The sequence below is a fragment of the Sorangium sp. So ce117 genome (assembly GCF_051524395.1).
Classification (GTDB): domain Bacteria; phylum Myxococcota_A; class Polyangia; order Polyangiales; family Polyangiaceae; genus Sorangium; species Sorangium cellulosum_B.
Map to the genome: position 1 here is coordinate 7,647,933 of NZ_CP150309.1, position 461,373 is coordinate 8,109,305.

Sequence of the window (461,373 nt, forward strand, 5' to 3'; positions counted from 1 at the left end):
CCGTGACCAGGGCGATCAGATCCTCGGAGGCGCGCTCGGCCTCGTCGCGGCGACCCGCGCTCGCGAGCTGGAACGACAGCATGATCAGGGCAGGGACGCGCGCGTCGTAGTCTCCCGACGCCGCGGCGCGCTCGGCGCACGCGGTGAGCTCCGCGATGGCCTCCTCGGTCCTCCCCCGCCGCCACGAGGTGCGGGCCTCGGCGACCCGGAGGCGCAGCGCGAGCTCGGGAGAGCCCTGCGCGCGCGCGTGCGTGTCGACCAGCGGCCGCGCCTCCTCCACCCGGCGCGCCGAGGCCTCGAACTCGAAGGCCCAGTCGAGCACGGTCGCGTCCTCGAGCAGGAGGCCCGCCCTCGCCTGCGCGTCGCCGAGCGCCTCGGCCAGCGCGAGCGCGTCGCCGAAATCGCTGCGCGCCTCCCGGACGCGGCACATCCGGTACCGGCTCCTGCCGCGGCCCGCGAGCGCGCGCGCGCGCCGGGGCGCGTCGCCCTGCTCGGCGATCTGGAGCGCGGCGTCGTAGCGCCGGTCCGCCTCGACGGCGTCGTGCCGCGCGGACGCGAGATCGCCGAGCGCGAGGTAGGCGTCGGCCGCCTCGGCGCGCTCGCCGCACACGGCCGCGTGGCGCGCGAGCGCGCGGAGGCCCCCGGTCGAGCCGGCCACCACCTGCGCCCGCCAGTACGCGAGGGCGCTCCGGTGGATCGCGGCGCGGTGCGCCGGGTCGAGCATCCCGTAGACCGCCTCCTGGAGGACCGCGTTCTGGAACGCGTGCCGGTCGTCCACGCCGCCGCCGCGGCCCTCCCCGTCGCGCAGCAGGATCCGCCGCTCGACCAGGGCCGCGAGCCCGAAGCCCGCGTCGACCATCGCTCCGGCGCCGCCCGCGCGCTCCAGGCCGTCCAGCACCGCCTCGAGCTCGGCGCGATCGAACGACACGCCGAGCGCCGAGCAGACCCGGGCGCACGTCGCGAGCTCCGGCGGCAGATCGTCGAGCCTCTGCGCCGCGAGCCATTGCCACGCCGGCGCGGGCGGCAGCGCCTCGACCTCCGCGGTCGCCACGTACGAGCCGCCGCCGGCGCGCCGGCGCACGACGCCCGCCCGCTTGAGCGACCGGACGAGCTGCCGCAGGCAATCCGGGTTGCCGCCCGCCCAGTCGGCCAGCCGGCGGAGGATCTCCGCAGGCGGGTACTCGGCCGGCAAGAGCAGGCGGGAGGCGAGATCCATCGCCGCCTCCTCGGCGAGGGGCGCGAGCGTCACGCGGGTGTGGCGCTGGTTGCGCTGGCCCCAGCTGGGACGGGCCTGCTCGAAGCGAGGGCGCGCGGTCACGACCACCCAGAGGGGGGTGCCCTCGCCGTCGAGCGTTGCGTACTCGAGCGCGTCGAGCAGCACGTCGTCCGCCTGGTCGGCGTCGTCGAGGATCACGGCGAGCGGGCCGCGGCGCGCCCCGCGGCGGAGCGCCTCGGCGAGCGCCAGCATCAGGCCGTTGCGGGCCTCCCCGGACAGGCGCCCCCCGCGGGGCCCGGCCCAGCCGAGCGCCGCGGCGACGGCCTCCCACGTCGCGCCGCCGAGCGTCTCGCCGAGCCGCTCCACGCAGAACCGCCGCGGGTCTCCGGGGCTCTCCCTCGGCGCGTCGAGCGCGACGCAGAGGAGCGCGCGCACGGCCTGCGCGGCGCCGCCGTGGATGGGGTGGAGCGCGCGCGCGGCCACAACGCGCACGTCCGGGACCGGCAGGCCGGCGATGCTGGCCGCCTCGGCCGCGAGGCGCGTCTTGCCCAGACCGGCGTCGCCGATGAGCGTGAACAGGCCGGGGCACGTCCCGTCGAAGGCGTCGGTCGCGCTGGCCGCGAGCGCCGAGAGCACGTCGTCGCGGCCGAGCAGCGCAGGCTCGCGCAGGCTCTCCGGGTCGCCCGGCGGCGTGGGGGCGAGCTCGTCGTCGGGCAGCGCGCGCTCGAACTCCTCGGTCATCGCGAGCCCGCCCCAGGGCTCGGCCGGCAACCACGCCTCGGGGCGCTCGACCGGCGCCCCGTAGGCGGCGTGCAGCCCGCCGGCGATCCTGCGCAGGCGCACGCTGGCGAGGTGCAGCGCCACGCGCACGCCGCCGCTCAGCGCGAGATCGCGCGCCGCGGCCAGCGCTGCGCGGGCCGGATCGTCGACGTCCCGCGCGGAGAACACGGCGAGGCAACGCTGCCCCCGCTGCCGCGCGACGAACCCCCGGCGGCCGCCGATCGCCGCGATCACCGGCCCGGCGCCGCCCTCCGCGAAGAGCAGCGCGACCGGCTGCCGCCCCTCGGCGACGGCCGCCGCGGCGCCGTCGTCCTGCCGCTGCGATCGCGGCGCGGACGGAGGCGGGATCGAGTCGGCGCGAGGCCGCGCGCGCAGGGCGTGCAGGGTGAGCCGGAGCGCGGCGGCGCTGTCCGGGCGGCGGCTCGGGTCCTTGGCGAGGCAGGCGAGCGTCAGCGCCTCCAGCCCCTCGGGGACGTCCACGAAATCGCTCGGGCGCGGCGGGCGCAGCGCCAGGTGGCCGTGCTCGACGGCCGTCTCGCCGCCGACGAACGGCGGGCGCAGGGTGATCAGCTCGAACAGGATCACGCCGAACGCATAGATGTCCGCGCGCCCGTCGATCCGCGCGGCGTCGCCCCGGAGCTGCTCCGGAGCCATGTACTCCGGCGTCCCCACGATGTCGCCGGCGCGCGTCACGCCGGCGGACAACGCCTGCGGCTCGCCGCCTTCGGCGAGCCGCGCCAGACCGAAATCGAGCAGCACCGAGCGCCCGCTCGAGCCGAGGAGGAAGAGGTTCTCCGGCTTGAGATCGCGATGGATGACGCCGCGCGCGTGCGCCGCCTCGATCACGGCGAGGATCGCGTCCGCGCGCCCGGCGGCGAGCTCCGGATCGAGCGGCGCGCGCAGCGCCGCCAGCTCCTCGGCGAGGGTCTGGCCGAAGAGCCTCTCCATCACGAGATAGGGCCGCCCCCCGGGGAGCTCGCCGCAGGCGACGAGCCGCGGAGCGTGCGGCACGCCGACGCGCTCGAGCAGCGCGGCCTCCCGCCGGAACCGCTCGCGCAGGTTCCACGCCGCGTGCCTCCCCACCTTGATGGCGACCGGCGATCCATCGCAATCCTGCTGCGCGGCCCAGACGTCGGAGAAGCCGCCGTGACCGAGAGGACCGAGCAGCGAGAAGCCCTCGATCATGGGCGCCGCGCGCTCCGCGGTGTCACGCTCACCGGGCGGCGGGATAAAGCCATCTCTGACACACGGAGCGCCAGCGGCGAGCCGCCCGTGACATACGGAGCAACGGTGCATGATTCGGGTTGCTTGCCGGCAGCCGGGATCGCATTCGATACCGGCCTACGCGTACTGTACTGCGCGGGCTCAGCAGTTGTCATCGAGGAAGTAAGCGGCTGTCGCATATCCCATGAAGAACCCTGGCCAGAACGAGGAGCCGTTCCCCGCCGCGCCGCCCGCCGACGCCCCCGCGACGGGCGAGCCGCCGATCGTCACGTCACGGACATGGAAACAACACACGCCCGACACACGCGATCGCGAGGGCGCAGATCCTGGCGCTCCGCGCGCCGCGGCGCTGCGGGCAGGCGACTACCTCCTCGACGGCGTCATCGCCGAGGGTGGGTTCGGCGTCGTCCACCGCGCGGTGCACGCGACGAGCAGGGCGCCGGCGGCGGTCAAGATCATGCACGCCGACCTGATCTCGCGCGCTGACGTGGTGCTCCGCTTCCAGCGCGAGGTGGACGCGATCGGGCGGATCCGGCACCCGAGCGTCGTGGAGATCCTCGATGTCGGGCGGCTCGACGACGGGCGGCCCTACTATGTGATGGAGCTCCTTCAGGGCAAGAGCCTCGAGCAGCACCTGTTCGCGCGCGGCCGGCTCCCGGCGGACGAGGCGCTCGCGATCCTCGATCCGCTCTGCAGCGCGCTCGCCGCGGTCCACGCGCTCGGGATCATCCACCGCGACGTGAAGCCCTCGAACGTGATCCTGTGCGAGCGCGGCGGGGAGCTCAGGGTGGTGCTGCTCGACTTCGGCATCGCGAAGCTGCTCGGCGCGACGGATCTCTCGCTCACGTCGTCACGGCACATCGTGGGGACCCCGGCGTTCATGTCGCCCGAGCAGCTCCTCAACCGGCCTGTCGACATGCGGACCGACGTCTACGCGCTCGGCGCGCTGCTCTACACGATGATCGCGGGATCGATGCCGTTCCTGGCGACCACGTACCCGGTGCTGCGCCACCTGCACCTGCACCAGGCGCCGCCCCGCCCGAGCCTGCACGCGCCGGTCGACCCGGCGTTCGACGATATCGTCGTGCGGGCCATGAGCAAGGATCCCGCCGGCCGCCACCCGGACGTCGCGGCGTTCCTGGGCGACGTGCGGGCCGCGACGGCGCGGATCGCGCGGACCGGCGCGGTGGAGGCGGGGCACATCCGGCGCCTCGCCATCGGGCTGCTCGTCGAGGTCCTCGCCGAGAGCCGCGCGCTCGAGGCCCCCACCGACGCCTTCCTGGCCGAGTTCGAGGCCGTGGCCCCGGACGCCGTGGCCGCGCTCGCGCCCTCGGGGTTCTCGCCGCTCGCGCTCACGAGCACCAGCGTGCTGCTCGCGGCGCCCTTTCGGCGCGGCGAGCCCGGCACCGAAGAGGCGCGCCACCGCGCGATCGCGGCCGCCGTCGCGCTGCACACGCGGCTCGCCGGGCCGGGCCAGCGCGATCTCAGGATCAACGTCCGCTTCTGCCTCCACGCCGGCGACGTGGTGCTCACCGAGGACGGCGCCCTGGTGGGCGGGAACCTCCTCGAGCTCTCCTCGTGCCTCCCGGAGACGGCGGAGCCTGGCGTGTACGCGTCACCGGCGATGCTCGATGGCGTCGCCTTCTTGTCCCACCGGGTCTCGGGGGCCGCCGGCGCCACGATCCCGATGCGCCGCGTGTTCGTGCGGCCGCCGGGCCGCGCCGCGGCGCCCGCGTAGCGCCCCGGCGCTCGCGATCGCCGCGAGCGCCGGGCGCAGGATGGGTCAGCGGGCGGGCTTGACGAACTTGAGGGTCATGCGGTCGCTCTCGCCGATCGCCGCGTAGCGCGCGCGGTCCTTGTCGCCGAGCCGGAAGTTCGGCGGCAAGGTCCAGACCCCTTCCGGGTAGTCTTTCGTGTCCTTCGGATTCGCGTTGACCTCGGACTTGCCGCCGAGCTTGAAGCCCGCCGACTCGACCTTCTGGATCACCCACGCTTCCGGGAGGTATCCCTGCTTCGCGCTCTCATCGGGGTTGGCGTCGGGCTTCGCCCGGTGCGCCACGATACCGAAGACGCCGCCCGGCTTGAGCGCCTTGAACGCCTCGGCGACGTAGGCGTCGAACTTGCCGTTCCGGTGCCAGCCGTGCGCCTCGCGAATGGCGATGACGAGATCGGCCTTGCCCTCGATCCCGAGCTTCGGGTTGTCGCGATCGATCACGACGACATCGACCTTGCCGAACAGCTCGGGCGACTTCTCGATCAGGCGCTTCACGCGCTTGCCGTAAAGCGTGTTGCGCGAGTCCGCGGGGCCGTTCGGATCGAACGACGTGATGATGAGCTTACCCTTCTTCGCGAGCACCGGCGCGAGCAGCTCGGTGTACCAGCCCTCGCCGGCCCCGAGCTCGATGACCGTGCTCGTCTGCTTGAGGCCGAAGAACTCGAGGTTCTCGACCGGGTGCCTGGCGGCGTCGCGCTCGGCGTTGCCTGGGGCGCGGTGCTTCCCCTTGAGCGCCGCCCGCAGCGCGGCGCCCGCGCTCGGGGTATTGGCCGCGATGAGCGCCTTGATCTCGGCCTTGAGCGCGTCGTCGAACCGCGCCGCCTCCGTGTCGGCCTTGGCCTCCATGGCCTTCGTGTCCTCGGCGAGCTTGGCGAGCTCCGCCTGCTTCTTCTCGGCTTCCGGGTCCGCCTTGGGCGTCGCCGCCTCGGGCTGCGCAGCCGGCGCGGCGGCCGGCGGCGTCTGCGCGGGCGCCGGCGGCGGGGGCGGCGGGGCGCTCTCGACGGGCGGCGGGCTCCCCGCGCAGGCGGAGAGCGCGCCAGCGAGGACGAACAGCAAGGTCCTTGAAGTGATGTGCATGCGCTGCTGCGTAGACCGGAGGGAGGACGGCTGCAAGACGTGGCGAGACGATGCGAAACGATGCGAAACGACGCGAGACACCGCGAAACCACAGGGAAAACAGGCGAGGTTCCGCGTTGACCGGGCGGCGGGGCCAGGGTAGCGTACGCGGTCCCGGGGGGGTGCTCGCACACTCACGCAGGTGGCCGATGCCGCTCAAGGTTCATAACACGCTCACGAGGAAGAAGGAGCCTTTCGTCTCCGCCAGGCCGAAGGTCGTGCGCATCTACACGTGCGGTCTCACGGTCTACGCCCCGATGCACATCGGCCATGCGCGCACCTACTGCTTCTGGGACGTCTTCCGCCGCTACCTCGAGTACCGCGGCTATCATGTGCTGAGCATCATCAACTACACGGACATCGACGATCGCATCATGCAGCGCGCGAGCGAGCGCGAGGGCGCCGTCGACGTCGCCGAGCGGAACATCGCGGCGTTCCGGCGCGACTGCCGCAAGCTCCACATCAAGGACTACGCCGTCTATACGCGCGCCACCGACTTCGTCGACGAGCAGGTCGACATGGCGAAGCGCCTGATCGAGAAGGGCCACGCCTACACGGTGAACGGCGAGGTCTTCTACGAGGTCGGCACGTGGGCGTCCTACGGTGAGCTCTCGGGGCGCAAGGTCGACGAGCAGGAGGTCGGGGCGAGCGGCCGCGTCGAGGAGGACTTCGCTCGGAAGAGGCACCCGGCGGACTTCAGCCTCTGGAAGCCGACAGGCGCGGGCCAGCCGAGCTGGCGCACCGGCGAGGAGGGGTGGCCGACCGGGCGCCCCGGCTGGCACATCGAGTGCTCGGCGATGAGCACGGCGCTCCTGGGCGACCATTTCGACGTCCACGGGGGCGGCATCGACAACATGTTCCCTCACCACGAGAACGAGATCGCGCAGAGCGAGCCGCTCTGCGGGCGGCCCTGGGTGCGCTACTGGCTGCACCCGGAGCACCTCGATCTCAAGGACATGAAGATGTCGAAGAGCCTCGGGAACGTCATCTCCATCGAGGAGCTCCTGTCGAGGCACGGGCACGACGAGGCGCGGTGGTTCTTCGTGACGCAGCATTACCGTTGCAAGCTCCCGTTCGGCTGGGAGCTGCTGCAGCAATCCGCTCAGGGCTATGCGCGCATCAAGAAGCTCGCGACGGTCCTCGCCGAGAAGCTGAGCGGCGCGACGGAGGCTCCCCTCGCCCCGGGCGCGTACGCATCGCAGCGACCCGAGGAAGAGCGATTCCCGAGGATGCGCCACCACTACGTTCACGGCCAGTTCGGTGAGCTCACCGAGCGGTTCATCGCGCGCTTCATCGAGGCGATGGACGACGATCTGAACACGCCGAACGCCGTGGCTGCATTTTTCGATTACGTGAGCGCGCTCTATTCGGCGGGGATCGAGCAGTGTGAGGATCGCCCCTCGATGCTCGCGGTCTACCGGGCCATCGTGCGTCACCTCGCGGTGTTCGGGGTGGAGATCGCCGAGCCGGCGCTCTATCCGGAGCTCATCCCGGACTACGCGCTCGCCCCTGCCGAGGGCGCGGCTGGGCGCGGGGGTGACGCCGCGATCGACCGGCTGATCGCGATGCGCCAGGAGGCCCGGAAGGCGAAGGACTTCGCCAAGGCGGACGCCATCCGCAACCTGCTGACCGAGGCAGGTGTCGTGCTCGAAGACACCCCCCGCGGTCCCCGCTGGTCTTCCTCCTGAGGAGCTCTCCCGCTTCGGATACGGGCCCATCTCGACGTTTTCGGTGCTCGGCGTACCAGAGTACGCCTCCGCGCCGAAAACGCCGATCTGGGCCCGTCTCCTGTGCGGGAGAGCTCCGCTAACGGGTGTATCAGAGGTCGGAGAAAGAGCGGAGAGGATCGCGCGGCGGAAACCTGCCGGGAGCGGCGCGGCGGAGGGCGTGGGCTGGAGACGGCTGCGGCCCGGGATTCGGACACGGGAGCTGCGGCGGCGCCAAAGGGCGGCGCGCTCCAGCCGTCACAACACGGGATGTCCGCGGCCCGCCTCCTTATAGGTCACGGTCCGCCTCCTTATAGATAGGTCACGGTCCGCCTCATAGGCCGCGGCCACCTCCTTATAGAGAGATGTCGGCATAGCGCGACGGCGGCGCGGCGCGATGCATTGGGGCGGCTGCGCGAGGCGTGGAGGAGGCGGCGCGGCGCGGCATATAGAAGCGGCGCAATGGATGACCGCGAGAGGGCGGAGCTGCGTCGGGACGAAGTGCGACGGGCGTGCGGCAGCGAGAAGGAACCTTGTTGTCCCCCTTTGCCGCGCGCCGCCGCGCACCATTCGGACGCGTCGGAAGCGTGCTAGTTTGATCTCGAGCACCCGCCTGGGGTCGCAAAATGGGTGTGCCAGATGTGCCAGTGTCGGAGTCCGCCGACACGCCCAGGCTCGCTGGGTTCGACGCAACAAGGCGAAAATCACGATCTGGGGCCGGGCATATCAATTGCCAATCGGGTGCTTCGCACCAGCGCCCAAACCCGGACAGCCCGGTCGGGTCAGACAGACGCCTGTTCGCGTCGCCGGCCGCAGCTCGAGCTGCGGCCGGACGGCGCTCGTGCAGTCAACTCTTACCCAACGAGAACGCAGATGCGGAACCTCTCCTTCGGCTTCGCCCATCCTCTCTCAATCAAAACCAGCTCGGCCGCGATCCTCGCCCTGCTCGCCTCGGGCGCCGCGTGCGGAAGCTATGACGTCGATGAAGGTTCACTCAACGATGCAGAACTAGCGCTCGAAGCGGTGGCCAGCGGGTCGAGCGCCGTCAGCGGCACCGTCTCCGGCGTCGGCACCGGCGTCGGCGCGACGGGGACCGGCGGCTTCGGCAGCAGCGCGGTCGCCACCTCCACCACCGGCGTCGGCGGCGGCAGCGGCACCGGCGGCTTCGGCAGCAGCGTGGTCGCCAGCTCCACCGGCGTCGGCGGCTCCACCAGCAGCTCGGTCACCGGCGTCGGCGGCGGCGCCGGCGTCGGCGGCGGCGACCCTGCCACCACCGGCGTCGGCGGCTCCACCAGCAGCTCGGTCACCGGCGTCGGCGGCGGCGTCGGCGTCGGCGGCGGCGACCCCGGCGATCCGCCCCCGGGGGGGCCGCCGGCCGTCGGCTTCTGGCAGCTCGACGACTGCAACGCCGCGACAACGGCGCTGTTCGACTCGTCGGGCAACGGCAACACGGCCACCCGCTCGGCCAACGCGGCGTGCGCTCAGGGTATCAGCGGCCTCGGCGTCGCCTTCAACAAGGACAACGACAAGATCCTTGTCGACGACGACGCCAGCTTCACGTTCGGACAGAACCTCGCCGTCGCCGCGTGGGTCAAGCCGACCGCGGTGTCAGGGTCGACGCCGCGGACCATCGTGCAGGAGAAGGGCGGCGGAGAGACGAGCTTCTCGCTCGACATCCGGAACAGCCAGGCGCGGTTCACCGTGACCTTGACCAACGGGCGGACGGTCACCTCCCGCGCCCCCATCCAGGCCAACGTGTGGACCCACGTCGCGGGGATCTACGACGGCACATTCGTGCGGCTCTTCCTGAACGGCCAGCAGGTCGGCCAGATCAGCGCGGCAGGCACGCTCCACGACATCGACGCGCCCATCCGCATCGGCAACAACGTGCAGAAGGAGCGCTTCACCGGCGTGCTCGACGAGGTCTGGCTCTCCGCCTCACCGACGACCGCCTTCGAGATCGCCCAGCTCTCCTGCCTCAGGCGCCCCACGACGGCCGTCGTCACGCCGGAGAGCAGCGGCCTGGTCGCCCCGAACACCCCGGTGGCGTACCAGATCGCCGTCACCAACAACGATGTCGGCTCGTGCCCGGGCCGCGACTACTTCCTCGACATCTTCAGCCCCTCGGGGGGCATCGACGTCTCCGCCGATCCCTCGTTCTTCCCCGGCGTCCTGCCCGGGAGCACGGCGACGTTCCCCGTCACCGTCACCGGCACCGAGGACGCGGATCCCGGCGCCCACGTGATCCCCTTCTCCGTGATCGACTTCAACTCGCCCGAGTTCATCGTCGCCTCCGGGGCGCTCGACTTCGAGCTGGCCGAGCCGACGGGGTGCTTCGTCCGGACGAGCCGGGAGATCTTCGTGAAGGACCTCAGCGTGGTCGAGGATCCCGTCCGCACGACGTTCAATGGACCGCCGGGCGATCCCCGCACGGGCGCATGGACGTTCGCGCGCCTGATGGAGGACATGGCGCCCACGCCCGCCGACGCGCCGGCGATGGTCGAGGAGCTCTTCAGCACCTGGCTGACCGATCAGACCGTGAACGGCTTCACCGTGCCGGCGCGCACGGCGATTCAGCAGGTCGTGCTCGACGAGTGGCCGAGGAGCCCTGACGGGTCGCTCGACCTGCAGCAGGCGCCGCTCTTGCTGCTCGGCATCGTCAACAGGATCGACGTGCGCAACCTCGCCGAAGGCAACGCGGGCGAAGGGAGGTTCGTGTTCGGCGTCGTCAGCCAGGGCTTCCCGCAGCAGTTCACCGTGATCCTGGAGTACAAGCTCCCCGCGTCGACCGAGGCCGACGTGCTCGACTGGGCGAACGACTGGCACGCCCTCGGCAGCATGCCCTTCCCCTCCGAGGCGTACAACGCGGCGCTCCAGGACATCACCACGCGGTTCGCAGGCCGGAACGCCGCGCCCGGCAAGCCGAACGGGAGCTCGCTCGGGCAGCTCCGCACGAACGAGATCGCGCTCGCGGGGCCGTGGGAGCTGCGCGAGTTCGTCCTCTCGCCCGACACGGGCTTCCTGCGGCCGGAGACCGTCAAGCTGACGCCGGATCTCGGCTTCGACGGATCGCCCACGCTCGCCGACTTCGTGAACCAGAACGAGGCGTCGATCATCGCGGAGCAGCACACGGTGCCCGACACGTTCCAGGGGAGCCCGTTCCTCGGCGGCTCGTCGTTCAACAACCTCACGGCCTGGACCGCTCCTGGCATCCTCAACAACGAGGCGCGGCACAAGTTCTCGCTCAACACCTGCAATGGGTGCCACGGCGCGCAGGAGACCGGGACGGGGTTCCTGCACGTGAACCCGAGATCGCCCGGGAACGAGGCGTCGCTGTCGGGTTTCATGACGGGGATCACCGTCAGTGACCCGGTGAGCGGTGAGCCGCGCACCTTGAACGATCTGAGGCGCCGGAACCAGGATCTGACGGCGCTGGTCTGCGAGCCTGCCCCGACCTTCGCGGCGCTCAGGGCCGCGCCGAGCGGCGGTGCGGCGGCCGGCGCGGCCGCGAGCCGATCGGCGTTCATCCGCCGCGGCATCGGGCGCGTCCACTGATCCGGTAGCGCCCCGGCGGCGAGATGCGGCGGGCGCGGCGGGCGCGGCTGGCGAGCCGCGCCCGCCCGGCCTCCCGAGCAGGTCCCGAGGAGGACGCGCCGTCCCTTCAGCTATCGAGGCCCGCGCAGGAGAGCCGCGTCCCGGCCGGGAGCTCCAGCCCGAATCGCTCTCTCAGGACGTCGAGGAGCGCGTCGTCGCGCACCGAGACGCGCTCGACGCCGTCCACCCGCCACAACCCCAGCTCGCGGTTGCGCAGCGTCACCCGGCCTTCCGGCGACGGGAGCGCCACGATGAGGTTGTTCACGAACAGCGAGCTCGGGTGCGTGGACGTGTAATGGTTCGCCACCTCGTAGTCGATCGGGAGGTGCTCCTCGAGCGTGAACGCATAGATGTCCTGCCACGCCTCTCCCGCCCTGGAGGCGAGCACCCATGACGAGCCCTCCCGGCGCAGGCCGATCACGTCGAGCGCCCGCGCATGCCCCTCGCCCTCGACGAGCGGGAGCGGCTGCAAGAGCCCCGGACCGCCGAAGCCGACGTCCGCGATGAAAGGCCCCTCGGGCAGCTCGACAAGCGACAGCATGTGAGATCGAGGGCCCGTGTCGCTGCGCTGGAACCGCACCCGCGCGATGAGCGTCGTGAGCTTGAACCCGAGCCGGCGCAGCACCGCGGAGAACATCGTGTTGTGCTCGAAGCAATAGCCGCCGCGGCGCGCCATGACGAGCTTCGCCTGGACGCTGGCCAGGTCGAGGCGGATCGGTCGGCCGAGCAGGACGTCGAGGTTCTCGAAAGGGATGGAGTAGACGTGCGCCGCGTGAAGCGCGTCGAGGACCTCCCGCGTGGCGGCGAGCGCGCCGCGGTAGCCGATGCGGGCGAGATAAGCGTCGAGGTCGAGCGATGCGCTGTCCTGTGTGGAAGGTTGCATTGGATCGGTGCGGCGAGGATACGCGGCCCCTCGCTCGACCGTCAACGCACCGGTCAGCACGTTGACGGCGGTCGAGCGCGTCTCCGCGGCTCGACTCCGCGTCACGCCCCCTGCGCGTCGGGGAAGAGCTTCTGGAAGCTGTCCTTGTCGATCGCCTTCTCCAGCGCCGCCTGGACCGAGATGGTGTCCTTCTTGACGAGCCGCTCCAGCGCCATGTCCATCGTCTGCATGCCGGCGGAGCGGCCCGCCTGCATCAGGTTCGTGATCTGGAACGTCTTGCCCTCGCGGATCATCGCGGAGAGCGCGCTCGATCCGACGAGGATCTCGTGCGCGGCGACGCGGCCCGTGCCGTCCTTCGTGCGGAGCAGCTGCTGGGCGATGATCGCGGCGAGGCTCTCGGCGAGCATGCCGCGGACCTGGAGCTGCTCGTCGGCGGGAAACGCGTTGATGATACGGTCGATCGTCGCGGCGGCGCTGTTCGTGTGGACGGTGCCGAAGACGAGGACACCGAAGCTCGCGAGCTGCAAGGCGAGCTTCATGGTCTCGTTGGTCCGGAGCTCGCCGATCAGGATCACGTCGGCGTCCTCGCGCCCGGCGCTGCGGATCGCGCTCGCGAAGCTGCCCGCGTCGGGGCCGACCTCGCGGTGCGTGATCTGCGCCTTGATGGGGCTGTGCACGAACTCGACCGGATCCTCGATCGTGAGGACATGGCACGCGCGCGAGCGGTTGATGTGATCGATCATCGCCGCGAGCGTCGTGGACTTGCCGGAGCCGGTCGGCCCCGTGATCAAGATGAGGCCGCTCGTCCGCTCGGACAGCCGGCGGGCGATCTCGGGGCATCCGAGATCGTCGAGCGAGAGGATCTTGCTCGGGATGGTGCGGAAGACGGCCGCGAGCCCGGTGGTCTTGTAGAAGTAGTTCGCGCGGAAACGGGCCTTGTCCGCGTAGGAATAGGCGAAGTCGAGATCGAGCTCGTCGGCGATCCGCCGCGTCTCCTCGGGGGTCGTGATCTCGAAGAGGAGCGCCTCCATCTCGGCCGTGTCGAGGGGCGTGTCGCGCAGGGCGATGAGCTCGCCTCGGGCGCGCACGAGCGGCGGATAGCCGATGCCGAGGTGCAGATCGCTGCCCTTCCTGGAGAGCAGCTCGTCGAAGAGGCGATCGATCCGGGCCACGTTACGCTCCCTTCTTCCCGAAGAGCGCGCCCGCGCGCTCGAAGAGGCCCTTGCCCGCCTCCATGGGCGCGGACCTGGACGCGTCGGGCGCGGGGGCGGGCGGCCGCCTGTCCGGCGTGAGCATGGGCTGCCGCCTGCCGGCGAGGACAGCCTCGAGCTCGTCGGGGGCCTCCGCCACCTTGAGCGCGGCCTCGAGCGTGGTCTTGCCGGCGCGGACGAGCTCGGCCAGCGAGTCGTCCAGGCGGATGATCCCGAGGCCCTTCCCCCGCTGCTGGAGGCTCGGTATCTGGAACGTCTTGGAGTCGCGGATCAGGTTCCAGAGCGGGACGGAGCCGGGCAGGACCTCGGCGGCGGCGACCATGCGCTTGCCGCCCTCGCTCGGCAGGAGCCGCTGGCTGACGATGAGCCGGAGGCCGCCCGCGAGGGTGACGCGCACCTGCTGCTGATCGCCGGGCGGGAAGAGATCGATCAGCCGATCGATGGTCTTCGCCGCGCTCGGGGTGTTCATGGTGCCGAGGACGAGGTGGCCAGTCTCGCTCGCGGCCAGCGCCATGCGGACCGTCGCCGTGTCCCTGAGCTCGCCGACGACGATGACGTCGGGGTCCTCGCGCAGCGAGGCCTTGAGGGCGTTCTCGAAGGAGCGGGTGTGCGTGCCGACCTCGCGCTGGCTGATCATCGCCTTGCCGCGCGCATGGACGAACTCGACGGGATCCTCGACCGTGATGATGTGATGGCTGGTCTCGCGGTTCAGGATGTCGACGATCGCGGTGAGCGTCGTGGTCTTGCCGTGGCCCGTCGGCCCGGTGATCACGATGAGGCCCTGGTGGTGGCGGGTGGCGAGCCCGATGGCGTCGGGCAGGCCGAGCGACGCGAGGGTCGGGATGGTGCGCGCTATCAGCCGGAACGAGCCCTTGTACCCCTGCCGGTGGCGCGAGATGTTCACCCGGAAGCGGCCGAGCGCGCCGAGCTCCATGGCGAAATCGCAGGAGCCCTCGACCTCGAGCACCTGCGAGAGGCGCGGCGGGACGCGCGGCAAGAGGAGGGACTCGACGGCCACCGGGTCGAGCGGCTCGCCGTGCGGCATCAGCTCGCCAGCCACGCGCAGGAGCGGCGGGCGGCCGGCGACGAGGTGCAGATCGCTCGCGCCCTGATCGCGCGCCATGGCGAGCAGCCCGTCGAGCGCTGCCGCCGGCATCTCGGTGGAGGAGGACCGCGCGCGCCCGCCCGCTGCGGCCACGCGCGCGGCGGCGCGGGGCTCCGGGGACGGCGATGACGGGCGGGCGGCCGGCGCGGCGCGCTCGGCGGCCGGCGCGTCGTCGGCGCGCGCCTCGAAGCGGGCCACCGAGGGCCGGCTGGCGCGGGGCTCTGCAGGCGGCGGCGGAGAGCGGAGGTCGAGCGCGACCTCCGAGGAGCTCGTGCGCTTCGCGTCCTGCTCACGCGGCGGTGGGCGCTGCCCCTCCTCCGGCGCGAGGTGCTCCCGCATGGAGAGCTGCTGCGAGGGGCGCGCGGGAGGCGCGGCGGCCGAGGTCCCCGACGCGGCGGACGACTGCATCCGCGTCATGCGGGCGTGCACGAGGTCGCCCTGGCGCGCGGCGACGACGGAGATGGCGCCGATGCCCTCGATGCGGATGTGCCACTGCGACGGCTTCGCGCCGAGGGCCTCGATGTGGCGGCCGCCGCCGAGCGCGCTGAGGAGCATGAGGATGTCCTCCGTGGAGAGGGCGCCGGGATCGACGGCCTGGAAGGCGCCCGAGACCTTGACGCTGGGCATGCGCCCGGTGGCCACGGCGAACTCTGTCACCTCGGGGCGGTTCAGTTGCGAGAGCCAGGATCGAAGGGCGTTCATCGTCGTCGCTCGTCTCCGCAAGCCGACTCTATCAACGATGAGGCGCCGCGTTTCAAAATGTGGTGCAACGGCGGCGACATTCAGCCGCGGCGACCCGCGCCGGGCGGCCCCTGCGCCGACTCTCTCCCACTGTCCCCGCTCGCGGCGACCGCGCGGTCCTCTCGGAGCGGTGCGACCCGGCTCACGCCCGCGGCGTGCTCCGCCGCGACGCGGCGCCGGGCTACTGGATCGCGAGCTTGAGCCGAGCGCCCTTCACGAAGTGGCCAGGCGTCTTGCCCTTCTCGCCGGGAGGCGCCTGCTGCTCCGAGTCGATGGTGAGCTGCATGTTGCCGGTCGACTCGATCTTCTTCATGGTCACCCTGGCGATCTCGACCCATTTCGTGGATCTCGGTCCGCCGGGGTCCTCGACCTTGCGGAAGAGCACCGCCTTGGTCCCCGCGGCGACCGGCTTCTCGGTCGTGGAGACGAGCGGCAGAAGGGTCGCGACCTTCCCCGCGCGCGAGACCAGCCTCCCGTAGACCTCCACGGAGAAGGTGTCCCACTCGCTCGCGCCGGGGGCCGAGGCGGGCTCTGCCTTAGGCGCGCTCTCCGCGCCGGCAGCCGCCGCCGGCGGAGCCTGCCGCGGCGTGGGGGGGTGCTCTGCCGAGGCCGCGATCGGCGTGGCGGAGAGGAGCGCGGCCGCGCCCGCGGCGACGAGCGATCGCGAGCACCTGGAGAGCCAATCACCAACCGTCTTCATGCACCACGCTCCTTCGCTACTTCGACGTGATCCCACGACCCGCGCGAACTACGCAGGCTCGCGAACACCGCAGTTACAAAACTTCTCATCGTGACGCAAACTGACACCTTCCGCAACTCATTTCTCGATCTCGACGTCGTCTGCTCTCCGGTCGGTCATGGGCCGTTCGTCACACGCTCAGTCACATTCACATCCGTCATCATCGCGCATCATCGCGGGTGACCCGGCGCGGCCCGCATCACCGGCGCCAGGCTGCGCTCTCTCCCACGTCTCTCCCGCGCGCCGCGCAGCTTCACCTGCATCGTCGGGCGGCTCGTCAGCTTCTCTCCGCCCTGAGCGCTTGGGCGCGCCTCGCTCAGATTCCGGTGCTGGCCGCCTCGGCGAGGCCGACCGGGCTCCGGCTGCGCGGCGCACGAGGAGTGCGGCGCGGCTCGCCCGAGCTCACCTGGTCATCTGGCTTGCCTGTCGTTCTGGCTCGCCCGTCGTTCCGGCTGCCTGGTCGCCCGGCGTGACCGCCTGCCTGGGCTCTCCGGCTCGCCTCGCTGGTTCTCCGACAGGTCCATCAGCGCGCTTCGCGCGGCGCGCTCTCGAAGAGCGAAACACCCGCGCGAGCGACAGGCTGGCTCGGTCCAAGCCCGCCGTGCCTCATTCTCACCCGTCCGACGAAACCAGCTGCGCACAGCGACGCGATCTCTCCCTCTCCAACCTCGCTCCGGGAACCTTCCCGGTGCCATCCAACACCGCCGACCCGAAAATCGATGTCGGAGTAAGAGTCGCGTTCCAACCAAGATATCATGTCTTCGTCAAAGCAGAGCAGAAATTTTCGGACGCAGTTGATTCTGGTGCGCCCGCGTGCGTGCGTGTGTGACGCGTGCCGGCGCAGCGCGTACGCCCGGGCGTCCGAGCGTCCGAGCGTGATGCGTGCCGCGGCAGGTGTGCGCCGATCTGTCCATGCGTGCCGGCGCAGGCATGCGCCGGCGGGACCTGCCGCTGTAGGATGGCCGCGGAGGAACAGAGCCCATGCCCACGGTCGCCGATCACTACGACAAGCTCCTCGCCGAGCACTATTCAAGGATGTTCGGGGATCACGACGCCAAGGTCGCCGATCAGCGGGCGCTGTTCGAGCGCCTCGGCCTGCACGCGGGCTCGTCCGACGGTATGTCCGGCGGCTCTCCCGAGGCCATCGACCTCGGGTGCGGCTCCGGCTTTCAGTCCATCGCACTGGCGCAGCTCGGGTTCAGGGTGACGGCCGTGGACACCTCGGACAGGCTGCTCGCCGAGCTCGAGGCGCGCCGCGGGCCGCTCGCCGTCGAGATCGTGAGAGGGGATCTCCTTGACGCGCTGGAGCGCTCGGACACCCCCTGCGCGCTCGCCGTGTGCATGGGCGACACGCTCCCCCACCTCGGCAGCAAGTCGGACGTGGAGCGGATGTTCGCCGGCTGCGCCCGGAGACTCGCGCCCGGCGGCCATCTCGCGCTCACGTTCCGCGACCTCACCCGCGAGCTCGAAGGCGCCGACCGGTTCATCCCAGTCCACGACTCCGCGGATGTGATCATGACCTGTTTCCTCGAGTACGAACCCGAGACCGTCAAGGTGCACGACCTCGTTCACACGCGCGGCCGAGAGGACGGCCGGTGGACGCTGTCAGCGAGCTTCTATCGCAAGCTGCGCCTCTCCCCCGATTGGGTCTGCGACAGGCTCGACGCGGCAGGACTCCGCGTCATCCATCGCGAGATCGCGCGCGGCCTCGTCACCCTCGTCGCGCGCTCCTGAGCTGACGTGGGCCGGGATACGAACACCCATTCAAATACCTCCTATGGAGGTTGATGGCGCGGGCGACGCGGCGCTAACTTGATATGGGAGGATCAGACCCATGTCCGAGAGAGCGAGTCAGACAGGCACGAACGACGCGGGGCAAGCTGCGGTCGTCAACCGGCCGTCGCGGGATGAGGTCCAGGACCTGCGGCGAGAACGAGACGAGGCGCGCCAGCTCCTGGCCACGCTGGTCGTGGCGCTCAAGCGCGCGACGTTCCGGCACGGCAGCTACATCGACGGGCTGGGCGCCGCGATGGTCGCCGTGGATCGGTGGTCCAAGCCACGAGGCCGATGATCGAAGGGTCGGCCCCGGGCTGCGGTGACGCCCGGAGTCGCGGCCCATGCCCGAGAGACCTTCTGCGCGCCGCCTTGGCCGCTCGAACGACGTCGCCGCCCGTGGACGCAGCGCGCGGCGGTGGACGCAGCGGGCGCGGCGGTACCCAGGCGCCGGCCCCGCCTGCCGGCTAGGCGCGAAGGCCGGAACGGAGTAGGTTCCCGGCATGGCCGGATACCGCAGTCGTACATCCACCCAGGGGCGCAACATGGCAGGGGCGCGCGCGTTGTGGCGCGCCACCGGCATGAAGGACGCGGACTTCGAGAAGCCGATCGTCGCCATCGCCAACAGCTTCACGCAGTTCGTTCCGGGGCACGTCCACCTCCACGACGTCGGGCAGCGGGCGAAGAAGGTCATCGACGCCGCGGGCGGGTGGGGCGTCGAGTTCAACACCATCGCCATCGACGACGGCATCGCGATGGGCCACGCCGGCATGCTGTACTCGCTGCCGAGCCGGGAGCTCATCGCCGACAGCGTCGAGTACATGGTGAACGCGCACTGCGCCGACGCGCTCTTGTGCATCTCGAACTGCGACAAGATCACGCCCGGCATGCTCCTCGCCGCCATGCGGCTCAACATCCCGACCGTCTTCGTGTCGGGCGGCCCGATGGAGGCGGGCAAGCTCGTCGGGACCCACGACCGCGACGGCAAGCCGCTCATCCGGAAGCTCGACCTCATCGATCCGATGATCGCCGCGAGCGACGACAAGGTGACCGACGCGGATCTCGCCGCGATGGAGCGGTCCGCGTGCCCGACCTGCGGCTCGTGCTCCGGCATGTTCACGGCCAACAGCATGAACTGCCTCAACGAGGCGCTCGGCCTCGCGCTGCCCGGCAACGGCACGCTGCTGGCGACGCACGCGGCGCGCTGGGATCTCTTCGAGGCGGCGGCGAAGCGCGTCGTCGCGCTCGCGCAGCGGCACTACGTGGACGGCGACGCCTCGGTGCTGCCGCGGAGCATCGCGACGTTCGAGGCGTTCGAGAACGCGATGGCGCTCGACATCGCGATGGGCGGCTCGACGAACACGGTGCTCCACATCCTGGCGGTCGCCCGCGAGGCGCAGGTGGACTTCAAGATGGCGGACATCGACCGGATGTCGCGCAAGGTGCCCAACATCTGCAAGGTCGCGCCGTCGTCGCATCACCACGTCGAGGACGTGCACCGCGCGGGCGGCGTGCTGACGATCCTCGGCGAGCTCGACCGCGCGGGGCTCATCCACCGGCAGGCGGGCACGGTCCACGCGGGCACGCTGGGCGAGGCCATCGACGAGAACGACATCCGCCGCCCCACGGCGACGGCCGCCGCGAAGAAGCGCTCGCTCGCCGCGCCGGGCGGCGTGCCGACCACGGTCGCGTTCTCGCAAGACAAGTACTTCGCCGACACCGACGATGACGCCCAGAAGGGCTGCATCCGCGACGTCGACAACGCGTACAGCCGCGAAGGCGGGCTCGCCGTGCTCTACGGCAACATCGCGGTGGACGGCTGCATCGTGAAGACCGCCGGCGTCGATCCCGAGATCTGGAAGTTCGAGGGGCCCGCGCGGGTGTTCCAGTCGCAGGAGGCGGCGTGCGACGCGATCTGGGACAACCAGATCCGCTCGGGCGACGTTGTCGTGATCGTCTACGAGGGGCCGAAGGGCGGCCCCGGCATGCAGGAGATGCTCTATCCGACGTCGTTCCTGAAGGGGAAGGGCCTCGGGAAGGCGTGCGCCCTCATCACCGACGGCCGGTTCAGCGGCGGGACCTCGGGCCTGAGCATCGGGCACGTCTCGCCCGAGGCGGCCGAAGGCGGGACCATCGGGCTCATCGAGGAGGGCGACCGCATCCGGATCGACATCCCCGCCCGGACGATCGATGTCCTCGTCAGCGAGGCGGAGCTCGATCGCCGCCGCCGCGCCGCCGAGGCGCGCGGAGCCGATGCGTTCAGGCCGAACCGCGACCGGAAGGTCTCCCCTGCCCTGCGGGCTTACGCGCTGATGGCCACGAGCGCCGCCAACGGCGCAGTCCGCGACGTCGGCCAGATCGAGCCGAGCCGGCGCGCCGGGGACGGCGCGACCGCGACCGCCCCCGCGCAGCGCAAGTAACGGAGCTCCAGCCGCCGAGCCGCGCAGGCGAGGCGCGGACGAGGCCACAGCGCACGCAGCGCGGCGGCCGCCGTCGCTGGAACGGGTGGCCACCGCCCCGGCCACCCGGAGCGTTGCTGCGCCCGGCGCAGGTCGGGCGCAGCAACGCTCCGGGCCGGTACGGCATCCACCACGACGGGGGTGCGCCCGGTCGCGTATGATGCCGTACATGAGAAAATTGGCGCTCATCGTGGCCACCTCTCTCGTCTCGGGTTGCAGCCCGAAGGTGCGTGATTTCGCCGGTGACCACGACGTGGGGAGCGGTGGAAGCGGGGCAGGCGGCAGCAGCAGCGCCACCGCCAGCAGCAGTGACGCGACCACCGGCAGCGGCGTCAGCAGCAGCAGCGGCGCTAGCAGCAGCAGCGGCGCCAGCAGCAGCAGCGGCGCCAGCAGCAGCAGCGGCGGTGTGACGGATGGTTGCGTCGACCCGGTGGAGGACTGCCCGCCAGCGCAGAGCGCCTGCATGGAAGCGGTGTGCGGCGAGGGTGAGTGTGCGGAGCGGCCGAGGCCGGCGCGGACCCCCTGCGGGGCAGACGGCAGCGCGGAGTGTGATGGAACCGGGGACTGCGTGACGTGCGCGGGCGGCGTGCAGTGCGAGTGCGGGGAGCCGGGTTGCCCGAACACGTGCGGATCGACGGACGTGATGGTCATGCTTCCGAGCTGCGCGGGGGGCAGGCCGGGCGCCGGGGACAGCTGCGGGCCGGGCGACGCGAGCTGCTGCGGCAACAGGATGGTCCCCTGTGGCACTTTCCTGAGGGGCTACGACGGGACGCCGAGCACAGACGACGCGTTCCCCGCGGCCGTCAGCGACTTCCGCCTGGACAAGTACGAGATCACGGTGGGGCGATTCCGGGCGTTCGTGGATGCCGGGCAGGGCGTGCAGGAGAGGCCGCCGGCCATCGGGGCTGGCCGGCACCCCCACGTCAGCGGCAGCGGGTGGATCGCGGGGTGGAACACGCGGCTCGCGCCGAACACCGCGGCGCTCCGGGCGGCGCTGCAGTGCAACGGCGATCGCCTCTGGACGTGGACCGACGCCCCCGGGTCGAACGAGGAGCTGCCGATCAATTGCATCACCTGGTTCGAGGCGTTCGCGTTCTGCGCGTGGGACGGCGGCCGGCTGCCCTCCGAGGCGGAGTGGAACTATGCAGCTGCCGGTGGCGACGAGCATCGACCTTACCCCTGGGGCTCCGGGATCGACGGCGATCGCGCCTCCTACAACTGCACCGGGGATGGAAGCGCCGCCGGGGTTTGCGCGCTGAGCGACATCCTGCCGGTCGGGTCGAAGCCGCGTGGCGACGGGCGATGGGGGCACTCGGATCTGGCAGGGAATCTCTGGGAGTGGACGATGGACTGGTGGCGGGATGCGCTCCCCACGCCGTGCATCGACTGCGTGCATCGCGTGGACGGCGATCGCGACGCGACGCGGGTCACCCGCGGCGGGAGCTACCGCGCGCCGGCGACGGACGTGCGCGCAGGCAACCGCGACTTCAGTTATCCCATCGACCGCGTCAACAACATCGGCGCCCGCTGCGCACGCGGCATGTAGCTGAGGTGGGCGGAAACCGCTGTGGATCGGACGTCGCGGGACATCACGGGGCGTCGCGGGACACAGCGGGACGTCGCGGGACACAGCGGGACGTCGCGGGACACAGCGGGACGTCGCGGGACGTCGCGGGACGTCGCTGGACGTCCACGAGACCGGATTCGACGCCGGGCGTGGTGTGCGATGTCGACGCTGAGGCGCGGCGTGCTAGAGCGCGCGATCGTGGCGTCATCGCGGGGCCAGGCTCAAGGGCAGCAGATCACCGTCGTGGGCGCAGGGGTGATCGGGTTGACCACGGCGGTCGTCCTCCAGCGCGACGGCCACCGGGTGCAGGTGATCGCAGCGGCGCGCGGCGAGCGAACGACGTCCGCGGTCGCGGCGGCGCTGTGGCATCCCTTCCTGGCGAACCCGCCCGAGCGCGTCAACGCGTGGTCCTCGAGGAGCCTCGATGAACTCACGCGCATCGCGAACAAACACCCGGAGGCGGGCGTGGATCTCCTGACCGCCCGCGAGGCGGCGGACGACACGCGCGCGCCGTGGTGGGCTCCGAGCGCCCCGGACCTCGCGATCGAGCCTGGACCCCACCCGCTGGGCGCGCCGTACAGCCTGCGATTCACGGCGCCGCGCATCGAGCCATCGTTACACCTGCCCTGGCTGGAGGCGCAGCTCGACTGTCCAGTGCGCACCGAGAACGTGCGATCGCTCGCCGAGGTCGAGGGCGACTGCATCGTGAATTGCACCGGGCTCGGAGCGCGCGCGCTCACCGGCGACGGCGAGCTCATCGGCGTCTACGGCCAGGTGGCGATCGTCGAACCAGGCGAGATCCCCCCAGATGTCGCACTGGGTGATGAAAGGGACGAATCGGCGCTCGTTTATGTCATCCCAAGGCGTCGCGAGATCGTGATTGGCGGTTGTTTCATCCCGTCGCCCGATGATCGCCCTTTGACGCCTGATCCCGAGCTTGCTGACGCAATGCTCCAGCGGGTGCGCGCGGCCGGGCTCAAGCCGGGCCGCTTGCTCGGCTCACGCGCCGGGCTGCGCCCTTATCGGAGCACCGTGCGGGTCGAGCGTGAAGGCCGTGTGATCCACAACTACGGCCACGGCGGTTCCGGATACACGCTGGCATGGGGTTGTGCCCACGAGGTGAGCGCAATGCTACGGGACGGCAGCGCGTCGACATACGGCCATGTCTAGCGGAATGTGTCGAGCGCACTGTTTTGACGCATGCCATGTGGTCAGCGTCAGCGCGGCGCTCCGGGCCTGTTCCTCGAACAACGGCAGCGGCGCCAACGCAACGCCAACGCCGCTACGGGCCAACGCAAGCAGATGCAGGCGGACGACGTCATCGTAAACCGACGCAACGGTCGCAACGGTCGCAACGGTCGCAACGGTCGCAACGGTCGCAACGGTCGCAACGGTCGTAAGCGTCGTAACCGACGCAACCGTCGCAAACCGAAACAAACGACGCTGCTTCTGGAATCCAGCCAACCAGAAAGCCAAACGCAACGCTCCGAAAGTCCCGTTGTGCTCCTGTTGCTAGGCTGCTAGATTGAATTCGTGCTCGTCTGCGAGCGTCTCCCGCCTTCTCTCGCAGTGGGACCGCCCATGGCGCTCCTCTGTTCATCCGAGGGAATGGACGTGGACGGCCTCGCCCTGGAGGTCGCTAACCCCTGACGACCTGTCGGTGCCATCCCTGGAACGCGGTCCCGAGCGGTCGAACGTTCGTTTGCGCTTGATCCGGTGTCCACCGTTCGCTGTCACCAACGTGAAGATCCGAAGCTTCCCCCGGGAGTTTTGAGCGCCATGAACAACGACGAGAATCGACTCAGTCGTCCATCGGGGCGGCCAGCCGTCTGGAATTTCACGAGGAACAACGACGAGAAGTGCCCGAGCCGCCCCTCGGGCAGGCCGTCGGGGCGGCCCTCTGGCAGGCCGTCAGGGCGGCCCTCGGGCAGGCCGTCGGGGAGACCTTCCGGGCGACCGGCCCTCTGGAGCGTCCTCCCGCTCGACAGCGGCTTGCTGCAGACCCGGACGATCGAGTGGCCGACGGTGGCGCTCTTCGCGGGGTCGTGCGCCCTCTGGGCGACGGCCGTCACCGCGGGCATCGCGGGCTGGGTGTCGACCGTTCCGGCGGTGCTCGCAGCGGCGGTCGCCGCGTATGCCGCCTTCACGCCGATGCACGAGGCCTCGCATCGGTCTCTGGCGCGCTCCGCGCTGCTGAACGGCGTGATCGGGCGGCTGTCCGGGCTGCTGCTCGTGGCGCCGTTCCTGGCGGTGCGTCACTTCCACCTCGAGCATCACAAACACACGAACGAGGCGGACCGGGATCCCGACTACTGGAGTGGGCGCGGCCCGTGGTACCTCCTGCCGCTCCGCTGGGCGACACAGGATCTCCACTACTACTATCTATTTTTGCGCTCCTACCACGCGCAGAAGCGCGCGGAGCGGATCGAGACGGTCGCGTCGCTCGCGGCCATGCTCGCGCTCGTGGTGCTGGCCTTCGGGCTCGGCGTTGGTCAGCTCGCGCTCCTCTACTGGATCTTGCCGGCGCGGCTGGCGATCTTCTTCCTCGCGTTCGCCTTCGACTACCTGCCTCACTTCCCCCACGAGATCACGGCGACGCAGAACCGGTACAGCGCGACGCGCGCGGTCGACAGCGCGCTGTTCAACGTGCTGCTCTTCGGGCAGACGTATCACCTGATCCACCACCTCTACCCGGCCGTGCCGTTCTTCCGCTACCGGACCGTGTGGAAGCACCAGCGCGAGGAGCTCCTGAAGCTCCGCTCGGAGAGCATCCCCCCGCCGCGGGCGTCGTTGCCCCTGATCACGGCGGGCAGCCTCGCCGCGCCGCGGGCGCCCACGATCCAGACGGTTCACCCCACGCAGGGCGCGGCCGAGCTCGACGCCATCTGATCCGCGCCGCGCCCGCGCCACGGCGGTATCCGCCCACCTCAGCTACATGCCAAGCAGAGCGGCGGTCTCCCGCACAGGAGACGGGCCCAGATCGGCGTTTTCGGCGCGCAAGCGCACTCCCGTGCGCTGAGCACCGAAAACGTCGAGGTGGGCCCGTATCCGAAGCGGGTGACCGCCGCTCTAGAGGCGTGCGCGGCGGCGGGCGCGGAGCGCTCGCGGTGGGAGCAGGACCTCCCGGAAGAGCAGCGCCTCCGCCACGGCGCGGCGGTCCAGCGCGACGCTGGACGCGTCGAGGCGCGACCCGAACGCGTCGGGCCGTCGCTCGGCCGTGCCGAGCGCCGGGATCGCGGCGCGCGCCTTGATGAGGATCGACAGCGACTGCGCGGGCGCCTGATGCGCCGCCAGGACAGCGCCCGCGAGGAGCGCCCGGGCGTCGAGGACGGCGGGGACCCGGCCGGCGAGCAGCGCGTCGCGCGCGCGCGACGCCTCCTGGCGCTCGTGCGGGCCGTAGTCGAGCCCGCTGATGTCCTGCAGACCGAAGCCGGACAGGGCGGTGAGCGGGCCGGCATAGAGGCGCTCCACGATCCACGCGGCCATGGCGGCGAAGGGCGCCAGCGGGACGGGGCGAAAGGCGCCCCTCACGGGCAAGAGCAGGTCATCGAGGCTCACCTCGGCGTGGCGGCGCGCCCACGCCTCCCGCAGGGCGCGCGCGTCCTCGTTGAGCCCGCCCCGCTCGAGGACCATGCACCCGATGAGCACGCGCAGGTGCGGCGGAGGGTGCTCGTCATAACGCGCGCCGGTCACGTCCGTCTGGACGGCGATGGACGCGTACGGCTCGTCCTCCCGGAAGAACAGCTCGCTCATCGTGAGCACGTAGGCGGGGCCGAACATGAGCGTGCCGAAGACGTCACAGAAGATCTCCTCGAACCACACGCCGAACACCCGCCTGAGCGCGGGAGCCCCGATGCGATCGCCATCCGGCGCGAGCGGGCGCACCTGCTCGCCCCCCAGGCCGAGCTCGCGGCGCAGGGCCGGCTCGAGGCCGTCGACCGAGGCCAGGAAATCGTGGCCTATCTCGTGCGCGAGCGCCGGCCAGCGCAGCGGGGTCGAGAAGAAGTCGACAGGGAGGAAGATGGGCGCGATCGACGTCGGGATGAAGCCCGTCCAGATCGCGAGATCGAAATCCGTGAGCTGCGTGGCCGGCGCTCCGCTCCGGAGCGGCAGCCCCTCCGCCCGCGCGAACGCGATCACGGGGGCGTAGCAGGCGTCGGCGAGGGCGTCCGCGTCGCCGAGATCGGGCAGGAGCGACGGGTCGCGGCGCTGCCGCACGAGCGCCGCGATCTCGCCCACGACGAGCTCGATGCTGTCCGCCGCGGCCTCCGCCTCGCGCGCCGCGAGGCCCGCGTCGACGGCGGCGCGCAGGCGCCCGATCTCGTGCGGGACGGCCCCGAGGAGCACGTCCGTGAAGCGCCGGTTCGCCCGTTCGTGACGCACCACCTCGCCGAGCGCCGCGGCGCTCTGCTCGAGCTCGGCGAGCCGCAGGAGCACCACGCGCAGCCGGTCGGCGTCGGGCGCGCGCGGGGCGCCGAACGGCATCCCCGCCCACGGTGCAGCGCTCCCCGGCGCGACATCGACGGGCCCCGTATCGCTCCCCGGTGCGACGTCGACGAGCGCTGGTTCGCTCCGCGGGGCGTCTTCGCCGCCGGGCCGCGCCGCGGCACGCGCAGCGCGCTCGGCGCGCCTGGCTTGCAGGCTCCCGTACAGGCTCGCGAGCTTGACGATCGCCCAGATCACTCCGATGAGGACGCCGACGTATTTCTCGAGGTCGATGTCACGCATGGCGCCCGCCCAGCGTCGTCGGGGCGCGGCTCTGTGGCCGCGCGGCTCTCTGGCCGCGCAGAGCGCGGCGATAGCGCCCGGGGCGGGCCGAGCACCTCGGCCAGGACGAAGCGCCGCACGAGCGCGTCGCGGCGGCCGAGCCACGCGAGGAGCGGGCTCGGTGGGTCGCGCGGCGGCACCTCACGACTCCCCGGCGGGATCGGGCTTGCCCCCCGTGGTGCCGGCGATGCCCTGGCGCATCTCGGTGTCGGCGATGACGTTGCGCATGTTGTAGTAGTCCATGACGCCGAGCTTGCCCGTGCGGAGCGCCTCCGCGACGGCGAGCGGGATCGTCGACTCGGCCTCGACGAGCTTCGCCCGCATCTCCTGCGTCTTGGCCTTCATCTCCTGCTCCTGCGCGACCGCCAGCGCGCGGCGCGACTCCGCCCTGGCCTGCGCCACCTGCTTGTCCGCCTCGGCCTGCTCCGTCTGGAGCTTCGCGCCGATGTTGGAGCCGACGTCGACGTCGGCGATGTCGATGGAGAGGATCTCGAACGCCGTCCCCGCGTCGAGGCCCTTCTTGAGCACGTTCTTCGAGATGGTATCCGGGTTCTCGAGGACGTGTTTGTAGTCGTCGGCCGAGCCGATGGTCGAGACGACGCCCTCGCCGACGCGGGCCAGCACCGTCTGCTCGCCCGCGCCGCCGACGAGGCGCTCGATGTTGGCGCGCACGGTCACGCGCGCGATCGCGAGGAGCTGGATACCGTCCTTGGCCACGGCCGAGACCTTCGGGGTCTCGATGACGCGCGGGTTCACCGACATCGCCACCGCCTCGAGCACGTTGCGGCCGGCGAGATCGATCGCGGCCGCGCGCGAGAAATCGAGCTCCATCCCCGCCTTGCCGGCCGAGATGAGCGCGTTGACGACCGCCTCCACCCTGCCGCGGGCCAGGTAGTGGGCCTCGAGCATGTCGACGGACACCCCCTCGAGCCCCGCCTTCACGGCGCTGATCCGCGCGTTGACGATCTGGTCGGGCGGCACCCGGCGCAGGCGCATCGCGATGAGCGTGAGCATCGAGACCCCGGCGCCCGACGCCTGCGCGGCGACCCACAGCCGGAGCGGCACCATGTACAGCGTCGCGACGATGGCGACGAGCACGAGCCCGCCGATCACGATGACCGAGATGATCTCCATATCCCTCTCCACCCGTCCCTGTCCGTGAAGGGCCGCCTCTCGCGCGCTCTCTAGGGCTCGCGCGGCTCGACGACGACCCGATTCCCCTCCACGCTCGCGACCCGCACAGGCGTGCCAGCCTCCACGTAGAGGCCGTCGGTCACGACATCGACCGCGCGATCCTCGATCTCGACCGTGCCGGCGGGGCGGAGCGGCGTGAGCGCCCTGCCCTCCTTGCCGGCAAGCGCGGCGAGCCGCGCGTCCGGGCCACGCCCGCTCCGCTGGGTCTCCAGCAGCACCATCTTGCGGCCCACCGGCGTCCTCGGGACAGCCCAGAACAGGAGCCCCGTCACGCAGACGCCGGCGCCCAGGGCGAGCAGGCCGTAGCCGATCCCGAGGGCCGCCCATGCGAGCGCGACCGCGCCGAGCACGGCGGCGCCGCCGAGGAGCCCGACGAGGCCGACGCCGGGGATGACCAGCACCTCGATGGCGAGCAGCACGAGCCCCACCACGAGCAGCGCGACGACGAGCAGCGCGGGCGTCACGCTCCGCGCTCCTCGTCCGCGCCGCGCGCGGCCGCCCTCACGATGACCCGGCCCCCCTCCGCGCGGATCACCCGCACGCGGGCGCCGGCCTCGACGTAGCCGAGCTCCGAGAGCGCCTCCACGCGGCGGCCGTCGAGCGCGACCTTGCCCGAGGGGCGCAGATCGGTCGCGGCCGTGCCGAGCCGGTCCACGAGCGACGCGGGCGCCGCGGAGCCCTCGGGAGGTCCTCCGACGGCGACGCCGCGGATCGCCGCGTCGAGAACGAACCGCCGCCCGAAGCGCGTCCTCGGCGCGATGCGGGCGGCGCCCACGGCGAGCGCCGCCGTCGCCGCGAGCGAGCCGCACACCGAGGCGAGGGCGCGCGGCAGCCAACCGGCGTGCCAGGCGACGTCGACCGGCACGCGCTCGAGATCGAGGAGCGAAAGGAGGAGGGCGCTCGCCACGCACGCGGCGCCCGCGACCCCAGGGACGATGTGCCCCGGGACCAAGATCTCCACCGCGATGAGGATCGCGCCGACGGCGAAGAGCGCGAGCTCCTCCCAGCCGGCGAGCTTCACGACGTGGTGCCCGAAGAAGAACAGCGCGAGGCACGAGAGCCCTACGGCGAGCGAGATGCCGTGGCCCGGCGCATAGAGCTCGAGGAGGATACCGAGCATCCCGAGGGTCATGAGGACCCCGGAGAGCGTGGGATCCGAGAGGAAGCGCGCGAGCTCCTCGGCGAAGCTGGGGCGCGGGCGGATGATCTCCGCGGGCTGGGGGCGGCCCAGGGCGCCGAAGAGATCTGCCTCGCTGCCGGCCTGCACCTCGGCGACGCCCCACGCGAGCGCCTGCGCGCCGTCCAGCGTGAGCAGCTTCCCCTTCTCGTCGAGGCCGGGGACCTCCACGTCGGCGTCGACCATGGCCTCGGCGATGTCGCCGCGCCGCCCCTTGGCCTCCGCGGTCGCGCGCATCTCCTTCCGCATGTAGGACACGACCTTCTCGGCGACTGGCTTCATCTCGCCGCCCTCGCCGATCTGCACGGGCGTCGCCGCGCCGAGGGTGGCGCCGGGGGCGACCGCGATGACATCGCAGGCGAGCGAGATGAGCGCTCCGGCCGAGATCGCGCGCGGGTTGACCCAGCACACCGTGCGGACACGCGCCCGGAGCAGCGCGTCCCGGATGGCGAGCGCGGCGTCGATGCGGCCGCCGAGCGTGCTGATGTCGAGCACGAGGAGGTCGCCCTCCCCCTGGGCGGCGACGACGCGCTCCAGGAAGGGCGAGAGGCCGAGATCGATCGTCCCGGAGATCGCGACCACGGTGACCTTGCCCGCGCCGGGGATCGGCGGGAGCGGCCGCGGGCCCGGCGGCGCGGGGGCCCCGGCCGCGCCGCCCGGGCCCGCGGCGGGCGCCGCCGCCTCGCCGCGGGCGGGGAGGCACAGCGCCATCGTCGCGAGGAGCGCGAGCAGCGGGGTCGCGCGCCGCGCCCACCTCGCGGCCTGTTCCAGCAGGCGCCACAAACCAGTCAAGCCCCGCTCCCTGCTATGGCGGCTCGGCTCGCGCCGCGCGCCATGCTCCCTGAGGTTCACGCCGAAGAACGCCGGGACAAGGGTAGCGCATGGCGGCGCTCCACGACACCCCCCTGCTCAGGCTGCTCCGCCGCTGCCCGCCATGAACCTCGCCACCGCGTCCGCGAACTCGGCTGGTCGCTCCACGATCCAGTCGTGGCTTCCCTTCGAGGAGACGACAAGGGTCGAGTCGGGGATCGAGCGTTGGATGGCGAGGGCCGAGCCGATCGGCACCGTGAGATCGCGCGCGCCCCAGGCGAGCAGCGTCCTCACGCGCACGCGCGCCGCGTGGCCGCTCAGATCTGCGGTCGCGGCGATCCGCAGGAGGCTCAGCGCGCTCCGCGCGTGGAAGAGCAGGTTGTGGAGGAGAGCAGGCGCCCCCCGCGCGACGAAGCGAGGCGCCAGCAGCGCCTCGGCCGCGCGGGCGAGGACGAGCGAAAGCACCGAGCCCGGCGGGTCGAATCCGATGGAATCGACGAGCACGACCCCGGTGAGCCGCTCGGGGTGCAGCGCCGCGACGATCAGCGCCACGGCGCCAGACAGCGAGTGGCCGATCAGCGTGACGCGCTCGAGGCGCAACACCCGCAAGGCCTCGGCGACGCAGCGCGCATACCGCTCCAGGGTCCACGGCGCGCGCAGCCGCGAGGCGCGGCCCGAGCCGGGCAGCTCCAGGACGAGCACCCGCGCGCGGCGCGCCATCGCCTCGACCGCTGGCTGGTAGGTCGCGCCGTCGATCAGCATGCTGGGCAGAAGCACCGCGGGCTTGCCGGTGCCCGTCTCGGTCACATAAAGGATCTCGTCTCCGACCCGGATCTCACGCCCACGGCCTTCCGCCCGAGCCCCCCGCCTCGCCGCGGGGCCCGCGCAGACGGGCAGGATCTTCTCTCCTCGACCCGACCGGGGGACATACGAGCCGGCGACAAGGAGCGAGCGTCCGGCGCAGGATCCCGTCGTTCCGCTTCGTCGAACGCGCTTTCCCATGATCGGCGAGCCGTTGCCGGACGCGTGCCAGCGCGGGCTGGTTCGCCGCGGATTCGCCGCGGGGATCGCATGAAAACCTGGAAGGCCGTTGAGCCTGTCGCGCGCCGCGCTAAGCTCGTCGATACAGGCTTCGAGACGTGAATCTCCAGGCTGATTGAGGGCCAGCAGGCATGTCGCCGCGGGCCGAGAGCCGGACGGCGCCTGCTCGGACAACCAGCTCTTCTGGAATGACAGAGGCGATATGTTGAGGTTCCGCTCCACGTCCGGAGATCGGAAGATGGCCGAGCTCAGCGTCTCGGCGCTCTCCGTATCCGCTGCGATGTCCGTCCTCTCCCAGGGTGCATGGGGGACGGACGCGCCGCCCGCTGCGGAGGTCCAGTGGGCCTATGCGCTCGTCGCTGCGCTCGGGTATCTGCCAGCCGCGATCGAGATCGCCGCAGCCTCGCTGCGGCGGACGGGAATGTCGGTCGAGGCGTATTTGCGGAGGAACGCGGCGCAGCTGGATCCGGGGGGACCCGAGGGGGAGATCGTGGGTCAGGTGCTCGGCGACGCGCTGGAGTCGCTCGGCGAGGAGGCGCGCCGGGTGGTGCATGCGCTCGCCGTGCTGCCCGCGGCGGGCGTTCCGCTGGAGGTGGTCGCCGCCGCGGCGGGGAAGCCGGCGCCCTCCGCTGCGCGGCCGCTCCAGCTGCTCGTGCATGGGCGGGTGGTGTCGCTCGAGCAGGGCCCGCAGACCTTCACGATGACGCCCCCCGTGCGCGCCGCGGCCCGCGAGGACGCGGCGGCCGACGCGAGGCGCTGGGACGCGCTCCACCGGGGCTCGGCGGACGCGATGCAGGCGCTGCTCTTCTGGACGGCCGCGGCCGAGGGGCGGCCGGCGGCGGCGTCGCGCAGGCGCGTCGCCTGCGAGCTCTTCGCGGCCCTCGACCTCGCGCCGTTCCGGGACGGCGAGCGCGGCGCCGAGGTGCTGGCGCGGGCGCTCGTCGACGCCTGCACGGTGGTCGATCTCGGGCTCCCGGCCGAGCTCCAGCAGCGCTTGCTCGACGAGGCGGCGCGGCTCTCGGGCGACGCGCTCCCCGAGCTGCGCGAGCGCGCGCTCGCGGCGCTCGAGGGCGCGCGCCGCGCCGAGCTCGCGAGCAAGCGGCGCGGCACCTTCGGGACGCTCCGCGCGACGCCGGCCGCTCGCGAGCGCGGCCGCCCGGGTCACCGCGACGTGCTCCGCAAGGCGGTGCGCGCGAACGTGCAGCGCGCGGCGGCGCGGAGCTCGCCGCCGGCCGACGACGAGATCTTCTGTAACGCAAAGGAGCTGCTCGCGCGCGGCAACCGGCGCCTCGCCGAGGGCGCGCTCGAGGCCGCCGTGGCGGACTACGGCGAAGCGCTCGCCGGGTTCGAGGCGGCCATGCACGGGCGTGGCCAGGCGACGGCGCTCCTGCTCCGCGGCGACGTGCACCGGCGGCAGGGGGACATCGCGGCCGCCTCACGCGATCATGAGCGGGCGCTGTCGCTGTTCAGGGCGGCGTCCGACCGCGCCGGAGAGGCGATGGGGTTGCTCGCGCGCGGCAACCTCCGGCTCGACCAGGACGAACTGGCGGGGGCGGCGAGCGACTACGGGAGCGCGCTCACGCTCCTCAGGGCTTGCCGCGATCGCCTGGGCGAGGCCAACGTGCTGAAGGCGCAGGGCGATCTGTGTTTCAGGGAGGGGGACCTCGCGGGCGCCGCGCGCGCCTACGACCGCGCGCTCTACATCCTCGAGGGCGTGGAGGAGCGCGTCCTCAGCCAGCTGCGCTCGCCCCCGCCGAGCAGCCGCGATGAGCGTCGCGGGGCGAGCTCACGCGCCCGCGCCGCGCGCGAGGTGCTCGCGCAGCCCGATCTCCTCCGGGCGCTCGGGTGCGAGCAGACCCATGCGCGCACGTGGCAGGCCCGCGGCGACCTGCGCCTGCGAGAGCGGCAGACGGCGCTCGCGGCGCGCGACTATGGCAATGCGATCCTGCTGTACCGGGACAGCGGAGATCGCCGCGGCGAGGCCGCCGCGCTCAAGGCCCGCGGCGACCTGCGCCGCCAGCGGGGCGCGCTCCCGGGCGCGCAGCGCGACTACGAGGATGCGCTGCGGCTCTTCGAGGAGCTCGGGGACAGCGCGGGGCAGGCCGCGGTGCTCCACGCGCGCGCCGATCTGCGCTGCGAGCGGGGCGACACCGCCGGGGCGGCGCTCGATTATTCGAGGTCGCTCGCCCTGTTCGACGCGACGGGCGATCCCGCTGCGCATCCAAACGCCAAGGGCGCCGTCACGGGCGTCGCCCACCGCGAGGACCCACCGCGCCGCGCCGCGGCGGCTGCCCCGCGGTGAGTCGGCCAATGAATCCCGTCAATTTCTGCGAGCGCTGCGCGAAGCAACGAGCCACCTGGAGGCCTGTTTCTCGTACGCGTGGCGCTGAATCCGTGGGTCACGAGCCGGCGTGAGCGACTCATGGAGCATCCGGGCTAGCTCCCTCGCTGCCGCTCGAGCCGCTCCCGCATCATGTTGGGGATGCTCCCTGCTGCCTCGATCGCCCTCGCGAGCGCCGCGCTCGCCTCCGCGTGACAGCCTCGCCGAGACAGCGCGCGCGCCCGCGCCTCGATGACCTCGATCCGCTCCTGCCCCGCGGAGAACCGGGCAGACCGCGCCTCCAGCTCGTCCCACTCCTCGGCGCTCGCCTCCCGCGTCGCCAGGTCGATCATCGACCAGTGCACCTCTTCCGCGGGGGCCATCGCCGTGTCCTCGCGCCCCGCCGCGGCGGCCTTCGCCTGCTGAGCCCGGATCGCCTCGATGATCTCGCGCGCAGTGCTCTCCTCGCCGCGGTAGAGGAGCAGCCTCGCCAGGAGAAGACGCACCACCGGCCGCGCCTCCTCCCCGCGCTGCTGACGCTCCAGCGACACGGTCCGCTCCACGTGGGGCATGGCCGCGTCCAGGGCGCCCATCAGGTAAAGGGACTCGCCCAGGTTGAACTCGCTCACGAGCTCCAGCATCCCGAGGCCCAGCTGGCGCGAGATCGTGAGCAGACGGCAGAGGTCCGCGATCATCCCCGCGCTGTCCCCCTGGCAGGCTCTGAGCAGCGCCCGGCCGTTGATCGCCGGCCCGAGGTGCAGGAGATCGCCGCGCTCCTCGCACATTCGGATCGCCCGATTCAGCACCGCGCCTGCCTCGTCCAGCTTTCCTAGCCCCGGGTAGATGGTGCCCAGGAGGAGCAGCGACACCACGAGCGTCTCGTAGCCCTCGTCGCCCAGCCCCTCTGCCTGGGCCGCCGCGCGCTCGAACTGCTGCACCGACTCTTCCTCCCGGCTCTCACGCTTCAGCGAACGCGCCACCCCCATCGAGAGCCGTGCCGCCAGCGCGGGCGGCAGATCGCCCCGCGCGAGCCCCCTCGCCTCCTCCACGCGCTGCTTCGATCGGACGTAGTCGTCCATCCAGTCGAGCGCCGTGGCCTCGTCGAGCAGGAGCTCGATCTGCTCTATGACGTCGCCCTCCAGAGTCGCCATCGCGCGCGCGCGATCGAGATCGCCAAGCGCGTCGTGGTAGCGGCCCAGCCGGTAGCGCATCAGCCCCCGGCCCCGGTACGCCGTCCTCCGCCGTACCCCAGGCGCCTCGACAGGCTGCGCGAGCGCCCGGCTGTAGTAGAGCTCCGCCTCCACGTAGGCGTGCCGCGTCCGCGCCCGCTCGGCGAGCTCCAGGTAGGCCTCCTCCGCGACCGTCGCGAGCCCCGCCTCCGCCGCGTGGTGCGCGATCCTGAGCCGCCGCTGCTCCCGACCCTCGTGGGCCGCCTCGCGGTGGTGCTCGTACGCCGCCAGGTGGATCCGCCGCCGCTCGGCCGCAGCGACGTCCTGCGCGACCGCCTCCCGCACCAGCGCATGGCGGAAGCGCAGCCGGTCCTTCCGATCGCCGACCAGCACGCCCACCTTCAGCAACCGCTCGGTCCCGACGCGCGCATCGAGCGGGAAGGCCGCGCCGTCGCCGCGGAGATCCAGCTGGCGCAGCACGCCCGCGATCTCGTCGATCGACACCTCCGCGCCAAGCAGCGAGACGAGCCGCGCGTGCGCCCCGAGCGCCGGCCCGAGCGCCGCGATCTCCGCCTGCGCCAGCGGGTCGAGCGACGGCAGCACAGGGAGGCGATCGAGCTCGTCGGTCGCCAGGTACCACGCGTCGCCCCGCCGGTGCCGGCGCAGGATCCCCTCGCGCTTGAGCCCGTGCACGAGCTCCACGAGCAAGAGCGGCACCCGCTGCGAGCGCTCGAGCAGGCGATCGATCGCCGGCTCCGGCACGTCCCGCGCGGGCAGGAGCAGCCGCCGGCACAGCGCCCGCGCGCTCTCATCGTCCAGCGGCTCGAGCCGCAGGGCCTCGTGTCGCGCGGCGCGCTCGCCCCAGGAGGGGTGCGCCTCGGCGAACGCCGGGCGCCCCATCGCGCAGATCCACAGCGGCGTGGCCTCGTCCGCGAGCGCCGCGTACTCGAGCGCAGCGAGCGCCGCGTCATGAGCGAAGTGCGCGTCGTCGAGGAGGATGATCACGGGCGACGCGGACGCGCACTGGCGCAGGCACTCGCCCGCCGCCCGCACGCGCGCCGAGCGAAGCGCGCCGGGCGCGGCCCGGAGCGCCTCGAGCTCTGGAAAGATGTCGACGCCCGTCTGCTCGTCCACCCATCCGAGCGCCATCGCCAGCCCCAAGCGGAGCTCCTCGCCGAGCACGGCACCGAGCGACTCCGGGAGCGCCCCGCGGACGCCGCTCTCCGGTGGCTGCTCCGGCACGCAGAGCGCCTTGCGCACGAGCTCGTGGAGCGTCTCGTCCGAGGCGCCGCTCGTGGGCTCCTGCCCGCGCAGCTCGATGATCCGGGCGTGCGGCAGCCGCTCCCGGAGCTGCTTGCCGAGCTCGACGAAGAGGCGGCTCTTCCCGTGGCCGGGCCCGCCCGTCACCGAGACGACCGTGGGCTTCTTCATGCAGAGCGCCTCCTCGGCGCTCTGCGTGAGCTGCTCGAGGAGGTCGCGACGGCCGACGAACCCGCCGGGGCGCGTCGCGTCCCGCGACTGATCCTCGAGGCCCGGCGGGAGCTCGTCGCCCACTGCGGCGTGCGACGGCTCGGGGAGCGCGGCCGACGCCTCGGGCGTAAGGAAAGGCCCCAGCGGCCCGGCGGCGGACGGCCACCGCTCGGCGCGCGAGAAGAGCGGGCTCAGGAACCGCCGCGTCCCGTCCGGGCGCGCCTGGCTCGACACAGGCGCGAGATCGATGAGGACCCGCGTGCACACCCCGCGTCGCAGGAGCTCGTCGGCCGCCCGCTGCGCGCGGCGCGCGGGGCTCGCCGTCCCCTCCTGGCCGAAGACGGCCACGTAACGAGCGCCGGAGGCGTGCGCGAGCTCGCCGCCGAGCGCCAGGAGCCTGCGCTGCACCGCGATGCGATCGGCCGCGCTCTCGAAGAACAGGAGCCCCATCACGCGGCGCTCGATGCCGGCCACGGAGCGCGACCCCTCCGGCGCGCTCGCCGCGACCTCGTCCCGGAGCGCGCGCTCCAGCGCCACGCGGAGCTCGCTCGCGCTCGCGAACCGCTCGCTCCGTTCCTTGGCGAGGCAGCGGTGCACCACCTCCTCGACCGCCCGCGGCACGGCCGCGCTGGCCGACAGGCGCGGCGGCCTGCGGCTCCGATGGTCCTCCAGCACCGCCGCGCGCGGCCCCCAGAACGGGGGCCGGCCCGCGAAGAGCTCGTACAGGATGACGCCCATCGCGTAGATGTCGGCGCGCGCGTCGAGATCGGGCCACCCGGCCGACTGCTCCGGCGCCATGTACTCGGCCGTCCCCACGGCGAGGTCCTCGTCCTGCCCGTCGTAGCGCCACCCCACGACGCGGGCGATGCCGAGGTCGATGAGCGTCGCCTTCGCCTCATCGACGAGGATGTTCTCGGGCTTGAGGTCGCAGTGCACGTAGCCGCGCGCGTGCACGGCCTCGAGGGTCGCGAGCGTCGCGAGCCCGAGCCGGGCGGCCTCCTCGAGCTGCGGCGCGGGGCGCGCCGCGAGGCGGGAGGCGAGCGTGGGCGCGGCGATGCGCTCGATCACCACGTAGGGCGAGCCGTCGTCCAGCGCCCCCCATGCGTGCACGCCCGGCACGTGGGGGGCGCCGATGGCCGAGAGCGCCTCGACCTCACCCCGGAGGCGCTGGGCGGCGCCGCGGCGATCGGCGCGCGCGAGCTTGATGGCCACGCGCGCGCCGCCGCCCTCCGGCTCGGCCTCGAAGACGAGGCCGAAGCCGCCCTGCCCCAGCGTCCTGCGGGTCCAGTAGCCGGGGAAACGAGGCAAAGCGACGGGTACGACCTCCGTGATCTCCGGAGGGATCGACGACTGGCCAGACGGCGTCCTAGCGGACTGCGCGCACTCGGGGCACGCGCCCTGGTTCCGCCGCCCGCAGGCCGGACAGCGCCCCGCTTCCCGGGTCGCCCGTTCCGGCTCCGCATCTCGCAGGGCTTCCGAGCCCATTCACGCTCCTAGGGGCCGGCCGGCAAGAACGTGGTAACCACCTGGTCCGTGCGCACATAAGGGTTGACCGGATAGTTCGTGACACACCCCCTGAAGTAGCCAGCCGTGGCGTCCGTCCCGTTGCACATGGCGTTGCATGAGCCCCAGATGACCAGAGAGCCACACTGCTGCCAAGTGACCTCGCCGGTCGTCGGGTTGGTCTCGACGTGGCCGGCCGCGCAATCGCGCTGCACTTGGCGCGCCCGAACGTAGCCCACCGAATCGTAGCAGGCCCCCACATAGGGCGTCGGGGCGAACAGGTTGCCCCAGAACGCGCCCTCTCGCACCGGATAGGCCGCGCGCTCCGCCGCAGTCGACGCCATCTCGTTGTTGCGCAGGGAGATGTTCACCGAAACGCCGTACCAGTTTACCCGCGCGGCGAGGCAGGCCGAGATCTGATGCTGGACATATGTATCGTTGCCGATGGGGCTGCTCGCCCACCAGTGCGCGTAGCCGAGGTCGCCGCGGTACACCTCCGAGTGGGCGACCCCGCTGCTGTCGGTCCATGAAAACGAGAACGTCTGGTCGGCGCGCAGCGAACAGCTCACGATGTAGCGCAGGAGATCCCTCGACAGGGCGCCGCTCGATCCCGGATCCTTGATGGCCGCAAGCGCGCTCGGAGCCATCGAGCTCGGACTCAGCCTTTTCGAGGTCAGCCAGCTTGGGCTCAGCCCGCTTGGGCTCAGCCCGTTCGGGTGCAGCGCGTTCGGGTGCAGCGCGTTCAGGAGGACGCCGTTCGTGGAAATGAGCTCGCTCTCGGCTTCCCCGACGAGCTCCTCCGCCTGCTCGTCGATCTCGGCGCCGATGCAGGCAGCGGTAAGCAGAGGTAATGCGAAGACCGCGACACTTCGTGCACAGCAAAGAACCATGACGGTCCCCCTTTTCATCGCCGCGATTTGGCGTTTAAGGTCGAGTAGCCGCAAAGTTTAAGTTACCATTTCGAAATGCTTCTGCATAGCGCTTTAGTAAAGGATGCGTTCGATCGGGAGAGCGCGCTGACGGCAGGGCTGTAACGCGCCGCGATGGACGGCGCGGAGGGGCAGATGAGCGACGACGAGGACGAGACCAGGCCGTTTTCGGATTTCGAGAGGTCGGCCGCGCGCAGCGAGTTCCCGCCGGGCACCCTGGCGGGCGAGTACATCCTCGAAGGATTCATCGCGCGTGGCGGCTGCGGCGTGGTCTACGGGGCGAGGCACGCCCAATCGGGCAGACCCGCCGCGGTCAAGGTGCTGAGCGAGGCGGTGGCCCACTCTCGCCGCGTGGTCGATCGGTTCGCACGCGAGATCGACGTGCTGCGGTCGATCTCCCACCCCAACATCGTGGAAATCTATGCAGTAGGTGAGCTGAACAACTATCAGCCATTCTATGTCATGGAGCGCCTCGAGGGCCAGACGCTCGACGCACTGATCCGGTCCCAGACGCGGCTCACGCCGCGCGAGACCCTGGAACTGATGGAGCCTGTGTGCGCAGCGCTAGCAGCCGCGCACACAGCGGGCATCGTTCACAGGGATGTGAAAGCGAGCAACATCTTCATCTGCTCGAGCCCGCCACGTGCCGTCAAGCTGCTCGATTTCGGAATCGCAAAGATGATGGCGCCCGAGGAGGGGTCGACATGGCTCACCACCGCCGGACGTATGCCCGGGACACCATCCATCATGGCCCCAGAGCAGATCCTCGGCGGTCCTATCGATGCGCGGGTGGACGTCTATGCGCTAGGCGTCCTCCTTCATCGCATGCTGGTGGGCCGGTTGCCGTTCCACACACACGACATGGACGAGATGGTGCGGAAGCACCTGGAGGAACAGCCGCTGCCCCCGAGCCTGCGGGTCCCGCTGCCCATCGAGCTCGACGCGGTGGTGCTGAGGTGCATGGAGAAGCGGCGGGAGCGGCGCTTTGGCTCGGTCGAGGAGCTGATGCGCGCGCTCAGGGACGCCATCGGCGGGCCCGCGTCGGGCATGCCGAGCGGGCCCGACCCGACGCACCCCGCGGTGGCGGTCTACCTGGAGGTCCGGACCCGCGGCGACGCCGGCGAGCTCGACGACGCGCTGACCTTCGACATCGGTCGGGTGCTCGACATCGCCGAGTCGCAGCTCTCGCGCGCAGGCTTCATCCTCGCGTCGATCACCGGCAACGAGGTGCTCGGCGTTCGCCTCCTCCCGGCAAACGCAGCCGAGGCGCTACGGGAGCGGCGCGCGGCGATCGAGCTCGCGACCGCCGTGCATCGGGCGCTGGCCCAGCGACCGGAAGCGGACCCGCGCGTGCACGTCAACGTGTGCGTGCACGCGGACGACGTGCAGGCCCGCCTCTCGCCGCAGCCCGAGATCACCGGGGGCGCGCTCATGTGCGCGGGGCACTGGGCTCCGGCCGACGACGTGCAGGGGGTGTTCGCGACGCCGAGCGCGAACGCGGGCCTGCTGGACGACGAGCCGACCCCCACACGCCGCGCGTAGCCACGAGCCGCACCGAAAGAGAGCGCCCTCGATCGCGGGCGCGTCAGCGCGGCGATCGAGGGCAAGTGATCCAGCGTGCGAACGTCGACAGCCCGCGGGTGCCGGTGCTGACGTTCGCCGCGGGCGCGGTCGACACGAGGCCGCCGACAGCCACGAGGGCGCAGGCGGCGAGCAGCTGGGCGCTCGCCTCGGCGTGGCCGGCGACGCAGAGCAGCAGCGTCGAGAGGATCGGCGCGCCGTAGGACAGCACCCCGAGCTGCGGCACGTCGCCGTGCTTCGTCGCGTGATCCCACGCGAAGAACGCGACCCCCACGGGGCCCAGCCCGAGCGCGAGCAGGCCGAGCGCCTCTCCGGCCGTCGGCACGACCGTGCGCTCGAACGCGAGGTGCCCGGCCAGGCCCAGGGCGGCCGTCGCGGCGCAGGAGCCTGCGATGGCGTCGGCAGGGACCTCGGCGAAGCGGCGCTGGAGCACCGAGTACGTCGACCAGAGGAGCGCGCAGCCGAGCGCGGCCAGGTAACCGGGCGTGTGTGTGGCGCTCAGGCGGACGGCGTCCCCGCCGGCGACGAGCGTCCAGACGCCCGCGAGCCCGAGCAGCGCCCCGACCACGTGCCTGCGGCGCAGGCGACCGCCGGGGAGCGCCGCCGAGAGCAGGACGATGAGCAGCGGCCACAGGTACGAGATGACGCTGACCTGCACGGGCGGCGCGGCGGAGAGCGCATAGAAATAGAGGGCGTGATAACCGAACAGGCCGCCCACGCCGAGGATCCAGCTGCCGAGCGGCTGGCGCAGCGCGCCGAGGCCGCCCCCGCCGCGCCGGGCGAGCCGCGCCGCGCCGAGGAGCGCCGCGACAGCGAAGGTCGACGAGAGCACCTGGAGCGGCGGCAACCTGCGCACCGAGGTCGAGAGCAGGGCGAGGCTGCCCCAGAGCCCGATCGCCGCGACGCCCGCCAGGGTGGCGGCTCGCCGCGAGGGGCGCGCCGCTGGCGTCGCTGCCATCGCTGCGTCCGACAGGGCGGCGCCGTGGGTCGTGTCCGACATGGCGCCGAGCATGGCGCGCCGGCCGGCCGCCGTCTTGGCTCAGGCTCCGCCGTCCTGTGCCGGGACTCCGGGCTCGCGCCCCAGCGACATTCGCCCGCGCCCGGGCTCGCTGCGCCTGGGCTGCGCGCCCGCGGCCCGGCTACGCTCGCCCGCGCCGCGGCTCGCCCCGACGCTCGGCCCGGACCGCGCGACGCAGGGCCGCCGGGGTCACGCCGCGGCGGCGCCGAAGGCTGCGGGTCAGGCAGCTCTGGTCGGCGTAGCCGCAGCGGATCGCGATCTCCGCGATCCCGAGCTCGGTGCGGGACAGCAGGTCGGTCGCGCGCGCGAGGCGCAGATCCGCGATGCGCTCCTGCACCGTCGTCCCGAGGACCGTGCGGAACAGATGGTGGAGGTGCCCCGGGCTCAGCTCCGCCCGGGCAGCCACGTCGGCGACGGTGAGCGGCTCGTGCGCGTGGTCCTCGAGGAAGCGCAGCGCGCGGCGCAGCTTCTCCGGGGCGCGCGTCAGGCCGAGCGCGCCGAGCGCGCCGCGCGCCCCGCGCTCGGCCAGCGTGAGCACGAGCAGCCCCGCCCACTGCCGGCGCAGCGCGACCGAGCCGCCCCGGTCGAGCTCGTCCGCCGCGGTCCGGACCAGGTGCGCAGCAGCGGCGTCGAGGGCGATCGACCCGCCGGCGATCCGCTCGAACCACGGCGCGGCGCCGAGAGCTTCCGCGGAGGCGGGCGGCACATCGATGACGAGGAAGCGATTCCGGTCCGGCGCCGCGAAAGCGTGGCGGGTGTCGCACGGGACGAGAGCCCCCGAGAGGCCGGATGCCATGAGCTCTCGACCGTCCATCGAGAGGGCTAACGCGCCTTCCAGAGGCAAGACCAGCTGGTGGTGCGCGTGGCGGTGCGCGACCACCTCGGCCGAGTATCGCCGGACGTCGAGCTCGACCTCATCCATGGCGCGCCATGATCTCACGCGCGGCGCGCGCGCGCCATGGGCCCTCGGACTCCCCACCGCGCCAGCGCTCCCGCCGGCGCGGCGCGCCGGACGTAGCGCGCGCGGGACGCAGCGCGCGCGGGACGCAGCGCGCGCGGGACGCAGCGCGCGCCGCGGGGCGGAGCTCACCGGCAGGGCGGGCCGTACAGGGCCGCGGCGCCGCGCGCGTCGTGCTCCGTCAGGTCGAGGTCGCCCCAGTTCGTGCCGTTGCACCACGGATAGTGCATCACCGAGCCCGCGTCGTACGGCGTCAGGGCGCGCCAGCCGTCGTCCTCGAAGCAGGCGCCCGCCTCGGGCCGCGTGTGCTCGTGCCGGAACCCGAGCGCGTGGCCGAGCTCGTGCCGCAGGACGCCCGTGAGCGTCCAGAGATCGAGCGGGCCGAGGGCGGCCGAGTCGATGAGGAGATTGCGCGCGCGGCGCGAGCTGTCAGGGAAGAACGCGCGCGCGTAGTACGGCTGCCCCTCGACCGGGCGCACGTCGAAGACGACCCTCTTGTTGCGCGCATCACACGCGCCGTCCTGGTCCGCCCTGTGAACGAAGCGGACGTCCGCAACCTCCCCCCACGCCGCGGCGGCGCTCTCCATCGCGGAGACCACCGCGCCATGGTCGTCACCGAACGCCTCGCTCACGCAGTAGCTGAGGTTCCGCTTCTCCCTGTCGCTCCACCGGACGTCCCTTCCGCGGCTCTGGTCGACGATGAGCGCTCCGCGCTGGACGTGGCGCTCATAGAACCCCTCGAGCCCGTCGAGGCCCTCGACGGGAATGTCGCCATCGACGATGTAGATGCCGCTCTCCGGCTCACGATAGGTGCGAGCCTCGAACTCGTCGAAGCTCACCTCCGTATCACCGACCTGCTCGGAGATCTCCTCTCCCGCAGGCGCGCCGGCGGCGCACCCGGCCGACGCGAGCGACAGGACGAGGAGGCCGAGCGTGCCATGGAGGAGACCACGAGATTCCGTAGACAGATGACTCATCATACAAGTACCTCTCGTTCATGCCTTTCCCTCTCGGGTCAGGCGAGGGCGCGCAGCGCCGCAGTGAGCTCCGCCGGACGGCGCCACGGGACCTCCACGGCGGGTCGGACCGACTCGACTGCTGGTACTGACGCGGATGGCGTCCGGTTTCGGTGTCCGATATTGGCAAGCGACGTGCCGCATGCGCGATGGCGTGACTTCGCGGTCCAGAGGTCAAGCGCGGAGCGATGGAGTCCACACCTGCGCAGCGGGTGCTTGCGCACCTGTGCAAGGACTTGCGTATCGAGATCGAAGCAGCGCGCCCCGCCGGGACCGGATCGAGGCGGTGGATCGATGGGGCTTCGTCCCGCCGTCGTGCTGGTTCCATCGCGCGAGCAGCGTCGAGCGTCGTGATCGTGCGCCGCGCGCGGCCGGAGCGGCGTACGGCGCGACGGCCTTCAATCGGGGGCTTGACGGCACGGCGCGAACAGAAAATCGTGGCATCCCCTCGACCAGGCCATGGAACGTACCGGCGCGCGATTCCCGTGGGCTCATTGGGCCTATGGAGTGACGGTCTTCACGCTGACGCTCCTCGCGGCGGTGCCCTTCTGGCTGACCGACCTCCTGCCGATGATGGATTACCCACCGTTCCTTACGTTCGTCCGAGCGTTCCAGGACCACGGGGATCCCGCCTCGCCCTTTCACGGCACCTACACGACAGGATGGCCCATCGCGCCGCTCGTCCTGCCGATCTTCCTCGCGCGGGCGATCGCGGCCGTGAGCTCCATCGAGATCGCGGGCAAGGTCCTCCTCACCGCGTACACCGTCGCCCTGCCCGCCGCCTCGATGCTCCTCCTCCGCGTGCTCCGGCGGGATCGCTGGTGCGTGCTGCTCGTCTTCCCCCTCGTGCACTCGTACTGGGTGAGCGGCGGCTTCTTCGCGTTCGCGACGGCCCCTCCGCTCGTCGTGCTGGGCCTGGCCGTCGCCGTGCGATGGCTCGATCGCCCGACCCCGCGCCTCGGCGTCGGCCTCGCCGCGATCGCTGTCGCCCTGCTCCTGTGGCACGCGCTCGCGCTGGCCCAGCTCCTCCTCGACGTCGCGCTGCTCTGGGCGCTCTGGCGGGCGCCGGGGCCGCGGGAGCGATGGCGGGCGCTGCTCCCGCTCACGCCGTCGCTCGCCCTGTTCGCCGTCTGGGTGGGCAGGTCGGTGCTCACGAGGCCCTCCGGCGCCCCGGTCCCCGGCCCTGTCGCGGCGTGGCCGCCCTTCTTCGAGAACGCAGCGCAGCTCCCCGAGCTCGTCGGGGTCCTCCTCCCGATCTCGGTCGGCTACGTGCTCCTCTTCGCGCTGCTCGTCGTCGCCGGCGCCACCGCTGAGCCCGCCGCGCCCCACGCGTCGCCCGAGTCCCCGACCGCCCGGTACCGGGTCCCGAACGCGTTCGCCGTGCTCGCGCTCGCCAGCGTGGTCTGTCACCTGGTCCTCCCCTCGTATTGCCTCGGGGTCGAGGGGATCAACAACCGGCACCCCTGGATGGCCGCGCTGCTCTTCACCTTCGCCTGGAGCCTGCCGGCGCGCCCCGCGCCGAGAGCGGGCCTCCTCGCCTCGATGGCGATCGGCGGCGGCGCCCTGCTCCTCCACCTCTGCGGGCGCTTCGCCGACTTCCATCGAGAGACGGTCGGCGCCTCCCGGCTCATCGACAGGCTCTCTCACGGCCAAACGCTGCTGGCGCCCCTCGACGCGTGGGGGGCGACGGAGGCGTTCCCCGTCAAGCCGCTCCGCGCAATCCAGGAGATCGCCACGGTGCGCCACGGCGGCCTGCCGAACAGCTCCTATGCAGGCTACGGGATGAACTTCATTCAGTACGTGGGCGGCAAGAACCCGATGCCAGGGCTCGGCCCGAGCTGGCTCCGCCACCCGGAGCTCACGAGGTTCGACTACGTGCTGCTGCGCTCGCCCTCGCCCGCGCTGCTCGCCCACGAGCGGCTCGAGCTCGCCGCGCGCGACGGTCAGTGGGCGCTCTTCTCCGTGCGACGCTGACGCGGCGCAGGGCGGGGCGCGTTTCGCTGGACGAGCGGCCGCGGCTCGCCAATCCTTGAGCGCATGAAGCTGACCAGCATCGCCGCAGAGACCGTGCAGATCGCGAGTCGCGGCGAGTACATCGCGCCCTCGGGCGCGACCGTTCGCATCCGCGACCGCGTGCTCGCCGCGGTGAAGGGCACCGTGCTTTACCGGCCCGGATCACTCGACGCCTGGGAGCCGAAGGAGCGCCTCGACGCCCCGGCGGCGATCGAGGTCACCGGCGAGACCACGGGGGCGGCGGGGCGGCGGCTCATCGAGCAGGAGGGCCAGGCCCGCGTCATGGCCCTCAACTTCGCTTCCGCCAAGAACCCCGGGGGCGGGTTCCTGCGCGGGGCCAAGGCCCAGGAGGAGGACCTCGCCAGGTGCTCGGCGCTGTACGCGTCGCTCGTCGAGCAGCGCGAGTACTACGACCAGAACCGCGCCTGCGGGAGCTTTCTCTATACCGACCACATCATCTACTCGCCGGACGTGCCGTTCTTCCGCGACGAGCAGCACGCCCTGCTGGACCGGCCGTTCGCGCTGTCGATCATCACGGCGCCGGCGCCGAACGCCGGCGAGGCGTTCCAGCGCGACGACGCCACGGACCAGGAGATCCGGGCCGCCCTGGAGCGCCGCGCGGACATGGTGCTCGCCGCGGCGGGCGCGCACGGGCACCGGTGCCTTGTCCTCGGGGCGTGGGGGTGCGGCGTCTTCCGCAACGATCCGCGCGAGGTCGCCGACGTCTTCGCCCGGTGCCTCGAGCGCCCGCGCTTCCGCGGCGCGTTCTCGCGCGTGGTGTTCGCGGTGTACGACCGGGGCGCCGATCGGCCGAACTACCGGGCCTTCCAGGAGCGGTTCGCGCAGGCGTAGGCGCGCACTGCCGCCGGCGCCTCCGATCCCGCGCGCGCCGTCATGGCCCCGCGCGGATCACACGGTGGGATCCCCACCCCGGAGCTGCGTGGACGTCGCGCTCCCCGCCTACCTCCACCGCTACAATCGAGGACTGACCCCTTCCACCGGGTCCGTTTCGAATTGTCGGGTCGCGATCGAAGAGCGAGAGTCATGGCTCCGACGTGAGGACGATCGACGACAGGCTCGCCGCGCTCCTCGCCGCGGCCGTCTTCTCCGCGTCACCCCTGCTCCTCTGCGGGTGCGCATCGCCCGCGCCCGCGCCGCGGGCCGTCGCGCAGGGGGCCGCGGCGCCGCTCGACCAGCGCTTCGCCAGCGAGCCCGCGCCGACGCCGCGCTTCCCCGATCCGGAGCGCGGGCGGAAGCTCCGCGCGGCGGCGGCCGACGTGCAGGCGCTCGCGCGGCGCGCCGCGGAGAGGGAGCGCTTGCCGGCGCTCGCGCTCGGCGTCGTCATCGACGAGGAGCTCGCGATCCAGGCGGTGCTCGGCGTGCGGGACGCCGCGGCGGGCGGAGCGGTCGACGAGCACACGCGCTTCCGCGTCGGCTCCGTCACCAAGCCGCTGACCGCGGCGGCGATACTGCGGCTCCGGGACGAAGGGCGGCTGTCGATCGACGCCCCGGCGGCGCGCTACCTGCCGGCGCTCACCGGCGTCGTCTACCCGACGCGCGACGCGCGGCAGATCACCGTCCGCGACCTGCTCACGCACAGCTCCGGCCTGCCGCGGCTCGGCGTGTTTCCCCCCGCGTCGACGTCGCGCGACGTCACCGAGCGGGAGATCCTGGCCACGCTCGACGGCTTCGGGCTCGAGAGCGCGCCGGGCACCGCGACGTCCTACTCGAACCTCGGCTATTCGCTCCTCGGGCTGGTCGTCGCGCGCGCCGCCGGCGTGCCGTACCGGCGCTACATGAGCGACGCGGTGCTCGGGCCGCTCGGCATGCGCGACGCCGCCTGGGACCCGTCGCAGGTGCCGCCCGACGCGCTCGCCTCGCCCCACGCGCGCGGCGTCGACGGCGGCGCCGTGGCGCCGATCCAGCCCTGGCGGCTCGGGGCCTCCGAGGCGACCGCGGGGCTCTACGCGAGCCTCGCCGACATGGGTCGCTTCGTCGGGTTCGAGCTCGCCGCCTGGCCCGCGCGCGACGCGCCCGAGACGGGGGCCCTGCGGCGGAGCACGGTGCGCGAGTCGCACCTGATGGCGCGCAACGGCTCGGCGTTCCCGACCGCCGGCGGCGACGACGGCCCCGGGCTGGGCTGGCACGTGCGCGAGGACTGCGACCTCGGCCACATGGTCTTCCACAACGGCCTGATCGACGGCTTCTCCGCGTCGGTGATGATCCTCCCGCAGCGGGGCGTCGGCGTCGTCGCGCTCGCCAACGTCGCCGGCGCCGATCTCGAGTCGCTCAACGCGGACGTGCTCGGCCGGCTCGCGGCGACCGGCGCCATGGCGGCGCGCGTCGTCCCGCCCTCCCCGCCCGTGCGCCGCGCCGCCCAGGCCGTCGCCTCGATCATCGGCCGCGCGCGCACGGGGGCGCTCGATCGCAGGCTCAGGCCCGGCTGGTTCCCGGAGGCTCACCTCGCCTCCCTGCGAAAGGCGCTGCGCGACGCCGGCGCGCGGGTGGGGGCGTGCGCGCTCGACGGCTCCGCCGTCGTGGAGAGCGCCACGGCGGCGCGCTTCGGCCTGCGCTGCGAGCGCGGCGCGCTCTCGCTGGCCGTGCGTGTCGACACCTCGCCGGACGCGCGGATCACGTCGCTCAGCGTGGAGGAGCAGACGGGGGCTATCGCCCGGGAAGCCCCCGCCCCGAGCGACCGCCCAGCCCGCTGCCGCTGAGCGATCTGCAGCCCGGTGGGTTCGCCACTCCTGCTAGTGTAACCGCGCCCATCGTCCCGGGCGTCGAACCGTCCCCCTCACCTCGCGGAGACCCGCTTGAAGCACAACGACGTGGTGGTTTTGATCCTCGGCGGAGGCGTAGGAAGCCGCCTCTACCCGCTCACCAAGCTGCGCTCGAAGCCAGCCGTCCCGACCGGCGGCAAGTACCGGCTGGTCGACATCCCGATCAGCAACTGCCTCAACTCGGGCTTCAACCGCATCCACATCCTCACGCAGTTCAACTCGGTCTCGCTCCACAACCACATCACGCAGACGTACCGATTCGACGTCTTCTCCGCCGGCGCGGTGCAGATCCTCGCGGCCGAGCAGACGCCGACCCACAGCGACTGGTACCAGGGCACCGCCGACGCCGTCCGCAAGCAGCTCGTCGAGGTGAAATCGCCGAACCCGCGGGACGTCATGATCCTCTCGGGCGATCACCTCTACCGCATGGACTACGAGCCCTTCCTCGAGCACCACCGCGAGACCCGGGCCGACGTCACGCTCGCCGTCCGCCCCGTCCCGACGGCCGAGGTGTCGCGCCTCGGCATCGTGGACACCGACGACACCGGGCGAGTGGTCAAGTTCGTCGAGAAGCCGAAGGACATGAAGCTGCTCGACAACGTGCGGCAGCTGCCCGATCCGGCGAACCCGTGGCTCGCCTCGATGGGCGTCTACATCTTCAGCGCGAAGGCGCTCTACGAGATGCTCGAGCACGACAACGCCTCCGACTTCGGCAGCCACATCCTCCCCCGGGCGCTCGACACCCACCGGATGATGACCTACACGTTCGACGGGTACTGGGAGGACATCGGCACGATCCGCAGCTACTACGAGGCCAGCCTCGCGCTCACCGACTCCGATCCTCCGTTCTCGTTCTACGACCCGCAGCGGCCGATCTACACGCGCCCGCAGTTCTTCCCCCCGGCCCACGTCACCGCCGGCTCGGTCCTCGACCAGGTGCTCCTCGCCGAGGGGAGCCGGATCATCGAGTCGAAGATCTCCCGGTCGGTCGTCGGGCAGCTCTCCTCCATCGGGCCCCACGTCTCCATGTCGAACACGGTCATGATGGGCGCGGACTACGAGTCGCTGTTCCAGGCCCACGGCCCCGAGAGCACGAGGGGTCTGCCGCCCATCGGCATCGGCCGGGGGTGCACGATCGACGGCGCGATCATCGACAAGAACGCGCGCATCGGCGACGGGGTGGTGATCCGCAACATCCCCGACCGGCCGGACACCGACGCCCCGTACTACGCGGCCCGGGAGGGCATCGTGGTCGTCCCGAAGAACGCCGTCGTCCCGCCGGGCACGGTCATCTGAGCGCGGGCCGCGCCCCGGCCGCCGAGGGGACGGCGGCTGGCGCGCGGGCGGAAGGGGCGCGCGGCGAGGCTAGGCCAGGCAAGGTAGCTAGGCAGAACGCCGCCGCGGCGCCCGGCCACTCGCCCCTCGTCGGCTGGGCCCCGGTCTGGTAAAGAGCGCCCTTATGCGAATCTGCATCCTCGGCGCCACGGGCCTTGTTGGCCGCGAAACCATCACCCTCATCGCGCGGGCCTGGCCCGGCGCGACGCTCGCCCTGTTCGCGAGCCGGGACCAGGAGCTCACCCTCGACGGCAAGTCGTACGAGGTGCTCAGTGCGTCGCGCCTCGAGGCGCAGGACGCCCCCCGCGGAGACCTCGCGTTCGTGGCCCTGGATGACGATCACAGCAAGCGGTACGTCCCGCGGCTCGTGGAGCTCGGGTACCGCGTGATCGACAAGAGCAACACGTACCGCGCCGACCCGAAGGTGCCGCTCGTCGTCGCCGGGGTGAACTCGAGCATCGTCGACGACTCGGTCCGGCTCGTGGCCAACCCGAACTGCACGACCATCCCGCTGATGCTCGCGCTCTCGCCCCTGCGCCGGGAGTTCGGGCTGAGCGCGGTCACGGTGAGCACGTACCAGGCGGTCAGCGGCGCCGGCATCGCCGCCCTGGACTCGTTCCTCGCGGACGCGCGCGACGGCTTCCAGGCCCTCGATCGCCTGGGCGTGCCGTTCAAGCCGTCGGGCTACGCCGGCAACACCGTCCCGCACAACGGCGGCACCGACGAGAGCGGCTTCTCCTCGGAAGAGCGGAAGCTCATCTTCGAGAGCCGCAAGATCCTGAGCATGCCGGAGCTCGGCGTCTCCGCGCAGTGCTGCCGGGTCGGCGTCGCGGTCGGCCACTACGAGAACGCGTGGGTCACGTTCGATCGCCCGGTAGATCTCGAGCGGGTCGCGGGCATCCTGAGCGATCCGGCGAAGTCGCCCTTCGTGAAGCACCTCCCCGGCGCCGCCGGCGAGGGCCTGAGCGCGCTCCACTGCGTGCAGGACCGAGACCTCGCGCTGGTCGGGCGGATCCGCCCCGATCACCGGGACCGCGACCGGAAGAGCGTGTGCCTGACCGTTGTCGGGGACAACCTTCGGCTCGGCGCGGCCACCAACGCGGTCCGCGCCGCGACGCGCTGGTTCCCGAGCGCCGATCGCGACCTGCAGGCCCCCTGACGGCAGACGATGCAACCCACCCAGCCCCTCATGATCCTCGTCGCCGGGCCCTATCGCTCCGGCACGGGGGATGATCCGGTCCTGATCGCGGCCAACGTTCACGCGATGAACGACATGGCCGTGCGCCTCTTCCGGGCGGGCCACCTCCCGGTCCTCGGCGAATGGTTCGCGCTGCCGCTCATCGAGCACGCCGGGTCGCGGCAGATCGGCGACGAGATCTTCAACGAGATCTTCCATCCCGTCGCCCGCCGGCTCGTCGCGCGCTGCGACGCTTGCCTGCGGATCGGCGGCCCCTCCAAGGGAGCCGACGAGATGGTCGAGCTGTCCCGCTCCATGGGCAAGCAGGTCTTCTTCAGCTTCGACGAAGTGCCGGGCTGCGGTTAGCCGCGGCGCCGCACGAGAGGCACGTGAGAGGCGCACGAGACGCCGCGGCGGCGCGGTCGCTTCAGAGCTCGGGCCCCGGCCAGCCTGCGCCGACAGGGAGCGCCTGCACGTCGGGGAACAGCATGTAAATACGCTTTCCATCCCACGTCTGCCGGTGGGGCGGCGAGGGCGCGGCCGCGGCGACGCTCGCGCGCACCGCGCGACCGAGCGCGGCTGGGCCGTCGAGCGCCTGGCTGAGCGCGGCGAGCGCCTGCGCGAGCTCGGGGAGCGAGTCGTCGCCCGACGTGCCCCGCGCGACGAGGGCGTCGACCTCGCGGCTGCGCACGCCGAAGTCCGACGGCAGCGGGTGCGCGGGCGGCGCCGTGACCGCGGCGTGGAGGAACTGGCGCTTCGCGACGCCGCCGGCCTCGCCGAAGCCCGCGACGAGCTCGAAGAGCGCCGACGCGACGCCGACGGCCGGATCGAGGCCATTGGGGTTATGGATCTGGGAGCCCCTGATCCCCAGGTCGTCGAGGTACTCGAACCCCGAATCGCTCAGCGCGGCCGATCGCTCCGTCTCCGGCAGGGGCGGCGCGACCCGCACCTCGCCGCTCTCGAAGACGATGACGCGGGCGTACGTGAAGCCCGCGTGCGGCACAGCGAGGCGCACGCGCGCGAGCTGCGCCGCGACCTCCACCGCCGCGCCGACCTCGAAGCGCGAGCCCGGAAGGTGGCCAGCGATGCCCGCCAGCGTCATCCCCGCCGCGTCGGGCCAGGGGCACACGGCGACGTGCCGCGGGAGGGCCTCCGTCTCGCCCGGCGCGCACACGCGCTCCAGCCCGAACGAGGCGGGGGCGAGGAGCGGCGGCCGCTGGCCCTCCATGCGCCGCAGATCGCCGAACAGCCAGGCGCGGTTCTCCCCGTGGTGCTCGGGCGCGAGCATCCGCGCGCCGACGAGCAGCGCGACGGTGCCCCCGGCGCGCGCGAGCCATGCCTCGGGCACGGAGAGGTGCTCGTACAGGAAGGCCTCGACGATGAGCTGCCACTCGCGGGGCGGCTCGGGAGGCAGGGGAGCGGCGGTACGGTACATGGCGGGTGCGGGGCTTCGAAGAGCAGCGCGCTCGGCCCCGGATGCACACACGAGACGGGGGAGCTCGTGAAGTAGCGTATCCAAGCCGGGAGCGCCGCGGAACACGGCAGCGGGCCGCTGCCGCCGATCGGCGAGCGCGCTGCCCGATCCGCCCTGACCGCGCGGCGCTCGGGTCGCCAGGGTCGAACGGAGCGCGGCCGCCTGGCGGGCGGCCATGAGAAGAGGATCGAGGGCGTGGCGCCCGCGACATCGACGGAGACGAAACGCGACGTCGGGTGGAGAGCGAGAAGAGAAGATTCACAGGGAGACGGGGAGGCGGGGAGGCGAGAGATGGGGATCGGTCGTGCGAGCCATCCGGCTCGCCGACGGCTTCGGGCGGCATCGCGGCGGGGCAGCTGGGGAAGCCTCGAGCCTCGATGCGGCGACGTGCAGCGCTGCAATCGTGCGCTCGCACGCGAACGACTCGTCGCCGGTCGAGAGCGGTGATTGGTCTTGCCCCTACGTCGACACCCTCCTGGCGACGGCAGTCCTGTCAACGCCCGACGCTGCCCCTCAGGGGCCAGGCGCCGGGCCCCGAGCGCGAGCGCGGATCAGGGGACGCCAATGTCTCTTTCACCGTTCGGAGCTTGGAATGAAGACTCGATTGCGCACCATCTCGACGATACCCGCGACGCTCATCGGATTGCTCATGGCAGCGGCCTGCGGCTCGGACGCCGGCGGCGACCCGGAGAGCAGCGGCGGCGGCTCGGCGACGGGGGGCTCGCCCGAAAGCGGCAGCTCAGCGACGGGGGGCTCGCCCGCGAGCGGTGGCCCTGGCGCGGGCGGCGGCGTCGCGAGCGGCGGGACGTCGGGCGCCGGCGCGGCTGGCTCGGGAGGCTCCGCCGCCACGAGCAGCACCGGCAGCGGAGGCGCGGACTCCGGCGCGGCGAGCACCGGCGGAAACGGCGCCGGAGGCGCGGGCTCCAGCGCGGCCGGCACAGGCGGGAGCGGCGCCGGAGGGGCGGGGACGGGCGGCAGCGGAGGTGGTGACGCGGCGTATCCGTGCGACGGAGACACGAGCGGCTACAACGCCGTGGTGACCCGATCCGGATCCGACTGGATCGCGCAGAACGGCGCTCGCAACGTCTACAGCGGCGGCGACATGCGGGCCGCGATGCAGGCGGCGCTCGACAGCTTGAGCTCCGGCCGCACCAGCAAGCAGAGCGTCCTGGTCCAGGGCTCCGGGACCGTGGCCGCGAGCTCGAGGCTGAACGTGCCCAGCTACACCGTGCTCAACGTCTGCGGCACGATCGAGGTCACCGGCAGCGGCTCCGGCGACAACGCGCCCATCTACGCGCGCGGCCGGACCGACATCGAGATCCCGAACGTCACGATCAGCGGCACCCCGCTCTACGCCATGTTCTTCCGCGACGTCGAGAACCTGCGCCTCGGTCATGTCGAGCTGCGCGTCTCGAGCGGCCTCGGCGTCCGCATCGACAACCATGGACGCTCCGACCGCGCCAACAAGGTGAAGAACATCGAGATCGACCATGTCTACGCCGAGGGGACCAGCTCTCACGGCGTCGAGACCTACGGCGTCGACGACATCCGCATCGGCACCGTCATCGCGCGCGACACCGGGGAATGCGGCCTCCTCCTGAACGACACGACCAACGCCGAGGTCGGGACGGTCGACGCCGTGAACGCGGGCGCGGGCACCGGCTACGCGGCGTTCCGGCTCGCCAACCGCGCGGGGCGCATCGGCAGCGGCTACCCCACCAACATCCACGTCGGCCAGGTCATCGCCCGCGGGGGCGGGCGCGGGATCTTCTGCGTGTCCGAGAGCGGGGGCGTCACGATCGACCGGATCGATCTCGCCGACACCGGCAACAACGCGATCCTGCTCGAGAACTGCCACAACGTGAACATCGCCGCCGAGTCCGGGACCATCGACGGCGGCGGCGACATCCGCCTGGCCGCACGCACCGAGTTCGCGAACTCCTCGGACATCACGATCCAGAACCTCACGATCACGGACACGGCCGTCAACGAGAACCCCTGCGCCGAGAACAGCACCTTCCGCAATCTCACCCTGGTGAACGCGCGCGACAACAGCTGCGATTAGAGCGGCATGGTGCAGAGGTGGGCTGGAGTCACAAAAGAGAACCGCCCGCGGGTCAAGGCCCGCGGGCGGTCTTCTTCGTCAGTGGCTCGGCCTACTTGAGGCGGGCCAGCATGTCGACCTTCTCCTTGTCGAGCTCCGTCCAGGTGCCCCAGCCCGACTTGTCGGCGTCGGTGTACTTGTGGCCGTAGATACCACCCGTATCACCCGACTCGGGGTTGATGGACCAGTAGGTGAAGTCCGTCATCTTCTTCTTGATGAGGTAGTCCACGTACATGTTCTGCCACTCCCAGTCGTAGCGCTTGCCGGCAGGCAGGTGCGCCCACTGCTGGGCGAGCGGCGGATCCATCTCGTTCTTCGGCCAGTCCTTCACGCCGCCGAACTCGCCGGTGAGCACGCAGAACCCGTCGTCGTGCAGGTACCCGAAGTGCTCGTCCCACTGCTTCTCCATCAACGCGACAGCCGCCGCGTTGCTCCGCTCGACGATCAGCCCGCACTTGGCCGCGGCGGCCGCCTCGTCCTCGAGCCCGACGCACTCGGGCTTGGACTGATCGACGTGCTGCTTCTGAACGAAAACGGCAGGCCCGTAGGTGTGGGGCGAGAAGCAGAGCCGATTCCTGGGGATCTGGATCGGGTAGGCCTTCTGGCCGTACAGGTTCTCACCCCAGTTCGGGTTGAGCTCGAGATCGCCGTGGGGCTCCGGCTCCAGCGTCAGGCCGGTGGCGCCCGCGGGCTGGTGGCTGCCGGACACGCCCTGGACGACCGCGATCATGTCGTCATTCTCCTCGGCGATGACGTCGTAGCACGCCTTGGCCATGTCCGCCCACTCGGGCCAGCTGTACTTCCACGGCTCGTTGAAGCAATCGATTCCGAGGATGTTGTTGATCCCGAGCTTCTTGGGCAGCTGCGCAATCGTACGGATGTCCGCGAGCCACTTGTCGTAGTTGTAGGCGTCCTCGCCCTCTTTGCAGTTGTAGTCGTCCGCCTTGTAATCGTAGTTCTCGCGGTTGCTGTCCACGTAGGGCGGGGCATCGTCGAGCCGGCCCTTGCGCCACCCGATGTGGTTCGAGCAGGAGTGGATGCCGATGAGGACGAACAGCTTGTTCTCGTTGGCCTTGACGAGGAAGTCCTCGAGCGCCTCGAGGGCGTTGGCGTACGGGTAGACCTCCTCGTCGTTGTTCCTGATCCGGGGCGTCATGGTGCTGTAGTTGCCGTCCGGGTGGTTGGCGACCAGGGTCTGCGGCGCGATGGGGAGCCGGATCGTGTTGAACTTGAGGTTCGAGCTCGTGAGCTCCTTCATCGTCTGCACGATGGTGCGCGGGGCGTTGTTATCCGCCCACCACATCGACCCGATGAAGAGCTCCATGGCGCCGGGACGCTCGAGATCGTCCTGTCCCTCGAGCCCGAACCAGTTGCCGCCGCGAACCTGGAACTCGGTGCCGCCGTCCGTCAGGCGGCCGTTCTCGCGCTTGACGCGGAACCTGCCGTTCGGCGAGTCGTCGGTGTCCGGCGTGGGGTTCGCGTCCGGGTTGCCGCTGCCGCTGCCGCTCGGGATCCCAGCGCCGGCACCGCTGGTGGTGTCGCTGCTGCCCGTCGAGCTGCCAGCGCCGCTGCCGTTGCTCGTCGGGGTGCCCGCGCCGACGCCGCTGCTCGTCGGGGTGCCCGCGCCGACGCCGCTGCTCGTCGGGGTGCCCGCGCCGACGCCAGTGCCGTTGCTCGCTCCGCCGGAGCCCGCCAGCCCACCGGTCGCCGCGGTCGAGCCGTCACCGCCGCAGGCGATGCCCACCAGACCGAGGGCGGCGAAGGAACACAAGAAGATATGGCTTCTTCGGATTCTCATAGGTTCGTTCTTTCGTTAAGCACAAATTCAGAGCACGGCGCACTGCTTCGAGCGACAATCCCCAAGGCTCGTCCGTAAGACAATCTCAGCCAGATCAACGGTTGGTCGCGCTCTACAGTCGACCCTGCGCAGAATTCGCAATCAAGCAACACCGACGGGTTGCCAACCGGGCTCGCATGTTACCCGCCACCAAACAGAGGGTCAAGACGAGACGCACCCCCCGATGCCGGGACCAAGTATCGATATGGCGGTGTTTTTCCCGCGACGGTGGATCGCAGGAGGCGCTCTCCTCCAACGGGATCCTGCAGGAACGCTGCACGAGGGGACGACCTCCACGAGACGCTTGACTTTCAAATTGCACTTGAATTGCTGAACCATCTGGGCGCCCTGCAGTCCCGCAGGGCGCGCAGCGTCATTCGATAGGTGCACAGCGTCATTCGATAGGTGCACAGCGTCATTCGATAGGTGCACAGCGTCATCCATCCTGCGCGCAGCGTCAAACTCGACGAAAGAGGGCATCGCCAGAGCTCGTCAATGGGAAAGACACGCTGAAAGGCCGCGACTCGCCACGATGCCTGTCACAGGGGCACGCAGCGCGTCGACGCGTCGACGCGCTGCTCCGGCCTTCATCGATCCTGACGGCGACGGGTGTGTGCCGGCAGCCGAGCTGCCAACGCTACTCCCCTCCTCTCCCGCGGCCCTCGCCCTCCCCTCCCGGTCTCCGCCAGCGCTCCGGCAGGCGCACGAGGAGCAGCGCGAGCCCCGGCAGAAGCACCATCCCTGCGAGCAGCAGCAGGGACGACGTGAGCCGCGCGGCCGAGGCGCCCACCGCGGCATAGGTCGCCGAGATGCCCAGGTTGGCCAGGGCCGTCACCGTGACGAACGCGCGCCAGGGCATGCGGCCCGCGCCCGCGAAGACGAGAGACGCCTCCGCGAGCACAGGGACGCCGCGGAAGAGGAGCAGGAACCAGCGGCCGTGCCGCTCGGCGGCCCGCGTCAGGCGCGCGAGCTCCGCCTCGCCCACCATCCGCTGCAAGGCCGGCGCGCCCGCGCGCGCGCCGACCAGATAACCCAGCCCCGAGCCCACCATCATGCCCGCCCAGGAGACCGCCGTCCCGCGCCAGAAGCCGAGCAGCCCGCCCGCCGCCGTGCTCACCAGGCTCGATGGCACCGGCAGGACGATATCGCCAGCGAGCAATCCGCCGAGGACGAGCGCCGTCGCAATGGGCGACGGCGGCGCCGCGAGCAGCCTTCGCGCCGCGGCCTCGAGGCTGTCGGCGAAGAGGAAGAACGGCACGAGGATGACCAGGAGGAGCAGGCCAGAGAAGCCGGCCCACCCGGGCCAGGAGCGCCGGGAGCGCGCGGTCGCGCCGGGGAGGCGTGCGCTCCCCGGAGGACGGGTCGAGTCAGACGATCGCGACATGCAGCGCTCCAGGTCCGGTGACGGGCCGGCCGCCCTGCGAGGAGGAGCGAGCCGGCCGGCCCGCGAGTATACGTCCCTCACGCGGTCCGCCCTCGGGGGAAAGAGACGCTGGTTCAGGATTTGTCCACGCACAGGGGGAGTCGGCCTGTGCGTGGACCAATTATCCAACAGCCCTGGAGGCCGCGGCGCGCGCAGGAAGGGCTCGAATTCAGGGCACCCGCGTGGGAGACTGTCGCCAATTCACGCATCCCGAGAGGTCCCGGGCAACCGGAAGGAGCAGGTCATGCGTCCTCGATCTTCGTGGTTTGGTTCAACCATTTTCATCACGAGCTGCGCCGCCCTGGTGGCGAGCTGCTCTGCGAGCGCAGGCCGCCCTTCCGGAGGCGGTGGCCCCGGCGGCGGCGGGGACAATCCCACCACCACCACCGGCGGCGATCTCGGCGACGGCGACACCACGGGGAGCGGATCGGACATCGGCGACAGCGACAGCGCGTTCCGTTGCGGCGACGGGGGCCTGACCAACGACGAGGCGTGCGACGACGGAAACGCCGTGGGGGATGACGGCTGTGCGGCGGATTGCCGCTCGGTCGAGCTCGGCTGGTCGTGCCCGCTGCCCGGGGTCGCTTGCACGCGTATCGCCCGCTGCGGTGACGGCGCCGTGGTGTTCCCGGAGCTCTGCGACGACGGCAACACCGAGACGGCCGACGGCTGCTCGCCGACCTGCAAGGTGGAGGTCGGCTTCAAGTGCAGCGGCAGCCCGAGCGCCTGCACGCCGACGACCTGCGGCGACAAGACGCAAGAGGGCGCGGAGAGCTGCGAAGACGGCAACACGATGCCCTTCGACGGCTGCTCCTCGAGCTGCCAGGCCGAGCCCGATTGCTCCGCGGGCTCCTGCGCGTCCAGCTGCGGCGATGGCCTCGTGCTCGGCGAGGAGTGCGACGATGGCAACAACATCGACGGCGACGGCTGCTCCGCGACGTGCACGGAGGAGCCGGGATACACGTGCGCCGTCCCCCAGCCCTCGGGATCGATGGCCGTGCCTGTCGTCTTCCGCGACTTCAAGGCGGCCCACCCCGACTTCGAGCCGAAAGGTCCTGCCAACAGCAGGCCGATCTTCAACATGGTCGGGCCCCGGCTCGACGCCGAGAAGAAGCCGACGTACATGACCGCCGCCAACAGCCTGGTCACGAGCGCAGACAGCTTCGCCCAGTGGTACCACGACGTGCCCGGCACCAACAGCACCACGGTCACCACCCTCACGCTCTGGGACACCGGCGACGGCCGCTTCGTGAACCGCTGGGGCGAGGACGGCGAGCAGTGGACCCTGCTGTCCCAGGAGGCCGAGCACTATTGCGGCAACGTGGGCAACGAGGTGAACGACGAGGAGTGCACCTCGTCGGCCCAGGCCACCCCGGATTGCGGCGACATCCACAGCGAGGAGTTCCACAGCTGCGAGGTGCGCGGCGGGGTCTACTGGGCGAGGTATGTCGAGGAGACCTACGACGGGAACCCGCTGTTCTTCCCGGTCGACGACGATCCGTTCACCCCGGCGGCCGAGCGCGTCGCGGCCGACATCTTCCCGAGCTACGGCGGCGGCGACTGGCTGAAGGAGCAGGGCAGCCCGAAGCACAACTTCCATTTCACGAGCGAGATCCGCTACTGGTTCCAGTACAACGCGGGCGAGCAGTACGAGCTCGACTTCACCGGCGACGACGATGTGTGGGTGTTCATCAACGATCGCCTCGCGGTCGACGTCGGCGGCATCCACAGCGCCGTCAACGGGCGCCTCGTCATCGGCGCCAACGGGGCCGGCAGGGTCACCTACGCCACGGAGGAGAACGACAACATCCCGGCGCGGAACATCGACCTCGGCCTGACGGACGGCGGCGTCTACCAGATCGCCGTGTTCCACGCCGAGCGCCAGACGGCGGCGTCGACGTTCAAGCTCACGCTGCAGGGCTTCGCGACGGCGCGCAGCGAGTGCAAGCCCGTCTGCGGCGACAGCGTCGTCAGCCTGGGCGAGGAGTGCGACGACGGCGTGAACGACGGCGGCTACGGCGAGTGCGCGCAGGACTGCAAGCTCGGCGAGTACTGCGGCGATGGCGTCGTCCAGGCCGTCGAGGAGTGCGACGACGGCAACAACCGCGACGGGGACGCCTGCGGCAGCGGCTGCCGCAACCTCATTCCGCGCTGACCCGACGGAGGGTCGCCGCCCGATGCGATCGTCGCCGGAAGCTGCCCGCGCGCTCCCGGCGACGATCGCCGCGAACCCCGCTCAGAAGCAGATCCCGAACTCCGGGTAGCCAATCTCGACGCAGGTCCCGCCGCTGGCACACGGCGCGCCGAAGCTGCTCCCCGGACAGAGCTCGATGCACGTGAAGGTGAGGCCCTCCCCGGTCAGGTCGCCGCACGCGGCGTTGGAGACACACCCCTCGACGCCTCCACAGGTGCCTCCTACGGGGATGGTGCCTCCCGGGAGGCAGGCCGGAACCCCTCCCACCAGCGCTCCTGGGGCACACCACTCGCTGCCGCCACAGCCGGCGCCGAACGGCGTGCACGCGCCGCCACCGCCGACCTCGGTCACCTCGATGGAAATGTCCAGCTGCCCATCCCCGATGGTGATGATCGTGCCGTCCGTCTGGAATTGATAGACCAGCGGCGTGACGGCCCCATCGTAAATGGAGAATGAGACGGTGGGAGGGGTGAGCAGCGCCGCCTGCACGGGCACAAACGTGCCCCCGTCATCGCGCTGCAAGACCCAGCCCTGCTCCAGGGTGCTCGCGTAATCGCCGGTGGGCAATGCCGCGCTGAGCACCGTCTCGCCCGGATCATCCGAGGTGCCGAGGTACGTGACGATCGGCCCCTCGATCCTGAAGATCGCGTTGCTCAGCCGGTACACGTGCCCGTTGGTCTGCGCCACCAGGGCGATGCTCGCGCGGCCGGTGGACTCCGCTTCTTCCGTGCCGTCCGGATCGACGGCGCACGCCGGGAGCAGCGGCGCCGCCGCGAGGAACATCGCCGCGAACCCGACGTTGACAAGCGCTGATCGACTCATGCTGGACCTCCTCCAAGCGAAAAGACGGGCGAGCATAACGCGCGTCGATACGCTCGCGGCGCGCGGAGCAAGAATCCGATCGCCGGGACGAAGCCATTCGATCGGCGGTGGGGATGGCTCGCTCCTGCGGTGAGCGGCGCGCGCGGGCCCGCCGGCTCAGGCCACGCACGCCGAGAGATCGCTCGCCGCGCGCTCCGGGGCTCCCGGGTGCGCCGGCACCAGCACCCGCACGGGGCGCGGCGCGCGCGGGGCGACCCCCGCACCGGGTGAGAGCGTGAGGCACAGCTCTCCGCCCGTCGGCCTCGCCCGGAGCGCGAGGTGCACGGCGCCGCGGCGCGCAGCCCGGATGGCGCTCACCAGCACGCGGAAGAGCCCGCGCGCCAGGGTGTCGTGGTCCGCCTGGACCACCACGGGCTCGAGCTCCTCGATGCTGGTCGTGACGTTGAAGACAGCTGACTCGACCTCCAGCAGCTCCGCGAGATCGCGGATCAGCGCGTCGAGCGCCACCGGGCGCGGCGCCGCCGCCTCGCCCAGCGCGAGCGCCCGCCACAGCGCAGCGGAGCGCTGGAAGCGGCGCAGCACGCTGGCGGCGAGATGGAGCAGATCGCGCGTCTGGGCGAGGACGCTCCCGGCGAGCTGATCCGCGGCGAGATCGATCCTGAGCCGCGCGGCGGCCCGCGCCTGGAGGATGTCCTGGAGCAACCGCCGCAGGTCCTCCATGGGCACGTCCCGCGCAGTGAGCAGACGTTCCATGTCCCGCTCGAGCCGCATGGCGAGGAGATCCATCTCGATGGCGCGCGCGGCGCAGAGCAGAATTTCGCTGAGACGCCAGCCAATCTCGGGTCTCCTGACCGAGAGGCTGAGCACGCCGATGACCGCCCCATCGCCGTCCCGGAGCGGGAGCCCATGGCACGTGAAGGCCTGGAATCCCTGAATGAAATGCTCCGGCCCCACGAGCTCCGTATAGCCATCTTCGGCGAGCGCCGTACCGACGCCGTTCGCGCCACAGACGCTCTCATCAAGCAACGCGCCGGCACCGGGCACCCGCTCGGGGCCGTGGATCGTCTGCTCGTCACCGCGGACATCCAGGAGAACCGCCCGCGTGTCTCCCACCATGACCGCATGGCGCTCGTCGCCCGAGGCCTGGCTGAGCGCGTGAAGGTAGGGCTCGGAAGCGAGGATGAGGTCCTGGTGCCGCTCGCGCAGGCGCTCGGTGTCGAGCGCGCTCAGGAACTCGGCCTTGGGGCGGCGCGGATCGGCCCCTCCCCCGTGAGAGCGCACCCAGGCGCGGTGCACGTGAGGACGCAGCTGCTCCGCCTCCAGGGCGCCGATCGAGCGGTAGAGGCGCCCCGCCTCGAGAGCTGATTCCAGCCACGCTGCCATGAGCCCACCCCTCGTCCGAGCGCGCGGTTGCGTCCGCCATCGTCCGCGATTCTGCTCCGGGATCTTGCACAGTTCGTACCCTCGACACCCCTCCTCGAGGAGCGGGCCGCGAGGAAGTGAGCTATTTCAACTCTCCATTCTCCCAAGGAAGAGCGCGGACCGTATGCAGGCACCTACCGTCCTGATCGTCGATCATGACGAGGCCCAACGAGAGGAGATCCGCCGCACGCTCGAGGCCGCTGGGCTGCGGGTCGAGCTCGCAGCGACGGTCGCGGAGAGCCTGCGAAGAGCCCATCGGCCGCCGGACCTGGTGCTCATCGGCGTCGATCTGCCGGACGGCGAGCGGTGCGAGCTCTGCCAGCGCCTCCAGGCGGCGCTGGGCGCGGCGGCCACGCCGGTGCTGCACGCCAGTCGGCCGAGCGCGGCCGTCGGTCAGCCATCGACCTCGAGCTCGACGCTCGGTTCGACGTGCGGTTCCGCGTACGGTTCCGCGTACGATTGCTGTCGTGCCGGCTCGCGCGCATGGCCGGCCGAGAGCCGGCTCCTGATGACGGCCGTCCGCGCTCTGCTCGAGGCGCGCGCGGCGAACGTCGCGCGCGCCTCGAGCGACGAACGGTTCCGCGCGGCCTTCGACCAGGCGGCGGTGGGGATGGCCCACGTCTCCCTCGACGACCGCTTGCTCCGCGTGAACCCGAAGCTCTGTGAGCTGCTCGGATACACCGTCGAGGAGCTGATGGCGCTCCGCGCCCAGGATCTCCGGCACCCGGACCACGCGGAGGGAGCGCTCCGGCACGTCCATGCGCTGGGCGATGGGAAGATCCCCTCTTCCACCACCGAGGAGCGCTGCGTGCGGCGGGACGGGTCGATGCTCTGGGTCGCGGTCACGCGCTCGCTCGCCCGCGATCGCGCGGGGGCGCCGCTGTACGTCGTCGAGGTCGTGAACGAGATCGAGCGCCGCAAGCGGGCCGAGGAGGCCCGGGAGCGGGCGCTCGCCTGCGAGCGCGTCGCGCGCGTCCGGGTCGAGCTGGCGGAGGCGCGCGTCGCGCGCCTCCAGACGTTCACGTCCGAGCTCTCGCGCGCGGTGACGCCCGCACAGGTGGCCGAGGTGGTCCTCTCGCTCGGGCTCGCCGCGCTCTACGCCGACGCGGGGTACGTCGCGCTGCTCGCGGAGGACGACGTGATCGAGGTCCTCCGCGCGCCCGGCTACCCCGAGGACGTCGTCGCGCGCCTGCGCCGCATTCCGATGTCCGCGCGCATGGCTGTCGTCGACTGCATCCGCACGGGCCAGCTGCTGATCTTCGAGTCGCTCGCGGCGTATCAGGCTGCCTATCCCGACACGCCGGCAGGCGACTGGGCCAAGACCCTGATCTGCGTCCCCATGACGCTGGGCGACGTGACCATCGGGGTGCTCGGGGTCACGTACCGCGACACCTGCCGGATCAGCGAGGACGACCGGCGCTTCATGACGACGCTCGCCCTGCAATGCGCGCAGGCCCTGGAGCGCGCGCGCCTCTACGAGGCCGAGCAGCGGGCGCGGCGGCTCCGCGAGGAGGCGCTGGCCATCGCGGCGCACGACCTCCGGAACCCGCTGTCGTCGATCATCCTGGCCGCGTCCCTGCTCGAGCGATCGGCCGCGGCGGACGCGGCGGGGCAGCCGATCCGCAACCGGGCGCGGCAGATCAAGCGCGCCGCGGAGCGCGCCGTCGAGATGCTCGGCGAGCTGCTCGACGCCGCGATCATCGAGGCGAAGGGCCTGAAGCTGGACATCCAGCCGTGCGAGGTGGGCTCGCTCGTGCGCGAGGTCACCGAGATGCTCGCGCCGCTCGCCGAGCAGAAGCGGATCCAGCTCCACACCCTCCTTCCCGGGAGCGGCCTGGAGCTCAGCTGCGACCGTGGCCGCATGCTCCAGGTGCTGTCGAACCTCGTGGGCAACGCCCTGAAGTTCACCGCCGAGGGACGGGAGATCACGATCGGCGCGGAGCGCCAGGGGCCCCATGTCTGCCTGTCCGTCAGCGACACGGGCACGGGGATCCGGCCGGAAGACATCCCGCGCCTGTTCGATCGCTACTGGCAAGGGCGGGCGGCGCGCTGCGCGGGCGCGGGGCTCGGGCTGTACATCGTCAAGGGCATCGTCGAGGCGCACGGGGGGCAGATCTCGGTCGATAGCGAGCTCGGCGCGGGGACGACGTTCTCCTGCACGATCCCCGTCACGCGCTGAACCCAGGAGACCAACCCGCCCCTCGCCGCATGCCCGGTGGGTTGCACGACTCCAGCAAACTGGAGCCAGCTCCACTTTACGAGCCGACGCCCCTGCGCTCGGCGCGCGGCCGTCACTGCGCCACGCCGACGGACTCGACGGATGAGGTCAGCTCGTTGTCCGCCGCGGATCGCCCGCCGAGGACGATCACCTCGCCGCCGCCAGGACAGATCAGGGGGCTGAAATACCTCGTGAACTCCAGGGCTCCCGCGGGCTCCCAGCCGTCGCCCGCCGCGTTGAGCCGGAAGAGGCCGTCGGCGATGTTGATGTAGAGGTCCTGTTCGTCGTTGCACGCCGTCGCGCCGAAGCCCGCAATCGGGATCTCCGAGGGGAGCGCCGGGCCCGGCGACCAGGCCTCGGTCTTCGTGTCGAACCGGTAGACCTCGCCCGAGAACGCCATCCCCTCGCCGACGCCGCCGAGCGCGTAGATCGTGTCACCGCGCCTCGCGACGCCCAGCGAGCGGAGCGTGAACGGCGCCTCGGGCAGGGGGACCCACGCCGCGTCGGGCGTCGAGAGGTCGAGCACGACGCCCCGGGTCAGCAGCTCGCCGGGGCCCGCGAGCGTCCAGCCCCCCACGACGTACAGCCGGTCGCCCACCACCACGGCCCCGTGCCCGGAGCGCCCCTCGGGCAGGTCCGGCATGGCCTGCCACGTCCCTTCGCGCGGATCGTAGCGCTGGACCGTCGCCACCGAGGTGAGGACCTCCGGCTCGTCGATGGCGCTGTCCACGCGGAGGCCGCCGATACGGTAGATGAAGCCGCCGTGGGCCACGAGCGCGATGCTCTCCAGGTGCTCCACGGCCCCGAGGTCCTCCCAGGCGCCGCCTTGCGCGAGGGAGAGCCGCCGGAACCCGGTCGACTGGTGCTCGGCCGCAAAGCCTCCTCCGCGGTTCCCCCCGTAGGTATAGATCGTGTCGTCGGCGAGGGCGGCGCCGAAGGAGCTGACGGCCTCCGGCAGGTCGGGATAGCGGCGCGGGGGCTGAGCCCGCGGCAGATCGAGCTCCCGGGCCTCCCCCGTGGGGACCGTGGGGAGCGTGCGGAACACGGAGGGCGTCGGGACCGGTCGCAGCTCCTCGTCGTGGCCATCGCCGCAACCCAGGACTGCCAGAGCGCTCGCCGCGGCGAGCATGCACCGTGTGAACCACAGCGAACCGTTCCTGTGAGACATCGTGACGGATCTCCTTTTCAGTGAAGCCATCGAGCGCCGGCGGCCTCCTCCTCAATCGATCGCGGCGCCATGAGCGATCCAGCGGCGAACGATGTCTTTCTCGTCGGCCGAGAGCGGCTTCAGCGTCGGCGGCATCGCGAGGCCACACCCCTCGTCGCACGAGACGAGCCCGCATTCGAGCGTTCCATCGATCTTGTGCATGACGTAACTGTGCTCCGGGTCCCCCGGCGCCACGCGCTTCATCGCGGAGGCCTCTCCGGAGTCGACGTTCACGTTCTGCTCGCGGATGGCGGCGAGCTCCTCCGCGCTGACCTGCGCCGGCGGCGTGCCCGCGGTCGGTCCCAGGTAGGGCCGCGTCGGGTCGCCGCGCGTGTCGGCATGACAGGCGGCGCCGGTCGCGCAGGAGCGTTGCAGGAGCGGCAGCACCTCCGTCCGGAACTCCACGGGGCGCCCGGCGTCGAAGCGCGTGTAGTCGTGGCAACGCGCGTCGCCCTGGCCCGCGCTCCCGGCGCCGCCGTTGCCGCCGTTGCCGCCGGCGCCGCCGTTGCCGCCGGCGCCGCCATCACGCGTACGGTCGTGGCCCCCGCGCTCCCCGCCGCCGCACGCGGCTGCCGCAAGCGCCAGCAGGAAGACGGGGACGAGCCGGCAACGGCTCGACGGCGCGCCCGGCACACGCAGCGAGCTGCGCTCGGTGGGAGGGAGGTTCAGGAGCTGCATGAGGTGCGCAGCAATCTAGTTCAAGCGCGCGCTGTTTATAGGTCTCGATGCCGGCGCCGGCGCCCCTGTCGCGCCCCTGCGGTGATGCTGTCCGTCGAGAAGATGCAAGTCCCCTGCGTCTCCACGCTGCTCCGACCACGCCGTGGAATTCGCCGCTCGGCCGCGCTCGCCGAGGCGGGAACCTCGGGCCCGCCCGGGTTGTCGATCGCCCTGCCCCACCGCTGGCAGGCCCGCGCTCAGGCTCGGCCCGCCGCGCAACGACCGGAGATCCCCCGTGCCTAGAGCCCTCCTCCGCAGCCGCGCTGCGCTCGCCGCGATCACCGCCCTCGTCCCTGCCCTCCTCAGCTGCGCGGACAGCCCCTCGCCGCCCGCCACCCCCGCCTCGCTCTCGCGCGGGCCCGGGCCTGCCGCGCCGCGCCCCCTGCCCGCCGCGCCGGCCGTCGCCGTCGCGGCGCGCCGCGCCGAGGCCGCGCCGTTCCGGCTCACCGCCGCGGACGGCACCGGGCTGCGCCTCGTCGCGCTCACCGGCCGCGCGGTGATCGAGGCGCCGCTCGCGCTCGCCGAGCTGCACCTCACCTTCGAGAACCCGGAGGATCGCGTGCTCGAGGGCACCTTCAGCGTGACGCTGCCGCCCGGCGCGAGCGTCGGGCGCCTCGCCATGAAGATCGACGACCGGTGGCAGGAGGGCGAGGTCGTCGAGCGCCAGCGCGCGCGCGAGGCGTACGAGGATTTCCTCCACCGCAAGCAGGACCCTGCGCTGCTCGAGCAGGCGGCGGGCAACGAGGTGAGCGCGCGGGTCTTCCCCATCCCGGCGCGCGGCGTGAAGCACATCGTCCTGTCGTACTCCCAGGAGCTCCGCGCGGACGCGCCCTTCGCCGTCCCCTTGCGCGGCCTGCCCACGGTGAGCCGCCTCGACATCGAGGCCACCGTCGCCGGCGCCGCGGCGCCCGTCCACGCGCTGCGCCGGAACGACGCCGCGCCCGAGGCCGATTTCGTGGTGGATCCCGCGCGGCTCACGTCGATCGAGGCGCGCGGCGGCCTGCGCAGCGGCGAGCTCGTGCTCGCCCGCGTAAACGCTCCGGTGGACGCGCGGCCCGATCCGCTCGCCTCCGCGGTGATCCTCGTGGACACGAGCGCCTCACGCGCGCTCGGGCTCGAGGAGCAGCTCGGCGTGCTCGCGGCCCTCGCGCGGGCGGTCGCCCAGGCAGGCGGCCCGGGCGCGCCGCTCACCGTCGCCTGCTACGACCAGGCCGTCACCCCCGTCTTCGACGGCGCGGCCGCGGCGTTCGGCGAGGTGGAGCTCGCGCGCATCCGCGAGCGGCAGGCGCTCGGCGCCTCGGATCTCGGGCGCGCGCTCCGCTGGGCCGGCGAACGCGCGCGGGCCCGCGGCCAGCGGCGCGTGGTGCTGCTCTCCGACGGCATCGCCACGGCGGGTGAGGTCGCGACGGGCGCGCTGCGCGGCGCCGCGGCGGCGCTGCGGGGCGCGGGGATCGAGCGGCTCGACGCGGTCGCGCTCGGCGGCCTCCGCGACGAGGCCGCGCTGCGGCAGCTCGTCGCGGCGGGCCTGCCCCGCGACGGGGCCGTGGTCGACGGCGCGCGCGGCGCCGCCGAGATCGAGCGGCGCCTCGGCTCGGCCACGCGCTCGGGGATCGCCGTGAACATCGAGGGCGCGCGCTGGGTCTGGCCCCGCACCCTGAACGGCGTGCAGCCCGGCGACGAGGCGCTCGTCTACGCCGAGGTGCCGGCCGAGCTGCCCGTCCGGCTCACGGTCGACGGCCGCACCACGGCGCCCGACCTCCGCGGCGTGGAGCGCCCGCTGCTCGAGCGCTCCTGGGCCCGGGCGAAGATCGACGGCCTCCTCGCCCGAGAGGGCGAAGGTGGCAATCAGGACGCGATCCGCAAGCAGATCATCGATCTCTCGATCGCGCACCGGGTACTGAGCCCGTACACCGCGCTGCTCGTGCTGGAGACCGATCACGACTACGCGCGCTTCGACATCGCCCGGCGAGGGCTCTCCGACATCCTGACCGTGGAGGGCGGCCGCGTCGCCGTGCAGAGGCGCTCGCGGCCGCAGGGCGGGAAGCCGTCGGCCCCCGCGCCGGCTACCAGTCCGGTCGCCGGCGGTTCGCCTGGCAAGCGCGCCGAGGTTTCCGCTGAGCAGAGCTCCGACGTTTCCCCTGGCGGGAGCGCCGCCCTGCGCGCTCCGCCCGCGCCGCCGGCGCCTCCTGCGGGCGCGGACAACCGAGACGCCTTCGGCGCGGACGGGCGCGCGCTGTCGGTCGTCAGCGGGGGCGCCGGCGGGCTCGGGCTGTCGGGCGTCGGCGAGGGCGGCGGCGGCCGCGGCGAGGGCATCGGCCTCGGCAATATCGGCACCCTTGGCCACGGCAGCGCGGCCGGGGCGGCGGCGCCCGCGCCGAGCGCCGTGTCGGTCGCCACGGGCACCGGCCAGGGCTTCGGCAGCGGCCACGGCCGCCTCGCTGGCAGCCACCGGACCAGGGCGCCGATGGTCCGCATGGGCGCCACCCAGGTGAGCGGCCGCCTCCCGCCGGAGGTGATCCAGCGCATCGTCCGCCAGAACTTCGGCCGCTTCCGCCTCTGCTACGAGAGCGGGCTCCTGCGCGACGAGAGCTTGCAAGGCCGCGTCACCCTGCGCTTCACCATCGACCCGCGCGGCGCGCTCATCAACGCGCGCGACGGCGGCTCCGATCTGCCCGACAGGGCCGTTGTCTCTTGCGTGATCCGCGCCTTACGCGACCTCACCTTCCCCGCGCCCGAGGGCGGCAGCGTCGACGTGGTGTACCCGGTCCTGTTCTCGCCGCCCCCGAGCGGCGCGCCCGCGCCGGCCGCCCCCGATGTCCCCGACGCCCCCGATGCCCCCGACGACGCCGCGCCCCCGAAATCGGAGCCGTATGCCGGCCGCTTCAAGCAGATCCACGACACCCTCGCCCGGGGCGACGCGCCGGCCGCCGTGCGCGACGCCCGGGCCTGGCGCGCGGAGGCCCCCGGCGACGTGCTCGCCCTCGTCGCGCTCGGCGAGGCGCTCGAGGCGGCGGGAGACACGCCGGGCGCCGCCCGCGCGTACGGATCGCTCATCGATCTGTTCCCGGCGCGCGCGGACCTCCGCCGCTTCGCCGGCGCGCGCCTCGAGCGGCTCGCGGGCGGCGCCGGCCTCGAGCTGGCGGTCGACACGTACGAGAAGGCGCGGGAGCAGCGCCCCGACCACCCCGCGAGCCACCGCTTGCTCGCGTTCGCCCGTCTCAAGCGGGGCGAGCACGCCGCCGCCTTCGACGCGCTCGCGGCGGGCATCGCGCGGCGCTACCCGCCGGGGCGCTTCGCCGGCGTGGAGAGCATCCTGCGCGAGGATCTCGGCCTGGTCGCCGCGGCGTGGCTCAAGGTGGAGCCCGCGCGCCGGGCGGCCATCCTGGCCCGGCTCGCGAAGGCCGGCGCCGCGCTCGAGAGCGCGCCGTCGCTCCGCTTCGTGCTGAACTGGGAGACCGACGCCAACGACGTCGACTTCCATATCCGGGACGACCGCGGCGGCCATGCCTATTACGGCGACCCGGCGCTGCCAGGCGGCGGGCGCCTCTACGCCGACGTGACCACCGGCTACGGGCCCGAGTGTTTCACCATCCGCGCGCCCCGGGAGCAACGGGCCAGCCGGTACACCCTGCAGGCGCACTACTACGCGCGCGGCCCGATGGGCTACGGCATGGGCAAGCTGCAGATCGTCGACCACGACGGCAAGGGCGGTCTGACCTTCGACGAGCGCCCCTTCGTGGTCATGACCGACGGCGCCTTCGTGGAGCTCGGCGCCGTCACGCGCTGACGCGACGCTAGACCCTCTCCCAGCGCCCGCTCTCGACGGAACGGAAGAGCGCGTCGATGACCCGCATGTTGCCCACCGCGACCTCGATCGAGTTCTCGACCGGGCTGCCCGTCCGGATGGCGCGCGAGAACGCCTCGCTCTGCAGGTGGTACTGGTCGACGGCGGGGAACGATGTGACCCTGGCCGAGCTGCAGTTCAGCGTCGAGCCGTCATCGAGGAAGACCTTGCACGGCTCGTCGGCGGGGGCGTTGAACGGGATCTCGATCTCGAGGCGGCCCTTGCTACCGAGCGCGTTCACGCGCTGGTAGGCCACCGCCTGCGTGCTGCACGTGAACGTCAGGTGCGCGCCGCCGTAGTCGACGAGGCCCGAGGTCACGCGATCGGTGCCGAACTCGGGATCGCGCTCGACGAGCGCGATCGCCCGCACGGGCTCGCGTCCGAACAGGAAGCGCGACGTGTTCACCGCGTAGCAGCCGATGTCGTAGAGCGCGCCGCCCCCGACTTCCTGCTTGTTGCGGATGTTGGTGGCGTCGCGGTTGAAATACGAGAACGCCGCCTGGACGCTGACCAGATCGCCGATCTGGCCGCCTCGCACCCAGTCCCTGGCCTGCTGCCACTGCGGGTGGTTGCGGATCATGAACGCTTCGGCGATCCGCTTGCCCGTCTCGCGCTGGACGTCGACAAGCGCCTCCGCGTCCCTGGCGCTGAGCGCGATCGGCTTCTCGCACAGGACGTGCTTGCCGGCGCGGGCGGCGCGCGCCGTCCACGTCACGTGCAGGTGGTTGGGCAGCGGGTTGTAGACGGCCTCGATCTCCGGATCCTCGAGCAGCTCATCGTAGCTGCCGTACGCCTTCGGGATCCCGAGCGACCGCGCGGCGTCGCGCGCCTTGCCGATGTCGCGCGACGCCAGCGCCGTGAGCTGGGTCAGCGGCCCGCGCTTCATGCCGGGCAGGCTGACCGTCAACGCGAAGTTGCTCGCCCCGAGGACGCCCCAGCGCACGGGGGTGAGGGATTCGTCGGACGTCGGACCTTGGGCAGCTGTGGACATGGGCACCTCGCTGCTCGCGAAACTAACGGTCGACGGCGCGCCTGTAAACGCTCGACGTGACGATGGCCTCATGTCCGCGCTCGACGCGCTCGCGGCCTGCGTCATCGGAGGCGCCTCGACGCCAGGCGGCATCTGGACCGCCGGCGGCATCCTCACCGGAGCGCTCCTCGCCGCCAATGACGTACCCGACATCGACCAGGGGCGGAACAGGCGGCGGAACAGAGCACGCCATCGAAGTCCCCCTCACGCTCCAGACGTCTGTCCGTCGGACGTCACGCCACTACTTCGCCCCGCTCACTCGACACCTTCAGTAAACTCTGCCATTATTACCAGAATTGCAGCCTTTCAGTGGGGGACTGATATGGCTCGAAATACCGTGGTAGGTCTGATACCGGTCATCGTCCTGGCCGGAACCGGATGCGGCGGGGACGGAGTGTGGCTGGAAGAGCCCTTGGGCGAAGCGCAGAGCGCGCTGGAGGCCGGCAATGCGCTCAATCCCAACGCGCTCAACCCCAACGCGCTGAACCCCAACGCGCTCAATCCCAACGCGCTGGCAATCGGCGCCTTGAGCCTCATCACCCTTGGCTCGCAGGCGCTGACCGCGATCCTCGACCCCGGGCCGAACGGCGCCCTCTCACGCGAGCACCTGAGGTACGCCGTCGAATGCGCCCTCGAAAGCTCGCAATCATTCCGCTTCGGGTGGATCGACGCCTCTGGCGTCTATCACGACGAGATCTACACAGGCGTGCTCGGACTCGCGCGGAGCTGGGCGTGGCTCCCGCTGGACGGTGACGGGCAGCGCTGGGTCTCGGCGTGCCTCGCGGCGCGCACCAACTACTACAGGATACCCGTCGTGATCTCTTCGCGTGGACCCACCAAGGCGATCAACAAACAAAACTCGCCGGAGCTGTCCACGTTCACGAGGGAGGAGGGCGCGTTCTGGGGCAACATCTACGGGAGCTCGCCGGCGCTCTACGCCTGCCATGTTCCAGAGAACGACGCGAGCTCACGCGCGGCGCTCCGCGACTGCGCCGCCGGGCACATCGACGAGGCGACTGGCGCCATCCAACCGTGCGGGGCGATCCGACTCCTGGGCCCGTGTGACAGCTATTGCGACCCCATCGCCCCCAAGAACGGCATCTATCACCCTTCCTGCTTCACGGATCCGGCGAGCCGCTCGACCACCATGAGCTTGCAGCCGATCACGGTGTTCCTCGAATGAGAGGGAGGCGTCGAGCCTAGTATTCGCGGCAGTCGCCTGGCGCCTCCAGCGTGCCGAAGCTGTAGGGCCGCGCCTGCTTGACCAGCAGCCGGCGCTCCGGGCCGATCAGCTTCCATTCGATCTGCATCGCGTACAGCCGGTTCTCCCCCTTCGGGTCCACCAGCGGCCGGTAATGAGCGTGGACGGACTCGAGCACGCACCCGAGCCGCTGGACCTCGGGGAACGACAGCACGTCGCGCCCGCGCGACAGGCTCGAGCGCGTGTGGTACTCCGCCTTGATCGTGCGAGGCGGCGGCGTGTACACGATCTCGTCGCTGGTCACGCCGGGCGCGGGGTTGGTGACCGAGGCCTCCCCGATCTGCGCGTTGATGTAGTACTGGCTGTCGCGGGTGGCGTCGAGCGCGTTGCGGCTGATCGCCACGCCCTGCGCGCGCTCCGATTGCCAGGCCTGGTGCACAAGCACGGCCATGGCCGCGCGCGCCTGCTCGACGTGGCCGAACTCGCGCTCATCGTAAGCGCGCGTGTTCCACAGGCTCGCCCAGACGGTGCGCAGCGCGTCCTCGATGGAGCTCGACTCGGCGTCCAGCTCGCCGCTCGTCGACGTGTGCAGACCCGCGCCGTTGAAGGTCGCGAGATCCTCGGTGTTGCTGCTGCTGCGCAGGCGCACGCGGTCGCCGCCGAAGCGCTGCTCGATAGCGCCCGTGACCTCGCTCAAGATCGCGCGGTCCACCGGGTGCGCCAGCATCCGCGCCCGCACCTCGGCCAGGCCCTCGGCGTGCGCGTGCGGATCGGCGCGGAACTCGGGATCTTGCTCGAGCTCGGCCAGGAGCTCCGCCGCGCCGCTCGCCTCGAAATGGTCCATGTAGTGCGAGAACGGGATCGCGAACGCGGCGGGCGGCACGTACAGCGGCAGCAGGTCGAGCGGGCAATACTGCCCCACGCCGCTCACCCGGTACAGCTCGGCCATACCTGCCGCCTTGGAGCCGATGCTGTCCCCCATGGCATAGCCCGCGGCGTCGAGCGGCACGACCCCGCGCACCGAGACGTCGAGCGCCGGCGAGAGCCGCTCGCCCGTCGGCTTGCGCTTCTCCCAGTAAGCGTCCGCCTCCTGCGCGGTGGCCTCGCGGATGTCGAAGTCCGACGCGCGCACCTCGAGCCGCACCAGCTTGCCGAACAGGGCCTTGAGGCGCGCGTCGTCGCGCGCGCCGCGCAGGGCCATGTTCGGCGTGCCCCGGCCGCGCGCCAGCACGTTCACGTGCGCGAGCGGCGTCTGGAAGGCCTCGGTGATGAGGCCGCCCATGAACGCTGTCTCGTTCGGCACGTCGTCGGTCACCACGATCACGTTCGGCCCGAGCTCGGCCGTCTCGAGATCGCGCGCCGGGACGAACGTCAGCGTGCCAAAGCCCTCGGCCGGGTTGAGCGACTGGTACGTGAGCCCCTTGTACGGCGCGTTCGGCCCCACGATGGGCGCGGTCCCCTCGATCTTCCGCAGCTCGATGATCTGGCGCCCCTCGGTGGGCCGTATCGCCCACGCCTCCGGGTCGGGCACCGCCTTCATCGCCGCGAAGAACGCGCGCCGCATCTGCTCGCCGACGATCTGGTCGCCGGGCGAGAACTCGACGGTCTTGGCTCCGTTGGTGTGCTCGACAAGCGTGCCGAGGAGGTAGCGACGGCCCTCGGATCGGAAGTACTCGGTCTGGCTGAACAACCCCCAGCCGACGTTGAACTCCGCGGCTTGCTCGGGATCGCAGCGATCGAGGTGGGGCTCCTTCCGGATCTGCTCGCGGACAAAGGTGTAGTGGAGCGCCCACTTTCGCGTGCTCAGGAGGTGCACCGTGTCGTTCGCGGCCATGTCGACGACGAACTTGACGCCGAGCTCACCGACCGCGGTGCCGCCCTCGGCCAGCTCGGCGAAGTCCGCGGCCGTCTCCAGCCGGTGCGTGCGCCCGCTCGCGAGCTCACGCCCGGGGAGCTGGGCGCAGCCCTCGTTCGCGGCGCCGGGGCTCGCCGCCCCGCAGAAGCGCGGCGCCCCGGTGGCGTCGGGCACGCGGGCCAGCGACGCGCCCTCGGGCCAGGCCATGAAGTCGATGCGATCGCTCGGCTCCGGGCTGTCCTCGCGCCACAGCGTCGCCACGCCCTCGAACTCGGGCGAGGCCTCGATCTCGGCCGTGTCGCTCGCGCCCACCGGGACGCTCACCCGCTCCCCGGGCGCGAGCGTGACGGACGGCTCGGGCCACGCGAGCAGCACGCCCGCGTCGGCGCCGGGCGGCGCTTGCCCCGGAGAGAGCGCCGCGAGGCGCAGCGCGAAGCCGTCGAGCGCGACGGGCGCGCCGCTCGCGTTCAGCACCTCGACGAACCCCGCGGGCCGCAGCGAGAGCTCGGAGATGACCAGCGGCCCGGCGATGGCCGGGAACGGCTCGGGCCACTGGAAAGGCGCGAAGCGGATGCTGTCGTCGAGGTTCGGCGGATCCGGCGGACCGCAGGTCTCGCCGTTCTCTCGCTCGGGCGTGGCATAGCGGCAGATCGACGGCTCGCCCGTGCCGTCGGGCAAGCGCGCGTAGCTCTCGGACCGCGGCAGCTCCGGCACATTCAGGAGGTCGGCGAGCTGGCACGACGACGACCACAGCGCCACGCGCGCGCCCGAATTCGAGAGCTTGAACGGCAGGTGCAGCGGGCCCTGCTCCGGCGTGTCGTCGGCCCAGAACAGCGCCGTTCGCCCCGGCCCGAGCGTCAGCTTCGGCAGCCGTGTCGCCTTGCCGGACTTGTCGCTCAGCGCGTACTCCCCGAGATCGAGCGGGCGCTGGCCGATGTTCATCAGCTCGATGAAATCGTCCGTCTCGCCGACCTCGTCGACCCAGGCGCCGTCGTTGCCGGTCATCACCTCGTTGATGCGAAGATCGCCGCTCAGCGCGGGCGAGGCGGCCACGGGAAGCTCGAAGTCGCACACCGTCGGCTTCGGTGGGTGCTCCTCCGTCGGGAGCTGGGTCTCGCCCGAGCAGCCGACGCCAAGGGCGAGCGACAAGAGGGCCGCACCCACGCGCGGCTGGGACAAAGGGTGAACGCGATCGCTGGGTGAGCGCTCCATCATGCATGCTCCCGTCGTTCCTGCACCGTCATGCCCGCTCCGCCAGCACGCGGCGTGCCGCACGCACCGGCGCCTGGCGCGGCGCAAAAAGCTCGTGGAATCCAGTCCTTCGGCCGCACGCGTGGCTCGCCGTGCGCCGGGCTGTGCCAGCGCCTGCGCCGTCACCGCCAGGGGGCCGCGCCGGCGGATGCGGTCAACTGCCCATTCGGCCGGCGCGCGACTTGGATGCTGGCTTCAGCTCTTGTAGCCTCGCGCGCATGCGTGAAAGCGTGCATGGACGAGTTGCTTTGATCGCTCTCCTTACCTGCGCCCTGGCCGCCTGTTCCGAGTCGCCGGCCGGCGAGGGCGGCGCAGGCGGCGGTGGCGCGGGTCCAGCCGGCAGCGGCGGCTCCGGCGGCGCCGCGGAGGCCAGCTCGAGCGCGGCCGAAGCCGCGACCTCCAGCGCCGCGACGGGCGCCGGGCCCGGAGGAGGAGGAGGCGGCGGCGGCGGCGGAGAGCCCGAGGGCGAGTGCGGGAGCGTCTCGGAGGTGCCGCCCGAGCTGGGGTTCGACCCTTTCTACAAGAAGTACGTCGACGCCGCGGGGATTCCCGTCATCAGCTCCGAGAAGGTGCCTGACGCGGCGCTGCTGCGCACCTGCTCGGTGATCGTCCGCATGCTCGGCCACCGCGACGACGTGCGTCTGGCGATGATCGAGAACCACACGCGCGTCGCCGTGATGGCGGAGACGGAGGTGACAACCGACATCCCCGAGCACAGCGACCTGTACGAGGCGTTCCCGGGGACGGACTGGGACACGCGGGCCCGCGGCCTCGGCGCGACCCCCGCCCGGCCCGCGAGCTCCTGCGCCGAGGAGAACGTCCTGTGTTATCCGAGCGATCCGTACCTCGGCGAGGACATCCTTGTGCACGAGTTCTCGCACGCCATCGCGATCATGGGCATCGCCTTCGTCGAGCCGGCGTTCAACGGGGAGCTCGAGGACGTCTTCGATACCGCGCTCCAGGCGGGGAAATGGGAGGACACCTACGCGGCGACGAACAAGGACGAATACTGGGCCGAGGGGGTCCAGTCCTGGTTCGACGCCAACACCGAGGCGATCCCGGCGAACGGGATCCACAACGAGATCGACACGCGGGCCGAGCTGCGCGACTACGATCGCCCGCTCCACGACCTCATCGCCAGGTACTTCGCCGACGACGCGTGGCGGCCGAGCTGCCCTTAGTTCCGCCCTCCAGGATTCCTGGCCATGGAGCCGGAGAGAGAGTTTGCAGAGAGGCCCGGTGTCGCGCTCGACCGCGGGCCGCCTCGCGTCGCTACGCCGCCAGCGCCTCGGTCAGCGCCCAGAGCCGCTCCTGCGCGGCCTCGTCGAGCGCCTCCGCCGCCGCCGGCTTGATGCGGCTCTTCTCGAAGTACTCCCCCGTCACCCCGGCCAGCTCCGGCGCCGTGGCCACGTGCAGCGAACACTCGGCCCCTTGCTCGGCCGTGAGCAGGAACAGGCTGGAGAGCTTCATCAGGAGCTTTGGATAATCGCGCATCAGGTCAGTGCCGACCACCCCCGGATGGACGGCGTTGACCGTGACGCCGGTGCCCTCGATCCGCCGGGCCAGCGCCTTGGTGAAGAGCACGTTCGCGAGCTTCGACTGGCTGTACGCCGCGGTCGTGCCGTACTTCCGCCGCTCGAACTGCAGGTCCTCCCAGTCCATCCGGCCGCGGTAGTGCAGCTTCGAGGACAGGACCACGACCCGCGACGGCGCGCTCTTCTTCAGGAGCGGGAGGAGGTCCTGCGTGAGCAGCCACGTCCCCACGTGGTTCACCCCGAACGTCGCCTCGATGCCGTCCTCGGTCGTGCCGCGCGCGCTCCGCCATACCCCGGCGTTGTTCACAAGCACGTCCAGGCGCTCGTGCGCGGCGCGGAAGCGCTCGCCGAAGGCGCGGATGCTCGCCTTGCTCCCGAGATCCAGCGCGATCACCTCCACGTCCTTGCGGCCGGTGGAGCGCGCGATGTCGTCGCGCGCCGCCTCCCCTCTGCCGGTGTCGCGGCACGCCAGCACCACCTTCGCGCCGCGCTGAGCGAGGCCGCGGGCCGTCTCCTTGCCAATGCCCGTGTTGCCGCCGGTGACGATGCAGACCTTCCCGTTCATGGAGCTCCTGTCTCAGGTTCCAGCGGTGAGCGCAAGCCCGGCGCGCGCGGCATGGAAACAGAAGGAACAGACGTCACGGAAGCGGAGGCGGAGGCGGAGGCGCCCCCCCGCCTCGTGACGGCGCAAAGCCCCTATCCCGCGAAACTCCAGCGAGAATCGCGACCCCCTTGACGTGGACGCGCCCCCAGCTTCTCCTGATTCTCTATGCTCAGCCTAAGAGTATCTCGGGTGCGACGGGCGTGCTTCGTGTTCGGCATGCTGGCGATGACCGTGGGGTGCGGGAGCAGCGGACCCCCTGACGATCCCGAGCGGATAGGGGCCGCGACCGGGGCGCTCACGGGCAACGAACCGGACCTCGTGATCTCGAGCGCGAGCGCGCCGCCCAGCGTCCTGCCGGGTGGCTATTTCACGACGTGGGTCACTGTGTGCAACCAGGGCAACTCGGCGAGCTACAGCACCCAGGTCGAGGTGAGCCTCTCGGACGACGACATCATCACACCGTCGGATCCCATCACCGGCTATGCGCCGCTGGGGTATCTCGACGCGGGGCAATGCGTCGAGCTCGGCGTCCAGACCGCCGCGGCCGTGCCCGATGGCGCGTACACGCTCGGTGTCGTGGTGGACTCGTTCGAGCAGGTGATCGAGCTGTCGGAGACCAACAACACGGCGGTCGGAGGCGAGATCGGCATCGGCTTCGGCCCGGATCTCATCGTCTCGGCCGTGAGCGGCCCTCCGAGCGCGCTCCCCGGCGGCGGCTTCGAGGTCCAGGCCACGGTGTGCAACCAGGGCACGACGCCGAGCCAGAGCGCGCTCGTGGATGTGCTCCTCTCGCCGGACGCCGCGATCGAGCCGTCGGATCACCTCCTCGGCGGCGCCCCGGTTCCCTGGTTGAACCCTGGCCAGTGCGCGTCGGTGACCGTGCCCGCCAGCGCCAGTGTCCCGGAAGGTGCCTATCACCTCGGCGCGATCGCGCACGAGAACGGCTGGAACCCGGAGCTCACCACGTCCAACAACGCGCGGGCGGGCGGGCTGCTCGGCGTCGGCTACCGGGCGGACCTCGTCGTCTCGGCGGTGAGCGGGCCGCCGAGCCAGGTGCCCGGCGCCTGGTTCGACGCATCGATCACCGTCTGCAACCAGGGCACGCAGACGAGCTACGGGACCGATGTCGACCTCCTGCTCTCGCCCGATGACGAGATCACGCCCGCCGACTTCCCGATCGGCCACGGCTATGTGCCGAACCTGAGCCCAGGACAGTGCTTCTCCACGACGATCCCTGCGAACACGTACGTGCCCGACGGCGCGTACACGCTCGGCGCGATCGTGGACGCCCCGGGCTGGGTCGTCGAGCTCATCGAGACGAACAACGCCGCGGCGGGCGGCGCGATCGGCGTCGGCCACCAGCCGGACCTCATCGTGTCCTCGGTGAGCGGGCCGCCGAGCGCGACGTCCGGCGGCTCCCTCGACGCCTCGATCACCGTCTGCAACCAGGGCACGCAGGCGAGTTATGGCAGCAATGTGGAGCTGTACCTCTCCTCGGACGCGATCATCACAGCGGCCGACGTGCCCGTCGGCGGCGACATGGTGCCGTACCTCGATCCTGGGCAGTGCACAACGCGAACGCTCCACGTGGGCGCTTACGCGCCCGACGGCGCGTACCACCTCGGCGCGATCGTCGATCGGTACGGCGGGGTTCCCGAGCTCATCGAGAGCAACAACACCGCAGCTGGCTCCGTGGTCGGCATCGGCTACCGGCCGGATCTCATCGTCTCCTCGGTGAGCGCCCCGCCGAGCGCTCTTCCGGGCAGCGGCTTCGGCGCCACCGTCACCGTCTGCAACCAGGGCACGACCCCGAGCTACAGCGCCGCCCTGGAGCTGCGGCTGTCACCCGACGACAACATCACGGAGACCGACCCGCCCGCCGGCGGCGCCCAGGCGCCGTACCTGGATCCGGGGCAATGCGCCGCCGTGACCATCTCTGCGAACGCTTACGTGCCAGACGGCGTCTATCACCTCGGCGCGATCGTCGATCTGTTCAACTGGCAAGAAGAGCTGAACGAGGCCAACAACGCCGCGTCGGGCGGGCTGCTCGGCGTGGGCCATCGGCCAGATCTCATCGTCTCCGCCGTGAGCGGGCCGCCGACCCTCGTGCCCGGCAGTGGATTCAGCGCCTCCGTCACCGTCTGCAACCAGGGCACGCAGCCAAGCGACGGCAGCGACGTCGCCGTGGTGCTCTCGTCCGATCAGGCGATCACGCCGTTCGACGCGCCCGCCGGGGGCGGCTATGTGCCCGGTCTGAGCCCCGGGCAGTGCGCCTCCGTCGCCGTGCCCGCGAACGCCTACGTGCCCGACGGCGCCTATCACCTCGGCGCCGTCGTGGACCCGGGCGGCTCGCTCCTCGAGCTCATCGAGACCAACAACGCGGCGGCGGGCAGCCTGATCGGCGTCGGCCATGGCCCCGACCTCATCGTCTCCGCCGTGAGCGGGCCGCCGAGCGTGCTCCCCGGCGGCGGCTTCGACGCGTCGGTCACCGTCTGCAATCAGGGCACGCAGACGAGCTACGGCACCCACGTGGAGCTGCGCCTCTCCGCGGATGCGACGCTCACGAGCGCCGACCTCCTCGCCGGCGGGGGTCCTGTGCCGTTCCTGGATCCGGGCCAGTGCGCGACGGTGGCCTTCCCGGCGAGCGCTTATGTGCCCGAGGGTGCCTACCACCTCGGCGCGATCGTTGACCCGCAGGGCGGGGTCCCCGAGCTCATCGAGACCAACAACGCGGGCTCAGGCGCTCTGATCGGCATCGGCTACGGGCCTGACTTCACCGTCGCTTCCGTGAGCGGCCCGCCCAGCGTCCTGCCAGGCAGCGGCTTCGGCGCAGAGATCACCGTCTGCAACCAGGGCACGACCCCGGGCTCCAGCATGGTGGAGCTGCGCCTGTCCGCCGACGCCACGATCACGGAGGCCGACGCGTTCGCGGGCGGCGCGCCGACGCCTTACCTGGATCCCGGCCAGTGCGCGGCCGTGACGATCTCCGCCAGCGTCTATGTGGCCGACGGCGCCTATCACCTCGGCGGGATCGTCGATCCGTACGGCTGGCAGCCCGAGTTGATCGAGACCAACAACGCGACGCCGGGTGATCTGATCGGCGTCGGCCACTGGCCCGACCTCGTCGTCTCGGCCGTGAGCGGGCCGTCGAGCGTGACGCCCGGCAGCAGCTTCAACGCCGCCGTCACCGTCTGCAATCAGGGCACGACCCAGAGCTACGGCGCCGACGTCGAGCTGCTGCTGTCGAGCGACGGGACGATCACGCCCTCGGACATCCACGCCGGGAGCGGCTATGTCCCCGGGCTGAACCCCGGGCAATGCGCCTCCGTCGTCGTGCCCGCGAGCGCCTACGTGCCCGACGGCGCACATCACCTCGGCGCGATCGTGGACCCGAGCGGCGCGATCGCCGAGCTCATCGAGACCAACAACGCCGCGGCGGGCAGCGTGATCGGCGTCGGTTACGCGCCGGATCTCGTCGTCTCCGCCGTGAGCGGGCCGCCGAGCACAATCCCTGGCGGAAGCTTCGACGCGTCGGTCACGGTCTGCAACCAGGGCACACAGACGAGCTACGGCACCCAGGTGGAGCTGCTGCTCTCCGCGGACGCGACCCTCACGATGGCCGACTCCCCTGCTGGCAACGGTCCGGTGCCGTACCTGGATCCGGGCCAGTGCACAACCGTGACCTTCCCGGCGAGCGCGTACGTGCCTGACGGCGCCTATCACCTGGGCGCGATCGTCGACCGGGACAACTGGGTTCCCGAGCTCATCGAGACGAACAACGCCGATGTGAGCGCCGTGATCGGCGTCGGCAACTGGCCCGACCTCATCGTCTCCGCGGTCAGCGGCTCGCCCAGCGCCATGCCGGGGAGCGGATTCGACGCCTCCGTCACCGTCTGCAACCAGGGCACGCAGCCGAGCTACGGCACCGACGTGGAGCTCTACCTGTCCGCCGACGCCGCGATCACGGAAGACGACACACCCGCTGGCGGCGGCGCGGTCCCCTTCCTGGCGCCCGGGCAGTGCACCTCCGTGCTCGTCTTCGCGAGCGCCTATGTTCCCGAGGGCGCGTATCACCTCGGGGCGATCGTCGATGTGCACGACTGGCACGAAGAGCTGATCGAGTCCAACAACGCCGCCTCGGGCGACGTCATCGGCGTGGGCTTCCAGCCCGACCTCGTCGTCTCGGCGGTCAGCGGACCGCCCAGCGCTCCGCCGGCCAGCGGCTTCGACGCTTCCGTCACCGTCTGCAACCAGGGCACGTCCCCGAGCTACGGGGTCGACGTCGAGCTGTTCCTGTCGAGCGACGACGCGATCTCGCCTGCGGACATCCACGCGGGTAACAGCTATGTACCCGGCCTGAGCCCTGGACAGTGCACCTCCGTGCTCGTCCCCGCGAGCGCCCATGGGACCGATGGCGCCTACCACCTCGGGGCGATCGTGGACCCGAGCGAATCGCTCGACGAGCTCATCGAGAGCAACAACGCTGTGGCGGGCAGCGTGCTCGGCGTCGGCTTCGGGCCGGATTTCATCGTCTCCGCCGTGAGCGGGCCGCCGAGCCTCGCCCCGGGTGACAGCTTCAACGCCGAGGTCACCGTCTGCAATCAGGGCACGCAGGCAGGCTACGGCGGCGACGTGGAGCTGCGCCTCTCCTTGGACGCGACCATCACGACGGCCGACTTCCTGGCCGGCAACGGGCCGGTGCCGCACCTGGCGCCAGGCCAGTGCGCCACCGTGACCTTCCCGGCGAGCGCGTCGTACGTGCCCTGGGGCGCCTATCACCTCGGCGCGATCGTCGATCCGTACGGCTGGACTCCCGAGCTCATCGAGACCAACAACGCCGCGGCGGGCAGCGTGCTCGGCGTCGGCTATGGACCGGACCTCATCGTCTCGGCGGTGGAGGCGCCGCCCAGCGCCGTCCCGGGCAGCAGCTTCAGCGCCGAGGTTACCGTCTGCAACCAGGGCACGCAGCCGAGCTACGGTAGCGAGGTGGAGCTGCGCATGGCGGCCGGCGACCAGGAGGCCGACACAGGTTTCTTCTCCGGAAGCGCGCCGGTGCCGTACCTGGATCGTGGCCAGTGCACGGTCGTGACCATCCCCGCCTACCTGGCGGCGCCCGACGGCGCCTATCACCTCGGCGCCGTGGTGGACCCCTACGGCTGGATGCAGGAGCTCATCGAGACCAACAACACCAACGCAAGCGGCGTGTTCGGCGTCGGCTATCGGCCGGATCTCATTGCGTCCGTGAGCGGTCCATCGACCGCCGCGCCGGGCAGCGGCTTCGACGCCACCGTCACCGTGTGCAACCAGGGCACGACCCCGAGCGGCGGTACGAGCGTCGATGTGCTGCTGTCGTCCGACAGGACGGTCACGCCCTCCGATATCCATGTCGGCAACAGCTGGGTCCCCGGGCTGAGCCCTGGCCAGTGCGAAAGCATCACCGTGGCGGCCGGCGCCTATGCTCCTGACGGCGCCTACCACCTCGGCGCGATCGTGGACATGAACGGCCCGGTCCAGGAGCTCATCGAGACCAACAACTTCGCCGCCGGCGAGCTGATGGCCATCGGCTACGGCCCCGATCTCGTTGTCTCGGCGGTGAGCGGCCCGCCGAGCGCCACGCAGGGCAGCCTCTTCGACGCCTCGATCACCGTGTGCAACGAGGGGACGGCCCCGAGCTACGGCACCATGGTGGAGGTCCGGCTGTCGGCCGACGCGACGATCACGATGGCCGACTTCCTCGCCGGAGGCGCCTGGGTGCCGAGCCTCGGCGTAGGCCAGTGCGAGAGCCTCCTCGTCCCCGCTGACACCTACGTCCCCGTGGACACCTACACGCTCGGAGCCATCGTGGACGCCTACGGCGGGGTCCACGAGCTCCTCGAGGGCAACAACGCCACGGCGGGCGGCCAGCTCGTCGTCAGCTTCTGATCAGCGCTCGCCAACCCCCGCGCGCCCCGCTAGCCTCGCCGCATGCCCCTCGATCCGCAGCGCCTCGCCCGTGTTCGCGCCCATTTCCTGGCGGCTGCCGCGCTCGTCACCGGGTGCGGCGGGAGCTCCGCGCCCGACCACACGATCAACGAACGGGCTCCCATCGACCACGTCCCGCCGACGCCGACCGCGGCGCCCACCGAGTCCTCGTCCTCCGCGACCCCGCCGGAAGCGCCGCAGGCCGATCCGAGCGCCGACCCGTCGAAGGCGGCGATGAGCGTGAACACGCCACCGACTGCGACGCCGACGGCGCCCCCTGCGTCGTCCTCCGCGACCGTGGATCGTCCTCCGCCCGGCAAACCCCAACCCCCGCCCACGTCGCCGGTGCACCTCAACACGCCGGCGCGCACGAAGCCGTGACGCGAGCGCCATCCCCCGCCGCCCCCCTCGCTCGGCGGCGGCCGCGCCCTATCCCCTCATGAACACCGCGTTCCCTCTCGGCACGACCGAGCGGCTCTTCGCGACGCTCCACCGCCGCTTCCTCGATCACCATTACCCCGCGCCCCCGTGGGACCGGCTCGACCCGGCGGCGCTCCCGCCGGCCGACGTCGAGATCGCCCGCCAGGCGTGGGCCGCGCGAGCGGTCGCCGAATACCGCTCCATGATCGTCTTCGGCGAGCTCATCGCCCGCTTCGCCGAGCTGCGCTTGCCCCTGGAGGTCACGACCGCGGCCTCGCGCCTCCTCCAGGACGAAGCGCGCCACACCGAGCTGTGCGCGCGCGCGGCCGACGCGCTCGGCGGCAACCACGGAGCGACGCTCGCCCCCTCGGATCTCCAGCTCCCGCGGAACGGCCTCCCGGCCCATCTCTTCGTCGCCCGGTGGACCGCATCGATGTTCTGCGTGGGAGAATCCGCGTCCGTCGGCATCCTCGACGTCCTCCAGCAGCACACAACCGATCCTTGCCTTCAGGTGGTCGTTGGCACCCTCCTGCGGGACGAGATCCTCCACGACCGCTTCGGCTGGGCGCTCGCGCGCCTCGTCTTTCCGCGCCTCACCGAGGACGAGCGCGACTGGCTCGCCGCCGATCTGGCGTTCTCGCTCGCGCACTACGACCGCATCCACGCCGGCGCCTCGCGCGCCGACGGCGAGCCGTTGCCCGAGGCGCCTCCGCCCACCGGCCCGAACCTCGGGATCCCCTCGCGCCCGGCCGCGGCGCGCGCCTTCTACGACCGGATCGACCGCGTGATCCTCCCCTCGCTCGCCGCGCTGGGCGTGCCGGCGTACGAGGCATGGGCGCTGCGCCTCGAAGTCCCGGCCCAGGCCGAGAATCGCTGAGACGGCGCTCGCCAGCTCAAGCGCGAAACACCCGTGAGACGGGTTCGCCGATCAGCGCCGTGAGGAGCCGCTCCCCCTCAGGCCACGGCCCATGAACCGGACGGGACGGCGGGCAACGTCGTCGGCGTCACGGCTTCGGTCGAGCCGGGGTGTCGAGGTGCGTCGGCGGAGCCGGGGTGTTGAGGTGCGTCGGCCGGCCCGGGGTCGGTACGTTGGGCGAAGGCCGACGCGCGGTCGCGGAGGACGACGCCGCAGGGGGCGTCGGCAGCGTCGGCGCTGGCATGTTCACGTCCATCGCCGCCTTGCCCGGCCCGTCGTCCGTACGGCCCGCCGGGGGCTCCTGGGGAGTCGCTGTGGGCTCCGGCGGGGTCGCAGCGGAGGACGCCGCGGGCGCTGTCGCGGTGGGCGTCGGCGGGGCGTCGTCCAGGGAAGGGGGTTCGTTGATCGTGTGGTCCGGCGCGGAGCTCGCGCCGCACCCGGCGGTGACGAGCGCCGCAGCCGCCAGGAAATGAGCGCGAACACGGGCGAGGCGCTGCGGGTCGAGGGACATCCGGCGAGAGTAACGAGGCGCGCCGGGGGTTGGCAACTCGGCCTCTCGCACCGCGGGCGGCTCCTTTCCCGAGCCCCGTGCTCGCGAACGGAGCCTCCTCTCGTCAAGCGCGAAACACCCGTGAGACGGGCTCGCCTATCAGCGCCGCGAGGAGGCGCTCGCCCTCGGGCCAGGGCCCGAAGCCGGCGTCGACGTTGATGTGCCCACACGGCCCCCCATGGATGAGCTGGCTCCCCCAGGCGCGCGCGAAGGCCTCGGCGCGCTCCGGGGTGCAATACGGGTCGTTCGCGCTCGCGACGACCATCGAGGGGAACGGCAGCCTGACGCCGGGCAACGGGTGGAACGTCGACGCGTCAGGCGGGTAGCTCGACGATTCGGTGTCGGCCGGCGCGACGAGCAGCGCGGCGCGCACGGGTCGCGCGCCCAGCGCCGCCCAGTGGACGACCGTGCTCACGCCGCAGCTGTGCGCAACCAGCACCGGGGGCTCGGCGCTGGCGGCGACCGCCCGGTCGAGCGCCTCGACCCACGCGCGTCGGTCCGGGTGATCCCAGTCGGGCATCTCCACGCGGCGCGCGAAGGAGAGCTTCTGCTCCCAGAGCGTCTGCCAGTGGCGAGGGCCGGAGCCGCTGTAGCCAGGGACGATGAGAAGCGAAAGCATCGTGACAAGACCTCCCCGCGAACGAGGAGGGTACAGAGGAAGCGGGTGAAAATCACGTCGTCACCCCCCGCTGACCCCGGAGCCACGTCGACCCCCTCCGACGCGCGCCGTGATGGGGCCGAGGTAGCCCGGGCGCGCCGGATTCATTCGATTTACACGACCTGTGGCAGACGCTGTGCGCTCCTCTCTTCATCCTCGTGGCTCGCAAGGCGCAGTCACCGCCGAGACCACACCACCCGCTGGTGGCAATGCGGCGATGCGGCGATGCGGCGATGCGGCGATGCGGCGATGAAAATGCCCTGCTACTCCCGCATGGGACTTCCATGTCCCTCGATTCCTGTGTAAATATGCCAGATGCTGTCGGCGCTGAATGTCGAATCGCCGCCGGCAGGATTCTCTTGGCTGCAAACAACGTGTGACCTTACCGTGAAAGGTATTTCAATGAATCAAGGATCGTCTTCGAGACGTCTGTCCAGGAGCCGCGTCGGGAGCTCCCTGTCTGTGTTTCTCTGCGTGCCCGTGGTGGCGCTCGCGCTCGCCGGTTGCGGCGGCACGGAGCCCTCCTCTTCCTCCGAGGGTGACGAGTCCACACCGAACGGGGACGAGATCATGAGCTGGGAGGAGTTCCAGGCGAACGTTTACCGCGACCCGCAGCGCGGGGTCTACGTCATCGACGATGAGCAGGGGCTCAACGACGCGGAGCTGCGTGTCGTCTACGAGCGCTATGTCAAGACCGGGGCGCTGGTCGTGAAGCCGCTCGGACGGCGCTGATCACGCCCCGCAGGGATACGATCGATAGCTGGCTTTGAGCGTCCCACCGGATGCCTCACGCCGCGCCAGCCAGCGACAGGGCGAGCCAGTCGTCGAAGCGCGTCGGCATGACGCGCGCTCCATCGCCCGGGGTGAGCGACCGATCGTCGATCCGGAGACCAAAATAGGGCGCCTCCGCGTCGGCGATCACCTCGCGGCGGTCCTTCTTGGCGCTCAGGTACTTGCCGACGAACTCGGCGAGCGGGCGCCTCTCGGGGCCGGCCACCTCGAGCATACCGTTTACGGGCGGCCCGAGCGTGACGTCGGCCAGGGCCTCGGCGACGTCCTCGGACGCGATCGGCTGCAGCTGCGCCGACGAGAGGCGGACCCGCTCAGCGTCCGCGCTGGAGCGCGCGATGCCGTCCATGAACTCGAAGAACTGCGTGGCCCGCAGGAGGGTGTAGGGGATCCCGGAGGCCTCGATCAGCGCCTCCTGCGCCATCTTCGCGCGAAAATAGCCGCTGCCGAGCATTCGATCGGTGCCGACCACCGAGAGCGCCACATGGTGTTTGACGCCCGCGGCGGCCTCGGCGGCGAGCAGGTTGCGGCCCGAGGTCTCGAAGAAGTCGAGGACCGCCTTGTCCTCGAACGACGGCGAGTTCGCCACGTCGACAACGACCTCGGCTCCTGCGAGCGCTCCGGCGAGCCCCTCGCCCGTGAGGCTGTTGACGCCCGTGGAGGGCGACGCCGCGACGACCTCATGGCCCTGCTGGCGGAGCCTGCGTACGAGCTTCGTCCCGATCAGGCCGGTTCCACCGATAACCACGATCTTCATGTCTTTCTCCCTTGTCCGTCACGCGAGCGACCGGCGCCTTGCTCCTGTGACCCCGCGCTCGCCCTCGATGACGAAGCGGGTCTAGCTCGTGTGACATGGGGCGAAGGAAAAATGACAGCCGCGCTGCCTCGCCTGGAGATCCCGCGCGACGACCCCGATCAGAACGGCGTGTCGCCTTCGTCCGGAACGATGATCGACTTCAGCGCCCCGTCCTGGCAATCGGCCTGCAGGCGGAAGCCCTTCTCGGCCTCGGACAGGTCGAACCGGTGGGTGACGATGGACTCGACGTCCACCGCCCCCTCGGCGACCAGGCGGATCGCCCGCGGGTACACGTGCCCCATGCGCCGGGAGAACTTGACCTTCAGCCCCTTGCGGCGGCACAGCGCCGCCGGCAGCGCGTAGCGGTCGCCGTCGGGGATGCCCGCCAGCAGGATCCGACCGCCGATGCGCGCGGCCTCGGCCGCGTGGTGGAAGCCCTCGGGCGAGTTCGTCGCCTCGAGCACGAGGTCGACGCCCCGGCCGCCCGTCCACTCCGCGACGGCCGCGAAGCTCGGCGCCACGTCGTGCGCGCCCAGCCGGCGCGCGGCCTCGGCCCGGTACGCGACGGGGTCGACCGCGAAGACGCGCGCGACGCCGGCCAGGCGCGCGAGCTGGACCAGGCACAGGCCGATCGGCCCGCACCCGAGCACCACCACCGTCTCCTGCAGGTGGGGCCGCGCCAGGTCGATCGCGTGGACGGCGACGCCCAGCGGCTCCAGCATCACGGCCTTTCGCACCGAGAAGCCGCGGGGGACCGGCACGACCTGGTCGGGGCGCACCGCCAGCCGCTCCGCCATGCCGCCGTGGAGCGGCGGCGCGCCAAGGAACTCCACGTGCGGGCACAGGTTCACGTGGCCGCGGTGGCACCACTCGCAGCGGCCGCAGGCGTGCGCGGGGTCGACGGCGACCAGCTGCCCCCTCGACAGGCCGAGCGCCGGGTGGTCGTCGACGACCCAGCCGGCGAACTCGTGCCCTGGCACGAACGGGTCCCGGACCTGCGCCGCGCCGATCCCGCCCTCCAGGTAATAGTGGAGATCGCTGCCGCAGATCCCGCAGCCCGCGACCTGGATCGTCACCATGCCCTCGCGAGGCCGCGGAGGTTCGACCTCGCCGAGCCGGACATCGCGGATGCCGTGAATGAACGTTGCGCGCACTGTTCCAGTCTCCCTTTCAAGGCTCCGCCGGCTCCCCGGCGGCGCCGCGCTGGACGATTGTGCCGGCGCGATTCCCTACTGTAGTCTGCGCCCGTGATCGCTTGTCAATCCTGCGTTCCGGGTCGCTGAAGGCGCCATGCCGGCCGACCTCGTCCTCGGCATCGACCTGAGCACCACCGCGGCCAAGGCGGCGGCCTTCGACGTCCAGGGGCGCTTGCACGCCGCCGGCCGGGCGCCGCTCTCGCTGGCCCGGCCGGCTCCTGACCGGTTCGAGCAGGATCCCCGGGACTGGTGGGCTGCCCTGTGCCAGGCGGTCGCCGGCGTCACCGCCGCGGTGGACCCGGGCCGCATCGCGGGCCTCGCGATCGCGCACCAGCGCGAGACCTTCGCCTGCCTCGGTCCCGACGGCGAGCCGCTCCGTCCCGCCATGCTCTGGCTGGACGGCCGCGCGCGCGGCCACCTCGGCGCCGTGATCGACCGCATCGGGCGAGACCGCCTGCGGGCGCTGTCCGGCAAGGCCGCGGACTTCGGCCCGGCGCTGCCCAAGATCGCCTGGCTGGCCAGCGAGGAGCAGGACACCCACCGCCGCACGGCCCTCTTCTGCGACGTGCAGGCGTACCTCGTGCATGCGCTGACCGGGCGCGCCCGCACCAGCTGGGCGAGCGCCGACCCGCTCGCGCTCTTCGACATCGGCGCGCACCGCTGGTCCGAGGAGCTCTGCGCCGCCGCCGGCATCACGCCCGACCGGCTGCCGGAGGCGCTCCCTCCCGGCGCGCCGCTCGGGGCGGTGTCGGCGGCCGCAGCGGCGGCCACCGGCCTGCGCGAGGGCACGCCGGTGCTGGCCGGCGGCGGCGACGGCCAGATGGCCGGGCTCGGCGTCGACGCCCTGGACCCGCGGCGCGCCTACCTGAACCTGGGCACGGCGGTTGTCTTCGGGGTCTGGAGCCCCGAGCCGCGGCAGGACCCGGCGTGGCGGACCATGACCAGCGCCTCCGGCCGCGGCTACGTGCTGGAGAGCAGCCTGCGCAGCGGCGCGCTGCTCTCGGACTGGTACCTACGCCGCCAGCTGGGCGTCGATCCGCGCGACGGGGCCGCGATGGCCGCGCTCGAAGCCGAGGCGGCGTCGCTCCCACCCGGCAGCGGCGGCCTGCTGCTCTTGCCCTACTGGGAGGGCGCCATGAACCCCCACTGGGATCCCGACATCCGCGGCGCGATCCTGGGCCTGTCGGACGCGCACGGGCGCGGCCACGTCTACCGCGCCCTGATCGAGGGCGTGGCGCTGGAGCAGGCGCTGGTGCTGGACCTGATGCGGGGCGCGGCGGGGATCGAGGTTGCCGAGTTCGCCGCGGTCGGCGGCGTGGCCGCGAGCGACCTCTGGTGCGCCGTGATGGCCGATGCGACGGGCGTCGCCATCGAGCGGTCCGAGACGGTCGAGGCGGCCTGCCTGGGCGCCGCCATGTGCGCGGCCGCCGGCGCCGGGCTGGCCGGGAGCATCGAGGCGGCCGCGAGGGCGATGCGCGGGACCGCCACGGCGACGTTCCATCCCGATGCCGCGCGCCGGGAGCGCTACGCGGCGCTGCTGGGGATCTACCGCGACATGGTTCCGCAGCTCTCGGGGCTGCTGCGCCGCCTCTCGGCCTTCACGAGGGAGTAGGCGCGGCGCGCTCTCCTCTTGGCGCAAGCCGGGCGCGGCGCCGGTCGCCCACCGAACTACGCCTGGGGATAGCCGCGCGCCGCTTTCGCTCGTCTTGCTTGGCCTGCCCGAGCTCAGCGAGCGGCTCTGCGTGCGGCGCAATCGCTCCCTGGTTTCGCGTCCCCGCGCCCGATTGTTCATCGACCCGCTCACGCCGGACGATACGGCCGACACTCTGCGTGCACGTGTCGACCGAATGAAAAATTCAATAAATTCTTTAATCGCTCCCCCTGATCTATCCGCCGAGGAGCGTGAGCACCCGACAGAAATCGAAATCGAACCTCAGCACACCACACGAACGCACCACCAGAACCCGTGATATCCGACAGGCTCGCACGATTGACACATCTTCCTGGGACTTAGTACCTTCACCATCGCTACGCCCACACGGGCTAGCGGAACGTGATTCAAAGAAGGACAGGTGCACAATGGCCGATCCCAAGGATCTCAAGCTTCAGACTGTCAGGGGGCAGACCCTCGTCACCAGCGCCGGGGCGGCGCTGTCGGACGACTCCAAGCTGCGGCTCCGGTCCCAGCTGAAAAACGCGCTCAACGCCGAGCTCGCCGCGAGCGGTGAGACGCTCGGGCTGAAGCCCGGCGACAAGGTCGCGATCAGCAGCTCCATCGGTCAGAGCATCAGCTTCTAGACCGCGATAGCTGCCTTGCCCGGGCGGTGAACCCACCCGCGCAACCATTCGTCACACCGACGCAGGGCGACACCGTGGAATGGCCAGTAGACCGCATCGCGAGCCGAACGCCATCCCCGCCGCCCAGCGCCACGGCGCGGTCGACCGCATGCGCGCACGGGGCGGCATCCGCTGCCCGTGCGGCATGCCCCCCGACCCGGCCGCGCGTGACGACTCGCCTGGATGTTGTGCAACTCGCGACGCCGACCACGGCGTGGTGGCGAGAAGCGGAGGCCCAGCGATGAGTGAAGCACTGGATTTTTCTGGCTTTTCATGTCCCCAGGTTGGACTCGGCGACGACGTGCTCGACGTCGTGGCCGTCGGTCATGCGCGGCAGGTCGTGGAGACGTATCTCGAGCGGCACCGCGCTCACCTCGACCGCCATGCCACGGGGCTCTCGACGGTCCTGACAGCGTGGCTGACGCGCGAGGACGAGCGGTTCGACACGGTCTGGAACCTCGCGTTCGGTGATGCGCACGCGCTCCTGCTCTCGCACGCCGACGATGTGGTCCGGTGCGCCAGCGCGCTCGCGCTGCGCATGAACGAGCGCGGCCACGCGGGCGCGTGGGAGGCCGAGCTCCCCGCCCCGGCCCGCCTCCGGTTCGGCCGGTGGCTGCTGCCGGCGGCCGAGGCCATCCAGGTCTCGGCGGCGGCCGAGAATGCCGCCGTCCGGACCCGAGCCGCCGGCGAGTGGCGCTCGGCCGCGTTTCTACGCGACGGCGAGCGCGGCTGGGCGCTCGTGGACGGGGACGACGTCGACGTCCTCGCCACGTGCCAGCGGCCGGACTTCCGGTTCACGTTGTCGACGGCGCAGTCCCTGTCGCCGTCCGGCGCGGAGCGCCTCCTGCAGGCCGACGCATACCAGTTCGATCGCGCCGAGGTGAGCACGGCGGACGCGTGGCGTGCCACCTGCGACGCCGCGGTGGACTTGATCCGAGAGACGGCCGACTTCTACGCGACGTGGGTCGACCGGGTGCTGCGGGACCTCATCCCGCTGCGGGCGAGGCCGTCCACGTTCAACAGCGGCAGCGAGCGGTTCTCGCCGGGGGTCGTCTGCGTCTCTGACCAGCCCTTCCGGTGGCCGCTCGCAGAGATGCTGGTGCACGAGGCCACGCACCAGTATCTGCACATCATCACCCGGCTGGGTCCCCTCGACGACGGGACCGACCAGAGCCTCTATTTCTCTCCGTTCCGCAACAAGGAGCGCCCGATCTTCTTCATCGTCGTGGCGTACCACGCCTTCGCCAACGTCCTCATGTTCTACCGGACCGCCCGCGAGCGGGGCCTCGTGCCGGAGAGGGTCATCACCTCGGAGGCGTTCGCGAGCCGGGAGGAGACGCTGACGAAGCAGCTCCGCGCCATCGAGGATCCGCTCAAGAACGCCCGATCGCTCACGCCGCTCGGGCGAGCGCTGTGGGAGCCGCTCTACCACGTTCTACACGCCTAGCGAGGAGGTCCGAGCATGACGTCGCTGCCCCTGGTGCGAGAACCTCACATGCCCGTCGCTCCGTCGCGCGACGTGGCCGATTTCCGCGTGGCCCTGGTATGCATGCCGTTCGCGTCGGCGGACCGGCCGTCCATCCAGCTCGGGCTCATCGGCGCGATCGCCCGATCGGCCGGGTTCACGGCCGATCTCTACCATTTCAACCTGGACCTCGCGGCCGAGCTCACCCCGCCGATCTACGAGCAGCTCTGCGAGCGGCGCTCGTACATGACCGGCGAGTGGCTCTTCGCGCGCGCCGCGTTCGGGGAATCCGCGCCGGGCGACGAGGAGAGCTATCTCGAGGCGTTCCCTGGCGAGGTCTCGTGGGTCGAGACCCTGGGCAAGGGCCGGGCGTACTTCGCGGAGCTGCGCTGGCAGATCCTGCCCGCGTTCATCGATCGCTGCCTCGACGCGGTGGATTGGGGCTCGTACCGCATCGTCGGCTTCAGCTCCCTGTTCCAGCAGAACGTCGCGTCGCTCGCGCTCGCGCGCCGCATCAAGGAACGTCACCCCCAGGTCCACATCGTCTTCGGGGGCGCAAACATGGAAGGCGAGATGGGGCGGGAGTACGCGCGCGCCTTCCCTTGCATCGACTATGTGGTCTCGGGCGAAGCCGACGAGGTGTTCCCCAAGCTGCTGCTCGCCCTCTCGCGGAAGGAGACCCACCTCCGGTTCCCCGGCGTCATCGCGCGCACCCGGCTCGGGCTCGTGGACGGAGGCCAGGCGCCGCCGGTCCACGACCTGGATCAGCTGCCCGTACCCGTCTACGATACCTATTTCGAGCACGCCGTCCGTCTCGGTTTGTCGCCGTACTACAGGTCGACGTGGACGCTGCCCTACGAGAGCTCCCGGGGGTGCTGGTGGGGCCAGAAGCACCATTGCACGTTCTGTGGGCTGAACGGGCAGGGCATGGCGTACAGGGCCAAGCGCCCGGCGCGCGTCCTGGAGGAGCTCTCCGTGCTCGCGCGCAAGCACCGCATCTGCTCGTTCATGGCGGTCGACAACATCCTGGACCAGAAATACGTCAAGGATTTCTTCGGCGAGATCGAGCGCGCCAAGGTGGATTACTGCTTCTTCTACGAGGTCAAGGCGAACCTCACCCGCGAGCAGATACGGGCGCTCTACCGCGGCGGCATCCGGCGCGTCCAGCCCGGCATCGAGAGCATGAGCAGCCACATCCTCGAACTCATGCGCAAGGGCTGCACGATGCTCCAGAACGTGCGCTGCCTGAAGTGGTGCATGTACTACGGCATCGGCGTGAACTGGAACCTGATCTGGGGCTTCCCGGGCGAGGCGGTCGAAGACTACGAGCGCGAGCTCGAGGTGCTGCAGTGCATCACGCACCTCGAGCCGCCGGTGGGCAGCGGCCGGATCTGGCTCGAGCGCTTCTCTCCGCACTTCACAGACAAGAGCTTCCCCGTGAGCAACATGCGCCCGGAGGCCAGCTACAGCCACGTGTATCCGCCGCACGTCGACCTGATGAAGGCCGCGTACTTCTTCGATTACGAGATGGGTGACACGGTGGCGTCCGCCGCGCACGCGGCGACGCACGCGCATGTCGAGCAATGGCGGGAGACGTGGCGCTCCGACGCGAAGCACACGCTGACGTACCGCCGGACGACGAGCGGCATCCTCATCGACGTCAACCGGGGCCCCGAGCACCAGAAGACGTACAGCGTGAGCGGCGCCAACGCCGCCATCTACGAGCTGTGCACCGAGACGATCCGGACGCCGGCCCAGGTGGCCGAGCAGCTGCGTGCTCTGTCGGCGGAGCACGCGTACTCCGCCGACGAGGTCCGCGAGGCCATGGACGAGTTCTGCCGCGCGCGGCTGATGCTCGGCGAGGACGACAAGTACTTCAGCCTGGCGCTCCCGTCGAACCCCAACTGGTAGCGACCGCAGGAGGATACGCAAATGAAGATCAAGCGACTGGGCACGACCGATCTGTTCGTATCCGAGCTGGGCTTCGGGGCCTTCGCCATCGGCGGACACAGGACAGGAAACAGCTACGGACCCACCGATGACGCCACCTCGATCGCCGCCGTCCACACGGCGCTCGACCTGGGGTGCACCTTCTTCGACACCGCCGATGTCTACGGGTACGGCCACAGCGAGGAGGTGCTGGGGCGCGCGCTCCGCGAGGCGAGGAGGACGAACGACGTCGTGATCGCGAGCAAGGTCGGCGGGAACTTCAGCACGGGGCGCACCGTGCTCGATTTCTCGCGGGAGCACATCGTCACCGCCATCGACGGCAGCCTCCGCAGGCTCGGCCGTGATACCCTCGACCTCTACCAGCTGCACAACCCGCCGGTGGAGCTGATCCGGTCCGGGGAGGTGTTCGACGCGCTGGACGAGGTGAAGCGGAGCGGCAAGATCCGGCACTACGGCGTCTCGATACACACCGCGGAGGAAGGTGAGGCGTGCATCGAGGGGCAGCGGGCCGAGGCGCTCCAGCTGGTCTACAACCTGTTTGGGCTCCTCGAGCCGGAGTCGTCTCTCGCGGTCATCTTCGATCGGGCCGTTCAACGCGGGGTGGGCCTCATCGCGCGTGAGCCGCTGGCCGCAGGCTTCCTCTCCGGGCGGCACGACCTCGACACGCAGTACGGCGCCGGCGACAACCGCGGGCACTGGCCGATGGGGCGCCGGCGGCTCTTCGTGGCCCTCGCGAACGCCCTGCGGCGGCTCGAGCGGCCCAGCGTGAGCTTGAGCCAGGCCGCCCTGCGGTTCGTCCTGGATGAGCCGGCGATCAGCACGACCATCGTCGGCATCAAGACCCCCGAGCAAGCGCGGGAGAACTTCGGGGCGACCCAGGTCCCGAGCTTCCAGGAGCTGGAGGCGAGCACCGCGGCCTGAGCTCTCCCGGGGCGCTCTCCGGGGCCTGCTAGGGCGCGGCGCTCAGCTCTCGCTTCACCCCCTCCGCCACGATCGGCAGGGGGACGAAGCCCTGGTGCAGGATGGCGTCATGGAAGCGGGCCTGGTCGAAGCGCGACCCGAGCGCGCGCTCGACCTCGCTCCGGAGCTGCCTGAACTTCTCGAGGCCGAAGAAGTACGCCGTCGCCTGGCCGGGCGACCGGAACGTGTAGCGCTGGATCTCGGCGTCCGTGAGCGCCTCCGAGGTGCCGAGCTGGGCGTGGAGCACGTCGCGCGCCTCGCCGACCGACACGCGCCCTGATTGCAGCCAGGGATCGAGGAACGCCCTCGCCTGCCGCACGAGGAGGTAGTGCAGCGCGACGAAGCGGCTCTCCTTCGGCATGAACGGCCGCATGAGGTCCTCGCAGTAGAGCGCCCAGCCCTCGAGGTTCGCGGCGTTGAACGCGAACAGCGTGCGCGCCGGCGACATCCCCCGCGCGATCGCCGTCGTGAACTGCATCTCGTGTCCGGGGCGCCCCTCGTGCACGAGGAGCGGCCACACGGCGGCCTCGTAGGTGAAGTCGTCATAAGGCGGCGCGCCCGGCGCGGGCGCGCCCGGCATCAGCACCGCGATGTCCCGCTCGCCCTTCAGGAAGCCCTGCGTGTCGATCGTCGGCGAGGGGTTGAGCGCGATCTCGGCCGGGGTCGCCGCGCGGAACAGGAGCGGGCGGCCGGGCAGCGTCATCAGATGCTCCCTCCGGATCACCTGCTCGATCTCGGCGATCCGCCGCCCGAACAGCGCCTGGAGATCGGTGCCTGTCCGCTGATCGCGCTTGAGCGCCGCGAGCACGCGCGCCGGGTCGCTGTCGGCGAGCCGGCGCTCGGCGGCGATCTCGCCCGCGAGCGCGCGCCAGGCCGTCATCGTCTCGTCGTAGGCCGCGCGGGCGCGCGCGGCGAGCGCGGCGGGCGCATCGTCGACGCCGGCGTCGCGCAGGTTCATCGCGTAGAGCTCGGGCGGCAGCCGGAAGTCGTCGCGCGCCGTGGGCAGGAGCTCCGTCTCGACGAAGCGCCGCCAGCGGTCGAGCGCCGCCCCGAGCGCCTCGGCCTGCGGCAGCCGCGCCTCGCCGGCGAGCGCCACGATCGCGTCGCGGAGCGAGGGGATGTTCACGAGGAGCTGCTGCACTTCGGGCTGGGTCGGCGGCAGCTTGCGCGCGGAGACGTCCTCGCGGATCCGGGCGATCGCCGCGTCCACCAGGGGCACGGCGCCGTCGCCGAGGTACCGCCGCGCGCGGCGCTCACCGATCGCCCGGTGCCCCGGCGGGGCCTCTGCGCCGAGCAGGGGGGCGAGCCCCTGGTAGAGGGTCTGGCCGACATCGGTCACCCGCACCATGACGCGGGTGGAGAGCCGGGTCCGCTCGGCCATCCTCCTCGCGGCGTCCTCGAGGATCAGCAGATCGGTGCGGGCGTCCGCGTCGGGCTCTCCCTTGCGCCCGTCCGCGAAGCGCGAGGCGACGGCCTGGAGCGCCCGCACGTCGCGCTCATCGGACGACACGGCGACGTCGACGACGGCCTCCTCGAAGCCCTCCACGCCCAGGTAACCGACCTGCTCCGGCGCAGCCTGGCCGATCACCTGCAGGAGCTCCTGGGCATATCGATCCCGGCGCGATGAAGTGGTCTGAGACGGGGAGGGCGAAGGCACGGTCACCGCCACGTTCGGTGGTTGCGTCTGGCACCCGGAGGATGCTGCGATGAGCGTGGAGGCCGCGAGCGCGCGGCAGGCGCGCCACACGCCCGCAGGCGCTGCGCCGAGGCGCCCCCCAGCCCCCCGGGCCGTGATCGCGCCGCGCCGAGCCCATCGTTGGAGCAGCCTCTCCGAGCGGTGATCCCGCCTGGAGGCCGTGGCGACGTCACGGGGGCGCATCGAGGGAGGTACTCTAACCTACAGGCACGACCACCACAAGATCCGCCGCCCGGCACGGCAGTGGTGGTCTTGCTCGTGGCGTGAGGCCATGGCGCTCACGAGGGCAGTCGATCCGACGACGGTTGGAAGGACCTGGCTCCCGTGCCACGCGGGCCAGGTCCCGTCTGCCTCACGTCTCCTCAGTGCGCCGTCGGATCGTTGACGCGCCCAGCGAAGAGGAGCGCCTGCGTGTGCAGATCGCTGATGAAGAAGAAGAACGGCCGATCCAGCACGATCTCCGCGGGCTCGGGGAAGAAGCCCGAGCCCGTGGCGCCGATGAGGACCGCCGTCGCCGCCGCGGCCTCGGTCCCGGCCTCGTCCACGTCGATGACCGCCTTGTGGATGACGTCCTGAATCTGGAGCCCTCCATCCGCGAGGATCCCCGAGAAGTCGGCGCTGGGGCCAAAGGCGGCGCCCATTCCGAGATCCGTGAGCGCCTTCTTGAGAGAGGCCCCGGTGCCAAACGAGAACTTCGGCATCGTGATGTCGACCGACCGCGTCTGCGTCGAGGCGATGATCGTCTCGAGCGCCGCGCCGTCGAGGGACTCCGCCAGCGCGTCCGCGTTCCCCTCGGCAGGCAGGACGAGGAACATCGAGACGGGAGTGCCCGCGTAAGGGATCTCCACCGCTTCCCAGCCGTCGCCGGCGCCGTAGCGCGTCTCCTGTGAGCCGTGCATCATCTGGGCGGTGACGCTCGCGCCGTCGCCGCGCTGGAACGCGCCGGGCTTCGTCGCGTCCTCTTTGAACGGCGTGTGCCACGCGGCGTCGAAGTAGATGGCGTTGGTGAGCACGACGAGCGTCTCCGAGTTCACGTTCTTCTTGAGGAGCTCCGGAATCATGCCCTCCGTCTGGTCCTTCACCCACGCGTTGATGAGGCTCTCGGCCTCGTCCGGGGCACCGAAGTCGGCGAGCCGCACGCGCGCCCCGTAGTTCTCGCCGAGCACCTTCAAGAACGGCTGTTCGAGCGGGAGGTCGATCTGCGACCAGATGGCGTTGGCCGTGTGGAGCCGGAAGCCGCCTCCCTCGACGTTGCTCGAGCCCTCGGCGCGCCTGTGGAGCTCGAGATCCACGTAGTTGAACGCCGGGTGCAGCCGCTCCTGCGGGAGCTCGAACCGCATCGCCGCGGCCATCGCCTGCTCCGTGGTGGTCCGCGCGCCCGCGTACGTCATGGCGAGCGCCGTCGAGATGCTGTAAGGCGAATAGACGACGTTCCCGCTCGCGCTCGGGAGCACGCGGCCGAGGTCGAGCGCGAAGCTCGCGTTGTTGCGCGTCAGCAACACCTGATCCTCCTCCGAGACGACCGGGCTCTCGATCCGCGCCGCGTCCGACTGCAGCACGCAGCCAGCCTTCTTCTCGAAGCACTCGACGGCCCCGCCGCCCCCACCCGGGCCCGAGCCGCCCTCTCCCTGATCGGGGCCACCGCCGCCGCTGCCGCCTCCCTCGTTCGAGCTGCACCCCACGAGAGCCGACATGACCAGGGTCGCCAAGACAATTGATGTTCTCATGGTGCCAGGGTTTTGCAGCCTGCGTGCCAGTGCGCTTTTGCGCCGCAAATCGCATGTTCGTCCTGGGCGAGACGCGCAGACCCGGCAAGCCTGGAGCAGATTGTGCCAAGATGAGCCGTATGGGGTGCTCACGGGTGAGCCGGGATGCGTCAATGGCGATGAAACCGAGGGATCGGCGGGGGTGGATGTGCCTGTGCCTCCTTGCCAGACCCCGTGGTGTGCTGGGAAGGTCGTGCCGCACGAGCGGGTTGCGCCGAGGTGCGCCACGGACCATCCTTCGGGCCGACGCGAGAGGCACATGAAGATGGACGAGGGCGCAGGAGAACCGACAGGCACGCGCTCGGCGCGGATCGATCGCGGCGACGTGTTCTGGATAGGGCCCGATGACTCGCGGGGGCCTGTCCCGAGCTATTCCCATCCCCATGTGGTGGTCCAGGACGACGTCTTCAACCACTCGCGCATCACGACCGTGGTCGTGTGCGCGCTGACGTCGAACCTGGGCCGCGCGAACGAGCCTGGGAACGTCCTGCTCGACGTGGGCGAGGGCAACCTTCCCAGGCAGAGCGTCGTGGTCGTGTCGCAGATCTCCTCGGTCGAGAAGGCCCGCCTGGGCGAGCGGATCGGGTCGCTCTCCGACGCACGGGTGGATCAGATCCTGGCCGGCCTGCGCTTCCAGCAGGTATCGTTCTTCAGGCGGTAGCGAGCGGGTGCGCCTCGTGGGACAGGTCGACTTCACCGAGGCAGCGACGTTGGACGAGCGCGGTTTCTCTGGAGGACGATGAATGCCTCACCACGGTGATCCGGAGGACGTCTTCAAGACGGCGCTTGCCCAGGATCGGGCGCGCATCGACGCGGCGATCGAGCGTCTCTCGGGGGAAGAGCCGAAGCCCGAGCGGTTCCTGCTCGCGCTCGCCGGGGCGTGGGGCCGCGCGGTTTCATGTCTGAAGTGGCTGCCGCCGGTCGCCCCGACCGAGCGTGGCGTGAAGAGCGCGGCCCGCTGGGTACATGCATCCAATCCAAACGTCCAGCGAGCCGCCCTCGTCGCCCTCGAGAGAGCCGGGGTGGCTGCGCGGCCTGTCCTGAGTACGGTCGCCGACGCCCTCACGAGCAAGGAGCCCATCGCTCGGATCGCCGCGGCCCGCGTGCTCGCGCGCGCTGCGCCGTGTCCCGAGCAGGCTCCGGCGCTCCGTCGTGCGCTCTCCGACGAGCTCTTCACCGTGCGCTGGCTGGCGGTGGAGGCGCTCGCGCGCAGCGGCGATGACCACCCGCTGGCGCCTGTCCTTGCGGCGTCGCGTCCACGGCTCGACGCTCCGCGCGCTCCCTATCCGCTCGAGGGCTGGCTGCGCGCGGTCGCCGCCCTTGGACGGGGTGCGTCCGCGCTGTTGCCCGAGCTGAACGAGCTCCTGGACCGAACCTCCCAGCTCGGCCAGAGCGACACGGGGTGGCATGAATCGAGGTTCACGCTCGAGCGACTCGTACGGGAGCTTCGCGCGACCCAGGGTAAACCCTGAACGGGTTCATCTCCCGCACACGCGAGGCCATCCCAGCGCCTTCGTCCATGGACGACATGACCATGAGCCGACGACCGAGCCCCTGTCTGCGGACCGCAGTGCTCGCGCTCTCCGCTGCCAGTTGCGGAGGCGCGGCGGGCCCCTCCGCCGCCAGCATGCCCTGCCCACCCCCCACACCGCCTCCGGCAGCCTCGCCGGTCGATTCCGCCGGCAAGCCTGGCCGCACGAAGCTCGGCGTGGCCCTCATCCCGTGGATCCCCGACGCCGCGGGCGATGACTTCGCGTCCCTGCGAACGATGATCGAGGACGGGTTCGAAGCGCAGCATGCGGCGATCGATCTCGAGCTGCGCCTCGTCAAGTCCGATGACAGCTACCACAATCCGACGCGCCTCGCCGGATGGCTCGCGTCCGGTCGCTACGATCTCGTCGAGATCGACACCGTGGTGCTGGGAGATCTGATGGACGCCGACGTCCTCGAGCCGTGGCCTTCCGTGCCGGAGCGCGACTACCTGGCCGCAGCCAGGTCAGCCAGCACCGAGATCGACCGGAGTGGCAAGTCCGTCTGGTGGGGTGTACCCCACCTCAGCTGCGGGTTCTTCCTGGTCACGAGATCCGAGAAGCTCGACGCCGCTTCCAGCATCGCCGGCCTCGTGAAGGCCGCGCGCGAGAGCGGGAAGCCCCTCCTCGGGAACTTCGTGAGCAGCTGGGATCTACCCGCCCTCTACCTGGACGCGCGTGTCGACAACGGGCTCGATGCCACGACCCCCCTGACCCTGAGCAACGCCGTGAAGCCACCCCTTCACGCGGGCAGCACCGCGGCGCTCAAGCAGCTCGCCGCGCTCTGCCGACAGGGTGACAGGAACCCTTGCATCGACGGCACGTACGACGAGACACTGGAGGGTCCGGTCGAGGAGTTCGTGAAGGGCAACGCGATCGGGTACTGGGGATACAGCGAGCGCCTGCATCGGACTGTCACGCTCATGAAGGCGCAGGGCGTGCCCGTCGAGGGGCTGCGTGTGTCGACGATCCCGCTCGGCACCAGCGCCACGCCCCTCCTGTTCACCGACGCCTTCGTGCGGCGCAAGGGATGCTCCGGCGACCCCGCCTGCAATGCCGCGGCCGCCGCGTGGGCGGAGTTCATCACCCGCGACGACGTGATGCGCGATCTGCTCGTCTCCAGGGATGCGGGGCCGACCGCGGCGCCGCGCTACCTGTTGCCGGCCACAAGCTCCGCGTTCCAGGTCGAGCCGATCGCCAGGGACGCCCTCTACGCGGAGCTTCGTCCTCTGGCCCAGTCCGGGAGATCCTTTCCCTCGCACGCGTCGATGTACGAGCGGCGGAGCGCGCTCGCGCACCTGATCGAGACCCAGCTCGCGGCGCCCTGAGAGCCATGTCGCTCGACAGGGCCCGGCGAGGCCGTGCGGCACGTCACACGATTGATTGCATTGACAACCAAATCCTGTGCGGTAGGATCGGCCGTCATGCGCGACCAGTTCACGGCCGACGGGGGGATCGTCCTCGACAACGCGCTCGGCTTCTGGGTGGCGCGCGTCTACCTCGCTTCCCGCGCCGAGATGTACCGGCGCTTCCGCGCGCACGGCGTCGAGATCACGCCCGAGCAATGGATGGTCCTCGTCCGCCTGTGGGAGCAGGAGGGCGTCACGCAGACGCACCTGGCCGAGCGCACCTTCCGGGACGTGCCCACGATGAGCCGGATCCTCGCGCTCATGGAGCGCGACGTGCTTGTCGAGCGCCGGCCCGACCCGACGGACCGGCGCGCCCGGCTCGTCTACCTCACCGCGCGCGGGCGAGCGCTGCGCAAGGCCCTGTCGGGCGAGGCCAAGGCCCTCGTGGACACGTCGCGCGCCGGCATCCCGGAGGACGATCTGCTCACGACCCGGCGCACGCTGCAGCGCATCCTCGCGAACCTCGAGCCCGAGGGCTGAAGGTCGCCCCGCCCTCCACGCCGCCTTCTTCATCGTCAATTAATTGCATAGACAACCAATTCAGGAGAGACCCGCATGAGCCAGACCGCTGCTTCCCCTCACTTTCCTGCGCACACGCTCGACACGGCGCCCGCGGCGGCCCGCCCCGCGCTGGAGCAGGCCTCGCGGAAGTTCGGCTTCCTGCCGCTGCCCTTGGCGCGCTTCGCGACCTCGCCGCTCCTGGTGCGCGCCTTCGATGAGCTCCTCGCGGTCTTCGAGGGGGCGACGCTCTCGCCGGTGGAGCGCGAGGTCGTTGTGATGGTCGTCGCCGGCGAGAACGGCTGTGATCTCTGCCGCACGATGCACCGCGGGCTGCTCCTCCGCGCGGGGGCTTCCCCCGAGGTCGCCGCGGCGCTGTTCGAGCGGAGGCCGGCGCCCGACGCGCGCCTCCAGGCGCTCGCGGCGTTCACCGAGGCGACGCTGCGCGAGCGGGGCCAGGTGCCGGACGCCGATCTCGACGCCTTCCTCCGCGCGGGCTTCACCGCCGAGCAGGCCCTGGAGGTGATCGTCGGCATCGGCACAACCACGCTGTCGACGTTCGCGAACCGGATGACCCGCTCCCACGCGCTGCGCTGATCGCAACAGATGCGCGGGGTTCGAGAGCGGAAGCGCCGCGGTGCTCTCGCGTGGGTCTCCTTGACAGGGCGGGGGAAGCGTCAGCTACGCTGGCTCTCCACGACAGAAGGGTTCGAGGGAGCAGGTGTATGACTGCGCAAATCGGGGACGACGTCGCCTATGCGGGCGCTGACTGGAGCCTGGCGGGCGTGAACGGCGGGGAGCTGTTCGACCCGGCGAGCCACGGACTTCGTGTTCGCCCGGCGAGCACCGCGTGCTGGCGTGGCTTCGTCTGTCGCTATGAGCTTCGCGACAACGCCCTGTACCTCGACGGCCTGGACGTCGCGCTCGAAGGCGACGCTCCTCCCCTGTTGGACAAGATGCCACAGAGGCCGAAGACGCCCCTCGGATTCACGGCAGCCTACGAAGGCATCGGGCTCCACGTCCCCTTCAGCGGTGGCCTGCTTCTCGCGCGCGATTTCTTGCTCGAGCTGTATGTTCACATGGGCTTCCACCCGGCGTGGAAATACGCCCACGTCCTCGAGGTGGAGCTCGAGGCGGGACGCGTCTCGCGCGTCACCGACTGCTCGAAGCCGATGGCCGACATCCGCAGCCGCATCGCGGGCACGGATGAGCCAGGCCCGGGGAGCTCCCACGAGGACATCGAGGCGTGGGTCGAGCGTGCCTTTTCCCGCAAGTACTGACGCGGCCCAATCCGCGGCTGCGACCGGCCGCGCTGCGCGCGGCGGCAGGGCCGCAGGCCGTTGGGCGGGCGCGAGCAGGCGTCGACTCCCTCCGGTGGGATGGCGGTGACGCGCTCGCGTCAGCGACGAAAGCCCTCTACGCCGCCGCGGCGAGCCACTTCTCCCAGGCCGCGTAATCGCGCTCCGGGAAATCTTTCCCGCTCACCTTTTTCAGGATCAGGTACGCGAAGTCGTGGTTGTTCGGCTGCTCGAGCTTGAGCAGCTTGAGGAGCGTCGGCCCCGCCTCCGTGATGACCTGTGCATAGAGCTTCGTGCCCTCCGGCCGGTCGATGAGGCCCCACGTGACGGCGGCCGCCTTGTTTCGGTCCGTCGTCGTCGGGCCGTCCAGGGCCTTGAGAAACGGCGTCAGCGGGATGGGGACGTCGTGGTGGGACATGGCGACGTGCGCGACCACGCGCATGGCATTGTTCCGCACGAGGGCGTCGGGATCGTTCAGCATGGGCAGCATCAGCGAGACGAGCTTCTCGCCATCCTTGATGTGCGCGAGCAGAAACGCCGCCGCGCCCCGGTCTTCCGGGTCCTTGTCCGCCCCGAAGATGCGGATGAGCTTGTCCTCGTTCGGCGGAACGTCGTTCACGAATCTCTCGCCGTACGGGCGCAGCTTTTCGTGCTCGTAGCCGCCCAGGCAATGAAACGCGGGGCACGCGGCGCGCTCAGGGCCGATCGCCTTCTTCTCATACATCAAGCGGAAGTACGTGTCCTGGTAGTCCTTCCACGCCGCGAGCAGGCCCGCCGGATCCTCGAAATCGCCCTTGGGCTGCGGGCCGAAGGTGAGGCGCTTTTTCATGTCCCTGCGCTCCACCACGTCGACGGTGACATAGGCCTTCAGGACCCCGCCCCTGTCGTAATAGATGATGGGTGATAGCTCGATCCAACCGATCGCCTTGTGCTCGGCGAGGATCACCTCGACCATCTCCTTTGCGAGAGCCTTCCTCTCCGCCTCGTCCTCCGTGCCGAAGAAGCGCTTAAGCACGTCGCCGAAGCGCGTCTTCACCCAGGCGCCGTCGAACCGGTCGGTGCCGTAGACGTCGACCCCCTTCAGCACGGGCAGCGGGGCCGCCGGCGGAGCGGCGGGCGCGGCCGAAGCGGCAGGGGTTGCCGAGGTGGGCGGCGAGGGGGCCGCCGCAGGCGGAGGAGGCGGCGGAGCGGACGCGACCTCCGGCGCCGCGGAACCGTCGCAGGCAGGGAGGGCCAACGCCGTCATGAGGAGCGCGATGGGCGAGGGCGGCATGGAGCCATGCATGCGGTGCTGGCGCGCAGTCGGCAAGCGCTGCCCGACGCGACTCGGCAGGACTGATTTCGCTCCGGCTGGCCTCGCTCAGGCCGCCGCGCGGATCGCCCGAGGCCGAAGCGCGGCGAGCGCGACCGCGTCAGCGCCCGCCCGCTGCGCCGTACTCTTCGAGTTCGGGCGACTCGAACGGATCGTGCGCACCGTGAACGACGATCGTCGCGCCCCGAGCCAGGCTGGGGTAGCACTTCTCAAACACCCTCTTCGCGGCGCGAGGGTGAGGAGGGATCGATGTCGAAAATCGCACTCGTTACAGGCGCGAACCAGGGCCTCGGTTACGCGATGGTGGCCCGTCTGTGCCAGGAGTTGCCGCCGGGCAGCACCGTGTACCTGGGGGCGCGGGATCCGGAGCGCGGCGAGGCGGCCGTGGCGCGCCTGCGCGAGCAAGGCCTGCAGCCGTCGCTGGCCCGGCTGGACGTGACCGACGACGCCAGCGTCCAGGCGCTGGCGGAGACGGTGGCGCGCCGCCACGGCGAGATAGACATCGTGCTCTCGAACGCGGCCGCGCGCATCGTGAAGGACCTGCCGCAGGCGGTCCAGGTCCGCACGTTCATCGACACGAACAACCACGGCACCTACCGGATGATCCGCGCCTTCGGGCACCTGCTGCGCGACGGCGGGCGGTTCCTCGTTGTCGCGAGCTCCTTCGGATCCCTCGGCAAACTGGATTCGCGGCTGCACCACCGCTTCGACCCCGCCACGCGATCTCTCGAGGACATCGAGCGCGTCGTGGACGAGTGCGTCGAGCTGGTCGAGCGCGGCGAAGCGGAGACCCACCACTGGCCGGCGTGGATCAATATCCCGTCCAAGGTCGCGCAGGTCGCCTCGATGAAAATCTATGCGGGCCAGCGGCAGGCCGAGGCCGCACAGCGCGGGCTCACCATCGCCGCGCTCTGCCCCGGGCTCGTGGACACCGACGCGTCGCGCCCGTGGTTCGACGACATGTCGTCGGCGCAGTCGCCAGCGGATGCCGCAAAGAACGTCCTCTGGATCTGCACGCAACCGGCCGAGTCGACGCGCGTAGTTCATGGCGAGCTCGTACAGCACCGCCGGATAATTCCCTGGTTATGAGGCGACAGCGATCCATCCTGGACCGGCGCTGCGCTCCATTCCGGATCGGCGCTGCGCTCCATTCCGGATCGGCGCCTCGCCTGTCGCGGGTCGCCGGCGCGCGGCGCGGCCCCGGAACGCCTCGTTCGCCGTGTCTCCTGCCTGGCCCGCTTCCTGCGAAAGCCGTTCTCGCGAGGTAGAGGTCATGACGCACATCGAGCAACGCAGGGTCATCATCCACGAGAACGGCGTGCCGGGCGGCGCCGCGGCGGTCCTCCACGCGGACGATCACGGGACCGGGGCGGCCAATCGCGGGCGGTACGATCAGGGCTGGCGCGCCGGCAAGCCGGCCGAAGATCCAGAGAAGCTCAAGAAATGGGGCCGTGTCAGCGCGAAGCCGAGCGAATACCTGATTCACATGCGGCGGGGTAGCCTCCGGCCCACCTCCGGTCAGGGCGCCTCGTGCTTCAAGCTCCCGGGCGACAGCGTCGCCATCGTGCCGACCACGGTCCAGAAGCTCCAGTTCACGGCCGACCAGGTCACCCTCGAGAAGGTCGGCGTGGAGATCACCGGGCTCGCCGTCTACCGCATCGTGGAGCCGCTCATCGCGTTCCGGATGCTGAACTTCTCGTTCCCGGAGCGCGCGCAGGAGAAGCTCGAGGCGCTCCTCGTGGACATGTTTGCCGGCGCCGCGCGCCGGCTGGTCGCGAACCTCTCCGTCGAGGAGTGCCTGACGCGGCGGAAGGAAGGGCTCGCCAGCGAGCTGATACGAGAGATCGTGCCCGTCGTCTCCGGGCGCGGCAGCGCCGAGGATGCCACGGACAAGGGGTGGGGCGTCCTCATCGATACCATCGAGATCCAGGACGTGCGCATCCTCTCTCCGGCGGTGTTCGGCAACCTGCAGGCGCACTATCGCCAGGAGCAGGAGCGGAAGGCCAGGGAGGCGTCGCTGCTCACCGAGCGCGCGGTCCGGCAGGGCGAGGCCGAGGCGCAGCGCGCGATCGAGCTGACCAAGCTCTCCGCCGAGGTCGAGCTGCGCACGCGACGCCAGGAGACCAGCGAGAAGGCCCGGCTCGAGGAGCTCGCCTCCGAAACGCGGCTGAAGGAGACGCGGCTGGCCCACGAGCAGCAGATCGCGGCGCTCACGCTGAGGGCCGAGATCGAGAAGACGACGCTCGAGGCGGAGGCGGCGGCGGCGCGCCACGCGGCGAAGATGGCCGCGAGCGCCCAGGAGATCGACCTGCTCAGGCAGCGCGCGGCGATCGCGGGCGCGCGCCGGCTCGTGGCCGAGGCCGAGCTCGCGATCGCCGAGATCGAGGCGAAAAAAGCGCGGCTCACGCAGGAGATCGAGATCGACCGCGCGCGGGCGCTGCGGGAGATCGAGAACACCGTGTCGCCGGAGGTCATCCGGTTGACAGTCGCGCAGCAGATGCCGGCGCTCGCCGCCGCGTTCCAGCAGCGGATGGGAGAGGTGCACGTCACGGCCGTCGATGGGGCGAACCCGTTCGGGTACATCGCGGCGGCCGTGGAGGGGGTGATGGGGCTGGCTCGCGCGGCAGGGCTCGAGGTGCCGTCGGCGCGCGCGCAGAAGGCGGAGCTGACCGAGGAGAGCGGGCTGGACAGCAGCCGGCGTTGAGCCCGTCCGCGCCGTCGTCCGGCGTTGGAGCCTACACGATCACGCGTTGGTCTCCTTGACAAGGCGGGGCAACCGTCAGCTACGCTACCTTTAACGGCGGGTATCGAGAGGAGCTGCGTACAATCATGGGTGAGACGATGCTGACGTTTCTAGGGACGCAGATTTTCCGTGCACCCTTTCTCATCGCCTACATCGTAGCGATCGCTCTTGCGTTCTCTCGTTATCCAACGCAAGGCAAGCCGGCTCTCCTTGCGGGCTGCGGCTTCTTCTTGTTTGTCATGGGCTGGCTCATCAACGCTGTGTACATGTACTGGCAGATATCCAGCTTTCGGGGTGGTGGCGCAGCGCAAGGACTGGTCTGGATTGCCTCCCTGACCGGTCTCGTTTCTCACCTCGTGGAGCTGGTCGGGCTCGTGCTCGTGATGCTCGCATTGTTCGGCACCAGAAACAGCCCCGTAGGAGGCGCCCAGTCGATTGACGCGCAGAATGCCCGCGCCTGAACAAGTCGTTGGACAGGTACGGCATCAGGTTGCTGTACTGTAGTTTCCAGCCTGAAAGACAGCAGGATCTACCAAGGATGACACCCCACGTCCCGCCGCAATCAGCACCCGGAATGAGCAAGACCGCCGTCGCTTTCCTGTTCCTGTTCATCGGGCTCGTGGTGGGGTTCTTCGCCGGAATCGGAGCGACGAAGGCCGGCGCTGCGTTCCTCGAAGATCTCGCGTCGAGCGAGGCGCCTGCCGATCTGGCACACGCCCGGAGCTACGTGCGGCCCGGCTTTTCCTTCAAATACCCAGGAAACTGGAGCGTCGAGGCGGACCCGCCGGACAATGATCCCGATCACCACGTGAACGTCGAGAGCCCCGGCTCGTGCATGACGATGATCTTCGTCCTTGACGTGCCGACCGATCCCGCAGCCAACGTTCAAGCGCAGATCGACGGGTTCGTCCCCAAGCTGCTCTCTGCGCCTGCACGCACGCCGTTTACCACGTGGGGCAAGTACGCCGGGCAAGGCATGCTCCTGAAAGGGAAGCTGCTCGGCGTGAGCTCGGGCTCGGTTCGCGTGTTTTCTCACGCGGACGACAAACGTTCGTTCATCGCGGTGGAGCAATGCCATGACGAGGACATGGAGAATGTGAAGCCTGGCCTCGATCTGGTGGAGTCTTCCTTCGACTTCTCACCTTGAGCCTGCGCCATGGCCCACGGTCTGGAACCATCGCTTCGTGAGCAAACATCGCGGAGCCGGATAGGCCGGATTGCTCACGAACCGTCGCGTGAGCTGCCCAGCGAGCGGCGGCGATCGGCGGCGCGACAGAGCCGCAGGCGTTCGGGAGGCGAGGACGATGAACAAGATCATCAGGCTATACGACGCAGGCCTCGGCCTGCTCATCCCCTGCCCGAGCGGGGTCATCTACTCGAACCAGACCTGTGGGAACATTTGCATGCAGCCCGAGATCGAGGGCGTATTCGTTCCGCTCGACGCCGAAGACGGGTGGCGCGCCCTCGCGGCGCACTTCGAAGGACCGAAGTACATGGGCAGCGGCGCGATGCTCGGACTCGACCAGGAGGACGCGGATGTCGTCGACCGCATCCTGCGCGAGTGTCGCATCGTCGGCATCGTGACCGACCGGGCGCGTCTCGTGGACTCGCACGAAGCGTGGGTGCACGCCGTGATAGAAGGCGAATCGGCCTCGGGCTCTTTCACTGGATTCGGACCGTACCCGCGCCCTGGGATTCTCACCTGGCCCAATTCCGATTGATGGCCGCGCGCTCGTCGGGCGCGAGCTGCTCGGCGGCAGCGCCAGGCAACTCTTGTCCTCGGCAGTCTTCGGCTGTCCGCTCGGCACCGCTCTCTCCGGCGCGTCCGCACAGGTCCGCGCGCGCCTTGTCGCTTGCCACGGACGACCGCGAGAGGTACCTCGTACCCATGCCCAAGGACGCCAGAGTCTTCGTGTTCGATCACGTTTCGGTCGGTGTCGAGAACCTCGAGCGTGCCGCGGAGTTCTACGACGCCTGTCTGGCGCCGCTCGGCTTTGTCCGGCTCTCGCAAAACGCCCGTAGCGTGGCGTATGGGCCCGAGGGATACGAAGCTGAGCCGCCCTTCGCCATCGTCGCGTCCGGTCCTGACGCGAAGGCGCCCGGTCGAGGCTTCCACCTCGCCTTCGTGGCCCCGAGCCGCGAGGCGGTCGATCGTTTCCATGCGGAGGCCCTCGGCAAGGGCGGTGTCGATGAGGGACCGCCCGGCGTTCGCGAGAACTACGATCCCGGCTACTACGCGTCGTTCGTTCGCGACCCGGACGGCCACCGGCTGGAGGCGGTGCTGCACGAACGTTGACCGTGCGGCCGTCGGCCGGCTCGATCGCCAACCTGCTGGGCGGGGGCCTCGAGGCCGATCGAGGCTCCGCCCGGCCCGTGGCCGGTCCGGCCGCCGCGGCTCTCGGAGCGCCTGGCGTACGAGCTCGCGGATGAGCTCGAGCTCGAGTCGTGATAGAAACAGGCGAGAGGGGTCGCGATGCGCCGGATCATGTACGTGGAGAACAGCTCATTTCACGGGAGAGAATCATGTCGTCTGTCGTTCTCTTGGGTGATTCAATCTTCGACAATGGTTCGTATACCAACGGCGAGCCCGATGTCGCATCGCACCTCCGCGCTCTCTTGCCCTCCTGGCGAGTCACCCTCTGCGCGGTCGACGGTACGACCACCTCTGATATCGGACCCCAGCTCGATCGGCTACCGAAGGACGCGACCCACGTCCTCCTCTCGCTCGGCGGAAACGACGCGCTCTCGAACGCCGACATTCTCGGACTGCCCGTCCGGTCGACGGCCGAGGCGCTGGACATATTCCGCGAACGCGTGGACGCGTTCGAGCAATCCTACTCATGGGCGCTCGAGGCCGTCGTCGCGCTCGGTCGACCGACCACGGTCTGCACGATCTACAACGGCAACCTCGCTCCCGGTGAGGCGGAGCGAGCTCGCATCGCCTTGATGACGTTCAATGACGTCATCCTCCGTCAAGCTTTCTCGCGCGCGCTCGACGTCGTCGACCTCCGCCTTGTCTGCTCGGAGGTGGGGGACTTCGCGAACGCCATCGAGCCGTCGGGCGCCGGCGGCTTGAAGATCGCACAGGCGCTCGTCCGCGCACTGGACGCCGCCGCAGTCCAGAAGCGAGCGACGACCGTGACCGCCGGCTAGAAAGCCCGTTGCGGCTGCGCGAGCTGACCGCCGTTTCGACTGGGCGCCAGTCAGAAAGTATCACGCGTGGTTGCCAGGCGCAGAACGATGCCGTCGGACGAAGCCGAACGCTACAGATGGCACCTCGAACCGGCTCATCTGCTGCCGTGTGCGGTAGAACGTGGTAGCATCGCACCACGACGATGCCGGTCCGGGATGCCTTCCGTTGGACAGAAGGAACAAGACCTCCCGCAGCGAGCGGAGATCCGAACCATGCGAACCACCTGGATCGTTCAGACGAACGTCGAGCCTGGATCGACATCCCCAGCCGCTCTGCGTCGTGCGTGCTCCACGGAGCAGCGGTCCTTCCACGAAGTCTCTGTCATTGCTGGTTCCGCGACGCTCCCTGAGCTGCCGCGCATCGACGGGCCGGTCGTCCTTCACGGTCGAACGACTTTGATCCTGCGCGCCTTCGAGCACCCGAGATGGCGCCATGGAGTCTTCTTCGACCCCGCGCGCTTTCAACATCGATCCTACGTGGCTGCGTACGGCGACCAGATGCTGAACGCCGATGCGCAGGTCATGTCATGGGAGAGGCTCCTCGCCGAGCCACGTGCCCCGAACGAGCTTGTTTTTCTGAAGCCGAACGACGATCTGAAGCGCTTTACTGGACAAGTTCTTCGCTTCTCGGAGTGCGTGGCCCTGTTTCAAACTCTACGAGGTGCAGCGAGGCCGGTGGAGCCCACGTCCGAGGTCGTGCTTGGCGAACCGCGTGAGATCGATGGAGAATGGCGGCTGTTCGTCGTGGACGGTGAAGTTGTGACAGGTAGCATGTACCGGCCGAGCGGCGATTCACACCTCCCTCGCGAGCTGATCGACTTCGCGGAGAGAGCGGCCTCGCGATGGGCGCCGGCGAGCGTGTTCGTTCTTGACGTGGCGCGGGTCGACGGCGCGTGGAAGATTGTCGAGTGCAACTGCTTCAACGGAAGCCGTTTTTACTCGGCAGACGTGGAGCGCGTCGTACGAACCGTCTCCGAGCATCAGGAGCGGGCAACCTAGATCATGCCGACCTCTGCCCAATCAGGCGCTGGTGCCGACGGGCGCGTCGCGCCCGCGGCGCAGCGCAAGGTCGTTGGACTGGTGCCGGTGACCTGGTGAAGCCATGGCGTGGAAGACTCTGCTGGATGATGCCCGATGGAACCACCGAGACGACCCGGCCCGTGCCGACGAGCTCGTTGGGCGGGCCATTCGCTCTGCGGAGGCGGAGACCGAAGCAGCGGAGCGCGTGCGCGCGTTCGAGTCGATCGCCGACTACCTTGACGGCCGAGAGCGGTGGGCGGAGGCGTCCATGGTCTACGGCCGACTGATTGACCTACTGCGAAAGAATCATGCTTCACAGGATGAGCTTGCGGCGCGGCTCGCGCGCCATGCCGAGATCGAGTCGAGCGCCGGCGATCCGGAGTCTGCCGCGAAGCTGCTCGAAGTGGCTCTGAGTCTTTGGCGCGAATCGTCACGAAGCACGCTGGAGCGGGGCGCTGCATGGTATGAACAGCTGGCCGAAGCGCGATCGGCGGCGGCACGCCATATCGCCGCGTCCGCGGCGCGCAGCCGTGCGACCGAGCTGCGCATCGAGGCTTCCGGCGAGTACTACCAGCCGCGTGTGATGCGGCATGCGAGAAGTGACGGTACCGTCGAATACGCCGTCCACGATGTCTACTTCTCATTGTACGGCGACGTCAAAGGTTACACCCAGCACGCGCGATCGCCGCGGATGCCTTCCGTGGCCACGCTCCAGAAGTGGCTGGAGGAGACATTACCGGTGGCGGCAACAGGTGTAGCGTGCGGCGATCTCGGCTACATGCACTACGCGCCCGATCTCACGCAATGGCTTCGGCATATTCAGGAGGAACCTCTGGACTATGAACGCGATCCCGAGGATGAAGCCTGGCCAGAGCGACAAACGGGTTGATTCCGCGCGCCAACAGCGAGAAGCTGAGACGCCAGAAGACGCATGTCGGCCGCCGACGCCGAGCCGAACGGGCGTGACACCAGAACTCGACGATGGGATCCAGCGATGGCAGACAAGAAGATCTCGAAGACCGAACCCGAGTGGCTCTTGCTGCTCGGGCCGCATCGCTACCGAATGCTCCGCTACGGCAACACCGAACGTCCGTACACGGGGCAGTACTGGAACCACCACGGCACGGGCGTCTATCGATGCGCCGGCTGCGGCACCCAGCTCTTTTCGTCGCAGACGAAATTCGACTCTGGGACGGGCTGGCCCAGCTTCGGCGCAGTCCTCGACGAGAAGCGGATCGAGCGCCGAGCCGACCGGAAGCATGGCCTCGATCGGGTGGAGGTCGTATGCGCGCGCTGTGATGGACATCTGGGGCACGTCTTCGATGACGGGCCAGCGCCGACGGGCGAGCGCTTCTGCATCAATTCCGCCTGCCTCGAGTTCGAGAGCGAATGACGCGCTAGGCGGCGAACGTCACGTCGACAGCTGGGCCGTGACCGGCAGGTCCCGCCGAGCGCCGCTCGGAGCGCCCGGGGTGTCGCCGGGGAGTGGGATGCCCTCGGCCACGAGGCGCTCCAGCTGCTACATGGCCGGTCGGCCGGCTGGACAGCCAAGCAAACCGATTACCCGAGCAGCCATACCGCCGGGCTCTGCTCGACACGTTCGCCGGCAAGTGTCGCAGCGCTGTCGAGGATCTCGGTCCACGGCAACGCTGCGTACCCGGCACGGTGGGCGAGGTCGGCGCCGAGCGCAGCGACGAGCAGGGCGTGCGCCGAGGGCACGTTGTAACCCGCGGCATAGAGTGGGTTGAGCTCAAGGACCACTGGCTGGCCGTCTCGAACGAAGGCCACGTCAGCCACGTAGTTCGCCGGGAGATCAGCCGTGAGGAGCGCTGGGACGACGGCGCGAACCGCCCGCTGCACCACGTCGCGCCTGGCAGTGAGCTCATCGGCGAGGAGCCGGCGCGCGTCGTCGATGAGGACCTCGAAGGGGCCGTGGTAGCTGGCCATGAGGAGACGGCCACCCAGCACCGTCAGCCGCACTTCGAAGGGCACCCGGATGGCGTTGCGGTCGCCGGGCAGGGTGGCGAGCTCGATGCGCTCGAGGTCGAGGTGCTCGCGCAAGGCGAGGCCACCGACATCGAGAGCGACACGCAGGCGGCGGACCACCTCGAAGACCGTGGCCTCGATGTCCGCCTGGTTGCTGCCGTAGTAGAGCTCGGGGTTGGCGGACTTGGCCGACGAGTAGAAGCCGCGGACGAAGACCCCGGCGTGGGGATCGATCTCCGCATCGAAGAGGGCGCCGTAGATCGCCTCGGTCAACAGACGGCGCACGGCCGCGGGAGAGTCGATCGCGGCAGCGACGGCGGCGTCCACGGGCAGCAGCGCGGTGCGTGGCGTGGGGACACCGGCGTTCGTGAGGACCGAGTAGAATCGATCGAGCCCGAGGACCCGCTCCACATGCTCGGGGAGGTCGAGCACACACGCGGCGCCGGCAGCGACCGCTCGAGCGAAGATGGAGTGGTATGCGGCGCGGGGTAGCATCGGCAGATCGATCCAGGACACACTGCCGCTGACCCCCTGCGGCGCGTCGAGCCGGGCGACGTCGCAGACCGCGAGGTCCCAGCCATGGAGGCGGGCGAGCTGGGCCCAGAACGCATGGCGACGCCGGATCATGGCCACGTTGCGGGGGTCGGCCTGGGCGTCGAAGGCACGGTTGAGGTCGGAGAGGAGAGCGACGCGGGACACGGGTCCAGCATCGCACTTTTCACTGGATCAGGACGACTCGGCGCCCCTCAGGCTCGGCCGGAAGCAGAGCAGTCCGCGGCGACTAGCGGCGCCGCGGCGGCGGGCCTAGGAGACCGCGCATGCCCGCAGCCACCCAGATCGGCATCCCCACGCTGGTGCGCATCAAGCCCGGGGCGCTCCCGCGCAGCGGGCTCTACCTCGCGCGGGCGGCGCGCCGCCACGTCCTGCTGCTCGCGAGCGCGGGGACGCCGGCCGCCATCGAGGCGGCGATGCGCGAGGGCCTGGACGCGCAGGCGATCGAGGTCGTGGCCCGGCGCGAGGTCGCCTCGGCCAGCGTCGAGGAGGCCTCGGCGCTCCTGCCCGCGCTCCCCGCGCGCTGCGACGCGATCGTCGGGCTCGGCGGCGGCCGCGCCCTCGACACGGCCAAATACCTCGCGTCCCTCGCCCGGCTGCCGTTCCTCGCCGTGCCCACCTCGCTCTCGAACGACGGCTTCTGCAGCCCTTCGGCGAGCCTCACGGTGGACGGCAGGCGCCGCTCGCTTCCGTGCGCGGTGCCGTTCGGCGTGGTTGTCGACACCGAGGTCTGCCTGCGCGCGCCGGAGGTCCTGTGGCTCTCCGGCGTGGGCGATCTCGCGGCCAAGGTCACCGCGGTCCACGACTGGAAGCTCGCGTTCCACGCGCGCGGCGAGCCGGTCAACGACTTCGCCGCCCTGCTCTCGGACGCGACCGTGTTCCAGTTCATGGCGCGCCCCCGGCGCGACCTCGAGGGCATGCGCCTGCTCGCGACGGCGCTCATGCTGAACGGCATCGCCATGGAGATCGCCGGGTCGTCCCGGCCGGCGAGCGGCAGCGAGCACCTCATCTCGCACGCGCTCGACCAGACCTCCAGCCGGCCGCGGCTCCACGGGCTGCAGGTCGGCACGGCCGCCTACGTGGTCAGCCAGCTCCAGGGGCGGGACACGGACCTCATCGCCGCCGTCCTCGACGCGACGTGCTTCTGGGATGTGATCCGGGCAGACCCGTTCTCGCTCGACGAGTGGATCGAGGCGGTCCGCGTCGCGCCGGAGATCAAGCCCGGCTACTACACCGTCCTCTCCTCCCGCGACTGCGTATCCGAGGTCGAGGCGATCCTCCGGACCGATCCGCGCCTGAAGGGGTGCTTCGCCTGACCCGCCAGCCGCGCTCAGTCCGCGCCGTGGCCCTCCCGGAGGTGCCGCGCCAGCAGGCTGTCGCCGAAGTCGTCCTGGAGGTCGCGGAACACGGTGTGGATGTGATCGCCGCCGCGGTTGTCGTACTCGATGAGGTGGGTGGGGCCGTGGATCCGGTAGTAATGCGACTGCTTCGGCGCGGCGCCGCCCGCCCAGGCGAAGTGCAGGCGCTCCACGCCGGCGCGCGCGATGCGGTCGAGGTGCCCGTCGGCGACGTCGGCGGGGAAGTTGCGGGCATAGACCTCCAGGAGGCGCAGCAGCGCGGCGCGCTGGGCCGGGGTCATCTCGGCGGCGGGCAGGCCGTCGAAGCTCGCCAGCGCGGCCCGACGGGAGGCCTCGGTCACGAGGTCGGGCGGCGCCGCGGGGGCGATCACGGCGCGCTGACGCTGCGCGGGGGTGAGGGAGGCCAGGAACGCGCGGCCGAGATCCTCCTCGGCCGCGAGCACGCGCAGGCCCTTCCGGGGACCCGAGGGCACCTCGGCCGGGTTGGCGCCCAGGAACGCCGGGGTGGTGGCCACGCCGCCTCCTGCAGCGGTGAAGTTGAGCGAGACGTGGTGTCCCTCGAAGCGAAAGCCCCACGGGGCCTGGGGCCCGGGCTGGCCGAAGAGGGCGAGGTGGTAACGGCCCGGGTCGCGGAATGCGGGGTTGCCCTCGATGCCCCCGAGGATGCCCTCGAGCAGCAGGACGCCCTCGAGCTTGCGGTAGCCCTCCGGGCCAAGGCCGGCCCGGAGCAGCGCGTGCGCCGCGCTGCGCTCGCCGCCGTCCATGTCGCCGATCGCGAGGCCGGCGCGGCGGCGCGGGACGTAATGCCAGTCCTCGCGCTCGCCGCTCTGGAACGCGAGCAGCGCCCGGCCGCGCGCCTCGCCGTCGAGGCCGTCCAGGAAGGCGCGCGCGGAGGCCGCGATCGCCTCGGCCGTGGCGCGTCCCGCAGCGCCGCCGGGCGGAGGCGCGGCGCCCGGAGGCCCCGCGGGCGCCGGAGGCTCGGGCGGGGCGGGCAGGGCGCCCTGCCCGGCGGCCTGCTGTGCCGGCGCGGGCGGGCTGCCCGGCGCGGCGGCGGGCTCGCCGGCCGGGCCTTCCTGGGTTCGCATGCTGTTGCACGAGGTCGTCGTCACGAGCGCGAGCAGGATCGCGATCCACGAGCGAGGCCCGGAAGGGCGGGCGCGGCGCGGCTGGAGCGCGCGCGGGGCCGCACCGGCCCGCGCGATCGTGCCGTCACCGGGGCTGGCGAGGCGATGTCCCGCTGATCGAGGTGTTGCGCTCACGTCTGCCGGTGCGCGGCTCAGGGATTGAGGTGCGCAAGCGCGGTGATGATGCGTTCGGCGGTGTCGGCGGGCCAGGGAAAGACGCGGCTCACGGCACGTTGGTGTGCGAACCCGTGCAGGCCGAACCACAGCGCGATCGCGTCGGCGACCGGGTCGGCGCTTCTGGAATGCCCGGCGGCGACGCAGCCGCCGAGGGCGTCGACGAGGATTTGCAGGGCTTCCCGGCCGAGCGTGGTCAGGTCCCGCTCGGTCACGGAACTGTCGCCCAGGGTGGGCATCCAGAGGCCACCGAACATGGTGCGGTAGCGCTCTGGATGACTCCGGGAAAACTCCAGATAGGCGTTGCAAGCGGCGTACAGCCGATCTCGTGGATCGTCGCCGGCCTCTTCCACGGCGCTGCGCAGCCTGCTCTCCAGCTCGGCGAAGGCCTGCTGCACGACGGCCAGCATGATGGCCGGCTGGTCGGGGAAGTGGGGGTAGATCGAGGGGGCGGCGATCCCGACCCGGCGGGCTACCGATCGCAACGTGATGGCGCGTTCGTCGCCGGCCTCGTCCAGCAGCTCGACCGCCGCAGCCACGATGTCGGCGCGCAGGCGGGCGCCCTCTCCGCGGCGGTTGCGGCCGCGGGCCGGTTTCTGTGCGGCCGATGCCGCCGTTCCGCTGTCTCCCATGGCGTCACCTTACACCCCAAAGCTTATCGCCGTTAGCCCTCGCAAGCTCGAGCTAACGTAATAGAAATCACATCTATAAGCAGGTTGCCGCGCGGCCTGCAGGTCCGCGTCCGCGAGCTTCCGGCGCCCGCCAGGCGCCGGGGCGCTTTTTGTGGCCGGCGTCAGTTGACAAGCGTTAGGTGACGATCATAAGGTTACACACGTAAGGCAACGCCGATGGCGTCTCCTGCTTCCTTTCACACCCCACGTTCTCGGCTCGCACCCATGACCCGGAGGTTTCCCGCCATGTTCACCGCCACCGCCACCGCCGACGCCGTCATCGCGCTTCCCTCGGGCGAGGTCGACAACCGCGCGACCTACATCAGCTTCGGGCTCGCCTACGTTCTTGGCCACGGCGCCGCCGCGATCTCCAAGGGAGCCAGCCCCCTTCTCCCGTTGCCCGGCTGGGTGCCCATGATGCTCCTGGGAGCGGGGCTCGCGGTCGGCACCGTCTACGCCACCGTCGCCGCCACCCGCGCCCAGCGCGGCGTGAGCGAGTCCGACGCCCTGTCCGGCAAGTTGCTCGGCGCTTCCTGGCTCAGCGCCTTCACCGCGCTGTTCCTCGCCATCACCGGCCTGGCGTACACCCTCGACATGCCCGACCTGCAGCCCGTGCTCTGGCCCACCGGCTCCGGCCTCATCGTCGGCCTGATCTATGTCAGCGAAGGCGCCGCCCGCCGCAACCTGCTGCACTACGGCCTCGGCACCTGGCTCGCCCTGATCTCCACCGCAGCGCTCTTCCTCGGCACTCCTGGCATCTTCTGGGTCCTCGCCATCGCCGGCGGCGGCGGCTATGCCGTCGCCACCGTCCTCGAGCGCCGTCGCCTGACCGCGCGCGCGAGGCACGCGCTGACCCACCCGGGATGAAGCGGAAGGTGGTGTGATCGAGCGTCGGCGCCGCCCCCCGCGAGCTCGCGGGCGCGGCGGCTCGCGCCGGTCGACCCGGTCTTGCGCGCCTCGACGCATGGGCCGCAGTACATGCGCTCGCGCTGCTCCACGTGCCAATGGCTGGCGCAGGCAAGATGGATTGAAGGGCATCGTGTCAATTCCAGACGGCCCGCCTGCGACCATCCCGAGCGCGGGGCGCCTCGGTGCGCATGGCGAGCCTCCCGCGACTGCAGCTCTCCTCGGGATCGTAGGTCGGCATGGGGCGCAGGATAACACGATAACCCGCGTGAGCCCCCGCCGGCCACGCCGGCGACTTCAGCCCCCTCTCGCTCCAGGCCGCGGCACACTCCAGGCCGCGACTTGACAGCTTCCCTGGATCCAGCACAATGGACGCCATTTCGCTCATCCCAAGGGCCGCCAATCGACGAAGGAAGACCGTGGAGAGCAAGACCAAGAACACGAAGACACGCCCGCAGATCGCGGCCATGGCCGCCAGGGCCTTCGGCGGCATGGCGCTCGCGGACGGCGAAGGCGCCGTGGTCGAGCTGAAAGACGGCTGGTTCAACGCGGCTTACAACATCCGGCTCGCCGATGGCCGGGAGGTCATCCTCAAGATCGCGCCGCCGAGAGGCGCGGAGGTCATGTTCTACGAAAAGAACATCATGGCCACCGAGGTCGCCGCCATGCGCCTGGTCCGGCGAAACCCGGCCATCCCGGTGCCCCAGATCTACCATTTCGACGACACCCGCGACCTGTGCGACTCGGACTACTTCTTCATGGAGAAGATCGCCGCGGACAACCTCGAGCACGTGAAAGCGAGCCTCTCCCCCGAGACGCAGGCGTCCATCGACCTGCACATCGGCGAGATCGTCCGGGCGATCAACGGCTTCACCGGCACCTATTTTGGTTACGATGGGAACCCGGACCTGCGCGCGAGCACCTGGCGCGAGGCGTTCACCAGGATCATGGAGTCGGTGCTGGAAGACGGCGCCCGGAAAGGCGTGGCGTACGACCAGGGCTACGACGAGATCCGCGCCGCCGTCCTCAGGCACGCCCCCGCGCTGGAGGAGGTCACCACGCCCTGCCTCGTCCACTGGGACGTCTGGAACCCCAATGTCTTCGTCAAGGAAGGCAAGGTCGCCGGCATCATCGACTTCGAGAGGGCGCTCTGGGCCGATCCCTTGATGGAGGCCCAGTTCCGGCTGCTCTCCGCCGAGGGCATCACAAGCTGCATGCGCGGCTACGGCAAGACCTCCTTCACCTTCGAGGAAGAACGAAGATGCCGCCTGTACTCGCTGCACCTCGCCCTGGTCATGAACACGGAGTGTTACTACCGCAACTACGACACCGATTCCGTCCTCAACCTCTCCAGGCAGTGGATGGGCGAACACATGGCCTGGCTGAGCGCGAACTGAACGCTCATGGGCGAGAGCTCCAGGGTTGAAAAGCTGGGGACCGAGCGGGTCGGGAAGCTGCTGCTGGAGATGTCTTCCCAGACCACGTTCTCGCTGCTGGTCTTTACCGTCTACAGCCTCACGGACATCTACTTTCTCTCCGTGGGCGTCAACGCGCTGGCCGCAGCCGCGGCCTCGATCATCTCGCCGGTCCAGATCGCCCTCGGCGCCGTCGCCACGACCGTCGGGGCCGGCGGCGCCTCGGTGGTCTCCAGGGCGCTCGGCGAGCAGGACCTGGAGAAGGCCTCCCGGACGGTGGCAAGCACCTTCCTGATCTTCTGGACGGCGGCGATCACCATCACGGTCCTGGGCTCGGTCTTCATCGAGCCGATCGTGTATCTGCTCGGGGCCACCGCCAGCATCGCCCCCTATGCCATCGAGTACGGGCGGATCATCTTCCTCGGCGCCATCGCCGGAACCGGCTACTCGGCCATCGTCAGGGCGGATGGCAACGCCGGGTACTCGACCGCGATGTGGATCATCCCGATCTGCGTCAACATCGTCCTGTGCTGGCTCTTCATCCTCGTCCTGCAGATGGGCGTCTCCGGCGCCGCCCTGGCGACGGTCTGTTGCCAGGCCACCTCGGCCGGCATGGGCCTCCACTTCTTCTTTTTCAGGAAGAACCGCTCCTACCGGATCAAGGCGTCTTATTTCAAGCCGGACTGGCCCATCATCATCGAGGTGGTGAAGATCGGGTCCCCCTCGCTCATCAAGAACGCCAGCGTCAGCCTGATCGCCATCGTCACCAACAACCTGCTCCGGCGGATCGGCGGCGACAGCGCGCTGAGCGTGTTCGCGATCGTGAGCCGGCTCTACTCCGGGATGCTCGCGCCGCTGACCGGCATCGTCCAGGGGATGCAGCCGCTGGTGGGGTACAACTTCGGCCAGAAGAAGCTCGAGCGGGTGCGGGAGGCCATCCGGCTCTCCCTTGGCGCCTCGGTCGCCTATGGATCGCTCGTCTGCGGCGTCTGCCTGGTGATGCCGGCCGCGCTGATCGCTTTGCTGTCCAGGGAGAGCGCGATCATCGCTGAAGGGCAGACCGCGTTGCGGCTGCTGGCGCTCTCTTACCCCCTGACCGGCGTGGCCATGGTCACGGCGGCCTCGTTTCAGTCGGTCGGCCGTGCCAGGGAGGCGCTGCTGCTCACCCTCGGGGGCATCCTGCTGGTCAAGCTGCCGGTGCTGCTGCTGGCCTCCCGCCTGTTCTCCCTGACCGGGATCTGGGCCTCCGAGGCGATCTCGGAGCTGATTCTTTGCATCGTCGCCTTCCTCCTTCTGAAGAATGCCCACGCTGGTTCTGGGCATGGCATGGCAAGAGCGCCTGACGCGGGCTGAGCCTGCCTCCAGACCGCCGAAAACCGGCGCAGAGGCCGTCTGCGTACCGCGAATGTGTCCATTGACACTCGTCGCGCGGTGCGGCTATACACTCGGCCATTCGCCTGCTGGCCGACTCCGTTCGTCTCGAAACACAGCAGGTCCGGACGTAAGTAAACAGAAGCAACGATACCAGCCGCAGCGCGCGGCTGAGGAGGGAGGCATCGATGAAGCTCTATGAGTTCGCTCCTACCCGCTCGATCCGTGTGCGCTGGGCGCTCCAGGAGCTCGGCGTGGATTTCGAGACCGTCCAGGTCAACCTCCGGGCCGGCGAGAATCGCCGCCCTGAGTTCCTCAAGCTCAACCCAGCCGGCAAGCTCCCCGTGCTCGTCGACGGCGACCTCGTGCTCACCGAGTCCGTTGCCATCGTGCTCTACCTGGCCGAGAAGTACCCCGAGAAGGGCCTGCTCCCGGCAGACCCCAGGGAGCGGGCCAAGGTCAACCAATGGCTGCTGTTCGCGGCGACCGAGCTGGAGCAGCCGCTGTGGCGCATCGCGCGTCACAAGTTTCTGTATCCGGAGGACAAACGCCAGCCTGGCGACATCCCCGTCGCCCGCGAGGACTTCAAGGCCATGGCCGCCGTGCTGGAGAAGCACATGGATCAGCGGCAGTTCGTCGTCGGCGACCGCCTGACGGTCGCCGATCTCGTGATGGCCTACACCCTCGACTGGGCCAACGAGGCCGATCTCCTGGGCGACTTCCCGCAGCTTCGGTCCTACATGGACCGGATGTACGCGCGCCCTCACGCGGCCCCGCGCATCGCCCAGGCGTTCGCCAGCCTCAACGCTTGAGGGGCAGGTGGCTGGAGGAGCTCTCGCCCTCCAGGCCGAGGGCCTGCTCGCCGCCGCCGTGGCGCAGCGCGCGCTCGGCCGCCACGCAGCGCGCGCTCGGCGACCGCGCGCCCCGGCAGGTCGGCCGGGAGATCCTCCGCGATGCCCGTGCGCGACCCGCGATGCCCGCCCGCGATGATAGAGTGGCGCGATGAGCCGCCGCGTCAGCAGCGACGGGACCGGGAGCCTCCAGATCCACTTCGCCTTCGATCGCAGGCTGGTGGAGGTCGTGAAGTCGCTCCCGTCCCGCCGCTGGAATCCCGAACAGAAGACCTGGCGCGTCCCGGAGACGCACGTGGTCGCGGTGGTGGAGGTGCTGCTCGCCGAGGGGTTCGGCTTCTGCGAGGTGACGCAGCGCCTCTACCGGGAACGCGGCGGGGCCCTCGCCCTCGACGAAGGGGGCGTCACGCCGATCCCCGCCGTGGAGCCGGCCCGAGCCGATGAGCCACGCAACGGGGACGCGCGGCCGAGGCCAGCGGTGGCCGCGTCCGACTTCACCGTCTCGAAGCTCAACGGACAGGTCCGCGCCGCGCTCGAGGCGGCGTTTCCAGCCTCGATCTGGCTGGTAGGCGAGGTCTGCGGGTACAACCGGGCCGCCCACAAGAGCATCGTCGGCTTCGAGCTCGTCGAGCGCGACGCCCTCGGGAAGGAGATCGCCCAGGTCAAGGCGACCCTCTTCGAGAGCGCGCGCGCCGAGATCGAGCGGCGCCTCGCCGCGGCGGGCAACCCGTTCCAGATCGAGGACGAGATCCAGATCCGCGTGCGCGGGCGCGTGGAGCTCTACGTCCCCTGGGGCTCGTACCGGTTCCTGATCGAGGACCTCGACGTGGGCTACACGCTCGGCGAGGCCGCCCGGCGGAGAGAGGAGATCGTGCGCCGACTCGCCGAGGAAGGGCTGCTCGATCGGAACCGCTCCCTGCCCTTCCCCGCCCTTCCCCTCCGCGTGGGCCTCATGACCAGCCTGGGCTCGGACGCCTACAACGACGTGCTCGGCACATTCAGGGAGTCAGGCTTCGCGTTCCGCGTCGTGGCGCACGGGGTCCGCGTCCAGGGGCGGCAGACGGAGCCGTCGGTCCTGAACGCCCTCGACTACTTCCGGGCGCGCGCCGCGGAGCTCGACGTGCTGCTGATCTGCCGCGGCGGCGGCTCGCGCACCGACCTCGCCTGGTTCGACTCGGAGCCGATCGCCCGCGCCGTCGCCACATTCCCGCTCCCCGTGGTCGTCGGCATCGGCCATGAGCGAGACATCTCGGCGCTCGATTTCGTGGGCTTTCGCGAGAAGACCCCGACCGCCGCGGCCGCGATGCTCGTCAAACGCGTCTCGGACGCGCGGGATGAGGTCGAGTCGTCGCTCCTGAGCATCCTCGACCAGGGCCGGCGGGTCCTCCGGTCGGCCTCGTCGGATCTCACCCGCCGGGCGACCCGGGTCCCGCGCTCCGCGTCGCTGCTCATCGCGCGCCGCGCGGGCCAGCTCCAGGAGGCGGTCCGCCAGCTTCGCCAGGGGGCGAGGCGCGATCTCGACGCCGCCTCGCATCGGGTCGACGAGGTGGCCTCGCTCCTCGGGCCGCGCTCGTCCCGGAGGCTGGCGCTCGAATCCGAGCGCCTCGAGTCGCGCGAACGGCGCCTGCGCCTCCTCGACCCGAGGCGCGTCGTGGAGCGGGGATATGCGATCCTGCGCACGACGGAAGGGGCGGTGCTCACCGACGCGGCGCGCGCGCCCCAGGGGACGACGCTCATCGCCGAGCTGAAGCGGGGCGTGCTGCGGCTTCGCTCGGACGGATCGGAGGAGACATAGGGTCATGGCAAAGCCGAAGCGCGGGACGAAGGAGCTGTCCGACGGGGACACGGCAAGCCCGCAGCGCGCCACGAAAGAGGTCTCGTATGGCGAGGCGTCGTCGCGCCTCGAGGAGATCTTGCAGAACATCGAGGAAGGTCAGGTCGACATCGACGCGCTCTCCGCGCTCGTGAAGGAGGCCGCGGATCTGGTGACGCTCTGCCGCCAGAAGATCCATGCCGCGGAGATCCAGGTGCAGACGATCACCGAGCAGCTCGAGCGCGAGGCGCCGGTGACCACGGACGCGGACGACGAAGACGAGGACGACGAAGACGACGAGTAGGCGGGCGAAGGCGATCCGTATGAGCGCGACGTTCCGGCCCGCCAACTACCGGGATGTCGGCGAGATGCTCGGGCTCTGGCTCGACGTCTCGCCGATCCCTGCCGGCCGCCTGCTCCGCGGCGGGCGATTCGACGTCATGACAACGTCGAGCGATCTCGGTTTTCCCGGGACGATACTGAACCTCCGGCGCGGCGCCGATCCTGGTCACCTCACGGGAATCAAGGTTGTCCACGTCGCCGCGGAGGACGACATCGAGAACTACGACACGCGGCAGCGACGGGTGAGGAGCTGGATCGGAAAGGCTCTTTCCTCGCTCGCGGCCCCCGCCCTCCCCTGGCCTGTCTACGTCCACTGCACGTCGGGGAGAGACCGGACCGGGGTCGTCATCGCGGCGGCCCTGCTGGCGATCGACGTGCCGCGGCAGGTCGTCGCGGAGGAGTACATGCTCAGCGACGGCGCCGACCGCATCGCCATCGATCGGGCCATCGAGGGCATCCTGGAGTGGCTGCCGTCCGCCGAGGTCGACAGGGCAAGGCTGCGGGGCGCGCTGAGCTCGGGCGGAGGCAGCTGAGCCGCCGACACGCAGGGGTTTCCGATCGGACCATCGAGGCGACCCAGGTCACCCAGGTTGAGGTCGCGCCGGATCGGCGCGCGGGTCGCTGGGGCGGCGCGTGGGGACGGCCACCGGCGCCCGCGCCTGGCACAACGGCACGGCCGGGCGCCGGCGTCCGGCGGCGGGCAGCGCTACGGCACGTCGAACGCGAAGAGCGTGTTGCCCGGCGTGCCGATGCCGAAGCTCTCGTAGCCGCTCCCCCAGAACACCGTACCGCGCACCACCGCCGGCCCTGCATTGACCGAGCCGTCGGCCGGATGGCTCCAGAGGACGTCGCCCGTCGCGGCGTCGAGCGCGTGGACGTCGCCGCTCATCGAGCCGCCGTAGACCACGCCGTTCGCGACCGTCAGCGGCCCCCTGGTCTGCGCGCCCGGCGTGGGATCGGGCGTCTGCCACAGGATGTCGCCCGTGGCGGTGTCGAGCGCGCTCCACGAACCCCAGTTGATGACCTCCCCGGAGGGCTGCAGCGTGTATTCGACCTGGCCGTTGTTGCCGATCGGCACGTAAATCCGGTTCTGGTCGACGGCGACTCCCCACATGATGCCGCCCAGCTCCCCGCCGGGACCGACCAGCGTGCTCCACACCACGCTGCCGTCGTCCCGATCGAGCGCCCAGAAGATACCGCTCTTCTGGCCGGCGCCGACCAGATCGCGGCGCTCCGCCCCGTGGCCGGCCGTGAAGAGCGTGGCGCCCGTGCCGAAGTCGTAATCCGGGCCCGCCGGATCGGGGCACCAGTCGCCGCCGAAGTAGCAGGCTCCCGTCCAGGCGTCGAAGCCCTGGAGCCGCCGCGCCCACTTCAGCGCGCCGGTGCGGAGGTCGAGCGCGAGGATGGCGTCGATATAGTCGTCCGGCGCAAGGCAGGCCTCGGCGGCGACGGCGTCGTCGCCGGCGGCCTCCACGCACGCGGAGACGGACGGCGGCACGGTGTAGTTGTTGCCGGTGGTCACGTACAGCGTGCGGCGCTTGAGGTCGATCGCGGGCGCGCCGCCCCACACGGCGCCGCCGGTGTAGCCGGCGGGCACCGTGTAGCGCTTCCAGAGCACCGCCCCGGTCCCCGCGTCGAGCGCGACCACACTGCCGCGGAAGCTGCAGCACGGATAGGCGTTGTCCGCCGCGAAGAGCTCCTCGCGCGAGGAGACACCCACGTACACGCGGCCGCCATGCACGACGGGAGACTGCGTGATGATCGCCGCGGGGTGCGTGTCGAGCTGCCTCTTCCACAGGAGCGCCCCGGTGCGCGTGTCCACGGCGATCATGTGCGCGCCGGCGAGGGTGCCGAGGAACATCGTGTGGCCGTGGAGCGCGGGGGTCGTGCGCGAGACGGCGCCAGCCGTGCCCGTGAGGGCGGCGATCGTGCGCGTCCAGATGGGGTGCCCGGTCCTGGCGTCGAGCTTGTACAGCTTGCCGCCCCCGTCCGGAAAGTAGACAGCGCCGTGGTCGACGGCCGGCGTCGCGGGGACGATGCCGGTCGTGGTGAAGGCCCACTTCACGGCGAGCGATGCGACGTTCGATGGCCCGAGGTGGTGCTCGTCGCGCGCGTAATGCGTGTTGGCCAGATCGTAGCCATAGACGGTCCAGCGCCCGGCGCCCGTGCCCATGGCCGTGCTCCCCAGGACGACATTGAGCAAGGCAAGACATAGGGCGGCCCCGATCGCGGACCGGACCCAGAAGATGCGCTTCATGGTGCTCCTCCCGGGGCATCGAGGTGAGCGGCGATCGGTTACCCGACACGCCAGTTCCGTCGCCTCTGCAGCACGAGGCCCCGAGTCTACGTCACGCGGAATCGAGCTGGGCGTCAATCGGAGAGAGCAAGGCCGCGCGGAGCCCCTTCCCATGGCCGGATACCGGGGTAATCTCGGCTCCTCGGAGGTGGGCCACGAACCGGAACAGCGCATCGAGTCCGCGCTCGCGGGCGACGACAACGAAGACCACTGCAGCGAGGAAGAGCAGCGCCGGGGAGCCGAAGAAGTCCGCCGCGCCGCGCAAGGCCGCCGCGCCGAAGGCTCCCGCGAGGCAGAAGGGCGCGGCGCGCAAGAAGAAGGAGCCGCCGCCCTCGCCGGTGCCGAAGCTCCTCGGCGTCCTGGAATCCCAGAGGCAGCTCGGCGGCGCGTCGTACCCGCCGACGCTCGAGCGGCTGACGGAGCTGACGGGTGACACGCTCGCTGTGACGAGCAAGGAGCTGACGACCAAGGAGGCGAAGGGGCGCGTGCTGCTCTCCCGCGCCGCGGGAGGCAAAAAGAAGCCAGCCCCCGGCGCCACGCTGGTGCTGCTCGCGGAGGACCTGGAGGCGATCGCGCAGTCCGATCGGCTCCTGGAGGTGCAGCTGCAGTCGGCGCGGAAACCCGAGGTTCCCGCTGTCGACCTGGCGCAGCTCCCCAAGGGCCTCCTTCCCGCCCTGGGCCGCGCGTTCAAGGCGGCGCTCGCTCAGCGCATCGTCGATCGCCGGCTCCCCCGCACCATCGGCGCCTTGCTCGGGAAGAAGCCGCTGCTCTTCTTCCTCGCAGACGCCGTCCTCCCGGCCGCCGGCGCGCCGGCGCGGCCCGCCGCGATCGCGACCGACGGCGCCGCCCGCCCCACGGCCGCCGACGGCCCCGGCAGCTCGGCCCCCGTCACCTCGGCCCAGAGCGGCCCCGGCGCGCCGGCCATCTCCTTCGTCGATCGCTTCGACGCCGCCTTCTCCTCGCTCGACCGCGCCTCCGGCCGCCTCAACTACGTCACGCTCCACGCGCTCCGCGCCGCGCTGCCGGACATCCCGCGCGACACCTTCGACACGGAGCTCGCAGCGCTCCGGCGGCAGCGGCGCTACTCGCTCGACCCGTCCGACGGCCGCCACCACCAGATGGCCGAGGCGGAGCGCGACGCAGGCATCATGGAGGCCGGGAACCTGCTCGTCTACGTGGCGCGGAGGGACGACGCATGAGCGAGGAGCCGACGTTCGAGCGCTTCCTGGCGGCGGTCCGGGGCACCAACCCGTTCCGCAGCCACCGCATCACCGACGTCGGGGGCGGCGAGGCCACGGTCGAGTCGATCCACAAGAGCGCCTTCACCAAGCTCGTGCGCGTCGTGCAGGACGCCGCGAAGGAGCCGATCAGCATCGGCGCGCTGCTCATCGGCGCGCCCGGGGTCGGCAAGAGCCACCTGCTCGCGCGGCTGTTCCAGTGGGCCGGGGAAGACAGGGCAACTGTCGTCTACCTGCACAACATCCTCGCGTCGCCCGAGCGGATGCTCCGGTACGTGCTCAACGCGACCGTCAGCGATCTCGCGGGGCACCGCGGCAGCGACTACACGCAGTCGCGCCTCTACACCGTCCTCAACCGCGCCCTCATCCGGACAGGCGCGCTCAAGGGCCGCAAGATGATGACGGGGCCCAAGGAGATCGAGGCGCGCAAGGAGGCGCTGGCCCGGCTCGGCGCCAAGATCGACCCGCAGAGCGCCGTCATCCCCGTGCTCAACGCGTTCCTCACCGGGACGTCGCACGCGAGCCTCGGCGACGCCGGCGCCGAGAAGCGCGCCCAGGCGGCGGTGCTCTGGCTCTCGGGCGAGACGCTCGGGCCCGACGAGGCGCGCCTGCTCGACCAGGCGGCCGGGGACGACGGCCTCGCCCTCGCGGACGACGCCGCGGTCGAACGCGTCCTCCACGTCCTCGCGCACCTGTGCGCCCTCGCCGAGCTCCCGCTCGTGCTCTGCCTCGACCAGATCGACAACCTCGACGCCGAGGCCGTGCGCGCCCTGATGTCGTACGCGCACGCGCTGCTCGACCGGGCGAGGCACCTGGTCGTGATCGTCTCGGGCGTGAAGCAGTCGATGCTCTCCCTGCGCACCGGGGAGGTGATCCCGGCGGCCGCGTGGGACCGCATCGCCGAGCGGATCCTCGAGCTGCACATGGTCTCGCCGGAGGAGGCCCGCGCCATCCTCGAGGGGCGGCTCGACGCCGCGCTCTCCGGCTTCGAGGAGAAGGAGATCGAGGAGGTCATCGCCGCGCGCAAGCGCGATCGGCTCTTCCCGCTCGGCAGCGCGTGGCTCGAGCGGCGCCTCGACGGCGTGCAGGAGCTCCGGCCACGGGACGCGATCCTCTGGGCGCGCGACCGCTGGGAGGCGCAGCAGGATCGGCTCGCGGCCGTCGGCGGCAAGCGCTGGCTGAAGGAGTGGCCCGGTCCCGAGGACGGGCCGAAGCCGCCGCCGGTGAAGCTGGAGGACGTCATCGACGCCGAGGTGAAGAAGAAGCTCGTCGAGGGCACGACCCGCCGCCGGCTGCAGCAGGCGTCGCTGCCGCCCGACGAGGACAACCTCGCGAGCCTGACCCACCACCTGCTCGCCAGGTGCGCCGGCAAGGGCGCCTCGACGCTCCTGAGCGTCGAGCACGCCACCGCGAAGAAGCGCGGCAAGGCCGCCCCGGCGCACCACCTCGTGGCCAAGGAGAAGCGCGCGGATGGCGTCATCGTGACCACCGGCGTGACGTTCCTCTGCGCGCCGAGCGGGCACGGCGCGCGGCTGCCGCTCCAGCGCATGGTCGAGGACACGAAGCACACCGACAAGCGCATCCTGGTCACCGACGAGGAGCGCCGGCCGCTGCGGCTCGGCGGCGCCGGCAAGGCCGCGTACGACGCGCTCTGCAAGCTGGGCCGCCAGCGCTTCCTCCACCTCCACCTCGACTTCGCCGGGCACGCGGAGCTCGACTCGCTTGTGGGGCTCCTCGGCGCCGCGAGGAGCCATGATCTCGAGATCGAGCACCCCCGCGGGCAGTACCGCAAGGTGACCGAGGCCGAGGTGCTGGCGTCCTTCGAGCGCCAGAGCCTCCTGCTCGCGCACCCGCTGCTGCGCGAGCTGCTCACCGAGGAGATCGTGAAGGGCGGCGGGGACTCGACGCCGCCCCCGGCGTGGGATCCGCAGCAGACGCGGGAGCACATCATGGCCGAGCTGTCGTGGCGCCTGGGCCTGATGGCGAAGGAGCTCGCGCAAATCTTCGCGAGCCGCAAGAAGCTGCACGAGAAGCGCTTCCCGGAGGTGTGGTCGCACATCAAGAAGACGGCGCAGGCGCTCCATGACGAGGGCCACGTCCACGCGACAGCGACCGACGACGACCTCTTCGTCCAGCTGCGAGGCAAGAAATGAGGCTCGTGCACGTCAACGTGACCCAGCTCCGCGTCGCGGCGACGTGCCCGAGGCTGCACTGGTTCGACGCGCGCGCCACGGCCGAGCGGCAGGACGGGCGGACCGTCGTGAGCCGCATCTGGCGCAAGGGCGGGGAGGCGCCGGGCTGCGGCGCGCTGTTCCACACGGCGGTGGAGCGCTTCAACGCCGCCGCGGCGAGCTCGGACGAGGTGCTGGCGGCGCTGGAGGCCGCCGGCGACGCCCCGGGCCTCCAGCAGGCGCTGATGCGCTGGTTCAACGCCTCCTGCCTGAACCTCGACGCGCTCGCGGCGCGCCCGGTGCCGCTGCGGCTGGGCTTCATCTCGGCCGTCCAGCTCTACATGGAGGAGCTCGCGCGGCTCGCGGCGCACGCGAGGGCCGCCGGCCTGCCCGCGGCGGAGCTCCGAACGCAGCTCTTCGGGGACTCGCGCAAGCGGGTCGACGTGACGTTCCACGTGGGGGAGGACGTCCACGTCCACGTGACCGGGGCGATCGACTACGTGTACTTCGATCCGCGGCTCGGGAAGCACCGCATCGTCGACTACAAGCTCACGCCGGCGACCTCCCCGAACAGCGATCTCTTCCAGATCTTCACGTACGCGCTGATGCATCACCACCAGCACGGCACCCGGCCGGACGTGGCGGTGTTCTACCTGCACCCCACGCGCAGCGTGCGCGAGGCGCGCTGGGAGGAGATCGAGGCGAAGCGCGGCAAGGTCCACGAGCTCATCGCCAGCATGGTGGCCTGGTCCGACCACGCGGTGGGCGCGGGCGGGCTCCCGCCGCCGGGCGACCGCGCGTACTGCGGCGGCTGCAAACACGAGCGCTCCGGGGCGTGCGTCGCGCAGCTCGGCCACAAGGACGTGGGCGCGTGGGACAGGCGCTGGACGGCGCTCGAGGCCACGCGCGGCGGCGGAGCGCCGGAGGAGAGCGAGCGCGCGGCCGCCAGCGCGCCGGCGGCGGACGAGCCGATGGTGGAGGACGATCCCGAGCTCGACGAGGCGCTGGCGGTCGTGAAGCCTGCCGTCGAGCGCCCGAAGCCGGCGCCGACACCAGCACGGGGCCGCGGGCGAAAGGCGCCCGCGGAGGCGCCGCCGGGCGGTGCCAGGCCCGCGGAGGCGCCGCCAGGCGGTGCCAGGCCCGCGGAGGCGCCGCCAGGCGGTGAGCGCCCGACCCCCGCGGCGCTCGACGCGGGAGCGAGGCCGCCCGAGGCCCGCACCGCGAGCGTCACCGGCATGCTCCTCGGCTTCGACGACGGCGGCTCGCCCGTCTGCGTGGACCCTGCGGTGCTCCGGACGCACGTCTCGGTCGTCGGCGCGGCGGGGAGCGGCAAGACGTGGATGGCCAAGGTCATCGCGGAGGAGGCGCTGCGCGCCGGTGTCCCCGTCGTCGCGATCGACCCCCAAGGCGATCTCGTCCAGATGATGGAAGCGCGCCCGCCGTCCGACGTGCCGGCAGAGCTGCACCGCGCGTGGGAGGAGCTCCGGGAGCGCATGGAACCGCGCATCCTCACGCCCGGGTCCTCGCACGGCCTGCGGCTCTGCCTCGACCCCCTGCGGCTCCCGAGCGCGGGCGAGCTCTCGCACATCGCGAACCCCGCGCTCCGCGCCGAGGAGGAGGAGGGCTTGCTCGTGGCGGTGGCGGCCAACCTCGTCAGCCTGTGCGCGTGCGGCGGCGAGGAGGAGTCGCAGCGCACGTTCCTCTACCAGGTGCTGCGGCACCTGCCGCGCGCGGCGCCTGTCCGGCTGAGGGACATCGTGGCCGCCGTCACCGCCCCGGAAGACCTGGGCATCGACGACGTCGACAGCCTGATCCGCAAGTCCGAGCGAGAGCGGCTCGCGCGAAAGCTCAACACGTTCGTGCAGGGGCCGTCCGCGCGGCTCTTCTCGGGGGGGACGCGCCTCGACTTCACCGAGCTGCTCCGGCCCTCGAAGCCGGGGCGCGTGCCGCTCAACGTCGTTTACCTGAACGCGCTCAGCAACGACGATGAGAAACACTTCTTCCTCGCGGCCCTCGCGACGGAGCTGTACCGATGGATGATCACGACCGTGGACGCGACCTCCGGCGGCGTGAACCTGCTCTTCTACATCGACGAGGCGCGCGACTGGATCCCGGCCGGCGGCAGCAAGCCGCCCGCCAAGCAGCCGCTCATCCGGCTCTTCACCCAGGGCCGGAAGTACGGCGTCGGCTGCTTGCTGTGCACCCAGAGCCCTCGATCGGTGGACTACAACGTGTTCGGCAACACGAGCACGAAGCTCATCGGGCGGCTCGAGGCGGCCCAGGACGTGGAGCGCGTGATCGACTGGTTCACCGTCGAGGGCGGGGCCCCTCCCTGGGTCGCCGCGCGCAAGGGGGCGCCGAAGGGGAGCTTCGTCGCGCGCTGGCCCGACATGCCCGCGGAGCTCGCGGGCCGCGCGTTCAAGGGGAGAACGCTCTTCACGCGCCACGCCGGTGCGTGGTCGCCCGACCGCGTGGAGCGGGCCGTCACCGAGGCGGGGCTCCGTGGCACAGGCGGGTGAGGCGGCGAGCGCGGGCGGGGTCGAGGCCTCCTCACCAGCAAGGCGCTCCCCGGGATCGAGGTAGGCACGACGGTGGTGCATGGACCTGGATAACCCCGTCATTCGACTCTGCGCGGAGGGCACCCGGGCGGAGTTCGAAGGCAGGAAAGAAGATGCCCGGGAGCTCTATCGTCAGGCGTGGGCTGTCTGCAAGGACGACTACGACGCCTGCGTGGCGGCGCATTACGTCGCACGGTTTCAGGACACGCCGGAGGAGGCGATGTCGTGGAATCGAGAGGCGCTCGTTCGCGCAAGGAAGGTCGACGATGAACGTGTCCAGAGCTTCTACCCTTCGTTGTATGTGAACCTCGGCCGCTCCCACGAGCTGCTTGGCAACCGAGAGGAGGCCGAGCACTTCTACCGGCTCGCGGCCGAGCTCGGCCTCGAGCATCAGCCGGACGAGTAGGGGTCGCGACATCCCCAGAAAGCCCGCGACACCAGGTGCTTCCCATGAAGAGCGCGCTTGAAAGAAGGCGGCGGTTTCCTCTGGTGCTGTTCGCGGCGCTCTACGGGTGCCAAAGAGCCCCCACACAATCGAACGAGATCTCACCCGCGAGCGCGACGGCCCCCGCCAGCGGCGCGAGCGCTCCGGCAAACTCGCACGCTCCACCGGTCGCTGGCCAGGCCGCGCCCTCGAAGGCCGAGGTGGCCGAACGACTGGCCGGCATCGGCCCGGGCGAGGAGCGTGAAATCGGCGCAGGCGTCTTCATGGTGATGCACAGAGTCCAGGCCACCGAACCGCTCGGAGATGGCTGGCACCTCGCGCGCTCGACGGAAGGCGCCTTCTCCGTGGAGTTGCCGCTCCCGTTCAACGACTTTCGAACCCGCGCCGGGGCGACCGACGACGTGGAGCTGCGCACGCACACGGTCGGCGGAAAGACGCCCGGACGGCTCGCCTTCAGCGCGAGCTGCATGGCGCGGCGAGATGGAAAGCTCGGGCCGGAGAGGCGCGCGCCCGGCGGTGACAGGCTCGAGGTGAAGGGGACGCCGCCGGCGGCACATCAGCGGACCGTGGACTTCGAGGACATGACCTGCTTCCTCATCGTCGAAGCCCAGGGCCCGGATCCACTGCCGCCCGAGGCCGATCGGCTGCGCTTCCTCCAGTCGCTCAAGCGGACGGGAAAGCCTGTCTGGTGAGGCTTCCCCGGGCTGGCTGCGCCTGCGGTCGACCGTCTTCGCTCGCGGACCACCTCTTCACACGGGATGCCCATCCTGGTCAGTCTGGTCCGACTGGCTGGAGAACTTATTGAGAAACGCGACGAGACCGCCGCTGGGCACTTCGACGACCGTCGCCCCGTCTTGCCAGACGCCGTTCTCCTGCGCCCATTGGCTATTGATGGGGTCACCTTGATTCTGATGAATATTGTGGACCCCGAAGCCGTTCGTGTACGGCTCGCCGAAGACCCAGATCCGCTGACCGACCGAGAGCAGCGCCTCGAGAGCCTCTGCCGCCTGCACGTTGTTGCCAGCCTCCCAGGGGGGCACGACGCGGCGGAGCAAGCTATTCAACCACTCGACAAATGGCGACGGGCGCATGACGAAGACACAGCCTGGATTGGCGCGAAATCGACCGTCCCGCAAGTAGTCGAGGACCTTTCCATCAGGCGCGCCAGGGCCCGGAACGTTGCCCGCGCGAAGCAGATGAAACCCGCTGCCCAGACCGGTGATGGCCGTCCATTCCGACGGTCGAAGGACCACCGTTTTCCACTGGACCCCGATGTTGCTCTGCTTGCTGTCGACGTCCACGGCACATTGATAACTGTGCCCTACCGCAGATACGGAGAGCTTGACGTGGAACCACCGCCCCTGGTTATCAGGCTTGTCCCGTTCGAAGCCCGCGAGCGTTCCCGCCAGTACACCGTAACCGTCGTTCAGCATGCTCCACCTCTCCCGACGAATTTGGCTGGTTCCAGCTGCTGTCCCATGACTCGGGCGTATCCTTCTGAGGAACCGGGTCGCTCTCGCGCAACGTCGAGGGCCGCGCCAGAATTCACCAAAACGCGCACGGAAGCAAGATCTCCGCCCGATGTTCTCCGCTCTTCCGTCGTGCTCGCGAGCGGTGCAGGGCCGCAAACGGCAGGACAAGCGCGCGGCCACCGGTCGTTCGATGAGGGCTTTGAGGAGCGTCCTCGGGGGTTGAGTAACGGCCAATGTCCCCACCGCCCCCCGTACTCAGGGGGTTGGTCTGTCGAAGTTCACGCTTGCCCGGGCACACGCGGCGTGCCTTGATCGAGCCCATGACGACGGGGTTCTTCGAGGCGCGTGGCTTTCGTTTCCGGCTCGATCGCGAGGGCGCCGAGGTGAGCGGGACGCCGACGCGCGCGGTCCAGGCCACCATCGAGCCCGAGGAGGCGAGCCTCGACGGTGACGAGCCGCTGGCCGAGCTCCTGGGCCGCCGGCTGTCGGCGCTGCTCGGCGCGCCGGTGAGCGACGAGGAGGGGATCTTCGACCTGGCGGTCGAGCGCGAAGGGGCCGTTGTCGCGGCCGTACAGCTCTCGTGCGGCGAGGACGACGAGGACGTGCTCGAGCTGCTCGGCGAGCGGTCGTCCTCGCTCCCGGTGCGCGCGCTTGTCGAGGCGCTTGTCGAGGCGCTGCGGGGCCCCGGATGACGGCGCGCGCGGCGGGCCAGCACGCCGTGTCGGCTGAGGTGAAGCCGATCGAGGACGGGTTCCTCGTTCCGCCCGGCCATCCTGGGGCGGGTGAGGTCACGCCGAGCCGCTTCGTCATGCTGCCGGTCCCTGGCGTCGAGCACAGCCCTCAGTACTTTCGCTACAGCGCCGCGCTCCAGGGCGACCCCCGAGCCTCCGAGCTCTTCGTCCTGATCGCCACCCCTGGAGGTGATCCGTCAGCCGCCCCTGGAGCGCTCCCCCACCTCGAGCGCGCATTCCCGTCCGCGACTGTCGCTCTGCTGCTCGATGCTCGTACCGGCTGGGCTCGCGCCAGCATCTCTGCGCTCAAGGATGCAGGCCGCAAGGAGCTCGCCGCCGGCTGCGTGGCCGCCGTCCTCGCCGGTGCGAGCTGGGACGAGTCCGACCCCATCCTCGTGGAGCTGGACGAGGCGCACTTTGCCGTGAGCCTCGTCCACCACGTTGACCTCTGGGATGCGGTCATCGATACCTACCCCATCGACACCCCGCCGTGACCGGCCCGGGGCCCGCCTGATTGGGCGCGGGCTCGAGGACCGCAGCCAGCCGGTCAGACGTCGACGAGGACGTCGAACCCGCCGTAGATCATCCGCTTTGCGTCGAAGGGTGAGTTCTCGTTGTTCATCTGCATGCGCGGGTCCTCCATCACCTTCTTGTTGCCCTCGTCCCGCACCTCCTTCGAGGGCCAGACGATCCACGAGAAGACGACGACCTCGCCTTCCTCCGCCTTCACCGCGCCCTTGAAGTCGGTGATCTTGCCGTCGGGCACGTCGTCGCCCCAGCACTCGACGACGCGGATCGCCCCGTGCTCCTTGAACACCGCCGCGGCCTTCTCGGCCAGATCGCGATAAGCCTGCTTCTTGCCCGCGGGCACGGGCACAACGAAACCGTCGACGTAGCTCATCGTTGTTCTCCTCTCGTTCGGCCCCGTTCCAAACAGACCGCCGCCGCGACCCGCGCGGCGGCGCGCCGACCAGCTCGGGGGTCGGGGTGATGCCCCACGCGATCGACGAAGGCAACTTCGCTGCAAGGCCACCGGGCGGCCGCGCGCGAGGGCTCACGGCGCTCGATCGGGCCGGAAAGCGAGCTCGGCGCGACAGGCCTGCCGGGCGATCACCCAGGGCGAGGCAGCGCGCGCTCGCGGGCGCGCCACGCGGCCGGAGCCACGCCGTGGCGGCGGCGGAAGAGGCGGCTGAACTGGCTGGCGTCGGCATAACCGACCCGCTCGGCGATGATCTCGACGAGCTCGTCCGTGTCACGCAGGCGGCGCCGCGCCTCGGCGAGGCGGCCTTCGAGGATCCACGCCACCACGGAGCGGCCCGTCGACCGCTTCACCGCGGTCGTGACATAGGCGGGAGACCGGTGCACCGCGCGGGCCACCTCACCGAGGGTCAGCGGTCCCAGACAGCGCGCCTCGATCACGGCGAGCGCCTCGGCGACGATCGAGGGGGCCTCGGGGGGAGCTGCCTCGCGCGGGGCGGCGCGCACGATCTCGGCGAGCAGGAGCCCGAGGAGGCTCTCGGCCACGACGGGCAGCATGCCCGAGGACCGCGACAGCTCGCGCTCGAGCTCCTCGAGCAGGCCGAGCACGTGGGGCTGCCTGCTGGTCGGCAGCTCGACGACCGGGAAAGCCCCGCGCCGGACGCGATCGAGCGGGGCGAGCAGCTCCTGAAAACGATCCTGAGGGAGGCACGAGCGACAGAAGGCCACGCCGCGCAGATCCACCTTGCTCGCCGTGAGCCACCGGTGGGCATCGCCGGCCGGGATGAGGTGGACCTGGCCAGCCGTGAGCTCCAGCTCGCCCCGGTGCTCCACCCGCATCCGGCCGCCGAGGTGAAAGGCGAGGACCGAATAGGTGTGCACGGCGGCGCGCTGTATCGAGCAGATCTCCGGCGCGCGGCAGGCATGTACCTGGATCACGCCGGTCTCGAGGGCGTCCATTGTGAGCTGCGACTCCATGGCCACCGTCGCAGGGTAACACGCGTTGATGGGGCAGGCTCCTGGACCGGCCTGGCCAGGCTCTCGAGGCTCCCTCGGTCCGGCAGGCGACGCGGCGTCACACAGCGGCGGCCCCCGGCGCGCACCGGCGACCTGAACCCCACGGGCACATACATCATGGCGAATGGGTCACGCACGGCTGAGCTCCCTTGACAGCTGGGGACCGATTCGTTTTTTCTGAAGCTTGCGAGGTCACCCGGGGGTCCTCTTCGCGGCGCGCCGCAACCTCGCGCGGACGCCCGAATCACCGTGTTCTAGATCCAACATGATGGCTGCGCGCCCCGTTCGGGCGCGCGTCCCTCGCCCGGCGCGATCACGACACCGTGTTCGCTCCGGGCGACGCTCCCCTGTAAAACTCATTATCAGGGAGGGTTTATGAATCACATGTTCAATTCTCATCAAGGCGTGTTCATGGCCTGTCTCTTCCTCCTTATCCCGCTGCTGGGGGCCGCGGGTTGCGCGGGGCAGGAGGAGTGGGGCTCCGACGAGCTCGTCGCGGTCGCCGCCCAGGCGCACCGGGTCCAGAGCGGCGAGCAGCTCTTCGAGAGAGCGACCTTCGGCGGCAACGGGCGCCGCTGCGTGACCTGCCACAGCGAGGAGACAGGCACGATCTCCCCGGCGGACGTGCAGGCGCGGTATGCGGCCAACCCGGACGATCCCCTCTTCCGCCCGATCGACAGCGACGACGGCGTCGGCGACAGCTACACGCGGCTCCTCAACGAGGCCACGATCCGCTTCGAGTTCCCGCTGCCCCCGAACGTCTGGATCCAGGACGACCCCGCGGCCACGAGCGTGACCGTCTTCCGAGGTGTCCCCTCCGTCAAGAACTCGCCCGCGCTCGATCCGCTCATCACGTTCGATGCCCGTGAGCCCGATCTCGAGACGCAGGCCGCGAACGCGATCCTTTCGCACTTCGAGCCGACGGTCACGCCCACGCGGCGGCAGCTCGAGAAGATCGCCGACTACGAGCGGACGCTGTTCAGCTCGCGAGAGCTGCGCCGTTACGCGCACGGCGGGCCTGAGCCCGAGCTGCCTCGCGGCCACACGCGGTCCGAGAAGCGCGGGCGCAAGCACTTTCTCCCGAACGGCGTCTGCGGCCAGTGCCACAGCGGGCCCATGCTGAACACGACCAGCGAGCACTTCCCCTTCGGGGCGTTCACCAGGATCACCGGCGTGCTGGCCGGCTTCTCGGGCGAGGTACTCGGCACCTCGGAGGTGCGGCCGACGCCGAACCCGATGCGTCGCTACGCCATGACCTGCCCGTCGGACGGGAGCGGCCTCCTCTGCTCCAATCCGGACCTGCTCCCGCTCATCGCCGTCTACCAGCCGAGGATCGAGAACGGCGTCCTCTCGATGCTGGCCGCCGATCCGGGCGCCGCTCTCTTCTTCGGCACCCTGGACGTCCTGGGGGACGGCAAGACGACCCCCCTCTGGGGCATCAACGAGACGGCGCCCTATTTCCACGACAACTCGGCCCCTACGCTGGAGGACGTCATCCACCACTACAAGCTGGCCTTCGAGGCCGCCCCGATCCTGGCCGCCCCGATCCTCGGGGGACGCGCGACCCTGACCGCCCAGGAAGAGGCGGACATGGTCGCCTATCTCAAGCTCCTCTGAGCGGAGGGCCCCTCCGCCGGACGGGCCGGGGGCCTCCCGCGGCCCGCACCGAAAAACAGAGCCCGCGTTGAGCGGAAGCCGCACGAGCGGGCACACAGGGCACGGCGCTCGACCTCCACGCGTTCGACGCCGCCGGCGCCCTGGTCACGACCACCGAGACCTCGCGCCGTTCAACGGCCCTCTGGCGATTGCGAGGTTCACGGATGATCGACGATCGTGTCCTTCGGGCGGGGCTCCTCCCCGCGATGCTCGGGCTCACGGCGCTGGCCGCGGGCTGCCCCGGCGGCGGAGACGAGGCCAGCGCTGGCACGACCGGCGCTGGCACCACCGGCGCCGGCGGCTCGGGCGACAGCGCGGCGATCGCCTGGGGAAGCTGCCCAGACGATTTCCTCTCCGAGTGCGCCGCGGTCCCCCTGCCCCTCGACCCGTCGGCGCCTGACGGCGAGGCGCTGCCCGTCTTCGTATCGCGCCACCTCGCGCCGGGCGGCGCGGCGAGGGCGCAAGTCTGGCTCCTGCAAGGCGGCCCCGGCGACTCCGGCTCCGTGTTCAAGGACCTCATCGAGCAGCTGTGGCTGGGCGTCATGCCCGACGTCGACTGGTACGTGCTCGAGCACCGCGGCGTCGGGCTCTCGGGCCGCCTCGACTGCCCCGTCCAGGAGGACCCGGGCTCGGAGGGCGGCGCGGACATCACCGCGAGCGAGTGGCCCGCCTGCATCGAGGCGCTGAAGGAGCGATGGGGCGACGACCTCGATCACTTCACGACGTCGGCCGACGCCGAGGATCTCGCGCGCCTCATCGCTCGGACGCGCGAACCCGGCAAGAAGGTGGTCGTGTACGGCGTCTCCTACGGGACGGCGCGCGCGCTGCGCTTCTTGCAAGCGCACCCCGACGGGGCCGACGCCGTCATCCTCGACTCGGTAGCATCGCCGGGCGCGCAGCACCTGTCTCGGTACGATACCCAGTACGATCCCGTGGCGAAGGATCTGTCCGCCATCTGCGCCGCCGATCCGGCCTGCGGGGCAAAGCTCGGCCCCGAGCCCTGGGCGAAGCTCGACGCGCTCTTTGGCAAGCTCGCAGGAGGCCACTGCGCGGAGCTCGGCGCCGACGCCGCGCTGTTCGCGTCCATCGCTCCGCTCTTCGTGCAGGTCCGCGGCCTGCGGACGCACCTCTTCCCGCTCGCTTACCGCATCGACCGCTGCGAGCCGGGCGACGTGCAGGTGATCGGCCATTACATGCAGGCGCTGCTCGACCTGATGTCGCAGCCCGGCGGAGGCGAGCCACGGGGATCGGTCATCCTCGGGACCCACGTGGCCCTCTCCGAGCTGTGGGAAGAGCCGGCCCCTGCCCCGGCCGAGCTCCAGGCGCGCTGCGATGCGCAGCGCTTCTGCCCGCGGGAGTCGCTGGAGCTCGGCGCGCTCCACGAGGCCTGGCCGCGCTACCCGCACGACAGGTTCTGGGGCGGGTGGCCGGACTCCACCGTGCCCATCCTGGCGATGAACGGCCTGCTCGATCCGCAGACGCCCATCGGCCTGGCGGAGCTCTCGGCCGACGAGCTCACCGCGCCTCATCAGACGTTCGTGGCCGTGCCCTGGAGCCCGCACGGGGTCGCGTTCGAGTCCCCCGTGAAGACCCCCGGCGCAGCGCCCTGCGGTACGCAGATGATGGCGAAATTCATCGCGGACCCCGAGGCGCCCATCGATACCACGTGCCTCGACGACCTCGTGCCCGTCGCGTGGGACGAGGACCCGGCCGTTGTCGAGCTGCTCTTCGGCGCGAAGGACATGTGGGAAAACACCGCTTCACCCGCCCACGAGCTGCGCAGAGCGGCGCCGATCGACTGGGCGGCGGTCGCGCGCCTCGCGCGTGAGAGGACGCGCTGGCTCGGGCGGTGAATGACGCAGGGCGGCTCCGCTCAGGGGCAGCGCGGCAATAGAGCAACACGCGCCCCACGCCGCGTCATCGCGCGTGGCGGCGCGGACGTACAGCGCGACAGGCGCGCCATCACCACGCTGGACATGCCGAGTCGTCGTCGGCCTTCCGTTCTGGCCGCTGCGAACCACGGCCACGGCCGGTGGGCGGCGTCCCGCTCGCGGAGCTCGCGCGAGAGGCTGCGGGCGCGCATGGGTGAACATCCATTGGTTCCCTCATGCCTTTAACGAAAAGCCCACATGGGTGAACATCAAAATGTTCCCGCATGCCTTTGATGAAAAATTAGAGCATCAATCACAGAAAAAAAGAGCCCTCACCGACACATCATTGCACCACATCCTCTCGACATGGGAGTATGTGGTGCGCGGGGAGCAGGGCAGCCACCGAACGTCGCGTGTCGGTCGCAAAAGACACCCTTGCTGCTTCCGTCTGGGTTCTTTGAGCTGGAACATAACACCTGAGGTGAGTGTGATGCATACGTGGAGGAGCGGCATCATCGTCGCCACCGCGTTCGCGGCTGGCTGTGTGGGCTCCGTGGGAGACGCCGAGGTCGACCCGGAGTTGGGCGGACAAAACCCCACCGGGGGCACGGACGGCCCAGGTGCGAGCGGAGAGTGCAAGCCCGGAATCGCGCCGACATCGCAGATCCGGCGCCTGACGAACGCGCAGTACGACAGGACGGTCCGCGATCTGCTGGGCGTCACGGCGCTGACGGCCTCCGGCAACGTGGCGCCCTCGACGCTGCTGGCGACGGACCAGGCAGGGAGCCTGACGGATCTGGGCTGGAGCGCCTACAGGGCCGTAGCCGAGATGGTCGCTGCGCAGGTGATGGCGGACCCCGCGCTCAAGAAGAACTTTCTGAAGTGCGCGCCCAGCGGTGACGGCGCCGCGTGTTTGCACGACACGATCCTCGAGTTCGGGCGGCGCGCCTTCCGCCGGCCGCTGACGGACGCGGAGGTGGCGAGGTTCGACGCGATCGTGGCCAAGGGGCCGGAGATCACCGAGAGCGGGGCCCCGGAGGAGGTCGCGGAGGCGCTGCTGTTCATGTTCCTAATCTCCCCCACGTTCATCCAGCGCGCGGAGATCACGGAGACGCCCGGCGGCGCCGCGGGTTTCACCCTCTCGAACCATGAGGTCGCGTCGCGCCTCTCTTACATGCTCTGGGGGACGATCCCCGACGAGGCGCTGAACCAGGCCGCCGATCAGGGCCAGCTGTCCACCTCGGAGCAGGTCCTGGCGCAGGCCCGGCGGATGCTCGAGGACCCGAGGGCCCGGCAGATGGTGGCCGCCTTCCATCGATACTACCTGGAGCTGGGGCCGAACACGCGCTGGGACTCGGCGCAGCGGGACACGACAATGTTCCCCATGTTCGATCGCGCGCTCATTCCGATCATGGCGGAGGAGACCGAGCGCTTCTTCGATCATCTGGTCTTCACGCGCGGCGGGACGTTCCAGGAGTTCCTCCTCAGCCCGGTCGCCTTCGTGAACGCGGCGACCGCGCCGCTCTACAGGCTCGATCCCGCCCAGTTCGGGGCGGATCTCGAGGAGGTGTCCCTCGACCCGACGCAGCGGCCGGGCTTCCTGACGCGGGTGGGCTTCCTCAACGCGTACTCGTCGTACAACCGCACCTCGCCGATCCTCCGGGGCGTGTTCATCACCAAGGACGTGCTCGGCATCGACCCGGGCACCCCACCTCCCGGCGCGCTCGAGACGCCGCTGCCAGAAGGGGACGATCTCGACACGAACCGCAAGCGCGTTGACGCGCAGACGGCGGGCGCCACCTGCGCCGCGTGCCACCACAACTACATTAACCCGCCGGGCTTCGTGATGGAGGCGTACGACGCCATGGGGTCGTGGCAGACGCAGGAAGCGTTGACCGGCGCGCTCATCGACACGGTGGCGGACGTGCACATCGACGGGCAGCCCGTGAGGGTCACGAGCCCGGCCGACCTGATGGCGAAGCTCGCCGCCTCCCCGAACGCGCAGCGCCAGTACGCGCAGAAGTGGGTCTCGTACGCCTACGAGCGCGACGGCCACAAGCTGGACTCGTGCACGGTGCGCGACCTGTCCGCGAAGATCACCGCCGGGGGGTACACGGTCCTCAACCTCGTCACGGACCTCACGCAGTCTCCGTCGTTCCGAACCCGAGCCGTAGAACTGGAGTAGGCGAATGAAGCGCAGAGTCTTCCTGAAGGGTGTCGCTGGCGCCGCTCTCGCGGCTCCGTTCCTGAGCTCCGTCCACGAGCGCGAGGTCAAGGCGCAGTCCGCGCCCCAGTCGTCGCCGCCCCGGCGCCTCGTGATCTTCTACACGCACAACGGGTGCCTCACCAACCGCTGGTTCCCGACCATCGAGAGCGGCGCCCTCACGGCCGAGCACATCAAGGGCACCACGCTGGCGGGGCTGACGCCGTTCGTGTCGAAGCTGCTGTTCCCGCGCGGCCTGAAGATGTTCAACTCCTACGCGGAGATCCAGTCCATCGACCCGCACGATCAGGCGATGGGGGGCAAGCTCACCTGCGCGCTCATCAGCGACGACAAGACGCGGTACGCGACGTCCCACTCGCTCGACCACGAGATCGCGAAGCAGATCAACCCCGGCAAGGCGAGCCCGCTCGTGCTCTCGGTCGGCCCGTCGAGCAGCAGCATCAAGGAGGTGCTGTCCTTCTCGGCGCCGAACACCGCCTTCCCGGCCGTCGTCAACCCCAAGACGGTGTACCAGCAGCTCACCGGGCTGTTCGGGGGCGGGCAGGAGACCGAGGCCGACTACCGCGTCAAGCGCGGGCAGAGCGCCATCGATCTCGTCAAGGACGACCTTCAGAGCTACCAGCGGCTCACCATGAGCAAGTCCGACCAGCGCCGGATCAGCGACTGGCTCGATCTGCTCCGCAGCACGGAGCAGAACGTCGCGCCCACGGCGTGCAACGAGGCGACCGCGGCCACGGTCGGCGTCACGGCCGCCAAGATCGACGCTGCGAGCTCGGGCGGCGGGTTCGGCGCGGGCCTGGCCACCTCGTTCACGGCCGGCGGGGACATGATGATGAACCTCATGGCGCTGAGCATGATCTGCGACATGAACCGGTCGATGATCCTCGTCTATCCGGGTTACGTGACCTTCGACTGGGACAACATCAGCCACGACGCCGACCACCACGGCCTCTCTCACCGGAACGGCTCGTTCGCGGTGGGCGGGACGTGCAAGAACGGCGTGCTCGACATGATCGCGCAGATCGACGCCTGGTACGCGGCCAAGTACGTGCGGTTCGTCACCCTGCTCGACAGCATCGCGGAGGGCGATCGCACGCTGCTCGACAACACCGCCACGATGTGGCTGCCGGAGCTGGCCGACGGCAACGCCCACAACACGAACAACCTGCCGATCGTGATCGCGGGCAGCGCGGGGGGTTACCTCAAGCAGGGCCAGGTGGTGAACGTGGACGGCGGGAAGCTCGGCACCGGCAACAGCGAGGCGGACTGCACGGGCGGCGACACCAGCGTCGGCTTCGGCACGGGCTCGAACACAGGCAATGTCCCCATCAACAAGCTCTACGTGACGCTGATGAACGCCGTCGGGTGCACGGCGGCGGGCGGTGGGCCCGTCACGGAGTTTGGAAAGCTCGACAGCAGGGACGCTCAGGCCGGCATCACCAAGCCGGGCGAGCTGACCGCACTCAAGGCCTGAGAGCGGCGGTCACCCGCTTCGGATACGGGCCCACCTCGACGTTTTCGGTGCTCAGCGCACGGGAGTGCGCTTGCGCGCCGAAAACGCCGATCTGGGCCCGTCTCCTGTGCGGGAGACCGCCGCTCTGCTCTGCATGCTGCAGAGGTTCGCGGAAACCGCTGTAAGTCCTCACGGCTCCCGGCCTGGCGCGAGACCCACCGCTGCGATGAGCTCGCCCAGGCCGGGAGCCGTCGCGTTGTCGGCGCTGCGTGCCGACTCGAACGGCCGCTCCCCGCGGATCCACGCGTCGGCGAGCGAGTCCGGCCCGTTCAGGAGCAGGTGCATCGCCGCCGTCAGCTCCAGGGGGCGCATGTCGAGGCGGAAGAGCTCGGAGAGGCTGAGCTGCAGGCCGGCGCTGATGGCGTGGACGCCGCGAATGGGCTCCATGAACGAGCGGCCCCCCACGCCGCGCGCCAGGAACGCGGCGCGCGCCTCGGGGTCCCGCAGCCTGGTCGCACACTCTCCCGCGTCGAGCGAGTTCATCCCTCGACAGGAGAGCGGTCGAACCTCGTAGATCGAGCACCGCCCCGACCGCAGGAAGGGGCAAGGGTGGTCCGGCGAAAACCGCTCTGTCGACGGCAGGCTCCGCGTCCTCTCGTGGCACCCGGACACGTGCTGAGCCATGCGCGCGAGCTCCGCGTCGGACAGGGTCGATTTCAGGTGGTCGGCGATCGCGAGCGCCTCCGGCGGAGTGACCCCGACCGATTGATGGCAACAGTGATCACAGCCCGCCCTGCACGCCACCGCGCCGTCGGGCGCGCGCGCCAGGAGCCCCGCAGCGAGCCGCGACGTGGCCGCCATCGCGTCCCGCGCCAGCTCGACCGCGCTATCCACGCTCGGCTCCCCGCGCAGGGCGGAATACGCCGTGTTGGCCGCGGCCGCGGCGATGTCGTTCTGCCACGCCTCGCGGAACACCGGGGTCCTGAGCGCGACGCGCTCATGCCCGCTCGCGGGGTCGCGAAGGACGGTGAGATGCACGCGGCCCGCGGCGTCCTTGCGGGCGTCTCGACGGGCCTTCTTTCCTGATGCGAGGAACGGCTTGCCTTTCCTCTGACTCATGGTGGCCGGTTCCTGGAGGGTGGTTGCCGCCCGAGCGCTCGAAGAGACGGTAGTTTATCACCCCGCCGAACCGTCCGCCAGCCCTCCTACGCGTTAACCAAGCTTCCCGCCGAGTTCTCCCACCTCCTAACGTTTACGTGGTCGTAGTCGTGGTCGTGGTCGTGGTCGTGGTCGTAGTCGTGGTCGTGGTCGTGGTCGTCAACGATAGGCCGTGAACGACCACGACCACGACTGAGGATCCCGCACATTTTTTGATCCGTTTCGGACGCGCCAAGCGTCTGAAATGTCATGGGAAATCCCGATGTGCCGGAAACGACGCCTTCGATCGTTCGCGAGTTCGAGACGGTGCAGCTGGGCGATGCGCGCCTGCATCAGCGGGTCCGGGCTGTGGTGGCGCGGCTGAGCGTCGCGCCGGGCGAGAGCTTCCCGGACTCGCTGAAGACAGAGGCAGAGCTGGAGGGCTTCTACCGGCTCCTTGGCAACAAGCGCGTGTCGTATGGTGCGCTGGTGCAAGCCCACAGCGAGCAGACCCTCGAGCGCATGGCCGGTCACGACACGGTTCGCGCGGTGCATGACACCACCGCGGTCGCCTTCGACGGCGACGGAGCACGCAAAGGGCTCGGTCCGCTCAACGGCAAGGACACGCAGGGCTTTTTGGCGCACGCGACGCTCGCCGTGGCCACCGACGCGATCAACCAGCCGCTCGGATTGCTGGGCCTTGCCTGCTGGGCCCGCAAAGCCTCCGCCCTCTCCAAGAGCCCACGCAAGAAGAACAGGACGGGCAGCGACTATGCGCGCGTGACCGACAAGGAGTCGACGCGCTGGCTGCGGCAGGTAGAGGCGGCCGAGCAGGCCGTGGGCGACCGCACGTCGCTGCTGCACGTCATGGACCGCGAGGCCGACGCCTACCCGCTTCTGTGCGCCATGGTCGAGCAGGGCCACCGCTTCGTCGTGCGCATGGCGCGCGATCGGAACGTGTCGGAGCTGGCCGAGGACGAAGAGGAATCGCTCGACGACAGCGCTCCGCTGCGGCTGAGCGAGGCGCTGGTCGAGCTGCCGATCCGGCTCAGTCGCGAGGTTGTGCTCACCCAACGCCGCGCCGGACCGGTACCTGCGAGCAAGCGCGCGCACCCCGCGCGCTCGGAGCGGAGCGCCACGCTGGGCGTCGGCGCTCGGCGCGTGGCGCTGCGCCGTCCCTACTACCTGCCCGAGCTGGCCGAAGAGCTCGCGGTCAACGTCGTGTTGGTGCAGGAGATCGACACGCCAGCGGGCGAAGAGCCGGTCGCGTGGGTGCTGGCGACCAACGAGCCCGTCGACACGCCCGACCAGATCGCAGCGATCGTCGACCATTACCGGGCACGGTGGCTCATCGAGGAGTTCTTCAAGGCGCTCAAGACCGGCTGCGCCCTCGAGACGCGCCAGCTCGAGAGCTTCCGGAGCCTGACGAACGCGATGGCGCTGTTCGCCCCGATCGCGTGGCAGATGCTGCTGCTGCGCTCTCTGTCACGCCTTGAGCCCAACGCGCCCGCGGAACGAGCCCTGAACCCCACGCAGCTGAAGCTGCTGCACCAGCACCAGCCCAAGAAGCTGCCGGCTCAGGGGGCGACGGTAGTCGATGCGCTCTACGCCGTTGCCGGTCTTGGTGGACACCTCAAGCGCAACGGTCCCCCCGGCTGGCTGACGCTCGCACGCGGAATGCAAACCTTGCTCATGCTGGAGACGGGCTGGAACGCCGCCCTCGCCAACACAGCGAAAATTAAGGGGGAAATGTGATCAATCCTCAGACGACCACGACCACGTTCACGTTCACGTTCACGTTTACATTTACGTTGGTGCCCGACCGTTACGTCCGACTCCCTGAGATGCCTCGCTGTCCGAGAATGGTCAGGTCCCGCAGAACGTGTATTGCACTCGCTCGTCCAGCTGCGGGGGCTCGCTCAGATGCGCGCTCTCCGGCTGTTCGTCGTACGGTCGCTCGAGCACCCGCACCAGCGTCTCGAACGGCTCGAAGTCGTCACGCAGAACGGCCGCCTGGATGAGCGCCTCGATCCGGTGATTGCGCGGGATGAACGCCGGGTTGACGAGCCGCATCGCGCTCGCGCGCGCCTCCGACGTGATCTCCTCCCGGGCGAGCCGCCTGCGCCACGACTCGGCCCAGTCGCGGAAGGCGCCGGGCTCCGCGAACAGGGCGGCCACCTGCGCGTCGGCGGCAGGATCGGCCGCTGAAGCGCACAGCCGGCGAAAGAAGACCGTGTAATCGACGCCGTTCGACGCGAGCCGCTCCAGCAGATCCGCGGCGAGCGCGAGATCGCCCTCCTCCTCGCGCGCGAGCCCCAGCTTGGCTCGCAGGACGCGCGCGTGGGCCGCGACGAAGAGCGCGGAGAAGCGCTCCACGCGCTCGGTCGCCAGACGGACGGCCTGCTCCTCGCCCTCGGCCAGGAGCGGCAGGAGCGCCTCGGCGAGCCGCGCCATGTTCCACTGCGCGATCCGCGGCTGGTTCCCGAAGGCGTACCGGCCGCCCCGATCGATCGAGCTGAACTTCTTCGCGGGATCATACTCGTCCAGGAACGCGCACGGCCCGTAATCGATGGTCTCCCCGGAGATCGACGTGTTGTCGGTGTTCATCACGCCATGCACGAAGCCGACGCCGAGCCAGCGCGCGACAAGGGACGCCTGCGCGTCGACGACGCGCTCGAGCAGCGCCAGCGCGTCATTGCCGCTGCCCACCGCCTCGGGGTAATGCCGGGAGAGCGCATAGGAAGCGAGCGCGGCCAGCGCGTCGCGGTCGTCCCGCGCGGCGAAGAACTGGAACGTGCCCACGCGGATGTGGCTCGCGGCCACGCGCGTGAGCACCGCGCCGGGGAGAACCTCCTCGCGATAGACCGGCTCGCCCGTCGTGACCGCGGCGAGCGCGCGCGTCGTCGGCACGCCGAGCGCCGCCATGGCCTCGCTCACGACGTACTCGCGCAGCACCGGCCCGAGCGCCGCTCGCCCGTCCCCGCCCCGCGAGAACGGCGTCCGCCCCGCGCCCTTGAGCTGGAGATCGCGCCGCTTGCCGTCCCTGCCCACGACCTCGCCGAGCAGGATGGCCCGCCCGTCCCCGAGCTGGTTGACGAAGCTGCCGAACTGGTGCCCCGCGTACGCGAGCGCGATCGGCTCCGCGCCCTCGGCCATCGTGTTGCCCGCGAGCACCTCCGCCCCCTCCGCCGAGGCGAGCTGCTCCGCGTCGAGCCCGAGCACCTCCGCGAGCGCGCGGTTCACCTTCACGACGCGCGGCGCGCGGACCCGCGCGGGGGAGACGCGCGCGTGGAAGCGGTCGGGAAGGCGGGCGTAGGTGTTGTCGAACGGGAGCTTCATCGGCGAACCTTACGCGCGGAGGTGCCGCCGCTCAAGCCGCCGGAAGAGCCCGCCGCCGGGCCGCGCCACGGCGCCGCGGGAGCGAGCGACGCCGAGCCGTTCGCGCGAGGGCGAGCGAACAGGCTCCTCGTCCTGTCGCATTCCCCCCTCAATTCCCGGCGACGCGCAGGCGGAAAGAGTCGGTCTGGGTGAGATCGGCGAGCAGATCGAGGAGGGTATAGCCGTCGACAAGCAGGTTGACGCTGAGCCCGTCAACGTCACACCTGTCGCTCCCGTCTGGATCCCGTCCCGTGGCAAAGGCGACCCACCGCTCGGCATAATGGCGCATGGCGGCCGGATCAGCGGCGAGCTCATTCATCAGCTCGATGGGTGACGTGATCGTCTTGACGTTGTCGACGCCAAAGGTGACGTCTGCGGTCCCGTCGATGGCGCCGCCGAGCGGATCGACGGTCTGCACCTTGCCGACGGCGTCGTACCTCTCGAGCACGAAGCCCGGCGGGTTGATGTACGTGCCGTGGCATCCGGCGCACCCCGCGCGGGAGGTCAGCGCCTCGACGGCCTCACGCTCCGTGGAGAACGGGCCCGGAGGCAGCGGCGTCTCGCTCGCGCCGGGCACGGGTACCAGGTCGATCCCGAGCAGCCTGGTGGCGACGAACGCGCCCCGAAGGATCGGGTTCGTGGCGTCATAACGCGCGTAGGAGCTCAAGAACCCGACGCGGGTCAAGAACCCCGGCCGCTCGTTCGGATCGAGCTCCACCCGCGTCAGATCCGCGCCGTAATCCGCCGCATCGAGCCCATAGAGCGGAGCGGTGTCGTGATTGACGTAACCGACGTTGCTCAGGAAGAGGTCCTTGAACGACCCGCCCTCGAACGCCACCTCCTCGAAGAGGGCGTCCATCTCTGCCATCATCGGCGCCACCACGTCCGGGGAGTAGTCGGGGAAGCGGGTCGTGTCGTGGTCGGCCGCTCCCCAGCGCGACCCCGGGCGAATGTCCGCATAAGCACGATGGAACCGGGCCACGACCGGCGCCGTCTTTTCGCGGTCCTGGATCATCCGCTGCGCCTGCGCCAGGATCTGCTCCTTGGTGGCGAGCTGGCCAGCGTCGGCCGCGGCGTCCAGCATGTCATCTGGAATGGAATCCCACAGCAGGACCGAGAGCCTCGCCGCCACCTCGTGGCTGGAGAGCTTGATCGCGCTTCCTTCGGGCTCCTGCGCCAGCTCAGGGCGCATGATGAACGAGGGCGAAGCGAGGAAGGTGAGGAGGATGGCCTCGGCGATCTCTTCGGGCGTGCCCCGGGGCTCCACGGCGGTGAGCCGCAGGAAGCTCTGCACCTCTTCTTCGAGCAGAGGACGGCGGAAAGCCTTGCGACCAAAGGCGACAATCGTCTCTTCCAGGCACCTGGACGCCGCCGGATCGCAGGCCAGGAACCTGGGCTTGTTCGGCCCGCCCATCACCTCGGCGGCGATGTGTTCGGCGGCCGCGAGATAGCCGCTCCATGCGGGATCTGTCATGTCCCCCTCGAAGTCGGGGACGAGGAGCGCAGATGGCGGGAGATTGCCGGCGCTCTCCAGCGCCGTCACGCCGAGCAGATCCCGCACCACCGCGTCGTACTGCCGGTTGAGCAGGCGCGGGATCTGGGACGTCACCGGGATGCTGGGCAAGCAGGAGTCCCCCCCTCCTACGCCGGATCCCCCCCCGACGCCGACCGCGGTGCCGCTGCCGCCGCCGCTCTGATCGTCGCGGTCGGTGCCCTTGCCCAGGATCGTGATCCCGCACCCAGAGGCGACGAGCGAGAGCGCCGCGAAGCAGCAGAGCGAGGATACGGCGCGCCAGAGCCTCATGACAAAGCCTCCCGGCGTACAATTCCCGGGGAGCTTCCCCGCGATCACAGTTTCGTCGCGCACGTCGACCCGGCGCCCGCGCCGATGCGGCCAGCGTGGGGCCTGCTCGGGCGCGCTTCGAAGGAGCGCCGGGTCAGGCTCTTCTTCCTGGTTCCTGGCGTATTCCCTCGTCAGTTTCCGCGGACGCGCAGACGGAACGAATCTGTCTGGGTAAGATCGGCGAGCAGGTCGAGAATCGTGTAACCGTCGGCAGACAGCTTGGCGTCGAGCTCATCGACGTCGCAGACGTCGTTCGAGTTCGGCTGCCGCCCGGTGGCGAAGGTGACCCACCGCTCGGCATAGTGGTGCTTGGCCGCCCGGGCGACGGCGAGCTCGTTCATCAGCTCGAGCGGTGTCTCGATCGTCTCGGTGATGTCCATGCCGAAGTGGACGTCGGCGGTTCCATCGATGGGACCGCCGAGCGGATCGGTGGTCTGCACCTGGCCGACGGCGTTGTACCTCTCGAGCACGAAGCCCGGCGGATTGATGTAAGGGACGTGGCACCCGGCGCACACCGCCGGGGAGGTCAGCGCCTCGACGCGCTGGCGTTGCGTTGTGTATTCGCCCGGAGGGGGCACCGGCTCCGCGACAGGCGGGGGCACCAGGCTGATCCCGAGCAGCCTCGAGATGAACGCGCCCCGGAGGATCGGGCTCGTGGCGGCGTAGGACGAGTAGGAGCTCAAGAACCCGACGCGGGTCAAGAACCCAGGCCGCTCGGCCGGGTCGAGCTCCACCCGCGTCAGCTCCGCGCCGAAATTCGCTGGATCGAGCCCATAGAGCGCCGCGGTGTCCTCGTTGACGAAAGCGACGTTGCTCAGGAAGAGGTCCTCGAAGGACCCCCCTTCGAACGCCACCTCCTCGAAGAGGGCGTCGATCTCCGCCATCATGGGAGCGACCGCGTCCGGGGAATAGTCGGGGTACAGGGTCGTGTCGTGATCGTGGATTCGCCAGTGCGAGATCGGACGAATCTCCGCGTAATCGCGATGGAAGGCGACCACGACCGGCGCCGTCTTCTCGCGGATCCGGATCATCCGCTGCGCCTGCGCCAGGATCTGCTCCCGGGTGGCGAGCTGGCCAGCGTCGGCCGCGGCGTTCAGGATGTCATCTGGAACGGAGTCCCAGAGCAGGAACGAGAGCCTCGCCGCCACTTCGTAGCTGGAGAGCTTGAGGGCGCTTCCCTCCGGCTCCTCCGCCAGCTCGGGGCGCAGGATGAACGAGGGCGAGGCGAGGAAGGTGAAGAGGATGGCCTCGGCGATCTCGTCGGGCGTGCCCTGGGGCTCCACCGCGGTGAGCCGCAGGAAGCTCTGCACCTCTTCTTCGAGCAGAGGACGACGGAAGGCCCTGCGACCGAAGTCGATGATCGTCTCTTCGAAGCACCCGGACACCGCCGGATCGCAGCTGACGAACCTGGGCCTGTTCGGCCCGGCGATCACCTCGGCGGCGATCTGCTCGGCGACCGCCAGGTAGGCGTTCCATGCGACACCTGTCATGTCCCCCTCGAAGTCGGGGGCGAGCAGGGTCGACGGCGGGCCGTTGCCGGCGCTCGCCAGCGCCGTCACGCCGAGCAGATCCCGCACCGCCGCGTCGTACTCCCGGTTGAGCAGGCGCGGGATCTGGGACGTCGCCGGGACGCCGGGGAAACAGGGATCCCCCCCGCCGCTGCCTGGGCCCTCCCCGACGCTGACCGTGGTGCCGTGGCCAACGCCGCCGCCGCCGTCTCCACCGCTACCGCCGGTGTCGTCACCCACGATCGTGATCTCGCACCCAGCGACGATGAGCGAGAGCACCGAGAAGAAGCCGAGTGAAGGTACGGCTTTCAAAGGTGTCATGACAAAGCCTCCCGCCGTAGCAATCTCCGAGGCTCTCCCCCGGGATCACAATTTCGTCGCGCGTCGCTCCCTGCGGCCGGTGATCAGAGCGAGAGGCCGGCGCCGACGCGGAGCGTCCACGTGACCGCGGGCACCTCGTGGATGAGCTGCGCGGGGTGCTCGAACATGAACGATCGCCGCACCAGCGGAAATTCCGGTCCACCTTGCGCGTCGATCCGCACGAGGGCCCCGAGCGAGGCGGTCACGCGCGCGAGGAGCCCGAGGCTGGCCCAGGGGACGGTGCCCTCGTCCACGTCGGAGATCGCCTTGCCGACCAGCCCGGTGCCGTGAAGGAAGCCGCCCTCCGCGCCCACGCAGGGCCCGAGCGAGAGCCGGCGTGCCGGGCGGAAGAGGTCCGCGCAGGCGTCCACCCGGCCGATCCCGCGCACGAAGCGAGCGCCGCCCGGCCCGGCGTCGACCGCGCCGGTGGCGGCCACCTCGGCGGCGACGCGGAACGCCGCGCCGAGGCCCAGATCGGGGCGCAGCTCGACGAAGGGCCCCCCGCCGAGCAGCGCCTCGGGGGCGACCCCGGAGGCCGCGCTCCCCTGGACGCCGAGCGTCCACGGGCGCTGCTCCACGGGCGGCCGTCGCGGCCGCGGAGGGTGCGAGGCCCCCGCGATCGGCGACGGCGGGCGGATCGGCGCGGTCGCGGGGCGCGCGGCCGGCGCCGGTGGGGCGGGCGAGGCGGCGGGCGGCGGCGCGGGCAGCTGCGGCGAGCTCCCCGCGCCCGGCGCTGCGGCGGGATCCGCGGCGGGCGGCGGGGCCGCGACGGGATCCACGGCCGGCGCTGGCGCCCCCCCGGCATCCCGCGCCCCGCCAGCCTCCGGCGCCTCGGACGAGCGCGGCCCGACGGCCGGCGGTTGCGGATCGAGAGACGCGGTGGGGTCGACCCGGAGGGCCGTGATGAGCGCCAGGGCCGCGACGACCTCGCCGCACGTCGAGCCGTCGACCTCGCGGACGCGCGCGTCGTCGCCTTTGCCGAGCGTGATCCGGCCGCGGCTCCTGCCCGCGCTCGAGGTGATGCGCACGCGCACGTCGAGCGCCGCCTCGTCCGCCGCGGCGGCGCGGGCGAGGTCCGTACGCGCGGTCACCTCGCGCAGGAACGCCGCGGCGTCGGGACAGCCGTCGTGCGCCTCGTACGCGATGCGCAGGCGCTGGACCTCCGCCCAGGCGTCCCCCCCGGTCAGGGCGCCGGCGAGCACGACGACAGCTGCGAGCCAGCGCGGGTGGAGCATGGCACTCTCGAACGCACGCACGGCGCGGGAGGGTACACCGAGCCATCGTCCGCGGCGGCATTGTGGTCATCGCCGTGCGCTTCTCGGGCTCGATCCCAGGCTATTTGGCCCCTCCGCATGGCCCAGAGCCGCGAGGGCGCTCGGCGCATCCCCATCGCCGGCGCGCCGCGGACGCGTCCCATCGCACATTGGCACACCTCGAATCGATTCAGGCCAACATGAGCCGAACACCGTGGCGCAAACGAGGCATCTATCGGCGGAATGATTGATGATTTCCCTGGCACCGCCCGTGCGAGAGCGCACGGCCCGTGGAGGTGTTCATGGCACAGTTTCAGCGTACAGCGCTCGCTCTCATCATCCCTGCCTCGTTGTCGATCGCCTGCTCCTCGTCGAGCGACGCGCCGCCGCACGAGCCGCTCCAGCTAGGCGAGGCGCCGGCGGCGATCTGCGGCGGCGGCGCGACCCGCGAGGGGGACGGCTCCGGCCGCGACCCGGTGGCGGGCGTGGGCGCAGGCACGGGCACGGGCGCGAGCGCGGGCGTGGGATCGAGCTCGAGCGGCGGCTCCGCGGACCCCAACACCGAGCCGCCGGGTGAGCCGCCCGTGGGCGAAGGGGGCAGCGGGGGTTCCGGGGACGGCAGCGGCGGCTCCGGGGGCGGATGCGCCGAAGGCGGGGCCGGCGGCGGTGGCGGCGACGGCACCGGCGGGTGCGGCGACGAGGGCGGCGGCAGCGGCTCGGCCGGCGGCGGCAGCGGCTCGGCCGGCGGCGGCAGCGGCTCGGCCGGCGGCGGCGGCGGCTCGGCCGGCGGCGGCGGCAGCACAACGGCGGGCGGCGGGGCCGGCAGCTCGCGGGACGCCGGGCCCCGGCTCGCGCCGCAGGCGAGCGGCGGCTCGTGCGCGGGGGTCAACCTCTCCACGCCGCTCACGCTGTACCTCTCGTCCGACGACTCCAACTCGATGGCGTCTCCGGTCATCGTCCGCCGCCAGATCGAGCGCGGCGCGCCGCTGATCGACCCCTATGTCATCCGCACACACGAGTTCCTCAACTACTACCGGTACTCGTTCGCCCCGGCCGATCCGGGAGAGCTCTCGATCGTATCGCAGCTCGGATCCTGCGTGCTCACGGGCGATCTGGCGCTCCAGATCGCTGTGCAGTCGAGCCGGGCGCCCGCCGCGCGCGAGCCCATGACGATCACGCTCGTGCTCGACACGTCGGGATCGATGTCGGGAGAGCCGATCGAGCTCGAGAGGGCGGCTGTCCGGGCCATCGCGTCGACGCTCATCGAGGGCGACGTCGTGAACGCGGTCACGTGGAATACGGGGCAGAGCCCCGTGCTCGAGGGCCACGTCGCCTCGGGCCCCGACGACCCCGTCCTGCTCGCGGTCGCGAGCGCGATCGAGGCCGACGGAGGCACCGACCTGAACAGCGGCCTCGCCGCGGGGTACGCGCTCGCCAACGCGCACAGGGCCGCGGGCGGCATCAACCGCGTCGTGCTGATCAGCGATGGACAGGCCAACGCCGGGGTGACCGAGGAGCAGATCATCGGAGCGAACGCCGAGGACGCGGACGGAGAGGGCATCTACCTCGTCGGCGTCGGCGTCGGCGACGGCGTGAACGACACGCTCATGGACGTGGTCACCGACGCCGGCCGGGGCGCGTATGTCTATCTCGACAGCGCCGACGAGGCGAGGCGCGTCTTCGTCGACCGGTTCGCCGAGACGGTCCTCGTCGCCGCGCGCGACGTGAGGATCGAGCTGACGCTCCCGCCGTACTTCGGCATCCAGAAGTTCTATGGAGAGGAGTACTCGCCTGATCCGGCCAAGGTGCGCACGCAGCACCTCGCCCCGAGCGACTCGATGATGCTGTATCAGATCCTCCGCCCGTGCGACCCGTCGCTGCCGAGCGCGAGCGACCCGTATCGGGTCCGCGTCACCTGGCGCGACGCGACGACCGGCGAGGCCAGGGAGGCCGTGCAGCAAACCACGCTCGGAGGGCTCGGGATCGACGACGGCAACCTCACGAAGGCGGCGGCGATCATCGCGTATGCCGAGGCCCTCAAGCAGCTCGCCGAGCTCGACGCCGGAGAGCGAGCGAGCGCGCTCTCGACCGCCCGGGAGACCGTCCTCGCCGCGAACACGACCGGCGCGGACGCCGATCTCCTCGAGATCGCCGCGACCCTCCAGAAGATGATCGACAACCAGGCACCGAGCCCCTGAGCGCTCCCGCCGAGGCGGGGCGCGCGGCGCCCCCTGGCCGCGATCAGCGGCGGCGCGACGGCAGCGCTTCGGCGAGGTAGGTGAGCAGCTCGCCCTCGTCGTCGCTGATCAGCCGGTCGACGCCGTCCTCGCGGTTATGGCGCCGGACCTGCAGCGCCCCGGCAGGGGTCTGCACCAGGACGGCAATGCGCTCGAAGCCGCGCACCGAGGCCGTCCGCAGCCGCAGCGTCGCCTCTTCGAACTTCGGATCGTTTCGCCCCGGGGCCGCGCGGATGTCGAGGAGCAGCGACATCGCCGTCCGATCCACCGGGGCGAGCGCCGCGGTGACCTCCCGACACTTCTGCTCGATCTGCTCGATGGAATCGAATGGCTCCGCGGACCGCGTGATCCTCACGAGCTTCGCCGTGTGATCGATGCCAACGACGAAGTGCGCGTTGCGCAGGACCTCCCTCATGAACGCCGCGCCCATTATAGCGTGGATCCATTGACGAGCCGAGCGGAAGCGCGCGGCGCGAGGTGCCCAATCATGTGAGCCGCTTCACCCAGCAAAGGACGAAGTCGCGGAACACCACCACGTTCCGCGGCACGTGCCGCGCGCTCGGATAGACGAGGTACACCGTCCCGGCGCGCTGCGACCACTCCGGCAGCACGTGGACGAGGCGCCCGCTCGCCAGCTCGGGCGCGGCGAGCACGCGCGGGAGCGGCCCGATACCGCCCCCCGCCCGGAGCAGCGAGCGGATGAGCTGGAAGTCGTCGGTCGCGATGCGCCCGGTCGCCATCGCGTCGCGCACCGCGCGGGCGCCGTCGACGGCCTGCTGGCCGCGCCGGGCGCTCGGGAGGAACACCACCCGCTCGTGGTCGGCGAGCTCCTCGAACGCGCGGGGCATGCCGCGGCGCGCGAGGTACGCTGGAGCGGCGAAGAGCTGCACGTGGGAGTCGAGCAGCTTGCGCACGACGAGCGAGGAGTCCGGGAGCTCGCGCGTCGCCCGGATCGCCACGTCGAAGCCCTCGCGCAAGAGGTCCACCCGGCGAGTGGACATGTCGATCTCGACCGACAGCAGCGGGTAACGCGCCCCGAACTCGACGAGCATCTCTCCGAGGAAAGACTCCCCACCATCCGGGGGAGCGCTCAGCCGTATCGTGCCCTGAGGCTGCCCTTGATAGGCGTCCAGCGCCTGCGCCGCGTCGCGGAGGCCGGCGATGTGGGGCGCCACGTCGCCGAAGAAGCGACGGCCGGCGTCGGTCAGCGCCACGGCGCGCGGCGACCGCTGGAGGAGACGCACCTTGAGGCCGTCCTCGAGCCGCGTCACCGCGCGGCTCACCGTCGACTTCGGGACCCCGAGCTGCTCCGCCGCGGCGGTGAACGAGCCCAGCTCCGCCACCCTGGCGAACGCGGCGATCTCATCGAGCTGGGGCGCCCGGGCAGGGCGCGCTCGCGCTGCCGCGCGGGGGCTGGGCATGGTAGGACCTCACGAGGGGTAAACGGCGCCGGTCGGGGGGCTCTCGCCAGGTTGCGCCAGCGCAACGTTGAGTTGAGCCGTTGCACGATAGCACCGGGCGCCGCGAGGGCGCATTAGGAAAGGCACGGGCGCTCCGACCGGGAGAGCCCGCCACACCTCAGCGAGGCTCACCATGAACAACGTCAAGCGTTTCGCCCCCACCGCCGCCCGCATCCTGCAAGGGCTCGTGTTCTTCGTGTTCGGGCTCAACGGCTTCCTGCAGTTCCTGCCGCAGCCCCCGGCCCCGGAGGCCGCGGCCAGCTTCGCGGGCGCGCTCGCGGCGACGGGGTACATGTTCCCGCTCATCAAGGGGACCGAGGTCGTCGCAGGCGCGCTGTTGCTCTCGAACCGCTACGTGCCCCTCGCGCTCGCGCTCCTCGCGCCCGTCGTCGTGAACATCGTCGCCTTCCACACGTTCCTCGCGCCGGCGAACCCGGTCACAGGGCTCGTCCTCGCCCTCCAGCTCTACCTCGCCTTCGCGTACCGCGCCGCGTTCCGCCCGATGCTCGCCGCGCGCGTCGACGCGAGCGCCGGCGCGGAGCAGAGCAAGCTCCGGCCTGTCGAGAGCGCGGCTTGAGCCGCACGTTCGCGCTGCCCCGATCGGCGGCCGTCGCCGTCAGCGCCGATACAGGATGCGGCCGCCGGTCTTCGCCAGGGCGTACCGGAAGCCGCGCGCCAGGTCGACGTGCGTGACCATCGCGCCGACGTCCAGGCCCTGGGCGACCATCATCTGCGCCGCCCCCGCCGTCACGCCGACGAGCACCGCCTCCGCGCCGAGCAGCGCCGCCGCCTGCGCCGCCCGGACGAGCTGGTTCGCCGCCGTGGCGTCGACCACCGCCATCCCCGTCACGTCGATCAGCACCACCTGCGCGTCGTGCTCGTGGATCTCCTTCAGCAGCGACGAGATGAAGCGGCTCGAGCGCTGGGCATCCATCGTGCCCACCACGGGCATGACCAGGATTCCATCGGCGATCGGCACAACGGGGCTCGACAGCTCATGGATCGTCCGGAGCATCGACTCCTGGAGCTCGTTGGCTTGCTCCAGCTCGGTGGTCCGCTCGGAGATCCGGCTGAACAGCCGGGCGTTCTCGATGGCCACGGCCGCGGTGCCGGCCACGCGCTCGAGGAACGGCACGTCGTCGCTCCCGCAGGCGCCCTCGCGCTCGCTGCTCAGGACGAGGACGCCGACCACGCTGCCCCGCGCCCGCAGCGGCACCCCGACGAGCGTCCGCGCGCCGGCGTGCCCGCGGAGGAGCGAGGCGTCCTCGCGCCCGCGGTGCCCGGCCGGATCGATCACGAGCGGGCGGCCTGCGTCGAGCACCCGGCCGACCAGCGAGCGCGGCGAGAAGGACACGCGCTCCTCGACGACGGGCTCCCTGCGCGCCGCCACGCCGATCAGCAGCACATCGATCGGCCGGCCTGCGGCGTTGCCCTCGACGCGCCGGCTCGCCACGCGGTGGGCCGCGTCGAGCGCGAGGTGATCGCTGAGCGTCGTGGACCACGGCGTGTGCTCGAGGGTGACGCAATCGACGCCGGTATGGATGATGCGCGAGGCCGGCAGCTCCGCGAGCGTCGGCTCGACGCCCTGGGTGATCATCCGGTGGACGATCTCCGCGGCGCGATACCCCATGTCGTACTCGCGCTGCACGATCGTCGCGTGGATCGCGCCCCGGCGGAGCAGCGCGACCGTCGCGGAGAACAGATCGAACGCGACGATCTTGAGCTCTCCGCCCCTGCCGATCTCCCTCGCGGCGCGGCCCCATGCCGGCCCGCCGCCGGCCGCCACCCCGAAGGCGCCGGCGATGTCCGGCCGCCGCTGGAGCGCCGCCCGCGCGAGCTCCGTCCCGAGCTCCAGGTCGTGGTCGCTGTCCTCGTGCGGGGGCAGCACGGTGAACTCGGCCCCTTCCATCGCCGCGCAAAACCCCGCGATGCGCTCGCGCGTGTTGATCGCGTCCTTCGTGGGCCGCTGCGACGCCACGACCCCGCCGCTCGGCAGCAGCCGCCGCATCATCTCGCCCGCCAGCCTGCCCGCCGCCACGTTGTCCGTGCCGATATAAAGCGGGGCCCGGCTGCCCGGCACCGGCGGCGTGTCGACGACGATCACCGGGATCCCCGCCTCCGCCGCGCGCCGGAACCCCTCCTCCGCCTCCTCGGGGGCGCCCGGAGCGATGATGATGCCGTCCACACCCCGCCGGATGCCGTCCTCGAGGATCTCGCGCTGGCCCCCCGGGCCGCCGGGGGGCCCGAGGCGGAAATCCACGGAGATGCCGAGGCCCCGCGCGGCGTCGACCGCGCCGTCGCGCAGGGTGTGAAAGTACGTCATGGGGGCCGACCGCCCGGCCCGGAACACGCGGGCGTCCAGCTCGCCCGGAGCGGCCACGGCGCCGTCTCCGCCGCCGGCGTCCTCGACGAGCCACAGCTCCACCGAGGCCCATTGCTGGTCGATCTGCACGCTCTTGATGCCGTGGGCGAGCGTGTCCAGCAGGTGGTCCGGCTCCACCGTGGTGCCCACCGCGTTCAGCACCTGCTCGAGCAGGCGAATCTCCTGCGCCAACCTCGCCTTCTCGTCATAGAGCCTGTGCCGCTCCAGCGCGCCCCCGGCGGCGTCCAGGAGCACCTCGAGCATCGCGCGGCGCTCGCCCTGCGGAGGCTCGAGGGTCGCCTGCTCCAGCGCGAGATAGCCCGCCGGCGCTCCCCGGACGACGACGGGCGCGACAAGCACCCCCGCGCCGCCGGGCACCGCGCCCTCTGCCGCGATCGCGAGAGGCAGGTGCGCCTCATACCACGCATGTGCACTGACAACGCACATCCCGCTCGCCGCCTCGGGCGCCGCGCGCGGGGCACGCGGGCCGCTCTCGGTGGCGAGGCCCGCGTCGGTCGGGAGGTTCACCCCCTGCCGAGCGAACGCGTCGAACCCTTCGAGCGCCCTGTAGACGAGGCGGTTCCCTTCGCAGAGGAGCAGGCTGCCGCGCGGCGCCCGCGGCGCGATCGCCACGGCCCGTCGCACGATCTGCTGCAATGTCGCGAAGAGATCCACTCCATGGCGCATACGGGTCCCGCTCGATCCGCCGTCACGACGCGCGACGCGAGGGCCCAGAAGGCGCGATGAACCACAGTTCTGTCAAGGTCGATTTGCCCATCTCCCCAGGTGTGTGGGCCGGCTCGCGGCCCCCCGTCGACGGTCGAGGTCGCCGGGGAGGGGACGAGTCGACAGCGCGGCGCGCGCTACTCGCAGGGCAGGATGCGCAGCACCTTGATCGTGGTGTTCGAGGTGCCGGGCGCGGCGAAGGCCACGCTCCCGTCGGGAAACGCGACGAAGTCCTGGTAACGATTGCCGAGCACGTCGACCTCGAGCGGCTCGCCCTCGGCCTCGCCGGTGGCGCGATCGCGTGTCTGTACGGACAGCGCGCGCGCCGCGTCGTTGCGGGCGAGTTCGCCGGCCCTCGTCGTTGTCTCCCAGGCCGCGAGCATGCGGGAGCGGCCGTAGGCGGCCAGGTGCGGAGCGCGGTGGTTCATGCCCGCGTCGCTGGCGATCGTGAGGTCCTTGTCCGCGGCGCCGTCGGTGAAGTGGAGCAGCCGGACCTCCGCGAGCCCGTTCGCGCCCGCCGGCTGGCCCGAGCGGATATTGCTCGCCGTCAGCCAGTAGCCGCCGCCGGCCGCCGTGACGAGGTTTCCAAGGTTCGAGTAGGCGAGATCGACCGGATAGATCGTCTTGTAATTCGGCGCGAACGCGATGCGGTTGTTGTTGTCGGTCTTGCACACCGTCACGAACTCCCTGGCGCTGTCGTCCCAGAGGATGCGCTCGTAACCGCTGTGGCTGCAGCCCCAGTCGAAGCCGTCTCTCTGCAGCGCGCCGTTCGCGTCGACGACCTTCATGCGATCGCCCTGGTGGATGTTGATGCACCCGCCTTGCGAGACGCTGATCGCGGCGCCGAAATAGCCCGCATAGCGCGAGCCGTCGAAGGCGATGCGGCCGTGATGCGCGTACCACCAGATCATGTACACCTCGGGCCCGGCGGGGCCTGTCGAGTAGGGCGGCAGCGCGGCGCTCGAGCTCGTGAGCTTCGTCGCCCAGGTCGCGCGCTCCCCGTCGAAGCGGACCATGTACATGTCGTGACACGCGATCGGAGGGGACGGCGGCGTACCGCACAGGTTCGAGGGCGTGCCGCAATTCAGCGTCCCGCCGCCCTCGGCATCGCGGGTGAGCAGCAGCACGCCGCCGTCGTCGTCGGCGTGGAGGTCGGCGAAGTCGTTCGCCGGCAAGCCGAACGAGCGCCCCACGGCCTTGTCATCGGCGTCGAGCTGGAGGACGTGGACCTGTCCGTCGTCGCTCATCCATGCCAGGCGCGACCCGCCGGACGGTATCGGCGAGATGACGAGCGGCTTCAGCGCGGCCTCATCCTCGTTGTTGATCACGCGGCCCCCGACGTCGACCTGGGTGATGCGAATGCGATCCCGGGTGACGCCGCACGCGCCTGGGCCCGGATCCCCGCCCGCCCCGCCGCCGCTCGCGCTCGACGCCCCTCCCCCGCTCCCGCTCGACGCCCCTCCGCCGCTCGCGCTCGACGCCCCGCCGCCGCTCGCGCTCGACGCTCCTCCCCCGCTCCCGCTCGACATCCCTCCCCCGCTCGCGCTCGACACCCCTCCCCCGCTCCCGCTCGACGCTCCTCCCCCGCTAGCGCTCGATGCGCCTCCGCCGCTACTCGACACCTCACCGCCCGACTCGCCAGCGCAGCCCGGGGGCAAGGTGATAAGAACCAAAGACCAGATGACTCGCATGGTTCGTCTCGACATCTCGTCACGCTACCGCGCGAGCCGGCCTCTCATGGGGCAGAATCTCCGCTCGGCGCGTGAGGAAGGCGCCCTGGCGCTCAGCGAGCTGTGCGGAGATCTCGCCGGCCAGGACACCACGCCAGCACCCTGGACCAGAACAGCCATCGAGGGCGGACATCCCCTCACCCACCGCCGCGCGAGGAGTCCCAGGTTCCTCCCGCAGGCCCCCGGTGAGGGGGCCCCGCGGCTCGGCAAGGCCTCCAGCGCCCTCGAGGCGCCCCTGGGCAACGAGCTTGCGGTGCCGAACCGTCGCTCGCGATCCGCCGCGATGGCCGCAGTCTCGCCCGCTCCAGACCACCGGCCGCCCCCCGTCACGCGGGCCCTTCCGAGCGTTGACATGCACACGCTGGCCTGGTAGGTGAGCGAAGCGTCCGCGCGAGCGCGGCTGGCGGCGAACGACGCGGGTGAGTCCTTGCCTCGCGGAGCCACGGACGCGCAGAGCTTGGCCCCTCTCGGGCGCCACCCACGTCGAAGTTCCGCCGCCGGGCGCTTAAATGCCATGTCGCTGTAAGACACCGCCGCCGTGGACCGGCTCGCTCAACACGGCCGGCGTCGCAGGGGGCGGCAGCACGAGCGCCTTGGCGGATCCGGCGAGGGCAGCGCCAGGCAACCTGGGTAAGATCTCGCGGCTCGTCCGTGCGGGGGAGGTTGACGCGGCACAGCTAGCCAGAGTCAGCGGCGCGAGGCGCCGGAGGCCCACCCTAGCCTCCGACCCGGCACCATGTTATTGCTAGCCCGCCGATTCCGCCACGCGCGCAATTGATGCGCGCCGGTGGTTCACCTGACTTGAGGAGCGCCGGAGCCACAACAAACGCAACATGCCTGGAAGCCCAGCGCGGGCGTGGAGATGCTGCCTCCACCCTGGCCCGGAGACCAGAGCCCCGGGGCAACCCCCGCGGACGCCGTTGTCGAAAGCGCCCTCTGAACTAAGGCACACGCAAACCACGAGCTGGAGATCCGTTTATGACCGTTGTCACTGGAGACAGAGAGTACTTCCCGGGTGTTGGCAAGATCCCCTACGAGGGGCCTGAGTCCGACAACCCCCTGGCCTTCAAGTGGTATGACGCCAACCGCGTCGTCGCCGGCAAGGCCATGAAGGATCACTTCAAGTTTGCGGTGTGTTACTGGCACACGTTCTGCGGGCGTGGGCACGATCCGTTCGGTCCGGGGACGATCAACTTCCCCTGGGACGAGGGCAAGGACGCGCTGGCCCGCGCGCACATGAAGATGGACGCGAACTTCGAGTTCATCACCAAGCTGGGCGCGACGCACTACTGTTTCCACGACATCGACCTCGTGGAGGAGGGCGAGAACCGCGCCGAGACGTCGCGTCGCCTCCAGAGCATCGTCGAGTACGCCAAGCAGAAGCAGGCGCAGTCGGGCGTCAAGCTGCTGTGGGGCACGGCGAACCTGTTCTCCAACCCGCGTTACATGAACGGCGCCTCCACGAACCCGGATTTCTCCGTGCTGGCCTACGCCGGCGCCCAGCTCAAGGACGCCCTCGACGCGACCATCGCGTTGAACGGTGAGAACTACGTGTTCTGGGGCGGCCGCGAAGGGTACATGAGCCTGCTGAACACGGACATGAAGCGCGAGAAGGCGCACTTCGCTCGCTTCCTGACCATGGCGCGCGACTACGCGCGCTCGCGCGGCTTCAAGGGCGTCTTCTTCATCGAGCCCAAGCCCATGGAGCCCTCGAAGCACCAGTACGACTTCGACGCCGAGACCGTGATCGGGTTCCTGCGTGAGCACGGCCTGGACAAGGACTTCAAGCTCAACCTCGAGACGAACCACGCGACGCTCGCCGGCCACACCATGGACCACGAGATGCAGGTGGCCGCGGACAACGGCATGCTCGGCAGCATCGACGCCAACCGCGGCGACTACCAGAACGCGTGGGACACCGATCAGTTCCCCTACAACATCAACGAGACGGTCGAGATGATGCTCATCCTGCTCCGCAGCGGTGGGTTCCAGGGCGGCGGCGTCAACTTCGACGCCAAGCGCCGCCGCAACTCGAGCGATCTCATCGACACCTTCCACGGGCACATCGGCGGCATGGACGTGTTCGCCCGCTCGCTCCTCATCGCCGATGACCTGATCCGCAAGTCGCCGCTCGAGGGGATGCGCAAGGCGCGTTATGCGTCCTTCGACGGCGGCAAGGGCGCCGATTTCGAGCAGGGCAAGCTGACGCTGGAGCAGCTGGCCGAGATCGGCAACGCTGGCGGTGAGGTCAAGCTCACGAGCGGTCAGCAAGAGCTGTACGAAAACATCGTCAATCGCTGGATCCGATAAGCCGAGCGATCGAGGGAACGACAGCCGGGCGACGCAGCTGCGCGCCCGGCTGTTTTTCTTTCCGAGACGATGTCGCTCTCCTGCGGATGATCCACTCCGCGACAGCGACGTTGATCACCCAGCCAGCGCCCATCAGGACCGCTCTGACGCCCTCGCCCGGCGCGCCGAAGAGCAGCACCCACGGCATGTGGGTCAGCACCTGAGTCCCCGCGCCCAGGCCGATCGCGTAGCCGCGCAGCATGAAGGCGCCGTGACGGACGAAGTCGCGCCGCGAGATGGCGACAAGGCCGAGCACGAGCGACATGAACATGGCAGAGCCGAACAGCACCCGGAGAACGGCGAGGGCGTCGCCGTCCCCCTCGGGGAGCTCGTAAGACGCCTGCATCCACAGACCCGAAGCGGCAGCGACGAGCCCTGACGGGGCCACGGCCCACCCCGCAGCGCGATGCCAGCGAGGCCTCCGGCGGCGAAAGCCCGGGGAGAACTGGAACGCGCCCAGGACCGAGAACACGCTGACGCTGAGAATGTGCAGCACGATGGGCACGGGCGCAGCGAAGAAGCGGACGTTGTCCGGGGTGACCTTGGCGCCGACGCTCAGCTCGGCCAGGCGGAAGGCGCCGGCCACCACGGGGACCGCGCTGAGGCCGAGCAGGAGCGCGTGTACGAGCCAGTCTCGCTTCGCCGAGGGGGTCGTGGTGCTCTCGTTCGTCATGCCCCCAAGCTAGGGACGGCCCTGGTTGCGTCGCAATTGGCGCAAATGGCGGATCCGGGTCGGCCGATTGCCCGATGCGGCGATCGTACTTTCGGCCAGGTGCACCGCCACCTGGCCCCAGGCTGACCGGTCAGTCGCGGACGCGGCCGGTCTCGTAGGCCCAGATGGCGATCTCGACCCGGTTGCGCGCGCCGAGCTTGGTCATGAGGCTGGCGATGTGCGCCTTGACGGTGCTCAGGCTGATGTGGAGCTCGTCGGCGATCTCGGCGTTGGTTCGACCGCGGGCCACGATGAGGAGGACCTCCTCCTCGCGGGCGGTGAGGGCCTCCCCGGGCTGTGCTCGTGGCAGCTGGGGCCGAGAGGCGGCGAACGAGGAGAGCAGGCGGGCGGTGACACGCGGCGCGATCAAGGCGTCGCCGCTCGCGGCGGCGCGGATGGCCTGCGCGAGCAGCTCGGGACCGGCGTCTTTCAGCAAGAAGCCGCGGGCGCCGGCCTTGAGCGCGCCAACCACGTAGTCGTCGTGATCGAAGGTGGTGATCACCACGACCGCCAGGGGACGGTCGACGGTCGGGCCGGCGAGCCGTCGGGTAGCTTCGATGCCGTCGATCCCGGGCATGCGGATGTCGAACAGGCACACGTCGGGACGGAGGGCGAGCGCCAGCTCGACGGCCTTGTGTCCGTCACCGGCGACGCCCACGACCTCGATGTCAGGCTGGGCGTCGAGGAGGATGCTGAGCCCGGTGCGGACGATCTCCTGATCGTCGGCGACGAGGACGCGAATGCTCAACTGGACTGTCCTTTCCGAGGCAGCACGGCCGTCACCGTCCAGCCGCGCCGTGGGCCCGGGCCCGCGTGGCACGTACCGCCGAGCAACGTCGCTCGTTCGATCATGCCGACCAACCCGTATCCCGCCGACGTGGAATGGCCGGCGTGGGCCCCCTGGCCGTCGTCGGTGACCCGCAGACGTACGGACGTGTCGTCGGCCGTGACCTCCACGTCGATCCGGGTCGCGTGGCGAGCGTGCCGGCGAGCGTTGGTGATCGCCTCCTGCGCGAGGCGAAAGATCGCGGCGGAGACCGACGATGGCAGGTCATCGAAGCTCCCGGTCAACTTCACCTCGACAGGAGCCCCTGTGGCGGATGCGCCCGCGAGCTGTCCGAGGTCGGCGACCCGCGGGCTCGGCGCGAGCTCGGCCGACTCGCCTCGACGCAGGAGCCGGACCATCGTGCGCATCTCGCCGAGGGCGCGAGACGCCTCGTCCGCGATCACGCGGAGCGCGTCGACGGGGGCCTCGGGGCGAGCCGACGCGGCGACCAGGCCAGCCTGCGCGCGGATCGCGATCGCCGACACATGGTGGGCCACGGTGTCGTGCAGGTCGCGGGCGATCCGCTCTCGCTCGGCCAGCTTGGCTTCATCGAGCTCTCGCAGGCGCACGCGATCCCGGTAGCGCACCGCCGCGCCGAGCGCCATCGTCGAGAGCAGGACGGCGTAGCCCCCGATGACATCGCCGGTCCTGGCATGAGAGCGGATCATGTCGACGGCCGCCGAGGTCACCATGATCGGCAGCCCGATCATCGCTTCACGCCCCGTACCCCACCGGAACAACGAATAGGGCAGCAGCACCATGTAGACCATCGCGTAGAGCCCCGGCGACGCGCTGCCGGTCGCCATCACGGCGAGCTGTATCGCGATGAGGAGGCCGAACGCGATCACGACCATCTGCAGCGGCCTGGTCCTCCGCCAGAGCAGCGTCGGCAAGAGCCCGATGCAAAGGACCAGCGAAGCGATCCGCCACGGCAGGTCGCGCCGGATCGCGACCTCGATCGACCCGAGCGCGGCGAACACGGCCAGGAGCACCCAATCCATCCGGACGCGTCGAGGGGGGTGCGGCGCTCGTGGCTCGGACCCCACGGATCGAAAGAACTCGCGCACCTGCCTCATGAGAAGGGCCGGGTTGACTCCATACCCATCGTTCGAGCGAACCAGCACGACGACCTGGCGTGCTGGTCGCAGCATAGACCGGATGGACGCCGCGCACGAGGTCTCGATGGGGGCGCTCTCGCGACGGTCCGCCGCGCCGCGCCGATCGACGCCCCGAAGCTGCGGGCAGGGAGACCACCCCTGTCCGGCGGCTCACGTCCTCGACTCGGCCACGGACCGGCGCTCGTTACAAGCAGAGCCCCTGTCCGCAGACGAGCCTGCATTCACAGCCGGTCTCCTGGAGGCCTCCGGAGATGTTCATGCTGGTGGTGCCGGCCGCGCTCAGGTTGGCTTCGATCCTCTCGAGGGCGCATGCCGGGACCTTGAAGTTGTCGGTGATCTGTACGTCCTCGCCCACGCTGCGCAGGGCACCGAGCCGCAGCGTCGCGAGCTCCGTGTTTCGATGGATCCAGAGCCGCGCGTCGACGGCCTCGAGCTTGCGAAAGTCGGCTTCCAGCAGCTCGAACGCCAGATAGATCCACAACGTGCCGCGAACTCGCACCAGGTTCGGCATGCGGATCGCCTTGATCTGCGCCGTGACCAGCTCCCCGCTCGAGGCACTGCCCTCGGCGCGGATACCGCCCACTTCGAGCAAGCTGGGCAAGTCGAGCGTCCCGGCGAAGTCGGGGCTGACCGAGATCGTGCCGTTGATCGTGGAGTAAGCGCGCGCCGCGAGGGCGTCCGCGTCCGACGCGATGAGCAGATCGCCTTGATAAACGCTGCCTTCGAGCGCCTCCGGGCCGCTCTCGCACTCTCCTGCGCCGCCCTCTCCGGCCCCCCCCTCTCCGGCCCCCCCTGCGCCCCCAGCAGAGGCGCCCGACGTCGCGCCAGGATCCGTGTCTCCGCCCGAGCCGCCCTCCCCCGCCCCGCCGCCGTCGCTGCCTCCGCCCGAACCTCCCGACGCACCGTGAGAGGTCCTGCTCGTTGCGCCGCCCGAGCCCCCCGTACCCGTGTCGCCCGTGCCGGCGCTGTTCCCATCGCCCGAACCGCACGCGATGAGCAACGACACCGCGGTCATCCACGTCAGCCGGTCGAGCCACGATCGAGCCGACCGTCGGATTCTTGCGCCTTCTCCGGCAGTTCCGGCAGCTGAATTCACACTGTTCATGAGAGAGGAGGAAATCGAAACGTTCCCGGAGCGTCAAGCCCACAACGGCGCTCGAGGCGACGGCGACCTTCAACGACCTCTATTACCTCCGTCCGCGCCGAAATGCCGCCGTCGCGCGTCCAGAACGAGCGGCGCCATTGACCGCGCGAGACGTCGCGTGCCTGGGCGCGCGACGGCGCCGCGTCACCCGCCGTCGTAAGGCCCCAGGATCACCGGCCCGGGAGCGAGCAGCTGCGTGCCGTCCATCAGCCAGACCGCCGCCTGGTTCGTTCCGACGGCGTACCAGAGCACGTCCGCCATGCTGTCGTAGTTCACGTCGGTGCCTGGGCGCAACTCCCAGCCGCGGCCGAGCGGCCCCGGGATCACCGGTCCCGGCGACAGCAGCTGGGGTCCGGCCATCAGCCACACGGCCATCAGGCCCTGGTCGGGGCTGTTCCAGAGCACGTCCCCCATGCCGTCGTAGTTGAAGTCCGACGACGTGACGATCTGGAAGCCGCGGCCGAGCGGCCCCGGGATCACCGGCCCCGGCGCGAGCAGCTCGGCTCCGTCCATCAGCCAGATCGCCATCAGGTTCTTCTGGATGTTGTTCCAGAACACGTCCCCCATGTTGTCGGCGTTCACGTCCTGCGCGGTGGGCGCCGTCCAGCCCTCGCCGGGCGGCCCCGGGAACACCGCCCCCGGCGCCAGCAGCTGGCCTCCATCCATCAGCCAGACCGTCATCAGGTTCTGTCGCTCGTTGTTCCAGAGCAGATCCGACATCCCATCGATGTTGAAATCGGTCGCCGAGGTGACCGTCCATCCCTCGCCGGGCGGCCCTGGGAGCACCGGCCCCGGCGCGAGCAGCTGGCTTCCGTTCATCAGCCATATCGTCATCAGGTTCTGGTCTGCGTTGAGCCAGACAACGTCCGCCATGCCGTCGCGGTTGAAGTCGCCCGCATTGGCTACCTCCCACCCCTGCCCGAGGGGTCCCCTGATGAGCGGCCCCGGCGACAGGAGCCGGTTCCCCTCCATCCGCCAGATCGCGATCCGGTTCTGCTCCTTGCTGCTCCAGAGGATGTCCCCCATGCCGTCGGCATCGAAGTCGTTCAGGCGGACTGCCTCCCACCGGGAGCGGCCCAGCCTCGGTGTCGCGACCCCCAGCGGTGACGCCGCGGGCTCGTCCGCCCGACGTTCCTCGCGCAGGTCCACGCCCGGAGAACAGGCGGCCATGGTGTGAATCGCGGCGACCACGCGCAGCGCCGCCCCTGTAGCCGCAGACCGTCTCATACGCGCCCTCTCTTGCGCCTCAGGCGCGGGCACAGATGCGGACCGGGCATTTCCTGTCCAGCGTCCGGCCTCCTGGGCGCGCCGAGCACGCGCGCCCGTGGAGCGGCAAGCGCCAGTCCAGCGGCTGCGAGCAAGCCCGGGCCAGCGTGCGACGGGCACGTTGTGACGACATTTTTCTCTATCTCGAAGGAGCACTCGAACCTTCGAAGAGATGCGCGCAGCCGCTGCGAGCAAGACCGCCTTGACGTGCCGACGTGGGAGATGGTGCCGGACGGCAGCATGGACATCCCGCTCGCCCTTCGCCTCAAGCTCCAGGGTCAGGAGATCACCGAGATCGAGACCATCGCCGTGCGGCCAGGGGACTACAAGGTCTCCGGGCAAAATTTTGCCTCGAACACCGGCGCCCTCATCGCGAGCGGGGATACCGTCGAGTGGGAGGAGCCCGTTCCGGAGAACGAGCGCAACTCCCGGGACGAGCTCGAGGGCTGGTGTACGGCGTGAGCGCGATCCTGGGCGCGGACGGCGAATGACCGCCGCCCGGGGATCACGCCGAATGGGGGGCGAGGCCAGAATGGCGCTCATGCCCCCCAAGCGCATCACTACTGCAGCACTGTATCCATATCCCAGTCAACCCACATGGTCTTCCATTCGCTGACCGGCTGCTGAACGCCATTGTCCAGGATGTTCATGACGTCCGTGTTTGCGCTGGCATTGCCTTCGAACGCTCGCTTGAACATCTCGCCTGCAAGGGCGGTCTGAGTGCCCGAGGCGCCGCAGTGGTTCGCGCTGTACATCGTAAAACCCATGCGCTCCGGGACGCCGAGCGCCTTCCACACCGGCTTCGCCGCCCATGCGGAGAGCGCTTCGCAGGTCCCGCCCAGGTGGCACCACGAGTCCTTGCCATTGGCATTCGTGAAGTGCACCAGGTGCCGTGGAGCGATGGTCGCCAGGAGCATGTGCGTATCGAAGGGGAGGTTGTACACCTTCGAGGGGTCGCTTCGGAGCCAGCGGGCCGCGCCGGTCACCCAGGGTCCGCAGATACCGTTGTCCTCGAGGTTGTCGATGCTCTGAGGCTTGGCATCCCGGCACTGCCAGACAGAACCACCGTCACCGTGCCTGAACCACTCTGCCTGGCGCAAGTTGGCTACACCACCGCCGCCCGACTCCACGATGACGACCACCGGCGCACGACTGAAGACACCCGCCAGGTAAGCGCCTTTTCCACACCCGGAGCACCCCGACACCATCACCTTCGTGGGATCGTGTCCGCCGCCCGGGTTCTTCTCCAGGACGTCCATCACCCGGTCGATCATCCATCCGTTGGCGATGTTGGTATTGACCTCGGACAGGCCGAAAAGATTCTTTATCTTGTCTTGAAAGCCGCTTCCAAACGACAGCGTTTTATGGCCTGACGGGAAGATCCCACCCGACAGCTTGAGGGCGATCACGCTGCCGGATCCGCTGATGCTCGCCGAGAAGCTCTCTGATTTTCCACCCACCTTGGCGGTGATTGAAACGTTACCTCCGGATACGGTTCCGGTCACCTCATCCGGCTCGCCGGGGACCGGACCGTAGAGGTACTTGGCCGCCATGGCCAGGATTTCCTTGCGGCGGCACTCCCACTGCTCCTTGGTAGTGACCTTCGTTCCGTTGAAGAACGTGAACGGATCCGGGAGCTTCTCGTTTACCTCGGTCAGACCGCTCGGCTCAGGCAACGTGGGCAGGACACACGTGAACTGGCCGCCGCCAGTCCCGGTGGTCGCGCTTGCGTCGCCAGTCCCGCTGGTCGTGCTAGCCCCGCCAGTCGGGGAGCCGCCCGTGCCAGCTCCGCTCGTCGCAGTACCGCCGCCCGTACCGGCGCCTCCGCTGCTCGTGGAAGCGCCGCTGGTCGCGGGGCCTGCACCCGAGGTGACTCCCCCGCTCCCGCTCGGTGTCCCGCCGCCCGAGCCCGAAGCGTCTCCCCCGGCACCGCCGGTTCCTACTTCTGTAGCGCAGCCAGGGAAGTTCAAGAGGGCGAGGACGGGGATCGCGAGAGCGGTTATTTTGCGCGAGGCACGAGAACGGACAGACATGAAGGCCTCCATGTTTCGAGTGCAGTGGCGGAATGCGACACGCGGCCCTTGACACGTAGTACGTGACACGCGGGCAAACCGCCGTATCTATAGCAGACGATAGGGAAGTTGGTGCGTATTTCGCTTTGGTGACGCTGCTTTCGTGACGTATGCGAATTTGCGCTGTGACTATGCCAATGGCACGTGAACGAGAAGTTTTAGGGCGCGATGCGAATCGTCCGCCGTCAAGCCGAGGACCCGTAAACTGAGCTATGAGATTTCTTCCCGGGCGACGCCTCCGGTCCAGCCGGGTCCGGAGAGAAGAGCCTCGGCGCCGGTGGTCTCGGAGCTGTCGCTGGAGCCGCACCCGACGAACAGGGGGAGGAGGGCCGTTGGGGGGAGAGGTCTGGAGAACGCTGGCCGGGACGACATCACCAGATGCCCATTCCCAGCGGAGGGCAATTCGATCACGCTTATCTCTGGGAATCGTACGACCGAAGCGGGCAGCGTCTGGTCAGGATGCAAATATTCGACAGGCTTGTAGTCGATGTGATCCGGATCGTCTCCGGGAACACCTAGCGAACGGTCGCACCTGCGGGACATCCGAGGAGGCGACACTCGTCAGCGAGACTTTTTTCGTCGCGTCGCGTTGACGCAGAGTCAGGTCGTCTGCTCGTCCTCGAAGGACGAACCGGACTCCGGCGGCGAGGTGCCCGCGGAGGCACGGGCTCGGCGGCGCCGGGCGGCCCTTCTTCCGCCGCCAGGCGGCCTGCACACCCGCCCTTACCCCGCGCGAGCTTGCCGTTCCGCCGCCGCGCCCCAGGAGGATCCCATCATGGCTCGACCGCGACGCCTCATCGAGCCGGGGACGCGCGCGACGCCCGCCTTCGATCGCTGGCCGACCTGGATGTGGGCCAACGAGGAGGTCGCCGACCTTGTCGAGTGGCTGCGCAGGCACAACCCTCCGGCGCGTGACGCCGGCTGCATGGCGCGCGCAGCGCAAAGCGCGCTTGGCGAGGTGAACCGATGCTCTCGTTACAATCTCCTGATTTCCACCATGGCGACGTGATCCCGATCGTGCACACCTGCGAGGGGAAGGACGCGCCGCCCGCGCTCTCCTGGTCGGGTATCCCCGGCGGCACGAGGAGCCTTGCGCTCATCGTCGACGACCCGGACGCGCCCGATCCACGCGCCCCCAAGACGACGTGGGTCCACTGGGTGCTCTACAACATCCCGCCCGACGCCGGCGGGCTGCCCGAGGGCGCGCGCAAGGCCGATCTGCCGACGGGCACGCTCGAGGGAAGGAACGACTGGAAGCGCGCCGGTTACGGCGGCCCGTGCCCGCCGATCGGCAAGCACCGTTATTTCTTCAAGCTGTATGCGCTCGACACGGTGCTGCCCCCGCGAGGCGGGCTCACGAAGGTGGAGCTCGAGAAGGAGATGGAAGGACACGTGCTCGCGCGTGTCGAGCTCGTCGGGACGTACCAGAAGAGGGGCGGCCCGTAGGAGCCGAGCGCCGCCGGCCCCGGCTCGCCTTCGCCTTCGCGCGCTGCGGGCTCATCCGCGTCGTTCGACCCGCCGCGGCGTACCTCCGTACGCCACGCTCGCCTGCCTGGCGGATGAGCCCGTATCACGAATCTACACCTCGCCATGAACGCGCCTTCGGCGCGCGCTCATCCGCATTTACAGACCGGGCGACCGTCATCGTCACAGTGGCACTGACACACTCCATCAGGGCACGTGACGACTTTATCGCCCTTCGGGCAGGTGGCGACGCACGAGGCGACCGAGTCCCCCTCGTCGCCCGCCGCGACCTCAGCGTCGCCGGCCAGCGAAGGATCAGGCTCATTGGCCTCGACCAACGCCCCCGCTCTGCCGTCCACCGCCTCCGCGGCCGCGCTCCTCCAGAGCGCCGTGGAAGCGGGCAGCATCGACAACACGAACACCGATAACAGCGTACCGCGCATTTTCACTCCTCCTGGTCAGCGATGCTTCCATGACTGGGCATCATTGATGGGCAGGGGCCGAGGCACGCGGCGTGCCGAATGGCGCGGCCGGCGGCCGAGCTCGCGGGGCCGCGGCAGGTACGGGAGCGCTGCCCCGCGTGTGTCCGCGATGTTCGGGCGGCGCAGCCAGCCCCGCGGCGCGGGTTGAGCTCGCCTGTCCTGCCGCATCATCGCCACGCGCGTCGAGATCGTCGTTTCGAACGCGACAATCCGAGCAAAGGGTTGCGCGCGATGGTTTGCTCGAACACGCAAGCCGGCCGCGGGAGGAGCGCGCCGCCGAGCGGCCGCGGCCTCACGTTGGCGCGGCGAGAGGGCGCGGCGCGCGCTGGGCCAGCGGAGGACGCGGCTGGCACGACGAGTGCTCTTTGGTCAGGCAGCACACAGGGGCAGATGACCCGCGAGCTGGCTTGATGCTCCGAGTCCTGTGGAGCTGCTCGAACGCAGGGGCTCCGCTCGGTCGTCAAACGCAGCTGGCATGTCTGGCCTCTCTGACCATCAACCATCACGAGATCGAACGAAAGAGGAAGAACATGACACGAAAGATCATCACCGCGGTCGCTGGGTTGTCGTTGTTCGTCGGTGTGGCGATGGCGCAGGCGGCGACGCCCGCCACGTCGGGCCTGAAGGGTCGCTCAGTCCTCAACGCCAGCGCGAGCGCAGGGATCCCCGAGAAGGTGGCGTACTACAGCGGGTACCCTGGGGCCAACGTGGCCACCTCGACGAACATCGGCATCGCGGGCATCGCGATCGGGACCTCGGGGTCTGTCGCCCAGTCGTCGGTCGCCCAGGCCGGCGGGTACGGCAACGTCGGTGTCGCGACGGCCAACGCAGGGGGCTTCCACGGCCGCGGCGGCCACGGAGGCTGGAGGAGGATCGCGCTGAACGACGCGCCGGCGTCCGGTCAAGCAGACATCCTCTTCGACAACTAGCGTCCCGCCCGCCAGAGGTCCGGCCAGCGATGGCCGGACCTCTGCGCCGCTCCGCCGCGGCCTCGCGCGGGCAGACCTGGCTGGTTTCCTCGGGGCTCCGCCCCGCTCCGCACCCCGGCGGCCACAAGCCGCCCCGGCCGGCCCGCTGGGGCCGGAGCCTCCACGGGCCGCGCGCGGCGCTCCAGCCGCGCGCGGCCTTCTCTCCGACGACCCCGAAACCGGGATGGACGAAACCATGCGCCGTTTACTCCGTGTGCTCTCGACGTCCGCGCCCGCGCTGCTCGCCGCGGCGCTCTGCTTTCATTTCGCGATGACGCTGGCCTACCTGACGCCGCAGAACCCGCTCCAGCTCCGCTTCGCGCGGCTCATCAGCGGGTACATGAACCCGTTCTTCGAGCAGAACTGGCACCTCTTCGCCCCCGATCCCATCACCGACACGCGCCTCGTGATGGTCGCCTGCCGCCTGCACGAGCCGGACGGGAGCACGACCGAGACCGGGTGGACCGATATCACGACCCCCTACTGGGAATCCCACCTGGAGAACCGGCTCGGCCCCGCGACGCGCCTCGGACGATCGGTGACGGGCGCGGCGCGCATGATCTACACCGTCGATCCGACGTCGCTGCAGATGGCGAAGAAGCTCGATCAGCAGCGCACGCGCGCGCAGGCGGGCGCAGGCGGCGCCGAGGCGCCCGATGCTCAGGTGGTCGACACGCTCAGGGACCAGGTGAAGAAGGAGCAGGACGCCGGCGTTCAGCTCGGCAAGAGCGTCCTGGAGCGGGCCGGCTCCGCGCACTGTGACAGCCTGTACGGCGCGGGCCGCACCGCCGCGGTGCGGTCGCGCCTGGCGGTGCTGAAATTCCCGCGCTTCTCCCGGCGCGACCTGCCCGACTCGAAGGGTGAATTGACGTACTATGATTTCGACTGGGCTCCGTATCGACCTGTGGCGCCGCTGGACGCGACGACCGAGGACAGACACCAGGCGCCCGTGGCCCTCCGGGCGGCGGGCGCGGAGGAGAGGTGACGCCATGCTGAGCAAGCTGAACGCACGCTGGCACCGCATCGTGGAGCTCGCGAGCCGCGAGCGCTGCCTGATCGGGGCCAGCCTCTTCCGGATCGTCGCCGGGCTGACCATCCTCCACCTCTACCTGGCCAACTACTTCCAGCGCCATTACCTCTACGGCCCCGAGGGGGTGTGGCCATTCGCGCGGTCGCTCGAGGAGGCCCACCGCACCGGCGCGTTCTCGATCTACCTGCTCAGCAGGTCGCCGCTCTACTTCGAGGTCGTCTTCCACCTCGCCGTGCTGTTCGCGGCGCTGTGGGTGATCGGCTTCCGCACGCGGCTCATGTCGCTGCTCACGTATATCGGGCTCTGGTCGTTGCATCAGCGGAACCCCGTCTTGCTCGACGGCGGTGACAACCTCGTCCGGCTCGCGCTGCTGTACGGCATCTTCGCCGAGCTCGGCGCGTACTTCTCGCTCGACGCCGACCGGCTCCGCGCGCAGCGGGAGCGCGGCGGGGAGCTCCAGCGGATCAAGGGGATGCTCCACAACGCGGCGATCCTCGCCTGCGCCGTCCAGGTGTGCCTGGTCTACGGGGTCGCGGGGCTCTACAAGGTGCAGGGGGAGCTGTGGCAGAACGGGACGGCCCTTTATTACATCACCCGCGTCGGCGAGTTCACGTGGCCCGGCCACAGCGACACCCTCTCCCGCAGCGTGGCGGTGGTGACGGCGCTGACCTACGCGACGGTCGGGTTCCAGCTCAGCTTCCCGTTCCTGTTCGCCCTGAACCGGCACACACGCAGGCTCTCGCTCGCCGCGGCGTTCCTGTTCCACGCCGGGATCGCCGTCATGATGGGGCTCGGCACGTTCGCGGTATTCATGATCAGCGTCGAGCTGGCGCTCATCGCGGACGCGGAGTACCGGGCGATCGGCGCGTTCGCCAGGCGGCTCGTGTCCTTCGAGGCGCCGTCGCTCCGGCGCCTCCTGCCCGCGCGCCGGATCCAGACGAAGTAACGTGGAGCGGGCGCGCTCGAGCGCCCGCCCGATCTCTCCCGGCCTCCCAGCAATCCCCGCCCAGCCTCACCAGCCTTCGGCCACGCGGATCGCGATCTTGCCGATCGTGCGGCCCGACTCGATGGCCCGGTGCGCCTGCGAGAGCTCGCGCACAGGGTAGGTCGCGCTGACGATGGGCGTGACGTGGCCTTGCGCCGCCAGCTCCGCCACCGCGGCGAGCGCGCGGCCCTGCGCGTGCGGGTCGAGCCGCCAGATCGTGGCGGCCCCCATCACATGATAGATCAGCGACGCCGCCTTCATGAACAGCCGGTCCGCGACAGGCGCGGGCGTCGGCACGATGCTCACCACGGTGCCCATCGGCGCGACGGCGTCGAGCGCCTGATCCAGCGCGCGGCCACCGGCGTTGTCGAAGGCCACCGCGACGCCCGCCCCACCGGTCAGGTCCCGGCACGCCTGGCCCACGTCCTGCGTCGTGTGATCGAGCACGACCGCCGCGCCGAGGTCGCGGCAGAGCGCCGTCGACTCGGGTCGGCTGGCGGTCGCCACCACCCGCAGCCCGAGGTGACGCGCGAGCTGCAGCTGCAGATGGCCCACGCCGCCCGCGCCCGCGGTGACCAGCACCGCGGCGCCGGGCGCGGGCCGCGCGCGCGAGAGGCATTCCCAGGCCGTGACGCCCGCGAGCGACAGGCATGCAGCCTGCTCATGGGAGAGGGCCGCCGGTTTGCGCGCGAGGGTGCGGCCGTCGGCCACCACCCGCTCCGCGTTCGCGCCCTGCCCGAACAGGCTGGGTGAGCCGAACACCTCGTCGCCGACCGCAAGATCGTCGACGCCGGGGCCGACCGCGTCGACGACCCCGGAGACGTCGTAGCCGAGCACCAGCGGAAACTGCCGCTCGATGCGGCGCGGCCCGGGCGCCGCCGAGCGCGCCCGGATGTCCGCCGGGTTGACCGACGACGCGATCACGCGCACCCTCACCTGGTGAGGTCCGGGCGCTGGGTCGGGCAGCTCCAGCGGCACGAGCTGCGAGGCGTCGCCATGGTGATGGATTCCGATTGCCTTCATGCGTTGCAGTCCTCTCGAGCGGCGCCGGCGTAGCTTGGCACCGGGCGAGCCGCGGCGTGAGATCAGCGCCGCTCGCGCCGCCGCTCGACGATCGCTGTTCCCTGGCGGGCGAGAGCATACCGGATGCCGGCCTGGAGATCGCGCTGCGTCAGCAGGTTGCCCAGATCGATCCCCTGCGCGACCAGCGTCTGGGCGACGTCGGGTGACGCCCCGACGAGGACACACGTGGCGCCGAGGAGCGCGGCGGCCCGCGTGGCCTGGAGGAGGCGGGCCGCCACATCGGCGTCGAGGACCGGCACGCCCGTGATGTCGATGAGCACCGTCTCGGCCCTGTGGCGCTCGACGCCCTGGAGCAGCGCCTCCAGGAGCTGGGCGCCGCGGGCGGAGTCGATGGTCCCCACGAGGGGCACCACGAGGATGCCTTCGTGGACCGGGATGACCGGCGTGGACAGCTCCTGGATGACGTCGAGGAGCTGCCGCTGCGTCGCGAACCACGCGAGCTCCTTCTGCACCGCCTCCGCGGCGCGCTTCTTCTCCGTGATGTCCTCGACCATGACCAGGAGATAACGAGTGACGCCGTGCTCGTCTTTGAGTGGCACCTTCACCATGTGAAGCCACCGCTCCCCGGTCGGCGTGGCGATGCGCGACTCGGGCACGTCCACGATCTCGCCCTTCTCGATCACGTCCCGATCCATGCGATCGAGCCACCTGGCCTCCTCCAGTCGATGCGGGAAGAGGTCGAAGACGTTCTTGCCGAGGACGCCGCTCCGCGGGACGCCGAAGACCTTCTCGTAATGGCCGTTCATCCGGACGAGGCGGAATTCCGTCACCTCCTTGATGAAGACCGAGACCGGCACGTGCTCGATGATGGTGTCGAGGAAGCTCTCGATAGGCACCGTCCCTGGCTCGCCGCGCGGCGCAGCCGGGTCGTGGACGCAGACGAGCGCGCCGCGCGCGCCGTCGACGCGAAGCTGCGTGACCGAGATCTCGCAGGACGGCGCGCCGGGCGCGCCGCCCCGGAGCGCGATGCCGGCCTGCTCGCGCTCGCCTTCGAGCACGGCGCGGATGGCTGCGAGCACCTCCTGCGCCTCGCCGGGGAGCCCCTCGGGCGACGCGGGCAGGGCGGCCGGCGTGAGCGCGAGGCACACCGGCCAGGCGGGCAACGCGCCCTCCGCGAGGATCTGCTCCAGGCGGGGGTTGGCGCACCGGAGCGCTCCCATTGCATCGAAGACAGCGGCGGCTACCGGGAGCGCGCAGAGGAGCGGCAGGGGGTCGACGCCGGTATGCGGCAGGGGGCCGGCGCCGACGTGCGGCAGGGGGCCGGCGCCGACGTGCGGGCCGGGCCCATCGAGATCTATGGTCATTCGGGATCCTTCTGCGCGACACGAGCTGCCCGGCGTTCTCCGGGCCGGACGACCCGTCGAATACCCCAACCTTTCAACGCGCTCTCCGGGAATCGTGATGCGCTCGCCATCATGTGACATATCTAACAATTTCGTACAGCTAGCGCCGTAGCTCCCCCGAAAGAACGATTGTTGATCAAACCCTGTTCAGGCGCGCGGCCTCGGCTCGAACCCCTGCTCGGGCCGCTCGCGGTGCACCGGCAAGGACACGGCCTGATCGGGCATCCGGCGCGCCTGGCACGGAGGTTGATACCGTTTCTATCGATGATGATATCGATGATATCGATGCTCCCCGTGGATGCCGAAACCCTCTCTCGGCCGCCTGCCGTCACCGGGCCGCACGCCGCTCCCGGCCGCCTCGCCCTGCCGCTGCCCGATCGCTCGGCGCCCGGACGAGGCGGGCAGCGCGCCGTTCGCGCCCGGATCCACGAGGCGCGCAGGAGACGCCGTGCGCGCGCGTGATCTCGGCGTCGCGCCTGGCATCTTCGATCCGGGCCCGCTCAACGCGATCACGGACGTGGGCGGCGTGCGCGTCGGGCACGCGACGGTGATCGAGGGAGACGCGATCCGCACCGGCGTCACCGCCGTATTCCCCCACGGGGGGAACCTCTACCTCGATCGCGTCCCCGCGGCGATCCACGTGGGCAACGGGTTTGGCAAGCTCGTCGGCGCGACCCAGGTCCGCGAGCTGGGTGAGCTGGAGACTCCCATTCTCCTCACGACCACGCTTTGCGCGTTCCGGGCCGCCGACGCGCTCGTCGAATGGATGCTGGCGCAGCCGGGCATGGAGGAGGTGCGCTCGCTCAACCCGGTCGTCGGCGAGACCAACGACGGCGTGCTCAACGCGGTCCGGCTCCGCCCGATCACCGCCGAGCACGTGCGCGCGGCGCTGGGCTCGGCGCGGGAGGGGCCCACGCCGGAGGGGTGCGTCGGCGCGGGCACAGGCACCGTCGCGTTCGGATGGAAGGGGGGGATCGGCACCGCCTCGCGGGTGCTGCCGGCGTCGCTCGGCGGGGCCTGCGTCGGCGTGCTCGTCCAGTCGAACTTCGGCGGCGTGCTGCAGGTGATGGGCGCGCCCGTCGGCGAGGAGCTCGGCCGGTACGCCTTCCGGTCGCAGGTCGAGGCGGCGGCGGGGGACGGATCCATCCTCATCCTCGTCGCGACGGACGCGCCGCTGTCGGATCGCAACCTCGGGCGGCTCGCTGCCCGCGCGATCCTGGGCCTCGCGCGCACCGGATCCTCCGGCGCGAACGGCTCCGGCGACTACGCGATCGCCTTCTCGACGAGCGCCTCGGTGCGGCGCCGCTCCGGCGCGAAGCGGCTCGCGATCACGGAGCTCTCGAACCAGGAGACGTCCGCCCTCTTTCAGGCCGTGATCGAGGCGACGGAGGAGGCCATCTACAGCTCGCTCTTCACGGCCGAGACCACCACGGGGAGCGGTCGCACCGTGGAGGCCATTCCGCTGGATCGCGTCCGTGAGGTGCTGTCGAGGCACGGCGTCCAGCGGCCGCCCGGCCGCTCCCGCCTTGCATGACGCAAGAGGCCGCCGCGGGCGGGCCGGCGCGAGAGCTCGCCGCCGTTTCCCGTGGCGCAGCGAGGCGCTTTTGGCAACATCACGAATCGACCGGGCGCCTCGGGGGCCGATCCGGCTTTGGACACCCTCCCTTTATGACCGACAGTCCACGTTACCGCGTGCTGGGGGTGCTGCACCAAGGTGCGGACACGATCCTCTACCGCGCGCGGCGCGAGGAGGACGGCCGGCCGGTGGTGCTCAAGGTCCTGCGGCGCGACCACGCGAGCCCCCGCGCCCTCGGCAAGCTCCAGCACGAGCTCGAGGTCGCCAGGACGCTGAAGTCGCCCGCGGTCGTCAAGGCCTGCGGGATCGAGCCGTTCCGCGACCAGATGACCCTGGTCCTCGAGGACTTCGGCGGCCGCTCGCTCGACCGGCTGCTCGATGGGCCGATGCGCCCGATGTCGATCGAGCGCTTCTTCCCGCTCGCCCTCCGCCTCGCCGCCGCGCTCGCAGAGCTCCACAGACACCACGTCATCCACAAGGACATCAAGCCTCAGAACCTGCTCTACAACCCCGACACCGACGAGGTGAAGATCACCGATCTCGGCATCGCCTCGCTCTCCGCCCGCGGGGCACAGGAGCTCGCGCACGACGGGCTCATCGAGGGCACGCTCGCCTACATGGCGCCGGAGCAGACCGGCCGCATGAACCGCCGCGTCGACGAGCGGACCGATCTGTACTCCCTCGGCGTCACCTTCTACGAGCTTCTGACTGGCACCCTCCCCTTCCACGCCAGCGACCCCGTCGCGTGGGTCTATTGCCATATCGCCCAGGCGCCGCGGCCGCCGCACGCGCTCGTCCCCTCGATCCCACCCCAGCTCTCCGCCGTCGTCCTCAAGCTGCTCTCCAAGGCCGCCGAGGAGCGTTACCAGAGCGCCCTCGGCCTGCGCCACGACCTCGACACGTGCTTTTCCCAGCTGCGCCAGCGCGGCGCCATCGACGCCTTCCCGCTCGGATTGCGCGACGTCTCCGACCGGTTCCAGATCCCGCAGCGGCTCTACGGCCGCGAGCGCGAGATCGAGGCGCTGCGCGCCGCGTTCGAGCGGGTGGTCGCGAACGGCCGGCCAGAGCTCGTGCTCGTCTCGGGCTATTCGGGCATCGGCAAGTCCTCGCTCGTCGCCGAGCTGCACGGGCCCGTCGTGCGCGAGCGCGGCTCCTTCCTCTCCGGCAAGTTCGAGCAATTCAAGCGCGACGTCCCCTACCGCGCCTTCCTTCACGCCTTCCGGGGCCTCGTGCAGGAGATCCTTAGCGCGAGCGAGGAGCAGGTCGAGCGCTGGCGAGAGCGCCTCCGCGAGGCCCTCGGCGCCAGCGGCGGGCTGCTCACCGACATGCTCCCCGAGCTCGCCCTGCTCCTCGGCCCGCAGCCCCCCGTGCCCGAGCGCCCGCCCGCCGAGGCCCAGAGCCGGCTGCTCGCCACGCTCCAGCGCTTCGTCGCCGCCTGCGCACGGAAAGAGCACCCCGTCGCCCTCTTCCTCGACGACCTGCAATGGGCCGACCCCGGTAGCCTCCTCTTGCTCGAGCAGCTCGCCACCCTCGCCGGCGACGCCCACCTCCTGCTGATCGGCGCTTATCGCGACAACGAGGTCGGCCCCGCGCACCCGCTCCGGCTCACCCTCGCCGAGGTGCAGCAGCGCGGCGCAACCGTCTCCGAGCTCGTCCTCACGCCGCTCTCCGCCGCCCACGTCGGGGCGCTCGTCGCCGAGGCGGTCCATGCGCCCGAAGCAGAGGTCGAGCCGCTCTCACGGCTGGTTTACGAGAAGACCGGCGGCAACCCCTTCTTCGTGCTCCAGTTCCTCATCGCCCTGCACGACGAGGGGCTCATCACCTTTGATGCGGACGAGGGCGCATGGCGGTGGGACATCGCCGCCATCCGCGACAAGGGCTTCACCGACAACGTCGTCGAGCTGATGGCCGGCAAGCTGGAGCGGCTCTCGGTCCCGACGCGCGACGCGCTCAAGCTCGCCGCCTGCCTCGGCGGCAGCCTGACCCTCGACACCCTCGCGAGCGTCGCGCGAAGGCCGGCGGACGCGCTCCGCGAGGCGCTCGAGGAGGCCGCGCGGGAGGGGCTGCTGCTCCGCAGGGACAGCGCCTATCGCTTCCTCCATGACCGGGTGCAGCAGGCCGCTTATTCGCTCATCCCGCCCGGACAGCTCGCCGAGGTGCACCTCTGCATCGGCCAGCTGCTCTTGAAGGCGCAGCGCGCCGAGGAGCGCGAGGACGCGCTCTTCGACGTCGTGAGCCACCTCAACCGCGGCGCAGCGCTCCTCTGTTCCCAGGCCGAGCGCGACGAGCTCGCCGCCCTCAACCTCCGCGCCGGCAGGAAGGCCAGGGCCGCCGCCGCCTACCAGTCCGCCGACGCCCTCTTCGCCGCGGGCATGGCCCTCCTCGCGCAAGATCCCCGCGAGCGCTGGGAGACTCGGTACGATCTGGCCTATCCCCTGAGCCTCGAGCGCGCGCACGCCGCCTACGCCACCGGCAGCTCCGACGAGGCCGAGCGGCTGCTCGAGGAGCTCCTGGCGCGCGCGAGGAACGAGCGCGATCGCGCCGCGGTCGTCGAGCTTGCCGTGAGCTTCTACCAGACCCGAGGGCGGTCCGACCACGCCGTCGACCTCGCGCTCGCGTGGCTCCGCGCCTCGGATATCGACCTTCCGCTCCACCCCACCGACGCACAGGTCAAAGAAGAGACCGAGAGCCTCTGGCGAGCGCTGGGCGACCGGGCGATCGAGGACCTGCTCCGCCTGCCCCCCATGGAGCACCCGGAGTGCAAGGTCGTCATGGCCGTGCTGCAAAGCGTGGCCGGCTCCGCGATCTTCGTGGACCACGACCTGCACTACCTCATCGTCCTGCGCCAGGTGAAGCTCAGCCTGCGCTACGGCAACGCGGAGAGCTCCGCCCACGCGTACGCGGCCTTCGCGCGGATGTTCGGCCCGCGGTTCGGGCGATACCGCGACGCCTACAAGTTCGGAAAGCTCGGCTACGACCTCGCGGACAGGAGCGAGCTCCTCACCGTGAAGTCGCTGGTATTCACCCTCTTCGGACAGCAAGTCGTCTTCTGGACACGCCACTACCGGGAGACGTACCCCTACACGCGCGCCGGGTTCAGCGCCGCGGTCGAGTCGGGCGATACGCGCATGGCGTGCTTCAACTGCGTCTGGGCTCCGCTGTTCCCGCTGCTCGCCGGCGAGCCGCTCGAGGACGTCCTCCACGAGGTCGAGGAGCGCAGCCGCTTCGTGCGCAAGGCCGGTTACGCGTTCGCCTACGGCGTCCTGGCCAGCGCCCACGCCGTCATCCAGACGCTGCGCGGGAGGCCGGTCCGCTTCTCCACGCTCGACGGCTCCGAGCTGGATCCGCCGGCCTTCGAGGCGCGGCTCGACGAGGGGGATATGCGGGGCGCCCGCGGCCTCCATTTCAGCATGAAGGCCCGGGCGCTCTTCGTGCTCGGCTCTTACGGAGAGGCGCTCGCCGCGGCGACGCGCGTGATCGTCGATCACCCCTTCAGGAGAGAGCCCTACGCGCTCATCGCCGAGAACTGCTATGTTCACGCGCTCTCGCTCGCGGCGCTCGTCGACGCCGACGGTGGCGCGCCCGAGCCGCCCAGGCCGCACGAAGCGCGGCGGTCGCCGGCGCAGGAGCTCCCCGAGGGCCTCCTCGACAGCGAGCGGCAGCTCGGCGAGTGGGCCGCGAGCTGCCCCGACAACTTCCTCCACAAACACGCCCTGGTCTGCGCCGAGATCGCCCGTCTCCTCGGCCGCGAGCCCGAGGCCATCCGGCGCTACGAGCAGGCCATCTCCTCGGCGCGGGAGAACGGCTTCGTCCAGCACGAGGCCATCGCCAGCGAGCTCGCCGCCCGGTTCTACCGCGATCGCGGCCTGTCCACCCCCGCCGACGCCTACCTGCGGGACGCCCGCGCCGCCTACTTCCGCTGGGGCGCCCACGCCAAGGTCGAGCAGCTCGACCAGCGCTATCCCTTCCTCGTCGAGCGAAAGCCGATCGCCCCCACCGTCACCTTCGCCGTCCGGGCCGAGCAGTTCGACGTCCTCTCCATCGTCAAGGCCTCTCAGAGCATCTCGGGCGAGCTCAAGCTCCCGCGCCTCCTGGAGATGCTGCTGCGCATCGTTGTCGAGCACGCGGGCGCCGGAGAGGGGGTCGTGCTCCTGGTCCGGGAGGAGCGCCTGTCGACGGCAGCGGCGATCGCGGCGTCGCGCTCGACGTCCGGCAGCGCGGCGCGGGTGCTCGACGCGGGCGAGGCGTCGGCGGCGCTGCCGCAATCCATTCTCAACTATGTCCTCCGCAGCCACGAGCGCGTGCTGCTCGACGACGCGGCGGCCAGGCACCCGTTCTCGGAGGACGCGTATTTCGGCCGCAAGAGGCCGAGATCGGTGCTGTGCCTCCCGATCATGCGGCAGGCCCGGCTGCTCGGCGTGCTCTACCTGGAGAACGGGCTCGTGGCCGGGGCTTTCACCCCCGGGCGGCTCACCGTGCTCGAGCTGCTCACCTCGCAGTCGGCCATCTCGCTCGAGAACGCCATGCTCTATGCCGATATCGAGCAGGAGAACGCCGAGCGGCGCCGGGCGGAGCAGGCGCTGGAGGCCAACCAGGCGACGCTGCAGGCCATCGTCGACAACTCCGCCGCGACCATCTTCCTCAAGGATCGCGAAGGCCGGTATCTGCTCGCCAACCGCCATGCAGGGAACGTCGCCGGCGTGCCGAGCCATGAGCTCCTCGGAAAGACCGACGCCGAGCTCTCTCATGGTGCGAACGTCGAGGTCCTCCGAGACAACGACCGGCGGGTGCTCGACGCGGGCGAGCCGCTGGAGTTCGAGGAGGAGGTGATGATGAAAGAGGGCGAGCCGCGCATCTATCTGTCCCTCAAGTTCCCGCTCGGCGAGAGCGTCATGCCCGGGGTGGTCTGCGGCATCTGCACCGACATCACCGAGCGCAAGCGCGCCGAGCTCGCCGAGCGCTTCCTCGCCGACGCGAGCCGCAAGCTCATGGCCCTCGGCTACGGCGCCACCCTCGAGAGCGTGGCGCAGCTCGCGTTGCCGGCGCTGGCCGACCGATGCGTCATCGACGTGGACCTCGCCCAGGACGCCCCGGGGCGGGCGGTCACAGCGGGGATGCCGGCCGAGCTCGCGGGCGCGGTGACGGACGCGCTGCGGGCGCTGGCAGCGACGTCGCCGGACCGGCCCGAGATAGGCGACGTCCGCGCCGCACCTCTCCTCGATCCGCTCGGCGTTCACTCCTTCCTCCGCGTCCCGCTCCTCGCGCGCGACCGCCGCTTCGGGGTCATGACCCTGCTGGCGGCCGCGCCGCGGCACCGTTACGGCCCCGCCGACCTGTGGCTGGCCCAGGAGCTGGCGAGCCGCGCCGCGCTCGCCCTCGACAACAGCCGCCTGTTCGCCGAGGCCCAGGAGGCGATCGAGCGCCGCGACGAGTTCCTCCTCGTCGCATCCCACGAGCTCAAGACACCGCTCACCTCGCTCACGATGCAAGCCCACCTGCTCGCCCGGCTCCTGCCTCGCCTCCAGCGCGGGGAGGTCGCTCCCGAGCGCATCGACGCCGCTATCCAGCTCCTCAACCGACAGATCGCGCGCCTCGCCCACCTGGTCAACGAGCTGCTCGACGTCACCCGCCTCAACGCCGGCCAGCTGACCCTCTCTCGCGCGCCGGTCGATCTGGCGGCCCTGGCGCGCGAGGTCGTCGAGCGGATGCACCAGCAGCTCACCGACGCCCGCTGCCGCACCCAGCTCGAGCTGGACGAGCCCGTGATGGGACACTGGGATCCGTCTCGCATGGAGCAGGTCCTCATCAACCTCCTGTCCAACGCGCTCAAGTACGGCGCGGGAGGCCTCATTCACGTCATCGTGCGCCGCGACGGCGCTCGCGCCGTGCTCGTCGTCCGCGATCATGGCATGGGCATCGCCGAGGCCGATCAGGCCAGGATCTTCGAGCGCTTCGAGCGCGCCGTCTCCGTCCGCAACTTCGGCGGCCTCGGCCTCGGCCTCTACATCGTTCGATGGATCGTCACCTCCCACGGCGGCACCATCCGCGTCGAGAGCAAGCCGGGCGCAGGCGCCACGTTCATCGTCGAGCTGCCTTTGCATGCGGCGGAGGCGGAGACGGAAGGCCAGGGCACCTTTCTCCCGCCGGCGTGAGCGTTCACCGGGGGCCGAGGCCGGCGCTGCTCCGCGCCGTTTGCTCGTGACGGGTCGCAGCGCTTTTGGCAATGTACCAAGTTGGACCGCAGCGCGGCGCTGACGTCCGTGACGTCCGGCGTTCAAAGATTCTCCTATGCCCCATAGTCCACGTTACCGCGTGCTGGAGGTGCTGCACCAGGGTGCGGACACGATCCTCTACCGCGCGCGGCGCGACGAGGACGGCCGGCCGGTGGTGCTCAAGGTCCTGCGGCGCGACCACGCGAGCCCCCGCGCCCTCGGCAGGCTCCAGCACGAGCTCGAGGTCGCGACGGCGCTCGCTTCGCCGGTCATCGTCCGGGCCTACGGGATCGAGCCGTTCCGCGACCAGGTGACGCTGGTCCTCGAGGATTTCGGCGGCCGCTCGCTCGACCGGCTGCTCGATGGGCCGATGCGCCCGATGTCGATCGAGCGCTTCTTCCCCCTCGCCCTCCGCCTCGCCGCCGCGCTCGCAGAGCTCCACAGACACCACGTCATCCACAAGGACATCAAGCCTCAGAACCTGCTCTACAACCCCGACACCGGCGAGGTGAAGATCACCGATCTCGGCATCGCCTCCCTCTCCACCCGCGGGGCACAGGAGCTCGCGCACGACGGGCTCATCGAGGGCACGCTCGCCTACATGGCGCCGGAGCAGACCGGCCGCATGAACCGCCGCGTCGACGAGCGGACCGATCTGTACTCCCTCGGCGTCACCTTCTACGAGCTTCTGACTGGCACCCTCCCCTTCCACGCCAGCGACCCCGTCGCGTGGGTCTATTGCCATATCGCCCAGGCGCCGCGGCCGCCGCACGCGCTCGTCCCCTCGATTCCACTCCAGCTCTCCGCCGTCGTCCTCAAGCTGCTCTCCAAGGCCGCCGAGGAGCGTTACCAGAGCGCACTCGGCCTGCGCCACGACCTCGACACGTGCTTTTCCCAGCTGCGCCAGCGCGGCGCCATCGACGCCTTCCCGCTCGGACTGCGCGACGTCTCCGACCGGTTCCAGATCCCGCAGCGGCTCTACGGCCGCGAGCGCGAGATCGAGGCGCTGCGCGCCGCGTTCGAGCGGGTGGTCGCGAACGGCCAGCCAGAGCTCGTGCTCGTCTCGGGCTATTCGGGCATCGGCAAGTCCTCGCTCGTCGCCGAGCTGCACGGGCCCATCGTGCGCGAGCGCGGCTTCTTCCTCTCCGGCAAGTTCGATCAGCTCAAGCGCGACGTCCCCTACCGCCCCCTCCTTCACGCCTTCCGGGACCTCGTGCAGGAGATCCTCGGCGCGAGCGAGCAGCAGGTCGAGCGCTGGCGAGAGCGCCTCCGCGAGGCCGTCGGCCAGAACGGCAGGCTGCTCACCGACATGCTCCCGGAGATCGAGCGCCTCCTCGGCCCGCAGCCGCCCGTGCCCGAGCTCCCGCCCGCCGAGGCCCAGAGCCGGTTGCTCGCCACGCTCCAGCGCTTCGTCGCCGCCTGCGCACGGAAAGAGCACCCCGTCGCCCTCTTCCTCGACGACCTGCAATGGGCCGACCCCGGTAGCCTCCTCTTGCTCGAGCAGCTCGCCACCCTCGCCGGCGACGCCCACCTCCTGCTGATCGGCGCCTATCGCGACAACGAGGTCGGCCCCGCGCACCCGCTCCGGCTCACCCTCGCCGAGATCCGAAAGCGCGGCGCAACCGTCGGTGACATCGTCCTCGAGCCGCTCTCCGCCGCCCACGTCGGGGCGCTCGTCGCCGAGACGGTCCGCACACCGGAAGCGCAGGTCGAGCCGCTCTCGCAGCTCGTCCACGAGAAGACCGGCGGCAACCCGTTCTTCGTTCTCCAGTTCCTCATCGCCCTGCACGAAGAGGGGCTCATCACGTTCGACGCCGACGAGGGCGCATGGCGGTGGGACATCGCCGCCATCCGCGACAAGGGCTTCACCGACAACGTCGTCGAGCTGATGGTGGGCAAGCTGAACCGGCTCTCGGTCCCGACGCGCGACGCGCTCAAGCTCGCCGCCTGCCTCGGCGGCAGCCTCACCCTCGACCCCCTCGCGGTGGTCGCGCGCCGTCCGGCGGAGGAGCTCCGCGGGGCGCTCGAGGAGGCCGTGCGGGAGGGGCTGCTGCTCCGCCGGGACAGCGCCTATCGCTTCCTCCACGACCGGGTGCAACAGGCCGCTTATTCGCTCATCCCGCCCGGGCAGCTCGCCGAGGTGCACCTCGGGATCGGCCAGCTGCTCTTGAAGGAGCGGAGGCCGGACGAGCGCGAGGACACGCTCTTCGAGATCGTGGGCCACCTCAACCGCGGCGCCGCGCTCCTCCGTTCCCGGGCCGAGCGCGACGAGCTCGCCGCCCTCAACCTCCGCGCCGGCAGGAAGGCCCAGGCCGCCGCCGCCTACCAGTCTGCCGCCGCCCTCTTCGCCGCGGGCATGGCCCTCCTCGCGGACGAGCCCCAGCAACGCTGGGAGACGCAGTACGCGCTGACCCACGCCCTGAGCTTCGAGCGAGCGCGCTGCGCGTACATCCTCGGCAACCTCGATGAAGCCGAGTGGCTGCTCGAGGAGCTCACGGATCGCTCGATGACCAAGATCGAGAGGGCCGCCGTCGTCGAGCTCGCCGTCGCCTTGCACGTGACCCGCGGGCAGAGCGCCCGCGCGGTGGAGCTCGGTCTCTCCTTCCTGCGCTCTTACGACATCCATCTGCCAACCCACCTCACCGACGCGCGCATCGACGAAGAGACCGAGAGCGTATGGAAGGCCCTGGGCGACCGGACGATCGAGGGCCTCATTCACCTGCCCCCCATGACGCACCCGGAGATCAAGATCGCGATGAGCATCTTGAAGAGCGTGTCCGTCGCTGCGTATTTCGTGGACCAGAACCTGCATCACCTGATCCTCGAGCGCATGGTCACGCTCAGCCTTCTCCACGGCAACGCCGAGAGCTCCGCCCATGCGTACACCGCCTTCGCGCGGGTGCTCGGCCCGCGGTTCGGGAGATACAAGGAGGCTTACCTGTTCGGCAAGCTCGGCTACGACCTCGCGGAGAGGAGCGAGCACCTCGCCACGAAGCCCACCGTGTTCTTCCTGTTCGGGCAGCTGACCGTCTTCTGGACGCGCCATTACAGAGAGACCTACCCCTACAATCGCCTAGGCTTCAACGCCGCCGTGGAATGCGGCGATCTGAACAACGCATGTTACCATTGCGTCTGGGCGTCGGTGTTCCCCCTGCTCTGCGCGGAGCCGCTGGAGGACGTCCTCCACCTGACCGAGGAGCGCCTCGGCTTCGTGCGCAAGGCCGGCTACGCGTTCATCCATGGCATCCTCCTCAGCGTGCGGTACCTCATCCAGACGCTGCGCGGGAGGCCTGTCCATTACGCGATGCTGGACGGCTCCGAGCTGGATCAGGAGGCCTTCGAGGCGCGGCTTCCTCCGGGATCCTCGTACGGAGCGCATAGCTTGTACTACAGCCTGAAGGCGCAGGCGCTGCTCCTCCTCGGCTCTCCCGAGGAGACGCTCGCGGCGTCGACCCGTGTCGTCGTCGATTACGACTGGAGGATGGACGCGGGCGCCGAGATCCCCGAGACCTTCTATGTTCACGCGCTCGCACTCGCCGCGGCGGCCGACGACGCGCACGAGGCGCGCGACGCGGCGACCTCGCCAGAGCGGGAGCTCCCCGAAGGGCTCCTCGCGTGCGAGCGGCAGCTCGGCGTGTGGGCCGCGAGCTGCCCCGACAACTACCTCCACAAACACGCCCTGGTCCGCGCCGAGATCGCCCGGCTCCTCGGGCGCGAGCCCGAGGCCATCCGGCTCTACGAGCAAGCCATCTCGTCGGCGCAGGAGGGCGGCTTCGTCCAGCACGAGGCCATCGCCAGCGAGCTCGCCGCCCGCTTCTACCTCGACCGCGGCGTGTCCACGCCCGCCGTCGCCCACCTGCAGCGGGCGCGCGCCGCCTACTTCCGCTGGGGCGCGCACGCCAAGGTGGAGCAGCTCGACCAGCGGTATCCCTTCCTCGTCGAGCGAAAGCCGATCGCCCCCACCGTCACCTTCGCCGTACGCGCCGAGCAGTTCGACGTCCTGTCCGTCGTCAAGGCCTCTCAGAGCATCTCCGGAGAGCTCAAGCTCCCCCGCCTGCTCGAGACGCTGCTGCGCATCGTGGTCGAGCACGCGGGCGCCGGAGAGGGGGTTGCGCTCCTGGTCCGGGAAGATCGCGTGTCGACCGCGGCGGCGATCACCGCGTCGGGGAGCGCCGCGCGGCTGCTCGACGCGGGCGAGGCCCTGGCGGCGCTGCCGCAATCCATTCTCAACTATGTCCTCCGCAGCCACGAGCGCGTGCTGCTCGACGACGCTTCCGGGCGGCACCCGTTCTCGGAAGACGCGTATTTCGGCCGCAAGAGGACGAGGTCGGTGCTGTGCCTCCCGATCGTGCGGCAAACGCGGCTGCTCGGGCTGCTCTACCTCGAGAACAACCTGGTCACCGGCGCGTTCACCCCAGGGCGGCTCACCGTGCTCGAGCTGCTCGCCTCGCAGTCGGCCATCTCGCTCGAGAACGCCATGCTCTACACCGATATCGAGCAGGAGAACGCCGAGCGGCGCCGGGCGGAGCGCGAGCTCCGCGAGAGCCAGGCCACGCTGCAGGCCATCGTCGACAACTCCGCCGCGGCCATCTACCTCAAGGATCGCGATGGCCTGCACCTGCTCGTCAACCGGCAGGTGAGCCGCGGCCTCGGCATCCCGACAGAGCAGATCCTCGGAAAGACGAGCGCCGAGCTCTTGCCTGCCGCCGCCACCGCGACCATCGACGAGCACGACCGGCGGGTGCTCGACTCGGGCGAGCCGATGGAGTTCGAGGAGGAGGTGCTGATAGACGGCGAGCTGCGCACCTACCTGTCCGTCAAGTTCCCGCTCGGCGAGGACGTCATGCCCGGCGTGGTCTGCGGCATCTCCACCGACATCACCGAGCGCAAGCGCGCCGAGATGGCTGAGCGCTTCCTGGCCGAGGCGAGCCGCAGGCTGATGGCCCTCGGTTACGGCGCCACCCTCGACAGCATCGCGCAGCTCGTCGTGCCCGAGCTCGCCGACCGGTGCGTCATCGACGTGGACCTCGCCCAGGACGCCCCGGGGCGGTCGGTCGCCGCGGGCGTGCCGGCCGAGCTGGCAGGCGCGGTGACGGACGCGCTGCGGCCCCTTTCGGCGAGCTCTCTGGACCACGCCGAGGAGGGCGACCTCCGCGCCGCGCCCCTCCTCGAGCCGCTCGGCGTTCACTCCTTCCTCCGCGTCCCGCTCCTCGCGCGCGACCGCCGCTTCGGGGTCATGACCCTGCTGGCGACCGCGCCACGGCGCCGCTACGGCCCCGCCGACCTGTGGCTGGCCCAGGAGCTGGCGAGCCGCGCCGCGCTCGCCCTCGACAACAGCCGCCTGTTCGCCGAGGCCCAGGAGGCGATCGAGCGCCGCGACGAGTTCCTCCTCGTCGCATCCCACGAGCTCAAGACACCGCTCACCTCGCTCACGATGCAGGCCCACCTGCTCGCCCGGCTCCTGCCCCGCCTCCAGCGCGGGGAGGTCGCTCCGGAGCGCATCGACGCCGCGATCCAGCTCCTGAACCGCCAGATCGCGCGCCTCGGCCACCTGGTCAACGAGCTGCTCGACGTGACCCGCCTCAACGCCGGCCGGCTCACCCTCTCTCGCGCGCCGGTCGATCTGGCGGCCCTGGCGCGCGATGTCGTCGAGCGGATGCACGAGCAGCTCACCGACGCCCGCTGCCGCACCCAGCTCGAGCTGGAAGGGCCCGTGGTGGGCAACTGGGACGCTTTCCGCATGGAGCAGATCCTCATCAACCTCCTGTCCAACGCGCTCAAGTATGGCGCGGGAGGCCCGATTCACGTCGTCGTGCGCCGCGACGGCGCTCGCGCCGTGCTCGTCGTCCGCGATCATGGCATGGGCATCGCCGAGGCCGATCAGGCCAGGATCTTCGAGCGCTTCGAGCGCGCCGTCTCCGTCCGCAACTTCGGCGGCCTCGGCCTCGGCCTCTACATCGTTCGATGGATCGTCACCTCCCACGGCGGCACCATCCGCGTCGAGAGCAGGCCGGGCGCGGGCGCCTCCTTCATCGTCGAGCTGCCTTTGCGCTCGCCGGACACAGAGACGGACGTCCAGGGCGCCTTCCTCCCGCAGGCGTAGGCGCGCGCTGCGTGCCCACTACCCGACTGCTGCCTCGGCCGGCGCTGACGCGCCGCCGTTTGCTCGTGACGGGTCGCAGCGCTTTTGGCAGTGTACCGAATTGAACCGCAGCACGCCGCGGACTTCCCGCGTGCAAAGATCCTCCTATGCCCCATAGTCCACGTTACCGCGTGCTGGAGGTGCTGCACCAAGGTGCGGATACCATCCTCTACCGCGCGCGGCGCGAGGAGGACGGCCGGCCGGTGGTGCTCAAGGTCCTGCGGCGCGACCACGTGAGCCCTCACGCGCTCGGCAGGCTCCAGCACGAGCTCGAGATCGCCGGCGCGCTCGATACGGCGGTCATCGTCAGGCCCTACGCGATGGAATCGCTCGGCGATCAGGCCGCGCTGGTCCTGGAGGATTTCGGCGGCCGCTCGCTCGACCGGCTGCTCGATGGCGACGGGCCGATGCGCCCGATGCCGATCGAGCGCTTCCTCCCCCTCGCCCTCCGCCTCACCGGCGCGCTCGCCGAGCTCCACAGGCGGCACGTCATCCACAAGGACATCAAGCCCCAGAACCTCCTCTACAACCCCGACACCGGCGAGGTGAAGATCACCGATCTCGGCATCGCCTCCCTCTCCCCCCGCGAATCCCAGGACCTCGTCCACAACAGCCTCATCGAGGGGACGCTGGCCTACATGGCGCCGGAGCAAACGGGCCGGATGAACCGCTGGATCGACGAGCGGACCGACCTGTACTCCCTCGGCGTCACCTTCTACGAGATGCTGACTGGCGCCCTGCCCTTCCACGCCAGCGATCCCGTCGCGTGGGTCTATTGCCATATCGCGCAGAGCCCGGTCCCGCCCCACGCGCTCGTCCCCTCGATTCCACCGGTCCTGTCAGACGTCGTGCTCAAGCTGCTCTCCAAGGCCGCCGAGGAGCGCTACCAGAGCGCGCTCGGCCTGCGCCACGACCTCGACGCGTGCCTCGCGAGGTGGCGGGCGAGCGGGGACATTCAGCCCTTCGCGCTCGGTGAGCGCGATCTCTCGGACCGGTTCCGCGTCCCGCAGCGGCTCTACGGCCGCGAGCGCGAGGCCCTGGCGCTGCTGGCCGCGTTCGAGCGGGTGGTGGCGCAGGGTCGGCCTGAGCTCGTGCTCGTGTGCGGGTACTCGGGTATCGGCAAGTCGTCGCTCGTCGCCGAGCTGCACAGGCCCGTCGTTCGCGAGCGCGGCTTCTTCCTCTCCGGCAAGTTCGATCAGACCGCGAGGGATGTCCCCTACCGTGCTTTCCTGCAGGCGTTCCGGGCGCTGTTTCAGGAGATCCTCGGCGCGAGCGAGGAGCAGGTCGAGCGCTGGAGAGAGCGCCTCCGGGAGGCCCTCGACCAGGACGGCAGGCTGCTCGCCGACGTGCTCCCCGAGATCGAGCGGCTCCTCGGCCCGCAGCCGCCCGTGCCCGAGCTCCCGCCCGCCGAGGCCCAGAGCCGGCTGCACGCGGCGCTCCAGCGCTTCGTCGCCGCGTGCGCCCGGAAGGAGCACCCCATGGCGCTCTTCCTCGATGATCTCCAGTGGGCCGACGCGGCCAGCCTCCTCTTGCTCGAGCACCTCGCCACCCATGCCGGCGACGCGCACCTCCTCCTGATAGGCGCCTACCGGGACAATGAAGTAGGCCCGGCGCACCCGCTCCGGCTCACGCTGGCCGAGGCCCGACGACGCGGCGCCGCCGTCTCCGAGCTCGTCCTCACGCCGCTCTCCGCCGCCCACGTCGGGGCGCTGGTCGCCGAGGCGGTCCACGCGCCCGAAGCAGAGGTCGAGCCGCTCTCGCAGCTCGTCCACGAGAAGACCGGCGGCAACCCCTTCTTCGTTCTCCAGTTCCTCCTCGCCCTGCACGAAGAGGGGCTCATCGCCGTCGACGCAGAGCGGCGCATGTGGCGGTGGGATATCGCAGCGATCCGCGACAAAGGGTTCACCGACAACGTCGTCGAGCTGATGGCGGGCAAGCTGAACCGGCTCCCGGTCCCGACGCGCGACGCGCTCAAGCTCGCCGCCTGCCTCGGCAACACCCTCGACCTCGACACCCTCGCGCTGCTGGCGCACCGTGGCCCGGCCGAGCTCCGCGACGCGCTCGAGGAGGCCGTCCGGGAGGGGCTGATCCTCCGCCAGGGCAACGGCTATCGATTTCTCCACGACCGGGTGCAGCAAGCCGCAACCTCGCTCATCCCGGCAGAGCAGCTGGCCGAGGTGCATCTCCGGATTGGCCAGCTCCTCTGCCGGGGGGGGCGCCCAGAGGAGCGCGACGAGGCGCTCTTCGACGCCGTCGGCCACCTCAACCGCGGCGCCGCGCTCCTCCGTTCACGGGCCGAGCGGGACGAGGTCGCCGCGCTGAACCTCCGCGCCGGCAGGAAGGCCAAGGCCGCGGCGGCCTTCCAGTCCGCCGCCGCGCTCTTCGCCGCGGGCCTCTCCTTGCTCTCGCCGGACTCCTGGGAGACGCAGCACGAGCTGACCTACGGCCTCACCTTCGAGCGCGCGCATGTCGCCTACATCACCGGCGCCATCGACGACGCCGAGCGGATGCTCGAAGAGCTCGAGGATCGCGCGAGGACCAGGGGCGAGGCGGCCGCCGTCGTCGAGCTCGTCATCACGCTGAAGGTCACCCGCGGGCAATACACGCGCGCTGCGGAGATCGGGCTCGCGTGGCTCCGCACCTACGACATCGATCTTCCCTTCCTCCCCACCGACGCACAGCTCGAAGAGGAGACGAAGAGCGTCTGGCAGGCCCTGGGCGACCGGGCGATCGAGGACCTGATCCACCTGCCCCCCATGACGCACCCGGAGATCAAGGCCACGATGAGCGTGCTGCTGGGCGCTGGCATCCCCGCGGCCTTCGTGAATCCGAGCCTTCCCTTTCTCATCGTCCTGCGCATGGTCCAGCTCAGCCTGCGCCACGGCAACGCCGAGAGCTCCTCTCACGCGTACACCTCCTTCGCGAGGGTGCTCGGCCCGAAGCTCGGGCGATACCAGGAGGCCTATCGCTTCGGCAAGCTCGGCTGCGACCTCGCGGAGAGGAGCGGCCTCCTCACGACGAAAGCGATGGCGTTCACGATCTTCGGACAGCATGTGGTCTTCTGGACACGCCACTACCGAGAGACGACTCCGTACTCGCGCGCCGGCTTCAGCGCCGCGGTCGAGTCGGGCGATCTGAACCACGCGTGCTTCAACCGCATGTGGGACGCGCTGTTCCGGCTGCTCTCCGGCGATCCGCTGGAGGACGTGCTTCACGAGGTCGAGGAGCGCCTCGGCTTCGTGCGCAGCGCCGGTCACCCGTTCGCCCACGGCGTCCTCCTCGGCGCGCGCGGCATGGTCCAGACGCTGCGAGGGAGGCCGGTCCGCTTCTCGATGCTCGATGGATCCGAGCTGGATCCGCCGGCCTTCGAGGCGCGGCTCGGCGAGGGGGACCTGCAAAACGTTCAAAGCTTCTATCATGAAATGAAGGCCCAGGCGCTCTTCGTGCTGGGCTCTCCCGGAGAGGCGATCGAGACGGCGGCCCGCGCGATGATCGAGCATGGACACGGGGTCGTGCCGACCGCCCTCGTCGCCGAGAACTTCTATTATTCAGGGCTCGCGATCGCGGCGCTCGTCGACATACCGCACGTGCCGCACGTACCGCACGCGGAGCGGGATTCCCCACGTGAGGTCCCCGAGCAGCTGCTCGACTGCGAGCGGCGGCTCGGCGAGTGGGCCAGGAACGGCCCCGACAACTTCCTCCACAAACACACGCTGGTCCGCGCCGAGATCGCCCGGCTCCGCGGGCACGAGCCGGAGGCCATCCGGCTGTACGAGCAGGCCATCGCGTCGGCGCAAGAGGGCGGCTTCGTCCAGCACGAGGCCATCGGCTGCGAGCTCGCAGCCCAGTTCTACCACGCGCGCGGCCTCGCCACGCCCGCCGACGCTTACCTGGAGAAGGCGCGCGCCGCCTATTTTCGCTGGGGGGCCCACGCCAAGGTGGATCAGCTCGACCAGCGCTATCCCCACCTCGCCCCGCGCAAGCCGATCGCGCCCACCGTCACGTTCGCCGTGCGGGCCGAGCAGTTCGACGTCCTCTCCGTCGTCAAGGCCTCTCAGAGCATCTCCGGAGAGCTCCAGCTCCCGCGCCTCCTCGAGACGCTCTTGCGCATCGTGATCGAACACGCGGGCGCCGAGGAGGGCTATGTGCTCCTGGTCCGGCAAGATCGCGTGTCGACCGCGGCGGCGATCGCCGCGTCCGGCGGCGCGGCTCGGCTGCTCGGCGCGGGCGAGGTGGGCGAGACGGCGACCGCCGCGCTGCCGCAGTCCATCCTCAATTACGTTCGCCGCAGCCACGAGCGCGTGCTGCTCGCCGACGCCTCCGGCAGACACCCGTTCTCGGAGGACGCGTATTTCGCGCGCAAGCGGCCGCGCTCGGTGCTTTGCCTCCCGATCGTGCACAGGGCCCGGCTGCTCGGCCTGCTCTACCTGGAGAACGGGCTCGTCACCGGCGCGTTCACCCCAGGGCGGCTCACCGTGCTCGAGCTGCTCGCCTCGCAGTCGGCCATCTCGCTCGAGAACGCCATGCTCTATGCCGACATCGAGCAGGAGAACGCCGAGCGGCGCCGGGCGGAGCGCGAGCTCCGCGAGAGCCAGGCCACGCTGCAGGCCATCGTCGACAACTCCGCGGCTGCCATCTACCTCAAGGATCGCGATGGCCGCCACCTGCTCGTCAACCGGCAGGCGGGCCGCAACCTCGGCATGAAGGCCGAGCAGCTCATCGGCAAGACGGGCGCCGAGCTCTTGCCTGCTGCGTTCGTCGAGTGCACAAGCGACCACGACCGCAAGGTGCTCGAGGCGGGCGTGCCGATGGAGTTCGAGGAAGAGGTGCTGATAGACGGCGAGCTGCGCACCCATCTGTCGATCAAGTTCCCGCTCGGCGAGGACGTCATGCCCGGCGTGCTCTGCGGCATCTCCACCGACATCACCGAGCGCAAGCGCGCCGAGCTCGCCGAGCGCTTCCTGGCCGACGCGAGCCGCAGGCTGATGGCCCTCGGCTACGGCGCCACCCTCGACAGCGTCGCGCAGCTCGCCGTGCCCGAGCTGGCCGATCAGTGCGTCATCGACGTGGGCGCCGCTGACGGCGAGCCGGGACACGCGGTCACCGCGGGCGTGCCGGACGACCTCGCGGGCGCGGTGCTGGACGCGCTGCGGCCCCTGGCAGCGAGCTCGCCGGAGCGCCCCGAGGTGGGGGAGCTCCGCGCCGCGCCCCTGCTCGAGCAGCTCGGCATTCACTCCTTCCTCCGGGTCCCGCTCCTCGCGCGCGACCGGCGCTTCGGGGTCATGACCCTGCTGGCGACCGCTCCACGGCGCCGCTACGGCCCCGCCGACCTGTGGCTCGCCGAGGAGCTCGGGTTGCGCGCGGCGCTCGCGCTCGACAACACCCGCCTGTTCGCCGATGCCCAGGTGGCGATCGAGCGCCGGGACGAGTTCCTCCTCGTCGCGTCCCACGAGCTCAAGACCCCGCTCACCTCGCTCAAGATGCAGGCCCACCTCCTCGCTCGGCTCCTGCCCCGCTTCCAGCGCGCGGAGATCTCTCCGGAGCGCATCGACGCCGCGATCCAGCTCCTCAACCGACAGATCGCGCGCCTCGCCCACCTGGTCAACGAGCTGCTCGACGTCACCCGCCTCAACGCCGGCCAGCTGACCCTCGCGCGCGCGCCGGTCGATCTGGCGGCCCTGATGCGCGAGGTCGTCGAGCGGATGAGACAGCAGCTCGCCGACGCCCGCTGCCCCACCAAGCTCGACATGGAAGGGCCCGTGGTCGGGGACTGGGATGCTTCTCGGATGGAGCAGGTCCTCATCAACCTCCTCTCGAACGCGATCAAGTACGGCGCAGGAGGCCCCATTCACGTCGTCGTGCGCGGCGAGGGCGATCGCGCGCGGCTCGTCGTCCGCGATCACGGCATGGGCATCGCCGAGGCCGATCAGGCCAGGATCTTCGAGCGCTTCGAGCGCGCCGTCTCCGTACGCAACTTCGGCGGTCTCGGCCTCGGCCTCTACATCGTTCGATGGATCGTCACCTCCCATGGCGGCACCATCCGCGTCGAGAGCGCGCCGGGGGCGGGCGCCACGTTCGTCGTCGAGCTGCCTTTGCATGCAGCGGAGACAGAGACGGACGGCCAGGATGCCCAGCTCCCGCAGGCGTAGCGCTGCGCGCCGCGTGCTGCGAGCTCGCTGCCCGACTGCGTCTCAGCAGCTCCCTTTCCGTCCCCGCTCCCGCCGTGCATGACGACTGCACCGCCGCAGGCGAGCCGGCGCAAGGCGACGCCGCCGTTTGCTCGTGACGCGGCGCACCGCTTTTGGCAGTGTACACAGTTGAACCACGGCACGTCGCTGACGCACCGGTTTCTCCCTATGCCCGATAGTTCACGTTATCGCGTGCTGGAGGTGCTGCACCAAGGTGTGGATACCATCCTCTACCGCGCGCGGCGCGAGGAGGACGGCCGGCCGGTGGTGCTCAAGGTCCTGCGGCGCGATCACGCGAGCCCCCGCGCCCTCGGCAGGCTCCGGCACGAGCTCGAGGTCGCCAGCGCGCTCGACACGGCGGCCATCAGCAAGCCGTACGCGATCGAATCGTTCAACGATCAGGCCGCGCTCGTCCTGGAGGATTTCGGCGGCCGTTCGCTCGACCAGCTGCTCGATGGGCCGATGCGCCCGATGTCGATCGAGCGCTTCCTGCCCCTCGCCGTCCGCCTGACAGCCGCCCTGACCGAGCTGCACCGGCGGCACGTCATCCACAAGGACATCAAGCCCCAGAACCTGCTCTGCAACCCCGCCACCGGCGAGGTCAAGATCACCGATCTCGGCATCGCCTGCCTCCTGCCCTGCGAGGCCCAGGACCTCGACAACAAGGGCCTCATCGAGGGGACGCTCGCCTACATGGCGCCGGAGCAAACAGGCCGCATGAACCGCTCGATCGACGAGCGGGCCGACCTGTACTCCCTCGGCGTCACCTTCTACGAGATGCTGACGGGCACGCTGCCGTTCCGGGCGAACGATCCCGTCGAGTGGGTCTATTGCCATATCGCGCAGAAGCCGGTCCCGCTGGACACGCTCGTCCCATCGATTCCACCGCTCCTGTCAGACGTCGTGCTCAAGCTGCTCTCCAAGGCCGCCGAGGAGCGTTACCAGAGCGCGGCGGGCTTGTTGCACGACCTCGACGAATGCTTCGCGAGGTGGCGGGCGAACGGCGACATCCAGCCCTTCGCGCTCGGTGAGCGCGATCTCTCCGACCGGTTCCGGGTCCCGCAGCGGCGTTACGGCCGCGAGCGCGAGATCGAGGCGCTGCTCGCCGCGTTCGAGCGCGTGGTCGCGAATGGCCGGCCTGAGCTCACGCTCGTCTCGGGCTACTCGGGCATCGGCAAGTCGTCGCTCGTCGCCGAGCTGCACGGGCCCGTCGTGCGCGAGCGCGGCTTCTTCCTCTCCGGCAAGTTCGATCAGACCTCGAGGGATGTCCCCTACCGTGCTTTCCTTCAGGCGTTCCGGGCGCTCTTTCAGGAGATCCTCGGCGCGAGCGAGGAGCAGGTCGAGCGCTGGAGACGGCAGCTGCGGGAGGCCCTCGGCCAGAACGGCACGCTGCTCACCGACGTGCTCCCCGAGCTCGAGCTCCTCCTCGGCCCGCAGCCCCCCGTGCCCGAGCTCCCGCCCACCGAGGCTCAGAGTCGGCTGCTCGCCACGCTCCAGCGCTTCGTCGCGGCGTGCGCCCAGAAGGAGCACCCCGTCGCGCTCTTCCTCGACGACCTGCAATGGGCCGACGCGGCCAGCCTCCTCTTGCTCGAGCAGCTCGCCACCTATTCCGGCGCCGAGCACCTCCTGTTGATTGGTGCCTATCGCGACAACGAGGTCGGCCCCGCGCACCCGCTCCGGCTCACGCTGGCCGAGGTGCAGCAGCGCGGCGCCGCCGTCTCCGAGCTCGTCCTCACGCCGCTGTCCGCCGCCCACGTCGGGGCGCTCGTCGCCGAGGCGGTCCACGCGCCCGAAGCAGAGGTCGAGCCGCTCTCGCAGCTCGTCTACGAGAAGACAGGCGGCAACCCCTTCTTCGTGCTCCAGTTCCTCATCGCCCTGCACGAAGAGCGGCTCATCCGCTTCGACACCGAGCAGCGCGTATGGCGCTGGGACATCGCCGCCATCCGCGACAAGGGCTTCACCGACAACGTCGTCGAGCTGATGGCCGGCAAGCTGAACCGGCTCTCGGTCCCGACGCGCGACGCGCTCAAGCTCGCCGCGTGCCTCGGCAACACCCTCGACCTCGAGCCCCTCGCGATCATCGCGCGCCGCCCGGCGGAGGAGCTCCGCGACGCGCTCGAGGAGGCCGTGCGCGAGGGGCTGCTGCTGCGCCGGGGCTCTGGCTATCGCTTCCTCCATGACCGGGTGCAGCAAGCCGCGCATTCGCTCATCCCGGCGGAGCAGCTCGCCGAGGTGCACCTCGGGATCGGCCGGCTGCTCCTGAAGGCGCCGCGCGCGGAGGAGCGCGACGAGGCGCTCTTCGAGGTCGTCGGCCACCTCAACCGCGGCGCCGCGCTCATCCGTTCTCAGGCCGAGCGCGACGAGGTCGCCGCGCTCAACCTCCGCGCCGGCAGGAAGGCCAAGTCCGCCGCGGCCTACGAGACCGCCGCCGCGCTCTTCGCGGCGGGCCTTTCCCTGCTCGCGCCGGACCGCTGGGAGACGCAGCACGAGCTGACCTACGGCCTCACCTTCGAGCGCGCGCACGCCGCGTACATCACCGGCGGCTTCGACGAGGCCGAGCGGCTCCTCGAAGAGCTCCCCCAGCGCGCGAGGACCAGGGGCGAGACGGCCGCCGTCGTCGAGCTCGCGCTCGCCTTCCACTTGACCCGCGGGCAATGCGCCCGCGGGGTGGAGATCGGGCTCTCGTGGCTCCGCAGCTGCGACATCGAGCTTCCGCGCCACCCGACCGACGCACAGCTCGACAAGGAGGCGAAATGCGTCTGGCGGGCCCTGGGCGAACGGCCGATCGAGGATCTGATCCGTCTGCCCCCCGTGACGCACCCGGAGGTCAAGCTCACGATGGGCGTGCTGCAGGCGATGGCCACCCCTGCGTTCTTCGCGGACGTGGATCTGCACTGTCTCATCGTCCTGCGCAGGGTCGAGCTCAGCCTGCGCCACGGCAACGCCGAGAGCTCCGCTTACGCTTACGCCGACTTCGCGAGGGTGCTCGGCCCGAGGTTCGGGCGATACCAGGAGGGGTATCTGTTCGGCAAGCTCGGCCACGACCTGGCGGAGAGGAGCGGCCTCCTCACGACAAAGTCGCTGGTGTTCACCGTCTTTGGACAGCATGTCCTGTTCTGGACACGCCACTACCGAGAGACGTATCCGTACTCGCGCGCCGGCTTCAGCGCCGCTGTCGAGTCCGGTGATCTGAACATGGCGTGCCTCAACTGCGTCTGGGTTGCGATATTCCGGCTGCTCTCCGGCGAGCCGCTGGAGGACGTGCTCCGCGAGGTCGACGAGCGCCTCGGCTTCGTGCGCAGGGCCGGGTACGCGTACGCGCACAGCTCCCTCCTCGGCGCCCACGCGATGATCCAGGCGCTGCGCGGGAGGCCGGTCCGCGTCTCGATGCTGGACGGGTCCGAGCTGGATCCGCCGGCCTTCGAGGCGCGGCTCGACGAGGGGGATCTCCAGCGACTTCGCGGCCGATATTACAGCTTGAAGGCCCAGGCGCTCTTCGTGCTCGGCGCTCACGGCGAGGCGTTCGCGGCGGCGACCCGCGCGCTCCACGAGAACCCCTTGAGGACCGAGCCGCACGCGCTCATCGCCGAGAACTTCTACTATCTCGCGCTCTCGCTCGCGGCGCTCGTCGACGCCGACGAGGAGCGCGAGGCACACGAGGCGCGGCCCACCCCGCTGGGGGAGCTCCCCGAGCAGCTGCTCGACTGCGAGCGGCAGCTCGGCGCGTGGGCCAGGAACGGCCCCGACAACTTCCTCCACAAGCACGCCCTCGTCCGCGCCGAGATCGCCCGGCTCCGTGGGCAGGAATCGGAGGCGATCCGGCTCTACGAGCAGGCCGCGTCGTCGGCGCAAGAGGGCGGCTTCGTCCAGCACGAGGCCATCGCCTGCGAGCTCGCCGCGGCCTTCTACCGCGCGCGCGGCCTCGCCACCCCCGCGGAGGCCTGCCTGCAAAAGGCCCGCGCCGCCTATTCCCGCTGGGGCGCCCACGCCAAGGTGGAGCAGCTCGATCAGCGCTATCCCCACCTCGCCCCGCGCAGGCCGATCGCGCCCACCGTCACCTTCGCCGTGCGGGCCGAGCAGTTCGACGTCCTGTCCGTCGTCAAGGCCTCGCAGAGCATCTCCAGCGAGCTCCAGCTCCCGCGCCTGCTCGAGATGCTCCTGCGCGTCGCGATCGAGCACGCGGGCGCCGGAGAGGGGCATGTGCTCCTGGTCCGGAAGGATCGCGTGTCGATCGCGGCGGCGCTCTCGACGTCCAGCGGCGCGGCGCGGCTGCTCGACGCGCGCGAGGCGGGCGAGGCGGGCGAGGCGGCGACCGCCGAGCTGCCGCAGTCCATCCTCAACTACGTTCGCCGGAGCCACGAGCGCGTGCTGCTCGACGACGCGACCGCGAGGCACCCATTCTCGGAGGACGAGTATTTCAGGCAGAGGGCGCCGAAATCGGCGCTGTGCCTCCCGATTGTGCGGCATACCCGGCTGCTCGGCCTGCTCTACCTGGAGAACAGGCTCATCACCGGGGCGTTCACCCCCGGGCGGCTCACCGTGCTCGATCTGCTTGCGTCGCAGTCGGCCATCTCGCTGGAGAACGCCATGCTGTATGCCGAGGTCGAGCGGGAGAACGCCGAGCGGCGGCGGGCAGAACAGGCGCTGCAGACGAACCAGGCGACCCTGCGGGCCATCGTCGACAACTCGGCCACGGCCATTTACGTCAAGGATCACGAAGGCCGGCTCCTGCTCGCCAACCGGCACGTGGGCGCCATCATGCGCATGCCCATCGAGGCGATCGTCGGGAAGACGGTCGCCGAGCTCTTGAGTTCTCCGGTCGCCGAGCCCCTGCACGACCACGACAGGAAGGTGCGCGAGGCGGGCGCGCCGATGGAGTGGGAGGAGGAGCTGCCGCTGGAGGACGGGCTGCACACCTTCCTCTCGCTCAAGTTCCCTCTCGGGGATGAGGTCATGCCCGGCGGGCTCTGCGGCATCTCCACCGACATCACCGAGCGCAAGCGCGCCGAGCTCGCCGAGCGCTTCCTCGCCGACGCGAGCCGCAAGCTCATGGCCCTCGGCTACGGCGCCACGCTCGACAACGTCGCGCAGCTCGCCGTGCCCGAGCTGGCCGATCAGTGCGTCATCGACGTGGGCGTCGCTGACGGCGACCCGGGACACGTGGTCACCGCGGTCACCGCGGGCGTGCCGGACGACCTCACAGGCGCGGTGATGGACGCGCTGCGGCCCCTGGCTACCACCTCGCCGAACCACCCCGAGGTGGGCGAAGTCCGCGCCGCGCCCCTGCTCGAGCGGCTCGGCATTCACTCCTTCCTCCGCGTTCCGCTCCTCGCGCGCGACCGGCGCTTCGGGGTCATGACGTTGCTCGCAACCGCGCCCCGACCCCGTTATGGCCCTGCCGACCTGCGGCTCGCCGAGGAGCTCGGGTTCCGTGCGGCGCTCGCCCTCGACAACAGCCGTCTGTTCGCCGAGGCCCAGGAGGCGATCGAGCGCCGGAACGAGTTCCTCCTCGTCGCCTCGCACGAGCTCAAGACACCGCTCACCTCGCTCACGATGCAGGCGCACCTGCTCGAGCGGCTGCTGCCCCGCTACCGGCGCGCGGAGATCTCGCCGGAGCGCATCGACGCCGCGCTCCAGGTCCTCAACCGACAGATCGCGCGCCTCGCCCACCTGGTCAATGAGCTGCTCGACGTCACCCGCCTCAACGCCGGCCGGCTCACCCTCTCGCGCGCGCCGTTCGATCTGGCGGCCCTGACGCGCGAGGTCGTCGAGCGGATGAGACAGCAGCTCGCGAGCGCGCGCTGCCGCGCCGAGCTCGACATGGAAGGGCCCGTGATCGGGGACTGGGACGCTTCTCGGATGGAGCAGGTCCTCATCAACCTGCTGTCCAACGCGATCAAATATGGCGCGGGGGCCCCCGTTCACGTCGTCGTGCGCGGCGAGGCCAATCGCGCCCTCCTCTCGGTCCGCGATCACGGCATGGGCATCGCCGAGGCCGATCAGGCGAGGATCTTCGAGCGCTTCGAGCGCGCCGTCTCCGTCCGCAACTTCGGCGGTCTCGGACTCGGCCTCTACATCGTTCGGTGGATCGTCACCTCCCATGGCGGCACCATCCGCGTCGAGAGCAAGCCGGGCGCGGGCGCCACGTTCATCGTCGAGCTCCCTTTGCATGCGGCGGAGACAGAGACGGACGGCCGGGGCACTTTCCTCCCGCAGGCGTAGGCGCGCGCTGCGTGCTCACTACCCAACTGCCGCCTCAGCGGGCGCGCTGCGCCGCCGTTTGCTCGTGACGAGGTGCGGCGCTTTTGGCAATGTACCGAGTTGAGCCGCGACGCGCCGCTGGCGCCTCGGCTTTCAAAGCTCTTCCTATGCCCGATAGTCCACGCTACCGCGTGCTGGAGGTGCTGCACCAAGGTGCGGAAACCATCCTCTACCGTGCGCGGCGCGAGGAGGACGGCCGACCGGTGGTGCTCAAGGCCCTGCGGCGCGACCACGCAAGCCCCCGCGCCCTCGGCCGGCTCCAGCACGAGCTCGAGGTCGCCAGGGCGCTCGATTCGCCCGTTGTCATCAAGGCCTACGGGATCGAGCCGTTCCGCGACCAGATGACCCTGGTCCTCGAGGACTTCGGCGGCCGCTCGCTCGACCGGCTGCTCGATGGCGACGGGCCGATGCGCCCGATGCGCCCGATGTCGATCGAGCGCTTCTTCCCCCTCGCCCTCCGCCTCGCCGCCGCGCTCGCAGAGCTCCACCGACACCACGTCATCCACAAGGACATCAAGCCCCAGAACCTGCTCTACAACCCCGACACCGACGAGGTGAAGATCACCGATCTCGGCATCGCCTCCCTCTCCCCCCGCGGGGCCCAGGAGCTCGCCCGCGACAGGCTCATCGAGGGCACGCTCGCCTACATGGCGCCGGAGCAAACGGGCCGCATGAACCGCTCGATCGACGAGCGGACCGACCTGTACTCCCTCGGCGTCACCTTCTACGAGCTGCTGACTGGCACCCTGCCCTTCCACGCCAGCGACCCCGTCGCGTGGGTGTATTGCCACATCGCCCAGGCGCCGCAGCCGCCGCACGCGCTCGTCCCGTCGATCCCCCCGCAGCTCTCCGCCGTCGTCCTCAAGCTGCTCTCCAAGGCCGCCGAGGAGCGATACCAGAGCGCACTCGGCCTGCGCCACGATCTCGACCGGTGCTTCGCTCTGCTGCGCCAGAGCGGCGCCATCGAGGCCTTCCCGCTCGGACAGCGCGACGTCTCCGACCGGTTCCAGGTCCCACAGCGGCTCTATGGCCGCGAGCGCGAGCTAAAGGCCCTGCTCGCCGCGTTCGAGCGCGTTGTCGCGAACGGCCGGCCAGAGCTCGTCCTCGTCTCGGGCTATTCGGGCATCGGCAAGTCGTCGCTCGTCGCCGAGCTGCACAGGCCCGTCGTGCGCGAGCGCGGCTTCTTCCTCTCCGGCAAGTTCGATCAGCTCAAGCGGGACGTCCCCTACCGCGCCTTCCTTCAGGCATTCCAGGCGCTGTTGCGGGAGCTCCTGAGCGCGAGCGAGGAGCAGGTCGAGCGCTGGCGAGAGCGCCTCCGCGAGGCCCTCGGTCAGGACGGCACGCTTCTCGCCAACGTGCTCCCCGAGCTCGCCCTGCTCCTCGGCCCGCAGCCCCCCGTGCCCGAGCTCCCGCCCACCGAAGCCCAGAGCCGGCTGCTCGCCACGCTCCAGCGCTTCGTCGCCGCCTGCGCCCGGAAAGAGCACCCCGTCGCCCTCTTCCTCGACGACCTGCAATGGGCCGATCCCGGCAGCCTCCTCCTGATCGAGCAGCTCGCCCCCCTCGCCGGCGACGCGCACCTCCTGCTCATCGGCGCTTACCGCGACAACGAGGTTGGCCCCGCGCACCCGCTCCGGCTCACGCTGGCCGAGGCGCAGAAGCGCGGCACCGTCATCTCGGACATCGTCCTCGATCCGCTCTCCGCCGCCCATGTCGGGGCGCTCGTCGCCGAGGCGGTCCACGCGCCTGAAGCGCAGGTCGAGCCGCTCTCGCAGCTCGTTTACGAGAAGACCGGCGGCAACCCGTTCTTCGTGCTCCAGTTCCTCATCGCCCTGCACGACGAACGGCTCATCGCCTTCGACGCGGAGGAGGGCAGATGGCGATGGGACATCGCTGCCATCCGCGACAAGGGCTTCACCGACAACGTCGTCGAGCTGATGACCGGCAAGCTCAAGCGGCTCTCGACCCGCGCGCAGGACGCGCTCAAGCTCGCAGCGTGTCTCGGCGGTAGCGTGGCTCTCGACCCCCTCGCGGTCGTCGCGAGCCGGCCGGCGGCAGAGCTCCGCGAGGCGCTCGCGGAGGCCGTACGGGAGGGGCTGCTCCTCGGCGGGGACGGCACATACCGGTTCCTCCACGACCGGGTACAGCAAGCCGCCTACTCCCTCATCCCGGCAACGCAGCTCGCCGAGGTGCATCTCCGGATCGGCGAGCTGCTCTTGAAGGGCCGGAGCCCGGACGAGCGCGAGGACGCGCTCTTCGATATCGTCGGCCACCTCAACCGCGGCGCCGCGCTCCTCCGTTCCCAGGCCGAGCGCGACGAGTTCGCCGCGTTGAACCTCCGCGCCGGCAAGAGGGCCAAGGCCGCGGCCGCCCATGAATCTGCCGCCGCCCTCTTCGCCGCCGGCCTGGCCCTCCTCGCCAAGGAGCCCCGTGAACGCTGGGAGACGCACTACGAGCTCACCTACGACCTGACCTTCGAGCGCGCGCACGCCGCGTACGTCATCGGCAGCTTCGAGGAGGCCGAGCGGCTCCTCGACGAGCTCATGGAGCGCTCGAGGACCAGGATCGAGCGGGCGGCGATCGTCGAGCTCGCCGTCACGATGAACATCACCCGCGGGCAGTGCGCGCGCGCCGTGGAGCTCGGGCTCTCGTGTCTCCGCGGCTGGGATATCGAGCTGTCGCGTCCTGTCACCGACGCACAGGTCGACGAAGAGACCGAGAGCCTCTGGCACGCCCTGGGCGGCCGGGCGATCGAGGACCTGATCCATCTGCCCCCCATGGCGCACCCGGAGATCAAGGTCGTGATGCGCGTCCTGATGGGCGTGGTCGTCTCTGCCTATTTCGTGGACCAGAAGCTGCATTATCTGCTCCTCGTGCGCATGATCCAGCTCAGCCTGCGCCACGGCAACACCGAGTGCTCCGCCCAGGCGTACGTCGCCTTCGCGAAGGTGCTCGGACCGCGGTTCGGGAGATACGAAGAGGCTTATCGGTTCGGCAAGCTCGGCTACGACCTGGCGGACAGGAGCCACGCCCTCGCCAGCAAGGCCGTGGTGTTCTCCCTGTTCGGGCAGCAAATCCTCTTCTGGACGCGCCACTACAGAGAGACCGGCCCCTATACCCGCATCAGCTTCAACGCCGCGGTCGAGTCCGGCGATCGGAACCACGCGTGTTACATCAGCATGTGGGCCCCGCTGTTCCCGCTGCTCTCCGGTGAGCCGCTGGAGGACGTCCTCCACCAGGTCGAAGAACGCCTCGCCTTCGTGCGGAAGGCCGGTTACGCGTTCGCTCATGGCGTCCTCCTCGGCGCCCACGCCATGGTCCAGGCGCTGCGAGGGCGGCCGGTCCGCTTCTCGATGCTCGATGGATCCGAGCTGGATCAGGAGGCCTTCGAGGCGAGCCTCCCTCCGGGAGCCTCGAGCGGCGATCGCAGAGTTTATGATTGCCTGAAGGCTCAGGCGCTCTTCGTCCTCGGCTCTCCCGGGGGAGCGCTCGCCGCATCGACCCCTCTGGTCGTCGATGACGGCTGGAAGATGGACGCGAACGCGCTCCTCGCCGAGAACTTCTATTACCACGCGCTCGCGCTCGCCGCGGTGTTCGACGACGCGCACGACGCGCGCGACGTGCGCGACGTGCAGAAGGCGCCGCCGTCGCCAGAGCGGGAGCTCCCCGAACGGCTCCTCGCGTGCGAGCGGCAGCTCGGCGAGTGGGCGGAGAGCTGCCCCGACAACTTCCTCCACAAGCACGCCCTGGTCCGCGCGGAGATCGCCCGGCTCCGCGGGGACGAGCCGGAGGCGAGCCGGCTGTACGAGCAGGCCATCTCGTCCGCGCAGGAGGGCGGCTTCGTCCAGCACGAGGCCATCGCCAGCGAGCTCGCCGCCAGGCTCTACCGCGACCGCGGCCTCGCGACGCCCGCCGACGGCTACCTGCGAAAGGCCCGCTCTGGCTACTTCGCGTGGGGCGCCCACGCCAAGGTGGATCAGCTCGACCAGCGCTATCCCCACCTCGCCCCGCACAAGCCGATCGCCCCCACGGTCACCTTCGCCGTGCGGGCCGAGCAGTTCGACGTCCTGTCGGTCGTCAAGGCCTCTCAGGGCATCTCCGGCGAGCTCAGGCTCCCGCGCCTGCTCGAGATGCTCCTGCGCATCGTTGTCGAGCACGCGGGCGCCGAGCAGGGGTGCGTCCTCCTGGTCCAGGAAGATCGCCTGTCCATCGCGGCGGCGATCGCGGCGTCGGGGAGCGACGCGCGGCCGGTCGACGCGGGCGAGGCGGCGGCGGCCGCGCTACCGCAATCCATTCTCAACTATGTTCGCCGCAGCCGCGAGCGCGTGCTGCTCGACGACGCCGCCGGCAGGCACCCGTTCTCGGAGGACGCGTATTTCACGCGGAGGCGGCCAAGATCGGTGCTGTGCCTGCCGATCGTGCGGCAGGTAAGGCTGCTCGGCATGCTCTACCTGGAGAACGGGCTCGTGCCCGGGGCGTTCACCCCCGGGAGGCTTACCGTGCTCGAGCTGCTCGCCTCGCAGTCGGCCATCTCGCTCGAAAACGCCATGCTCTACGCCGAGGTCGAGCAGGAGAACGCCGAGCGGCGGCGGGCGGAGCGGGAGCTCCGGAGCAACCAGGCGACGCTGCAGGCCATCGTCGACAACTCCGCCGCGGCCATCTTCCTCAAGGATCGCGACGGCCGGTATCTGCTCGCCAACAGGAACGCATGCAACTTCGCCGGGCTGTCGAGCCATCAGCTCCTCGGAAAGACCGACGCCGAGCTCTTTCCTCGCGCGACCGCCAAGGTCCTCCAGGACAACGATCGGAGGGTGCTCGACGGGGGCGAGCCGCTCGAGTTCGAGGAGGTGGTGATGATGGAGGATGGGCTGCACACCTTGCTTTCGGTCAAATTCCCTCTCGGCGAGAGCGTCATGCCCGGCGTGCTCTGCGGCATCTCCACCGACATCACCGAGCGCAAGCGGGCCGAGCTCGCCGAGCGCTTCCTCGCGGAGGCGAGCCGCAGGCTCATGGTCCTCGGCTACGGCGCCACCCTCGACAGCGTCGCGCAGCTCGCCGTGCCCGAGCTGGCCGACTGCTGCGTCATCGACGTGCACCTCGCCGACCGCGCCCCGGGACACACGGTCACCGCGGTCATCGCGGGCGTGCCGGACGAGCTCGCAGGCGCGGTGATGGACGCGCTGCGGCCCCTGCCAGCGACCTCGGCGGAGCGCCCCGAGGTGGGCGATGTCCGCGCCGCGCCCCTCCTCGAGCGGCTCGGCATTCACTCTTTCCTCCGCGTTCCGCTCCTCGCGCGCGACCGGTCTTTCGGGGTCATGACCTTGCTGGCGACCGCGCCGCGGCGCCGCTATGGCCCTGCCGATCTTCGGCTCGCCGAGGAGCTCGGGAGCCGCGCCGCGCTCGCCCTCGACAACAGCCGTCTGTTCGCTGAGGCCCAGCGGGCGATCGGGCGCCGCGACGAGTTCCTCGTCGTCGCATCGCACGAGCTCAAGACCCCGCTCACCTCGCTCACGATGCAGGCCCACCTCCTTGCCCGGCTCTTGCCCCGCTTCCAGCGCGCGGAGGTCGCCCCGGAGCGCATCGACGCCGCGCTCCAGGTCGTCGATCGCCAGATCGCGCGCCTCGCCCACCTGGTCAACGAGCTGCTCGACGTCACCCGCCTCAACGCCGGACGGCTCACCCTCTCGCGCGCGCCCGTCGATCTGGCGGCCCTGACGCGCGAGGTCGTCGAGCGGATGAGACAGCAGCTCGCCGATGCCCGCTGCCGCGCCCAGCTCGACCTGGAAGGGCCCGTGGTGGGCAACTGGGACGCTTCTCGCATGGAGCAGGTCCTCATCAACCTCCTGTCCAACGCGATCAAATACGGCGCGGGGGCCCCCATTCACGTCGTCGTGCGCGGCCTGGAAGGCCGCGCGCTGCTCGTCGTCCGCGATCACGGCATGGGCATCACGGAAACCGACCAGGCCAGGATCTTCGAGCGCTTCGAGCGCGCCGTCTCCGTCCGCAACTTCGGCGGTCTCGGACTCGGCCTCTACATCGTGCGATGGATCGTCACCTCCCATGGCGGCACCATCCGCGTCGAGAGCAAGCCGGGCGCGGGCGCCACGTTCGTCGTCGAGCTGCCTTTGCATGCGGCGGAGGCAGAGACGGACGGCCAGGATGCCCTGCTCCCGCAGGCGTAGGCGCGCTGCGCGCTGCGCGCTCACTACCCGACTGCGCTTCAGCAGCCCCCTTTCCGTCCCCGCTATCGCCGTGCATGGACGAATGCGTCACCGCAGGCGAGCCGGCGCGAGAGCGCGGCGCCGTTTGCTCGTGACGAGGCGCACCGCTTTTGGCAGTGTAGCGAGTTGAGCCGCAACGCGTCGCTGGCGCCTCGGTTTTCAAAGCTCTTCCTATGCCGGATAGTCCACGCTACCGCGTGCTGGAGGTGCTGCACCGAGGTGCAGATACCGTCCTTTACCGCGCGCGGCGCGAGGAGGACGGCCGGCCGGTGGTGCTCAAGGCCCTGCGGCGCGATCACGCCAGCCCCCGCGCCCTCGGCAGGCTCCAGCACGAGCTCGAGGTCGCCAGAACGCTCGATTCACCCGTCGTCATCAAGGCCTACGGCATCGAGCCGTTCCGCGACCAGATGACCCTGGTCCTCGAGGACTTCGGCGGCCGCTCGCTCGACCGGCTGCTCGATGGCGACGGGCCGATGCGCCCGATGTGCCCGATGTCGATCGAGCGCTTCTTCCCTCTCGCCCTCCGCCTCGCCGCCGCGCTCGCCGAGCTCCACCGACACCACGTCATCCACAAGGACATCAAGCCCCAGAACCTGCTCTACAACCCCGACACGGGCGAGGTGAAGATCACCGATCTCGGCATCGCCTCCCTCTCGCCACGCGAGGCCCATGAGCTCGCGCACGACGGGCTCATCGAGGGCACGCTCGCCTACATGGCGCCGGAGCAGACCGGCCGCATGAACCGCCGCGTCGACGAGCGGACCGACCTGTACTCCCTCGGCGTCACCTTCTACGAGATGCTGACTGGCGCCCTGCCCTTCCAGGCCAGCGATCCCGTCGAGTGGGTCTATTGCCACATCGCCCAGACGCCGCGGCCGCCGCACGCGCTCGTCCCCTCGATCCCACCGCAGCTCTCCGCCGTCGTCCTCAAGCTGCTCTCCAAGGCCGCCGAGGAGCGTTACCAGAGCGCCTTCGGCCTGCGCCACGACCTCGACACGTGCTTCTCACGGTGGCAGGCGAGCGGATCCATTCAGCACTTCCCGCTCGGACAGCGCGATCTCTCCGACCGGTTCCAGGTCCCGCAGCGGCTCTATGGCCGCGAGCGCGAGATCGAGGCGCTGCTCGCCGTGTTCGAGCGCGTGGTCGCGAACGGCCGGCCAGAGGTCGTTCTCGTCTCGGGCTATTCGGGGATCGGCAAGTCCTCGCTCGTCGCCGAGCTGCACAGGCCCGTCGTGCGCGAGCGCGGCTCCTTCCTCTCCGGCAAGTTCGAGCAATTCAAGCGCGACGTCCCCTACCACGCCTTTCTCCAGGCGTTCCGGGCGCTCTTGCGGGAGCTCCTTGGCGCGAGCGAGGAGCAGATCGAGCGCTGGCGAGAGCGCCTCCGCGAGGCCCTCGGCCAGGACGGCGGTCTGCTCGCCGACGTGCTCCCCGAGCTCACGCTCCTCCTCGGCCCGCAGCCGCCCGTGCCCGAGCTCCCGCCCGCCGAGGCCCAGAGCCGGCTGCTCGCCGCGCTCCAGCGCTTCGTCGCCGCCTGCGCCCGGAAGGAGCACCCGATGGCGCTCTTCCTCGACGATCTCCAGTGGGCCGACGCGGCCAGCCTCCTCTTGCTCGAGCACCTCGCCACCCATGCCGGCGACGCGCACCTCCTCCTGATAGGCGCCTACCGGGACAATGAAGTAGGCCCCGCGCACCCGCTCCGGCTCACGCTGGCCGAGGTGCAGCAGCGCGGCGCCGCCGTGTCCGAGCTCGTCCTCACGCCGCTCTCCGCCGCCCACGTCGGGGCGCTCGTCGCCGAGGCGGTCCATGCGCCCGAAGCAGAGGTCGAGCCGCTCTCGCAGCTCGTCCACGAGAAGACCGGCGGCAACCCCTTCTTCGCCCTCCAGTTCCTCATCGCCCTGCACGACGAGAGGCTCATCACCTTCGACGCCGAGCAGCGCGAATGGCGCTGGGACATCGCCGCCATCCACGACAAGGGCTTCACCGACAACGTCGTCGAGCTGATGGCCGGCAAGCTCAAGCGGCTCTCGGCCCCTGCACACGACGCGCTCAAGCTCGCCGCGTGCCTCGGCAGCAGCCTCGACCTCGAACCCCTCGCGGTGGTCGCGGGCCGTCCGGCGGAGGAGCTCCGCGAGGCGCTCGAGGAGGCCGCGCGGGAGGGGCTGCTGCTCCGCCGGGGCTCTGGTTATCGCTTCCTCCACGACCGCGTGCAGCAGGCCGCGTATTCGCTCATCCCGGCAGAGCAGCTCGCCGAGGTGCACCTCCGGATCGGCCAGCTGCTCTTGAAGGAGCAGCTCGCCGAAGAGCGCGAGGACGCGCTCTTCGACGTCGTGAGCCACCTCAACCGCGGCGCCGCGCTCCTCCGTTCTCAGGCCGAGCGCGACGAGCTCGCCGCGCTGAACCTCCGCGCCGGCAGGAAGGCCAAGGCCGCCGCGGCCTTCCAGTCCGCCGCCGCGCTCTTCGCCGCGGGCCTCTCCGTGCTCGCGCTGGCCTCCTGGGAAACGCAGCACGCGCTGACCTACGATCTGACGCTCGAGCGCGCGCACGCCGCGTACATCACCGGCGGCTTCGACGAGGCCGAGCGGCTCCTGCAAGAGCTCATGGAGCGCGCGAGGACCAGGACCGAGACGGCCGCCGCCGTCGAGCTCATCGTCACGCTCCGCATGATCCGCGGGCAATCCGCCCGCGCCGTGGAGATCGGGCTCTCGTGGCTCCGCACCTGCGGCATCGATCTTCCGCGCCTCCCCACCGACGCGCAGCTCGAAGAGGAGACGAAGAGCGTCTGGCAGGCCCTGGGCGACCGGGCGATCGAGGACCTGATCCATCTGCCCCCCATGACCGACCGGGAGGTCAAGCTGACGATGGGTGTGCTGGAGGGCGCGGGCATCGCGGCGTCCTTCATGACCCCGAACCTGTACTTTCTCATCTTCCTGCGCATGGTCCAGCTCAGCCTGCGCCACGGCAACGCCGAGAGCTCCGCTGTCGCGTACACGTCGTTCGCGAGGATGTTCGGCCCGAGGTTCGGGCGATACAAGGAGGCCTATCGGTTCGGCAAGCTCGGCCACGACCTGGCGCAGAGGAGCGGCCGCCTCACCACGAAATCGATGGTGTTCGCCACCTTCGGACACCATGTCGTCTTCTGGACACGCCACTACCGAGAGACGACTCCGTACGGGCGCGCCGGCTTCAGCGCCGCGGTCGAGTCCGGCGCGATGAGCATGGCGTGCTTCAACTGCGTATGGGACGCGCTGTTCCACCTGCTCTCCGGCGAGGCGCTCGAGGACGTGCTCCGCGAGGTCGACGAGCGCCTCGGCTTCGTGCGCAGCGCGGGTTTCGCGTTCGCGCACGGCGCCCTCCTCAGCGCCCGCGCCACGATCCAGGCGCTGCGCGGGCGGCCGGTCCGCTTCGCGATGTTCGACGGCTCCGAGCTGGATCGTCCGGCCTTCGAGGCGCGGCTGCAGGAGGGAGCGCTGGAGACCACGCGCGAGTTCTATTACAGCTTGAAGGCGCAAGCGCTCTTCGTGCTCGGCGCGCCCAGGGAGGCGCTCGAGGCGGCGACCCGCGTCGTCACCGAGCAACCCTTCTGGAACCAGCCGCACGCGCTCATGGCCGAGAGCTTCTATGTCCTCGCGCTCTCGCTCGCGGCCCTCGTCGACGTACCGCGCGCACCGCACGCACCGCACGCGGAGCGGGGTTCCCCGGGGCGGGAGCTCCCCGAGCAGCTGCTCGAGTGCGAGCGGCAGCTCGGCGCGTGGGCCAGGAGCGGCCCCGACAACTTCCTCCACAAACACGCCCTGGTCCGCGCCGAGATCGCCCGGCTCCGCGGGCAGGACCTGGAGGCCATCGGGCTCTACGAGCAGGCCATCTCCTCGGCGCGCGAGGGCGGCTTCGTCCAGCACGAGGCCATCGCCAGCGAGCTCGCCGCCCGGCTCTACCGCGATCGCGGCCTGTCCACGCCCGCCGACGCTTACCTGCAGAAGGCCCGCGCCGCCTACTTCCGCTGGGGCGCCCACGCCAAGGTCGAGCAGCTCGACCAGCGGTATCCCTTCCTCGTCGAGCGAAAGCCGATCGCCCCCACCGTCACCTTCGCCGTCCGGGCCGAGCAGTTCGACGTCCTGTCCGTCGTCAAGGCCTCTCAGAGCATCTCCGGTGAGCTCCAGCTCCCGCGCCTGCTCGAGATGCTCCTGCGCACCATGGTCGAGCACGCGGGCGCCGAGCAGGGGTGCGTCCTGCTGGTCCGGGGTGAACGCCTCTCCAGCGCGGCGATCGAAGCGCCGAGGGGCGCGGTCCGGATGCGCGACGCGGGCGAGGCGCCTTCGGCCGCGCTGCCGCAATCCATCCTCAACTACGTTCGCCGCAGCCACGAGCGCGTGCTGCTCGACGACGCCGCCGCCAGACACCCGTTCTCGGAGGACGAGTATTTCACCCGGAAGCGGCCGAGATCGGTGCTGTGCCTCCCGATCGTGCGGCAAACGCGGCTGCTCGGCCTGCTCTACCTGGAGAACAACCTCGTCACCGGCGCGTTCACCTCAGGGCGGCTCACCGTGCTCGAGCTGCTCGCCTCGCAGTCGGCCATCTCGCTCGAGAACGCCATGCTCTATACCGATATCGAGCAGGAGAACGCCGAGCGGCGCCGGGCGGAGCGCGAGCTCCGCGAGAGCCAGGCCACGCTGCAGGCCATCGTCGACAGCTCCGCCGCTGCCATCTTCCTCAAGGATCGCGAGGGTCGGTATCTGCTCGTCAACCGCCAGGCGAGCAACGTCGCCGGCCTGCCGAGCCATCGGCTCCTCGGAAAGACCGACGCCGAGCTCTTGCCTGCTGCGCTCGCCGAGATCATCGGCGATCACGATCGGCGAGTGATCGAGTCGGGCGAGCCGCTCGAGTTCGAGGAAGAGGTGATGATGGAGGACGGGCCGCACACCTTCCTCTCGCTCAAGTTCCCTCTCGGCGACGAGGTCATGCCCGGCGTGCTGTGCGGCATCTCCACCGACATCACCGAGCGCAAGCGCGCCGAGCTGGCCGAGCGCTTCCTCGCCGAGGCGAGCCGCAAGCTCATGGCCCTCGGCTACGGCGCCACCCTCGAGAGCGTCGCGCAGCTCGCCGTGCCCGAGCTGGCCGATCAGTGCGTCATCGACGTGGACCTCACCCAGGACGCCCCGGGGCGGACGGTCACCGCGGTCACCGCGGGCGTGCCGGCCGAGCTCGCGGGCGCCGTGGTGGACGCGCTGCGGGCGCTGGCAGCGGCCTCGCCGGACCGCCCCGAGGTGGGCGACGTCCGCGCCGCGCCCCTCCTCGAGCCGCTCGGCGTTCACTCCTTCCTCCGCGTCCCGCTCCTCGCGCGCGACCGGCGCTTCGGCGTCATGACCCTGCTGGCGGCCGCGCCACGGCGCCGCTACGGCCCCGCCGACCTGTGGGTCGCCGAGGAGCTGGCGAGCCGCGCCGCGCTCGCCCTCGACAACAGCCGCCTGTTCGCCGAGGCCCAGGAGGCGATCGAGCGCCGGAACGAGTTCCTCCTCGTCGCCTCGCACGAGCTCAAGACACCGCTCACCTCGCTCACGATGCAGGCCCACCTCCTCGCCCGGCTCCTGCCCCGCTTCGCGCGCGCCGAGGTCGCCCCGGAGCGCATCGACGCCGCGCTCCAGGTCCTGAGCCGCCAGATCACGCGCCTCGCCCACCTGGTCAACGAGCTGCTCGACGTCACCCGCCTCAACGCCGGACGGCTCACCCTCGCGCGCGCGCCCGTCGATCTGGCCGCCCTGACGCGTGAGGCTGTCGAGCGAATGAGGCAGCAGTTCGCGGACGCCCGCTGCCGCATCCAGCTCGATCTGGACGAGCCCGTGGTGGGCAACTGGGATGCTTCTCGCGTGGAGCAAGTCGTCATCAACCTCCTGTCCAACGCGATGAAGTACGGCGCGGGGGCCCCCATTCACGTCGTCGTGCGCGGCCAGGAAGGCCGCGCGCGGCTCGTCGTCCGCGATCACGGCATCGGCATCGCGGAGACCGATCAGGCCAGGATCTTCGAGCGCTTCGAGCGCGCCGTCTCCGTCCGCAACTTCGGCGGCCTCGGTCTCGGCCTCTACATCGTGCGGTGGATCGTCACCTCCCACGGCGGCACCATCCGCGTCGAGAGCGCGCCGGGCGCGGGCGCTGCCTTCATCGTCGAGCTGCCTTTGAATACGGCAGAGGCAGAGACGGACAGCCAGGGCACCCTGCTCCCGGAAGCGTAGGAGCGCGCTGTGTGCTCACTACCCGACTGCTGCCTCAGCCGGGCTGACGCGCCGCCGTTTGCTCGTGACGAGGCGCGGCGCTTTTGGCAGTGTACCGGGTTGAATGGCAACACGCCGCCGGCGCCCCGGCTTTCAAAGATCCTCCTATGCTCGATAGTCCACGTTACCGCGTGCTGGAGGTGCTGCACCAAGGTGCGGACACGATCCTCTACCGCGCGCGGCGCGAGGAGGACGGCCGGCCGGTGGTGCTCAAGGTCCTGCGGCGCGATCACGCGAGCCCCCGCGCCCTCGGCAGGCTCCAGCACGAGCTCGAGGTCGCCAGGGCACTGAAGTCGCCCGTCGTCGTCCAGGCCTACGGCATCGAGCCGTTCCGCGACCAGATGACCCTGGTCCTCGAGGACTTCGGCGGCCGCTCGCTCGACCGGCTGCTCGATGGCGACGGGCCCATGCGCCCGATGTTGATCGAGCGCTTCTTCCCCCTCGCCCTCCGCCTCGCCGCCGCGCTCGCCGAGATGCACCGGCGGCACGTCATTCACAAGGACATCAAGCCTCAGAATCTCCTCTACAACCCCGACACGGGCGAGGTGAAGATCACCGATCTCGGCATCGCCTCCCTCTCGCCACGCGAGGCCCAGGAGTTCGCGCACGACGGGCTCATCGAGGGCACGCTCGCCTACATGGCGCCGGAGCAGACCGGCCGCATGAACCGCTGGGTCGACGAGCGGACCGACCTGTACTCCCTCGGCGTCACCTTCTACGAGATGCTGACTGGCACCCTGCCCTTCCAGGCCAGCGATCCCGTCGAGTGGGTCTATTGCCACATCGCCCAGGCGCCGCGGCCGCCTCACGCGCTCGTCCCCTCGATCCCACCGCAGCTCTCCGCCGTCGTCCTCAAGCTGCTCTCCAAGGCCGCCGAGGAGCGCTACCAGAGCGCCCTCGGCCTGCGCCACGACCTCGACACGTGCTTTTCCCAGCTGCGCCAGCGCGGCGCCATAGACGCCTTCCCGCTCGGACTACGCGACGTCTCCGACCGGTTCCAGGTCCCGCAGCGGCTCTATGGCCGCGAGCGCGAGCTCGAGGCGCTGCGCGCCGCGTTCGAGCGCGTCGTCGCGAACGGCCGGCCAGAGCTCCTTCTCGTCTCGGGCTATTCGGGCATCGGCAAGTCGTCGCTCGTCGCCGAGCTGCACGGGCCCGTCGTGCGCGAGCGCGGCTCCTTCCTCTCCGGCAAGTTCGATCAGCTCAAGCGCGACGTCCCCTACCGCGCCTTCCTTCAGGCCTTCCGGGGCCTCGTGCAGGAGATCCTTGGCGCGAGCGAGGAGCAGGTCGAGCGCTGGCGAGAGCGCCTCCGCGAGGCCCTCGGCGCCAGCGGCGGGCTGCTCACCGACATGCTCCCCGAGCTCGCCCTGCTCCTCGGCCCGCAGCCCCCCGTGCCCGAGCGCCCGCCCGCCGAGGCCCAGAGCCGGCTGCTCGCCACGCTCCAGCGCTTCGTCGCCGCCTGCGCACGGAAGGAGCACCCCGTCGCCCTCTTCCTCGACGACCTGCAATGGGCCGACCCCGGTAGCCTCCTCTTGCTCGAGCAGCTCGCCCCCCTCGCCGGCGACGCGCACCTGCTGCTGATCGGCGCTTATCGCGACAACGAGGTCGGCCCCGCGCACCCGCTCCGGCTCACCTTGGCCGAGGTGCAGAAGCGCGGCGCGACCGTCGGCGACATCGTCCTCACGCCGCTCTCCGCCGCCCACGCAGGCGCGCTCGTCGCCGAGGCGGTCCACGCGCCCGAAGCAGAGGTCGAGCCGCTCTCACGGCTGGTTTACGAGAAGACCGGCGGCAACCCCTTCTTCGTGCTCCAGTTCCTCATCGCCCTGCACGACGAGGGGCTCATCACGTTCGACGCCGACGAGGGCGCATGGCGGTGGGACATCGCCGCCATCCTCGACAAGGGCTTCACCGACAACGTCGTCGAGCTGATGGCCGGCAAGCTGGAGCGGCTCTCGGTCCCGACGCGCGACGCGCTCAAGCTCGCCGCCTGCCTCGGCGGCAGCCTGACCCTCGACACCCTCGCGGTCGTCGCGCGAAGGCCGGCGGACGCGCTCCGCGAGGCGCTCGAGGAGGCCGTGCGGGAGGGGCTGCTGCTCCGCCGGGACAGCGCCTATCGCTTCCTCCATGACCGGGTGCAGCAGGCCGCTTATTCGCTCATCCCGCCTGGACAGCTCGCCGAGATGCACCTCGGGATCGGCCGGCTGCTCTTGAAGGCACGGCGCGCTGAGGAGCCCGATGAGACGCTCTTCGATGTCGTCGGCCACCTCAACCGCGGCGCCGCGCTCCTCCGTTCCCAGGCAGAGCGCGACGAGCTCGCCGCCCTCAACCTCCGCGCCGGCAGGAAGGCCAAGGCCGCCGCGGCCTACCAGTCCGCCGCCGCGCTCTTCGCGGCGGGCATGGGCCTCCTCGCGCAAGATCCCCGCGAGCGCTGGGAGACTCGGTACGATCTGGCCTATCCCCTGAGCCTCGAGCGCGCGCACGCCGCCTACGCCACCGGCAGCTTCGACGAGGCCGAGCGGCTCCTCGACGAGCTCATGGAGCGCGCGAGGACCAAGATCGAGCGCGCCGCGGTCGTCGAGCTCGCCGTCGCCTTGCACGTGACCCGCGGGCAGTGCGCCCGCGCCGTGGAGCTCGGGCTCTCGTGCCTTCGCGCCTGGGACATCGAGCTGTCGCTCCCCGTCACCGACGCGCAGGTCGAAGAAGAGACCGAGAGCGTCCGGCAGGCCCTGGGCGGCCGGGCGATCGAGGATCTGGTCAACCTGCCCCCCATGGAGCACCCCGAGATCAAGGTGGCGATGCGCGTCCTGATGGGCGTGAACATCCCTGCCTATTTCGTGGACGTGAAGCTGCACTATCTGCTCCTCGTGCGCATGGTCAAGCTCAGCCTGCGCCACGGCAACGCGGAGAGCTCCGCCCAGGCGTACACCGCCTTCGCGCGGATGTTCGGCCCGCGGTCCGGGCAATACCGTGAAGCCTACAAGTTCGGAAAGCTCGGCTACGACCTCGCGGACAGGGGCCACGCCCTCGCCACGAAGGGCGCGGTGTTCACCCTGTTCGGGCAGCAGATCGTCTTCTGGACGCGCCACTACCGGGAGACCGGTCACTATGCTCGCCGCGGCTTCAACGCCGCGGTGGAGGGCGGCGACTGGAACAACGCATGTTACAATTGCATCTGGGCGGCGATGTTCCCGCTGCTCTCCGGCGAGCCGCTCGAGGACGCCCTCCACCTGACCGAGGACCGCCTCGCCTTCGTGCGCAAGGCCGGCTACGCGTTCGTCTATGACATCCTCCTCGGCGCCCGGCACCTCATCCAGACGCTGCGTGGGCGGCCGGTCCATTACGCGATGCTGGATGGCGCCCAGCTGGATCAGGCGGCCTTCGAGGCGCGGCTCGGCCGGGAGGGCGGGGTCGTCCCCGGCTGCTTCCACTTCAGCATGAAGGCGCAGGCGACGTTCCTCCTCGGCTCTCCCCGGGAGACGCTCGCGGCGGCGACCCGCGTGGTCGTCGACTACGACTGGAAGCTCGACGCGTGCGCGCTCTATGCCGAGTGCTTCTATTATCGCGCGCTCGCGCTGGCCGCGCTCGTCGACGACGACCAGGACCGCGCGGCGGCGCCGTCACCCCGGCCGGAGCTCCCGGACGGGCTGCTCGACTGCGAGCGGCAGCTCGGCGAGTGGGCCGCGAGCGGCCCCGACAACTTCCTCCACAAACACGCTTTGGTCCGCGCCGAGATCGCCCGGCTCCGCGGGCAGGACCTGGAGGCCATCGGGCTCTACGAACAGGCCATCTCGTCAGCGCGCAAAGGCGGCTTCGTCCAGCACGAGGCCATCGCCTGCGAGCTCGCCGCCCGGCTCTACCGCGATCGCGGCCTGTCCACGCCCGCCGACGCTTACCTGCAGAAGGCCCGCGCCGCCTACTTCCGCTGGGGCGCCCACGCCAAGGTCGAGCAGCTCGACCAGCGGTATCCCTTCCTCGTCGAGCGAAAGCCAATAGCCCCCACCGTCACCTTCGCCGTACGCGCCGAGCAGTTCGACGTCCTCTCCGTCGTCAAGGCCTCTCAGAGCATCTCCGGTGAGCTCAAGCTCCCCCGCCTGCTCGAGATGCTCCTGCGCATCGTGGTCGAGCACGCGGGCGCCGGAGAGGGGTACGTGCTCCTGCTCCGGGAAGATCGCCTGTCGATGGCGGCGGCGATCGCCGCGTCCGGAGGCGTTACGCGGCTGCTCGACGCGGGCGAGGCGGCGGCGGACGCGCTGCCGCAATCCATCCTCAACTACGTTCGCCGGAGCCACGAGCGCGTGCTGCTCGACGACGCCGCCGCCAGACACCCGTTCTCGGAGGACGAGTATTTCACCCGGAAGCGACCGAGATCGGTGCTGTGCCTGCCCATCGTGCGCCAGGCGCGGCTGCTCGGCGTGCTCTATCTGGAGAACAAGCTGGTGGCCGGGGCGTTCACCCCGGGGCGGCTCACCGTGCTCGAGCTGCTCGCCTCGCAGTCGGCCATCTCGCTCGAGAACGCCATGCTCTACACCGATATCGAGCAGGAGAACGCCGAGCGGCGCCGGGCGGAGCGCGAGCTCCGCGGAAGCCAGGCCACGCTTCAGGCCATCGTCGACAACTCCGCTGCGACCATCTACCTCAAGGATCGCGACGGCCGGCACCTGCTCGTCAACCGCCAGGTGGGCCGCCTCCTGGGCATGCCGCCCGATCAGATCATCGGCAAGACGAGCACCGAGCTCTTCCCTTCGACGAACCTCGAGATCATCGCGGACAACGACCGGCGGGTGCTCGACTCGGGCGAGCCGCTCGAGTTCGAGGAGGAGGTGATGATGGAGGACGGGCCGCACACCTACCTGTCGCTCAAGTTCCCGCTCGGCGAGAGCGTCATGCCCGGCGTGCTCTGCGGCATCTCCACCGACATCACCGAGCGCAAGCGCGCCGAGCTCGCCGAGCGTTTCCTCGCCGAGGCGAGCCGCAAGCTCATGGCCCTCGGCTACGGAGCCACCCTCGAGAGCGTCGCGCAGCTCGCCGTGCCCGAGCTGGCCGACCGGTGCGTCATCGACGTCGACCTCGCCCAGGACGCCCCGGGGCGGACGGCCACCGCGGGCGTACCGGCCGAGCTGGCAGACGCGGTGATCGACGCGCTGCGGCCCCTCGCAGCGACCTCGCCGGAGCGCCCCGAGGTGGGTGACGTCCGCGCTGCGCCGCTTCTCGAGCGGCTCGGCGTTCACTCGTTCCTCCGCGTCCCGCTCCTCGCGCGCGACCGGCGCTTCGGGGTCATGACCCTGCTGGCGGCCGCGCCGCGACGCCATTACCGCCCCGCCGACCTCTGGCTGGCCCAGGAGCTGGCGAGCCGCGCCGCGCTCGCCCTCGACAACAGCCGCCTGTTCGCCGAGGCCCAGGTGGCGATCGAGCGCCGCGACGAGTTCCTCCTCGTCGCCTCGCACGAGCTCAAGACCCCGCTCACGTCGCTCAAGATGCAGGCTCACCTCCTCGCCCGGCTCCTGCCTCGCTTGCAGCGCGCCGAGGTCGCCCCGGAGCGCATCGACGCCGCGATCCATGTCCTGAGCCGCCAGATCGGGCGCCTTGCCCACCTGATCAATGAGCTGCTCGACGTCACTCGCCTCAACGCCGGCCGGCTCACCCTCGCGCGCGCCCCCCTCGACCTGGCGGCCCTGGCGCGCGAGGTCGTCGAGCGGATGCACCAGCAGCTCGACGACGCCCGCTGCCGCACCGAGCTCGATCTGGAAGGCCCCGTGGTGGGCAGCTGGGATGCGACGCGCCTGGAGCAGGTCCTCATCAACCTGCTGTCCAACGCGCTCAAGTACGGCGCGGGGGCGCCCATTCACGTCGTCGTGCGCGGCCTGGAAGGCCGCGCGCTGCTCGTCGTCCGCGATCACGGCATGGGCATCGCCGAGGCCGATCAGGCCAGGATCTTCGAGCGCTTCGAGCGCGCCGTCTCCGTCCGCAACTTCGGTGGTTTAGGACTCGGCCTCTACATCGTGCGGTGGATCGTCACCTCCCACGGCGGCACCATCCGCGTCGAGAGCAAGCCGGGCGCGGGCGCCACGTTCATCATCGAGCTGCCTTTGCACCCGGCGGAGGCGGAGTCGGAGACGGCGGCGGACGGCCGAGGGGACCTGCTCCCACAGGCCTAGAGCGACAAACGGGTTGAAACCCCGAGAAAAAGCAGAAATTTCACGGGGAGGCGGGGAGGCGGGGAGCGAGAGACGGCAAGAGGGAGAAATTCATATTTTTGCCTCCTCAGAAAAAACTGTGGGTGAGCCATTCGGGCTCCGGCAGCTTCCCGAGCGCGTGGTAGAGGGCGATCTCCGCGTGTTCGTAGGTCCGAAACCCATAGGCTTTTCTGGTCGTAATCCTCGCTTTATTGTTGAATCCCTCGGTGGCGCCCTGGGCGAAGGCGCTCCGTGCGCGGAACCAGTTGAGCAGGAGCTCTCGGTGGCCACGGAGGGTCCGTGCGAACTTCTGGAACGGCGGAATCCTGGAACCCATGGCCAGACGTGTCCAATCGTCCAGGAACCATCCAGCCCACGCGGGAGACTTGTACTTCCAGAAACGCTGGAACTGCTCCTTCAGCAGGTAGGCGCGAACGGGACCTGGACGCGAGCGAGCACGGCGCGACCCGTCTCACGCGACGGCGGACACGCGACCGCGCTGTCCAGTGAATGCAGGTCGTCACCGTATGAACCCACCGTCGCGCAGCTTCCCGCCCAGCTGACCGTGAAGTCACGTTGACGGAGGGCGTCAACCCGCAGCTTGTCAGATCGCTGGGTGCCTCATCGTGCCTGCAGCTGACGTCGTCGAGAATCTCGGATTTTAACGCCAAGGCGCTCGGTAGCCCTGGGGGATTGCTCCCCCAGGGCCCCCACAGATCCGGACGTGCGGGGCTACCGCATCCGGCTCTTCGCGACATGGATTCGCTACGCGGGTGAGTACGGCCTCGCGACTCGGGCAGGTGGGAGGGGGTAGCGTTCCAGCAGCCTGTGCCTGCGGTCCCAGTTGATCCGCGCTCTCTGGGAGCGACGACCGAGCCACTTGCAGGTAGTGGTCAAGTTTGCCCAGAGAGAGTCCACATGAAGGCGGGAAGGCGGGAAGATCATTAAGGTTTTCTTCCCGCCTTCCCGCCTTCATGTTCAAATTTGACCACTACCCAAGAATGACCTTCCTCTCTCTTGCTTTTTTGCGCCTTGGCGCCTTGGCGCCTTGGCGTTAAATTCTCCGGTCTCCCGCTACGAGTAGACACGCCCATGCACCGCCTCTGCGCCCACGGTCTGCGAGCAGGCGACCCATCCCACGGATGCCCGCGACGCATCGCCCAGCCATGCTGCGGCAGGGCGCCCCGCGGATGCCCGCAAGTCGTTCTGCCCTTGCTCGGCTCATGCGCCCACAGATCCTGCGGAGGAGCCTCATTTTTTCTTCCTCCCCGCCTCCTCGCCTCCCTGTGAAATTTCTCCGGGTTTCAACATGATTGGTGTTCTAGAGCCACAGACCGGCGGAAGCCACGTGCGAACAGCGAGGAGTCGAACCGCCAAGACGTTATAAGACGCCAAGATTCTTTCATTTCTCTTGGCGTCCTCGGCGCGCTTGGCGGTTCATTTCTCCGGTTTCCAAGCGGATCGGTGCTCTGGCGGGTTATCCCCCCGAGCGCCTCCAGGGGAGTTCGCTCCGGGACCAGGGCTCCGGCAGGGCCTGTCGTGGCCCGCCATCGCGCTCGTGTCTCCTGGGTCGACCGCTGGAGGAGCTCGGGGACACAGCGGTGATTGTCATCGTTTCGCGCTCCTTCGAGCGCTCATCAAGGAGGATTGGCCATGCGCAACGTTCTCATCGTCGTGTTCGTGCTCATCGTGGGATGTGGCGGGGAGGCTCCGGCCGCGCGCTGGGTGGCCTGCGAGTTCACCGGCAGCACCCCGGGCGGCGTGACGGTCCGTAGCTGCGCCGAGCTCGAGACCGACGACCCGGACAAGCACGAAAGCGAGTGCACGGACAGGTCAAACCTCGAGGCCGAGCTCGTCGATCGATGCTCGACCGGCGACGTGCTCGGCACCTGCGTCCTCACCGGCGACGGCGAGACCATGACGACGTACCATGATGAAACAGAGCTCCTCACGGCGGATATCGTCAAGCCGCTCTGCGAAGCGACGAACGGCACCTGGACGCCGCGCTGACGCGCTGACCCGGTGCGTGTCGCCGCGGTCCGAGCGCCGCGACGCCCGTGGAGAAGGTCGCCGTGTACAGCCGGACGGTGGTGCCTTCCGGCGGCTGACGGGATCGATCGAGCACCATGATCCCGCTGGCGCGCAGCAGCGTCGGTTCGGCGCAAGTCGACACAATTCGGCACGAATTCACGGGACGGCCAGCGCCGAGCGCTGCGTCGCCGGAGCAGCGGAATCAGCGGGAGACGAGGTCCGTCATCCAGGGCACGTCGGGGGTCGTTCTCAGGACCGTGCCGGCCCACTGCCGGTCGTCCATCCGCTCGAAGCCCTCGGTGACGGCCTCGAAGTACGACGAGGCGAGCCCCACGAACGCGCGCGGCGCGCCGCCGCAGGGGTCGGCCGTCACGACCATGAGCCGTGGCAGGCCGGTGCCCACGTGCAGCACGCGGCCGACCGGCGCGCCGCCCTCGTCGGTCGGCTGGGTGTGCACGTCGGCGATCGTCGGGTCCTGCTCCAGACTCTTCATCTGATCGAAGAAGAGCTGCAGATACCACCCCTCGACGTAGGGCGCACCGCACCCTTGCGACTGAACCTTCACCGCCTGGTTGATGAAATCGAGGTGCTCCTGGGTGAGGGGCAGGCCGGCGCGCTCGTTCGCGGCCATCTCGCCGAGCGTCCGCGCGACGTCGTGGAGCTGCGAGAAGTACGCCGACACCCTCTCCCCGAGCTGCGGCGCGCTCGACAGATCGAGCGCGCCGACGATCTCGACGCCGTGCTCGGCCAGCTCGGCGATGCGCGTGTAGAACGCCGGGTACGGATCGACGTACGCGTCCGGGAACTCGCACGTGTCCCCGCCCGTGTACGACTGCTTGGCATAGAGCAGGGTGTCGTGGCGGAGCTCGGCCCAGGAGGCGAGCTGGGTGCTCAGCAGGCGCCGGCCCCACGCGTCGGTCTTCGCCACGCCGGGCAGCCCCTCGCCGTCGCCGATCGCCCGCGCCGGCGACAGCTCCCGCAGCGCGCCGAGCCAGCGATTGTAAAGGTTCTTTTCCCAGAAGTCCCCGGGGTGCGCGTCGACGAGCACGCGCATCATGTGCAGGTCGGGCGCGTAGTCGAACCGCCCGAGCTCCGGGGCGAGCAGCTGGCCCGCCTGATCGTTGCCGAGCGCGGCGAAGCCCACGTCGAGCGGGTCCGGCATCATGCGCTTGACGGCGCCGCCCTTCACCCGGTCGAAGACCACGTTCGAGAAGACGTGGGAGTCGACGACGTACCGCTGGCCGAGCAGCGCGAAGCTCGACGAGAGGGGCATCGTGCCCTTGCCGAGCCCGTTGATCATGATGTGGCTCGAGATCCGCTGCGTCCCGTGGCCCTCCTTCACGATGACCTCGGCGATCCGCGCGTCCGGGACGCCGGCGAGGCCGGCGGCGTCGCTGAGGCCGAGGTCGGCGAGCAGGTCGTCGAGCGCCGGCAGGGTCATGTAGTCGCTCTCGCCGACGAAGGCCTGGATCGCGTCGTCGATGCGCTTGTAGCGAGCGACGGTCTCCGCGTCGGCCAGGGCGCGCAGCACGTACGCGCCCTCGAGGTGCCGCCGCTGGAAGCGCTGGGTGCCGTCCTGCTGGGTCTCGAGGAAGCGGAAATCCACGCGGCCGAGCCACATCATGCTGCGGAAGTAGCGCGCGAGCTCGGGGTGCAGCTCGTCGACGTAGTGGCCGCGGGGCTCGAACTGCGAGAAGTCCATGAGCCGGTCCGTGCCGAAGAGGCGGACCTCCCCCATGCCGTCGTGGGCCTCCGCGCCCGCGACGAGCTCGTCGATCGCCGCGGCGCTGGCGCCCGCGACGGGGGCGACGGGCGCGCCGTCGAGCAGCGCGAGCGCGACCGCCGTGAAGAGATCCGCGTCCGCGCGCGCCTCGGCGCCGAGCTCCGCTCCGGCGCCCGAGGCGAGCCGCGCGCGCATCTGCTTCAGCATCGTCCCGAGCTCGGGCGCGAGCGAGGCCAGCTCCACCGCCTTCAGGATCGCGTCGTACGAGCGGTGGACCGCGAACAGGATGGAGTCCGCGGACACGTAGAGCGGCAGGTCGAGCGAGTAGATGCTCTCGTAGCCGTAGACGAAGGTCGGGAAGGACTTCTTGCTCGAGATGACGAAGCCGTTCGCGGAGAGCTTCGCGAGCTCGTCCTCGTCGAGGGCGAGCGCGGTGCCCTGGAGGAGCGAGAGGCCCGCGGCGTCCGCCGGCGCATAGGACAGGCCCGACGCGAAGGGGACGGGGTACCGCGAGGCGAAATCCTCGGCGCTCATGCTCGCCGAGGCATCCCGCTCGGCGAGCAGCGCGGTGAGCTCCGCCTGCTGCTCGGGCCCTAGCTCCGTGGAGGGCAGCTGGGTGCCGTCGGCGCCGGGCGGGGGCTGGCTCCCCTCGCCCGAACAGCCGGCGGCGAGGGCGACGAGGATCGGGACGACGTGAAGGCGAAGAAGCAGGTTGCGCATCGTGCTCCCCTTTCAAAGCGTGCCCCTGAGAGCCCGGGGCGCGACGGCCCTGAAAGCAAAGGTGGTGCCGTGGCCGCGCAGCCTCGGCGCGAAGTTCGCTTCTGCGACGGAGCGCAGGGTCAGGGCTCTCGTGTGAAACCACGGTTCTTCAGGCGCTCCTTGGGCCTCCGGGGACGATCGTGCGACCCCCTGAGCCGTGGGCCTCCCCTCGGGGGACTTCAGCAGAGGAGCCCCGTTTGACCCGCCCCTTGAAGCTCGTCCGACCGCCGCCGCCCGCCCCGAAGCGGGCCTTCGCCGGCGACGACGCGACCCTCGTGCACGCGTTCCGGCGGGGCGACCCCGGGGCGCGCGCCGCGCTCTACGACCGGTTCGCGGATCACGTCCACCGGGTGCTCTACCGGCTGCTCGGCTTCAGCCACGACCTGGCCGACCTGCACCACGACGTCTTCGTCCGCGCGCTCGGCTCGCTGCCGGGCCTCGAGGACCCGAGCGCGCTCAAGGGCTGGCTCACGATGATCGCGGTGCACGTGGCGCGCTCGTCGATCACCCGCAGGAAGCGGCGCAGCTGGCTCTGGTTCCTGCCGAGCGAGGAGCTGCCCGAGGTCGAGTCCGGCGCGGCGTCAGGCGACGTGCTGGACGCCTTGCGCGCGACCTATGCGGTCCTCGACGCGCTCCCGGTGGACGAGCGGATCGCCTTCGCTCTCCGGTTCATCGACGGCATGGAGCTCACCGAGGTCGCCGCGGCGTGCGAGACCTCGCTCGCGACGATCAAGCGGCGGCTCGCCCGCGCCGGCGCCCGCTTCGAGGCCGAAGCGCGCAAGCAGCCCGCGCTCGAGGCGTGGCTCGATGGAGGTACCCGGTGGGGCAATCCGAGCGCCCGCTGACCCCCCTGGGGCGGCGCGTGGCCGAGCTTCAGGACCGGATGCCGGCGGCGCGGCTCGATCGCGAGCGCGGGCGGGCGCGGCTGCTCGCGGCGGCGCCGGTGCCCGACGCGGAGCCGGCCGGGCGCGGAGAGCGGCCCCGCCGTGAGTCTTCCTGGCGGCGGACGAGGCCTGGAAGGCCGTTCGCGGTGCGGCTCGCCGCCACGCTGGCGGCGGTGGCCCTGCTCGCCGCCGCGCTCGTGATCGCGCTCGTGGCGCGCCCCCGCGCTCCGATGCGCTTCGCGCTCGGGGCGGCCGAGCCAGGGGCCGTCGGCGCGTGGATCGCCGCGCCGGCCACGGCGGAGCTGCCGATCCGGTTCTCCGACGGCTCGCTGCTCCGCCTCGCGCCGGGGGGGCGCGCCCGCGTCGCCTCGGTGGGCGCAGACGGCGCGGAGCTCTCCCTCGAGCGAGGTGCGCTCGATCTCTCGGTCGTCCACCGCGAGGGCGCGCGCTGGACGGTGCGGGTCGGGCCGTTCCAGGTCCGCGTGATCGGGACGCGCTTCGAGACCCGGTGGGACCCGGTGACCGAGCAGCTCGTTGTCGCGCTGCACGAGGGGGCGATCACGGTCTCCGGGCCGGTCGTGGGCGAATCGCGCGCCGTCCGCGCCGGCGAGCGGCTCACCATCTCACCCGCGACGAACACCCTCGAGGTCGGCGCGATCGACGCGGCCGCTGGCCCCCCATCGACGGCGACCCCGCCCGGCGCGGCTGCCACGAGCGCGGCCCATCCCGGCGCGATGGCCGCGAGCGCGGCCCATCCAGGCGCGCCTGCCCCGAGCGAAGCCGCTCCAGGCGCGCCTGCCCCGAGCGAAGCCGCTCCGGGCGCGGCTGCGACCTCGACGAGCGGGCCGCCGGCGACCGCCCGCGCACCGGGCGCCGGGGCGGCCGCGCTGCAAGGGCAAGCAGGCGGCGAGGGCTCGGTCTCTCCCCCGCCCGCGCACCGAGAGACGCCGTCGTGGCGCGCCCTGGCCCTCGAGGCCAGGTACAGGGACGCCCTGGCCGCCGCGGAGGGCGAGGGCTTCGACGCGCTCTGCGACGCCGCGAGCGCGAGCGATCTGCACGCGCTCGGCGACGCGGCCCGGCTCGGCGGGAGCCCGGCGCGCGCCGCCCAGGCCTTCGCCTCCCTCCGCGCCCGGTTCCCGAGCTCGCCCGAGGCCGCGTCGGCGGCGTTCATGCTGGGGAGGATCGCCCAGGACCAGAGCAAGGACCACGCGGCCGCCGCGCGCTGGTTCGCCCGGTACCTGCGCGAGCAGCCGGCGGGCGCGTTCGCCGCCGACGCCGCGGGGCGCCTCGTCGAGGCGGAGGACAGGTTGGGCGACGAGGCGGGCGCCCGAAGGGCGGCCGAGCAGTACCTCGCCGCTCATCCGAGCGGCTCGCACGCGGGGTACGCGAAGCACGTGCTCGCGCGCGGATCGAAGGCGGTCAGCCCCGGAGGCTCGCCTGGTAGGCCCGTCGCCCCCGGAGGCTCGCCCGGCGCGCCGGGCCCTGCCGCCGAGCCTCCCTCGCCGTGAGACGCCGCGCCGCGACGCTCCTCTTCCTCGACTTCCTCGCCGGGGCCACGCTCGCAGCAGGGGCCGCGCTCGCGGAGGGCGCGCGCGCCGGCGAGACCCGGACCGAGGCCGCCTCGACCATCGCTGTCCTCTGCGCCCCCGGCGATCGCTTCGGCCTGCGGATCGTGGCCGAGATCGAGTCGCTGGGCTTCCGGGCGGAGCGCCTCGACCCCGCGGCCGAGCCGGCGTCGCGCGCGTCCCTCGAGGCCTCGGCGCGCGAGGTGGGCGCCATCGCCGCGATCCGCGCCGTCCCCTCCGAGCGCGGCGTCGAGATCTGGATCGCCGATCGGGTGACCGGCAAGACCGTCCTCCGCGAGATGGCGGACGACGGCGGCACGCCCGACAGCGACGCGGCGCTCGCGCTCCGCGCCGTCGAGCTCCTGCGCGCCAGCCTCCTCGAGGCCGGCCTGCCCGCGCCCCCGCCCGGAGAGGTGCCCGCGACGCCCGAGATCCGTGAGAAGCTGCAGGTCCGCGCGCCGGACACGCTGCCCGCGCCGGCCCGGCGCCCGTCGCCGGCGCTCCGCCTCTCGCTCGCTCCCGGTGTGCTGCTGAGCCCAGGCGGCTTCGGCGCGGCGGTCAGCATCGACGTCGGCCTCTCCTGGCTGCCGGGCGAGCACGCCGGCGCGATCGCGTTCGCCGCGATTCCGGTCAGCGCCCACCAGGTCGAGCGATCGCAAGGCACCGCCGAGCTCTCCGTCCTGCTCGCCGGCGGGGGCGCGCGCTTCCAGCTGGCCCCGCGCGACAGCCCGTGGACGGCCTCGGCGGATCTCGGCCTCTCGGCCGTGTTGCTCTGGAGCACGGGGGTGGCCAGCAAAGGCTTCCGCTCGAGCGCATCCGCCGCGGTGACCGCGAGCCCCTTCGCGGGCGCCGGCCTCTCCTTCGCCCTGACCCCCACGTTCCGCCTGCGCGCCGACGCCCTCGCCAGCGTCCTCGTCGAGGGCGTCTCCGTCCGGTTCGTCGAGCGAGAGACAGCGACCTGGGGCAAACCGTTCATCCTCTCTTCAGCCGGCATCGAGATCGATCTGTTTTTATGAGCCGCCGTCACGCGCCGGAAGGACTTCACCTCTGGAGCCTGGCCTGGAGGTCGTTCGAATGAAACGATGGATGATGGTCCTCGGAGCGATGGCGGTGATGAACACCGGATGTGAGGAGATCGTCTTCAATCCCATTCAAAATGGGGGTTGGGGGAGCCCCCCGGCCCCCATGGTGCCCGACGACGGCGATGAGGTGGACGACGATGATGTGGACGACGCGGACGACGGCACCTCGGCCATCCACGTCATCGCGCTGCGAGGCAGCGATGTGGTCCCCGGATCCATCCCCTTCACGAGCCGCCCGACGGCCTGGGAGACCCCGGACGCGCTCGTCCTCTACTTCAGCAACGCTGTCGAGCAATGCGCCCAGCCCGTGATCGATCTCGAGGCCGGCGTCGACTGTGACAAGGCGGGCACCTGGCAATTCATCCTGACGATCCCGCCCGAGCTCAACAAGCCAGGTCTCATCGATCTCTCCGCCATGCACATCCCCTTCTCCAAATCCGTGATCTTCTCCGGTTGCGGTGGAGCGGGCGGCGTGGGCCCCGGCCATGGGGGCACGCTCGAGATCGTCAGCAGCGACGAGACCTCGCTGTTCGTGAAGGTGCGCGGCGCGGGCGACGAGAACTGGCCGGTCGACGGCGATTACACGGTCCAGCGCTGCGGCACATAGCTCCACGGTCGCACGACGGCTGGCCGCCGGGCGCCCGTAGAAACAGCGCAGCGTGCCCGCGCGGCAGGCGTCGGAGGACTCTCGGCGAATTCCCTCTCTTCCCCCCGTCATCGCAAGCGAGCCGGCGCGAGGGCGCCCCGCCATTTTCCATGGCGGAGCGCGGCGGTTTTGGCAACATGCACCGACGCTCGACGCCTCGGAGGCCGCCGCACTGGCCTTCGAAGACCCGCCTATGGCCGATAGTCCACGCTACCTCGTGATCGAGGTCCTGCACGACGGGCCCGAGACGATCCTCTACCGAGCCCGGCGCGAGGAGGACGGCCGGCCGGTGGTGCTCAAGGTCCTGCGGCGCGACCACGCGAGCCCGCGCGCCCTCGGGCGGCTGCGCCACGAGCACGACGTCGCCAGGAAGCTCGACTCGACGGCCATCGTCAAGGCCCACGGGATCGAGGCGTTCCGGGATCAGATGACGCTGGTCCTGGAGGACTTCGGCGGCCGCTCGCTCGACCGGCTCATCCAGGGGCCGACGCCGCTCGAGCGCTTCTTCCCCCTCGCTCTCCGCCTCTCCGGCGCGCTCGCCGAGTTGCATCGACACCGCGTCATCCACAGGGACATCAAGCCCCAGAACCTGCTCTACAACCCCGACACCGGGGAGGTGAAGATCACCGATCTCGGGATCGCCTGCCTCTCGCCGCGCGAATGCCACGACGTCTCCCACGACGGGCTCATCGCGGGGACGCTGGCGTACATGGCGCCCGAGCAGACGGGCCGGATGAACCGTTCCATCGATGAGCGGACCGACCTGTACTCGCTCGGCGTCACCTTCTACGAGCTGCTGACCGGCGCCTTGCCGTTCCAGGCGAGCGATCCCGTGGAATGGGTGTATTGCCACGTCGCCCTCCACCCATCCCCGCCCCACGCGCTCGTCCCCTCGATTCCCCCGCAGCTGTCGGCGGTGGTCCTCAAGCTGCTCTCCAAGTCCGCCGAGGATCGCTACCAGAGCGCGCTCGGCCTGCAGCGCGACCTCGACGAGTGCTTCGCCAGGTGGCGAGCGAGCGGGGCGATTCCGCCCTTCCCGCTGGGTGAGCGCGATCTCTCCGATCGGTTCCAGATCCCGCAGCGGCTCTACGGCCGCGAGCGCGAGCTAGGGGCCCTGCTCGCCGCGTTCGAGCGCGTGGTCGCGAGCGGCCGCCCCGAGCTCGTGCTCGTGTCGGGCTACTCGGGTGTCGGCAAGTCGTCGCTCGTGGCCGAGCTGCGCGGGCCGGTGGTGCGCGAGCGGGGCTTCTTCCTCTCCGGCAAGTTCGAGCAGCTGAGGCGCGACGTCCCTTACCACGCCTTCCTCCAGGCGTTCCGGGCGCTCTTGCGGGAGATCCTGAGCGTGAGCGACGAGGAGCTCGAGCGCTGGCGAGAGCGCCTCCGGGAGGCCGTCGGCGCGACCGGCGCGCTGCTCGCCGGCGTGCTCCCCGAGCTCGCGCTGCTCCTCGGCCCGCAGCCGCCCGTGCCGGAGCTCCCGGGCGTCGAGGCCCGGCACCGGTTCCACGCGGCGCTCCAGCGCTTCGTGGCGGCCTGCGTCCAGAAGGAGCACCCCATGGTGCTCTTCCTCGACGATCTCCAGTGGGCCGACGCCGGCAGCCTCCAGCTGCTGGAGCAGCTCATCACCTACACAGAGACCGAGCACCTCCTGCTCATCGGCGCTTACCGCGACAACGAGGTCGGCCCGGCGCACCCGCTGCCGCTCATGCTGGCCGACGCGCGGAAGCGCGGCGCGACCCTCAGCGACCTCGTGCTCGCGCCGCTCTCCGCATCGGACGTCGGGGCGCTCGTCGCGGGGGCGGTCCACGCCGCGGCCGAGCGCGCCGAGCCGCTCGCGCGGCTCGTCCACGAGAAGACCGGCGGGAACCCCTTCTTCGCGATCCAGTTCCTCTTCGAGCTGCACCAGGAAGGCCTCATCACCTTCGACGCGAAGGCGGGCGCCTTTCGCTGGGACATCGCCGCGATCCGCGGCAAGGGCTTCACCGACAACGTCGTCGATCTGATGGTGGGCAAGCTGAAGCGGCTCCCCGTCCCGACGCAGGACGCGCTCAAGCTCGCCGCGTGCCTCGGCGCCAGCCTGGACCTCGACATCCTCGCCTTGGTCGCGAGCCGCCCTGCAGCCGAGCTCGCCGAGGCCCTCGCCGAGGCCGTGCGCGAGGGGCTGCTGCTCCGCCGGGGCGCTGGTTATCGCTTCCTCCATGACCGGGTGCAGCAGGCCGCCCACGCGCTCATCCCCGCCGGACAGCTCGCCGAGGTGCACCTCTGCATCGGCCGGCTGCTCCTGAAGGGCCAGCGCGAGGAGGCGCTCTTCGACGTCGTGGGGCACCTCAACCGCGGCGCCGCGCTCATCCGTTCCCAGGCCGAGCGCGACGATCTCGCCGCGCTGAACCTCCGCGCCGGCAGGAGGGCCAAGGCCGCCGCGGCCTTCCAGTCCGCCGCCGCGCTCTTCGCCGCGGGCATCTCCCTGCTCGCGCCGGGCTGCTGGGAGGCGCGGCACGAGCTGACCTACGATCTGACCTTCGAGCGCGCGCACGCCGCGTACATCACCGGCGGCTTCGACGAGGCCGAGCGGCTGCTGCGAGCGCTGACGGACCACGCGAGGACCGAGGCCGAGCGAGCCGCGGCCGTCGAGCTCGCCATCGCCCTCAGCGTGACCCGCGGGCAGTCCGCCCGCGCGGTGGAGATCGGGCTCTCGTTCCTCCGCTCCTGCGACATCGACCTGTCGATCCCGCTCACCGAAGCGCGGCTCGCTGAGGAGACCGAGGGCGTCTGGCAGGCCCTGGGCGACCGGGCGATCGAGGGCCTGATGCACCTGCCTCCCATGACGCACCCGACGTGCAAGATCGCGATGAACGTCCTGGCGAGCGTGTCTGTCCCCGCGTACTTCGTGCACCCGGACCTGAACTACCTCGTCGTCGCGCGCATGGTGAAGCTCAGCCTGCAGCACGGCAACGCCGCGAGCTCCCCTCACGCGTATGCGGCCTTCGCGAAGGTGATCGGCCCGAAATACGGGCGATACCAGGAGGGATATCTGTTCGGCAAGCTCGGTCATGACCTGGTGGAGAGGGACAACCTCCTCGCCATGAAGGCCATGGTCTCTTCCTTGTTCGGCAATCTGATCATCTTCTGGAAGCGCCATTACCGAGAGACGTATCCCTACACGCGCGCCGGCTTCAACGCCGCGATCGAGACCGGCAACCTGAACGACGCGTGCTTTCTCTGCATCTGGGCCCCGCTGTTCCCGCTGCTCGCCGGCGAGCCGCTGGAGGACGTCCTCCGCGAGGTCGAGGAGCACCTCCGCTTCGTGCGCAAGACCGGATACGAGTTCGTCTACAACATCCTCCTGAGCGCCTACGCGCTGGTCCAGGCGCTGCGAGGCAGGCCGGCCCGGCTCCCGATGATGGATGGATCCGAGCTGGATCCCGGCGCGTTCGAGGCGCGGCTGCCTCCCGGGGACATGGGCGGCGTGCTCGGCTTCTACTGGAGCCTGAAGGCCCAGGGGCTGTTCTTGCTCGGCTCCCCCGGGGAGGCGTGCGAGGCGACGCGCCGGGTGATCGTCGACAGGCCCTGGAGGACCGAACCGCAGGCGCTCGTGGCGGAGGACTTCTATTATCGCGCGCTCGCGCTCGCGGCGCTCGTCGACGACGGCGATGCGCACGAGGCGCGCAGCCCGCACGAGGCGTCGCCGGAGCTGCCGGACGGGCTGCTCGACTGCGAGCGGCAGCTCGGCGAGTGGGCCAGGAACGGCCCCGACAACTACCTTCACAAACACGCCCTGGTCCGCGCCGAGATCGCCCGGCTCCGCGGGCAGGAACCGGAGGCGGCCCGGCTCTACGAGCAGGCCGCTTCGGCCGCGCGGGAGGGCGGCTTCGTCCAGCACGAGGCCATCGCCTGCGAGCTCGCCGCGGGGTTCTACCGCGCGCGCGGCCTCACCACCGCCGCCGACGCCCACCTCCAGAAGGCGCGCGCCGCCTACTTCCGCTGGGGCGCCCACGCCAAGGTCGAGCAGCTCGACCAGCGGTATCCCTTCCTCGTCGAGCGAAAGCCGATCGCCCCCACCGTCACCTTCGCCGTGCGCGCCGAGCAGTTCGACGTCCTCTCCGTCGTCAAGGCCTCTCAGGGCATCTCCGGTGAGCTCAAGCTCCCGCGGCTGCTCGAGATGCTGCTGCGCACGGTGATCGAGCACGCGGGCGCCGAGGAAGGCTACGTGCTCCTGGCCCGAGAAGATCGCCTGTCGACCGCGGCGGCGATCGCCGCGTCCGGGGGCGCCGCGCGGCTGCTCGACCCGGGCGAGGCCGCGGCGGCCGCGCTGCCGCAATCCATCCTCAACTACGTTCGCCGCAGCCACGAGCGCGTGCTGCTCGACGACGCCGCCGGGAAGCACCCTTTCCTCGAAGAGGAGTATTTCACGCGGAAGAAGCCGAGATCGGTGCTGTGCCTGCCCATCGTGCGCCAGGCGCGGCTGCTCGGCGTGCTCTACCTGGAGAACCGGCTCGTGGCCGGGGCGTTCACCCCGGGGCGGCTCACCGTGCTCGAGCTGCTCGCCTCGCAGTCGGCCATCTCGCTCGAGAACGCCATGCTCTACACCGATATCGAGCAGGAGAACGCCGAGCGGCGCCGGGCGGAGCGCGAGCTCCGCGAGAGCCAGGCCACGCTGCAGGCCATCATCGACAACTCCGCCGCGTGCATCTTCCTCAAGGATCGCGAGGGCCGGCACCTGCTCGCCAACCGCGGGGTGAGCCGCGCCCTCGGCAGGCCGCTCGATCAGATCGTCGGAAAGACCAGCGCCGAGCTCCTGCCTGCCGAGCGCGCCGTGGCGCTGGACGCGCACGACCGGCAGGTGCTCGACAGGGGCGAGCCGCTCGAGTTCGAGGAAGAGCTGATCCTGGAGGACGGGCCGCACACCTACCTCTCGGTCAAGTTCCCGCTCGGCGAGGACGTGATGCCCGGCGTGATCTGCGGCGTCTCCACCGACATCACCGAGCGCAAGCGGGCCGAGCTCGCCGAGCGCTTCCTCGCCGAGGCGAGCCGCAAGCTCATGGCCCTCGGCTACGGCGCCACCCTCGAGAGCGTCGCGCAGCTCGCCGTGCCCGAGCTGGCCGACCAGTGCGTGGTCGACGTGCGCCTCGATCCGGACGCTCCGGAGCGCACGGCCACCGCGGGCGTGCCTGCCGAGCTCGCAGGGGCGGTGATCGACGCGCTGCTGCCGCTCTCGGCCGCGTCGCTGCAACGCCCCGAGGTGGGCGACGTCCGCGCCGCGCCCCTCCTGGAGCGGCTCGGCGTTCATTCCTTCCTCCGGGCTCCGCTCCTCGCGCGCGACCGGAGCTTCGGCGTCATGACCCTGCTGGCGACCGCGCCACGGCGCCGCTACGGCCCCGCCGACCTGTGGCTGGCCGAGGAGCTGGCGAGCCGCGCCGCCCTCACCCTCGACAACAGCCGCCTGTTCACCGAGGCCCAGGAGGCGATCGAGCGCCGCGACGAGTTCCTCCTCGTCGCCTCGCACGAGCTCAAGACCCCGCTCACCTCGCTCAAGATGCAGGCCCACCTCCTCGCCCGGCTCCTGCCCCGCTTCCAGCGCGCCGAGATCGCTCCCGAGCGCATCGACGCCGCGATCCAGGTCCTCAACCGCCAGATCGCGCGCCTCGCCCACCTGGTCAACGAGCTGCTCGACGTCACCCGCCTCAACGCCGGCCGGCTCACCCTCGCGCGCGCGCCCCTCGACCTGGCGGCCCTGGCGCGCGAGGTCGTCGAGCGGATGCACCAGCAGCTCACCGACGCCCGCTGCCGCACCCAGCTCGAGCTGGAAGGGCCCGTGGTGGGCGACTGGGATGCTTCTCGCATGGAGCAGGTCCTCATCAACCTCCTGTCCAACGCGATCAAGTACGGCGCGGGCGCCCCCATTCACGTCGTCGTGCGCGGCCTGGAAGGCCGCGCGCTGCTCGTCGTCCGCGACCATGGCATCGGCATCGCGCAGGCCGACCAGGCCAGGATCTTCGAGCGCTTCGAGCGCGCCGTCTCCGTCCGCAACTTCGGCGGCCTCGGCCTCGGCCTCTACATCGTGCGGTGGATCGTCACCTCCCACGGCGGCACCATCCGCGTCGAGAGCAAGCCGGGCGCCGGCGCCACGTTCATCGTCGAGCTCCCTTTGCATGCGGCGGAGGCGGAGACGGACGGCCCGGGCACCTCCCTCGCATCGACATAGAATCGACGTTCACAGGGGGCTCCCGGGGCGACCGGCGCATGCGCTCTCCAGGCGAGCCGGCGCGAGGGCATGCCGCCATTTCCCGTGGCGAAGCACGGCGCTTTTGGCACCATCAGGCCAAACACCGACGCCTCGGAGGCCGCTCCGGCTGCCGACGATCTTGCGTATGCCAGAAAGTCCGCGTTACCTCGTGGTGGGGGTCCTGCACCAAGGTGCAGAGACGATCCTTTACCGGGCGCGGCGCGCGGAGGACGGCCGGCCGGTGGTGCTCAAGGTCCTGCGGCGCGACCACGCGAGCCCGCGCGCCCTCGGCCGGCTGCACCACGAGCACGAGCTCGCCAGCGCGCTCGACACGACGGCCGTGGTCAAGGCCCGCGCGATCGAGGCGTTCGGCGATCAGGTGGCGCTGGTCCTCGAGGACTTCGGCGGCCGCTCGCTCGACCAGCTGCTCGACGGCGACGGGCCGACGCGCCCGATGCGCCCGATGTCGATCGAGCGCTTCTTCCCCCTCGCCCTCCGCCTGACCGACGCGCTGGCCGAGCTGCACCGCCATCGCATCATCCACAAGGACATCAAGCCCCAGAACCTGCTCTGCAACCCCGACACCGGGGAGGTGAAGATCACCGACCTCGGCATCGCGTGCCTGCTGCCCCGCGAGTCCCAGGACCTCGCCCGCGACAGGCTCATCGAGGGCACGCTCGCCTACATGGCGCCGGAGCAGACAGGCCGGATGAACCGCTGGATCGACGAGCGGACCGACCTGTACTCGCTCGGCGTCACCTTTTACCAGATGCTGACGGGCGCCCTGCCGTTCCAGGCCAGCGATCCCGTCGCGTGGGTGCATTGCCACATCGCCCAGGCGCCGCGGCCGCCGCGCGCGCTCGTCCCCTCGATTCCACCGGTCCTGTCCGACGTCGTCCTCAAGCTGCTCTCCAAGGCCGCCGAGGAGCGCTACCAGAGCGCGCTCGGCCTGCGCCACGACCTCGATCGGTGCTTTTCCCAGCTGCAGGCGACCGGCGCCATCGAGCCGTTCCCGCTCGGGGAGCGCGACCTCTCCGACCGGTTCCGGGTCCCGCAGCGGCTCTACGGCCGCGAGCGTGAGATCGAGGCGCTGCTCGCCGCGTTCGAGCGCGTGGTCTCGAATGGCCGGCCCGAGCTCGCGCTCGTGTCGGGTTACTCGGGCATCGGCAAGTCATCGCTCGTCGCCGAGCTGCACAGGCCCGTCGTGCGCGAGCGCGGCTTCTTCGTCTCCGGCAAGTTCGAGCAGCTGAAGCGCGACGTCCCTTATCTCCCTTTCCTCCAAGCGTTCCGGGCGCTCGTGCAGGAGATCCTGTGCGCGAGCGAGGAGCAGCTCGAGCGCTGGCGAGAGCGCCTCCGCGAGGCCCTCGGCCAGGATGGCCGTCTGCTCGCCGACGTGCTCCCCGAGCTCACGCTCCTCCTCGGCCCGCAGCCGCCCGTGCCCGAGCTCCCGCCCACCGAGGCGCAGGGCCGGCTGCACGCGGCGCTCCAGCGCTTCGTCGCGGCGTGCGCCCGGGACGAGCACCCCATGGTGCTCTTCCTCGACGACCTGCAATGGGCCGACGCGGCCAGCCTGCTCTTGCTCGAGCAGCTCGCCACCTACGCCGGGTCCGAGCACCTCCTGCTGATCGGCGCCTACCGCGACAACGAGGTCGGCCCCGCGCACCCGCTCCGGCTCACCCTGGCCGAGGTGCAGAAGCGCGGCGCCGCCGTCTCCGAGCTCGTCCTCGCGCCGCTCTCCGCCGCCCACGTCGGGGCGCTCGTCGCCGAGGCGGTCCACGCCCGAACCGAGGAGGTCGAGCCGCTCTCGCGGCTCGTCTACGAGAAGACCGGCGGCAACCCGTTCTTCGTCCTCCAGTTCCTCTTCGAGCTGCACCAGGAAGGTCTCATCACCTTCGACGCCGAGCAGCGCGTATGGCGCTGGGACATCGCCGCCATCCACGACAAGGGGTTCACCGACAACGTCGTCGAGCTGATGGTGGGCAAGCTCAAGCGGCTCTCGGTCCCGGCCCGGGACGCGCTCAAGCTCGCCGCGTGCCTCGGCAGCACCCTGGACCTCGACACCCTCGCGATCGTCGCGCGAAGGTCGGCGGAAGCGCTCCGCGGCGCGCTCGAGGAGGCCGTGCGGGAGGGGCTGCTCCTCCGGCGGAGCGCTGGTTATCGCTTCCTCCATGACCGGGTGCAGCAGGCCGCGTATTCGCTCATCCCGGCCGAGCAGCGCACCGAGGTGCACCTCCGCATCGGCCAGCTGCTCGTGAAGGCCCAGCGCCCGGGCGAGCGCGACGAGTCGCTCTTCGACGTCGTCGGCCACCTCAACCGCGGCGCCGCGCTCCTCCGCTCCCAGGTGGAGCGGGACGAGCTCGCCGCGCTGAATCTCCGCGCCGGCAGGAAGGCCAAGGCCGCAGCGGCCTTCCAGTCCGCCGCCGCGCTCCTCGCCGCGGGCCTCTCCCTGCTCGCGCCGGACCGCTGGGAGGCGCGGCACGAGCTGACCTACGATCTGACCTTCGAGCGCGCGCACGTCGCCTACATCACCGGCGGCTTCGACGAGGCCGAGCGGCTCCTCGAAGAGCTCATGGAGCGCGCGAGGACCAGGACCGAGACGGCCGCCGCCGTCGAGCTCGCCGTCGCGCTGAACGTCACCCGAGGGCGACACGCTCGCGCGGTGGAGATCGGGCTCGGGTGGCTCCGAGCCTGCGACATCGCGCTTCCGCTCGGCCCTAGCGACGCACAGGTCGACGAGGAGACCGAGCACGTCTGGCGGGACCTGGGCGATCGCGCGATCGCGGACCTTGTCCACCTACCCCGGATGACGAATCCGGAGATCGAGAGCGCGATGGGCGTGCTGAAGGGGGTGTCCCTCCCCGCGTTCTTCATGGACGCGAACCTGCACTACCTCGTCGTCCTGCGCATGGTCCAGCTCAGCCTGCGCCACGGCAACGCCGAGACCTCCCCTCACGCGTACACCTTCTTCGCGAGGGTGATCGGCCCGAGGTACGGGCGATACCAGGAAGGATATCTGTTCGGCAAGCTCGGTCACGACCTGGCGCAGAGGAGCGGCCTCCTCACCACGAGATCGGTGGTGCTCACCATGTTTGGACAGCACATCGTCTTCTGGACGCGCCATTACCGAGAGACGACTCCGTACACGCGCGACGGGTTCAGCGCCGCCGTCGAGTCCGGCAACCTGAACGACGCGTGCTACAACTGCATGTGGGCCGAGATATTCCCGCTGCTCTCCGGGGAGCCGCTGGAGGACGTGCTCCGCGCGGTCGAAGAGCGCCTCGGCTTCGTGCGCAGGGCCGGCTACGCATTACCGCACTGCGTCCTCCTCGGCATCTCCGCCATGATCCAGGCGCTGCGCGGGAGGCCGGTGCGCCTCTCGACCCTGGACGGCACGGAGCTCGATCTGCCGGCCTTCGAGGCGTCGCTGGAGGAGGGGAATCCTCCGCTCGTCCGCGCCATCCATTACAACTTGAAGGCGCAGGCGCGCTTCCTGATCGGCCCTCCCGGAGCGGCGTTCGCCGCGGTGACCCGCGGGCGCGCCGAGCACCCCTACAAGGTCGAGTCGAACGTCATCATCGCCGAGAGCTTCTATTACCTCGCGCTCTCGCTCGCGGCCCTCTCCAGCGAGGCGCATAAGGCGCGGCCCGCCCCGCGGGGGGAACCCCCCGAGGAGCTGCTCGAGTGCGAGCGGCAGCTCGGCGCGTGGGCCAGGAGCTGCCCCGAGAACTTCCTCCACAAGCACGCCCTGGTCCGCGCCGAGATCGCCCGGCTCCGCGGGCAGGAACCGCAGGCGATGCGGCTCTACGAGCAAGCCATCTCCTCGGCGCGGGAGAACGGCTTCGTCCAGCACGAGGCCATCGCCTGCGAGCTCGCCGCGGGGTTCTACCGCGCGTGCGGCCTCTTCACGTCCGCCGACGCCTACCTGCGAGAGGCCCGCGCCGGCTATTGTCGCTGGGGCGCCCACGCCAAGGTGGAGCAGCTCGACCAGCGCTACCCCTACCTCGCCCCGCGCAAGCCGATCGCCCCCACCGTCACCTTCGCCGTCCGGGCCGAGCAGTTCGATGTCCTGTCGGTGGTCACCGCCTCCCAGAGCATCTCCGGCGAGCTCAAGCTCCCGCGCCTCCTGGAGATGCTGCTGCGCATCGTTGTCGAGCACGCGGGCGCCGGAGAGGGGGTCGTGCTCCTGGTCCGGGAGGATCGCCTGTCGATCGCGGCGGCGATCTCGACGTCCGGCAGCGCGGCGCGGCTGCTCGACGCGGGCGAAGCGGCGGCGACCCCGCTGCCGCGGTCGGTCCTCAACTACGTTCGCCGGAGCCACGAGCGCGTGCGGCTCGACGACGCCGCCGCCAGACACCCGTTCTCGGAGGACGACTATTTCAGGCAGAGGGGGCAGGGATCGGCGCTGTGCCTGCCGATCGTGCGGCAGGCGAGGCTGCTCGGCCTGCTCTACCTGGAGAACAGGCTCATCACCGGGGCGTTCACGCCCGGGCGGCTCACCGTGCTCGAGCTGCTCGCCTCGCAATCGGCCATCTCGCTCGAGAACGCCATGCTCTATACCGATATCGAGCAGGAGAACGCCGAGCGGCGCCGGGCGGAGCGGGAGCTCCGGGCCCACCAGAAGACGCTCCAGGCCATCGTCGACAACTCCGCTGCAGCCATCTACCTCAAGGATCGCGACGGTCGGTATCTGCTCGCCAACTGCCACGCGGAGAGCGCCGTCGGGCTGCCGCGCCACGAGCTCGTCGGAAAGACCGACGCCGAGGCCTTTCCTGCTTCGACCGCCGAGGTGCTCCGTGACAACGACAGGAAGGTGCTCGACGCGGGCGAGCCGCTGCAGTGCGAGGAGGAGATCCTGCTGGACGACGGGCCGCACACCTTCCTGTCGGTCAAGTTCCCGCTTGGCGAGCGCGTCATGCCCGGCGTGCTCTGCGGCATCTCCACCGACATCACCCAGCGCAGGCGGGCCGAGCTGGCCGAGCGTTTCCTCGCCGAGGCGAGCCGCAAGCTCATGTCCCTCGGCTACGGCGCCACCCTCGAGAGCGTGGCGCCGCTCGCCGTGCCCGAGCTGGCCGATCAGTGCGTCATCGACGTGGACCTCGCTCGCGACGCCCCGGGACACACGATCGCCGCGGTCACCGCGGGCGTGCGTGCCGAGCTCGCAGGGGCGGTGATCGACGCGCTGCAGCCGCTCTCGGCCGCGTCGCTGCAACGCCCCGAGGTGGGCGACGTGCGCGTCGCGCCCCTCCTCGAGCCGCTCGGCGTTCACTCCTTGCTCCGGGCTCCGCTCCTCGCGCGAGACCGGTGCTTCGGCGTCATGACCCTGCTGGCGACCGCTCCCCGGCGCCACTACGGCCCCGCGGACCTCTGGCTGGCCCAGGAGCTGGCGAGCCGCGCCGCGCTCGCCCTCGACAACAGCCGCCTGTTCACCGAGGCCCAGGAGGCGATCGAGCGCCGGAACGAGTTCCTCCTCGTCGCCTCGCACGAGCTCAAGACACCGCTCACCTCGCTCACGATGCAGGCCCACCTCCTCGCCCGGCTCCTGCCCCGCTTCCAGCGCGCCGAGGTCGCTCCGGAGCGCATCGACGCCGCGATCCAGGTCCTCGATCGCCAGATCGCGCGCCTCGCCCACCTGGTCAACGAGCTGCTCGACGTCACCCGCCTCAACGCCGGCCGGCTCACCCTCGCGCGCGCCCCCCTCGACCTGGCGGCCCTGACGCGCGAGGTCGTCGAGCGGATGCACCAGCAGCTCGACGACGCCTGCTGCCGCACCCAGCTCGAGCTGGAAGGGCCCGTGGTCGGGGACTGGGACGCTTCTCGCGTGGAGCAGGTCCTCATCAACCTCCTGTCCAACGCGATCAAGTACGGCGCGGGGTCCCCCATTCACGTCGTCGTGCGCGGCCTAGAAGGCCGCGCGCTGCTCGTCGTCCGCGATCACGGCATGGGCATCACGGAGACCGACCAGGCCAGGATCTTCGAGCGCTTCGAGCGCGCCGTCTCCGACCGCAGCTTCGGCGGCCTCGGCCTCGGCCTCTACATCGTCCGGTGGATCGTCACCTCCCACGGCGGCACCATCCGCGTCGAGAGCAAGCCGGGCGCCGGCGCCGCGTTCATCATCGAGCTCCCTTTGCATGCGGCCGAGGCGGAGACGGCGGCCGAGGGCGAAGGGGCCCTGCTCCCATCGGCCTAGGCGCTCACGCGCTCACGACAGCGCTTCCCGGGCCCATCGCAGGCTCACGCGACGGCGCTGACAGGTGCTTTGCTCCTCTGATAGGGTGGTCCTCCTAGGAGACCGCCATGCCCCGCTTGAACCAGATCATCGCCATCGAGAAGGGCGTCAAGGCCCGCTCCCACCAGCGCCTCACCGAGGCGCACCACGCGCTGCAGAAGCCGGCGTTGCTCTCCGGGATCTCGCGCACCTACCGGTCGAAGGACGAGGAGGGCGAGCAGCTCCCGCCCGAGGCGACGAGGGTGCAGGCGAAGGCCGAGGACATCATCCGGAGCACCGCCGACATCCTGGGCGAGCTCTTCGACGTCACGGCCACCAAGGACTATGCGAACTGCAAGGCCCGCGCGGACGTGGTCGTCGACGGCAAGGTGCTCCTCGCGGGGGCGCCCGTAACTTACCTGCTCTTCCTGGAGAAGCAGCTCGTCGACATGAACACCTTCATCAGGAAGCTGCCGGTGCTCGACGCGTCGGAGAGCTGGACCTTCGATCCCTCCGCGGACTCCTGGGCGACGGAGCCGGTGCAGACGGCGCGGACCAAGAAGATCCCGCGCAACCACGTCAAGGCCGAGGCGACGGACAAACACCCGGCGCAGGTGGAGGTCTATCACGAGGACGTGGTCGTCGGTTACTGGAAGACGGTCAAGTTCTCGGGCGCGCTGCCAGCGCGGCGCATCAACGAGCTGCTCGATCGCGTGGAGAAGCTGCAAAAGGCGGTCAAGTTCGCCCGCGAGGAGGCGAACAACCAGACGGTCGAGGAGCAGAAGGTCGGCGCCGCCGTCCTCGGGTTCCTCTTTGGAACCTGACGCGCACCTGACGCGCGCCTGACGCTCACCGCCCCGGCCCCGGCCCCGGCCCCGGCCGCGCTTGCGCCGCGGCCGCCGGAGCGATATCGTGGCCGCGGAGTGCAAGTTGAAGCTCAAGCTCAGCTTGATGGGCTCGGCGCCCAAGCGCAGGTTCGAATCCTGCCCCCGCCACCTCATTTTCTCTCGCGGCGGGGTAGCCCAATTTGGAAGAGGCAGCGCTGGCCCGTTCAATGGTCTCAAGCTCTCACTCCAGGCTCGAGCATTCGCCGCCGATCACCCAATCGAACGGGAGGAGGCTTGAATCGTCGGATGCTGGTTCAATTCCAGCCTGGCCAGCCCGCGCCGCGGTGAGGCGTCGCCTCTCCTCGCGCGGCGCCGGGGCGCTCCCGCCCCGGCGCGCGGTCCATGATGGCCGGTAGTTCAATGGCAGAACACGGCGGTGTAAGGACTGACCTTCGACCTTAAACGTGTGGGTGTGCGCAGATGGCGGCAAACCGAGGCCCGGGACTAGGCTACAGTCCCGGGTCTCACCTATTTCAGGGGCCTTCGGGTCGGCGGGCTCGATCGACGACGCCGCGTTTTCCGTGATTGACGGCCGCCGGGCTGGTCGCCTGTGCCGGCGTCATCGCCATGTCTGCTCTCCGTCGGATCCCTCCGGGGACGCGGGCGGGCAGAGGGGGAGCTCGAACCCTTCGGCCACGAGCCCCTTGAACACGGTCGGTCCCGTCCGGCGAAATCCTAGCTTCTCCAGGACCCTGACCGACGCGACGTTCTCGAGCATCGCGTGCGCGACGAGGCGTGGGAGCCGGAGCTGCTCGACTGCGTACCGGATGCACGCGGCGGCCGCCTCCGTGGCGTAGCCCTTGCCCCAGTGCTTGCGGAAGAAGCGGTACCCGAGGTCCGCGACCTCGAGGTCGTCGTGCCACCTGAGGCCGCACCAGCCCAGCTTTTCCGCCGTCTTCCGGTCCGAGACGATGAACCGGCCCATGCGGAAGTCCTCGAACTGGCGCGCGAGCCGCGCGACGACCGCGCGCGCTTCGTCCTCGCACGTGAACGCTGTATCGCCGGTGTAGCGGACCACTTCGGGATCCGAGTTCAGCTCCATCATGAACGGGACGTCCGACCGCCGGTGGGGGCGGAGGCGCAGGCGCTCCGTCGAGAGGAGGGCGTCATCGTCGGTGTCGAGGCCGGGCACCCGGCGATCTTACCCGATCCGCCACGTGTTCGCCATTTCCTGTCCTGTGCGCGGCCGTCTCCTGATTCTCGCGTTGGTGCTCCCTTCGCGCCATTGCGTGCTCCCATGCGCGAGCTGCTGTCTTTCCACGCGTTCGCCCTGCTCTGCGCTCGATGCCCGCAAATACCCCGGCTTCGCATGCGGACGCGGCCTTCCCCCGGCGCGAGCGCGAATGAACGCCGATTGCTCGACAGGGGTCGCGGCCGTCAACCCCTCTTCAGGGGCTTGGTGAACCGCCCCCATTAACTTAGGATCGCTCCAGACACAGCGGGTTGGCGACTGGAGCCTTCGAGCGCTGGCTGCACCTGGCCACGCCCGCATCGTGGCGTGGCCTGTCGGGTGCCGCATCGACGAATCGCCCTGACTTTTCGTGCCGGCAATTGGTGGGACTCTCATCGAGAAGTCGGTGCGGGGCACGGGCGGAGATCCGTCCCGGAGTCGGCCTTCGCCCGAATCACTCGCCTGCTGGGCTCCACCTCATCTGAACGCGGCTGTCTGCGGGATCGAGCGCATTGAAGCTCGGAATCGATAGAAAGGCGGAGTCACATGCGAAAGTATCGAGCGAGTGCGGTTTCTGCTGGAATCCTCGCCGGGTTTGCCGGGGTGATGGCCAGCGCAGGCGCGAGCTGGGCCGGCGATTCGCGAGACGTCAAGGCGGAGGCCGGGGCGTCCGACGAGGTCGGGCACCACGTGCCCGGCAGGGGCAAGGGGTTCGTGGGACAGCAGTATCAGCAGTTTCAGAAGGGGGAGCGTGGTCCCCAGGGGCCCATGGGGCAGCGGGGGCCCGCTGGGCCGCAGGGCGAGCGCGGTCCGCAGGGGCCCAAGGGCGAGCGCGGCGAGGCGGGCCCGCAGGGGCCGGCGGGCGCCGCAGGCACCGCGGGTCTCATCGGTCCCCAGGGCCTCCAGGGCTTCAAGGGCGTCGATGGTGCGCGTGGTCCGCAAGGGCCCAAGGGCGAGATGGGTCCTCAGGGGCCGGCAGGCACCGCGGGGCTCATCGGTCCCCAGGGCCTCCAGGGCTTCAAGGGCGGCGACGGCGCGCGTGGTCCGCAGGGTCCGCAAGGGCCCAAGGGCGAGCGCGGCGAGGCCGGCCCGCAGGGGCCGGCAGGCACCGCGGGGCTCATCGGTCCCCAGGGCCTCCAGGGCTTCAAGGGCGGCGACGGCGCGCGTGGTCCGCAAGGGCCCAAGGGCGAGATGGGTCCTCAGGGGCCGGCAGGCACCGCGGGGCTCATCGGTCCCCAGGGCCTCCAGGGCTTCAAGGGCGGCGACGGCGCGCGTGGTCCGCAAGGGCCCAAGGGCGAGATGGGTCCTCAGGGGCCGGCAGGCACCGCGGGGCTCATCGGTCCCCAGGGCCTCCAGGGCTTCAAGGGCGTCGACGGCGCGCGTGGTCCGCAAGGGCCCAAGGGCGAGATGGGTCCTCAGGGGCCGGCGGGGCACATCGGTCCTCAGGGCTTCAAGGGCGCTGACGGCGCGCGTGGTCCGCAGGGGCCGGCAGGGGCGGTGGGGCTCATCGGCCCCCAGGGCCTCAAGGGCGTCGATGGCGCGCGCGGTCCGCAGGGCCCCGCGGGGCCCATGGGTCTCAAGGGCGAGATGGGTCCTCAGGGGCCGGCGGGGCTCATCGGTCCTCAGGGCCTCCAGGGCTTCAAGGGCGTCGACGGCGCGCGCGGTCCGCAGGGTCCCGCGGGATCCATGGGTCCCAAGGGCGAGATGGGTCCTCAGGGGCTGGCGGGGCATATCGGTCCTCAGGGCCTCAAGGGCGCTGACGGCCCGCGTGGTCTGCAGGGGCCGGTAGGACCCAAGGGCGAGATGGGTCCGCAGGGACCGGTAGGACCCAAGGGCGAGATGGGTCCGCAGGGCCTCAAGGGCGCTGACGGCGCGCGCGGTCCGCAGGGGCCGGCGGGGCCCAAGGGCGAGCGTGGCGAGCCGGGCCCCCAGGGCCTCGCAGGGCACGTCGGTCCTCAGGGCCTCCAGGGCCTCAAGGGCGTCGACGGCGCTCACGGCCTCAAGGGCGCTGACGGCGCTCCGGGCCTCAAGGGCGCTGACGGCGCGCGCGGTCCTCAGGGTCTCGCTGGACCCAAGGGCGAGGTCGGTCCCCAGGGACCCAAGGGCGAGCGCGGCGAGCGCGGCCTCCAGGGCCTCGCAGGGCACGTCGGTCCTCAGGGCCTCCAGGGCCTCAAGGGCGCCGACGGCGCTCACGGCCTCAAGGGCGCTGACGGCACGCGCGGTCCTCAGGGTCTCGCTGGACCCAAGGGCGAGGTCGGTCCCCAGGGACCCAAGGGCGAGCGTGGCGAGCCGGGCCCCCAGGGCCTCGCAGGGCACGTCGGTCCTCAGGGCCTCCAGGGCCTCAAGGGCGTCGACGGCGCTCACGGCCTCAAGGGCGCTGACGGCGCTCCGGGCCTCAAGGGCGCTGACGGCGCGCGCGGTCCTCAGGGTCTCGCTGGACCCAAGGGCGAGGTCGGTCCCCAGGGACCCAAGGGCGAGCGCGGCGAGCGCGGCCTCCAGGGCCCCGCGGGGATCGTCGGTCCTCAGGGCCTCCAGGGCCTCAAGGGCGTCGACGGCGCTCACGGCCTCAAGGGCGCTGACGGCGCTCCGGGCCTCAAGGGCGCCGACGGCGCGCGCGGTCCGCAGGGTCTCGCTGGACCCAAGGGCGAGGCGGGTCCCCAGGGGCCGGCCGGACCCAAGGGCGAGCGCGGCGAGCGCGGCCCCGCGGGCCCCGCGGGGACCCTCGGTCTCCAGGGTCTCCAGGGCAGCAAGGGCATCGACGGCGCGCGCGGTCCTCAGGGCCTCGCTGGACCCAAGGGCGAGCGTGGCCCCCAGGGGCCGGCCGGAACGCCTGGGCTCGTGAAGATCCACGTGGTCTCCGTGACGCGCGAGGCGTCGCCCGCGAGCGCGTTCGTCAACGTCAAGGCGCTCTGCGACGCGGGTGAAGTCGTGATCAGCGGCGGATTCTCGATCTCCGGCGGCGCCCAGGCGACGAGCAGGGTGGTCGAGAACTCGCCGTTCGACCCCACCGAAGGCCGCGCGGGCTGGACATCGACCGCCGTGTTCGAGAGCGGCTTCGGCAAGAAGGCGCAGACGGTGTCGCTGACCACCTTCGCCGTGTGCGCCGAGCTGTCCGAGCGCTGATCCCGAAAGACCGGCGGGCCATGCTCGCGTGAGCACGAGCCCATCTCTCGAGCAGCTGTCCCCCGCCCGTCCACCGTGACCGCGAGGGCGGGGGACAGCTGGCTCCGCACCTCACCGGTGCTCCCCACACGCCGCACGCCGCACCGCAGCGCACCGTGCCATCGCCGCACAGTCCCCCCATCTGCCGCCCCGCCTGCACAGACCACCGCGGTCCGCCCGTGCTCCCCAGGAGCACGGCCAGCGACGCCGCGGGCCCAGTCGCAGCCCTCCCCTGAATCCCTTACACCGCCGGTACACCGCCAAATCAGCAGCCCGCGTTCACCAGGGACACCATCACACGCACATTCACCCACAAAAGACGACAATCCTCACCGTCGCGGCATCGGAGGTGCAGATGTCCCGCCGGCACGCGTGAGGCAGCTTGCACGCTTTTCGCATGAATTCCTGACCGGTGGCCTGTGTGAACATCGCACTCTTCCACGCTCCGAAAAAAATGCGCGGCTTCCGGCATTTCTGCCGGAATGTCGGCGTGGCATCGCTGCTGTCCTGGATCAGGGAGAGCCGCCCTGGCACGCGCGTGAAGCCGCCGCGACGCTGTTTGTCACAGCTGTTGCCATCTGCCACAGGCGCGATTGCACGTAGTCAGCGGACGGGCCGATGAAGACATCCCCTCACGTCAATCCAGCGGCACCCAGCCTATCGAGGAGACACCCCGAGAAATCTCCTCGCTTCGTAGATGCTGTGGTAATTTGCCCCCCTCGGGACGCGGACACGAAGGAGGGGTTTCTCTCAGGTCGGACCACATTCGCCCGAAGCGCACCCCAGAGGGGACCCATGAGCATAGATTACGATATGAAGACCACCGAGCATGCGACGATGACCGGAGCACGCCACAACCGCCTCGTGATCGCACACGTACTGAACTCCTTCCAGGTGGGCGGCGCCGAGCAGGTCGTGGTGGATCTGGCCGGGCTGCAGCGCGCCGCGGGACATGAGGTGATGGTCGTGGGCATCGAGACGAACCCCGACGGGCCGCGCGCGGCGCAGCTCCGGGAGCGCGACGTCGCGGTGCACATGCTGCCGAAGCGCTCCGGCTTCGACCTCAAGCTCCCCGGGAAGCTCGCGGCGTTCTTCGCCAAGCACGGTGTCTCGATCGTGCACTCGCACAATCAGCTGCCGCTCATCTACGCCACGGCCGCAGGCCGGCTGCACCGTGTGCCTGTGTGCCACACGCTGCACGGCGCGATGTTCGATCAGGGGCGCAGGGCGTGGCTGCGGCACATGGCCGCCAGGCTCGCCGACGCGCACGTGGCCGTGTCGCAGTCCACGGCCGACTTCATGCTGACGCACAAAGAGGTACCGAGCTCGAAGCTTCATGTGATCTTGAATGGAATCGACCTCTCCCGTTTCAGGCCGGACGCCGCGGCCCGGCACCGCATCCGGGCCGAGCTCGGGATCCCCCAGGACGCGTGGGTCGCCGGGGCCGTCGGGCGCCTGTCGCAGGTCAAGAACCACGCGCTCCTGCTCCGCGCGGCCGCGGGGATCCTGTCGGGCGACGCGGACAACGCGCGCCTCCTCCTGGTCGGAGACGGGCCGGAAGCCGCCTCGCTGCGCGCCCTCGCCGAAGAGCTCGGCATCAGCGACCGCGTCGTCTTCGCAGGCGAACGGCACGACGTGCCGGGGCTGCTCGCCGCGAGCGACGTCTTCGTCCTCTCGTCGAAGTCCGAGGGCCTGCCGCTCTCCATGGTGGAGGCCATGGCCACGGGGTTGCCGGTGGTCTCGACCGCCGTGGGTGGCATCCCTGCCCTGATCGCCGACGGGGAGACGGGCTTCCTCGTGCCGTCGGACGACGAGGGCGCGCTCGCCGCCAAGCTCGCCGCGCTCAAGGGGGATCCCGTGCAGTCCGCGGCGATGGGCAAGCGCGGAAGGAAGCTCGCGCTGCGGCGCTACTCGGCCGAACGCATGATGGCGAGCTACATGGATATCTACGAGACCCTGCTGGCCCGGCGCGAGTCGGAGCGGCGAGCCATGCTGCGGCCGAGCGAGCTGCTCGCAGGCCTGAACGCCTAACCCAGCGGGCTGCTCGCGGGCTCGCCCCCCATCCCCCGGCGAGCTGCTCGCGGGCTCGCCCCACGCTCCACACACCCAGGGCGAAACGCAAACGGCGCGGCGAGCACGTCGCCCGCCGCCGGGGGCAGGCCATCGCTGCCTCCGGCTCGCTTCACGGCGCGCGAGGGAGCGTCGAGCGCGCGCGCGCGTTCGTCGCGAGCGACGGCGGCGACGAGAGCGCCGCCGCCCGGGAAAGCCGCGCCTGGGGACGACCCGAAGGCGGCCGTTCGTCCAGCGCGCCGAGGTCGCGCAGGTCCGTCGCCGGCGCCCGCGTGCTCCGGGGCGGCGGCACCAGCGTGCTCCGGGGCGGCGGCACCAGCGTGCTCCGGGGCGGCGGCACCAGCGTGCTCCGGGGTGGCGCGAGCGCGAGCGCGGCGTGCGCCTCGCGCACAGCGGCCAGCATCGACCGCGCATCCGGCCAGCGATCCGCCTGCGCGAACTCGAGCGCGCGGTCCACCACCCGCACCACGGCCGGATGCATCGACGGCGCGATCCGCGCGAGCGACGGAATCGGGCAGGTCATCCTCAGGAAGAAGAGCTCGTTGACGGTCGGCGCCTCCTGGACGTATCGGTCCGTCAGCAGCGAGAACATCGTCGCGCCCAGCGCCCAGAGGTCCGTCCGCGCATCGACGAGATCCCAGCGCGCGCGGGCCTGCTCGGGCGGCATGTACGCCGGCGTGCCCATCGCGCGGAGCCCCACGAGGGAGGTTTGCCCCGAGGGGGCCCGCAGGCGCGCGATGCCGAAATCGAGGATCTTCACCTCGCGCTCTCGCGTGAGGAAGATGTTGTCAGGCTTCAGATCCCGGTGAACGACGCCCCTCGCGTGCGCGGCCGCGAGCACGTCCAGGATCTGCTCGCTCACGGAGAGGACCTCGGCCGGCGGGAGCGGGCCCCTCTGCGCCTTCCAGCGCTGGAGGAGGCTCTCTCCCTCGAGCAGCTCCATCACGAGGAACGGCCATCCATCCTCGGTCACGTCGTCCGCGATCACCGCGGCGACCCCCGGGTGATCGACGGTCTGCGCGATGGCCTTCTCGCGGAGGAACCGCGCGCGATCGCCTCGATCCATCGCCCGCTCGGGGTGCAGCAGCTTGATCGCGACCCGCTGGCCCCTCCGGTGCGTCGCGGCATAGACGGCCGCCATCCCGCCGAGGCCGATCAGCGCGTCCAGCCGCCACGCGCCGTTGAGCGACATTCCCACCCGCGCCTGCGCTCTCTGGACGTGCGTGACATTCTCGAACTCCATCGCTGGTCCTCTCCGTACCTCGAGCCAACGGCCCTCCCGGCGCTCGCGGCGCAGGAGAGCCACTCTGCTCTGCGTTTCCCGTGTCCCGGCGGCGGCGCTACGATCGAATCTGCGCTCCACGACGGCAGGCCCGGGTTGCAGCTCGTCGGCGCCGCGACCCGCCGGGCCGTCCTGCGTCACCGAGACAGGAGCCGCATGGGCTGGGCGGTATCCAGCAGCACGTCATTTCATGGAAAAGTTCAGCAAAACCCGAGCCACCCCGGCACACCTGGAGCGCCGCGGTGAACGCGCGGTCGCGTGGGGCGAATCGCCCCATGCGGCAAGATGCCCCGACCATTGTGGCCTCCCCCGGCCTCCGCCCCATCATCGTGAGGCCACCCTCGAATGTGCTCGGATGTGCTCGGAATCATGGGGCCGCAATCGGACAGGAACGGATGTGCTCGGACGTGGCCTCCTGTCCTCCGCGACGGGCCCGCTCGCGAGGGCGCGGGCTCAGTGGAGGCCCTTCATCGTGGGGTCACCCAGCTTGAACGCCGCCAGCGCTTGCCGGATGAAGGCGGGCACCGAGAGGTAGCTCTCGAGCGCGACGCAAGCGCGGTTCGAGGAGCACGTGCACTTGTAGAAATCGCTGACATCGTCGTCGTCCGCGTCGGCGTCCGCCTTGCAGCCGTCCACGCCTTCCCGCAGGACCTCGCCGTCGTCCGCGATGGCGGCGATCGTCGGATCCCACCGCACGATCGGCCGCCCGGTCTCCGGGTTCGGCTTCACCTTGTGCCAGTCCGCCTTGCCGTCGCCGTCGAGGTCGGGCCCCGGCTCGGTGACATACGCCTTCGCCAGGAGCTCATTGCCGTACTCCAGGACACGCGCGCCGATGCCCTTCTGCACGACCTTGCCAAAGACGGTCTCGGTCCCGTAGGCCTTCGCAACGAACACCTTCCCGGACGGGTGGTGGAGCTCGATCCGGTCCGGGAAGCCGGGATCGGTGTCCGCCCCGGCCTCCCAGACGTGCATCATGTCCAGCCACTTCTGCTTCTCGTTCTCGGGCAGGTAGAGCAGGGTCCATGCGATGAGGAACTTCTGCTGCTCCCAGCCGATCTGCGGGTCGAGGATGGCAACCTTGGCCGGAGCCCGCGGGTTCCACGGCGCGCTGTCGGGCGCGCCATAGGAGCTGCAAACGATGCTCCCGGCCGCGGGGAAGCAGCTCTCCGGCCCGCCCTCGGCCCACCACGAGGTCCAGCCGAGCGCGCCGGCCGGATACCCGCTCGCGTCCCGGACCGGCCGGCCGCGCTGGTCCGCCTCGACGCGCACGCCCTTGAGGGCGTCGTCGCCCGTGAGGTTGTTGGCGAGCCAGCGGCGGTACCCTTCCGGGAAGACGTCGGCGAGCGAGACCGCCCGGTAGCGCGCGTCGAGGAAGTCGTGCCGCGAGTCGCTGATGAAGTTGTCGACCGACTCGGTCATCAGCATCGACACCCACGCCTTGTCGTAATAGGCCCCGGCGTTCATCGTGTACGACGAGTCGTACTCGCCCTTGTCCGCCGCGAGCGCGTTCTCGAGCGGCTTGCCCCCGACGGCGATGTCACCGAAATAGCCTGTCGCGCCGTTCGGGACGACCACCAGCGGTTCCCCTGGATCGCCGAAGACATCGTTCGATGACCGGAGGACGGCGTCCCCGTCCGGCAGGAAGTGCTCACCCGGCTGCGGGCGCGCCATCTGGAGCGAGAAGTGATCGAACGCGATCCCGGCCGCGAGCGTGTTCTCCTTGAAGAGGCTGTTCGCGGCCTGGACCCAGAACGTGTCGAAATCGTAGCCGTGGTCCAGCGCGAACTCGCGGTAGATGTTCATGATGAGCCCGAGGCCCTTCGCGCCGTCGCGCATCTTCGCGTTGTACCGGTTCAGGGTCCGCTCCGACGCCGCGCGCACGCTGAAGGCCTGACGGCCGCGGCGGTAGTTGTCGAAGATGTGGTTCACCTCCTGCTGCGTGACGAAGAAATTGAAGAGCTCGTAGGCGTCCGCGCCGTTGTCGTGCCGGTACACGCTCAGGTTGCCGAGGTCGGCCCACCGGTCGGTCGCGAAGCCGTAGGGCAGGCGGGTCCGCCCCGCCGGGTCCACCGAGGGCCCCTTCACGTCCTTCGGCGTCTCCAGCGCGCGCCAGGTGACATAATCGACCTTCTGCTGCCGGCACCGCGTGGTCTTGCCGCCGATCGACACGAGCTGGCCGTCGAGCAAGGGGTGCCAGACGCCGTCCAGCTCCTCGTCCCAGTCCGAGGGCACGAACGCGCTCGGGTCGACCTCGACGCAGCTGCGCGGCGCGATCAGCTCGTACTTGCTCTGCAGCTCGGAGTAATGGATGTCCTTGTCGTCGTACTCGGGCTGGATGCCGAGGACGCCGCCGAAATCGTCGATCTTCGCGAGCACGCCCTTGCCGCGCGGGGTGGTCGCCTTGTAGCTCGGGTCGGCGTGCACGGCGACGGCATCGCCGTAGAACAGGCGGGCCGCGGCGAAATCATAGGCGCCGAGCCCGATGAGATCCTGCGTTGGCTCGCCGGCATAATCCATCGTCGACGACTGCATGAACATCCAGATCAGGTTCTTGCGCTCGTTCTCGGTGATGGGGTCGTAATACCTCGGCCCGACGCAGGCCTCGCCGTCCTCCGAGAGCGTCTCGCACGGCGTCTTCACCCGTCCATTGCTCGTGCGGAGCTGCCAGTACTGCGGCCGGTAGCCCCAGGCGTCGGAGGAGCTCACGAAATTGTGCCGCAGCCCGACGGAGTGGCCCATCTCGTGGAGGATCACCGAGGTGTGCGCCCGCTGCGCGAGGTAGCGCCGCATGGCCTCGGCGCGCCGCGCCTTCTGCGCGGCGTCCCCCTCGCCGAAGCGCCCGTGCTTGCTCGCGAATTTCTCCTCGAGGAGGTCCGCCAGGTCGGCGGTCGCGAGCGGCGCCGGCGCCTCGTGCATCACGCACGCGCCGCGCTCGGCGAGCGCGATCTCCTTCAGGTTCCCGAGCTCGCGCCGCACGCTCGGGTTCGCCCCTCGGAGCGGCGAGGCGAAGCGCATCACCTCGTCCGTGAGCGGCAGCCCCTCGACGCCGGTGAGCTGCTGGATCGCCTTCGTCGTGAGCTCGGCCTCGAGCTCGGTGCCCGCCGCGGCCCTGCGGCGCGCCTCGTAGACCCCGCGCATGCTGTCGGGCGCCGTGGCGTCGGCCGCGATGCCGCGCACCTCCTTCGAGAGCCGCCGGAGGCTCTCGCGCAGCGCCGGGTTCTGCGCCATCTGGCCGGTGCCCTCGGACACGGCCGCCTCGTCCACCCCGGCGGACCGGGCGATCCGCCGCGCCAGCTCCTCCCGCGTCAGCCGCGGCAGCGCGCCGCCCCTCGACGCGCTCTCGCTCGCCTGCGCCCAGTCCCGGACGTAATCGCCGTCGGTCACGTCTTCGGTCTTGAGCTCTCCCTTGATGTAGCGGGCCGTGTCCACGACGCCCTGGCTCCAGATGTCGCTGACGTGCGTCCAGACATTGATGCTCGCCGCGACCTTCTCGCCGGTGAGCGGGTCCTCCGAGTCGCTGTAGATGCCCCAGGCGGAGGGCGATTGCGGCGCCTCGAAGTTGTTGATCTGGTGATAGCGCAGGTCGCCGATCCGCGCGTTCAGCGCCTCGCGGCACGCCTTCATCAGCGCGGGGTCACGCCCTGCTTCCTTGCGGCGCTCGTCGCTGCACATCCTGGCGGTCACGCCCGACGGGAGCCGCGGACCGCCGCACGCCTCGGGGTCGGCCGCCTCGACGGGGCTGTGACAAAGCACGATCATCTCGGGCATCTTCGCGAGCGCGATGACGCCCCTCGAGTACCCGCGCCGCGCGCCGATCTCGTCGGCGACGGCCTCGCAGGGCTGCCCCTCGCGCGCCGCGCCGCGCCGGCACGCGTCGACCTCGCGCGAGAGCGCGATGGCGTCGGCGTCATCGTCCATCTGCCCGTCGTAGACAGGGAACGCCTCGCCGCAGCGCGCGGCGTCCCCTTGCGTCCGGACGCACTCGGCGTACTTGGCGGTGACGACGGCGCTGCGCAGGGCGACGTCCCACTCGTGGGCTGCCATGTCCGTGGCGACGAAATAATCGGGGTTGCTGTCCGAGGTCACGTACCACGCCTGCGGCACGGCCTCGCGCCGCTGGTAGGGCAGGGTGCACCGTTGCTTGAAGGTATCGCACCGCGAGCCGGGCCCCACCGCCTCCATCCCGCCATCCCGGGCCATCGAGGCCCCTGTGACGGCCTCGCACTCGTCCTCGGTCCCGTTCCGGTCCTGGTCGCGGTGCGGATCTGCGCCGGCGGGGGTGGTCTCGGGGGTGAAGCACGGGATCTCGCCCGTCATGCTCTCCGGATCGTCGTAGTAGTGGCTGCGTTCCCAGATGTTGTAACGGGAGATCATGCGGTGCCACTTGGCGTCGCTCATCCCGTAGTTGCGGGCGTAGCCGGAGCGCTCTCGCACGAAGGCGCCGAACGCCCGGAACCGGTAGCCGTCCCACTCGGCCGGCTCGTAGTCCCGATCGACGACGCGCCGGAACGACTGCCGGAGGGTGATCTCGACGGGGTTGCACGATCCGACCGGCGCGGTGCCGCCCGCGAAGTCCGTGTCGAGCATGCAGGCCGGGAAGCTGTCGATGCCCCACCCGAGGTGGCTGAGATCGACGAGCTGGGGCACCGCGAAGGCCTTGTTGGTGACGTCGAAATACCCCTCCTCGGCGTCGAAATGGGGCGCGTCCGGGTGGCTCGGGTCGCTGACGTAGTAGGAGAGCGGCTCGTACTGCACGCCGCCGTAGACGCCGATGAGCGACAGCGTGTCGAAGTCGTAGGAGTCGACGTTCAGGTTCTTCGACCAGTCGACCCGCATGTACTCGCGCTCGTACCATGGACGGTCGGTCGTATTTTCGACGACGACGTTGCTCTCTTCCCCCGTCGCTCGGTTGTAATCGCGCTGGACGTCGAAATGGGAGAGGATCTTGTAGGCGACGACCACGACGCCATCGTCCGTGGCGGCGCCTGCGCCCTTGCCGTCGCTGTCGTTCACGCGCTCGTAGGTGAGGCGCCCGAGCAGGAGGTCTTCCTGGATGATCCATTTGATGCGCGCGACATCGGCCTGAGCGTACGAGGAGGAGAAGAGCCCGTCCTGCGAGGCGCCGTACCCCACGTCGACCACCGTGGTCCGCGCCCAGAACTCGGGATCGTCCTCCCTGCTCTGCAGATCGGCGCCGACGAAGAACGATTTCGCCAGCGCGTTCGCCTGAACCTGGCTGATGGCCGGCCGCTCCTCGGCGCAGCCCGCGATCGAGCACACCGCCGCCGCGAGCAATGCCTGTCTCACAATCCACCTCATCGCAGAGTCCTCCTCTGGCAGCTCGGTCCCGAGCGCGCATGCCCCCATGAGAACCTCGACCCGAGTCGCCGCGACGACCGCCCCGGTCGCGCGAGGGGCGGGCCTGCTCGCCCTCGCCGGCACCGCGGCATACCACGTACCACGCGCGCCACCCCCTCGCCATTCCTGGCCAATCCACGGGCATTCGATGCCTTTTCCGCCTCGCTCCCCGCTCCCCGCGCGACCGCGCTGCGCCGCCGGGCGTTAGGCGATTGACGGCTGCTGTCGCCTTTTCGCCGAGCGTCTCCGGGCGGGGACGGATTCGGTCACGTTCAGGGCGCGAAGCTTGGTTAACGTCCAGGATGACCCCGGAGGCTCGGAACGACCTTCTCTCCCGTCGCCCCCTCGCCTCGCTGGCGAGGCTGCGGTATTCGACCCCCTCCCCCGATCGGAAGGACCTCAGTGCCTGACGGAGACGTCCTGCTCTCGAACACCGACGGCACCATCCTGGCGCAAGGCCCCACCGTGCTCGTCTGCGAGTGCCATGGCGACGACCTCGACCTCGCCGTCCGTCGCGTCGCCGCGTTCGCGCTCGTCGCCTCGCTCGTCGTGGCGGGCATCGTGGCGGCGCGCGCGGCCCCCTTCCCCATCCTCTTCATCGCGGGGACGTGGACCGCCGGAGCCGCCGCCGCGCTGCTCGCCGTCCGCCGGCGCCGCCGGCTCCACGGGCTGTTCCGCCTCGACTTCGAGCGCGACGAGCTCGTCCAGGACGGCCGTGGCTTCCGGCGGATCCTGCCGATCCAGTCGATCGTCGGCGTCTCGACCCCGCCCGCCTCGGACACGGACGTCGACGAGCCGGGCCTCGCGCCGCGCTGGCTGCTCCTCCACCTGTCGACCGGGGAGCAGCTGCGCCTGGCCAGGGCGCCCGCGTACGCGCTCGGACCCGCGCTCGCCTTCCTCAGGCGGGCCGGCGTCGAGGCGTGAGGGGCGCGCCCGCCGCCGGCCAGCGCCGCGCCGTCAGGGCCGCGACAGGCTGGGGTAGGCCGGACCGAAGTCGTTGCGGACGTCGCGGACCGTCGAGAGGTACGGCGTCTTCACGGTCTCGTCCCGGTAGATCGGCCTGACGACGCACGTATCGCCCCCGCACTCCCCCGCTTCGGGGAAGATCACGTCGGCGACCAGCCAGAACCTGTCGCCTGAGTCCTCCGGAACGAAGGCGACGGGCACCTCGGGGTCGTAGAAACCGGTGGGCCCGAGGTCGGCCCCGAGCTCGCCGTTGCAGTAGATCTTGATCCGCGGGTGCACGTCGAACGACACGCTGCCGCCGAAGTAGTGCACCGCGATGCGCATCCAGCTGGCCTTGGGCGGGAAATCGACGTTGATGTTCTCCGGCGCGCAGAAGGTCGGGTCGTCCGGGTCCGTGGTGCGGTGGGCGCAGGAGATGTTGTCGAGATCGAGCCGCGGGCTGTGGCACCCCCTGCCGTGGTCGCGCCAGTCGTCCCCCACGCCGCGAGGCGCGTAGAAGCAGCTGTTGTTGGTCTCCTCCGGATCCAGGTACCAGTTCACCGGCTCGGGGGGCGTCGCCGTGTCGCTGAACCACGTGATGGCCGAGCCGCCCGACAGGCTGTCGAGCGTGCAGTTCCCGTACCCGCACGCGGCGCTGGAGCCGCCGACCGTCCAGGGCTGCATGTTGTCCGGCTTGTGGAGGTAGAGGTCCATATCCACGCTGCTCGGCTCGTGCTCCCACTCGAGCTCGACGCGGAGGCCGCGGGCGCCGACGAACAGCGGGTAAACGCAGCTCGCGGTCTCACCGCTCTCCAGGGTCTTCGTGTACGTGACCGTGTACTCGCCCGACTGGAGCGGCTTGAAATCGTCCGCCGGCCCCTGCCCGGCCACCGAGGGGCACGGGTTCACGCCCGGCGGGCACGTCACCGTCCACACCTCGGAGTCCGGACGCGCGTCCTCGCTGAACGAGCCGGTGCCCTCCTTCAGATCGACGGTGGCGAACGGGGCCGCCTGGAGCGGGTGGCAGCCCGCCATGTCGTTCCGGTGGCAGTCCTGGTCCGCGTGCACGCCGCCGACGCAGGGGCCCCACGTGCCCGTCTCGTCGCAGATCTGGGTGCCGGGGAAGCACCCCGGGCTGCGCCGGAACGACGGATCGCCGCGAAAGCAGGAGTGCGCCTGCCCGGCGATGCACCCGCAGCTCTCGTCGATCATCCCGTTGCAGTCGTCGTCCAGCCCGGCGTGATCCACGCCGAGCTCATCCACGCCGCACAGCTCCGTCGGACCGCAGGCGCTCCCGCACGGGTTGATCGTCACCGGCAGGCCCTCGTGCACCCCTCCATCGATATCGCCGAGGAAGCCGCCGTAGCCTTCCGAGTCGCCAGGCTGGGGGGTCGCCACGTCGGCGCCCCCCGCCCCGCCGGCGCCGCCCGCCCCGCCGGCGTGCGAGCTGCCGCCCGTCGTCAGATCGAACGTGAGCCGCTTGCCTTCCGCGCTGCAGCCGGCCGCGAAACCGGCGCCCGACGCCGCGATCGCGATCACGACGGGGAGCACGGAGGAGACACGAAGACGAGACATGATACCTCCACTTGGAGACCTAGACGCGGTGTCGCGGCGGCCTGCGCCCGCTCCGCGCGACGGCGAAGCGCGCCGTGCACCAGGCACTACGGCGTGAAGCAAAGCGGATACCGGTGTCCCCAGCGCGCGCGAAAGCGCGGCTCGGGACGGCAGATCACGAAGCCCCGACCCTCATCGAGTAACAAGGGTTACTGCCATGCAAACTCAGCAGGGTGAGTCGCTGGAGGAGGACTCCCTAGCACGGACTCCGTCCGGCGATGGCCACAATGAGCCGCCTTCAGCCGGCGAGGCGCGCTCTCGCCAGACGCGGAGTCAGGCGAATCACCGGCTCATCCAAGGAGTCAGACAAATCATCCTCAGACAGATCGCCACGGAGCTTGCCTTGCTGGCCGGTGTGGCGTTGCGCCTCACGGCCTCGGCGCGCGGGGCGAGGTGGCGCCGGCAGAGCCCGTGCGCTCGCGCGCGCTGACGTCGCGAGGCCTGGCTGGTGAGCTGGACGGGATACGGATCAGGGCGCGCGGCGCGCGCCCTTCACGGCAGCGAGGGGTAGGCGGGACCGAAGCTCGCCTCGGCGTCCTCCCGCGTGGTGAGCAGCGGCGTCTTCGCGCTGGCGTTCTCATAGAGTGGCTGCACGATGCAGGCCGCCTGGCCGCACTCGTCCGGCTCGGGGAAGAGCACGTCGGCGACGAGCCAGAACCGCTTGCGTTGGTCCGCGGGCGCGAACGCGACGGGCCGCTCCGGGCTATAGAACCCTGCTGGCCCGAGATCGGCCCCGAGGGCGCTGTTGCAGAAGATCTTGATCCGGGGGTGGATATCCTGGGTCACCCCGCCATGACCGTAGTAATATACGCCGATGCGCATCCACTGGCGCTTCGGCGGATAGTCGAGGTTGATGTTCTCCGGCGCGCAGAATAATTCGTGGTCGGGGTCCTTCACCTCGGGGCTGCATTTATAGTTGTCGAGGTCGAGCCGCGGGTTGTGGCAGCCAAGACCGTGGGCCTCCCATTTTTTCCCCACGCCCCGAGGGGCGTTGAAGCAGCCATTGTTGCCCGGCACCGGGTCGAGATACCAGTTCACGGGATCCGGTAGCCTCGCGCTGTTCAAGAACCAGCGGATATCCGAGGATTTTGACGAGAAGTGGTCGATGGTGCAGTTGTAATAGCCGCAGTCCGCCGCCGAGCCCGACATACTCCAGGGTTGCGTGTCGTTCGGCTTGTGGAGGTGCAGATCGAGATCGACGACAGAGACGTCGTGCTCCCCCTCGAGATCGACGACACCGACGTCGTGCTCCCACTCGAGCTCGACGCGCAGGCCCCCCGCGCTGACGAAGAGCGGGTACTGGCAGCTCTGGGTAGCGCCGCCCGCGACGCGCTTCGTGTACGTGACAGTGTACTCGCCCGACTGCAGAGGCTTGAAATCGTCCGCTGGATCGGTGCCGCTGACGCCGGGGCAGGGGTCGACGCCATCGGGGCAGTCCACCGTCCACACCTCGGATCCCGCCACCGCGTCCGCGCGGAACGCGCCAGTGCCCGCCTTGAGGTCGAGGTTCGCGAAGGGCGACGCCTGCATCGGGCGGCACGGAGCGCCGCTATCCATATGGCAGTTCTCGTCGGCGTGCACGCCGCCGACGCACGGGCCCCAGGTGCCGGTCTCGTCACAGAGCTGGGTGCCAGGAAAGCAGCCCTCGCTGTTCCGGAACGACGGATCGCCGCGGAAGCAGGAGTGCGCCTGACCGGGGATGCAGGCGCACGTCTCGTCGATCGAACCATCGCAGTCGTCGTCCAGGCCCAGGGTCGCGCCGGTACATAGCTCCCTGTCGCCGCACGCGCTCCCACAAGAGTTCACCGTCACATCGCTGTGCGGCTCCCGCCCTCCATCGATGTCGAGGAACCCACCCTGCCCGTCGACTCCGCCGGTCGTACCGCCCGCCCCCGCGCCTGGTTCGCCAGCACCGCTCGAGTCGAGCTGGTTGGACGGACCCGTCGCGCTGCAGCTGGCCGCGAAGCCAGGGCTGGACACGGCGGCGCCAACCATGATGAGGAGCGAGAAGGAGAACCGACGTCGACCCATGACACCTCCGCTTGGGGATCCTCGATGCCGCGACAAAGCGGGCTCACACCCCGCTCGCTATCCCGGCATTCCAGGAGCTCACGCGAGTGTAGCAAAATCAGCAAGCGACAATCGCACTGCAAGCGCGACAGACGAATGTCGCTCGCTCACCGTGCGCTGCTGTCAATCCGCGAGCCGTCGATTGCCCACATCCACCGATGCGCTGCGGGCGCTCCGCGAGCCGCGGCGCGCCTGGTCTGCCGCGGGCGCCCGAGCGGCCGAGGCGCGGCGTCCTGCGGCGCGCCCAGACGACGCGCGCCGCGCCAGGGCGCCGCCTCATTGCCGGCGAGCGGAGCGCGGCACCATTGCGCCGGAGCGTACCATTGCCCCGCAGCGTGCAGGACGGCGCCCACGCACGCACAGGGCGCGAAGCTGGCGCCAGGGGATCGGCTATCCGATGATCGGGAGCTGCCGAGGGCCCTTGGCCCTCGCGGGCTGCGGCTCCGGCGGCGGCTGCGCCACGGACGAAGCGGCCGTCTCCTCGATGTGCACGCCGGAGCGGAAGCGCTGCTCGCCGCCCGCGATCTTGCGGTGCGCCAGCGTGTGCTGCATGAAATTCAGCGGAAAGAAGCCCGCCAGCTGGATCCAGCTCGACTGCCGTGTGAGGGTGAACCTGCGCCAGATCGAGGACGGCGAGTAGAACTTCGTCCACGCGGACACCCACCCCTCCCGGAGCCGCTCCCGCGACATCTGCTTGGGGACGAAATAGGGCGAGCCGGCGTCGTGGTCGCGGCGCAGCCACCAGCGCTCGTCGGTGAGGCGCCCCTCCGCCTTGAGGCGGCGGTACAGCTGCGTCGCGGGGTACGGGGTGAGGATGGCATACAGCGCCATCGTCAGCTTCATGTCGATGCCGAACTCCACGGTGCGATCGAACACCTCGGGATCGTCCGTATCGAAGCCGAAGACGAAGCTCCCCCAGACGGAGATGCCGTGATCGTGGAGCATCGCCATCGTGTCCTTGTACTGGGAGGGACGGTTCTGCCGCTTTCCGGTGAACTTCACCGTCTCCTCGTCGATGCTCTCGAAGCCGATGAAGAGCGCCTTGCACCCGCTCTCGGCCATGAGCTTCACGTTCTCGAGGCGCTTGACCGCGGCGAGCGAGCACTGGCCTATCCAGTGCTTCTTCAGCGGGATCATCCGGGTGAAGAGCTCTTTCGAGTAAGCCCGGTGGATCATCACGTTGTCGTCCGCGAACATGATGAGCTTGCCGAGCGAACGGAGCTCGCTCAGCACCTCGTCGGTCGGGCGGAACCGCATCGTGGTGCCGTTCGCCGTCGACACGCTGCAGAACTCGCACGGATACGGGCAGCCGCGCATCGTCTGCACGACCTGGAACGGGATGTACTTCTTGGAGGTGAACAGGTCGCGCCGCGGCGCAGGCCTGCCAGCGAGGTCCGGCAGCTCCGGGCGGTAGAACGGCTTGAGCTCGCCGCGCTTCACGTCCGCGAGCAGGGCCGGCCAGGCGTCCTCGGCCTCGCCGACCACGACGGCGTCCGCGTGCTGCAGGGCCTCGTCGGGGCAGGCCGTCGGGTGGATGCCGCCGAGCACCACCTTCACGCCGCGCCTGCGGTAAGCGGCGGCGATATCGTAGCTGCGGCGGGCGGTCTTGCTGTCGACGCTGATCCCGACGAGGTCGACGTCCTTCACGTCGCGCTGGAGATCGAACGGCTGCACGACGTCATCCGTGTAGATGATCTCATCCTCGGGGGGCGTGAGCGCCGCGAGGGTGCCGAGCCCCACACGGGGCAGGCACGCGGAATCTTCGCTTGCCGTGGCGATGAGCTCGATCTGCATGGCGGATCGTGCTTATCACGGAGCCTCAAGGAGACCCACGACGAATGAGCTTGCTCTCTGACGCCGCAGTCTTTCTCGGCGCGGCCGTCGTCGCCGTGCCGCTGTTCAAGCGGATCGGCCTCGGCGCGGTGCTCGGCTACCTCGTCGCGGGCGCGCTGCTCGGCCCGTGGGGGCTGCGGATCATCGCCAACGTCGAAGACACCCTCCACTTCTCGGAGCTCGGCGTCGTGCTGCTCCTCTTCCTCATCGGCCTCGAGCTCCAGCCGTCGCGGCTCTGGGTGCTCCGCCGCGCCGTGTTCGGCCTCGGCGGCGCGCAGGTCGCCGTCACGGGCGCGCTCATCGCGCTCATCGGCGCCGCGCTCGGCCTGCGCGCCGACACGGCGGCCATCGCGGGCGTCGGGCTCTCGCTCTCGTCGACGGCGTTCGTCCTGCAGATCCTGGCCGAGAAGGGCCAGATGCAGTCGCAGCACGGCCGCTCCGCGTTCGCCATCCTGCTCTTCCAGGACCTCGCCGTGATCCCGCTGATCGCGGTGCTCCCCCTGCTCGGCACCGCGGGCGCGGCCCCCGCCGAGGGGAGCGCCGTGGCCTCGTCGCTCAAGGCCGTGGCCGTGCTGCTCGCGGTCGTCGCCGGCGGCCGCTACCTCGTGCGCCCCGTCTTCCGGGCCATCGCCGCCACCCACGCCCACGAGATCTTCACCGCGGCGGCCCTGCTCGTCGTGCTCGGCACGGCGCTCCTCATGGTGCAGGTGGGCCTCTCCATGTCGCTCGGCGCCTTCATGGCGGGCGTGCTGCTCGCCGACTCGGAGTACCGCCACGAGCTCGAGGCGGACATCGAGCCCTTCAAGGGCCTGCTCATGGGGCTCTTCTTCATCGCCGTCGGGATGTCGGCGAACATCGGCCTCGTCATCGAGCGGCCGCTGCTCGTCCTCGGGCTCGTCCTTGGCGTGATGGCGCTCAAGGCCGCCGTCCTCTTCGTCTTGGGCAGGGCGGCCGGGCACGCGAAGGGCTCCGCGCGCGACCTCGCGCTCGCGCTCCCGCAGGGGGGCGAGTTCGCCTTCGTCCTCTTCGGGATGGCCGCGGGACAGGGCCTCATGGACAGGCTCCTCGCCGACCTCCTCGTCGTCGTGGTCACCCTGTCCATGGCGGTCACGCCGCTCGTCATCGCGCTCGGCGACGCGCTCGTCAAGCGATGGCAGGGGGGCAGGCCAGAGCGCGAGTTCGACGCCATCGACGACGACGACCCGAGGGTCATCATCGCCGGATACGGCCGCTTCGGCCAGATCGTCTCTCGCGTCCTCCGCACGAGGAAGATCCCCTTCACCGCGCTCGACGCGAGCCCGACGCAGGTCGACTTCGTCCGCAAGTACGGCAACAAGATCTACTACGGGGACGCCTCCCGGCTCGACCTGCTCCGCGCGGCGCGCGCCGACAAGGCGAAGATCTTCGTGCTGGCCATCGACGACGTCGCGTCGTCGGTGAAGACGGCGGAGGTGGTGAAGCGGCACTTCCCGGACCTCCTGATCTACGCGCGCGCCAGGAACCGCCAGCACGCGTATCAGCTGATGGATATCGGCGTGACGGTGCTGGAGCGGGAGACGTTCCTGTCGTCGCTCGAGGTGGCGGGGCGCGTGCTCGAGGGCCTCGGGATGCGCGAGCGGGACGCCCGCGCGACCATCGAGCGGTTCAGGGCCCACGACGAGAAGGTGCTCCTCCGCGGGCACGCGGTGCACAACGACGAGGTCAAGCTCATCGAGGCGGCGAAGCAGGCGGCGCAGGAGCTCGAAGGCCTGTTCGAGTCCGACGAGATCGCGCCGTCCGGCAGGGACGACGAGGCCGCGGCGGTGTGACGCGAAGCGAGCGGGCCGCCGCCGGCCCGCTCACGCCTTCACTCCTGTTCCTGCTTCGCGCCGATGCCGTGGCGGCGGAGGTAAGCCCGCACGTGCGCCCGCTCCATGCCCGCGCGCCGCGCCATCTCGCTCACGTTGCCCTTCGCGTCCTCGGACAGGGCGGCGAAGTAGTCGCGCTCGAACCGCGCGAGGACGTCGCGCTTCGCCTCCTGGAACTGGCGGCCCTTCATCGACGCGAACGAGCTGCTGGCCGCGCCGCCGCCGGCCCCCGGGGGGATCGACGGCGAGGAGCTCGGGTGTATCGGGGTCTCGGTGAGGGCGCCGAGGTGCGCCGCGATGTCGATCTCCTCGCCCTCGGCGGCGAGCGCGAAGGCCACGGCGACGGCGTTCCGCAGCTCGCGGACGTTGCCCGGCCAGTCGTGCCGCATCAGCCGCTCGAGCGTCATGTTCGAGACGCGCTCGTAGGCGCTCTCGTCGCCGAGATCCTTCAGCATCCGGCGGACGAGCACGGGGATGTCCTCCACGCGCTGCCGGAGCGCCGGCAGCTCGATCTTGATCTGCGCGACGCGGAAGTAGAGATCGCTCCGGAAGTTGCCGCCGTTCACGGCCCGCACGAGGTCGCGGCGCGTCGCCGCGAGCACGCGCACGTCGACCTCGCGGTAGCTCGACCCGCCGACGCTCTTGATGCGGCGCTCGGCGAGCGCGCGGAGGAGCTTCGGCTGCACCTCGAGCGGCAGCTCGCCGAGCTCGTCGAGGAAGATCGTGCCGCCGTCCGCCTCGATGAACGGCGAGAGGCGCTTGTCGACCGCGCCCGTGAACGCGCCGCGCTCGTGGCCGAACAGGGTCGCCTCGGCCAGGGTCGGCGGGATCGAGCCGCAGTCCACGACCACGAACGGCTTCTTCGAGCGGGCGCTCGCCAGGTGCAGCGCCTGCGCGACGAGCTCCTTGCCCGTGCCGGTCTCGCCCGTGATGAGCACCGTGAGGTCGGTCGGCGCCATCTTGGAGAGGCGCTCGAAGATGGCCCGCATCCCGGGGCTGCTCGCCACGAGCGGGCCGAACGCCGGGATCGCCGAGACCGTGATGCGCTCGGGCCGCAGGGGCTCGAACTGGATCTCGGTCTCGCCGAGCCGCAGCTTCGTGCTCGTGAGCAGGTAGATGTCGCCGACCCGCACGCCGCCGACGAAGGTCCCGTTCCTGCTGTCGAGATCGCGCACGCGGACGCCCTGCTCCGTGGCGACGAACTCGGCGTGCACCGCGCTGACCTTGGCGTCGTCGAGGACCAGCTGGCAGGCCGCGTTGCGGCCCACGATGACGGGATCGGTGCCGATCTCGATCCATCCGCCGCCGCGCGCGGCCGACGATTTCGTGAGGCGGATGCGCCCGCCGCGCACCTCGACCCGGTTCTTCGTGCCTACCGTCGCGTCGAGCAACTCAGTGCCTCTCTGTCTTGCGGCGCGAAGGCGGACCCTCCGGCCGGGGAATCTCTGCGCCGCCGTCCCTGCTCGGCGGTGGCGGCGGCGCGCCTGCGCCCGCCCTGCTCGGCGGTGGCGGCGGCGCGCCTGCGCCCGCCCTGCTCGGCGGCGGCGGCGGCGCGCCCGCGCCCGCCCTGCTCGGCGGTGGCGGCGGCGCGCCCGCGCTCGCCCGGCTCGGCGGTGGCGGCGGCGCGCCCGCTCCCGCCCTGCTCGGTGGTGGCGGCGGCGCGCCCGCGCCCGCCCTGCTCGGCGGTGGCGGCGGCGCGCCCGCTCCCGCCCTGCTCGGCGGTGGTGGCGGCGCGCCCGCCCGGCTCGGCGGTGGCGGCGGCGCGCCCGCCCGGCTCGGCGGCGCAGGCGGCGCCCCCACGCCGGTCCGGCTCGGCGGCGCAGGCGGCGCGCCCACGCCGGTCCGGCTCGGCGACGCCGGCGGCGCGGCGGCCCGGCTCGGCGGCGGCGGGGGCACGGTGCTCCCGGCCCGGCTCGGCGGCGGCGGGGGCACGGTGCTGGCCCTGGGAGGGGCGAGCGAAGCAGGGGGCGGAGAGCTGTGGCCGGCGTCGCTGAAGCCGCCGTTCTCCGTCATCGTCGGGGGGCCGTCGACGACCGTGGGGTTGTCTTCCAGGAACGCGTCGGGCAGCTCGGAGGGATACCTGCTCCGCTGCGTGCGGCGCGTCGCGCGCGTGATGTTCGCCGGCTGGATGGCGCGCCAGCTCGACAGCGCATCTGCCGCGGAGCCGAAGCGCCCTTCGCGCCGGCGATCGAGCGCCCGCTCGAGGAAGCGCTCGATGCCCACCGGCCATTTCTCGCCGGTCGCCTCGGCGAGCGACGGCGCCGGGCGGTCGAGCTTCATCGCGACGAGCACCGCGGCGTTCGCCCCCTCGAACGGCAGCCGCCCGGACAGGGCCCGGAAGGCCACCGCGCCGACCGCGTAGATGTCGGCCCGCTCGTCGGCCCGCGCGGCGCCCCGCACCTGCTCCGGCGCCATGTACGCGAACGACCCCAGCGTCGCGTCGAAGGCGGTGAGCGTCGGCTCTTCCTTCTCGCGCCGCGTGAGCTTCGAGATGCCGAAATCGAGGATCTTCGCGCGCTCGCGCCGGTCCGGCAGGCCGAGGTGCTCGAGGTAGATGTTGCCCGGCTTCAGATCGCGGTGGATGACGCCCGCGGCGTGCGCCGCCACGAGCCCCTGGAGCACGTCATCGATGATCGGGCCGACCTCGCTGAACGGCAGGTACTGCTCGCGCTTCAGCCGATCCGCCAGCGACTCGCCGTCGAGCTGCTCGAACACGAGCAGGTGCTCGCCCTCGTCCGTCTGGCCGACCTCGAGCAGCTGGCAGACGTACGGGCTCTGGATGGCCGAGGCGATCTTCGCCTCGCGGTCGAAGCGCCGCACGAGATCGGGCTTCATCGCGGCGCGCGCGAGCAGGACCTTGATGGCGACCTGCTGATTGTCCGATTCCCGTGTTGCTGCCCAGACTTCGCCCATGCCGCCCCGCCCGAGCAGGCGGGAGACACGGTAGCCAGCAACGACGTCGCCCGGGTGGATCGCCACGTAACCTGGATCGGGACCGTACCACCGCGACTCTCGAACGGGTGAGAAAAAAGCGAGCGTCCGGGGAAACGCGGTGATTCCGGGAGCGAGCGGAACCGATCGCGGAGCGCGGCTCGCGGCGCGCTTTGCGGCTCGCGGCGCGTGTTGCGGGCTTACGACGTGACAGCGCGCCGGTGCGATCGGAGCACGAACCCAACGAAGGGGACGCAATGGTTCGGAAGACCACTCGGAAGACCACTCGGAGGACCACGCGGAGGACCACCGCGAGCCGCGCGCCCTCGAGGATGGGGGGCCGTAAGCCGCAGCCCGCGGCGCGCGGAATCCCGGAAAGAATCCGAGGGACGCGGCACTAGCCCGATGCGACATGATTCTGTAGGCTCGCCGCGCCATGCCGCGTACAGCCGAGGATGTCGAAACCTACCTCCTGCAGCTCGATCGCCGGTTCGAGAACGACGCCGGTACCTACCTCGTCTCCGGGGGCCCGGACGCGCCGCCGATCGCGATCCGCATCGACCCGCCGATCGTGGCGGTGCGGGTCTCGATCGGCCCCGTCCCCGGGGACGACGCACACCAGACCAGGCTCTTCCGCCGCCTGCTCGAGTACAACGCGACGGATCTGATGCATGCTTCGTATGGGATCGAGGCGGGCACCGTCGTCCTGTCGGCGGCGCTGGAGCTCGAGAACCTCGACATGAACGAGCTCGAGGCGATCCTGAGCGACATCGATCTCGCGCTCGCCCGCCACGTCCCCGTGCTGCACGATCTCGCGCTCAGCTGAGCAGACCCGCCGCGCCTTTCGACCCTGCGCACCCCGAGAGTTGGAGCTGATCTATGGGAATTTTCGCGCGCCTTGCGACCCTCATCAAGTCGAACCTGAACGACCTCATCAGCCGCTCGGAGGACCCCGAGAAGATGCTGAACCAGGTCGTCATCGACATGGCAAACCAGCTGATCGAGGCGAAGAAGCAGGTCGCCGTCTCGATCGCCGACGAGAAGCGGCTGGCCAAGCAGGCCGAGCAGGAGGCCGCCAACGCCGCGGAGTGGGAGCGCAGGGCGATGCTCGCGATCAAGGCGGGCGACGACGCGCTGGCCAAGGAGGCGCTGAACCGCAAGAAGGAGCACGACCAGCTCGCCACCTCCTACAAGGACCAGTGGCAGAAGCAGAAGCAGGCCGTCGACCAGCTGAAGACGGCGCTGCGCCTCCTGAACAACAAGATCGAGGAGGCGAAGCGCAAGAAGAACGTGCTCATCGCCCGGAAGAAGCGGGCCGAGGCGCAGAAGGCCATCCAGGAGACGATGAGCGGCCTGAACAACGCCTCCGCCTTCGAGACGTTCGACCGGATGTCGAACAAGATCGATCAGATCGAGGCCGAGGCCGAGGCCGCCGGGGAGATCGCCGAGCAGTACACGGGCGACACGCTGGCGCACAAGTTCGGGCAGCTCGAGGCGACGGCGGGCGCGGACGACGAGCTGCTCGCGCTCAAGCGGAAGATGGGCGTGCTCCCGCCCGAGCCGCCGCCCGCCGCGGCGCCGCCGCCGCAGGTGCGCGTGGCCGGCGCGGGCGGCGCGCCGGCCGCCGCGCCCCAGGCCGAGCAGGACGAGCTCGCGGCGGCGATCGCGGAGCTCGAGGCCGAAGAACAACGTGAACAAGCCAGGATGAAGCGCTAGAGCACGCCTGCCCATGAGCCAAGCCGCCACGGCGCTCCGCCCGGCCGGACCGAACGCCCCTCCCGCCGCTCCCATCCCTGTCCACGCCGAAGAGGTCGGCGCCTTCCTCGAGCGCGTCGGGGTGAGCTCGTCCGGCGGGCTCTCCGACGACGAGGCGCAGAAGCGCCTCGCGGAGCACGGCAAGAACCGCCTGCCCGAGACGAAGAAGAAGAGCGCGCTCGTCCGCATCCTCGAGCAGTTCGCGAACCCGCTCGTGCTCACGCTGCTCGCCGCGGCGACCATCGCCGTGGTCGTCGGCTTCACGGCCGACCAGCACGAGAGCTTCCTCCACCGGTTCGGCGACGCGATCGCGATCCTGCTCATCGTGATCCTGAACGCCTTCCTCGGTTACTACCAGGAGCGGCGCGCGGAGGCGGCCCTGGACGCCCTCCAGAAGCTCAGCGCGCCGAACGCGCGCGTGCGCCGCGGCGGCAAGACCGTGGTCATCGCGGCCGAGGACGTCGCGCCCGGCGACATCCTCGAGCTCGAGGCGGGCGACTCGGTCCCGGCCGACGCGCGGCTCGTGCAGACGATCAGCTTCGCGACCGAGGAGGCGGCGCTGACGGGCGAGAGCGCGGCCGCGGTCAAGGACGCGCTCGCCCCGGTCGCGCGCGACGCGCCGCTCGGCGACCGGGTCACGATGATCTTCACGGGCACGAGCGTCGTGCGCGGCAAGGGGCGCGCGGTGGTGACCGCGACCGGCGTGAGCACCGAGCTCGGCCGGATCGGCGAGATGATCCGCTCGGTCGGCGAGCAGAAGACGCCCCTCGAGGAGCGGCTCGATCGCTTCGGCTCGGTGATCCTGCGGGTGTGCCTGGCGCTCTCCGCGGTGCTGCTCGGCTGGGGGTTCATCCGGGGCGGCCGGCCGTGGCACGAGCTCCTGCTCGAGGGCGTGAGCCTCGCCGTGGCCGCCATCCCCGAGGGGCTGCCCGCGATCACGACGATCACGCTCGCGCTGGGGATGCAGCGCATGGCGCGGCGCGGGGCGATCGTGCGCAAGCTGCCCGCGGTCGAGACGCTCGGCGCCGCGACGATCATCGCGTCGGACAAGACGGGCACGCTCACCCAGAACGAGATGACCGTGCGCAACGTGTACGCGGGCGCCCGCCGCTACACGGTGACCGGCGAGGGGTACGACCCGACGGGCGCGCTGCGGGACGAGCACGGCGTGGAGGTCGTGGAGCACTCGGCGCCGCTCACCTACCTGTTCGCGACGGTCGCCCTCTGCAACAACGCGTCGCTCGACGAGGACCGCGCGACGGGCCGCTGGAACATCGTCGGCGATCCGACCGAGGGGGCGCTGCTGACGCTGGCCGCGAAGGGCAGCTACTCGCGCGAGTCGGTGGCGCCGTCGCACGCGTTCGTGCACGAGCTGCCGTTCGACAGCGACCGCAAGCGGATGACGGTGATCACGCGGGACGAGCGCGGCCGCGAGATCGCGCACGTGAAGGGGAGCGTCGACGTGCTCCTGCCGCTCTGCGTGAAGTTCGCCGACGACAAGGGCGTGCGCGCGCTGTCCGAGGACGACCGCGTCGCGATCGTCGCCGAGGCCGATCGCATGAGCGCGGCCGCGCTGCGCGTGCTCGCGATCTGCCGCCGGGTGCGGGTCAGCCGCGACGAGGACGACGTCGAGCGCGAGCTCACGTTCCTCGGCCTGGTCGGGATGATGGACCCGCCGCGGCAGGGGGTGAAGGAGGCGGTGGCCGAGTGCCGCCGCGCCGGCATCCGCGCCGTCATGATCACCGGCGACCACCGGCTCACCGCGACGGCGATCGCCAAGGAGATCGGGCTCTGGGACGAGGGCGACGAGGCGCTCAGCGGCGCGGAGCTCGCGGTGATGAGCGACGAGGAGCTGGCGCGGCGGATCATGCACCTGCGCGTCTTCGCCCGGACGACGGCGGAGCAGAAGCTCCGGCTCGTGCGGGCGTTCAAGGCGCACGGCCACATCGTGGCGATGACGGGCGACGGCGTGAACGACGCGCCCGCGCTCCGGGAGGCGCACATCGGCGTGGCGATGGGGCGCGGGGGCACCGACGTGGCGCGGCAGGCGGCGGACCTCGTGCTGGCGGACGACAACTTCGCGACCATCGTCGAGGCGGTGCGCGAGGGGCGCGCCATCTACCGCAACATCCAGAAGTTCATCTTCTTCCTCCTCTCGTCGAACATGGGCCTCCTCGTGGCCGTGTTCGTCGTCTCGTTCTTCGGCAAGTGGCCGCCGCTGACGCCGCTCATGATCCTCTGGATCAACCTCGTCACGAACGGCCTGCCCGCGCTCGCGCTCGGCATCGATCCGCCGGATCCGCAGCTCATGTCGGAGGCGCCGCGGCCGCGCGACGAGGGCCTGCTCATCAAGCGCGACTACCTCGGGATCCTGTACGTCGGCGCGATCATGGGGCTCGCCGCCGTCGCGCTCTACGCGACGTCGGACCAGACCGAGGACGCGCTGCTGCGCACGCGCGCCGTCGCCTTCTCGCTGCTGGCGCTGTCGCCGCTCTTCCACGCCTGGAGCTGCCGTAGCCCGGTCATCTCGCTCTTCGCGTCGAAGCCGCTCATCAGCCTCCCGCTCCTCCTGGCGGTCGCGGCGAGCGCGGCGATCCACCTGATCGCGCTGCTCGTGCCCGCGCTGCGCCCGGTCTTCCGCACGTACGCGATGTCGTCGGACGAGTGGATGCTCCTGCTCGTCCTCTCGGCGCTCATCGTCCCGGCCGTCGAGATCGCAAAGCTCGTGTACCGCCGGATCCGCCCCGAAGGCGTCGGCCCCGCCCGCCTCACGGCCGACTCCAAGCCCCACGGATGATCGCCGGGTGAGGGCCTCGGCGCTGCCGGGCCCCCTCGCCTGCCACGTCGAGACGGCCGCCTCGCGACGTCCACGATGCCGCCTCGGGTGGGCGACGCGGACCGATCCGGAAAGAAAGTGCTCGTGGTAAGAACAAGCGGGCGCGGAGAGGCGTCCAAACCCGAGCTTATGAGACGTAAATCACACCACCTCCGTGCGCCGGGGGCTCATGCCTCCGGCTCCCGCCTCGCCGCGCTCGCGCCGGTCGCGCTGGCGGCGCTGACCGCCGCCTCCCCGTCCCCTGCCCTCGCCGCCGGCGCGCCGATCGCGGTGCCGCTCGTCGAGTCGAAATGGCTCAAGCTCGACGGGATCCCGAAGGAGTGGCCGGTGGCGTTCACCTCCCTCGGCCTCAAGGTCAAGGGCAAGCCCAGCAAGCCCGATCTGGCCGCGCAGGTGGCCATCGCCTACGACGACGCGCAGATCTACGTGGCGGCCGACGTGACCGACGACACGCTGCGAGGCGGCGCCGATCACGTGAAGGTCGTGATCGGGTTCCCGGGCGGAAAGGTCCAGGAGGTCGCTCTCTACCCGGGACAGCCGGGCAAGACCGCGGGCAGCGTCAAGGTCCCGGGCGGCAAGGCGGTGGCCGGGGCGAGGGTCATCGAGGCCCCCCGGAGCGGCGGGTACACCCTGGAGGCGAGCGTCCCCTGGAAGGCGTTCCCCGAGGCGGCGACGACGCGGGTCGGGCTGCGGGCGGGGCTCTTCGTCCACGACGACGACGGCGGAGGGGTCGACGCCGTCGTCGGCAGCGCCGCCTCGGAGGCGTACGGGTCGCTGTCGCCGCTCGCGACCGAGCCGGAGCTCGCGCTCACCGACGGCCTCCTCCGGAGCAAGGGCATCCAGGGCCGCGCGAGCTACGACCTCGTCGCCGACGTGGCCGGCGACGCGATGCGGGAGCGGGTGCTCGTCCACGAGCGGTTCCTTGTCGTCCTCGGCCCCGGGTTCCGGAAGGGCGCGCAGTACTACTTCGAGGACCTCGGGGTCGACGCCAAGGACGGGATGGTGCCGTCGCTCACGGCGCGCGATCTGACGGGCGACGGCCAGGCCGAGCTCATCCTGCGGAAGCGCTCCGGCAGCGGCACGAAGTACCGCGAGGTGATCCACGTGCTCCAGTTCGGCGCCGGCGACACGCCGAGGCCGATCTTCCAGCACGAGATCGCGATCGCGACGGACAAGGGCTCGGTCGTCAACGACGTCGACTTCGTGGCGGACGGCGACAAGGTGGCGATCCGCGTGGAGCCGGGCAAGGCGACCAAGTACGACGCGAGCAACTACGCGGAGGGGGTCGAGACGACGTACGACCCGCTGCTCTTGCCGTGGGGGTCGGTCAAGTCGCAGCTCTACAAGCTGACCGGGGGGGTGTTCACCAAGGCGAGCGAGCAGAAGCAGGCGGGCGCCGCGGGGCCGCGTCCGGCGCCGGCGAGGGCGGAGGAGGCGCGGGCCGCGCCGAAGCCGGCCGGCCTCTCGCCGGCCGAGATGCTCGACAAGGTGTACGCCCTCTACCGGCGCGACCGGAGCGCCTCGGCGAGCAAGCCGCGGTTCGACCTCGGCGCCGACGTGGCCGGCGGCAAGGAGCCCGAGCGGGTGCTCCTGCACGACCGCGACATCGTGGTGTTCGGCAAGGGGTTCCGGGGCGGCGCGGGCTACGCGTTCATGACGCTCGCGCAGTTCGCGTCCCCGGCCGACATCCGCTCGGTGCGCGCGCTCGATCTCACCGGCGACGGCAAGGCGGAGATCATCGTCCACGGCACCGTCCGCGCGGCCGCGCCCAAGGAGGCGGGCGGCGGGACCGTGGACCGCGACGTCGTGCAGATCTTCCGGGTCGAGGGCGAGAGCATCCAGCGGATCTTCGCGGCCGAGGTCGCGCGCAGCATCGGCGACAAGAAGATCGCCGGCGAGCTCAAGTTCGTGCGCGTGGGCGACAAGATGGGGATCGAGCTCGCCCCGGGGAAGGCCGTCGAGTGGACGGAGCTGACGTACCCCTTCAACCAGGACAAGGCGCCCGTCGGCGGCTTCGAGCCGCTGCTGCTGCCGTGGGGGGGCGCGCAGCCGGCGCGGTACGTCTGGAACGGGTCGATCTTCGCCAAGTAGGCGGGAAGAGGTCGCCGCGGCGCCTGGAGACGGACAGGCGCCCGGCGAGCTCGACGCGGTCGCCCGAGGGCTACCGCTCGTAGGCAAGACGGCGGCGACGGCGTCGGGTCGCCGACACAGCCGCGAAGGCGAGGCCGAGCAGGGCCAAGGCGACGCCGCTCCAGGCGACGACCCGGAGGCGTGGGTCCGCATCGAGCGCGGTGGCCTCGTCGGCGCGGCTCTGGACGATGACCACGAGATCGGTGTGGCCGACCGGCGCCATCCCGGCGAGAAACGCGCCTCCGTATTTCGCGGGATCGCGCTCGGCGAGCGGATCGCGCCAGTCGTCCACCGAGGCCACCCGGTCGGGCGGCGGGAGCTGAAGCTGAGCCAGCGCAGGCGCGCCGGAGGCCGGAGCCGCTGGCAGGAGGTCGCTCAGGATCGCGCTGCGCAGCGCCGCGCTCTCGCCATGACCGACGCCGTCGTGGACGAGCACCGTGAACTCGTCGCTCGCCGGAGCCGGACCGCCGCGCTCGCGATCGCGGCGCGCAGCAAGCACGGCGAACCGACGGCCGTCGCTGAGCTGGAGCGCACCGAGCCGGGAGTCCGTCGCGATGGTGGCGATGAGCGCCCCAGCGAACTCGCCGGAAGCGCCGCGGATCGGGGCGGCCAGGGCGAACTTGTGCTGGTGGTCGGTCTCCGACCGGAAGACGCGGGAGACATACGCCACGCCGGAGTCCGGCCCCTCGGCGAGGCGCCGTGCCCCCTGGAAGTAGTCGCGGAAGTCGTATTTCCCCTGAGGCGCCGGCGCCCGCGGCCAGTGCAAGAGGAGCACGCCCTCCCGATCGACCACGAACCAGGTGACCAGCGACGGGCCTCCATTCCGGCCGACGTACGCCTTGCGGAGCTCATCGAGCGCCGGGAGGTGCGGCTGCTGCACGAGCGCCGCAGCCCTTGGATCGGCGGCGGCGCGGGACACGAGCACGCCGTAGTGCCAGAGCTGCGCGAGCACCGCGCCGGCGACGGCCCGGGCTGCGTAGACATTGCCATCGAGCACCTCCTGCCGGCGCGCTTCCTGCTGGGCACACGCCGTGGCCACCGCGCCCGCCGATGCGAGCGTAGCGGCCAGGATCAGCGCCACCGCGGTCGGGTGGCGGGCGAACCAGAGGAGCGCGCGCCCGACCAGGCCGCGGGCGCGGGCCACGACGGGCTCGCCGCGCAGCCAGCGCTCCAGATCATCGGCGAGCGCCTCGGCGGAGCCATACCGGCGCTCGGGCTTCTTGCGGAGGCAGGTGAGGCAGATGGCCTCCAGATCGCGGGACAGGTCGCGGCGGAGGGAGCGCGGCGCGGCCGGCTCCTCCTCGATGGTGCGGCGCAACGACTGCATGGGTGTCGAGCCGTCGAAGGGGCGTCGCCCGGTCAGCAGCTCGTAGAGGATGACGCCGAGGCTGAAGATGTCGGCCGCCGCCGTGACCCGCTTCGCGTGGCCCATCGCCTGCTCCGGCGCCATGTAGCCCGGGGTCCCCAGGCGATCGCCCGTCATGGTGCCGCCCTCCTGGCCGAGCTGCTTGGCCACCCCGAAGTCCGCGACATAGGGCGCCCCGTCGTTGTCGAAGAGGATGTTCGCGGGCTTCAGGTCGCGGTGCAGGACGTCGCGGCGGTGGCCCTCGTGGACGGCGCGGGCGAGCTTCGCGACGAGCCCGGCGGCGCGGCGCGGGTCGCGGTAGTTCTCGAGGCGGGCGGTGAGCGTGCCGCCCTCCATGAGTTTCATCGTGAAGAACGCCTGGCCCTCGTGCTCGCCGACATCGTAGATCGGCACGATGCTGGGATGATCCAGCCGGGACGCGAGCGCGATCTCGCGCTGGAACAACCGTGCCGCGGTGTCGGTCGCGAAGGGGCCGCCCGGGAGCATCTTGAGGGCGACGATCCGATTGGCGCGGACCTGCCGGGCCCGGTAGACGACGCCCATGCCGCCGGCGTCGATGCGGCCGAGGATCTCGTAGCCGCCGTGGCTCGGCGACGGGAGGGAGCTGTCCTGCTGGCCGGGCGGGTCGGACTCGGCCGGCGGTGCGCCGCGGAGGGCCACGCCGGCGATCAGGCAGGATGGACAGAGGCCGTGCGGCGCGTCTCTCGTGATCTCCGACCGGCATGTCGGACAGACGCGGAGCGTCGGGGCCAGGGCAGTGGGTGTGTGATCTTCACTAGCCATCACCCATCATTCTAAATCCGGCCAGAAAGGTTACCGTCCTCCGACGGATCTCCCCTGAGCGACCGGAGCAGGGCGCGCAGCTCGTCGTCCACGTCCTCCACGCGCGCGACCGTGCGCGCCACCTCCTCGCGAAGAATCCGCTCGTAGCGGTCATAAAGGCGGGAGGTCGCTGTCTTCACTGCCTCCACGTTCATCCCCAGCGCTGCTGCGACCTCCTTGTGCCGCCGCTCGTCCCCTTCCCCGGACAGGCGCCCCTTCAGCGCCTCGAAGAGCGGCCCTTGTCCGGCCTCCTCATACTGGGCTTTCAGCGTGGCGAGCGTGCGCTCGAGCAGCTGCAGGGTGAAGCGTCGCTCGTAGAGCCTCTCCGGCGTGAGCCTGTGCGCCGGCTCTGCCTGATAGCACCGCTCCGCACGCTCCGCGTCGAATCCGCGGAGCGCGCCGCCGCCATTGCTGACGCCGCCACGCTTCTGGGCGCGGGCGCGCGCGCGCTCGTTCGCGACGTAATGCTTGACGCACGCGATGAGCCACGACCGGAACCGGCCGCGCTCCTGGTCGGCCGTGGCGAGGTCGTTCCTCTCGAGGAGGCGGGCGAACAAGCCCTGGGTCAGGTCCTGCGCCTCGTCGGCCGTAGCGCCATAGCGGCGCACGAAGAAGTAGACGGGATACCAGTACAGCTCGCAGAGCGCGGCCAGCGCTTGCCTCCCCTCCGGGGTGAGCGGCAGGCCGGCCCTCCCGACCAGGCCCCAGGATGTCTCGGGGAAGCGGCGCCGTGGATCGGACGAATGTGGATCCGACGAAGGCATTGGGGTGCTCAGAATAACGCGAGCTTGCGGGGCGCGGGGAGATCCTTTCAGGAGAGGACCGCGCCTACATCGTCATTGTCATTCTACCGCAATGGCATCCAGCGTGCTCGGGCAGGCAGCTCGCGGCGCCGTCCGCGCGGGCCGGACAGAGGGGTCATCGGGCTTTCTTCGACGCTGGCCCGGAAGGCCCTGGCTCGGAGAGAGTGCGAGCGCCGCTCTCCCGGCGGTATGGCCCCGCGGGGTTGTGCTCCACGTCGAGGATCTCCCAGCGGTAGTAGCTGAAACTCCCGCTCTCGACCTTCCACAGGACCTCCCCTCGGCTCGGAACCCCGATACCCCGGAACGTGCGCCAGTCCGAGCACGACACGGACCAGGGCGTGAGCTTCGCGTCCGCGCCGCCGCCGAGATAACGCTCCGCCTGCAGCCCGACCATGCGCCCCCGAGGATCGAACGTGAACACCGCCGATGCCACCTTCCCTGCGTGGCGCATCGTCGCCTTCGCGCTCGTCGCGTCGATCGACTCCCACGCGATGTAGGGGCTCAGCGCCGCTGACGGGAACCAGACGATCTCGCCCAGAAAGCGCAGCATGGCGCCCTGGTCGATCTTCTCGTCGGCCGCGTCGACGAGGTTGACGAGCGACGCTGCCTTGATGAGCATCTGGCCCTTGCCGGAGGCGTACTTGTCGCGGCCCTCGATCGGGAGGACGCCCATCATCTTCGTCGTGACCTTCCAGACGAACGCAGGCTCGTCGACGGAGAAGTACTGCTCGGCCTCCACGGACATCCAGGCGGCGTCGGGGCGGGTCCGGAGCTCGCCGCGCTGCTTCAGCCGGACCGTCTGAGCCCTTTCCCGGCCGACGACGCCCGAGGCCTCTAGCCAGGTGCGCACCGGCGCGGGCAGGCGCGCGAGCTCGGAGGGGTCGACGCTGGAGGCATGCGGCTCGGAGGGGCGCACGAGCAACGCTCGGACCTCCGAATCGACCTCATCGCGGAAGCGTGCGTGTGCGGCTGCGGCCACGATCGGCAAGAGGAGGAGCACGTTGACGAGCGTCCCGAACTTCGCCTGGGGCCACGCGAGGACGATGAGGCCTTGGGAGAGGATCACGCCGGAGAGCGCCAGCGCCCACCACGCGTCGCGCCGCAGGACCTGCAGCGCTGCCGCCGCGAGCAGCGCGACCACCGCCGCGAGCCAGAGCAGGGCGAAGACCCGACTGCCCGTGGGAGAGAGGGGCACGAGCGTGCGATCGCCCGGCAGACCGGCGGCTGCGAGCTTCGACCACTCGCGGTATCCGATGAGGTGAATCGCGCCGTGGAGCGCGATCAGGAGGGCCAATCCGAGCCGCATGACGTGTCCCTTTCCCGGAATCGCCTGCTGCGCCCAGCCATCGCCTGGTCGTCTGTGGCCGTCTCCGTCTCTCACGAACGCTTTTCTACTTTTGCAGCCCGCGTGCCAAACCAGGAGCGACGCCGAGGGGGCGGTCAATTCGCGCGGACCGAGCACCGAAACGCGCAGCCCGGCTGCCACCCACGCAGATCTTGCGCGTCCCATTCGACGCGGGCGTCGACGAAGCGGCCGAGGCGGGTCAGGGCGACGGCGCGGTCGAACGTCTTGCCCCACCCCTGGATCCCGCGCGTGGTGCGCGAACGAAGAGGTCGCCGAGCCGGTCGGTCAAGCCGCGGGCGACGCCCCGCTGCTCGGCCAGGCCCTGATGCCGAGATCCCGGGTTCCGTGCTCCTCCACAGCCCATCGACAGAAGATGCACGGACGTGGTTGAATCGATATTTCAACACAAAGGAGCTTTGAGCGATGCATCTCTCTCGAATTCATCTCGCAGCCGCGGCGCTCTCCGCAGCGACCGGGGGGCTCTTCACCGCCGTGAGATAAGAGATAGTTTCTTCACGCTCGTCTGAACGGACCATGCGCGGCGCCGTGGCGCGAGGACGCGCTGCGAGCATGCGCACTGGTCCGTCGAAAGGATCGACACCGTATGCGCAAAAGGCTCCTGTTCGCCCTCTCGCTGCTCCCGCTCGCGGCCCTCGGGCTCATGCTCCGGCCGGCGCCCACGCTGGCCGGCGGCTTCCCTTCCAGCTGCGCCGGGACTTACCTGATCTCGGAGGCGGGTGGCGCCAGAGATTTCTGGACGTTCGCGGCCGACGGGTCTTTCTTCGGGACCACCTCGACGCAGCCCCTCTACAATTTCTCCAACCAGCAGGGAAGCTGGGAGAAGGTCGGGAACGACGGCGCGCGGGGCGCCCTGTTCGCGTTCGTCTACGACGAGGACAACACCCTGATGACGACGGCCCGGATCGACATCGTCCTCGACACGGTCGGCCAGGGCTGCGACAACATCGCCGGCTCCCTCGTCGTCCGCACCTTCGAGGACGGGGAAGATCCGCTCGACCCCTCGACAGACACCGGCGAGCCCATCGCCTCCGACACCTTCACCGGACGGCGCGCGAAGCCGAGCCCCTGACGGCGTCCGCGCGGCGGGAGTCCAGGTATCGCTCCGCTTTCTCCCCCCACCTCACAGACGTCCTACGACGTAGCTGTGGGAGGGGGAGAGCGTGAGTCGCTCCGTCGAGCTTCAGGAATTCCTACGTGCCAGTCCGGCCGGTCTCGTCAGGAGCCTCCCCGGACGATACGCAGCATAAGGGCGATTCGGCGGGTCAGAGTCCGTTGGGGATCACAGTGAGGGTGCCGGATCCCCTGTTGGTCAGGACGAGATCGTCATACCCATCGCCATCCAGGTCTGCGACGGCGATGGCGTTGGGGCCGGGCGAGGTGCCGGTCGGGACGACCGGGCCCGCGCTGAAGGTCCCGTCGCCGTTGCCGGTCATCGGGCGGACGCCGCCCGATGAGGTGGTGACCAGGATGTAAGCGTCGAGCTTCCCATCGCCGTTGAAATCACTGGCCACGACCCCCAGCGCCGAGTTGGCGATCGCGCTCGACGACGCGGTGGACTGAAGGCCGCTCGCGAACGTGCCGTCGCCGTTCCCTCTGAAGAAGAAGAGGTACCGGCCGGCCGCGCCGTTCGAGAGGATGTCGAGCTTACCGTCCCCGTCGGCGTCGCCGAAGGCGATGCCCGCCGTCTGGCCGTTGGCGGAGTTGGTGTAGGCGACCGGCGCGGCGAACGAGCCGTTGCCCTGGTTGACGAGGATCGACAGGCGTGCGGAGCCGGGGCTCGTCACCACGAGATCGGAGGAGCCGTCGCCGTTCAGATCGCGGCAGGCGATGCTCGACTGCACGCCCCCGGTGCCCGCGATGGAGATGAGCGTGGGCGCGCCGAAGCTGCCGCCGCCGGCGCCCAAGATCACGCTCACCTGATTCAGGGCCACGCTGGTGGTGGCGATGTCGGCCGCCCCGTCGAGATCGAAGTCCGCGGCGCAGAGGTGGACGGAGCCCGGGGTGCCGGTGGTGAAGCTCGTCGGCGCGCCGAAGGTCCCGGGCGCGCTCGGGCCCAGGTTTCGGTAGACGCTGATGCTCCCGTTGCTGGTGGGCAGGTTGGTCTGGCCGTCGACGGTGACGGCATCGAGCCACCCATCGCCGTCCACGTCCGCCGCCACGACCGCGTTGCTGGAGAGCGGGGCGCCCGTGGTGTAGAGCTCCGGCTCGACGGTCGCGTCGCCGTTGCCGTGAAACACGGAGAGCGACCCGGAGGGGGTCGTCGACGACCCGGATTCGGCGTTGGCCACGAGGATGTCGAGCGCACCGTCGTTATTCACATCGGCGACCGCGGGAGCCAGCGGGTTGTGGGGCACGGAAACGCTGATCGGCGTGCCGGGGACCTGGCCGGAGGGCGGGTCCTGGCAGCCACCGTTCGAGCAGATTTGACCCTCCGCGCACGCGCTGCCGCAGGCGTTGCAGTGGGAGGCGTCGCTCTGGAGGTTCACCTCGCAGCCGTCGGACGTGAGCCCGTTGCAGTCCGCGAGGCTGCCTCCGCACGCCTCGCAGCTGGTCCCCTCGTAGGTGGGCAAGCACTCACAGGTGTAGCTGTTGATGCCGTCGACGCAGGTCCCGCCGTTCTGGCACGGGCTTTCGGCGCACTCGTCGATGTCGCTCTCGCAGTTGTCGCCGGTGAAACCGGGCAAGCACGCGCAGGTGGTGCTGTTGATGCCGTCGATGCAGGTCCCGCCGTTCTGGCACGGGCTTTCGGCGCACTCATCGATGTTGGTGCAGGTCACGCCGTCGCCCTCGTACCCCGCGTCGCAAGCGCAGGTGAAGGAGCTCGACGTATCGATGCATGTAGCGTTCTCGTCGCAGTCGTCGGTGCCCAGCGCGCACTCGTCGACGTCGGTGCACGTCACGCCGTCGCCGGAGTACCCTGCGTTGCAAGCGCAGGTGAAGGAGCCCGCCGTGTTGGTGCACGCCGCGTTCGCGTCGCAGTTGTCGGTGCCCAGCGCGCACTCGTTCACATCGGCGCATGTGCCGCTCTGGCAGGTGAGGCCGTCGCAGCACGGCACCGTGGCGTCGCACGGCGCGTTCACGGCCAGGCAGCCCTGGCCGCCCGCGCCCTCGTTGTCATCGCCGTCGGCCACGGCGGGGCCGGCGCTGGTGCAGCTCGCGAACAGCAGGCTGGAGAGCGCGGGGATCGCCAGACAGCTGAAAAGAGAGCTCTTGCGATAGCTCATGGGTTGTCCTCTGTTTTTTGTTGAAGCCCCGGGGGGGTACCGCGCGAGCCACCGGATCCCGCGCTGAGCTCGCGCGAAAATCAGTGTACACCACCTCATCGGGCCCGTTTGCCCGGTACCGCGCACATCACGGGTTCAAGCACGAGCAGCCCCCCGGGTCCAGGCGCGCTCCGCTGCCGCTGCCTCAGCTGCAGAGCGCGCCCCTCATCGTGCGACTGCGTACGATCCGCCGTCGATGGGGAGTTTTCAGCTCACGTAGGGTGCTCCAGCCAGGCGAGCCACGTAAACAAAGAAAGGGTGAAAAGGCGGGTCAGAGTCCGTTGGGGACCACGGTGAGGGTGCCGGATCCCCTGTTAGGAGCTCCGACTGGACGGTCGCGTCGCCGTTGCCATTCCCTTGCCAATCAGTAGCTCGGCGGCAGCGGGCACGCCCGCGGAGTCGTCGCGGTCGTGCGCTCCGCTGCCAAGAGCGCAAGGTTCTGCTCGATGCCGGGCAAGTGCGGATTGGCGTTGCAAGCGCGACGGTAGCTCGCCTCCGCGCTCTCGAGATTACCGAGCAGCTGTTCGACGGCGCCGAGGCTGGCGTGGGCCTCGGACAGCTCCGGAAACAAGCCGGTGGCGCGGATGAAGGCTGCTCGCGCCTCGGTCAGCCGTAGCTGCCGGCGCCGTTCGTTGCCGACGTTGTATTCGACGACGCCCAGCACCTCGGATTGGCTGAGTGGACGCGCGTATTCGCGCGCCGAGCCGCCCGGCACCGGAAAGCGCTGGCCGTACCACGCGTCCGGCATCGCCTCACCGGCGCGCAGCAGCTCCACGTTGCGCGCGCCGCCCTGCTCCTGCACCCGCACGTAGAAGTGCCCAGGCATCATCACCCCGGACGCCGAATGGCCGAGCGCGTCAGCCAGCGCGAGAAACAAGGTACCAAGGCCAACGCAGCTTCCGCGGCGGCGCTCCAGCACGCCGGGCAGGCACACGAAGGCCAGATTCGTGTCGGCCACTTCGCGCACGAAGCTCCAACGACCGAACAAGAGCTCACTCAACACCGTAGCAGGTGAGCGCTGGGGCGACGAAGCGAGCGCGCTCTCCGCCTCGTCGACGAGACGCGAGAGCTCCGTAAGGCTCCAGGTCACCTGGCTCTCGTCGACGAACGCGGCGTCACGGGCCAGGCCGATCAGGGCGCGGCCGAACGCGAGCTCTCGGCGCGGAACGCGCCAGCAGCCGCTGCCCGCGAGCAAGAGCAGGAGCGAGCGGCGCTTCATGGCTTCTTCAGCGGCTCCCAGTCTTCCCAGTAGTTGTAGAGATCACGAGCCGTCATCATCCAGATGACCAGCTTCTTCGTGCCGAGCGCCTCGACGCTACGGCGCAGTAGCTTTTGCCGCACGTTGGGGCCGCCGCCGTAGCTCATGACCAGGTCGAGCGGATACGCGATGCCACGCGCGAGGTGCGCCGAGACGCCAGCGTGCTCGGCGTCCGTCAGCTCATAGACGGCGGTGAAGCTGTCGCCCAGGAGCACGACCGGGCTCTCCGGGTCGTCGTCGTACGGCTTGCCGTCGGCGACGACCTGGTGCGCCACGAGCGTCTCAGGCGCGTAATTCTTCTGCTCGGCTTCCGGCAGTCGCGAATGCAGATCGCCGAAACGGGTGAAGCTGGTTTCGCGCAAGTCGTAAGCGCGCTTCTGCCTGGCGAGCTCGGCGTACCAGGGGTACTTCTTCACGCGGGTGGCCAAGAGGTCTGCGGCCAAGCGCAGCCCACGGTCGGTCCAGTGCGTGTCCTGGCGCTGGAACAGGAACGGCTCCGCTGCGCTCGCGACCTTCGCCTGCAGGAACGCCGGCAGCAGGTCCACGATCTCCACGCCTTCCTTGCTGAGACTCTCGATCAGCTTGCGGAAAGCCGGATTGATGACCTGACCCGAGAGCGCTGTGAAAGCGGGGTCCAACTTCTCCGGATACACCTCGAGCTTCGTCGGGACCGGCACGAACAAGAAGTCGACCCCCTGCTCGTCGAGCAGCTTCTTGAACTCGAGGATCACCGGCAGCGGGTTCTTTCCCTTGCGTTGCTGCTCGAGATCGCCACCGCTGACGTATTCGAGGTCGTTGCGGTAGAACAGAAAGCCATCTCGCCCAGCCAGCGCCTTGACCTTCGGCGGCATGCCCTTGAGCCGTTTCTTCAGGGCGTCATGGGTCGGCCTGAGCTTGGCCATCCACGTCGGCCAAGAGCCGCCCGCCTGGGCCAGCTCACGCTGCACCGTCTCGATCCCCGGCGCGGGGTTCGGCGACGGACGTGTCTTGCTCAGCCGGAGCGCCGGCTTCGCGGGCGCAGCGGCCGCGAGCGCCGCGCCTTCGCCACGCACCAGAAAGACGTTGTACGTGGCTTTGCCTTGCGGCTTGCCGCGCAGCACGATGGTCGGCGCCGGAAAAGCGCGCCCGCCCAGCTCTTGCTTGATGAAGGGCTCGGTCTGCGCGTCCGGAAAGCTCGACCCCACCGGCATGAGATCGGTGTTGAAGGACGGGTACCAATACGACGAGAGCTGGTTCGCCCAAGCCTTCACCTCGCTCGGCGACAGCACCGGCGCCACGTAGTCCTTCTGAATCGCAGCCACAAGCACGGGAGTGACGACGCCAGGCGCCACTCGGCCATAGAGCTCGGGAAAGCCGTCCCCGTCCTGATCGGCGGAGCCCGCAAAAGGCTTGAACCAAGGCTGAAACTCCACCTTGGCCCACAGCTCCACCGCGCCCGACGCGGCCTGATGAACGAACACCTCGCTCAGGAGCTGGCCGGAGGTGCCGGGCGGCAACTGCAGGCCCCACCGCTCGCTGCGCACGGCTGAGCCGACCTCGGCCAGCGCTTCGGCCCCCGTTACCTTGCGCGCTTGCAAGAACTCCGACAGCGGCGCGAAAGCCAGCGCTTGCCGCTGCTCGGCCGGCGAGAGCGGCGTCTTCCCGAGATCGCTCGTCAGGCTGCCCTGGTCGAGCTGCCCCGCGAACGCGCGCGAGGTATCGGGCGTGCCCGCGGCCGACATGGGCGTCTCTGGCTCCGGGTCGGCGATCATGAAGTTGCTGTGATAGGCGGCGTAGTCCAGCGCGGCGCGCGTCGGGCGTACAACCTCACGCACCCAGACCTGCGAGCGCGTTCGCGCATAGCCTTCGTTCAGCGTATGGACGTGGGCGTGTTCGACGCGCGTGCCCGCTCTCGCATCACCCCACGGAAATTTCGCAGACCCGGCGTGACAAGCGACAATGCCAGGCGCCGATGCGGCGGCGAGCAAGCCCCAAATCCGAAGTGCGCGCTCACGCTGCGTCATAGCGACCTCGACGGTAGTTCCACATCACGCGAAGCACCCGGAGCCCGTACGTCAGCGGGTTCAGGTGCGAGACCTCGTCCCCGTAGTGCGTGGGCACCGGCGCCTCGCCGACCGAAAGCCCACGTGCCCGCGCCGAGGCGATGACTTCCAGATCGAAATCGAAGCTGTCGGACAAGTCGTGAAACGGCAGCGCCAGCGCGCGCGGCCCATAGAGGAGGTAGCCGCTGTGGTAGTCCGTCATCGAAAGCGACAGCGTCCGGTTCTCGATGCGGTTCAGCAGCGCATTGCCGACGTACTTGTAGAGGGGCATACCACCCTGCAAGGCCGTGCCCGCAGCGATGCGCGAGCCCTGCAGCAGATCGAGCCCGCGACGCGAGAGCTCCCCGATCAGCCCAGGCAAGGCCTCGGGCGCATACTGACCGTCGGCGTGGATACAGGCGACCAGCTCCGGCGCATCGGCGCGAGCCTTGGCCAGACCGTCTTTCATCGCCGCGCCGTAACCGCCGTTGCTGCGCCGCCGGAGCAAGCTAAGGCGAAACGCCGACGAGCTGTAGCGCTCGACCCGACGGGCCGTGTCGTCGCGACTGCCATCGTCGACGACCACCACGTGGGTGGGCCCCGACGAAGCCAGGCCGCCGACGCGCTCCAGCACGGACTCGATGTGCCGGGCGGCGTTGTACGCAGGGATGACGACCGTTACCTTCATGCGGAGCTCGCGAGCTGGGAGAGCGAGGATGCCGCTGCGACGCGACCGCCGTAGCGCTCGACGTAATCGTGCACGATCGGCGGCAAGGAGGCGGCCAGGCGTCGCTGGGGCTTCCAGCCGAGCAGCCGCTGCGCCTTCTGAACGTCGGGGACGCGTTCCTGCGTGTCGTCGTAGCCGGGGCCATAGAACTCGGCGGCCGACACCGCGCGAAACTGGGCAGGCGCGCGCTCGGGTAGCCGCTCAGCGAAAGCGTCGGCCAGCAGCCGAGCGAGCTCCGCGATACTGACGTCATTGTCTGGGTTACCGACGTTGAAGATCTGACCTCTACTTTGCTTCGGCCGCTCGAGCACGCGGCACACGGCTTCGACCATGTCGCTCACGTCCATGAACGCCCGCCGTTGCGCGCCGCCGCCCACGAGCGGCAAAGGCTCCCCTCGCAGCAGCGCGCTCATGAAGCTGGCCAGTACGCGGGGTGTCCCCTCCCCGTCGATGCCGGGCAGGAAGTCCATGCGCGCGCCGATGGTGTTGAACGGCCGGATGATCGTGAACGGCAACGCGCCGTGCTGACCGTGCGCCCAGATCACCCGCTCGAGCAGCTGCTTGGCGCACGAATACGTCCAGCGCTCGCGCCCCACCGGGCCGAGCAAGAAGCACGAGTCGTCCTCGTGCATACGCGCGGTCGGCAGCCCCTGCGCGTCCAGCGCGGCGCGCCCGTAAACCTCGGCGGTCGAGAAATGAATCAAGCGCACGGCGCGCTCCGCGCAGCGCTTCACGAGCGGCAACAGGTGCGTGAAGCTGGCGTCGATGACCTCCAGCGGGATGGTCGAGTACTGGGCTGGGTTGCAAAGCGCCGTGAGCGAGATCACGACCTGACAGCGCTCGGTCACGTCCTCGACGAGCCCCGGCGCCTCGACGCGCGCCTCGATGCGCCGTACGCGCGGGTCCCAACACTCGAGCTTGGTCAGATCCACGTCGACGGCGTCGACCTGGCAGGCAAAGCGTTCAAGCAAAGCCGGCACCAGGTGCGAGCCGATGAAGCCGCCCGCGCCGACCACGGCGATGCGCGTCTCCCTCAAGGTGAGCCACTCCCGGCGGACGGAATGAAGACGTCGGGCCAGCGATCATTGGCCGAGTTGTAGGTGAGGCGCGCGGCCTTTTCGGGCGGCGTGCCCACCTCCCACAGGTAAATCTCGTAGTCGGCGGTGTCGTGGTCGTGACCGCGCTGGGTGATGCCCCAGACCATCCATTTGCCGTCGCGCGACAGCTGCGGGAAGTACTCGTGCGAGCGGCGACCCGGCAAGTCCATGAACTGGAGCTTGTCCAGGTCGACGTCCTTCGGCGGCGTGCCGTCATCGATCGGCATGCGCAGCACCCGGCTATCGCCATTCCCGGTCGGGTGAACCCAGTAGATGGCCGTGTGGTCCGGCGTCCAGTTCACCTGGCAGCCCAGCCCGGTCTGGGTCCAGGCCTTCTTGGCGATGTTCCAGATGCCGGTTTCGCGCTTCGAACCGCGCAGCGTGATGGCGAGGTACTTGCCGTCACTCGAAAGCTCCGGCTGCTGCAGCAAGGCGCCGTCCAGATCGGATACGCCCTCGCTGTCCATCAACTGCGTCTCTTCGCCGCTGCCGAGCTTGCTGCGAAAGACCTTCGTGCCGCGTACGAACAGGATCTCATCCTCCGAGATCCAGCTACCCCAGCTCGCGCCCTCGACGACCTTCTTCGGCTCGGAGCCGTCCGGCTTGACCGTGTAGATGTCCCATTTGTCGCTGGTGTTGGCGTCGCGTTCGCTCACCCAGCCTTGTTTGCTGCGGCAAAACAGGACTTGCTCGCCGCTCGGAGAGAACCTCGGGAACCAGTCGACCTCGTCGCCCTTGGTGATCTGTTTGACGTCCGAGCCGTCGGTCTTCATCGTGAACAGGTCGTGATTGCCCACGCGGGAGCTGGACCAGACGATGGTGCCGCTGGCCTTCCCGCCGACCTCGCGCATCAGCGCGACGTCCTCCGCCGGCGGGGCTTCGTCGGCCCCCTTCGGGGGCTCGCCCGAAAAGGCCGAGCATCCGAGCACAGCCGAGCAGCACAGAGTACCAATTTGCTGCAGTGGGAAACGCAGGCTCATCTAATTTGTCCTTTCTCGAGCTTCCCCCGCGCGGGGTGCGAGGGTGGCCGCCGCGACGGCGGGTGAAGGAAAACAGCGACGCAACCCAGCGCGCACGCCGAGCGGCGCGTAGCCGAGGTCGTTCATGGCCTCGGTCGGGTCGAGATCGGCGTCGTTGACGATGCCGGCTATCGCGCTCGAGGTGAGCGGGGGCCGCTTCATGAACACGGGGAGCACGGCCGCTAGCGCCCGGCACGCCCACACCGGCAGGTGCAAGAACGGCCGAGGCCGATCGTGATGAAGCAGCAGCAGCTCCGCGAGCTCGCGCATCGAAATCACCTCCGCGCCGCTGAAGTTGTAGGTCTTGCCGTGCGCGATCGGCGCGTTCGCGAGCCGCACGAGGCCGTCGACGACATCCTCGGCCCAAACGGGCCTCTTGAGCGCGCCCCCGGCGCCGATGAACGGCACCACCGGAAACCGCCGCAAGTAGTCGAGGAACATCAGGAGCTCCTGACCGCCGCCCTGCTCGTAAACCAGCGTGGGCCGCACGATCGTGTAGGCGAGCCCTGAGCCCTGGACGAGACGCTCGGCCTCGAACTTGGACTCGGCATAGCGCGTGCGACGGGGGTAAACGACGGAGGCCGACGAGACGTACACGAAGTGCGGCACCCCCGCTCTTCGCGCCTCCGCAACAAGGTGCGCCGTGCCGTCGCGGTTGACGCGCTGAAACATCGTGGGGTCGTGGGTAATGATGATGGCGGCCAAGTGGTAGACGAGGTCGACGCCGCGACACACGCCGGCCAATGTGCTCGGATCGCTGATATCGCCTTCGCGCACGTCGCAGCCCAGCGCATCCATGCGGGCTCGCGACGGATCACCGGGCAGCACGAGCGCTCGCACTTGCCAGCCCGCTCTGCGCAGCCGCGCCGTCAAGCGGGCGCCCATCACGCCGGCGGCGCCAGTGACCAGGGCTGTCGGCATCCTACGGAGCCCCCGCAGGCTTGGGAGTCGGGAAATCCAGCGGAATCCAATCTCCGACCGACAGCTCGCGCGCAGCGAACTCCCAGACCACCACGCGCTTGCCCGCCAGGCGATCTTGGCCGGCGTTCAGCTCGCGCGCGAGCGCCTGGCGCGTAGCGAAGGCGCCGGAGTCGTTCTGCGCGATCACGTCGATGGGGCGACCAAGCGCCAGCGCCAGGTGCGGGGCCAGGCCGGACGCATTGCCCCAGCCCATTCCCTCGAGCGTGAAGATGTTGGTGAAGCTGTCGCCGAGCAGGAGCACGTCGGCGCTCTCGTCAGGCTCCCAGGGCGTGCCGGCCGCGTCCTGCACCTGGTTCACGACCACGCTCTCCGGTTGAAACAGGCTCTGATCGTCGGGCAGCTTGAGCATGTCGACCAGATCACCGACGCGCGAAGCCGGCTGCGGGACGCCGCGCAGCACGGGCTGCCCTGCCAGCGTTGGCAATACCCCAAGCCCGATCACAAGCTGGCCGAGGTCGGCGGCGATGCGCTCCATGTAGCCGGGCGTAAAATGCGTATCTTGAGCCAGGAAGAGCGGCTCGGTACGGGGCTCGGGCACGCTGCGGCGCGCGTCGAGCACGGCCACGCCGGCTGCTCGAAGCTCGCTCAGGAAGCGGTCGTAGTCGACATTCTGCGCCATCTCGACGCGCCCATCACGCCCAAGAAGTGGACCCGGCTCGATCCCAGCCTTGTCCGGCATCGGCAGGAGCACGAGGCGAATCCCGCGTTGCGCGAGCGCTTGCTGGAACGCGAAGATGGCGGGTCGCGGATCCGGGTGGATGGGCTCCTGGCCTGCGTCGAGGGCTTCCCTGGCGCGGTCCCGCAGCACCTCGGGCTCCAAGAATCCGGGCCCGCCGACGTGCTGCACACCGGGCGTGTAATAGAGCCAGCCGCCGTGTCCGACGACCGCGAGCTTGTTGCCCACACGACCTAGACGAGTGAGCAGCAGCTGCACGCGGGGCTGGACCCAGGACTTGGCGTACGAAGCATCCTCGATGCCCTTCTCGAGCTGACGCAGGTTCTCGGCCGTCGGTGGGCGGCGCACCAGATCCGCGAGAGGCGATTCCTCACCCTCACGCTTCTCGAGGTAGGCCTGCGCGAGCGGAACAGCGTAGATCGCCGCTAGAAACAGCAGCGTGAGCAGCCAGGCCGCGCCGCGACTCACGTCGGTCTCGATGATACCGCGGCGCAGCTGCTCGTCGCCTGTGGGGTCGGTCGGACCGCCGCTGCGTTCGATGGCGGAGGACGAGGGAGGCAAGGTGCTTTGCATCGCGCGGCCTCAGAACTGAAAGTACAGGAACGGGTTGATGGTCTGCGTCCACATCATCAACGTCGCGAGCGCCATCGTGGCCGCCACGAACGCGGTACGGGGCAAGGACAAGCGCCGCGTGAGCTCCCAGCTGCTCGGCATGCCGAAGATCACGACCGCGGCCAGAGCGAATAGCCCCACGTAGTACCGCTGGTGGAACGCGCCCGCCACGACGTCCGCCGCCGGCGAAACGGCGGCGAGCCCAAACAGCGAGCCCAGGTAGGTCACCGCCTGATCGAGCGTCTTGGCGCGGAAGAACACCCACGACAAGCACACGATCAAGAAGGTGAAGGCGACGCTGACAGCAGGCGGCAGGCGGCGCAGCGGATGAGCTTTACCGAGCCTGCGCTCCACCCCGAGCATGCCACCGTGAATGCCGCCCCAGATCACGAAGTTCCAGCTGGCGCCGTGCCAGAGCCCGCCGAGCAACATGACGACCATCAAGTTGGCGTACGTGCGCAGGGGGCCTTTGCGGTTGCCGCCGAGCGGGATGTACAGATAGTCGCGCAGCCACGTGGACAGGCTGATATGCCAGCGCCGCCAGAACTCCGTGATGCTGCGCGACTTGTAGGGTGAGTCGAAGTTCTGGATCAGCACGAAGCCGAGCATCAGCGCCAAGCCCACGGCCATGTCCGAGTAGCCGGAGAAATCGAAGTAAATCTGGAACGCGTAAGCGACCAGCCCGAACCACGCGTCGTAGAAGTGCTTGGCGCCACCGGCGAACGCCGTATCGGCGATGTGCCCCATCGGGTTGGCCAGCAGGATCTTCTTCCCCATCCCCAGCGAGAAGAACGCGACGCCGCGCGCGAACTTCTCGAGCGTGTGCTGGCGCACGCGCATTTGTTCCTCGATCGCCGCATAACGGATGATGGGGCCCGCCACCAGGTCGGGGAAGAAGGCCTCGAAACACATGTAGTCGGTGAAGCGCCGCATCGGTCGGGCGTCACCGCGGTACACGTCGATGGCGTAGCTCATCGCCTTGAACGTGTAAAAGGAGATGCCCACCGGCAAGACGACGTGCAAGACCGGCACGATCTGCGTCGAGCTGCCGAAGAGCGCGCCGAGCGCGTTGATGTTCTCGGCGACGAAGCCCGTATATTTGAACGCCGCGAGCAGCCCGAGGTTGGTGACGATGGATATCGCCAGCACCAGCTTCATCTGGCGGGTCCGCACGACCTCGGGACCAATCACGGGCGGTAAGCCGTCGACGTCGGGCAGCCGTGACATTTTCAGAAGCAAGAGGCCGCACACGTAGTCGACGCTCGAGCCGAAGAACATGATCACGGCCCAGCTCGGGTTCGCCCAGCCGTAAAATACGTAGCTCGACACGGCGATGAGGGCCGTGCGGGCCCGGCCCGGCAGGGCGTAGTACGCGGCCAGTACCAGCGGCAAGAAGTAGAACAGGAAGATATGGCTGGAAAAGACCATCTCAGCGGCTCACGGGGCCCACGGGCGCCAGCCCTTGTCCTTCATCGTCGCGAGCGCTCGTTGCACCCAGGTGCGATGGCCGTCCAAATTGAAGTGATGGTCGTCTTGCATGCCCACACCCTCGGCCGAGACGAGCGCGAAGTTCGACACCACGCTCGGGCACCTTTCGATCTCGGGACGGATGGCGGTCGCCACCGCGCCGCCGACCACGAACTCGCCCGAGCTCTCCACCTCGTAGTCGTTCATCAATGCAGGCAGCGTGGGCTCGCCGACGTCGTTGCGAATGGCGGTCACGAGAGTATTGATGCAATCGGGAAAACCGGAGCGATCGGCGGCAGTGCCGTGTCGCTCGGTGATCCCGAGATAGATGAAGATACCGCCAAAGGTCACCCGCCCCTTGATGGCCTTCGGTGCGGCGATCAGCTGGTCGTAGTAGAGGCCGCCCGGAATGAACTGGGAGCAGTAGGCCGAGGGCCACCCGAACCCGAGCGAGATGAAATAGTTGTCGGGCGCGAGCATCGCGGCTTCCTTGACCAGCGCCGTACCCGGCCCGCCGGCGGCGGTGTCACCCGCGGTTTTCGGCTCGATCGCGAGCTCCGGCGCCGAGCCAGGGTGGTACATGAAGGCGTGCGGATGGGTCTCCGTGAAATGGAACGGGCGTGAGCTCTGGGGCCTCGTGGCGCGACCGGCCATGTTGGAGTGACCGATGTGAATGAAGGCGATCGCGCGCTCCCGCGGGACGTCAACGCCTCCAAGGTTGATGGTCACGCCCGAAGGCGCCGGCCCACCGCCGGACCCCGCGTCGCTGGTCCCGCTGCTCCCGCCGCCGCCGCTCCCGCTCGCCGCGGTCATGGCACCGCCGACCGAAGCTCCACCCGTGGTGGTCCCCGCTCCAGCGCCGCTCGAAGGCCCGAAGTCGTCACCCGTCCCGACGGACTGCGTGTCGTGCGGGTGCTCGGCGACCCCGCAGGCGAGCCCGCCGACCAGCGCGAACAAGGAAACGAGCGCCCACCGAGACCTGGACAGGCTCACGTTGAGACGTGTTTTCATCGTCGACTCTCCTCCAAGTTAACCAAGATCCTCGTCGCTTCGGGGTCGAAAGGCCGGACGCGCAAGGCACGACGTAGAAAGCCCAGGCCTTGCGCCGATTCGCCCCTTCGCAGGGCGATCAACGCCATAAGATTCAGGCTCCCGACGTCGTCGTGCTGGGAAACCAGGCTCTCCCGGGCGAGCCGCTCGGCGGCATCGAGCTCACCCGCCGCAAAGCGAAGACGCGCTTCGAGGGCTCGGGCTTGCGGCGTGTCGAGGCTCGCGAGCGTACGCTCCGCTTGCTCGAACTGACCGAGCACGCCGTGCAACGTGGCCAGGCTCAGACGTGCCGCGGCGTGCACCTTCGGGGAATCCGCGAAGCGCTGCCCCAGCTGGACCAGGGTGCGGTCCGTCTCGCTGGCTTCACGGAACGGCTGCTCCGCGACGCCGGGCGTGAGGTCGCGGCGAGCAAACAGCACCTCCGAGCCGTCCGTGTAGAGTAGCTTCCAATCAGCGCTCGCGTAGAGGTGGCCAATCAAGCGCTGGTAGCGCTCGGGGAACATCACCGGCAAGACCACGTAGGCGAAGGAATGACGCGCCTGAAACGCTTCGAAACGCTCTGGCTCGTCCGCGAGCCTCAGGTATTCGGCGAACTCGTCGGCGGTGCGCAACACGAGCCGAGTGTCAATGTACGGCCGAAACCGCGGATAGAGCCGCCAGATCAGGTAGCCTCCGTGATGATCGGCCGCAAAGACGTCGCCCCCGGGCAGCGCGTCGAGGCGCGCAGCGCTTTCGGCCGGCACCCGGAACGGGCTCGGATCCGCCAGCGGCGGCTCGCGCGCCGCCGCCGACGCCGAGACGAGCAGCAGCGCGCTCAGGAGCGCCGCGTTGAGGCCCACCGCCACGCGCACGCCCGCGCGGCGAAAGCTCGAGACGCAAAGCCGCCGGAGCGCCGGGGCCAGATTGACCGCGAAGATCGGCGCCCCGACCCAGTACAGCAGGAGCACGTTGCGGTTGCTCATCAAGGCCAGCCCCGCGAAGCCGAGCAGCAGCAGCGCATGGCTCAGCCTCAAGCGGCGCCCGGCCAGGAGCACGGAGAGAGCGAGCAGGGCCAAACACCATTTGAAGTGCCAGAACTCGCCGTCTGACAGGCGTTCGAGCTCGAAGGGCGGCAGGTTCTCCGCCACGTCGTGGGCGAAGACCTGGTGCTCGCCGGGCAACAAGCGCCCGAGCAGCAGCGCCGGCAACGCTGCGCCGCGCAAGCCAAACGGCGTGAGACACGTCGCCAGCAAACACCCCCCTAGCGTCGCGAACAGCTGCTGTACCCGCGCCCACGGCGCCAGCGCACCAGCGTGTTCGCGCGCAAATGGCCACGCACGCGTCTGGCCAAAGCTCGCCCAGCCGAGCGCCGCCACCGCGTACGCCGCGATCACCGCGGGGCCAAGCGCCGAAAGGCCCTGGAAATTCGCCCAAACCAGCTGCGCCACGGGCAATAGCAGCAGGTGCCGGACCCGCCCGTCGCGCCGAAAGCGCTCGAGCGCGAACAAGAAGAACGCGAGCAGGACGAGCGTGCCTATCACGGGCCGGACGAGCAAGAGCGAGCGAGCCGCCAGGAGCCCGCCGACCAGCGACGTCACGAGGAGCCCCCTCGCCCACGAGCCGCGCCGCGCTTCGAGCGCGAAGTAGAGGAAGCCCGCGCCGAGGCCGATCAGCGCGCACTTGACCAAAACGAGCCCGACGAGGCCGACCGCCTGGTGCACCGCGTACACCGCGAGCTGAAAAAGCCAGTGTACGTCGACCCAGGCACGCCCTTGCGCGCTGACCGAGAAGGGATCGGTGAACAGGAGCCCACCCCGAGCGACCATTTCGCGACCTGCGGCGAGGTGCCACCAGATGTCACCGTCGGCCGAAGGCGCGAGCCCCGTCGAGGCCGCACCGAGGCCGAGCAACGCCGCGACGAGCGGCGTGCGATGGCGGAGCAGGGCGGCGACGGGCAACATGACTGCTTCTCAAAACGGTGAGACGGTGAAGCCGATGCCTGCCGTCCACGGCTGCAGGCTCGCGCCCTGGCTGCTGCTCTCGGCGCCGTCGACGACTCCGCGCTTGTCCCAGCCGAGCGGCAGCGACACGCCCCCCAGGATCGCCAGCCAGGCGTTCGACCACTCCACGGCCAGCGTGCCGGTGACTGCCCACAGCTGCACCTCCTGGTCAAGCCCACGGTCACGATCCGCACCGAAGAAATGCGACAGCGACAGGCCGAGCGACGGCACGAGCGGCCCCCAGAAATACCCCGAGTAGCCGTAGATCGCGGCCGCCGGTGCGCGGTAGTTGCCCAGCTCGTTTTCCCCGCCGCGGTAGCCGAACGAGCCGCCCAGCACGATCAGCCCCCACGTCTTGTCGATCGTATGGTCGAGCGTCAGGCTGCCGCTCACCTTGCCAAGGCCAAGCTGCTTTTCCTGCGTGAGATAGTCGTTCTTGTACTGGGCGTCGTGCACGCCGGTCGGGACACCGACCTGCAACGTCAGGCTGGTGGAGTTGATCTCGCCGAAGCGCCGCGTGACGGACCCCGCGATGTCACCCACGCCGGAGTTCGAGACGTCCACGGGCAGGCCGTAGTAGTCGCGGTAGTACTTGTAGAGCAGCGGAACCGCGAGCCCCACATTCCATTTCTCGTTCAAATTACGCGAGACTTGAGGACTCAAGCTGAGGTTGTAGCCGTCGTCGAGATGCGTGTACGTGCCGAGCGTCTGCAGCTCGAATAGCCCCCCGGTCACGCTGTGGCCGATCCACTTGATTCCGCCCCCCGCGCCCGTGGAGCTGCCGGCTCCGCAGCCGCCGATCGTCTCCCAGCTCGAGAGCAGGCCTTCCAACCGTGAAACTCGTAAAGACAGCGCTGGTCCGAGCTCGGCGAGCGCGTCGCCTCGCTCGCCGAGGGTCGCCTCCAGGCGGGCCACTCGCACGTCGTTTTGCCGAGCCGCGCGCTCGGCCGCAATGAACGGAAAGCTGGCGACCACGGCCAAACCACATGTTACCAGCCAGGCGCCCGGGGCACGTAGTCGTCTGGAGTTCAATCGAGTCTCTCCCAAGCGCAAGGTCAAGCCGGGTCGACCTGGAGGCACCAGTAGCGAACGCTCCCGCGATCCGTAGCGGCATATTCGTCCACGAGCGCGCCTTTCCAGATGGCCTTCAGATCGGCCTTCAATTTAAGCTTGTGAACGTCGCCCTGGTTGAAGCTGCGCAGCTTTCCGCCGACCTGCTCCTTCATTTTGTCCTTGATCTTGGAGCGCGGCACGAGCGGCTTGTAGTGCGCGACAAGGATGAACTGCTTGTCGAGCGCCCCGCCCTCGACCTGGTAGCGCATCACGTAGGCGTAATCGTACAGGTCATCGGGGGGCATCTTGGAGGGAATCTCAACGAGCTTTGCCGTCAATTCCAGGGGTTCACCCGCGTCCGCCCGGGCGCTCCGCTCGACACCGGCTATCGCGAGCAGCAGCGCGCTCATCAACACTTGGTGACCAAAGTGGCGTCGGGTTGAATGAATCATCTTCGCAGAATAGGGCGAGAAAGGTCGATCTTGCAACAAGACAAGCACCGATTCTCGAAATCAAGCAACCCACGCCGGAGATCGCTGCAGGCTGTCGGCATCTTTCCACCATGAGGCCACCGTGAGGCCACCATGAGGCCACCGTGAGGCCACCGTGAGAGCAGCACTACCGCTGTTAATTTACGGCGGGGTGCGCGAGACGAGAGCCGCCATGGTGACCGAGTTAAGCAGCACCGCCCGCTTCCTCTCCGCGCTCGGCGAGCCGACCGACGTTCCTGGTCGCTCACCCGACCGGGGACCGCCGTACTGGAAGAACACAGTCCTGCGCCAAAGGCGCTCGGCGACGCCGCTTAGCGCATCGCGACAACATCCCGGGCGGATCAACCCGATCTGCAGCTCGTTCACCAGGGCGCTGCCCGACCTCTCCGGTCGATTCCGGATCATCCAGATGGATCGCCAGAAGGACGTCAAGATCGCCGATCCGATCATCAAAGGAGATCTACCGGTACGACATGAGCCCAGGCGGCAGGCGGCTCGAGCTCGTCTCCGGCGGCACCTTCGGCGCGCCCGCGCGGCAATGGATGACGGGATACCCGCTCCAGTGCCATCTCCTCCTGTTCTCCGGGGGCACGATGACGGTCGAGACGCGCTGCCGCGAGCAGGTGAACGGCGCGTGGCGGCACAACGCCAGGTGGCTGCAGGGGACGAGCAGAGACCCGTTGCCTCGGTATCAGATCCAGCTGGAGTGACGCGCCGTCCACTGCCCGGCGCGCGCCGCCGCCTCAGATCACCCTGTCCGCGAGCGGCTCGCCCCGCTCGAACCGCCGCAGGTTCGCGAGGAAATGCTCCACCAGCGCCATCGGCTCCTCGCGCCGCCCGCCGGCCGTGTGCGGCGTGATGACGCAGCCCGGAGCGCGCCAGAGCGGGTGTTCCGGCGGCAGCGGCTCGGGATCGGTCACGTCGAGGTACGCGCCCGCGATCCGGCGCGCCTCGAGCGCCTCGAGCAGCGCGGCCTGGTCCACCGTGACGCCCCGGCCGACATTCAAGAACCACGCGTCCGGCCGCATCCGCGCGAGCAACGCGGCCGAGACCAGCCGCCGCGTGCCCTCGGCCTCGGGCAGGCTCGAGACCACGTGATCCGCCCAGGCGAAGGCGTCACCCAGCTCCTCCCTCACCACCACGCGGAAGGGCTCGCCGCCGCGGGGGCGGGCGCGCAGGACGCGCAGATCCACCTCGAACGGGGCGAGCAGCTCGGCGAGGCGGCGGCCGATGGCGCCGAAGCCGAGGAGGAGCACCCGCCGGCCGCGCAAGAGCGCGCTCCTCGACCGCACGGAGACGTCGGGCCAGCCGCGCGGGCCGAGCTGGTTCTCGAGGCACTCCGGCAGCCGCCGCGAGGCCGAGAGCAGGAACGCGAGCGCGTGCTCCGCGCAGGGATCGGCGTAGACGCCGCTGCTCGTCGTCAGCGCGGCGCCGCGCGCGGCGAGCGCGGCGCGCACCGCCGCCACGTCGTAGCGGGCATACCCCGCGGTGCTGAGGTGCACCCAGCGGAGCCGCGGGGCCGCGCACACGTCGTCCGGGTGCGGCTGGCCAAAGACGACCTCGGCGCCGAGGACGAGCGGATCCGGCGCGACGACGGCGAGGTTCTTCGCGGAGCGCGCCGCGGCCAGATCGAGCGCGTGCGGCGCGACGCCCTCCGAGAGCAAGCGCGCCGCCTCCGCCGGTAGAACAACGGTGCTCGCGATGCGGAGCCGCTCCACCGAGGCCTCCTCCCTCACCCGTGCACGGCGCGGCCGAACTCCCGCATCCACGCCTCCTCGTCCGCGGTGAGCGGGCCCTTCGCGATCGCGTCGAGGTTCGCCTCCACCTCGGCGCGGCTCTTCGGCCCCGTCAGCGCGAGATCCACGTGCGGGCTGGAGAGCTGGAATCGATAGCAGTCGCCCGCCGTCATCGCCGGGCGATCCCAGCCCTTCGGCGTCTTCAGCAGCCGGCGCCACGCCGTCGCCGTGTAGGCGAGGATGCTCGGCTTCGCGTCGCGCACGTGCGGGAAGATGTCACGCTCCGCGCCGGGGTGCGCGGCGTTGTAGCGGATCATGAGCAGGTCGAGCGGCGACGACCCGGCCAGGCCGCCTGCCCGCGGGCGGTCGTGGATGCTCACCCCGATCGCCCGCACCTTGCCGCTCTCGCGCAGGTGCACGAGCTCGCGCTCGGTCGCGCTCGTCCAGGCAGACCCGACGCCGAGCCAGCTGAGCAGGTAGACATCGAGGTGGTCGGTCCCGAGCTCCCGGAGCAGCTTCTCCGCGCCCCGTCGCACGCCCCAGCCGAACCAGCCGAGCTGCGCGACGCCGACCACCGCCACGCTGTCGCGGCGCCGCTGCAGCGCATCGCGCAGCGGGTTCTTCAGCCCGCCGGCGCGCATCGTCCAGAAGAAGAGGTTGACGCCGCGATCCATCGCAGCGCGCACGCCGTCCTCGTCGATGCCGTAGTTCGCCGCGAGGCCGAGCCGGAAGAGGCGCTTGCCGCCGAACGCGGTCGGCGCGCGGTGGAGCCAGTCGTCCATGCGGCCGAGCCTACACCAGCCTCGGTCGATGTCATCCGGATCGAGGCCGCGCCTCACCGCGCGAGGCGCCCTCGGCTCACTCCAGGCGCTCGATGAGCCGCGACACGAGGTCCGAGCCGGAGGGCACCAGCTTCGCCGAGACGCCGCCCGGTGGTGTCTATTGGAGCGCTCGAACGAGCCTGGTATAGGGTGAGCAAGGAGCCTCCTGTCGGGAACCGCTCCCGTGTCCGTTCTCAACGTGGTTCGGCGCGGCCAGACCGCATTGCTCGCCGGTTGCGAGCCGACCGTCCGTGTCGCCACGACGACCAATAGGCCATGAGTCGAGCCGTGCCGACGCTCATCTACAACCCCGGCGGTCCAGAGGAGCAGGTCTTCGTCATTGGAGACACCGCCGTCACCATCGGCCGCGCCGAGGATCAGGCGATCTGCATCCCGCACAGGAGCCTGTCGCGCAGCCAGGCGCGGATCGAGCCGTCCGAGGGGAGGTTCTTCATCGTCGACCTGCAAAGCAAGAACGGCACGTACGTGAACGGCGCGCGGATCCAGCGCAGAGAGATCCGGAGCGGGGACACGATCACCCTCGGCGATCTGGACCTGCTGTTCACGGTCGACGCCGAGTCCTCGACGAGCACGTCGCTCCGGCCGCAGGCGATCCGCCCCCTGACGCACACCGCCATCGACAGGCTCGTGGGGGAGACCAGGCCCGGCAGCGCTGGCGGCAGGCCGAGCGCGGAGGCTCGGCTGCAGATCCTGATCGAGGTCGCCAACCTGCTTCCTGTCTCCGATGACATCGACACCCTGCTCCGCAAGGTGCTGGATCTGATCTTCCAGATCCTCGACGTGGACCGCGGCGTCATCCTGCTCGTCAACGAGGCGACGGGGCGGCTCGATCGGCGCGCGGTCAGGACCTCGCAGCCGTTGCCCGACGACGAGCCGATCTTCAGCCAGAACATCGTCGATTACGTGCTGCGCAAGAGCGTGGCGGCGCTCTTCGCCGACGCCGTGCTCGACCCGCGGCTCGACGCGGCGCGCTCGGTCGTCGCCCAGTCGATCCGCGCCTCGATGTGCGTCCCGCTCAAGCCCAAGGACGATATCATCGGGGTGCTCTACGTCGACAACCTCAGCGCGGCGCACGTCTTCACCGAGCCGGATCTGGAGTTCCTCGTCGCGTTCGCGGGCCAGGCGGCCGTCGCCGTGAAGAACGCGTCGCTGTACCGGCGCCTCGAGCGCGAGACGGTCGAGCGCATGCAGCTCGTGCTGGACGCGAAGCTCGCGTCGCTCAGCGGAATGGTCGCGGGGATCGCCCACGAGATCCGCAATCCGCTGAATTTCATGAACAACTTCGCCGACATCGCTGCCGAACTGGCCCGGGATCTCGTCGAGGACCTGCGCGCGCAAGAGGCGCGGCTCGACCCGGGGGCGCTCGCGCGGATCGAGGAGAACATGGCCCAGCTCCGCGAGAGCATGGGCCGGATCACCCAGAACGGCCGGCGAGCGGACGCGATCATCAAGAGGATGCTCCAGCACGCGCGGCGCCCGTCGGGCGAGCGCGCGATGGCCGACCTGAACGCGGTGGTGGACGAGAGCGTGCGGCTCGCGCGCGCTGGGGCGCAGGGCGGCGACCTCGATGTGCGCGTCGTCGCTGCGTACGATCCGGGGATCGGGTCCGTGGAGATGGCGAGGCTCGACATGGGGCGGGTGTTCCTCAACGTGGTCGACAACGCGCTCTATGCGATGCGGCAGAAGAAGCGCGATCGCGGGGCAGGCTACGCGCCGGAGCTCAGCGTCCGCACCGCGGACCAGGGCGAGCAGGTCGAGGTGCGCATCCGCGACAACGGGGTGGGTATCCCCAGCAACGTCGCCGCGCGGATATTCGAGCCGTTCTTCACGACGAAGCCACCCGGAGAGGGGACGGGGCTCGGGCTGTCCTTGAGCCGGGAGATCGTGGTACAGGGGCACCAGGGGACGATGCGGGTGGAGGGCGAGGAGGGGGAGTATACGGAGTTCGTGATCACGCTGCCGAAGCGAGAGGACACCGCGCTGCCTTCGCGAGCTTGAGGGGCACTTCACACGCCCATCCGCGAGGCGCTGCGCGGGTTGGACGCCCTGTGCGCGCGCCTCTTCGGTGGTGACCGTGAACCCCCTTGCACGTACGGACAAAGGGCGACACCTTGTGCCCGCATGCCCCCGCTCTGCAACACGCTCGTCCTTGGAATCACCGGCTCTGTGGCCGCGGCCGAAGCTCCCGCGCTCATCCGACACCTGCGGAGGGAGCTCGCCCGCGACGTGTTCGTGATCCTGTCGCGGACGGCGCGCAAGTTCGTGGTGCCGCGGGTGGTCGCGCTGCACTCGGGCCACCCTGTGCTGTCAGATATCTTCGATGAAGCGGAGACGATGAAGGTGCCGCACGTGGAGCTCGCGCGGCGGGCGGACCTCCTGCTGGTGGCACCGGCGACTGCCCACGTGCTCGCGAAGTGCGCGCACGGCCTGTGCGACGATCTGCTCACCACGACTATCGTCGCGTGCCGGGCGCCAGTCGTCTTCGCGCCGAACATGAACGATGCGATGTGGGCGAGCCCAGTAGTGAAGCGGAACGTGGCGATGCTGCGAGAGCTGGGACATCACATCATCGAGCCCACCTGGGGTTTCGAGGTCGCGGATGGCTCACCCTCGTTCGGGGCGATGCCGCCGTTCGACAATCTGGTGAAGACGCTCGGAGATTTGCTGAGCCGGGTACGACGAGCGGAGAAGGCCGGGTAGGGGGCCCCGCGCCGCGGGACGAACACCCTCCCGAGCTGCCCGGCGCTCGGGGAGAGGGCTCTCCGCGAGGGCCTACGATGTTCGTCGATCCAGGGAGGAGCTTGGGCGACGCGGGACTGCTAGCAGCTCGGGTTCAGCTCGCCCTTCTCGATGCCATCCTCGATCGCGCCCGGATCGGCCCGCTTCAACCTCTCGATCCAATCATCCAGGAGGCTCTTCCCTTCCTCGGCGAGCGCGGCGTCGACGTCCGCATACAGGCGCTTCCGGAACTCGGAGTCGCTCAAAAAGCGCTTCGATAGGGCCTTCACGAGCTCTGAGAACAACCCCTGCACGTCATTGGAATCTGCGTTCGTTCCCATGAAACACTCCTTCACCACGTCGGCGAGGCGTCCGGCAGCGGGCACCCGCCAGGCGGCAATTATCCTGGAACGGCCTCGGGCGCAAGCGAAACGAGGCTGTCGCTCTCCGCCCGGCGCTCATTGCGGCGGCACACGCCATGCCCTCTCGAGGAGGAATGAAAAATCAGCATCCTCATTGGCGCTCGTCTTGGCCTCTGCATGGCACCCGAGGCAAGACGAGCTCGTCTGCTCGTAGGTCTCAATAAGAGTATTTGCCAGAATGGGCGGGATGATCAGGCCGAGGCATGCGGGGTCACGGCCGAGCAGGAGCGGATCTTCGCTGCACCGCTGCTCGCCCTTGATTCGTGGGATGTATTGCGGCGCCGACGACCTGTCTCCAGGGTTGACCGGTCGAAAACTTGGGCTGTTATTCAGATTGGACACGATGGGCATGACCCACTGCGTGCCCACGAGCTCGTAATTCTTCCACACCGAACTGGTGGACATACTGCTCAGGAAAGTGGCCATCAAGGAGCTGATCTGAATCGACGTGAGCGGGAGCGGCCGCTCGCGAACGACCTGCGTGGGCGGCTGAGCCCCTGGCGCGATCGGATCGACCGGCGGATTCCATGGCTTCGACGGCGGCCTGTTCGGCACACACCCAGGCTTCAGAGGCTCGGTGCGGCATTTCGCGCTGCAGAAAGATCCATCGACGTAAGCGTAGCCGTAGCGATTGCTTGACGCTGCGTTCTCCAGCTTAACGAACTTCTCGCGGCAGAGGTTGTCCACGTGCTCGAACGTCGCCCAGACGCGCGCCGGGTTGCGCTGGTCCTTGGTCGTGATGTGCATCGCGACGAGGCCGACGGTATAGGACTGGCAATTTCTGGATTTGTCGACGAACCACGCTTCAGTTGTGTGGTAGTTCGCCTTGCGGTCCTTCTCGCCGAGGATCTTCCACACAACCTTGATCTCGATGGATACATCTCTCTTGTCTGCGTTGGGCGGGAAGTTGACTTTGCGTCCGGACTTCGCGAACTCTTCCTGCCCGCCCTTGCTGTAGAGCTTGTTCGATACGATGTAGTCGTATGCCGCCTTATTGATGTATGCCTCGAACCGCGCCCACCGCCTGTTCTGGTCGATGAGCGGACCGGTCGCTCCGAATCCAAGGTTGTGGTCCTGTGCGTAGAGCGCATCCCGCAGAACGTTATTGTGTCCGCTCCTGCTGCTGTCGTTCATGGTGAGCAGTGGCCTGCCCCTCGCGGTCATGTTCATTGTCTTGTCGTTCTTGCAGGTCCCCTGGATGCCACGCGCGCCCCAGGGCAGAGGCTCAGCGCCGTTCGGGCGAAAGACCTCGTCCGCGTTCGACCATTGCTCCCAGACCGTGGGGCCGTCGCCGCCGGAGCCGATCCACTTGCGTGTGTCGGGCTCGCCCGGCATGCAATCGGGGTCTTTGCTGTCCGCGGGGCAGGCAGGCCAGTTGAGGGCAATGAAGAGCTGCCAGGCATATTGATCAAGGTAGGGTTGGTACAGCGCGATGCTCTCCTGCACGTCGGCAGGGAGCGGAGGGCCCTGATAGGACAATTGCGTCGGGATCTGCCACAGCGGCAGCACGGCCGGCGCGTCGCCCTGCCCGGCAGCGCTTGCCTGATCCTGGGGACGGGCGTCCGGGGTCGACGGCACCGCCGGCGCTTGGCCCGCCCTGGTGGTGCTCGCCTGGACCTGGGGACCGGGGCCCCGGGAGCTGTCGCGGGGCGGCACCCGACACCCCATGGCCGCCACGGCCGCGCTGAGCGCCAATAACGTACAGCCAAACCGCATCATCACACCTCCTTGGTCGAAGAAAGCTGCGCTCCCGAGATCATCTCTTCGAGCGCTTCGATGTAGCGCCTCCGCGCAGCCTCCATGGAGGCCGCAGACCCGCGGAAGAACGCGGCCCCTGTGTCCATGCCGAGCGCCGCCGCCGCGCGCTCGGCCCTGCAGAGCGCCGCGAGCGCTTCGTCCAGGACCTGATCGAAGCCGCCTTCCAGGTAAATCCGCGCGAGCATCGCCTTCTCCCCCTCATCGCCGCCCCATCGCCGGACGACGTACGTCATTCGCCCGTGGGCCAGATCGTCCCGTGCGTCCCGGAGATCGTCGAACAGCTGGGCTGCTTCGGTCGAGAACCGCACGAGCTCCTCGAGCTCCTCCAGACGGTCTGCCTGCCCGGACCGCGCGAGGAGGACCGCGGCCGGCAGGACCAGCGGGCCGGAGCGATCCCGCGCGCAGTCGCGCTCCACGTCGCGGGCCAGCGCGGGCTCACCGAGCAGGGCAGCGCCGCGCGCATAACGGGTCCACCTCTCGGCATAGCGAGACCAGAGGATCTCGCCCGCCGGACCGGCGGCGCGGCCCATCGCGGCGTGGTGCTCGGCGAAGAGCGCGTGCGCCAGCAGCACCCAAGGGCCCGGTGGCCCCAGCCGCCCCTCGATGCCGTCGTCCTGGATCTGCGCGCAGAGATAGCCAAATGTCGCCGCATCGACGGCGGCCGCCGCTGCGCCCTCGGGGACGGCGCCGCCTGACGCGCGCGCGGCCAGCGCCGCCCAGACCGGCAGATGGACGACGGGCTGCGCCGTACGCGTGAAGTTCGCGAGCGGCGCCTTCTCGAAGTCGAGACCGCGGCCGGCCGAGAATGCCTCGAAGGCCGCGCCGAGGACAGGGCCGACCGAACTCCGGAACGAGCGCACGGACTGCCCCACATGGGCCGCCAGATCGGCGTCGCCGCCGTCGATGAGCGATCTCATGCATTCCACACGGCGGGCAGGTGGAGCACGCCGCGGAAGAGGCTCCCCGAGATGAACGGCCTCTCGGCGGCCGGGTCCAGCGCGAGGCCGGGGAGGCGGTCGAGGAGCGCTTCGAGCGCGACACGCATCTCGAGCTGCGCCAGCGGCGCGCCGAGGCACCGGCGCGGGCCCATTCCGAAGGCGAGCTGTGGAACCTTGGGTCGAAAGATGTCGAACCGCTCGGGGTTGGAGAACACGCGCCAGTCGTGGTTCGCAGCGGCGAGGTTCACGTTGACCCAGGCGCCAGCCGGGATGTCGACCCCCGCCACCATCGCAGGGCACGCCGCGCGCCGCAGGGTGCGGACGACGGGCGTCTCCCACCGCAGGCTCTCTTCGATCGCCTGGGGGATGAGGGAGCGATCGGCGCGGATGGCCTCGAGCTGCTCGGGCGACGTGAGGAGTCCCACCAGGAGATTGGCGAGCGAGCGGTAGGTGGTCTCCGTCCCCGCCGGGGTGAGCAGGCGCAAGAAAGAGAGCATCTCCTCTTCGGCGAGGGGACGCCCTCCGACCCGGACGCGGAGGACATCGGTCGTGAGGTCGTCACTCGGCGCCACGCGGCGCGACGCCAGCATACGTCGGAGATACTTCGTGAGGCGCGCGGAGGCGTGGAGCGCCCGGCCGAGATCCGAGTTGGCGCACAGGATCTCCACGCCGCATCGGCGGGCGTCATCCGTCTCGTCCTCGGAGTATCCCATGAGCTTGGTGGTGACGAGGTGCGGAAAGACCGAGGCGAACTCGGCCGCCAGGTTGCCCCTCCCCCGCGCGGCGAAGCGGTCGATGACGGCGTGGGCCGCGGGCGCGATCACCCGGCGCTCCCACTCCGCGAGGCGCTCTTTCGAGAAGAGAGGGAGAACGGCGCGCCGGAGCGCGGCGTGCTCCTCCCCCTCCATGAAGATCAAGCTGGTCCCGAGCCCGAGCCAGATGGCAGGCACGATGACGTCGCCGAGGAAGACCTCGGTGTCCCGCAAGATGTCCAGCACCGCGTTGTAATCGACGGCGACCCACCTCTCGGCCGAGGGGCCTAGCCCGCTCGGCGGCGGCTCGCGGAAGATGGGCCCCTCCCGCCGGCGAACCTCGACGTCGGAGTAAAACTGGCGGTTGAACGGGATGCCGTTCTGCTCGTTGAAAATCGCATAGTAGTCTTGTTCTGGTTGCGACGTGTACATAGGTGCTCTGAGCCTTGCCCGGCAGCTAGGAGGAGACGGAGCGCCCAGCGAAGCCGATGGTGCTGAACGGCGCCTCGACGTTATATGGATCCAGATGGCAGAGCGAGACGAGAGGACGGGCTACTGGAGGGGAACGCACGGCGGCGATGCCGACCGCCTGGAGGCTGCCGCCCGCGCACTCGAGGCAGGAGCTCTCCCTCGGCGGTCCGGCGGCGCGCCAGGGCTCGACGCCCCCGGTCCACCGTTCGAGAGCTGGGCGCTCCGGATCCTCGACGCGCTCGGCCGCAGCGACGTCGCGGCTGCGGCCGCCCTCGCGATCGGGGCCATGTTGACGGACCGCGCAGCGGAGGGGCGCCTCGGGCGCTGGGCGTGGGCCGTCCGCACCCTGTCGACCGCGGCGCCGGAGGCGGCGGAGGAGCTCAGGGCCTGGTGCTGGTCGACGGCGCTCGACGTGGAGGACGAGGGGCACGCCGGCGCGCCGGGTGCTTCGGAGATGAAGGGGAAGCTGCGCGTGCTGTTCGGTGTGATCGCCGTGATCGCCGGCCGCGCGCCGGCTCCCTGGCGGAACGTCGCCGCGCTGAGCGCGCCGCTCGTGGCGATCCTCGCCTCGTTCGAGCGATTGTGGCTCGCGCCGGCGGCGAGGGACGTCGAAGACGCCGTGTCGTCGGAGTGGATCGAGGTCGCCTTGTCGGCGGCGCCCGATCCTGTGCTCATCGCCTTCGCCGGCAGGCGCTCGTCGCCCGCGCGCCGGGCCGAGGTGCGCGAAGCGCTCGCGAGGCCGGAGGTCGTGCGACGGGTGAAGGAGCGGTGGGCGGAGGCGCTCGCGGCGGCCAGGGGGGCGCTCTCGCCCGAGACGGCGCTCGCCGGAGGCGAGCTGTTGAGAATCCTGGAGGAGACCTTCTCGTACGTGGATTCCTATCTGTGGGTGCGCTCTCTCTCCGCTCGTGGCGGTGAGCCGGCCCCGGCGGGGCGCCTGCCGTCGGCGTGGAGCTGGGACCGAGTGCCCATCGACGTGCAGCGGGCGGTGGAGCGCGTCGCGCACGATCCAGCGTGGACGAGCTCGATCGACGTGCAGCGTTGGGGGGTCGCGCCGCTCGAAGCCGACGTCGTGGGCGAGTGGTTCCCCCGCGGCCTCGTCGAGCTCGCGCTGCAGGAGACGATCGGCGGTCGCGAAGACTCGATTCGCTCCCTCCTCTCGGAGATCCCCCCGGGTGAGCTGCGCTATTATCGAGGCTTTCAGGGGATTCCACCGGACGCAGACTCGCTCGGCCTGATGCTGTTGCTCGCGTCCATGCTCCCGGATCCTCCCGTCGACCGGCTCGCGAGCTGGCTCTCGCTCCTGCCCGAGAACGTGGGCCCCGACGGCGTACCGAACATCTGGCTGCGGCGCTCTGCGGCCGGCCCGACGCACGATCCGCCGGACATCACGTGGGCAGGCGATCGGTGCACTGCCTGCCTCCTCTCCCTCCTCTGGGGATTGTCGTCGCTCGCTCGCGCGCCGACGGGCCTCTCCGCCATGCCCCCGCGCTGCCAAGCGCTGATCCCTCCGCTGCGCTCGCACGTGCTCACCTGTCTGGGAGACGACGGCTTCTCCGGCTGCCATCATTATGACCAGGCATACGCGACGTACCTCTTCTTCCGCGTGGCGGCGCGCCTGCCCGACGAGGCCATGACGCAGCGGCGCGACGCGATGGCTGCGAAGCTCCTGGCCGAGCAGAGGCTCGACGGTTCGTGGGGCAGCCCGCAGCGCACGGCGTGGATGCTGGAGGCGCTGTGCCTCTCCCGGCCCGAGCCGCTGGCCGTCACGCGGGCGGTTCGCTACCTGTCCGAGACGCAGCGAGGCGACGGAGGATGGCAGTCCGAGATGGTCTATTTCACGGTCGGGAAGCCGGGGTTCATGGTGGAGTATCACGGCATCGAGGTGACGACCGCCATGTGCGCGCGCGCGATGAGCGCGGCGTTCCGGGCTCGCGCCGGAGGGTGGTCGTGAGCCCGGCCATGTCATGCGAGCCTCGCGAGCAGCGCTCTCCCTTGCTCCAGGTAGGTTGACCCGATGCTGGGCTCAGCGGCGAGAGCGCCGCAGGCGGGGGCGAGCGCGTCGAAGGCCTCGCCTCTCCGCCCGTGCGACGCGAGCAGCTCGGCGAGGCCGGTGGCGGCGCGCAGCTCGCGCAGGCTCGTGCGCTGGGCGCGCGCCTTTTCGATGGCGTTGCGGTAGCTCGCCTCCGCTGCCTGCGCGTCGCCGGAAGCGGCCAGGAGCTGGCCCTCGACGCGCCACAAGTCCGGCTCGAACCATCGCTCCTCTGTCTCCTCGATGAACGCCAGCGCGCGCCGGGCGTGCGCGAGGCCGAGGGTCGGCTGGCCGAGCGTGAGGCAGCCGTCCGCGAGGAGGTATTGCCAGTAGCTGTGAAACAAGCGAGCCCCGAACGAGAACATCCCGTCGGAGATCGCCTTCATCAGATCGAGCCCTCCTGGGTCGCTGCCGAGGTTGGCCCAAGCGCAAATCATGCTACCGAAAGCCTCCCAGAACGGCACGCCGTGGTTCGTGCAGAGGGGCTTCAGGCGGGCGAACACGTCACGGATTTTTTCGAGGTCGCCCAGGTACTGGCGGTACTCCATCTCCAGCCCGAGCGCGAGACACTGCGTGTGAACGTGCCTCCCCCGGCTCGCGAGCTCCACGCCGACCCGGGCAGTCTCGCTCGCGGCGGAGAGCTGCCCCATCGCGCACAGGATCGTCGCCTTTCGCATATAGCTGACGACGCCCATATCCAGGCCGTAGGTGGCGACGTGAGGAAGGAACCGTTCCTGGTCGTAGGCGTCGAGCGACGCCTCGAGGTGCTCGAGCGCCTCGACGGTGCGCCCCATCATGAACATGCCGCCTCCACCGTGGGCTTCGTGTGCGACCGCGAGGAGCTCTGAGGAGCCGGTGTGCTGAGCTACTTCAACGTTCTCCTCGCTGATCCTGAGCGCGTCGAGGTAACGGGCGCGGTTGAAATGAAACGACCACCGCACGAAGCGCACGGGGAAGAGCTCTGGGCTGTCCCCCAGCTCGACGATGAGCGGGACCGTGCCGTCCAGCACATGTTCCAGCTCGGGGGAAGCGAATCCGTGGGTGGTCATGAGCACCGGCGCGAGCGCCGCGCGCACGTCCAGCTCAAGCCGCTTGTGGTCGAGCATCGGCTCCAGCGATTGGACCCACCGGAGGCCGTCCGTCAGGTGCTGTTCCGCCTCCTTGTTCGCGGAGCGCTGCGCGGCCAGTTTGCCTGCCTGCAGCCCGTACCGCGCCGCTTGGTCGAGCTCACCTGCGCCCGCGTAGTGATGCTTGAGCAAATCCGGCCGCGCCTGCGCCGTCTCGGGGAACTTCTCCTCCAGCGCCTTCGCGACCCGAGCGTGAACCTGCTGCCGCGACCGCCTGAGCATCGACTCGTATGCCGCGTCCAGCACCAGCGCGTGCTTGAACAGGTACACCGCGTTCTTCAGCCGCCGCTTCCGGTGCACCAGCTCTGCCGCGACGAGCCTGTCCAGATCCTGCTGCGCCTCGACCTCGCCGAGCGGGCTCACCGCGCAGAGCAGCTCGAACGTGAACTCCCGCCCGATCACGGCCGCGACCTGCGCCGTCTCCTTGGCCCTGCCCAGGCGATCGAGGCGCGCCACCAGCAGGTCGCGAAGCGTGGCCGGGATCGCCACCTCCGAGAGCGGCTTCGCCAGCGCGTAGCGCCCCTCCGTTGCTACTTCTACCAGCGCGCCGGCCTCGATCATCGCCAGGACCAGCTCCTCCACGAAGAGCGGCACGCCGTCCGTGCGGACCGCGATCGTGTCGAGCACCTCCACTGGCAGCGCGCGGCCGCCGGTGATCTTCCTGGCCATCTGCTCGACCTCCGGCCGGCCGAGGCGCCCGAGCTGGATTTGGATCACCGCCGCCGGCGACCACGACGGCGCGATCTCCGGCCGCGCGGTGAAGAGCGCGAGCACGCGGGCCGAGCCCACCTCGCCGACGAGCTGGCCGAGCAGCTCGAGCGTGCTCGGATCGGCCCAGTGCAGATCCTCGATGAAGAGCGCGATCGGCTCCTTCTCGGCCATCTCGAAGAGCAACGAAAGCACCGCGTTGCGCGTCAGCTCGCGTTGCTTCTGGGGCGAGACGTCGAGCGGCGCCCACGTCGTCGGAAGCGAGAGCGACAGGAGCGGCGCGAAGAGCGGCATCGCTTCGCCGAGGTCGAAGCCGTGGAGCAAGAGCAGCGCCTCCAGCTTGTCCGTCTTCTCCGCGAGCTTGGCCTCGCGGCGCGGATCCAGCAGCCGCTCGAGCAGGTCGACGACGGGGTAGAACGCGCTGTTCGCGCTGTCCGGCGTGCAGCGGCTCTCCAGCCAGGTGTGCGGCTCGTCGCCGATCTTCTCCTCGAGCTCGCGGGCCAGGCGCGACTTGCCGATGCCCGGCTCGCCGGCGATGAGCACGGCCTGGCCCGCGCCGCCGCGGACGTGGCCCCAGCGCTCCAGCAGCATGTCCAGCTCTCGCGCGCGGCCAACGAGCGGCACGTCCCGGAGCCCGCCGGACGCGCTCCCCTCCCGCAGATGAAAGACCTCGACCGACGCCTCGAAGCCCGCGAGCGAGCGGGTGCCGTCCTCCTCCAGCGCGAAGTGCTTGCGGAGCAGCCGCTGGGTCTCGCCGCTCACGAGGATGCTGCCGGGCTCTGCCGCCGCGCTGAGCTGGGCGGCGAGCTTCGGCGTCGTCCCCACGACGTAGCCGAGGCTGGCGATCGTCGGGTCGCGCAGCTCGCGCGCGATCACGAGCCCCGTGTGGATCCCGATACGAAGATCGATGCGAACCTTGCGCTCCGCCTCGAGCGCATCTCTTCGTCGCAGCAGATCGGCCTTCATCTCACGCGCGGCCTCGGCCGCGCGCCGCGCCGCGTCCTCGCGCGCCGTCGGGTAGCCGAAGTAGAACAGCACCCTGTCGCCCAGCACGCCGGCGACGTGGCCGTTGAAGCGACGAGCGATCATCGTGCACGCCTCCTGCTGGAGGCCGAGGAGCTGCTCGAGCTCCTCCGTGTCCAAAGGTCCGCGCGCTGTGCCCGACGCCGCCAGGGTGCAGCACACGGCCGTGATCTGACGCCGCTCGCCCTCGATCAGCCGCTTCGAGAGGCTCCCGCCGGTCCGCGCGCTTGCGAGCTCCACCGTCGCAGTCCGCATGTCCGACGCCGCGGGCTGGAGGCGCGCAGATCCGCTCTTGGGCCGCAATCCACTCACGTCACACGCTTCCAGATCGCGCAGGAGCCCGTCGGCGGTGACGTTTCGGGCCGCCGCGTCCTTGGCCGTCGCGCGCTGGAGGATCTCACCGAGCGGATGGTCGAGGATGGCCGCAGGAATGGGGGCGGGATCGGCGGAGAGCTGGTTGAAGGTCACCTCAGCCGCCGTGTCGCCCGCGATCACGCGCTTGCCGGTCAGGCATTCGAGAAAGACCAGGCCCCACGCATAAAGATCGGAGCGCGGCGTCGGAGGCTGGCCGCGGAGCTGCTCGGGCGCGGCGTACGCGGGCGTGCCCACCGACTCGTGGGTCAGCGTGATCCGCGTCTTCTCGTCGCGCTTCGCCTCCTCCGTGAACGCCCCGATGCCGAAATCGAGCACGAGCAGGTTGCGCCTGGCGCCGGTCGGGATGACCATGAGGTTCGCGGGCTTGAGATCCCGATGGATCACCCCCTGGGCGTGCGCGCAGCCGAGCGCGTCGAGGATCTGCAGCATGAAGTGCCGCGCCTCGCGCGGATCCAGCGGGCCCTCCTCGGCAAGGACGTGGGCGAGATCCTTGCCGGGCACGAACTCGAAGACCGAATAGACGACGGCCTCGTCCGCCTGTCCCGAGTCGATGAGGCGGACGATATTCGGGTGGTGGAGCTGTCCGCAGAGCTGCATCTCACGCTGGAAGCGCGCGATGCGCCGCTCGCGCGCCTGCGCGGCGCCGCTCGACCCGAGCCGCAGCACCTTGATGGCCACGAACTGGCCCGTCGCGAGCTGTCTCGCCTTGTAGACCGTGCCGAAGCCGCCTTCGCCCAGCTCGGCGAGAATCTCATAACGGTCTCCAAGCACCGCGCCGATTTTCTGTCGAGAGTCCAAGCTCACCCCTGCCTCCACGCTGCGCGTGAAACCACGCACAACCTCATCCTCTACCCACAGAGCGTCATGTACAAGGAGGTTGGTTCGTCGATTCGCGTCGCCATCCCCGCCGTCCCCCGTAGCGCGCTCATCGAGCGGCGCGACCACGGCCAAGCGGTCCACACGGAGCGCCGCTCGTCGGTCCCTCTCACCGACCTCACCGGCCGCTCGCCACATCGCCCCCGGTGCGCAGGATTCCCGGGCGATTACGGCGCCCTGACCCGCTCCAGAGCCTCCGACCGGCGCCGCACATTCGCCGCCCACGACCGCCCCGACCTGTGCGAGACTCCCTGGCCACCGATGGGCCAGGACTCCCCTCCCCGGTGCGCCAGCTGCAGCGCTCCGCTCCCGGAGAACGCCCGCTTCTGCCCCTCGTGCGGCCAGCTCGTCACCGCGCCGGATCCGAGCCCTGCCCTCGCCGCGACGGCGTTCCCCGCGACGCAGCTCGGCGCCGTCGGGCTGCCACCAACCCCCCTGCCGCTGCCGCCGGTGCGGCTCTTGCCCGGGACGGAGATCAGCGTCTATCGCATCGAGTCGACGCTCGGCGAGGGCGGCATGGGCGTCGTCTACCGCGCTCACGACCGGGCGCGCGAGCGCGTCGTGGCCGTCAAATGCCTGCACTCGAACCTCTGCGGCAACCCGGAGATCCGGCGGCGGTTCGCGCGGGAAGCGCGGGTGCTCCGCTCCTGGAGCCACGACAACGTGGTCGCCGTCTACGATTTCGTCGAGCGCGATCACCTGCTCGCGATCGTCATGGAGTACGTCGACGGGTCGACGCTGGTGCGGCACCTCGAGCGGTGGCGCGGGCGCATCCCCTTCCAGGAGATCCGCGCGCTGTTCGGCGGCGTCCTCGACGCGATGGACGAGGGGCACCGCATGGGCATCATCCACCGCGATCTCAAGCCCGACAACATCCTCGTCACGACCGGGAAAGACGGCCTCTCCCCCAAGATCGTCGACTTCGGCATCGCCAAGATCCTGGAGGGGACGACGTACACGCTGAGCGGCGCGTTCCTCGGGACGTGCTGTTACATGTCGCCCGAGCAGGTGAAGAGCCCTCACGCCGCGGATCGGCGCTCGGACATCTACTCTCTCGGCGTGACGCTCTACAAGCTGACGACAGGGCAGGTGCCGTTCGACAGCCCCAACCATTTCGCCGTGATGATGGCCCACGTCGCCGACGCCCCGGCGCCCCCCTCGTCGCTGCGCCCCGACATCCCGCCGGCCCTCGACCGGCTCGTGCTCGACGCGCTCTCGAAGGATCCGGCGGGGAGGCCGGGGTCGTGCGCGGAGTTCCGGGCGCGGCTCGACGAGGCGCTCTCGGAGTTCTCGCCCGCCCCGTCGCGGCCCTCGTCCGACGGGCGCGAGCTCGCGCCGACGGTCCGCGAGAAGACCGGCGAGCAGATGATCCTCGTCCCCGGCGGGCCGTTCCTGAGCGGGCAGCAGCGCAGGAAGGTCCACGTCGACGCGTTCTACATGGATCGCACGCCGGTCACGAACCGCCAGTTCAAGGCGTTCCTCGACGTGACCGGGTACCGCCCCGACGACGACGACGCGAGCCGGCTCCTCGCGCATTTCAGGCGTGGCGAGATCCCCGCGGGCCTCGAGGACCACCCCGTTGTGTACGTGTCGTGGGACGACGCGCGGGCCTACGCCAACTGGGCCGGCAAGCGCCTGCCGACCGAGGCCGAGTGGGAGAAGGCCGCGCGCGGCACCGACGGCCGCAAATACCCGTGGGGGCGCGCCGAGCCCGGGCCCACGCGCGCGAACTACGACAACCGCGAGGGCGGGACGGTGCCCGTCGGCTCGCTGCCGGGGGGCGCCTCTCCTTATGGCATCCTCGACCTCGCCGGCAACGTCTGGGAGTGGTGCGAGGACTACGACGATCCGCACTTCTATGCGGACGGCCCCTCCCACAACCCGCGCAACACGCGGCCCTCGGATCGGCCGCTGCTCGTGATGCGCGGCGGCTCGTGGATGTACGGCGCGCAGTCGCTCCGCACCTGGGCGCGCACGTGCTTCGAGGCGCACTACCGCTTCGCCGGCGGCGGCTTCCGCTGCGTGCGAACGGCCTCGTCGAGCTGAGGGCGCGGGCGGCGGCTGCTCGGCGCGGGCTCGGCTGTTCGGCGCGGGCGGCGGCTGCTCGGCGCGGGCTCGGCTGTTCGGCGCGGGCTCGGCTGTTCGGCGCGGGCTCGGCTGTTCGGCGCAAGCGCGCGGCGCACGAGCGCCTGGTCAACCGGCGGCGGCGCGGATAGAACGCCGGGCGCAGATGCAGACGAACAGGGCCAGGGCGAGCGGCGGCGTCCGCGTGCGGCTGACCGGCGTCCGGCGCGTCTTCCCGGTGCTGGACGACGCGGGCCGCGCGCCGGGGGACGGCGCCCCCGGCGTGATCGCGATCGACGGCATCGATCTCGACATCGCGCCTGGCGCGTTCGTCGCGCTGCTCGGGCCCTCCGGGTGCGGCAAATCCACCCTGCTGCGGCTCGTCGCCGGGCTGGATCGCGCCGACGCCGGCGAGGCCGTCGTGGAGGCCGAGGAGGCGCCGGGCGGCGAACGCCGCGCGGGCGGCGCAGGCGGCGCGCGCGCGCCCCTCGCGTATGTCTTCCAGGACGCCCACCTCCTGCCCTGGCGGAGCGTCCTCGAGAACGCCGCCCTGCCGCTCGAGCTCGCCGGCGCGCCGCTCGACGAGCGCCGGGCGGCGGCGCGGGCGGCGCTCGTCCAGGTCGGCCTGGCCGACGCGGGCGCGCGGTACCCGGCCGAGCTCTCCGGCGGCATGCGCATGCGCGTATCGCTCGCCCGCGCGCTGGTCACGCGCCCTCGGCTGCTCCTGCTCGACGAGCCGTTCGCCGCGCTCGACGAGCTCACGAGGAGCCGGCTCGACGACGAGCTCCGCGCGCTCTGGGCCGAGCTCGGCATGACGGTGCTCTTCGTGACCCACTCGATCACCGAGGCCGCCTACCTCGCCGAGCGCGCCGTCGTCCTGTCCCCGCGGCCGGCGCGCGTCGTCGCCGACCGCACGCTTTCGCTGCCGGACAAGCGGACGGCCGCGCTGCGCACCGAGCCCGCGTTCGCCCGCGAGGTGCGCGCGCTGCAAGAGGCGCTGGAGAGCGGCGGGGCGTGAGGCCCCGCGGGTAGAACAAGCGCGCTGTCGGACTCCGGCGCTGCAGGACACTCTCGCTATCGAGCGTGGGCAGCGCGATCGGCACTCGCACCCAGGTCACCTCCAACAGCCTCCGTGCGCCGGAGCTCTCGGCCCCCACCGCGGCCGTCCCCACGGCTCGCGTGGCCCGCTCCCCCTCTCCCCCGCTTGCCGCTGACCGCTGCCGCGCGCAACGCCCATCGTGGGCAGAGCTCCCACTCGCCGCACGATCCCGCGCGCGAACGCGCTTCCATGCCGACAGCGCGCTCGTACAATCGCCTCATGCCCACGTGCCCCCGGCGGTTGCTTCCCCGCGCCCTTCCTTGGTTTTTGCTCGCTGCAGCGTCCTGCGGCGGTGATCCGGATGTCGCCACGCCACCCGGCGATGGCGGCGGAGGCAACGGCGGCACGAGCAGCAGCTCGGGCGATGGCGGCGGGTTCGTCGGGTCGATGGCCGCCTCGGGCGGCGCGGGCGGCGAAAGTGGCTGTGAGGGCGTGAGCTGCCGGGCGGACCAGCACTGCGAGGAGGAGGACGGACAAGGCACCTGCGTCAACAACACGTGCGACGACCTCACCTGCGACGCGACCGAGGTGTGCGAGACGCCCCCGGACGCAGGCGCGCGCTGCGTCGATATCGCCTGCCAGAGCGACCTCCAGTGCGCCTTCAACCAGTTCTGCAACGGCACCATCTGCGTCGTCGATGCCTGCACGGCCGGCGAGCGGACGTGCGACGGCAACAGCCTCCAGCTGTGCGTGTCGAACGGCAGCACGACGAGCGAGCTCTTCACGTGCGGCGGATCGGCCTACTTCGAGAGCGAGTGCACCGACGACGGCGCCGGGACCGCCAGCTGCCCCTGCGAGGACGACTGGGACTGCCCCACCTATGCCTCCTGCGAGGTCGGCTCCTGCTCCGGCACGGGCGCCGCGCCCACGTGCCTCTTGCCGCCGGAGCCGTTCGCGGGCGCCCTGCCGCAGAACGAGATCCAGTGGGGAGGGGAGAACCGCGCCAACTCCGACGCCGCCAACAGCCCGTTCAAGACCTCGGCGCAGACCGTCATGACGCCGCTCGTCGCCAACCTCGACGACGACAACGGCGACGGGCTCATCAACGAGCTCGACTTCCCCGAGATCATCTTCACGACGTTCTGCGGCTCGAATTTCGGAAAGCAGGGCGTCCTCCGGGCGATCCACGGCGGCGGGCCCCGCAAGGGAGAGAACTACTTCGCGGTGCTCGGCGCGCAGGTCTGGCACGAGGGCGACCCCATCGACGCGCCCTACGCCTGCGCCGACGCGACGCTGATGCCGACCGCCGGGCTGGCCGTCGGCGATCTCGACGGCGACGGCGTCCCCGAGATCGTCGCGATCACCGCCGTCGTGACGGGGTCTGGGGCCACGGAGGTGACGAAGACAGGGCTCCAGATCTTCAGCAACACGGGCGAGACCAGGGTCCTCGTGAACGAGATCTGGACGGGCTACAACGAGCCGTCGCCCGCGCTCGCCAACATCGACGGACAGGGGCTCCCGGAGATCGTGGTCGGGCCGAACGTGTTCACGTTGCGCGTCGACGAGGCGACCCGCGAGCTCTCCATCGTCGACCACTTCAAGGGCGACAAGGCTCAAGGGATACAGGGGTCTCCGACGAACCAGCAGAACCGGCTCGGGCCCATCGCGTGCGTCGCGAACCTCGACGACGACCCCCGGCTGGAGATCGTCGCGGGCAGCACCGCCTATATTCTGCCCCGCCCGCCGCCCGGCGTGACGAGCAAGGCCGGGTGCGCGCCGCCCTACACCGACAAGGACGCGACGGCGTTCTGCGAGGGGAAGCTCCTCGAGCTCTGGGACGGGCAGGCCGTCAACGGCACCGCCGGGATCCCGAACGCGCAGCGCGACGGCCTCTGCGCCGTGGCCGACGTCCTCGGCGAGGACCAGGACGCCGCGCCCGGGCCCGGCAACCCGCTCGATAAGGCCCCGGAGGTGATCCTGTTCAACAACGGGTACTTCTTCGTGCTCAACGGGCAGGACGGCACCATCAAGCGCCGCCAGGTGATGACGGCCGAGGGCACCACCTTCGACGGCGGCGCCCCGAACGTGGACGACTTCGACGGCGACGGCTTCCCCGAGGTCGGCACGGCGTTCGGCCTCCGCTACATGATGTTCGATCTCCAGGCGCCGACGGCCGAGTGCCCGGCGTGGCCCAACGCGTTCACCGATGCGGGCACGGGGCTGCAGGGCAACCCGGAGCGGACCCCGAACGGCAAGCCGTGCACCACGGACGAGGAATGCGGCGCCCCGGGCGCGGCGACGTGCAACCAGCAGCGGGGCACCTGCGTCTGCTACCACAACGGCTGGCAGCGCTTGACCGAGGACGACTCGAGCCGCACCACCGGGTCGAGCGTGTTCGACTTCAACGGCGACGGCGCCGCCGAGGTCATCTACAACGACGAGTGCTACTTCCGCATCTACGACGGCGTGACGGCCGACGTCCTGTTCAAGGTGCCCTCGCCGAGCCGCACCCGGTCCGAGTACCCGATCGTCGCCGACGTCGACAACGACGGCAACGCGGAGATCGTGTTCGGCACCTCGAACGAATCGACCCATTGCTCGCAAGGCACCGACTACAACAACGGCCTCGAGGTCTGGGGCGCGCAGAACGACCTCTGGGTCTCGGCGCGCCGCATCTGGAACCAGCACAGCTACCACGTGACGAACGTGCTCGAGAGCGGCGGCATCCCCCTGAAGGAGCCCGAGAGCTGGAAGGCGTACGGCGGCCGCGCCTACAACACCTACCGCTCGAACCCGCGGTCGTACGGCATCGCGCCGGATCTCGCGCTGAGCGGCATCCAGGTCTCGTCCCCGGACGCGACCTGCGGCGAGCTCACCGACGAGGTCGCCATCACCGTGCGCGTCGAGAACCTCGGCGATCTCCGCGTGGGCCCCGGCGTCGCCATCAACTTCTACGGCGAGTGGGACACGCCGGACGTTGATGAGCCGCTCTACGGTGACGACCTCGCCCCGCTGAAGTTCGTCCTCCAGAGCAGCATCGAGCCGCACAGCTCGTTGCTCCTCACGGTGCACTACAACGCCGCGGACAACGCGCAGCAGACGCTGCCCGCCCGCGTGCGCGCGGTCGTCGACGAGGACGCCGTCGAGCGCGAGTGCCACGAGGACAACAACGCGCTCACCGCGCCCCTCGACGCCGGCAGCGCGCGCCCGGACCTCCAGATCGAGATCGGCCGGGTGAACACCAACAAGTGCGCCGTGAAGCAGGTCGACGTCCCGACGACCGTCACCAACGCCGGCTCCGCGCCGACCAGCGACGTGCGGATCCGGTACTACGCGGGCGATCCCGGCCAGGGCGGGACGGCGCTCCACGAGGAGGTCATCCCGGGGCCGATCGCGCCCGGGGTGAGCGTGAACCTCACCGCCACCATCGAGAAGTTCCCGTCGAACCTGTCGATCCTGATCTACGCCGTCGTCGATCCGGACGGGGCGATCGACGAGTGCAACGACGGGAACAACAAGGACGCCGCCTCGGACAAGCTCCTGTGCCCGGAGATCAACTGACGCGCCGGCGTCCGGCCGGCGGGCCTCCCCGCCAGCCGGACGCGCGCCACGCCGGCGCCGCGCGCCGCGCTGGCGCGCGCTGACGCACGATCACCGGCTCCCGCCCGGGGCGCGGTGCTATGCCTGTGCGCCCCGCCGCGCCACTGACGGCGCCCCGCGAGGCGCGCCGCCCCGGGGCGCTGCACCCCGCGCCCCGCGCGCCGCGACCCAAGCCCCCACAGCGCCATGCTCGGAACCTCGAACCTCTCGAAATCATTCGGTGATCGGACCCTCTTCGAGGGCGTCTCGCTCAAGCTGAACCCCGGATCCCGCTACGGCCTGGTGGGCGCGAACGGCTCGGGGAAGACCACCTTCCTGAAGATCGTGGCCGGCGACGAGCCCGCGAGCGACGGGAGCGTCAGCATCCCGAAGGACGCCCGCGTGGGTGTGCTCCGGCAGGACCGGTTCCTCAGCGACGACCAGATCATCCTGGATCTCGCGATGATGGGCGATCGCGTCGTGTGGGAGGCGCTCGTCGAGTCGCGCCGCCTCGCGGAGGACGGCGGCGACGCCGGCCGGGTGGCGGACCTCGAGGATCGCATCCGCACCCACGACGGCTACACGCTGGAGGCGCGCGCGAGCGCCGTCCTCGAGGGGCTCGGCATCCCGGTGGAGGCGCACCGGAGGCCGCTCTCCACGCTCTCGGGCGGCTTCAAGCTGCGCGTGCTGCTCGCGCAGGTGCTCCTCGGCGGCTCGGACGTGCTGCTGCTCGACGAGCCCACGAACCACCTCGACATCCTCTCCATCCGCTGGCTCGAGAAGTTCCTGGCCGGCTACAAGGGCTGCGCGGTCGTCATCTCCCACGACCAGCGCTTCCTCGACAACGTCGCCACGCACATCCTCGACGTCGACTACGAGACCATCACGCTCTACACGGGCAACTACGCCGCCTTCGTCGTCGAGAAGCGGTCGATCCGCGAGCGCAAGCAGGCCGAGATCGCCCGCGCCGAGAAGATCATCGCGGACAAGCGCGCGTTCGTGGAGCGGTTCGGCGCGAAGGCGACCAAGGCGCGCCAGGCGCAGAGCCGGCTCAAGCAGATCGAGAAGATCGAGGTCGAGGAGCTCGCCGACACGTCGCGGCGTTCGCCGCTGTTCCGGTTCGCGATCCAGAGGCCGAGCGGGCGCGACGTGCTCGAGGCGAAGGGGATCTCGAGGTCGTACGGCGCGAAGCAGGTGCTGCGCGACGTCTCGCTGTCGGTGCGGCGCGGCGAGCGGGTCGCGGTGATCGGGCCGAACGGGCTAGGCAAATCGACGCTGCTCAAGATCCTCGTGGGCCGGCTCGCGGCCGACTCGGGCGGCGCGTCGTGGGGGCACGAGGCCCGCGTCGGCTACTTCGCCCAGGATCACCGCGAGCTGCTCATCGACGGGTCGATGACGCCGCTCTCCTTCCTGTGGGAGGCGTGCCCCGACGAGTCGCCGAGCTACGTCCGCGGCCAGCTCGGCAGGGCGCTGTTCTCGGGCGACGACGTCGAGAAGAGCGTCGGCTCGCTCTCCGGTGGCGAGGCGGCGCGGCTCATCTTCTGCCGCATCATCGTCGAGCGGCCCAACGTGCTCGTGCTCGACGAGCCGACCAACCACCTCGACCTCGAGGCGATCCAGGGGCTCGTCGAAGGGCTCAAGGCGTTCGAGGGGACGGTGCTCTTCGTCTCGCACGATCGCTACTTCGTCTCCGAGCTGGCGACGCGCATCCTCGAGGTGACGCCGAGCGGGCCGCGCGATTTCCCCGGCACCTACGAGGAGTACCTGGCCGGCTGCGGCGACGATCACCTCGACGCCGACACGGTGGTGCTGAAGGCGAAGCGCGAGCACCAGAAGGCGTCCGCGCCTGCGGAGGCGGGCGGCTCCTGGGAGGAGCAGAAGCGGCGTCGCAACCGGCAGAAGGAGCTGCCCGCGCGGCGCGACAAGGTGCTCGCGTCCATCGAGGCGGCCGAGGCGCGGAAGAAGGCGATCCACGACCTCTACTGCAGCGACGGCTTCTTCGAGCGCACCGGACAGGCCGAGATCGCGGCGCTCCAGGCCGAGGACGAGGCGCTCGGCCCGCGCATCGACGCGCTCATGGCGGAGTGGGAGCAGATCGAGCAGGAGATCGCGGAGCTCGGGGCGGTCCAGGCGCAGTGAGGTCTTGCCGGGCTGCCCGGCCCCGGGAGAGGGGGTCCGCCGCGCGGCGCGGGGGCCCCGCCGAACTCGCCTGAGACGACGCCCCTCCGGCTTCGCCGGAGGAGCGTCGTCTCAGGCTCAAACATCGGCCCATCCCCCGCGCCGCGCGGCGGACCCCCTCTCCCGGGGCCTACGTGTTCGCGGAGCCGGGAGGCGGCAACTCACCCTGATCGCAACGCGAGCGGCGGCTCAGTGGCCTCGCGTCTTGCGGCTGGCCATGTCGATGCCGACGGCCAGGATGAGGATGATGCCTTTGATGATCGGCTGCCAGAAGCTCTCCGTGTTCATCAGGCTCATGCCGTTGTCGAGCGAGGCCATGACGAGCGCGCCGAGCAGCGCGCCCCAGATGGTGCCCTGCCCGCCGAGGAGCGACGTGCCGCCGATCACGGCGGCCGCGATCGCGTCGAGCTCCATCATCCGGCCGGCGTCCGAGGTCGCGGAGCCGACGCGGGCGGTGAGCACCACGCCCGCGATGCCCGCCATCACGCCCATCAGCGTGAACACGGCGATGAGGTGACGATCGATGTTGATGCCGGAGTAGAAGGACGCCTCGCGGTTGCCGCCGATCGCGTAGAGGTGCCGCCCGAACGTCGTGTGCTTCGCGAGCACCGTGAACGCGGTCGCGAGCACGAGCACGACCAGCACGGGGAACGGGACACCCTCGTAGGAGTTCATCAGGGCGGCGAACGCGAGGGAGAACACGGCGAGCCCGATCCACGGGTAGCGCGCCGTGCCGGTGGCGCGCGCCGCCTTGTACAGCAGCCCGACGCAGAGGATGCCAGCGCCCGCCCAGCCGAGGGTGTGCGGCACGTACGCCTGGCCCACGAACAGGTAAGGACGCGCCGGCGAGATGGACACACCGCCTGTCAAGCCCAGGATGGAGCCCTGGAAGATGAGCATCCCGCCGAGCGTGACGATGAAGGGGGGAATCCGCAGCCGCGCCACGAGCGCCCCCTGCACGAAGCCAAGGACGGCCCCGAGCAGGAGCGGCAGGATGAAGGCGGCCGGCAGCGGCCAGCCGAGGCTCACATAGATCATCGCCGATGAGGCGCCGAGAAGACCGGCGAGCGCGCCCACCGAGAGATCGATCTGCCCCGCGACGATGACCATCACCATGCCGATGGCCAGGATCGACGTCACCGACATCTGCCGCGCGAGGAGCGTCAGGTTGCGCGGCGTTACGAAGGTCCCATCGGTCGTGATGGAGAAGGCAATCCAGATCGCGATGAGCGAGCCCACCATCGAGAGGGCGCGCCAGGGGATACGCACGCGAAGCTTGGCCTCGCTCATTCCGTCACCTTCCTCGTTGCAGCAGCCATCACGCGCTCCGCGGTCGCGTCCTTCCGGTCGAGGCAGGCCGTCGGTCTGCCCTGGTTGAGGACCAGCACGCGGTGGCTCATGCCAAGCAGCTCCGGCAGATCGGAGGACACGAGCACCACGGCGAGCCCATCCGAAGCGAGCTTGTGGATGAGCTGGTAGATCTCCGCCTTCGCCCCGACGTCGATTCCCCGGGTCGGCTCGTCGAGCAGCAGCACCCGGGGCCCCGTCATCAGCCATTTGCCGATCACGATCTTCTGCTGGTTGCCGCCCGAGAGCTGGTTCGCGAGCGCGAGCGGCCCAGACGCCTTGGTCCTGAGCGCCTTCATCTGCTCGACCGCCGTGACCTCTCGCTCGGCGTGATCGAGGAAGAGCCCCTTCACGAACCGCCGCAGGGTCGCGAGCGTGATGTTGTCGAGGAGGGTCGCCTCGAGCACGAGGCCGTAGCGCTTGCGATCCTCGCTGACGAGCGCGATGCCCGCGTCGATCGCCTGCTCGGGCGCCCTGTACGGCGGCGTCGCGGGCCCGCCTCGGACCGAGATCGCGCCGGTGACGCGGCTCGTTGCAGCGCCGAAGATCGTCGAGAGGAGCGCGGTGCGGCCGGCGCCCATGAGGCCGCCGATGCCCAGCACCTCGCCGGCGCGCACCTCGAAGCTCACGTCGCGCAGCACGAACCGCCCGGGGTGCCCGGCGTCCTCGACCGACCAGCCCTGGACCGACATCGCGACGGGGCCCTCCGGCGGCGGGGGGCATGGGTAGAGGTTCGTCACCTCGCGGCCGACCATGTACGAGATGACGTTGTCGGGCGAGAGCGCGGTCCGCGGCTGGGTCGTGATCGACTTCCCGTCACGGAGGACCGTGATGCGGTCGGCGATCTCGAAGACCTCCTCGAGCCGGTGGCTGATGTAGATGCAGGAGACGCCGCGGGCGCGCAGATCGCGCAGCAGGCCGAGCAACGTCTTCACGCCGGACTCGGTGAGCGCCGCCGTGGGCTCGTCGAGGACGAGGATCTTCGCGTCCTTGAGCAGCGCCTTCGCGATCTCGACCATCTGCTGCTGGCCGATGCCCAGCTCCTTGATCGGGCGCTCGGGATCGATGTCGAGCCCGACGCGCGCGAGCGCCTCCCGCGCCAGGGCCCGCACCGCGTCCCAGTCGATGAGCCCACCGCGGACGGGCTCCCGCCCGAGCACGAGGTTCTCGGCGACGCTGAGATCGGGCACGAGCGCGAGCTCCTGCGCGATCAGCGCGATGCGGTGCTCCTCGGCGCTGCGCATGCTGCTGAACTGCACGACGCCGCCGTTCAAGCGGATCTCGCCGCCGTAGGTGCCTGCGGGGTAGTAGCCGCACAGGATCTTGATGAGGGTGCTCTTACCCGCGCCGTTCTCGCCGCAGAGGGCGTGAATCTCGCCTTCCTGGAGGTCGAACGAGACGCCATCGAGGGCTTTCACACCGGGGAACTGCTTCGTGATCGATGCGAGCTCGAGAAGAGGCATTGTCCTGGGCGCAAGGGGGCGTCAGCGCGCGGCCACGTTCGCCTGGGAGGGGCCTGCGATGCAAGCACTTTGTTGGAAGCGCGCAGAGGATCCAGGCGCGCAGGTCGTCACGCGTCACGCGTCACGCGTCTCGCATGTTTCCTGGGAGGTGCGGGGGGCGAAGAATGTATGAGAGCCCCCGGCGAGGGATCCCGGAGCGGCCCGGGCGACGGCGCTCAGTTGTAGAAGCCGAGGTCGTCGATGTAGAGGTCGAACTCGGGTGCCTTGCCGATCTGGAACTGGAGCGAGTAGAGCTTCGCCGCGTCGATCTGCTCGGTGCCCGCCGGATCACCCCAGCCGCCCTGCTTCAGCTCCGCGAAGGGAATGGTGAACTGCTGCCACTCCTCGGTGGCGGCGAACGTCTTCTGCCACGCGTCGCACTTGTCCGAACAGGCACCGCCGGCAGCATCCGTCCCCGGGTCGGAGATCATGACCGTCGCGCTCGTGCCGGAGCCCGGGCCGAGCTTCGCCCAGAAGGTGATTCCGGTGTACGCCGAGGCGTCATAGGAGGCCTTGACCCCCTCGGGGCTGTTCAGATCGAAGCCGAAGCCAGCGCCCCAATCCGTGAAGCCCGTCCCCCACGAGCGCGCCGCGTACGTGCTCTGCCCTCGCGCCGGCTCGAGCGCCGTCATCGTGAAAGGCTCTTCCCCGGTCCCCTCCGGATCGGGCGGCGGGGTCTGCGTGGCCCCCTCCGACGCGTCATTGAAGGTGTACCAGTAACCGACACGCCCGCCGTCGGCCAGGATGGCGTTGTCGTTGTCCTCCATGTCATCGATCATCTCGATCGTCTGGGGGCCGGCGCCCGCGCCCGTCGACGCCGAGGTGCTCGCGGCCGTCGAGGCCGTGGAGGTGTCGGTGCTCCCCGTGCTCGTCGTCGTGGTCGTCGGGTCCACGGTGCCCGCGGAGGTCGTGCTGCCGGCGCTGCCGGCGCCGCCAGCGCCCCCGCTCCCGCCGCCACCGTCGTCGTCGCCGCACGCGGCGAACGCCGCGACAGCAAGTCCACAGACCACCAAGTTTAAAGCACGCAGGAAAATTCTAGTTGTCATACGTTCACATCTCCGTATCTACGTTATTCTAATCAGCGCTCGCTCTGGGCCGGACGTCAATTGAATCGAGGAGCGTCCTGGCGCGGCGAGTATCGCCTGGAAGCTCAGGCCCTGCAACCTTCTTCTTTCCTCGCTGCAATCCATCTTTGTCATCGCTCGCCCTCGTTCGCCGTCGTTCGCCATGGAGGCGCGGCTCGCGCGAATGTCCTTGTTGGGGCCGCTCGCAACGGCGGTGGCATGTTCGGAGCGTCGTTGAGACGTGAGCGCCTGGATCAGCGCGAGTGGCCACCTGCTTGCAAGGCGCCTTCGCGGGCTCTCCGAGGCTCGAAGGAGGAAAGATGGCACGGGCGAAGGCTGGCCGGCGAGCGCGCGCCGCGGCGCAGAGGAGCGCGCAGAGCGCGGACCGGGAGCAGAGCGGCGGTGAAGGCGCGCCCCCGACGGAGCAGGAGAGAGCCCCGCGGGGAGAGCGGCAGAGCGCGGCGGCGCAGCGCGCGAGCTGCGCGCGGCTGCCGGGGAGGAGGGGAATCGCGGGGCTGCTCCTGAGCCGGCTGGAGACGGCGGCATACCGCATCTACGAGCGGGTCGCCGGGCTGTCCGAGGAGCGGCCGGCGCTCGGGGTCGAGATCGCGGCGTCGGCGCTGCGGGCGCTCGGGGCCCGCGCCCCGCGGGTCGTGAGCAGCGTCACGGTGAGCCGCGCGCGGGCGGCGGTCCTGCACGCGCTGCAGGACGCGGCGGGCGTGCGGCGCCTCCTGCCGAGCATCGGGCGCGTGGAGGCCGGCGCGAAGAGGCAAGCGTCGACGATCCGGGCGGCCGGCGCGGGTGGCCTGGAGCGCACGCCGGCAGGGGTCGTTTCGCTCGCGACCGCGCCGGGCGACGGGGGCACGGAGATCAAGGTGGTGCTGCCGGGCGCGCGGCCGCGGGGGCGGCTCGCGCGCGCGGCGGGCGAGCTGCTGGCGGAGCTGCCCAGGCGGCAGCTGCGGGGCGAGCTGCGGCGCCTGAGGCAATGGATCGAGATCGGCGAGATCCCGACGACGGCGGGGCAGCCGTCCGGCCGGGCAGACCGTGAGAGGGAGTGACCATGCGCGCGATCTGCTGGAATGGGGTGGATGACATCGTCGTGGAGTCGGTGCCCGAGCCGAAGCTCATCAGCCCGCACGACGCCATCGTCCGCGTCTCGCTGTCGTCGGTCTGCGGCTCGGATCTGCACCTGCTCCACGGGTACGTCCCGACGATGAAGCAGGGCGACATCCTCGGGCACGAGTTCCTCGGCGAGGTCGTGGAGACGGGCGCCGAGGTGAAGCGGGTGCAGCGTGGCGATCGCGTCGTCGTGTCGTCCATCATCGGGTGTGGGCGGTGCGCGTATTGCCAGCGCGAGCTGTGGTCGCTCTGCGAGAACTCGAATCCTCATCACGTGGTGACGGACAGGCTGTTCGGGGACACGACGGCCGCGATCTTCGGCTACTCGCATGCTTTCGGGGGCTTCGCGGGGAGCCACGCCGAGTACGTGCGCGTGCCGTTCGCGGATCACGGCGCGTTCAAGGTCCCCGACGGGGTGCGGGACGAGAGCGCGCTGTTCGCCTCCGACGCGCTCTCGACGGGCTACATGGCGGCCGAGCTCTGCGACATCCGCCCGGGCCAGGTCGTCGCCGTCTGGGGGTGCGGGGGCGTCGGTCAGATGGCGATCAAGAGCGCCTATCTCCTCGGCGCCGAGCGCGTCATCGCGATCGACCGGATCGCGGACCGCCTGGCGATGGCGAAGGCGCACGGGGGCGCCGACGCCGTGAACTACGCCGAGGTCGACGTCCAGGAGGCGCTCCGCGAGATGACGGGCGGGCGCGGCCCCGACGCCTGCATCGACGCGGTGGGCATGGAAGCCGACGGGACGGGCCTGCAGCACGCGGTCGATCGGGTGAAGCAGGCGTTCCGGATGCAGAGCGACCGTCCGCTCGTGCTGCGCGAGGCGATGCTGGCCTGCCGCAAGGGCGGCACGGTGTCCATCGTGGGCGTCTATTCCGGGTTCGCCGACAAGATCCCGCTCGGCGCGCTCATGAACAAGGCGCTCATCGTCAGGACCGGCCAGCAGCACGGACAGCGGTACATCCCGCGGCTGCTCGATCACATCCAGCGCGGCGACATCGATCCATCGTACCTCCTGACGCACCGGATGTGCCTCGACGACGGGCCGCGCGGATACCGCCTCTTCGAGGCGCGCGCGGAGGCGTGCGTGCGCGCGGTGTTCGCCCCCTGACCCTGGCGAGGCCGCCGCCCCCGACCGCGAGCGCTAGCGCTCCTGCCCCTTCGCCAGCGTCGCCTGGATGGCCTGCGCCCGCTTCATGTGGCTCGCCGTCTCGTCGCGAATGCGCTGGAGCTCCCGCTTCATCTCCTGGTTCTTCACCCTCGGGATGGCCTGCTCGTCCAGCATCCGCAGGGCATGGGCGTGCATCCTCACCTGGATGGCCATGTACGTCTGGTCGAATTTCTCGGCCGGCTGCTGCTGGAGGTACGCCGCGATGATGGCCGAGTGCCCGGCGATCATCGCGCTCGCCCGCGTCGGCTCCGCCTTGATCCGGAGACGCTGGAGGAGCGCGCTCAGGCGGATGTTCCCCTGGGTGTGGGCCTCGAGCATCTCCCTGGCGAAATCCTTCACCTCGCGCGACCGCGCCTGTTTGCGGGCGATCATCGCAAAGGAGATCTCAACCTGGTTGGCCACGGAGATCACCTTGGCGAGGGCGCCGTCCGACACCTGTGTCTCCTCGGACCGCGGGCTCGCCTCCTCCAGCCGCTGCTGCTGCTCGGAGATCTGCGCGCCCTGATGGACGTAGCCTCCACGCCCACCCGCGTGCGCGGAGCTGCCGATGACGCTCGCGGCGAGCGCGGCGATCACCGCGACGCGATGCTTGAAATGATGGCGCATCATGGTGGATTCCCTTCCTGGATTTCCGCGGCGCGCTTCACCGGCCGATCCGTGGATGCCCGCGGCTCACGACGTCTCGAACGTCAAGCAAGCGGCGGACCCGCTCTCGACGTAATCCGAGGGACTGCCCTGCTCATGGCGCTGCGCGCGGGTGCGCTCGCGGGGCGATCGACGCACACCCGGGGAGTCGTCCCCGCCGTATCTCGGGATTCCACGTCAAACCCATCAAGCCGGCCATCCCCCGTTGAATCGAGCGCGCAACCCGACAAAGGCGCTCGCCTCCTCGAAAGGCGCCCTCTCCGGCGGAGGCCCGGCTCCCTCGGCAATCGCGCTCCTCCGGGAAATCCCCTGCCCCCCGAGGTGGGAGGGGCTTGCGGGGCGCGGGTCCCGGTGGTCAAGTGAAGCGTGGAGCGGCCCCCGGGCCGCCTCGCGCGCTGGCGAAGAGCTCGCCCGGGGGGCCTCCGCGAATTCGCACATGCCTGACCGCGGCTTCATCCTCACGCCCACGACCCGGGTCGTCGCCGGGTGCCCGGAGATCCATCTCCACGCGGTGATGGAGGACGGCGCGCCGGCGCTCGTCATCGAGGACAGGTTCAGGCCCTACTTCTTCGTGCGCGCCCGCGACGAGGACGTCGCGCGGCGGCTCGCGGACCGCCGCGTCTCTCCGCAGGCGCTCGAGACGCTCGACGGAGAGCCGGTCCTGCGCGTCGAGGCCGCGCTCCCGCGGGACGTCGCGGCGCTGCGCGAGAGGCTGGCCGAGGCCGGCGCCGACGCCCTCGAGGCGGACGTGCGCTTTCCCTACCGCTTTCTCATCGATCGCGGCATCCGCGGGGCGTTCGCGGTCTCCGGGCCTTTCGAGCTCCACCCGGGTGTCGGGCGCGTGTACCGCAATCCCACGCTCGTCCCCGCGAGCTTCGTCCCCCGCCTCCGCGTGCTCTCGCTCGACATCGAGACGAGCCTCGACGGCGAGCACCTCTATGCGATCGCCGTGGCGGGCGCGGGCGGCGAGCGCTGCCTCCTCGTCCGCGACGCGCCGGTGCCCGGCGGGCTCCCCGCCTTCGTGGAGCGCTTCCCTGACGAGCGGACGCTCCTCGAGCGCTTCCTCGAGCTCGTCGCGCAGGCGGACCCCGACGTCCTCACCGGCTGGAACATCCCGGATTTCGATCTGCCCGCGCTCCAGCGTTATTGCCGGCGCGCCGGGCTCCTCTGCGCGCTCGGGAGGGGCGATGACGAGATCGCGATCCTGCGCGATCCTGGCTTCTCGCGCGAGGCGCGCGCCGTCCTGCCGGGGCGGGTGGTGCTCGACGGCCTCGCGCTCCTCCGCGGCGCCTTCCTGCGGCTCGACGATTACCGCCTCGAGACCGCCGCTCGGACGATCCTCGGGCGCGGCAAGCTGTTCGGGCCAGACGACCGGGGCGAGCAGATCGAGGCGTCGTACCGCGACGACCCGGCGCGGCTCGCGGAGTACAACCTCGAGGACGCGCGCCTCGTCCGGGATCTGCTGGAGAAGACAGGGCTCATCGAGCTCTCGGCGCGGAGGAGCCTGCTCACCGGCATGCAGCTCGACCGCGTGGGGGCGCAGATCGCCGCGATCGACTCGCTCTACCTGCCCGCGCTCCGCGCCCGCGGCAAGGTCGCGCCCTCGGTGTCGAGGGAGGGGCCGGAGGGAGGGGCGGAGATCGCCGGCGGCCTGGTGCTCGATTCGCTGCCGGGGCTCTACCGCAACATCGTTGTGTACGATTACAAGAGCCTCTATCCGAGCCTCATTCGCACGTTCAACATCGACCCGCTGACGTTCGTCGCCGGGGGCGCGGGGCCGCCCGAGGCGCTCATCGTGACGCCGGGCGGCGCGGCCTTCCGGCGCGGCGAGCCGGGCATCTTGCCCGAGCTCGTCGCGCGCCTCTGGGACGAGCGGGCCGAGGCGCGGCGGGCGGGCGACGAGCGGGGCGCGATGGCCATCAAGATCCTCATGAACTCGCTCTTCGGCGTGCTCGGCTCTCCCGCGTCGCGCCTGTTCTCCCCCGAGGTCGCGAACGCCATCACGCGCGCCGGGCAGCACGTCATCAGGCTCACAGCCGAGGTGGTGCGGAGGGCCGGGCACCGGGTGCTTTACGGAGACACCGACTCTCTCTTCGTCGACATCGGCGAGCCGGACGCGGCGCGCGCCGTCGCCCGGGCCGAGGAGCTCCGCGACGCCATCTCCGGGTCGGTCGCCGCCGAGATCGCGAGGACGTTCGGCTGCGAGAGCCGGCTGGAGCTCGAGTTCGAGAAGGTCTATGCGCGCTTCCTCCTGCCCGAGCTGCGCGGCGCCGCGCAGGGCAGCAAGAAGCGCTATGCCGGCCTCGTCGCCGGGGAGGGCGGCGACAAGCTCGAGATCGTCGGGCTCGAGGCGGTCCGGCGGGACGCGAGCGCGGTAGCGCGGCGCTTCCAGCGGGAGCTGCTCGAGCTGGTCTTCCACGATCGCCCGGTGGAGGGCTTCGTGCGGAGCTTCGTGACGGACCTCCGCGCGGGGCGGTTCGACGCGGAGCTCGTCTACAAGAAGGCGCTGAGGAAGCCGCTCGGCGCTTACACGAAGACGACGCCGCCGCACGTGAAGGCGGCCCGCAAGCTGGGCGGGGACGCGGGGCGGATCGTGGCCTATGTGATCACGCGCGCTGGCCCCGAGCCGGCGGGCCAGACGACGGCGCCGCCGAACTACGATCATTACGTGTCGCAGCAGCTCAAGCCGATCGCGGACTCGGTGCTGCGGTGGCTGGGCGGGGCCGATTTCGATGAGATGACGGGCGCGCGGCGGCAGCTCTCGCTGTTCTGACCCTGCGCTGGTCGCGCGAGGCGAACCCGGGGGCGGGCGGGCGCGTGGCAGAGTCCCCGGAGGAGCGCGGGGAGATCAAGAGCTCGCGGCCGCGCCCGGGGAGCTCACTTGGCCGACAGCGCGTCGGAGACCATCGCGCGCGCCTCGTCGAGCACGCGATCGAGGTGCGCCTGGTCCTTGAAGCTCTCCGCGTAGATCTTGTAGACGTCCTCGGTGCCCGAGGGCCGCGCGGCGAACCAGCCGTTCTCCGCGACGACCTTGAGCCCGCCGATCTCGCCGCCGTTGCCGGGCGCGCGCGTGAGCTTCGCGGTGATCGGCTCGCCCGCGAGGGTCTCGGCGCGCACCGCGTCGGGCGAGAGCTTCTTGAGCACGCTCTTCTGGCTCGGCGTGGCCGGCGCGTCGATGCGCGTGTAGATCGGCGCGCCGAACCGCGCCGTGAGGTCGCGGTAGTGCTCGGCCGGGTCGCGCCCGGTGCGGGCGAGGATCTCGGCGGCGAGCAGGTCGAGGAGGATACCGTCCTTGTCCGTCGACCACACCTGCCCGTTCTTTCGCAGGAACGAGGCGCCCGCGCTCTCCTCGCCGCCGAAGCCGAGCGAGCCGTCGAGCAGCCCGTCGACGAACCACTTGAAGCCGACCGGCACCTCACGGAGCGGGCGGCCGAGGTCCTTCGCCACCCGATCGATCATGCTGCTCGAGACGAGCGTCTTGCCCACGGCCGCGTCGGACCGCCAGAGCGGGCGGTTCCGGAAGAGGTAGGACACCGCCACGGCGAGGTAATGGTTCGGGTTCATCAGCCCGGCGCTGCGGGTGACGATGCCGTGGCGATCCGAGTCGGCGTCGTTGCCGAACGCGAGATCGTAGTCGTCCTTGAGCGCGATGAGGTTCGCCATCGCGTGCGGCGACGAGCAGTCCATGCGGATCTTGCCGTCGTGATCGAGGGGCATGAAGCTGAAGGTGGGGTCGACGGCCTGGTTCACCACCGTGATATCCAGCCCGAATTTCTCGGCGATCGGCGCCCAGTACGCGATGTTCGAGCCGCCGAGCGGGTCGACGCCGATGCGCAGCTTCGCGCCGCGGACGGCCTCGAGATCGACGACGTTGCCGAGATCGGCGACGTAGGGGCCGATGAAATCGTACGGGTGGGTCGTCGGCGCGCGCAGCGCGGCCTCGTAGGGCGTGCGCTTCACGCCCGCGTTGTCGGCGCGGAGCAGATCGTTGGCGCGCGCCTCGATCCAGCCGGTGACGGCGGTGTCGGCCGGCCCGCCGTTCGGCGGGTTGTACTTGATGCCGCCATCGTCGGGCGGGTTGTGCGACGGCGTGATCACCACGCCGTCCGCGAGCCCCGAGGTGCGCCCGCGGTTGGCCGTGAGGATCGCGTGCGAGATGGCCGGCGTCGGCGTGACGCCGTTCCGCTCGGCGATGAGGACGTCGACCCCGTTGGCCGCGAAGACCTCGATCACGCTGCGCTGCGCCGGCTCCGAGAGCGCATGCGTGTCCATGCCGAGGTAGAGCGAGCCCGTCGTGCCCTCCTTCGCGCGGTAGTCGCAGATGGCCTGCGCGACCGCGAGGACGTGCGCCTCGTTGAAGCTGCGCCGCGCGGCCGAGCCGCGGTGGCCGGATGTGCCGAAGGCGACGCGCTGCTGCGGATCGCCCATGTCGGGGCGCTCGCTGTAGTACTGCGCGCGCAGCGTGTCGGGATCGATCAGCACATCGGGAGGGGCCTTGCGGCCTGCGAGGGGGTGGAGCGGCATGAGCCTCCGCATAGCCGAGCGCGCGGGACGAGCCAACCCTTCCACGGGGCGCCCCGGGCGCCGCGCAGGGGCGCGGCTGGATTGCCGCGCGTGTGATGCTCGGCGATCCTCTCGCCCGTGACCGCGCCGCTCCGCCTGCTGCTCCTCCCCGGCCTCGACGGCACCGGCGCGCTCTTCGAGCCGTTCCTCTCGACGCTGTCCGCCGACATCGCGCCGGAGGTCGTCTCCTACCCCGCGGACAGGGCGCTCGATTACGGCGCGCTCGAGGAGCTGGTCGCGGCGCGCCTGCCCGCGGACGGGCCGTATGCGCTGCTCGGCGAGTCGTTCTCGGGGCCGCTCGCGCTCCGCCTGGCCTGCCGGAGCGCCGGCCAGCTCGTCGGCGTGGTGCTCGTGGCCACCTTCGTCACGAACCCGGTGTGGCCCGTCCCGTCGCTGGCGCGGCACCTCGTCGGCCCGTGGCTCTTCCGGCGCCGCGCGCCGGAGCTCGTCTCGCGCCGCTACCTCGTCGGCGCGCGCGCCTCCGCCGCGTGGCTGGAGCGCGTGGCCGCGAACGTCGAGGCCGTCGATCCCGCGGTGATGGCGACGCGCGTGCGCGAGGTGCTCTCGGTGGACGCGCGCGCGGCGCTCCAGGGCTGCGCCGCGCCGCTGCTCTACCTGGGCGCCGAGGGCGACGCGCTGGTGCCGCCGCGCGTGCTGCGCGAGCTCCGCCGCATGCGGCCCGACCTGGAGTGCGTCACGGTCGACGCTCCGCACCTCGTGCTGCAGCTCGCGCCGGAGGCGTCGGCGCGCGCGATCGAGGGCTTCCTGAGGCGCGCGGCCGGCAAGGTGGAGGCCTGAGCGCCGCTCGCCTCGCCGCCCCCCCGCGGGAGGCCGTGGCGGTGGCGAGGAGGGCCCGCCTCCCCACGCGCTCAGGATCAGCGGTTCACAGCGGCCTGTCCTTCGCCGCCGCCTCGAGCCAGTCCGCGCACGCGCCGTCCTCGGCGGGCGGCTGAACGCCCTTGAGGAGATACCACGCCTCCCGGTGCTCCACGCGGGCGCCGGGCTCCACGCGTTGCAGCGCGCCGAGCGACTCGATCTCGAGCATGTCCTCGTTCGTGAACGTCTCGAAGTTGCACCCCATGTCCGGGTACGTGGCGCCCTCGATGAACGGGAACCGCTTCAGGAACACGTTCCCGTGGTTCGCGTACGCCGCGTAGCCCTGGGTCACGAGCGCACCCACCTTCTGCGGCCCCTTGCCCGCGACCTGCCGCAGGCGGATCACGCGCTTGCCCCAGGTCCACCGGGGCTCGGCCATGTCGGTGTACGACCACAGCACGAGCGGCCGCGCCGGCAGGACGCGATCGGGGTGCGGGACGAACGGCGCCTGCGGGAACAGGCACTCGCCGCCGCCCGCCATCACGGAGAGCGACCACGGGGCGAACTCGACGGCATAGGCGCTGTGGTTCTCGATCGCATGATCGATGACGAACCTCCCCGCCGCGGCGTCCGCCGCGATGCGGACCTCCTTCTGCATTCCGTACCTGTCCGGCGCGGTCCGGAGCACGAGCGCGCCGTTCTCCTCCCGGTGGTCGACCGGATCGTTGTCGGGCTGCAACGTCCGCTGCTCGTCCTCGGGGCCGATCCAGAGCCGGTGACCGCCGTAGAACCTGTAGTGGGTCCCGCCTGTCGCGCCCATGTCCTCGGGGATCTCGGAGAACTCGTTCGGACCGCCGACGACGCCGTACCGGATGATGCGCGGGCCGATGTCGAGCGTGACGACGAGCTCCGTGTCGCCGCAGACGAGGCGCGCGGCGCGCTTCCAACCACCGTAAGGGATGATCTCCATGCCGGAGGTCTCGTACCGCAGAACCGGAGGGCGGTTCAACCCCGACGGCCGCGCCCGCTCCCACGCCATCGCCCTGGACATCCGGCGCCGGAGCCGCCTCGCCCCGCGAGCGGCGCGGCCGCTCAGGTGCCGCTGCCGGCGAGGTGCTCCGGGGGCGCGAAGTCGGCCGGGCGGCCGCCGAGGCCCATCGAGATGACGCGCCGCCAGCGGAGGTCGCCGAGGTCGAGCGCGAGATCCTGCAGGTGCGGCAGCGCGTGCGCGCGGCTCGACGCGGCGGCGACCGCGCGGAGCAGCGGCACGACGAGGGGCGAGCGCTGCCGGGGCACGCCGAGCTGCTCGGCGAGCTCGTCGCCCAGCACGGCCCGGGCGAGGCCGCAGGAGACGGCCATGAACCGCTCGGCGCTCCGGCGCTCGCCGTCGGTCCGCGCGCTGCGCACCCTGCGGGTGAGCAGCGCGTCCACGAGCATGCGCGAGTCGTGATCCGGCGCGCCCTGCGTCGCGAAGATCATCTCGGCCAGCCGTCGCGCCTCGGCGTACGACCCGGGGATGAGCTCCGGCTCGACGCCGATGACGTGGGCCACGTAGCGCCAGAGGTGGACGAGGTCCTCCCGCTGGGCGGGCGCGAAGCGGTAGGCGAGCTTCTCGAGGCCGTCGATGACCGCGACCGAGAAGAGCAGCGCCGTCGCCACCATGTCGTGCTGGTTGATCGGCTCGCCCCAGAGGGCCGCCTGCCACCGGCCGCTCGCGCGGATGAGGCGCCGCACCTGCGCGTGCATGACGCGCACCTTGACGGTGATCGCGAAGCCCTCGCCGGAGCGGCGCATTCCGTTCGCCTGGCTCACGGCGTAGACGAACCGGCTCGTCTCGGCGAGGCGGCGCTCGGCCTGCTCGCGGAGCCTCCCCGAGAAGACCAGCGGCTTGTTCCCGCCGGGCGACGCGTACCCGAGGATGAGCGACTGCATCGCGAGCAAGATCCCGCCGAGGACGCCCGTGCGAAGGAACGCCGCCCCGCCGCGGTTCACCGCCTCCCAGTCCACCCAGAGGGGCACGTGATCGACCGACGCGAGGAGCGCCCGCAGCTCGGCCGGGGCCTCTCTCACCGTGCGGTCATCGTCGATGCCACGCGCGAGGGCAGCCTCCAGGAGGCGGAAGCCATGGCCCGGCGGCATCGACGCGAACGCGTCCACGACGGCGTCGGCGACCGGATCGACGCGGAGCAGGAAGGGCCCCAGGCGATCGAGCTGGTCGCCGAAGCGACGGCGGGCGTCTGCGGTGTCCTGGAAGCGAGCCGGGATCGTCGCGTTCTCCATGGGATGCAACAGGATATCCCTTGGCACACCGGCCGCGCTCCGCAAAGGCGACGCCTCACGAAGCGGAGCTCCGCGGATCACCGCGGTGAGATCGCGCGCCCCCGCTGCGCAAGGCAGAACCTGAGCCCCTCCCGCAGGCTGCGCATCGGGTTCAGCTCATCGAACGCGACGCCGATCGCGACGAGCGTCTCCGCGACATGACCGCCCAGGCCGGTGAGGACGCAGCGCGCGCCGAGGAGCTGCACCGCCTGAGCCAGCTTGATGAGGTGCTGGGCGGTCATGGAGTCGATGAGCGTGACGCCGGTCAGATCGAGGATCACCCACTCGACGTCGCTGTCTTCCGCCACGCGCACGAGGAGCCGCTCGGTCACCTCGACGGCGCGCACCGAGTCGAACAGCCCGACGAGCGGGAGCGTGAGGATGCCGTGCCATATGTCGATGATCGGCACCGAGAGCTCCCGGATCGCGCACTCCTGGCGCTGGATGGTGTCCAGCTGATGCTCGAGCTCGCGCTTCGAGGCGGCGAGCGCGGCGAGCGCCTGGCTCTTCTGCTGCGTGGTCGCGGAGAGCTCGGAGAGAAAGACGCGCAGAGCCTCCTCGATCACCCCGAAGGCGTCGTGTTCGACCGCCGCCAGCTGCTTCAGCGCGAGCTCGACCTCTCCCGTGGACGCGAGCGCAACCGCGTCGATGACGCGTTGCATCCGGCTTTCCTCGATGGAGATCATGTTCTCGGATTCTTGCATGGGCTCCTGTGGGCGCAGCAGGGATTGATCGGTGAGGAAGCGGGAGTAGCCGGGCTCATGCGCGGAGTCGACATCGCCAGCGGCCTGAACCTGAAGGGGAGAACGTGCTCGCGGTGACCTGGCTCAGCGTACCCGACCACACAGCTATACCTGATCCCGACATCCTACCTCGCGACCGGCTGCGCGAACCGACCCTCGACCAAGATGGGATGGATAGCCTATCCCCGGCGCCACTGAAATGAGCCTGGCCGGCTGATGCGCGCTTCCCCGCTACTCGCTCTCGGGACCTCGTGTTCAATCGACCGAGCGAACGCAGCGAAACCCGGTCGAGACGTCACCTGCCTCACGATCATACGCCAGCCGGAACGTCGCTTTTGCCGTGCTGGCGGAGAAGTCCCACGATCCCCCCCGGAGCACGCCCCTGCTGCCGGTCGCCGGCACCAGGGGATCTGTCTGGGCGCCTCTGGCATACACGCCTGGGTCCCAGCCGTCGGCCACCCACTCCCAGACGTTGCCCGCCATGTCGAGCGCGCCCGACGCACTCGCTCCGGCCTTGGCCGAGGCGACCTCCTGGGTGCCCCTGCCGCGCCCGCCGCAGCCCTGCCCAGGAGGCCGAGACACGACCGCGTGCGCGCACCCTGGCGGCTCGTTGCCCCACGGGTACTCGCGGCCGTCGGCGCCGCGCGCTGCGTATTCCCACTCGGCCTCGGTCGGGAGCCGCTTGCCGGCGAAGGCGCAGTACGCGGCCGCCTGCGCCTGGTCGACGCACGAGATCGGGTGTTGCGACTTCACGGGATCCGCCGCGGTGCAGAGCGCGCCGCGCTGCTCGACGTCGGCGTCGGTCGCGCGGGGGCCGTGCAGGCCGCTCGGCGTGCACCGGCCCGCCTCGACGCAGCGCTGGTAGGCGGCGACCGTCACCTCGGTGCGATCGACGTCGAACGCGCGGGTCAGCGTCACCTCGTGGGGCGGGCGCTCGGATTTGCCGCCCTTCGCGCTGCCCATCGTGAAGCGGCCCGCCGGCATCCGGACCATGTCGGGCGGGGGCGGCGCCTTCACCGGGGGCGCGGTCAGGCCGCCGAGCGCGCGCGCCGGCGGCGCATCGCCGGAGGCGCGGTGGCGGACGAACGCGACGGCGCCTGCGCCGGCCGCGGCCAGCGCGGCCGCCGAGACGAGCGCTGGCAACAGGCGCCGCCGCGGGGCGGCCCTGGCGGCCTGGGGCGTGGGAGGGGGCGACGCCGGTTGCGGGGCTGCCTGCGGCGGCGCGCTCGTCGCCAGGCCACGCATCGTCGTGAGGGATGGCGCGGGCGGCGCGCCGGCGGACCTGGGCGGCCCGCCGACAGACGTGGGCAGCCCGCCGGCGGGCGGGCCAGCGGCCACGCGCTCCGTCCCCGACACGCCCAGCGCCGCGCTCGCGGGCGGGCTGCCCGCTGCGAGCGCGACCGCACCGGCGGGCGCGGCCGTCGCCATCGCGGCCTCGAGCGCTCCCCAGAGCTCGCCTGCCGTGCGGTAGCGCTCCCGCGGATCGATCGCGAGCGCGCGGCGCACCACCGCCTCGACGGCGTCGGGCGCGCTCACGCCCGCGCCGCCCAGGCTCGGGCGGAACGCCGGATCGGTCGCGGCGATGTAGAGCTGCGTGACGTCGCTCCCGAGGAGGGCGCGGTTGCCCGAGGCGACCTCGATGAGCACCAGGGCGAGCGCGAAGACGTCGGTCCACGGCCCGGTCGCGCCGAAGCGGTGGTGAAACTGCTCCGGCGCGCCGTAATGGACGGTGAAGGCCCGGAGCGCGCTCCCTGTCTCGGCCATCGCCTGCGTCATGCTCGAGAGCTCGCCGAGCACCTTGGCGATGCCGAAGTCCAGCACCTTCATCGTGCGCCGGCCGCCGATCTCCGCGAGGAACAGGTTGGCCGGCTTGACGTCGCGGTGGGCGACGCCCTGCGCGTGCGCGACATCGAGCGCGTACGCCGCGGGCGCGAGGAGGGCGACCGCCTCGGCGAGCGGGCGCGCCGCCTCGCCGCGGGCGCGCCGCTCGGCGATCTCGCGGTCGAGCGGCACGCCATGGAGCCACTCGAGCACGAGATAAGGCGTCCACTCGCCCGACGGCGAGACCGCGGCGCCGGTGTCGAGGGCCTGCACGATGCCGGCGCTCGCCCGGGAGAGGCGGTGGAGGAGCCGCCCCTCGTCGAGGAGCATCCGCTGGAACGACGCGCGCTCCGCCGGGGCCAGCGATCCGAGCAGCTTCAGGCACTTGACCGCGACCGGCTCGTCGAACCCGAGGTGCTGGCCGCGGTAGACGACGCCGAACCCGCCCTCGCCGACCACGGCGTCGAGCCGGTACTTGCCGCCGATCGTCGCGCCCACCCAGCCGAAGGGATCCGAAGGTGTCATCTCGCGGCGCGAGTCTACACCGGGCGCCCCGGCCGCGCGGAGCTCGCGCCCAGAGAGGCGCCGAGCGCCCGATGCCGTCTGAGCCTCAGCGCCCGAGAGGATCCGGACGGATCCAGTGCGTGCCTGTGTCTCCAGGCCCCCTCAGGGCGCCCGCTCCTCGAACCCGCCCGGCCTCAGCGCCCGCTCGAAGAACGCGCACAGCTCCTCGTGCCGCGCGCGCGCGTCCGCGCGGCCTATCTCGATGAGCCGCCCCGCGAACTCCCCGTCGAACAGCAGGTAGGACAGGAAGTCGGCCTCGCGCTGCTCGTCTCCCTCGGCGAGGCGCCGCATCACGCGGCCGAGCACGCTCGTGGCCCGCGCGCGGAACGCCGGGGATCGCACGAACTCCGCCGCCAGGCTGCCGATGTCCTTGGAGGCGCGGATGAGCAGCGACCGCATCGGCCGGAGCGCGCGCCCCGGGGGCAGCCCGAGCTCGTCGTTGAGCTCGCCGATGAAGCCCTCGCCATAGCGCCGCCGCCCCGCCTCCAGGATCCCGTTGATGCTCTCGAGCCGCGCCAGATCGTTGTCGATCCGGTCGAGCATCAGCGCGTTCAGCGTCTTGCCGAGCAGGAAGAGGGGCCCGGGGAAGCCCGGCGCGTCGCGCTCGGCCGCGCTCGACGCGGGCTCGATGTACCGCGGATTGACCACGATCACGCCGTCGGCCCCGAGGCGCCGCGCGGGCGACAGCGGGACGTTCTGGCGCAGCCCGCCGTCGCAGTAGAGCTCTCCGTCGATGTTCACCGGGCGGAACAGGATGGGGAGCGCGGACGAGGCGAGCGCGTGCTGCGCGCGGATCGCGGTGGCGCGGGGGGAGATCGTCGGGTCGTGGCTCCAGGGCGGCAGGCCGGGCTCGCGGCGGTGGACGAAGACGACGGTCCGGCCGCTCTTGACCAGCGTCGTCGACACGGTCAGCGCCGACAGGAGCCCCCTCTCGAGGTGGCCGTCGATCCGCTCGAAGGGCACGGCCTCCGCGATCTGCCGCTCGAGGCCCGACGTGTCGAGGAGCGCGGCGCGGCCGCCGCTCGCGGGCGCGCTCGCGGCGCCCCCGCGGAGCAGGTCGTGCCCGACCGCGAGCACGCCGCGCACGTCGAGGCGCACGAGATCGTCGATGCGCAGGCGCGTCCACACCCCGGCGAGCCGCCGCGCGCGGCTCCGCGCCTCGTCCGCGAACGCGGCGAGCCCACAGACGTTGATGGCGCCGACCGAGGTGCCGCACAGGATGTCGAGCGGCGCCTCGCGGCCGAGATCGCGAGAGACGTCCTCGAGGATGTGCTGCACCACGCCGACCTCGTAAGCGCCGCGCGCGGCGCCGCCGGCCAGGACGAGCGCGATCTTGGGGGCGCGGCCACTCCGGGTCGAGACGGGCGCCAGGTCAGCCATGTTCGCAGAATACCATGATCGCCATCGCGACATGGGCCCTTTGGCGCGCGCTCAACCCCGCGCGCGCTCAACCCGGAGCGCGCTCGACCCGGCGCGCGCCGGCGCGCGTGCTACACCCGCCGTGAGCGCGGGCATGGAGGCGCCCGATGACGGCAATCTACCTGGCCCTTGCCTACGTCCTCGGAGCGATCCCGACAGGCTACCTCTTCGGCCGGTTCGTCAAAGGGGTCGACCTCCGCGAGGTCGGCTCGGGGAACATCGGGGCGACGAACGTCCTGCGCGCCTTCGGCTGGGGGCCTGGCCTGGCCGTCCTCGCCGCGGATGTGGCGAAGGGCGCGCTCGTCGCCGGGCCCCTCGCGTCGTGGCTCTCCGTCGCGCCGGGCGGGTGGGTCGCCGCGGCGGGCAGCCTCACCGCGGTGCTGGGCCACGACTACACGGTCTTCCTCGGGATGCGGGGCGGCAAGGGCGTCGCGACGTCCTGCGGTGTCCTGCTCGTGCTGGCGCCGCGGTCCACGCTCGCCACGCTGGCCGTCTTCGCGGTCATCGTGCGGGCGACCCGCATGGTCTCGGCGGGCTCCCTCGCCGGCGCCCTCGCCCTGCCCCTCTTCCTCTGGCTCCTCGGCGAGCGGGGCGCCCCGGCCCTCTGCCTCTCGCTGCTCCTCGCCGCGCTCGTCTGGCTCAAGCACATCCCGAACATCCGGCGGATGCTCGCGGGCACCGAGAGCACGATCTCGTTCGGGAGGCGGCGCGACGACGAGCGCGACGGCCCGCCGCGCGACGGCGAGCGCCGCTGACGGCCGCGGCGTCGCTCGGCCGCCGAGCGCGGCGCTCGCTCACTTGGTCATGGTCTTCGTGAAGATCACCGCGCCTTGTTTGTCGATGAACTCGAACAGCAGGTTCCTCCCCTCGAACCGCAGGTAGGCGAAGCCCTCGGTCTTGTCCGTGAAGAAGAGCTGCCCCCGCTCGGTCGGGACCGCGGAGACCACCGGGCGGGTCTTCGAGCCGGCGCCGCTGATGGGGAAATAGGTGTTCGGGCAGCCCTCGTCTCGCCCCTTGTCGATGAACTCGAGGTTGTGGTCGTGGCCGGCCATGTACATGTCGGCCTTGCAGTAGATGGCCTGCTGCAGGGCGAACATCCCGCTCATCCCGAGCGACGGGTTGTCCGAGGCGTGAACTCCGGACGTGTAGCGGGGGTGATGGCCAAAGACGATCTTCCACGTGGCGTCCGAGGCGGCGACCCGCGCGCTCATGTCGCGCGCCTGGTCATCGGAGGTGAAGTCGACGGTATCGATCCCGAAGAGATGGACGTCGCCGACGCGAACGTCGTAATACGAGGCGGGCATGTGCCACTTGGCGGTCAGCCGCATGCCGGGCCCGTCGCCCACGGGCAGCTGCGAATAGTCGATCTGCGCTTGCCGAACGCCGCTGCTGCTGGGGCCGTAGTCGTGGTTCCCCAGCACCGCGTAGAACGGGAGGCCGTTCAGCCCCGGTCTGTCGTACGGCTGCTCGAACTTGGGGCCCCACTGCGTATCGATCGTGTCGACCACGCCGTGGTCGTAGAAATTGTCGCCGTTCATCATGACGGCGTGACAGCCCCCGACCTCGATGCACTTCTCGCTCATCCGATCGGCGACCTGGTTCTGCGCGAGGTTTCCCTCGCCGGTGTCGCCGAGAGCGAGGATCCTGACGACATCATGGCGAGAGACGACGGTCCCGATGGCCTGTTCGCGGCCCGAGCCCGCTCCGGGGTCCGCGGCGCTCCCGCCGCTCGGCCCGGCGCCGATGCTCGCGGCGCCCGTGCTGGTCAGCTCATCGCCTGTCCCCTCGTGCGCTCCCGCGATCGGGATCGGCACGCTGTCCGCCACGCCGCAGCCCGCGCCGAACGCGACGGCCGGCGACGCGGAGAGGACGAGGGCAACAACGGACTTCGTGGAGATCGCGAGAGGACGAGCTGCGCGGCGAGGCTTCATCTGGCGCTCATTGTAGCCAACGCCGGTCTCCTATGATCACCCGCCCAAAGCTTTGTTCGCCCGGGCGCGCCGGCAGCCCCGAGCACACGAGCGCTTCCACCCAGACCGGACACAGGCGTCAACACGGTATCCGCGCCGCGGCCCGGCCGGAGCCATCGCCACGACGTGCGCGCTGATCCCGATCCGCCCCCCCCAGATCCCCCTCCCCTTCCGACAGAACCCTCAGGCCATCCAGAAGCCCGGGCTCCCCCACGCTCCCCTGGAGCTCCCGCCGGCGCCCATGCCGTCCCCCCTCGGACCGGCCCCCTCCAACGGTGCCCGTTTTCGCTTGACGTCAGCGAGATCACAGCGTATCGAAATTGAACATCACTTTCAATATCAACAACGGAGCCAACGTGATCCGAGAGACGCCTCCTGCCCCGAGCCTGTACCGATGCGCAGCGCTCGCCGCTCTCCTCTGGTCCGACGTTCGCCGGGGAGAAGCCTCGTGAGCTCTCGCACGCCGCTCTCGGTCGTCCGCCCGCTCCCGTCGGGGCCCTCGTGCCTGCAGGAGCCCGCAAGCGAGGAGGGCTGGCCTCCGCCGCCGCACGATCCTCGCGAGCGCGAGCTCGCGCTCGTCGTCGCGGGCTGGGAGGTACGCCTCTTCGGCGGACGGAAGTTCGACTACTTCGTCACGCACGGCTTCTGGCACCTGCAGCTCTGGCACCCCGAGGCGCGCGTCTCGATACTGACGCCCTCGCGGCTCACGCGTGGGCTCTACGAGGCGTATCCGATCGCGAACTGGAAGGCGCAGGCGCCCGACTACGACAAGCTCGCGACGCTCCTCGGCGGGCTGGTCGAGGCGAAGCTCCCGGAGCGGGTCGCGGTGCTCCGCCTCGAGCTCGCCCTCGTCGCCGAGGTCGTTCGAGGCCACGGCGGGGTGGTGTCGTGACGCCCGCGCGCCGCGCGGAGATCCCGCGCGCCGGCTCAGTACACGCGAAACTGCCCGCTCAGCACCAACAGCGAGAGCATGTGGAGCAACCTCGAGAAGTAGCGGGTCTCCCCGGTCGCCGGCGGCGTCGTCCACACCGCCTCGATGTAGTCGGCGCGATCGTCGTTCGTCGCGATCAGCCCGGTGACCCCGTTCATGAAGATGAGCGCCGACTCGGGCGTGGCGCTGAGCATCGCGCCGTTGATCTTGAAGACCGCGCCGTACTTGTCGATGCCCAGCTTCGAGAAGAACCCGAGCAGCCGGTCCGCCTCCTCCACTTGCCACGGGTCGACGCCGAACCAGACGTGGTCGAGCGCGAGGCTCAGCTGCGTGCGGTAGGCCTCGGAGCCGAAGTAGTCCCAGTTGAGCACCGGCGTGCCGTCGAAGTGGGCGCGCACCGGGATGAGCCCGGTGCTCGGGTGCGCGGCCCCCTGCCAGTGGATGCGCGCGCTGGCGGCGGCCTCGGACCAGAAGGGGTCGCGCATGGCCTGCGCCCAGAGCTCGTAATAGGCGGGCATCTCGATGGAGGGACGGGTGACGTCCGCCACCGAGACGTGCGGGTAGTCGTAGACGAGCTTCGTCGTCGAATCGAACGTGTTGGTAAACCCCGAGACGACCCCCCCGTTCAGGGCCTCCTTGTGGCGCATCACCTCGAGCAGGCCGATCGCGTCCAGTCCATAGTCGATGGTCCCGGTGTCGCTCCCCCAGCGGCCGTGGGCGAAGAACAGCGCCATCGCGACCTGCTGGAGGCCAAAGGGATCGAAGCACGCCACCGGCATGCCCCCCGGGACGTCGCACCATGACACGAGATATCCCTGGCCGGGACCGGACTTGAGCTGGAGTATGGACTTGGCGTATCTCCAGATCCGGTCGAACTCGTCTCGCTTGTCGAGCTCGACCGTGATGATCATCCCGAGGCCGATGCCCTCGGAGCGCACGTTATTGTGGTAGTCGTCCCAGATGTAGGCCTGTTCGGTGCCGGGCACCTGGTAGTAGACGGTCTCTTCGTCGCGATCGCCGTAGAAGAGCTGATCGAAGCTGTCCTCGATCTTGGCCGCGATCTCCTCGTCCGTCTTGCCGAGCACGTCGCGGAACGCGTTGGGGTACTCGGAGGGGCCCGTCAGCGGGCCGAGCTCATCGCTGCTCATCCGGTCGTAGCCGAGCGAATCCACCGTGGTCACACACCCAGGCAGCACACACACCGCCATCCAGGCACCGGCGACGCCGGAAGCTGCGCGGAACGAACGGAGGAGGGCAGGGCAACGCATGACCCAGAGTTTAGTTGTTTACATAGCGCCGTACCCGGGAAGCAAGCACGCTGTTCGGATGCCGGCGAAGAAATGCCGCGGCGCGCTGCGAGGCAGCGTCGGAGCGGCCGCTCTTCGCGAGCGCGTCGATCCGCAGGACCTCGGCCTCGAGGCTCAGCCGCCCGCGCGGATGCGCCCTGGAGTAGGCGTCCAGGAGCGAGAGCGCGCCTCGCGCGTTCCCGCTCGCGAGCATCGTGCGCGCCGCGTCCAGCGCGCCGAGCTCCGCCTCCAGGGCGGCGCGGGCACCGGACGGCTTCGGATCGAGCTTCGTGGCCGCAGCGCTGCTGCCACCCGCGAGCGCCGGGGCCACCGTCTCCTCCGCGAGGGCCTCCTCCGGCGCTGGCGCCTGTGCGGGCCGCTGCGCCGCCGTCTGCGCGACAGGATCGGCGAGCGCGGGGCCGAAGCGGTGCGCCGCGACGACGTCCGGCGCGTCTTGCCCGCGCCAGGCGAGGTAGCCCGCCGGGATGCCGGCGAGCATGCCCACCGTCGAGAGCGCGACGAGGATCTTGGTCCAGCCGAGCTTCACGGCGAGCGACGAGGACGTCGCGGACACCCCTGCCGCAGAGAGCGCCGCAGGCGCCGCCACGCTGGCCGACAGGGCGGCAGCGCCGGCGAGTCCCAGCGCGGCCAGCGTCTTCGCGCGCGTCTCCGGTGACGTGGGATACGACGCGCCTGCGCTCAGCAGCGCGCGTTCGAGCGGGTTGTCGCTCTCCTCCAGTAGGCGACGTGGTTCCATCATCGTCTCACCTCGCTCGTCGATACGAGCTCCAGCGCGCGGACGCGCTCACGAAAATCGGCCCTGGCCCTTCGCAGCCGAGAGGCCACGGTGCCCTGCGGGATCCCCAGCACGCCGGCGATCTCCACCATGCTCATCTCCTCGAACTCGTACAGCACGAACACGGTCCGCAGATCGGACTCCATCTGGTCGAGGACCTGATCGAGCATCTGTCGCGCGTGTTTCTGGCTGGTGAGCTGCTCGGGTGTCGCAGCGTCCACAACCTCCGGCGGCTCGGCCGCGGGGAACTCTCGCCGGCGCGCGGCGCTGCGGCGCGCGTGGGCGGCTACGTGAAGCGCGGTCTGGAGAAGAAAACTCTTCTCGGCGCCCGGCCGGACGTCGTCCAGCCGCTGCGCGGCGGCGATGAAGGTGCGCTGCACCGCATCGTCGATCTCGGCAGCAGGGGTCCCCGCGTTGCGGAGCACCCGCCCGATGAAGTCAAGATGAGCGTCCACCATCCGTCGCAGGCGCGCGTCCCGCTGCTTCACGTTCGCCGCCGATGGAGCAACGCTCGCCGGCTCGCTGTCAGGCAAAGCAGGCGATGTCATGACGTCGGCAACCATGCTCACCGCGAGGCGAGGCATGAGACCAGTGAAGAACGGACTCTACCGGGAAGCAATGGGCGACAGCCAGAGCGGAACATTGTCCTCGGGTCGGGGGGGGCAGCGTGCCTGCGGCCCAGCTTCCGGATGCCGTCCATGGGTCATAATTCCCAGCGCGAGTCGGAGTGATCACAGAATCCTGGCTTAGAAGTTGTGCACGATTCCAACGCCAACGAGCGGCGAGATCACCGGCGTCTCGCCGACGGTTTCTGCAGACCACCCCATCGTGAACCGCCGGTGAACGAGCGGCACGAGGACGCCGGCCTCGAGCTCGAGGGCGGTCCCCCCGCCGAGGAGCGCAGCGGCGCGCGCGAAGCCTCCCGCGCTCCACCACGATCGCACCGCGGACTCCGGGTTCGAGATACCTCGTCCCGTCGCCGCGAGCCAGCCGCCGGCGGCGACGACGCACGGCTCTGCGCTGACGACAGGGCCGAGCTGCCAGCGCACCGGGCACGCGGAGAGGGCCGCGGCCGCCCACTGGATGAGGGCGCTGTCGCCCGACAGCAGGTCGTTCCGGGCGTACATCAGCGAGAGGCCGAACGAAGGGCTCAACGGGCCCTCGATGTGCGGGGTCACCCGGGCGCCCAGGGCGCCGCCCAGGCTCGCATGAGGTGCGACGACCTGGGTCACCACCACGTGCGCGCCGAGCGCGAACTTGAGCGGCGGCGCCTCTCGCGGGGCGACCGGCGGCGCCGGGGGGGCAGCGGGCGGCGGCGGCGCAGGGGGAGCGAGGGGCGCGGTCACCTCGACCACCTCGTCGAGCGAGAGCGCCGCGGTGAGCGAGAGCGCCTGGACCACAACGTCGCACGACGTGGCATCGACGATGCGCGTGTCGGTCTCGCCGCCCGCGTGAACGACGCGCAGCTCGCCGTGGACCCCAGCCCCGCCGCGGCTCAGCCGGACGCGGACACCCCAGCCGTCCTCTCCGTCCGCCGCGAGGCGCACGCGGTCCGACCGGGCACGGAGGCCCTCGTAGAACTGGTCGGCGGTCGAGCAGTCCGCCGGGGCATCGAAGTCGATGCGAATAGGGATCGGCGCCGGCGCCGCGGTGGCCGAGGACCAACCGAGGACGACGAGCTCGATGAGCGAGATGCCGTCACCGGAAGCCACGGGCCCGAAGGTGCCACGAACTGTTCACGAACCGCCAGATGGTCATGCACCCAGCAGATGTGCAGCGTGCAAAAATCCAGGGGGCGACGCGGCGGGGTGGCGGCGCGCACACACACAGGCGCTGTGAGCTACCTCATCGCGCGAACGTGAGGTCGCGCTCACGCTCCTCGGAGGCGCGCGAGCACCGCGCGCAGCGATCCGAGCTCCGCGTCCGCGCCGGTGAAGTCCGACGGCGCCGTCAGCGGCGACGGGACGACCCAGCACGTCAGGCCCGCGGCCTTGGCCGACCGGAGCCCGCGCTCGGAGTCCTCGATCACGAGGACATCGCGCGCCGCGAGCCCCAGCCGCTCGCAGGCGATCCGGTACGGCTCGGGATCCGGCTTGGCGCGCGCGTACTGATCGCGCGTGAGCGCGAACTCGAACCACCGCAGGAGGCCCGTCGCCGCGTGCGCTCGGTGGAACGGCTCGGGCTTGCTGCTCGTGACGATCGCCATGCGAAAGCGCGCGGCGAGCTCCGTGACGACCTCTCGCACGCCCGGCAACAGCGTGTCTCCGCCCGCGACGAGCTCGATGTACCGGCGATCCCGCTCGTCGGCCAGCCGCCGCACGCCCGCCTCGTCGACCCCGCGAGCGCTGGCGAGGTGCCAGGCGCCGCGCGCCTCGACGAGGAACAGCTGGCGATAGTCGTCGATGGTGAGATCGACGCCGACCGACGCAATCGTCTCGCGCGTTGCCTGGAAGTAAAGCCCTTCGGTGTCGACGAGGACTCCATCGTTGTCCCAGAGGATGGCCTTGAACACGCCGGGCCTTCGTAGCGCCGCCCCTCGATGCCGGCAAGCGAGCCCGGCGGCAGCGGGCGCCACGCCTCGGCCTCTCACCGATCGGAAGGACGCGCGCACGCGAGCGCCAGGCCGGCGCAAGTCACGTCGTGGACGCCCGCGGCGGCCACCCATCCGCCGGAACCAGCAAGGGTCCCAGCCGAACGCGTCGACGGTTTCCCTGTCGCCCTGCCTGTCGGTGGGAGAGGCAACCCAGAGGCGACCCAGAGACAAACCGGCAAGGCGGCGAGCCGAGACGCGGAGAAGCCGAGACGCGGAGAAGCCGAGACATAAGCGCTCGCGAAGTACAAAGTTCGTGACTGTGCCACCAGAGATGGTGCTAGCCTCGGTCAAGGCGGATAACACCAACGCATCCACCTAGGCGGTGCTCTCATGGGTGACAAGTCTCCGAAGGCCAAAGATCGACAGAAGAAGCAGGACACGGCGGAGAAGAACCAGAAGAAGGCAGCCGCGACCGCCAAGGCGTCGCCTGCTCCGGCCGCGCCCGCCAAGAAGGGCAAGTAGCCGGACCGAGCGGGGCCGCGCTCGGAGCGGCTCACACCCCGCTTCGACAAAGCTCCCCACCTCGCCTCTCCCGTGGCTCGGCGCGCGTCGCTCGGCGCCGGGCCACGGACGAGCCTGATTTCTTCCACCGCAGCATCTTCCTGACGCGGCGGCCTCGCGCTAGAGAAGGCCGAGCCGTGCGACCCACCCCGCTCCAAGCCGTCGCGCCGCCGCTCGCCGCGCTCGTGATCCTTCTGGCGCTCTGGGAGGCGCTCGCCCGAGCGCTCAGCGTCCCTGCCTACCTCCTGCCGCCCCCCTCGGACGTGGCGCGGGCGGGCGCGGTGAACGCCGCCACCCTGCTCGCCGGCGCCGTCACGACGGCGAAGGCCGCGCTCGCGGGCTTCTTCCTCAGCGCCGCGGTCGGCGTGCTCGCCGCCATCGCGCTCGCCTCGTCGCGCCCGCTCGAGAGGGCGCTCTATCCCTATACCGTCTTCCTGCAGACCGTCCCGATCGTCGCCATTGCCCCGCTGCTCGTGCTCTGGTGCGGCCCCGGCCTGCGCGCGGTCGCGGTCTCGGCGTTCATCGTCTCCGTGTTCCCTGTCATCGCGAACACGCTCGCGGGCCTGCGCTCCGTCGAGCCCGCGCTGCGGGATCTCTTCCGGCTCTACGGTGCCGGCCGCTTCGCCACGCTCCGCAAGCTCGAGCTGCCCTCGGCGCTCCCCCACCTCGTGACGGGGCTCCGGATCGCGGCGGGCCTCGCCGTCATCGGCGCGATCGTCGGGGAGTTCGTCGCCGGCTTCTCGGAGGACGCCGCCGGCCTGGGCATCCTGGTCCTCTCCGCCTACCGCCAGCTGCGCACGGATCTGCTCTTCGCCGCCGTGCTGCTCGCCTCCGGGCTCGGCCTCGCGCTGTTCGGCGCCGTCGACCTCGCCGGCAGGCGGCTCTTGCGGCGCTGGCATCCTTCGGAGATCAATCGCTGATGCACTTCCCCGACAGCCGCCGGTTGTTCCTTCGACAGCTCGCACGCCTCGCCTCCCTCGCCGCCGTCCCCCTCCTCGCCCCCGCCTGCTCGCGCTCGCAGTCGCCGGAGGGCGACGGGCGCGCCTCGTCCGCGTCCCCGCAAGGCAGCGCGCCGGCCGCGCCTTCGCAGAGCGCGCCGGCCGCGCCCGCCCAGAACGCGCCGGCCGCGAAGGTGAAGCTCGCCCTCAACTGGGTCCCGGAGCCCGAGTTCGGGGGGTTCTACGCCGCGCGCGAGTCGGGCGCGTTCGCCAAGGAGGGGCTCGATGTCGAGATCCTCGGCGGCGGCGCCGGCGTGCCGGTCGTCCAGATGGTGGCCGGCGGGCAGGTGGATTTCGGCATCTCCGGCGCCGACGAGGTGCTCACCGCCCGCGCCCGCGGCGCGGACGTGCTCCCCCTCTTCGCCGTGTTCCAGACCTCGCCGCAGGCCATCATGACCCACGAGAGCCGCGGCGCGAAGAGCATCGCCGACATCCTCAAGTCGGGCACGCTCGCGATCGAGCCGGGGCTGCCTTACGCCGCGTACCTCAAGAAGAAGTATGGGTTCAACAAGGTGAAGGTCGTGCCGTACGACGGCGGCGTCGCCCGCTTCGTCGCCGACAAGGACTTCTCCCAGCAGTGCTTCATCACCGCCGAGCCGATCGCGGCCAAGCGCAAGGGGAGCGATCCCGCCGCGTTCCTGGTGGCCAGCGAGGGGTTCAACCCGTACGTCGTGGTCGTGATCACGCGCGCAGCCCTCTGGAAGGAGAACCCGGAGCGCGTCCGCGCGTTCGTCCGCGCGACGCGCGAGGGCTGGCGCACATACCTCCAGGATCCGACGCGGTCCAACGAGATCATGGCCAAGCTCAACACCTCGATGGACGCGGAGACCTTCGTCGCCGCGGCCGAGGCGCAGCGGCCGCTGATCGAGACCACCGAGACCAAGGAGAAGGGCATCGGCGTGATGACCAGCGAGCGCTGGGAGACGCTCGCGAAGCAGCTCGTGGACCTCGGCGTGCTCGAGAAGGCGCCGCCGATCGACGAGGTGCTCGTCGCGACGCGCTGAGCGGCGCGACAGGCGCGCGGCGCGACAGGCGCGGCGCGCGGCGAGAGATCTCGGCCCGCGACTTCGTCTAGAATGTCGCACGCCGCGCCTCGTGGCGCAGCCGCGCCTCAACGCAAGGGAAGAACGCCCTCCATGGCTTCCACGCATCGACCTCGGGCCAGCCGGCTCCCGTTCGCCTCGCTGCCCCTCGCGGCGGCGTACGTGCCTGCCGCCGTCGCCGTCGCCATCGCCTTTGCCGCGTGCGGCGACGAGTTCACGGTGCGCCCGCCCGACGCGTCGACGAGCTCGAGCACCGGCGGCGGGAGCGGCGGGAGCGGCGGGGGCGGCGGCGGGTGTCCTGGAGGCGGCATGGTCTGCGGCGACGCATGCGTCGACCCGATGACGGACGCGCGGCACTGCGGCGCCTGCGACGCCGCCTGCCCGACCATCGGCGGCGAGCCGACCTGCCAGGACGGGGTCTGCCAGTCGCCGGCGTGCGAGGAGAACCGCGGCAACTGCGACAAGGACCCCGAGAACGCCTGCGAGGTGGACCTCCTCACGAGCACCGCGCACTGCGGCAGGTGCGACAAGCCCTGCGGCGGCCAGTGCGTACGGGGCGCCTGCGTCGTGCCCACGCACATCGCAGCCGGCACGGATTACACGTGCGCGGTGCTGAGCGACGGCTCGGTCTGGTGCTGGGGCAGGAACACCTGGGGCAACCTCGGCGACGGGACGCTGCAGCCGGATCGACCGATCCCGAGGCCGGTCACGGGCCTCAGCGGCGCCGCCAGGGTCGCGGCGAGCATCTCGTCGGGGCGCGCGCACACCTGCGCGGTGCTGACCGACGGCGCTGTGGCGTGCTGGGGCGCGGGCAACAGCGGGCAGCTCGGCGACGGCGAGGCGACGAACTCCCCTTCCCCCGTGCGCGCCAAGGAGCTCGCGGGCGCGACCCAGGTCGCCGTCGGCGGGACCCATACCTGCGCGGTGACGGCGTCGCACGAGCTCTATTGCTGGGGCGAGGGCAGCTCCGGCCAGCTGGGCTACGGCGACGAGGTCGATCGGGTCGAGCCCACCGTGATGCTCGACGGCGTGGACTCGGTGAGCGCCGGCCTCTCGCACACCTGCGCGGGCATGACCGAGCAGATGGGCGAGCGCAGGATGAACTGCTGGGGCCACAACGAGAGCGGCCAGCTCGGCCTCGGCAACTTCAACCAGCAGAACACACCGCAGCCCGTCGCGGGCCTCACCGGCGTCGCGCTCACGGCCGCGGGCGCCTTGCACACGTGCGCCGCGCCGGCGCGCGGCGTGGCCTCCTGCTGGGGCAAGGGAGAGCAGTTCCGCCTCGGGACTGGCGTCGTGAACCCCGAGGCGATCCCCCGGAAGATCCCGGACCTCGTGGACGTGACCCGGATGTCGCTCGGCGCGAGGCACTCCGGCGCGGTGCTGGCGGGCGGCGAGGTGCTCCTGTGGGGCGACAACGCGAAGGGGCAGCTCGGCAACGGCACGCAGGATCCGGGGCTCCTTCCGGAGACGATCGGGCTGACCGACGTGGTCGAGCTGGCCCTCGGAGATGACCACAGCTGCGCGCTCAAGCGCACGGGCGAGATGCTCTGCTGGGGTGACAACAGGAACGGGGAGCTGGGCGACGGGACCGTCGAGCCCCGGCTCGTGCCGACGCGCGTCGCCTGGCCGACGCAGCCTTAGCGCGACGCCTCGACCGCGGGGCCCCCCGCGCGCCACAGGATGCCTTCGGGAGCATTCGGCAGCACTCACCAACACGCCACCAGGACGCGCTCTCCGCCCGTTGCACACATTCGTCGCCACGTGCACTACGTAATTAACGTCGACTAACGTGGACTGACGTGGATTGACGTGGACTGACGTGGACTGACGTGGACCGACGTGACCGCGCTGTGCAGTCAGGGCACAAGCGCGCAACTACGCGGACACACATGTGAAACATGACGCGGGCGACGCGAGCGACGCGGTACAGGTCAGCCGGGCAGCGGCCTCCCTGATATTTCATGATCCGAAGAATTTCGACTCGACAGCCAATCAGCTCAACCGCATATACTCCAGCTATCATGGCCGCATCGTCAGCCTGACGAAGCCAGGCACTTTGCGCTTTGTCTTCTCGACGCGGCCTATTCCGACAACTCCGGTCCCGCAATCACGGACCCATGGAGGGAACATGCCGCATTCCGTCACGTCAAAATCATCGCACTCCAACGGAAAATGGTTGGCTTGCGGCGCGCTGTCGCTCCTCGCCGCGGTGTCGCCGCTGATCCCGGGTCCGGCGCTGGCGCAGGGGGGATGCTACGGCGAGATCAAGACGTTCGCGACGGTCCCGGCGGCTCCGGGGTTCCCCGAAGGCATCGCGGTCCATGGGAATCGGGTCTACGTCTCCGGCCCAGCGACGTTCGGCACCGCAGGTCAAGGCCCGTCGAAGATCGTCGTATTCGACAGGGACACCAAAATCCTGAAGAACACGATCGTGGTGGCGGGCGAGACGCTCGCCGCCGAGCATGCGCTGAGCTGCATCGCCGTCGACGATGACGGCCGCGTCTACGCGCTCAGCACGCAGCTCGGCCTTCTGCGCTTCACGAAGACTGGACACGGATATGTCCAGGAGAGCTACGGCGATCCGCTGCCGGATCTGCCGGCGTGCGTGATGGCCGCGCCGGGAGAGGCGTGCTCGCCGACGCCCTTCCCGACGCCGCCGATACCGAACGATATCGCCTTCGACGAGGAGGGTTACGCGTATGTGACCGACTCGCTGCAGGCGACGATCTTCCGCTACCCGCCCGGGGGCGGCGCGCCGGAGATCTGGTTCCAGAGCGCCGCGCTCGTCGGCAGCGGCGACCTGCCGATCGGCGTGAACGGGATCCGGCTCGATCCGGAGCGGGAGCACGTCTATTTCTCGGTGTCGTTCTCCCCTTCGGACACGAGCCTGGGGTCCATCTACCGGCTCCCCCTCGTCGAGGCCCCCGAAGAGGCCGATCTGGAGCTGGTCCACGACTACGATGCTGGCGAGGCGCCCGACGGGTTCGCGTTCGGCAAGTCGGGGAAGCTCTATGTCACGCTCGCGGCGGCCAACGCGATCTCGGTGCTCGACGAGAACGGGGTCGAGGAATCGCGCATCGAGAGCGCACCAGGGGACGAGATCCCCCTCGACGCCCCCGCCAACGTGGCCTTCAACGACCCGGCGCAGACGCTGCTCATCGTGAATCACGCGAGCTTCACCAGGAACCCCGCGCACTTCGGGGTGCTGAGGGTCTGGGTCGGCGACAAGGCCGATCCGCTCGAGAAGCCGTCGCTCCCCTGAGACGAGACCAGGGCTCCGGCCGGCGCCCTCGCCTCAGGCGAGGCCCCCGCGCCGGCGCACGATCCAGTGCGCGCCGAGCGCCGCGGCCGCCGCCAGCGTCCAGGCCCAGGGGGGCAGGAGCGGCGCGACGTGGCGCTCGGCCGCCACCTGCGTCGCGGCAGGCAGCGACAGCGAGCCGGCGCCCGACGGGAGCACCGACGCGCCGCCCGTCGCGCGGGCGATCTCCTCCAGGCGGGCGACGTCGGGGCGGGGATCGGCCCACTCGTCGCCGCCGCGCTCGCACGCGAAGTCGCGCCGCGTCGTCGCCCGCTTCTGGTCGCCTCCGTCGCCGACGGCGCCTTCCGGGACGATCTCCACCGTGGCCGAATAACCCCCGGGCTCGAGGCGACCGGCGGCGAGCTCGACCGGCTCGCCGCCCTCGCCGATCGGCGCGGTCAACGTCTTCACGACCGCGCCGCTGCCGAGGCGCGCGATGGTCACCCTGGCCTCGCCGCGCTGCCCGGCGAGGGGGCGCAGCACGAGCGCCGTCTCCTCGCCCGCGAGGCATCCGCCGCGCGGCTCGATCGCGGCAGGCTCGAAGCGCGGATCGCGCATGAGCCAGCCGAGCAGGGCGTCCCAGAACGCGCCGTGCGCGCGGCCCGCGGAGCTCGAGGCGAACGCGCTGAAGAGCAGGCGGTGGCTGCCGTCGAGCGTCAGCGCGATCGTCCGGCCGCTCTCGTGCTCGCCCAGCGAGAGCACCGGCATCGGCGCGCCCGAGGCCGTCGTGCGGGTCGGGTGCGTCATCAGCACCGTCGCCCCGGGGAGCGGATCGCCGACGACGTTGGTCCCCGGCATCTCCGGCATCTCGTCGCCGATCAGCGCGAGCAGCGGCGCGAGCACCGGCGCCGCGCGGCCGGCGGCGGTGATGCGCGGCACGAAGGCGCCGAGATCCACCTTGGGCGCGCGGCCGATGTCGAGATCCACCGGCAGGACGCGGGCGAGCCGCGTGCGCGCATAGTTGCCCGACACGAAGGCGTTCGGGCCGCCCACCATGATGAGCCCGCCGCCCTTGTCGACATACTGCGCCAGCGCCGGGAGGTGCTTGGTCAGGCCGTACGGCGCGGCGTCGAAGTCCTGCAGGACGACCGCATCGAAGCTCGAGAGGTGGACGCTGAAGAGCTCGTCGACCGGGAACGGGATCAGCGCGAGCTCGTCCGACGACGCGTTCACCTCGTCGCCGGGTGTGCGCAGGATGAAGAAGGCCACGACGTCGACCGAGGCGTCGGCCTTGAGCCACATCCGGAGCGCGCGCACGTCGTACGTCGGCCGGCCCGCGACGTGGAGCACCCGGATGCGGTCGCGCGCGACGTCGAGCGTGATGTACCGGACGTCGTTCTCGGGGAGCTCATCGCCGTCCGGCGCCTTGATCGACACCTCGAGGATGCGGGTGCCGGCGCGGTCGAGCGTCACGCCGAGCTCGACCGTGCCGACGCCGCCCTCGACGTGCGCCGTGCCCGTGGCGAGCGTCGAGGGCGCGCCCTGCTCGCGCAGCTCGCGGGCCACGACAGGGACGGCGTCGCACGCGAGGCCGCCGCTGCAGCCGATGTCGATGCGGAGCGAGAGCGGCTGGTGGGCGACCGCGGCGCCGGAGGTCCGCACCGCGCGGACGCCGGCGTCGCGCACGGACTCGGTCGCCACCGCGACCGTGTGCACCGGGACGTCGAGCCCCTCCAGCGCGGCCCGCGTCGCCGCGGCGGTGTCGTCGGGGCCCGGGCGGTCGAGCCGGCCATCGGAGACGACGACGAACGCCGACGGCCGCTCGTCTGCGGCGCGGGCGAGCGCCTCGAGCGCGGCGCTGAGGTCGGAGCGGCGCTGCGGCCGGCCTCGCGCGGGCGACGCGGGCGCCGCGGCCGACCCGGAGGCGGCGGCCGGCGCCCCCGCGTCCCTGTCGGGCGCCGTCGCGGCGCCAGCGCTCCCGCCCGGCGCCGGCGCGGCGCCGCCGCCTTCGCCTGCCTGCCCGTCGGCCGGCAGCGGCGCCCCTTCGCCGAACACGTAGCGGGAGAGCCGGACGTCAGCGCGCTTCCCGAGCTCCTCGACCGCGCGCTCGGCGCTCTCGCGGCGGGTCCCCGAGACGCCCGGCAGGTCCATGGATCGGGAGCCGTCGACAAGCACCACGACCTTGGGGCCGACGAGGCTCCCGCGCGACGTGACCGCGACCGGGCGGAGGATGGCGGCGAGCAGGCCGAGCACGGCGAGCGCGCCCGTGAGCGCCGTGCCGAGCGCCGCGCGGGCGGGCGCGGCGCCCACCGCCCCGGGGGCGCGTCCGCGCGCACGGACGAGCTCGAGCACGAGCAGGCCGAAGCTCAGGGCCGCGACGACGCAGGCGACGGCGACGACCGGCGACGAGAGGTCGCCCGAGGGCGCGAAGCTCCGGGTCACGGCCGCTCCGGGAGCGAGAGGAGCGCGGGAAGCGCGCGAGAAGAGGGAGTCCCGCTCGCTGCGCCGGCGTGGGAGAGCGACAGCGCGGGCAGCGAGTCGAGGGCGCGTGGCACGCGCGGAGCCTAGTACATCGGGGCGGAGTGTCCCAGCCCGGCGCCGTTGCTGCGACCTCTCGGGCGACCTCGAACAACCGATGCGCCACCTTGAAACCCCGGGCGCGCCGCGCGTAGGCTCGAAGCCTTGTGACGATGCGCGAAGAGCTGGACGAGGCCGGGCGGCTCAGGGCAGAGAACGCAGCGCTACGCGCGCGGGTCGAGGCGCTGGAGAAGGCGCTGGCGGAGCGCTCCAACGGTCATGCACAGAGCGCAGCCGCGCCGGAAGGCACGGCAGACGTGGAGGCCCTCGACGCGCTCGAGGGGCTGCCCACGGCGGTGCCGGCGGTGATCCAGTGGCGCCTGGACGGCGCGGTGACGTACTGGAACGACAGCGCCGAGCGCCTCTTCGGCTGGAGTGCGAGCGAGGCCGTCGGCCGCCGGCTGGCCGACCTCGTGGGCGCGGTCCCCGTGTCCACCGCCGCGGCGCGGGCGTTCGACTTCGCCCGGGAGGAGAGCCGCTTCGCCGCGACCACGAGCGAGTGCAGGACGAAAGGAGGTCACGCGTTCCTCTGCCGGTGGACCTACGCCGTGCTGCGCGACGGCCGAGGCGACGCGCACGAGATCGCGGCGCTCGTCGATGACATCAGCGACCGGCAGCGGAGGGAGAAGACGGTGCAGGGGCGATACCAGCTGCTCCTGCAGCTGGTGGACAACGCGCGCAGCTCCATCTTCGTCAAGGACACCGCGGGGCGCTACGTCCTCGCCAACCGTCTGCATGCGCAACTGATGCAGAGGCACGTCCTCGAGGTCATCGGCCGAGATGAGTTCGAGCTGGCCGCCGTGGACCCCGCGGCCACCGCGATGATCGTGGCGAAGGAGCGCGAGGTGATGACCGGCGGGCAGGTCATGCAGTTCGAGGAGGTGGTGCCGATAGGCGGCGCTCAACACCATTTCTTCACGGTCAAATTCCCGATCCACGACGAGCGCGGCACGCCGATAGGCATGGGCGGCATCGTGACCGAGATCACCTCTCTGAAGCGCGCGGAGGCGGAGCGGGCCGCGCTGCAGGAGGAGATCATCTTCGCGCAGCAGACCGCCCTCCGGGAGCTGTCGACGCCGCTCATCCCGCTCGCCGACCGGGTGGTCGCGATGCCGCTCGTCGGGACGATCGACAGCGGGCGCGCGGAGCAGATCATGGAGACGTTGCTCTCCGGCATCAGCAGCCAGGGCGCCCACACGGCGATCCTGGACATCACGGGCGTGCGCGCCGTCGACACGCACGTCGCTGACGCGCTGACGCGCACCGCGCGCGCCGCCCAGCTGCTCGGCACCCGCGTGGTGCTCACCGGCGTCCGCCCGGAGGTGGCGCAGACGCTCGTCACGCTCGGCGTGGATCTCTCCGGGATCACGACGCTGAGCACGCTGCAAAGCGGCATCGCGCACGCCCTCCGCCACGCCAGGCGGTAGCTGGGCGCGGCCAGACACCGGAGCTCCTGGCCGCTCAGCCCTCCTGCGTGAGGTACTCGAGGAGCGCGGCCTCATCGCTCGTGATCAGCCGCTCGATGCCGTCATCCCGCGCGAAGCGCTGGATCTGGAGCGCGCCGACGACGCTCTGCACGAGCACGCCGACCCGCCGGAAGCCCCGCAGCCAGTGCGGCCTCAGGCGCTTCATCGTCGCCTCGAACGACGGATCGTTCCTGCCGGGGACGGCGCGGACGTCGACGAAGAGGGCGTGATGGGCGCGGCCCAGCCGGTCGAGGACGCGGATGAGCTCCCCCATCACGGCCTCGATCTCCTCCAGCGACGCGAACGGCCTGGAGCTGCGGACGGTCCAGACGACGCGCAGGGACGCGTCGAACAGCACGGTGAAGTGGTCGTCCTGCCAGACCAGCTTCGGCGCAGCGGCGAGGCGACCCGAGGTCATCGCGCCTCACGGCCGCGCAGGCGCGGAGCGGGGTCGATTGTCGTCGACGGCGCGGCGGCGCATCAGGAACGGCGCGTGCACCTGATCGTCCTTGTAGTTCGAGCAGAGCACGTACATCGCGATGTTCACGGCCAGGCGGAACGCGCGCTCCCGCTGCGCCTCGCCCCCCGGCGTGACCTCGACGCTCGGCCCTCCGCCCTCCGAGCGCGCCAGGGCGCCGGCGAGGTCGTGGTCGGAGAAGATCACCTGCGGCATGCCGCCGCGCACGATCGCGGAGAGCTTCGGCGGGCCCTCGACGCGGCCGACGGCGCGCGGGAGGAGATAGAAGGAGCGGAAGACGACGTTCTCCGTGCCGATCGGGATGGGAGAGCCCTCCGGCAGGACGCGGGCGAGCTCGCGCCGCGCGGCGCGGCCGAACGCGCCGCTGCCCGGGGCGAAGTCGTCGACGAGGAGCACGCCGCCGAGCGCGAGGAAGCGGCGCAGGCCGAAGACCTCGCGCTCGGTGAGCGGCGGGAGGTCGCCCTCGCCGCCCCAGAGCGCGAACGGCTCGGCGAGCAGCGCCGGGTCGTCGGCGCGGACCGTGGTCGGGTTGCGGCGCGCCGGCGCGCTCGTCCGCCGCTCCAGCTCGAACGACCAGCGCGCGGGGGCGGTGGCGCGCACCCCCTCCCATCGCGCGTCGCCCGTCAGCAGCGGCCGCGGGTTCCACGCCCCCTCCTCGCCGAAGGCGCGCACGGGGCGCGGCACCGCGAGCAGGAGCAGCGCGGAGACGAGCACCAGCGCCAAGACCGCGAGGCGCCGCGGCCGCGCCGCGGCGAGGCGCGTCGGCTTTGCCGAAGCGGCGGGGCGCGAGGGCGGCGGCGCCGCCTCACCGCCCCGGCCGCGCGGCCGGCGAGCGCCGAGCCGGCCGAGCCATCGTCTCAATCGAAGTCCTCGACCCGCCATACGCCCGCCTCGCGCCGGAGCTTCACCTCGTGCCCACCCGGGATCTGCACCGTCGCGGAGTCGCCGGCAATCCGGACCTCGAGCCCCTCGGGCTGAGCGAGCCCCTCGACGAGCGAGCGGAGGTCGCTCTCGATGGCGGCGCGCGTGGCCGGCGTGAGGACGCGCAGCAGGCCGGCGTAGCTGCGGCGCGCGAGGACGCGGCGGAGCTGCGCGAGGGCCTGCTCGGGGGTGCGGCCGCCCGCGGGAAGCGCGTCGGCGGCCGAGATCCGGAAGGCGCGCTCGCGCTCGTCGAGCTCGAGGGTCGCGATCTCGCCGTCCGGGTAGCGGACGCGGGCGCGGGTCTTGACCACGACCCCGGGCGCCGTGACGCTCCGCGCCTGCTCCGCGAGCTCGGCGCGCGCCTCGGCGACGCGCCGCCGCACCTCGTCGCGCGACATCGCGGTGCGGCTCTTGTCGCTCAGCATGCCGTAGATGGCGTCGGCGTCGCCGCGCGCCGCCGCGTCGGCGTAGACCTGCACCGCCTCCTTGGGATCGGGCAGCGAGGGCGACGCGCAGGCGAGGCCGGACAGCGGCAAGAGCGACAGGAGCGGCAGCGGCAGCGACGATCGGGGCGATCGCGGCAAGAAAAGCGCGAGCAGCGAGGTGAGGGCGCGCGGCACGGGACGAGCCTAGTACATCGGCGGCGGCGCGTCCCAGCGCCATGGACGAGCGCGGCGGCCGCCGTGAGGCGCCCGGCCGTGGTAAGCCGGCTCCTCCCGCGCCTCGCCTTCCCGCGCCACGACCCGAACGAAGCCGCCGCCGCATGATCGACGTTGTTGGAAAGCTCTGGGGGTTCTGCCACACGCTCCGCCACGACGGCATCGATCACGGGGACTACATCGAGCAGATCACCTACCTGCTCTTCCTGAAGATGGCCGCCGAGCGAGGCATCGATCTCTCGCGCGTCGAGCACAGGACGCCCCGCGGCGAGGTCGACGCGACAGACTGCTCCTGGCCCGCGCTGCGCGCGCGCACCGGGCAAGCGCTGCTCGACCGCTACGCCGACGTCCTCCGATCCCTCGACGGGGCCCCCGGCGTCCTCGGGGAGATCTACGCGGGCTCGCAGCCGCGCTTCAAGAGCCCCGCGAGCCTCGGGAAGCTCGTCGACCTCATCGACGAGATCGCGTGGACGCGCCTCGGCGTGGACATCCAGGCCGCGGCGTACGAGGGCCTCCTGGAGAAGGCCGCCGCCGAGGGCAAGAAGGGCGCGGGGCAGTACTTCACGCCCCGCGCCCTGATCCAGTCGATCGTGCGGTGCATCAGGCCCGATCCGCAGGGGAAGCCGGGCTTCGCCCTCTGCGACCCGGCGTGCGGCACCGGCGGCTTCCTTGTCGCCGCCTGGGAGTGGATCGAGGCCGAGGCGCGGGGAGCGCTCGACCGGGAGGCGGCGCGCCGGATCAAGGCCGGGGCGTTCTTCGGCCAGGAGCTCGTCGCGCGCCCCCGCCGGCTCGCACTGATGAACCTGTATCTCCACGGGATCGAGCCGAGGATCACCCTCGGCGACTCGCTCGACGCCCCGCCGCCGGACGATCGGTTCGACGTGATCCTGACGAACCCGCCGTTCGGCACGAAGGGGGCCTACGAGACGCCGCGCCGCGAGGATTTCGCGATCGCGACCGCGAACAAGCAGCTCAACTTCATCCAGCACGTGCTGACGATCCTGAGGCCCGGCGGCCGGGCGGCGATGGTCCTGCCGGACCATTGCCTGTTCGCCGACCAGGCAGGCGCGGTGCTGGAGATCCTCGCCAGGGGCTGCGACCTGCACACGGTGCTCCGCCTGCCGCACGGGACCTTCACGCCGTACAGCGCCGGGGTGAAGGCCAACGTCGTCTTCTTCACGAAGGGCCGCGCGACGGAGAGGGTCTGGATCTACGACGCCCGGACGGGCGTCCCGTCGATCACCAAGAAGGGCCGGCCGCTCTCTCCGGCGCACTTCGCGGAGTTCGAGCGGTGCTACGGCGGCGACCCCGACGGGCGCGGCGCGCGCGAGGCGGCGAGCTCCAGCGAGGGGCGATTCCGCAGCTTCGAGCTCCGCGAGGTGAAGGGGCGAGAGTTCAAGCTCGACGGGCTGAGGTGGCTCAAGGAGGAGTCGCTCGACGAGGCCGGCGAGATGCCCGAGCCGGAGGAGCTGGCGACCGACGCCCTCCAGGAGCTGACGGAGGCGGTCGCCGCGCTGAACCGCGTGCTCGCGCTGCTCGAGGGCGGGGCGAAGGCGGCGGAGGGGTGAGCGGGCCGCTGCCCGAGGGGTGGGCCGAGACGACGCTCGCGTCGATCTGCTCGCACCGGAGCGGGAGCTCGAAGCTCATCAAGGGGAAGCTCCACGCCGAGCAGCGGCCAGGGAGCTATCAGGGGTTCAGCGCCGCCGGCCCCGACGTGTGGTGCGACGGCTGGGAGCACGAGGGCGAGGCGATCGTCGTCTCCGCCGTGGGGACGCGGTGCGGGAAGGCGTTCAAGGCGCGCGGACGGTGGTCGGCGATCGCGAACACCCATGTGGTCTGGCCGGATGAGCGGGCCATCGACGTCGGCTACCTGTTCCTCCACCTCAACGACGAGGGATTCTGGGTGAAGGGCGGCTCCGCGCAGCCGTTCGTGAAGGTGCGCGAGACGCTCGAGCGGCCGTTCGCTCTGCCTCCCCTCCCCGAGCAGCGCCGCATCGTGGCGAAGGCCGAGGCCCTGCTCGGCGAGGTGGACGCGGCGAAGGCCCGGCTGGCGAGGTCGTCGCTGCTCCTCCGGCGGCTCCGGCAGGCCGTGCTGGGGGCGGCGTGCTCGGGGAGGCTCACCGAGGACCTGCGCGCGCCGGGCGCCGCCGCGCCGGCCGCGGGACCGGCGGAGCCCCCGCCGCGCGGCTCTACGTCGGCGCCGGCCGCCACCGGGGCGAGCAGCGACGGTCCGGAGCGTCCCCTGCCGCCGTCCTGGGTCCGCTGCCCGTTCGGCGCCCTGGTGGACAACCACGATGGTCGACGCGTCCCCGTGAGCTCCGCGGTTCGAGCGAGGCGCCGGGGGCCGTATCCGTATTACGGCGCGTCGGGGGTCATCGACTCGATCGATGGCTACCTGTTCGACGGGGAGTATCTGCTGATCGCCGAGGACGGCGCGAACCTCCTGTCGAGGAACACCCGGGTGGCGTTCGCCGCGAGCGGGAGGTTCTGGGTGAACAACCATGCTCATGTGGTCCAGCCGAAGGCCGGCGTGACCCTCGGGTACCTCGAGCTGCTCCTGAACTCGCTCGACCTGCAGCACCACGTGACCGGCTCGGCCCAGCCGAAGCTCACGCAGGCGGCGCTCAACGGCATCCCCGTGCCGGTGCCGCCGGCGGAGGAGCAGGCGGAGATCGTCCGCCGCGCGCAGGCGCTCTTCGCGCTCGCCCGCGAGGTCGAGGAGCGCGTGGCCCGCGCCGCGGCCCGGGCCGACAGGCTCCCGCACACGATCCTCGCCAGGGCGTTCTCCGGAGAGCTCGTCCCCACCGAGGCGGCGCTGGCTCGCGCGGAGGGGCGGGGCTACGAGCCGGCGGAGGCGCTGCTGCGCCGCGTCCGGGGGATGGGGTGAGCGGCTAGCTGCGCCCCCCAACTCCCGCCTCTACTGAACTCCTGTTGTTGTCGGTCCCGGAGTTGGATCCCGACTGGCGGACGAACCTCCTTGCCAGGAGGAAGGTCGCGAACCAGTGAGTGTCACATGGCGGCCGCGGTTGAAACGCCCCTGAAGGTCGAGATGACCGAGCATCTCTGGATCACCTTGAGGGATGGCTGCCGTCTCGCGGCGCGCCTATGGCTGCCAGAAGGAGCACACAGAACGCCGGTACCGGCCATCCTGGAATACATCCCCTATCGCAAGCGGGACGGAACCCGCGCCCGCGACGAGCCGATGCATGGCTATTTCGCCGGCCACGGCTATGCCGTGCTGCGGGTCGACATGCGTGGATCCGGCGAGAGCGACGGGCTGATGTGGGACGAGTACCTGAAGCAGGAGCAGGACGATGCCCTCGAAGTGATCGCCTGGATGGCGGCGCAGCCCTGGTGCAACGGTCATGTTGGGATGATGGGCAAATCCTGGGGCGGGTTCAACTGCCTCCAGGTGGCGGCGCTCAGGCCGCCGGCCTTGAAGGCGGTGCTCTCGGTTTGCTCGACCGACGACCGCTACGTCGACGACATCCATTACATGGGCGGGTGCCTGCTCAACGACAACCTGTGGTGGGGCACCATCATGCTGGTCTATCAGGCCCGCCCCGCCGACCCGGAGCTCTTCGGCGAAAGCTGGCGCGACAACTGGCGGGAACGGCTGGAGCAGATGCCGTTCTGGCCGGCGCTTGCGATGGCCCATCAGCGGCGCGACGATTACTGGCGGCACGGGTCGATCTGCGAGGATTGGAACGCTATCCAGGTGCCCGTCTGCCTGATCGGCGGCTGGGTCGATGCCTATACCAACACGGTGCCGAGGATGCTGGAGCACCTCAAGGTGCCGCGGAAGGGCATCATCGGGCCCTGGGCGCACGTCTACCCGCACGACGGAACGCCGGGCCCGGCGATCGGCTTCCTGCAGGATGCCATCGCCTGGTGGGATCGCTGGCTGAACGGCATCGAGAACGGCGCCGACGAGGAGCCGATGCTGCGCGCCTGGCTGCAGGACTACACGGCGCCGGAAACGACACGAAGTCACCATCCGGGACGCTGGGTGGCCGAGCAGAGCTGGCCGTCGCCGGAGTTCCACCCCTGCTATCTCCATCTCAACAAGGACGGCCTCGCCCCGGTGAGCGGCGCCGAGGAGGTCCTGGCGCTGCGCTCGCCCCAGCATGTCGGCCTTCAGGGCGGGGAGTGGATGGCGGCCGGCTGCGTCGGGGAGTTGCCGGGCGACCAGCGGATCGACGATTTCGGCTCCCTCACCTTCGACACCGCGCCGCTCGAGGAAGCGATGCAGGTCGTCGGCGCCCCGGAGCTGGAGCTGAAGCTCACCAGCGATAAGCCGGTGGCGCAGCTCTGTGCCAGGCTGTGCGACGTGGCGCCCGATGGCGAGGCGCTGCGGGTCAGCTTCCAGGTCATCAACCTCACCCACCGCGACAGCCACGCGGAGCCGACCCCGCTCGAACCCGGCAAGCGCTACAAAGTGAAGCTGGTATTGAATGCCTGCGCGCATCGCTTTGCAGCAGGCCATCGCCTGCGGATATCGCTTTCCAGCGCCTACTGGCCGCTGATCTGGCCGGCGCCCGAGCGGGCGACGCTCGGCATCATCACCGGCGCCAGCCGCCTCATGCTGCCGCATCGAAGGCCGCAGGCGGCCGACGGCGGCGAACCCTTCCTGAAGGCGGAGGCGGCGCGAGCGACGTCGATCACCCAGGTGAACGCGGGCAGCGTCACGCGCTCGGTGACCTTCGACATCACCTCGGGTGAGGTCACGACCGTGACGGATACAGTGGGCGTCTTCGGAGAAGGGCGTCAGCGCCTCGACGAGATCGGCACCGAGGTGCTGCACCAACTCCGCCGCGAGCTCCGCATCGCGCCGGACGATCCGCTCCACGCTTCCTTCACCTGCCGGCAGACGTATGTGCAGTCGCGCCCGGGCTGGGACATCCGCATCGAGGTGACGACCAGGCTCCACGCCGACCGCGACCATTTCTATATCAGCGGCGAGCTCGACGCCTTCGAGGACGACATCCGCTTCGCCAGCCGTGAATGGAGGGAGAAGATCAAGCGGGATCTGATCTGAGGCTCAACCGGGAGCGGAGGCGGAAGCGGCGCCGGCGGCCGAGGCGCGGCCGGCAGCGGGCCCCCTGAGGCTCTCGCTTCCTCCGCCCCCGCACGCATCCACCACCGTCCCTCCACGGTAGCTCCTCTCCCTTCTGGAATCGACACCGGCCGCCTTCCGTTATTCTCGGCACGTCTCATCGGATCGCCTTCCGCCCTCGGATCCACGCCGTCATCGCGGATCCGCTCCGATGAGACCCATGATTCCGAGGAGGCGCTGATGAAGGTGAGGATCGTCGTGAGTTACGTCCCCCGCTATCGCCGGGGCCACCGCTTCCATTTCGTCCCGCCGGTCACCGGGATCCACCTCGCGGCGATCACCCCGCCGGAGCACGAGGTCGAGCTCTTCCACGAGCAGGTGCGCCCCGTCCCCGTCGACGCCTCGCCGGACGTCGTCGCGCTCTCGTTCTTCTCCGGCTTCGCGCGCCGCGCGTACACGCTCGCCGATCGCTACCGTGCCCTCGGCGTGCGCGTCGTCGCCGGCGGTCCGCATGTCTCGTACTGGATCGAGGAGGCGCTCCAGCACGTGGACGTGGTGGTCACCGGGGAGGCCGAGGCGGTCTGGCCCTCGGTCCTGCGCGATCTCGCGCGAGGCACGCAGCGCCGCGTCTATCACGGCGAGCCAGCCTCGCTCGCCGGGTTGCCGACCCCTCGCTACGATCTGCTCGAAGAGCGCTTCCTCGTCCCCCGCGTGCTCCAGGCGACGCGCGGCTGCCCGTTCACGTGCAGCTTCTGCACGGTGCCCGACCTCAACCCAGGCTTCCGCGTGCGCCCCGTCGACGAGGTGATCCGCGACATCGCCACCACGCATTTCCCCCGCTTCTGGCAGGAGAAGGTCGCGTGGTTCTGGGACGACAACCTGCTCGTCCAGCGCCGCTGGGCCAAGGAGCTCCTGCGCGAGCTCGCCGGGCTCGATCGCTGGTGGCTAACGCAGGCATCCATCGATATCGTCAAGGACCGGGAGCTCCTCGACGCGATGGAGCGGTCCGGCTGTATCGGCATCTTCCTCGGCATCGAGAGCCTCGACGAGGCCGATCTCAAGAGCGTCGACAAGCGCCAGAACCGCGCGCGCGAGTACCGCGAGGCCATCCGCAAGCTGCACGATCGCGGGATCTGCGTGATGGCGGGCTTCATCTCGGGCTTCGACGATCAGACGCCGGAGGTCATCGCCTCCACGGCCGATCGGCTGAACGAGATTGGCGTCGACGTCCCGTTCCTGAGCATCCTCACGCCGTTCCGGGGCACGCCGCTGTACGACGAGCACCGGCGAGACGGGCGCATCCTGGAAGAGCGTGACTGGCCGCATTACAGCGGCTACGGCGTCGCCTTCCGGCCGGCGCGCATGTCCCCCGAGCAGCTCCTCGCCGCCCACCGCCAGATGTGGAATCGCGCCTTCGGCCCCGCGGCGGTGCTCGAGCGCCTCGCGCGCGGCGCGCGGTCGCTGAGCCGCGGCGCCATGATGCTGTCGGCGGCGATGAACGGCTTTTACGGGCTCAAGCAGATCACCGGCAACGAGCCGGCCGCGCCGCCGCTCGAGCCGAGAGGGACGATCCGGCACCCCGCGCCCGGGGACGCCCCGACCCGGCTGTCGCGCCTCGGCCTGAAGCGATCCGCGAGCGCGGCCGACAGCTCCGTGGAACGCACGGCGTAGCGGCGCGGGGGCGAACGCTCACCAAGCGTCTCGCCGTCGAGCCACTCCATGGCGAGGTAGGGGCACCCCGCGGCGGTCGCGCCGTTCGCGACGTACCGCACGACACCCGGGATCTGGAGTGACGCCAGCACCTCGTGTCCCCGCGAACGAAGGTCGAGCTAGGGCAGATCTCTGATCTCCGACGTGCACGAGCCCTCGTCGCAGCGCGCCGCGACCGCCTGCTCGCTCTCTCTCTCGAGCCGCCGGCCGTCCTCCGCGAGAGACGGACGCGACGGGCAATCGCACAGCGGCGAGCCTGCGAGGCACGCCGCCTCGGCGGCCTCGAACGCTTCCTTGTCGTCCGCGTCCACGCCGACGAACAGGATGTCTCCGCAGCAGGTCGTGACGTGCGGCAGCACGACGCAGTCGCTCGCCTGTTCGCAGGCCTTGCTGAACGCCGGAAAGCTCGACTCGCGGCACGTCAGGCCATGGCTGCTCCCGCCCCCGGAGCCGCCGGCCCCGCCGCTGGCGGCGCTGCCGCCCCCGCCCCCGGAGCCGCCGGCGCCGGCGCTCGCGGCGCTGCCGCCCCCGCCCCCGGAGCCGCCAGCGCCGGCGCTGCCGCTCGCGCCCGCTCCGCTGGTGCTGGTGGATTCCGCGCTCGCAGGTCCATGGTCCTCTTCGCCACACGCCGCGCCGCCCAGCGTCGCCCAGGCAATGAACGAACCACGAGCCAACCAGAGAAAGCACTTGTGTGTCATGACCGCCGCGTCGAGCACGGGACATGCCCGCTCCGGCACGAGAGAAACACGCTGGTTTTCTGTGCCATGGCGAGCCACGACATGGCAGCGCACGGCAAGGCGATCAGGCCGAGTTCGGGGGCGGCGGTCATGCTTGCCGGTGTTCATGGACATGCGATACCTACGATTGTAACAGACTTGAAGAGCACGCGTGTCGTGCGTGCATCGAACCACGGCCCCAGGTCGAACCATCCGTACGGTCACTTGACGCCGGAGGCGCAAGCGAGTGATGCTCCGGCGCCATGGCGGGCTCGAAGCGTGTGAACGCGTCCCTGGCGATGGCGCTGATCGGGCTTGCGGCGGCCGGCGGGTGTACCGCGCTGGCGGGGCTGGACGAAAGCTACCATCTGGTGGGCGGAGGCGGCGGGACCGGCGGCAGCTCGACGGGTGGCGGGACCGTCGGCGGCTCGACGGGTGGCGAGGCCGGCGGCAGCGCGGGCGGCAGCTCGACGGGTGGCGAGGCGGGCGCAGGCGCGGGCGGCGAGGTCGGCGCCGGTGGCGGCGCCGAGTGCGCGACCTGCTCGTTGCCGCCTTACGACACCGACGATCCGGCCGACCTGTGCGAGGCGTCGGCCGAGATTTACGAGGTGCTCATGGACTGCCTCTGCGCTGCCTGCGGCCTGGTGGAGGATTTGCCCTGCTATGGCGCGTGCGGCGCCGGCGAGGGGCGGAGCGCCGAGTGCAACGACTGCCTCGCCTCTGTGGCCGCCGAGGTGGAGGGCGAGTGTGCGCCGGAGGTCGCCGCGTGCGAGTTCGACACGGGCGAGTGATCTCGGCCCCCCGGGTATCAGCGCTCGCTCAGCAGGGCGTGAACATCTCGGCGCCGAGATACGTATTCGTGAACTGGCTGTCGACCGGGTTGCCGAGATAGTCGTAGCACTGCACGTTCACCTGGGTATCCGAGCCGACGCCGGTCCAGTACGAGACCTTGCAAACCTGATTGCCGTAGCCGTACGCCGTCACCATCGCGGTCGAGTTGTACGACAGCATGTTCGGGTACCGGACGAAATGCGAACCGACGGGCGCGTTGTGCCCCGCGCTGATGCCCGGCCCGAAGTAGCAAGGATGCAGCGTGTTGTACAGACCCGTGTAGCTCGCGGGCGGGGTGTACGATGACGACACCGGGTCGCTCGCCCACGCGAAGCCGCCCACGCGGCCGGTGCTCGGCATGCCGAGGTGATAGCTGAGGCTGAACAGGCTGTCGGCCGACGCGCCCGCCGCGCCCCAGCAGCCCACGTCGATGAGGGTGTCGGCGCCGCTCTGGGTCCAACCCGAGACGTTGCAGTACTCCAGACCGCCGCCGTACGCGGTGACATGCACGGTGCCGCCGGTGGCGGACATGCCCGGGACGCGGACGGTGTACCGGCCGGTGTTCACGTGGGTGATCGTGCTGTACTGGCTGCCGCTCGTGTACTGGTACGTCGTCGAGGGCGTGTACGGCGCGTTGAGCGGGGCGGACGCCTGGTCGTTCCAGAGGTACGCGCCGCCATAGCTGTTGTTCTCGCGCGAATAGAGGGCGACGAAATACGTGTTCACCGGGGCGCCGCCCGCCGTGTGGCAGCGGACGTTCACGCGGAGCGTGGTGGCGAGGGCGCCGGTGCCCCACGACGCCACCTTGCAGCGGTCGCTGCCGCTGCCGTAGCTCGTGACTTGCACGTTGCCTCCGGCGCCGGCGAGGTTCGGGAAATCGACGGAATAGACGCCCGTGCTCGTGTTGGTGATGGTGTTGGTGCCGCCCGCCGAATTGTAGGAATACGAGCCGCTGGCGTTGATGGTGCCCGCGCCGAGCAGGGTCGACCATACCCAGCCGAAGCCCTGCGTGGACGAGCTGGAGAGCATCGCCGCCTCGGCGCTGGCGGTGTCCTCTTCGGAGACGTCCGCAACCTCGGGATCCTGCGTGTCCGCGACACAGCCGACCCCGACCGTGGCGGCGAGCGAGGCAAACGAGGACACGAGCACAGCCAAGATGCCATTCTTGAGCGTCGACATGGGGAGACCTCTCGGGGTGACATAGGGACTGGGGTGCGCGCCCTCTCTCGCGGCGCGCAGCCTCGTGGCGACGCGGGGGCTCATTGCAGCGCGCGGGCCAGACGCCGGGCGTGCGAGCTGCTGCGGGCTTTCGAGGGTTCTCTCGTGGAGAAGGGGGTCGCCGGTGGTCTGGGCGTCACACGCGGCGGCGGGACTGTCGCCTGGCAGAGGACAAGAGCCCGCCAGGAAGGGCCCCGGCGCGCGCGCTCGTCATCGCGGCGCCGCCCAGATGCTGCAGCAATGGAAGCGCTCCCGGCCCGAGACGCGCGATCTGGGCCCCGCTTTCGTGCCCACCTCGAGGATGTACACGGTGTCCGCGTCCACGGCGAGCCTGGCGGGGTGCCTGTGCTGGGCGCCGAGGATGCGCAGCGCGCGCTTCTCCCCGCTCCGGCTGACGACGAGCGACGAGCTCCAGTCGTCCAGGCACCGCGCATAGAACAGATCCCCTCCACGCGCGGCGAAGCTGCAGTTGAAGTTGTGGAACGAGGAGCGATCGAGCAAGCTCCCCAGGCGAGGCAGGGCGCGGAAGCCGTCCTCTCGAGAGAGGCTGAAGAGGTCGTCGTCCGCTGCCCAGAACAGCGCCTCGCCGCTCGCGCTGAAGTGGAACGCGGACGCTTGCGCGCGCGCCAGCACCTCGGGGCGCCCCCCTGTCTTGTCGATCCGTAGCAGCCGCGTACCGCTGGGACCGTCGTCGGACAGGTAGACGTGCAGATCGTCGATGGCGAGCTTCTCCGGGTTCTCCAGGCCCCTCACGAGCACGTCGATGGGACCGCCTCGCTTCGGGAGCTTCAGCGCCGCGCGCTGCGCTCTGTCCACCCAGTACACGCTCGTCGCGTCGACCGCCACGAGCTCTGGCAAGGCCGGCGATCCCCAGAGATCCTCCCGCGACGCGCTCGGACCGTAGCCGTAGGGCTCCGGCGCCGACAGAGCGCGGGCGACGTCGTCGGACATGACCAGCGTCTCCCTCGAGCCTCCGGTCAGGCTCGCGCGCGCCAGCCTGCCGTCCACGGTGAGGAAGAAGGCATGCGCCTCGTCGAGCGCGGGCGCAGCGCCGAGCTGCTCGAGCTTCAACGCGGGCGTGGAGGCGCCTCCGCGCTTCGGCATCGCCCACAGCACGTCACCCGTCTCCTGTCGCGTCGTGTAGTAGAGCTCCGACCCCAGGACAGCGATGGATCCGATCGGCACGTCGTCGAGCGCCACGAGCCGCCGCGCGCGGGGGGCCTCCGGATCGAGCCGGAGCAGCATCCTGGAGGAGAGCGCGTAGAGCTTCCCCGCGATCGGATGGATGGTCCACGGCCTGTCTACAGGCGGAAGCGCCGCGACCTCTTGCCAAGCTCCGCCCGAGAGGGGCGCCCTGAACAGCGCCTCATGAGAGGCTCGATAAAGAGAGCGGCCATCGCTCGAGAACGTGTACTCGCTCCGCATCGTGTCGCGCGCGCGCGACACCGGGATCGCTGGACCTCCTGCCGCCGGCTGCCGCATCAGGTAGTCCCCGCTCCTCCAGTACAAAAAGCCCGAGTCCACGAGCTCGATCCGATCGATGGATTGCCCGGCCGGCGCGGTCGCGACGACCGTGGGCGAGCCGCCGCGCCTGGAGAGCAGGAGCGCTGGATCGCTGGCCTTGACCGTCGACAGCGCGCCCGGACGGGACGCTGTCACGGTCGGCTCGCCGAAAGCATCCACTTCGTCCATCAACCGCGCGCCGCCTTCGAGATCGAGCCGAAGGAGGCCGTGTCCTCGGCTCTCGGTGAAGTACAGCGCGCCCCCATGGATGCCCCTCAGGGACAGCTCCCACCTGCCGTCGAAGTCCGTATCCGCCACGGCGACGACGTCGAGCACGGGTTGCTGCTCGGGCTCTTCCTTGCCCTCGTCCCAGAACAGGAGATCGAAGTCGCTCACCGGCCGCGGAGGCGGCGCGGCCCCGCAGCCCAACATGACCGTCGCCCCGCCCAATGCAGCGGCGCGCATGCTCTCGCGAAGACCCCGGCTCCCCCTGCCGGACGCCCCGCGCCTCCGCCCCTGGCCGCCCATACGCCTGAGCTTATCACCTCATGGCTTGTGGCGCGGCGACCGCGCGGGCATGAAGCCCGCTCATGCCCCTTCGAGAGCTCCTCCCCATCGTCCTCCTCGGCGCAGGAATCGCGCTCGGGGCGGGGAGCGCGGCCTGCGCTTCGCGACCAGGCCCGACCGGCGCGAGCTCGTCGAGCGCCGCCGCGCAGCCGGCGCGGCCGAGCGCACCGGCAGGCGCCTCCGCCGCGGTGCCGGCGCAACCGGCGGCGAGCGACCCGGCCGCGCCGGGGGCAGCTGCGCCCGAGCCGCCACCCGCGTCGGCCGAGCAGATAGCGCGCCTCCCGCCGGGCGCCGCGATCTACGCCTCGCTTCGCAACAGCGCCCTCGACGTCGCCGTCCAGTACGTGCCCCAGATCGCCGAGGTCCTGATCGAGGCGAACCGCGCGCTCGGCAGCCAGGATCCGCCGGATGTGACGCTCGCGAAGGCCGGCGTCGATCCGCGAAGGCCGATCCTGGGCGCCGTGGTGCCCGCGTCCGAGAAGAGCGCGCGCGCGGTCGTCGACGCCATGGCCAAGGGGGCCTCGGGCAAAGCGCTCGAGAAGGTCGTCCGCGGGCACGCGGCGGACGTGACGCGGGTGCGGCTCCTCGTTCCGCTCGTGAGCGGGGCGGACCCGCGGCGCGCCCTGGCGACCGTGGTGGACGTCCTCACGGGCGGCGCCCCGCTGGACGCGTGCCCGGGCGCCGCGCGCTGCGCCGGCTTCGGCGCCCGGGCGCCGCTCGGCGTGGCGCAGGGCGGGATCGCCGCCGTCGCGATCTACGCGGACGGCGCCGACCTCCGGCTCGACGTCGTGATGTCGCTCTTCGGGTCCGGCGCCGATCCGGCGGCCCTGAAGGAGCTCGTCGCGTTCAGCGAAGAGGTCGGGGGCCCGGAGGGCCGGTGCTCCAGGTTCGACGCGAGCCCCGTGGTGTCGGTGTGCCTCGATCCCGAGCGGATGGGCGAGCTGGGCGCGACGGACGGCTACGGCAAGATCGCGAGGGCGCTCTCCGGAGGCCACGTCGATCCAAGGGTGATCCCGACGATCGCCGCCCAGGGCTTCGCCGAGGCCCGGCAGAACCTCTGGCTCGCCGCGCCGGCGCGCAGGCTCGCCGGCGATGGCACCCTCGGGGTCACCGTGCAGGGCAAGCAGAGCCGCTTCGTCGCGTCGTGGGCCCTGACGGACGCCTCGCGCGCCGGCGTCGAGAGGGCGTTCGCCGCCGAGCGATGCGCCGCCGGCGATGCGGCGGTCACGGAGCTCTTGCCGGCGCTCCGCGCGGCGGTCGGCGATCCGGGGAAGGGCTTCGACGACCGGAAGAAGGTCGTCACCGCGTTCGAGGAGGCAGGCTGGTCTGCCTATCTGATCGCCGCCGCCGGCACATGGCCAAACCTGCTCGGCGTGATCGCGGGCGTGCTCGAGCAGGGCCCCGGGACCGACCCCGACTACCATGTGTGCGCCCGAGTCGACGGCGGGCGGCTCGTCCTCGTGTCCGAGATCCGGAGATGACAGCGCGCCTCTCGCCGGGCGCCCAGGTCGCGCCGGCGTGATGATACAAGTGGAGGTCGCACGCGCCATGACCACCGCCCTCCCCGCTTCCTTCGCCGATCTCCCGCTCCTTCAGGGCCGCAACCCCCTCGCCCGCCGCATCGAGACCCGGCATGGATTCCCCATCCTCCCCGGCCGCTTCCCGGTCGTTGGCCACATGCCGGCGATCGCCGTCGACGAGCTCGGCCTGCTCCGCGAGGGCCAGCGCCGCTTCGGCTCCCTCTTCTTCTGGGCTCCCGGCGTCGACGCCTGGCAGCTCGTCTACGCATCGAACGAGGCCTTCTCGCTCTTCAAGAGCAAGGCCGTCGACTCCTCGTACCTGACCGAGGGCGGCGTCGGCTACCTCTTCGGTCAGACGCTGATGGCCCACGACGGCGCCTCGCACCGCCGCCTCCGGACAGCGATGAACGGGCCCTTCTCGCCGAAGGGCCTCGACGCCGCGGAGATCGGCGCGATCGTCGCGACCAGCGTCGAGCGCAAGGTCCGCTCGTGGCTCGGCCGTCGCGACGTCCAGCTGCTGCGCGAGACCCGCGAGCTGGCCCTGGAGGTGATGTTCAAGATCACCGGCGTCGAGGACGACGAGCTGCCCGAGTGGCGCCACTATTACGAGGATCTGATGCTCGTGATCCTCGGCCTGCCCTTCGACGTGCCGGGCTCGCCGCGGCGCCGCGGGCTCCGCGCCCGCGCCTGGCTCGACGAGCGCATCGGCCGGATCCTCGCCGGCGTGCGCGCCCGCGGCGACGCGAAGGGCCTCCTGCCGGCGCTGCTCTCGGCCCGCGACGAGCAGGGCGAGCCGCTCTCGGAGCAGGATCTCGTGGGCAACCTGCGCCTGCTCCTCCTCGCCGGCCACGAGACATCGGCCTCAGTCATGGCCTGGTGCGTCGCCCACCTCGCCGAGAGCCCCGCGGTCTGGCGCGCGCTCCGCGAGGAGGCGTCGAGCGCGCCGGATCTCCCGCGCTCGCCCGCGGATCTCCGCCGCTTCCCCTACGCCGAGGCCGTGTTCCGCGAGGCGCTCCGCCTCCATCCGCCGGTGGCTCACGACGCCCGCCGCGCCGTCGCCGATTTCGAGCTCGACGGCCGCGCCGTCCCCGCAGGGACCCACGTGGCGATCCCGCTGGTCCTGCTCTCCCGCGATCCGGAGCTCTACCCGGATCCGGACAGCTACCGCCCCGAGCGCTGGCTCGGCCGCAAGGAGGCGCTCTCGCCGCTCGAGATCGCCCAGTTCGGCGGCGGCGCGCACTTCTGCCTCGGCTATCACCTCGCCTGGATGGAGATCGTCCAGTTCCTCGTCGCGCTCGGGCGGGAGCTCCCGGCCTCGGGCCCCAGGCTCCAGGGCGGATTCCCCGCCTCGCGCTACCTCCCGGTGCTCCGCCCCTCGGGGGGCACGCGCGTCCGATTCGACGGCTGAAGCGCCGCGTCCGGCGACATCATGACAAGCGGTCCGTCGCGCGGTTGATGGCGCGATTGTATAGCAGCGCTCATCGGGCCGTTTCGCGCGGAGCGCCGCGGGGCGCGGCTGCGGTGTCTTGCAGCCCGGAGGCTGCCAGCCGTTCCCGTCGGCGTATCCCGCCTCTCTCCCGCCCGACGTCGCCGCGATAATCAGCTGGCAAAGCCCATCTGATTCATCGCCTTGTCGGGCCGCATCTGTTGACCATCAGGAGAGCACTTCGGCGGCGTTCTTCGCCGCAAGGACGTTGTCGATCCAGCGGTCGAGGGTCGCAATGTCCGTGCACGCCTGGATGCGAGCGCTCTCGCTCTCGGTGAGCACGATGTCTGCACGCGCAAGCAGCCGCAGCAGCGTGTCCCTCTTGCCCTCGAGCTTGCCCTCACGTAGACCCTTGAGCTCGCTGCGATCCATCAGCTCCCGCACGAACGGAAACCTCGCCTCGTCTTCGATCTGCCGTTCCATGACCAACGCCTCCAGAGCCCGCCGCATGGGCTCACGCAACCCGCTCCAGATGACCTGAAAGTAGACCATCGCGTGCTCCTGGTCGAGCCGGCCAAGCGCAACGAGCGCGGCCTTGACCACGGTGAGCCCGTTTGGCCCATTGCCGTGCGCCACCGCCGAGAGCACGGCCAGTTCGGCGTCCTTCTCCGCGTCGCCAGGGTCGGTGATCTCGGGGACGACGGCCGGACCGAGCACCAGCGGCTCGACGTGGCCGAGGCCCAGGCCGAGGTCGATGCTCTCCGCCGCCCAGGAGGCCACGCCGACGTCCGGTGCGACCACGAGGACGACGGTGCCGCAGCGCTTCCTGGCGCGCACGACCGTGACGTACGCCGGCCACGAGAACTTCTTGTCGGGATCCTCGTCGCGCTGGATCTCGACGACGATCGCCAGCACGAGCGCGCCGCTCGCGTCTCGAAGCTCGAGCACCAGATCAGCGCGGAACTCCACCGGGATGAGCTGGTCGAGCGACGATTCGACCACCCCGACCGAGGTGTGTGGCGGCACATCGAGGTGGAAGAGCGTCGCGAGCCAGTGGGGCGCGAGCTCCGGGTGCTCACGGAACATCTCGACGAGGGCGTTGTGCTCGAGCGTCGGCATGACGCTCGGCCTCAAGCCCCCCCCGTGCCGACACGAAACGACGGGAAAACGCGAGGTGAGATCCGCCTCAGGGGTGGCGGCGCCATGGCGGATGGAGGCGGCCACGACGCATCCCCCCATGGCAGCCCGGCCCAACGACTTGGTCTTCTGCCGCGCATGGCGCGCAGCGCGCCCGCCCGTCGGTCAGCAAGCCCTTGTTGGGCCGCATCGGCAGGCATTAGAGCGTCTCTCACTCGGCTCCGGCGAGCAACCGCTCGATCTCGTGCATCGTCTCGACGTCATCGCCGACCATCGCCTTCATCGACCGGATCCTCCGGCACACGATCGCGGCGATCTTGTCTTCAACGGTATCGTCGGCATACGCCCAGTAGACCTGCGCAAAGCGTCCATCGCGGTGACAGCGGCCCTCGATCTGCGCCATCTGGATCGCCGACCACCGCAGATCGTGGATCACCGCCGAGCGCGGCACCTCGTTGTGCTCGCCCTGGTGGAGCGAGATCCCCTCTTCCACGGTGAAGAGCACCACGCGCGGCTCGCCGCGCTGGAAGCGGAGGCGCTCGGCCTCCTTCTCGCCGGCCGGCAGCGCGCCGTGGATCAGCGCGCACGGGACGCGCTCCCGGGCCAGCGCGGCCTCCACGGCCTCGAGCGTCTCCATGAAGGCGACGGAGACCGCGACCTGATGCCCGTTGTCGAGCAGCTCACGCACCAGCTCCACGGTGCTGCCCACGCGGATGAGCGAGCTCTTCTGTCGCAGGCGCAGCATCGCGGCGAGCGCCGACTTCGGGTTCGCGCCCTTTGGCAGGAGATCCATCTCCCGGCGGAACGCGGTCCACGCCTGCGCGTAGAGCTCGCGCGCGGAGGCGTCGAGCTCGAGCGGGGTGAGGATGCGGTTGATCTCGGGCCAGCCGGCCACGTCCTCCGGGCGACGCCGCATCCCGACCGCCGGACGGCCGTCGAACAGGAGGGCACGCACCTTCGCGCAGTCCGCCGGATCGCCGCGCCAGTCCCACCTGCCGAACGCGCCGCGCGCAACCCCGAGCCCCTGGCCTTCGCACCACTGCTCGAAGTCCTTCAGATCCGCGGAGCGGCTCCCGGTCGCGCTCGCCAGGAGCGGCGCGAGATACGACAGCTCCAGCGGGTTCTGCCCCGCGGTGGCGGAGAGCCACAGCACGAACCGTGCGCGTGCGTTGAGCTTGACAGCGAGCTTGGAGCGCGCCGCCGCCGGGTTCTTGCAGCGATGGCTCTCGTCCCAGATCACCACGTCGAACTCCGCGGCGCTGCCGGCGCGCGCGAGGCCCTTCTTCGATCGGATCCTTCGCCGCGCCTCCGGGGTCACCTCGAAGAGCTTGCCCAGCCGATCATAGTTGATGATCACGATCTCCTTGCCTGCGTCGCCCATGGCCTGGACCGTGCGGCGCCAGTGCGCGACGACGGCGAGCGGACAGACGATCAGCACCGTCGTGACGTCCGGCATCTGGAGGACCGCTGCCCAGGCGGTGATCGTCTTGCCGAGGCCGACGTCGTCGGCGAGGAGGAACCCGGCGCGCCTGGCGGCCTTCGCGGCGGCGATGGCCCGCACGCCGTCCAGCTGGTGCGGGCGGAGGACGATCGCCCCGGCGGGGGCGGCCGGCGCGGGCGCGGGGTCGTCGTTGAGCTCGTGCTCGATGCGTCGCTCCCACGAGTACGGCGCGGCGCGGAACGGCGCGAGGGCCGGCGGGAGCGTCTCTGCGCGAACAACGAACACGCCGTGCTCCGCGTCCCAGCGCGCGCCGCTCGCGGACGCGACCGCGCGCATCGCGAACGGGACGTCGAGCACATGGGCTCGCTCCGGCGCCGCACGCGGAGCGGGGGCCGCTGGAGGGGCCGCGCTGGAAGCTCTACGCGGGGCCGACACCGTTCGCTTGGCACGCATCGTCGTCATGACGCCCCTGATACCAGCGCGGACGCGCGCCCGCGCTAGAAGACGCCGCGCATGGCGGCGCCGAGGTGCAGGATCTGGAGCGGCGTGTCCGAGGGCGTGCGGAGGGGGCGGAGCTGGTATTCGAGGACGAGCGCAGGCTGCGCGTCCTCCTCGGGGAAGAGCACGAAATCGAGGCCAGCGCCCGCATAGAGGTCGGCGCGAAGCGCGTCTCGTTCGCCGCCGACCTCACCGCCCAGGCTCAGAAAGGGATCGATCCGCTCGTAGGCCGTCATCTGGGCGAAGGCGAGCGGCCGGAGCTGGCCGCCGAGCGCGAGCACGCCGCCGCCGCGGCCCTCCACCTGCTCGTAGCGGAGCGCGCCGGCGAGCCCGATTCCGCGCACGCTCATCGAGGCGCGCAGGCTCATCCCGCCCGGCTCCGCCCAATCGCTGATCGCGCCAGTGGCGCCTATCTGGGCCTGGCCCCAGAAGCGGAGCTCATTGAGCGCCTCGACGACGGCGGAGCCCATGCCGGTGAACGCGGGCGCCGAGTCCGAGGCGCTCGCCGCGGCCGGAAACGCGAGCGCGGCGGCCATGGTCGCGGCGCCGAGCGCGCGCCCCGCGGGCGAGCGCGCGCGGACGAGGGGGCGGCGGAGAACCTCGTCCAGGGAGGGCGGCGCGGCGGCGCTCATCGCGCGAGCCTATCACCCCTCGCGTGGGCGCCAGAGGGAGCCCTTCCCCTCGAGCGGCGCGCGGCGCGGCGCTCGGAGAACGGGATGAGCGCCCCCTGCCGCGGCGTTCTCCCACGACCATGCACGAACGAACGCCGCGCACCGCGATCGCGTGGCTCCTGCTCTCCGCGTGCACGCCCAGGCCAGCGGGCGACGGCGAGCCCCCTCCCCCGCCCAGCGCCTCGAGCGCGGCGGCCCCGCTCCAATGCGCCGACCCGCCTCCGCCCGCCTCCCCTGCCCTCGCGACGTCGCCAGCGCCGAGCACCGAGCTTCCGACCGCGCCTTACCAGCCGCCCCCCGAGCCAACCGCAGAATCGACGAGTCCAGCGCCGCGCAAGACGATCGGCACGTTCGACGACTGGGTGAAGGCCTACGAGGGGCTCGGCGTGCCCGAGGCGGAGAAGAGGCCCCCGCGGCTCCGCCTCGCCAGGGAGCTCGCCCTCGCGTCGGGGCGCATCGTCTTCGTGCGCTCGGGCGATGTCTTCACGATGGACCTCGCGACGGGCGTCGAGGCGCAGCTCACGCGAAAGACGCAGCGCAACGTCGCGCCCACCTTCCTCGGCGACGGCCGGCGGATCGCCTTTCTCAGCAACCGCGACGGGATGGCCTGGCGCGTCTTCCTCATGAACGCTGACGGCACGGAGCAGCGGCCGATCACAGGCAAATTCGCTGCGTGGTACGGCGAGCCCTCGTTCGCCGTCTCGCAGGACGGCGCCCGCGTCGCCTACGTCGCCAGGGCGCGACCGCCTGCGGACGAAGGCCTGGAAGAGCTCCACCTCGTCGAGGTCGCGAGCGGCGACGACCAGCGCATCGGCCAGCCGGAGACGCTGGGCCAATGCACGTTCTCGCCGGGCGGCGACGCGATTCATTGCGTCGCAGGCGAGTTCGACGCGGAGCACCTCCTCTCGGTGGAGATCGCCACGAGGCGCGTCAGGCGCTTGCCCGACGCGGGCAACCACATGTTCAGCGCCGCCCGCTCTCTCGGCGATCGCCTGCTCTTCTCGGCGAGCGAGACGGAGGCCTTGTGCTGCCAGCGGTCGCAGCTCTACACGACGGCCCTCGACGGCACCGGGATCAAGGGGCTCGGCTCGTTCTGGGTCTCGGGCTCGATGCACCCGGAGGTCTCGCCGAAGGGCTCGAAGATCGCCGTCGCGTGGTCCGTCCGCGTGGGAGGGTTCGGCGCCGATTACTGGAACGAGATCACGCTGCTCGACGCGAACGGCGGCGCCGATCGCCCGCTCACCAGCGCGTTTCCGCGCCCCTTCTACAGCGCCTACGGGCCTGCCTGGGCGCCCGACGATCGCCACCTCGCCTTCACGCTCTCGTTATGCCCTTATTACGGCTGCGAGCCGACGATTCGAAGCGTCGTCGTCGTCGACACCCGGGACGCCAAGGCCGTGCCCGCGTTCATCGCCTACGGCGGCAGCGCGTCGTGGAGCCCCGTTCCCTAGAGAGACGCCCCTGCGTCGACAGCGCTGCACCGGCGGCTCGGGCCGTGGCGATGCCCCTGGTCGACGAGGGGCGCCGCGCCTCATGGCTGGCAGCTCGGGTAGAGGTTGAAGACACCCTCCGCGTCGAGCTTCGACGAGATCGACTCCAAGTACGACACACCGTCCGCGTGGCACGTCGGATGACCAGCGGCGTTCGTTACGCAGTCCGTCTCGTTCGGGAGCGAGCCCTTGCACGGTCCGAGGGGGGTGAGCTTGCACGTCGGCGACGAGTCGCAGATCCGCAGCGTCGCGAACTGGCTCCACACATCGCCGCACGCGAGCTGCGCGCCCTCATCCGCGCAGGCATAAGCGACTTCCTGGCCCGGGACGAAGATGTTGCCGAACATCGTCGCGTCCGGGAACGTGTACTGCGCCGGGTTCATCCACGGCGCGTCCGCGAGGCCCGGGTGCTTGCCCACCATGCGGATCGGCACCTCCTCCAGGAAGGCGTTCAAGGTCTGGAGGAGACACGCCGTCACCCAGCGCTGCGGGGAGGAGAGGGACAGCGCCTGACTCCGCCACGGCGCCGCGAGGCCGAGCGCCCCCTTGTACACGTAGGAGGACGCGCCCACCACGCCCGTCACCGTCATGTCCGGGCGGAGCGCGCAGCCCACGACATAGTGGAGGAGCTTGCGGCCCTGCGCTGTCTCCAGGAGCGGCGTGCTCGCGAGCTTGCCAGCGCCGTCCGCGAGCGGCGCCAGGGCGAGCCGCTGGAGCATCTGTATCGTCCGCGGCTCCCAGAAGAACTCCGGATCGTCGCCGTTGGGAAAGACATACGCCTGCTCGACCGACGCCACATCGTCCTCGGCCGCGATGTCCCCCTCGTTGTCGTCGGCCGGCGCCGGCGTCGCCACGCATCCAAGCGCGAACAGGCACGTACCGAGAAGCGCTGTAACCGGGGCTCCAAAGCTCGACATAATTTTCTCCTGAGGCGACGCGTGCGACGCGTTCTGACCGGCTATCTCCAGGTTTCGTGCCAGGCGGCCGGCCCCCTCCCGCACGGGACGCCGGCGCGCCCGTTCACGAAAAATTTCAAATCATATCCGACACTTACAATCCGGAGCCGGCGCGAAGGCGGGCGCCAGGGGGCATCGGATGGAGGCGCTGCCCCTCACCCGCTGATGCCCGGAGCCGCCATCCGATCCAGCTGAGCCGCGAGCCGCGCGAGCCGCGTGCGGAAGCCCGGCGCCTCGTCGAGCTGCGCCGCCGCTTCCTGGAGAGCGCAGGCCGCCTCCCGTGGCCGCCCGCCGGCGATCGCCATCTCGGCGCGCATCGAGAGCAGCTCGACGAGCTCGATCGCCAGGAGACCGCCCCGGCACCGCGACAGCACGTCCTCCCACGGATCGGCGCTCGCGGACGGCTCGCGCGCGCGGAGGCCCTGCTCGCAGAGCACCAGGTGGAGCGCGCGGTAGAACGCCCACAGCGAGGGCGCCGAGGGGTCGGGCGGGCAGCTCCGCTCGATCCACGAGAGGTGGCGGCTCGCCTCGTCGTGGCAGCGCCTCGAGACGAGGATGCGCGCAAGGAGCAGGGAGCACTCGGGCGCGGCGTGCTCGAAGAACCGCCGCTCGAGCACGTGCGCGCGGCGGGCCAGCTCCAGCGCCTCGTCCCCGTGGTCGCTGGCGTGGAGCAGCTCCGCCGCGTTCAGCGTCACGTGGCGCTCCAGGACGGGGTTTCCGAGCTCGCGCGCCAGCGCGATGGCGTGGCGCATGTCCGCCATGGCGAGGTCGAGCTCGCGCCGCATGGCCCTCAGCGGGATGCGGCACGTGCAGGCGGCGCAGAGGTGAGGCCAGTCCTCGGCGGACGACGCCAGGGCGAACGTCTCGTCGAAGCGGGCGTTCGAGAGGTCGAGCTCTCCCAGCCACATCAAGGCCGGCGACAGCAGGAGGAGCGCGACGATCCTGGTCCCGTAATCGCCCTCGGCCTCCGCGCCGGCGGCGCCTCGCGCGAGCAGCTCGACGGCCTCGGCGACCCGGCCGCGCCGGAAGCAGGTGCGCCCCTCGGCGACGAGCACGCGGCCCTCGAGCGCGCGCGAGCGCGCGCCGAACCCGTCGACGAGCGCGCGCGAGCGCGCGCCGAACCCGTCGACGAGCGCGCCCGCGCCGAGCCGATCGACGAGCGCGCGCGCCTGCTCGACGCGCTCGGCCGAGCGATCGAACTCGCCCGCCCAGTCGAGCGCGGCCGCCTCCTCGAGCAGCACGTCCGCGAGGGAGGCGTCGTCGCCGAGCTCCGCGGCCAGCGCCCGCGCGGCCGCGAGGTCGTCCGTGGCCTCGCGCGTCCGGTCGACGCGGTAGCGGCTCTTGCCCCGCCCCGCCAGCGCGCGCGCCCGCCGGCGGGCGTCGCCCGGCGCCGCGAACGAGAGCGCCGCCGTGTAGTGCCGGTCCGCCTCGACGTGGCGGTGCCGCGCGAACGCGAGATCGGCGAGCGTGAGGCACGCGTCCGCCGCCGCCTCCCGCGCCCCGCACCCGCCGGCGTGCCGCGCGAGCGGCGCGAGGAGCTCCGGGCGAGGCCCCTCCGCCTCCACCCTGGCCGTGAAGTACGCGAGCGCGCGCCGGTGGATCTGCGCGCGCTCCGCCGGGTCGAGCAGCTCGACCACCGCGTCCTGGAAGACGGCGCTCTGGAACGAATATCGCTCGCTCGCGCCGCGCTCCAGGATCCTGTGCTCGACGAGGGCGCTCAGGCCGTAGCCCGCGTCGATGGGCGTGCCGGCCTCCCCCGCCCGGGCGATCGAGTCCAGGATCTGCTCGAGCTCCGCGCGGGCGAACGCATCGCCGAGCACCGCGCAGAGCCGGACGCACGCCGCGAGCTCCGGCGAGAGCGCGTCGAGCCGCCGCTCCGCGAGCCATTGCCACGCGGGCGACGGGGGGAGGTTGTCGAGCTCGGCCGTGGCGACGTAGTGGCTGCCGGCGTTCACGCGGCGCTTCACGAGGCCGGCCCGCTTGAGCGAGCGCACGAGCTCCACGAGGCACGCCGGGTTGTTGCCTGCCCAGCGCGCGAGCCGGCGCAGCGTCTCGGCAGGGGGGTACTCCGCCGGCCGCAGCAGCTCGGCGGCGAGCGCCATCGCCGCCGCGTCGTCGAGCGGCGCGAGCGCCGCGCGGTCGTGGCGCTGGGTGCGCGCGCCCCAGGCGCGGCGCACCTGCTCGAAGCGGGGGTGCGCGGCGACGAGCACCCACAGCGCGACGCCGGAGCCGTCGAGCGTGGCGTACTCGAGCGCGTCGACAAGCGCGTCGTCGGCCCAGTGCGCGTCGTCGACGATCACCGCGACCGGCCCGCGCTGGGCGCGCCGGCGCAGCGCCTCGCCGAGCGCCTGGACCACGCCGTGGTGGAGCGAAGCGGGCGCGCCGCGCGCGGGCAGCGGCGACCAGCCGAGCGCCGCCGCGACCGACGGCCACGTCGCCTCGCCGAGCGCGGCGCCGAGCCGCTCGCGGCAGAACGCGGCGACGTCCGGCGGCGCCTCCGCGGGCGCGTCGAGGACACGGCCGAGGAGCTCGGCCGCGTCGCGCGCCGCGTCGCCGAGCAGCGGCTGCGCCGCGCGGAGCGAGACCACGAGCGCCCCGGCGTCGCAGCGGAGCGCTGCCGAGGCGGCCTCCGCCGCGAGTCGGCTCTTCCCGAGCCCGGTATCGCCGATCAGCGTGAACAGACCCGGGCACGTGCCGTCGAAGGCGGCGCGCGCGCTCTCCGCGATCGCCGCGAGGACGTCGTCGCGGCCGGCGAGCGGGACCTCGATCTCGACGGACGGCTCGGCCTCGGCCGAGGCGGGCCGGCCGTCGCTGTCCTCGCGCGCCGGCAGGGCGCGCTCGATCTCGGCGGAGAGGGCGACGCCCGACCACGGCTCTGGCGGCAGCCAGGTCTCGGGTCGCTCGACGGCGGCGCCGTACGCCGAGACGGCGCCCCGCGCCCTGCGGCGGAGGGTGACCGACGCGAGGTGCAGCGCCGCGCGCGCCCCGTGCTTCCCGGCGAGCTCGCGCGCGGCGGCGAGCGCGGCCTGCGCCGGGTGATCGGCGTCCTTGCCGGAGAAGACCGCCACGTAGCGGCTGCCGCGCTGCCGTGTGATGAACCCCTTGCGGCCGGTCACGGAGGCGATGACGGGCGACGCCGCGGCCGTCGTGTCGGCGACGAGCAGCACGACCGAGCTCCGCCCCCCGGCGATCAGCCTGGCGCTCGTCGAGTCCGCCGGCGCCGCGGCGCGCGCGGGAGGCGCGCCCGGCTCGGCCGGCGCGGCGGCGCGGTCGCGCGGCGCGCCCCGCTCGACCGGCGCGCCCGGCTCGGCCGGCGCGAACGTGGCGCGCGCCGCGGCGAGGGCGCGCCGCAGCGAGGGCGCGTCTGCCGGGCGGCGCTCGCGATCCTTGGCGAGGCACGCCAGCGTGAGCTCCTCGAGCGCGGTGGGCACCGGCGCGAGAGCGCCCGGGCGCTCCGGGCGCAGCGTGAGGTGCGCATGCTCGAGCGAGGCGCCGTCGCCCGCGAAGGGCAGCCGCAGGGTGAGCAGCTCGAAGAGGATGACGCCGAACGCGTAGACGTCGGCGCGCACGTCGACCGCCTCGCCGCGGAACTGCTCCGGCGCCATGTACTCGGGCGTCCCCAGGACCACGCCGCTGCGGGTGAGCAGCTCCTCGCGCGCCGCGTCGCCGGGCGTGCGCTCGGAGCGCTTCGTGAGCCCGAAGTCGAGCAGCACGACCCGCTCGTCCGCCGCCGCGGAGCGGCGCTCGATGAAGAGGTTTTCCGGCTTCAGATCCCTGTGGATCGCGCCCTTGTCGTGAGCGGCCTCGAGCGCGGCGAGCACGGCGTCGGCCCGCGCCGCGACCCAGCCCGGATCGGGCGGGGCGGCGAGGGCCGCGAGCTCCGAGGCGAGCGTGCGGCCGAAGAGCCGCTCCATCACGAGGTAGGGGCGACCATCGTCGAGCCGGCCGCACCTGTGGAATCGCGCCACGTGCGGCGGGCCGATGCGCTCGAGCGCGTCGGCCTCCCGGCGGAAGCGCTCTTCCAGCATCGGCGTGGTGGACATGCCGACCTTGACGGCGACCGGGGCGCCGTCGTCGTCCGAGACCCCCGCCCACACGATGGCGAAGCCGCCCTGCCCCAGGCGCTCGCCGAGCGAGACACCGGGGACGCGCGGCGGAGCGGGCGCGGAGGGCTCGCCGGGCGGCGGCGTCCATCCGTCGAAGGGGCACGGCGCCACGCCCTCGCGACGCCGGTGACACAAAGGACAGCGATGCACTCGGCCTCTCTCCAACGCAGGCGCACAGGCGCGCTGACGCATAGGCGCGCAGGCGCGCGCGCGAGCGCGCACCACGCCTATGCTATCGTCGCGGGCCAGCATGGTACACGTCGATGACGACACCATCCCCAGCGCGCCGCGCGGGGTGGTGAGCCCCACCGACGAGACGGTCACCCTCTCGGCCGGGGAGGAATCCACCACGGGTGGCCGGCGCAGCGCCGAGGCGCCCTCGCGCGCTGGAGACTATGTGCTCCAGAGCGTCCTCGGCGAGGGCGGCTTCGGCGTCGTCTACCGCGGCGAGCACGCGACGCGCGGCACGAAGGCGGCGATCAAGGTCCTGCACGCCGAGCTCGCGCTGCACCCTGACGTGTGCCTCCGCTTCGAGCGCGAGGTCGTGGTGATGCAGCGGGTGCGGCACCCGAACGTGGTCGAGGTGCTCGACGTCGGCAGGCTCGAGGATGGCCGCCCCTACTTCGTCATGGAGCTGCTCGACGGCGTCAGCCTGGAGAGGCACCTCGAGGCCCGCGGCCGGCTCCCGCTGGAGGAAGCGCTCGCCCTCCTGGAGCCGCTCTGCAGGGCGCTCGACGCGGCCCACGCGCAGGCGATCGTGCACCGCGACGTGAAGCCCTCCAACGTCTTCCTGTGCTCGGGCGACATGCAGAGACGCGGCCCCCGCGTGGTCCTGCTCGATTTCGGCGTGGCGAAGCTGCTCGACGCGCCGGGGCCCGCGCTGACCACGTCGCGGCACGTCCTGGGCTCGCCCTCCAGCATGTCGCCCGAGCAGCTCACGGGCCGCCCGGTCGACGCGCGGACGGACGTCTACGCGCTCGGCGCGCTGGCGTACGCGATGCTCACGGGAGAGCCGCCGTTCGCCGGCGCGTCGTTCCCGGTGCTGCGCCAGCTCCACCTCTTCGCAAGCCCGCCCCGCCCGAGCGCGCAGGCGCGCGTGAGCCCGTCGCTCGACGACGTGGTGCTGCGGGCGCTCAGCAAGGACCCGGCGGAGCGCCAGCCGTCGGCGGGGCAGCTGCTCACCGAGCTGCGCGCGGCCGTCGCGGCGCCGCGGGCGGCGGGCGGGGCGGCCGCGGCGCCGCGGCGATCGGCCATCGGCATCCACGTGGAGGTGCAGGCCGACCCGGGCGCGCTCGATGAGCCGACGCCGGAGCTGCTCGACGACTTCGAGTCCGTCCTGCCCTTCGCGCTGTCCGAGCTCACGAACGCGGGTTTTTCGACCGCGGCAGAGACGGGCACGACCGCGCTGGTCACGGCCGACCGGCCCCTCGATCCGGCGCGCGACGAGGCCGCGCGCCGCGGTGCGCTCGGCGCGGCGCTGTCGCTGAAGCAGCGGCTCGAAGCGCGCGCGGGGCGCGACCGGCGGGTGCACGTCCGCCTCTGCGTGCACGTCGGCGAGCTCCAGGCGAGCGGCGAAGGCACGCTGACAGGCGGCGACTTGCTGGAGCTCTCCGGGTGGGTGCCCGAGGGAGCGGCGGAGGGGCTCTTCGCGTCGCCCGCCCTGCTCGACGGGCTCGGCGTCACCGCGCACCCCGCGCCCGTCTCGCCGGGGTCGAGCGCGCTGCTCCGGGTGCTGGACTCTTAACAGCGGGCGCAACCTTCGGCGCCCGCGCCGAGGCGGACCCGACACGGCGCTCCCCGGCCGGCGGCGGCGCGGGAAGCAGCGAAGCGCTGGCGCACCCGGATCGGCCTCGCCGCGGGCCGGCACCACGCCTGCGCCGTGCTGGCGCCGGACGGGGACGTCCAGTGCTGGGGCGCGGCGCCGCGGGTGGACGCCGCGGGGTTCCATGCGCTCTCCGTGGCGACGGGGTACGGCCATGCGTGCGTCCTGTTCGCGCCCGCGCACGGGCAGGATCCGGTGAGCAACGTCGTCTGTTATGGCGACAACGGCGTGGGTCAGCTCGGGCTGGGCACGAGCCTGGAGGTCGCGTCCAGGCCAATCACGCGCGACAGCGCCCTGGGCGGCTTCGTGCAGCTCGCCGCGGGCCACGACTTCACCTGCGGCGTCGATACGGTGCACCAGCTGTTCTGCTGGGGCTAGAACCAGTTCGGCGGCCTCGGCTGGGGCGTCGATGGCAAGGATTCCCCCGAGTGGTGCCCGGGGAACGGGCGTTGCGCGACGCAGCCAGTGCGGGTGGAGCTCCCCGGGGTGAAGCACGTCGCGGCGTACCACGAGCACGCGTGCGCGGTGACGCCGACCGGCGCCGTGTACTGCTGGGGAACCCCGTCGCGCACGAGCCCCGCGAGCGCCGGGGAGTGCCGGCCGGGGTCTCCAGATTGCGCGCCCATACCGCGGTTGGTCTCCGGCGTGGTGAACGCGGCCTCGGTCGCCCTCGACAACGGCCACGCGTGCGCGCTCACCGGCGCGAACGACGTCTACTGCTGGGGGCTCGACACGCACGGCCAGCTCGGCCGCGGCCCGGGTGCGTCGTTCGAGGCGACTCCCGTCCCTAATTCCACGGCGGTGCTAGTCGTCACATGGGGAGACGTGGATCGGGAACATGAGGGTAGCCACGCCCCCGAGCCCGTCGCCAACTTCCACCCGCAACAGGTAATCGCCCACGACGCTGGGAGTGAAGGTCTGGCATTCCGGCGATTCGGCCGTGCAGCCGACGATCGCCGGAGCGCCCTGCATCAGCGAACCCGGGCCGGGGCCTGACACGACCGAGAACGAGAACGAGAGGGCATCACCGTTCGGATCGACGGCGTTGACCCTGATCTGCGCCGTCTGGCACAAGGTGATGAATTTGCTCTCGGCGATGAGCAGCCCCGTGATCTGCGGCGGATCATTGAGCACGACGACCGCGTCAAGCCCGCCCATCTCGGCGCCACTACACTGTGATACGACAACAACCTCGCTCGTCACGTTCGGCAACACCGTCACTGGGGTCTCGGCTCGTCCGCATTGCGCCGACGGCGAGCCGAATGTGGTGACAGGAATGGCACACAGTCGGTAGTCGCCGACTGGCAACACGAATAGTGCGTCTGCGAATGCGTGTGCGCCGGAGCCGGGTGGTTGGAGCGATGGTGGAAGGGTCTCCGTTTCCAGCGCATTGATGGCCTGCGTGAGCGGATTATCACAAGACTGGGCAGGCGTCGCGACGCGAAAGTCGATGGCCGCCACATCGTGCTGATTCGCCATCGTCAAGGCGGCAGCGACGTTTCCGACCCCCGCATCCTGGCTCGGTGCTTCCCCGTCGCAACCTGCCAGGCCCACCACACACAGCGACCAGCAAAGGACGAATGGCGTTTGCTTTTTCAAAAAAATCTCCTGATTACCGTTCTCGACTTGCCCCGTTGGCGGCGTGCTTCCGGCTGACTCAGGTCTTGGAATTTGGTTAACCATGCGTGGCTTTCAATAAATGTCAAGCGTCACGAAGCGGGCCAATGTCGACCGTGCTCGGGTCGCCCCGGGCGAGGCTCTGAGCCTCGTACGGCCCAGACGGCATGCCTCGATCCGTGATCGCTTTGACGCCCTCGAGCCGTGACGCGCCGAGCGTGCGGCGGTGGACGTTCCGGGTAAATGTTAGACCAAGCCGCTTCGCGGCAGCTCCTGTGCAGGCCGCCAGCGAGCGCGATCCTGACGAGGTGCAGGAGCTCGGCGTGAGGCTCAAGAGAAGGTACCCCAGAAGCCGCCGCCGGTCCTCAGCGGCACCGAGGTCGAGGCACTGCTCAACGCGATCGGCTCGGTCAAGCAGCGCACGATCGTGCTGACGGCGTACGGCGCCGGTCTGCGGATCGATGAGGTCTGCTCGCTGCGGGTCGAGGACATCGACAGCAAGCGCAACCTCATCCACGTCCGCAATGGGAAGCATGGGCGTGATCGGCACGTGATGCTCAGCGCCCCCGTGCTGACCGCGCTGCGCATCTACTGGCAGGCGGAGAGACTCGCTGGACCGGAGCTGTTCCCGGGTCGCAAGTAGGGCTCGGTCATCTCGCACGAGGCGGTGCGCAGAGCCCTCTGCGCGCCACGTCGTCAAGGTCGACTGGTGTACGCTGCTCGCCGCGCTCACGGGGGTCGACCTGTCCATCTGTCCTCGCTGCGGTCAGGCTGCGATGGCTCGCCGCCCGCTGCCGTCGTGCGTCATCGCCTCCTCCGCTGCTCGTCCGGACACGTCATGAGCATCGCTGGCCTGGGCAGAAGCGACAGCACCACCTCCGTTGCGCGGCGGTCAGGCATCGATCCGCCTTCTGCGCCGTCCACGTCGGCGGCCTGGGGGCTGCTGAGCCTCCATCGGCGCCGCGCTCTGCCTCGGCACGTCAGCGCCCAACGTCGTGGCTGCGGGATGCACCACGCGTGCGAGCCCTGCCGCGCCCGCCTTCTGCGGCCTTCTCGGGCAGGATCTCCATAGGCCTCGCGACCGCCTCGCCCGGCCGCGAACCGGCCCGGTCCAACCCGACGTTTACGGGACTGCGCCGGGACCTCGCCACCGCTGCTGCTCAGGCGCAGCCCCGCAAACGCCTATTCGTTGGGCCCGCGTTGGGCCCAGGCCTCCCGAGGAGGTGCGCTCCGTCGTCACGCCCTCCCCAATTGCGCGGGGACGCGACGGATCGCGACGGTTCGCCCCCGCGGAACAGTCCCGCCAGGACCACCGGTCGATGACGAGCGGTCGCCGGGGCGCTCCGAAGCTCACCAGCAGTCGCGGGTGCTCCAACCGTTCTGAACCACGGTCGTACATGCCCGACCGATGTTGTTCTCGATGAAGGTACGGTTGCTGTTGATCGGCGCCCAGAGGTTACCCACATTGGCGCCGCTGCACCCTCCCTTGGAGTTGACTCCCAGGAGGACCCCCGAACGAACGGTGCTTTCTGGAGTGGTCGCCGCGCTGGTCAGGAAGCGCAGCGGCCCGCCCGAATCGCCGCCGCACAGGTGCGGGTCGGCCTGCGGGACAGTCTTCGTGTAGGCTCCGCCGCTCAAGGCAATACCAGAGAAACTTCCCCCGCGAAGCTTGCCGTCGCTCGCCGGCGAGTCTGCGTAGCCGTAGGCGGTCCCGACGGTCGAGTCACCGCCTGAGTTCAGATAGGCCGCGTCCTTCTGCACGACGTTCGCGAAGTTCGTGCCAAAGTTCAGCGTGGCGACATCGCGATCCGCGTTGTCACCGGTCCATGCTTGCGTCACCGTGTGGTACACGCCCAGGTACGTCGACGGCACCGCCCAGCTTGCCTGCAGCAGACAACCCCCGGCAGGATCCGTGATGCACGTCCAGGTGCCGTCTTCGTTCATTCGGTAGGCCGCGAACGACGTGGTCCCGGTATCCGGCGGATTGTAGTTGAGGTTCGGCGGATTGGCCGTATCCGGCGTCAGCCAGCGACGAACACAGTGGGCGGCGAGCACGATCGCATCACGAGACACGACCTGCCCGCTGCAGCCGGACATGACCCACTGACTCCCGTCCCAGAAACCAACATCGACGATGCCGCCTGCCCAGCGATTCGAGACGAGCGTTCCATTCGCCAGCCCTTGTTCCGCTTCATCGAGCTCCATCCCGACGACCGTCGGTTCATCACCTGCGACGTGGTCGCCGCAGGACGTAAGTCCGACCGACAACAAGCCCATCCCTGCCAACACCTTGTTCACGCTAAACATTCTGAACATTCGTATCTCCCGTACCTGGAGAGGAGCCGCCCCTCCACGACCGCCACCCGGAGCGCCGAGCAGGTGAAAATTCCCTGAATCCGATGAGTTGCGAAGCCCGATCGCGCTGCCGGGACGCAAGCTCCAGGGGCAAGGAATGAAGAGCCTCATGACAAGGCCTCCCGCCGCACTATCTCCGGGTTCCGTCTCCGCGATCACAAATTCGTCGCGCGTAGATCCCGGCGCCCGCTTCGATGCGGCCGGCGTGGGGGCTGCCCGGGCGCGCTTCGAGGAAGCGCGGCCTCACGTCGAGCGCCGCTCCGCCGTGAGCGCGGCGGGCTGGAAGGGCCCCCGCGAGGAGGTCGCAAGCGCGAAGGCTGACGGCTCAGCGGGGGCGGGCGCGCTCCATCGCCTCCGCGAGCGCGAGGTCGTCGGGCGTGCCCTGCGCGCGCAGCCCGGCGATGGCGCCGTCGCGATCCTCCGGGCGGCGGTTCTGCGAGAGCTTGAGCTTCGCCTCGATCCGCGTGATCTCCATCGAGAAGCCGACGATCGCGGGGAGCAGCGCGGATCGCTTTTCCGGCGAGAGCTCCGCGACGCTCCAGGGCTCGGGCTGCCCGCGCTCGTTCACGTCGGAGAGGCGCGCGAGCAGCGCGAGGAGCGCGTCGTGGTCCTCGATGGCCCGCGGCGCGCCGTGCGCGTGGACGACGGCGTAGTTCCAGGTCGGCACGTCGTCGCGCGAGGCGTACCACCCGGGCGAGATGTACCCGTGCGACCCGCGGAAGACGGCCAGGACCGGCGTGCTCCCGTCGAGCGCGCGCCGGATCGGGTTGGCCCGCGCGACGTGCGCGAGCAAGGTGCCGTGAGGGCCGCTGTCGCGCTCCAGAAGGAACGGCAGGTGCGCGATCATGGGCACGCCGTCCTCCCCGGGCGCGATGAGCATGCCGAAGGAGTGTGCGTCGATGAGATCGTGGAGGTCGGCGAGGTCGGGTGCCTCGAAGGCTCTGGGGAGATAGATGGATCGCGGCGCGGCCGTCGTCGTCATGACGGCAGTGTGTACCACTGCCCGCGCCGGCCGCCCTTGTCGACGCGACCGCGCCGTCGGTGTCAGCACCGGCACGATCAAGCACTGGTTCGCGGAGGGCCTGATGGACAAGCCCGCGTTCCACGGCGAGGAAGGGCGACGCTAGCTAGCCGCGCGCCTTCTGTGCTCCCAGCGCCATCATCGCGTCCCAGAACATCTTCTCATACGCCTGAAATAGCCTGGTCGTGCGGCGGATCGCCCGGGGCTCCACGCCGCGGTCGAGCCCGTCCTGCACGATGGCGACAGCGGTGTCCTCGAACGATGGCAGGGCCGCGAACGCGTCCAGGAAGGCGGTCTGCTCCGGGCCGAAGCCGTACCGGTCGCGGAGCGCCTTCCCCATCCTGCCGCAGTTGAACCCCCAGGCTGGGAAGTTGATGAGCAGGGCGCACGCGATCTCGGCCGCCGAGGCGTTGGCCGCCGCCCAGGCCATCTGAGCGGCATACGCGAACCCCTCCGCGGTGACCTCGTACCGATCCAGGTCATCCTTCGTCATGCCGAGCTTCCGGCCCATGGCAGCGATCCCGTCCGGCGCCACGAGCTCGCCCTGGAGGACACCGCTCCAGAAATCGCGCCAGGGCGTGTCCCCGAAGCGCTGGAGCATCATCGCCATCGAGCGCAGGTCGCTGAGCACCACGTGGTGCTGGTGGCCCGGGAAGGCCTTCAATCCCTCGACCGTGACCTCTCCCCGTTCGATGGCGTCCGGATAGGGGTGAGCCCTCAGCTGATCGTCGATGCTCCGGAGCTCTTCGCGAATGTCCTTCACCAGCGCGGCCGCGGCCTTCATGAGTGCCTCCTCGTGATCGGGCGCCATCCTACTACCGCATCGCGGCCGAGATCCCACGACCTGCAGCGCGCTACCCGCGGGCGCGCTGCCCCGCTTGCGACCCCCGCACCCGCGCGATGATCGCGCCGGCGACCTCCTCGGCCGACCTGCCCCTGGGAAGCCAGCGCTGCGGGATGTTATGGGAGCGATCGTCCTCGCGGATCACCAGCGTGATCGGCTTGGCCGGCGGCTGCAGCTCCACGGACTCGACGCGATCGAGCGGCACGGTCACCTCCCGCGCGCCACGGAGCGGATGCATCGACGGCAAGGTGATCGATCGAGGGCCAAGGACGATCCGGAACTCCTTGAGCGCCGCAAACCGCGCAGCGACGAGGACGCCGAGCGCGCAGAAGGCCCCTGACAGGGTCGCCAGCACCGCGTAGAAGACGTCGGCGCCTCCGGGCTCGAAATGGAGGATCCCGTTCAGGATCAGGCCGCGGTCGTTCGTCTGGGCCCGGTAGGTGAGGACCGCCGCGCAGACCGCAAAGAAGAAGGCGCTCAGGAGGAGCTCCAGGTAGGGACGGCGGAGCGGGATCTCGAGAGCTTCGTCCGCCGCGTGTTCGCTCGCCTTCATCGATAATCCCCTCCGCTGGCGGAAGCCGCCTCGTGCAGCCGCACGGCCAGGACCTCTGCGTCGAGCGCCGCCTGGTGCTCGGTCAAGACGAAGGTGTCGCCGTCCCGATGGGCGGCGACCCAGGGCAGCGCGCGCGCGTCGCCGATCACCTTGTCCCGGCTGCCAACGAGGACGAAGACGCCCCGCCCTTCAAGGCTGGCGCCGACACTCACGCTGCGGATCTGGGCGGCGGGGACGGTGACCGGAGCCCCGTTGGCGGTGAGACGAACGGCGTCGGCCGAGATGGACTCCAGGCGGATGGGTTGACCGTGACGCGGATCGCGGAAGACGGCGATGTCACGCCGGAGCGCGAGGGCGACGCCGATCGCGCCAGCGCCATAGAGAAGCCAGGCGAACCAGGCGAGCGACGGCTTGAGCGCGGGCAGCGCAGCGCCCCACAACGCGCCGACCGCGACGAGCGCGGCGGCCGCGATACAGAGGCCCACGCCGGCGCGGATGCGCCGGATCCTGCCGAGGTCCTCGATCGACGTCCCGAGGGCCATGAGCGCCAGCGCGGCGACGCCCAGCCCTGCCGGAGACGCGAGGAAGCGAAGCACGCCCTTCGGGCCGGGCGGCGCCATGCACGCGAGCGCCGCACAGCAGAGCCCGATGCACATCGCGCGCGCCTGGAAGCTGACCGGTGGGCGGAGCACGTGGAAGAGAGGCGCATGACATCGCGGCGACTCCGGGCTGTCAACGCCCCGCGGCCACCTCCGCCTCTCCTTGGGTCGATCCTCGATATCGGCCGCTCCCGGGCCGCGCTCAGGTCCCCTCCGGAGCGCGCTCCTTCGCGCGATAGTCGAAGAAGCGCGCGTTGATCTCCCGGTAGCCCTGCCACTCGGCCGGCAGCTCGTCTTCATCGAAGATGGCGCCCACCGGGCACTCGTTCTCGCACGCGCCGCAGCAGATGCACGACTCGGGATCAATGTAGAGCTGGAGACCGGCGAGGCGCGTCTTGCGCTCTCCCTCGGGGATGCGCGAGATCTCGTCCGCCGCGAGCGGGCCGTGGATGCAGTCCACGGGGCAGACAGGGACACAGGCGGTATCACACGTGGCGACGCAGGGCTCGGCGATGACGTAGGCCATGAGGGTTCCTTTCCTTCTCCGTGGCGCGCGGTCGTCCGCGCGCTCTCCTCTCCCTCCTCCGGCAGGGAGCAGGGCGCGTGCCCGCGGCCCGAGCGGCTTTTCCCCGGCTTTCGCCGGCCTTGTGCGGTCCAGGCAACGCCCCTACGGTGCCGCGCAACGCCATTTCGTCGGCCTCGCTCCGCGCACGATGACCGCCTCCGCCGATCACGCCCTCCTCCTGCTCGCAGACCTCGGCGAGGCCTCGGCCCGCGCGCACACCGAGGCGACGCTCGTCCCTGCGGTGAGCGCCGCGCTCTCGCGCCATCTCCCGCTGCTGCGGCTCGATCTGCGCCGCGGCGCGGCCGCGCCGGGCGCGCCGGAGGTCCGGCGCGGCGCGGGCGGCGAGACGATCGCCGTCTTCGCCCTCCGCGACGCGGAGGGCGCCGTCGGCTGCGCCACCATGGCGCTCGGCGGCGGCGCGGCGCTCGACGTCTCACCCGCCCTGCTCGAGGCGACAGGTCGCCTGCTCGCCGTGGCGCTGCGGCAGGTGCAGGTCCTCGGGCGCGTCGCGGCCATCGCGCGCCGCGCGCAGGGGGAAAAGCGGACGCTCAAGGAGGAGCTCGACCGCGTCGCCCTGCCGAGGGAGGTCGTCGCGGTGGGCCCGGCGATGCGGGCGATCTTCCAGCAGATGGTGCCGCTCGTCGCGCGGCAGGACACGACCGTGCTGGTGCGCGGCGAGACGGGCACGGGCAAGGAGGTGATCGCGCGCCGCATCCACGCGCTGTCGCGCCGCGCGGAGCGGCCGTTCCTCGCGGTCAACTGCGGAGCGCTGCCCGAGGGGCTCGTCGAGAGCGCCCTGTTCGGCCACGAGCGCGGCGCGTTCACGGGCGCCGCGGCCCGGCACCTCGGGCTGTTCGAGCGCGCGAGCGGCGGGACGCTGCTGCTCGACGAGGTCGGCGAGCTGCCCAGGGCGGCGCAAGCGAAGCTCCTGCGCGTGCTCCAGGAGGGCCAGATCGAGCGCGTCGGCGGCGAGGGCGCGGTGCGCGTCTCGGTGCGCGTGATCGCCGCGACGCACCGGCCGCTCGAGGACATGGTGGCGAGCGGAGCGTTCCGCGAGGACCTCTATTATCGGCTGCAGGTATTCCCGATCATCGTCCCCCCGCTGCGGGAGCGCCCGGAGGACCTGGAGCCGCTCACGCGCGTCATCGTGGAGAAGGTGGCGGCGAGCTTCGGCCGGACGCCGCCGCGGGTGAGCGCCGAGTCGATGGCGCGGCTGCGGGCGCACGGCTGGCCGGGCAACGTGCGGGAGCTGGAGAACGTCATCGAGCGGTCGATGGTGATGTCGACAGGAGACGAGCTCATCCTGTCAGCGCCGCTCTCCGCGGCGCCCGGCGCGACAGGGCGCGTGATGACGTACCGAGAGGCGGCTCAGCGCTGCATCGAGGACGCGCTGCGGGCCGCGGGCGGGAAGATCTATGGAGAGGACGGGGCCGCGGCGGTGCTGGGGCTGAAGCCGACGACGCTGCAAAGCAAGATGCGGAAGCTCGGGATCCGGAAGGATGGAGAGAAGGGCTGACGGCCGAGGGGCTCGTCAAACCCTGCGACCAGCCCCGGTGTGTGGGGCGTGCTCCACATGGTCTCCGGGCGGCTCCGCTGTCGCACCGACAGGCCCGGCGATCGAGAGATGCCGCTTGATCCGGGGCGCCCGGGAATGTCGTGTCAGAGACGCTGCATCAGTTCGACCCTGACGGTCAGGCACCGTTCCTCGTGGAGTTTCACCGCAAGACCGGATGACCAAGCTCGGCCGGAGGCCGTTTTTTCTCGATAGTTCGTCGCTTTTCCAGGAGAGATGAACAAATCAAGGTTCTATCCTCGGACCTCCACGCGCAACGTGGCTGGATCTTGCTCTTATAAAGCAAACAAAACAAAACAAGAGAAGACAAACAGCACGCCAAGGCGCTGCCGGGCAGCGCCGCGCAAAAGCAAACGCGACTTAGAAAAGAGTCTTGACTTTGACCTCCTATTTGTGTGAAGATGCCAATCTCCCTTGGCGATCCGGACCGCTCTCGGCCGGGGGCCGCAGTCGGTTGCAGGATCGTACAGGGGCCTACTCCGGGTGAATTTGCCGGGGCTACTTGCTTCTCGTGGCTACGCGTTCGAGTTGTTCTTGCTTTTTCCGAGTTGATGCCCGGCCCCGTCACACGGGGTGTTCGCATGTGAGCATCTGTCCGACAAACATCGTGATTGCCAGGCATGTGGTCGGCGCAGGCCCGCGGGCGCATCCGTGATCTCTGGATCACGAGCACGTTGGCCGGAAATTTTGAACTTTAAACCAATGGCTCGGAGGGCTCGCGTCTGTCTCGATGGTTCATAGATCCATCTCGAACAGAGTCCCGCGACTCCGCCGATCCGATCATGGAGAATCTTAAATGCGCATCGTTCCCTTACTTGGCTACCTATCCGCTTCGATCGCGTGCGGCCTTCTGGCGTGCAGCGTCGAGAACATCGTCGACGAGGACATCGAGGCTCAGGAGGGCGCGCTGGACAGCGCGGACCGCTCGGTGTCGGCGAACGTCGCCGTCACCTCGGACTGGGGAAGCGGCTACTGCGCGAACGTGACGGTGAAGAACAACTCCCGCAGCCCGGCGACCACCGGCTGGAACGTCGTCGTCGCGCTCAACGGCTCGACGAAGCCCAACCCGTGGAACGTGAAGTTCACGGAGTCGAACGGCCAGTTCAGCGCCACGAACGTGGACCACAACGGCGCGGTCGGCATTGGCTCCTCGACGCAGTGGGGCTTCTGCGCGAACGGCAACGGGCGGCCCACGATCGCCTCGGTCACCGGCTCCGGCGGCACGATCAACGGCTCGAGCTCGGCCTCGTCGTCGAGCAGCAGCGCGAGCTCGTCGAGCAGCAGCGCGAGCTCGTCGAGCAGCAGCGCGAGCTCGAGCAGCAGCTCGGGTGCGGGAGGTGCCGGCGGCTCCGGCGGGTCCGGCGGCTCCGGCGGGTCCGGCGGCTCCGGCGGCTCCGGCGGCGGCAGCACGTGCACGTCACCCAACCAGCAGGTCTGCGCCAATCAGACGGGCACCCACTGCGGCTACACCTTCGAGTACTGGAAGGACAACGGGAGCGGATGCCAGACCAACACGGCGAATGGCTTCAACGTCGAGTGGAGCAACATCAACAACCTGCTGGGCCGTAAAGGCCTGAGGCCCGGGTCGAAGAGCCAGGTCGTGACCTACTCGGCCGACTACCGGCCGAACGGCAACTCGTACCTGGGCGTCTACGGGTGGACGAAGGGCCCGCTCATCGAGTATTACATCATCGACAGCTGGGGCACCTGGCGTCCGCCGGGCGGCGAAGGGTTCATGGGCACCGTCACCAGCGACGGAGGCACCTATGACATCTATCGGACCCAGCGAGTCAACCAGCCGTCGATCGAAGGCAACACGACCTTCTATCAGTTCTGGAGCGTCCGGCAGCAGAAGCGCACGAGCGGGACCATCAGCGTCGCCAACCACTTCGGCGCGTGGGATCGCCTGGGGATGAAGCTGGGGAACCTGTACGAGGTCTCGATGGTCGTCGAGGGCTATCAGAGCAGCGGGAGCGCCAGCGTGAACGTGTCGATGAAGTGAGCGCTCGGCCCTGAGCATCGCATGATGACGCGCGCGGGATGATCATCCCGCGCGCCACGTGCCCGGGCTTCTTCAGCCCCAGGCACGACTCCCCACCCATCTGGCAGACACGCGGCGCACGCTGCGGATTTCCCATCGTGTTCGCTCGGACGAGCGCATCGGTGCACGTCATGCAGCTGGAGGACGATGCGTTCGAGCGGGCCCTCTACGGCACGTCCGCCGTCGATGGTGGCTGGCGCGCTTCGGCGATCCAGCGTCGGAAATTTTCCACCACATCGCTGGTGATACGCCGCCCGCGATTGCGGGAAGCGTCTTCGTTCTGGCAGTGGATTGCGATCGCGACGTGCGAAGAATCGCGTTCCGTGATCCAGATCGGACTACCGCTCTGCCCCGGCGACGCATCGAACCGGTAAGACACGACGTCGTCCGGGCCCAGTTTGACGCCTTCCATGTGGTGAACGCACAGCCGTTCCCCGTCCAAAAACCGGGTTTCTGGGTTGTGGATCACCTCGGGATATCCAGCCAGCGAGGCACGAACGCCTTCGAGAGCCTCTCCCGCCGCTCGCTCATAAGAGAACGCACCCAGGCCCGCGCCGAGATCCGAGTCGAGCAGGATGGCGCCATAGTCCCAGCGCGCCTCGCCGGACCTGATGTATTCCGCGGGAACCCGGAATGGGTTTTTGCTTTTTCCATGTCTATGGTCGTAGGCCACTAGCTTGCCGCCATAGGGACGAACGCGCTCTGCCTGTGCGGTAGCTTTCATGGCCGGGATCACCTCCACGGACGCTGCCCATCCCGCGTTATCCGGGTACGCGTTGTAGTGTGTGCCATTGTAGATACAGTGCCCCGCCGTGATGACGACACGCGGATCGATGAAGAATCCGGTCCCTGTGACAACTAGGCCGTTCGCACGAGACTTGATCTTGAGCGCACAGATTGCGCTGTACGGAAGGTCGCTCAGGGACCGCTCAGAGACGGGCGCTCGTTCATCGGGAGGAATCATCATCGGAATAAACCCATCGCGCTTTGCCGCTGCTCATACCAGATGCCAGAGTGAGTAGCCTCTTTCATCGATGGGCGGGCTGCGTGGCATCGGAGCCGGCTGCTCGCGCCCCCCGGCGCGGGGGCGGGCAGGACACTCAGTCTCCTACCCGAGCACGTCATTGCCGCCTAAGAGCCACTGTCCTGCACCACGCTGCTCGTGCTTCGCCCGGATGATCGATGCTGCGTCCGTCGAGGCAGCTGACTTCAGCCAGCAGATCCATGCTCATCTCTTGACGCCCCTGGTTTGGAAGGCAAGCCCGACCGCAGGCAGCCTCATGTGCTTTTTGCGAGGGTCGCGCGAATTCCGCCTCGCGAGGCTCGCTCCTCAGGTGCCTTCATCCCGCATGCCCGCCGCGCGGCGGGGCCTGGCCCATACAGCTCTCCGGGCCACTCGCGCAACGTCGGCCGACCGCGCTGGGCGTCCGGTCTGGCTGTGAACGCTCTCCGCAGCTGCGTGGCCAGGCGCTCGCGCCGTCCGAGGTGGTCACTGCCCCGCGTGCTCGTCCTGCACGGCGCTCACGTCCTCGGCTGTGCGGGTCGTCATCAGGGACGACGCTGAATACTCTGAATACTCGGGCGCCAGGTCGTACCGGCGAGCGCAGCGGGGATCCCGGCATTACAGTTCCCCGAGCGCGGGGCGAGCGAGCTCTGCTCACCGGACCCGCTCCACGCTGCTTGGACACCACGGCCTGGGCATACGCAGCGCCCGAGCACGTCCGCGCCGTTTACATCACTCCAGCAGGCAGGAGGAAGAAGCGATGCGCATCGAGGGAGTTTTCTCAGCAGGTCTCGGTCTGGGCGGCGCTGAGTCGGGGGATATGGAGAAGAAGTACCCCTCGGTGATACCCCAGCTCGCGACGGTCAGGCACGGAGTGTACGACCGGAAGGCAGCAGAGGTGCTCGCCTTCGCTTCGACATGGACGTACTCGGATGTGCGCACGTTCGCCAACGTCATGGCGCGCCGCGGGCTGCTGGGCTGCCATGCTGCGGCGCTCACCATCGCCAACGATGCGCTCCTCGTGAACACCTCGGCGATCGTCGTCCAGAGCGCTGACCACAAGGTCGCGATCCTTTCCTTCCGAGGGACGGAGCCGCGCAACGCGATCAACTGGCTGACGAACGCGAGCACCAGGATGGACGCGTTTCCCGCCGGCGGGCACGTCCACGGCGGCTTCCAACGCGCCGTTCGAACTCTGTGGGAGCCGCTGAGACAGCTCATGATCGAGCTCCACTGGGGGACGCTGCTCTGCGACGCGCTGGCGAAGCTCGATCGTCAGTGGGCGAGCACATGCCCGGACACACGCGCGCAGCGCCCCTGCCGCTGCGAGCCTTCACCCACGGCGGTCGACGCCGCGGGCGCGGCGGGCGGCGACAACGTCAAGCTGGGCAAGCTCGAGGCCCTCTACATCACCGGCCATAGCCTGGGCGCCGCGCTCGCGGTCATCGCCGCGGCGCTCATCGAGACGGACGACCAGCTCACCGGCCTGCGCAGCGCGCTGCGCGGCGTCTACACGTATGGGCAGCCGATGGTCGGCGACAGCACCTTCGCGACGGAGTTCGACGAGAAGCTCGGAAAGAAGCTCTTCCGTCACGTGTATTCGCGGGACATCGTGCCGCGGATGCCACCTCTCACGGTGGATCGCTACGTGCACTTCGGACGGCAGTACAACTCGACGCCTACGGGATGGAAGTACGAGCCCAAGCCCATGCGGCAGGCTTTCACGGTCGGGCTGAGCAACGCCCTCGGCGTCGCGGCGTGGGTGTCGCAGCAGCTATCGCCCATCAGCTGGATACGTATGCCGTTCTCCTGGGGAGACCACATGCCGCTCAACTACCTGCGCACATCGATGACGGCCGCTCCAGGCGCCGAGCTCGACTGACACCTAGCAGTCCTGGCCTCGTGTTGCGTGCTCCGACCTTACCAGGGTGCTTGTTCCGTTCTGAGCTGGGCGCCGACTCCAGAGCACTGGGCGCCGATTCCGACGGACCCGGGCCGGCTTGACGGGACCGAGGCAGGTCAGGTTCACGGGCTGGGCGACCCCGTCTCCGCCCGGGGCGCGAGGTGCTGGCCGCGACCCACGGCGTCGCGCTCGCCCGCGCCGGATACGCGCGCGAGGCGCCGGTGCTCCTCGACGCGCAGCGCCAAGCCGCTGCGGCCGGCGCGAGCTCCCAGAACGCCGCGCCGGCGCCGGCGACCGCCACGGCGCACGCCGCGCCCCTCGACGGCGGCGCGGCGAAGGCGAGAGAGGCGCCACGCGACGCGGCGCGCTCGGACCCGGCGGCCGCATCGCCGGAGCTCACCGCGCTCGCCCTCGGCGGAGATGCCACGGAGTTCGCGGGCGAGCGCCGCCGACTGTACCCCTCGCCGGAGGCGTACGCGTCCACCGTCCAGCCTCTGTCACCCGAGGTGAGCGAGGCGATTCACCCTTGACATCCTCAAGTCGTTTTGCCTTCCCCGCCCTCCGGGCGCATTGAAAGCAGAAGCCATCAGTACCTCTGGATTCCGTGAATCGGAGTTGAGCTGGTACCGGAGGCGAGAAGGTGGACTTTGATCTGGAGATCAAAGTTCTCGAGCGCGGAAATTGGAGGCCATGGCAAAACTCGCGCGCGTACGAGCGGCGGATTGGGCAATATTGGCAGCGGGTCTCTCCCTCGTGGGACTCGCATGCGAACCTGTAATGGAGGACGGGACGCCCGACGAGACGAGCGGGACCTCCGCGTCTGCCAGCGGCGCCTCCTCCTCCTCTGGCGGCACCAGCGGCGCCAGCGGGGTCAGCAGCACCAGCGTCTCGACTGGGGCCGTCTCCCCGGCTGGCGGTACTGGCGGCAGCGATTCCACCGGCACGGGTGGGCAGACGGGCAGCGGCGGCAGCGATGGCGCCGGCGGCGGCAGCAGCGAGGTCTATAATCCTGACTTCAAAGAGTTTTACGGCGAGGACTGCGACACCGGCGAGCCCAAGGAGGCGACCAACGCCAAGCTGCCGGACCTGTTTGCGTCTTTCGATGGCACACGCATGTCCAAGAAGTCGGAGTGGCGCTGCCGACGGGCTGAGCTGAAGAAAGCCGTCGAGACGTTCATTCACGGCGAGAAGCCGGGCAGACCCGAGAAGGTGACCGGGGCGGTGACCAGCAGCTCCATCAAGGTGCACGTGGAGCACGGCGGCAAGAGCATCGACTTCAGCGTGGCGGTGAGCATCCCGGCGGGCACGAGCGGCCCCGTTCCGGCCATCATCGGGCTGGGCGGGGGGAGCCTGGACCGATCCCTCCTCACCTCCGAGGGGGTCGCCACGATCAACTACAACAACAACTCCATGTCGAGCGAGACGAGCAGAAACGGCCTGTTCTCGGACATCTATGGCAACACCGGCGCCAGCGCTCAGGTCGGCTGGGCGTGGGGCGTGAGCCGCATCATCGACGTGCTGGTCGACGAGCGGGACGCGGGGCGGAACGATATCATCGATCCCACCGCCATCGGCGTCACCGGTTGCTCCAGGCTCGGCAAGGGCGCATTCACCATCGGCGCGTTCGATGAGCGAATCGCGCTGGGGATCCCGCAGGAGTCCGGCACCGGCGGCGTATCTGCTTTCCGGATCGTGAACACCAATCCGACGGGCCCGAACGGGAAGACGGCCCAGTCGCTGAACTCCGCCTGGAGCGAAGCGCAGGGGTGGTTCGGGGCCGTGTTCGGCAACTACAGGAGCAAGGTGAATGTCATCCCGGCAGACACGCACTCGCTGGTCGCCATGTACGCACCACGCGGATTGCTCGTCCTGGACAACTCGCGCATCGGTGAGCTGGGCTCGATCGCCCAACATGCGGCCACCGCGGCCGGCGGAGAGGTGTACAAGGCGCTCGGCGTGGAGAAGAACGTCGCTTATCACGGCGGCAGGCCGTCCGACCCGCACAATCATTGCGCGTTCTATGCGGAGCAGGCGGAGCCGCTCCGAAGGGCCATCCGGGCCCACCTGACCCGGAAGGCGCCCGCGGACGGCAGAATGGAGCCGCAGCCGGTCGCCACCGCCGATCTGGGTGCATGGATCGACTGGACTACTCCCACGCTGCAGTGATCGCCGGCGTCCTCCGCGCTTCGCCTCGAACCTGACCCCGCCGGCGTCGGGGTCGTGCTCCCCATCCTGATCGAACCGCCCTCCACACAGCGCTGCCTCGACACGCGCATCGGGTGCGCTCAGCTCTCCTACCTCGGAGCCGGCCCTTCGCCGCTCTGACCCGGCCGCTCCCCGCGGCGTCACAGCTCCGCCATGGCGTTGCCATGCATCTGCGGCGAGAGGGGCGTCGCCCGCGCACGCCCCGGCCCCTTGCCTCCCCGGCAACGGTCTGCCGCTCGCCGGCAACGCTTTCGCGAAGGCCTTCGAGGCGAGGTTCAGGTTCCTTCCGGCCATTCTCGCGGGTATGGTCACGCCGAACGTCCTGGCTGCCCTCGTCGCTGACCGCCCGGCACGGCGACCGCCCCCCGGATCAGCCAGGCCTCGGAAAAGCAGACCATCGCCCGCTCCGAGACCTCGACCCCCGAAGGGGAGACCTCATGCCGCCAACCCGACCCACCCTGGTTGATCCCACCGCGCGTTTCGGCCCCCCGGCCTCGTCAGCCCTCCAGGCGAGCTTCGGGCCCGGCCAGATCATCCGCCACGGGAGCTTCCGATGAGAGAACACGCAGCAGTCCGGACGACGAAGCCTCTCGCGACGGTCGCGGCCGCGGCGCTCGCCTTCGTCTGCTGGAGCGCGGCATGCAACGCGATCTCCGGGGTCGACGATCTCGACTTCTCGGGCACCGCCGGCGCGACGGGCGGCGGCGCTGGCGGCAGCGGCGGTGGTACAGCCGGCGGTGACGCGGGCGGCGGCGGCATGGGCGGCGCTGGCAGCACGGGCGGCGCTGGCGGCATGGGCGGCTCCGGTGGCACGGGCGGCGACGGCGGCTCCGGTGGCACGGGCGGCTCCGGTGGCACGGGCGGCGCCGGCGGCACGGGCGGCGCTGGCGGCACGGGCAGCGACATCTCTTACGAGATCGCCTGTGGGAACGGCAACGTGGCTGTCGGCGTCCACGGCCGGAGCGGCGGCTCGATCGATCAAATCGGCCTGATCTGCGCGCCGCTCGCCAGCGACGGCACCCTGGGCACCGCCTTCCAGACCGTGACCGCCGGCGGCAACGGAGGCGGGCCGGGCAGCGTGATCTGCCCTGCGAGCCAGGTCCTGGTCGGGATCAACATCTGGGTCGACACTTACGTTAATTACGTTTACCGGGTCGAGCTGCTGTGCCAGACGGTCGAGGCGTGGAAGACGGGCGACGGCAACACCAATGTCGGCCCGGGCATCGGCAACGTGCACAGCACGGGTTTCGGGGTCAAATGCCCGACGGGGAGCGCCGTCGTTCAGATCATCGGCGACGCCGACGAGTTTGTGCGCTCCGTGCATCCAGGTTGTCTCCGGCTGTGACGGGCGCGGTCGCGGTGAGCGCGGACCTCGCCGCCGTCGCCGCGAGCGCCGTGCGCGAGGGCTGCGTCGGCGAGACGCTCGCCGCGGTGCTGGCGGCCGAGCAGCTCGGTCACGCCCAGGATCCCGCGGTCCGCGCCGCGCCGTCCGCGCCCGCCGCTCCGCTGAGAAGTTTACGGTCCATCTGGACCCGGAAGAACACCTCCCGAATTGCGGCGAATTCTGCTAGAGCTGTGAGCCGCGTCGAGCGCAGGTCGCGCCTCGGCGCAGCGGCAGTTTCTTAAGGATCACCGGCAGACGTGCCGCGCTGCGGCAGCGCGCAGCTCCGGCGAACGGGCCTATCACCCTTCGGGCATCAACATGACTTTCGATCGCGAAATCGCACGCTTCACCTGGGTTGGGATCTCCTGTCTGGCCCTGTCCGCTGCAGCGGCGGGCTGCTCGGACGGCGCAGGCGACTCCTCGGAAACGGGGGGCGCGGGCGGCAGCGGCGCGGGGACCGGCGGCGCCTCGAGCGTGAGCTCGGGCACAGGCAATCCCGCCGCGAGCAGCAGCAACGGCAGCACCAGCAACGGCAGCACCACCAGCAACGGCAGCACCAGCAACGGCAGCACCAGCAGCAGCGGCGGCGGCGGCGACACCAGCAGCAGCACCAGCACCACGAGCACCGGGACGCCCGAGACGAGCGCCACGTCGAGCACCGGCGGCGGGACGCCGACGGGCGGGTGCCCGGCGAGCGCGACGTTCTGCTCCGACTTCGAGGGCGACGGGCTGCCCGACGGCGCGACGTACCGTCCCTCGTACCAGGCGGCAGAGGCGCTGAAGAACATGGCGATCGACACCTCGGTCTTCCACGCCGGCTCGCGCGCGCTGCGCGTGAACCCGGGGGCCAGCGGCTACGACTGGAGGATGCTCTCCGTCCCGTCGCCCGGCTCGACGTTCTGGGTCCGGCTCTACGTGCGCGGCAGCGTCGATCTCGGCCAGTCCGACCACAACGCCTACTTCCAGGCCATGACGGGCGACGGCGAGCCGAACCTGGGCGACAACATGGAAATCGCCGAGCAGTACTGCCAGCTCGTGCTGAACCTGCACGACGACGTCACCCTGTCCACGGGCGGCGAGGCCCGGTGCGGGAGCAACGGTGTGAAGCTCCCCAAGGACCAGTGGCACTGCATGGAGGCCTACTTCGACGGCGCCAAGGGCGGCGTCCAGGTCTACGCCAACGGCACCAAGATCATCGACAAGACCGGCGTGAAGACGCTCAACTACAAGACGTTCAGCTTCGGCTACCTCGGCTTCCACGGCCCGGCGCGGACGATGTGGTATGACGATGTGGCGGTCGCGCCGGAGCGGATCGGCTGCGCCCCCTGACACGGCCGGGCGCCGGCGCGTGGGTCGTGCCAGCGCGATGACCTGACCGCCATCGCGCGCGCCGCGCGACCTCCTTCCTGCGCCTCCCCTGGACACGCGCCGGACCCCACTCCGGGCACGGCCCGCCGGCGGAGCGGCCCCGAGCACGCTTGCCCCCTGGCTCCGCCGGCGCCATAGCCGAGGTGGCGAGCGCTCGGCGGACGCGCGCGAGCGCGAGTCGCGGTGACGATGCAATGACGATGCGACCGCGATCCCGGCATGAAGGTAGATGCAATGCCGTACCTGGTTTTCCGGAATTTCCCCGACAATACACCCATCCCCGATGACTGCTATAGCTGCGACGGCGCGCCGGACTGGGCAGCGTTGCTGGAGTGGATATGCCCCGATCTCTCGCGCGACGAGGCGGAGCGGCTCGCGACCATCGGCGAAGCGAGCGGGACCCGGCCCGACGTCGCGGGCCTGAAGCGGCTCATCGAGGAGCACCTGAAGCCGTAGGCGCGCGATCGCGATGAGGAGCGCACGGACGATCATCGATCCTCGCCGCCACACGTGGTGCGACACCCCGGTGGACGACATCGGCCTGCTTGTCGACGCCGACGAGTATTACCCCGAGTTCTACCGGGTCGCGTCCAGCGCGCGGCGGTACCTGCTCCTCGCCGGATGGCAGTTCGACAGCGACGTCGCCCTGCTCCGTGGCGGGAGGGAGGAGCAGGTGTCGAGCCCGATCACGCTGCTCAAGTTCCTGAACCACCTCTGCGAGACGAGCCCCGATCTCCAGATCTTCATCCTCGCGTGGGACTTCCACCTCGTGTTCGCGCTCGAGCGCGAGTGGCTCCAGCAGCTCGTCTTCGAGTGGACGAACCATCGCCTGCGCTTCCTCTTCGACGCCACCCACGTCGAGCGCGCCTCGCACCACCAGAAGTTCGTGGTGGTGGACGGCGAGCTCTCGTTCCTCGGCGGCCTCGACCTCTGCGATCACCGCTGGGACGACCGCAGCCACGCGAACAAGAACCCGCTCCGCGTCAGCCGAGGAGAGCCGCACAAGCCGTTTCACGACGTGCAGGCCTACCTGCGCGGCCGCGCGGTCGCGCGGGCGCTGACCGAGATCTTCACGGATCGCTGGCGGCGCGCGGGCGGCGTGGACATGACGCTGCCGGACCTCGACGAGGCCGATCCGACGTTCCCCGACTACCGGCCCGAGGGCGGCATCCCGCTCGCCGCGGCGCGCGTCACGCTGAGCCGCACCGATCCGCACGGCGCGCCCACCGGCGCCCCGCACCGCACGGAGATACGCGACCTCTTCCTCGACGCCATCGACGCCGCGGAGCGCTTCATCTACATCGAGACCCAGTACTTCAGCTCTCACGTCATCGCCGAGGCGCTCGCGCAGCGGATGCGCGCCGAGGGCCGGCCGCTCCTCGACGTGGTGCTCCTGCTCAACATGGAGGCCGAGACGATGAAGGAGCAGATCGCCGTCGGCCTCTCCCAGGCCAAGGTGCTCGGCGGGCTGCGCGACGTGGCGGCCGAGACAGGGCATCGCCTCGGCGTCTACTACACCCTGCCGGCGTGCGGCGAGGACGAGACCGCCGAGCGCGCCACGTACATCCACTCGAAGGTGATGATCGTCGACGACCGCTTCCTCACCGTGGGCTCCGCCAACCTGACGAACCGCAGCCTCTCGATCGACACGGAGATCAACGCCTCGGTCGAGACCGACGACCCCGACGACGCGCTGGGCCGCTCGATCCGCGCGGTGCGCGCGTCGCTCATCGGCGAGCACCTGGGGGACGCCGACTTCGATCGGGTGGACGACCTCGTCGCCTGCCTCGACGGGCTGGCGAGCCCGGCGACCGGGCCGCGCACGCCTGGGAGCTCGTGCCGGCTCCGGCTCCACCCCTCGCCCACGGCGGACGAGCGCGCCCTGCTCGAGGTGATCGACCCGCATCAGCTGCCGTTCGACCCCGCCGCGGCCGAGGACATCGACCAGCGCCAGGGCTCGCTCTTCGTGGGCGGGCTCGGCGCGCTCTGGCGGCACCTGTTCATCAGCCGGGACCCCGCGAAGTAGCCGCGCGCAAGGCGCTCCGGGCGAGCGCGCCTGGGACGCGCGGCGCGGGCGCCGGCACCGGCGGCCTCCCTGGACCCGGAGGCAGGGCGCGCCCCTTCCGGCCGCCAGGGGCGCATGGTAGGCTGTGGCGCGGAATCGCGAACGGTTTCTTCAGGTTGTCTCTCAAAGTTGAAGCGCTGACGCCACGAGGAGTATGCAAGAGGCAGAGATCAAGATCGGGGGCATTTCGGTCCGCGACCTCGCGGAGCAATACGGAACACCGCTCTATGCCTACGATGCCGAGCGCATCCGGGAGAACTTCCGTCGACTCACGCGGGCGCTGCGCGGCAATTACCCGGAGGTGTCCGTCTTCTATGCCATCAAGGCGTGCAACAACCTGGAGATAGCGAAGCTCCTGGTCGACGAGGGCTCGGGCGTGGACGCCGCGAGCCCGAACGAGATCCGCCTGGCGCAGGCGCTCGGGCTGTCGGGCGAGCGGATCATCTACACGGGCAACAGCCTGTCGGACGAGGACCTGGCCGTGGGGCTGCGCGCCGGGGTGAACTTCAACGTGGATGATCACGGCATCCTGAAGCGCCTGTTCTCGCTCGGGAAGCCGCGCTGTATGTCGTTCCGGATCAACCCGAGCGGCGAGGACATCGCGACCCCCGATCTGAAGCCGTTCGCGGGCCCGTCCGCGAAGTTCGGGATCCACCCGCGCCACGTGGAGGAGGCCTATCGCACCGCGCTCGAGAACGGGGTCGAGCGGCTCGGGGTGCACATGATGCCTCACTCGCAGGCGAACAAGCCGGAGAACTTCGCGCACGTCACGGGCAAGCTGCTCGACCTGATCGGCCCGGTGGCCCGGAAGCTCGGCTTCGACCTCGCGTTCGTGGACATCGGCGGCGGGCTCGGCATCCCCTACCGGCGCGAGCAGCCGCCGCTCGACGTGGAGGCCGTCGCCCGCGGGATCGCCGCGATGGTCCGGAAGAAGTGCGCGGAGCACGGCCTGAAGGAGCCGCGCCTCGTCATGGAGCCGGGGCGCTACTTCGTCGGGGACGCGGGCTACGTGCTCGGGCGGGTGATCTCGATCAAGCAGGGATACAAGACGATCATCGGCACGGACATCTCGATGAACACGATGGCGCGCCCGGTGATGTACGGCGCTTACCACGAGGTCCGGATCAACGGCCGCCGCGGCCAGACGGCCCCGATGGCGATGACGGGCCAGGTCTGTGAGAACACGGACATGTGGATCGCGGAGCGCGAGTTCCCCGCGGACGTGGCCGAGGGGGACGTGGTCGTCCTGATGGACGCGGGCGCGTATGGCCACGTGATGAGCTACGACTACAACGGCCGGCTGCGGCCGGCCGAGGTGCTCATCGACGGCGGCAAGAGCCGGCTGATCCGGCGGCGCGACACGTTCGAGGACATGGTCTCGCGGATGTGCCTGTCCGACGACATCAAGGAGCGCCTGCGCGCGGGGGCGGGAGAGCCGGCCGGCGCGACCGGCTGCGGCTGAGCTGAACATCGCTGGGGCGCACGAAGGTGCGCTCTGCTTTAGCGCACCTGAGCTTCACGGCGAGACCGCTACAGGGACGCTCGCTGCACCCGGCTCAGTGCACCGCCGAAAGATCATCGAGTACACGCCCCGGACCTCGCGGTTCGGGATCGAGAGCAAGTGCGAAGGCTGCTCCATCGGTCCGCGCGAGCGCTTCTCGGCCCTGAGGTATCCCGTGAAGACGAGGAGGCTCCACAGCACCTCGTCGCTCCGGTCGAGATCCTCGAGCGACACGCTCTCGTCGAGCACGCGGTCGACGCTGCCGCCGTCGAGCAGCGTCGAGAACGCCGGCTCGAGCGCGAGCGCGCGCCGCTCGAGCTGCTCCCGCACCAGATCGTTCGAGCTCGTGTTCACCCAGTAGGGCTGCGGCGCGCCGTCTTCGCGGGAGAGGAAGTTCAGGACGCTCCACGGGTTGTAGACGACGGTGTCGCCGAAGAGGTACCCGTTGTACCAGGCGCGCAGCGACGGGAGCCGCTCAAGCCGGCCAGACCTCGTGAGCAGCGACTCGACCTCAGACTCCGTGAACCCGAAGCAGGTGTCGAACTCCGGCGCGAGCAGCGAGTAGACAGCCACGTTGTTGAGACCTGAAAAGATGCTCTCCCGAGCCACGCGCAGGACGCCCGTGAGCACCGCCTTGAACAGGTGCGGATTGCCCTTGAGGCCCTCGGTGAGGAACCCGCGGAAGAAGCCGATGACCTGCGCCGCGTAGCCGTGGAGATACCCGGCGTGGAGGGGCTCGTCGTACTCGTCGAGGAGGATGACCACGCGCTCACCGTGGAGGCGGTGGAGATAGCTCGACAGGTCGAGCAGCGCTGTCTCGTACGCGATCCTGCCGGCCGTGCCGTCGAGGACTTCGCGGTACCGCCGGGCCTCACGCTCGCTCAGCACGCCGCTCTCGAGCAGGTCACGGTGCTCGTCGAAGAGGCGCGCGATCCTGTCCTGCACGCCCTCCCAGAACGCATCGAAGCTCTCGGCCTTCACGCCCTTGAAGGTCAGGTGGAGCACCGGATAGCGCTGGAAGTGCGCGCGGTACTGCCCCCGCCGGCGGAGAGGCGGAGCCGCGGGTCACCGCGTCCAGGTCAGCAGCAGCGCGAAGATGGTGAGATCGGCGGCGACGTGCGCCACGTACGGCGCGAGGAGGCCGCCCGCGCGGCGCCGGAGCACGCCGAGCATCACCGCGTAGATCGCCGCCAGGCCGACGCCGACGGCCCCGCTCGGGAAGCCGCTCAGGTGGAGGAGCCCGAAGGCGGCCGCCTGGACGAGCACCGCGGTCCAGCCGGAGGTCGTCACGGCGTCCAGCGATCCGAGGAACACCAGGCGGAAGACGGCCTCCTCGAGGAGCGCGTTGAAGAGCGCGAACCCCAGGCCGCCGAGGAGCAACAGCGGCAGCGAGACGGGTGGGAACAGGGCCCGCATCTGCGACAGATCGGGGCGCATCAGCCGGACCCAGAGCACGAGCCCGAGCGCGGAGACGAGGATGACCGCCGCGATCCAGCCGAGGACCGCAGGCCCGAACGAGCCGCGCCGCAGCGGCGGCATCGACGACCGGAGCGCCGGCACGGCGCGCGCGAGCAGCGCGAGCACGACGAGCGGCGCGGCCAGGGAGAGCGGCCAGGGCGCGACAAGCCCCACCGCCGCGGGCGCGAGCGTGAGCACCGCCAGGAGAGGCGCGTGGAGCGCCGCCCGGTCCGGCGCGCGCGCCACGGCGAGCAGGGAGGCGAGCGCGACGCCGAAGCAGGCCAGGCCGAGGGCGCGATCCTCCGCGGCAGACGGGTACGCGGCGTAGGCGAGCGTCGCGGCAGAGACAGCGCAGAGCCCCGGCCAGCCAAGGCGAGGCGCCCCCACCCGCCCTGCGGCCTCGCCGACCGGCGTGGCGCCGGCCGGCGCCGCGCGAGGCGGCTCGATCTGCCCGATCTGGTCGAGGCGCTCCAGAAGTTGAGCTTTCACTCGGATATAGTCGAGCTTTTGCTCATGTTGTCAAGTACGCTCGGCGCATGGCCACGAAGCGCAAGAAGCCGCCGTCGACCGCGCCCCGCCGGGTGCCGCTGCAGGCGAGGAGCCAGCGGCGCAAGGAGCGGATCCTCGACGCAACGGCGGCGCTGCTCGCGTCGCGCGGGCTCGACGCGGTCACCACGAACGCCATCGCGGCGCGGGCGCGGACGTCCATCGGCTCGGTCTACGAGTTCTTCCCGAACAAGGAGGCCGTGCTCCACGCGCTGACGGGGCGTTATCTGGAGCGGCTACGGGCACGCACCGAGGCGGCGCTCGCGGAGGCGCCGCCGGGCTCCTGGCGCGCGCTGACCGAGCGCTGGATCGACGCGCTCGCTGCGTTCTACCGGACGGAGCCCGGCTACCGGGAGCTGTGGTTCGGCGTGCAGCTGTCCGGCGCGCTCCTCTCGACGGCCGCGGCGTGGGGGGACGAGTTCTCGGCGCGCGCCGAGGCGATCCTCTCGCCGCTGACGCCGGCGCTCTCGCCCGCCGAGCGGCGGGTCGTCGCGCAGAGCGCGCTGTACATGGCCTCGACGCTGCTCGCGCTCGCCACACAGCAGGACGAGCAGCAGGGCGCGCTCTACGTCGAGGAGGCGAAGAAGGCGGTCTGTCGCTACCTCGCGCCGTACATCGAGCCGCCGTGCCGGCCGAGGGAGAGCGCGTGACGCGGTGAGGCGCGCCGGCGCGGTGTCGCGCGCGGCCAGGCGCCCCCTCGCACGGGAGCGGCGCCTTCAGGCCGCCGACGCCCGCGGCTTCGCGCTGGCCACGTGGCGGTTCGCCGGCCGCTCCAGCCCAAGGTTCTCCCGCAGCGTCCGGCCCTCGTACTCCGTTCGGAACAACCCCCGTCGCCGCAGCTCCGGGATCACCAGCCCGATGAAATCGTCCAGCCCGCCCGGGAGCCACGGCGGCATCACGTTGAACCCGTCGGCGCCGCCCTGCGTGAACCACGCCTCCAGCTGATCCGCGATCTGCTCCACCGAGCCCACGATCGTCCAGTGCCCGCGCGCTCCAGCCACCCAGAGGTACAGCTCCCGGATGGACAGGTTGCGCTTGCGCGCGATGTCGAACATCAGGGCTTGTCGGCTCTTGTTGTTGTTGGTCTCGGGCAGCTCGGGGAGCGGCCCGTCCACCGGATACGCGGACAGATCGATCCCGCCCGACAGGCCCGAGAGCAGCGACAGCCCGACCTCCGGCAGGATGAGGTCCTGCAGCTCCTGGTACTTCGCCCTGGCCTCCGACTCCGTCCTGGCGACGACGGGGAACACCCCCGGCATGATCTTCAGCTGGTCGGGGTGCCGCCCGTACTTGGCCATCCGGCCTTTGACGTCGGCGTAGAAAGCCTGCGCGTCTTCGAGCGTCTGCTGCGCGGTGAAGATCACCTCGGCGGTCTCGGCCGCGAGCTCCCTGCCCGCCTCCGACGATCCCGCCTGCACGATCACCGGATGTCCCTGGGGCGGGCGCGGGATGTTGAGCGGCCCTCGAACGGAGAAGAACTTCCCCTTGTGATCGAGCGTGTGCAGCTTTGACGGGTCGTAGTAAGCCCCGGACGCCTTGTCGCGGAGGAACGCGTCGTCCTCCCAGCTGTCCCAGAGGCCGGTGACCACATCGACGAACTCGCGCGCCCGGACGTAGCGCTGCGCGTGGTCGGGGTGGGCGTCGAGCCCGAAGTTCCCCGCCGCCTCGCCCCCGCCGGTGGTGACCACGTTCCAGCCTGCCCGCCCCTGGCTGATATGGTCGAGCGAGGCGAACTTGCGGGCCAGCAGATAAGGCTCCTCGTACGTGGTGGACGCTGTGGCGATGAAGCCGATGCGCTCGGTGACGACCGCGAGCGCGGAGAACAAGGTGACCGGCTCGAAGCTGGCCCCATAAGCGGTGCGGCCCTGCGCTCCGGGCCGGTTCTGCAAGGCGAGCCCGTCCGCCAGGAACACGGCGTCGAACTTGGCCCGCTCCGCCGCCTGCGCAATGCGCTTGTAATGCGCGAAGTTGATGCCTCCGTCCGCCTGCGCCTGCGGGTGCCGCCAGGCCGCCACGTGGTGGCCTGAGCCGGGCAAAAAGGCGCCCAAACGGATCTTCCGCTGATTGTCGCTCATAAGTGTCCTCGGTCTCGGTCCTCGCGTTCGCGCGAGGACACGCGGGCGTCCGCCGCGCGCCGCCGCGTGCACCGCAAGCGCCGTGCCCGGCGGCGGGGCGGCGGAGAACAAGGCACCTCCCCTGCCCCGCGACGATGCGTGCTGCTGGAGCAGCAACCGATCGCCAGCGCTGCGGAAGCATTGCTGGCAGGGCAGCACCGGCCCGCCTCGTTCCCGGCCGCCCCTGCCGCGGCGCTCCCGCGGCCGGCCGCCCCGAGCGGCGCCCCTCGACGCGCCGGCGGATCGCGGCGGGCGCAAGCCCGACAGGCGGCGAACGCATCCCGCAGCCGCCTTGCGCCCGCATCCTTTAGTGATAAGTTTATCACCATGACGATCACCGAGACAGCGCCGCCGCTCGGCGCTCCTGGGACGACCGCGGCTGGCCGGCTCGGCGTGGCGACGCGCGCGGGGCGCCTCGCCGTCACGTCGGCCGGCTCCGGCCCGCCCGTCGTGCTGCTGCCGGCGAACGGGCGCGCGGCGGCCGACTTCGATGCGATCCGCCCGCGGCTCGCGGAGCGGCACCGCACCGTGGCGCTCGACTGGCCTGCGATGGGCGACTCCCCTGCGCCGGAGCGGCCTCGGGCGATGAGCGCCTCCCTGCTCGCCGACGCGCTCGAGGATGCCCTCGACGCGCTGGACGTCGGCCCGGCCATCCTCGTCGGGCACTCGGTCGGGGGCTTCGCCGCGGCGCGGCTCGCGAGCCGGGCGCCCGACCGCGTGCGCGCGCTCGTGCTCGTCAACTCGGGCGGCTTCGCGCGCGTCGGGCCGCTCGAGCGGCTCTTCTGCGCCGTGAAGGGCCTCCCCGCCGTCACGGGCGCCCTCGAGGGCCGCTTCGCGCGCTTCCACACGCGCTGCCCCAACGAGCACACCGCCCGGATGCTCGCGCGCGTGGAGGCGGCGCGGCGCCGTGAAGGCTACGCCGAGGCCGTCGGCGCCGTGTGGCGGAGCTTCGCGCGGCCGGAGTCCGATCTGCGCGCTGCGGCGCGCGCGATCCGGTGCGAGACGTTGCTCGTCTGGGGCGCCCGGGACCCCGTGATCCCCAGGAGCGCCGCGATCTTCGCCCAGCGCGCGATCCCGGGCGCGCGGCTCGCGTGGCTCGACACGGGCCACACGCCCTTCGCCGAGGCGCCCGGGCGCTTCCTCGAGGCCGTCGAGCCGTTCCTCGCCTCCCTCGCGGCGCTCCCCAGGGCCGCGTGACCGCGCGGCGCCCCTCCCTCCGCTCGCGCAGCGCCACGCCCGGCTCGCGCCCACGCCGCGGCAGCCCCGACGAGACCCGGCGGCGCCTGATCGCGGCCGCCGGCGTGGTGTTCAACCGCGACGGCTACGCGGGCACGGACTCGAACCGCATCGCGCGCGAGGCTGGGTACTCACCAGGGACGTTCTACAAGCACTTCGCTGACAAGAAGGAGATCTTCATCGCGGCGTACGTGGAGTGGGTCTGCGGCGAGTGGGCCGAGATCGGGCGCATCCTGGGCGAGGATCTCCCGCCCCGGGAGGCCGCGCGCACCGTCGTGGCGGCGGTCGTCGATCTGCACCGCCGCTGGCGAGGTCTGCGCAGGAGCCTCCGCGCCCTCGTCGGAGAGGACGCCGACATCCGGCAAGCGTACGTCGCGGAGCGCGCCCGCCAGCTCGACACGATGGCCCGCCTCGCCGGCGGGGCCGGCGGCCGCGCCGAGGACGCGCTCCTGCTCTACCTGGTCGAGCGCACCGCCGACGCGCTCGCCGATGGCGAGCCCGCCGCGCTCGGCGTCCCGGCCGACGCGCTCATCGACCTCCTGGTCGCTCGGATCGAGGCGCGCTTCGACGCACGGAGTCCGTGAACCCGCTCAGCGATGCGGCCACGGGGACGGTCCGTGCGGTCCCCGTCGCGGAACGCTCTCCGGGTCGGCCGGGTCGCTGCCGGCGTCCCGCTCGTCACCGTCGAGGAAGCCATCGCCGTCGCGGTCGACGCCGATGCGCTCGCCCGACCCGGGCGGCACGCAGGTATAGGTCAGCTCGCTCCCGCCTCTCGTGGCCAGCCAGCGGAGCTCGCCGTCCCACCGCCGCGGCGCGCGCGCGCGGTCGGGGTCGAAACGGCCATTGCCGATGTACAGAAAGCCCAGCTCGTCCCCATGTGACCAGCCCTTGACCACGAGATCGCAGTCGCCGGCATCGGCGCGCGCCACGAGCAGATCGACGCGCGGGCCGGCCACCGCCGCGTTCGACGAGGTGAGCGTGATCTGCTGGCCCACGATGGGCTTCAGGTTCGACTCCAGCGCCAGCATGTACTCCGCCACCTGGCGCTTCAGGAGCTCCCCCCCGGGGTCGACGGGGAAGCCGCCGGGGTTCTCCGGCGTCTGGACGAAATCGGAGAACGCGTTGAAGCGGACGAGCGTATCGACGGCGCCGTCGTGGAGGAAGCCAAAGCCGCGGACCTGATCGCCCATGTGCTCATTGGAGCCGCCGAACGGGAACACGAACGACTCCGCCATGCCGAACATCCCGACCTTCTGGTACTGATTGCGCAGGTGCGGGACCTTGAAGAGCTGGGTCTCGTTGGCGTTGGCCGATCCGCCGTCGCTGCCGAAGAAGCCCGGCGCGAAGTCGTCGGGGTTGGCGTCGGGATCGACGGCGTGGCACCCGATGCACGAGGCGCCGAGGATGCTCGACACGGGCCCCCCGAAGAAGTCGCGCCCCGCGCTCTCATCGGGCGTGAGCGAGTCGTCGAGCGCGCGGATGGGGTTGGGTGGATACGTGACCTGGAGGATGAAGTCCGTGAAATCGTCCATCTCCTCCTCCGGGATCGTCTCGTCTCGCCCGAGCAGATCGACGAACGCCACGCTGAATTTCTTGAACGCCGCCCGCTCATCGAACACCCCGCTGTCCGGCTGGGACGTGGGCGCATCATGGCCGCCCGTGCGGTCGCCGCGCCAGTGCATCGGCCCGTGGTTCGCCATGCCGCGCAGGCTCTGGGTCGTCATCGGCCCCTTCATCGGGTGCAAGCTCGTATCCTGGCCGAAGAGATCGGTGCAGAACGGTCCCGGGTTCTCCACCGCGGTGCCGTCCGGGTTCCCGAGGTCCCACGAGAGGCTGTCGAAGTCGCCGAAGATATGGCAGCTCGCGCAGGACGAGTCGCCGTGGCTCGAGCTCCGCGCCGCGTCGTAGAGGACGCGGCGCCCCCGGACCACGCTCGGAGGCTCCGGGTTGTGCATCGGCACGTGCGCGACCTCGCGGCGGGTCCGGGTGTCGATGACCGAGATCGCGTTGTCGAAGCGCGCGAGCACGTAGAGCCGATGCCTGTCTTCATCGAGGACGAGGCCGGTCGGCCCGCCTCCAGGGACGCGGATCTGGTTCGCGGCGCTGGGCACGAACGTGTCGTTCTCTAGCTTCGCCGTGTCGAAGACGCCGATCTTGTCCGAGCCGAGCGCCGCGACATACAGGGTCGCTCCGTTGCGCGTCACGGCCATCTGCGTCGGTTGCGCCAGGCTCTTCTCGCTCTCGTCGTTCGGCACCGGCGCGCAGCAGCTGCTGTAATCGATGTGCTTGTTGAGGTGCCTCGGGGCGACGCCGCCCGGACCGAGCACGGTGATCCTGCTCTCGTGCAGGTGGCCGCGCACGCTGTGGCCGGCGAAGATGCCCGGCCCCTCGAAGCGCTCCTCGTTCCGGGCGTCGGTGTTGGACACATAGACCTTCCCGTTCACCGGGTTCACGACCATGTTGAACAGGACGGTCCCAACGCCCGTGAAGAAGCCGCCTGGCCCGTCCACCTGGCGCGGCGGGTTGGCGAGCGCGTCGATGACGAAGACGTCCTTGTCGGGCAGCGAGAGGCGCACCGCGTCGTCCCAGGGGCGTCCCAGCTCGTCGACCCAGTGGGACCCGTCGAATTTGAGAATGAGCCCGACCTCCGGCCGGGGGACTCCCTCGAAGTTGGTGTCGGGCCCGGGCAGTCCGCCCGCGGCCTCCCCGCCGTTCGGCACGAGGCTCTCGTCGATGACGGTCGTGCGGTTGCCCGAGTGGAAGGCGGCGGCGTAGACCCGGCTGCCGTCCGGCGTCACCGCGAGCGCGCGCGGCGTGTCGCTGAAGAGCGTCACGATGGAGAGCGGCGTGCCTCCGAGCGACGTCCCGGGCCGCCTCGCGTCGAACACCCAGACGTCCGCGCGCCCCACGCCGGGCGTCAAGAGCTGCGGATCGAAGGGGGCGTTCTGCCCGCGGTGGGCCGTGGTGATGAACGCCCGCGAGCGCTGCGGCCCGGCGAACACGATGTCGCGCGGCTCATCGCCCACGAGCAGCGTGCGGACGACGCGCGCCTTTTGGGGGTCCCGAACGTCGACAACGCTCACGCTGTCGGACAGGTGGTTCACCACCCAGACTTCATCGTCGCCCCGGGCAGCCACGGCGACCGGCTCGAGCCCCACGGGCACAGACGCCTTGAGCTGCAGACGATGGGCTTCGACGCGGAAGATCTCCAGCCGGTTGTCGGGCGTGTTCACCGCGAAGAGCAGCTTGCCGTTCGCCGACAGGGCCAGGGGGCGGACCTGGCCCGATTCGAATGTGGTGAACGGCGTGGCGGCCGCCGCGGGGAGAGCGGAGGCGAGGAACATGGCCGTAGCACCTACGCTGACAGCCAGGAAACGGTGCAGACAGCATGATGGCAGCATGCTTTCAAGCTATGTAAAATAAATACGATTAACAACAAAAAAGCGGACGAGCGGCCGCGTCGTCACGGCCGACCGGCTGGCGGTGTTCTGGGCTACGTGGTCGCACAGAGCGACTGTCATGATATCGATTCTCCGTGTGCCGCCTAACCCGCACGGCCCCGCAGGCGCGCTGGCATTACGGCGTCAGCGGACCTGTCGCAGCGCGTAGTCGATGCCGCTCCGGAGCGTCCCCCGGGTGACCACGGTGCTGAGATCGATCTCGAGCGAGACGAGCGTTTGCGCCAGCTCGGGGCGCAGGCCCGTGATCACCGTCGTCGCGCCGAGCAGCCGGAGCGCCGCCGCCGTGCCCATCAGCGTGGTCGCGACCGCGGAGTCGATGAGCCTCACGCCCGTGACGTCGATGATCACGACGTCCGTCCGGTTCGTGTGCACGCAGCTCAGCGCCGCTTCGAGCGCCTGCTGCGCCCGGCTGGCGTCGATCGTCCCGATCAGCGGCATGACCATGATCCGCTCGGTGATCGGAATGAGCGGCGTGGAGAGCTCCGCCAGCCGCTCCTTCTGCGCCCGGATGATCTCCTCCTGCAGCGCCGCGCGCGCCAGCTCCGCGCGCTCGCGCTCGGTGAGCTCCAGCGTCAGCCGCTCGTTCGTCCTGCGGAGCTCCTCGGTCTGGCGCGCGACCTCGGTCTCCAGCTGCTCGTTCGACCCGCGGAGGGCGGCTTGAGCCTGCGTGAGCTCCTCCAGGGCCCGCTCGAGCTCGGCCGTCCGCGCCGCCACGCGCCGCTCCAGCTCGTGCGTGAGCTCCTGCAGCGCCGCCTCGGCGGCGACGCGCTCCTCGACCTGCGCCGCGAGGCTCTTCATCAGCTGCCTGAGCTTCGTTTGCACCCGGACGCGCGCGAGCAGCTCCTCGCTCTGGAACGGCTTGAGGAGGAACTCCACGGCCCCGAGGTTCAGCCCCTTCACCTTGTCCGCGTTCATCTCCGTGCTCGCCGTCATGAAGATGACAGGGATGTCGCTCGTGGCCGGATCCGTCTTGAGCCGCCGGCACGTCTCGAAGCCGTCGATCCCTTCCATCTTCACGTCCAGCAAGATGAGATCCGGCGCCACTTCCTTCGCGAGCTGGATGGCTCGCAGGCCGTTCGTCGCGGCCGCGATCTCGAACCCCCAGCCCGAGAGGTTGTCGCGGAGCAACCTCAGGTTGCGCGGCTCGTCGTCGACGATCAGGACCGTTCCGGTATCACTCACGTTCGTCACACTGCCCTCTCCAGCGGATGACCTCACCCTTCGCGCCAGCGACGCTGCATGAGGATGACTGCGCTCACAACAGATCTCAACCCGACGCCCTCATCGGGCGCCGCCGTCGATACGCCCGCCGACGAGCTCTTCTATCGACTCCAGCCGGAAGTCCTCGGAGAGCTCGCGCAGGTGCTTGGCGAAGGGCGCGAGCCGCGGGTCGCCCAGCTCGAGCTTGTCCGCGTATTTCTGGATGTGATTGACGAGCCCCTTGCGCGCGAGATCGCGCAAGGCCTTGAGGTCCTCGTCCGGGGGCAGGACGACATCGCGGATGCTGGTCACACCCGAGCTGGGGCTCGGCTCCGTCTCCTCGCCGGCGCCGTCCTGCCGCTCGTAGATCCACTCCAGCTCGAGGTGTCGCTGGAGCTTTGCGAGCAGCTCATCCATCTGCAGCGGCTTGGCCACGAAATCGTCCGCGCCTGCTTCCAGGCTCTTGTCCTGGTCGGTGATGAACGCGCTGGCGGAGGACGCGATGATGACCGTCCCTGCGAGCTCCGGCGCCTTTCGTATGCGGCGCATCATCTCCCAGCCGTCGAGCACGGGCATCGCGAGATCGGTGATGACCAGATCGAACCTCTCGCTCGCCGTCCTGTCCAGGCCCTCCTGGCCGTCGTTCGCCTCCGCCAGCTCGAACCCGAGGGTCGCGAGCATGCTGATGACCACGGCGCGGTTCTCCGGCTTGTCGTCCACCACGAGGAGCCTCCGCCGCGAGCCCTTGTAGCCGACGATCTGCCCCTGCTCCGTGCGCCTCACGGTGTCCGTCCAGTCGGGCGCCTCGGCGAGCGTCAGGTCCATCCAGAAGACGCTGCCCTTCCCGAGCTCGCTCCTGACCTGGATGGAGCTGCCCATCAGCGTGACGATGCGCTGGCTGATCGCCAGCCCGAGCCCGGTGCCCTCGCGGTGGCGACTCTTGTCTCCAACCTGCTTGAAGGGCAGGAATATCTGGTCCAGGTGCTCGGCGCTGATGCCGCTCCCCGTGTCCTCGATCTCGAAGCGTATCCTGCGCGTCTTGGTCCGCGATTCGGGGCTCGCGCCGTCCTCCGGGAGGTCCTTGCGCGCGCCTTGTGGCCCACCCGTCACCTCCACGACCGTGAAGGTGACGCTGCCGTTCTCGGTGAACTTGATGGCGTTGCCGAGCAGATTGAGCAGGATCTGACGCAGGCGCCGCTGGTCGACGCGCACCCCCTCGGGCAGCGCGGGGCCGGGCTTGAACACGAACGCGATCTTCTTCTGCTCCGCGCGGATCCGGCAGATCTCGGCCGTCGCGTTCAAGAACGACGTGAAATGGAAATCGTTCGGGTGAATCTCCATCGTCCGCGACTCGATCTTCGCCAGATCGAGGACGTCGTTGATGAGGGTCAACAGATGAGAGCCGGACTCGGCGATGACCTCGACGCCGCGCAGCTCCTGCTCGCCCAGGCTCCTCGAGCGCCTCAGGATCTGGGCGTACCCGAGGATGCCGTTGAGCGGTGTCCGCAGCTCGTGGCTCATGTTGGCGAGGAAGTCGCTCTTCGCCCTGTTGGCCGCGTCCGCGGCGACCGTGGCCTCCTTGAGCTCGGCGGTGCGCTGCTCGACGCGCTGCTCGAGCTCCTCGTTCGTCTTCGCCAGGGCGGCGAACGTCTCGCGGAGCTGCTGGGCCATGCCGTTCAGCGCGTCGCCGATGTGCACGAACTCCCGGGTGCCTGACGCCTCGAAGCGCTGATCGAGATCACCGCCCCGGATCCGCTCGGCCGCCGTGACGAGCTGCCGCACCGACGGCAAGGTCACGCGCATGATCACGAGCACGGGCAGCGCCACGAGCGCCAGGATCGAGATCGCCGCGATCAGCCAGTAGTCCCAGTACAGCCCCTTCACCGACGAGAGCAGCGCCGCGCGAGGGACGTCGGTGAGCAGGTACCAGTCCGGCGCCGCGATGCGCGCCGCCACGATCACGCGCTGATCCGTGCGGCCGACCACGCGCGCCGCCGCGGCGTCGTCGCGCTTCGCCGCCTCGAACGCGCGCTTGAGATCGTCGTCGCCGATGGACTCGACCGTCAGCGCGCCTTTGCTCCCGTGGATCTTGTCCTGGTGAACGCTCGAGACGAGCACCGTCCCATCGCCCCTCACGAGGGCGTGCTCGGTCCCCGGATACAGGGAGAGCTCCCGGAAGCTGTCCATCACCGCGTTGACCGTGACATCGTGCCCGGCGCTCCCCGCGAACACCCCGTCGCGGAAGAACGGCACAACGACGCTCACCATCCACTCGCGCGCCCCCGGGTCGTAGCTCGTCGGCGTCCAGCGCGGCTTTCCTTCCGGGTTGTTCGCCGGGAGCGCGAGCGTCGTCCACTCCGAGTTGACGAAATCGACGGTCGTGTCGACCTGGTCGATGTAGCTCGTGTAGCTGGGCCAGTACATCACGAGCCCGTTCCGCCTGGGGATGAGCCAGGTGTTGATGGGCTCACCCGGCGCCCCCGCCGAGTACAGCTCGGTCATGCGCTTCAACTCCAGGAGAAAGACCTTCTCCTGGTCGTCGAGCGGGTACCCCGCGGGCAGCCAGACGATGGCGTCTCGCTTGGGCTCGAAGCCCGCGTTGCGCGACACCATGCCGCCGTCGCGCGACGGCCCGACGAGGGAGTCGAACTTCTGCGGGGTTTCTCCCTCGACTTCATGCAACGCCGAGGTGAGCATGCGGCCGTACCGCGCGACGCTCGCCTCCGCCTGGATCAGGCGGTCGTTCATGCGGCCGGTCCACTCGTCATGGGTCCGCGCGAGGACGCCCAGCTCGTTCTTCAGGATCGCGCCCTCGATGGCCCACGCCGCGATCCACAGCCCCGGACCCACGAACACGAGCAGCGCGACGGCCAGCGGCCCCGCGACCCAGAAGGACAGACTCGGCGCGGTGCGAGGGCGTTGGCCGCTCCGCTCCCCCCGTTCATTCATGCGGTCATCGTACACGAATACAGGACCGCGCCACTTTGGAAGGTCAATGTCCCGAACAGAAAATAGGGACATGCGGTAGGATCATGCGTGCCTCACGAGGACTGCGCCGCCACCTCGACGCAGGTTGACTGACATGCTCGCGGAGCGAGGGAGCGATTGGCGCACAGCGTGCGCCGGTGAGCTCACGCACCGTGGCCCTCTGGCGCTGGCCGCGGCGCTACTCCCAGCGGAAGAGCTTGAGGGCGAGCGCGAAGGTCGCGACGCCCCAGACGGCGAGCAGCGCGAGCTCGGGCGCGATCACGGCGAGCGGCGCCCCCTCGAGCATCACGCCGCGGAGCGCGTCGTTCAGCGCGGTGAGGGGCAAGGCCTGGACGAAAGGCTGGATCGCGTCGGGGAAGCGATCGGCCGAGAAGAAGACGCCGGAGCAGATCCACATCGGGAACGTGACGAGGTTGCCAAGGCCCGAGATGCCCTCGAAGGTCCGCGGCCGCGCCGCGAGGAGCAGGCCGACCCCGGCGAACGCCAGCGCGCCGACCACGGCGACCAGCGCGAGCGCCGCGAGCGAGCCGGCGATCGGCACGCCGAGCACGAGGGCCGCGAACAGGAGCAGGGCCACGACCTCGAGCGCCAGGAACACGAGCCGCGCGCCGAGGTGCGACGCGAGGAGCTGCCACCGCGGCATGGGCGCCGCGACGAACAGCTTCAGGAGCTTGCCCATGCGCTGCTGCACGATCGCGACGCCGATCCCCCAGATCCCGGTCAACATCACGTTCATGCCGAGCAGCCCGGGCACCAGGAAATCGACGTAGCGGGAGCCCCTCTCGGCCTCGGTCACCTCGAGCGCAGCCGGGCGGAAGGCGTCGGCGCGCCCCGCGGCCCGCTGGAGCGCCTGGTCCACCTCGAGCCGGGCGAGGCGGCTCTCCGGCCGCGCCGGATCGAACCAGTACGTGGGCGGATCGGTGGCGAGCACGACAAGCGCGACCTTGCCCGTCCGGAGCTCCTGCTGCGCCTGCGCCCGCGGGACCACCCGCGGGACGATCTGCCCCGACGCCTCGAGCGCCGCGCGCCGCGGCTCGGCCCCGGCGCCCTCCTCGACGCTCACCCGCACCGGCTCCGCGGGCTGGTCCCTGAACGCGACGGCCAGCGCCGACGAGAGCAGGATCGGGAACACGAACATCCAGAAGATCGCCTCGGGCTCGCGCAGGAACTCGGCGACCCGCGCCCGGATGAGGAGCGCGAGCGACGAGGCGCGCAGGGAGCGGAGCCGCCGCGCCATCACGCGGCCTCGTCGTCCGCGAGCGTCCGCCCGGCGAGCGCCATGAACACGTCCTCCAGGCTCGCGTGGTGCGTCGCGAGCCGCTTCGGCGCGGCCCCGCGCGCCGCGCAGAGCGCGAGCAGCGGCGGGAGCACGCGCGCGACGTCGCGCACCGTCAGCCGGAGCGCCCCCTGCGCGGAGCGCACGGCCTCCACGCCCGGCAGCCCCATGAGCTCCTCCTCGGCGATCTCCGCGTCCACCTCGATCTCCACGACGTGCTCGGCGCCGAGCGAGGCGACGAGCGCCGCCGGCGTGCCGAGCGCGAGCAGCCTCCCGCGATCGACGATCCCCACGCGGTCGCAGAGGCGCGCGGCCTCCTCCATGTAGTGCGTGGTCAGGAGGATCGTGCGGCCGCGGGCCTTCAGATCCTCGACGATGGCCCATATCTGACGGCGCGACGCGGGGTCGAGGCCGGTGCTCGGCTCGTCGAGGAACAGCACCTCCGGATCGCCCGCGAGCGCGCAGGCGAGCGACAGCCGCTGCTTCTGCCCGCCCGACAGCGTGCGCACGAACGCGCTCGACTTTTCCTGCAGGGCCACGCAGCGCAGCGCCTGCTCCGGCTCGATGCCGCGCGGGTAGAAGCTGCGGAACAGCGCGATCACCTCGCCGACCCGGAGCTTGTCCGGGAAGCGCGTCTCCTGGAGCTGGATGCCGAGCCGGGCGCGCAGCGCGATGCCGTCCCCCACCCAGCGCTCGCCCAGCACCTCGACCTCGCCGGCGTCGGGGCGGGTCAGCCCCTCGAGGATCTCCACCGTGGTCGTCTTGCCCGCGCCGTTCGGGCCGAGCAGGCCGAAACACTCGCCGCGCTGCACCTCGAGGTCGAGCCCGTTCACGGCCACGACGTCCCCATAACGCTTGACCAGGCCGCGACAGACCAGGGCGGGAGAGGCAGACACGGCACGTCTGTATCGCAGAGGACGGCAGAAAGGAACCGGGACACTTCAATCCAGCGCGGCCTTCGGCGCGACACGCGTGCAGGGCGGAGGCGCCCTCGGATCGCCCTCAGCAGATGAAGCGCACCTCCACGCGCCCACAGGAGCGCCGGAAAATTCGACAGACGACGCGACGTATCGCCTCTCCGGAGAATCGAATCTACCAGACACCTGCGGCGAGCGCGTCGAGCGCGGCCCTGCAAGGAACCATCCGGTCCGAGATCGTGGCTGGCCGGTCTGCAATCTCAGAGCGACGGAGTGGGGGGGCGCGTGGTGAGCGATGAAGAGGGAGTGGTGCCCGTGCACTGCGGCGAGGTCATCGCAGACCGCTACCGGGTCGAGCGGCCTCTCGGCATCGGCGGGATGGGGGCGGTCGTCGCGGCGCGGCACCTGTCGCTTGGCGAGCTGGTGGCCGTCAAATTCATGCGGCCGGAGCACTGCGGCAACGCGGCGCTGCTGAGGCGGTTCCAGCGCGAGGCGCGCGGGATGTTCCGGATGAAGACGGAGCACGTGCCGCGGATCTACGACCTGGGCGCGCTCGCCCCGAGGCCGGGGATGGCGCTGCCGGTGCCGTACATCGTGATGGAGCACCTGTCGGGCAACGATCTCCGCTCGATCCTGGAGCGCCGCGGGCGGCTGCCGGTCGACGAGGCGGCGGAGTACGTCCGTCAGGCCTGCGTTGCCCTGACGGAGGCGCACGCGCTCGGGATGGTGCACCGGGACCTCAAGCCCGCGAACCTGTTCCTGACGTACCGGACCGACGGCACGCCGCTCCTCAAGGTGCTCGACTTCGGCGTCGCGAAGTTCATGAGCGCGAAGCCGGAGCACGACGGGCTCGAGATGACGACGGCGCGGTCGGTCATGGGCTCCCGCCGCTACATGGCGCCAGAGCAGATGCTGACGCCCAAGGACATCGATCTGCGCGCGGATCTGTGGGCGCTCGGGGTCGTGCTCTACCAGCTCGTGAGCGGCACGCTGCCGTTCGGCGCGGAGACGCTGGAGCAGTTCGTGCTGGTCGTGTCGGAGAAGGCGCCCCGGCCGCTCCGGAGCGCGTGCGCCGATCTGCCCGAGGGCTTCGAGGAGATCGTGATGCGCTGCCTCGAGAAGGACCGGACGCGCCGCCCCGCCTCGGCCCGCGAGCTCGCCGCCGCGCTCGCGCCGTTCGCGATGCGCGGAGCGCCCGACGCGACGCTGCCCACGGGGGTGCACCGGAGCCAACCGACGTTCACGTGGCTGGACGATGGGCCGCCCACGACCGCCGTTCGGCCGCCCGCGGCCTCCGTTCGGCCGGCCGCGGCCTCCGTTCGGCCGCCCACGACGGCCTCCGGGCCGGCCGAGACGAGGCGCGAGGGCCGCCGCCCCAGGCGAACCTGGCTGGCGGCCACGGCCGGCGCGGTCTCCGCGAGCGCCACGCTGGCCGCGATCCTCGTGTCGCCCGGATGGCCGCGGGCAGCGGGATTGACCTGGGCCGACGGCGCCGGCGCCCAGCACCTCGCGCGGGTGCCGCAGGGGCTCGCCGCGGAGCCGAAGGGGAACGCGGTGGCGGCCAGGTCGTTCCAGGGGCCCGATGACGCGGCCGAAGGTGCGCTGCACGACGGCGACGGCGCTGCCAGCGCGTGCGACGCGCCCCAGGCCGACGCCAGAGGCGCGCGCCCGGCCGCGCGCAGCGGAGCCGGCGCCGTCCTGTCCACGGGGGCCGCGCCGCCCGCGCGGGCGAGCGTGGGGGGTCCGCAGCGCGCGCCGGCGCGCGGGGTGCACGCGTCCGGGTCCTCAGCGGCGCCCGCCGCCGGCGCCGCGGTGCGGACGGCGGCGGATGCGCCGGCGCCCGCCCGGGGCGCGGCGGCAGGCGCGCCGTCCCTCGTGGCGACGCCCGGCGGCGGCGCTGAAGCCGCGACGCCGGCGGGCGCGCCGGACAGCCCGTGGTGATCGCCATGCCCCGAGGAGCCCTGCCGAAGATCCGCTGCTGCTCGCGCCCGCGCGGGCTCGCTTCTGCCCTGGCGGCCCTGTCGCTGTCGCTCGCGCCGGCGAGCGGCCAGGCCGGCGAGCCCGGTCCGGCGCAGCCCCCCCTGGAGCAGCCCAGACCCAACCCGGGACCGCCGGGCGGACCCAAGGAGCAGGTGCTCGCGCTCTATCAGGCCGCGACGCGCCTGCTCGAGGCGGGCCGCGTCGCCGAGGCGTGTGCCATGCTCGAGCAGGGCCGGACGCTCGATCCGACCGCCCTCAACCTCCTCCTGCGGCTCGGCGAGTGCCTCGCGCGCACAGGCAGGACCGCGGGCGCCTGGAACGTCTTCAGCGAGACCGCGGCCATCGCGAAGAGCGCGGGAGACCCCCGCGCCGCGCGCGCGGCCGCGCTCGCGGCGGCGCTCGAGCCGCGGCTCTCGCGGATGGCGATCGCCGTGCCCCCCGGGAGCGCTGCGCCGGGGCTCGAGATCCGCCGCAACGGCGTGCTGCTCCTGCCTTCCCAGTGGGGACAGGCGCTCCCGGTCGACCCGGGGACGCACACGATCGAGGCGCAGGCGCCCGGCAGGAAGCGCTGGTCGGTCGAGCGCGTCGTCCCGCCCGACGGCGCGGGCGTCGTCATCGACGTGCCCCTCCTCCTGGCGCAAGAGCCGCCCCCGCGCGCGCTCGCCGCCGCGCCGAAAGATCAGAGGACGCAGGCGCCTCCCGTCCTGCCGATCGACGACCGCGCAGGCGGCGCCGGCGCAGGGCGCGCGCAGCGCGTGATCGCGCTCGCGAGCGGCGGCGCCGGCCTCGTCGGGCTCGGCCTTGGCGCCGTGTTCGGCGCCGAGGCGATCGCCCGCAGGGACGCCTCGAACCGCGGCCACTGCGACGCGCGGAGCCGCTGCGACGCGGTCGGGGTCTCGCTGCGCGAGGACGCGCAGGAGGCCGGCACCGCCTCGACGATCGCGTTCTCGGCCGGCACCGCCGCGCTGCTCGCGGCCGGCCTCCTCCTCTGGACGGCCCCGCCCAGCGCCGCCGGCCCGCCCTCGCGCCGCGCCACGGCGGCGGCCGCCGCCGGCCCCGGCGGGTTCTCCCTCGTCGTGGGCGGGAGTTACTGACGTGGGCGCGCGCGGCTCGGCCGGGCTCGGCCTGCGGTTCACCCTCGTGGCGCTCGGCTGCGCCGGCTGCAACGCGCTGCTCGGGCTCGAGGACGGCATCCTCGTGAAGGAGGGCTGCCCGCCGCTCTCGACCATCGCCTGCTACAGCGGGCCGCCGGCGACCGAGGGGGTCGGCGCCTGCCAGACCGGCCTCATGCGGTGCAACGCCGCCGGCGACGGCTACGGCCCCTGCGAGGGCGAGGTGACGCCTGCGCCGGAGCGCTGCGGCAACGCGGCCGACGACGACTGCGACGGCGCGATCGACGAGGCGGACGGCGACGGCGGCCGGCCCGAGGATCCCGCGGCCGACGACGGCAGCGCCGTCTGCGCCTGCGCCCCCGGGACCGTCGAGACGTGCCCGTACGGAGGACCGCCGGGCACCGTGGGCGTCGGCGCGTGCCGCGCCGGACGGCGGACGTGCGGGCTCGACAGCCGGTGGGGCGCCTGCGCCGGCGAGGTCACGCCGCGGGTCGAGGACTGCAGCACGCCGGCCGACGAGGACTGCAACGGCGGATGGGACTGCGGCGCGGTGCTCCCCGGCGGACCGCTCGGGGCCCTCCTTGGCGGCGCGGGCCAGGAGCGGGCGCGCGCGCTCGCGGCGGGCCCCGGGGGCTCCGCGATCCTGGGCGGCGAGTTCGCGGGCTCCCTCGATCTCGGCGCGGGGCAGTTCTCGACCAGCGCCGAGCAGGACGTCTTCGTCGCGTGGCTCGATCCGGACGGCACCGTGGCGTGGGCGCGCCAGCTCGTCACCGAGGGGCGAGGCTCGCTGCAGGCGCTCGCGGTGGATACCGAGGGCAATGTCGCGATCACGGGCGAGCTCGTGGGGAAGATGGACGACCTGGGGCTCACGGCCGACGCGCCGCTGGGGTTCGTGATCAAGCTGGACGACTGGGGCGAGCCACAGTGGAGCGCGGTGCTCCTCGGCAGGCCCCAGGACATCGCGGTCTCGGCGCGGGGCGAGTTCGTGGTCGTCTCGACGCTGATGGATCCCGGCGGGACCGACGTGGCGGTGGCCAAGCTCGACACGTCGGGCGAGCTGCTCTGGAGGCGGGAGTTCCGCGGCGCGGGGAACCAGGAGCCGACGGGGGTGGCGGTGGACCCGCGCGGGGAAGTGATCATGACAGGGACCTTCGAAGGCGAGCTCCAGCTCGGCGACAACGCGCCCCGGCTCCTGTCCAGGGGGATGAGCGACGTGTTCCTGGCCAAGCTCGACGAGGGCGGCGAGCACATCGCGTCGCTGGCCTTCGGAGACGGCCGCCAGCAGCGCGGCGGCGACATCGAGATCGGGCTGGACGGCGAGATCGCGCTGAGCGGGACCTTCGACGGGATCCTCGATCTGGGCGGCGGCGAGCTGTTCTCGGAGGGGATGTCGGCGTTCGTGGCCGAGCTCGGGCCTGCGCGAGAGCACCGCTTCAGCCTGGCTTACCCCGCGGACCGGCCGCCGCGCCTCGCGCTCGAGGCGGACGGCGGGCTCGTCTTGGCGGGCGACGTCGATGGCCCGACCCACCTCGGCGGGGGGCCGCTCGACGGCGGCGGCAGCGACATCGTCGTGGCGCGGTTCGACGCCGGGGGGCGCCACGTCTGGAGCAAGCGGCTCGGCCCGGGCGCCGGGAGCAGCGGCGGGCGCCGGTCCGCGGCGGGGGTCGTGTCGTTCGTGGACCGCGGCCGCGTCCTGCTCGCCGGGACCGTGGAGGGCAGCGTGGACCTCGATGGCGCCACGGCGCAGTCGACCTGGTCCGACATCCTGGTGGTGCGGCTCTCGCCGTAGGGCGCCGGCGGTCCCTGGCGGCAGGGTCGCATCCGCCAGGACCGCTCATCGCAGGGGGCTGCTCGACGCGCGCCCCTCGATGGTCGCCGGCAGGACGGTATGCGACAAAACAGGACAGGCGATCTCGACGAGATCGCCTGTCCTGCCCGGCCGGCTCGGATCACCTCACGATCGATGGCGCACGACGCCGGCCCTTCCCCTGAGAGCCATCACGGGCAGGTGTCCAGGCACTCGAGGTACGGGAGGCACGTCTCATCGTCTTCGCAGGCGGCCCCGGCGACCTCGATGCAGGCATCGTCGTCGGCGAGCTCTTTCAGGCACGCGATGCAGTCCGCGTTGTTCGCCGTATCGTTGATGCTGCCGTCATCATTGCAGACGTCGGTCGTGGCATCGGTGGTATCGCACACGCTGGCGCACGTGGCGTCAGCCGTGCAACCGCACGCCTCGAACCCGTGAATCGTGAGGGCCGCCAGCCCGTCCTCGTACGTCTCATCACAGCAGGTGAAGCACTCGTTCGTGGTCCCGGCGTCGGAGCACTCCTCGGCCCCGCCCGTGCCCGCACCGCCCTCGCCCGTCCCGCCTGATCCGCCCTCGCCCGTGGTGGCCGACGACGTGGAGGTGGTCGAGTCCGAGCCGCCCGAGCCGCCCGAGCCGCCCGAGCCGCTCGGGTCGCCATTACCGCTCGTGACCGTACAGGCCGTCATCATACCCACGCTGATCAGGATCGCTGCGAAACCAAAAGCTTTCATGAATCCACCTCCAGACGAGTAGGGTCGCGCCGCGCGGCTCGTAACTCGGCACTACACGTCGAGCGACGTCGCCGGGCCACGCTTCCTGTGCACTTCAACGCCACCGTCGGCGCCGGGCGCTGTTCCTACACCAGAATTTTACGTGATGGTATCTGCTTCGTGACTACAGCTGCGCCTCTGCGCCCCAAGCGGTCGCGCGAGGAGCACGCATGTCTCTGCACAATGTGCGTGCAATCCACCGGGACAGATCGGTTGTCAGCAGTTTTGTGCAACAGGAGCAGACCCTAGCACAGGGCAGGTGCGGGAGATCAAGCGGCTCCGCGTGGATAACCTGCTCCAGGGGAACGCGCTGGGCACGCGGGCGACCTCAACGGCAGAAGTGAGACAGGAGGCGCCCACCAGAGCTCGCTGGTGGCCTGTCGTGCTCCCAACGATCGAGCTCTCGATAGATCAGCGGCGAGCTCTCGGCCTTTTTGCTTGCGTGGGCGGTGTTACGAGCCGCCCGCGGCGCGCCGCATGGCGCAGTCGAGGTCGCCTTTGCAGGGGTCGCCCGCTGTACGCGCGCCGCCCGGGCTCGCCGGCGGCGCGGCGGTCGCCGGTCCACTGCTCTCCGCGGCGCGCTTCGCCGGCGCCTTTCCCCCGGCAGCGGGGGCGGCGGCTGGGGCCTTCGCCCCGCGCTCGCGCGTCTTGTCGCCCTTCTTCTTGGCCGGAGGCGCCTCGACGGGCGCGGCCGCGGCCTTTGCTTCCACCTTGGGCAGCTGCGCCAGCGCCGCGCTCGCCGCGTGCCGCACGCCGGGCTGCGCAGCCGCCTGGAGCGTCTCGCGCGGGGCGCCGAGCCACACCGCTCCGGCGACGACCACCGCCCCGAGGACGCCCGCGATTCCGTAGCGCACGCTCGCCGCCCGCCGCGCGCGCGGCGGGCGCAGGTCGATCGGGACCTCGGAGGGCACGGGCGTGAGATCGGGCGGCCTGAACGCCGGCAGCTCGGAAGGCACGCCGAACGGAAAGATCTCCAGGTAGCTGCTGCGCTCTCCGTCGCCTGCGGCGGACCCGCGGCTATCCTCGATCCCGGAGCTCCTCGCGCCGCGATCGGCCCGCGCGCCGCTCTTGATGGAGGCGTCCTTCTCCACCGCGAGCAGCGCGCTCAGGGAGATCACCACCGAGTTCTCGTCCCGCGGCCCGGCCGCGACGCCGTCCGGCGCCGCTCCGCCGCTCGTGGATCGGCCATCCGTCTCGCCGGGCAAGTGATTCGTGCTTCTCATAGGCTCCACCCCGCCTGCCCTCCGTGTCGACCGAGCACAGGGCGCAGACAGCATCTATCAGTGTACTCGCCATTTACCGCTCTTGATACAAGTTTTTTACTGCACTGGAGAGCGCACCTAGTCGCTACTGCTCGCTACTGCTCGCTGCTGCACGCAACAGCGCCGGAGCTCGCAGCTCTCGTGCGCGCAGCGGCCAGAGCGCCCCACACCGTATCGGCTCAAGCGACATCGGGCGTGACGACCGCGGGCGAGGTCGCGCGTGCGCGCGCGCCCAACGGCGCCCCACGCTCGACCCCCCGCGCTCCGCGCCCCGTGCTCCGCGCCCCGCGTGCGGTGCATCACACCGGAGCCGTAACCGGGGCGAAAACTCGAGCGGAACGAGAACAACGATGGATCGCTCGACGCGCTTTGTGGTCAGAAATCCAAACGGCCTGCGGAAAATGCACGGCGCCTGCCGGCCGGGCGACATTTCACGTCGACGAAACCTCGACGAAACATGGCACTCGGCATAAGGCCTTTCACCACGACGTCGTGTGGCTGGCCCTTGTCCGGGGACCGCGTTCTGCTGTGCAGGGCGGCCATCGGGTGTGTCCAGCCGGGAGTCTTCACTGGCCGGCTCCCGAACTCCCAACGGCTCTTGTGCAGTCGAATCGCCGCGCCGCGTCGATGCAGGGCATTGGACGCGCCCTCGGCACCCAAGGAGGATGCGTTGAATATGTACACGTCTGGGTTGGACGTTGAGGATCGGCCGGCGGCGGGCACCTCTCGGCGTCGTACGCTCTGCGTCGCGATGGCGGCGCTCGCCGGCGCGGCCCTGCTCTCTGCCTGCGGCAAGGCGAACGACGAGGCTCCCGCGCCCGGGGCTGCGGCGCCCGGGGCGCCCGCCTCGGACAGCGGATCCATCAAGGTCGGCGTGCTCCACTCGCTGAGCGGCACCATGTCGATCAGCGAGGTGGCCGTGAAGGACGCGACGCTGCTCGCCATCGAGGAGATCAACAAGGCGGGCGGCGTGCTCGGCAAGCAGCTCGTGCCCGTGGTCGAGGACGGCGCCAGCGACTGGCCCACGTTCAACGAGAAGGCCAGGAAGCTCGTGCAGCAGGACGCCGTGGCGGTCGTGTTCGGCGGCTGGACCAGCGCCAGCCGCAAGGCGATGCTGCCCTCGTTCGAGGAGCTGAACGGCCTGCTCTTCTACCCGGTCCAGTACGAAGGGCTGGAGCAGTCGCCCAACATCTTCTACACCGGCGCCGAGCCGAGCCAGCAGATCGTCCCCGCGGTCGACTACCTGCTCGAGAAGGGCAAGAAGCGCATTTACCTGCTCGGCTCCGACTACGTCTTTCCGCGCACGGCCAACAAGATCATCAAGGCTCAGCTCGCGGCGAAGGGCGGAGAGCTCGCCGGCGAGGAGTACCTGCCCCTCGGCGGGACCGAGGTCAGCACGATCATCAGCAAGATCAGCGCGGCCAAGCCCGACGCGATCTTCAACACGCTGAACGGCGACAGCAACGTGGCGTTCTTCAAGCAGTTCAAGGACGCCGGCTACACCGCCGACAAGCTGCCGGTCCTCTCGGTGAGCGTCGCCGAGGAGGAGGTGCGCGGCATCGGCGCCGAGAACATCGCCGGACACCTCGTCTCGTGGAACTACTACCAGACCACGGACACCCCCGAGAACAAGAAGTTCGTCGACGCGTACAAGGCCAAATACGGCGCCGCGCGCGTCACGGACGACCCCATCGAGGCGGGCTACTTCGGGGTCTACCTGTGGAAGATGGCCGTCGAGAAGGCGAAGTCGACCGAGGTCGCCAAGGTGAAGGAGGCCGTGAAGGCCGGAGGCATCGAGTACAACGCGCCCGAGGGCCTGGTCCGGCTCGACGGGAAGAACCAGCACACCTGGAAGACGGTCCGCATCGGCGCGGTCCGGAAGGACGGCCTCATCGACGAGGTGTGGAGCTCGGGCAAGCCGGTCCAGCCGGATCCGTACCTGAGCGCGTACCCCTGGGCGAAGGAGCTGGCCGCGAAGTAGCGGGGCGCGAGCGCGAAGCCCGAAGCCCGGAGCCACGGAGCGCGCGGGGGCTCGTCAGGACGCCCTCCGCGCCTCCGCGGCCCGAACCTCACTGTGCGCGGCGTCTCGATCGGTTGGGTGCTCTAGAATGAACGAAGTTCTCCTCCACGCCTTCAATGGCCTGAGCCTGGGCTCGATCCTCCTGCTCATCTCGATGGGCCTCGCGTTCTCCTTCGGGCTCATGAACGTCATCAACATGGCCCACGGCGAGTTCATCATGGCGGGGGCCTACACGACGTACGTCGTCGGGCACCACGTCGCGCCGCTCGTCGGGGGGACCGAGGCCGGGCTCTGGTTCCTTCTCGCGCTGCCGGCCTCGTTCCTCGTGGCCGGCGTGCTCGGGCTCGTGCTCGAGCTCACGATCGTTCGCTTCCTCTACGGCAGGCCGCTCGACACGCTGCTCGCCACGTGGGGGGTCGGGCTCGTGCTGCAGCAGGCCGCGCGGAGCCTGTTCGGCGCGTCCAACGTGCAGGTCTCGAGCCCCTCGTGGCTGAGCGGCGGCGTTGCGCTCTCGGGCGGGACGCAGCTGCCTTACAAGCGGGTCTTCCTCATCGCGCTCGTGATCGCGTGCATCGCCGCGGTCTACACGTACCTGCACCGCTCCGCGGGCGGCAGGCGGCTGCGGGCCGTCATGCAGAACCGCGAGATGGCCTCGTGCCTCGGCGTCCGCGCGCGCCGGGTCGACGCCGCGACGTTCGCGCTCGGCGCCGGGCTCGCCGGGATCGCGGGGTGCGCGCTGACGCAGCTCGGCTCGATCGGGCCGTCGCTCGGGACGAACTACATCGTCGACGCCTTCATGGTGGTCATCCTCGGGGGCCTCGGACGCCTGCCTGGCACGGTGGTGGCCGCGCTCGTGATCGGCGTCGCGAACACGCTGCTCGAGCTCTCGACGACGGCGTCGCTCGGCAAGGCGCTCGTGTTCGCGCTGGTGATCGCCTTCTTGCAGTGGCGTCCGACAGGCCTGCTCGCCCTGCGCACACGATAGGAGAGGACACGGACATGGCCCCTCGAGACTCTGCCCTTCGCAATTTCGTCTGGACCTGGGGAGCGCCGCTCGCCGTGGCGCTGCCGCTCCTCGTCGCGCCGCTCGTGCTCTCCGATTTCCGCCTGAACCTGCTCGGCAAGTTCCTCACCTACGCCATCGTCGCCCTGGGGCTCGATCTCATCTGGGGCTACGGCGGGATGCTGAGCCTCGGTCAGGGGCTCTTCTTCGGCCTCGGCGGCTACGCGATGGCGATGTACCTGAAGCTGGAGACGTCCGGCTCGCGCCTGCCCGATTTCATGAGCTGGAGCGGCCTCGAGGCGCTGCCGATCTTCTGGGAGCCGTTCCGCTCGCCGGTCGTGGCCCTCTGCGCCGTCGTCCTCCTGCCGATGGCGATCGCGTCCGCGGTGGGTTATCTCGTCTTCCGGAGCCGCGTCCAGGGGGTGTATTTCTCGCTGATCACCCAGGGGCTGACGCTGATCGCGTCGATCCTCTTCATCGGCCAGCAGGCGGTGACGGGCGGCACGAACGGGATCACGAACCTGAAGACGATCTTCGGCTTCGCGCGGGGGGCGACCGGGACGCAGACGGTGCTCTATTTCGTGACGCTCTTCTGCCTCGGGGCGCTCTATCTCCTGTGCCGGAAGCTCACCCAGTCGCGCTTCGGGCGCCTGCTCGTGGCGATGCGGGACGACGAGAACCGGGTGCGCTTCCTCGGCTACAACCCGGTCACGCTGAAGACGCTGGTGTTCGCGCTGTCGGCGGGCATGGCGGGCATCGCGGGCGCGCTGTTCGTCTGCCAGGTCGGCCTCATCTCGCCCTCCTCGATGGGCGTGATCCCGTCGGTCGAGATGGTGACCTGGGTGGCTGTCGGCGGGCGCGGCACGCTGATCGGCGCGGTCGTCGGGGCGATCCTTGTCAGCCTGGGCAAGAGCGCGCTGAGCGAGTCGTACCCCGAGGTGTGGCAGCTCGGCTTCGGCGCGCTCTTCGCGGCGTCGGTCATGCTGCTCCCGAAGGGCGTCTCGGGCTTCCTGCAGCGGCACGCCGCGAAGCTCTCGCGCCGCGACACCGGCGGCGCGGCGGGGCCGGCGAGCGGGGATGAGGTCGATTCGGCAGCGGGCCCAGAGGCGCCGGCGACGACCGGTCGCTGAGGGGGAGGCGCGGAGATGAGCGGAAGCGAGCACGGAAACGAACGCGGAAACGAGCGCGGAAACGAACGCGGAGACGAGGAGAGGAGCAGCGCGATGAGCCGCGGCAACATCGTCGAGGTCCAGCGGGTGACGGTGAGCTTCGACGGCTTCAAGGTGCTGGACGAGCTCGATTTTTCCATCCAGCGCGGGGAGCTCCGGTTCCTGATCGGGCCGAACGGCGCCGGAAAAACGACGCTGCTGGACATCCTGACCGGCAAGACGAAGCCGTCGAGCGGACGTGTGGTGTTCCACGGAGGTGGGGAGTCCGGGCAGGAGGCCGTGGAGGTGAATCGCCTGCCGGAGCACGCCCTTGTGCGGCTCGGGATCGGGCGGAAGTTCCAGACGCCGGCGGTGTTCGGCAGCCTCACGGTGCTCGAGAACCTGGAGGCGGCGCTGGGCTTCCGGGAGAGCGCGCCGGGGCTGCTCCGGGGGCTGTCGGCGCCGCAAGAGAGGGAGATCGCCGAGACGCTCGATCGGGTCGGGCTCCGGCGGCGCGCGGACGTGCGGGCCGCGGTGCTCGCGCACGGGGAGCGGCAGTGGCTGGAGATCGGCATGCTGCTCGTGCAGCAGCCGAAGCTGCTGCTGCTCGACGAGCCGGTGGCAGGGATGACCCGGCGCGAGCGCGACCGCACGGGGGAGCTCGTCCAGGAGATCGCGAAGCAGCGGTCGGTGCTGGTGGTGGAGCACGACATGGAGTTCGTGCGGCGCTACGCGAGCACGGTGACGGTGCTGCACGCCGGCAGGCGGCTGTGCGAGGGGCCGGTCGAGGAGGTCCAGGGCAACGCGCAGGTGATCGAGGTCTACCTCGGGCGGGCGCACGACGCAGGGCGCGCGCGGGGCGGGGCCAAAGCGCCGGCCGAGGCTCAGGCGGAGGAGCGGTAGCAGCATGCTGGTTGTCGAGGATCTCGCGGTCTATTACGAGGAGAGCTGCATCCTGTCGCAGGTCAGCCTGGACGTCGCGCCAGGGCGGGTGTCGTGCCTGCTGGGCCGCAACGGGGTCGGCAAGACGACGTTGCTCAAGGCGATCATGGGCGTGCTGAAGCCGCGGCGCGGCAAGGTGACGCTCGACGGGGCGGACCTCACGGCCAGGTCGCCGAGCGACAGGGCTCGCGCGGGGATAGGTTATGTGCCGCAGGGGCGAGGGATCTTCCCCTACCTGACGGTGCGAGAGAACCTGCTCATGGGCTTCGAGGCGAAGAGCGATTCGACGCCTAGCCCCGCTGCGCTGGAAGAGATGATGGAGATGTTCCCCATCCTCAAGAAGTTTCACGCGCGGGCGGCCGGTACGCTGAGCGGCGGGCAGCAACAGCAGCTCTCCCTCGCGCGCGTGCTGCTGAGGAAGCCGAAGCTGCTCTTGCTCGACGAGCCGACGGAGGGGATCCAGCCGTCGATCATGCAGGAGATCGGCGAGGTGATCAAGGGGCTCGGACAGAAGGGGGATATGGCGATCTTGCTCGTGGAGCAGTTCCTGGATTTCGCGCTGTCGACGGCGAGCGAGTACCTCATCATGGATAACGGGGGGATCGTGCGGCGGGGGAGCGTGGCGGAGTTCGACGACGAGATCGCGAGGGAGTTCCTGGCGGTGTGACGGGATTGCCAAACGGCCCGGCCCAGGGAGAGGGAGTTCGCGGCGGGGCGCACCCAGATCTACACCAATGCGTCGTCTGCGGTCGTCGCCGTCACCGCCTGGTCGAGCCATCGCTCGAGCGTGGCCAGCTCGGAACAGGCATCAATCTGAGCCTCGAGCGGCGCGCTGAGCGCAAGCCCACGCCGCGCCAAGACCCTGCGCAGCGCCGCGCGCGCTCCGATAAGCTGGCCCCTCTCGATCGCATGCTCGATGAGCAACTTCTTGCCCTCCGGGCTGTGGGCGAGCAGGAACCGGAGAATCCACCGCCTGCGCGCCTCGATCTCCGGGTCGTCGGAGCGAGCGAACCGCCGAAGCAAGTCGTCGCTCACCCCTGCTGATATCGGCATACGTTGTACATGCGGATCACCCAGCGTCGCGCGCTAGATCTCCCCGATGCCGACGTGGTCGCCGGCCCTCTTGATCTCGACGAGCACCTCGTCGTGGTCGCACGCCGCCGGCCAGAGCCGGGCGAGGGGAACGAGGCCCTCGGGCCGCAGCACGCGGAGATAACCGTCGGCCTGGACACGCTCGAGTCGCACCTCGGGCGGCCGGTGCCATGCGGCGGAGCCGCCGGTGACGCGCGGGGTGTCCTCGGCGAAGGTCAGCTTCGCGAACCCGTCAAGCTTGCCCACGGCGGCCTTGATATCAACTCACCGACGGCGACGCACTTCAAATAAGCGATCTGCACGGCAGATAAAGAGAGATGAATTTGCAACCCTGTGCGCAAGAGCGTGAGAACGGGTGACCCGACCCCGTCGCCGCGGGCGACACGTCACGCTCGGTCGGAGCGGCCGCGGAGCGACAGCGACCGAGAGCAGCGCGACGGTAGGCCTCGGTGATGCGAACGCCGTCGAGCCGACCGAGGCACTGCGCAGCGGGAGCACCTCAACGGAAGCCAGGGAAGGCATGCCACGACACGCTCGGCCCTCGCGGTGCGCTGCACGCTCCCCTGGACCGAGCCGGCGCGCCGGCGGTATCGCCTTATTGGGCGATCTCCCCAGCAGCGGTCCTCAGCTCGGCTCGTCGAGCACTTCGGCGAGCGTCTTCGCGCTGAGCACCCGCTCGGCCCACTGCTCGAGCACGGCGATCTCGGCCCCCTCGACCCGGGCGACGGCGGCTTCCGGCAGCTCACCGAAGCGAGCTCGCAACTGCCGCAGCAGGATGGCACGCTCTCCTTCGTGGCGTCCCTGCGCGACGTACTTCTTGGCGAAATCGCTCTGGTATTCGTAGCCCTTCACCATCGCCTCCAGGGCCCGCCGGGCCGTATCGTCCAGGGAATTTAGCACGAGATCGCCGTAGAACCTGGCCCTGTCCTCGTCGAGCTCTCGGATGGCGGGCAGGACGGCGGCGGCGATGTTCGCGCCCAGCTCGCCCGCGCCGTGCGCGAGGGCGGAGAGCACGCCCAGCTCGGGGCGTCGGGCCGCCTCGGCCTTGTCCGTCACGATCGGAACCGCCTCACGACGAGGAGCTCAGCGGCGAGCGACGGGCGGTTCTTGAAGAGATCGACGAGGATCTCGTGGTCCATGGACGGCATCGCGCGGCGGCTCGCAGGTGCTTGAGTGCCGGGAGCGCGCGGGGTCTCGCCGGCGAAGGTCTCGCTTCGCAAACCGTATCCCGATGGCGCGCGGAGGAGTTGATATCAGCGCTCCGGGAGGAGCGCACTCGAAATATCGACGTTGAGCAGCAGAAATAGAGACATCATGATGGCGACCTGCGCGTAATGCCGTGAGTCTGCGCGCCCTGCTGCCCCCTCTCATCGAGGCCGCGGAGGGCGGGCGGCACGGCTGCGGCGATCGCGGCGCCCTGCTCGCCAGCGCCGTGCGCGAGGGCGGAGAGGACGGCGAACTCGGGGCGTCGTGCCGCCGCGTCGGTGTCCGTCACGCTCGAAACCGCCTGCCGCCCCAGCACGGGCGTGCGCGGGTCGAGCGTGCGGCGGCGCAGCAGGGCAAGAGGGGGAGGACGCGCGTGGGTGGACAGCGGAAGCGTGTCAGCAGTAGGACGAGGCATGGCGAAGCGGACGGGCGCGAGATGGCTGTGGGCGGCGTGGGCGGCAACGGCGGGCGGCTGTGCGCTGGTGGCGGGGCTGGAGGACGGATATTACATCCAGAAAGAAGGCAGTGGCGGGAGCGGAACCGGAGGCGAAGCCGGCGCCGGAGGGGAGGCTGGAGGCGGGATGGGAGGCGCCGGGGGAACTGGAGGCGCGATGGGAGGCGCCGGGGGAACTGGAGGCGGGATGGGAGGCGCCGGGGGAACTGGAGGCGGGATGGGAGGCGCCGGGGGAGCTGGAGGCGGGGTGGGAGGCGCCGGGGGAACTGGAGGCGGGGACGAGTGTACTCCGGCCGGGAAGGAGTGCGTCAGGCAGACCTGCGTCGACGGGAAGTGCGTTGGGGAGTGCGGCCCGGAGGACGTGCGTTGCTCGGAGGAGAATCGCCCGCAGCGGTGCGGAGAGCGCGGGGCGTGGGAGGACGCCGAGCCGTGTGGTGCGGCGGCGCCCGTCTGCAGTCGAGGGGTATGTGTGACGCCGCCGAGCTGTGTCGGCCTGGCCCAGACGTGCGGTCGTGACAGCAACGAGAGCTGTTGCGGGACGGGGGAGGCGCTGCCCACGGGCAAGTTCAACCGGAGCAACGACACCGCGTATCCAGCGACGGTTAGCGGATTCCTGCTGGATCGGTTCGAGGTGACGGTGGGTCGCTTCCGGAAGTTCGTGGAGGCGTATCCCGGGAGCAAGCCTGGGGCGGGAGCGGGAGCGCACCCGAAGAACATCGCAGGGAGCGGGTGGGATGCGGCGTGGGACAGCAGCCTGCCCGCGGATGCTGCGGCATTGAAGGCCGCGGTGAAGTGCAACTCGACCTACCGGACCTGGACGGATGTAGCAGCGGAGAACGAGCATCTTCCGATGAACTGCCTGAGCTGGTACGTGGCGTTCGCGTTCTGCGCGTGGGACGGAGGCCGACTGCCGACGGAGGCGGAGTGGAATTACGCGGCAGCGGGAGGGGGAGGAGCAGACGGTCAGCGGGAGTATCCGTGGTCGAAGCCGCCGAGCTCGACGACGATCGACAGCATGTACGCGGGGTATGAGTGCGGGCCTGACGGCTCGTGCGCATTCAGCGACATCCAAGCGGTGGGGTCGAAGTCGCCGAAAGGGGATGGCAAGTGGGGTCAGGCGGACCTGTCCGGGAGCCTGTGGGAGTGGGTCTTGGATTGGTACAAGGACCCGTACGACTCGCAATGCGATGATTGTGCCAATTTAGCATCTACCTCGCCCCGCGTGCTCCGGGGCGGGAGCTGGGGCTACGGTGCGTCGTACCTGCTCTCTTCCCGCCGCGGCTACGACGTCCCGTCGGGCCGCGGCGGCGGCGTCGGGGCCCGGTGCACGAGGACACCGTAGCAACATGGCACAAGTATCGCTTACATGTATCATTTCCCTTGAAACTTGATCCTTGAACCCTTGATCAAACAAGGCTCCCCACCGATGTCGGGCGATAGCAGCCGCAACGCAGGGAGCCGGGGGTCCGGGGACGGAGCCCCCGGCCCCGCTGCAGCGCCGGTGATCGCCGTCCGCATGGAAGCGCTGCTCGCCTGGGTCGCCGAGCGCGTCGCCAAGTTCCCCCGCGAGCACCGCTTCACCGTCGGTGACCGCCTTCTCCATGCCTGCCTCGACATCACCGAGCGCCTGGTCGAGGCCTCGTACCGCCGCGACAAGCGCGCCGACCTCGCCACCGCCTCGCGCGGCTTCGTCCGCGCCCGCGTGCTCATGCGGCTCGCGCACCCCCTCCGCTGCGTCTCCGAGGCGCAGCACCTCCACTTCGCCCAGGAGAGCGACGAGGTCGGCAGGATGCTCGGCGGTTGGCTCCGCTCGGGCCACCCGCGCTATGAACGTCATGACGGCCCCCGCCGGCGACGGTCCATGAATAGCGCCTCTCCCGTCCCCTTGACGCCGCCCGCCCGGCGCGTGAGCCTCCTCTCGTGTCGGTCATCCTTGCGGAGGGGACGGTCTTCGCGCGCCGCTACCGCGTCGAGCGCCTCATCGCCGCCGGCGCGATGGGGGCCGTCCACGAGGTGATTCACCTCGAGACCGAGCGCCGCCGCGCGCTCAAGGTCATGCACGCTCACCTCTTCCATAGCGAGCAGATGCGCGCCCGCTTCAAGCAAGAGGCGCGCATCGCGGCGAAGATCGAGAGCGAGCACATCGTCGACGTCTTCGACGCGGGCATCGACGAGGCGACCGGCATGCCCTTCCTGGTCATGGAGCTGCTCCGCGGCGAGGAGCTCGGCGAGCGCCTCAAGCGCGCCGGCCGCCTGCCGCCCGCCGAGGCCGTCACCTACCTCCACCAGACCGCGCTGGCCCTCGACCGCACCCACGCGGCGAACATCGTGCACCGCGACCTCAAGCCCGCGAACCTCTTCCTGTCGCAGCGCGAGGACGGCTCGGTCCGCGTGAAGATCCTCGACTTCGGCATCGCCAAGCTCGTCGCCGAGGGCGCGACCGCGGCGGGCACCACGAGCAGCCTCGGCACGCCGCTCTACATGCCCCCCGAGCAGTTCCGCGGCCGCGCGAGGCTCACCGGCGCCGCGGACGTCTTCGCGCTCGGCATGATGGCCTATACGCTGCTCGTGGGCGCCTCGTACTGGGATCCCGAGGCGAGCAGCGTCGACGGCGTGTTCGCATTCGCGATGATCGCCGTCTTCGGCCCGCAGGAGCCGCCGGTGCAGCGGGCGCGCTCGATGGGCGTGACGCTGCCGCCGGCCTTCGACGCGTGGTTCGCCCGGGCCACGGCGGTCGATCCCGCGGCGCGGTTCCAGCGGGCCACGGAGGCGGTGCGGGCCCTCGGCGAGGCGCTCGGCATCCCGGCGGGCGGCAGCCGGGCGACGTTCCCGAGCGCGCCGTCCTGGCCCGGAACCGCCCCCGCCACCGCGGCGGTGGCCCCCGCCGTCTTCACGGCCGAGCCGGCCCCGGCGGCTGCGGCGAGCGCGGGCCCGGAGCGCGACGCGAGCTCGTCCGGTCCGGCGCACGTGGGGAGCTCGATCGGTGCCGCGGTGTCCGGCATGCTGTCCATGCCGTCGAGACCGAGCCGCGCCCCGCTCGCCGCGGGGCTTTCGGCGCTGGGGCTCCTCGTGCTGCTGGGCGGCGGCTGGCTCGCGCTGCGCGCCAGCCGCGGCGGCGATCCAGCGGCGGCTGCCGTCACGACGGCCGCGGCGGCTGCCATCACGACGGCCGCGGCGGCGCCGGAGACGACGTTGGCAGCGCCCGGGCCGACCCTCGCGCCCGCGCCCGAGCCGACCCTCGCGCAGGCGCCCGTGCCGGCCCCCACGGCGCCGGAACCGACCGCCGCAGCGACGCCTCCTCCCCCCTCGGCGACGGCGCCGCGCGCGCCGTCCAGGGCGGTGGTGCAAGCCTCCACGGCCCCCGCGCCGATAACGCTCCGCCCGGGCGCGCCGTCACGGGAGCCCGCGGCCAAGCCATCGGCATCGGGGCCCAGGCCGCCCTCGGGCAACAAGAAGCCGCCTGCGCCGCAACAAACGACATCCACCGCTCCCTCCCCGTACGGCCGATATTGAGCTGCACCTCCGCGGCAGCGCCGGCTCGCCCCCTGCGCGCCGAGCTCCGCCTCGGTGGCAACGCCGGCTCACCCCCTGCGCGCCGAGCGTGTCCTCGTCTGCCTCCGAGCGGTTGAAGCGCCGTCATGAAGGCACGGCTCAGCGCCCCGTTCCCCTCTCCTCCCCTCCTTCCCAGCTCTCCGGCGTCGTGCTCCAATCCGCCCGCCCGCCGCGCTCGTGACGGCGCGTCTCCCGCTCTCTCCTCACCTGCCGAGTGCCAGCGCATGCCCCCTCGTCTCCGCCGCTCCGCCCCTCTCCTCGCCGCCCTCGGCGTGCTCTCCCTCTCGGCTCCTGCGGCGGCGCAGGACGTCGCCGCCGCCGAGGCGCTCTTCGAGCGGGGGCTCGCCGACATGCAGGCAGGCCGTTACGAGACGGGCTGCAAGGCCCTCGCCGAGAGCGAGCGCATCGACCCTCAGCCCGGCACGCTCTTCACGCTGGCGTCCTGCGAGGCCCGATGGGGCCGCATCGCCACGGCGGTCGCGCGCTTCAAGGACTACCTGGCGCGTTTCGATCGGATGACGCCGGCCGAGCAGGCCCGTCAAGGCCAGCGGCCGAAGCTCGCGATGGAGGAGCGCGACCGGCTCTCGCCCCAGATTCCGAGGCTCGCGCTCTCCTTGCCGCCGGGTGCGCCGACAGGCACCGTGGTCCGGCGCGACGGCTCCGTGCTGGGCGAGGCCGCGCTGGGCGTCGCGCTGCCCGTCGACCCCGGAGATCACCGGGTGTCGATCCAGGCGCCGGGAGGGCCCGTCCGGGAACAACATGTGACGATCACGGCGGGCGAGACGAAAGAGCTCACGCTGGCGCTGAAGGACGCGCCGGCTGCCCAGGCCCCCGCGCTCCCTCCGAGGTCCCCGGCACCGGCGATCGTGCCGGCGCCCGCGCCGGCCCCACCGGACGCGTCGGAGGTTCCCGCAGGCCGCCGAACGGCTCTCTATCTGACGGGCGGGCTCGGCGCGGCGGGCCTCGTGCTGGGCGGCATCACCGGCGCGCTCGTGCTCGGCGAGAAGGGCACCATCGACGAGCACTGCGGCAGCGGGATCGAGGCCACGGACCCGAAGGCATGCGACACGACAGGGCGCGACGCCGGGGACAGCGCGAACACGCTGGCCACGGTGAGCACGATCGGGTTCGCGGTGGGCCTGGCCGGGGTCGGGGCGGCGCTCGTCCTGTACCTCACCGAGCCGAAGACGGCGGCACCGGCGGTCACCGCGAGCCCGAGGTGGCTCAGCGCAGGCGTGCTGGAGGCAGGGCCCAATGGGGCCGTGTTCGGCGCGCGAGGGCGCTTCTGACGCCGACGACCGCGCCTTCGTAAGAGCATTCCTGGGGGCTACCGGCGCTATGGACAGCACCCGCGCAGCGGCTGTAGAGGAGTAGGCATGGTTGGCAGGCGCACGGGATGGTGGTGGGCTACCTCGGTCTTCGTCGCCAGCGGGTGCGGCCTGATCGCCGATTTCGACGGCTACTACCTCGACGACCGAAGCGCCGCCGGGACCGGCGGGCAAGGCGGCAGCGGCGGCTCGGCCACCGGCACGACGACGAGCGGCGGCGGAGCAGGCGGCGACGGCTCGGGCGCCAGCGCGGCGACGACGGGCGCCGGCGGGGAGGGCGGCAGCGGCGGCCCCGCCTCGACGAGCGCCGGCTCCGGCGGCGACGCCAGCGGCGGCGGCCCCGCCTCGACGAGCGCCGGCTCCGGCGGTGACGCCAGCGGCGGCGGCCCCGCCTCGACGAGCGCCGGCTCCGGCGGTGACGCCAGCGGCGGCGGCCCCGCCTCGACGAGCGCCGGCTCCGGCGGCGACGCCAGCGGCGGCGGCCCGACCTCCACCAGCAGCACCACAACGACGAGTTCCACCACAACGACGACCGCCTCCACGACCGCGGCGACCACCTCGACGACCACCGCCAGCACCGGCGGGGGCGGCGATTGCGTGACGGACGAGAGGCGGTGTCTGAACAACACGCCGCAGCAGTGCTTCAACGGCGGATGGGAGAGCAGCCCGCCGTGCGGAGGGACGGCGCCCGTGTGCGTCGCGGGGACGTGCGTGAACCGGCCGAGCTGCGGCGGGCTGTCCGTGACGTGCGGTCCGGGAGGCGACGAGAGCTGCTGCACCGCATGGCCGGTCCCCGGAGGCACCTTCAACCGGGACAACAATCCCGCGTTCCCCGCCACGGTGGACGACTTCGAGATGGATCGGTTCGAGGTGACGGTGGGCAGGTTCCGGAGGTTCGTGGACGCCTATCCAGGCAGCCGCCCACCGCGCGACGCGGGAGCGCACCCGGACATCGAGGGGAGCGGGTGGAGCCCGGACTGGGACTCGGCCCTCCCTCCCGACGCACCGACGCTGAGGACGGCGATCCGGTGCAGCGGGATCTACAGCACGTGGACCGACACGCCCGGCGCCAACGAGCACCTCGCGATGAACTGCGTGCGCTGGCCCATCGCCTTCGCGTTCTGCGCGTGGGACGGGGGACGGCTGCCCACCGAAGCAGAGTGGAACTACGCAGCCGCCGGAGGGGACGAACAGCGTCACTATCCGTGGTCGCAACCCCCGGCCTCGACGACGCTCAATACCACCTACACGACCTACGCTTGCCTCATCGGCGCGCCCGCCGCCTGCGAGTTCGATGACATGGTGCCCGTCGGGTCGAGATCTCCGAGAGGAGACGGGCGGTGGGGGCACGCCGATCTGGCAGGGAGCATGGCGGAGTGGACGCTGGACTCGTTCCTGAGCGACTACCTGAACCCCTGCGTCAACTGCGCCCAGCTGGCGACGGCCGCGGACCGGTCCCTCCGGGGCGGGGGATGGAACGAGGATTCCTCCAGGCTGCGAACGCAGAACCGCGGCCATCATCCCCAGAATGACTTCACCCGGTCGACGGGCATCCGCTGCGTGAGGTCGCTGTAGATGCTCGCGGGCCGCGCGCGTGTCGCGTCCTGGCTGCCCTGGCGGCCACGCTCTCCGAGGTCCCCTCTCCTGCCGGGTGCGCGCGCCTCGCGCCCTGGCGGCCACGCTCTCCGAGGTCCCCTCTCCTGCCGGGTGTGACAGAACATGACGCCTTGGTTCCGCCGGTCCGCACATCTGCTCGTCGCCCTCGCCTCGCTCTCGCTCGCCGCGCCCGCCGCGGCGCAGGACGCCGCGGCCGCGGAGGAGCTCTTCAATCGAGGGCTCGCCGACATGCAGGCAGGCCGCTACGAGTCGGGCTGCAAGATGCTCGCGGAGAGCGAGCAGCTCGATCCTCAGCCGGGTACGCTCTTCACGCTCGCCATGTGCGAGTCGCAATGGGGCCAGATCGCCACGGCCGTGACGCAGCTCGGGAACTACCTGGCCTGGGTGGACCGGATGACGCCGGCGCTGCGGGCCCGTCAAGGGGACCGGCCCAAGGCGGCGCGGGAGGAGCGCGATCGGCTCGCGCCGCGCGTGCCGCGGCTCTCGCTCTCGCTGCAGGACGGCGCCCCGCCTGGCACGGTGGTGAAGCGCGATGGCAGCGCTATGGGACCGGCCGCGCTCGGCGTCGCGCTCCCGGTGAACCCCGGGGTACACCTGGTGTCGACCCAGGCGCCGGGAGGACCCCTGTGGGAACAGACCGTCGCGATCGCCGAGGGCGAGACCAAGGCGCTGACGCTGGAGGTCAAGGAAGCGATGGCTCCCACTCCCAGCATCCCCGCGCCGCCGGCGCCCGCCCCTGCGCAGCCCCCGACCGCCGAGGCGGGGTCGCAGCGCGACGCCCCGCGGCCGCTCGCAGTCCCGGACGAGGCGGCAGCCCCGGGAGGCCGGCGGGCGCTGGTCTACGTGGCCGGCGGGGTGGGCGCCGCAGGGCTCCTGGCGGGCGGGATCCTGGGCGCGCTCGCGCTCGATAAGAAGTCGGTCGTCGACGAGCACTGCGGCAGCCGGATCCAGGCCAGCGACGAGAAGGCCTGTGATGCGACAGGGAACAAAGCCGCGCAGAGCGGGGGCACGATGGCGCTGATGAGCACCCTTGGCTTCGGGGTGGGGCTGGCCGGGCTAGGCGCAGCCGCGGTGCTGTACTGGACGGAGCCGAAGCCGGCCGGCCCGGCGACGGGCGCCGCCCCGCGTTGGCTCCGCGCGAGCGTGCTGCAGGCCGGGCCGACGGGGGCGGTCCTCGGCGCCCAGGGCACCTTCTGACCCGCGGCGGCGCCTTCCGGAGGAGTCCGGAGGAGGAGCGGCCCTGCGCGACTACGCGACTACGCAACTGCGCAACTGCGTAACTGCGTAACTGCGTAACTGCGCGACATCATGACAGGACAGGCGCGCCGCCAGCGGGGGCCCTCGCGGCAAGCCCCGAGGAGGCCTTGACGCCGGGGGCGCCCGACGGGATCCTCTTGGCTCGTGTCGACTGCACTCGCGGACGGGTCCGTCTTTGCGCGCCGCTACCGTGTGGTCCGCCTCATCGCCTCGGGCGCCATGGGCGCCGTCCACGAGGTCGTCCACCTCGAGACCGAGCGACACCGAGCTCTCAAGGTGATGCACGCGCACCTCTTCGAGAGCGAGGAGATGCGCGAGCGCTTCAAGCGAGAGGCGCGCATCGCGGCGAACATCGAGAGCGAGCACATCGTCGATGTGTTCGACGCGGGCGTCGACGAGGCGACCGGCATGCCCTTCCTGGTCATGGAGCTGCTGCGCGGCGAGGAGCTCGGCGAGCGCCTCAAGCGCGTCGGCCGCCTGCAGCCCGACGAGGCCGTGACCTACCTCTACCAGGCCGCGCTGGCCCTCGACCGCACCCACGCGGCGAACATCGTCCACCGGGACCTCAAGCCCGCGAACCTCTTCCTGTCGCAGTGCGAGGACGGCTCGATCCGCGTGAAGATCCTGGATTTCGGCGTCGCGAAGCTGGTCGCCGACGGCGCCACCGCGGCCGGCGCCACCCGCAGCCTCGGCACGCCGCTCTACATGGCGCCCGAGCAGTTCCATGTCCGCAAGAAGCTCACCGGCGCTGCAGACATCTACGCGCTGGGCATGATGGCGTACGCGCTGCTGGTGGGTCTCCCGTACTGGGACCCCGAGGCCAACGAGGCAGGTGATGTGATCGCCTTCGCGATGCTGGCCGTCCGCGGCCCGCAGGAGCCGCCGGTGCAGCGGGCACGCTCCGTCGGCGTGATGTTGCCGCCGGGCTTCGATGCGTGGTTCGCCCGGGCCACGGCGGTCGACCCCGCGGCGCGGTTCCGCAAGGCCACGGAGGCGGTGTACGCCCTGGGCGAGGTGTTCGGCATGGCGGTGGGCGGTGGCCGCCGCGCGAGCTTCCCGAGCGCGCCGTCCTACGCCGGCATGCACCAGGGCCCGTCGTCCTCACCCGCGCGGCTCTCGAGCCCGCCGTCCTCGCCCGGAGCGCGCCCGAGCTCGCCGTCCTCGCCCGGAGCGCGCCCGAGCTCGCCGTCGTCACCCGAGCTATCGCCGGCCCTCATGAGAACGGAATCCGCGCTGGGGACGACCCCGTCCCCGGAGCACCTCTCCGGCTCGCACCGCGTGCGGCTGACAGAGGCCTCGACCGGCGTGGCCACCACCTCGCCGCCGCCGAAGCCGCGCCGGGCGCCAATCGCCGCTGGGATGGCCTTGCTGGGGGTCGCGATGCTCGTGGTCGCAGCCCTCTGGATCGCGCAGCGCGCGGAGAACGAGGGCGAACCGGCGGTGCCGGACGTGGTCGCCGCGAGCCCGCTGAGCCCGAGCCAGGGCACGGCGCCGCCCGCGGGCAACGCGACGGCGCTCGAGCCGAGCGCGGCAGCGCCCCAGCCGAGCGCTGCGGCGCCGGAGCCGGCCGCAGCGACGCCCGAGCCGAGCGCAGCGGTGGCGCCCACGCCGGCCTCGGCGCCCCCTCCGACGGTGACACCGTCTGCCGAGGCACGCGTCCAGACGGCGCCCCCCAGGAGCGCGACTGCGCCGGTGCGCCCGAACAAACCGACGACGACCGCGCCCAGGCCGGTCGCGAGCGGCAAGGCACCAACACCGATCAAGCCGGCCCCCAGCACGCTGTTCGGGCGCTACTGAGGTCGCCAGCCGGAGCCCTCCTCCACCGAGACGGCGCGCCCGCACCGCTGCAAGGAGCAGTGTTTTCCCGGGCTTCATCGGAGGCGACGGGCTCGGTCGACGACGCCCATGGGGAGTGGACGCAGCCACTCTTCTCGCATCGTCGGAATGTAGTCGTGCCCGTAGGCCCGGCCATCCCGCTGGAGGCGGCGCAGCCGCGCGCGTCGCCGGGTAAGATCGCGGGCGCGTGCCGCGGTGGACAGCGCGGGGAGAGTGGGCAAAGAGGAGATATGAAGAGCAAGCGCACGCGTCGGTGGTGGTGGGCGGCATCGGCCTTCATGGCAAGCGGCTGCACGGCGATACTGGGGCTGGACAAGGACTATCACCCGTTCGAAGGCGCAGGCGGCGACACCGTCTCCGGCGGAGGCGACGCAAGCTCGGGCCGCGGCGGCGCCGGCAATGGCAGCGGCGCCGGCAATGGCAGCGGCGGCGGCGCCGGCGAGTGCACGCGCGGCGACGCGCGGTGCTCGGACAACCGGCTAGAGCGGTGCAACGACCGCGGTCAGTGGGACGCCCCGGAGCCGTGTCCTGCGGAGGCGCCCGTGTGCAGCGGCGGGGCGTGCACGACGCCCCCGAGCTGCGAAGGGCTGCCATCGACGTGCGGGCCGGGCGAAAGCGAGAGCTGCTGCGCGAGCGCGGTGGTGCCCGGGGGGACCTTCGACCGCGGCAACGATGCTGCATATCCAGCGACGGTGAGCGACTTCCGGCTGGATCGCTTCGAGGTGACGGTGGGGAGGTTCCGGAGGTTCTTCGAGGCGTACCCCGGCAGCCAGCCCGCGGCCGACGCGGGAGCGCATCCGGGCATCCAGGGGAGCGGGTGGAACCCGGCCTGGAACAGCGAGCTGCCCCCGGACGCGGCGGCGCTGCAAACAGCGGTGATGTGCAATCCGGACAACGCGGACATGCGGACGTGGACGGACGAGGCGGGCGCCCAGGAGCACCTGCCGATGAACTGCGTGAGCTGGTATATCGCCTTCGCGTTCTGCGCGTGGGACGGGGGCCGGCTCCCGACAGAAGCCGAGTGGAACTACGCGGCGGCCGGCGGGGACGAGCAGCGGCAGTATCCGTGGTCGAATCCACCGGAGTCGACGACCATCGACGCGAGCTACGCCTCCTACGATTGCAGGGAGAGCACGGCGCCCGGCTGCACGTTCCAGAGCGACTTCAGCGACATCGTGCACGTCGGGTCCCGCTCGCCGAAGGGCGACGGGCGGTGGACGCAGGCGGATCTCGGCGGGAGCATGCGGGAGTGGATGCTGGATGGGTACGGGACCTATCCGGCGGAATGCGTCGACTGCGCCAGCCTGGCGGACACCTCGAACCGGGTGGTCCGCAGCGGGAGCAGCTTCGGCACGCCGAGCTATCTGCTGACGTCCGAGCGAGTCAGCGTCGCGCCGTCGGCGCCCTATTACAGCCTCGGCATGCGGTGCGCGAGGACGCCGTAGCGGCCGCGATCAGCCGAAGAAGTCGAACGCCGTCCCGGCGCCCCGCTCGCGCGCGGCGGCGTAGATGACCCGCGCGAGCGCGACGTCCTGGAGGGCGAGCCCTGTCGAGTCGAACACGGTGATGGCCGCATCGCCGCGCCCGTTCAGCTTGCCCGCGACGACCTCGCCGAGCGTGCCCTGGATGTGCTCGCGGCGCAGGGCGCCTGCGCGCGCGGCGACGGCCGCCTCCATGGCGAGGGTGCCACCGAACGCACGTGTTCCGGTGGCGGGCCGGTGGGCTCGCATGCTACGCGCGCCGCCTCGGTACGCCCTCTTTCCGCGAGACGGCCCGCTGTCCGGCGCGGATCGCGCATGACGAGCCCGCGGCAAACGCGGCGCGCCAACGAGCACGGATGCCGTGAACCAGAACCAGGGGTTGGCAGGCGAAGCCGTTGCACTGAAGATGGTGCGGCGCTGCGCCGTGGGGTGGAGTGCACCTCACGTCTCGACAATCTCTCTTCTGGTGGAGCCGGTGGATGAACGTACGACTCGTTGCAGGTCTCTTTATGCTCGCGCTCTCGACGACCGCTGGATGCGGCGGCGATGACGGCGAACGTGGCGAAGGCGGCGCCGGTGGGTCCGGCGGCTCCGGCGGCGCCGAGCCCACGGGCAGCGGCGCCGGTGCGTCGGGCGCGACCGGCACGGGCGGCAGCGGTGGCGCCGAGCCCGCGGGCACCGGCGGCAGCGGTGGCGCCGAGCCCGCGGGCACCGGCGGCGCGGGTGGCGCCGAGCCCACGGGTACCGGCGGCGCGGGTGGCGCCGAGCCCACGGGCACCGGCGGCTCCGGCGGAGCGAGCCCCTCGCCCTATGGAGCGGCGTGCACCTCCGACGCTGCCTGCCCCGAGGACTACTGCATCACCGAGCGCGAGTGGGGATGGCCGGCCGGCGCCTGCGCGGGCCAATGCGATCCCGCCGTGGGAGACTGTCCCAACGGCGGCTTCTGTGAAGATTTCGGCGAGGGCCTGGGGTTGTGCGTCCTTCTGTGCAGCGGGCCGGAGGATTGCCGCGACGGCTACCGGTGCAGCGAGGTCAGGGGCGAGCGCACCGCGTGCATCCCTGGGTGCACCGAGAACTCGCAGTGCCCGGCGCTCGGCGTGTGCGACACGCTCGACGGCCTCTGCAAGCTCGGCGAGACGGACTGCTCCGACGGCGAGGACGACGAGGGTGACGAGCGCGTCGACTGCGCGGACAGCGACTGCGCCGCGATCTGCCGCCCGCTCGTCGACGCAGCCTGCGCGGACGCGGCGCCGGTGACGACGACGACGATCGAGGGCGATACGTCGCTGGGCACGCGCGTGTTCGAAGGCACCTGCGGGGGCGTGGGGCCCGAGGACGTCCACCTGTTCACGCCTCCCGCTGGGCAGTCGGGCACGCTCCGCGTCGTGCTCCAGTCGGGGGCGGGGGATCACGTCCTCTACGCCCGCACGGCGTGCGCGGACGGATCCACCGAGCTCGCCTGCCAGGACCAGGCCTCCCCCTCGGGTGCCGGGCCTGAAATCGCGCTCGTCGTGAGCAAGGACCAGGAGGTGCCGATCTTCGTCGACGCCATCACGTCCGCTGGCGCAGGGGCGTACACGCTGGAGCTCTCGTTCTCTCCGGCCACCTGCGGGGACGGCATCGTCAGCCGGCCCGAGCAGTGCGACGACGGCAACACCGTCAACAGCGACGGCTGCTCCGCCGAGTGCACCTGGGAGCTCGACGACATCTGCGCCGACGCGCCCGTGGCCGTCCTGGGCGAGAACCGGGGCGACACGACGAGCGGGACGATGGTGTTCGACGGCACCTGCACCAGGCCCGGGATGCGGGAGGGGATCCACGCGATCACGCCGCCGAGCGCCGGCAGGCTCAGGGTGGTGCTGTCCTCCGAGACCGATCAGGGCTTCTACGTGCGGGCCGGCTGCACGGGCCGGCAGCTGGCGTGCATCGAGGAGCAGATCAAAGGCCGCGACGAGAGGACCGATATCACCGTCGACGGCGGCGTGCCGCTGTTCATCTTCGTCGAGCCGTACAACGCGCAGGACGCCGGCCCCTACACGCTCAACCTCTCCTTCACGCCCTCCGGCTGAGCTCCCGCGCCTCGGAGCGCCCTCTCGCCGGGGCGGATGCGGTAGGCTGCCCGCGTGCTCTCCGCCCCGCCTCCCCCTCAGCCACTTCGCCCCGCGCGATGGCTCGCCGCCGCGTTGCTCGCCGTAGGCGCGTGCCAGCCGGCTTCGGCGCCGCCGGCCCGCGCCTCCCAGGACGCCGCGACGCCCCCCGGCGCGACCGGCGCCGCGACGCCGGCGCCTCACGACGGCGCCCCGCCGCCGCAGCCCGCGCCGCCCCCCCGCGGCGGCAACGGGAAGCCGGCGCTGGTGGCCGCGAGCGACGGCGCGGCGCTCGATAGCCGGTCTCCGGTGAGGCTCCCGCCGCCGCCGTTCGGCGCGGCGCTCGTCCGGCGCGCGCCGGCCGGAAGCTCCGCCGCGCCGCGCCTCGTGAAGATCGCCGAGAAGAAGAACCAGATCACGGACGAGGCGGCATGGTTCACCACGAACGGCCTCGCGCTGCCGATGATCACGCCGGCGCCTGGCGCGGGCGCGGGCGCGGGCGCGGGCGGGGCGAGCGACACCTTCCCCTCCTTCGCTCCCGAGCGCTACCGCGATCAAGCGCTCGTCAAGGTGATCGGCCACGGGGACCACAGCGCGCTGCTCTACGGCCCGAACTTCGCCGAGGCGCGCTTCGTCGCGATCCTCGACGCGGCGCGCACGATCGTCGCCTTCTTCGACTTCGAGAGCTTCCTCATGCCGCCTGCGTTCGAGCCCAAGGAAGCCGGCTTCGTGAAGGGCAGCATCGGCTGGGCCGCGGTCGAGGACGGCGTCCTCTACGTCTCGTCGGGGCACAGGACGTATGCGGCCTCGTCGAAGGGCAAGAACGCCTACCTGTCGGCCATCGAGCTCGCCTCGGGACAGCTCCTCTGGCAGAGCGCTCCGCTCGTCTGCAACGCAGAGAACTTCGTCTTGCATGGAGATCACCTCCTCTGCGGATACGGCTTCACGGCCGAGCCGGATTTCCTCTATGTCCTCGAGCGCGCCACCGGCAAGGTGGTCTCCAAGCTGCCGCTGAAGAGCGGCCCCGAGTTCCTCGTCGAGAAGGACGGCAAGCTCTTCGTCCGCACCTACGACACGGATTACGTCTTCGAGATCCGCTGAAGCGGAGCCCCGGCGCCCCGAGGAGCGAGATCGATCCAAGGGCCACGGCGAGCACGGGGGCGAGCTCGGGCGCACGGCGCAGGGCGGAGGGCAGGCCGAGCGGAGGAGCGCGAGCCGGCGGCGCGGCGGCGTTCGCGGCGCGGGCGCTCGCCCTCGTGCTCGCCATCCTGTCGCTGCTCCTGCGCCGCACGACGACACGACGACGCGCCGTGCGCACGTGCTCCCGATCGGCACGGCGGGCGGGCCTTCGCGTCGCTCCGCGCACCGTGAGGGCCCGTCGTGGCCGCCGCCCCCTCGCGGCGCCCCCTGGTGGCAGAGCTCGTCAGGCCGGGCGGCACCGCTCCCGGACTCGACACGCGTGGAGCGCCGACGAGACGCCACGGAACGACGTGAAGCCCGCCGCGCGTCGCAAACTGCCCCAGGAGAGGGCGCCCCGTCGCTTCATGCCACACCGCCGCGCCACCCTGGAGATCCACGAGGGACGCAAGAACTGGCTCCCTCCGCGCAGAGCCTGCGCCTCCGCGCGCGCGCCTGGCGCGCTCGACCGTGAAGGAGCGCGCCGCGCGGCTGGTGCGCGGCTGAGCGGCCATGGCAGCGAACTTGCTACCTGTTCATGCCGAGCACACGCGAGGTGGTCACGGTCGCAGGGCCGATCCCTCCGAGCCTGCGCCTCCGGCGAAGCAGACGCATACCGACGATGCTACAGCGTGATTCGAAGCGATGAAAGGAGAGAGCATGCAAGTGGAGCTCACCTTCCGACACATCGGCAAAAGCCCCTCGCTCGAGGAGCTGATCCGGGAGCAAGCGAACAAGATCGAGCGCTTCAACGACCACATCAACAGCTGCGCGGTGGTGGTCGAGCGCGACCACGCGAGCATGGGCACGGGCGGAGAGTACCGCGTGCGCGTCGACCTCCACGTGGCCGGCAAGCACGAGATCGTGAGCGAGGAGCGGGCGGCGAGGAACCTGCTGCCGGCGGCGGTGCGCGACGTGTTCCAGCGCGCCGGTCGCCAGCTCAAGAAGCTCGCTGACGAGCAACGGAGCGAGGTGAAGGCACACCCGGCGCAGGACACGGCCGGCGTCATCGCGAAGCTGTTCAACGACTACGGGTTCATCACGACGATCGATGGTCGGGAGATCTATTTCCACGAGCGAAGCATCGTATCGGCTCCGTTCGCCGATCTGAGGGTCGGCATGGGCGTCGCCTACACCGAGGAGGACGGCAACGAGGGGCCTCAGGCGAGCAGCGTGCGCGTCGTGGACGCGCGCGGCGGCAACCGTGGCCGCGAGGAGACACCTACGCTCAGCTAGCCCGAATGCGCAGGGCGCGCGGGGCTCGAGCGCGCGGCGCGAGCCCCGCCTCCCCGCGGTCCGCCGAGGCTGCGGCTATATCGTCGTATCGCGTCGCCACCGCCAGCGGGGCGCCGGCCGAGGCCTCGAGTCCACCGGGGGCTCTGCCGGCGGCGTCGCGATCTCCTCTCTCTCTTCCTTCGCAGGGGGCATCTCCCCGTCCGCGGGAGGCTCTGGCTGCGGCTGCGCCCTGCGCTGCCGCAGGGCGCACTCCTCGTTCTGCCTCTCCAGCGCGTCGATCTGCGCGGAGGCCTCGTCGAGCCTGCGCTCGAGCAAGCCGGCGCGCGTGGACTCGCGCCTCAGCTCCGACAGGACCGCCCTGAGCTCTTGCTCTCTCGAGCGGAGGGCGTCCCTCACCCTCTCGCGCTCGTCCTCCGCCTGTCCGAGCCGCGCCGACAGGCGCTCGCGGTCGCCCTCGAGCCCGGCGATCTCGCGCTCCATGGCGCTCCTCGACTGCTCGTGGCGCTCGTCCGCCTCCGCCTTCGCGGCGGCCGCGGCCTGCGCCGCGCGCCTCGCGCGGAGCTCGGCGCCCTCGGCCAGGCGCTTCGCCTCGGTCATCGAGTCCCTGGCGGAGTTGGCGCTCTTCGCGTCGTCGCTCGCCTTCATCGCAAACGCGAGCGCCTCCTCGGTGGCGCGTTGCGCCTCGGTCATCTTCGCGAGGGCCTCCTGCGCGGAGGAGTTCGCGGCCGCCTCGAGGCGGCTGTGCTCCCGCGCGGCGCGCTCGGCGGCCTCGGCGGTCGCCCGCGCCCGCGTCGCGTGCACCCAGAACACCGTGGTCGTCGCGACCATGCCCATCAGGAAGACCACGCCGAGCGCAAGCAGCACCCGCGTGAGCCGCTCGCGGCGGGCCTCCGCGCCGAGGGCCGCGTCGAGGAAGCTGCGCTCCAGGGCCGAGAGGTCGTCGATGTCCCGGGCCCACGCGGACAGCTCGTGCAGCGCCTTGCCGCGCGGCAGGAGCCTCGGCGCCCTGCCGCTCGCGACCCACATAGAGAGCGCCTCGTCGAGCTCCTTCTTCGCCCGGCCGAGCCGGTGCAGCGCCGTCGCCACCTCCGCCATGCGCGGCCGCGCATCCGGGTCGAACGACAGCACCCGGTGGACGAGGGCGACGAGATCGGGCGGCGTGGCGGCGCTCATCGGGGGCGGCCACGCGCCGCGCGGCGCGTCGGGCGTCTGCCCCTCGAGCAGCTCGTAGAGGATGACGCCGAGGGAGTAGACGTCCGCCTTGACGTCGACGCTCCCGGAGTGGCGCTCCTGCTCCGGCGCCATGTAGCTCCTCGTCCCGAGGCCCCACGCGCCTTCCTGCGTGAACGGCATCGTGGGCTGTCCCGCGCCCCCGCCGCTCGACGCGGGCCCGGCGGGCTCGATGGACACGCGCCCCGCAGCCGAAGAGACCACCCCGGGCGGGATCTCGACCGGCGCGGGGAAGATCTGGATCGCAGGCCTCTCGAGGCTCACGCGAGGAAGGCTCCGGAGCGCGTCGTCCTCGCGCGGGTCGCTCTCCGGCGTCGAGCTCTCTTCGCTCTCCGCCGTGGTGCGCGCGTCGCTCGCAGGGCCGCTCGCGATCTCCGCCCAGCGGGCGGCGCTCTCGGGGTCGGGCGCCATCCCCACCGTCGGCGCGGTCGGCGCCGAGAGCTCGGTGCGGAGCGTGGGCACGGACGCGGGCGCGAGGGAGCCCCTCGCGTCCAGCTCCAGCACCTCGGGGAGGCCGCCCCAGAGCACCTTCGCGATGCCGAAATCGAGGATCTTGACGCGGCTGCCCCCGGGGGCGAGCTCGTCGTCGATCACCATGATGTTCTCCGGCTTCAGATCGCGGTGGACGACCTTGGACGCGTGGGCCGCGGCCATGGCCGACGCGATCTGGTAGCCGAGCCGCACGACCTGCCGCGGCCGATCCGCGGCCGGCACGGCCTGCACCCAGTCGCGCAGCCCCCGCCCGTCCAGGTACTCCATGACGATGTAGGGCGAGCCGTCGTCGAGCTCACCGGAGTCGAAGACACGGACGATGCCGGGGTGGTTGATGATGTTGACGGCGATCGCCTCCTGCCGGAAGCGAGCCACGACGTCCGGCCGGCGGGCGTAGTCGCCGAGCAGCACCTTGATCGCCGCCCGCGCCCGCGTCTTCGGGTGCCGCGCCCGGAAGACGCGCCCCATCCCGCCGCGGCCGAGCTCTCCCTCGATGAGCCAGCCCCGCAGGATCGCGGGGAACGGCGCGTCCTCGTCCTCCGCGCGGCCTCCGGCCTGACGCGTCTCCATGCCTGCCCATCCTGCACCCGCGCGGCCGCCGGCGGAAGCCCCGACGCGCGCCGGCGCGCCCGACCCGCCGTCTGCACGACGGGCCGCGGGCGCGCCGGCGCGAGGGGCTCAGCTCACCCCGAGCTCGCGCAGTACCCTGCCCACAGCTCCGGGATGCGCCGCTCGCTCAGGCCCATGACGGGCGCAGGCGGCAGCCACTTCGGCTTCACCGGGGCGCGGAGCAGCTTCATGCCGGCCTGCTCCGGCGTACGCCCCCGCTTCGTCGAGTTGCACGCGTAGCAGGAAGCGACGATGTTGTCCCAGACGGTCTTGCCACCCTGCACACGCGGGATGACGTGATCGTAGTTGAGCTCACGGGCCACCTTCTGCGCGCCGCAGTACTGGCAGCGGAATCCGTCGCGCAGGAGGACGTTGAGCCGCGAGAACTTCACGCCGCGCTTCATCCCCAGCGTCGGCCGCTTCAGCCGCACCACCGCAGGCGCGTTGATGGAGAGCGACGGCGACCGGATGACGTCGTCGTACACCTCGATGACCTCCACCTTGCCCAGGAAGCTCATCGTGACGGCGGTCTGCCAGGGGATGACCTTATGGGGCACCATCCATGGCGTCAAAAGCAGCGTCTGCGCGGTCATGGCCCACCTCTCTATCGTCTCTTTCTCTTCATGACGTCACTCCAGGTTAGACGCAATCGGTGCCCGGGGAGGGAGTCGAACCCCCAGATGGCTGGGTCTAAGCCAGCAGCGTTTGCCGTTTCGCCACCCGGGCAGGGTGTCACCGGTGGGACTCGAACCCACATACCCCGAAGGGCGCAGGATCTCAGCCTGCCACGTATGCCGTTCCGTCACGGTGACGTCCGCGCGACGCGGTCTGAGTGGGAGGATTCGAACCTCCAGCCCCCGGCTCCCCGAGCCGGTGCTCTACCAGGTTGAGCCACACCCAGAGGGTCTTCGTCGCGCGTCGCGGCGGAGCTGTCGCTCCTCCGCGGTCTGGGTGGGGGGATTCGAACCCCCAGTCCCCGGCTCCCGAAGCCGGTGCTCTACCAGGTTGAGCCACACCCAGAAAGTTCTCATCAAGATGGAATTGGCAGGCTCGCTCGCTCGGGCGCGGGCTCTCAAAGGAGCACGCTGGCGAGCGGAGCGGCCCGGTGTCCCCAGCGGGATTCGAACCCGCGCCTCCGGAGCGAAAATCCGGCCGCCTGAGCCTCTAGCGAGATGGGGACAGGGTCACATGTTCAGGAGCGCCGACCTGCGGCCCCGGCGCCGCGACGTCGCTGGCGCAGAGCGCCGCGAGGCGCGGCCCCTGAAGGGAGCGGTGGAGGAGAATCGAACTCCCGTCGCGAGCCTGGCACGCTCGCACTCTACCGTTGAGCTACCACCGCGGTTTCATCGAAAAAAGAGGCGGGCCGCCGGGCGCCGCGCGGCCGCACATCGTGTGCGGCCGCCGGACGACGGCCCGCCTCGGCAACGAGACGAACGAACGGGCAAAGAGCGCCGTGGGGAGGTCCCAAGGGGGAACTGCCAAGCGACATGGTAACCCACGAGCATTGGCCCGTCCGGTGGAGCGACGAGGGGTCGAACCTCGATCCCTGCCGTGCGAAGGCAGTGTTCTCCCGGTTGAACTATCACCCCGAGCCAGCGGTCCTGGCGTCAGATCTTCATCATCGAACATCCATCTCCTTGTCTCCCCACGTCCTTTACTCCCTTTACCTCAGCTACCTCCTTTACCTCCTTGCCCATTGGACGATCACGCATCGTTCTTATTGGGATCATCGCGCTCCTTTTTTTGCGGCGGGGTGTGAAGGAATCGAACCTTCTCGCAGGAGTTTTGGAGGCTCCGCCGTCTCCATGACGCACACCCCGAGGCGCCCCCGAGGAGGATCGAACTCCCCTCACCTGATCGACAATCAGGCTGCCTCACCAGATGCATACGAGGGCAAACCAGCGCCGCCGACGGGATTCGAACCCGCGTCATCCAGATTAACGGGTAACCGTCCTCCTTCGGCCCGGATCGGGCAATTGGATGGAGAGCGGAATGTCAGGTGCTCTACCAGGCTGAGCTACGGCGGCATGGTCGGGATCCGAGAACCGTCGTCCTTCGGCCCGGATCGGGCGAGAGGGCGGGCGACGGA

307 protein-coding genes, 10 tRNA genes and 4 pseudogenes (1 of these 321 cut by a window edge) are annotated in these 461,373 nt (G+C 70.8%); 167 read left to right on the forward strand and 154 right to left on the reverse strand.

Annotated features, from left to right (window positions below; all coding sequences use genetic code 11):
- Window positions 1–3,181: the 5' portion of a serine/threonine-protein kinase gene (locus WMF46_RS28545; RefSeq protein ID WP_437980089.1), read on the reverse strand. It extends 689 nt beyond the left edge of the window; 3,181 of the gene's 3,870 nt are visible here — the first part of the coding sequence; it begins with the start codon at window positions 3,179–3,181; the stop codon falls past the left edge of the window.
- A gap of 223 nt (window positions 3,182–3,404) precedes the next feature.
- Between WMF46_RS28545 and WMF46_RS28550 the strand changes: the two genes are divergently transcribed.
- On the forward strand, window positions 3,405–4,958 hold the full coding sequence (locus WMF46_RS28550; protein WP_437980090.1) for a serine/threonine-protein kinase: 1,554 nt from the start codon (window positions 3,405–3,407) through the stop codon (window positions 4,956–4,958).
- A 45-nt stretch (window positions 4,959–5,003) separates the two neighbouring features.
- On the opposite strand, the gene WMF46_RS28555 is transcribed toward WMF46_RS28550, so the two are convergent.
- Window positions 5,004–6,071, reverse strand: coding sequence for a class I SAM-dependent methyltransferase (locus WMF46_RS28555; protein WP_437980091.1), 1,068 nt, complete (start codon window positions 6,069–6,071; stop codon window positions 5,004–5,006).
- A gap of 188 nt (window positions 6,072–6,259) precedes the next feature.
- On the opposite strand from WMF46_RS28555, the gene cysS reads away from it, so the two are divergent.
- Together cysS and WMF46_RS28565 are read left to right on the forward strand one after the other, a co-directional pair.
- Window positions 6,260–7,798, forward strand: a complete 1,539-nt coding sequence (cysS, locus tag WMF46_RS28560; protein WP_437980092.1) for a cysteine--tRNA ligase — start codon at window positions 6,260–6,262, stop codon at window positions 7,796–7,798.
- A gap of 891 nt (window positions 7,799–8,689) precedes the next feature.
- Window positions 8,690–11,371, forward strand: a complete 2,682-nt coding sequence (locus WMF46_RS28565; RefSeq protein ID WP_437980093.1) for a LamG-like jellyroll fold domain-containing protein — start codon at window positions 8,690–8,692, stop codon at window positions 11,369–11,371.
- Between the two features lie 106 nt (window positions 11,372–11,477).
- Here WMF46_RS28565 and WMF46_RS28570 read toward each other — a convergent pair whose 3' ends face one another.
- The 4 genes from WMF46_RS28570 to WMF46_RS28585 all read right to left on the reverse strand — a co-directional run bounded on the left by WMF46_RS28570 (window position 11,478) and on the right by WMF46_RS28585 (window position 16,050).
- Window positions 11,478–12,293, reverse strand: a complete 816-nt coding sequence (locus tag WMF46_RS28570) for an arylamine N-acetyltransferase family protein (RefSeq protein WP_437980094.1) — start codon at window positions 12,291–12,293, stop codon at window positions 11,478–11,480.
- Window positions 12,294–12,394: 101 nt separating this feature from the next.
- Complete coding sequence (locus tag WMF46_RS28575; protein WP_437980095.1) at window positions 12,395–13,465, reverse strand: type IV pilus twitching motility protein PilT; 1,071 nt, start codon at window positions 13,463–13,465, stop codon at window positions 12,395–12,397.
- Between the two features lies 1 nt (window position 13,466).
- Window positions 13,467–15,311: a type IV pilus twitching motility protein PilT gene (locus tag WMF46_RS28580; RefSeq protein ID WP_437980096.1), complete on the reverse strand. Its 1,845-nt coding sequence runs from the start codon at window positions 15,309–15,311 to the stop codon at window positions 13,467–13,469.
- A gap of 220 nt (window positions 15,312–15,531) precedes the next feature.
- Window positions 15,532–16,050: a hypothetical protein gene (locus tag WMF46_RS28585; RefSeq protein WP_437980097.1), complete on the reverse strand. Its 519-nt coding sequence runs from the start codon at window positions 16,048–16,050 to the stop codon at window positions 15,532–15,534.
- Window positions 16,051–17,070: 1,020 nt separating this feature from the next.
- Here WMF46_RS28585 and WMF46_RS28590 point away from each other — a divergent pair.
- The 6 genes from WMF46_RS28590 to WMF46_RS28615 all read left to right on the forward strand — a co-directional run bounded on the left by WMF46_RS28590 (window position 17,071) and on the right by WMF46_RS28615 (window position 24,777).
- A complete protein-coding gene (locus WMF46_RS28590) occupies window positions 17,071–17,823 on the forward strand; it encodes a class I SAM-dependent methyltransferase (protein WP_437980098.1) in 753 nt (250 codons plus the stop codon).
- Between the two features lie 100 nt (window positions 17,824–17,923).
- On the forward strand, window positions 17,924–18,160 hold the full coding sequence (locus WMF46_RS28595; RefSeq protein WP_437542125.1) for a hypothetical protein: 237 nt from the start codon (window positions 17,924–17,926) through the stop codon (window positions 18,158–18,160).
- Between the two features lie 205 nt (window positions 18,161–18,365).
- Window positions 18,366–20,282 (forward strand): dihydroxy-acid dehydratase, encoded by a 1,917-nt coding sequence (gene ilvD, locus WMF46_RS28600; RefSeq protein WP_437980099.1) that lies wholly within the window; start codon window positions 18,366–18,368, stop codon window positions 20,280–20,282.
- Window positions 20,283–20,490: 208 nt separating this feature from the next.
- Window positions 20,491–21,867, forward strand: a complete 1,377-nt coding sequence (locus WMF46_RS28605; RefSeq protein ID WP_437980100.1) for a formylglycine-generating enzyme family protein — start codon at window positions 20,491–20,493, stop codon at window positions 21,865–21,867.
- Window positions 21,868–22,047: 180 nt separating this feature from the next.
- A complete protein-coding gene (locus WMF46_RS28610; protein WP_437980101.1) occupies window positions 22,048–23,058 on the forward strand; it encodes an FAD-dependent oxidoreductase in 1,011 nt (336 codons plus the stop codon).
- Between the two features lie 609 nt (window positions 23,059–23,667).
- Window positions 23,668–24,777 carry a fatty acid desaturase gene (locus WMF46_RS28615; protein ID WP_437980102.1) on the forward strand — a complete coding sequence of 370 codons (1,110 nt, stop codon included), beginning with the start codon at window positions 23,668–23,670 and terminating at the stop codon, window positions 24,775–24,777.
- A gap of 180 nt (window positions 24,778–24,957) precedes the next feature.
- Here WMF46_RS28615 and WMF46_RS28620 read toward each other — a convergent pair whose 3' ends face one another.
- The 5 genes from WMF46_RS28620 to WMF46_RS28640 form a co-directional block, all read right to left on the reverse strand.
- Entirely contained in the window at window positions 24,958–26,616 is a 1,659-nt protein-coding gene (locus WMF46_RS28620) for a hypothetical protein (protein WP_437980103.1), read from the reverse strand.
- Window positions 26,617–26,796: 180 nt separating this feature from the next.
- Window positions 26,797–27,789, reverse strand: a complete 993-nt coding sequence (floA, locus tag WMF46_RS28625) for a flotillin-like protein FloA (RefSeq protein WP_437911741.1) — start codon at window positions 27,787–27,789, stop codon at window positions 26,797–26,799.
- 50 nt (window positions 27,790–27,839) lie between these two features.
- Window positions 27,840–28,313 carry an NfeD family protein gene (locus tag WMF46_RS28630; protein WP_437542139.1) on the reverse strand — a complete coding sequence of 158 codons (474 nt, stop codon included), beginning with the start codon at window positions 28,311–28,313 and terminating at the stop codon, window positions 27,840–27,842.
- The gene (locus tag WMF46_RS28635) at window positions 28,310–29,818 is read right to left on the reverse strand and encodes an NfeD family protein (RefSeq protein ID WP_437980104.1); all 1,509 of its coding nucleotides are present in this window, start codon (window positions 29,816–29,818) and stop codon (window positions 28,310–28,312) included. Before WMF46_RS28635 ends, WMF46_RS28630 begins: the two co-directional genes overlap by 4 nt.
- A 117-nt stretch (window positions 29,819–29,935) precedes the next feature.
- A complete protein-coding gene (locus WMF46_RS28640) occupies window positions 29,936–30,643 on the reverse strand; it encodes an alpha/beta fold hydrolase (protein WP_437980105.1) in 708 nt (235 codons plus the stop codon).
- 436 nt (window positions 30,644–31,079) lie between these two features.
- Between WMF46_RS28640 and WMF46_RS28645 the strand changes: the two genes are divergently transcribed.
- Window positions 31,080–33,179 (forward strand): hypothetical protein, encoded by a 2,100-nt coding sequence (locus WMF46_RS28645; protein WP_437980106.1) that lies wholly within the window; start codon window positions 31,080–31,082, stop codon window positions 33,177–33,179.
- Between the two features lie 134 nt (window positions 33,180–33,313).
- On the opposite strand, the gene WMF46_RS28650 is transcribed toward WMF46_RS28645, so the two are convergent.
- Together WMF46_RS28650 and WMF46_RS28655 are read right to left on the reverse strand one after the other, a co-directional pair.
- Entirely contained in the window at window positions 33,314–37,321 is a 4,008-nt protein-coding gene (locus WMF46_RS28650; RefSeq protein ID WP_437980107.1) for a protein kinase domain-containing protein, read from the reverse strand.
- A gap of 8 nt (window positions 37,322–37,329) precedes the next feature.
- On the reverse strand, window positions 37,330–38,229 hold the full coding sequence (locus WMF46_RS28655) for a hypothetical protein (protein WP_437980108.1): 900 nt from the start codon (window positions 38,227–38,229) through the stop codon (window positions 37,330–37,332).
- Window positions 38,230–38,403: 174 nt separating this feature from the next.
- On the opposite strand from WMF46_RS28655, the gene WMF46_RS28660 reads away from it, so the two are divergent.
- Window positions 38,404–39,810: a serine/threonine protein kinase gene (locus WMF46_RS28660; protein ID WP_437980109.1), complete on the forward strand. Its 1,407-nt coding sequence runs from the start codon at window positions 38,404–38,406 to the stop codon at window positions 39,808–39,810.
- Window positions 39,811–39,853: 43 nt separating this feature from the next.
- On the opposite strand, the gene yddG is transcribed toward WMF46_RS28660, so the two are convergent.
- The 3 genes from yddG to WMF46_RS28675 form a co-directional block, all read right to left on the reverse strand.
- Window positions 39,854–40,849, reverse strand: a complete 996-nt coding sequence (gene yddG, locus WMF46_RS28665) for an aromatic amino acid exporter YddG (protein WP_437980110.1) — start codon at window positions 40,847–40,849, stop codon at window positions 39,854–39,856.
- A 139-nt stretch (window positions 40,850–40,988) separates the two neighbouring features.
- Complete coding sequence (locus WMF46_RS28670; RefSeq protein ID WP_437980111.1) at window positions 40,989–41,789, reverse strand: helix-turn-helix domain-containing protein; 801 nt, start codon at window positions 41,787–41,789, stop codon at window positions 40,989–40,991.
- A 164-nt stretch (window positions 41,790–41,953) separates the two neighbouring features.
- Complete coding sequence (locus WMF46_RS28675; protein WP_437980112.1) at window positions 41,954–42,805, reverse strand: matrixin family metalloprotease; 852 nt, start codon at window positions 42,803–42,805, stop codon at window positions 41,954–41,956.
- A 495-nt stretch (window positions 42,806–43,300) separates the two neighbouring features.
- On the opposite strand from WMF46_RS28675, the gene WMF46_RS28680 reads away from it, so the two are divergent.
- From WMF46_RS28680 to WMF46_RS28705, 6 genes are all read left to right on the forward strand, one after another.
- A complete protein-coding gene (locus WMF46_RS28680; protein WP_437980113.1) occupies window positions 43,301–44,815 on the forward strand; it encodes a hypothetical protein in 1,515 nt (504 codons plus the stop codon).
- Window positions 44,816–44,878: 63 nt separating this feature from the next.
- Entirely contained in the window at window positions 44,879–45,706 is an 828-nt protein-coding gene (locus WMF46_RS28685; protein ID WP_437980114.1) for a TIGR02452 family protein, read from the forward strand.
- Window positions 45,707–45,909: 203 nt separating this feature from the next.
- Window positions 45,910–47,571: a serine hydrolase domain-containing protein gene (locus tag WMF46_RS28690; protein WP_437980115.1), complete on the forward strand. Its 1,662-nt coding sequence runs from the start codon at window positions 45,910–45,912 to the stop codon at window positions 47,569–47,571.
- Between the two features lie 96 nt (window positions 47,572–47,667).
- Window positions 47,668–48,930 carry a glucose-1-phosphate adenylyltransferase gene (locus tag WMF46_RS28695; RefSeq protein WP_437850351.1) on the forward strand — a complete coding sequence of 421 codons (1,263 nt, stop codon included), beginning with the start codon at window positions 47,668–47,670 and terminating at the stop codon, window positions 48,928–48,930.
- 163 nt (window positions 48,931–49,093) lie between these two features.
- Window positions 49,094–50,128: an aspartate-semialdehyde dehydrogenase gene (locus WMF46_RS28700; protein ID WP_437980116.1), complete on the forward strand. Its 1,035-nt coding sequence runs from the start codon at window positions 49,094–49,096 to the stop codon at window positions 50,126–50,128.
- A gap of 9 nt (window positions 50,129–50,137) precedes the next feature.
- The gene (locus WMF46_RS28705) at window positions 50,138–50,512 is read left to right on the forward strand and encodes a DUF4406 domain-containing protein (protein ID WP_437980117.1); all 375 of its coding nucleotides are present in this window, start codon (window positions 50,138–50,140) and stop codon (window positions 50,510–50,512) included.
- Between the two features lie 61 nt (window positions 50,513–50,573).
- Here WMF46_RS28705 and WMF46_RS28710 read toward each other — a convergent pair whose 3' ends face one another.
- Window positions 50,574–51,581, reverse strand: a complete 1,008-nt coding sequence (locus WMF46_RS28710; protein WP_437980118.1) for a hypothetical protein — start codon at window positions 51,579–51,581, stop codon at window positions 50,574–50,576.
- Between the two features lie 631 nt (window positions 51,582–52,212).
- Here WMF46_RS28710 and WMF46_RS28715 point away from each other — a divergent pair.
- Window positions 52,213–53,685 carry a right-handed parallel beta-helix repeat-containing protein gene (locus tag WMF46_RS28715; protein ID WP_437980119.1) on the forward strand — a complete coding sequence of 491 codons (1,473 nt, stop codon included), beginning with the start codon at window positions 52,213–52,215 and terminating at the stop codon, window positions 53,683–53,685.
- A 91-nt stretch (window positions 53,686–53,776) separates the two neighbouring features.
- Here the strand turns inward: WMF46_RS28715 and WMF46_RS28720 are convergent, their stop codons facing one another.
- Both WMF46_RS28720 and WMF46_RS28725 read right to left on the reverse strand, forming a co-directional pair.
- On the reverse strand, window positions 53,777–55,522 hold the full coding sequence (locus WMF46_RS28720) for a glycoside hydrolase family 5 protein (protein ID WP_437980120.1): 1,746 nt from the start codon (window positions 55,520–55,522) through the stop codon (window positions 53,777–53,779).
- 676 nt (window positions 55,523–56,198) lie between these two features.
- Window positions 56,199–56,945, reverse strand: a complete 747-nt coding sequence (locus WMF46_RS28725) for a TVP38/TMEM64 family protein (protein ID WP_437980121.1) — start codon at window positions 56,943–56,945, stop codon at window positions 56,199–56,201.
- 283 nt (window positions 56,946–57,228) lie between these two features.
- Between WMF46_RS28725 and WMF46_RS28730 the strand changes: the two genes are divergently transcribed.
- Window positions 57,229–59,139 carry a DUF4215 domain-containing protein gene (locus WMF46_RS28730; RefSeq protein ID WP_437980122.1) on the forward strand — a complete coding sequence of 637 codons (1,911 nt, stop codon included), beginning with the start codon at window positions 57,229–57,231 and terminating at the stop codon, window positions 59,137–59,139.
- 81 nt (window positions 59,140–59,220) lie between these two features.
- Here WMF46_RS28730 and WMF46_RS28735 read toward each other — a convergent pair whose 3' ends face one another.
- A complete protein-coding gene (locus WMF46_RS28735) occupies window positions 59,221–60,000 on the reverse strand; it encodes a hypothetical protein (protein ID WP_437980123.1) in 780 nt (259 codons plus the stop codon).
- Window positions 60,001–60,156: 156 nt separating this feature from the next.
- The gene (locus WMF46_RS28740) at window positions 60,157–61,383 is read right to left on the reverse strand and encodes a sigma-54-dependent Fis family transcriptional regulator (protein WP_437980124.1); all 1,227 of its coding nucleotides are present in this window, start codon (window positions 61,381–61,383) and stop codon (window positions 60,157–60,159) included.
- A 163-nt stretch (window positions 61,384–61,546) separates the two neighbouring features.
- On the opposite strand from WMF46_RS28740, the gene WMF46_RS28745 reads away from it, so the two are divergent.
- Window positions 61,547–63,601, forward strand: a complete 2,055-nt coding sequence (locus WMF46_RS28745; RefSeq protein ID WP_437980125.1) for an ATP-binding protein — start codon at window positions 61,547–61,549, stop codon at window positions 63,599–63,601.
- Window positions 63,602–63,713: 112 nt separating this feature from the next.
- Here WMF46_RS28745 and WMF46_RS28750 read toward each other — a convergent pair whose 3' ends face one another.
- Window positions 63,714–64,808 (reverse strand): Kelch repeat-containing protein, encoded by a 1,095-nt coding sequence (locus WMF46_RS28750; RefSeq protein WP_437980126.1) that lies wholly within the window; start codon window positions 64,806–64,808, stop codon window positions 63,714–63,716.
- Window positions 64,809–64,859: 51 nt separating this feature from the next.
- The gene (locus WMF46_RS28755) at window positions 64,860–65,525 is read right to left on the reverse strand and encodes a hypothetical protein (RefSeq protein WP_437980127.1); all 666 of its coding nucleotides are present in this window, start codon (window positions 65,523–65,525) and stop codon (window positions 64,860–64,862) included.
- Window positions 65,526–65,799: 274 nt separating this feature from the next.
- Here WMF46_RS28755 and WMF46_RS28760 point away from each other — a divergent pair, with 274 nt between their 5' ends.
- Window positions 65,800–69,351: an AgmX/PglI C-terminal domain-containing protein gene (locus tag WMF46_RS28760; protein ID WP_437980128.1), complete on the forward strand. Its 3,552-nt coding sequence runs from the start codon at window positions 65,800–65,802 to the stop codon at window positions 69,349–69,351.
- 7 nt (window positions 69,352–69,358) lie between these two features.
- On the opposite strand, the gene WMF46_RS28765 is transcribed toward WMF46_RS28760, so the two are convergent.
- Window positions 69,359–70,399 carry a Gfo/Idh/MocA family protein gene (locus tag WMF46_RS28765; RefSeq protein WP_437980129.1) on the reverse strand — a complete coding sequence of 347 codons (1,041 nt, stop codon included), beginning with the start codon at window positions 70,397–70,399 and terminating at the stop codon, window positions 69,359–69,361.
- Between the two features lie 70 nt (window positions 70,400–70,469).
- On the opposite strand from WMF46_RS28765, the gene WMF46_RS28770 reads away from it, so the two are divergent.
- The gene (locus tag WMF46_RS28770; protein ID WP_437980130.1) at window positions 70,470–71,621 is read left to right on the forward strand and encodes a hypothetical protein; all 1,152 of its coding nucleotides are present in this window, start codon (window positions 70,470–70,472) and stop codon (window positions 71,619–71,621) included.
- 16 nt (window positions 71,622–71,637) lie between these two features.
- On the opposite strand, the gene WMF46_RS28775 is transcribed toward WMF46_RS28770, so the two are convergent.
- The gene (locus tag WMF46_RS28775) at window positions 71,638–74,643 is read right to left on the reverse strand and encodes a PEP/pyruvate-binding domain-containing protein (RefSeq protein WP_437980131.1); all 3,006 of its coding nucleotides are present in this window, start codon (window positions 74,641–74,643) and stop codon (window positions 71,638–71,640) included.
- A gap of 350 nt (window positions 74,644–74,993) precedes the next feature.
- Here WMF46_RS28775 and WMF46_RS28780 point away from each other — a divergent pair, with 350 nt between their 5' ends.
- Window positions 74,994–75,926, forward strand: a complete 933-nt coding sequence (locus WMF46_RS28780) for a hypothetical protein (protein ID WP_437980132.1) — start codon at window positions 74,994–74,996, stop codon at window positions 75,924–75,926.
- A gap of 91 nt (window positions 75,927–76,017) precedes the next feature.
- Here the strand turns inward: WMF46_RS28780 and WMF46_RS28785 are convergent, their stop codons facing one another.
- On the reverse strand, window positions 76,018–76,845 hold the full coding sequence (locus WMF46_RS28785) for an SDR family oxidoreductase (protein ID WP_437980133.1): 828 nt from the start codon (window positions 76,843–76,845) through the stop codon (window positions 76,018–76,020).
- Between the two features lie 228 nt (window positions 76,846–77,073).
- Between WMF46_RS28785 and WMF46_RS28790 the strand changes: the two genes are divergently transcribed.
- The 4 genes from WMF46_RS28790 (at window position 77,074) to WMF46_RS28805 (ending at window position 84,654) form a co-directional block, all read left to right on the forward strand.
- Window positions 77,074–82,806 (forward strand): CARDB domain-containing protein, encoded by a 5,733-nt coding sequence (locus WMF46_RS28790; RefSeq protein ID WP_437980134.1) that lies wholly within the window; start codon window positions 77,074–77,076, stop codon window positions 82,804–82,806.
- Window positions 82,807–82,848: 42 nt separating this feature from the next.
- Window positions 82,849–83,226: a hypothetical protein gene (locus tag WMF46_RS28795; protein WP_437980135.1), complete on the forward strand. Its 378-nt coding sequence runs from the start codon at window positions 82,849–82,851 to the stop codon at window positions 83,224–83,226.
- A gap of 58 nt (window positions 83,227–83,284) precedes the next feature.
- Window positions 83,285–84,142 carry a hypothetical protein gene (locus WMF46_RS28800; protein ID WP_437980136.1) on the forward strand — a complete coding sequence of 286 codons (858 nt, stop codon included), beginning with the start codon at window positions 83,285–83,287 and terminating at the stop codon, window positions 84,140–84,142.
- A 212-nt stretch (window positions 84,143–84,354) separates the two neighbouring features.
- Window positions 84,355–84,654 (forward strand): hypothetical protein, encoded by a 300-nt coding sequence (locus tag WMF46_RS28805; protein WP_437980137.1) that lies wholly within the window; start codon window positions 84,355–84,357, stop codon window positions 84,652–84,654.
- Window positions 84,655–84,795: 141 nt separating this feature from the next.
- Here WMF46_RS28805 and WMF46_RS28810 read toward each other — a convergent pair whose 3' ends face one another.
- Window positions 84,796–85,350, reverse strand: coding sequence for an RBBP9/YdeN family alpha/beta hydrolase (locus tag WMF46_RS28810; protein WP_437980138.1), 555 nt, complete (start codon window positions 85,348–85,350; stop codon window positions 84,796–84,798).
- A gap of 513 nt (window positions 85,351–85,863) precedes the next feature.
- Here WMF46_RS28810 and WMF46_RS28815 point away from each other — a divergent pair.
- On the forward strand, window positions 85,864–86,121 hold the full coding sequence (locus WMF46_RS28815) for a hypothetical protein (protein ID WP_437980139.1): 258 nt from the start codon (window positions 85,864–85,866) through the stop codon (window positions 86,119–86,121).
- A 55-nt stretch (window positions 86,122–86,176) separates the two neighbouring features.
- Here the strand turns inward: WMF46_RS28815 and WMF46_RS28820 are convergent, their stop codons facing one another.
- On the reverse strand, window positions 86,177–86,935 hold the full coding sequence (locus WMF46_RS28820) for an SDR family oxidoreductase (protein WP_437980140.1): 759 nt from the start codon (window positions 86,933–86,935) through the stop codon (window positions 86,177–86,179).
- 158 nt (window positions 86,936–87,093) lie between these two features.
- Window positions 87,094–88,128: a zinc-dependent alcohol dehydrogenase gene (locus WMF46_RS28825; protein ID WP_437980141.1), complete on the reverse strand. Its 1,035-nt coding sequence runs from the start codon at window positions 88,126–88,128 to the stop codon at window positions 87,094–87,096.
- Window positions 88,129–88,264: 136 nt separating this feature from the next.
- Here WMF46_RS28825 and WMF46_RS28830 point away from each other — a divergent pair, with 136 nt between their 5' ends.
- The 5 genes from WMF46_RS28830 to WMF46_RS28850 all read left to right on the forward strand — a co-directional run bounded on the left by WMF46_RS28830 (window position 88,265) and on the right by WMF46_RS28850 (window position 94,843).
- Entirely contained in the window at window positions 88,265–89,782 is a 1,518-nt protein-coding gene (locus WMF46_RS28830; RefSeq protein WP_437980142.1) for a xylulokinase, read from the forward strand.
- A gap of 467 nt (window positions 89,783–90,249) precedes the next feature.
- Window positions 90,250–90,468 carry a hypothetical protein gene (locus WMF46_RS28835; RefSeq protein ID WP_437542242.1) on the forward strand — a complete coding sequence of 73 codons (219 nt, stop codon included), beginning with the start codon at window positions 90,250–90,252 and terminating at the stop codon, window positions 90,466–90,468.
- A 280-nt stretch (window positions 90,469–90,748) separates the two neighbouring features.
- Window positions 90,749–91,954, forward strand: coding sequence for an aKG-HExxH-type peptide beta-hydroxylase (locus WMF46_RS28840; RefSeq protein ID WP_437980143.1), 1,206 nt, complete (start codon window positions 90,749–90,751; stop codon window positions 91,952–91,954).
- Window positions 91,955–91,969: 15 nt separating this feature from the next.
- Window positions 91,970–93,883 (forward strand): RiPP maturation radical SAM C-methyltransferase, encoded by a 1,914-nt coding sequence (locus WMF46_RS28845; protein ID WP_437980144.1) that lies wholly within the window; start codon window positions 91,970–91,972, stop codon window positions 93,881–93,883.
- A gap of 21 nt (window positions 93,884–93,904) precedes the next feature.
- The gene (locus WMF46_RS28850) at window positions 93,905–94,843 is read left to right on the forward strand and encodes an aldo/keto reductase (RefSeq protein ID WP_437980145.1); all 939 of its coding nucleotides are present in this window, start codon (window positions 93,905–93,907) and stop codon (window positions 94,841–94,843) included.
- 28 nt (window positions 94,844–94,871) lie between these two features.
- Here WMF46_RS28850 and WMF46_RS28855 read toward each other — a convergent pair whose 3' ends face one another.
- Window positions 94,872–96,470: a DUF885 domain-containing protein gene (locus WMF46_RS28855; protein ID WP_437980146.1), complete on the reverse strand. Its 1,599-nt coding sequence runs from the start codon at window positions 96,468–96,470 to the stop codon at window positions 94,872–94,874.
- Between the two features lie 470 nt (window positions 96,471–96,940).
- A complete protein-coding gene (locus WMF46_RS28860; RefSeq protein ID WP_437980147.1) occupies window positions 96,941–98,272 on the reverse strand; it encodes a serpin family protein in 1,332 nt (443 codons plus the stop codon).
- Between the two features lie 337 nt (window positions 98,273–98,609).
- Here WMF46_RS28860 and WMF46_RS28865 point away from each other — a divergent pair, with 337 nt between their 5' ends.
- The 6 genes from WMF46_RS28865 to WMF46_RS28890 all read left to right on the forward strand — a co-directional run bounded on the left by WMF46_RS28865 (window position 98,610) and on the right by WMF46_RS28890 (window position 103,060).
- Window positions 98,610–99,005 carry a type II toxin-antitoxin system PemK/MazF family toxin gene (locus tag WMF46_RS28865; RefSeq protein ID WP_437555523.1) on the forward strand — a complete coding sequence of 132 codons (396 nt, stop codon included), beginning with the start codon at window positions 98,610–98,612 and terminating at the stop codon, window positions 99,003–99,005.
- A gap of 82 nt (window positions 99,006–99,087) precedes the next feature.
- Window positions 99,088–99,816, forward strand: coding sequence for a HEAT repeat domain-containing protein (locus WMF46_RS28870; protein ID WP_437980148.1), 729 nt, complete (start codon window positions 99,088–99,090; stop codon window positions 99,814–99,816).
- A 236-nt stretch (window positions 99,817–100,052) separates the two neighbouring features.
- Window positions 100,053–101,201: a hypothetical protein gene (locus WMF46_RS28875; protein ID WP_437980149.1), complete on the forward strand. Its 1,149-nt coding sequence runs from the start codon at window positions 100,053–100,055 to the stop codon at window positions 101,199–101,201.
- A 96-nt stretch (window positions 101,202–101,297) separates the two neighbouring features.
- Window positions 101,298–101,762, forward strand: coding sequence for a MarR family winged helix-turn-helix transcriptional regulator (locus WMF46_RS28880; RefSeq protein ID WP_437980150.1), 465 nt, complete (start codon window positions 101,298–101,300; stop codon window positions 101,760–101,762).
- A 75-nt stretch (window positions 101,763–101,837) separates the two neighbouring features.
- On the forward strand, window positions 101,838–102,377 hold the full coding sequence (locus tag WMF46_RS28885; RefSeq protein WP_437973201.1) for a carboxymuconolactone decarboxylase family protein: 540 nt from the start codon (window positions 101,838–101,840) through the stop codon (window positions 102,375–102,377).
- A 128-nt stretch (window positions 102,378–102,505) separates the two neighbouring features.
- The gene (locus WMF46_RS28890; RefSeq protein ID WP_437980151.1) at window positions 102,506–103,060 is read left to right on the forward strand and encodes a hypothetical protein; all 555 of its coding nucleotides are present in this window, start codon (window positions 102,506–102,508) and stop codon (window positions 103,058–103,060) included.
- A gap of 136 nt (window positions 103,061–103,196) precedes the next feature.
- Here WMF46_RS28890 and WMF46_RS28895 read toward each other — a convergent pair whose 3' ends face one another.
- On the reverse strand, window positions 103,197–104,351 hold the full coding sequence (locus WMF46_RS28895) for a HEAT repeat domain-containing protein (protein ID WP_437980152.1): 1,155 nt from the start codon (window positions 104,349–104,351) through the stop codon (window positions 103,197–103,199).
- A 288-nt stretch (window positions 104,352–104,639) separates the two neighbouring features.
- On the opposite strand from WMF46_RS28895, the gene WMF46_RS28900 reads away from it, so the two are divergent.
- From WMF46_RS28900 to msrB, 10 genes are all read left to right on the forward strand, one after another.
- Window positions 104,640–105,479, forward strand: coding sequence for an SDR family NAD(P)-dependent oxidoreductase (locus tag WMF46_RS28900; protein WP_437980153.1), 840 nt, complete (start codon window positions 104,640–104,642; stop codon window positions 105,477–105,479).
- Window positions 105,480–105,663: 184 nt separating this feature from the next.
- Window positions 105,664–107,094 carry an SPFH domain-containing protein gene (locus tag WMF46_RS28905; protein ID WP_437980154.1) on the forward strand — a complete coding sequence of 477 codons (1,431 nt, stop codon included), beginning with the start codon at window positions 105,664–105,666 and terminating at the stop codon, window positions 107,092–107,094.
- Window positions 107,095–107,219: 125 nt separating this feature from the next.
- Entirely contained in the window at window positions 107,220–107,594 is a 375-nt protein-coding gene (locus tag WMF46_RS28910) for a hypothetical protein (protein ID WP_437980155.1), read from the forward strand.
- Between the two features lie 113 nt (window positions 107,595–107,707).
- A complete protein-coding gene (locus WMF46_RS28915; RefSeq protein WP_437980156.1) occupies window positions 107,708–108,280 on the forward strand; it encodes a hypothetical protein in 573 nt (190 codons plus the stop codon).
- A gap of 157 nt (window positions 108,281–108,437) precedes the next feature.
- Window positions 108,438–108,854, forward strand: a complete 417-nt coding sequence (locus tag WMF46_RS28920) for a DUF6210 family protein (RefSeq protein ID WP_437980157.1) — start codon at window positions 108,438–108,440, stop codon at window positions 108,852–108,854.
- A 167-nt stretch (window positions 108,855–109,021) separates the two neighbouring features.
- Window positions 109,022–109,429 (forward strand): VOC family protein, encoded by a 408-nt coding sequence (locus WMF46_RS28925; RefSeq protein WP_437980158.1) that lies wholly within the window; start codon window positions 109,022–109,024, stop codon window positions 109,427–109,429.
- 227 nt (window positions 109,430–109,656) lie between these two features.
- Window positions 109,657–110,286, forward strand: a complete 630-nt coding sequence (locus WMF46_RS28930; RefSeq protein WP_437980159.1) for an SGNH/GDSL hydrolase family protein — start codon at window positions 109,657–109,659, stop codon at window positions 110,284–110,286.
- Between the two features lie 252 nt (window positions 110,287–110,538).
- Window positions 110,539–111,324, forward strand: a complete 786-nt coding sequence (locus WMF46_RS28935) for an ATP-grasp domain-containing protein (RefSeq protein ID WP_437980160.1) — start codon at window positions 110,539–110,541, stop codon at window positions 111,322–111,324.
- 103 nt (window positions 111,325–111,427) lie between these two features.
- Window positions 111,428–112,234, forward strand: a complete 807-nt coding sequence (locus WMF46_RS28940) for a hypothetical protein (protein WP_437980161.1) — start codon at window positions 111,428–111,430, stop codon at window positions 112,232–112,234.
- Between the two features lie 105 nt (window positions 112,235–112,339).
- On the forward strand, window positions 112,340–112,738 hold the full coding sequence (gene msrB, locus WMF46_RS28945) for a peptide-methionine (R)-S-oxide reductase MsrB (protein WP_012238023.1): 399 nt from the start codon (window positions 112,340–112,342) through the stop codon (window positions 112,736–112,738).
- A 167-nt stretch (window positions 112,739–112,905) separates the two neighbouring features.
- Here the strand turns inward: msrB and WMF46_RS28950 are convergent, their stop codons facing one another.
- On the reverse strand, window positions 112,906–114,030 hold the full coding sequence (locus WMF46_RS28950; protein ID WP_437980162.1) for an ATP-grasp domain-containing protein: 1,125 nt from the start codon (window positions 114,028–114,030) through the stop codon (window positions 112,906–112,908).
- Window positions 114,031–114,149: 119 nt separating this feature from the next.
- Here WMF46_RS28950 and WMF46_RS28955 point away from each other — a divergent pair, with 119 nt between their 5' ends.
- Window positions 114,150–115,199, forward strand: a complete 1,050-nt coding sequence (locus WMF46_RS28955; protein ID WP_437980163.1) for an iron-containing alcohol dehydrogenase family protein — start codon at window positions 114,150–114,152, stop codon at window positions 115,197–115,199.
- 14 nt (window positions 115,200–115,213) lie between these two features.
- On the opposite strand, the gene WMF46_RS28960 is transcribed toward WMF46_RS28955, so the two are convergent.
- Both WMF46_RS28960 and WMF46_RS28965 read right to left on the reverse strand, forming a co-directional pair.
- A complete protein-coding gene (locus tag WMF46_RS28960; RefSeq protein WP_437980164.1) occupies window positions 115,214–116,326 on the reverse strand; it encodes a DUF3500 domain-containing protein in 1,113 nt (370 codons plus the stop codon).
- Window positions 116,327–116,517: 191 nt separating this feature from the next.
- A complete protein-coding gene (locus tag WMF46_RS28965) occupies window positions 116,518–117,171 on the reverse strand; it encodes a TetR/AcrR family transcriptional regulator (protein ID WP_437980165.1) in 654 nt (217 codons plus the stop codon).
- A gap of 285 nt (window positions 117,172–117,456) precedes the next feature.
- Here WMF46_RS28965 and WMF46_RS28970 point away from each other — a divergent pair, with 285 nt between their 5' ends.
- The 7 genes from WMF46_RS28970 (at window position 117,457) to WMF46_RS29000 (ending at window position 124,441) form a co-directional block, all read left to right on the forward strand.
- Window positions 117,457–118,077, forward strand: coding sequence for an ABC transporter permease (locus WMF46_RS28970; protein ID WP_437980166.1), 621 nt, complete (start codon window positions 117,457–117,459; stop codon window positions 118,075–118,077).
- A 458-nt stretch (window positions 118,078–118,535) separates the two neighbouring features.
- On the forward strand, window positions 118,536–119,513 hold the full coding sequence (locus tag WMF46_RS28975) for a phosphotransferase family protein (protein WP_437980167.1): 978 nt from the start codon (window positions 118,536–118,538) through the stop codon (window positions 119,511–119,513).
- A 6-nt stretch (window positions 119,514–119,519) separates the two neighbouring features.
- Window positions 119,520–120,884 carry an MATE family efflux transporter gene (locus WMF46_RS28980; protein WP_437980168.1) on the forward strand — a complete coding sequence of 455 codons (1,365 nt, stop codon included), beginning with the start codon at window positions 119,520–119,522 and terminating at the stop codon, window positions 120,882–120,884.
- 206 nt (window positions 120,885–121,090) lie between these two features.
- The gene (locus WMF46_RS28985; RefSeq protein ID WP_437980169.1) at window positions 121,091–121,714 is read left to right on the forward strand and encodes a glutathione S-transferase family protein; all 624 of its coding nucleotides are present in this window, start codon (window positions 121,091–121,093) and stop codon (window positions 121,712–121,714) included.
- A gap of 190 nt (window positions 121,715–121,904) precedes the next feature.
- Window positions 121,905–123,548 carry an exodeoxyribonuclease VII large subunit gene (gene xseA, locus WMF46_RS28990; protein ID WP_437980170.1) on the forward strand — a complete coding sequence of 548 codons (1,644 nt, stop codon included), beginning with the start codon at window positions 121,905–121,907 and terminating at the stop codon, window positions 123,546–123,548.
- 4 nt (window positions 123,549–123,552) lie between these two features.
- Window positions 123,553–123,870: an exodeoxyribonuclease VII small subunit gene (gene xseB / locus WMF46_RS28995; RefSeq protein WP_437739857.1), complete on the forward strand. Its 318-nt coding sequence runs from the start codon at window positions 123,553–123,555 to the stop codon at window positions 123,868–123,870.
- 19 nt (window positions 123,871–123,889) lie between these two features.
- Window positions 123,890–124,441 (forward strand): tyrosine-protein phosphatase, encoded by a 552-nt coding sequence (locus tag WMF46_RS29000; protein ID WP_437980171.1) that lies wholly within the window; start codon window positions 123,890–123,892, stop codon window positions 124,439–124,441.
- A 173-nt stretch (window positions 124,442–124,614) separates the two neighbouring features.
- Here WMF46_RS29000 and WMF46_RS29005 read toward each other — a convergent pair whose 3' ends face one another.
- Together WMF46_RS29005 and WMF46_RS29010 are read right to left on the reverse strand one after the other, a co-directional pair.
- Window positions 124,615–126,165 (reverse strand): outer membrane protein assembly factor BamB family protein, encoded by a 1,551-nt coding sequence (locus WMF46_RS29005; RefSeq protein ID WP_437980172.1) that lies wholly within the window; start codon window positions 126,163–126,165, stop codon window positions 124,615–124,617.
- 91 nt (window positions 126,166–126,256) lie between these two features.
- Window positions 126,257–126,640, reverse strand: a complete 384-nt coding sequence (locus tag WMF46_RS29010) for a hypothetical protein (protein ID WP_437980173.1) — start codon at window positions 126,638–126,640, stop codon at window positions 126,257–126,259.
- Window positions 126,641–126,647: 7 nt separating this feature from the next.
- Between WMF46_RS29010 and WMF46_RS29015 the strand changes: the two genes are divergently transcribed.
- From WMF46_RS29015 to WMF46_RS29035, 5 genes are all read left to right on the forward strand, one after another.
- Window positions 126,648–127,403, forward strand: a complete 756-nt coding sequence (locus WMF46_RS29015) for a hypothetical protein (RefSeq protein ID WP_437980174.1) — start codon at window positions 126,648–126,650, stop codon at window positions 127,401–127,403.
- Window positions 127,400–129,595, forward strand: a complete 2,196-nt coding sequence (locus WMF46_RS29020; protein WP_437980175.1) for a hypothetical protein — start codon at window positions 127,400–127,402, stop codon at window positions 129,593–129,595. The genes WMF46_RS29015 and WMF46_RS29020 overlap by 4 nt, the downstream gene beginning before the upstream one ends.
- Entirely contained in the window at window positions 129,592–132,132 is a 2,541-nt protein-coding gene (locus tag WMF46_RS29025) for a helicase HerA-like domain-containing protein (protein ID WP_437980176.1), read from the forward strand. Before WMF46_RS29020 ends, WMF46_RS29025 begins: the two co-directional genes overlap by 4 nt.
- Window positions 132,133–132,211: 79 nt before the next feature.
- On the forward strand, window positions 132,212–132,577 hold the full coding sequence (locus tag WMF46_RS29030; protein ID WP_437980177.1) for a tetratricopeptide repeat protein: 366 nt from the start codon (window positions 132,212–132,214) through the stop codon (window positions 132,575–132,577).
- A 239-nt stretch (window positions 132,578–132,816) separates the two neighbouring features.
- Complete coding sequence (locus WMF46_RS29035; protein WP_437980178.1) at window positions 132,817–133,308, forward strand: hypothetical protein; 492 nt, start codon at window positions 132,817–132,819, stop codon at window positions 133,306–133,308.
- A gap of 57 nt (window positions 133,309–133,365) precedes the next feature.
- Here the strand turns inward: WMF46_RS29035 and WMF46_RS29040 are convergent, their stop codons facing one another.
- The gene (locus tag WMF46_RS29040; protein WP_437980179.1) at window positions 133,366–134,049 is read right to left on the reverse strand and encodes a DUF2278 family protein; all 684 of its coding nucleotides are present in this window, start codon (window positions 134,047–134,049) and stop codon (window positions 133,366–133,368) included.
- Window positions 134,050–134,408: 359 nt separating this feature from the next.
- On the opposite strand from WMF46_RS29040, the gene WMF46_RS29045 reads away from it, so the two are divergent.
- Window positions 134,409–134,780: a hypothetical protein gene (locus WMF46_RS29045; protein ID WP_437980180.1), complete on the forward strand. Its 372-nt coding sequence runs from the start codon at window positions 134,409–134,411 to the stop codon at window positions 134,778–134,780.
- Entirely contained in the window at window positions 134,777–135,313 is a 537-nt protein-coding gene (locus WMF46_RS29050) for a hypothetical protein (RefSeq protein WP_437980181.1), read from the forward strand. The genes WMF46_RS29045 and WMF46_RS29050 overlap by 4 nt, the downstream gene beginning before the upstream one ends.
- Window positions 135,314–135,366: 53 nt before the next feature.
- Here the strand turns inward: WMF46_RS29050 and WMF46_RS29055 are convergent, their stop codons facing one another.
- Together WMF46_RS29055 and WMF46_RS29060 are read right to left on the reverse strand one after the other, a co-directional pair.
- The gene (locus WMF46_RS29055; protein WP_437980182.1) at window positions 135,367–135,720 is read right to left on the reverse strand and encodes a DUF1428 domain-containing protein; all 354 of its coding nucleotides are present in this window, start codon (window positions 135,718–135,720) and stop codon (window positions 135,367–135,369) included.
- Between the two features lie 209 nt (window positions 135,721–135,929).
- Entirely contained in the window at window positions 135,930–136,757 is an 828-nt protein-coding gene (locus WMF46_RS29060) for a helix-turn-helix domain-containing protein (protein ID WP_437980183.1), read from the reverse strand.
- A 441-nt stretch (window positions 136,758–137,198) separates the two neighbouring features.
- Here WMF46_RS29060 and WMF46_RS29065 point away from each other — a divergent pair, with 441 nt between their 5' ends.
- From WMF46_RS29065 to WMF46_RS29080, 4 genes are all read left to right on the forward strand, one after another.
- Entirely contained in the window at window positions 137,199–138,431 is a 1,233-nt protein-coding gene (locus WMF46_RS29065; protein ID WP_437980184.1) for a hypothetical protein, read from the forward strand.
- 203 nt (window positions 138,432–138,634) lie between these two features.
- Window positions 138,635–140,323: an alpha/beta fold hydrolase gene (locus WMF46_RS29070; protein ID WP_437980185.1), complete on the forward strand. Its 1,689-nt coding sequence runs from the start codon at window positions 138,635–138,637 to the stop codon at window positions 140,321–140,323.
- 508 nt (window positions 140,324–140,831) lie between these two features.
- On the forward strand, window positions 140,832–142,526 hold the full coding sequence (locus WMF46_RS29075; RefSeq protein WP_437980186.1) for a DUF1592 domain-containing protein: 1,695 nt from the start codon (window positions 140,832–140,834) through the stop codon (window positions 142,524–142,526).
- Window positions 142,527–142,530: 4 nt separating this feature from the next.
- Window positions 142,531–144,039 (forward strand): DUF1552 domain-containing protein, encoded by a 1,509-nt coding sequence (locus tag WMF46_RS29080; RefSeq protein WP_437980187.1) that lies wholly within the window; start codon window positions 142,531–142,533, stop codon window positions 144,037–144,039.
- A 168-nt stretch (window positions 144,040–144,207) separates the two neighbouring features.
- Here the strand turns inward: WMF46_RS29080 and WMF46_RS29085 are convergent, their stop codons facing one another.
- Window positions 144,208–145,137: a YkgJ family cysteine cluster protein gene (locus WMF46_RS29085; protein ID WP_437980188.1), complete on the reverse strand. Its 930-nt coding sequence runs from the start codon at window positions 145,135–145,137 to the stop codon at window positions 144,208–144,210.
- A gap of 288 nt (window positions 145,138–145,425) precedes the next feature.
- Between WMF46_RS29085 and WMF46_RS29090 the strand changes: the two genes are divergently transcribed.
- Window positions 145,426–146,910: an IS4 family transposase gene (locus WMF46_RS29090; RefSeq protein WP_437979672.1), complete on the forward strand. Its 1,485-nt coding sequence runs from the start codon at window positions 145,426–145,428 to the stop codon at window positions 146,908–146,910.
- Window positions 146,911–147,021: 111 nt separating this feature from the next.
- On the opposite strand, the gene WMF46_RS29095 is transcribed toward WMF46_RS29090, so the two are convergent.
- The 4 genes from WMF46_RS29095 to WMF46_RS29110 all read right to left on the reverse strand — a co-directional run bounded on the left by WMF46_RS29095 (window position 147,022) and on the right by WMF46_RS29110 (window position 153,479).
- Window positions 147,022–148,494, reverse strand: a complete 1,473-nt coding sequence (locus WMF46_RS29095) for a protein adenylyltransferase SelO (RefSeq protein WP_437980189.1) — start codon at window positions 148,492–148,494, stop codon at window positions 147,022–147,024.
- A gap of 148 nt (window positions 148,495–148,642) precedes the next feature.
- Complete coding sequence (locus tag WMF46_RS29100; RefSeq protein ID WP_437980190.1) at window positions 148,643–150,337, reverse strand: DUF1592 domain-containing protein; 1,695 nt, start codon at window positions 150,335–150,337, stop codon at window positions 148,643–148,645.
- A 170-nt stretch (window positions 150,338–150,507) separates the two neighbouring features.
- Complete coding sequence (locus WMF46_RS29105; RefSeq protein WP_437980191.1) at window positions 150,508–152,205, reverse strand: DUF1592 domain-containing protein; 1,698 nt, start codon at window positions 152,203–152,205, stop codon at window positions 150,508–150,510.
- A gap of 83 nt (window positions 152,206–152,288) precedes the next feature.
- Window positions 152,289–153,479 carry a hypothetical protein gene (locus tag WMF46_RS29110; protein WP_437980192.1) on the reverse strand — a complete coding sequence of 397 codons (1,191 nt, stop codon included), beginning with the start codon at window positions 153,477–153,479 and terminating at the stop codon, window positions 152,289–152,291.
- A 320-nt stretch (window positions 153,480–153,799) separates the two neighbouring features.
- On the opposite strand from WMF46_RS29110, the gene WMF46_RS29115 reads away from it, so the two are divergent.
- Complete coding sequence (locus tag WMF46_RS29115; protein WP_437980193.1) at window positions 153,800–155,695, forward strand: vWA domain-containing protein; 1,896 nt, start codon at window positions 153,800–153,802, stop codon at window positions 155,693–155,695.
- A gap of 43 nt (window positions 155,696–155,738) precedes the next feature.
- Here WMF46_RS29115 and WMF46_RS29120 read toward each other — a convergent pair whose 3' ends face one another.
- Window positions 155,739–156,149, reverse strand: coding sequence for a hypothetical protein (locus tag WMF46_RS29120; RefSeq protein ID WP_437980194.1), 411 nt, complete (start codon window positions 156,147–156,149; stop codon window positions 155,739–155,741).
- A 70-nt stretch (window positions 156,150–156,219) separates the two neighbouring features.
- Entirely contained in the window at window positions 156,220–157,155 is a 936-nt protein-coding gene (locus WMF46_RS29125; RefSeq protein ID WP_437980195.1) for a LysR family transcriptional regulator, read from the reverse strand.
- A gap of 172 nt (window positions 157,156–157,327) precedes the next feature.
- Between WMF46_RS29125 and WMF46_RS29130 the strand changes: the two genes are divergently transcribed.
- Window positions 157,328–157,771 (forward strand): DoxX family protein, encoded by a 444-nt coding sequence (locus tag WMF46_RS29130; protein WP_437542307.1) that lies wholly within the window; start codon window positions 157,328–157,330, stop codon window positions 157,769–157,771.
- Between the two features lie 39 nt (window positions 157,772–157,810).
- Here WMF46_RS29130 and WMF46_RS29135 read toward each other — a convergent pair whose 3' ends face one another.
- Together WMF46_RS29135 and WMF46_RS29140 are read right to left on the reverse strand one after the other, a co-directional pair.
- Window positions 157,811–160,243, reverse strand: a complete 2,433-nt coding sequence (locus tag WMF46_RS29135; RefSeq protein WP_437980196.1) for a substrate-binding domain-containing protein — start codon at window positions 160,241–160,243, stop codon at window positions 157,811–157,813.
- Between the two features lie 176 nt (window positions 160,244–160,419).
- The gene (locus WMF46_RS29140; protein WP_437980197.1) at window positions 160,420–161,811 is read right to left on the reverse strand and encodes a hypothetical protein; all 1,392 of its coding nucleotides are present in this window, start codon (window positions 161,809–161,811) and stop codon (window positions 160,420–160,422) included.
- Window positions 161,812–162,990: 1,179 nt separating this feature from the next.
- Between WMF46_RS29140 and xylA the strand changes: the two genes are divergently transcribed.
- Entirely contained in the window at window positions 162,991–164,322 is a 1,332-nt protein-coding gene (gene xylA, locus WMF46_RS29145; RefSeq protein WP_437980198.1) for a xylose isomerase, read from the forward strand.
- On the opposite strand, the gene WMF46_RS29150 is transcribed toward xylA, so the two are convergent.
- The 5 genes from WMF46_RS29150 to WMF46_RS29170 all read right to left on the reverse strand — a co-directional run bounded on the left by WMF46_RS29150 (window position 164,303) and on the right by WMF46_RS29170 (window position 169,388).
- Entirely contained in the window at window positions 164,303–165,034 is a 732-nt protein-coding gene (locus WMF46_RS29150) for a DUF2306 domain-containing protein (protein WP_437980199.1), read from the reverse strand. The two genes, xylA and WMF46_RS29150, sit on opposite strands and share 20 nt — an antisense overlap.
- 130 nt (window positions 165,035–165,164) lie before the next feature.
- Complete coding sequence (locus WMF46_RS29155; protein WP_437980200.1) at window positions 165,165–165,821, reverse strand: response regulator; 657 nt, start codon at window positions 165,819–165,821, stop codon at window positions 165,165–165,167.
- Window positions 165,818–166,975: a sensor histidine kinase gene (locus tag WMF46_RS29160; protein WP_437987948.1), complete on the reverse strand. Its 1,158-nt coding sequence runs from the start codon at window positions 166,973–166,975 to the stop codon at window positions 165,818–165,820. The genes WMF46_RS29155 and WMF46_RS29160 overlap by 4 nt, the downstream gene beginning before the upstream one ends.
- Window positions 166,976–167,201: 226 nt before the next feature.
- Entirely contained in the window at window positions 167,202–168,023 is an 822-nt protein-coding gene (locus tag WMF46_RS29165; RefSeq protein WP_437980201.1) for a hypothetical protein, read from the reverse strand.
- 282 nt (window positions 168,024–168,305) lie between these two features.
- Window positions 168,306–169,388 (reverse strand): FG-GAP repeat domain-containing protein, encoded by a 1,083-nt coding sequence (locus WMF46_RS29170; RefSeq protein WP_437980202.1) that lies wholly within the window; start codon window positions 169,386–169,388, stop codon window positions 168,306–168,308.
- A gap of 246 nt (window positions 169,389–169,634) precedes the next feature.
- On the opposite strand from WMF46_RS29170, the gene WMF46_RS29175 reads away from it, so the two are divergent.
- Window positions 169,635–169,889 carry a hypothetical protein gene (locus WMF46_RS29175; protein WP_437980203.1) on the forward strand — a complete coding sequence of 85 codons (255 nt, stop codon included), beginning with the start codon at window positions 169,635–169,637 and terminating at the stop codon, window positions 169,887–169,889.
- Window positions 169,890–169,987: 98 nt separating this feature from the next.
- Here the strand turns inward: WMF46_RS29175 and WMF46_RS29180 are convergent, their stop codons facing one another.
- Window positions 169,988–171,103, reverse strand: coding sequence for a glucuronyl esterase domain-containing protein (locus tag WMF46_RS29180; RefSeq protein ID WP_437980204.1), 1,116 nt, complete (start codon window positions 171,101–171,103; stop codon window positions 169,988–169,990).
- 1,171 nt (window positions 171,104–172,274) lie between these two features.
- Between WMF46_RS29180 and WMF46_RS29185 the strand changes: the two genes are divergently transcribed.
- The 5 genes from WMF46_RS29185 to WMF46_RS29205 all read left to right on the forward strand — a co-directional run bounded on the left by WMF46_RS29185 (window position 172,275) and on the right by WMF46_RS29205 (window position 176,389).
- Window positions 172,275–172,508 carry an erythromycin esterase family protein gene (locus tag WMF46_RS29185; protein ID WP_437980205.1) on the forward strand — a complete coding sequence of 78 codons (234 nt, stop codon included), beginning with the start codon at window positions 172,275–172,277 and terminating at the stop codon, window positions 172,506–172,508.
- Window positions 172,466–172,945, forward strand: coding sequence for a YbhB/YbcL family Raf kinase inhibitor-like protein (locus WMF46_RS29190; protein ID WP_437980206.1), 480 nt, complete (start codon window positions 172,466–172,468; stop codon window positions 172,943–172,945). Before WMF46_RS29185 ends, WMF46_RS29190 begins: the two co-directional genes overlap by 43 nt.
- A gap of 1,030 nt (window positions 172,946–173,975) precedes the next feature.
- Window positions 173,976–174,374 (forward strand): hypothetical protein, encoded by a 399-nt coding sequence (locus tag WMF46_RS29195; protein ID WP_437980207.1) that lies wholly within the window; start codon window positions 173,976–173,978, stop codon window positions 174,372–174,374.
- Window positions 174,375–174,609: 235 nt separating this feature from the next.
- Window positions 174,610–175,398, forward strand: coding sequence for a DUF5819 family protein (locus WMF46_RS29200; protein WP_437980208.1), 789 nt, complete (start codon window positions 174,610–174,612; stop codon window positions 175,396–175,398).
- Window positions 175,399–175,402: 4 nt separating this feature from the next.
- Window positions 175,403–176,389: an HTTM domain-containing protein gene (locus tag WMF46_RS29205; RefSeq protein ID WP_437980209.1), complete on the forward strand. Its 987-nt coding sequence runs from the start codon at window positions 175,403–175,405 to the stop codon at window positions 176,387–176,389.
- A 66-nt stretch (window positions 176,390–176,455) separates the two neighbouring features.
- Here the strand turns inward: WMF46_RS29205 and WMF46_RS29210 are convergent, their stop codons facing one another.
- Together WMF46_RS29210 and WMF46_RS29215 are read right to left on the reverse strand one after the other, a co-directional pair.
- Entirely contained in the window at window positions 176,456–177,451 is a 996-nt protein-coding gene (locus WMF46_RS29210) for a quinone oxidoreductase family protein (RefSeq protein WP_437980210.1), read from the reverse strand.
- Between the two features lie 62 nt (window positions 177,452–177,513).
- A complete protein-coding gene (locus tag WMF46_RS29215) occupies window positions 177,514–178,815 on the reverse strand; it encodes a PAS domain-containing protein (RefSeq protein ID WP_437980211.1) in 1,302 nt (433 codons plus the stop codon).
- A gap of 487 nt (window positions 178,816–179,302) precedes the next feature.
- Between WMF46_RS29215 and WMF46_RS29220 the strand changes: the two genes are divergently transcribed.
- The 8 genes from WMF46_RS29220 (at window position 179,303) to WMF46_RS29255 (ending at window position 223,866) form a co-directional block, all read left to right on the forward strand.
- Window positions 179,303–180,388 (forward strand): P1 family peptidase, encoded by a 1,086-nt coding sequence (locus WMF46_RS29220; protein WP_437987949.1) that lies wholly within the window; start codon window positions 179,303–179,305, stop codon window positions 180,386–180,388.
- Between the two features lie 134 nt (window positions 180,389–180,522).
- Window positions 180,523–186,582: an AAA family ATPase gene (locus tag WMF46_RS29225; protein WP_437980212.1), complete on the forward strand. Its 6,060-nt coding sequence runs from the start codon at window positions 180,523–180,525 to the stop codon at window positions 186,580–186,582.
- Window positions 186,583–186,718: 136 nt separating this feature from the next.
- Window positions 186,719–192,745, forward strand: a complete 6,027-nt coding sequence (locus tag WMF46_RS29230) for an AAA family ATPase (RefSeq protein ID WP_437980213.1) — start codon at window positions 186,719–186,721, stop codon at window positions 192,743–192,745.
- A 146-nt stretch (window positions 192,746–192,891) separates the two neighbouring features.
- Window positions 192,892–198,933, forward strand: a complete 6,042-nt coding sequence (locus WMF46_RS29235; RefSeq protein WP_437980214.1) for an AAA family ATPase — start codon at window positions 192,892–192,894, stop codon at window positions 198,931–198,933.
- Between the two features lie 207 nt (window positions 198,934–199,140).
- Entirely contained in the window at window positions 199,141–205,194 is a 6,054-nt protein-coding gene (locus WMF46_RS29240) for an AAA family ATPase (protein ID WP_437980215.1), read from the forward strand.
- 146 nt (window positions 205,195–205,340) lie between these two features.
- Window positions 205,341–211,412, forward strand: a complete 6,072-nt coding sequence (locus WMF46_RS29245; protein WP_437980216.1) for an AAA family ATPase — start codon at window positions 205,341–205,343, stop codon at window positions 211,410–211,412.
- Between the two features lie 212 nt (window positions 211,413–211,624).
- Window positions 211,625–217,675, forward strand: coding sequence for an AAA family ATPase (locus WMF46_RS29250; RefSeq protein ID WP_437980217.1), 6,051 nt, complete (start codon window positions 211,625–211,627; stop codon window positions 217,673–217,675).
- Window positions 217,676–217,821: 146 nt separating this feature from the next.
- Window positions 217,822–223,866, forward strand: coding sequence for an AAA family ATPase (locus WMF46_RS29255; RefSeq protein WP_437980218.1), 6,045 nt, complete (start codon window positions 217,822–217,824; stop codon window positions 223,864–223,866).
- A gap of 106 nt (window positions 223,867–223,972) precedes the next feature.
- Here the strand turns inward: WMF46_RS29255 and WMF46_RS29260 are convergent.
- Window positions 223,973–224,320: pseudogene (locus tag WMF46_RS29260) on the reverse strand (transposase); the annotation flags it as partial.
- A 1,217-nt stretch (window positions 224,321–225,537) separates the two neighbouring features.
- Between WMF46_RS29260 and WMF46_RS29265 the strand changes: the two are divergent.
- Entirely contained in the window at window positions 225,538–225,894 is a 357-nt protein-coding gene (locus WMF46_RS29265) for a hypothetical protein (RefSeq protein WP_437980219.1), read from the forward strand.
- 223 nt (window positions 225,895–226,117) lie between these two features.
- On the opposite strand, the gene WMF46_RS29270 is transcribed toward WMF46_RS29265, so the two are convergent.
- Window positions 226,118–228,358 carry a DUF3160 domain-containing protein gene (locus WMF46_RS29270; RefSeq protein WP_437980220.1) on the reverse strand — a complete coding sequence of 747 codons (2,241 nt, stop codon included), beginning with the start codon at window positions 228,356–228,358 and terminating at the stop codon, window positions 226,118–226,120.
- 236 nt (window positions 228,359–228,594) lie between these two features.
- Between WMF46_RS29270 and WMF46_RS29275 the strand changes: the two genes are divergently transcribed.
- The 7 genes from WMF46_RS29275 to WMF46_RS29305 all read left to right on the forward strand — a co-directional run bounded on the left by WMF46_RS29275 (window position 228,595) and on the right by WMF46_RS29305 (window position 245,820).
- A complete protein-coding gene (locus tag WMF46_RS29275; RefSeq protein WP_437980221.1) occupies window positions 228,595–229,242 on the forward strand; it encodes an RNA polymerase sigma factor in 648 nt (215 codons plus the stop codon).
- Window positions 229,218–230,789, forward strand: a complete 1,572-nt coding sequence (locus WMF46_RS29280; protein ID WP_437980222.1) for a FecR domain-containing protein — start codon at window positions 229,218–229,220, stop codon at window positions 230,787–230,789. Before WMF46_RS29275 ends, WMF46_RS29280 begins: the two co-directional genes overlap by 25 nt.
- Window positions 230,786–231,862 (forward strand): hypothetical protein, encoded by a 1,077-nt coding sequence (locus WMF46_RS29285; RefSeq protein ID WP_437980223.1) that lies wholly within the window; start codon window positions 230,786–230,788, stop codon window positions 231,860–231,862. The genes WMF46_RS29280 and WMF46_RS29285 overlap by 4 nt, the downstream gene beginning before the upstream one ends.
- A gap of 70 nt (window positions 231,863–231,932) precedes the next feature.
- Complete coding sequence (locus WMF46_RS29290) at window positions 231,933–232,535, forward strand: hypothetical protein (RefSeq protein WP_437980224.1); 603 nt, start codon at window positions 231,933–231,935, stop codon at window positions 232,533–232,535.
- 232 nt (window positions 232,536–232,767) lie between these two features.
- Window positions 232,768–238,770, forward strand: a complete 6,003-nt coding sequence (locus WMF46_RS29295; RefSeq protein WP_437980225.1) for an AAA family ATPase — start codon at window positions 232,768–232,770, stop codon at window positions 238,768–238,770.
- Window positions 238,771–238,936: 166 nt separating this feature from the next.
- Complete coding sequence (locus WMF46_RS29300; RefSeq protein ID WP_437980226.1) at window positions 238,937–244,978, forward strand: AAA family ATPase; 6,042 nt, start codon at window positions 238,937–238,939, stop codon at window positions 244,976–244,978.
- Between the two features lie 107 nt (window positions 244,979–245,085).
- Window positions 245,086–245,820: a DUF7873 family protein gene (locus WMF46_RS29305; RefSeq protein ID WP_437708526.1), complete on the forward strand. Its 735-nt coding sequence runs from the start codon at window positions 245,086–245,088 to the stop codon at window positions 245,818–245,820.
- 622 nt (window positions 245,821–246,442) lie between these two features.
- Here the strand turns inward: WMF46_RS29305 and WMF46_RS29310 are convergent.
- Entirely contained in the window at window positions 246,443–247,015 is a 573-nt protein-coding gene (locus WMF46_RS29310; protein ID WP_437980227.1) for a GNAT family N-acetyltransferase, read from the reverse strand.
- A gap of 585 nt (window positions 247,016–247,600) precedes the next feature.
- Here WMF46_RS29310 and WMF46_RS29315 point away from each other — a divergent pair.
- Both WMF46_RS29315 and WMF46_RS29320 read left to right on the forward strand, forming a co-directional pair.
- Window positions 247,601–250,177, forward strand: a complete 2,577-nt coding sequence (locus WMF46_RS29315; protein ID WP_437980228.1) for a collagen-like triple helix repeat-containing protein — start codon at window positions 247,601–247,603, stop codon at window positions 250,175–250,177.
- An 852-nt stretch (window positions 250,178–251,029) separates the two neighbouring features.
- On the forward strand, window positions 251,030–252,247 hold the full coding sequence (locus WMF46_RS29320) for a glycosyltransferase (RefSeq protein ID WP_437980229.1): 1,218 nt from the start codon (window positions 251,030–251,032) through the stop codon (window positions 252,245–252,247).
- A 151-nt stretch (window positions 252,248–252,398) separates the two neighbouring features.
- Here WMF46_RS29320 and WMF46_RS29325 read toward each other — a convergent pair whose 3' ends face one another.
- Both WMF46_RS29325 and WMF46_RS29330 read right to left on the reverse strand, forming a co-directional pair.
- Window positions 252,399–253,529: a protein kinase domain-containing protein gene (locus tag WMF46_RS29325; RefSeq protein ID WP_437980230.1), complete on the reverse strand. Its 1,131-nt coding sequence runs from the start codon at window positions 253,527–253,529 to the stop codon at window positions 252,399–252,401.
- Between the two features lie 492 nt (window positions 253,530–254,021).
- On the reverse strand, window positions 254,022–258,875 hold the full coding sequence (locus WMF46_RS29330) for a hypothetical protein (protein WP_437980231.1): 4,854 nt from the start codon (window positions 258,873–258,875) through the stop codon (window positions 254,022–254,024).
- A 453-nt stretch (window positions 258,876–259,328) separates the two neighbouring features.
- On the opposite strand from WMF46_RS29330, the gene WMF46_RS29335 reads away from it, so the two are divergent.
- Window positions 259,329–259,850 (forward strand): hypothetical protein, encoded by a 522-nt coding sequence (locus WMF46_RS29335; protein WP_437980232.1) that lies wholly within the window; start codon window positions 259,329–259,331, stop codon window positions 259,848–259,850.
- Between the two features lie 33 nt (window positions 259,851–259,883).
- Here WMF46_RS29335 and WMF46_RS29340 read toward each other — a convergent pair whose 3' ends face one another.
- From WMF46_RS29340 to WMF46_RS29350, 3 genes are all read right to left on the reverse strand, one after another.
- Window positions 259,884–261,446: a hypothetical protein gene (locus tag WMF46_RS29340; protein WP_437980233.1), complete on the reverse strand. Its 1,563-nt coding sequence runs from the start codon at window positions 261,444–261,446 to the stop codon at window positions 259,884–259,886.
- Between the two features lie 531 nt (window positions 261,447–261,977).
- The gene (locus WMF46_RS29345) at window positions 261,978–263,516 is read right to left on the reverse strand and encodes a hypothetical protein (RefSeq protein WP_437980234.1); all 1,539 of its coding nucleotides are present in this window, start codon (window positions 263,514–263,516) and stop codon (window positions 261,978–261,980) included.
- Window positions 263,517–263,945: 429 nt separating this feature from the next.
- A complete protein-coding gene (locus WMF46_RS29350; RefSeq protein ID WP_437980235.1) occupies window positions 263,946–265,349 on the reverse strand; it encodes a B12-binding domain-containing radical SAM protein in 1,404 nt (467 codons plus the stop codon).
- Window positions 265,350–265,393: 44 nt separating this feature from the next.
- Here WMF46_RS29350 and WMF46_RS29355 point away from each other — a divergent pair, with 44 nt between their 5' ends.
- Window positions 265,394–267,196 (forward strand): monovalent cation:proton antiporter-2 (CPA2) family protein, encoded by a 1,803-nt coding sequence (locus WMF46_RS29355; RefSeq protein ID WP_437980236.1) that lies wholly within the window; start codon window positions 265,394–265,396, stop codon window positions 267,194–267,196.
- 38 nt (window positions 267,197–267,234) lie between these two features.
- On the opposite strand, the gene WMF46_RS29360 is transcribed toward WMF46_RS29355, so the two are convergent.
- The gene (locus tag WMF46_RS29360) at window positions 267,235–268,626 is read right to left on the reverse strand and encodes a sigma 54-interacting transcriptional regulator (RefSeq protein ID WP_437980237.1); all 1,392 of its coding nucleotides are present in this window, start codon (window positions 268,624–268,626) and stop codon (window positions 267,235–267,237) included.
- 1 nt (window position 268,627) lies between these two features.
- On the reverse strand, window positions 268,628–270,214 hold the full coding sequence (locus WMF46_RS29365) for a protein kinase domain-containing protein (RefSeq protein ID WP_437980238.1): 1,587 nt from the start codon (window positions 270,212–270,214) through the stop codon (window positions 268,628–268,630).
- A 388-nt stretch (window positions 270,215–270,602) separates the two neighbouring features.
- On the opposite strand from WMF46_RS29365, the gene WMF46_RS29370 reads away from it, so the two are divergent.
- The 4 genes from WMF46_RS29370 (at window position 270,603) to WMF46_RS29385 (ending at window position 276,848) form a co-directional block, all read left to right on the forward strand.
- Window positions 270,603–270,992 (forward strand): hypothetical protein, encoded by a 390-nt coding sequence (locus WMF46_RS29370; protein ID WP_437542369.1) that lies wholly within the window; start codon window positions 270,603–270,605, stop codon window positions 270,990–270,992.
- Between the two features lie 53 nt (window positions 270,993–271,045).
- Entirely contained in the window at window positions 271,046–271,882 is an 837-nt protein-coding gene (locus WMF46_RS29375; RefSeq protein ID WP_437542370.1) for a PspA/IM30 family protein, read from the forward strand.
- 13 nt (window positions 271,883–271,895) lie between these two features.
- Window positions 271,896–274,718: a cation-translocating P-type ATPase gene (locus WMF46_RS29380; RefSeq protein ID WP_437980239.1), complete on the forward strand. Its 2,823-nt coding sequence runs from the start codon at window positions 271,896–271,898 to the stop codon at window positions 274,716–274,718.
- A 168-nt stretch (window positions 274,719–274,886) separates the two neighbouring features.
- Window positions 274,887–276,848 carry a sugar-binding protein gene (locus WMF46_RS29385; protein WP_437980240.1) on the forward strand — a complete coding sequence of 654 codons (1,962 nt, stop codon included), beginning with the start codon at window positions 274,887–274,889 and terminating at the stop codon, window positions 276,846–276,848.
- A 70-nt stretch (window positions 276,849–276,918) separates the two neighbouring features.
- On the opposite strand, the gene WMF46_RS29390 is transcribed toward WMF46_RS29385, so the two are convergent.
- The 3 genes from WMF46_RS29390 to WMF46_RS29400 form a co-directional block, all read right to left on the reverse strand.
- Window positions 276,919–279,036, reverse strand: a complete 2,118-nt coding sequence (locus tag WMF46_RS29390) for a serine/threonine protein kinase (RefSeq protein ID WP_437980241.1) — start codon at window positions 279,034–279,036, stop codon at window positions 276,919–276,921.
- An 11-nt stretch (window positions 279,037–279,047) separates the two neighbouring features.
- Window positions 279,048–279,839 carry an RNA polymerase sigma factor gene (locus tag WMF46_RS29395; protein ID WP_437980242.1) on the reverse strand — a complete coding sequence of 264 codons (792 nt, stop codon included), beginning with the start codon at window positions 279,837–279,839 and terminating at the stop codon, window positions 279,048–279,050.
- A gap of 154 nt (window positions 279,840–279,993) precedes the next feature.
- On the reverse strand, window positions 279,994–281,184 hold the full coding sequence (locus tag WMF46_RS29400) for a DUF6544 family protein (RefSeq protein WP_437980243.1): 1,191 nt from the start codon (window positions 281,182–281,184) through the stop codon (window positions 279,994–279,996).
- Window positions 281,185–281,827: 643 nt separating this feature from the next.
- Between WMF46_RS29400 and WMF46_RS29405 the strand changes: the two genes are divergently transcribed.
- A complete protein-coding gene (locus tag WMF46_RS29405) occupies window positions 281,828–282,313 on the forward strand; it encodes a hypothetical protein (protein WP_437980244.1) in 486 nt (161 codons plus the stop codon).
- Between the two features lie 193 nt (window positions 282,314–282,506).
- Here the strand turns inward: WMF46_RS29405 and WMF46_RS29410 are convergent, their stop codons facing one another.
- The 13 genes from WMF46_RS29410 to WMF46_RS29470 form a co-directional block, all read right to left on the reverse strand.
- A complete protein-coding gene (locus WMF46_RS29410; RefSeq protein ID WP_437980245.1) occupies window positions 282,507–284,468 on the reverse strand; it encodes an FG-GAP-like repeat-containing protein in 1,962 nt (653 codons plus the stop codon).
- Between the two features lie 403 nt (window positions 284,469–284,871).
- Window positions 284,872–285,726 carry a transglutaminase family protein gene (locus WMF46_RS29415; RefSeq protein WP_437980246.1) on the reverse strand — a complete coding sequence of 285 codons (855 nt, stop codon included), beginning with the start codon at window positions 285,724–285,726 and terminating at the stop codon, window positions 284,872–284,874.
- On the reverse strand, window positions 285,723–287,768 hold the full coding sequence (locus WMF46_RS29420; RefSeq protein ID WP_437980247.1) for an alginate O-acetyltransferase AlgX-related protein: 2,046 nt from the start codon (window positions 287,766–287,768) through the stop codon (window positions 285,723–285,725). The genes WMF46_RS29415 and WMF46_RS29420 overlap by 4 nt, the downstream gene beginning before the upstream one ends.
- A complete protein-coding gene (locus WMF46_RS29425) occupies window positions 287,755–288,474 on the reverse strand; it encodes a glycosyltransferase family 2 protein (protein ID WP_437980248.1) in 720 nt (239 codons plus the stop codon). The genes WMF46_RS29420 and WMF46_RS29425 overlap by 14 nt, the downstream gene beginning before the upstream one ends.
- Window positions 288,471–289,550, reverse strand: coding sequence for an NAD-dependent epimerase/dehydratase family protein (locus WMF46_RS29430; protein WP_437980249.1), 1,080 nt, complete (start codon window positions 289,548–289,550; stop codon window positions 288,471–288,473). The genes WMF46_RS29425 and WMF46_RS29430 overlap by 4 nt, the downstream gene beginning before the upstream one ends.
- Window positions 289,547–290,590 carry a TolB family protein gene (locus WMF46_RS29435; RefSeq protein WP_437980250.1) on the reverse strand — a complete coding sequence of 348 codons (1,044 nt, stop codon included), beginning with the start codon at window positions 290,588–290,590 and terminating at the stop codon, window positions 289,547–289,549. The genes WMF46_RS29430 and WMF46_RS29435 overlap by 4 nt, the downstream gene beginning before the upstream one ends.
- Complete coding sequence (locus WMF46_RS29440; RefSeq protein WP_437980251.1) at window positions 290,591–291,550, reverse strand: NAD-dependent epimerase/dehydratase family protein; 960 nt, start codon at window positions 291,548–291,550, stop codon at window positions 290,591–290,593. It abuts the gene before it with no gap.
- Window position 291,551: 1 nt separating this feature from the next.
- On the reverse strand, window positions 291,552–292,859 hold the full coding sequence (locus WMF46_RS29445) for an alginate O-acetyltransferase AlgX-related protein (RefSeq protein ID WP_437980252.1): 1,308 nt from the start codon (window positions 292,857–292,859) through the stop codon (window positions 291,552–291,554).
- 9 nt (window positions 292,860–292,868) lie between these two features.
- Window positions 292,869–294,326: an MBOAT family O-acyltransferase gene (locus WMF46_RS29450; protein WP_437980253.1), complete on the reverse strand. Its 1,458-nt coding sequence runs from the start codon at window positions 294,324–294,326 to the stop codon at window positions 292,869–292,871.
- A gap of 9 nt (window positions 294,327–294,335) precedes the next feature.
- Entirely contained in the window at window positions 294,336–295,376 is a 1,041-nt protein-coding gene (locus WMF46_RS29455; protein ID WP_437980254.1) for a sialate O-acetylesterase, read from the reverse strand.
- Complete coding sequence (locus tag WMF46_RS29460) at window positions 295,373–297,355, reverse strand: tetratricopeptide repeat protein (RefSeq protein WP_437980255.1); 1,983 nt, start codon at window positions 297,353–297,355, stop codon at window positions 295,373–295,375. The genes WMF46_RS29455 and WMF46_RS29460 overlap by 4 nt, the downstream gene beginning before the upstream one ends.
- Window positions 297,356–297,364: 9 nt before the next feature.
- Window positions 297,365–298,369, reverse strand: coding sequence for a hypothetical protein (locus WMF46_RS29465; RefSeq protein WP_437980256.1), 1,005 nt, complete (start codon window positions 298,367–298,369; stop codon window positions 297,365–297,367).
- Window positions 298,370–298,449: 80 nt separating this feature from the next.
- On the reverse strand, window positions 298,450–298,857 hold the full coding sequence (locus WMF46_RS29470; protein ID WP_437293430.1) for a hypothetical protein: 408 nt from the start codon (window positions 298,855–298,857) through the stop codon (window positions 298,450–298,452).
- A gap of 554 nt (window positions 298,858–299,411) precedes the next feature.
- Between WMF46_RS29470 and WMF46_RS29475 the strand changes: the two genes are divergently transcribed.
- Window positions 299,412–299,648 carry a hypothetical protein gene (locus WMF46_RS29475; protein WP_437980257.1) on the forward strand — a complete coding sequence of 79 codons (237 nt, stop codon included), beginning with the start codon at window positions 299,412–299,414 and terminating at the stop codon, window positions 299,646–299,648.
- A gap of 33 nt (window positions 299,649–299,681) precedes the next feature.
- Here WMF46_RS29475 and WMF46_RS29480 read toward each other — a convergent pair whose 3' ends face one another.
- Together WMF46_RS29480 and WMF46_RS29485 are read right to left on the reverse strand one after the other, a co-directional pair.
- On the reverse strand, window positions 299,682–300,656 hold the full coding sequence (locus WMF46_RS29480) for an NAD(P)-dependent oxidoreductase (RefSeq protein ID WP_437980258.1): 975 nt from the start codon (window positions 300,654–300,656) through the stop codon (window positions 299,682–299,684).
- Between the two features lie 14 nt (window positions 300,657–300,670).
- Window positions 300,671–301,456, reverse strand: coding sequence for an aldo/keto reductase (locus tag WMF46_RS29485; protein ID WP_437980259.1), 786 nt, complete (start codon window positions 301,454–301,456; stop codon window positions 300,671–300,673).
- A 315-nt stretch (window positions 301,457–301,771) separates the two neighbouring features.
- Here WMF46_RS29485 and WMF46_RS29490 point away from each other — a divergent pair, with 315 nt between their 5' ends.
- On the forward strand, window positions 301,772–303,514 hold the full coding sequence (locus tag WMF46_RS29490) for an ATP-binding protein (protein ID WP_437980260.1): 1,743 nt from the start codon (window positions 301,772–301,774) through the stop codon (window positions 303,512–303,514).
- 123 nt (window positions 303,515–303,637) lie between these two features.
- On the forward strand, window positions 303,638–304,216 hold the full coding sequence (locus WMF46_RS29495) for a flavoprotein (RefSeq protein WP_437980261.1): 579 nt from the start codon (window positions 303,638–303,640) through the stop codon (window positions 304,214–304,216).
- A gap of 119 nt (window positions 304,217–304,335) precedes the next feature.
- On the opposite strand, the gene WMF46_RS29500 is transcribed toward WMF46_RS29495, so the two are convergent.
- The 4 genes from WMF46_RS29500 to WMF46_RS29515 form a co-directional block, all read right to left on the reverse strand.
- Window positions 304,336–304,575, reverse strand: a complete 240-nt coding sequence (locus WMF46_RS29500; protein ID WP_437980262.1) for a hypothetical protein — start codon at window positions 304,573–304,575, stop codon at window positions 304,336–304,338.
- Window positions 304,576–304,692: 117 nt separating this feature from the next.
- Window positions 304,693–306,375, reverse strand: a complete 1,683-nt coding sequence (locus WMF46_RS29505) for a hypothetical protein (protein WP_437980263.1) — start codon at window positions 306,373–306,375, stop codon at window positions 304,693–304,695.
- A complete protein-coding gene (locus WMF46_RS29510) occupies window positions 306,375–307,331 on the reverse strand; it encodes a hypothetical protein (protein WP_437980264.1) in 957 nt (318 codons plus the stop codon). Before WMF46_RS29510 ends, WMF46_RS29505 begins: the two co-directional genes overlap by 1 nt.
- Window positions 307,328–308,536 carry a cytochrome P450 gene (locus WMF46_RS29515; protein ID WP_437980265.1) on the reverse strand — a complete coding sequence of 403 codons (1,209 nt, stop codon included), beginning with the start codon at window positions 308,534–308,536 and terminating at the stop codon, window positions 307,328–307,330. The genes WMF46_RS29510 and WMF46_RS29515 overlap by 4 nt, the downstream gene beginning before the upstream one ends.
- A 94-nt stretch (window positions 308,537–308,630) precedes the next feature.
- Between WMF46_RS29515 and WMF46_RS29520 the strand changes: the two genes are divergently transcribed.
- The gene (locus WMF46_RS29520; RefSeq protein WP_437980266.1) at window positions 308,631–310,526 is read left to right on the forward strand and encodes a hypothetical protein; all 1,896 of its coding nucleotides are present in this window, start codon (window positions 308,631–308,633) and stop codon (window positions 310,524–310,526) included.
- Between the two features lie 11 nt (window positions 310,527–310,537).
- Here the strand turns inward: WMF46_RS29520 and WMF46_RS29525 are convergent, their stop codons facing one another.
- Window positions 310,538–314,641 carry a TOMM system kinase/cyclase fusion protein gene (locus tag WMF46_RS29525; protein WP_437980267.1) on the reverse strand — a complete coding sequence of 1,368 codons (4,104 nt, stop codon included), beginning with the start codon at window positions 314,639–314,641 and terminating at the stop codon, window positions 310,538–310,540.
- A gap of 333 nt (window positions 314,642–314,974) precedes the next feature.
- Here WMF46_RS29525 and WMF46_RS29530 point away from each other — a divergent pair, with 333 nt between their 5' ends.
- The 4 genes from WMF46_RS29530 to WMF46_RS29545 all read left to right on the forward strand — a co-directional run bounded on the left by WMF46_RS29530 (window position 314,975) and on the right by WMF46_RS29545 (window position 323,534).
- Window positions 314,975–316,759, forward strand: a complete 1,785-nt coding sequence (locus WMF46_RS29530; protein WP_437980268.1) for an SUMF1/EgtB/PvdO family nonheme iron enzyme — start codon at window positions 314,975–314,977, stop codon at window positions 316,757–316,759.
- A gap of 184 nt (window positions 316,760–316,943) precedes the next feature.
- Window positions 316,944–317,795, forward strand: a complete 852-nt coding sequence (locus WMF46_RS29535; protein ID WP_437980269.1) for an ABC transporter ATP-binding protein — start codon at window positions 316,944–316,946, stop codon at window positions 317,793–317,795.
- A gap of 300 nt (window positions 317,796–318,095) precedes the next feature.
- Window positions 318,096–321,377 (forward strand): CARDB domain-containing protein, encoded by a 3,282-nt coding sequence (locus WMF46_RS29540; protein WP_437980270.1) that lies wholly within the window; start codon window positions 318,096–318,098, stop codon window positions 321,375–321,377.
- A gap of 225 nt (window positions 321,378–321,602) precedes the next feature.
- A complete protein-coding gene (locus tag WMF46_RS29545) occupies window positions 321,603–323,534 on the forward strand; it encodes an ABC-F family ATP-binding cassette domain-containing protein (RefSeq protein ID WP_437980271.1) in 1,932 nt (643 codons plus the stop codon).
- A gap of 228 nt (window positions 323,535–323,762) precedes the next feature.
- Here the strand turns inward: WMF46_RS29545 and WMF46_RS29550 are convergent, their stop codons facing one another.
- The 3 genes from WMF46_RS29550 to WMF46_RS29560 form a co-directional block, all read right to left on the reverse strand.
- Window positions 323,763–324,863 carry a sugar ABC transporter permease gene (locus WMF46_RS29550; RefSeq protein ID WP_437980272.1) on the reverse strand — a complete coding sequence of 367 codons (1,101 nt, stop codon included), beginning with the start codon at window positions 324,861–324,863 and terminating at the stop codon, window positions 323,763–323,765.
- Entirely contained in the window at window positions 324,860–326,383 is a 1,524-nt protein-coding gene (locus WMF46_RS29555; RefSeq protein ID WP_437542403.1) for a sugar ABC transporter ATP-binding protein, read from the reverse strand. Before WMF46_RS29555 ends, WMF46_RS29550 begins: the two co-directional genes overlap by 4 nt.
- 215 nt (window positions 326,384–326,598) lie before the next feature.
- Complete coding sequence (locus WMF46_RS29560) at window positions 326,599–327,432, reverse strand: CIA30 family protein (RefSeq protein ID WP_437980273.1); 834 nt, start codon at window positions 327,430–327,432, stop codon at window positions 326,599–326,601.
- 374 nt (window positions 327,433–327,806) lie between these two features.
- Between WMF46_RS29560 and WMF46_RS29565 the strand changes: the two genes are divergently transcribed.
- The gene (locus WMF46_RS29565) at window positions 327,807–328,544 is read left to right on the forward strand and encodes a hypothetical protein (RefSeq protein WP_437980274.1); all 738 of its coding nucleotides are present in this window, start codon (window positions 327,807–327,809) and stop codon (window positions 328,542–328,544) included.
- A gap of 2 nt (window positions 328,545–328,546) precedes the next feature.
- Window positions 328,547–329,716, forward strand: coding sequence for a zinc-dependent alcohol dehydrogenase (locus WMF46_RS29570; RefSeq protein ID WP_437980275.1), 1,170 nt, complete (start codon window positions 328,547–328,549; stop codon window positions 329,714–329,716).
- A gap of 33 nt (window positions 329,717–329,749) precedes the next feature.
- Here the strand turns inward: WMF46_RS29570 and WMF46_RS29575 are convergent, their stop codons facing one another.
- The gene (locus WMF46_RS29575; RefSeq protein ID WP_437980276.1) at window positions 329,750–330,385 is read right to left on the reverse strand and encodes a DUF4142 domain-containing protein; all 636 of its coding nucleotides are present in this window, start codon (window positions 330,383–330,385) and stop codon (window positions 329,750–329,752) included.
- A 472-nt stretch (window positions 330,386–330,857) separates the two neighbouring features.
- Here WMF46_RS29575 and WMF46_RS29580 point away from each other — a divergent pair, with 472 nt between their 5' ends.
- On the forward strand, window positions 330,858–333,194 hold the full coding sequence (locus WMF46_RS29580) for a DNA polymerase II (protein ID WP_437980277.1): 2,337 nt from the start codon (window positions 330,858–330,860) through the stop codon (window positions 333,192–333,194).
- A gap of 104 nt (window positions 333,195–333,298) precedes the next feature.
- On the opposite strand, the gene pgm is transcribed toward WMF46_RS29580, so the two are convergent.
- Window positions 333,299–334,945, reverse strand: coding sequence for a phosphoglucomutase (alpha-D-glucose-1,6-bisphosphate-dependent) (gene pgm / locus WMF46_RS29585; RefSeq protein WP_437980278.1), 1,647 nt, complete (start codon window positions 334,943–334,945; stop codon window positions 333,299–333,301).
- 117 nt (window positions 334,946–335,062) lie between these two features.
- Here pgm and WMF46_RS29590 point away from each other — a divergent pair, with 117 nt between their 5' ends.
- A complete protein-coding gene (locus WMF46_RS29590; RefSeq protein WP_437980279.1) occupies window positions 335,063–335,782 on the forward strand; it encodes an alpha/beta fold hydrolase in 720 nt (239 codons plus the stop codon).
- A gap of 85 nt (window positions 335,783–335,867) precedes the next feature.
- Here WMF46_RS29590 and WMF46_RS29595 read toward each other — a convergent pair whose 3' ends face one another.
- The 5 genes from WMF46_RS29595 to WMF46_RS29615 form a co-directional block, all read right to left on the reverse strand.
- Complete coding sequence (locus tag WMF46_RS29595) at window positions 335,868–336,770, reverse strand: hypothetical protein (RefSeq protein WP_437980280.1); 903 nt, start codon at window positions 336,768–336,770, stop codon at window positions 335,868–335,870.
- Window positions 336,771–336,892: 122 nt separating this feature from the next.
- A complete protein-coding gene (locus WMF46_RS29600; RefSeq protein ID WP_437980281.1) occupies window positions 336,893–338,080 on the reverse strand; it encodes an oxygenase MpaB family protein in 1,188 nt (395 codons plus the stop codon).
- A 77-nt stretch (window positions 338,081–338,157) separates the two neighbouring features.
- Entirely contained in the window at window positions 338,158–338,823 is a 666-nt protein-coding gene (locus tag WMF46_RS29605) for an STAS domain-containing protein (protein ID WP_437980282.1), read from the reverse strand.
- 294 nt (window positions 338,824–339,117) lie between these two features.
- Entirely contained in the window at window positions 339,118–341,208 is a 2,091-nt protein-coding gene (locus WMF46_RS29610; RefSeq protein WP_437980283.1) for an SUMF1/EgtB/PvdO family nonheme iron enzyme, read from the reverse strand.
- Window positions 341,209–341,349: 141 nt separating this feature from the next.
- Entirely contained in the window at window positions 341,350–342,627 is a 1,278-nt protein-coding gene (locus tag WMF46_RS29615; protein ID WP_437542416.1) for a patatin-like phospholipase family protein, read from the reverse strand.
- A gap of 146 nt (window positions 342,628–342,773) precedes the next feature.
- Between WMF46_RS29615 and plsY the strand changes: the two genes are divergently transcribed.
- A complete protein-coding gene (plsY, locus tag WMF46_RS29620; RefSeq protein WP_437980284.1) occupies window positions 342,774–343,421 on the forward strand; it encodes a glycerol-3-phosphate 1-O-acyltransferase PlsY in 648 nt (215 codons plus the stop codon).
- Window positions 343,422–343,460: 39 nt separating this feature from the next.
- Here plsY and WMF46_RS29625 read toward each other — a convergent pair whose 3' ends face one another.
- On the reverse strand, window positions 343,461–344,597 hold the full coding sequence (locus WMF46_RS29625; RefSeq protein ID WP_437980285.1) for a purple acid phosphatase family protein: 1,137 nt from the start codon (window positions 344,595–344,597) through the stop codon (window positions 343,461–343,463).
- A gap of 487 nt (window positions 344,598–345,084) precedes the next feature.
- On the opposite strand from WMF46_RS29625, the gene WMF46_RS29630 reads away from it, so the two are divergent.
- Window positions 345,085–345,528 (forward strand): hypothetical protein, encoded by a 444-nt coding sequence (locus tag WMF46_RS29630; protein WP_437980286.1) that lies wholly within the window; start codon window positions 345,085–345,087, stop codon window positions 345,526–345,528.
- Between the two features lie 35 nt (window positions 345,529–345,563).
- Here WMF46_RS29630 and WMF46_RS29635 read toward each other — a convergent pair whose 3' ends face one another.
- The 5 genes from WMF46_RS29635 to WMF46_RS29655 form a co-directional block, all read right to left on the reverse strand.
- On the reverse strand, window positions 345,564–346,748 hold the full coding sequence (locus WMF46_RS29635) for a glycosyl hydrolase family 8 (RefSeq protein WP_437980287.1): 1,185 nt from the start codon (window positions 346,746–346,748) through the stop codon (window positions 345,564–345,566).
- A 97-nt stretch (window positions 346,749–346,845) separates the two neighbouring features.
- A complete protein-coding gene (locus tag WMF46_RS29640) occupies window positions 346,846–347,613 on the reverse strand; it encodes a hypothetical protein (protein ID WP_437980288.1) in 768 nt (255 codons plus the stop codon).
- A complete protein-coding gene (locus WMF46_RS29645; protein ID WP_437542422.1) occupies window positions 347,610–348,197 on the reverse strand; it encodes an RNA polymerase sigma factor in 588 nt (195 codons plus the stop codon). The genes WMF46_RS29640 and WMF46_RS29645 overlap by 4 nt, the downstream gene beginning before the upstream one ends.
- A 198-nt stretch (window positions 348,198–348,395) precedes the next feature.
- Window positions 348,396–349,361 (reverse strand): hypothetical protein, encoded by a 966-nt coding sequence (locus tag WMF46_RS29650; protein ID WP_437980289.1) that lies wholly within the window; start codon window positions 349,359–349,361, stop codon window positions 348,396–348,398.
- A 158-nt stretch (window positions 349,362–349,519) separates the two neighbouring features.
- On the reverse strand, window positions 349,520–350,161 hold the full coding sequence (locus tag WMF46_RS29655; protein ID WP_437980290.1) for an HAD family hydrolase: 642 nt from the start codon (window positions 350,159–350,161) through the stop codon (window positions 349,520–349,522).
- A 411-nt stretch (window positions 350,162–350,572) separates the two neighbouring features.
- Here WMF46_RS29655 and WMF46_RS29660 point away from each other — a divergent pair, with 411 nt between their 5' ends.
- From WMF46_RS29660 to WMF46_RS29680, 5 genes are all read left to right on the forward strand, one after another.
- Window positions 350,573–350,704, forward strand: a complete 132-nt coding sequence (locus tag WMF46_RS29660) for a hypothetical protein (protein ID WP_437980291.1) — start codon at window positions 350,573–350,575, stop codon at window positions 350,702–350,704.
- Window positions 350,705–350,880: 176 nt separating this feature from the next.
- Window positions 350,881–351,663: an ABC transporter permease gene (locus WMF46_RS29665; RefSeq protein WP_437542425.1), complete on the forward strand. Its 783-nt coding sequence runs from the start codon at window positions 350,881–350,883 to the stop codon at window positions 351,661–351,663.
- Window positions 351,663–352,745: an ABC transporter substrate-binding protein gene (locus WMF46_RS29670; RefSeq protein WP_437980292.1), complete on the forward strand. Its 1,083-nt coding sequence runs from the start codon at window positions 351,663–351,665 to the stop codon at window positions 352,743–352,745. Before WMF46_RS29665 ends, WMF46_RS29670 begins: the two co-directional genes overlap by 1 nt.
- 132 nt (window positions 352,746–352,877) lie before the next feature.
- Complete coding sequence (locus WMF46_RS29675; protein WP_437980293.1) at window positions 352,878–354,428, forward strand: hypothetical protein; 1,551 nt, start codon at window positions 352,878–352,880, stop codon at window positions 354,426–354,428.
- A 487-nt stretch (window positions 354,429–354,915) separates the two neighbouring features.
- Window positions 354,916–356,049, forward strand: a complete 1,134-nt coding sequence (locus WMF46_RS29680) for an SMP-30/gluconolactonase/LRE family protein (protein ID WP_437980294.1) — start codon at window positions 354,916–354,918, stop codon at window positions 356,047–356,049.
- Between the two features lie 33 nt (window positions 356,050–356,082).
- On the opposite strand, the gene WMF46_RS29685 is transcribed toward WMF46_RS29680, so the two are convergent.
- On the reverse strand, window positions 356,083–358,467 hold the full coding sequence (locus tag WMF46_RS29685) for a glutamine amidotransferase (RefSeq protein ID WP_437980295.1): 2,385 nt from the start codon (window positions 358,465–358,467) through the stop codon (window positions 356,083–356,085).
- Between the two features lie 248 nt (window positions 358,468–358,715).
- On the opposite strand from WMF46_RS29685, the gene WMF46_RS29690 reads away from it, so the two are divergent.
- Window positions 358,716–360,029, forward strand: coding sequence for a PAS domain-containing protein (locus tag WMF46_RS29690; RefSeq protein WP_437980296.1), 1,314 nt, complete (start codon window positions 358,716–358,718; stop codon window positions 360,027–360,029).
- A 34-nt stretch (window positions 360,030–360,063) separates the two neighbouring features.
- On the opposite strand, the gene WMF46_RS29695 is transcribed toward WMF46_RS29690, so the two are convergent.
- The 3 genes from WMF46_RS29695 to WMF46_RS29705 are packed head-to-tail and all read right to left on the reverse strand — an operon-like array spanning window position 360,064 to window position 362,087.
- Window positions 360,064–360,486, reverse strand: a complete 423-nt coding sequence (locus WMF46_RS29695; protein ID WP_437980297.1) for a hypothetical protein — start codon at window positions 360,484–360,486, stop codon at window positions 360,064–360,066.
- Between the two features lie 6 nt (window positions 360,487–360,492).
- Window positions 360,493–361,407 (reverse strand): DUF4159 domain-containing protein, encoded by a 915-nt coding sequence (locus WMF46_RS29700; RefSeq protein WP_437980298.1) that lies wholly within the window; start codon window positions 361,405–361,407, stop codon window positions 360,493–360,495.
- Window positions 361,404–362,087, reverse strand: a complete 684-nt coding sequence (locus WMF46_RS29705; RefSeq protein ID WP_437980299.1) for a hypothetical protein — start codon at window positions 362,085–362,087, stop codon at window positions 361,404–361,406. The genes WMF46_RS29700 and WMF46_RS29705 overlap by 4 nt, the downstream gene beginning before the upstream one ends.
- A 143-nt stretch (window positions 362,088–362,230) precedes the next feature.
- On the opposite strand from WMF46_RS29705, the gene WMF46_RS29710 reads away from it, so the two are divergent.
- The 4 genes from WMF46_RS29710 to WMF46_RS29725 all read left to right on the forward strand — a co-directional run bounded on the left by WMF46_RS29710 (window position 362,231) and on the right by WMF46_RS29725 (window position 368,853).
- Window positions 362,231–363,694 (forward strand): N-6 DNA methylase, encoded by a 1,464-nt coding sequence (locus WMF46_RS29710; RefSeq protein WP_437980300.1) that lies wholly within the window; start codon window positions 362,231–362,233, stop codon window positions 363,692–363,694.
- Complete coding sequence (locus tag WMF46_RS29715; protein WP_437980301.1) at window positions 363,691–365,013, forward strand: restriction endonuclease subunit S; 1,323 nt, start codon at window positions 363,691–363,693, stop codon at window positions 365,011–365,013. Before WMF46_RS29710 ends, WMF46_RS29715 begins: the two co-directional genes overlap by 4 nt.
- Before the next feature lie 126 nt (window positions 365,014–365,139).
- The gene (locus tag WMF46_RS29720) at window positions 365,140–367,164 is read left to right on the forward strand and encodes a CocE/NonD family hydrolase (protein WP_437980302.1); all 2,025 of its coding nucleotides are present in this window, start codon (window positions 365,140–365,142) and stop codon (window positions 367,162–367,164) included.
- A gap of 258 nt (window positions 367,165–367,422) precedes the next feature.
- Window positions 367,423–368,853 (forward strand): B12-binding domain-containing radical SAM protein, encoded by a 1,431-nt coding sequence (locus tag WMF46_RS29725; RefSeq protein ID WP_437980303.1) that lies wholly within the window; start codon window positions 367,423–367,425, stop codon window positions 368,851–368,853.
- A gap of 158 nt (window positions 368,854–369,011) precedes the next feature.
- On the opposite strand, the gene WMF46_RS29730 is transcribed toward WMF46_RS29725, so the two are convergent.
- The gene (locus WMF46_RS29730; RefSeq protein WP_437980304.1) at window positions 369,012–369,590 is read right to left on the reverse strand and encodes a hypothetical protein; all 579 of its coding nucleotides are present in this window, start codon (window positions 369,588–369,590) and stop codon (window positions 369,012–369,014) included.
- A 281-nt stretch (window positions 369,591–369,871) separates the two neighbouring features.
- Here WMF46_RS29730 and WMF46_RS29735 point away from each other — a divergent pair, with 281 nt between their 5' ends.
- Window positions 369,872–370,399, forward strand: a complete 528-nt coding sequence (locus WMF46_RS29735; RefSeq protein ID WP_437980305.1) for a hypothetical protein — start codon at window positions 369,872–369,874, stop codon at window positions 370,397–370,399.
- Between the two features lie 28 nt (window positions 370,400–370,427).
- On the opposite strand, the gene WMF46_RS29740 is transcribed toward WMF46_RS29735, so the two are convergent.
- Together WMF46_RS29740 and WMF46_RS29745 are read right to left on the reverse strand one after the other, a co-directional pair.
- Window positions 370,428–371,618: a hypothetical protein gene (locus WMF46_RS29740; RefSeq protein ID WP_437980306.1), complete on the reverse strand. Its 1,191-nt coding sequence runs from the start codon at window positions 371,616–371,618 to the stop codon at window positions 370,428–370,430.
- 249 nt (window positions 371,619–371,867) lie between these two features.
- Window positions 371,868–373,592: a hypothetical protein gene (locus tag WMF46_RS29745; RefSeq protein WP_437980307.1), complete on the reverse strand. Its 1,725-nt coding sequence runs from the start codon at window positions 373,590–373,592 to the stop codon at window positions 371,868–371,870.
- Window positions 373,593–373,750: 158 nt separating this feature from the next.
- Between WMF46_RS29745 and WMF46_RS29750 the strand changes: the two genes are divergently transcribed.
- Both WMF46_RS29750 and WMF46_RS29755 read left to right on the forward strand, forming a co-directional pair.
- Window positions 373,751–375,208: a hypothetical protein gene (locus WMF46_RS29750; RefSeq protein ID WP_437980308.1), complete on the forward strand. Its 1,458-nt coding sequence runs from the start codon at window positions 373,751–373,753 to the stop codon at window positions 375,206–375,208.
- Between the two features lie 67 nt (window positions 375,209–375,275).
- A complete protein-coding gene (locus WMF46_RS29755; RefSeq protein WP_437980309.1) occupies window positions 375,276–376,655 on the forward strand; it encodes a cytochrome P450 in 1,380 nt (459 codons plus the stop codon).
- Window positions 376,656–376,901: 246 nt separating this feature from the next.
- Here the strand turns inward: WMF46_RS29755 and WMF46_RS29760 are convergent, their stop codons facing one another.
- From WMF46_RS29760 to WMF46_RS29770, 3 genes are all read right to left on the reverse strand, one after another.
- Window positions 376,902–377,792 carry a hypothetical protein gene (locus tag WMF46_RS29760; protein ID WP_437980310.1) on the reverse strand — a complete coding sequence of 297 codons (891 nt, stop codon included), beginning with the start codon at window positions 377,790–377,792 and terminating at the stop codon, window positions 376,902–376,904.
- 229 nt (window positions 377,793–378,021) lie between these two features.
- On the reverse strand, window positions 378,022–379,608 hold the full coding sequence (locus tag WMF46_RS29765; RefSeq protein WP_437980311.1) for an SNF2-related protein: 1,587 nt from the start codon (window positions 379,606–379,608) through the stop codon (window positions 378,022–378,024).
- 140 nt (window positions 379,609–379,748) lie between these two features.
- Window positions 379,749–380,381: a hypothetical protein gene (locus WMF46_RS29770; protein WP_437980312.1), complete on the reverse strand. Its 633-nt coding sequence runs from the start codon at window positions 380,379–380,381 to the stop codon at window positions 379,749–379,751.
- A 119-nt stretch (window positions 380,382–380,500) separates the two neighbouring features.
- Here WMF46_RS29770 and WMF46_RS29775 point away from each other — a divergent pair, with 119 nt between their 5' ends.
- Window positions 380,501–381,871 (forward strand): TolB family protein, encoded by a 1,371-nt coding sequence (locus WMF46_RS29775; RefSeq protein WP_437980313.1) that lies wholly within the window; start codon window positions 380,501–380,503, stop codon window positions 381,869–381,871.
- 80 nt (window positions 381,872–381,951) lie between these two features.
- On the opposite strand, the gene WMF46_RS29780 is transcribed toward WMF46_RS29775, so the two are convergent.
- The gene (locus tag WMF46_RS29780) at window positions 381,952–382,764 is read right to left on the reverse strand and encodes a hypothetical protein (protein ID WP_437980314.1); all 813 of its coding nucleotides are present in this window, start codon (window positions 382,762–382,764) and stop codon (window positions 381,952–381,954) included.
- Between the two features lie 257 nt (window positions 382,765–383,021).
- Window positions 383,022–387,083 carry a protein kinase domain-containing protein gene (locus tag WMF46_RS29785; RefSeq protein ID WP_437980315.1) on the reverse strand — a complete coding sequence of 1,354 codons (4,062 nt, stop codon included), beginning with the start codon at window positions 387,081–387,083 and terminating at the stop codon, window positions 383,022–383,024.
- A 139-nt stretch (window positions 387,084–387,222) separates the two neighbouring features.
- On the opposite strand from WMF46_RS29785, the gene WMF46_RS29790 reads away from it, so the two are divergent.
- The 3 genes and pseudogenes from WMF46_RS29790 to WMF46_RS29800 all read left to right on the forward strand — a co-directional run.
- The gene (locus WMF46_RS29790; protein ID WP_437980316.1) at window positions 387,223–388,716 is read left to right on the forward strand and encodes a serine/threonine-protein kinase; all 1,494 of its coding nucleotides are present in this window, start codon (window positions 387,223–387,225) and stop codon (window positions 388,714–388,716) included.
- Between the two features lie 135 nt (window positions 388,717–388,851).
- The gene (locus WMF46_RS29795) at window positions 388,852–389,172 is read left to right on the forward strand and encodes a hypothetical protein (RefSeq protein ID WP_437980317.1); all 321 of its coding nucleotides are present in this window, start codon (window positions 388,852–388,854) and stop codon (window positions 389,170–389,172) included.
- A gap of 108 nt (window positions 389,173–389,280) precedes the next feature.
- Window positions 389,281–389,532: pseudogene (locus tag WMF46_RS29800) on the forward strand (hypothetical protein); the annotation flags it as partial.
- A 66-nt stretch (window positions 389,533–389,598) separates the two neighbouring features.
- Here WMF46_RS29800 and WMF46_RS29805 read toward each other — a convergent pair.
- Window positions 389,599–390,477, reverse strand: coding sequence for a hypothetical protein (locus tag WMF46_RS29805; protein WP_437988036.1), 879 nt, complete (start codon window positions 390,475–390,477; stop codon window positions 389,599–389,601).
- Window positions 390,478–390,784: 307 nt separating this feature from the next.
- On the opposite strand from WMF46_RS29805, the pseudogene WMF46_RS29810 reads away from it, so the two are divergent.
- Window positions 390,785–391,054 (forward strand): annotated as a pseudogene (locus tag WMF46_RS29810) (tyrosine-type recombinase/integrase); the annotation flags it as partial.
- 707 nt (window positions 391,055–391,761) lie between these two features.
- Here WMF46_RS29810 and WMF46_RS29815 read toward each other — a convergent pair.
- The 6 genes from WMF46_RS29815 to WMF46_RS29840 form a co-directional block, all read right to left on the reverse strand.
- Complete coding sequence (locus WMF46_RS29815; RefSeq protein ID WP_437980318.1) at window positions 391,762–392,709, reverse strand: hypothetical protein; 948 nt, start codon at window positions 392,707–392,709, stop codon at window positions 391,762–391,764.
- Window positions 392,710–393,091: 382 nt separating this feature from the next.
- Window positions 393,092–393,748, reverse strand: a complete 657-nt coding sequence (locus WMF46_RS29820) for an FMN-binding negative transcriptional regulator (protein ID WP_437980319.1) — start codon at window positions 393,746–393,748, stop codon at window positions 393,092–393,094.
- Window positions 393,749–393,893: 145 nt separating this feature from the next.
- Complete coding sequence (locus tag WMF46_RS29825; RefSeq protein ID WP_437980320.1) at window positions 393,894–394,571, reverse strand: hypothetical protein; 678 nt, start codon at window positions 394,569–394,571, stop codon at window positions 393,894–393,896.
- Between the two features lie 70 nt (window positions 394,572–394,641).
- A complete protein-coding gene (locus tag WMF46_RS29830; RefSeq protein ID WP_437980321.1) occupies window positions 394,642–395,184 on the reverse strand; it encodes a hypothetical protein in 543 nt (180 codons plus the stop codon).
- On the reverse strand, window positions 395,181–395,840 hold the full coding sequence (locus WMF46_RS29835; RefSeq protein WP_437980322.1) for a hypothetical protein: 660 nt from the start codon (window positions 395,838–395,840) through the stop codon (window positions 395,181–395,183). Before WMF46_RS29835 ends, WMF46_RS29830 begins: the two co-directional genes overlap by 4 nt.
- Window positions 395,841–395,985: 145 nt before the next feature.
- Window positions 395,986–396,309 carry a 4Fe-4S dicluster domain-containing protein gene (locus WMF46_RS29840; protein ID WP_437980323.1) on the reverse strand — a complete coding sequence of 108 codons (324 nt, stop codon included), beginning with the start codon at window positions 396,307–396,309 and terminating at the stop codon, window positions 395,986–395,988.
- Window positions 396,310–396,496: 187 nt separating this feature from the next.
- On the opposite strand from WMF46_RS29840, the gene WMF46_RS29845 reads away from it, so the two are divergent.
- Together WMF46_RS29845 and WMF46_RS29850 are read left to right on the forward strand one after the other, a co-directional pair.
- A complete protein-coding gene (locus tag WMF46_RS29845; RefSeq protein ID WP_437980324.1) occupies window positions 396,497–397,864 on the forward strand; it encodes a sigma-54 interaction domain-containing protein in 1,368 nt (455 codons plus the stop codon).
- Window positions 397,865–398,717: 853 nt separating this feature from the next.
- A complete protein-coding gene (locus WMF46_RS29850) occupies window positions 398,718–399,923 on the forward strand; it encodes a glycoside hydrolase family 11 protein (RefSeq protein ID WP_437980325.1) in 1,206 nt (401 codons plus the stop codon).
- A 205-nt stretch (window positions 399,924–400,128) separates the two neighbouring features.
- On the opposite strand, the gene WMF46_RS29855 is transcribed toward WMF46_RS29850, so the two are convergent.
- The gene (locus WMF46_RS29855) at window positions 400,129–400,929 is read right to left on the reverse strand and encodes a trypsin-like serine peptidase (protein ID WP_437980326.1); all 801 of its coding nucleotides are present in this window, start codon (window positions 400,927–400,929) and stop codon (window positions 400,129–400,131) included.
- 856 nt (window positions 400,930–401,785) lie between these two features.
- Here WMF46_RS29855 and WMF46_RS29860 point away from each other — a divergent pair.
- The 4 genes from WMF46_RS29860 (at window position 401,786) to WMF46_RS29875 (ending at window position 406,418) form a co-directional block, all read left to right on the forward strand.
- Window positions 401,786–402,847 carry a lipase family protein gene (locus tag WMF46_RS29860; protein WP_437980327.1) on the forward strand — a complete coding sequence of 354 codons (1,062 nt, stop codon included), beginning with the start codon at window positions 401,786–401,788 and terminating at the stop codon, window positions 402,845–402,847.
- Between the two features lie 182 nt (window positions 402,848–403,029).
- Window positions 403,030–403,398, forward strand: a complete 369-nt coding sequence (locus WMF46_RS29865) for a hypothetical protein (protein WP_437980328.1) — start codon at window positions 403,030–403,032, stop codon at window positions 403,396–403,398.
- A 160-nt stretch (window positions 403,399–403,558) separates the two neighbouring features.
- The gene (locus WMF46_RS29870) at window positions 403,559–405,034 is read left to right on the forward strand and encodes a glucuronyl esterase domain-containing protein (RefSeq protein WP_437980329.1); all 1,476 of its coding nucleotides are present in this window, start codon (window positions 403,559–403,561) and stop codon (window positions 405,032–405,034) included.
- A 592-nt stretch (window positions 405,035–405,626) separates the two neighbouring features.
- Window positions 405,627–406,418 (forward strand): hypothetical protein, encoded by a 792-nt coding sequence (locus WMF46_RS29875; protein WP_437980330.1) that lies wholly within the window; start codon window positions 405,627–405,629, stop codon window positions 406,416–406,418.
- A 338-nt stretch (window positions 406,419–406,756) separates the two neighbouring features.
- Here the strand turns inward: WMF46_RS29875 and WMF46_RS29880 are convergent, their stop codons facing one another.
- Window positions 406,757–407,257: a hypothetical protein gene (locus tag WMF46_RS29880; protein WP_437980331.1), complete on the reverse strand. Its 501-nt coding sequence runs from the start codon at window positions 407,255–407,257 to the stop codon at window positions 406,757–406,759.
- Between WMF46_RS29880 and WMF46_RS29885 the strand changes: the two genes are divergently transcribed.
- The 4 genes from WMF46_RS29885 to lysA all read left to right on the forward strand — a co-directional run bounded on the left by WMF46_RS29885 (window position 407,244) and on the right by lysA (window position 411,352).
- Window positions 407,244–407,786 (forward strand): hypothetical protein, encoded by a 543-nt coding sequence (locus tag WMF46_RS29885; RefSeq protein WP_437980332.1) that lies wholly within the window; start codon window positions 407,244–407,246, stop codon window positions 407,784–407,786. The two genes, WMF46_RS29880 and WMF46_RS29885, sit on opposite strands and share 14 nt — an antisense overlap.
- 273 nt (window positions 407,787–408,059) lie before the next feature.
- Window positions 408,060–408,281, forward strand: coding sequence for a hypothetical protein (locus WMF46_RS29890; RefSeq protein ID WP_437980333.1), 222 nt, complete (start codon window positions 408,060–408,062; stop codon window positions 408,279–408,281).
- Window positions 408,282–408,294: 13 nt separating this feature from the next.
- Complete coding sequence (locus tag WMF46_RS29895) at window positions 408,295–409,851, forward strand: phospholipase D-like domain-containing protein (RefSeq protein ID WP_437980334.1); 1,557 nt, start codon at window positions 408,295–408,297, stop codon at window positions 409,849–409,851.
- A gap of 193 nt (window positions 409,852–410,044) precedes the next feature.
- On the forward strand, window positions 410,045–411,352 hold the full coding sequence (lysA, locus tag WMF46_RS29900) for a diaminopimelate decarboxylase (protein WP_437980335.1): 1,308 nt from the start codon (window positions 410,045–410,047) through the stop codon (window positions 411,350–411,352).
- Between the two features lie 54 nt (window positions 411,353–411,406).
- Here lysA and WMF46_RS29905 read toward each other — a convergent pair.
- Both WMF46_RS29905 and WMF46_RS29910 read right to left on the reverse strand, forming a co-directional pair.
- Window positions 411,407–412,402, reverse strand: a pseudogene (locus WMF46_RS29905) (AAA family ATPase); the annotation flags it as partial.
- Window positions 412,403–412,456: 54 nt separating this feature from the next.
- Window positions 412,457–413,338, reverse strand: coding sequence for a CPBP family intramembrane glutamic endopeptidase (locus WMF46_RS29910; protein ID WP_437980336.1), 882 nt, complete (start codon window positions 413,336–413,338; stop codon window positions 412,457–412,459).
- A gap of 47 nt (window positions 413,339–413,385) precedes the next feature.
- Here WMF46_RS29910 and WMF46_RS29915 point away from each other — a divergent pair, with 47 nt between their 5' ends.
- Window positions 413,386–414,045 carry a TetR family transcriptional regulator gene (locus tag WMF46_RS29915; protein WP_437980337.1) on the forward strand — a complete coding sequence of 220 codons (660 nt, stop codon included), beginning with the start codon at window positions 413,386–413,388 and terminating at the stop codon, window positions 414,043–414,045.
- A gap of 66 nt (window positions 414,046–414,111) precedes the next feature.
- Here the strand turns inward: WMF46_RS29915 and WMF46_RS29920 are convergent, their stop codons facing one another.
- Window positions 414,112–415,470 carry an LLM class flavin-dependent oxidoreductase gene (locus WMF46_RS29920; protein ID WP_437980338.1) on the reverse strand — a complete coding sequence of 453 codons (1,359 nt, stop codon included), beginning with the start codon at window positions 415,468–415,470 and terminating at the stop codon, window positions 414,112–414,114.
- A 366-nt stretch (window positions 415,471–415,836) separates the two neighbouring features.
- Between WMF46_RS29920 and WMF46_RS29925 the strand changes: the two genes are divergently transcribed.
- Entirely contained in the window at window positions 415,837–416,706 is an 870-nt protein-coding gene (locus WMF46_RS29925; protein ID WP_437980339.1) for an alpha/beta fold hydrolase, read from the forward strand.
- Window positions 416,703–417,329, forward strand: coding sequence for a TetR/AcrR family transcriptional regulator (locus tag WMF46_RS29930; protein WP_437980340.1), 627 nt, complete (start codon window positions 416,703–416,705; stop codon window positions 417,327–417,329). The genes WMF46_RS29925 and WMF46_RS29930 overlap by 4 nt, the downstream gene beginning before the upstream one ends.
- 6 nt (window positions 417,330–417,335) lie before the next feature.
- On the opposite strand, the gene WMF46_RS29935 is transcribed toward WMF46_RS29930, so the two are convergent.
- The 5 genes from WMF46_RS29935 to WMF46_RS29955 all read right to left on the reverse strand — a co-directional run bounded on the left by WMF46_RS29935 (window position 417,336) and on the right by WMF46_RS29955 (window position 426,566).
- Complete coding sequence (locus WMF46_RS29935; protein ID WP_437980341.1) at window positions 417,336–420,089, reverse strand: beta-propeller fold lactonase family protein; 2,754 nt, start codon at window positions 420,087–420,089, stop codon at window positions 417,336–417,338.
- Between the two features lie 240 nt (window positions 420,090–420,329).
- Window positions 420,330–421,388 carry a response regulator gene (locus tag WMF46_RS29940; RefSeq protein ID WP_437980342.1) on the reverse strand — a complete coding sequence of 353 codons (1,059 nt, stop codon included), beginning with the start codon at window positions 421,386–421,388 and terminating at the stop codon, window positions 420,330–420,332.
- A gap of 99 nt (window positions 421,389–421,487) precedes the next feature.
- Window positions 421,488–424,355, reverse strand: a complete 2,868-nt coding sequence (locus WMF46_RS29945) for an ATP-binding protein (RefSeq protein ID WP_437980343.1) — start codon at window positions 424,353–424,355, stop codon at window positions 421,488–421,490.
- A 217-nt stretch (window positions 424,356–424,572) separates the two neighbouring features.
- A complete protein-coding gene (locus WMF46_RS29950) occupies window positions 424,573–425,631 on the reverse strand; it encodes an ABC transporter permease (RefSeq protein WP_437980344.1) in 1,059 nt (352 codons plus the stop codon).
- Entirely contained in the window at window positions 425,631–426,566 is a 936-nt protein-coding gene (locus WMF46_RS29955) for an ATP-binding cassette domain-containing protein (protein ID WP_437980345.1), read from the reverse strand. Before WMF46_RS29955 ends, WMF46_RS29950 begins: the two co-directional genes overlap by 1 nt.
- 330 nt (window positions 426,567–426,896) lie before the next feature.
- Here WMF46_RS29955 and WMF46_RS29960 point away from each other — a divergent pair, with 330 nt between their 5' ends.
- From WMF46_RS29960 to WMF46_RS29970, 3 genes are read left to right on the forward strand one after another with little or no spacing between them, the layout of a single operon-like run.
- Window positions 426,897–428,528: a protein kinase domain-containing protein gene (locus tag WMF46_RS29960; protein WP_437980346.1), complete on the forward strand. Its 1,632-nt coding sequence runs from the start codon at window positions 426,897–426,899 to the stop codon at window positions 428,526–428,528.
- 5 nt (window positions 428,529–428,533) lie between these two features.
- Window positions 428,534–429,661 carry a tetratricopeptide repeat protein gene (locus tag WMF46_RS29965; RefSeq protein ID WP_437980347.1) on the forward strand — a complete coding sequence of 376 codons (1,128 nt, stop codon included), beginning with the start codon at window positions 428,534–428,536 and terminating at the stop codon, window positions 429,659–429,661.
- 1 nt (window position 429,662) lies between these two features.
- Window positions 429,663–431,468: a hypothetical protein gene (locus WMF46_RS29970; RefSeq protein WP_437980348.1), complete on the forward strand. Its 1,806-nt coding sequence runs from the start codon at window positions 429,663–429,665 to the stop codon at window positions 431,466–431,468.
- A 209-nt stretch (window positions 431,469–431,677) separates the two neighbouring features.
- Here the strand turns inward: WMF46_RS29970 and WMF46_RS29975 are convergent, their stop codons facing one another.
- Both WMF46_RS29975 and WMF46_RS29980 read right to left on the reverse strand, forming a co-directional pair.
- A complete protein-coding gene (locus WMF46_RS29975; protein WP_437980349.1) occupies window positions 431,678–432,217 on the reverse strand; it encodes a hypothetical protein in 540 nt (179 codons plus the stop codon).
- Between the two features lie 491 nt (window positions 432,218–432,708).
- A complete protein-coding gene (locus WMF46_RS29980) occupies window positions 432,709–433,479 on the reverse strand; it encodes a hypothetical protein (protein ID WP_437980350.1) in 771 nt (256 codons plus the stop codon).
- Window positions 433,480–434,269: 790 nt separating this feature from the next.
- Here WMF46_RS29980 and urtA point away from each other — a divergent pair.
- The 5 genes from urtA to urtE all read left to right on the forward strand — a co-directional run bounded on the left by urtA (window position 434,270) and on the right by urtE (window position 439,298).
- Complete coding sequence (gene urtA / locus WMF46_RS29985; protein ID WP_437542482.1) at window positions 434,270–435,499, forward strand: urea ABC transporter substrate-binding protein; 1,230 nt, start codon at window positions 434,270–434,272, stop codon at window positions 435,497–435,499.
- Between the two features lie 127 nt (window positions 435,500–435,626).
- Window positions 435,627–436,523, forward strand: coding sequence for an urea ABC transporter permease subunit UrtB (gene urtB, locus WMF46_RS29990; protein ID WP_437980351.1), 897 nt, complete (start codon window positions 435,627–435,629; stop codon window positions 436,521–436,523).
- A gap of 14 nt (window positions 436,524–436,537) precedes the next feature.
- Window positions 436,538–437,671 (forward strand): urea ABC transporter permease subunit UrtC, encoded by a 1,134-nt coding sequence (urtC, locus tag WMF46_RS29995; protein WP_437980352.1) that lies wholly within the window; start codon window positions 436,538–436,540, stop codon window positions 437,669–437,671.
- A 93-nt stretch (window positions 437,672–437,764) separates the two neighbouring features.
- The gene (gene urtD / locus WMF46_RS30000; protein WP_437980353.1) at window positions 437,765–438,592 is read left to right on the forward strand and encodes an urea ABC transporter ATP-binding protein UrtD; all 828 of its coding nucleotides are present in this window, start codon (window positions 437,765–437,767) and stop codon (window positions 438,590–438,592) included.
- A gap of 4 nt (window positions 438,593–438,596) precedes the next feature.
- Window positions 438,597–439,298, forward strand: a complete 702-nt coding sequence (gene urtE, locus WMF46_RS30005; protein ID WP_437542487.1) for an urea ABC transporter ATP-binding subunit UrtE — start codon at window positions 438,597–438,599, stop codon at window positions 439,296–439,298.
- A gap of 59 nt (window positions 439,299–439,357) precedes the next feature.
- Here urtE and WMF46_RS30010 read toward each other — a convergent pair whose 3' ends face one another.
- From WMF46_RS30010 to WMF46_RS30020, 3 genes are all read right to left on the reverse strand, one after another.
- Window positions 439,358–439,666: a hypothetical protein gene (locus tag WMF46_RS30010; protein WP_437980354.1), complete on the reverse strand. Its 309-nt coding sequence runs from the start codon at window positions 439,664–439,666 to the stop codon at window positions 439,358–439,360.
- Between the two features lie 51 nt (window positions 439,667–439,717).
- On the reverse strand, window positions 439,718–439,969 hold the full coding sequence (locus tag WMF46_RS30015) for a hypothetical protein (protein WP_437980355.1): 252 nt from the start codon (window positions 439,967–439,969) through the stop codon (window positions 439,718–439,720).
- Window positions 439,970–440,347: 378 nt separating this feature from the next.
- A complete protein-coding gene (locus WMF46_RS30020; protein WP_437980356.1) occupies window positions 440,348–440,779 on the reverse strand; it encodes a DUF4351 domain-containing protein in 432 nt (143 codons plus the stop codon).
- 821 nt (window positions 440,780–441,600) lie between these two features.
- Between WMF46_RS30020 and WMF46_RS30025 the strand changes: the two genes are divergently transcribed.
- The 4 genes from WMF46_RS30025 to WMF46_RS30040 all read left to right on the forward strand — a co-directional run bounded on the left by WMF46_RS30025 (window position 441,601) and on the right by WMF46_RS30040 (window position 446,224).
- Window positions 441,601–442,725, forward strand: a complete 1,125-nt coding sequence (locus WMF46_RS30025) for a formylglycine-generating enzyme family protein (protein WP_437987950.1) — start codon at window positions 441,601–441,603, stop codon at window positions 442,723–442,725.
- An 84-nt stretch (window positions 442,726–442,809) separates the two neighbouring features.
- Window positions 442,810–443,400, forward strand: coding sequence for a diversity-generating retroelement protein Avd (avd, locus tag WMF46_RS30030; RefSeq protein WP_437980357.1), 591 nt, complete (start codon window positions 442,810–442,812; stop codon window positions 443,398–443,400).
- Window positions 443,304–444,896 (forward strand): protein kinase domain-containing protein, encoded by a 1,593-nt coding sequence (locus WMF46_RS30035; protein ID WP_437980358.1) that lies wholly within the window; start codon window positions 443,304–443,306, stop codon window positions 444,894–444,896. Before avd ends, WMF46_RS30035 begins: the two co-directional genes overlap by 97 nt.
- Window positions 444,897–445,159: 263 nt before the next feature.
- Window positions 445,160–446,224, forward strand: a complete 1,065-nt coding sequence (locus WMF46_RS30040; RefSeq protein ID WP_437980359.1) for a hypothetical protein — start codon at window positions 445,160–445,162, stop codon at window positions 446,222–446,224.
- A gap of 173 nt (window positions 446,225–446,397) precedes the next feature.
- On the opposite strand, the gene WMF46_RS30045 is transcribed toward WMF46_RS30040, so the two are convergent.
- Window positions 446,398–446,892 carry a hypothetical protein gene (locus WMF46_RS30045; protein ID WP_437980360.1) on the reverse strand — a complete coding sequence of 165 codons (495 nt, stop codon included), beginning with the start codon at window positions 446,890–446,892 and terminating at the stop codon, window positions 446,398–446,400.
- On the opposite strand from WMF46_RS30045, the gene WMF46_RS30050 reads away from it, so the two are divergent.
- The 4 genes from WMF46_RS30050 (at window position 446,861) to WMF46_RS30065 (ending at window position 452,418) form a co-directional block, all read left to right on the forward strand.
- Window positions 446,861–447,838, forward strand: a complete 978-nt coding sequence (locus WMF46_RS30050; protein ID WP_437980361.1) for a formylglycine-generating enzyme family protein — start codon at window positions 446,861–446,863, stop codon at window positions 447,836–447,838. The two genes, WMF46_RS30045 and WMF46_RS30050, sit on opposite strands and share 32 nt — an antisense overlap.
- 144 nt (window positions 447,839–447,982) lie before the next feature.
- Window positions 447,983–449,077 (forward strand): hypothetical protein, encoded by a 1,095-nt coding sequence (locus WMF46_RS30055; protein WP_437980362.1) that lies wholly within the window; start codon window positions 447,983–447,985, stop codon window positions 449,075–449,077.
- Between the two features lie 204 nt (window positions 449,078–449,281).
- Window positions 449,282–450,934 (forward strand): protein kinase domain-containing protein, encoded by a 1,653-nt coding sequence (locus tag WMF46_RS30060; protein ID WP_437980363.1) that lies wholly within the window; start codon window positions 449,282–449,284, stop codon window positions 450,932–450,934.
- Between the two features lie 269 nt (window positions 450,935–451,203).
- Window positions 451,204–452,418 carry a formylglycine-generating enzyme family protein gene (locus WMF46_RS30065; protein ID WP_437980364.1) on the forward strand — a complete coding sequence of 405 codons (1,215 nt, stop codon included), beginning with the start codon at window positions 451,204–451,206 and terminating at the stop codon, window positions 452,416–452,418.
- 9 nt (window positions 452,419–452,427) lie between these two features.
- Here WMF46_RS30065 and WMF46_RS30070 read toward each other — a convergent pair whose 3' ends face one another.
- Window positions 452,428–452,703, reverse strand: a complete 276-nt coding sequence (locus WMF46_RS30070; RefSeq protein ID WP_437980365.1) for a hypothetical protein — start codon at window positions 452,701–452,703, stop codon at window positions 452,428–452,430.
- A gap of 230 nt (window positions 452,704–452,933) precedes the next feature.
- On the opposite strand from WMF46_RS30070, the gene WMF46_RS30075 reads away from it, so the two are divergent.
- From WMF46_RS30075 to WMF46_RS30085, 3 genes are all read left to right on the forward strand, one after another.
- Entirely contained in the window at window positions 452,934–454,523 is a 1,590-nt protein-coding gene (locus WMF46_RS30075; RefSeq protein ID WP_437980366.1) for a DUF4215 domain-containing protein, read from the forward strand.
- 54 nt (window positions 454,524–454,577) lie between these two features.
- Window positions 454,578–455,642 carry a hypothetical protein gene (locus tag WMF46_RS30080; RefSeq protein ID WP_437980367.1) on the forward strand — a complete coding sequence of 355 codons (1,065 nt, stop codon included), beginning with the start codon at window positions 454,578–454,580 and terminating at the stop codon, window positions 455,640–455,642.
- Between the two features lie 735 nt (window positions 455,643–456,377).
- Window positions 456,378–456,953, forward strand: a complete 576-nt coding sequence (locus WMF46_RS30085) for an HPF/RaiA family ribosome-associated protein (RefSeq protein WP_437980368.1) — start codon at window positions 456,378–456,380, stop codon at window positions 456,951–456,953.
- Between the two features lie 75 nt (window positions 456,954–457,028).
- Here WMF46_RS30085 and WMF46_RS30090 read toward each other — a convergent pair whose 3' ends face one another.
- The 12 genes from WMF46_RS30090 to WMF46_RS30145 all read right to left on the reverse strand — a co-directional run bounded on the left by WMF46_RS30090 (window position 457,029) and on the right by WMF46_RS30145 (window position 461,311).
- On the reverse strand, window positions 457,029–459,245 hold the full coding sequence (locus tag WMF46_RS30090; protein ID WP_437980369.1) for a protein kinase domain-containing protein: 2,217 nt from the start codon (window positions 459,243–459,245) through the stop codon (window positions 457,029–457,031).
- Window positions 459,246–459,358: 113 nt separating this feature from the next.
- A complete protein-coding gene (locus tag WMF46_RS30095) occupies window positions 459,359–459,844 on the reverse strand; it encodes an HNH endonuclease (RefSeq protein ID WP_437980370.1) in 486 nt (161 codons plus the stop codon).
- A 93-nt stretch (window positions 459,845–459,937) separates the two neighbouring features.
- Window positions 459,938–460,010: transfer RNA gene (locus WMF46_RS30100), tRNA-Leu, on the reverse strand.
- 4 nt (window positions 460,011–460,014) lie between these two features.
- Window positions 460,015–460,096 (reverse strand) — tRNA-Leu (locus tag WMF46_RS30105).
- A 15-nt stretch (window positions 460,097–460,111) separates the two neighbouring features.
- Window positions 460,112–460,185 (reverse strand) — tRNA-Pro (locus WMF46_RS30110).
- Window positions 460,186–460,230: 45 nt separating this feature from the next.
- Window positions 460,231–460,304, reverse strand: a tRNA-Pro gene (locus tag WMF46_RS30115).
- A gap of 86 nt (window positions 460,305–460,390) precedes the next feature.
- Window positions 460,391–460,464, reverse strand: a tRNA-Glu gene (locus WMF46_RS30120).
- Between the two features lie 88 nt (window positions 460,465–460,552).
- Window positions 460,553–460,623: transfer RNA gene (locus WMF46_RS30125), tRNA-Gly, on the reverse strand.
- 178 nt (window positions 460,624–460,801) lie between these two features.
- A tRNA-Ala gene (locus WMF46_RS30130) sits at window positions 460,802–460,873 on the reverse strand.
- Between the two features lie 160 nt (window positions 460,874–461,033).
- A tRNA-Trp gene (locus tag WMF46_RS30135) sits at window positions 461,034–461,103 on the reverse strand.
- A gap of 4 nt (window positions 461,104–461,107) precedes the next feature.
- Window positions 461,108–461,179: transfer RNA gene (locus tag WMF46_RS30140), tRNA-Asp, on the reverse strand.
- Between the two features lie 7 nt (window positions 461,180–461,186).
- Window positions 461,187–461,311, reverse strand: a tRNA-OTHER gene (locus tag WMF46_RS30145).
- Window positions 461,312–461,373: the final 62 nt, after the last annotated feature.

Excerpts from the sequence above, each read along its gene's own strand:
- WMF46_RS28550 (WP_437980090.1), top strand. The coding sequence starts at position 3,405 with ATGAAGAACCCTGGCCAGAACGAGGAGCCGTTCCCCGCCGCGCCGCCC.
- WMF46_RS28555 (WP_437980091.1), bottom strand. The coding sequence starts at position 6,071 with ATGCACATCACTTCAAGGACCTTGCTGTTCGTCCTCGCTGGCGCGCTC.
- cysS (WP_437980092.1), top strand. The coding sequence starts at position 6,260 with ATGCCGCTCAAGGTTCATAACACGCTCACGAGGAAGAAGGAGCCTTTC.
- WMF46_RS28565 (WP_437980093.1), top strand. The coding sequence starts at position 8,690 with ATGCGGAACCTCTCCTTCGGCTTCGCCCATCCTCTCTCAATCAAAACC.
- WMF46_RS28570 (WP_437980094.1), bottom strand. The coding sequence starts at position 12,293 with ATGCAACCTTCCACACAGGACAGCGCATCGCTCGACCTCGACGCTTAT.
- WMF46_RS28580 (WP_437980096.1), bottom strand. The coding sequence starts at position 15,311 with ATGAACGCCCTTCGATCCTGGCTCTCGCAACTGAACCGCCCCGAGGTG.
- WMF46_RS28585 (WP_437980097.1), bottom strand. The coding sequence starts at position 16,050 with ATGAAGACGGTTGGTGATTGGCTCTCCAGGTGCTCGCGATCGCTCGTC.
- WMF46_RS28590 (WP_437980098.1), top strand. The coding sequence starts at position 17,071 with ATGCCCACGGTCGCCGATCACTACGACAAGCTCCTCGCCGAGCACTAT.
- WMF46_RS28595 (WP_437542125.1), top strand. The coding sequence starts at position 17,924 with ATGTCCGAGAGAGCGAGTCAGACAGGCACGAACGACGCGGGGCAAGCT.
- ilvD (WP_437980099.1), top strand. The coding sequence starts at position 18,366 with ATGGCCGGATACCGCAGTCGTACATCCACCCAGGGGCGCAACATGGCA.
- WMF46_RS28605 (WP_437980100.1), top strand. The coding sequence starts at position 20,491 with ATGAGAAAATTGGCGCTCATCGTGGCCACCTCTCTCGTCTCGGGTTGC.
- WMF46_RS28610 (WP_437980101.1), top strand. The coding sequence starts at position 22,048 with ATGTCGACGCTGAGGCGCGGCGTGCTAGAGCGCGCGATCGTGGCGTCA.
- WMF46_RS28615 (WP_437980102.1), top strand. The coding sequence starts at position 23,668 with ATGAACAACGACGAGAATCGACTCAGTCGTCCATCGGGGCGGCCAGCC.
- WMF46_RS28620 (WP_437980103.1), bottom strand. The coding sequence starts at position 26,616 with ATGCGTGACATCGACCTCGAGAAATACGTCGGCGTCCTCATCGGAGTG.
- floA (WP_437911741.1), bottom strand. The coding sequence starts at position 27,789 with ATGGAGATCATCTCGGTCATCGTGATCGGCGGGCTCGTGCTCGTCGCC.
- WMF46_RS28645 (WP_437980106.1), top strand. The coding sequence starts at position 31,080 with ATGTTGAGGTTCCGCTCCACGTCCGGAGATCGGAAGATGGCCGAGCTC.
- WMF46_RS28650 (WP_437980107.1), bottom strand. The coding sequence starts at position 37,321 with ATGGGCTCGGAAGCCCTGCGAGATGCGGAGCCGGAACGGGCGACCCGG.
- WMF46_RS28655 (WP_437980108.1), bottom strand. The coding sequence starts at position 38,229 with ATGGTTCTTTGCTGTGCACGAAGTGTCGCGGTCTTCGCATTACCTCTG.
- WMF46_RS28660 (WP_437980109.1), top strand. The coding sequence starts at position 38,404 with ATGAGCGACGACGAGGACGAGACCAGGCCGTTTTCGGATTTCGAGAGG.
- yddG (WP_437980110.1), bottom strand. The coding sequence starts at position 40,849 with ATGTCGGACACGACCCACGGCGCCGCCCTGTCGGACGCAGCGATGGCA.
- WMF46_RS28670 (WP_437980111.1), bottom strand. The coding sequence starts at position 41,789 with ATGGATGAGGTCGAGCTCGACGTCCGGCGATACTCGGCCGAGGTGGTC.
- WMF46_RS28675 (WP_437980112.1), bottom strand. The coding sequence starts at position 42,805 with ATGATGAGTCATCTGTCTACGGAATCTCGTGGTCTCCTCCATGGCACG.
- WMF46_RS28680 (WP_437980113.1), top strand. The coding sequence starts at position 43,301 with ATGGAACGTACCGGCGCGCGATTCCCGTGGGCTCATTGGGCCTATGGA.
- WMF46_RS28685 (WP_437980114.1), top strand. The coding sequence starts at position 44,879 with ATGAAGCTGACCAGCATCGCCGCAGAGACCGTGCAGATCGCGAGTCGC.
- WMF46_RS28700 (WP_437980116.1), top strand. The coding sequence starts at position 49,094 with ATGCGAATCTGCATCCTCGGCGCCACGGGCCTTGTTGGCCGCGAAACC.
- WMF46_RS28705 (WP_437980117.1), top strand. The coding sequence starts at position 50,138 with ATGCAACCCACCCAGCCCCTCATGATCCTCGTCGCCGGGCCCTATCGC.
- WMF46_RS28710 (WP_437980118.1), bottom strand. The coding sequence starts at position 51,581 with ATGTACCGTACCGCCGCTCCCCTGCCTCCCGAGCCGCCCCGCGAGTGG.
- WMF46_RS28715 (WP_437980119.1), top strand. The coding sequence starts at position 52,213 with ATGAAGACTCGATTGCGCACCATCTCGACGATACCCGCGACGCTCATC.
- WMF46_RS28720 (WP_437980120.1), bottom strand. The coding sequence starts at position 55,522 with ATGAGAATCCGAAGAAGCCATATCTTCTTGTGTTCCTTCGCCGCCCTC.
- WMF46_RS28725 (WP_437980121.1), bottom strand. The coding sequence starts at position 56,945 with ATGTCGCGATCGTCTGACTCGACCCGTCCTCCGGGGAGCGCACGCCTC.
- WMF46_RS28730 (WP_437980122.1), top strand. The coding sequence starts at position 57,229 with ATGCGTCCTCGATCTTCGTGGTTTGGTTCAACCATTTTCATCACGAGC.
- WMF46_RS28735 (WP_437980123.1), bottom strand. The coding sequence starts at position 60,000 with ATGAGTCGATCAGCGCTTGTCAACGTCGGGTTCGCGGCGATGTTCCTC.
- WMF46_RS28740 (WP_437980124.1), bottom strand. The coding sequence starts at position 61,383 with ATGGCAGCGTGGCTGGAATCAGCTCTCGAGGCGGGGCGCCTCTACCGC.
- WMF46_RS28745 (WP_437980125.1), top strand. The coding sequence starts at position 61,547 with ATGCAGGCACCTACCGTCCTGATCGTCGATCATGACGAGGCCCAACGA.
- WMF46_RS28750 (WP_437980126.1), bottom strand. The coding sequence starts at position 64,808 with ATGTCTCACAGGAACGGTTCGCTGTGGTTCACACGGTGCATGCTCGCC.
- WMF46_RS28755 (WP_437980127.1), bottom strand. The coding sequence starts at position 65,525 with ATGCAGCTCCTGAACCTCCCTCCCACCGAGCGCAGCTCGCTGCGTGTG.
- WMF46_RS28765 (WP_437980129.1), bottom strand. The coding sequence starts at position 70,399 with ATGTCCACAGCTGCCCAAGGTCCGACGTCCGACGAATCCCTCACCCCC.
- WMF46_RS28770 (WP_437980130.1), top strand. The coding sequence starts at position 70,470 with ATGTCCGCGCTCGACGCGCTCGCGGCCTGCGTCATCGGAGGCGCCTCG.
- WMF46_RS28785 (WP_437980133.1), bottom strand. The coding sequence starts at position 76,845 with ATGAACGGGAAGGTCTGCATCGTCACCGGCGGCAACACGGGCATTGGC.
- WMF46_RS28795 (WP_437980135.1), top strand. The coding sequence starts at position 82,849 with ATGCCCCTCGATCCGCAGCGCCTCGCCCGTGTTCGCGCCCATTTCCTG.
- WMF46_RS28800 (WP_437980136.1), top strand. The coding sequence starts at position 83,285 with ATGAACACCGCGTTCCCTCTCGGCACGACCGAGCGGCTCTTCGCGACG.
- WMF46_RS28810 (WP_437980138.1), bottom strand. The coding sequence starts at position 85,350 with ATGCTTTCGCTTCTCATCGTCCCTGGCTACAGCGGCTCCGGCCCTCGC.
- WMF46_RS28820 (WP_437980140.1), bottom strand. The coding sequence starts at position 86,935 with ATGAAGATCGTGGTTATCGGTGGAACCGGCCTGATCGGGACGAAGCTC.
- WMF46_RS28830 (WP_437980142.1), top strand. The coding sequence starts at position 88,265 with ATGCCGGCCGACCTCGTCCTCGGCATCGACCTGAGCACCACCGCGGCC.
- WMF46_RS28835 (WP_437542242.1), top strand. The coding sequence starts at position 90,250 with ATGGCCGATCCCAAGGATCTCAAGCTTCAGACTGTCAGGGGGCAGACC.
- WMF46_RS28840 (WP_437980143.1), top strand. The coding sequence starts at position 90,749 with ATGAGTGAAGCACTGGATTTTTCTGGCTTTTCATGTCCCCAGGTTGGA.
- WMF46_RS28845 (WP_437980144.1), top strand. The coding sequence starts at position 91,970 with ATGACGTCGCTGCCCCTGGTGCGAGAACCTCACATGCCCGTCGCTCCG.
- WMF46_RS28850 (WP_437980145.1), top strand. The coding sequence starts at position 93,905 with ATGAAGATCAAGCGACTGGGCACGACCGATCTGTTCGTATCCGAGCTG.
- WMF46_RS28860 (WP_437980147.1), bottom strand. The coding sequence starts at position 98,272 with ATGTCGGCTCTCGTGGGGTGCAGCTCGAACGAGGGAGGCGGCAGCGGC.
- WMF46_RS28865 (WP_437555523.1), top strand. The coding sequence starts at position 98,610 with ATGGACGAGGGCGCAGGAGAACCGACAGGCACGCGCTCGGCGCGGATC.
- WMF46_RS28870 (WP_437980148.1), top strand. The coding sequence starts at position 99,088 with ATGCCTCACCACGGTGATCCGGAGGACGTCTTCAAGACGGCGCTTGCC.
- WMF46_RS28880 (WP_437980150.1), top strand. The coding sequence starts at position 101,298 with ATGCGCGACCAGTTCACGGCCGACGGGGGGATCGTCCTCGACAACGCG.
- WMF46_RS28885 (WP_437973201.1), top strand. The coding sequence starts at position 101,838 with ATGAGCCAGACCGCTGCTTCCCCTCACTTTCCTGCGCACACGCTCGAC.
- WMF46_RS28890 (WP_437980151.1), top strand. The coding sequence starts at position 102,506 with ATGACTGCGCAAATCGGGGACGACGTCGCCTATGCGGGCGCTGACTGG.
- WMF46_RS28895 (WP_437980152.1), bottom strand. The coding sequence starts at position 104,351 with ATGCCGCCCTCGCCCATCGCGCTCCTCATGACGGCGTTGGCCCTCCCT.
- WMF46_RS28900 (WP_437980153.1), top strand. The coding sequence starts at position 104,640 with ATGTCGAAAATCGCACTCGTTACAGGCGCGAACCAGGGCCTCGGTTAC.
- WMF46_RS28905 (WP_437980154.1), top strand. The coding sequence starts at position 105,664 with ATGACGCACATCGAGCAACGCAGGGTCATCATCCACGAGAACGGCGTG.
- WMF46_RS28910 (WP_437980155.1), top strand. The coding sequence starts at position 107,220 with ATGGGTGAGACGATGCTGACGTTTCTAGGGACGCAGATTTTCCGTGCA.
- WMF46_RS28915 (WP_437980156.1), top strand. The coding sequence starts at position 107,708 with ATGAGCAAGACCGCCGTCGCTTTCCTGTTCCTGTTCATCGGGCTCGTG.
- WMF46_RS28920 (WP_437980157.1), top strand. The coding sequence starts at position 108,438 with ATGAACAAGATCATCAGGCTATACGACGCAGGCCTCGGCCTGCTCATC.
- WMF46_RS28925 (WP_437980158.1), top strand. The coding sequence starts at position 109,022 with ATGCCCAAGGACGCCAGAGTCTTCGTGTTCGATCACGTTTCGGTCGGT.
- WMF46_RS28930 (WP_437980159.1), top strand. The coding sequence starts at position 109,657 with ATGTCGTCTGTCGTTCTCTTGGGTGATTCAATCTTCGACAATGGTTCG.
- WMF46_RS28935 (WP_437980160.1), top strand. The coding sequence starts at position 110,539 with ATGCGAACCACCTGGATCGTTCAGACGAACGTCGAGCCTGGATCGACA.
- WMF46_RS28940 (WP_437980161.1), top strand. The coding sequence starts at position 111,428 with ATGGCGTGGAAGACTCTGCTGGATGATGCCCGATGGAACCACCGAGAC.
- msrB (WP_012238023.1), top strand. The coding sequence starts at position 112,340 with ATGGCAGACAAGAAGATCTCGAAGACCGAACCCGAGTGGCTCTTGCTG.
- WMF46_RS28955 (WP_437980163.1), top strand. The coding sequence starts at position 114,150 with ATGCCCGCAGCCACCCAGATCGGCATCCCCACGCTGGTGCGCATCAAG.
- WMF46_RS28960 (WP_437980164.1), bottom strand. The coding sequence starts at position 116,326 with ATGCGAACCCAGGAAGGCCCGGCCGGCGAGCCCGCCGCCGCGCCGGGC.
- WMF46_RS28965 (WP_437980165.1), bottom strand. The coding sequence starts at position 117,171 with ATGGGAGACAGCGGAACGGCGGCATCGGCCGCACAGAAACCGGCCCGC.
- WMF46_RS28970 (WP_437980166.1), top strand. The coding sequence starts at position 117,457 with ATGTTCACCGCCACCGCCACCGCCGACGCCGTCATCGCGCTTCCCTCG.
- WMF46_RS28980 (WP_437980168.1), top strand. The coding sequence starts at position 119,520 with ATGGGCGAGAGCTCCAGGGTTGAAAAGCTGGGGACCGAGCGGGTCGGG.
- WMF46_RS28985 (WP_437980169.1), top strand. The coding sequence starts at position 121,091 with ATGAAGCTCTATGAGTTCGCTCCTACCCGCTCGATCCGTGTGCGCTGG.
- xseA (WP_437980170.1), top strand. The coding sequence starts at position 121,905 with ATGAGCCGCCGCGTCAGCAGCGACGGGACCGGGAGCCTCCAGATCCAC.
- xseB (WP_437739857.1), top strand. The coding sequence starts at position 123,553 with ATGGCAAAGCCGAAGCGCGGGACGAAGGAGCTGTCCGACGGGGACACG.
- WMF46_RS29000 (WP_437980171.1), top strand. The coding sequence starts at position 123,890 with ATGAGCGCGACGTTCCGGCCCGCCAACTACCGGGATGTCGGCGAGATG.
- WMF46_RS29005 (WP_437980172.1), bottom strand. The coding sequence starts at position 126,165 with ATGAAGCGCATCTTCTGGGTCCGGTCCGCGATCGGGGCCGCCCTATGT.
- WMF46_RS29020 (WP_437980175.1), top strand. The coding sequence starts at position 127,400 with ATGAGCGAGGAGCCGACGTTCGAGCGCTTCCTGGCGGCGGTCCGGGGC.
- WMF46_RS29025 (WP_437980176.1), top strand. The coding sequence starts at position 129,592 with ATGAGGCTCGTGCACGTCAACGTGACCCAGCTCCGCGTCGCGGCGACG.
- WMF46_RS29030 (WP_437980177.1), top strand. The coding sequence starts at position 132,212 with ATGGACCTGGATAACCCCGTCATTCGACTCTGCGCGGAGGGCACCCGG.
- WMF46_RS29040 (WP_437980179.1), bottom strand. The coding sequence starts at position 134,049 with ATGCTGAACGACGGTTACGGTGTACTGGCGGGAACGCTCGCGGGCTTC.
- WMF46_RS29045 (WP_437980180.1), top strand. The coding sequence starts at position 134,409 with ATGACGACGGGGTTCTTCGAGGCGCGTGGCTTTCGTTTCCGGCTCGAT.
- WMF46_RS29050 (WP_437980181.1), top strand. The coding sequence starts at position 134,777 with ATGACGGCGCGCGCGGCGGGCCAGCACGCCGTGTCGGCTGAGGTGAAG.
- WMF46_RS29055 (WP_437980182.1), bottom strand. The coding sequence starts at position 135,720 with ATGAGCTACGTCGACGGTTTCGTTGTGCCCGTGCCCGCGGGCAAGAAG.
- WMF46_RS29060 (WP_437980183.1), bottom strand. The coding sequence starts at position 136,757 with ATGGACGCCCTCGAGACCGGCGTGATCCAGGTACATGCCTGCCGCGCG.
- WMF46_RS29065 (WP_437980184.1), top strand. The coding sequence starts at position 137,199 with ATGTTCAATTCTCATCAAGGCGTGTTCATGGCCTGTCTCTTCCTCCTT.
- WMF46_RS29070 (WP_437980185.1), top strand. The coding sequence starts at position 138,635 with ATGATCGACGATCGTGTCCTTCGGGCGGGGCTCCTCCCCGCGATGCTC.
- WMF46_RS29075 (WP_437980186.1), top strand. The coding sequence starts at position 140,832 with ATGCATACGTGGAGGAGCGGCATCATCGTCGCCACCGCGTTCGCGGCT.
- WMF46_RS29080 (WP_437980187.1), top strand. The coding sequence starts at position 142,531 with ATGAAGCGCAGAGTCTTCCTGAAGGGTGTCGCTGGCGCCGCTCTCGCG.
- WMF46_RS29085 (WP_437980188.1), bottom strand. The coding sequence starts at position 145,137 with ATGAGTCAGAGGAAAGGCAAGCCGTTCCTCGCATCAGGAAAGAAGGCC.
- WMF46_RS29090 (WP_437979672.1), top strand. The coding sequence starts at position 145,426 with ATGGGAAATCCCGATGTGCCGGAAACGACGCCTTCGATCGTTCGCGAG.
- WMF46_RS29095 (WP_437980189.1), bottom strand. The coding sequence starts at position 148,494 with ATGAAGCTCCCGTTCGACAACACCTACGCCCGCCTTCCCGACCGCTTC.
- WMF46_RS29100 (WP_437980190.1), bottom strand. The coding sequence starts at position 150,337 with ATGAGGCTCTGGCGCGCCGTATCCTCGCTCTGCTGCTTCGCGGCGCTC.
- WMF46_RS29105 (WP_437980191.1), bottom strand. The coding sequence starts at position 152,205 with ATGACACCTTTGAAAGCCGTACCTTCACTCGGCTTCTTCTCGGTGCTC.
- WMF46_RS29110 (WP_437980192.1), bottom strand. The coding sequence starts at position 153,479 with ATGCTCCACCCGCGCTGGCTCGCAGCTGTCGTCGTGCTCGCCGGCGCC.
- WMF46_RS29115 (WP_437980193.1), top strand. The coding sequence starts at position 153,800 with ATGGCACAGTTTCAGCGTACAGCGCTCGCTCTCATCATCCCTGCCTCG.
- WMF46_RS29120 (WP_437980194.1), bottom strand. The coding sequence starts at position 156,149 with ATGAGGGAGGTCCTGCGCAACGCGCACTTCGTCGTTGGCATCGATCAC.
- WMF46_RS29125 (WP_437980195.1), bottom strand. The coding sequence starts at position 157,155 with ATGCCCAGCCCCCGCGCGGCAGCGCGAGCGCGCCCTGCCCGGGCGCCC.
- WMF46_RS29130 (WP_437542307.1), top strand. The coding sequence starts at position 157,328 with ATGAACAACGTCAAGCGTTTCGCCCCCACCGCCGCCCGCATCCTGCAA.
- WMF46_RS29135 (WP_437980196.1), bottom strand. The coding sequence starts at position 160,243 with ATGCGCCATGGAGTGGATCTCTTCGCGACATTGCAGCAGATCGTGCGA.
- WMF46_RS29140 (WP_437980197.1), bottom strand. The coding sequence starts at position 161,811 with ATGTCGAGCGGGAGCGGGGGAGGAGCGTCGAGCGCGAGCGGCGGCGGG.
- xylA (WP_437980198.1), top strand. The coding sequence starts at position 162,991 with ATGACCGTTGTCACTGGAGACAGAGAGTACTTCCCGGGTGTTGGCAAG.
- WMF46_RS29150 (WP_437980199.1), bottom strand. The coding sequence starts at position 165,034 with ATGACGAACGAGAGCACCACGACCCCCTCGGCGAAGCGAGACTGGCTC.
- WMF46_RS29160 (WP_437987948.1), bottom strand. The coding sequence starts at position 166,975 with ATGAGGCAGGTGCGCGAGTTCTTTCGATCCGTGGGGTCCGAGCCACGA.
- WMF46_RS29170 (WP_437980202.1), bottom strand. The coding sequence starts at position 169,388 with ATGAGACGGTCTGCGGCTACAGGGGCGGCGCTGCGCGTGGTCGCCGCG.
- WMF46_RS29185 (WP_437980205.1), top strand. The coding sequence starts at position 172,275 with ATGGCTCGACCGCGACGCCTCATCGAGCCGGGGACGCGCGCGACGCCC.
- WMF46_RS29190 (WP_437980206.1), top strand. The coding sequence starts at position 172,466 with ATGCTCTCGTTACAATCTCCTGATTTCCACCATGGCGACGTGATCCCG.
- WMF46_RS29195 (WP_437980207.1), top strand. The coding sequence starts at position 173,976 with ATGACACGAAAGATCATCACCGCGGTCGCTGGGTTGTCGTTGTTCGTC.
- WMF46_RS29200 (WP_437980208.1), top strand. The coding sequence starts at position 174,610 with ATGCGCCGTTTACTCCGTGTGCTCTCGACGTCCGCGCCCGCGCTGCTC.
- WMF46_RS29205 (WP_437980209.1), top strand. The coding sequence starts at position 175,403 with ATGCTGAGCAAGCTGAACGCACGCTGGCACCGCATCGTGGAGCTCGCG.
- WMF46_RS29210 (WP_437980210.1), bottom strand. The coding sequence starts at position 177,451 with ATGAAGGCAATCGGAATCCATCACCATGGCGACGCCTCGCAGCTCGTG.
- WMF46_RS29215 (WP_437980211.1), bottom strand. The coding sequence starts at position 178,815 with ATGACCATAGATCTCGATGGGCCCGGCCCGCACGTCGGCGCCGGCCCC.
- WMF46_RS29225 (WP_437980212.1), top strand. The coding sequence starts at position 180,523 with ATGACCGACAGTCCACGTTACCGCGTGCTGGGGGTGCTGCACCAAGGT.
- WMF46_RS29230 (WP_437980213.1), top strand. The coding sequence starts at position 186,719 with ATGCCCCATAGTCCACGTTACCGCGTGCTGGAGGTGCTGCACCAGGGT.
- WMF46_RS29235 (WP_437980214.1), top strand. The coding sequence starts at position 192,892 with ATGCCCCATAGTCCACGTTACCGCGTGCTGGAGGTGCTGCACCAAGGT.
- WMF46_RS29240 (WP_437980215.1), top strand. The coding sequence starts at position 199,141 with ATGCCCGATAGTTCACGTTATCGCGTGCTGGAGGTGCTGCACCAAGGT.
- WMF46_RS29245 (WP_437980216.1), top strand. The coding sequence starts at position 205,341 with ATGCCCGATAGTCCACGCTACCGCGTGCTGGAGGTGCTGCACCAAGGT.
- WMF46_RS29250 (WP_437980217.1), top strand. The coding sequence starts at position 211,625 with ATGCCGGATAGTCCACGCTACCGCGTGCTGGAGGTGCTGCACCGAGGT.
- WMF46_RS29255 (WP_437980218.1), top strand. The coding sequence starts at position 217,822 with ATGCTCGATAGTCCACGTTACCGCGTGCTGGAGGTGCTGCACCAAGGT.
- WMF46_RS29265 (WP_437980219.1), top strand. The coding sequence starts at position 225,538 with ATGCGCAACGTTCTCATCGTCGTGTTCGTGCTCATCGTGGGATGTGGC.
- WMF46_RS29270 (WP_437980220.1), bottom strand. The coding sequence starts at position 228,358 with ATGCGCAACCTGCTTCTTCGCCTTCACGTCGTCCCGATCCTCGTCGCC.
- WMF46_RS29290 (WP_437980224.1), top strand. The coding sequence starts at position 231,933 with ATGATGGTCCTCGGAGCGATGGCGGTGATGAACACCGGATGTGAGGAG.
- WMF46_RS29295 (WP_437980225.1), top strand. The coding sequence starts at position 232,768 with ATGGCCGATAGTCCACGCTACCTCGTGATCGAGGTCCTGCACGACGGG.
- WMF46_RS29300 (WP_437980226.1), top strand. The coding sequence starts at position 238,937 with ATGCCAGAAAGTCCGCGTTACCTCGTGGTGGGGGTCCTGCACCAAGGT.
- WMF46_RS29305 (WP_437708526.1), top strand. The coding sequence starts at position 245,086 with ATGCCCCGCTTGAACCAGATCATCGCCATCGAGAAGGGCGTCAAGGCC.
- WMF46_RS29315 (WP_437980228.1), top strand. The coding sequence starts at position 247,601 with ATGCGAAAGTATCGAGCGAGTGCGGTTTCTGCTGGAATCCTCGCCGGG.
- WMF46_RS29320 (WP_437980229.1), top strand. The coding sequence starts at position 251,030 with ATGAAGACCACCGAGCATGCGACGATGACCGGAGCACGCCACAACCGC.
- WMF46_RS29325 (WP_437980230.1), bottom strand. The coding sequence starts at position 253,529 with ATGGAGTTCGAGAATGTCACGCACGTCCAGAGAGCGCAGGCGCGGGTG.
- WMF46_RS29340 (WP_437980233.1), bottom strand. The coding sequence starts at position 261,446 with ATGTCTCGTCTTCGTGTCTCCTCCGTGCTCCCCGTCGTGATCGCGATC.
- WMF46_RS29345 (WP_437980234.1), bottom strand. The coding sequence starts at position 263,516 with ATGGGTCGACGTCGGTTCTCCTTCTCGCTCCTCATCATGGTTGGCGCC.
- WMF46_RS29350 (WP_437980235.1), bottom strand. The coding sequence starts at position 265,349 with ATGCAGATCGAGCTCATCGCCACGGCAAGCGAAGATTCCGCGTGCCTG.
- WMF46_RS29355 (WP_437980236.1), top strand. The coding sequence starts at position 265,394 with ATGAGCTTGCTCTCTGACGCCGCAGTCTTTCTCGGCGCGGCCGTCGTC.
- WMF46_RS29370 (WP_437542369.1), top strand. The coding sequence starts at position 270,603 with ATGCCGCGTACAGCCGAGGATGTCGAAACCTACCTCCTGCAGCTCGAT.
- WMF46_RS29375 (WP_437542370.1), top strand. The coding sequence starts at position 271,046 with ATGGGAATTTTCGCGCGCCTTGCGACCCTCATCAAGTCGAACCTGAAC.
- WMF46_RS29380 (WP_437980239.1), top strand. The coding sequence starts at position 271,896 with ATGAGCCAAGCCGCCACGGCGCTCCGCCCGGCCGGACCGAACGCCCCT.
- WMF46_RS29385 (WP_437980240.1), top strand. The coding sequence starts at position 274,887 with ATGAGACGTAAATCACACCACCTCCGTGCGCCGGGGGCTCATGCCTCC.
- WMF46_RS29390 (WP_437980241.1), bottom strand. The coding sequence starts at position 279,036 with ATGGCTAGTGAAGATCACACACCCACTGCCCTGGCCCCGACGCTCCGC.
- WMF46_RS29395 (WP_437980242.1), bottom strand. The coding sequence starts at position 279,839 with ATGCCTTCGTCGGATCCACATTCGTCCGATCCACGGCGCCGCTTCCCC.
- WMF46_RS29400 (WP_437980243.1), bottom strand. The coding sequence starts at position 281,184 with ATGCGGCTCGGATTGGCCCTCCTGATCGCGCTCCACGGCGCGATTCAC.
- WMF46_RS29405 (WP_437980244.1), top strand. The coding sequence starts at position 281,828 with ATGCGCAAAAGGCTCCTGTTCGCCCTCTCGCTGCTCCCGCTCGCGGCC.
- WMF46_RS29410 (WP_437980245.1), bottom strand. The coding sequence starts at position 284,468 with ATGAGCTATCGCAAGAGCTCTCTTTTCAGCTGTCTGGCGATCCCCGCG.
- WMF46_RS29415 (WP_437980246.1), bottom strand. The coding sequence starts at position 285,726 with ATGAAGCGCCGCTCGCTCCTGCTCTTGCTCGCGGGCAGCGGCTGCTGG.
- WMF46_RS29420 (WP_437980247.1), bottom strand. The coding sequence starts at position 287,768 with ATGACGCAGCGTGAGCGCGCACTTCGGATTTGGGGCTTGCTCGCCGCC.
- WMF46_RS29425 (WP_437980248.1), bottom strand. The coding sequence starts at position 288,474 with ATGAAGGTAACGGTCGTCATCCCTGCGTACAACGCCGCCCGGCACATC.
- WMF46_RS29435 (WP_437980250.1), bottom strand. The coding sequence starts at position 290,590 with ATGAGCCTGCGTTTCCCACTGCAGCAAATTGGTACTCTGTGCTGCTCG.
- WMF46_RS29440 (WP_437980251.1), bottom strand. The coding sequence starts at position 291,550 with ATGCCGACAGCCCTGGTCACTGGCGCCGCCGGCGTGATGGGCGCCCGC.
- WMF46_RS29445 (WP_437980252.1), bottom strand. The coding sequence starts at position 292,859 with ATGCAAAGCACCTTGCCTCCCTCGTCCTCCGCCATCGAACGCAGCGGC.
- WMF46_RS29450 (WP_437980253.1), bottom strand. The coding sequence starts at position 294,326 with ATGGTCTTTTCCAGCCATATCTTCCTGTTCTACTTCTTGCCGCTGGTA.
- WMF46_RS29455 (WP_437980254.1), bottom strand. The coding sequence starts at position 295,376 with ATGAAAACACGTCTCAACGTGAGCCTGTCCAGGTCTCGGTGGGCGCTC.
- WMF46_RS29460 (WP_437980255.1), bottom strand. The coding sequence starts at position 297,355 with ATGTTGCCCGTCGCCGCCCTGCTCCGCCATCGCACGCCGCTCGTCGCG.
- WMF46_RS29470 (WP_437293430.1), bottom strand. The coding sequence starts at position 298,857 with ATGAGCGCGCTGCTGCTCGCGATAGCCGGTGTCGAGCGGAGCGCCCGG.
- WMF46_RS29475 (WP_437980257.1), top strand. The coding sequence starts at position 299,412 with ATGAGCCCAGGCGGCAGGCGGCTCGAGCTCGTCTCCGGCGGCACCTTC.
- WMF46_RS29485 (WP_437980259.1), bottom strand. The coding sequence starts at position 301,456 with ATGGACGACTGGCTCCACCGCGCGCCGACCGCGTTCGGCGGCAAGCGC.
- WMF46_RS29490 (WP_437980260.1), top strand. The coding sequence starts at position 301,772 with ATGAGTCGAGCCGTGCCGACGCTCATCTACAACCCCGGCGGTCCAGAG.
- WMF46_RS29495 (WP_437980261.1), top strand. The coding sequence starts at position 303,638 with ATGCCCCCGCTCTGCAACACGCTCGTCCTTGGAATCACCGGCTCTGTG.
- WMF46_RS29500 (WP_437980262.1), bottom strand. The coding sequence starts at position 304,575 with ATGGGAACGAACGCAGATTCCAATGACGTGCAGGGGTTGTTCTCAGAG.
- WMF46_RS29505 (WP_437980263.1), bottom strand. The coding sequence starts at position 306,375 with ATGATGCGGTTTGGCTGTACGTTATTGGCGCTCAGCGCGGCCGTGGCG.
- WMF46_RS29510 (WP_437980264.1), bottom strand. The coding sequence starts at position 307,331 with ATGAGATCGCTCATCGACGGCGGCGACGCCGATCTGGCGGCCCATGTG.
- WMF46_RS29515 (WP_437980265.1), bottom strand. The coding sequence starts at position 308,536 with ATGTACACGTCGCAACCAGAACAAGACTACTATGCGATTTTCAACGAG.
- WMF46_RS29520 (WP_437980266.1), top strand. The coding sequence starts at position 308,631 with ATGGCAGAGCGAGACGAGAGGACGGGCTACTGGAGGGGAACGCACGGC.
- WMF46_RS29530 (WP_437980268.1), top strand. The coding sequence starts at position 314,975 with ATGGGCCAGGACTCCCCTCCCCGGTGCGCCAGCTGCAGCGCTCCGCTC.
- WMF46_RS29535 (WP_437980269.1), top strand. The coding sequence starts at position 316,944 with ATGCAGACGAACAGGGCCAGGGCGAGCGGCGGCGTCCGCGTGCGGCTG.
- WMF46_RS29540 (WP_437980270.1), top strand. The coding sequence starts at position 318,096 with ATGCCCACGTGCCCCCGGCGGTTGCTTCCCCGCGCCCTTCCTTGGTTT.
- WMF46_RS29545 (WP_437980271.1), top strand. The coding sequence starts at position 321,603 with ATGCTCGGAACCTCGAACCTCTCGAAATCATTCGGTGATCGGACCCTC.
- WMF46_RS29550 (WP_437980272.1), bottom strand. The coding sequence starts at position 324,863 with ATGAGCGAGGCCAAGCTTCGCGTGCGTATCCCCTGGCGCGCCCTCTCG.
- WMF46_RS29555 (WP_437542403.1), bottom strand. The coding sequence starts at position 326,383 with ATGCCTCTTCTCGAGCTCGCATCGATCACGAAGCAGTTCCCCGGTGTG.
- WMF46_RS29565 (WP_437980274.1), top strand. The coding sequence starts at position 327,807 with ATGGCACGGGCGAAGGCTGGCCGGCGAGCGCGCGCCGCGGCGCAGAGG.
- WMF46_RS29570 (WP_437980275.1), top strand. The coding sequence starts at position 328,547 with ATGCGCGCGATCTGCTGGAATGGGGTGGATGACATCGTCGTGGAGTCG.
- WMF46_RS29575 (WP_437980276.1), bottom strand. The coding sequence starts at position 330,385 with ATGATGCGCCATCATTTCAAGCATCGCGTCGCGGTGATCGCCGCGCTC.
- WMF46_RS29580 (WP_437980277.1), top strand. The coding sequence starts at position 330,858 with ATGCCTGACCGCGGCTTCATCCTCACGCCCACGACCCGGGTCGTCGCC.
- pgm (WP_437980278.1), bottom strand. The coding sequence starts at position 334,945 with ATGCCGCTCCACCCCCTCGCAGGCCGCAAGGCCCCTCCCGATGTGCTG.
- WMF46_RS29595 (WP_437980280.1), bottom strand. The coding sequence starts at position 336,770 with ATGGAGATCATCCCTTACGGTGGTTGGAAGCGCGCCGCGCGCCTCGTC.
- WMF46_RS29600 (WP_437980281.1), bottom strand. The coding sequence starts at position 338,080 with ATGGAGAACGCGACGATCCCGGCTCGCTTCCAGGACACCGCAGACGCC.
- WMF46_RS29605 (WP_437980282.1), bottom strand. The coding sequence starts at position 338,823 with ATGCAAGAATCCGAGAACATGATCTCCATCGAGGAAAGCCGGATGCAA.
- WMF46_RS29610 (WP_437980283.1), bottom strand. The coding sequence starts at position 341,208 with ATGACACCTTCGGATCCCTTCGGCTGGGTGGGCGCGACGATCGGCGGC.
- WMF46_RS29615 (WP_437542416.1), bottom strand. The coding sequence starts at position 342,627 with ATGGCTGACCTGGCGCCCGTCTCGACCCGGAGTGGCCGCGCCCCCAAG.
- plsY (WP_437980284.1), top strand. The coding sequence starts at position 342,774 with ATGACGGCAATCTACCTGGCCCTTGCCTACGTCCTCGGAGCGATCCCG.
- WMF46_RS29625 (WP_437980285.1), bottom strand. The coding sequence starts at position 344,597 with ATGAAGCCTCGCCGCGCAGCTCGTCCTCTCGCGATCTCCACGAAGTCC.
- WMF46_RS29640 (WP_437980288.1), bottom strand. The coding sequence starts at position 347,613 with ATGATGGAACCACGTCGCCTACTGGAGGAGAGCGACAACCCGCTCGAA.
- WMF46_RS29645 (WP_437542422.1), bottom strand. The coding sequence starts at position 348,197 with ATGACATCGCCTGCTTTGCCTGACAGCGAGCCGGCGAGCGTTGCTCCA.
- WMF46_RS29660 (WP_437980291.1), top strand. The coding sequence starts at position 350,573 with ATGGGTGACAAGTCTCCGAAGGCCAAAGATCGACAGAAGAAGCAGGAC.
- WMF46_RS29670 (WP_437980292.1), top strand. The coding sequence starts at position 351,663 with ATGCACTTCCCCGACAGCCGCCGGTTGTTCCTTCGACAGCTCGCACGC.
- WMF46_RS29675 (WP_437980293.1), top strand. The coding sequence starts at position 352,878 with ATGGCTTCCACGCATCGACCTCGGGCCAGCCGGCTCCCGTTCGCCTCG.
- WMF46_RS29680 (WP_437980294.1), top strand. The coding sequence starts at position 354,916 with ATGCCGCATTCCGTCACGTCAAAATCATCGCACTCCAACGGAAAATGG.
- WMF46_RS29690 (WP_437980296.1), top strand. The coding sequence starts at position 358,716 with ATGCGCGAAGAGCTGGACGAGGCCGGGCGGCTCAGGGCAGAGAACGCA.
- WMF46_RS29695 (WP_437980297.1), bottom strand. The coding sequence starts at position 360,486 with ATGACCTCGGGTCGCCTCGCCGCTGCGCCGAAGCTGGTCTGGCAGGAC.
- WMF46_RS29710 (WP_437980300.1), top strand. The coding sequence starts at position 362,231 with ATGATCGACGTTGTTGGAAAGCTCTGGGGGTTCTGCCACACGCTCCGC.
- WMF46_RS29720 (WP_437980302.1), top strand. The coding sequence starts at position 365,140 with ATGGCGGCCGCGGTTGAAACGCCCCTGAAGGTCGAGATGACCGAGCAT.
- WMF46_RS29725 (WP_437980303.1), top strand. The coding sequence starts at position 367,423 with ATGAAGGTGAGGATCGTCGTGAGTTACGTCCCCCGCTATCGCCGGGGC.
- WMF46_RS29730 (WP_437980304.1), bottom strand. The coding sequence starts at position 369,590 with ATGACACACAAGTGCTTTCTCTGGTTGGCTCGTGGTTCGTTCATTGCC.
- WMF46_RS29735 (WP_437980305.1), top strand. The coding sequence starts at position 369,872 with ATGGCGGGCTCGAAGCGTGTGAACGCGTCCCTGGCGATGGCGCTGATC.
- WMF46_RS29740 (WP_437980306.1), bottom strand. The coding sequence starts at position 371,618 with ATGTCGACGCTCAAGAATGGCATCTTGGCTGTGCTCGTGTCCTCGTTT.
- WMF46_RS29745 (WP_437980307.1), bottom strand. The coding sequence starts at position 373,592 with ATGTTGGGCTGCGGGGCCGCGCCGCCTCCGCGGCCGGTGAGCGACTTC.
- WMF46_RS29750 (WP_437980308.1), top strand. The coding sequence starts at position 373,751 with ATGCCCCTTCGAGAGCTCCTCCCCATCGTCCTCCTCGGCGCAGGAATC.
- WMF46_RS29755 (WP_437980309.1), top strand. The coding sequence starts at position 375,276 with ATGACCACCGCCCTCCCCGCTTCCTTCGCCGATCTCCCGCTCCTTCAG.
- WMF46_RS29760 (WP_437980310.1), bottom strand. The coding sequence starts at position 377,792 with ATGCCGACGCTCGAGCACAACGCCCTCGTCGAGATGTTCCGTGAGCAC.
- WMF46_RS29770 (WP_437980312.1), bottom strand. The coding sequence starts at position 380,381 with ATGAGCGCCGCCGCGCCGCCCTCCCTGGACGAGGTTCTCCGCCGCCCC.
- WMF46_RS29775 (WP_437980313.1), top strand. The coding sequence starts at position 380,501 with ATGCACGAACGAACGCCGCGCACCGCGATCGCGTGGCTCCTGCTCTCC.
- WMF46_RS29790 (WP_437980316.1), top strand. The coding sequence starts at position 387,223 with ATGGTACACGTCGATGACGACACCATCCCCAGCGCGCCGCGCGGGGTG.
- WMF46_RS29805 (WP_437988036.1), bottom strand. The coding sequence starts at position 390,477 with ATGGTTAACCAAATTCCAAGACCTGAGTCAGCCGGAAGCACGCCGCCA.
- WMF46_RS29820 (WP_437980319.1), bottom strand. The coding sequence starts at position 393,748 with ATGACGACGACGGCCGCGCCGCGATCCATCTATCTCCCCAGAGCCTTC.
- WMF46_RS29825 (WP_437980320.1), bottom strand. The coding sequence starts at position 394,571 with ATGAAGGCCGCGGCCGCGCTGGTGAAGGACATTCGCGAAGAGCTCCGG.
- WMF46_RS29830 (WP_437980321.1), bottom strand. The coding sequence starts at position 395,184 with ATGAAGGCGAGCGAACACGCGGCGGACGAAGCTCTCGAGATCCCGCTC.
- WMF46_RS29835 (WP_437980322.1), bottom strand. The coding sequence starts at position 395,840 with ATGTGCATCGGGCTCTGCTGTGCGGCGCTCGCGTGCATGGCGCCGCCC.
- WMF46_RS29840 (WP_437980323.1), bottom strand. The coding sequence starts at position 396,309 with ATGGCCTACGTCATCGCCGAGCCCTGCGTCGCCACGTGTGATACCGCC.
- WMF46_RS29845 (WP_437980324.1), top strand. The coding sequence starts at position 396,497 with ATGACCGCCTCCGCCGATCACGCCCTCCTCCTGCTCGCAGACCTCGGC.
- WMF46_RS29850 (WP_437980325.1), top strand. The coding sequence starts at position 398,718 with ATGCGCATCGTTCCCTTACTTGGCTACCTATCCGCTTCGATCGCGTGC.
- WMF46_RS29855 (WP_437980326.1), bottom strand. The coding sequence starts at position 400,929 with ATGATGATTCCTCCCGATGAACGAGCGCCCGTCTCTGAGCGGTCCCTG.
- WMF46_RS29860 (WP_437980327.1), top strand. The coding sequence starts at position 401,786 with ATGGAGAAGAAGTACCCCTCGGTGATACCCCAGCTCGCGACGGTCAGG.
- WMF46_RS29870 (WP_437980329.1), top strand. The coding sequence starts at position 403,559 with ATGGCAAAACTCGCGCGCGTACGAGCGGCGGATTGGGCAATATTGGCA.
- WMF46_RS29875 (WP_437980330.1), top strand. The coding sequence starts at position 405,627 with ATGAGAGAACACGCAGCAGTCCGGACGACGAAGCCTCTCGCGACGGTC.
- WMF46_RS29885 (WP_437980332.1), top strand. The coding sequence starts at position 407,244 with ATGGCGATCGACACCTCGGTCTTCCACGCCGGCTCGCGCGCGCTGCGC.
- WMF46_RS29890 (WP_437980333.1), top strand. The coding sequence starts at position 408,060 with ATGCCGTACCTGGTTTTCCGGAATTTCCCCGACAATACACCCATCCCC.
- WMF46_RS29895 (WP_437980334.1), top strand. The coding sequence starts at position 408,295 with ATGAGGAGCGCACGGACGATCATCGATCCTCGCCGCCACACGTGGTGC.
- lysA (WP_437980335.1), top strand. The coding sequence starts at position 410,045 with ATGCAAGAGGCAGAGATCAAGATCGGGGGCATTTCGGTCCGCGACCTC.
- WMF46_RS29915 (WP_437980337.1), top strand. The coding sequence starts at position 413,386 with ATGGCCACGAAGCGCAAGAAGCCGCCGTCGACCGCGCCCCGCCGGGTG.
- WMF46_RS29920 (WP_437980338.1), bottom strand. The coding sequence starts at position 415,470 with ATGAGCGACAATCAGCGGAAGATCCGTTTGGGCGCCTTTTTGCCCGGC.
- WMF46_RS29925 (WP_437980339.1), top strand. The coding sequence starts at position 415,837 with ATGACGATCACCGAGACAGCGCCGCCGCTCGGCGCTCCTGGGACGACC.
- WMF46_RS29935 (WP_437980341.1), bottom strand. The coding sequence starts at position 420,089 with ATGTTCCTCGCCTCCGCTCTCCCCGCGGCGGCCGCCACGCCGTTCACC.
- WMF46_RS29945 (WP_437980343.1), bottom strand. The coding sequence starts at position 424,355 with ATGAATGAACGGGGGGAGCGGAGCGGCCAACGCCCTCGCACCGCGCCG.
- WMF46_RS29950 (WP_437980344.1), bottom strand. The coding sequence starts at position 425,631 with ATGGCGCGGCGGCTCCGCTCCCTGCGCGCCTCGTCGCTCGCGCTCCTC.
- WMF46_RS29965 (WP_437980347.1), top strand. The coding sequence starts at position 428,534 with ATGCCCCGAGGAGCCCTGCCGAAGATCCGCTGCTGCTCGCGCCCGCGC.
- WMF46_RS29975 (WP_437980349.1), bottom strand. The coding sequence starts at position 432,217 with ATGAAAGCTTTTGGTTTCGCAGCGATCCTGATCAGCGTGGGTATGATG.
- WMF46_RS29980 (WP_437980350.1), bottom strand. The coding sequence starts at position 433,479 with ATGAGAAGCACGAATCACTTGCCCGGCGAGACGGATGGCCGATCCACG.
- urtA (WP_437542482.1), top strand. The coding sequence starts at position 434,270 with ATGGCGGCGCTCGCCGGCGCGGCCCTGCTCTCTGCCTGCGGCAAGGCG.
- urtB (WP_437980351.1), top strand. The coding sequence starts at position 435,627 with ATGAACGAAGTTCTCCTCCACGCCTTCAATGGCCTGAGCCTGGGCTCG.
- urtC (WP_437980352.1), top strand. The coding sequence starts at position 436,538 with ATGGCCCCTCGAGACTCTGCCCTTCGCAATTTCGTCTGGACCTGGGGA.
- urtD (WP_437980353.1), top strand. The coding sequence starts at position 437,765 with ATGAGCCGCGGCAACATCGTCGAGGTCCAGCGGGTGACGGTGAGCTTC.
- urtE (WP_437542487.1), top strand. The coding sequence starts at position 438,597 with ATGCTGGTTGTCGAGGATCTCGCGGTCTATTACGAGGAGAGCTGCATC.
- WMF46_RS30025 (WP_437987950.1), top strand. The coding sequence starts at position 441,601 with ATGGGAGGCGCCGGGGGAGCTGGAGGCGGGGTGGGAGGCGCCGGGGGA.
- avd (WP_437980357.1), top strand. The coding sequence starts at position 442,810 with ATGTCGGGCGATAGCAGCCGCAACGCAGGGAGCCGGGGGTCCGGGGAC.
- WMF46_RS30040 (WP_437980359.1), top strand. The coding sequence starts at position 445,160 with ATGCCCCCTCGTCTCCGCCGCTCCGCCCCTCTCCTCGCCGCCCTCGGC.
- WMF46_RS30055 (WP_437980362.1), top strand. The coding sequence starts at position 447,983 with ATGACGCCTTGGTTCCGCCGGTCCGCACATCTGCTCGTCGCCCTCGCC.
- WMF46_RS30065 (WP_437980364.1), top strand. The coding sequence starts at position 451,204 with ATGAAGAGCAAGCGCACGCGTCGGTGGTGGTGGGCGGCATCGGCCTTC.
- WMF46_RS30070 (WP_437980365.1), bottom strand. The coding sequence starts at position 452,703 with ATGCGAGCCCACCGGCCCGCCACCGGAACACGTGCGTTCGGTGGCACC.
- WMF46_RS30075 (WP_437980366.1), top strand. The coding sequence starts at position 452,934 with ATGAACGTACGACTCGTTGCAGGTCTCTTTATGCTCGCGCTCTCGACG.
- WMF46_RS30085 (WP_437980368.1), top strand. The coding sequence starts at position 456,378 with ATGCAAGTGGAGCTCACCTTCCGACACATCGGCAAAAGCCCCTCGCTC.
- WMF46_RS30090 (WP_437980369.1), bottom strand. The coding sequence starts at position 459,245 with ATGGAGACGCGTCAGGCCGGAGGCCGCGCGGAGGACGAGGACGCGCCG.
- WMF46_RS30095 (WP_437980370.1), bottom strand. The coding sequence starts at position 459,844 with ATGGTGCCCCATAAGGTCATCCCCTGGCAGACCGCCGTCACGATGAGC.